Consider the following 330,845-nt stretch of genomic DNA (forward strand, 5'->3'; position numbering starts at 1 on the left):
CGTCGCGGGCCTGCTCGCCTGGACGGCCGCCGGTGGCCCCGCGCTGACCGGCGTGATGCACACCGCCGGCGTGGTCGACGACGGCGTGCTCGACGGGATGAGCCCGGCCCGGCTGGAGGGCGTGCTGGCGCCCAAGGCGGGCGGGGCCGTCCACCTCGACGAACTGACCGCCCACCTCGACCTGTCGGCCTTCGTGTTGTTCTCCTCGGCCACGGCGACCTTCGGCGGCGCCGGCCAGGGCAACTACTCGGCCGCCAACACCTTCCTCGACGCGCTGGCCGAGAACCGGCGCGGCCGCGGCCTGGCCGGTCTGTCGGTGGCCTGGGGCGTCTGGGCCGGCGGCGGCATGGCCGAGGCCGACGCGGCGGTCCGCCGCCGCGTCGGGCGCGGGCCGCTGCGCGCGATGGACCCCCGGCTCGCGCTGCGGGCGCTGGGCCGCGCGCTGGAGACCGGCGAGGCCGCGCTGAACGTGATGGACATGGACTGGGCCCAGGCCGCCGCCGCGATGGGGGACCTGCGGCACGTGCCGCTGTTCCGCGAGCTGCCCGACGTGCGGGCGTTCGCCCCGGCCGCCGGGGCCGGGCCCGAGCCGGTCGCCCCGGCCGAGCTGATCACCCGGCTGGCCGCCCAGCCCGCCGGGGAGCAGGACCGCATCCTCACCGACCTGGTCAGAGCCGAGGTCGCCGCCGTGCTCGGGCACGACTCCCCGGACTCCGTCGGCGCCGGGCAGGCCTTCCAGGACCTCGGCTTCGACTCCCTCACCGCCGTCGAACTGCGCAACCGGCTGTCCATGGCCACCGCGCAGCGGCTGCCCGCGACCCTGGTCTTCGACTATCCGACCCCCGCCGGGCTGGCCCGGTTCCTCCGGTCGGAGCTCCTCCCGTCGTCCGGCGACGAGAGCCCGGAGGACGCCGAAGAGGCCGAGCTCAGGAAGCTGCTGTCCTCGGTCCCGCTCGCCCTGCTGAAGAGCGCCGGGCTCCTCGACCCGATCCTCGAACTGGCCGGGGCCCCCGCCGCCGCGCCGGAACCGGAGCAGGAGTCCGTGAGCATCCAGGACATGGACGTCGCCGACCTCATCAAGATGGCCCGCGACCGGGCCGACGAGACGGAAACGGGAGCCCACGGTGGCATCTGAGACGGAAGACCTGGTCGCGGCGCTGCGCGGGTCGCTGGTCGACAACGAGCGCCTGCGCCGCCAGAACAAACGCTTCATGGCGTCCCTGCGCGAGCCGATCGCGATCGTCGGGATCGGCTGCCGGTTCCCGGCCGGGGTCCGGAGCCCGGAGGACTTCTGGCAGCTGCTCGTCTCGGGCACCGACGCCGTGACGGGCTTCCCGGCCGACCGGGGCTGGGACACCGCGATGCTCGGCGCGCTCGGGCTCGACGACGGCTCCCCGGCGGCCCAGGGCGGGTTCGTGCACGACGCGGGCGACTTCGACCCGGCGTTCTTCGGCATCTCGCCGCGTGAGGCGCTGGCCATGGACCCGCAGCAGCGGCTGCTGCTGGAGACGTCGTGGGAGGCGCTGGAGCGGGCCGGCATCGAGCCGAGGTCGCTGCGCGGCAGCCGGACCGGCGTCTTCGCGGGCGGCAGCTTCCTCGGGTACGGGACCGGGCTGGAGGGCAGCGGGTCGGAGGGCTACCTGCTGACCGGCACGGCGGCCAGCGTGATCTCGGGCCGGGTGTCGTACACCCTCGGGCTTGAGGGGCCCGCCGTCACGGTGGACACCGCGTGCTCGTCGTCGCTGGTGGCACTGCATCTCGCCGTGCAGTCGCTCCGGTCGGGGGAGTGTTCGCTGGCGCTGGCCGGCGGCGTGACCGTGATGGCGACGCCGGGCTCGTTCATCGGCTTCGCCCTGCAGCAGGGCCTCGCCTCCGACGGGCGCTGCCGGTCGTTCGGCGCGGGGGCCAACGGGACGGGCTGGGGCGAGGGCGCCGCCGTCCTGGTGGTGGAACGCCTGTCGGACGCCCGCAGGAACGGGCACCCGGTGCTGGCCGTGGTGCGGGGCAGCGCGGTGAACCAGGACGGCGCGTCCAACGGCCTGTCGGCCCCCAACGGCCCTTCGCAGCAGCGGGTGATCAGGGCCGCGCTGGCGAGCGCCCAGCTGACGGCGGCCGACGTCGACGTCGTGGAGGCGCACGGCACCGGCACGGTGCTGGGCGACCCGATCGAGGCGCAGGCGCTGCTGGCGACGTACGGGCAGGACCGGCCCGAGGACCGCCCGGTCTGGCTGGGCTCGGTGAAGTCGAACATCGCCCACACCCAGTCGGCGGCGGGCGCGGCCGGGGTGATCAAGATGGTGCTGGCCCTGCGCAACGGCCTGCTCCCGGAGTCCCTGCACGCCGGCGAGCCGTCCCCGCACGTCGACTGGAGCGCGGGCCACGCCCGCCTGCTGACCGAGGCGGTGCCCTGGCCGGCGGGCGCGACCCCGCGCCGGGCCGGGGTGTCGGCGTTCGGCATCAGCGGCACCAACGCGCACGTCGTCATCGAGGAGGCGCCCCCGGCCGGCGAGGCCCCCAAGGAGCCCGCCGACCGCACCCCGGTGCTGACCGGGATCCCGCCCGTCTGGCTGGTCTCCGGCCACACCGAAGCCGCGCTGGCCGCCCAGGCGGGCCGGCTGGCCGCCGTCGCGGGCGGGTCAGACCCGGTGGACGTCGCCTGGTCCCTGGCCACCACCCGCTCCGTGCTCGACCACCGCGCCGTCGTGACGGAGGAACTCCTCGACGGGGTGGCGGCGCTGGCCGCCGGCCGGTCGCACCCCGGCGTGTTCTCGGGGCAGGCCCGTCCGGGCCGCGTGGGTTTCGTCTTCGCCGGTCAGGGCGCCCAGAGGGCGGGCATGAGCGCGGAGTTGTACGCCGCCTCGCCAGTGTTCGCGGAGGTCTACGACCAGGCGATCGGCCTGATCGAGGCCGAATTGGGCGTGCCGATCCGCGACGCCGCCCCCGACGTGGCCGACCAGACCTTGTACGCCCAAACCGGCCTGTTCGCCTTAGAGGTCGGCCTGGTCGCCCTGCTCAAGGCGGCCGGGATCACGCCCGACGTGGTCGCCGGTCACTCGGTGGGCGAGATCGCCGCCGCCCACGCGGCCGGGGTGCTGACCCTGGAGCACGCCTGCCGCCTGGTCGCGGCCAGAGCCCGGCTGATGCAGGACCTCCCGCCCGGCGGCGCGATGGCCGCCATCGAAGCGGGCGAAGACGAGATCGACCTGGAACACGTCTCCCTGGCAGCGGTGAACGGCCCGCGCTCGGTGGTCGTCTCCGGCGACCAGGACGCGGTCGACGCCGTCGTCGAGGAGTGGCGCGCGAAGGGCCGCCGGGTGCGCCGCCTGCGGGTCAGCCACGCCTTCCACTCCGCCCGCATGGACCCGGTCCTCACCGAACTCGGCCAGGTCGCCGCAGGTCTGGCGCACGCCCGGCCGCTCGTGCCGTGGGCCTCGACGTCGTCGGGCGAGCTCGTGACGGCGCCGGAACCCGGCTACTGGCCGGAGCAGGCCCGGGGCGCGGTCCGGTTCGCCGACGCGGTCACCACGATGGCCGGCCTGGGCGTCACGGTCTTCGTCGAGATCGGCCCCGACGGCACCCTGTCGGCCATGGGTTCCCTCACCCAGGACGCCCCCTTCGTCCCGATGCTCAACCCCGCCCTCCCGGCGGGCCGCGCCGTGCTGACCGGGCTGGCCGAGGCCCACGTGAGGGGCGTGGCGGTCGACTGGGCGGCCGTCCTGCCGACCGGGCGGCGCGTCGACCTGCCCACCTACGCCTTCCAGCACCAGCGGTTCTGGCCGGTGCCCGGTCCCGTCGCCGCCGCTCCCGGTTCGGAGACGGAGGCCCGGTTCTGGGCGGCGGTCGAGTGTGGCGACGTGGCGGGGCTGAGCGACGCGCTGATGGTGGACGCCGACCGGCCCTTCGGCGAGGTGCTGCCGGTGCTGGCGTCGTGGCGGCGGCGCGAGCGCGAGGAGGCCCGCGCGTCCGACGTGCGCTACCGCGTCTCCTGGACGCCGGTCGCCGACCCGGAGCCGCCGGTGCCCGACCGGCCCTGGCTCGTGGTGACCGGCCCGACCGGCGCGGGCCTGGCCGACGCCTGCGCCGGGGCGCTGGGCGCGACGGTCGTCGCCGCCGGGGACCTGACCCGGGAGGCGCTGGCGGCCCTGCTGCCCGCCTCCCCGATCGCGGGCGTGTTGTCCCTGCTGGCCCTGGAAGAGGAGCCGCTGCCCGGCCACCCCCGGCTGCCCGCCGGTCTGGCCGGGACGGTGGCCCTGATCCAGGCGCTCGGCGACGCGGGAGCCGGCGCGCCGTTGTGGCTGGCGACCCGCGGCGCGGTGGCCGCCGGACCCGGCGACGCGGTGACGCGCCCCGTCCAGGCGCACGTGCTCGGCGTCGGCCGGGTCGCGGCGATGGAGAACCCCGACCGCTGGGGCGGCCTGGTCGACCTGCCGGAGACGTTCGACGCGCGGACCGGTGCCCGCCTGGCCGGAGTGCTCGCCGGGTGCGGCGAGGACCAGGTCGCCATCCGGGCCGCCGGCGTCCGCGCCCGCAGGCTGGTCCGCGCGCCCCGCACGGCCGGGGAGACGGACGTGCCGGAGCGGCTCGCGCGCGGCACCGTGCTGGTGACCGGCGGGACCGGGGCGCTCGGCGGGCACACCGGAGACTGGCTGGCCGGCCGGGGCGCCGCCCGCGTGGTGTTGCAGAGCCGGTCGGGACCGGAGGCGCGCGGAGCCGCCGGGCTGGCGGCCCGGCTGGCGAGTAAGGGCACGGCCGTGGCCGTCGTGTCCGGTGACGTGGCCCGCAAGGACGACGTCGCCGGGCTGCTCACGTGGATCGCCGCCGACGGACCGGCCCTGTCGGGCGTCGTCCACACGGCGGGCGTGCTCGACGACGGCGTGCTCGACCGGATGACCCCCGGCCGTCTGGAGCGGGTGCTGGCGGCGAAGGCCGCCGGGGCGGCCCACCTCGACGAGCTGACGGCCGGTCTCGACCTGGCCGCGTTCGTGTTGTTCTCCTCGGCGGCGGCCACGTTCGGCGGCGGCGGGCAGGGCAACTACGCCGCGGCCAACGCCTACCTCGACGCGCTGGCGGAGCACCGGCGGGCGCGCGGGCTGGCCGCGACCTCGCTGGCCTGGGGCGCGTGGGCGGGCGGCGGCATGGCCGCGTCCGACGACACCGTCCGGCACCGGGTCGGCAGCGGGCCGACCCGGGCGCTGGACCCCGGCCTGGCCCTCCAGGTGATGGGACAGGCGATCGAGGGCGGCGAGAGCACGCTGACCGTGTCCGACATGGACTGGGCCGCCATCGCCGCCGGGCTCACCGACCCCGGCCAGGCCCCGCTGCTCCGCGACCTGCCCGACGTCCGGGCACTCGTCCCGGCAGGCGCGGCGGCGGCCCGACCGGCGGGCGACCTGGCCGCCCGCCTGACCGGCCGTCCGGCGGCCGAGCAGCACGACGTCATCACCGCCCTGGTCCGGGCCGAGGCGGCGGCCGTGCTGCACCACCCCTCACCGGACACGATCGAGGCCGACCGCGCGTTCGGCGACCTCGGCTTCGACTCGCTGACCGCCGTGGAGTTGCGGAACCGGCTCTCGGCCCTCGCCGGGGTCCGGCTCCCGGCGACCCTGATCTTCGACTACCCGACCCCTGACCGGCTGGCCCGCCACCTCCGCGCCGAACTCCTCGGCGAGGCCGCGGACCGTCCGGCCGCCGCGCCGATCGCCGTGGCCGACGGCGAGCCGATCGCGATCGTCGGCATGGGCTGCCGCCTCCCCGGCGGCGTGAACGGCCCCGACCAGCTCTGGGACCTGCTCGTCTCCGGCGCCGACGCCGTGTCGGGCTTCCCGGCCAACCGGGGCTGGGGCACGGAGACGGGCCGGGGCGGGTTCGTGTACGACGCGGGCGACTTCGACCCGGCGTTCTTCGGCATCTCCCCGCGCGAGGCGCTGGCGATGGACCCCCAGCAGCGCATGTTGCTGGAGGTGTCGTGGGAGGCGCTGGAGCGGGCCGGCATCGAGCCGAGGTCGCTGCGCGGCAGCCAGACCGGCGTCTTCGCCGGCGGCACCCCCACGGGCTACGGCGCCGGGCTGGAGGGCAGCGGCTCGGAGAGCTTCCTGCTCACCGGCACCGCCGGAGCCGTGCTCGCGGGCCGGGTCTCCTACGCCCTCGGCCTGGAAGGCCCCTCCGCGACCGTGGACACGGCGTGTTCGTCGTCGCTGGTGACGCTGCACCTGGCCGCCCAGGCGCTCCGGGCGGGCGAGTGCTCGCTGGCGCTGGCGAGCGGCGTGACCGTGCTGGCCACCCCCGCGCCGTTCGCGGCGTTCGCGCAGCAGCAGGGCCTCGCCTCCGACGGCCGCTGCAAGTCGTTCGGGGCCGGCGCCGACGGCACGGGCTGGGCCGAGGGCGTGGGCGTGCTCGTGCTGGAGCGGCTCTCGGACGCCCGGAGGAACGGCCACCCGGTGCTGGCCCTGGTACGCGGCAGCGCGGTCAACCAGGACGGCGCGTCCAACGGCCTGACCGCCCCCAACGGACCCTCGCAGCAGCGCGTGATCAGGGCCGCGCTGGCCGCCGCCCGCCTGTCGGCCGCCGACGTGGACGTGGTCGAGGCGCACGGCACCGGCACCGTGCTGGGCGACCCGATCGAGGCGCAGGCGCTGCTGGCGACGTACGGGCAGGACCGGCCGAGCGACCGCCCGCTGCTCCTGGGCTCGGTGAAGTCGAACATCGCGCACACCCAGGCCGCGGCGGGGGCCGCCGGGGTCATCAAGATGGTGCTCGCGCTGCGGCACGGCCTGCTCCCGGCCACCCTCCACGCGGGCGAGCCGTCGCCGCACGTCGACTGGGACGCCGGCGACATCCGGCTGCTCACCGAGCCGGAGCCGTGGCCCGAGGGCGAACGCCCGCGCCGGGCCGGCGTGTCGGCGTTCGGCATCAGCGGCACCAACGCCCACGTCATCATCGAGGAACCGCCCCCGGCCGCCGACGCGCCCGCCGCCCCCGCGCGGGTGCCGGTGCTCCCGGCCGGGCCGCCGGTCTGGCTGGTGTCGGCCCGGTCGGCGAAGGGCCTGGCCGCCCAGGCCGGCCGGCTCGCCGCCCACGTCGCCGCCCGGCCGGACCTCGACCCGGCCGACGTGGCCTGGTCGCTGGTCACCACCCGCTCGGCCTTCGAACACCGCGCGGCGGTCCTGGCCGACCACGCGAGCGGCCTCGACTCCGTCGCCACCGGCCGGTCGGCGAGCCGGGTGGTCACGGGCGAGGTCCCGGCGGGCCGCCTGGGCCGGATCGGCTTCGTCTTCGCCGGTCAGGGCGCCCAGAGGGCGGGCATGAGCGCGGAGTTGTACGCCGCCTCGCCGGTGTTCGCGGAGGTCTACGACGAGGCGATCGGCCTGATCGAGGCCGAATTGGGCGTGCCGATCCGGGACGCCGCCGCTGACGTGGCCGACCAGACCTTGTACGCCCAGACCGGCCTGTTCGCACTTGAGGTCGGCCTGGTCGCCCTGCTGAAGGCGGCCGGGATCACGCCCGACGTGGTGGCGGGTCATTCGGTGGGCGAGCTCGCCGCAGCCCACGCGGCCGGGGTGCTGACCTTGGAGGACGCCTGCCGCCTGGTCGCGGCCAGGGCTCGGCTGATGCAGGACCTCCCGCCCGGTGGCGCGATGGCCGCCATCGAGGCGGGCGAAGACGAGATCGACCTGGCGAACGTCTCCCTGGCGGCCGTGAACGGCCCGCGCTCGGTGGTCGTCTCCGGCGACGAGGACGCGGTCGACGCCGTCGTCGACGAGTGGCGCACGAAGGGCCGCCGCGTGCGCCGCCTGCGGGTCAGCCACGCCTTCCACTCCGCCCGCATGGACCCGGTCCTGGCCGAACTCGGCCAGGTCGCGGCCCGGCTGGAGCACGCCCCGCCCGCGCTCACGTGGGTGGGCGCGTTGTCGGGCGAGCAGCTCCCGGCCCCCGACGCCGGATACTGGGCTGCCCAGGCGCGGCGGCCGGTGCGCTTCGCCGACGCCCTCACGACCATGGCCGCCCAGGGCGTCACCGTGTTCGTCGAGATCGGCCCTGACGGCACCCTGTCGGCGATGGGCGGGGCGGTCCTCGACGGGGACGCCCACTTCGTCCCGGTGCTGAACCCGGCCCTCCCGGCCGCCGAGGCGGTGCTCACCGGGCTCGCCAAGGCGTACGTCCGGGGCGTGCGGGTCGACTGGCCCGCCGTCCTCCCGGCCGGGCGGCGGGCCGACCTGCCCACCTACGCCTTCCAGCACCAGTGGTTCTGGCCCGAGCACCCGATGACGGCCGGGCCGCCGGAGACCGGCGGCGGCACGGCGGCCGAGGCCCGCTTCTGGGCCGCGGTCGAGCACGGCGACCTGACCGGCCTGGCCGGGGCGCTCGACGTGGACGCGGGGCGGCCCTTCAGCGAAGTGGTGCCGGTGCTGGCCTCGTGGCGGCGGCGCGACCGCGAGGCGGCGGCGGTCGCCGACTGGCGCTACCGGGTCGCCTGGGAGCCGGTCGCCGATCCCGGGCCCGCCGCGCTGACCGGAACCTGGCTGATCGTGACCGGCGCGGCCGGTCGTGCCCTGGCCGCCCGCTGCGCCCGCGCGCTGACCGGCCGGGGCGCGGACCCGATCGAGGTCGTGGCCGCCGAGGGCGACGCCGACCGGGCGTCGCTGGCCGCGCTGCTCGCCCCGCACCGGACGGTCGCGGTCGCCGGGGTGGTGTCGCTGCTGGCGCTGGAGGACGCGGCGCTGCCGGGCCTCCCCCCGGTCTCGGCCGGGCTGGCCGCCACCCAGGGCCTGATCCAGGTGCTCGGCGACGCGGGCGTGGACGCGCCCCTGTGGGTGCTGACCCGGTCGGCGGTCGCGGCCTGGCCGGGGGACGGCGTGCCCGACCCCGTACAGGCCCAGATCTGGGGGCTCGGACGGGTGGCCGCGCTCGAACACCCCGACCGGTGGGGCGGCCTGGCCGACCTGCCGCCCGAGCCGGCCGAACGGGACCTGGCGCGGCTGGCCGGAATGCTCGCCGAACGCGGAGAGGACCAGGTCGCGATCCGCGGCTCCGGCATCACCGCCCGCCGACTGGTCCGCGACCCCTGGCCGGGCGGCGGAACCCGGTGGGAGCCGCGCGGCACCGTCCTGGTCACCGGCGGCACCGGCGCGATCGGCGGCCGGGTGGCACGCTGGTCGGCCGGTCGTGGCGCGGCGCGCGTCGTGCTGTCGAGCCGGTCCGGCCCGGCGGCCGAGGGCGCGGCCCGGCTCGCCGCCCAGCTGGCGGAGGCCGGGACCCGGGCCGAGGTGATCGCCTGCGACGTCGCCGAACGGACGGAGACGGCCGGGCTGCTGGCCCGGATCGCCGCCGGAGGACCGCCGCTGACCTCGGTCTTCCACACCGCGGGCGGCGAAAGGGGCGGCGCGCTGGAGTCGGGCGGCCACCACGACCTCGCCGCGATGCTGGCCCCCAAGGCCGCCGGGGCGACCCATCTCGACGAGCTCACCACCGGGCTCGACCTCGACGCGTTCGTGTTGTTCTCCTCGATCGCCGCCGTCTGGGGCGGCGGGCACCAGTCGGCGTACGCCGCCGCCAACGCCCACCTCGACGGCCTGGCCGCCAACCGCAGGGCCCGGGGCCTGGCCGCGACCTCGGTCAGCTGGGGCCTGTGGGGCGGCGGCGGGCTCGGCTCGCGCGACGCCGGCACCGGCGCGCAGATGGCCCGGCGCGGCGTCCGGACGATGGACCCCGACCGCGCCGTCGCCGCCCTGGCCGCCGCGCTCGACGCGGGCGACGAACTGGTCACGGTCGCCGACATCGACTGGGACACCTTCGTCCCGGTCTTCACGCTGCGCCGCCCCAGCCCGCTCCTCGGCGCGCTGGCCCGGGAGGTCCCGGCCGGCGTCCCGGCCCCGGCGACCACCCTCGGCCCGCTGGGCGAGCGGCTGGCCGCCGTCCCGGCCGCCGAACAGGACCGGATCCTGACCGAGCTCGTGCTGGCCGAGACCGCCGCCGTCCTCGGCTACGACCCGGCCGAGGCGGCCGAGGTCGTCCAGCCGGGCCGGGCGTTCCGCGACCTCGGCTTCGACTCCCTCGCCGCCGTCGAGCTGCGCGACCGGCTCAACGCGGCCACCGGCCGCAGCCTCCCGGCCACCCTGGTGTTCGACCACCCGAACCCGCAGGAGGCGGTGCGGTTCCTGCGGGCCGAACTGCTCGGCGTCGTGCCGGAGACCCCGGCCGAGGTCACGGCCGCGCCGGCCGACGCCGCCGACCCGGTCGTCGTGGTGGGCCTCGGGTGCCGGTTCCCCGGCGGGGTGCGGCGGCCCGAGGACTTCTGGGACCTGCTGGTCAGCGGCGCCGACGCGGTCGGGGCCTTCCCCGCCGACCGGGGCTGGGGCCTGACGGCGGGCGAGGGCGGTTTCGTGTACGACGCCGCCGGCTTCGACGCCGGGTTCTTCGGCATCAGCCCGCGCGAGGCCCTCGCGATGGACCCCCAGCAGCGCATGCTCCTGGAGACCGCGTGGGAGGCGCTGGAGGACGCCGGGATCGACCCCGAGTCGCTGCGCGGCAGCCGGACGGGCGTCTTCGCCGGGGCGTCCGCCTCGGGCTACGGGCTCGGCGCGGCCGGGGAGGGCACCGAGGGCTTTCTGATGACCGGCAACGCCATGAGCGTGATCTCGGGCCGGGTCTCCTACACGCTCGGCCTGGAGGGGCCCGCCGTCACGGTCGACACGGCGTGCTCGTCGTCGCTGGTGGCGCTGCACCTGGCGGTGCAGTCGCTCCGGTCGGGGGAGTGCTCGCTGGCGCTGGCGGGCGGCGTGGCCGTGATGGCCACCCCCGCCGCGTTCGCGGAGTTCGCCGTCCAGCAGGGGCTGGCCGGAGACGGCCGGTGCAAGTCGTTCGCGGCCGGGGCCGACGGCACCGGCTGGGGCGAGGGCGCCGGCGTGCTGGTGGTCGAACGCCTGTCGGACGCCCGCCGCAACGGCCACCCGGTGCTGGCCGTGGTGCGCGGCAGCGCGGTCAATCAGGACGGCGCGTCCAACGGCCTGACCGCCCCCAACGGACCCTCGCAGCAGCGGGTGATCCGCGCCGCCCTCGCCAACGCCGGGGTGACCGCCGCGGACGTCGACGCGGTCGAGGCGCACGGCACCGGAACCGTGCTGGGCGACCCCATCGAGGCGCAGGCGGTGCTGGCGGCGTACGGACGGGACCGGGACCGGCCGCTCTGGCTCGGCTCGGTGAAGTCGAACATCGCGCACACCCAGGCCGCGGCGGGCGCGGCCGGGGTCATCAAGATGGTGCTGGCCCTGCGGCACGACCTGCTCCCGGCGACGCTGCACGCCGACGTGCCGACCCCGCACGTCGACTGGTCGGCCGGCGACGTCCGGCTGCTCACCGAGCCGGTGGCGTGGAAGGCGAACGGCCGGGCCCGCCGGGCCGGGGTGTCGGCCTTCGGCATCAGCGGCACCAACGCCCACGTGATCATCGAGGAGCCGCCGCCCGCCCCGGAGCCCGCGCCCCGCGAGCCGGCCGACCCCGTGCTGGCCGGCGGACCGGCGGTGTGGCCGTTGTCGGCCCGCACCGCCGACGGCCTGACGGCGCAGGCGGCGCGGCTGGCCGCGCACGTGCGGGCCCGCCCCGACCTCGGCGCCGCCGACCTCGGGTGGTCCCTGGCCACCACCCGATCCGCCTTCGGGCACCGGGCGGTGGCCCTGGGCGGCGACCGGGCCGAACTGCTGGCCGGACTGTCCGCGCTCGAAGCACGCCGGCCGGCCCCGGGCGTCGTCTCCGGCACGCCCTCCGACGCGGGCCGGGTCGGGTTCGTGTTCGCCGGGCAGGGCGCGCAACGGGCCGGGATGGGCCGCGACCTGCACGCCGCCAGCCCCGTGTTCGCCCGCGCCTTCGACCGGGCGTGCGCCCTGCTGGAGGTCATGCTCGGGCTGCCCATCGCCGACGTGGTGCTCGGCCGGGCCGCCGACGACCGGGCCGACCAGACCGTGTACGCCCAGACCGGCCTGTTCGCCGTGCAGACCGGCCTGCTGGCGCTGCTGGCCGACGCCGGGGTCGTCCCCGACGCGGTGGCCGGTCACTCGGTCGGCGAGATCGCCGCCGCGCACGCGGCCGGGGTGCTCACCCTGGAGGACGCCTGCGCGCTGGTGGCCGTCCGGGCCCGGCTGATGCAGGCGCTGCCGACCGGCGGCGCGATGGCCGCCGTCGAGGCGGGCGAGCACGAGATCGACCTGGAGAACGTCTCCCTGGCCGCCGTGAACGGCCCGTCGTCCGTGGTCGTCTCCGGCGACGAGGACGCGGTCGAGGCCGTCGTCGACGAGTGGCGGGCGAAGGGCCGCCGGGTCCGCCGCCTGCGGGTCAGCCACGCCTTCCACTCGGCCCACATGGACCCGATCCTGGCCGAACTGGGCGAGCTCGCCGCCAAGCTGCGGCACGCCGCCCCCTCGGTCCCGTGGATCGGCGCCCTGCACGGCGCCCCGGTCACCGACCCGGGACCGGACTACTGGACCGGCCAGGCCCGCCGGCCGGTGAGGTTCGCCGACGCCGTCGCCGCCATGGCGGAGCGGGGCGTGCGCACCGTCGTCGAGGTCGGCCCCGACGCCACCCTGTCGGCGATGGGCCTGGCCCCCGAGTTCGTCCCCCTCCTGCGCCCCGGCGCCGACGCCCCGGCGAGCGTGACGGCGGCGCTGGCCCGCCTCCACGTGCGCGGCGTCCCGGTCGACTGGACGCGGGTCCGGCCGGCCGCCTCCCGCGTCGACCTGCCCACCTACGCCTTCCGGCGCACCCCCTACTGGCTGCTGCCGCAGCCCGTCACACCGGCGGCGCCGTCGTGGCGCTACCGGGTCGCCTGGACGCCGCTGCCCGAACCCGCGCCCGCCGCGCCCGGCGGGGCCTGGCTCGTGGTGGCCCCCGCGTCGGGGGCGGCCGGCGACCTGGTGGCCGACTGCGTGCACGCCCTGTCGGCGGGCGGCGCCGAGGTGACGGTCGCCGAGGTGGCCGCCGGCGAGCTCGACCGGGCCGCGCTGGCGGCCCGGGGCCTGCCGCCCGGATTGTCCGGAGTGGTCTCGCTGCTGGCCCTCGACGAGACCCCGCTGCCGGGCTCGCCCGTGACCGCCGGTCTGGCCGGCACGCTGGGCCTGGCCCAGGCTTTGGCCGACGCCGGGGTGCGCGTCCCGCTCTGGACGCTCACCCGGGAGAGCCCCCTCCAGGCCCAGGTCTGGGGCCTCGGCCGGGTGATCGCCCTGGAGCACCCCGACCAGTGGGGCGGCCTGGTCGCCCTGCCCGACCGGCTCGACGAACGTGCCGGGGCCCGGCTGCGCGCGGTGCTGGCCGCCCGGGGCGAGGACCAGGTCGCGATCCGCGACGCGGGCCTGCTCGGCCGGCGCATGGTCCCGGCCGGACCGGCCGCCGAGGGCACGCCGTGGCGGCCGCGCGGCACGGTCCTGGTCACCGGCGGCACCGGCTCGATCGGCTCCCGCGTCGCCCGGTGGGCGACCGGCCGCGACGCCCGGCACGTGGTGCTGACCTCCCGCTCCGGCCCGGCCGCGCCGGGCGCGGCGGCCCTCGCCGCCGACCTGGCCGCCCTGGGAACCTCCGTGGACGTGCTGGCCTGCGACGGCGCCGACCGCGCCCAGCTGACCGGTGTGCTCGCCCGCATCCCCGACCTGAGCTCGGTCTTCCACGCGGCCGGCGTCTCCCTCGACCGCCCGGTGCGCGACCTCACCACGGACGACCTGGCCCACGTCCTCGGCCCCAAGGCCGTCGCCGCCTCCCTGCTCGACGAACTGACCGCCGATCTGGACGCCTTCGTCCTCTTCTCCTCGGGTTCGGCGACCTGGGGCAGCGGCCTGCTCGCCGGATACGGGGCCGCCAACGCCCACCTCGACGGCCTGGCGGCCGACCGCCGCGCCCGCGGCCTGGCGGCGACGTCGGTCGCCTGGGGCGTGTGGGGCGGCGACGGCATGGGGGCCGGCGAGGCCGCCGTCCAGATGGCCCGGATGGGCGTCCGGGCGATGGACCCCGACCGGGCGATCGGCCACCTGGCCGAGGCGCTCGACGGCGACGACGGCCTGGTCACGGTCGCGGACATCGACTGGGAGCGGTTCGTCCCTGTCTTCACCCTGCGCCGGCCCAGCCCGCTCGTCGGCGGCGTCCCCGAGGCCGCGCGGGCCCTCCGGGAGACCCCGGCCGCCTCCCGTGACGAAAGCCCGCTGGCCCACCGCCTGGCCGCCGCCCCGCCCGCCGAGCACGACCGGATCCTCGCCGACCTGGTCCGGGCCGAGGCCGCCGCCGTCCTCGGGCACGACTCGCCCGAGGCCGTCGACCCCGACCTCGGCTTCATCGAGCAGGGTTTCCACTCGCTGACCGCGATCGAGTTCCGCGACGCCCTCAACGCGGCGACCGGCCTGCGGCTGCCCGGCTCGCTGGTGTTCGACCACGCCACCCCCGGCCTGCTCGCCCGGCACCTGCGCGCCGAGCTCGCCGTCGCCGCCCCGGCCGCCGAACCGGGCACCTCCCTCAGCGGCCTGTACGCCGAGGCCGCCCGCACCGGCCGGTCGGCCGAGGCGGTGCGGCTGATCACCGGGCTGGCCGCGTTCCGGCCGACCTTCCACGGCCCCGGCGACGCCGGACCGCCGCCCGCCGCGCTGCACGTCGCCCGCGGCCCCGGCGCTCCCGGGCTGGTCTTCCTCACCTCGTTCTTCGGCCGGTCGGGCGTGCGCGAGTACGCCCGCATCGCCGCCGGGTTCCAGGGCGTGCGCGACGTGACCGTGCTCCGGGAACCGGGCTTCCTCGGCGGGGAACCGCTGCCCGCCGACGTCGAGGCGCTCGTCGACGTGCTGGCCGGGCAGCTGCCCGGCGGGCCGTTCGTGCTCGCCGGGCACTCCACCGGTGGCCTGGTCGCCTACGCGCTCGCGACCCGGCTGGAGAAGGCCGGGCGGGCGCCCGAGGGGATCGTGCTGCTGGACACCCCGGCCGTCGGCCCCGACGGCTTCTCCGGCGAGTGGCCCGGCTTCCTCGACACGACGCTGGCGCTGACGGCCGACTACGCCAAGGACGACACCTGGCTCACCGCCACCGTCCACTACCTGTCGCTGCGCTGGCAGGACCTGCCCGCGACCGCGATCCCGATCCTGCACCTGCGGGCCGCCGACACCCCGGACGGGTTCCCGGTCGTCGCCCCGCCGGACGCCGCGTTCTTCACCAGCCCCGCCGTCGTCGCCGACGTGCCGGGCGACCACTTCTCGATGATGGGCGACCACGCGGAATCCACCGCGGAGGCGATCAACCAGTGGCTTACCGACCTGTGAAGGAGCCGTACATGAGCCCTCGTTTACCCGGCCACCGCCTGGCGGTCGTGGGCGGCGGGGTGATGGGAACCAACATCACCGCGCTGGCCCTCGGCCACGGCGTCCCGGTCGTGCTCGTCGACGTCAGTGAGGAGGTGCTGGCCGAGGCCGCCAGGACGGTCGCCTTCAAGCTGCGGCACGCCCAGCTGATGGGCCGTCTGCCGGCCGGGCGCGACGTGCCGAAGCTGGTGACCGGCGTGTCCCTGACGGCCGCGGCCGACGCCACGACCGTGATCGAGGCGGTCACCGAACTGCCGGAGACCAAGACCAAGGTGCTGGCCGAGGTCTCCGCGATCGTCCGGCCCGGCACCCTGCTGATCTCCAACACCTCATGCATCCCGATCGACGAGATGGCGTCCTCGGTGGCCCGTCCGGAGGAGCTCGTCGGGGTGCACTTCATGAACCCGGCGTACATGATCGAGATGGTCGAGGTGATCCGCGGCCCCCGCACCGGCGCGGCCGCCATGACGGCCGTCACCGGGCTGCTCACCGCCCTCGGGCGCACCTGCCTCGTGGTGAACGACGCCCCCGGGTTCGTGATCAACCGGGTGCTGCACCCGCTGATCAACAGCGCGGCCCGGCTGGTGCAGGACGGCGTCGCCCCCGTCGAGGTCGTCGACGGCCTCCTCGAAGGCTGCCTCGGCCACGCGACCGGCCCGCTGCGCACCGCCGACCTGATCGGCCTCGACAACCTCGTCGACTCCCTCAACGTGCTGCACGCGCGCACCGGCGACCCCGGCGCGCGACCCTGCGACCTCCTGCTCGACCTGGTCCGCGCCGGCAAGTTCGGCCGCAAGTCCGGCCAGGGTTTCTACGACTACGCGGAAGTGACGTCATGACCGACCGGACCACCACCCTGACGGCCGAGGACCTCGAGAAGGAACTGGCCGCCTACCTGTCGGAGAAGACCAAGACCGAGGTCGGGCCCGCCGACGACGTCTTCGCCTCCGGCCTGGTCTCCTCGATGTTCGCCATGCAGCTGGTCGTCCACCTGGAGTCGACCTACGACGTCGCGATCATCGGACCCGAGCTGAAGATCGACAACTTCCGCACCGCCCAGGTGATGGCCGCGCTCGTGCTGCGCCTGTCCGACGAGGCCGGCGATGCCTGAGACGGCAGTCCTGGACGACCGGGCCCTGATCGGCGACCTCATCGGCGACCGGGCCGAGGAGTGGGACCTGACCGGCGAACTGCCGGTCGGCCTGCTGCGCGACCTCGGCGCCCGGGGCCTGCTCTGCGCCGAGGTGCCGGAGGCCTTCGGGGGCCTGGGCCTCGACAGCCGGGAGAGCGGCGAGCTGACCGCGTACGTCGGCAGCCTGTGCAGCTCCACCCGCAGCATCATGACCTCGCACGGCATGGCCGCCTGGATGGTGTCCCGCTTCGGCGACCGGGCCCAGCGCAAGGGCTACCTGACCGAGCTGACCAGCGGGCAGCTGGCCGCCGTCGGCTTCAGCGAGCCCGGCGCCGGCAGCGACCTGGGCGCGATGCGCACGGAGATCCGGCGCGACGGCGACGACGTCGTGGTGACCGGCGAGAAGAAGTGGGTGACCGGCGCCCGGTACGCCGACCAGCTCATGATCCTCGGCCGGATGGGGGAGGCGGGCGGCGTGGTCGCCGTCCCGGTGACCGCGCCCGGCGTGGAACTGGTGCCGATCTCCACGCCCGTGCTCGGCTGCCGGGCCGCCGGGCACTGGCACGTCCGGCTGAACGAGGTCCGCCTCCCGGCCGACCACCTGCTCGGCGGCGGCGGCCAGGACCTGTCCATGTTGTTCACCACCGCCCTGGCCTACGGCCGGATCTCGGTCGCCTGGGGCTGCACCGGCATCGTCCGGGCCTGCCTGCGGGCGGCCACCGAGCACGCCCGCGAGCGCGAGCAGTTCGGCAAGCCGATCGGCGAGCACCAGCTCGTCGCCCGGCACCTCGCCGACCTCCTCGTCGCCGAGCAGGTCGCGACCCGGGTGTGCGAGCACGCCAGCGCGGCCTGGCAGTCGTTCTCGCCCGACATGGTGATCGCGACCGTGCTGGCCAAGCACGTCAGCGCCGGGCACGCCGCCGACGCGGCCGCCACGGCCGTCCAGGTCCTCGGCTCGGCCGGGGCCACCGACGGCCACGTCGTGGCGCGCGCCTACCGCGACGCCAAGCTCATGGAACTCATCGAGGGGAGCAACGAGATCTGCCAGCTCATCCTGGCCGGCCACGCCCTCTCCCAACCACAGGGAACGCGGTCATGACGCTCGTCAAGTGCCTGGTCTGGGACCTCGACAACACCCTCTGGCAGGGCACCCTCCTGGAGGACGGCGACGTCCGCCTGCCCGACGAGGTGCGCGCCGTCATCGTGGAGCTCGACTCCCGCGGCATCCTCCAGTCGGTCGCCAGCAAGAACGACCACGACCTGGCCTGGAAGAAGCTGGAGGAGCTCGGCGTCGCCGAGTACTTCCTCGTCCCGCGCATCGGCTGGGGCCGCAAGTCCGACGCCGTCATGGGCATCGCCAGGGACCTGCAGTTCGCGCTGAGCACCGTCGCCTTCGTCGACGACACCCCGACCGAGCGGGCCGAGGTGAACTACCACGCGCCCGAGGTGCGCTGCTACACCGAGCAGGACGTGCTCTCCCTGATCGGCCTGCCGGAGTTCAGCCCCGAGGTCGTCACCGTGGACGCCCGCCGCCGCCGCGAGATGTACAGGGCCAACGCGCTGCGCACGGAGGAGCAGGAGTCCTTCGACGGTCCCGACGAGGACTTCCTGCGCTCGCTCGACCTGGTGATGGAGATCCGGCGGGCCGACGACGACGACCTGTCGCGGGTCGAGGAGCTCACGCTGCGCACCAGCCAGATGAACGCCACCGGCGTCCACTACCCCGACCGCGTGCTGCGCGGGCTGCTGGCCGACCCCGCCCACGAGGTCCTCACCATCACCCTCACCGACCGGTTCGGCCCGCACGGCGCGGTCGGTGTCCTGCTGCTGGAGCGCCACCCCGGCGTGTGGCGGCTCAAGCTGCTCGCCACCTCCTGCCGGGTGGTCGCCTTCGGCGCCGGGACGGTGCTGCTGAACTGGCTGGTCGACCAGGCCGCCCAGGCCGGCGTGCACCTGGCCGCCGACTTCCGGCCCACCGACCGCAACCGGATGATGGAGATCGCCTACCGCTTCGCCGGTTTCACCCAGGACCCGTGCGTGTGCCTGGCCGGGATCGGCGACCCCGCCGGCGGCGACGTCCAGTGCCTGCACCTGGTCACCGCGCGCCGGGAGGGCCCGGCCACGATGCGGCTCCTCTCACCCGACCTGACCGTGGCGACCTCGATCTGACACCGGCCGCTTCGGCGCGGGACTGTGGAGCACACATGAGCGAGTACGATCAGCTGCCCCTGGCCGTCGTGGGCATGAGCTGCCGCTACCCCGGCGGCGTGCGGTCGCCGGAGGACCTGTGGCAGGTCGCGGTCACCGGGCGCGAGGTCCTCTCGCCGTTCCCCCGCGACCGGGGCTGGGACCTGTCGTCCCTGCGCCACGACCGGGGCGGCTTCCTCGACGACGCGGCCGGGTTCGACCCCGGCTTCTTCGGCATCGGCCCGCGCGAGGCGCTGGCGATGGACCCGCAGCAGCGGGTGCTCCTCGAAGTCGCCTGGGAGGCCGTCGAGCGGGCCGGCCTCGACCCGCTGACCCTGCGCGGGACCCGGACCGGCGTCTTCGTCGGCGGCGAACCGCGCGAGTACGGCCCGCGCCTGTCGGAGGCTCCCGAAGGCGTCGAGGGCCACCTGTTCACCGGCACCGCGACCAGCGTGCTCTCCGGGCGCGTCGCCTACACGCTCGGCCTGCACGGCCCGGCGCTCACCGTCGACACCTCCGCCTCCGGCTCCCTCGTCGCGCTCCACCTGGCCGCCCGCGCCCTGCGCAACGGCGAGTGCTCCCTCGCGCTGGCCGGCGGGGTGTCCGTGATGGCCACCCCGGCGACCTTCACCGCGCTGGGCGCGCTCGGCGTCCTGTCACCCGACGGCCGCTGCCGCCCCTTCTCCGCCGACGCCGACGGCACCGTCTGGTCGGAGGGCGCCGGCGTCGTCGTCCTCGAACGCCTGCCCGACGCCCTGCGCAACGGCCACCGCGTGCTCGCCCTCGTGCGCGGCACCGCGATCAACTCCGACGGCGCGGGCGACGGCCTCACCGCCCCCAACGGCCACGCCCAGGCGGCCGTCATCGCCCAGGCCCTCGCCGACGCGGGCCTGCGGCCGTCCGAGGTGGACGCCGTCGAGGCCCACGGCACCGGCACCCCGCTCGGCGACCGCACCGAGGCCCGCGCCCTGGCCGCCGCCTACGGCGCGGACCGGGAGCACCCGCTGCTGGTCGGTTCCGTGAAGTCCAACATCGGCCACACGCAGGCGGCGGCGGGCGTGGCCGGGTTCATCAAGACCGTGCAGGCCCTGCGGCACGGCGTGCTGCCCGAGACGCTCGGCGTGGGCGACCCGAACGCCCACCTCGACTGGCCCGCGTCCGGGTTGCGGCTGCTCACCGAGACCCGCCCGTGGCCGGAGATGGGCCGCGCCCGCCGCGCGGGCGTCTCGTCGTTCGGCATCAGCGGCGCCAACGCCCACGCCGTTCTGGAACAGGCTCCAGATCCGGTACGAGACCAGGAAGCCGTCCCCGCCGAGGGCCCTTCGGCGTGGCTGGTGTCGGCGCGATCCGAGACGGCCCTTCGTTCGCAGGCCGCCCGACTGGCCGAGTCCGGCGTCGCCGCCTCCGCCGGCCCGGCCGACGTCGCCTGGTCGCTGGCCACCACCCGGACCGCGTTCGACCACCGGGCCGTGATCGTCGGCGCCGGACCCGAGGAGCTGACGGCGGGCCTCGACGCGCTGGCGTCAGGCCGTCCGTCGCCGTCGGTCGTCATGGGACAGGCCGCGCCGACGGGCCGGGTGGTCTTCGTCTTCCCCGGTCAGGGGTCGCAGTGGGCCGGGATGGGCCGCGACCTGGCCGCCGCCTCGCCCGTGTTCGCCGCCCGGCTGGCCGAGTGCGAGCGGGCGCTCTCGCCGCACGTCGACTGGTCGTTGACCGAGGTCCTGGCGGGGGCCGACGGCGCTCCCGGGCTCGACCGCGACGACGTCGTCCAGCCGGTGTTGTGGGCGGTCATGGTCTCCCTGGCCGCCGTCTGGCAGGCCGCGGGCGTCGCCCCCGACGCGGTGCTCGGCCACAGCCAGGGCGAGCTCGCGGCGGCGTGCGTCGCGGGTGTTCTGTCGCTGGACGACGCGGCGAAGGCGACGGCCGTGCGGAGCCGGGCCGTCGCGGCCCTGGCCGGACGCGGCGGCATGTTGTCGATCGCCGAACCCGCCGAGACGGTGGAGGCCCGGCTGGCCGCCCACGGCGACCAGGTCACGGTCGCCGTCGTCAACAGCCCCGGCGCGACCGTGATCAGCGGCGACCCGGCGGCGCTGGCCCGGATCGCCGCCGAGTGCGCCCGCGACGGCGTCCGGACCAAGCCCGTCCCCGTCGCCTACGCCTCCCACAGCCCGCAGGTGGACGAACTCCGCGACGACCTCCTCACCGCCCTCGCCGACCTCGCCCCGGCCCCCGGAACGGTCGCGATGGTCTCGTCGGTCACCGCCGACGTCCTCGACGGCACGACGGCGGACGCCGCCTACTGGTACGAGAACCTGCGCCGCCCGGTGCGCTTCGCCGACGCCGTCGCCGCGCTCGGCCGCACCGGTCACGACGTGTTCGTCGAGGTCTCCCCGCACCCCGTGCTCACCGGCGCGATCACCGCCACCCTCGACGGCGTCCCGGCCCCCGTCGTCGTGGGCACGCTGCGCCGCGACGCCGGAGGCCGCGACCGGTTCCTCGCCTCCCTGGCCGAGGCGCACGTCCGCGGCGTCCCGGTCGACTGGCGGGCGGTTCTGCCGGCCGCCCGCACGGTCGACCTGCCCACCTACGCCTTTGAACACCGCCGGTTCTGGCTCGACCCGGGTCTGGCCCCCCGCCCGGAGCCCCGCCAGGAGCCCCGTCAGGACGCCGCCGCCGAGAGCGGGTTGCGGGAGCGGCTCGCCGGTCTCCCGGCCGTCGGCCAGGTCAGGGCCGTGCTGGACCTGGTCAGGGCGCACGCCGCCGCCGTCCTCGGCCAGTCGTCGCCCGAGGCGGTCCACCCCGCGCGCACGTTCCGGGACGCCGGCTTCGACTCGGCCGCCGGAGTGGAACTGCGGACCCGCCTGAACGCCGCCACCGGCCTGGTGCTGCCGACCACGCTGACCTTCGACCACCCCACCCCGAACGCGCTGACGGCGTTCGTCCGGGCCCGGCTGCTGGGCGCGGCCGAGGGCCCGGTGGTCCCGTCGGCCACCGGATCGGCCACCGGCGAGCCGATCGCGATCGTCGCCATGGGCTGCCGGTTCCCGGGAGGCGTCCACGACCCCGAGAGCTTGTGGGACCTGCTCGACGCGGCCGGCGACGCGATCGGCGACGCCCCGGCCGACCGAGGCTGGGACCTCGACGGCCCCGAGTTCGCCTCCGCCCGGCGCGGCGGCTACCTGCGCGACGCCGCGAGCTTCGACCCGGCCTTCTTCGGCATCAGCCCGCGCGAGGCGCTGGCGATGGACCCGCAGCAGCGCATCCTGCTGGAGATCGCCTGGGAGACCCTGGAGCGCGCCGGCGTGGACGTCCCGGCCCTGCGCGGCTCGGCCACCGGCGTCTTCGTCGGCGCCGCCTCCTCCGGCTACGGCGACGACGGCCCCCCGGAACTGGAGGGACACCTGCGGACCGGCGCCGCGACCAGCGTCCTGTCCGGCCGGGTGGCCTACACGTTCGGTTTCGAGGGCCCGGCGGTGACGGTGGACACGGCCTGCTCGTCGTCCCTGGTCGCGCTCCATCTGGCCGCGCAGGCGCTGCGGTCGGGGGAGTGCTCGCTGGCCCTGGCGGGCGGCGTCACCGTGCACGCCACCCCGTCGTGGCTGACCTGGTTCACCCGCCAGCACGGCCTGTCCTCCGACGGCCGGTGCAAGGCGTTCTCGGCCGCCGCCGACGGCATGGGCATGGCCGAAGGCGCCGGCGTGGTCCTCCTGGAACGCCTGTCCGACGCCCGCCGGAACGGCCACCCGGTCCTGGCCGTGGTGTCCGGCAGCGCCGTCAACCAGGACGGCGCCTCCAACGGCCTGACCGCCCCCAACGGCCCCGCGCAACAGCGCGTCATCCGCTCGGCCCTGGCCGCCGCCCGCCTCACTCCGGGCGACGTCGACGCGGTCGAGGCCCACGGCACCGGCACGACCCTCGGCGACCCGATCGAGGCCCAGGCCCTCCTCGCCACCTACGGCCAGAACCGCGACGCCGAGCGGCCCCTGCTCCTGGGGACGGTGAAGTCGAACATCGGCCACACCCAGTGGGCGGCCGGGGCCGCGGGCATCATCAAGACGGTCCTGTCTTTGAGACACGCACGGTTGCCCCGCACCCTCCACGCCGAGACCCCTTCACCGCACGTGGACTGGTCACCGGGCACGGTCCGCCTGCTGACCGAGCCGCAGGCGTGGCCCGAGACGGACCGCCCCCGCCGCGCGGGTGTGTCGGCCTTCGGCATCAGCGGCACGAACGCCCACGTCATCCTCGAACAGGCCCCCGACGAGTCGGCCCCCGAGAACATGGCCTCTGACGAGGCGGCATCCAGCCACGTGGCATCGGGCAACGCGGTTTCCGGTGATACGGTCGCCGGCGGCCGGGTGGTGCCGTGGATCTTGTCGGCGCGCGATGCCGCCGGGGTGGCCGCGCAGGCACGACGGCTGCGGGAGTACCTCTCGGCCCGGCCGGAGCTCGATCCTGTCGACGTCGCCTGGACACTGGCGAACGTCCGGACCGGGCTGACCGAGCGGGCCGTCGTGGTGGGGGCGGACCGCGACGAACTGCTGGCCGCTCTGGCCGATCCCGTGCCCGTGTCGTCGGGTGGCGTGGCGTTCGTGTTCACCGGTCAGGGTGCGCAGCGGGTCGGCATGGGCCGGGGCCTTTATGAGACCTATCCGGTGTTCGCCGAGGCGTTCGACGTGGTCTGCGCCGAACTGGACAGGCACCTTAGTGGGTCCGTGGCGGCGGTCGTCCACGGAGATGACCCCGATCTGCTCAACCAGACGATGTGGGCCCAAGCCGGGCTTTTCGCCGTCGAGGTGGCGCTGTTCCGCCTGTTGGAGTCGTGGGGCGTCACCCCGTCGGCGCTGGCCGGGCACTCGATCGGCGAGCTCGCCGCCGCCCACGTGGCCGGGGTGTGGTCGCTGGAAGACGCGTGCGCGGTGGTGGCGGCCCGAGGTCGCCTGATGCAGGCGCTTGCGCCGGGCGGGGCGATGCTCTCGATCCGGGCGAGCGAAGCCGAAGTCCGCAAGGCCCTGGTCGAGGGTGTCGACGTCGCGGCCGTCAACGGCCCGGACGCGGTGGTCGTCTCCGGCCCGCTTGATCTGGTGTCCTCGCTCAGGGACCGGTTCGACGACACGCGGCTCCTGCGGGTCTCGCACGCCTTCCACTCGGCCTTGATGGATCCGATGCTGGCCGAATACGCGCAGGTCACCGCCTCGGTGCCCTACAACCCGCCGCGGATCCCGCTGGTCTCCACGGTCACCGGCGAACCGGTGACCGCGACCGACCCGGACTACTGGGTGCGGCAGGTCCGTGAGCCGGTCCGGTTCGCCGACGCCGTCACGGCGATGCGCGAGAGCGGCGTGCGGACCTTCGTCGAGATCGGCCCCGACGCGGTGCTCACCGCCCTCGGCGCGCGTACCGCGGACGCGGACGAGACCTGGCTCGCCGCACTGCGCCGCGACCACGACGAGGAGCGCGCCGTCGTCGCGGCCGTGGGCGGGCTCGCCGTCGACTGGACGCGGTTCTTCGCCGGGACCGGCGCCCGCCGCGTCGACCTGCCCACCTACGCCTTCTCCCGCCGGCGCTACTGGCTCACCCCCCGGCCTGCCGGGCGGCTCCGCGACCTCGGGCTCACCGCCTCCGGGCACCCGCTGCTCGGCGGCGTGGTCGAGTTGCCCGCCGGGGGCGGGCTGGTGCTGACCGGGCGGTTGTCGGTCGCGGCCCAGCCGTGGCTGGCCGATCACGTGGTCGCCGATCGGATCGTCGTCCCGGGAACCGCCCTGGTCGAGATGGCCGTCAGGGCGGGCGACGAGATCGGCTGCGACCGGCTGGCCGAGATGATCATCCAGGTCCCGATGGAGCTGCCCGCCACCCGGGGACTCCAGGTCAGCGTCACGGTCGGCGATCCCGGCGACGACGGGACACGCGACCTGGCCGTCCACTCCCGGCCCGAAGACGACGCCGGCCCCTGGACCGCCCACGCCACCGGCGTGCTGGCCCCCGCCGACGCCGCCGAACCGGCCGTCGCGCGGGAATGGCCGCCGCGCGGCGCGGTCGAGGTGGACCTGACGGACCTCTACCCGGCGCTGGCCCGCACCGGCCTGCCCTACGGCCCCGCCTTCCAGGGCATGCGCCGGGCCTGGCGGCGCGGCGAGGAGATCTTCGCCGAGGTCGCGCTCGGCGACGACGCCGACGTCACCGGTTTCGCCCTCCACCCCGCCCTGTTCGACGCCGCCCTGCACCTGCTCGCCGCCCCCGGCGACGACGCCGCGGAGGGACCGCTGCTGCCGTTCGCGTGGACCGACGCCGTCGTCCACGCCACCGGCGCGGCCGGCGCCCGGGTCACGATCGCCCCTGCCGGCGAGGGCGTGTCACTGACCCTGACCGACGACGACGGCGGCCCGATCGCGGCCGTCGGCTCCCTGCTCCTGCGTCCCCTCCCGGCCGCCTCCGGCTCGGCGGAGAGTCTGTACGAACTGGACTGGATCCCCGCACCCGAGGGCGCCGTGGAACCGGGCCGATGGGCCGTGCTGGGCCCCGACCGGTCGGCCGCCCCGCCGGAGGCGACGGGGTACGACAACGTGGCGGATCTGGTCGCCGCGATCGGCGGCGGCGCCCCCGTACCGGACACGATCCTGTTCCGCCCGGCGCGGCGCGCGTGCACCCGGGCGACGACCCTCGACACGCTGGCGGTGGTCCAGGAGTTCCTGCTCGCCGAGAACCTGTCCGGATCGCGGCTGCTGGTCGCGACCGAACGGGCCGTGGACGCCGGAGCCGTCGACCTCGACGTCACCGCCGCCGGCGTGTGGGGCCTGATCAGGGTCGCCCAGTCGGAACACCCCGGCCGAGTCGTCCTCGTCGACCTCGACGACGACACCGGCCTGCTGACCGCCGCCGCGACGGGCGAACCGCAGGTCGCCGTCCGCGCCGGCCGGCCGCTGACGCCGCGCCTGGCCCGTGTCCGCCCCGGCCTCCTGGTCCCGCGCGGGGACTGGCGGCTGGAGTGCGCCCGGCGCGGCACCTTCGACGACCTCGTCCTGTCGGCCGCCGACCGCCGCGCGTTGGCCCCGGGCGAGGTCAGGGTCGCCCTGCGCGCCGCCGGGGTGAACTTCCGCGACGTCCTCAACGTCCTCGGCATGTATCCCGGCGACCCCGGCCCGCTCGGCCTGGAGGGCGCGGGCGTCGTCACGGAGACCGGGCCCGGCGCCGTCCTGCGACCGGGCGACCGGGTGATGGGCCTGTTCACCGGGGCCTTCGGCCCGGAGGTGGTCACCGACGCCCGCCTGTTGGCCCCCGTCCCGGCCGGATGGACGTTCGCCGAGGCCGCCGCCGCGCCGGTCGTGTTCCTCACCGCCTGGCACGCCCTGGCCGGCCTGGCCGGACTGCGCGCCGGTGAATCCGTGCTCATCCACGCCGCCGCCGGTGGCGTCGGAACGGCCGCCGTGCAGATCGCCCGCCACCTGGGCGCCGAGGTGTTCGGCACGGCCGGCCCGTCGAAGTGGGCGGCGCTGCGCGCGATGGGCCTCGACGACGCCCACCTCGCCTCGTCGCGCACCCTCGATTTCGCCACCCGCTTCCCGGCCGGGATGAAGGTCGTGCTCGACTCGCTGGCGGGGGAGTTCGTGGACGCTTCTCTGCGTCTCGCCGCCGGGCCCGGCCACCGGTTCGTCGAGATCGGCAAGACCGACGTCCGCGACCCCGACCAGGTCGCCCGCGACCACCAGGGCCTCGTCTACCAGGCGTTCGACCTGCTCGACCTCGACCCCGGCGAGATCGCGCGCATGTTCGCCACGTTGTCCGGCCTGTTCGCCGGCGGTGTGCTCACGCCGCCGCCGGTCGCCTGCTGGGACGTGCGCCGGGCCCCCGACGCGTTCCGCCACCTGAGCCAGGCCCGCAACGTCGGCAAGGTCGTGCTGACCATGCCCGCCCCCGCGACGCCGCGCGGCACCACGCTGGTGACCGGCGTCTCCGGCGCGCTGGGCGGCCTGGTCGCCCGTCACCTGGCCCCCGGGAACCTGCTGCTGCTGTCGCGGCGCGGCCCGGCCGCCCCCGGATCGGCCGCCCTGGCCGCCGGGCTCGCCGCGCGCGGCTCCGACGTGCGGCTGGTCGCGGCCGACGCGGCCGACCACGACCAGCTGGCCGGCGTGCTGGCCGACGTGCCGGACCTGCGCGCCGTCGTGCACGCCGCCGGGCTCCTCGACGACGGCGTGATCCACACGCTGACCCCCGGCCGGGCCGACGCCGTCCTGCGGCCCAAGGTCGACGGCGCCTGGAACCTGCACCTGCTGACCAGGCACCTCGACCTCGACCGGTTCGTGCTCTTCTCCTCGGTCGCGGGCCTCTGGGGCAACCCCGGCCAGGCCCCCTACGCCGCCGCCAACACCTTCCTCGACGCGCTGGCCGCGCACCGCCGCCGGGCCGGGCTGCCCGCCACCTCCTTGGCCTGGGGCCCCTGGCAGGCCGGAGGCATGGCCGGCAACCTCACCGACACCGACTGGCAGCGCATGGCCCGCCAGGGCCTCGCCCCCCTCGCCGACGCCGATGGCCTCGCCCTGCTCGACGCCGCCACGCCCCGCGCGGAGGCCGCCCTCGTCGCGGCCCGGCTCGACCTGCGCGCCGCCGCGCTCCCCCCGCTGCTCGCCGGGCTGGCCGCCCCCGCCCGCACCCGGCGCGCCGCCGGGCCGGCGAAGACACAGGGCGGCTTCGCCGGAGGCACGGACGCCGTCCACGAACTGGTCCTGACCCAGGCCGCGCTCGTCCTGGGCATGCCCGGCCCCGAAGCGGTGGAGGCCACCCGGTCGTTCAAGGACCTCGGCGTCGACTCGCTGACGGCGGTCGAACTGCGCAACCGGCTGAACGCCGCCACCACCCTGCGCCTGCCCGCGGGCGTCGTCTTCGACCACCCGACCCCGGCCCTGCTGGCCGCCCACCTCGACGCCGCCCTGCGGGGCACGACGCCCGCCCCCGTCGCGGCCGCCGCGCCCCGGGCGCAGGCCGGCGACCCGATCGTCATCGTCGGGATCGGCTGCCGGTTCCCGGGAGGGGCCGACTCGCCCGGCCGCTTCTGGGATCTGGTCTCCTCGGGCGCCGACGCCGTCTCGGCGTTCCCCGCCGACCGAGGCCCGTCGTGGGAGGGCGTCTTCGAGACCTCGCCGCACACGCGGAGCGGAGCCTTCCTGTACGACGCGGGCGACTTCGACGCACGATTCTTCGGCGTCTCCCCGCGTGAGGCGCTGGCCATGGACCCGCAACAGCGGCTCCTATTGGAGACCTCCTGGGAGGCCCTGGAGCACGCCGGCATCGACCCGACCTCGTTGCACGGCACCGCGACCGGCGTCTTCGCCGGCTTGATCTACCACGACTACGGCACCGGCGCGGTGTTGCCCGACGAGGTCCACGGCTACGTGAGCACGGGCCGATCCGGCGGCGTCGCCTCCGGCCGGGTGGCCTACGCCCTCGGGCTGGAAGGCCCCGCGATGACGATCGACACGGCGTGCTCGTCGTCGCTGGTGGCGCTGCACCTGGCCGTCCAGGCGCTGCGGTCGGGGGAGTGCTCGCTGGCCCTGGCCGGGGGCGTCACCGTGATGGCCACGCCGGGCACGTTCCTGGAGTTCGCCCGCCAGCGCGGGCTGGCCGCCGACGGCCGCTGCAAGGCGTACGCGGAGGCGGCCGACGGCACCGGCTGGGGTGAGGGCGTCGGCGTCCTGGTCGTCGAACGGCTGTCGGACGCCCGCACGAACGGCCACCGGGTGCTGGCCGTGGTGGCCGGGACGGCCGTGAACCAGGACGGCGCGTCGAACGGCCTGACCGCCCCCAACGGCCCCTCCCAGCAGCGCGTCATCCGGACCGCCCTGGCCGACGCGGGCCTGTCGGCGACCGAGGTGGACGTGGTCGAGGGCCACGGCACCGGCACCCGGCTCGGCGACCCGATCGAGGCTGAGGCGCTGCTCGCGACCTACGGCCAGGACCGGGAGCACGCCGTGCTCCTGGGATCGGTGAAGTCGAACATCGGGCACACCCAGGCGGCGGCCGGAGTGGCGGGCGTCATCAAGATGGTGCAGGCCATGGCGCACGGCGTGGTCCCGCCGACGCTGCACGTGGACGCCCCCTCCTCCCACGTGGAGTGGGGGTCGGGCGCGGTCCGGCCGGTGACGGAGACGACGCCGTGGCCCGAGACCGGCCGCCCGCGCCGCGCGGGCGTGTCGTCGTTCGGCTTCTCCGGCACCAACGCGCACGTCGTCCTGGAACAGGCCCCGGCAGACGACGCCGAACGCCCCGCCAAGAACACCACCCCCGTCGTCGTGTGGCCCGTCTCGGCGCGGAACGCCGATGGTGTGGCCCGGCAGGCGGCCCGGTTGCGTGACTTCCTGATCGAGCGCCCCGGCCTCGACCCGGCCGACGTCGGCTGGTCGCTGGCCACGACCCGCGCCCACCTCGGCCACCGCGCCGCGATCGTGGGCGCCGACCGAGACGAACTCCTCGCCGGCCTGGCCGACGTGACGTCGATCAGCGCAGGTCAGCCGGGCAGGCTCGCGTTCGTCTTCACCGGTCAGGGTGCGCAGCGGGTGGGCATGGGCCGGGGCCTGTATGAGGCGTATCCGGTGTTCGCGGAGGCGTTCGACGCCGTCTGCGAGAAGCTGGGCGGTTCGGCGATCGACGACGCCGACCTGCTGAACCAGACGATGTGGGCGCAATCGGGACTGTTCGCGGTCGAGGTGGCCCTGTTCCGCCTGCTGGAGTCGTGGGGCGTGACCCCGTCGGTGGTGGCCGGTCACTCGATCGGTGAGCTGGCCGCCGCACATGTGGCCGGGGTCTGGTCCCTGGAAGACGCCTGTGCGGTCGTGGCGGCGCGTGGCCGGTTGATGCAGGCGCTCCCGCCCGGCGGTGGGATGTTGTCGATCCGGGCGAGCGAAGCCGAAGTCCGCAAGGCTCTGATCGACGGCGTGGACATCGCGGCGGTCAACGGCCCGGACGCGGTCGTCGTCTCGGGCCCGATCGACCTCGTGTCCGCGCTGAGGGACCGGTTCGAGAACACCAGGCTGCTGCGGGTCTCGCACGCCTTCCACTCGGCTCTGATGGACCCGATGCTGGCCGAATACGCGCAGGTCACGGCCTCGGTTTCCTACGCGCCGCCGCGTATCCCGCTGGTCTCCACGGTGACCGGGGAATTGGTGGCCGCGACCGACCCGGACTACTGGGTGCGGCAGGTCCGCGAACCGGTCCGCTTCGCCGACGCCGTCGCGACGATGCGCGACAGCGGAGTGCGGACCTTCGTCGAGATCGGCCCCGACGCGGTGCTCACCGCCCTCGCCGACGACGACTGGATCCCCGCCCAGCGCCGCGACCGCGACGACGCGACCACCCTCGTCTCGGCGGTCGCCCAGCTGCACGCGCGGGGCGCGGCCGTCGACTGGGCCCGCTTCTACGACGGCGCGGCCCGCGTCGACCTGCCCACCTATGCGTTCACCCGCGAGCGCTACTGGCTCGACGCCGACACCGGCCTGGCCGGGGCCGCCCACCCGCTGCTCGGCGCGAGCATCACCCTGGCCGAGGGCGGCGTGATGCTGACCGGCCGGTTGTCGGCGAGGTCGCAACCGTGGCTGGCCGATCACGTCGTCGCCGGGCGCGTCGTCGTGCCGGGCGCGGCCCTGGTCGAGATGGCCGTCCGCGCGGGCGACGAGACGGGCGCGACCCGCCTCGCCGAACTCGTCATCGAGACGCCCCTGGTCCTGCCGCCGGACGGCGGCGTCCGCGTCCAGGTCACGGCCGCCGACGGCGCGGTGGCGATCTACTCCCAGCCCGAGAAGCCGGGCGCCGGCCCGTGGACCCGGCACGCCACCGGTGTCCTGGCCCCGGCGGAGCCGCAGACGGCGGCGACCGGCCTCACCCGCTGGCCGCCGGAGGGGGCCGTCGAGGAGGACGTCCACGACCTCTACCCGGCGCTCGCCACGACCGGCCTCGCCTACGGTCCGGCGTTCCGGGCCGTCCGCCGGGCCTGGCGGCGCGGCGACGAGGTCTTCGCCGAGGTCGCCCTCCCCGACGACGTCCAGGTCGCCGGGTACGCCGTCCACCCGGCCCTCCTGGACGCCTGCCTGCACCTGAAGGGCCGCCCCGGCCAGGCGGAGAGCAGCCCTCTGCTCCCGTTCGCCTGGACGGACGTCGTCGTGCACGCCACCCACGCCGACACGGTCCGGGTCCGGCTGGCCCCGGCCGGAGAGGGCGACGGCCTGTCGGTCACCGTGGCCGACGCGGCGGGCGCGCCGGTCGTCTCCGTCGGCTCCCTGGTCCTGCGCGCCCTCCCGGCCGCCGGGTTCGGCGACGAGACGAGCGCCGACGCGGAGGCGCTGTACGAGGTCGCCTGGGTTCCGGCCGCCCTTCCCGACACCGATCCGGCCGCCCCCTGGGCCGTCCTGACGGGAGACGGGGGAGACCTCGACCTGCCCGACTTGAATGGGAAAAATCCGGAAATCGTGGTGCTGCCTGTCGTCCACGCCCCGGAAGGCGACGACCCGGCGGAGGCGGCGCGGAAGCTGGCCGCCTCGACCCTCGGCGTCGTCCACGACTGGCTGGCCGACGAGCGCCACGCCGGGGCGCGGCTCCTGGTCGTCACCCGCCGGGCCGTCGACGCCGGTCCCGGCGCGGCCCCCGATCCCGCCCTGGCCGGCGTCCACGGGCTGATCCGGGTGGCGATGGCGGAGAACCCCGGCCGGTTCGTGCTGGCCGACGTCGACGAGCTGACCGGCGTGCGGGAGCTGCTGGCCGCCGGGGTGGGCTCCGGCGAGCCGGAGTTCGCGATTCGCCAGGGGGAGGTCCGGGTGCCCCGGCTCGTCCGCCCGGCCGCCGCCCTGCCGGTCCCCGCCGGCCCGTGGCGGCTCGGCTTCACCGGGCGCGGCACCCTGGAGCACCTGGCCCTGGTGCCCGCCGACGTTCCCTCGCCGGGGCCTGGCGAGGTCAGGGTCGCCGTCCGGGCGGCGGGGGTGAACTTCCGCGACGTGCTCAACGTGCTCGGCATGTATCCGGGCGACGCCGGAGTCCCGGGCCTCGAAGGCGCGGGCATCGTGCTGGAGACCGGGCCCGGCGTGACCGGCCTGCGGCCGGGCGACCACGTGATGGGCCTGTTCACCGGGGCCTTCGGCCCGGAGGCGGTCACCGACGCGCGGCTGCTGGCCCCCGTCCCGGCGGGCTGGAGCCCAGCCGAGGCGGCCGCCGCGCCGGTGGTCTTCCTCACCGCCTACCACGCGCTGGTCGAGCTGGCCGGGCTCCGCTCCGGCGAGACCGTCCTGATCCACGCCGCCGCCGGTGGCGTCGGCATCGCCGCCGTGCAGCTCGCCCGCTACCTGGGGGCCGAGGTGTTTGGCACCGCCAGCCCGTCGAAGTGGCCGGTGTTGCGGGAGCTCGGGCTGCCGGAGACGCACGTGGCGTCGTCCCGGACACTCGACTTCGAGGACGCCTTCCGGGCCGCGACCGGCGGGGCCGGCATCGACGTGGTTCTCGACTCCCTGGCCGGGCCGTTCGTGGACGCCTCCCTGCGGCTGGCCGCCGGTCCCGGCGGCCGGTTCGTGGAGATGGGCAAGACCGACGTCCGCGACCCCGAGCAGGTCGCCGCCGACCACGACGGGCTCGCCTACCGGGCCTTCGACCTGTTCGGCGCCGACCCCGACCGCATCGCCGCCATGTTCGGCGTGTTGTCGGAGCTGTTCGCCCACGGGGTGCTGAAGCCGCCGCCGGTGGCGTGCTGGGACGTGCGCCGCGCGCCGGAGGCGTTCCGGCACCTCAGCCAGGCGCGCAACGTCGGCAAGGTCGTGCTGACCATGCCCGCCCCCGCCGATCCGGCCGGGACGGTGCTGGTCACCGGCGCGCCCGGGGCGCTCGGCACGCTGGTCGCCCGGCACCTCGCCGGTCGCCGGGGGGTCCGGTCGCTCGTGCTGCTGTCGCGGCGCGGCCCGCAGGCCCCCGGCGTGGCCGCGCTGGCCGCCGACCTGGCCGGGCTGGGCGCGACGGTCCGCATCGCCGCCGGCGACGTCGCCGACCGCGACGGGCTGGCCGCCGTCGTCGCGGGCGCCGCCGGCCTGCGCGGGATGGTGCACGCGGCCGGGTTCCTGGACGACGGCGTGCTCGGCTCCCTGACCCCCGCCCGCGTCGACGCGGTCATGCGCCCCAAGGTCGACGGCGCATGGCATCTGCACGAACTCACCGAGCACCTCGACCTCGACCTGTTCGTGCTGTTCTCCTCGATCGCCGGAATCCAGGGCAACCCGGGCCAGGGCGGCTACGCCGCGGCCAACACCTTCCTCGACGCGCTGGCCGCCTGCCGCCGCGCCCGCGGCCTGCCCGCCGTGTCCCTCGCCTGGGGCCCGTGGCAGGAGGGCATGACCGCCGGGCTCGGCCAAGCGGACTGGGACCGGCTCGCCCGCTCGGGCACCCTGCCGCTGACCCGCGACGAGGGCCTCGCGCTGCTCGACGCCGCCGGCACGGCCGGGAGGTCGCTGCTGGTGCCGGTCCGCCTCGACCCGGCGGCCTTGGCGGAGTCGGGCGACGTCGCCCCGCTGCTCTCGGCCGTGGTCCGCCGCGCGGGCCGCCGCAGGGCGGGCGCAGCCCCCGCCGCCGGTCCCGGCAACGCGCTGGCCGAACTGCTCGCCGCGATGCCGGAGACCGAACGCGAGACGGCGATGCTCGACCTGATCCAGGCCCAGGCCGCTTTGGTGCTGGGCCTGCCCGGGAGCGAGGCGGTGCACGCGGGCGACACGTTCAGGGAACTGGGCGTCGACTCGCTGACCGCGCTGGAGCTGCGCAACCGGCTCAACACCGTCACCGGCCTGCGGTTGCCCGCCACGCTCCTGTTCGACTACCCGACCCCGGTGACGCTCGCCGGGCACATCCGGGCCGAACTCCTGGGCGACGGCGGCGCGGCCGTCGTGCCGGACACCCGCGTCAGGGTCGCCTCGGCCGAAGACGAGCTGGTGATCGTCGGCATCGGCTGCCGGTTCCCCGGCGGCGCGACCTCCCCGGCGCGGTTCTGGCGGCTGCTCGCCGACGGCACCGACACGGTGGCCGGCTTCCCCCGCGATCGGGGCCCGCAGTGGGCCGAGGTCTTCGACGCCGATCCGGACGCCATCGGCCGGAGCTACGCCCGCGAGGGCGCGTTCCTCGACGGCGCGGCCGACTTCGACGCCCCCTTCTTCGGCATCTCCCCGCGTGAGGCCCTGGCCATGGACCCGCAGCAACGTCTGCTGCTGGAGACGTCCTGGGAGGCCCTGGAGGACGCCGGCATCGACCCGGTCTCCCTGCACGGAAGCGAGACCGGCGTCTTCACCGGCCTGATCTACCACGACTACGGCGTCGGCGGCGGAACCCCCGGCGAGGTCGAGGGTTACGTCAGCACCGGCACCTCCGGGGGCGTCGCCTCGGGCCGGGTGGCGTACACGCTCGGGCTGGAGGGCCCGGCGGTCACGATCGACACGGCGTGTTCGTCGTCGCTGGTGGCGCTGCACCTGGCCGCGCAGGCGCTGCGGTCGGGGGAGTGCTCGCTGGCGCTGGCCGGCGGCGTGACCGTGATGGCGACCCCGGGCACCTTCGTGGAGTTCTCCCGCCAGCGCGGCCTGGCCGCCGACGGCCGGTGCAAGGCGTACGCGGACGCCGCCGACGGGACCGGCTGGGGCGAGGGCGTCGGCGTGCTCGTCCTGGAGAGGGCGTCGGACGCCCGCCGCAATGGCCACCGTGTGCTGGCCGTCCTCCGGGGCAGCGCCGTCAACCAGGACGGCGCGTCCAACGGCCTGACCGCCCCCAACGGCCCCTCCCAGCAGCGCGTCATCCGGGCGGCCCTGGCGAACGCGGGCCTGTCGGCGGCCGAGGTGGACGTGGTCGAGGGCCACGGCACCGGCACCCGATTGGGCGACCCGATCGAGGCGCACGCCCTTCTCGCCACCTACGGCCAGGACCGGGAGCATCCCGTGCTGCTCGGGTCGGTGAAGTCGAACATCGGGCACACCCAGGCGGCGGCCGGAGTGGCGGGCGTCATCAAGATGGTGCAGGCCATGGCGCACGGCGTCGTCCCGGCGACCCTGCACGTCGACGCGCCCTCCTCCCACGTCGGATGGGAGTCGGGTGCGGTCCGGCTGGTGACCGAGGCCACGCCGTGGCCCGAGACCGGCCGCCCCCGCCGGGCCGCCGTCTCGTCGTTCGGCTTCTCCGGCACGAACGCCCACGTCATCATCGAACAGGCCCCCGCCGCCGAGGAGCCCGCGCCCGCCGTCGCGCTGCCGGCCGTGCCGTGGCTGATCTCCGCCCGCAGCCGGGCCGGGCTGGCCGCCCAGGCCGCCCGCCTGGCCGACTTCGTGTCGGAGCGGCCCGGCCTCGACCCGGCCGACGTCGGCTGGTCGCTGGCGACGACCCGCTCGGGGCTCTCGCACCGCGCCGTCGTCGTCGGCGGCGCTCGCGGCGACCTCCTGGCCACCCTGTCTGACCTGGCCGGTTCACTCGCCGACGAGACCGCGCCCCCGCCCGGGGCCGTGGCCGGCGTGGTGGGCGGCGTCGGCAAGGTCGGCTTCGTCTTCACCGGCCAGGGCGCGCAGCGGATCGGCATGGGCCGCGGCCTCTACGAGGCGTATCCGGTGTTCGCCGACGCCTTCGACGCCGTCTGCGCGGGCCTGGACGACCACCTCGACGGCTCCGTGGCGGCGGTCGTGCACGGGAACGACCCCGATCTGCTCAACCAGACGATGTGGGCGCAGGCCGGGCTGTTCGCCGTCGAGGTCGCGCTGTTCCGGCTGCTGGAGTCGTGGAAGGTGACCCCCGCCGTCGTCGCCGGGCACTCGATCGGCGAACTCGCCGCCGCCCACGTGGCCGGGGTCTGGTCGCTGCCCGACGCGTGCGCGATCGTGGCCGCGCGCGGCCGCCTGATGCAGGCGCTCCCGGCCGGTGGCGGCATGGTGGCGATCCGGGCGAGCGAAGCCGAGGTCCGCGAGGCTCTTATCGACGGCGTCGACATCGCGGCCGTCAACGCCCCCGACGCCGTGGTCGTCTCGGGCCCCGCCGAGGCGGTCTCCCAGGTTCGGGAGCGCTTCGAGCGGGTCCGCGACCTGAAGGTCTCGCACGCCTTCCACTCGGCCCTCATGGAACCGATGCTGGCCGAGTTCGCGCAGGTTACCGCCTCCGTCGGGTACGACGTCCCGCGGTTCCCCCTCGTCTCCACCCTCACCGGGGCGGCGGTCACCGGCGAGGTCCTCGACCCCGATTACTGGGTGCGGCAGGTGCGCGAACCGGTCAGGTTCGCCGACGCCGTCGCCACGCTCCGCGAGACCGGCGTGCGCACGTTCGTCGAGATCGGCCCCGACGGCGTGTTGTCGGCCCTCGGCGGCCACGACGACGAGGTCTGGGTCCCGGCGCTGCACCGTAGCCGCGACGACGCGCCGAACCTGGTCGCCGCCGCCGCGCAGGTGCACGTCCGGGGCGGCGTCGTCGACTGGACCCGGGTCCACGAGGGCGGCGGCCGCCGGGTCGACCTGCCGACCTACGCGTTCACCTGCCAGCCCTACTGGCTCACCCCCGCCCCGGCCGACGCCGGCGGGCGCGGCTTCGCCTCCTCCGGCCACCCGCTGCTGGGCGCCGCCCTCGACCTGCCGGGCGGCGGCGGCCTCGTCATGACCGGACGGCTCTCGGCAGCCGCCCAGCCGTGGCTGGCCGACCACGTCGTGGCGGGCCGGATGGTGGTGCCCGGGGCGGCGCTGGCCGAGATGGCGGTCCGGGCCGGCGACGAGACCGGCTGCCCCCGGCTCGCCGAACTGGTCGTGCGGACGCCGATCGTGCTCTCCCGCGACGACGTGCTCCGCGTCCAGGTCACCGTGGCCGCGCCCGGCCCCGACGGCGACCGGGAGCTCACGATCCACACCCGCCCCGAGGACGACCCCGGCTCCTGGACCACGCACGCCGAGGGGGTGCTCACGCCGAGGACCGGCGAGACCCCCGGCCTGGGCGAGTGGCCGCCGCCGCGGGCGACCGAGGAGGACGTGACCGGCCTCTATCCCACCCTGGCCGCCTCGGGCCTGGTCTACGGCCCGCAGTTCCAGGGCGTGCGGCGGCTCTGGCGGCGCGACTCGGAGATCTTCGCCGAGGTCGCCCTGGCCGACGGCGCGAACGTCGCCGGGTTCGGCCTGCACCCGGCCCTGCTCGACGCCGCCCTCCACCCCCTGGGCGCGGCGGGCGGCCCCGCGCCGAAGTTGCCGTTCGCCTGGACCGACGTCGAGGTGCACGCCACCGGCGCGACCTCGGCCCGGGTCCGGCTCGCCCCGGCCGGTGAGGGCGTGTCGGTGACTTTGGCCGACGAGACCGGCGCCCTCGTGGCCAGTGTCGGATCGCTCGTCCTGCGCGAACCGCCCGCCGGAGAAGCGGCCCCGGACGCGCTGTTCGAGCTCGACTGGGTCGTCGCACGCGGCGCGGCCCCCGAGGCGGAGCCCGACCTGAGCGGCTGGACGCTGCTCGGCGACGGCCTCGACCTGCCCGGCGCGACCCCCGGCCCCGAAGCGCACACCACGATCCTGCCCTGCGGGTTCGACGGCGGGACGGTCCGGGACGTGACGGTCGGCGTGCACGCGGCACTGCGCTCGTGGCTGGCCGCCGACCACCCCGACGGGTCCCGGCTGGTGCTGGTCACCCGGCGGGCCGTGGACGCGGGAGCCGTGCCGCTCGACCTCGCGGCGTCCGGCGTCTGGGGTCTGGGCCGCGTGGCCGCCGCCGAGAACCCCGGCCGGATCGTCCTGGTCGACCTCGAGTCGGAGACCGGCGCGGCCGCCGCCCTGCACGCGGCGCTCGCCACCGGCGAACCGCAGGTCGCCGTCCGGGCCGGGCAGGTCCTGGCGCCGAGGCTCGCCCGCGCGACCACCGGCCTCACGACGGCCGCGCCGAACTGGCGGCTCGACTGCACCGGCCGGGGCACCCTGGAGCACCTCGCCCTGGTGCCCGCCGACGTCCGCCCGCCGGGGCCGGGCGAGGTTCGGGTCGCGCTCCGGGCGGCCGGGGTGAACTTCCGCGACGTGCTCAACGTGCTCGGCATGTATCCGGGCGACCCCGGGCTGATGGGCCTGGAGGGCGCGGGCGTCGTGCTCGACGTCGGTGAGGGGGTGACCCGCCTGCGGCCGGGCGACCGCGTCATGGGCCTGTTCACCGGGGCCTTCGGCCCGGAGGCGGTCACCGACGCCCGGCTGCTGGTCCCGGTCCCGGCCGGCTGGACGACGGCCCAGGCCGCCGCTGCGCCGGTCGTCTACCTGACCGCCTGGTACGCCCTCGTGGTGCTGGCCGGGCTGCGGCGCGGCGAGTCGGCGCTGATCCACGCGGCGGCGGGCGGGGTCGGCCTCGCCGCCGTCCAGGTCGCCCGCCACCTGGGGGCCGAGGTCTTCGGCACCGCCAGCCCGGCGAAGTGGCCGGTGCTGCGGGAACTCGGGCTGCCGGAGACCCACGTGGCCTCCTCCCGCACCCTCGACTTCGAAGCGGCCTTCCCGCCGGTGGACGTCGTCCTCGACTCCCTGGCCGGGGAGTTCGTCGACGCCTCGCTCCGGCTCGCCGCAGGTCCGGGCGGCCGGTTCGTCGAGATGGGCAAGACCGACGTCCGCGACCCCGCGCAGGTCGCCGCCGACCACGACGGTCTCTCCTACCAGGCGTTCGACCTGCTCGACTGCGAGCCGGAACTGATCGCGGGCATGTTCGCGGCCTTGGCCGACCTGTTCGCCGCCGGGGTGCTGACGCCGCCGCCGGTGGCGTGCTGGGACGTGCGCCGCGCCCCGGAGGCGTTCCGCCACCTGAGCCAGGCCCGCAACGTCGGCAAGGTCGTGCTCACCTTCCCGGCCGCCCTCCGGGGCGGGGCCGTGCTGGTGACCGGCGGGACCGGCGCGCTGGGCGGGCTCGTGGCCCGGCGGCTGGCCGACCGGGCCGACCTGCTCGTGCTGCTCTCCCGGCGCGGCCCCGCCTCTCCCGGCGCGGCGCGGCTGGCCGCCGGCCTCGCCGAGTCCGGCGTCGAGGTCAGGGCCGTCGCGGGCGACGCCGCCGACCGCTCCGGGCTCGCCGCCCTGGTGGATTCTTTCGGTACGACTCCGCTGCGCGGCGTCGTGCACGCCGCCGGAGTCCTCGATGACGCCGTCGTCGGCTCGCTCACCCCGTCCACGATCGAATCGGTGCTGCGCCCCAAGGTCGACGGCGCCCGGAACCTGCACGACCTCACGGCGGGCCTGGACCTCGACCTGTTCGTGTTGTTCTCCTCGATCGCCGGCGTCTGGGGCAACCCGGGCCAGGGGAACTACGCCGCCGCCAACACCGCCCTCGACGCCCTGGCCGCCCACCGGCGGCGCGCCGGGCTGGCGGCCGCCTCGCTGGCCTGGGGGCCGTGGGAGCTCGACGAAGGCGGCATGGCCGGCGCCCTCTCGGACGCCGACCGCCGCCGCCTCGCAAGCCGGGGATTCGTCCCGCTGACCGCCGCCGACGGCCTGGCCCTGTTCGACGCGGCGACGCGGACGTCCAGAGCACTGCTGGTCCCGGCCCGCCTCGACCGCGCGGCCCTGCGCGCGCACGGCGGCGCGGGACTGCCGCCGGTCGCCGCCGACCTCGTCGCGGCCCGGGTGCCGAACGCGGCGCGGCGGGCGGCCGGCACGTCCGACGCCGGTTCGAAGGGCATGGCCGCACGGCTGGCGTCCCTCGGCCCCGACGACCGCGAGAAGGCGATCGGCGAACTGGTGCTCACCCAGGCGGCCCTCGTGCTCGGACTGCCCGGCGCCGAGGCCGTGGAGACCGCCCGGTCGTTCCGCGAGCTCGGCTTCGACTCGCTGACGGCGGTCGAACTGCGCAACCGGCTCGGCACGGCGACCGGCCTGCGGCTCGGCGCGGCCGTGGTCTTCGACCACCCGACCCCCGGCGCGCTGACCGCCCACCTCAGCCGTCAGCTGGACGGCTCGGCCGCCGGGGAGAACGGCGTCCTGGCCGCCTTCTCCGGGCTGGAGAAGGTCGAGTCGGCGCTGGCCCGGATCCTCCAGGACGACACCGCCCGGAGCCGCGTGACGGCGCGCGTCCAGAACCTGCTCGCCGCGCTGCGCCCCGGCGAGACCACCGAGGAGGTCTCGGTCGCCGACCGCATCGACGCGGCGGGCGACGACGACATCTTCGACTTCATCGACAACGAGCTCGGCGTCTAACGGGGAAGGTCCGGCGGAACATGGCGAACGAGGAGAAGCTTCGTGACTACCTCAAGCGGGTCACCACCGACCTGCACCAGACGCGCGCCCGCCTGCGCGAACTGGAGGAGGAGCGGCTCGAACCGATGGCCGTCGTCGGCATGGCCTGCCGGTTCCCCGGCGGGGTGGCCTCACCCGGCGACTTCTGGACGCTGCTGATCGCGGGCGCCGACACCGTCGCGCCCTTCCCCGCCGACCGCGGCGCCGAATGGGCGACCGTGTACGACGCCGACCCCGACGCGATCGGCCGGAGCTACGCCCGCGAGGGCGCGTTCCTCGACGGCGCGGCCGACTTCGACGCCCCCTTCTTCGGCGTCTCCCCGCGTGAGGCGCTGGCCATGGACCCGCAGCAGCGCTTGTTGCTGGAGACGTCGTGGGAGGCCCTGGAGCACGCCGGCATCGACCCGACGTCGTTGCACGGCACCGCCACGGGCGTGTTCGCCGGGCTGATCTACCACGACTACGCGGCCGGCGGCGTGGGCGACGTGGAGGGATACGTCAGCACCGGCATCTCGGGCGGCGTCGCGTCGGGCCGGGTGGCGTACACCCTCGGGCTGGAGGGCCCGGCGGTCACCGTGGACACCGCCTGCTCCTCATCGCTGGTGGCGCTGCACCTGGCCGCCCAGGCGCTGCGCTCGGGGGAGTGCTCGCTGGCGCTGGCGGGTGGCGTGACCGTGATGGCCCGGCCGGGCACCTTCGTGGAGTTCTCCCGGCAACGCGGCCTGGCCGCCGACGGCCGCTGCAAGGCGTATGCCGACGCGGCCGACGGGACCGGCTGGGGCGAGGGCGTGGGCGTCCTGGTCCTGGAGAAGCTCTCGGACGCCCGCCGCAACGGCCACCGCATCCTGGCCCTGGTGCGCGGCAGCGCCGTCAACCAGGACGGCGCGTCCAACGGCCTGACCGCCCCCAACGGCCCCTCCCAGCAGCGGGTCATCGAGTCGGCGCTGGCCGGGGCCGGGTTGTCGGCGGGCGAGGTGGACGTGGTCGAGGGCCACGGCACCGGCACCCGGCTGGGCGACCCGATCGAGGCCGAAGCCCTGCTCGCCACCTACGGGCAGGAGCGTGACCACCCGGTGCTGCTCGGGTCGGTGAAGTCGAACATCGGGCACACCCAGGCGGCGGCCGGGGTGGCGGGCGTCATCAAGATGATCCAGTCGATGGCCCATGGGGTGGTCCCGGCGACCCTGCACGTGGACGCGCCCTCCTCCCACGTGGACTGGAAGGCGGGCGCCGTCGACCTGGTGACGGAGGCGACGCCCTGGCCGCGGACCGGCCGGCCGCGCCGTGCCGGTGTGTCGTCGTTCGGTTTCTCCGGGACGAACGCGCACGTCATCCTCGAACAGGCCCCCGCCGAGGAGCCCGCGCCGGGTGTCACGCTTCCGGTGGTGCCCTGGCTGATCTCCGCTCGCAGCCGTGACGGTCTGGCCGCCCAGGCCGCCCGCCTGGCCGACTTCGTGTCGGCCCGCCCCGACCTGAACCCGGCCGACGTCGGCCGGTCGCTGGCGGAGTCGCGGTCGAGCCTGTCCCACCGGGCCTTCGTCGTCGGCACGAACCGGCACGAACTCCTCGCCGGCCTGGCCGACATGACCCCAACCGGCGTCGGCCAGCCGGGCAAGCTCGCGTTCGTCTTCACCGGTCAGGGTGCGCAGCGGGTGGGCATGGGCCGGGGCCTCTACCAGGCATATCCGGTGTTCGCGGAGGCGTTCGACGAGGTCTGCGAGAGGCTGGGCGGTTCGGCGATCGACGACCCCGAGCTGCTGAACCAGACGATGTGGGCGCAATCGGGCCTGTTCGCGGTCGAGGTGGCCCTGTTCCGCCTGCTGGAGTCGTGGGGCGTCACTCCGTCGATGGTGGCCGGTCACTCGATCGGTGAGCTGGCCGCCGCACATGTGGCCGGGGTGTGGTCGCTGGAAGACGCCTGCACGGTCGTGGCGGCGCGTGGCCGGTTGATGCAGGCGCTCCCGTCGGGTGGCGGCATGTTGTCGATCCGGGCGAGCGAAGCCGAAGTCCGCCAGGCCCTGATCGACGGCGTGGACATCGCGGCGGTCAACGGCCCCGACGCGGTCGTCGTCTCGGGCCCGATCGATCTGGTGTCCGCGCTGAGGGACCGGTTCGAGAACACCAGGCTGCTGCGGGTCTCGCACGCCTTCCACTCGGCCTTGATGGACCCGATGCTGGCCGAATTCGCGCAGGTCACCGCCTCGGTGTCCTACAACCCGCCGCGTATTCCGCTGGTCTCCACGGTGACCGGGGAACCGGTGACGGCGACCGACCCGGACTACTGGGTGCGTCAGGTCCGTGAGCCGGTCCGGTTCGCCGACGCCGTCGCCACGATGCGCGAGAGCGGCGTGCGGACCTTCGTCGAGATCGGCCCCGACGCGGTGCTCACCGCCCTGGAAGACGACTCCTGGATTCCCGCGCAGCGCCGCGACCGCGACGACGCGACCACCCTGGTCACCACCGTCGCGCGGCTGCACACCCGGGGGGCGGCGGTCGACTGGGCACGGTTCTTCGACGGCGCGGCCCGCGTCGACCTGCCCACCTACACGTTCACCCGCGAGCGCTACTGGCTCGACCCCGCCGCCGGGAAGGCCGACGTCACCGGCATGGGCCAGTCGGCCGCCGGGCACCCGCTGCTCGGCGCGACCGTCAGCCTCGCGGCGGGCGGCGGGCTGATGCTCACCGGACGTCTCGGCGTGGACACCCAGCCCTGGCTGGCCGACCACACGGTGGCCGGGCGGGTGATCGTCCCGGGGACGGCGCTGGTCGAGATGGCGATCCGGGCGGGCGACGAGATCGGCGCGGCCCGGCTGGCCGAACTGGTCGTGGAGTCGCCGCTGGTGCTGCCCGCCACGTCCGGCGTCCGGGTCCAGGTCGTCGTCACCGCACTGGACGCGGGCCGCGGCGAGGTCGCCGTCTACTCCCAGGCCGAAGACGACGACGTCACCGGCGGCTGGACCCGGCACGCCGCCGGCGTCCTCGAACCGGCCGACCACGAACGGGCCGACTTCCCCTCCTGGCCGCCCGAGGGCGCGGCGCCGATCCCGCTCGACGGCTTCTACGCCACCCTGGCCGACGCCGGACTCGCCTACGGCCCCGCGTTCCAGGGCGTCCGCGCCCTGTGGCGGCGCGGCGAGGAGATCTTCGCCGAGGTCGCCCTGCCCGACGGCGTGACCGTCACCGGGTTCGGCCTGCACCCGGCGCTCCTGGACGCCGCCCTCCACGGCCTCGCCGCCGGCCGCGCCGAGACCACGCCGCTGGTGCCGTTCGCCTGGACCGACGTGGTCGTGCACGCCACCGGAGCCGCCGCCGCCCGGGTCCGCATCGCCCCCGCCCCGGCAGGGGTGACGGTCACCCTCGCCGACGAGTCGGGCGAACCGATCGCCTCGGTGGCGTCGTTGTCGCTGCAACCCCTGCGGACCGGCCCGGCGACCGACACGGCGCTGGTGCGCGACTCCCTGTTCGGCCTCGACTGGGTGCCGGCCACTCCCGTCGGCGAGAGCGACGAGACGCCATGGGCCGTGATCGGGCCGGAGATCCCCGGCGACCTGGCCGCGCTGCGGACCGACGGCGGCGTCCCCGCCACCACGGTCGTGTGTCCCCGTCCGGCCGGTGCCGGGCCGGAGGCGGCCCGGGCCCTCGCCGTCGAGGTGCAGGGCGTGATCCAGGAGTGGCTCGCCGCCGGGGACCTCGCCGGAGCCCGGCTGCTGGTGGTCACCGAGAACGCCGGGCTGGACGTGTGGTCGTCGCCGGTGACCGGCCTGGTGCGGGCCGCCGCGGCGGAGCACCCCGGCAGGCTGATCCTGGCTGACGTCGACGACCTCACCACCGCCGGACCGCTGCTGCGCGCGGGCGTGACCTTGGGCGAACCCGAGTTCGCCGTCCGCGCCGGGCGGCTGCTGGTCCCGCGCCTGGCCCGACCCGGGGGCGACCTGGTCGTTCCCGACGGCGGCTGGCGGCTGGACTTCACCGGGCGCGGCACGCTGGAGAACCTGACCCTGACGAGTGCCGACAGCGCGGTGTTGAAGGCGGGCGAGGTGCGGGTCGGGCTGCGGGCCGGTGGGGTGAACTTCCGGGATGTCCTCAATGTGCTGGGCATGTATCCCGGCGACGCAGGCAAGTTGGGCCTCGAAGGCGTGGGTGTCGTTTTGGAGACCGGGCCCGAGGTCACCTCCTACAAGCCCGGTGACCTGGTGATGGGCCTCTTCAAGGGCGCCTTCGGTCCGGAGGCGGTGACGGACCAGCGTTTGCTCGCCCGGGTCCCTGACGGCTGGACTTTGGCCGAGGCGGCGGCCGCCCCGGTGGTGTTCCTGACCGCCTATCACGCCCTGGTGGAGCTGGCGGAGCTGCGGCGCGGAGAGTCGATTCTGATCCACGCCGCCGCCGGCGGTGTCGGCATCGCGGCGGTGCAACTGGCCCGCCATCTGGGCGCGGAGGTGTTCGGCACCGCCAGCCCGTCGAAGTGGCCGGTCCTGCATGAACTGGGTCTGCCCGAGACGCATGTCGCGTCGTCGCGCACCCTGGATTTCGAGTCCGTGTTCCCTTCCGTGGACGTCGTGCTCGATTCGTTGGCGGGGGAGTTCGTCGACGCCTCGTTGAGGCTGGCCGCCGGTGGCCGGTTCATCGAGATGGGCAAAGCCGACATCCGCGACGCCGAGCAGGTCGCCCGCGACCACGACGGCCTGCAGTACCAGGCGTTCGACCTGCTCGAACTCGATCCCGATCGCATCGGCCGGATGCTGACCGTGCTGACGGATCTCTTCGCGCGTGAAGTGCTGACCCCCTTGCCGGTGGCGTGCTGGGATGTGCGCCGAGCTCCGGAGGCGTTCCGGCACCTCAGCCAGGCCCGCAACGTCGGCAAGGTCGTGCTGACCATGCCGGCGCGCGACAGGCGCGGGACTGTTCTGGTGACCGGGGCCTCGGGCGCGCTGGGCGGTCTGGTCGCCCGTCACCTGACCGCCGACCGTCTCGTGCTGCTCTCCCGCCGGGGGCCCGCTGGCACAGGGGCACTGGCCGCCGATCTCGCCTCCCGGGGAGTCGACGTCGAGGTGTACGCGGTAGACGTCGCCGACCGCGACGCGCTCGCCGCCGTGGTCGCCGGGATCCCGGACCTGCGGGGCGTCGTCCACGCCGCCGGAATCGTGGACGACGGCCTGATCGCATCGCTCACGCCCGCCCGGACCGACGCGGTGTTGCGAGCGAAGATCGACGGCGCCTGGCACCTCCACGAACTGACCCGGCACCTCGACCTCGACCGGTTCGTGCTCTTCTCCTCGATCGCCGGCATCTGGGGCAACCCCGGCCAGGCCGCCTACGCGGCGGCCAACACCTTCCTGGACGCCCTGGCCGCCCACCGCCGGAGCGAGGGCCTGCCCGCGGTCTCCCTGGCCTGGGGACCCTGGACCGGCGGCATGACCGGCCACCTCACCCCGGCCGACTGGCAGCGCATGGCCGCCCAGGGGCTGCGGCCGCTCTCCGACGCCGACGGCCTGGCCCTGTTCGACGCCGCGACGGACGTGCCCAGAGCCCTGCTGGTCCCGGCCCGGTTCGACCGGGCGAGCCTGCGTCGCCGGGGATCACCGCTGCTCTCCGCTCTGGTCCCGGCCGCCGCCTCGCGCCGCACGGCAGGATCGGTCACCGCCGGCGCCGGCCTCGCCGAGCGGGAAGAGACCCTGAGGGAGACGGTCCTCACCCAGGCCGCCGTCGTCCTCGGCATGTCCGGGCCGGCCTCGATGGACCCCGGCCGGTCGTTCCGCGAGCTCGGCTTCGACTCGCTGACCGCCGTCGAACTGCGCAACCGGCTCGCCGACACGACCGGCCTGCGGCTCCCGGCCACGCTCGTCTTCGACTACCCGACCCCGTCGGCGCTGGTCGCCCACCTCCGCACCGAACTGCTCGGCGGCGCCGCCCCCGTGCCGGCCCCCACCCAGCGGACCGAAGCCCAGACCGACGATCCGGTGGTGATCGTGGGCATCGGCTGCCGGTTCCCCGGCGGCGTCGGCTCGGCCGACGAGTTCTGGGACCTGCTCTCCTCGGAGACCGACGCCGTGACCGGCTTCCCCCGCGACCGGGGGCCCGCCTGGGAGGGCGTCGTCGACCCCGACCCGGCCGCGCCCGGCAAGAGCTACGCCGGAACCGGCGGGTTCCTGCACGACGCCGGGGCGTTCGACGCCCCGTTCTTCGGCGTCTCCCCGCGTGAGGCGCTGGCCATGGACCCGCAGCAGCGGCTCCTGCTGGAGACCTCGTGGGAGGCCCTGGAGGACGCCGGCATCGACGCCACCGGCCTGCACGGCAGCCAGACCGGCGTCTTCACCGGCCTGATCTACCACGACTACAGCACCGGCGGCCCGGTCCCCGAAGAGGTGGAGGGCTACGTCAGCACCGGCAACTCGGGCGGCGTCGCGTCGGGCCGGGTCGCCTACGCGCTGGGCCTCGAAGGCCCCGCGATGACCGTCGACACGGCCTGCTCGTCGTCGCTGGTCGCCCTGCACCTGGCCGTGCGGGCACTCCGCGCGGGGGAGTGCTCCCTGGCCCTGGCCGGTGGGGCGACCGTCATGGCGACCCCGAACACCTTCGTGGAGTTCTCCCGCCAACGCGGCCTCGCCGCCGACGGCCGGTGCAAGGCGTACGCGGACGCCGCCGACGGGACGGGCTGGGGCGAGGGCGTCGGCGTCCTGGTCCTGGAACGACTCTCGGACGCCCGCGCCAACCGCCACCGGGTGCTCGCCGTGGTGCGCGGCACGGCCGTCAACCAAGACGGCGCGTCCAACGGTCTGACCGCCCCCAACGGCCCTTCGCAACAACGGGTGATCCGCACCGCCCTGGCCGACGCCGGCCTGTCGGCGGCCGAGGTCGACGTCGTCGAGGGCCACGGCACCGGCACCCGGCTCGGCGACCCGATCGAGGCGCACGCCCTCCTCGCCACCTACGGCCAGGACCGCGAGCATCCCGTGATGCTCGGGTCGGTGAAGTCGAACATCGGCCACACCCAGGCGGCGGCCGGAGTGGCGGGCGTCATCAAGATGATCCAGTCGATGGCCCGTGGCGTGGTCCCCGCGACGTTGCACGTGGACGCCCCCTCCTCCCAGGTCGACTGGGACTCGGGCGCGATGACGCTGGTCACCGGCGCGACGGCCTGGCCCGAGACCGGCCGCCCTCGCCGCGCGGGCGTGTCGTCGTTCGGCTTCTCCGGCACGAACGCCCACGTCATCCTTGAACAGCCGCCGGTCGAGGAGCCCGCGCCCGGTGTCGTCCTTCCGGCCGTGCCCTGGCTGATCTCCGCCCGTAGCCGCGACGGTCTGGCCGCCCAGGCCGCCCGCCTGACCGAGTTCGTGTCGGCGCGGCCCGACCTGGACCCGGCCGACGTCGGATGGTCCCTGGCGACGACCCGTTCCAGACTCTCTCACCAGGCCGTCGTCGTCGGAGGCGACCGCAGCGAACTCCTCGCCGGGCTGGCCGACGTCACTTCGGTGAGCACCGGCCCCTCGGGCAAGGTCGGCTTCGTGTTCACCGGCCAGGGCGCGCAGCGGGTCGGCATGGGCCGGGGCCTGTATGAGGCGTATCCGGTGTTCGCCGACGCTTTCGACGCCGTCTGCGCCCGTCTGGACGATCACCTCGACGGTTCCGTGGCGGCGGTCGTGCACGGGAACGACCCCGATCTGCTCAACCAGACGATGTGGGCGCAATCGGGACTTTTCGCCGTCGAGGTGGCCCTGTTCCGCCTGCTGGAGTCGTGGGGCGTCACCCCGTCGATGGTCGCCGGTCACTCGATCGGCGAACTCGCCGCCGCGCATGTCGCCGGGGTCTGGTCGCTCGAAAACGCATGTGCCGTCGTGGCCGCCCGAGGCCGGTTGATGCAGGCGCTCCCGCCAGGCGGGGCGATGCTCTCGATCCGGGCGAGCGAAGCCGAAGTCCGCAAGGCGCTGATCGACGGCGTCGACATCGCGGCGGTCAACGGCCCGGACGCGGTGGTCGTCTCCGGCCCCGCAAACCTGGTGTCCTCGCTGAGGGACCGGTTCGAGAACACCCGGCTGCTGCGCGTCTCGCACGCCTTCCACTCGGCTCTGATGGACCCGATGCTGGCCGAATACGCGAAGGTCACCGCCTCGGTGTCCGACAAGCAGCCGCGTATCCCGCTAATCTCCACGGTCACCGGCGAACCGGTGACGGCGACCGACCCGGACTACTGGGTGCGGCAGGTCCGCGAGCCGGTCCGCTTCGCCGACGCCGTCGCCACGATGCGCGACAGCGGCGTCAGGACCTTCGTCGAGATCGGCCCCGACGCGGTGCTCACCGCACTGGCCGCGGACGACAGCTGGATCCCCGCCCAGCGCCGGAATCGCGACGAGGCCCGGACCCTCGTCTCGGCGGTCGGCCGTGTGCACGCCCGTGGCGGCGACGTCGACTGGGCCCGCTTCTTCCCGGGTGCGAACCGGGTCGGCCTGCCCACCTACGCCTTCGACCGGCGGCACTACTGGCTGAACGCCGCCGGGACCCACGGCGACGCCGCCGGCCTGGGCCTCGAACCGTCCCGGCACCCGCTGCTGGGCGCGGCCGTGAACCTGCCGGCCAGCGGCGGCCTCGTGCTCACCGGCAGATTGTCCCTGAGCGCCCACCCGTGGCTGGCCGACCACGTCGTGGCCGGCAGGGTCGTGGTGCCGGGCACGGCCCTCGTGGAGATGGCGATCCGCGCCGGAGACGCGACGGGCCGGCCCCGGCTCGCCGAACTGGTCATCGAGGCCCCGCTGGTCGTGCCGCCCGAGGGCGGCGTCCGCGTCCAGGTCACGGCCGACGACGGCGCGGTGGCCGTCTACTCCCAGCCGGACCACGACGACCCATCGGGTGCCTGGACCCGCCACGCCACCGGCCTCCTCGACGTGGCCGACCCGTCGGAAACCCGTCTGACTCCGTGGCCCCCGGAAGGGGCGGCGGCCCAGGACGTCGACGCCTGCTACCCCGCACTGGCCGCCGCCGGACTGGACTACGGCCCGCTCTTCCGGGGAGTCAAGACCCTCTGGCGGCGCGGCGACGAGGTCTTCGCCGAGATCGCCCTCGCCGACGACGTCCAGGTCGCCGGGTTCGCCCTGCACCCGGCCCTGCTCGACGCCGCCCTCCACCCCATCTCCGCCACCCGCGCGGCCGAGGGCCCGTTGTTGCCGTTCGCCTGGACCGACGTCGTCGTGCACGCGACCGGAGCCCGCGCCGCCCGGGTCCGGCTGGCCCCCAGCGGAGACGGGGTGTCGCTGACCCTGGCCGACGAGAGCGGCGCGCCGATCGCGACGGTCGGCGCACTGGCCCTTCGTCCCCTCCCGGCGGCCCAGGCGGTCACCGTCGCCGACGAGGCGCTGTTCACCCTCGACTGGGTGCCCCCGCGCGCCACCGAGCCCGTGCACACGCCGGTCACCGTCATCGCCTGCCCTGCGTCCGGAGGCGGCGACGTCGCCGAGGAGGCCCGTGCGGCGGCCGCCCGCCTGCTCGGCGTCGTGCGGGAGTGGCTGGCGGCCGAGAACCCGGGCCGCCTGGTCGTGGTGACCGAACGCGCGGTCGACACCGGCTCCGGCGGGCTCCTCGTCGACGTGACCGGCGCGGCCGTCTGGGGACTGGTCCGCGCCGCCGCCGCCGAGAACCCCGGCCGCCTCGCCCTCGTCGACCTCGACGTCCCCCTGTCGGCGGACGGCGCGCAGGAACTGGTGCGGGCGGCGGCGGCCGCCGGCGAGAGCCAGATCGCCGTTCGCGGAGGCCGCCCGCTGGTGCCGCGCCTGGCCCGTCCCGATAAGGCTCTGGCCCTGCCCAGCGGCAGTTGGCGGCTGGACTTCACCGAGCGCGGCACCCTGGAGAACCTGACCCTGACGAGTGCCGACAACGCGGTGTTGAAGGCCGGGGAGGTGCGGGTCGGGCTGCGAGCCGGCGGGGTCAACTTCCGGGATGTCCTGAACGTGCTGGGCATGTACCCCGGCGACGCGGGCCAGTTGGGCCTCGAAGGCGCGGGTGTCGTGCTGGAGACCGGACCTGAGGTGACGGCCTACAAGCCCGGTGACCTGGTGATGGGCCTGTTCTCGGGTGCCTTCGGTCCGGAGGCGGTGACGGATCAGCGTTTGCTCGCCCGAGTCCCCGACGGCTGGACTTTGGCCGAGGCGGCGGCCGCCCCGGTGGTGTTCCTGACCGCGTATCACGCGCTGGTCGAACTGGCCGACCTGCGACCCCGCGAATCCGTCCTCATTCACGCCGCCGCCGGTGGTGTCGGCATCGCGGCGGTGCAACTGGCCCGCCACCTGGGCGCCGAGGTGTTCGGCACCGCGAGCCCGTCGAAATGGCCGGTCCTGCGCGAACTCGGCCTGCCCGAGACCCACGTCGCGTCGTCGCGCACCCTGGATTTCGAGACCGCGTTCCCTTCCGTGGACGTCGTGCTCGATTCGTTGGCGGGGGAGTTCGTCGACGCCTCGCTGAGGCTGGCTGCCGGTGGCCGATTCATCGAGATGGGCAAAGCCGACATCCGCGACGCCGAGCAGGTCGCCCGCGACCACGACGGCCTGCAGTACCAGGCGTTCGACCTGCTCGAACTCGACCCCGATCGCATCGGCCGCATGCTCGCTGTGCTGACGGAGCTGTTCGCCCGGAAGGTGCTGACGCCCCTCCCGGTCGCCTGCTGGGATGTGCGCCGAGCTCCGGAGGCGTTCCGGCACCTCAGCCAGGCCCGCAACGTCGGCAAGGTCGTGCTGACCATGCCGACCCGCGACCAGGGCGGCACCGTTCTGGTGACCGGAGCATCGGGTGCCCTGGGCGGTCTGGTCGCCCGTCACCTGACCGCCGACCGTCTCGTGCTGCTCTCCCGCCAGGGACCCGTCGGCACCGGCGCGCTCGCTGCCCAGCTCGCCACTCAGGGAGTCGACGTCGAGGTGTGCGCCGTGGACGTCGCCGACCGCGACCCGCTCGCCGCCGTGGTCGCCGGGATCCCGGACCTGCGGGGTGTCGTCCACGCCGCCGGAATCCTCGACGACGGCCTGATCGCATCGCTCACCCCCACGGCGCTGGACGCCGTCATGCGCCCCAAGGTCGACGGCGCCTGGCACCTCCACGAACTGACCCGGCACCTCGACCTCGACCGGTTCGTGCTCTTCTCCTCGATCGCCGGGATCTGGGGCAACCCCGGCCAGTCGGCCTACGCGGCGGCCAACACCTTCCTGGACGCCCTGGCCGCCCACCGCCGCAACGAGGGCCTGCCCGCGGTCTCCCTGGCCTGGGGACCCTGGACCGGCGGCATGACCGGCCACCTCACCCCGGCCGACTGGCAGCGCATGGCCGCCCAGGGCTTGCGCCCCCTCTCCGACGCTGACGGCCTCGCCCTGCTCGACGCCGCCGCCCACCTGCCCACGGCCCTGGCGGTCCCGGCCCGGCTCGACCCGGCCGTGTTCCGCCGCCGGGACGGCGACGTGCCCGCGCTCATGTCCGGCCTGGTCACCCGCACCACCACCCGCCGCACCGCAGGGCCCGTCGCCACGAGCGGTCTGGCCGGCCTCCCGGCGGCCGAACGCGAGGAGGCCGTCAGAGAGCTGGTAATGGCCCAGGCGGCGGTCGTGCTCGGCATGTCCGGGACGGCCTCGATGGACCCCGGCCGCTCGTTCCGTGAGCTGGGTTTCGACTCGCTGACCGCCGTCGAACTGCGCAACCGGCTCGGCGAGGCGACCGGCCTGCGACTCCCCGCCACGCTCGTCTTCGACCATCCGACGCCGTCCGCGCTGGTCGCCCACGTCCTCACCGAACTGGGCGGCCCGATCGCCGACCCGTTGCTTTCGGGCGTGCCGAGGGCGGTGGACGCCGACGACCCGGTGGTGATCGTCGGCATGGGCTGCCGGTTCCCGGGCGGCGTCTCCTCCGCCGCCGAGTTCTGGACCCTGCTCGCCGCCGGCGCCGACACCGTGTCGGGCTTCCCTGCCGACCGGGGCCCGGAGTGGGGGAGCGTCTTCGACGCCGACCCGGAGGCGGTCGGCCGGAGCTACGCCCGCGAGGGCGCGTTCCTCGACGGCGCGGCCGACTTCGACGCCCCCTTCTTCGGTGTCTCCCCGCGTGAGGCGCTGGCCATGGACCCGCAACAACGGCTCCTGCTGGAGACCTCGTGGGAGGCCCTGGAGCACGCCGGCATCGACGCCACCGGCCTGCACGGCAGCCAGACCGGCGTCTTCACCGGCCTGATCTACCACGACTACAGCACCGGCGGCCCCGTCCCCGGCGACGTCGAAGGGTATGTGAGCACCGGCATGTCCGGCGGCGTGGCCTCGGGCCGGGTCGCCTACGCGCTGGGTCTGGAGGGCCCGGCGATGACCGTCGACACGGCGTGTTCGTCGTCGCTGGTGGCGCTGCACCTGGCCGTGCGGGCGCTGCGGTCGGGCGAGTGCTCCCTGGCGCTCGCCGGGGGAGTCACGGTGATGGCCACCCCCGGCATCTTCGTCGACTTCTCCCGCCAGCGCGGCCTCGCCGCCGACGGCCGCTGCAAGGCGTATGCCGACGCGGCCGACGGCACCGGCTGGGGCGAGGGCGTCGGCGTCCTGGTCGTCGAACGGCTCTCCGACGCCCGCGCCAACGGCCACCGGGTGCTGGCCGTGGTGCGCGGCACGGCCGTGAACCAGGACGGCGCGTCCAACGGCCTGACCGCCCCCAACGGCCCTTCGCAGCAGCGCGTCATCCGGACCGCCCTGGCCGACGCGGGCCTGTCGGCGGCCGAGGTCGACGTCGTCGAGGGCCACGGCACCGGGACCCGGCTCGGCGACCCGATCGAGGCCCAGGCCCTGCTCGCCACCTACGGCCAGGATCGGGAGCACCCGGTGCTGCTCGGGTCGGTGAAGTCGAACATCGGCCACACCCAGGCCGCCGCGGGCGTCGCCGGCATCATCAAGATGGTCCAGGCCATGAACCACGGCGTCGTCCCGGCGACCCTGCACGTGGACGCGCCCTCGTCGCAGGTCGACTGGGAGTCGGGCGCGGTCACCCTGGTCACCGGCACGACGGACTGGCCGGACACCGGCCGCCCCCGCCGCGCGGGCGTGTCGTCGTTTGGCTTCTCCGGCACGAACGCCCACGTCATCCTTGAACAGGCGCCCGCCGAGGAGCCTGCCCCCGGTGCCGCCCTGCCGGCCGTGCCGTGGCTGATCTCGGCCAAGACCGAGGCCGGGCTGACCGCCCAGGCCCGGCGGCTGCACGACTTCCTGACCGAGCGGCCCGACCTCGACCCGGCCGACGTCGGCCGTTCACTGGCCACGACCCGCACCCACCTCGGCCACCGCGCCGCGATCGTGGGCGCCGACCGGGACGAACTGCTCGCCGGCCTCGCCGACCCGAGGCCGGTGAGCACGGGCGACCCGGGCAAGCTCGCCTTCGTCTTCACCGGCCAGGGCGCGCAGCGGGTCGGCATGGGCCGCGGTCTCTACCAGGCATATCCGGTGTTCGCGGCGGCGTTCGACGAGATCTGCGAGAGGCTGGGCGGTTCCGCGATCGACGACCCCGACCTGCTGAACCAGACCAGGTGGGCGCAGTCAGGACTGTTCGCCGTCGAAGTCGCCCTGTTCCGCCTGCTGGAATCGTGGGGCGTCACCCCCTCGATGGTGGCCGGTCACTCGATCGGCGAACTCGCCGCCGCCCATGTAGCCGGAGTGTGGTCGCTCGAAGACGCCTGCACGGTCGTGGCCGCCCGAGGCCGCTTGATGCAGGCGCTCCCGCCCGGCGGGGCGATGCTCTCCATCCGCGCGACCGAAGCCGAAGTCCGCGCGGCGCTGATCGACGGCGTCGACGTCGCGGCCGTCAACGGACCGGACGCCGTGGTCGTCTCCGGCCCGCTCGACCTGGTGTCCTCGCTCAAAGACCGGTTCGAGAACACGCGCCTCCTGCGCGTCTCGCACGCCTTCCACTCGGCCCTGATGGACCCGATGCTGGCCGAATACGCCCAGGTCACCGCCTCGGTGTCCTACGCGCCACCGCGGATCCCGCTGGTCTCCACGGTCACCGGCGAACCGGTGACCGCGACCGACCCCGACTACTGGGTGCGCCAGGTCCGCGAGCCGGTCCGGTTCGCCGACGCGGTCACGACGATGCGCCGCAGCGGCGTGAAGACGTTCATGGAGATCGGCCCCGACGCGGTGCTCACCGCCCTGGCAGACGACTCCTGGATCCCCGCCCAGCGCCGCGACCGCGACGACGCGCCCGCCCTGGTCTCGGCGGTCGCCGAGCTGCACGCCCGGGGCGGCGACGTCGACTGGGCCGGGTTCTTCCAGGGCGCGAACCGGGTCGACCTGCCCACCTACGCCTTCACCCGCGAGCGCTACTGGCTGCGCGGCACCCGCGCCCCGGCCGACCCGGCCGAGCTCGGCCTGTCGACCGCCGGGCATCCGCTGCTCGGCGCGGCCGTCGACCTGCCCGGCGACGGCGGCCTGGTGCTCACCGGCCGGTTGTCCCTGGACGCCCAGCCCTGGCTCGCCGACCACACGGCCGCCGGACGGGTCGTCGTCCCGGAGACGGCCCTGATCGAGATGGCCCTCCGGGCCGGTGACGAGACGGGACACGCCCGCCTGGGCGAACTCCACGTCCACACCCCGCCGGTCGTGCCCGGCTCCGGCCCCCTCCAGCTGAGGGTCGTCGTCGCCCCGCCCGACGACGACGGCCGCCGGGACCTGACCGTGCACTCCCGCCCGGAGAACGGCTCCTGGACGCACAACGCCACCGCCGTCCTCACCTCCGCCACCGCCGAACCCGACGACGCCGACGGGGAGTGGCCGCCGCCCGGCGCGCGACCGCAGCCCGACCCGGCCGACCGGCGCGTCCGGGCCGTGTGGCGGCGCGGACCGGAACTCTTCGCCGAGCTCACCCTCGACGCCGACGTCACCGGCTTCGCCCTGCACCCCGCCCTCCTCGACGCCGTCCTGCCCCTGACCGGGACGGCCGGCGACCCGCCGATGCTCGCGTCCACCTGGACCGACGTCGTCGTGCACGCCACCGGAGCCGCCGACGTGCGGGCCCGGCTGACGCCCGTGCCGGGCGTCGACGCGGTCTCGGTGACCCTCTCCGACGCGACCGGCCGGCCGGTGGCCATCGTGGGATCGGTGCACCGCCGCCCGCTCACCGAGGCCGAACTGCCCGCCGCGACCGCCGACGCGCTGTTCGAACTCGACTGGATCCCGGCCGCCCCCGGCGTGCGGGGCGGGCCCGTCCCCGACACGGTCGTCGTGGACGTCCGGCCGCCCGAGGGCCCGGCCGACGCCGCGGCCAGGGCGGCGGCGCGGGACACGCTGGCCACGTTGCGCGAGCGGCTGGCCGCACCGGCGATGGCCGGAACCCGGCTGGTCGTGCTCACCCACCGGGCCGTCGCGACCGGGCCGGAACCGGTCGACGTCGCCGGCGCGGCGGTGTGGGGGCTGGTCAGGGTGGCGCAGTCGGAGTACCCCGGCCGGATCGTGCTGCTCGACGTGGACACGCCGGAGGCCGCCGACCAGGCGGTCCCGGCCGCCGTGAGCTCGGGCGAGGCCCAGCTCGCGGTCCGGGACGGCCGTCTCCTGGTCCCGCGCCTGGTCCCGTCCACCCCCGCCGCGACCGCACCGGCCGCACGCCCGACCGGAACCCTGCTGATCACGGGCGCCTCCGGGGCCCTCGGCGCGCTGGTCGCCCGGGGCCTTGCGGCCGAACGGATCGAGCTGCTCTCCCGGCGCGGACCCGGGGCGGCGGGAGTGGCGGCCGTCGCCGCCGACGTCGCCGGACGGGGGGTGACCGTGCGGGTCACCGCCTGCGACGCCGCCGACCGCGCCGGCCTGGCCGCCGTGCTCGCGGGCATCCCGGCCGGTACGCCGCTGCGCCGCGTGGTCCACGCCGCGGGCGTCCTGGACGACGGCATCGTCGAGTCGCTCACCCCCGACCGGGTCGACGCCGTGTTGCGCCCGAAGGTCGACGGGGCGTGGAACCTCCACGAGCTGACCCGCGACCTCGACGCGTTCGTGGTGTTCTCCTCGCTGGCCGGGATCTGGGGCAACCCCGGCCAGGCCGCCTACGCCGCCGCCAACACCTTCCTCGACGCCCTGGCCGCCCACCGCCGCTCCCTCGGCCTGGCCGCCACCTCGCTGGCCTGGGGCCCGTGGCGGCTCGACGGGCAGGGCATGGCCGACCGCATCGACGACGCCGACCGGCGTCGCATGGCCCGCACCGGCCTGCGGCCCATCACCGGCCCCGACGGCCTCGCCCAGCTCGACGCGCTGCTCGCCCGCGCCCCGGAAGGCCGCCCGGCGCTGCTGGTCCCCGTCCACCTCGACCTCGGCGCCCTGCGCCGCCACAACGGCGCCGGCCTGCCGCCGGTGTTGTCGGGCCTGACCGGGGTCCGGACGGCCCGAAGGACGGCCGGCCCGGCCGCGCCCGAGCGGAACGAGGCGGCCCGCCTGGCCGCGCTGCCCGCGCCCGCCCGCGAACGCGCCGTGCGGGAGCTGGTCAGGGCGCAGGCCGCGCAGGTGCTCGGGCTGCCGGGCGCGGACGACGTCCACGCCGAGAAGTCGTTCCTCGACCTGGGCCTGACCTCGCTGACCGCCCTGGAGCTGCGCAACCGGCTCAGCGGCGTCGCCGGGCTGACCCTGCCGGCCAGCGTGATCTTCGACTACCCGACGCCGGGCGCGCTCGCCGGATACCTGTGCGCGAACGTCGCCCCGGCCGGGACGGCGCCCGTCCTCGACGGCCTCGACCGGCTGGCCGCCCAGCTCGCCGAGGTCGGCCCCGACGGCGACCGGCGGGCCGAGATCGTCATCCGCCTGGAGGGCCTGCTCGCCGACTTCCGGTCCAAGACCAGCGACAACGCCGCCGCCTACCGGGAGCTCTCGACGGCCGGCGACGACGAGATGTTCGCCCTGATCGACCGCGAACTGGGCATCTGACGGAGAAACGACAAGAGCGGCCGGGGTCGGACCCCGGCCGCTCTTGTCGTGTGCGGGTCAGACCTCGGCGACCTCGCGGGCGATCACCGCCACGTTCGCCACGGTGGGCTCCGCGATGACCCGCCCCAGCCGGTTCATGAACTCGGCCTCCGCCGCCGGGGGCAGCACCTCCCGGCACACGCCGGCCAGCATGTTGAGCAGCGCGACCGAGTCGCCGCCGAGGTGGTGGAAGTCCGCGTGCGGGTCGATGCGGTCGGCCTCGACGCCCAGCACCCGCGCCCACACCTCGCCGACCTCGCGTTCGAGCCGGTCGCCGCCGTCGGCCGACGCCGGGCCTGAACCGGTCGCGGGACCGGCGAAGGGGTCGGGCAGGGCGCGCACGTCGACCTTGCCGCTGATGCCGTAGGGGATCTCGTCGACGACGAAGACGGCGGCCGGGACCATGTAGGACGGCAACCGGTCGGCCGCGTGCGCCGTCAGGTCGGCGACCGCCACCCCGGTCCGGCTCAGGACGTAGCCGCACAACGCCTTCGACCCGCCCGCCCGGGTGCGGGCCACCACGACGGCGCGGTCGACCGCCGGGTGCTCCTCCAGGACGGCCGCCACCTCGGCGGGCTCGACCCGGTGGCCGCGGATCTTGAGCTGGTCGTCGATCCGGCCGAGGAACTCCAGCCCGCCGTCCGGCAGCCGCCGGGCCAGGTCGCCGGTCCGGTACGTCCGGGTGCCGTCGACCAGGCGGGGGAACCGCTCCTCGTCGAGGTCGGGCCGGCCCAGGTAGCCCCGGGCCAGCTGCACGCCGGCCAGGTACATCTCGCCGACCTCGCCCTCGGCGACGAACCGGCGGGTCGGGTCGAGCAGGTGGACCTGCGTGTTGCGGGCCGGCACGCCGATCGGGACGGTGCTGCGGCCGCCGTCGCGCGCCGGGTCGAAGGTGTGCGCGGTGCAGCCGATGGTGGCCTCGGTGGGGCCGTACTCGTTGATGACGCGGCAGCCGGGCCCGAACATCTCCTGGGCGCGGGCGGCGACCTCGACCCGGAGCTGCTCGCCGACCACCACGATGCTGCGGAACCCGGTGGGCGCGATCTCCAGGCGGCCGATCAGCTCCAGGTGGGAGGGGGTGAGGTTGAGCATGGTCGCGCCCGACTCCATCAGCAGCCGCCGCAGCGTCAGGTGGTTGGGCTGGTCGCGGACCAGCACCACGCCGCCGCCGGTGATCAGCGGCATGAAGATGGACGTCCCCGACACGTCGAACGACAACGACGTCAGCAGGGGCAGTCGCGTGTCGGCGTCGACCCCGAACTCCTCGACGCCCCAGTGGAGGTAGTTGAGCAGGCTGCCGTGCTCGATCTGCACGCCCTTGGGCTTGCCGGTGGAGCCGGAGGTGTAGAGCACGTACGCCAGGTCGTCGGCGGCCGTCTCCGGGTCGGGGGCCCCGTCGGGCGTCGCGGTGACGGCGTCGTCGAGGTCGAGCACGGCGCAACCGGCCGGGAAGGCGTCGCGGGCGTCGTGCGGGGCCTGTGCCAGGCAGTGCTTGACCCCCGCGTCCGAGAGCAGGTCGGCCAGCCGCGAGTCGGGGTGCAGCACGTCGAGCGGCAGATAGGCGGCCCCGGCCCGCAGGATGCCCCAGATGGCGGCCACCGCGGCCGGGGTGCGTTCGGCGAGCACCCCGACGACGTCGCCGCGACCGGCGCCCCGGGCGCGCAGCCCGGTCGCCACCGCGTCGGCCCGCCGGCTCAGCTCGGCGTAGCTCATCGTGCCCTCCGGCCACGACAGCGCCAGCGCGTCGGGGGTCAGCTCGGCCTGGCGGCGGAACAGCTCCAGGAGGGACGCCGTGGAGGAGGGCCGCCAGGTGTCGTTGGCGGCGGGGTAGCGGTCGGCCTGGGGCGACAGCGCCTCGACGAGCCGGTCGAGCAGGTCGTCCATGCGCTCGGCCGCGCCCGGCACGTCGCGCCACGTCGCCACGAGCTCGGTGCGGCCGGCCGTCTCGACGACGTCGAGGCTCACCGGCGCGCCCGAGACCAGCGACCCCAGCGTGTACATCGCCTCGGCCCGGAACCCGCCGGCGCTGTAGTCGGCCAGGTCGACGAAGCCCAGGCTGGTGACGATGCCCGAGGCCAGGTAGCGGTGCCTCTTGGCGGCCGACGCCTCGTACCGGGTGAAGATCTCGCGCACGATCGTGCGGGGCAGCCGGCGCATCGCCGGGCTGGTGCGGCTGAGCAGCTCCCGGTTTTCCGCCAGGCCGGTCAGCAGCGCCTGGTGGACCTCCTCCCAGTCGCCGTCGGGCTCGACGGTCAGCGGGAGGATCTGCGACAACCAGGCGGTCGAGCGCAGCTCGGGCCGGTGGCGGCGCAGGTCGACCGAGATCAGGAACCGGCCCGGGACCGGCGGGTCGGCCGACGCGGCGACGGCCGCGACCACCCGGGCGGTGGGGGCGGCGCAGACGCCGTCGACGCTGCGCCGGCGCCAGATCAGCCCGTGCCGACCGGGCGGGACCGGCGCCATCGAGGTGGCGTGCACCAGGTCCTTCTCGCCGGGCGGGATCGGCGGCAGGCCGGTGGGCCGCAGGTGCCGGAGGAAGTCGTCGCTGTTCCAGTCGGAGGTCGCGCCGACCGGGTCGACGCCGCGCAGCACCCGGAAGACGTCGGCGATCCACAACAGCAGGCCGCGGGCGTCGGTGACGCCGTGGAAGGCGCGGAAGACCAGCGTCGTCGGCCGGACCCGGCGGCCGGGCACGAGCAGGACCTCGCAGGTCGGGCCGCCGTCGTAGAGCGCCGTCTGCAGGGCGGGCTCCGACAGCAGGTCGTGGCCCGGATCGACGTCCAGGACCCGCACCTCGGGAGCGACGCCGCTGTCGACCCAGCGCCGCCCCTTCTGCCGCAGCCGCATGCCGGGGCAGGCCTCCGAGGCCGCCTCGACCGCGTGGACGAGGGCCTCGACGCCCAGGTCGCCGTCGCCTTCGAAGACGTGCTGGATGACGTTGGGCCCCATGCCGAGATAGAGCCATTCGATCGGGGACATGAGCCGTGAGTACGGCGTGGCCAAGGGTTTCACCGAATGCTCCTGTTCGCCGGTGCAGGGCGATCGCGACGAGGTGAGAAAGGCGTCGGTTCGTCGTGATGGAGCCATTGTTCGGCCGCCGCGGAAGTCGTCGCATCGCGGGAAATGAATTGCCGTGAAAGCGAATTCCGAAAAACCCTAACAGCCGCTCTGAGCTGCGACAAGTGAGCGATCAACTGCTGCACGGGTGCAGTTGAACGCCGCTTTCCCAGCTATATCATCCCCTCGGCTCATTGTGGCCTGTGCGCCATTTCGAAGGGACATCATGACGACACGGAAGGGCCTATTGCGGAGGGTCGCTCCGGCGGCGATGGCGGTCGTGGTCGCCGCGTGCTCCAGTTCGACCGCCGCCACCGGCGGGGCGCTGACGAGTGGGCGGGGCGGGCACCACGCGACCACCTCCCTCCCGCCCGACGCGCTGCCGCTGCGGGCCGGTGAGCAGTTCCTCACCCTCCCCATGGAGAAGCCCTACATCCCGATGCCGCCCAGCGGCGGCACCGACGAGTACCGCTGCCTGCTGATCGACCCCGGCCTGCTCAAGCCGGCCTACCTGACGGGCAGCCAGTTCGCGCCCTCGAACACCGAGATCGCCCACCACGCCAACATCTACGTGGTCGCCCCCGCGAACGCGGCCAAGGCCCAGGCGAAGGACGCCGCGAGCCCCGGCCAGGGCTGGACCTGCTTCGGCGCCGACGGCCTGGACACCCAGCCGCCCTCGGCCTGGGTCGACACCTGGACGCCCGGCGCCAGGGAGACCCTGCTCGACGGGAACCTCGGCTACCGGATCGAACCCGGCAGCCTGGTCATCCTCCAGATCCACTACAACCTGCTCGCCACCGACGGGAAGCCGGGCGCGTTCGACCAGTCCAGCGTCCGGTTGCGGCTGACCGAGGGCGACGCCGGCACCAAGGCGCTGACGGCCGTCCCGCTGATGGCGCCGATCGAACTGCCCTGCGCCCCCGACGAGTCGGGCCCCCTGTGCGACCGCGAGGCCTCGCTGGCCGACGTCGCCAAGCGGTTCGGCCCCGAGGTCGCCGGCACCGAGACGCAGCTGGTGCGGGCGTGCAACGGCGGCACCCCGGTCCCGGGCGACACCCAGCGGTGCGACACCCCGATCCCGACCGAGATGACCATCTACGCCGGGCGCGGCCACATGCACCTGCTGGGCCGCTCGATCAAGGTCGAGCTCAACCCCGGCACCCCCGGCGCGCAGGTCCTCCTGGACGTCCCGGAGTTCGACTTCGACGACCAGCAGCACGTGCCGCTGCCCGCGCCGGTGCAGGTCAGGCCGGGCGACACGGTCCGCATCACCTGCACCCACGACGCCGCGCTGCGCACCGTGCTCCCGGCCCTGAAGAAGCTCCCGCCACGCTACGTCGTCTACGGCGACGGCACCAGCGACGAGATGTGCATCGGGCTGATGACCGTTTCGATGCCCTGAGACGACGAGAAGGCGCTCCCGGTCGGCGGATCGGGAGCGCCTTTCGTTTCTCCGCAGGTCAGGAGCGGTGGCACGTCACGATGGCGTTGCGCAGCTCATAACCCATCAGCTCGTCGGTCCAGCACAGGTCGGGCCGCCGCGCCAGCCGGATGCCCGGCACCCGCAGGAGCCGGTCGAGGAAGACCCGCGTCTCGTTGAGGGCCACCTGCGCCCCGGGGCAGCGGTGGCTGCCGTCGCCGAAGCTGAGGTAGGAGCCGGCCGTCTTCACCCGCCGGGCCCGGTCGGGGTCGAGGGTGTACGGGCACGCGCCGACGCTCGCCTCGTCGAGGTTGGCGGCCCGGATGTCCAGCACCAGGCTCTCCCCGCTGGTCACCGAGCCCGAGTCGGTCACCGTGTCGGCGGTGACCCGGCGGGCGATCATGTTGACCACCGGGTCGAGCCGCATGATCTCCTCCAGGATGGCGATCTGGTCGGTGTCGTCGGAGTCGAGGAACCTCTGGCGCAGCGCGGCGTCGTCGAACAGGTGCCAGGCCGCCATCACGACGAACTCCCGCGTCGTGATCATCCCGGCGACGGCGTAGGTCATGCACTCGACGAGGATCGCCTTCTCCGGGTAGCCCTCGTCGAGCAGGTGCGAGATGACGTCCTCGCGCCGCCGCGCCCTGCGGGCCTCGATGGCCGGCCGCACGTCGTTCAGCAGGAACCTCAGGCCGTGGAAGGTGGCGGCCAGCTGCCCGAAGGGACGCCGCCAGCGGCTCATCAGCGGCAGGCGCAGGCCGATGAGGTTCTTCTCGATCCGCTCGGCCATCGCGGCCTGGTCGCTCTCGGTCAGCCCGACGATGTCGGCGGCGACGGTCACCGCGAGCTCGAAGCTCATCCGGTCGAGCCGGCCCTCGCCGCGCTCCCGCAACCGGGCGAGCAGGCCGTCGGTGGCCTCCTCCATGACCGTGCGATAGCGGGTGCTGATGGCCTTGGGGGTGAAGAACCGGACGATCGCCTGCCGCTTGCGCTTGTGCGGCTCGCCGTCCAGGAAGAACACCGAGGTGTACGCCGGGTCGCCGGTCACCTCGCCGGTGGCCCCGGCGCCCGACTGCCGGGTGGCGTTGCCCCGCAGCAGCTCGCGGGCGAAGGCCAGGCTGCCGACGACGCGGGTGTCGGGACCGATGGTGATGCGCTCGGCCGCCAGGGCGGCCGACTTGCGGTCGTCGCGAGTGCTCGGAGCGGTCATTGTCTACGTCCAATCAGGATGCGGGAACGACGGCAGCCGGGGTCGGCACGACCCCGGCTGCCGGTGGATCAGGGGTTACCGGACGGTGGCCGCCGCGAGGGCGCCGCTGAAGCCGGCGACCGGCGGGGCCGCCGACTTGGCCGCCGGGGCGGCCGGGTTCGGCAGGGGAGCGGCCGGGCACTTGAGGTCGGAGGTGTTACCGGCCACGCGGGCCGGCAGGGTGCCGTTGAGCAGGTACTCGACGATCGACCGGCCGGGGGAGCACGACTCCGGCGTGGCCGTCTCGGCGGGGGTGGGGCCGCTCTCGACCAGCACCGCCTTCGGGAACAGCTTGCGGACGGCGAGGCTGCCCTCGTAGGTGGAGCTCGGGTCGATGGTCCGGTCGAGCACCATCAGCACCGACGGGGTCTTGGGCCCGCCGACGGCGGCCGGCCGCTGCGGCGGCACGCTCCACGACTGGCACGAGGCGACGAACCACATGTCGGCCCAGGCCGCGAACGGCACCTTCCGGTAGTCGCGCTCGGTGACGCGCAGCCAGGTGTCCCAGTCCCTCGGCCACGGGGCGTCGGTGCACATGGTCGCCAGCGCCATGGCCTGGTTGTTGTCGGTGACCGTGGGGTAGTTGGCGTCGTACACCTGCTTCAGGAGCGCGGTGTCGCCGGTGTTCACGACCGCCGAGAAGAGCGTGGCCAGCTCCTGCCAGTGGTTGGTGTTGTACGCCAGCAGGAAGACGTCGGTCCACACCGCCGGGCCGAAGACGCCCCCCGCCGGCTTCTTGGCGAGCTTGGCCAGCGTGTCGTAGTACTTCTTCCTGACCGCGGCCTCGGTGGTGCCGAGATGGTAGATCGAGTCGTGCTTGGCCGTCCACGCCGAGAACGCCGCGAGGTTCTGGTCGAGCGGGTAGTTCTGGTTGAGGTTGTAGCCGAACCAGGCGTGCCGGGGGTCGACGGCGCTGTCGATGACCATCCGGCGCACCCGCGCCGGGAACATCGTGCCGTACACCTGGCCGAGGTAGGCGCCGTACACGTAGCCGTAGTAGTTGAGCTGCTCCTGGCCGAGCGCCTTGCGCAGGCTGTCCAGGTCGTTGGCGGTGTGCGCGGTGGTGGCGTGCCGGAGCAGGTCGCTGCGGGTGCGGGCGCAGGCGGCCGAGTAGTCCTTGGCGACCTTGATCTGCGCGGCGAGGTGACGCGGCGACGACGGCTCGTAGGCCATGCGGTCGTAGCCGTTGATGCCGGGGTCGCAGCTGAGCGTGGGCTCGCTGGCGCCGACGCCGCGCGGGTCGAAGCCGACCCAGTCGTAGGTGCCGCTGACGAACTCGGGCAGCAGCTTGCCGACCGACGCCTGGCCGAGACCGGAGCCGCCGGGCCAGGTCAGGTTCACCACCATGACGCCCTGGTAGGAGGCCTCGTCGGAGGTGTGCTTGAGCCGCGAGACCGCGACCTTGATCTTCTTGCCCTGAGGGCGGGCGTAGTCGAGCGGCACGACCAGGTGGCCGCACTCGCCGCCGAGGAACTGCAGCCCGTTGGTGCACGGCGACCACTCGATGGGCGGGGGCTGGTACGACGTCTCGCCGCCGCCGTGCTGGCCGCCGTGGTGGCCGCCGTGGTGGCCGCCCGACCGGTTCGCCGGCTCCGGATCGGCCTGGGCCGGTAAGGGCGAGAGCGTCGCGCAACCCACCAGCAGGCCGATGACGGCCGCCGCTGCCTTCACATGTCTTTTCACGGGGATTCCCATTCGCTCGGCCGAACCCGGGACCGGCGTCCGGTCCGTCGGGTCAGTCGGATCTGTTACGCCGCGCGGACCATCGACGGATCCGCGCGGACAACCCTGCTCATCGAGGAGCAAACGGCAACCGGAAAATGAAACCTCGATTGCCGTGAACAATCCATGAACACGCCGGAGGTCATTCCGCGCGTGCGATTTTTCCGGTAATCCGGCTGATCAGTCGAGTATTCCCTGCCGCCGGCGCAGTTCTTCGGCGAACGCCATCCAGTCGGCGACCGTCTGGTCGGCGACGACGCTCAGGTCCCACGTCCAGTGCGCCGGGATCGCGTCGAGGAAGTTCTTCCATTCTCCCGCATTGATGACGTGCATCGCCATCCACCCGATGAAGGCCCGGCCGCGCTCGGAGTATTTCAACGAGGGGTCGTTGGCCAGTTTCGGGGAAAGCGTCGACCAGCTTAACGGACTCGAATCGGTCCGTATTGCGCGCGACGTGGGCGAGGATCCCTCGGAGGGCGGCCACAGATTCGTCGGCGACAAAGTGCCGGGCAGGTCGGTTCCGTCGCCGCGGGCGGGGGCGGTGGCCCGCAGCGCGGCCGCCTCGGCCTCGCGCCGTATCCGGGCGCGCACGTCCTGGGCGGTGGCGGGGGCGACGTCGGCCTCACGGGCGATCTGGCGCAGCGACGCGTTGGGGTTCAGCGCGATGTACTCGGCGGCGCGCCGGCGGCCCTCGGCGGCCGTGAGCGGGCGGCGCTTGCCGTCCCGGCCCAGGCGCTTGCCCAGCTGGGGGGTGTCGTCGGTGGTCTGGCGGCGGATGCCGGCGATCGTCTTGGCGCTCAGCCCGGTGGCCGCGCCGATGGCCCGGTCGGACCAGTCGGGATGCCATTCGACGATCTGCTTGGCGCCGGCCATCCGGTCGGCCCTGCTCAGCGGCAGTCCGTGCCAGGTGTTGGCCTTGACCGCCAGGATGAAGGCGTCCTGGTCGCTGCAGTTGATGAGCCGGACCTGGATCGTCTCCTCGCCACGAAGTTTCGCCGCCTCGAATCGGTGCATTCCGTCGACGATCCGTGAGTTGCTCTCCTGAACCAGGATCGCGGGTAACGCGGACAAACTCGCGGCCTCCGCCAGCATGCGGACGTGCGTGGGGTCCGTGCCGGTGCCGCGGACGAACACCCCCGGCTCCAGTCTGCTCAACGGCAGGTGCTGGACCGGGAGTCGATCGATTTCGTCGGCCGAGTCGTAAACCCGCCTTCTGGTGACGGCGGACTCTGGTGCGTGCTGGTGCGGTGCGGTTTTCAGGGTCATCGCGGTGCGCTTTCTTGAAGAGTCGGCGGCAGGTGTTTCAGTCATGTGAATGACTTGGTTAAAACATGAGATGACCGGGCGACGAAGATTTTGTCCTCAATACGCGAAACATGATTTCGTGACTGAACCTCATGTAATGCCGTTGGGAGCTTCTGGGCGGAGACAAATCCGGGCAGACCGCCTGGGCGCCCTCTTTATAACTCTTGAGATAATCGGCTGACAATGAGATTTTCTAATGGTTTCATCAGCCGTTGCGCAGGCTTCACCTGTCTGTACCGGCGGTTGCCGTCCTTGTTAGGGGATCACGCCGGGCGCTCGACTCGCACCGATCGGCGCAGGCCGTTCAACTGCGGAATCCCCGCAGTTGAACGGCGGCGGCACGCGCGTCGCCAGGCACTACACCGTTTTGTTACGGTCCAATTCCCCGCCACTTTTCCCCCGAATAGACAATTCTTCTGGAGCGGCATGTCCCACCCCTCTCTCGACCACGACCTCTGGTGCCGTCGCTACCGGCCCACCTATACGGCGACCGCCCGGCTGGTGTGCCTGCCACACGCGGGCGGTTCGGCGCCCTTCTTCCTCCCGGTGTCCAAGGCGCTGAGCCCCCAGGTCGACGTGGTGGCCGTGCAGTACCCGGGCCGGCAGGACCGGCGCGCCGAACGGCCCTACACCGATCTGGCCGAGCTCGCCGACCGGGTGCACGAGGTGCTCCGGCGGCAGCCGGAGTTGCCCCTGACGCTCTTCGGGCACAGCATGGGGGCGTCGCTGGCCTTCGAGGTGGCCCAGCGGATGGAGGCCGACGGCCGTGTCCCGGTGCGCCTGTTCGCGTCCGGGCGGCGGGCGCCGTCGGTGTTCCGCGAGGAGAACGTCCACCGGCTGCCCGACCCCGGGCTCCTCTCCGAGATCCGCCGGCTCGACGGCACCTCGGCCCTGTTGTTCAACGACGACGAGCTGATGCGCGCCGCGCTCCCGGCGATCCGGGCCGACTACCAGGCGGCCGAGCTCTACCGGCGCGGCCCCGAGGCCGTCGTCGCCTGCCCGATCACGGTCCTCACCGGCGACCGCGACCCGAAGACCTCGCTCGACGACGCGCACGCGTGGGCCGGCCACACCACCTCCGATTCATTCGAGGTGAAGGTGTTCCCGGGCGGGCATTTCTTCCTCAGCGACCAGGTCGACGACGTCATCAAGATTCTCGACCAGCATTTCCAGAACTGAATTGTTCAACTGCTGCGGTTCGGCAGTCGAACGTCTGCGGCCCAGGTCAGGCCGGTCGTGCACCGGCCTGACAGCCCCGGGCTTGAATCGCGGCGAGCGGTCCGGTTACCGTTCTGCGGGCCGATGACAATCCGTCATCACGGCCAATCTGCAGTCGGTCTCGATTTATTTCGAATGAATTCGGCCGACATTGGAATTCAAGGGGTGACGACCGTTGGGACACGTGTTCTCGCTTGTTCTCAGCCGGGAGATTACCGACGACGAATCGGCCGTCCTGCGTGAAGCGGGCTGCGCCGAGGCCGTTTTCGCGACCGACTCACTGCCGACCAACGCCGACGTCACGGTGACGAAGATGGACTTCGACGACACGGTGTCCCCGTCGCTGGCCGAGGCGATCGAGGCCGCTCTGGAAGCCGTGAAGAAGGTCCCCGACCTCACCGTCCCCGGGCTCACGGTGCCGGCCGTGAAGAAGCCCGAGGGTGAAGACGAGCCGAGCGCCGAGCCGGAGACGTCAGCGGCCTGACGGGCCGGTGACGACACGGCGGACCGTTTCCGAGGGAGGCGGCCCGCCGTGATCGTTTCACCGGTCCCGGCGGGACCTGAGGGAGGACACGCGATGACGACCGCACCCGCACGAAGCCGACTGGCCGGCCCCGCCCGCGCCTTCCTCCGGCCGCACACCCGCCGGCTCGGCGTCATCGCCCTCCTCCAGGTGCTCCAGGCCGCCGGGAACCTCGCGCTCCCGAGCCTGACCGCCGACATCGTCAACAACGGCGTCGTCAAGGCCGACCTCGGCCACATCGGGCAGGCGGGCGGCGTCATGCTCGCCGTGACGGTCGCCCTCTGCGCCGCCTCCCTCGTCTCGCTGCACCAGTCGGCCTGGGTGGCGATGGCGGTCGCGGCCGACCTGCGGGCCGCCGTCCACGACCGGGTGCAGTCGTTCTCGGTCGTCGAGGTGCACCGGTTCGGCGTCGCGTCGCTGACCACCCGCACCGTCAACGACGTGCAGCAGGTGCAGCTCTTCCTCCAGGTGGCGCTCAGCCTGCTCGGCACCGCGGTCGTCACCACCCTCGGGGCGGCGGTGCTGGCGGTGCGGCAGGGCCCCGGGCTCGCCTTCCTCCTGGTGAGCACGCTGGCGGTCATCATGGTCGTCACCGGCTGGGTCGTGATCCGGCTGCTGCCGATGTTCCACGCCGTCCAGCTCGGCGCCGACCGCGTCAACCAGGTGCTCGACGAGCAGATCTCCGGCGTCCGGGTGACCCGGGCCTTCCTGCGCACGGCCTGGGAGAAGGACAGGTTCGGCCGGGCCAACGCCGCCGTCACCGCCGCCACGCTCCGGGCCTGGCAGGTCTTCGCCCTGGTCATCCCGCTGATGATGGGCGTCACCAGCCTGTCGAGCGTCGCGGTGTTCTGGTTCGGGGGAGAGCTCGTCGCCAACGGCTCGATGCCGATCGGCAACCTGACCGCGTTCCTCCTCTACATCCTCCAGATCATGACCTACGTCGTGGTCGGCGTGACCGTCCTCATCCTGCTGCCGCGCGCCGTGGCCGGCGCCGAACGCGTCCAGGAGGTGATCGGGACCGTCCCGGCGGTAGCCGACCCGCCGGCGCCGGTCGTCCCGGAGACCGACGGCGGCGGCGTGGAGTTCCGCGACGTCACCTTCGGCTACCCCGGCGGCGAGCGGCCGGTGCTGACCGGCCTGACCTTCTCCTTCCGCCCCGGCCGCACCAACGCGGTGCTCGGCGGCACCGGCAGCGGCAAGACCACCCTGCTCAACCTCATCCCGCGCTTCCTCGACCCGACCTCGGGGACGGTGCTCGTCGACGGGGTCGCGGTGCCCGCGCAGTCGGCCGAGCGGCTGCGGGCCGGGATCGGCCTGGTGGCGCAGACCGCCCACCTGTTCAGCGGGACCATCGCCGACAACCTCCGCTTCGGCCGCCCCGACGCCACCGAGGAACAGATGTGGCGGGCGCTGGAGGTGGCGCAGATCGACGACTTCGTCCGGGGCCTGCCCGGCCGCCTGGAGGCCCCCGTCGAGCGCGGCGGCGCCAACCTGTCGGGCGGGCAGCGCCAGCGCCTGTCGATCGCGCGGGCGGTGGTCCGCCGCCCGAACCTCTACCTGTTCGACGACTGCTTCTCCGCCCTGGACGCCGCCACCGACGCCCGCCTGCGCGCCGCGCTGCTGGCCGAGACCGGCGACGCCACCGTCGTGGTGGTGGCGCAGCGGGTCGGCACGGTCATGCACGCCGACCAGATCGTCGTCCTGGACGCCGGGAGCGTCGCCGGGATCGGCACCCATGACCAGCTGATGGCCGGCTGCCCGACGTACCGGGAGATCGTGGCCTCGCAACTCGGACCGGAGCCGGGCGCGTGAGCGCGCCGGAGGGCGTGGTGCGCCGCCTGTCGGTCCTGCTCCGGCCCGAGCGCCCGAGGGTGCTGGCCGTGGCCGCGCTCACGGTGTTCTCGATCGGCTTCCTGGTGAGCGGTCCGGTGCTCCTCGGCGCGGCGACCGACATCCTCTTCGAGGGGCGCGACCCCGGCCGGCTCGCGCCGGTGCTGGCCGCCGTCGCGGCGGTGTACGTGCTGAGCGCCCTGCTGAGCTGGGTCCAGGCCCGCGTGCTGACCGGCGTCACCCAGCGCACCATGTACCGGCTGCGCGAGGCGATCGAGGAGAAGCTGACCCGCCTGCCGGTGCGCTACTTCGACCGCCACCCGCGCGGCGACATCCTCAGCCGGGCCGTCAACGACGTCGGCAACCTGAACACCGCGCTGCAGGAGGGGCTCAACCAGCTGACCACCTCGGCCCTGACCCTCCTGGGCACCCTGGGCGTCATGTTCTGGATCTCCCCGCTGCTGGCCGCGGTGTCGCTCGCGACCGTCCCGGTGGTGCTGACGGTGACGTTCCTCATCGCCCGCCGGTCGGAGGCCCAGTTCACCGCCCAGTGGGAGGAGACCGGCCACCTGACGGCGCTGGCCGAGGAGACGTACGCGGGCCACGCCCTGGTGCTCGCCTACGGCCGGCGCGCGGCGGCGACGGCCGCGTTCGGCGAGCGCAACGACCGGCTGCGGCGGGCCGCCTTCTCCGCCCAGTTCCTGTCGGGCGCGATCTTCCCGACGGTGGTGTTCGTCGGCAACCTCAACTACGTCGTCATCGCCGCGTTCGGCGGCTACCAGGTCGCCACCGGCGCGATCACGCTCGGGGCCGTGCAGGCGTTCATCCAGTACTCCCAGCAGTTCACCTCGCCGGTCATCCAGATCGCCGGCCAGCTCAACGTGCTCCAGTCGGGCATCGCGTCCGCAGGCCGCGTCTTCGCCCTCCTCGACGCCCCGGAGGAGCCGTTCCTCCCGGCGCGGCCCGCCGATCCCGGCGCGGTCGTGCCGGGCGCGCACCGCGTCCGGCTGGAGGGCGTCGGTTTCCGGTACGACCCCGCCACCCCGCTGATCGAGGACTTCACCCTGGAAGCGGCGCCGGGGCAGACCGTGGCGATCGTCGGGCCCACCGGGGCGGGCAAGACCACCGTCGTCAACCTGCTCGTCCGGTTCTACGAGATCGACCGCGGCCGGATCGTGCTCGACGACGTCGACTACCGCGACCTCGGCCGCGACGAGGTGCGCCGCCGCTTCGGGATGGTCCTGCAGGACCCGTGGCTCTTCCACGGCACCGTCCGCGACAACATCGCCTACGGCCGCGACGGCGCGGGCGACGACGAGATCGTCGCGGCGGCGCGGGCGGCCCACGCCGACGAGTTCGTACGGGCGCTGCCCGACGGTTACGCCACCGTTCTCGACGGCGCCGCCTCGACCATTTCCTCGGGCCAGCGACAATTGCTCACCATCGCCCGGGCGTTTCTCGCCGACCCCGGCATCCTCATTCTCGACGAGGCGACCAGCAATATCGACACCCGCACCGAGGCGATGGTCCAGGCGGCCATGGCCCGGCTCCGGGCAGGGCGCACGAGTTTCGTCATCGCGCACCGATTCTCGACCATTCACTCGGCCGACACGATCGTCGTCATGGACGCGGGCCGAGTCGTCGAGCAGGGCACCCACGCGGAACTCCTGAGCCGCCGCGGTTTCTATCACGACCTCTACAACCGCCAATTCGTGAGTTCTTGAAACCACGTCTTGAAAGGGATTCGCATGACGGAGCTCCCCACGCTCGCCCCGCCACGCCCGGAGGAGGACACCCGCGACCCGCTGGTCCGGTTGTCGCGACTGCTGGACGCGGGCACCCTCGACCTCCACCGGGGGCACGACGGCAACAGCGTCACCGTGGTCTTCGGCCGGGTGCACGGCGTCCGGGTCGTCGCCTTCTGCACCGACCCCCGCGTGATGGGCGGCGCGATCGGCTTCGCCGAGTGCGGCCGCATCGCCGACGCCGTCGACCTCGCCCACCGGGAGAACTGCCCGGTCATCGGGTTGTGGCACTCCGGCGGCGCGAAACTGGCCGACGGCATCGAGGCGATGGACGGCATCGGCCGCATCTTCGCCGCCACGGTCCGCGCGTCGGGCCGGATCCCGCAGATCTCCGTGGTGCTCGGCCCGGCCGCCGGCGGCGCCGCCTACGGGCCCGCGCTGACCGACGTCGTGATCATGTCCTCGGCCGGCCGCGTCTTCGTGACCGGCCCCGACGTCGTGCGCAGCGTCACCGGCGAGCAGATCGACATGGAGGGGCTGGGCGGCCCCGAGGCCCACGGCCGCAAGTCGGGCGTGGCGCACATCGTGACCAACTCCGAGGAGGAGGCCCTGACCCGCGCCAGGAACGTGACCGCCCTGCTCGCCGTGCCGGGCAAGGCCGACCTGGAGCTCGTGGGCCCGCCCAGAGACCTGCGCGAACTGCTGCCCGCCTCCGCCCGCCGCGCCTACGACGTGCACCCGCTGGTCAGGGCGCTGCTCGACGACGGCTCCTTCGAGGAACTGCACGCCAAGTGGGCGCCCAACGTGGTGACCGGCCTCGGCCGGCTGGCCGGCCAGACCGTCGGCGTGGTGGCCAACAACCCGCTGCGCAAGGGCGGCTGCCTCGACTCCCTGTCGGCCGAGAAGGCCGCCCGGTTCGTGCGGATGTGCGACTCCATGGGGGTGGCCCTGGTCACCGTCATCGACGTGCCCGGCTTCCTGCCGGGCGTCGGCCAGGAGTGGGGCGGCGTGGTCAGGCGCGGCGCGAAGCTGCTCTACGCCTACGCCGAGGCGGTGGTCCCGCGCGTCTCGGTGGTCACCCGCAAGTCCTACGGGGGGGCGTACATCGCCATGAACTCGCGCTCCCTCGGGGCCACCCGGGTGTTCGCCTGGCCGGCCGCCGAGGTCGCCGTGATGGGCGCCGAGTCGGCCGTCGGCATCCTGCACCGCAAGAAGCTCGCCGCCGCGCCCGAGGGCGAGCGCGAGGCGCTCCGCGCGCGGCTCGTCGAAGACCAGGAACGCACCGCCGGCGGCGTCGACCGGGGCCTGGCGCTCGGGGTGATCGACGAGGTCATCGAGCCGGCGCTGACCCGGGCGGCGGTGGCGGAGGTCTTCGCCGCCTCGTCCTACCGGCGCGGAGCCCACGGAAACATCCCCCTCTGAGACTCTGAGACGAGGCAGACATGGCCGGCGACGACAACCCCAACGTGTTCCTCCGCGGCGGCTCCACCTCGGCGATCGCCGAGGTGCAGCGGCTGCGCCACGTGCCCGACCTCACCGTGTCCACGGTCAAGATCCTGGTCGGCAACCGCTACGAGCACTTCGAGGCGAGCTCCGACACCACCCTCGTCGACGACCGCGAACTGCGCGTCTTCGAGTGGTCCCGCTGCACCTACGTGGCGGAGTGACGTGACGGCGAAGCCGCCGTGGGCCCGGTGCCCACGGCGGCTTTTCCTTCCGGTACGCCGGTCACGCGTCAGCGGGCGACCGGAGATGGGGCCACAACACGGTCCAGGGGAAACGTTGCCCCCGGCAGGTCCAGACCTCCTTGCCCTGGGCCCGGTTGAGCACCCCGACGCCGTTGTCGAGCACGGCCGACCGGGAGCACTCGGCCCAGATCCGGTCGACGTCGGCCTTGGCGAAGCCGACCGCGACGGTCACGCCGTCGTCGACGACCGGGCTGCCGAAGTACCAGAACCCGGTGTGGGAGCTGTAGACGCGGGGGAGGCCCCGCGGGCGGCCGTACACCTCAAGCGCCCCGGCCAGCGAGTAGTCGGCGGCGAGGATCGTGGCGTCCGCCTTGTCGGCGGCCGGCAGCCCTTCGTACACGCGGGTGACCTGACCGGCGACCTCCGGCCAGCCGACCGTCTCGGCGGCGTCGGGGTTCAGCACCGGCTGCGGGCTGCGGGCCAGCATGTCGACCGGGTAGATCGGCAGCGCGAAGACCGCCGACACGGCGGCCGTCACCACGAACACCGGCCGCGAGGTCACCCACCGCCCGCGCGAGCGCCCCTGCCGCCGCTCGACCCTGACCGCCCCGGCGGCCCACATCGCCGCCCACAACCCGGCCAGGTAGTAGGGCTTGCCGCCGGTGGCCATGAAGAACACGTTGAGCAGCAGGAACGCGTACGCGAGGAACCGGAACGGCCGCAGCTCCGGCGCCCGCAGCAGCCCCCACACCCCCCAGATCAGCAGCACCGACAACACGATCCCCGTCATGAGGATCTCGTTGATGAGGAACCCGATCGGGCCGCCGTAGTCTTCGGCGGCCGCGATCGTGCGCACCATGTCGAGCTGCGGCCAGCCGTACCGCTGCTGCCACAGGAAGCCCGGCACCGCGGCGGCCACGGCGACGGCGGCCCCGGCGTAGAACAACGGCCGCCGGAACACCTCACGCGGCCCGCTGATCACCACCCCCGCCACGATCGCGAACAGCACGACCACGACCAGGTACTTGACCTGCAACGCGACCGCCGCGATCAGCCCCGCCGCCAGCAGCAGCCGCTGGTCGCGGGTGCGCACGAAACGCACCACCACCCACACGAGCGCGGTGGTGACGAACAGGTCGACCGAGGAGGTGTAGAGACTGTGCCCGTCGGCGACGGTGAACGGCGTGACCGCGTAGGCCCCGGCGGTGAGCAGCTGCGCCGTCCGCCCGCCCCCCATCTCGCGCGCGGTCAGCGCCGCGACCACCACGCCGGCCACGGCCAGCGCCGCCGCCACGACCCGCACCGCGACGATCGAGAACCCGAACAGCTCGGTGATCACCCGCATGACGAGAGGCACCAGCGGCGGCTGGTCGGGATACCCCCAGTCGAGGTGCTGACCGGCGACCAGGAAATACAACTCGTCCCCGTGGAACCCGTAACGCGCGCTGAGGGCGACCAGCACCACGCCCAGCGTCCCGGCGATTCCCAGCACCATTCGCCAGGGCACCGGCTCGATGGCCGTTTTCGGCGGATCGGCCACGTCGGCGGACACCGTGGACACGGATCCGTCGTTTACTAATGGAGTGCTCATGAATTGATTTTCGCGGAAATCAAACGCGTCGGCAAAGCTCGGCGATCAATGGCGAACGCCTTTTGCGCGGCGGCGTCGCGCCAATCGGCATGCGCGTATTCCGTATTGAAAGAAAAGGTGGCGGGTGTGGGAATCGAACCCACCCGGAACGGCGTATGAAACCGTCGAGCACACCAGCGCCCTCACCCGCCGGAAAGAGGAAAGCCGCCCCGGACCCGACGGTCAGACGCGGGCCTCAGAGGGCAGGGGCATTCGGCGCGTACGTCGCATGATGCCCCTTTCGCCGCCGATCGACCGTATGGCGACGAGTATTCAAGATCGCGCCGACCGGACGCGACAGGTTTTCCCGACGCGCGTCAAGGCCGGCGCACCCGGCGTCGGGGCCCGGCAGCCCGCGTTTGCAGGCGACACCATCGGGCCATGGCTTGGATCGACGATGCCCGCAGGCGGGGATCACTCGGCGCATGGCAGGCCCTTCGAGCCGCCGAACAGGCCCTGGCCGACGTGCTGGCCATCCACATCTCCGTCGCCGCAGGTCAGCAGCGGTCGGTGCGCGCGCCGGGGGCCATGGGCGTGTCCTGCTCGCCGGTCTGTCCGGCGTCGGGTCCGCATACGCACGGCGTGCCGCCGTCGTGGGCGGCGGACTTGCCGAGGACGTCGGCGTCGGCCTTGACCACGTACACCTCCCAGGGTTCGGCGCCGGGCCCGCGGACCCAGACCTTGTCCTGCAGGGCGTAGCAGCAGGAGGTGTCGTTCTCGGGGAAGGCGGCCAGCCCGGCGTCGGTCAGCCGCCGGGTGGCGTCGGCGACCTCCTGACCGGTCTCGACCTCGACGCCGAGGTGGTCCATCACCGTCTCCCGGCCCTGCTCGCCTTCCAGCAGGACCAGCTTGAGCGGGGGCCGGGCGATGGCGAAGTTGGCGTAGCCGGGGCGGCGCTTGGCCGGTTCGACGCCGAACAGCTTGGTGTAGAAGGCGATCGAGCCCTCCAGGTCGGCGACCCGCAGCGCGAGTTGGACACGGGACTTGCATCGATGGATGTCGATATGGCGACCTTGTCACCGTGATTAGATGACTGTCAAGATAGACGTATGTCGAAACAGGCGTTGCCGGTGTTCCCGGCCGGTGAGCAGTGTTGTGCGCCGATGGTCCGCGAACCGCTGGGCGAGCAGGACGCGGGCGAGCTGGCCCGGATGTTCAAGGCATTGTCGGATCCGGTCCGATTGCGGCTGCTGTCGCTGATCGCCTCCTTCGAGGGCGGCGAGGCGTGCGTGTGCGACCTGACCGGCCCGTTCGAGGTGTCCCAGCCGACCATCTCCCACCATTTGAAGGTGCTGCGGGAGGCGGGTCTGGTCGGGTCGGAACGGCGCGGAACCTGGGTGTACTACTGGGTGATCCCGGCCGCGCTCAACCGCCTGTCCGGCCTGCTCCACGCCCCCACCCCGGTCCCGGCCGCGGCGAATTCCGGCACATGAACGTTCCCGGGCCGAGGCGGCGGGCACGGCCGCCCTGGTGGCCGTAGTGGTCGGCGCCGGCGTCCAGGCCGATCGGCTCAGCGGTGACGGCGGCGCGGAACCGCTGGCCGGCTCTCTCGCCACGGTCTCGGGGGCGCACTTCACCCCCGTGGTCTCCCTGGCCGCCTGGCGGACCGGCGAGGGCGTGCGCGGGCGAGAGGCAGCCGCCCACACCGGTGCCGCGTACTGGCTCACCTCCTCCATCGGCTTCGCCGACCCCGGCCGCGCCTTCACCTACGCCGGCATCGCCCCTGCCTTGGTGGTCCCGTTCATCGCCGCCGGGCCTGGCCGCGATCCTGTTCCACGCAGCATCCGATGGCGGCCCACTGCCTCATCCGCTGTCGCCGACCGAGGAAGTCCCGCCCGTGAGCACTCCCGTTCCGCCGCCCGTTCCCACGGTGCTGTTCGTCTGCGTGCACAACGCGGGCCGCTCCCAGATGGCCGCCGCTTTCCTCACCCACCTGACCGGCGGCCGCGTTCAGGTCCGCTCGGCCGGGTCGACCCGGCCGTGGTCGAGGCCAGGAAAGAGGCCGGCGTCGACATCTCCGCCGAGATCCCCAAGGTCCTCACCATCGAGGCGGTCCAGGTCAGCGACGTGGTGATCACGATGGGGTGTGGGGACGCCTGCCCGATCCTCCCCGGCAAACGCTACGAGGACTGGCGGCTCGGGCAGGACGTCGTCGCCGTCCGCCCCATCCGCGACGAGATCGAGGCCCGTGTACGCGTCCTGATCGGTGACCTTCTGCCCGGTGCCACGCCTGACGCGCAGGAACCGGCATGACGGGCCCGACCGCGCCGATCGCCGCCATGACGGCCGGGCACGCCGACCAGGTGCTGGCCATCTACCAACTCGGCATCGACGAGGGCCAGGCCACCTTCGAAATTCAGGCCCCCACGTGGCCGCACTTCGACGCCGTCAAGTTGCCTGGCCACCGGCACGTCGCCCTCGCCCAGGACGGACGGGTTCTCGGCTGGGTGGCCGCGGTGGCGGTCTCCGACCGGTGCGCCTACGCCGGGGTGGTCGAACACTCCGTCTACGTCCACCTCCGCGCCCGCCACCGCGGCGTCGGTTCCGCCCTGCTCAACGCCTTGATCTCCTCCACCGAGTCGGCGGGGATCTGGACGATCCAGTCCGGCGTCTTCCCCGAGAACACCGCCAGCCTGGCCCTGCACGCCCGCGCCGGATTCCGCGTGATCGGCATCCGCGAACGCATCGGCCGCCACCACGGCGTGTGGCGCGACGTCGTCCTGATCGAACGCCGCAGCCCGGCCATCACCTGACCGGCTCACCCCGGCCTGTTCGGGCCGGCACGGCTTCGGCGCCGCCGTGCGGCCGGATCGTGTCCCCGCCCGCGAGGTGAGCGAGATGTGCCCGGAGCAGGCGGGCAGGGTGGAGGTGTTCGCCCCAGAGGACAAACCGACGTCCGCCGGTGGCAACGCCACGCGGGCGTGCCGATCGGTGAGGAAGACCGGTCCCGCGCAGCGACCGGGCGGTGGCGGTGCGCCAGACGATGACATCGGCTGCACCACCCTCGCGCCCCAACGCGGCTCGCCGATTACGCAGATCCAATTCGCCGACGTTCAGGGCCTTGGGCTTGGTCCGCGACGCATCGCCAACGGCCTACGCGTAGCCGACCCATCTCGCCGCATCGCGATCAACATGCTGCCGGATTCTGGTCGAGATCGGCCGGGAACCTCTCCGCGCGGCGGGCGACGAGGTGGGCTCCGCGTTCGCCGGATCGGGCGCGGGCTTCGTCGGCGGAGGCTCGCACGACGTCGACGGTTCGCCGCGCCGCACACCATCGTGCACACGGTTCCCCCTACGCCCTGGGGTCACCCTCCTGCCCCGATCATGGGCAGCGAGTACGCGGACCTGGGGATGTCACGCCAGTCGTCCACCCTTTGCGCTGCACTCTCATTTGCCACTCTTTGGTCGTTTTCCCGTCGGAAACCGGTAAGGATCAAAGTGCGGTGCTTCTGGTCACGAGGGGGTGATCAGTACGAGCTGGTGGCATCGAAGCTCCATCCGGACCCGCCTGGGTGTGCTGGCCGCTGCCGTCATGGCGTTGCTGTGCACGGCCATGGCCGTGTTCATCGTCGCCACGGTGCGGCAGACGGCGATCGACCACCGGACCCAGCAGCTCTTCGTCAACGCCATGAACCTGGGCGTCCAGCTACGCCGGAGCGTCCCCGACCTGACCGAAAGCAACCCCGGCCAGTCGGTCCAGGTGTTCGACCCGGCCGGGACCATGGTCGCGGCCTCTCCTGACGTGGCCGGCGGACCGCCGATGATCAACCTGCGCCCCGATCCCGACGCCTTTGCCGCCGGCAACACCTGCGACGCGCCCGTCTTCCCCGGCCGGTGCATGATCGTGCTCGCGTACCCCGTCCACCGGATGGACGGCGTCTGGCAGCTCGACGTGGCCGTCCCTGGCATCCCCTGGTACGTGAGCCCTCAGCTGATCATCCCCCTCGCCACCAGCTGGGTGCTGCTGGTGGCGGCCGCCGGGGTGGGCAGCCACCGGATCGTGGGCACGACGCTGCAGCCGGTGGGGGCCATCACCCATACCCTCGGGCAGATCACCTCCAGCGACCTTCAGCACCGGGTGCCGGTGCTGAAGTACCGCGATGAGCTGCGCGACCTCGCCGAGACCGCGAACCGGACCCTCGACCGCGCCCAATCGGCGGTGGAGCGGCAGCTGCGTTTCGCCTCCGACGCCTCCCACGACCTGCGCAGCCCCCTGACCGGCATCCGCATCCGGATCGAAGAGGCGTTGATGGAGCCGGAAGAGGCCGACTGGTCACAAACGGGGGAGGCGCTCCTGGACGACGTGGACCGGATGCAGGCCCTGATCTGCGACCTGCTGCAGGTGGCCCGGCTCGACGCGGGCGTCACCGGCCGCCACGAGCCGATCGACCTGACCGCCCTGGTGACCGGCGAGCTGGAACACCGCCCGGCCAAGGCCGAGCTGCGCCGCCACCTCAGACCCGCTGTGATGGTGGAGGGTGCGCGGATCGAGCTGGCCCGGCTGCTCAACAACCTGCTGGACAACGCCGAACGGCACGCCACCTCGACCGTCACCGTCACCCTCAGCCTGGACGCCGGCCAGGCGGTGCTCGAAGTGCGTGACGACGGCGAGGGCGTCCCGCCCGAGCAGCGGGAGGCCGTCTTCCAGCGCTTCGCGCGCCTGGAGGCCTCCCGCGCCAAAGATCCCGGAGGCACCGGGCTGGGGCTGCCGATCGCCCGTCAGCTCGCCCAGGCCCACGGCGGCACCCTGACCGCCGAAGACAGCACTCGCGGCGCCCGGTTCGTGCTGCGCCTGCCCGCCCGGCGTTGCCCAGATGACCGGTGACGGTCATGACGACAGACGGTTGAGCGGCACCCGCAGGACCCGTTCCCCTTCGTGGTCGACCCCGGTGTCCTCGAAGCCCAGCCGCAGGTAGAACCCCATCGGCGAGCCGATCTCTCCGGGGTGGACGCTGGTCAGCAGCTCCGTCGCCCCCGGCCGGGTGCGCAGATAGTCGCCCAGCGCCGCCAGCGCGGCCCGCCCGTACCCGCGTCCCTGGTGCCGGGCGTCGACGAGCAGCCGCCACAGGAAGTAGGGCCCCAGGATCCCCGGGTCGCCCGGCGGCACGTCGTCGCTGATCATCAGGAACCCCACCGGCGTCTCGTCGGCGTAGATCGCCCAGTAGCGCGGTTTCGCCTCCGGATACCGTTCGGCGTCGGCGAAGGAGTCGGCCACGCCGGCCACGTACTCCTCCTGCTCGGGGGCGACCCGCAGGGCTGTCACGGCGTCGCGGTCGTCGTCGGTGACGGGGCGGAGCGTGACGTCGGCCATGGGCCGGATTGTGTCACTTCAGCGGGTGACCTGGAACTCCGCCCCGGCCGCCAGTGCCACTTCGGGCCCGAGCAGCCGGGCCGGGGTGAACGCGCCGGGGCGGCCCTCGCCCCCGGCCAGGCGGCGGGCCACCTCGGCGACGGCCTCGACGGTGAACGTCATGGCCTCCCCGGTCCGCAACCAGCCCTCGCGCACGCGGCCCGACGGCCACTCGACCCGCGCCCGCGCCCACGACGACCGGCGCGGGCGCTCCCTGGCCGTGGTCGTGGTGGCGCGGGCCAGCCGCCCGGCGGCGAACCCGGCCACGCCGGGCAGCCGCAGCAGGCCGACGACCGCCGGGAGGGCCGCCCGCACGACCGGGTTGGCCGGGACGAGGACCGAGGCGCCGATCACCGACGGCGCGCCGCTGGCCCGCCAGGCCGCGAAGAGCTCGCCGCTGCCCAGGGCGGCGGTGGTGACCACGTCGCCCTCGGGGGTGGTCAGCCGCTCGGCGGCCCGCCCGGGCCGGGTGCGCACCAGCCGGTCCTGCCGCACCTCCCGGCCGCCGTCCCTCATCGTGTGCACGATGGTGGCCGCCAGCGCCTCGCCGAGGGCGCCGGCCTCGATGGCGACGGACGCGACGGCGTCGACGCGTACCCGCGACGGCTTCTCCTCGCCCGCCAGCAGGTGGAGCAGGATGCTCTCGGTCGCCAGCACGCCGAAGCCCGCCCCGGAGACCAGCGTGCGGCCGGTGGCGGCGGCCTCCCCGTCCAGGGCGTGGAGCAGTTCGAACGCGCCCAGTTCGTTGGCGACGTCGACGTAGCAGGTGCCCGGCGGGCAGGCCCGGACGACCTCCGGCGCGGTGGCCGTGAACGGGCCCACCGTGTTGATCACGACGGCCGGTCTCTCCGCCGCCAGCCGCGCGCAGACCTCGTCGAACGGGCCGGTGACCGAGCGGACGTCCGGGAACACCCGCGCCAGCCGCTCCCGGTCGCGGCCGGTCACCACCACCTCGGCCCCCGCCTTCCGGAGCAGCGTGACCGCTTCCCTGCCGACCCGTCCGGTCGCGCCGAGCACCCAGATCGCCCCTGCCATGTCCGCCTCCCGCAAATGATGACACGTCGTGTCATGACTATCGCATGGCATGGCACGGCGTGTCATCAGTAGGATCTGCGGCATGGTTCGATGGCAGCCGGGTGCGCGGGAACGGCTCGAACAGGCCGCGCTCGAGCTCTTCGCCGAGCAGGGCTTCACCGAGACCACCGTGCCGCAGATCACCGCCCGGGCCGGGCTGACGACCCGAACCTTCTTCCGGCACTTCGCCGACAAGCGCGAGGTGCTGTTCGCGGGGGAGCAGTCGGTGCCCGACCAGGTGGCCCGCCTCATGGCCGCCGCCGCGCCGTCGCTCGGCCCGATGGAACTGATCGAAGAGGGGCTGGCCCCCGCCCTGGTCGAGCTCTTCGAGGGCCGCAGCCTCGACTACCTGCTGCGCCGCCGGGCCGTGATCGACGCCGAACCCGCCCTGCACGAACGCGAGCTGCGCAAGTGGGCGCTCATGTCGGAGGCCCTGGAGCGGGGCTTCCGCGACCGCGGCGCCGACGACCTGACCGCCCGGCTGGCGGCCGAGCTCGCCGTGACCGCCATCCGGACGGCGGTGACGCGCTGGCTCGACCGGAACGGCGACCCCGGCCTCCCGGCCGTGATCGGCGAGACCCTGGCGGCGATGAGACGACTCACGGTCACGAGGTCTTTGCCCTGATGGCACCGTTATGGGGTAGCCGCGAAAACGCGGCGCGTTCCGGGAGGTGCGCACAACGTTATCGGGATCGGCGACTGACCCCTTGTTCGGTAGTTTCGGAAAAAGGGGGAACTGTGCTTCCCGCGACTGTGGAAGGGCTTTCGTCATGTCCGATCCTTGGGACATCAGACGCCGACTGAGCGACCTGATCAACGCGCACGACATGTCCGGGCTGCTCAGGATGTACAGCCCCGACGCCGTCCTGGTGGCTCCGGCGGGCATCGCGGAAGGACGTGACGAGATCGCCTGGTTCTACGAACAGGCTTTCTGCGCCTTTCCCGACTACCGCCAGACGGCGTGGCTGGAGGTGCCCGGTGACGACCCCATGGTGCGGGAGTGGGTGTTCACCGGCACCCACCTGGGGAACCTGCTGCTGCCCGACGGGCGGGAGGTGGAGCCGACCGGCCGGCACATCACCGTCCGCGCGGCCTGCATGACCTACGTCGTCGACGAGATGGTCGTCACCCACCGCGACTACTACGACCAGCTGGAGCTGTTCAGCCAGCTCGGCTTCGGCCTGACCGAACTGCCGCGCGCGGCCGGCCGGGCCAGCGCGGGCTACTAGCCCCGGACGGCCCGCTCCGGCGGTCCGGCGGGCTCGGCGTCGCGGCGGTTGGCGGCGAGGCTGGTGATCGTGACCGTGGCCAGGATCGCCACGATGACCCCCAGCGAGAGCAGGGTGGGGATCTCCGGCACCCACGTCCAGATCCCGTGGGCCCAGTGCAGGATGAGCTTGATCCCGATGAACGCCAGGATCGCGCCCAGACCGTGGTTCAGGTGCCGGAGCCGCGTCAGGACGTCCATGAGCACGAAGTAGAGCGCCCGCAGGCCCAGCAGGGCGAAGGCGTTGGTGGCGAAGACGAGGAACGGGTCCTGGGTCACGCCGTAGACGGCGGGCACCGAGTCGACGGCGAAGACGATGTCGGTGGCGAAGACCGCCACCACGGCCAGCGCCAGCGGGGTCAGGGCGCGCCGCCCGCCCTCGCGGACGACCAGGTGGGAGCCCCGGTAGTCGTCGGTGACGGGCATGAACCGCCGCAGCAGCCGGACGGTCCGCATGGACGAGATGTCGACCTCGTGCCCGTGCCCGGCCATCGAATCCTTGACGATCTTCCCGGCGGCGGCGATCAGCACCGCGCCGAACAGCAGGAACGCCCACGTGCCGCTCTGCAGCACGGCCGCGCCCAGCGCGATGAAGACCGCGCGCAGCGCCAGCGCCCCGATGATGCCCAGCAGCAGCACCCGCTGGGCCAGCGCGTCGGGCACCGCGAAGGACGACAGCAGCAGCATGAACACGAACAGGTTGTCGACCGACAACGACTTCTCGACCATGTAGCCGGTGTAGAACTCCACCGCCACGCCCGACCCGTGCGCCCACCACACCCAGACGCCGAACAGCAGCGGCAGGGCCAGGTAGAAGACCGACCAGCCCACCGCCTCGCGCATCCGCACGTGGTGCGGACGCCGGGTCAGCACGAAGTCGACGGTCAGCAGCAGGGCCAGTGCGGCCACGGTGATCGCCCACAGCGCCGGGGACCCGATCGTCTCCAGATCGGCCGCCGACGGGATCGTCTGGGCGGGCATGAAACCCCTCCTCGAACGCGCTCGGCTGTTCGAGGTCTCCTTCGCCCGTGGCGTGGGCGGCCATCCGGGAACGTTCGGTCACGTCCGTACTGACCGGATCGGCGCTTGGGAAGTACTCCCCCCGTCCGTCCACCCTACGGCATTTGACCAGGTCTGTGACCAGCAGGAATAGTGAGAAGGACCCCCCGACGACACGGCCGAGGAGGGATCTTCATGTCGGACACCCTGGTTCTCGAGGTCCTCCTGGGCGTGCTGGTCGTGATCTGCGCGATCATCACCAACGCCGCCCTGTGGCCGACATCCGGCCGGCGTCACCGGCGGGGCTGACCCTCGTTCAGGTCGTGGACGGGGCCGGGCGGCCGAAGACCAGGTCGAGGACGTCGGCGAGCACGGCCCACACCACCGTGGCGATCACCAGGGTGAGCCAGGCGGGCAGCGCCACCGCCAGCCCCCACACGCAGCCGGCGATCCCGATCAGGCCCGCCGCGCCGAGCAGCACGCCCTTGGCGTCGCGGGCGACCGGCCGGCCGCGCTGCTCCTTGGCCGCCAGCAGCGTCAGCGTGGCCGCCAGGGCGGCGGGCACGGCCAGGAAGACGCCGCCCACCACGGGGCCCCAGTGTCTCCCGATCAGGCCCGCGACCACGAAGATCGCCGCGCCGAGGGCGAAGCGCAGGGCCAGGTCGCGCGTGGACATGGCGCGGAGTCGCGCGCGAAGGCCCTCCTCGCGGCGGCGGAATCGACGGGGTTCCCTCGGGCTCTCGTCCACGGGCGTTCTCCTGTCAGCGGGCCGGTGAGCCGGTCTCTGCCCCTTCCCCGCCGGAATATCCGTCCACGAGGCGCTCGGTCTCCCGCCACAACCGGGCCTCCAGCGCGGGGTCGCCCGCCGGGGCCGGCGGCGTGATCACCCGGGCTCCCGGGACGGAGTGGTAGCCGCCCGACCGCCCGGCGAAGGCGGGGTCGGCGGCGAGGGTGGTGATGAGGGCCGCGCCCCGGGCCGGGTCGCCGATCGACAACCGGGTGAGGACCCTCTCCAACGGGGCGGCGAAGCGCAGTTCGCGCCCGAGGCCCGTGGTGTTGAAGCCGGGGTTCAGGCAGTTCGCGGTGACGGTGGTGCCGGCCAGCCGGCGGGCCAGTTCCCGGGTGAACATGATGCCGAGCAGCTTGCTCCGCCCGTAGTGGGCCGACGACCCGCGTGCGGTGAACGGGACGACCTCCGTCAGGTCGTCCGGCAGGCGCAGCGAACCGTGGCGGCGGGCGGCCTGCGAGGCGACGGTGACGACGCGCGCGGCCGGGGCCCGGCGCAGCGCGGGGAGGAGTTCGCGGGTCAGCAACCAGGGGGCCAGGTAGTTGACCGCGACCATCTGGGGCAGGCCGTCGGCGGTGGCCCGCGCGGTGAAGGCGTGCAGCCCGGCGTTGTTGACGAGCACGTCGACGTGCTCGTGGCGGTCGGAGATCTCGCGGGCGATCCGGCGCACGTCGGCGAGCCGGGACAGGTCGCCCTGGACGACCTCGACGCCCGCCTCGGCACGGAGCCGCTCGGCCTTGAGGGGGTCGCGGGCGGTGATCACGACGTGGGCGCCCCGGCGGGCGAGGTCGAGCGCGGCCAGGCGGCCCAGGCCGCTGGTGGCGCCGGTGATGACGATGGTTTGCATATGCCCATCACCTTAGGGCGATATGATTTGCATGTGCAAACCAACTCCGACCGGGCCGCGCTCGAACTGGCGCTGGGCGAGCAGATCAACGCGCTGCTGAGCGCGAGCCGGGCGCTCAGCGAGCGCAGCGCCGCCCACTTCCACGAAGGGCTGCAACCGGCCGCCTTCCACATCGCGCGCTGGCTCTACGCCTTCGGCCCGGCCAAGCCGAGCGCCGTCGCCGAGGCCGTCGGCATGGACCGCAGCTCGACCAGCACGCTCATCGGCCGCATGCGCTCCCTGGCGCTGCTCGACGCCTCCCGCGCCCCCGACGACGGGCGCAGCGTCATCGTCGCGCTGACCGACGAGGGCCGCCGGCGGGTCGCGGCCACCCTCGACGAACGCGGGAGGGAGTTCTACGCCCGCACCCGCGACTGGCCCGACGACGACCTGGCCGCGCTGGTGAACCTGCTGGCCCGGTTCGTCGCCGACGCCTGAGGCCCGGTCAGGCGAGCACGCCGTCGTGCAGTTCGGCGAACAGGTCGGTGTTGCGGCTGTAGTCGACGTTCACGTCGATGATCGTCACGCCGGGCATGGTGAGCGTCTCGCGGCTCAGGGCCTGCCGGAGTTCGGTCTCGAACTCCTCCATCGTGGTCACCCGGACGCCGCGGGCGCCGAAGGCCCCGGCGTACTGGACGATGTCGTAGTCGCCGAGCCGGACGCCGGAGGTCCGCCCGTATTTCAGCTTCTCCTGGAAGGCGACCATGTCGTAGGTGTTGTCGCGCAGGATCACGTGGGTCAGCCGCAGGCCCAGGCGGGTCGCCGTCTCCAGTTCCTGCGCGGTGAACAGGAAACCGCCGTCGCCGGAGATCGACACGACCTGGGTGGCCGGGCGGAGCAGGGCGGCGACCATGGCCCAGGGGAGGGCCACCCCCAGCGTCTGCTGGCCGTTGGAGAACAGCAGGTGACGGGGTTCGTAGCTGCGGAAGTGCCGGGCGGTGTAGATGTAGTTCGAGCCGACGTCGGCCACGACGGTGGCGTCGTCGTCGACCAGTTCCCTGATCTTGAGGATGACCGCCGCCGGGTTCAGGCCCAGCTCGGTGGCCGGGGCGGCCAGCGCCCGCTCGTCGATCCGGGCCAGCTCGCGGCGCTGCTCGGCGATGGCGGCGTTGTCCTTGTCGCTCAGCCGCAACCCGGCCAGCGGGCGGGCCAGCTCGGTGAGGGTGGCGGCGATGTCGCCGCGCAGCTCGATCACGGGCTGGTAGGCGTTGTCGACGTCGGCGTTGACCGCGTCGACGTGCACGATGGGGCGCGCCGGGTCGAGGTTCCACAGGCCCGGGTCGTACTCGACCGGGTCGTAGCCGACCGTGACGAGCAGGTCGGCGTGCGCGATGAGGACGTCTCCCGGCTGGTTGCGGAACAGCCCCACCCGGCCGATGAAGTGGTCCTCCAGCTTGCGCGAGACGACCCCGGCCGCCTGGAAGGTCTCCACCACCGGCAGGTCGGTGCCCGCGACGAGCTCGCGCAGGGCGGCGCACGCGTCGGGGTCGGCCGAGCGCAGACCCGCCAGGATGACCGGCCGTTGCGCGTCGCGGATCAGCTCCGCCGCGCGCCTGATCCGCTCACTGGGCGCGGGACCCAGCGCGGGCGCCGGCAGCGCCCGGGTGATGCGCGCGCCGGTCGGCGCGGCGGCGACGTCCATGGGCAGGATCACCGCGGCCGCGCCGCGCGGCTCGGTCGTGGCGGCGCGCAGGGCGTTGGCGATGGCCTCGGTGACGTCGTCGGGATCGTCGACCTCGCCGACGAACTTGGTGACGGGCCGCAGCGCCGCGGCGGCGTCCATCGTCTGGTGGGTGCGTTTGAGCCGGTCGCGCCGGGCGACCGCGCCGCAGAGGGCCAGCATGGGGAACTGCTCGGTGTTGGCGGTGAGCAGGCCGGTCACCAGGTTGGTGGTCCCGGGGCCCGACGTGACCAGGGCGCAGCCCGGCACCCCGGTCAGCCGGCCCACGGCCGCCGCCATCAGCGCGGCGTTCTGCTCGTGGCGGCAGACCACGAGCTGGGGGCCGCCGTCGACGAGGGCGTCGTACAACTCGTCGATCTTCGCTCCCGGCACGCCGAACACGTAGCGCACGCCGAACGCCGCCAGCGTCTCCACCGCGCGCTGCGCCGAGCGCACCGATCCGTCGTCGTGTCCGTCGTCGTGGCCCATGGTCGTCACTCCTCGCGTCAGCCGCCTTCGGTCCGGCGGATCTGGGCGGCGATGTCGCCGCCGGTCAGGTTGGAATCGAGGAACTGCCGGGTGCGGGGGAGGCTGAGATGGATCTCCGACCGGACGCTGAGCTCGATCGTCCCGTGATCGAGGCGGTAGCCGAGGGAGTGCCCGCCGTGCCGCCTGCTCTCGTCGACGAAGTGCAGGTGGTAGCCGGCCACCGAGACGCCCTGCTCGAAGTCGGGCGTGCGGTAACCGGCCAGCGTGCCCGTGACGTCGGTGAACGTGGTCTCCCGTTGCCCCTTCGTCGCCTCGGTCAGCGGCGGGAACGGCGGCGACTGCGCCATGACGGTCCGGGTGCGGACCCGGCCGAACGTCCCGGTGACGCGGATGGCGCAGATCACGTTGGCGCTGCCGGCGGCCTGGTCGATGAGCTCCGTGACGGCGGCCTGGTCGCTGGCGGAGGTGACCGGGATGGTCAGGTCGGGTGTGAAGCGGGTGACGACCGCGAACGGCGTCTTCTCGGCGCGGCCCGCGACGTGGGCGCTGCCGTCGGCGCGCAGGTGGTGGCAGACCCCGTCGAGGATCAGCATCTCGCCGTCGAGCCGGTTGAAGGTCCCGAGGCCGAAGTCGCCGTGCTCCAGCAGCTCGCCGATCGTCACGTCGCCCTCGTAGACGCCGTCGAGGAGCGCGCTCATGGTCGAGGTCTGGTAGATCTCCCGTGACCGCTGGGCCTCACCCGACCCGCTGACGTGCGCGAGCAGGTTCCGCACCCACCCGCGGAACACCTCGTGCGCAGCTCCGGACGCGCCCATGCCGAGCCCCCGCTCTCCGGCCGTGATCCCGCCCGATCAACGATAACAAAACGGCAACAATGCCTGCTCAGTGGGACAGGAAGGCCGACAACTGCGGCGAGTACGTCGTGTGCAGCACCAGCGTCGCCGCCCCCACCACGGCGGCGTCGGCGCCCAGGGGAGAGGCGGCCACGTCGACGACCCGGATGTGCCGCGACAGCGGCCGGGTGGCCAGCGCGGCCGCGACGGCGGCGGCGAAGCGGTCTTCGACGTGCTCGATGCCGTGGCCGCCCAGGACGATGAGGTCGACGTCGACGAAGTTGGCGACGCTGACGGCGACCGAGGCGACGTGCCCGGCGGCCTCGTCGACGACCTCGACGGCGACGGGGTCTCCGTCGGCCGCCGCGCGCAGCACCGCGGCGTGGTCGACGGCGGCCGGGTCGAGGCGGAACCGTTCGGCCAGCACGCCGGCCCGGCCGGCGGCGAGCCGCGCGTGCGTCTGGGCCACCAGCGCCGACGGGTTGACGAGACGTTCGAGGCAGCCGTGGTTGCCGCAGTAGCACTCGGGGCCGTCGGCGAGCACGGTGGAGTGGCCGAACTCGCCGGCGTTCAGCGAACCGCCCCGGTAGACCTGGTGGTTCAGGATGAGCCCGCCGCCGATGCCGGTGCCGAAGTAGAGGTAGGCGAAGTGGGCCACCCCCTTGCCCGCGCCCGACCACCGTTCGGCGACGGCGGCGGCGGTGGCGTCGTTGTCGAGCGTGACGGGCAGCCCGGTGGCCTCGGCGAGCATGCGCTGCACCGGCACCCGCGTCCAGTTGGCGAGTTGCGGCGGGGCCACGATCAGGCCGCGGTTCTGGTCGAGCGGCCCGGGCGCGGCCAGGCCGACGCCGAGGACGCGTCCAGGAGGAACCTGCGATTCGGCGAGCACCTCGTCGACGAGCGCGGCCATCGCGGCGACGACGTCGGCCGGGTCGGTGCCCGCGGTCACCGGCCGGCGCCGGACGGCCAGCGGCCGGCCGAGCAGGTCGACCACCGTGCAGGTGAGCTTGACGGGATCGAAGTGCACGCCGACCGCCGCCCGCGCGTCGGGATTGAGCCGGAGCGTGGTGCGCGGCTTGCCGCCGTTGAGCACGCGGCTGGCGCCGTCCTCCCGCACCATGCCCTCGTCGATGAGCCGGCGGACGATGCCGGAGACGGTCTGCGGGGTGAGCCCGGTGCGTTCGGCGATCTCGACGCGGCTGATGCCATCGGCGAGCTGGATTTGGTCAAGCACCACAGCCTGGTTGTATCGTCCCACTTTGGGGAGATTTGTACCTGCCTGTCGCACTCGGGGTCCTTCCTGCTCGTCTGTCGGGTCACAGTCTGCACCAGAGCGTTGACTTAGTAAATCCATTGGATTTAAGGTCCTTCGGATAGATCTAACAACTAAGTCATGAAACAAGTGAGGCAAGTTGTGACCAGGGAGACTCGTCCATGACGAGCGCGCCGGTCCTGCTGGAGATGCGGTCGATCACCAAGACGTTCCCCGGTGTCACCGCGCTGTCCGACGTGAACCTCGAGGTCCGGCAGGGCGAGATCCACGCGATCTGCGGGGAGAACGGCGCCGGCAAGTCGACGCTCATGAAGGTGCTCAGCGGCGTCCATCCCCACGGGACCTACACCGGTGACATCGTCTACCAGGGCGAGCAGGTGCGGTTCTCCGACATCCGCGCCAGCGAGCAGGCCGGCATCGTCATCATCCACCAGGAGCTCGCGCTGGTGCCGGGCATGTCGATCACCGAGAACATCTTCCTCGGCAACGAACCGCGCGGCCGGTTCGGGATCGACTGGAAGGCGGCCCAGCGCCGGGCGCTCGAACTGATGGAGCAGGTCGGCCTCCAGGAGGACCCCGACACCCTCGTCAAGGACATCGGCGTCGGCAAGCAGCAGCTCGTCGAGATCGCCAAGGCGTTCGCCAAGGACGTCAAGCTGCTGATCCTGGACGAGCCGACGGCGGCCCTCAACGAAGCCGACTCGCGGCACCTGCTCGACCTGCTGCGCGGCATCCGCGGCCGGGGCGTGACCTCGATCATCATCTCCCACAAGCTCAACGAGATCGAGGCCGTCGCCGACACCATCACCATCCTCCGCGACGGCCGCACGATCGAGAGCCTGGACGTCAAGGCCGACGGCGTCAACGAGGACCGCATCGTGCGCGGCATGGTCGGCCGCGAGCTGCACAGCCGCTTCCCGGAGCACACGCCGAAGATCGGCGAGGTCTTCTTCGAGGTGCGCGACTGGACGGTCCGCCACCCGATCTCGGCCGACCGGCTGGTGTGCAAGGGGTCGAGCTTCACCGTCCGGCGCGGCGAGATCGTCGGGTTCGCCGGCCTCATGGGCGCCGGGCGCACCGAGCTGGCGATGAGCCTGTTCGGCCGCTCCTACGGCGTCTACCTGAGCGGCCAGATCTTCAAGGACGGCGAGGAGGTCCGGCTGCGCACCGTCTCCGACGCCATCGCGCACGGCCTCGCGTACGTCAGCGAGGACCGCAAGGCGATCGGCCTCAACCTGCTCGACGACATCAAGACCTCGATGGTCGCGGCCAAACTGTCGAAGGTCGCCCACCACGGCGTCATCGACCCGGTGCGCGAGTACCGCTACGCCGAGGAGTACCGGCAGAGCCTGCGGGTCAAGACCCCCAACGTCGACGAGGGCGTGACGAAGCTCTCGGGCGGCAACCAGCAGAAGGTCGTGCTGGCCAAGTGGATGTTCACCGACCCCGACCTGCTGATCCTCGACGAACCCACCCGGGGCATCGACGTGGGCGCCAAGTACGAGATCTACGGGATCATCCAGCGGCTCGCCGACCAGGGCAAGGGCGTCATCGTCATCTCCTCCGAGCTGCCCGAGCTCATCGGCCTGTGCGACCGCATCTACACGGTCTTCGAGGGCACCGTCACCGGCGAGGTCTCCCGCGCCGAGGCCGACCCGGAACTCCTCATGAAACAGATGACCTCTACCAAGAAGACGCCGATCCGATGAGCCGAATCAAAGACCTCCAGAAGAACCTGTTCGGGGGCACCACCTCCAACGCCCGCCAGTTCGGCATGATCTTCACGCTCGTGGCCATCGTGCTGCTGTTCCAGATCTGGACCGACGGCCTGACGCTGACCTCGGGGAACCTGATCGCCGTCGTCAGCCAGTACTCCTACATCCTCATCCTGGCCATCGGCATGCTGATGGTGATCGTGGCCGGGCACATCGACCTGTCGGTCGGCTCGGTCGCCGCCTTCACCGGCATCGTGGTGGCCAAGGCCATGCAGGAGTTCTCCCTGCCGTGGCCGGTCGGCATCCTGCTCGGGCTGGCCGTCGGCGCGCTGATCGGCGCCTGGCAGGGCTTCTGGGTCGCGTACGTCGGGGTGCCGGCGTTCATCGTGACGCTGGCCGGCATGCTGCTGTTCCGCGGCGGCAACCAGTACATCGGCAACGCCGACACCGTCCCGGTGTCGGAGGGCTTCCGGACGATCGGCGCCGGCTTCCTCCCCGAAGTGGGCCCGGACACCGGGTACAACAACCTGACGCTGCTGCTCGGCCTGGCCGCGTGCGCGGGCGTGATCTGGCGCGAGCTCAAGTCGCGCCAGACCCGGCGCGAGATGAACGCCGACGTCGCGCCGATGTGGATCTCGGTGCTGCGCATGGCGGTCATGGTCGGCGTCATCGTCTTCGCCACGCTGCGCTTCGCCGGGGGCCGCGTCGGCACCAGCCTGCCGATCTCCGGCATCATCCTGATCGTGCTGGTGCTGGCGTACAGCCACTACACCCGCAACACCATCGGCGGCCGCCACATCTACGCGGTCGGCGGCAACTCCCGCGCCGCCGAACTGTCGGGCGTCAAGCTCCGGCGGGTCAACTTCCTCGTCATGATGAACATGTCCGTCCTGGCCGCGCTGGCCGGGATGATCTTCGTGGCGCGGTCGTCCGCCTCCGGCCCGCAGGACGGCCTGAGCTGGGAGCTCGACGCCATCGCGGCCGTCTTCATCGGCGGCGCGGCCGTCTCGGGCGGCCTCGGCACCATCAGCGGCTCGATCGTCGGCGGCCTGGTCATGGCCCTGCTGAACAACGGCCTGCAGCTCGAAGGCGTCGGCTCCGACATGGTCCAGATCATCAAGGGCCTGGTCCTGCTGCTGGCGGTCGCCTTCGACGTCTACAACAAGAGCCAGGGCCGGTTCTCGATCATCGGGTCGCTGATGCGCCCCTTCCGCCGGGACGATCCGCCCCCGCCCACCGACCGGCCCTCACCGGCCTCCGACGCCGGCAAGGCCCCGGTCGCCGGCTGACCACCTCCCCGGGCGCGCGTTCCCCACGCCGCTCGTGACATCACCTCCAAGAAGGGCACGTTTCACCATGCGGAAATATCTGACCAGGAGCGTCGCGCTGATCGGCGCCGTGGCGCTGCTCACGCTGAGCGCCTGTTTCTCCGAGCGGGAAGGCGCCCCCGCCGCCGGCGCCAGCGGCAGCGCCGCCCCGGCCAAGGGCTTCGCCGCCGACGCCCTCATCGGCGTGGCCCTGCCCTCGAAGACCTCCGAGAACTGGGTCCTCGCCGGCGACCTCTTCACCAACGGCCTCAAGGAGGCCGGCTTCACCTCCGACGTCCAGTACGCGGGCGCCTCCACCACCGTCGCCGACCAGCAGGCCCAGATCTCGGCCATGGTCACCAAGGGCGCCAAGGTCATCGTCATCGGCGCCACCGACGCCGCCCAGCTGACCACCCAGGTCAAGCAGGCCAAGGAGGCCGGCGCGGTCGTCATCGCCTACGACCGGCTGATCACCAACACCCCCGACGTCGACTACTACATCGCCTTCGACAACTTCAAGGTCGGCCAGCTCCAGGGCCAGGCGCTCCTGGACGGCATGAAGGCCAAGAAGCCCGAAGGCCCGTGGACGGTCGAACTGTTCTCCGGCTCGCCGGACGACAACAACTCGGGCGTGTTCTTCAACGGCGCGATGGACGTCCTCAAGCCCGCCATCGACAGCGGCGACGTCGTCGTCGGCTCGGGCCAGACCGACATCAAGCAGACCGCCATCCAGGGCTGGAAGGCCGAGAACGCCCAGTCGCGCATGGACTCGCTGCTGACCTCGACGTACAACGGCGACAAGAAACTCGACGGCGTCCTCTCGCCGAACGACACGCTGGCCCGCGCCATCATCACCTCGGTGAAGGGCGCCGGCAAGGACATCCCGGTCGTGACCGGCCAGGACTCGGAGGTCGAGTCGGTCAAGTCGATCATGGCCGGCGAGCAGTACTCGACGATCAACAAGGACACCCGCAAGCTGGTGGCCGAGACGATCGGGATGGTCAAGTCGCTGCAGGCCGGCACCGAGCCGACGATCAACGACAAGGACTCGTACGACAACGGCCAGAAGGTCGTGCCGGCCTACCTGCTGCCGCCGGTCATCGTGACGAAGGACAACGCCGCCGAGTCGTACGCCAACGACCCCAAGCTGGCTCCCTTGACGCAGGGCTGATCCCGGCGTTTCTCGCTCGCCTCGGCGGCGGCCCGTCTGGCTTTTACGGCCGGAGAACGGGCAACCGCCGAGGAAGGCACAATTTGCAGGGCCGTCGGCACCGAGGGCGTCGGAGTCCGCGGTCGACCTGGAGGCCGCTCGGGACTTGAAGCGCGGGCTCGTCGGCCGACCACCTCGGCGGTTCGACCCGGCTGCCTGATTCTTGTTGAGCTTGGCGGCGGTGCTTTGCGGTTCAGGACGTGCAGCCTGACGCCGATCAGAGGGCTTCCAGGTCCGCGCGGACGAGCTCGCCCCGTCGCAGGCCAGGGCCGATGATGTGGCTGATCACGCCGCGTGACATGGGCGCGCGGTGATCACTCCTTGAGCAGGACGTTCGAGACCGTGCCGGCCGGAGGCGCCTTGATGGACACCTTCGCGCCCCAACCGGAGTATGTGGTGACGGTGCGGAGATCCACTCGGTCCCAGCCTCGGTCGGGAATGAGGTTCTCCCCGTTGACGTCCGTCACCAGGTGCTTGGGGAGGTTCCGGGCGTCGAGCGTGAGCTGGTAGCGCAGATTCGCGGTGGCCGCGAACTCGCGACGGTCGCCGACGGCCCGCCGCAACCACGGCGAGATGTCGTGCAGCTCGGACAGGTTGATCCATCCGCTGTACACGCGACCCGACCGCCTGCCGTGGCGGAGCAGCATGTCGAGCGTCGCCGTCTCACCGGGATAGACGAGCTGGCCGAATATCGTGGCGCTCCCACTGGGCCGGCCGTTCTTCTCGACGAACCACGTCTTCCCTTCGGGGACCTCGTACCCGAGCCCCTTGGTGTACGACGTCTTCCCGATCATGATGGCCCGGCCGGGCGACAGGACCTCCGGATGCAGGTCGGGCCCCTGCCCGAAGAACTCCGCACTGATGTCGGATGCGGCGAGACGTACCCCGCCACCGAATTGAAGCCGGCCTTTGCGGGCGACGAACTTCTCTCTTGTCTCTCCGACGATCGATGTGGTGTCGACGAACGCCACCCCCCGCCCGGCGTACACCCGCTTGTCCAGCGCGGCGAGGGGATCGGCCGCGGCCTGGACGGGCGCCACGGGTAAGAGAACAACTGCCACCACGGCAGTGACGATCAGACGTTTCATGCCGGGGATTCTCGCCCACCTTGATCAAGAAAAGTTAGCGAGGGCCGGATACGCCGGGAGAGACCTCAAAACGGAAGCTGTCGCGCCGAAGAATTCCAGGTTGGCCGGGGCGGACGGTCGAAGTCGCCGAGGAGCGGGAGTAGACGGGCCAGTCACGTCGCGTCCGTTTTTACGACCGCATAGCGGGCGGCCAGGAGGCTTCGTCCGGCTGTAATTTACATGCCCACCACCAGGAAACAGCATGATGACCTGGATTCCGATGACCGAGTGGTCAATGCCGTCTTCGCCCTGATCTCTTCGAAAGTTATCCTCGCCCGGTCGAACGGTCCGTCCCTGGAGGAGAAGCATGCAAAAAGAAAATCGGCTTCGCCGGCTCGTCCTCGTCTCAGCGGTTGTGGCGGCCGGCTTGGCGACCACACCCATGGCCGCACACGCCGACGGCTATGACACTCCCCGTAGCGCCACCGCCACAGGGGCGGGCAGCACCTACGCGGCCGGATACGCGGCGGCCGAGCAGCGGGCCCGGGCGGCCGTCCTCGCGGTCGGCCATGACTGCGACTCCGGGACCTATCAGACCCAATCGACCTATGTCTCCCCGGGCGGCGGCACGTGGGTCTTCCAGTCCACCCACCACGCCATGTGCGTCGACTGATCAAACGCGTCCTCTGCCGGGCGGCCCCCTACGTGGTCCCTTCGCGTTCACGGTGTAACACGCGGAATCGGCGTTTGGGTGAGGTTTGCAAAGGACGATTTCCGAATCCTGCCGGGGCGCAAAGTGAAACGGTGCCGGTAAGGGTGGCCGCTCGCCCCGGCAAGGCCGGAGAATCGCTCTATGGCCTCAGTGAGCGAATGCGAGAGCATCCCGAGCAAGACGAGGCCGTTCCAAGGAGCACGAGGGGCGGAGCCCGTCGCCAGGAGCGCCGGCGCCCCCGGGAGATGCTGCACGGCACCACCGGCCCCGACCCCGGAGGTCGACCAGTTGCCGGCCGACCTCGCCGACACCTCACTGATCAGCTTCGATGCACCGCCTGACCAGCCGGGTCCTGCGTGAGCTCGCCCACGATCACACCACTACCGACGACTGCGGATGGCGACAACAGCGAGACGCCAACCGTCTGGTCCGGGTCCTGAACAGCGTCGTCGAACTGCTGGACCGCCCGTGTCGTTCTCGCCGGCCCTCTGGACGCGCTATAGCGGGACGGGGCGCGTGAGTAGATGGCTATGGACCGGGCCGCTGCTCGATGATTTTTCGACGTGGTCAAGCTGCTAGACGGGTTGCGGCGGGTAGGGGTGCACGATCAGGTCATCACGCTTGCTGAGTGGCTTTCTGCCGCAGGTTGTTTCGAGCAATAAGCGGCTGTCGTAGAAACTCGGAGCGGTTCAAAAATTCGGGCGAGAACTGAATCGCGATTCGGTTCCTTCGTGGAGGCGGGAGATGTGGAGTGGCTGATAACCAGCACTGCCATGCACCGCCCGCTTCTGCGTCACCACAACGCTGAAACCCGTGCGCGTGAGCACTGCCCGCCCAGATCCGCAGCGTTGGAAAGGCTTGGTCGGCGGCGATGGATGCACCGGTGTCACGCGAGTCGTCCGACCGGGTCGCGAAGTCCTCACACTGGCCGCACCCTGAGGCAGGGGATTGACGGCCTCCACTATGCCCGCTGACTCGGGCCGGGAAGCCTGTCCGAGCATGTTCGCCGCGGCATATCGATCTGAGCCAAGGCCGGTCCGGATGCCGAGCAGCAGGGCTGACTCGAGAAGAACGACCGTGGCAATAGCGGATCGACATGGGATATCGGGCGGTTCCCCAAGGTAGTTGTTCGGTCAAATCAACTAGATCAATATTGGCGCTCTATCGCAGGTGCAGCTCAAGTGGCTGCGGAGGGTTTCGTCAGAGGAAGTTCTTCGGCGGCGAACGTGTTCAATGAGGTTGCAAAAGGCGGAAGAAAACAACTCAAACAATGGTTTCGGGAGTTCGGATTCTCCCCGTCAACGCTCGACTAGGTGTGCCGAGCCAATTGTATTGCAGACTGCAGCAAAATCCGGAAAAACTAGATTGCCGCGCAACGCCTTGTGGTCAGTAAGGTGAAAGGAAGTTTTGGCAAGCCGGGTCAGTGGTAGTCGGAACTTTTTCGGCGCTACAGGTCACGTACCAGAGCATCACGGGATTAGCCATGGCAGCAGCAGAAGGTAGCGAGCCCCGCGAGACGGATGACGGCACCCAATCGCCGGAGCCGTCGTCCAAGGAAACCGGGGACTCCTCTTCTGGTGCTCCCGGAGCATCCGGCGGAGGGGATTCGGGAGGGGCCTCCTCTGGCGGTGCCGCCGGCGACACCAGTGGCGGGGCATCTGAAGAGGACTCCTCCGGCGGCTCTGGGTACACGGGCGGCGGCGGGGAGTTCGGCGGCGGAGGCGCGAGTGGCGACTATGGGCCACCGGATTCCGGAGACGCCTCGACTGACGGCGCCGGCGATACCAGCGACGGGGATTCTTCCTCCGGTGCCCCTGGAGCATCTGGTGGGGAGGATTCCGGCGGCGCGGCTTCCGGCGGCTCTGGTTACTCAGGCGGCGGCGGAACGTCTGGTGGCGGGGGTTCGACTGACGACTATGGGGCACCGGATGATCCACTACCGGACCCCGGATCAGAACCATCACCGGACCCCGGATCGGGACCGTCACCGGATCCTGGATCGGAACCACAACCGGATCCCGGTGCGTCATCGTCAACGCCTGATCCTGGGCCGCCGACTGATCGGCCGGACCCGCCTGATCCTGGGCCGCCGACTGATCGGCCGGACCCGCCTGATCCTGGGCCGCCGACTGATCGGCCCGATCCGCCTGATCCTGGGCCGCCGACTGATCCGTTTCCGGGGCCGCCCGATCCTGGGCCGCCGAGCGATCCGTTTCCGGGGCCGCCGGACCCTGGGCCGGGGAGTGATCCGTTCCCAGGATCTCCGGGTGATCCGTCATCGGGGTCACCGCCGCCGGACTCGTTCTAAGGCACGTCTTGCCTAGGCGATGCTCGATCTATGGAGTGATGGAAAATGTCTGCTGGCGATGACTCCAACAGGAATCTGTCAACGGCGCTTCGCCATCGATGGGAAACATGGGTGCGCGAAAACGTCGGCAGAGATGAATACCAAGTGCGTGTCGCGACGGACGCCGCTATAAATGCTTTGTATCAAGGCGCCACAAGCGAGGTCGCTGCGGCTGCAGCGAAGTCAGCCGCCGAATCGGCTACTGCGGTACAGCCACAGGCCCCCTACGAGGGCATCTCCGCGCGCGAGTCGAGTCCGGCAGGCGCAATGGACAGACCCGAGCGGCTCGACGCTGATCAGCGTAGGTCCCACCAGGCGTATCCGGCGGCCATCATGGGAACGGCGCGACGTGTCCAACAGCGTATGCAATTCGCTCAGGGAGGATCTATCATCTTCCTCACTTTTTGTGTCGAACGTCCAGGCATGCCCATGGTGCCGGTTGAAATGAAAGGCCCTTTTCTGGAGGGCGCAATCTCCGAGAACGATTCCGTCGAGATCTCAAGCGGAAATTCAAGTCGGGGCCGAATTTGCACGAACTCTGTCTATAATCGGACCACTGGTTCCGAAGTGAGGATGTCGAAAGGCTTCTCGGCGGCTTGGTCGACGATGCAGGCGACGCAGAACAAGGGCATGATCGGATGCCAGATTGTCCTGGTGATCGTTGTGCTCGTGGTGATACTCGCGATCTGGGGATTCGTAGCGGTCAACTTCTTCTCCAGAATGTGATCAGGCTCGGTCCGTGGGTGCGACGTTGGTGACCGTGTACGTCGTGCACTCGAGACCCGCATGGACACCATCCGCAAGGTGCCGGCCTGCCAGGACGGAGCGCACACCCGGAGACTATGGGGCCGACCACCCGTGCCCCAGAAAAACGGCAGGGGAGTCGGTTCAGCTGCCGCAGGCACAACTTCGGCGGTTGGCGCAGGGGATCGGCGGGCGGGATGGTGGCGCGTCCAGTGCGGGTGGGGTAGATCGACAGGGTTGGATGGCCAGGCGAAGAAGACGCTCAACACGCTGGCCAGCCTCAACCAGCCCGACCACCAGGAGCCACAGCTCATACGTCACCCGCATGAGGATGAGCGAGTGCGACGCTGTTTCACAGGTGGCGCCGCCAACATCCGCAAGGAGTTCCAGCACATCACCGTGAGCGCCGGCCTCGACGGCACGCGGACGCCCCGCGAGTTCGTCTCGATCACGAGCCCCCACGGCGTTCGCATCCAGACGATCGCGCCGCCCCCGTGTCACGGAGTCCGTCTTCGACCGCAACTCGGCCCGGAGATCACGCAAAGAGCTGCGGCAATGGACACGATCTTCGGAGCCAAGGAAAAGTCCGCCTGAGTTGGCTCCCCGCGACCCCAAAGATCGAAAAAGGGCTCTGGAGATTCTCCGAAACCCTTCGCGACCTGTATTGATCTGGTGGCGTCCGCCGGCACGCGACGAATCTCGGCATCGGTGGTCAGCCGACCGCACCCGCGTTCGCTGGGATGTCGACATCGGCCACGAAGACCTTCAGCGGCCCCTATGCAACCCTTTGCCGCGCTCTGGACATCTTGAGGGTATGAGCACCTCGGGCCGCGCCCCTTCTTCCTCCACCCTCTCCCGTCCTGCCGGACCCCTGCGCGCGACACCCTGCACCATGCTGATCATGCAATACCTGGCCGCCGCTCGCCGCCAGGGCATGGCCGCGCACGGGTACGCGATCGCGCGCGGCACCGGCCTGCGGTCGACGACGGTCTACGCCGTGCTGGAGCGGCTGGAGCAGCGCGGGCTGATCGTCACCGAAACGGCGTCGACCGGCCGCCGGCACCGCCGGATGTGCCGGCTCACCCCTGCCGGCGTGACGGCAGCGGCGGATCTGGCGCGGCGCCGGACCACGACCTGATCACCACCGAAAGCCACGAAGGGCCCATGGGCACATGCGTCCACAGGCTCAGACGGCCCGTCTGTCGGTGACCATTTCATCCCACAGCGGTTGCCCGGGATCGCAGTAGCAGATGGCCGACGTCACGCTGGGCACCAGTAAAGAGGCAAGCCAGCCGATCGATGGCACATCGCTCGACTGACGACTTCCCATCCAGGCTCTGCGTGCCCAGCGAAGCGATCAAAATGAACCGAGCGAAGCGAGCAGCATCCCGAGCGAAGCGAGGCCGTTCCAGGGAGCGCGAGGGGCGGAGCCCTTCGCCAGGAGCGCAGCGACCCGGAGCGACAGCGACGTAGGGACCGCGAAGCGGGCCGGGGGAGCGTGAGGGGGCGAAGCCCCCTGACAGCGGGGGGTTCGGGGGGTCGTCCCCCCGTATAAACGAAGAAGACCCGCGGAGCGGCCCAAGCCGCGACCGCAGGTCGCCCGTCTTCGAGAGTGGACGATACAGGGATTGAACCTGTGACCTCTTCCGTGTCAGGGAAGCGCTCTCCCGCTGAGCTAATCGTCCAAGCAACTTTCCGAGCGGAAGACGGGATTCGAACCCGCGACCCTCACCTTGGCAAGGTGATGCTCTACCCCTGAGCCACTTCCGCTTGCGCCCCCGGTCTGTTCCCCGGGCTCACGCAGAGAACACTAGCGAATCTTCGCCCGACCCCCAAATCGATGACACGCGTAAGGAGCTAACATGCTCCACGATAGTTACATCGTGAGGGAGCGCCATGAGCGAAGTCGTGCGGATCGGAGACCTGACCTTCGAGGACGTCGTCCACGTAGCCCGCCGAGGCGGCCACGTCGCCCTGACGGAAGACGCCGTCGCCGAGATGGCCGCGGCGAGAGGCCGCATCGAAGAACTCGCCGAGGGCGACACCCCGGCCTACGGCGTCTCCACCGGCTTCGGCGCCCTGGCGACCAGGCACATCGACCCCGAACTCCGTGCCCAGCTCCAGCGCAGCCTGATCCGCTCCCACGCCGCCGGCAACGGCCCCGAGGTCGAGACCGAGGTCGTCCGGGCCCTCATGCTCCTGAGGCTCCGCACCCTCGCGACCGGCCACACCGGAGTCCGCCCGGAGACGGCCAGGGTGCTGGAAAGCCTCCTCAACGCCCACATCACCCCCGTCGTCCACGAATACGGCTCGCTGGGCTGCTCCGGCGACCTGGCCCCCCTCTCCCACGTCGCCCTCACGATCATGGGCGAAGGCCAGGTCAGAGACGCGAAAGGCACACAGAGGCCCACGGGAGAAGCGCTCAAGGAAGCGGGCATCGAGCCCGTGGAGCTCGCCGCCAAGGAGGGGCTCGCGCTCGTCAACGGCACCGACGGCATGCTCGGCATGCTCATCCTCGCCCTCGCCGACCTCGGCAACCTGCTCAAGGTCGCCGACATCTCCGCCGCGATGTCGGTAGAGGCCCTGCTCGGCACCGACGCCGTCTTCGCCGACGACCTGCAGAAGCTGCGGCCCCACCCGGGCCAGCGCGCCTCCGCCGCCAACCTCCGCGTTCTCCTGGCGGAGTCGGAGATCATGGCGTCCCACCGCGACGGCTCCTGCACCCGCGTGCAGGACGCCTACTCGCTCCGCTGCGCCCCCCAGGTCGCCGGCGCCGCGCGCGACACCGCCGACCACGCCGCCCTCGTCGCCGGCAGGGAGCTCCAGTCGGCCATCGACAACCCCGTCGTCCTCCACGACGGCCGGGTCGAGTCGAACGGCAACTTCCACGGCGCGCCCGTCGGCTACGTCCTCGACTTCCTGGCCATCGCGGTGGCCGACGTCGCGTCGATGGCCGAGCGGCGGACCGACCGCATGCTCGACGTCGCGCGCAGCCACGGCCTGCCCGCGTTCCTCGCGCACGATCCGGGCGTCGACTCGGGGCACATGATCGCCCAGTACACCCAGGCCGCCATCGTCTCCGAACTCAAGAGGCTGGCGGTGCCGGCGAGCGTCGACTCGATCCCGTCGTCGGCGATGCAGGAGGACCACGTCTCCATGGGCTGGTCGGCCGCGCGGAAGTTGCGCACGGCGATCGACGGGCTGACGCGGGTGCTCGCCATCGAGACGCTCACCGCCGCCCGCGCGCTCGACCTGCGCGCGCCGCACCGGCCCGCTCCAGGAACCGGCGCGGCGCTGGCGCTGGTCCGCGAGTCGGTGGCGGGGCCGGGGCCCGACCGGTTCCTGGCGCCCGAGATCGAGTCGGTCGTGCGCCTCGTCGCCTCGGGCGCGCTGGTCGAGGCGGTGGAGAAGATCACAGGCCAACTCGCCTAGTTACGGCTCCGCCCGCCACGGCCCCCGCCGCCGTCGCCGCCGCTCAGGGCGAAAGGGCGCTCACCGGCCGCTCCCGGCGAGGTCGGCGACGAGTTCCACCTCGACCACCAGGCCGGGCCGGAACAGCCGCGACACCTCGACGGTCGTGCTGGCCGGCGGGGGAGAGGGCATATAGCGCCCTCGCACGGCGGCGTGGTCGAGCAGCCCGTCCATGTCGGTCAGGAAGGTGCGGATGTGCACGACGTCCTCGAAGGTGCCCCCTTGATCTTCGAGGATGAGCCGGAGGTGCTCGTACACGACCTCGGACTGTCTCGTCATGTCGCCGGGCCCGACGACCTCGCCGGCGGCGTCGACGGCGACCTGGCCCGAGACGAAGAGCAGGTCGCCGGTCCGGGCCGCGTGGGAGTAGCGCCCGTTCGTGGCGGGAACGGTGGGCGGGTTCAGCTTCACGGCAGTTCCAGCAGGGCGGGCACGATGCCCGTGACGTCGCCCTCGCCGTGCCCGGCCTCGGCGGCCCGGGCGTAGCGGTCGCGGGCGGCGGCGGCGAGGGTCTGCACCTCGCCGGGGCCCTCGGTCGCGAGGGTGAGGTCCTTGGCGGCGAGGGCCAGCTTGAACCGGGTCTCCGGCACGCCCTCCTCGACCACCGGCCGCAGCCGTTCGCCGGCCGCGCCGAGCAGGGTCGCGTCGAGCAGGTCGAAGTAGTCGGCGGCCGACAGGCCGAGCCGCTGGACGTAGGCGAGGTTCTCGGCCAGCAGCACCTGCACCGACAACTGCCCGGCCATCACGGCGAGCTTCATCTTCGCGCCCGAACCGAGTTCCCCGTAGTGGTGGACGATGCCGAACACCCCGAGCACGTCCCTGACCTGGTCGACGTCGGCCGCGTCGCCCCCGGCGATCACCCGCAGCTTGCCTTCGGCGGCGGGCCCGACCGTGCCGAGCACGGGCGCGTCGACCAGTCTGACGTCATCGGGCAACTGAGCGCGCACCTCGGCCACGGCGTCGGGCCCGATGGTGGACATCTCCACCCAGATCGTCCCGGCCGACAGGCCCGGCTTCGCCGCCTCGACCACCTCGGCCACGGCGGCGGGGTTCGACAACATCGAGATGACGATCGGCGCGCCCGACACCGCCTCGGCGGCCGAATCGGCCACGGCCGCGCCGTCGAGCTCCTTGCGCGTGCGGTTCCACACGGTCACCTTCTGGCCCGCGGCGACGAGGCGGCGGGCCATGGGGGAACCCATGTTCCCCAATCCCAGAAAAGCGATCACATTTCGACCCTAGCCCTGCTCAAGGCATTCCACCAACGCGTACATTTCATGGAAGGCATGCGGTCATGGAATGTCAAAGGGGGCGCCGTGTTCGACACCGACGCGCTGCGCCTGATCGACGCGGTGGCCCGGCTGGGCTCCTTCACGGCGGCGGCCGTGGAGCTCCAGTACACGCAGTCGGCCGTCTCGCGGCGCGTGGCCGCGCTGGAGTCGCGCGCGGGCGGGCCGCTGTTCGAGCGGCTGCCCCGGGGGGTGCGCCTCACCCCCGCCGGGGCCACCCTCCACCGGCACACCCGTGAGGTGCTCGAACGCCTCCAGCGGGCCGAGGAGGAACTGGCCGCCGTCCACCGGGGGACCGGCGGGCGGCTCCGCGTGGGCGCCTTCGCGACGGCCAACGCCGCGCTGGTCCCGGCCGCGCTGAAGGACTACCGGGCCGCCTTCCCCGCCGTCGACACCACCCTCATCGAGGGCATGACCGGCCATCTCGTCGAGCGGCTCGACCAGGGCGCCATCGACGTCGCCGTGGTCAGCGACTACCCGGCCGGGCTCGACGCGCCGCCCTCGATCGCCCTCGAACCGCTGCTGGAGGAGGAGTTCCTCGTCGGCCTGCCCGCCGGGCACCGGCTGGCCGACCGGGCCGAGATCGACCTGCGCGACCTGCGCGACGACAACTGGATCGAGGGCGCCCGCCCCGGCCAGGGCCTCATGCTGGCCGCCGCGTGCGCCGCCGCCGGGTTCACCCCGAGGGTCGGCATGCGGGTGGGGGAGTGGACGGCCAAGCTCGGCTTCGTCGCCGCCGGGCTGGGCGTCACCCTCGTCCCGGCGCTGGCGACCCAGGGCATGCGGCCCGACCTGGTGCTGCGCCCGATCGCCGCGAACGCCCCGCGCCGGACCGTGTTCGCGGCGCTGCCGCGCGTGGCGCTGCCCGCCGCCCGGGAGCTGACGCGAGTGCTCCGGGAGGCCGCTGGGAGAATGGCCGGATGCACGACGCCTTCGCCCACGTCGCGGGCCGTCTGGCCACCGGCCTGAGCGACGTCGCCACCGATCTGGCCGCCCTCGACGAGGGCGGCTGGTGGGCGGTCGTGGTGGAGTTCGAGGGCAAGGTCACCCTGGCCCGCTTCGACCACGTCCGCGAGGCCCCGCTGCCCGCCCCCACCGGCCCCTGGATCGGGCCGCGCCGCTCCGAGTGGCGCTCGTCCCTCGACCGGGCCGGTTACGAGGCCGGGGTGCGGGCCATCCGCGCCCACATCGAGCGCGGCGAGGTCTACCAGGCCAACCTGTGCCGGGTGTTGTCGGCGCCGCTCACCCACCGCAGCGACCCGCTGGCGCTGGCCGGGCTGCTGGCCGAGGGCAACCCGGCGCCCCACTCGGCGGTGATCCACGTGCCGGGGCTGACCGTGGTGTCGGCCTCGCCGGAGCTCTACCTGGGGCGCAGCGGCCCGGTGATCACCTCCCGGCCGATCAAGGGGACCGGGGAGACGTACGCCGACCTGCTGGAGAAGGACTACGCCGAGAACGTGATGATCGTCGACCTGGTCCGCAACGACCTGGGGATCGTCGCCGACGTCGGCTCGGTGACGGTGCCCGAGCTGCTGGCCGTGGAGGAGCATCCCGGGCTGGTGCACCTCGTGTCGACCGTCCAGGCGACCACCCGGAGGTCGTGGCCGGAGATCTTCGCCGCGACGTTCCCGCCCGGTTCCGTCACGGGTGCGCCGAAATCGTCCGCGCTGAGCATCATCAATGCGCTCGAACCAGCGCCCCGGGGGCCATACTGTGGGGCGGTGGGCTGGGTCGACGCCGATCGGCGCGAGGCCGCCCTGGCGGTGGGCATCCGCACCTTCTGGATCACGGGTGAGGAGATCCGCTTCGGCACCGGTGCCGGCATCACATGGGGCTCCGACCCCGGGCACGAATGGCGCGAGACGGAGCTGAAGGCGTCCCGGCTCATCGCGCTCGCATCCCGCTCAGACGAAGGGTAGAAGGCTCACATGGCGGTTCCCATCTGGGTCAACGGCGATCTGATCGCTCCGGAGAAGGCGGTCGTGTCCGTCTTCGACCACGGGCTCATGGTCGGCGACGGCGTCTTCGAGACGATCAAGGTGACCGACGGCGAGGTCTTCGCCCTCACCCGCCACCTCGACCGCCTGGCGCTGTCGGCCAAGCGCATGGACCTCCCCGAACCCGACACGAAGGCCATCGCCGACGGCGTGCGCGAGACCGTCGCGGCGGCTCCGGCGTGGCCGCTGGGCCGCATCCGCATCACCTACACCAGCGGCCCGGGCCCCCTGGGCAGCGACCGAGGCTCCGAGGGCGCCAACACGATCATCATCGTCGGCGAGCAGAAGCCGTTCCCGGTCACCGCCGACGTGGTCGTCGTGCCGTGGCCCCGCAACGAGCGCGGCGCGCTGACCGGCGTGAAGTCGACCTCCTACGGCGACAACGCCAAGGCCCTGGCGTATGCCAAGGAGCGCGGCGGCGGCGAGGCCATCTTCGAGAACCTGGCCGGCAACCTCTGCGAGGGCACCGGCAGCAACATCTTCATCGTCAGCGGCGGCCGCCTGATCACCCCGACCCTGTCGTCGGGCTGCCTGGCCGGCGTCACCCGCGCCCTGGCCCTGGAGTGGTACCCCGACGCCGTCGAGGAGGACGTCCCGCTCGCGGCGCTCTACGACGCCGAAGAGGCCTTCCTGACCTCCACGACCCGCGACATCCAGCCGATCGGCCTGGTCGACGGCAAGGCCCTGCCGGTCGGTCCCGGCCCGGTCACCCGCGCGGCGATGGAGGCCTTCGCGGCCCGCGCGGCCGACGACCTCGACCCGTGAGACGTGCCGTCTTAGCGGCCATCGCCCTGGTGACGATGGCCGCCTGCACCCCCGGCGCGGACGCCCCGCGCCCGGTGGTGGCGGGCTCGGGCCCCCCGGTCGTGCTGCCCGGCGCCCCCGGCGAGAGCGGCACAGTGGCCACCCCCGGCCAGACCCTGGGCACCGACGCCGCCGAGGTGGCCGCCGCCGACGTGCGCTTCGCCGAGGGCATGATCGGCCACCACCGGCAGGCCTTGGAGATGACCGGCCTGGCCCTCGCCCGCGCCGCCGACGAGCAGGTCAAGGCCCTGGCCGCGCGCATCACGACCGCCCAGCAGCCGGAGATCGGCGTCCTGGGCGGCTGGCTGACCCGGCTCGGCCGCGAGATCCCGGCGGGCCACGCCCACACGACGGGTTACGGCATGGCCTCGCTGGCGGAGATGAACGACCTGCGCACCGCGCGCGGGGCGGCGTTCGACCGGCTGTTCCTGACCCTGATGATCCGCCACCACGAGGGCGCGGTGACGATGGCGGGCGAGCAGCTGAAGTCGGGCCGCGACCAGCTGATACGCACGCTGGCGCTCGACATCGTGACGGGCCAGCAGATCGAGATCGGCCGCATGCGCGCCATGCTCGCGGGCTGAGCCCTCAGCGGCCCCGTACGATCAGCCGCAGCGCCCGCCCCGGCCGCTTCGCGTGGAACGCCGCCCGCTCGTTCGCCTGCGGAAACGGCACGTCCGGCACCGGCACCCCCAGGAACCGGCAGAGCGGCTCCCACCCCTCCTCGCACTCGAACACCAGCAGCCGGTCGGCCGGGATCGTCGTGCGGACCTCCTCGACGTGCCGGCGGAAGACCTCCAGGCAGTGGTCGCGGTCGGCGACGCGGCCGTCGAACAGGCGGTCGTAGACGGTCGCGTGCAGCATCCTGGGCAGGAGCGCGAAGTCGGGCACCCGCCAGGCGATCAGGCGGGTCACCAGGCGGCGCCACCACGGTTTCGGCGTGCCCTCCTCGATCGGGCGGCGGAAGATGGTCTCGCGGGCGCTGGCGTACCAGCGGCCGGGGTCGCGGACGGTCAGGACGATCTTCGCCTGCGGATAGCAGGCGGCGAGTTCGCGCCAGTACGCCGACGCCGGGAAGTCGGCCGCCGAGCGGTGGCCCGCGAAGATCGTGTCCCAGTCGGCCGGCCGGCCCTCGCCGACCTCCAGCCACTGGCCGACCCTGTGGGGTTCGGCGATCACGGTGGCCATGTGGTAGCAGGGGCCGAAGCCCAGCAGTTCGAGGGCCGCCTTCAGCGACCTGGTGCCGGTCCGGCCGAATCCCGCGCCGATGACGTCCACGAGCGGCCTCCCGGGTCTGATCGGGTCTGATCGGGCTCTGATCTCACGGTGGTTGTATCGCGTCCGTGGCCGCTTTCCCAGACCCGAAGGAGACGCGCATGGTCTTCCCCGCACCGCTGCTGGACCTCCTGCGAGAGGAACCGGGCCGGCCCGTGTTCGAGCACGGCTCCCGCGTCGTCACCCGCGCGGAGCTGCTCGCCATGATCGGCGCGATGGCGGGCGTGCTGGACGCCAAGGGCCTGCGCGGCAGGGCGATCGCGTTCCGGACGTCGGTCACGCCGGAGGCGTTCGCCGCCCAGATGGCCGCGCACGTGCTGGGCTGCCGGGTGGTCGGCGTGCGGCCGGGCTACTCGAAGGCGCAGCTGGCGCACGTCCTGGCCATGGACGTCGACCACGTCGTCGACGACGCGAACCTGCCCGAGGCCGGGGCCGATCCCCTCCTGACCCCGCTGGGCCAACCAGAAGACGTCGCCCTGCTGGCCTTCACCAGCGGCAGCACCGGCCGGCCGAAGGGCTGCGCCGTCACCTACGGCGCCCTCGACCGCCACTGGGCCTGGCAACCCGAGGAGTGGTCGCCGGTGGCCCGGGAGATGGCCGCCGGGTTCGAGCGGTACCTGCTGTTCGGCACGCTGGCGAGCATGGTCGTCTTCGAGCACCTCGCGCTGGCGCTGCTCGGCGGCGGCACCGTCGTGATCCCGGTCGACCCGGAGTTTCCCCGCGTCTACCGCGACCTGCGCATCACCGGCTCGATCTTCACCGTGCCGCGGCTGACCCAGATCATCGACACCGGCACCGAACTGCCCGACATGCGCACCATGATGGTCGGCGGTTCGCCCATCTCCGCGTCCCGGCTGGAGCGGGCGGTGAAGCTGCTCGGGCCGGTCGTCTACCAGGGCTACGGCGCGACGGAGGCCGGGTCGATCTCCATGCTCACGCCCGGCGAGATGCCCGCCAAGGCCGACACCGTCGGCCGTCCCCATCCGATGGTCCGGGTCCGGGTCGAGGAGGGCGAGCTGCTGGTCAGCAGCCCCTACCTGATGAGCGGCTACTGGAACGGGGAGGAGAACCCGATCAGCGACGGCTGGTTGCGCACCGGCGACCTGGGCCACGTCGACGACGAGGGGTACCTCCACATCGTCGGGCGGGCCCGCGAGGCCGTCATGGTCAACGCGATGGTCGTCTACCTCGGGCCGATCGAGCGCGCCCTGGAGAGTCATCCCGGTGTCGAGGCGGCCTACGTCGTCGGCGCCCCCGACCGGGCCACCGGCGAGGCGGCCCACGCCTTCGTCGTCGCGAAGGACCCCGACCTGGGGGAGCTGAAAGCGGTCGTCCAGGAGGAACTGGGCGCCGACCACGTGCCCGCCACGATCACGGTCATCGACGAGGTGCCCCTGGCGGCGTCGGGCAAGCCTGACAAGAAAGCCTTACTGGCTCTGATCGTTCTCTGAGAATCGCCCGCCAACACTGGGGGCATGCTGGATTACCTGGTGATCGGCGCGGGACCGGCCGGTCTGCAGATGGGATGGTTCCTGCGGGCGGCCGGGAGGTCGTACACGATCATGGAGGCGGGCCCGGCGCCGGGCACGTTCTTCGCGACCTTCCCCCGCCATCGCACCCTCATCTCCATCAACAAGAAGTACAACGGCACCGACGACCCCGAACTGAACCTCCGGATGGACTGGAACAGCCTCCTGTCCGACGACCCGGAGCTGCTGTTCACCCGTTTCAGCGACCGCTACTTCCCGCACGCCGACGACATGGTGCGCTACCTGGCCCGATTCGCCGAGGGCCTCGATGTCGTGTACGGCTCCCGCGCCCGCCACGTCACCAGGAACGACGACGGGTTCGCCGTCACCGACGACCACGGCACCGTGCGCACCGCCCGGCGGCTGATCATCGCGACCGGCGTGAGCAGGGAGAACGTCCCGGCCATCCCCGGCGTCGAGCAGGCCGAGCAGTACGGCGTCGTCTCGGTCGACCCGAAGGAGTTCGTCGACAAGCGGGTGCTCATCATCGGCAAGGGCAACTCGGCCTTCGAGACCGCCGACAACCTGGTCGAGACCGCCGCGGTCGTCCACGTGGCCGGGCCGCGCTCGGTCAAGATGGCCTGGCGCACCCACTACGTCGGCCACCTGCGCGCGGTCAACAACAACTTCCTGGACACCTACCAGCTCAAGTCCCAGAACGCCGTCCTGGACGGCGAGGTGCGGCACATCGAGCGCCTCGACGACGGGACCTACCGCGTGACGGTCGCGTTCGTGCGGGCCGACGAGGTCACCAAGGACATCCCCTACGACCGTGTCATCGTCTGCGCCGGGTTCGCGTTCGACCGGTCGATCTTCGACGACACCTGCCGCCCCGCGCTGCACGCCAGCGGCCGTTTCCCGGCCCTCACCCCGGCCTACGAGTCGGTCGACGTGCCGGGCCTGCACTTCGCCGGCACCATCACCCAGTCGCGCGACTTCAAGCGTGGCACCAGCGGCTTCATCCACGGCTTCCGCTACGGCGTCCGCGCCCTCCACCGCATCCTGGAGGAACGGCACCACGACGTCCGGTGGCCCGGGGAGGACGTCGGCGCCGACCCGAAGGCGATGGCGCAGGCGGTGCTCGACCGGGTCAACCGCAGCTCGGCCCTGTGGCAGCAGTTCGGCGTGATCGCCGACGTCATCACGCACGACGGCCGCTACCTGGAGGAACGCCCGGTCGACCTGCCGATCGACGGCCCCCACTACACGATCACCCTGGAGTACGGCCCCGGCCACGACCAGGTCGACCCCTTCGACGTGACCGTGGGCCGCATCACCCAGAGCGACGCCGCCCGCGCCGACGAGGGCCACTATCTCCACCCGGTCGTCCGCCACCACCGCCCCGGCGAGGAGCCGGCCGTCCACCACGTCACCGAGAACCTGGAGAACGACTGGACGTCCCCGGACGTGCATCTGGAGCCGCTGCGGGCCTTCTTCGCCCGGACGGTCTGATGCCCTCGTACGAGGCCGTCGCGAGGGAACGCCTCCCGAAGGCCCACTACGACTACTTCGCCGGCGGGGCCGGCGACGAGAGCGCCGTCCACGAGAACGAGGCGGCGTTCGCCCGGTTGCGGCTGGTGCCCCGCGTGCTCGGCGGGACGCGGCCCGACCTGGCGGTGACCCTGCCCGGTGGCCGTGCCTCCCTGCCGGTGCTGGTCGCCCCGACCGCCTTCCACCGGCTCGCCCACCCCGACGGCGAACTCGCGACCGCGCGGGCCGCCGCCGCCGAGGACACGATCATGATCGTCAGCATGGCCTCGACCACCCCGGTCGAGGCCGTCGCCGAGACGGGCGCGACCCTGTGGTTCCAGCTGTACGTCCAGCCCGACATGGCCTTCACCGAGCGTGTCGTCGGCCGGGCGGAGAAGGCGGGCTGCCGGGCCCTCGTCGTCACCGCCGACTCGCCCGTGTTCGGCATCCGGCCGCGCGACCTGCACAACGGCTTCCACGACCTGCCCGAAGGGCTGGTCTGCGAGAACCTCCGCGAGGGCGACGTCGTGCGGCCGATCGAGTTCTCCCCGGAGATCTCGTGGGCCCATCTCGACCGGCTGCGCGAGGTCACCGACATGCCGCTGATCGTGAAGGGCGTCACCCACCCCGACGACGCCCGGACCGCCGTGGCCCACGGGGCCGCCATGGTCATGGTCTCCAACCACGGCGGCCGCCAGCTCGACCGGGTGGCCGCCGCGCTCGACCTGCTGCCCGACGTCGTCGACGCGGTCGGCGGGGCCGTGCCGGTGACGGTCGACGGCGGGGTGCGGCGCGGCACCGACGTCGTGATCGCGCTCGCCCTGGGCGCCCGCGCGGTGCTGGTCGGGCGGCCGATCCTGTGGGCGCTGGCGGCCGAGGGGGAGCGGGGCGTGCGCGAGGTGCTGCGCCGGTTCCGTACCGAGACCGAGGTCGCCATGGCGCTGACCGGCGCCCCGCTCGACCCGGGCGTGGTGCGCCGATGCTGATCCTCCTCGCCCTCTTCGTGCTGAGCCTGCCCTGGTGGTTGCCCGGCCGGGTGGTCGCCCTGCGGCTGCTGGTGTTCGAGCGGGTCAACGGCGAGGAGACGGTCGCGGTGCCGGTCGACCGGTTCCGCGAGGTCTACTCCCACCCGGCCGCCTCGGGCCGCAGCCGGGGCGCGGCCCTCTCGGACCTGTTCTGGTACTGGCTCTCCCCGGGCGCCGACCTGCACCAGGAGCATCTGGAACCGGGGGAGCGCTACGACGCCGTCGCCGCCGCGACACGGGGCTTCCTGACGGTCTCCAAGACCGAGATCGAGGCCCTGGCCGTGCGCTGCGCCCGCCGCGCGACCCCCGCCTACCGGCTGCGCGACCTGGCCATGCCGGTCTGGGCCGAGTTCTCCTACGAGCTCGTCTTCGGCGAGCGGTGCCCGGCCGAGGCCCGCGCCCTCATCACCGCCAACGCCGACGACGTCGTGACCGCGCTGAAGTGCACCGGCCTGCGGCACATGGACCGCCGCGACCGGCTCACCGCCTACCTGGAGACCCGGCTCGACGACGTCCGGCACCCCCTGCCCGAGGGGCTGACCCGGCACGAGCAGGCCCTCTACCTACAGGGCGTCTTCTTCAACACGGCCGTGGTCCAGATGGCCGAGGCGACCGCGCACCTCGGCATGGTCCTGGCCCAGCACAAGGAGACGCAGGCGCGGGCCCGCACCGGGGACGACCGGTTCCTCGACCAGGTCATCAACGAGACCTTCCGGCTCTATCCGCTGTTCGGCGTCGCGCACCGCATCACCCGGGGCGACATGCCGGACATCCCGGAAGGGTCGGTGCTCTGCTTCAACTACCCCGACTTCCACCGCGCCGGCTTCCCCGACCCCGACCGCTTCGACCCGGCCCGGTTCGAACACGGCGTCCGCGACCTCAACCACATCCCGTTCGGCGTCGCCGCCAACCGGCCCTGCCCGGCCTGGCGGGTGGCGCCGATCGCGCTGCGCGCGGCGTGCCGGGAGCTCCTCGGCCGGTGGGAGTTCTCGTCGTCGGCCCGGCACACCCGTTCGCTGCCCAACCGGGGCCCCTGCCTGCTCACCCCCGCCGGTTCGCCGCCGCCCGCCTGGAGACTCCGGGTCATGGCGGTGCGGGACCGGTGGGAGGACGTCTGGCGCAGCCTCGTCCAACTCGTGCTCGGCGCGTACATGGTCTGGGACGCCCGCCGCCAGGCCCTCTGCGCCCGCCACTTCGGAGACAGGTGATCACATGGACGCCAATCTCGAACTCGTGCTGAAGGTGCTGCCCGCGCTGGTCGTCATCCTCGTCGCCGCCGCGATCTGCGGGCGGCTCGCGCTGATGGTGCGCCAGCCCCGTGTGCTGGGGGAGATGGTCGCGGGCGTGCTGCTCGGGCCGACCCTGTTCGGCTGGGTGTTCCCGGGCGCGCAGCAGGCGCTGTTCCCGTCGGAGATCAAACCGATCCTGTACGTCCTGAGCACCATCGGCCTGACCCTCTACATGTTCCTCGTCGGGGCCGGCCTCGACCACAGCGCGAGCAGCCCCGCCCAGGTCAGACGGGCCGGGGTGCTGGCCGTGTCGGGCTTCCTGCCGTCGCTGGCCCTCGGCTTCGGCGCGGGCCTGATCCTGTACGGGACCCTGTCGGCCGGGCAGACCAGCAGGTGGGAGTTCGCCCTCTTCGTCGGCGGCGCGTTGTCGCTGACCGCGTTCCCGATGCTCGCCCGCATCCTCTACGAACGCGGCCTGCAGAACTCCCCGATCGGCCGGCTCACCCTGCTCGCCGCCTCGGTCGACGACGCGGTGGCGTGGTGCCTGCTGGCCGTGCTGACCGCCCTCCACCTCGACACCGGCGGCGGCGGCGCGCTGCGCACGATCGCGCTGACCGCGCTGTTCGCCGTCGTCATGCTGAAACTGGTGGCCCCGCTCCTGCGCCCGCTCGGCGCCCGCTTCGCCGCCACGGGCACCCTGAGCCCCACCATGATGTACGTCGTCGTGCTCGTCCCGCTGACCGCCGGCTGGCTGACCGACTGGATCGGCGTCTACGCCGTGTTCGGCGGCTTCATCGCGGGCCTGGCCATGCCCCGCGACCCGAAGTTCCGCGAGGCCCTGCACGGCCGCATGATGGAGGTCGTCTCCACCCTGCTGCTGCCGGTGTTCTTCACCTTCTCCGGCCTCAACACCCACCTCGACGGCATCGCGGGCGGCGCGATGCTGCTGGCCTTCCTGCTGATCCTGCTGGCCGGCTTCGTCGGCAAGTACTTCGGCTGCGCCGTCTCGATGAAGGCGATGGGCTTCTCGTGGCGCGAGTCGTACGCCGTCGGCGCCCTGATGAACGCCCGGGGCCTGATGATCCTGATCTTCATCAACATCGGCCTGGCCCACGGGATGATCGGCCAGGAGGTCTTCGCGATGCTCGTCCTGGTCGCCGTCATCACCACGGCCGGGGCGCTGCCCCTCTACCAGCTCGCCCTGCCGGCCCGCCTGGAGGAGAAGGACCCGGAACGGGAGGACCAGTTGGTGTAACTTTCACCTATTTTCCGGCAGAACCGCAGGTGGTGTTTTTCGGGCTCTGGCGCTTCGGTGACAGGAGTGACACTTTGGTTCCGTGGCACGTCGGCTGCTGCTCATCGAAGACGACCGAGAACTCGGCGCGCTCCTCGTCGAGATCCTCACCGACCACGGCTACGAGGTCGATCACGCCGCGGAGGGCCAGCGCGGCCTCCACCTGGCGCTCAGCCGGGCCTACGACGTCCTGGTCGTCGACCGGGGGCTGCCCGCCCTCGACGGCCTCGACCTGATCCGCCGCCTGCGGCGCCGGGCCGTCACCGTCCCGGCGCTGTTCCTCACCGCCTTCGGCAGCGTGCACGACCGCGTCACGGGCCTCGACGCCGGCGCCGAGGACTACCTGGTCAAACCCTTCGAGATCGACGAACTCCTGGCCCGCGTGCGGGCGCTCACCCGCCGCCACACCGACCACGCCGAACTGCTCCCGCTCGGCCGCGCCTGGCTCGACCTGGGCGCGCAGGCGGTGTGGTTGCCCGACGGCGCGCAGGTGCCGCTGTCGGGCCAGGAGTGCCGCCTGCTCCGCGCGCTGGCGGTGCGTCCCCGGCACGTCCACACGAGGGCGTCGTTGCGCCGGGGCGTCTTCGACGGCGCGACGACGGAGTCGATCGTCGACACATACGTCTACTACCTGCGCGGCAAACTCGGCTCGGGCGTGGTCCGCACGGTCCGGGGCGTCGGCTACCGGCTGGGCAGCCTGTGAACGCGCTGCTGAGCCGCGCCCGCCGCCGGGTGACCCTGCGCACCGCCGGCACGATCTCCGTCCTGCTGCTCATCATGGGCGGCCTGGTCTACGGCGTGATGGCCGGCCAGCAGGACGCCGCCGCCCGCCGCGAGGTCAGGGTGGCCGTCGAACGCGCCCTGATCACCAGCCCGCCGCCCTGCCTGTGGCTGGTGGAGGTCGAGGGCGGCACGCTGCGCCGCTCGCCGGGAGCGCCCGACACGCTCCCGTGGCTGGCCGGGATCAGAGGCGTCGAGCGCGACGGGGGCGTCCGCGTCGAGCGCGCCGAACTCGGCGGCCTGGAGTACCTGATCCACACCGAACGCCGGGGCGAGGTCATCCGCCAGGCCGCGCTCGACCTGCGCTACCAGATCTCCGAACGCGACCGCCTGCTGCACACCCTGGTCGTCGCCGAGATCGTATCGCTGCTGGCCGCCGTGCTGATCGGGTACGTGATCGCCCGCCGCGCCATCGCCCCGCTCGGCGAGGCGCTGGCCCGCCAGCGCCGCTTCACCGAGGACGTCAGCCACGAACTGCGCACCCCGCTCGCCCGCCTGCACACCCGGGCCCAACTGGTCTCGGTCCGCATGCGGCGCGGCGAACTGCCCGTCGAGGACGTCGACCGGCTCGTCACCGGCACCCGCGAACTCGGCGAGGTCGTCGACGACCTGCTGCTCAGCGACCGCCTGCGCCGCCCCGTCGACCTGGCCCTGCTGGCCCAGGACCTCGCCGAGGCCGAGTCGGCCCGCGCCGAGTCGCGCGGCGTCGCCATCGAGGTCCACCGCGCGAACGGCCCGACGGTCGTCAGCGGCGCGGCCCCCGCCCTGCGCCGGGTCCTGTCGGCCCTGGTCGACAACGCCCTCACCCACACCGCCCCCGGCGGCCGCATCACCATCACCGTGGCCGCCTCCGCCGACCGCGTCAGCCTGACGGTCGCCGACGACGGCGCCGGCCTGGCCCCCGGAGACCCGGCCCGCCTCTTCCTGCGCCACGTGACCGAGAGCCAGGGCTACGGTCTGGGCCTGGCCCTGGTGAAGGAGGTCGTCGACGGCCACGACGGCGTCCTGACCGTGGCCGGCGCCCCCGGCGAGGGCGCGACGTTCACCGTCAGCCTCCCGGCCGACGCCCTCGGAGCACCATCCGCAGATCCCGCCAGGGCTGTCCTCGGTTGAAGTGCGTGCGATCGTTGACGTGCGGAAACGGCACGCCGGGAACCGGCACGCCGAGGAACCGGCACAACGGCTCCCACCCCTCCTCGCACTCGAACACGAGCAGCCGGTCGGCCGGGATCGCAGCCCTGACCTCCTCGATGTGCCGCCGGAACACCTCGACGCAGTGGTCCCGGTCGTCGATCCGCCCGCCGAAGACCTGGTCGGCCACCGTGGCCTTGGCCATCTTCGGGAACAGCGCCATCTCGGGCACCCGCCGCAGCGCCAGCCGGTGCAGCGCCCGCCGCCACCACGACTCGGGCTCGTCGACGTCGACCGTGTGCTGGAAGATCGTCGCCCGCGCGCTCTCGTACCACCGCTCGGGATCCCGGACGGTCAGCACGAGCTTGGCCCCGGGATAGTGGTCGGCCAGCTCACGCCAGTAGGAGACGGCCGGGAAGTCGACCGCCGACCGGAACCCGCGGAAGATCCGGTCCCAATCGGCGCTCTCGCCGTCGCCCACGTCGAGCCAGTCGCGGACCCGGCGGGGCTCCTCGACGACCGTGAGCATGTGATAGCAGGGACCGAAACCCACGATTTCGAGTGCCTCTTTCAGAGACAGGGTGCAGGTCCGCCCGAAACCGGCGCCGATGACGTCCACAAGCAAGATCGTCGCCGACGGGGAGGAGGCCGAGGGGGTGCCACGCCGGGGGTCAGGCCCGGGGCAGCAGGGAACCGGTCAGTTCGCCACGGGGGTCGTACACCACGCACATGACGTCGCGGTCGCCGTCGGCCCAGGTCTCGGCGGTCGGCAGGATCGGGTAGAAGTCCAGCTCGGCGCCCGCCTCGCCGGGCCAGTAGTGCGTGAACCCCCGCTTACAGCTGCTCCAGCCGAACGCGGCCAGCGCGGCGCGGTCGTAGGGCCCGTCGTCGGCGTGCACGAAACCGTAGGACTGGTTGTCGGCGTGCTGGTCGCAGGGTGTGTAGAGGACGACCTCCTCGCCCGCCGCGGGGGAGTACTCCGGGTCGGTGAAGCACTCGCCCGGCTCCAGGCTGAGCACCCCGGTCGTCTCCGGGGTCATGAAGTCGTCCCCCTTGTGCACCGCCGAGGGGGCCGGGACGACGAAGAGCGCGCCGAGCGCCAGGACGGCCGGCGCCATCGTCAGAAGGCGGAACGGAACGGTCATCGGCACCTGTCCTGACGGCTGATCATGCTGGCCCCTCAGGCTGGTGGCCCAAGTGAAATATCACCTCAACGGCGGGTGTCGGCCGCGCGGAGCAGGGATGACGGTTCCTCGCAACGGTGCGGTGGAGATCGTCAGTTCATTTGGCGGCAAGCTTCTGGCCGATCTTCGGTCAACCGGCTCTGCGTGGATTTCGGACATCCCACCGTGCCCCTCGGTGGGGGGAAGTCCCTTCCTCAGGAGTGAAGCTCGACGTGAGTGACGCCACCCGACCCTGGTCCCTGCGGACCCGGCAGGCCAAAATCGTGATCGGCGCCAGCGCGCTGCTCGTGGGCGGTCTGTCCTTCAGCCCGATGGCGTTCGGCGCCGCGGCCCCGCCGAAGTTCCCCGCCGCCGAGATCCACAAGCCCACCCCCGTGCCCGACCGGGTCATCCTGACCCCGACCGCCACGCCTTCGTCGTCCCAGAAGGTCACCTGGCGCGCCGAGACCACCGCCGAGTTCGCCCAGGCCGAGATCCTGGAGTCGCCTCGCGCGCTGGGCGAGGTCGCCCCCGCCGCCGGCGCCGTCAGCAATGTGAAGGCGCAGTCGAGCACCCCGGTCAACACCACCCTCGGCTACGCCTCGACCTACCACACGGTCGAGTTCACCGGCCTCAAGCCCGCCACCCGGTACACCTACCGCGTCGGCGACGGCGCCAACTGGAGCGAGTGGAACGACTTCACCACCGCCGCGGCCGGTTTCCAGCCGTTCTCCTTCATCTACTACGGCGACGCGCAGAACTACATCGACTCGGCCGTCCCGCGGGTGTTCCGCCAGGCGTTCGCCGACCGGCCCCAGGCCAAGATGATCGTGAACGCCGGCGACCTCATCGACTCCGCCAACAGCGAGGAGCAGTGGGGCCAGTGGTTCAAGGCCGGCGGCTTCATCGACAGCCAGGTCAACAACCTGTCGATCACCGGTAACCACGAGTACAGCGGCGCCTCGTTGTCGTCGTTCTGGGTCCCGCAGTTCCCCTACCCGGACAACGGCCCCGCCTGGTCCGACTACCCGAGCGCGCAGAACATCGCCAAGACCGCCTACTGGGTGGACTACCAGGGCGTGCGCTTCATCGGCCTGAACACCAACGTCCAGTCCATCCCCGAGCTGATGGCCAAGCAGACCGCCTGGCTGGAGGGCCTGCTCAAGGACAACCCCAACAAGTGGACCGTGGTGACCTTCCACCACCCCGTCTACTCCAACACCGGCACCCGTAACAACCCGGTCGTCCGCGCCCAGTGGGCCCCGCTGTTCGAGAAGTACGGCGTCGACCTGGTCCTCCAGGGCCACGACCACTCGTACGGCCGGGGCAACCTGAAGTCCGCCCGCCAGTCCGCGACCACCCACAACGGCGTCTCGTACGTCGTGTCGGTCTCCGGCGGCAAGATGTACGAGCTCAACGGCGGCGTGAACTGGACCGGCAACGGCGCCGAGGTCATCAGCACCAGCGAGAACACGCAGCTGTACCAGATGATCGACGTCGACAAGGACCAGATCCGCTTCGAGGCCCGCTACGCCAACGGCGAGCACCACGACGGCTTCGTCATCCGCAAGAACGACGCGGGCGAGCGCACCGTCACCGAGCTCGGCACCGGCAACACCGGCGAGCAGGTCGTCGTCGACAAGACCAGCGTCACCCCGGGCGAGCAGCTCACCGCCACCGCCTTCGGCTTCAACCCCGCCGAGAAGGTCAAGGTCTACCTGGTCCGCACCAAGGGCACGGTCGACAACCGGATCTACGTCGGCACCCAGACCGCCGACGCCCTCGGCAAGCTGGTGTACGGCTTCAAGCTCCCGGCCGACCTCGACAAGGACAGCACCTACCGGGTGTACCTGGAGAGCGCCACCCAGCAGATCACCAGCCCGGTGATCACCGTCAAGTAGCAGTGTCACGGGCGGGCCGGCGCACCACGCCGGCCCGCCCGTCCCAACAGGAGCCCCCAGTGACCTTCCGAACCGCCCTGACCGCCGCCCTGCTGGCCGTCACGACGCTGACCGCGACCCCTGCGGCAGCGCACCCCTTCGGCCCGCCGTCGACGGCCCGGATCAGCGTCGACGGCTCCCAGGTGGCCATCTCGTGGCTGGCCGCCGAGGACGACTGGGTGGCCCTGGGCCAGTCACTGGGCGCGTTCGAGAACCCGGCCACCGGACCGGTGTCCACCGCCCTCACCGGAGAGCAGAAACTGCAACGGTCGGCGGCGGTCCACGACTACCTGCTCGGCCGCATCACGGTGGCCCAGAGCGGGAAACGCTGCCCCGGCAAACTGGAGTCACTGGAGCAACTGGTCGCCCAGGGCGCCCGCCTGACCTTCGACTGCCCCGCCCCCGCGGTCGACCTAGACGTGACGGTGAGCGCCCTCACCGACCTGGACGAGAACTACCGCACCATGCTCACCGCGGAGACCCCCGCCACCCCGACCCAGACGCTCTACACCGCGAGACAGCAGACCACGCGACTGCGTTTCACCGCCTCGGGCGGCGGCGTGACCACAGCCGTGGTCACGGTCGCGACGGGCACGGCGGCAGCGGCCGCGCTCCTCGGGCTGTTCGTGCTGCTGAGATCCCGACGCCGCAAGAGCAGCCAAGCCTGAACGGCGACGGACGGTCGACGGTCCCCAGCATGCGACGAAGGTCGGCCCGTTCCCCGTTCGCCCTCGACTTCGGTGCCCGCGTCATGCCACCGGCCTCACCTAACGCAGCCACGGTGGAACAACGGCCTTGCGGGAGCCGGACTCGTGGAAATCGGAGCGAGATTGGCTCCCGATTGGCTCCCCGAGATTGAAGCCTTGACCTTCTACGGCTCATTCCCGCCGGGTCCGTCTTGCAGCAGCGGAGCCCTTCGCCGGAAGAGAGCGACCCGGAGCGACAGCGACGCGGGGCACTGACGCGGGGCAGCGAGGCGGATCGTCGCGTGCGGAGAGCAGGCTGCGGCACCGGGCGTTGCGGCTCATTCAAACACGCGGAAAATAACCCAATTGATTGCGTTTTGCGCTCACAGACGCAGGGATAGGAACGTGCCCACCTCGGGTATAAGGCGCATAATAGCGCGACGGGGGTGCTCGGTGAGTAACGTCACTCGGTGGGATCTCAATTACGATCAGTTCCGTGATGCCTACAAGCATTACGTCGAAACCCTGGGCCTGCGAATCGTGGACGTCTGCGGCTACGAGATCGCCGGAAAGGCGTATTACGCGGGTATCTGGGAAAGCGGATCAGGCCCCGAGCGGTGGACGGACCATTCGATTCCCTTCGCGAACTATCTGACCGTCTACAATCAGCGCAAAGCCGCTGGATACCGGCCTGTCATCGTCAACGGCTACAACGTCGGCACGAACGCCTACTTCGCCACCGTCTGGGAGAAGGAGAGGCGAGCGGGGCACCCGATGTGGACGTCGTTCCACGTCATCGGGCTCGCCGATCTCTACACACTCGTCTCGGACCACAGAAGAAACGGCTTCGTTCCCGTCGACATCAGCGGATACCGCCTGGAGAACAAACCTTTCTGCTCCGTCGTCTTCGAGGGGTGGCCCGGATACGACACCCGCTGGGACTGGATCAAGCCACAGGTGTCCGCCCTCAACTACCAGAACATCTTCGACGGAATGGACCACGACCACTACCGTCCGGTGCGCGTCATCGGGTTCAGCGTGCCGAATTCCGCCGGCGCCCATCACGACTATTTCACCTCGATCTGGCGACGCAGCATCGGACGGCCGTTCGCCACCCGGCACGGCATCGACGTCGCGACGTTCAAAGCCGAGGCCCAGCACTACGGTCGGGAGAAGTACCGGCTGGTGTCGGTCGGAGGATTCTCCGCCGGTCTCGGATCGGCCGCGGTCCAGCGGTTCTGCCCCGTCTGGGAGAAGCGTGAGGCCGCCCCGGTCATCGACGCCCTGGTCGAGAAGTTCATGAAGTTCCACGACGTGCCGGGGCTCTCGCTGGCGATCAGCATGAACGGGCGTCTGGTGCACGCTCAGGGGTACGGCGCGGCAGACCGGGTGACCGGCGAGAGGGTGACGACCGCGAGCCGGTTCCGGATCGCCAGCGTGGCCAAGCCGATCACCTCCGCCGCCGTCATGAAACTCGTGGCGGAGAACCGTCTCACCACGATCGACCTGGTCTTCGGGGAAGACGGCCATCTGCGCGACTACGGCACGCCGGTCGACCCCCGGGCCAAGGACATCGTCGTCCAGCACCTGCTCCAGCACTCCTCCGGCGGCTGGCCCTACCTCCCCGACGATCCGATGTTCGCCAACACCTCCATGAACCACCGGCAGCTCATCTCCTGGGTGCTGGCCAACCGGTCGCTGAACCACGCTCCGGGCACGAACTACGCCTATTCCAACTTCGGCTACTGCGTGCTCGGCCGGGTCATCGAGGAGGTGACCGGTGAGTCGTACGAGTCCTACGTCCAGCGGGAGATCCTGGCTCCGTGCGGCATCCACGACATGGAACTGGCCGGCGACACCCTGGCCGACCGGCGTCCCGGCGAGGTCGTCTACTACGACCAGAACGGCCGGAACCCCTACGGCATCCCGGTGACCCGCATGGACGCGCACGGCGGCTGGCTGGCCACGGCAACCGATCTGCTGCGTTTCCTGGCAAGGGTCGACGGTTCCGCCACCCCACCCGACATCCTCGACCCCGCCCGGATCACGCACATGACCACGCCTTCAGGCCTGCCGAACTCGAACGGCTACGCCTGCGGCTGGGTGGTCAACGGCTCCAACTGGAGCCACACCGGAAACCTGTGGGGCAGCAGCTCCCTTCTGCAGCGAATCGGCGGATTCGGCGTGGCGATCCTGACCAACACGCTGTACCGAACGAACGACTCAGATCCGCTGGACACCAACAAGGGCATCGCCGAACTGGTGGAAGCCATCCAAGACCACGTGGACCACTGGCCAGCAGGCACCCCTCTCTGACAGCCGATTCAGCTCCAGGCCACCCCGCCGTCGACGGGACACCTGTCCAGCGAGCGCGAGGGGGCGACAGCCCCTTCGCATCGGAGGGCTCGGGGGGTCGTCCCCCCGTGTAAACGACGAAGGAGACCCGGGGAAAGCGGCGAAGCCGCTGACCACAGGTCTCCCTCTCCAGAGTGGGCGATACTGGGATCGAACCAGTGACCTCTTCGGTGTGAAGGAAGACCAGCCCGTCTGAGGACGTCGATGGGAGTCGATCGGGTGGCCTCTCACCTGGGAGAAGACTCCGGTGGGGTCATCGAGAGTTTGATGGAGTCTTAAGAGAGTGGCTCCCGAGGATGGCTCTGGGGTTCTTCCTCTGACCTACTCACCAACGCTGATGCGGGTCATCGATTCCGACTGTCCCAGCGGGGCGAGACCTAGAATTTCGAGTAAGACGGCCAGCGAGACTGGCGTCGCAGGTCGTGAAGGAGAAGCGCCCAATTCACGATCGATGACGGCTGAGCAGGTTCCAAAGGTAGGCGAACGTGACGCCACCGGAGGTCAGACCGGCCACCAGAGCCAGCGGCCAGGCGACCCCACCGGCGGCGGTGAGACCACCTATCACCGCAATTGCGATCACTGTGCCGACCAGCACGAGCAGAGCATCCCGTTCTTGCATTTCGGTCTCCCTTATGTGTCGATGCTCCATGAAGACACGAACGGGAACCGTTGCACTATCGGGAAACAGCCTGTTGCGATGATTGACAACACTTCTTTCAGGTATCCGGGCTCCGTATGCCCCACACTGAGACCGTGACATCCGCAGATCCGCCGGGGCCACGTGAGCCCGGCCAGTTACAGCCGCTCTCTCCGCAACTGGACCATCGGGTCCACGCATTCGCCGATGCGCTGCGGCGGATCTTCCTCTCTCTCGACATGACTCTCGGCCAGTACGCGATTCGACACCGGCGCAACAAGGCCGACGTGTCCCGATGGCTTTCCGGGAACAGAGTTCCCGAGCGGGCGATGGTGGACGAGATGCTGGCAGAGGCGACGCGGCGTTTGCATCATCCTGTGACGGATGAGGTCCGTTACCACATCCACAAACTACATGCGGCCGCGATCCTGGCCCAGGGGCCGTTGACCCAGAGGATCCAATTACTCAGCGACGAGATGGATGGCGCGCTGACGGAACTCCAACAGGTCAAGGCCGAACGGAAGGACCTTCAGGACGCGCTCGGACATCGCAACCAACAGGTCCACGACCTCACAATACGTTCACGACAGCTGGAACAGGCATGGGCTTCCGAACGGGTCCGAACCCAAGGCGAGATGGACGATGCGGACGCGGAGATCAGGGAGTTGCACGCCCAGCGCAATCGTCTGGAGTCGGAGATCAAGACCCTCAAATCGCGACTCCGCCGCGCTCACGAGAACGAGGCGATACTAACCGAAAGGTGCCGCCAACTCGAACGAGAGCTCGAGGAACATGACAATCAGTCCGCTCCATCGACTCCGGCGAGCCCACTCACCCAGCCGGACGTCTCCCACCCACGAAGGGCACCTGGCCCCTATTTCTTCCTGAGCCACGCGGGAACACAAGCCGCCGACCCAGCCGAAGCCAAAAAAGCGAATCGATGGGTCATGAAATTATTCAAAGACATCTGCGACAACGTCCTCGAATACACCAACATCACCGACTTTTCGAAGGTCGGATATCTCAGTTTTTCCGATTGGACCGAAAGCACTTCGCATGCATTGGAAACATGCCGGATCTTCGTCCCCCTCTATTCGCCACGACTTTTCGACAGCGAACGGTGCGGCAAAGAGTGGGCAGCGTTCGAAGCGCGTCTGCATGCGATATCCGATGCCGAGAACCGTCCACCAGCCCTACTCCCGGCACTGTGGACACCAGCACCGCATGCGGATAGTCTGCCGAAGGTTGCGAGAGCCATTCAATTCTCCCATTCCCGCCTGGGCGTCATCTACCACGACCAGGGCTTCTACGGGTTGACCAAAACCCCGTCAAGGCGCGCACAGTACCAGCGAGCATCATTGGAGTTCGCGAAACGGATCGTGGAAATAGCTGAAAACGAGCCGAGCGTTCCGATCGGCGTACCGCTCGACTATGAGGCGCTCCCTAACGCTTTCCGTCGCGAACTCTCCGGCTAGTTTAGTCAGACATAAGATATTTACACTCCTGGCCTACAGTCCAGGATCATGCACATCTTTCTCGCAGGCGCATACGGGGCAGTGTGCGGCTCCAGTATGCCGACAAGTTAATTTCCGATCGCGCCAAACAGCAATCATGGAACTCCACAACGTCGAGTCAGTAGTTAAATCCACTAGTGGCATACTCGTTCACGGACTGCTCGACGATAGCACCCCCTGTCGAGCCGAATTCCGATTCTTTTCGTAAACACTCAAGCGACTGACTCCCTCCGCAAGAATCATCCTGAGTCGTCGATATGGGACGATTCTTTGAATTAATAGAATGGACATCAGAACTAGTAGCCAAAATACAACTAGAATATAGACCCCTAAGCCACCGCCTCCATGTATCGACTCGTAACAAGTGCTCCCACCACGAAAGGAAGGCCGACGCCCGCCCTGAACTCCGATTTCCCCGGGCCATGACAGTGTCGTCGCCACGTACGCGTCGCTCTTCGCCGGGTCATAGCGGTAGTGATGCTCAGGGTTGTCGGGCGTCGACAGCGATGAAACCAGCCGCAACCCGCCGCGCAAGAGGAATGCGCTGCGCAGGCCGGAGAGCAGTTCGAAGCCATTTCCTTGCCTCCGAACCTGTGACCGCGCGGACCAACGCCTTTGAGAGCACTTGCCATGAGCACTTCACGACCTCGTTCGAGCTGTGCCGGGCAGGGGGGATCTACGTGATTCGGCGAACGGTTCTCAGCAAGCAGGGACGCCTCGCTGAGTGCTACAGCGACGCGTGGACGGCAGGGCAGGCATTCCAGGTCTGGAGGGGCACTACTCGATGGTTCAGCTCACTGAAGGGCCGTCCGCGGAGGCGGTGCGGGCCGGGATCGGCCGAAGAGCCGCACACCTGGCGCGTGGCCGCCGGGTGAGAGTCGTTGGACCCGTGAAGAAGAGCTGAACCATCAGATCTGCAAAGCGATCTGTTCACCTGCAGCCTTGTCGTTGGCCCCGACCTTGAACCGGTCGCCTGGAGCCTAGATCTCAGCGGGCCCCAGGGGATGTCCGTCGTGAGAGGGCATGAGGCGCCTCCTCGAGAGAAGCGGCGTTCTCTGTGGCTTCAGTTCGAGATCTCCCATGAGATCACGTAAGCCTCGCAGAACAGCAACGTGTGATCCATTGCAAGAAGCCATGTGTCTTGGCATCGCCGGAGACATTGATCGACTCCGAGTAATGGTGGATGGTGTTCAACTAGGGACTCAGGAGATCAGAGTGGTCGTCCTACCCCACATCAGGCTGAGTGGTCGATCGGGCTCTGCGAACGGATGTCCCTAGCCGTGACATCCATAAGGAGCCCTTCGCCGGCAAGTTCCAACGCATGAGGCGAAGCGATTGGATTCCCCGAGCGGAGCGAGCACCCCCCGAGCGAAGCGAGGCCTGCCCAGGGAGCGCGAGGGGCGAAGCCCTTCGCCAGGAGCGAGAGCGACCCGGAGCGAAGCGACGCAGGGCCGCAAAGCGGCCAGGGGGAGCGCGAGGGGGCGACAGCCCCTTCGCATCGGGGGGCTCGGGGGGTCGTCCCCCCGTGTAAACGACGAAGGAGACCCGGGGAAAGCGGCGAAGCCGCTGACCACAGGTCTCCCTCTCCAGAGTGGGCGATACTGGGATCGAACCAGTGACCTCTTCGGTGTGAACGAAGCGCTCTCCCGCTGAGCTAATCGCCCGGGATGATCGTTCCCCTGCGGGGCCCGACAGCAAGAACCATACCGCACTCCGCCCCCTCCACGCGAAGCGAAGCTCGGTTCGGGGGCCGTCCAACCCCTGGAGTCCCCGCCGTGTCTCGGGTCTGTCCCCGCATCGTCATCGAAAGGTTCTCCAGGAACGGGCGGCGTGGCGGTCTGTTGGCATAGCATCGTGATGCTCCACACTCGACCAATAAGCACCACCTGAAGCCCATCCACGTCTCGGAGGACACGCAAAACCATCGCAAACACCGGGTTGGTTATGGTGTTTGTGCAGGTAGATGCCAAAATGTCTGGCTGTGCTGTGCGTTACAGAACGGCCCGACGGCGGAATCTTCCCTGCAAGGTTTCTTCGTTCCGCGTCATAGCTCGGGACGTGGTCCGTCTGAGCAGTGAAAGCCCCGCAGGGGGTCCCGACGACGAAAAGGTTTGGCTGACGATGAACAGCACCACCGTCTCTGCCGAGCTGGGCCTTCGGCTTGTCGTCCCAGACCGCACGACCGTCCCGCTGCTCGCGGGGTTGAGCTACACGGCCGAAGATCCTTATGCCATCCGCATGGCCTTCCACGTCGGGAACGACGAGCCGGTCGAATGGATCTTCGCGCGCGAGTTGCTGACCGTGGGAATCGTCCGGCGGGTGGGTGACGGTGACGTCCAGGTGTGGCCGGCGCGGTCCGACGGGGAGCGCACGCTCCACATCAGCTTGACCTCGCCGTTCGGGCAGGCGCTGTTCGAGGTGCCGCTGGCTCCGTTGACCGAGTTCCTCCACCGGACCTACGAGCTCGTGCCGGCCGGGCGTGAGGTCGACTTCATGGATCTCGACGAAGAGCTGACCAACATGCTCTGGAGCTCGTAAACCGTTACGCATTCCCCACGTAACCGGGCCTTCCGTGCCATAGCGTTCCCCCATGAGGCGGATCTTCGGCGTCCTGGTGGTGGCCCTCTTAGCGACCGGGTGTTCTCCGGGTGGTGACACGCCTCCCCCTGAGGTGTCCCCGCAGGCGGCGGTCTCCTCTCCGGCTCCGGCGTCGGCGTCGGCGTCCGGGCTGGCGGTCGACGCGATCGACCACAGCGACAACGTCAGGGTCGTCGCGAACGTCCCCCTTGAGGCGCCTTTCGACGGCGACGAGGCGTGGGGGACCGATCTCGCCTTTCAGGGCGATTACGCGTTCGTCGGAAACTATGCCGGGTTCACGATCGTCGACATCTCCGACCCGGAGAAACCCTCTGTTGTCTCCCGTACGGTCTGCGAGGGCGGCCAGAACGACATCTCCGTCACCGGGGATCTGCTCTTCCTTTCCGTCGACTATCCCCGCGACAACGAATCGTGCGCCTCCAAAGACGGCGAAGAGGGCGCGGCCGGGTCGTGGGAGGGTGTGCGCATCTTCGACGTCTCCGACAAGAAGCAGCCCAAGTACGTGACCTCGATCCGTACCGAGTGCGGATCGCACACCCATGCGGTGCTGCCGGGTGAGCAGACCGTGTACGTCTACGTCGCCTCCTCCGGGCCGGTGCCCGACTCCGAGACCTGTCCGCCGCCGCACGCCGCCATGGACGTCATCGAGGTGCCCGTGGACGCCCCCGAGACCGCCCGGGTGGCCGCCCGGCCGCCGGTGTTCGGGGAGCGGCCCGTCACGGAGGACTCGGAGTTCGAGAACCCGCGCGGTTGCCACGACGTCACCGTCTATCCCGAGCGGAAGCTCGCCGCCGGGGCCTGTTTCGGCGACGGCGTGCTGATGGACATCTCCAATCCTCTGCTGCCGCGGGTTCTCCAGGTCGTACAGGACCCGAATTTCGCCGTGTGGCATTCGGCCACCTTCAACAACGACGGCACGAAACTGGTGTTCAGCGACGAGCTCGGCGGCGGCATCTCGGCGACCTGCGACAAGGAGACCGGGGAGCAGGAGGGCGCGAACGCCATTTACGACCTGACGCCGGACAACACCCTTGAGCGGCGCGGCTATTTCAAGATTCCCCGGGTGCAGACCGGTGACGAGAACTGCGTCGCCCATAACGGGTCGCTGATTCCCGTCAAGGGCAAGGACGTCATGGTCCAGGGCTGGTATCAGGGCGGCGTTTCGGTCTGGGACTTCACCGATTCGGCGAACGCGCGGGAGATCGGCTATTTCGAGCGGGGTCCGTTGCGGCCGGGGCTCAGCCTGGGCGGGTCGTGGTCGGCCTATTACTACAACGGGTTCATCTATTCGAGCGACATCACCAAGGGGCTCGACATTCTCGAGATCAACGATCCGTTGACCGATCCGGCCAAGAACGTCAAGATGACCGAACTCAACGCGCAGAGCCAGCGGAGTTTCTGAAGAGCGGTCGTTGCACCGGCGCCGACTCCTAGGTCCATGCGAGAGAGACCGGCGGGGCCGGAAGGCCGCGCATGTCCCCCACGATTCACCACGTCCGGCCGAAGCATCGCCGGACGATGTCCACCCGCACGGTCGTCATCCGGCTTTCCGCCCGCGTCCACGGCGATCCGTCGATCGCCCGCTGGGCGGCCGAGTCGCACCGGCGGCGTCGCGCGGCCGACCGCGTGACGGCCCGGACGGCTCTGCACCTCCTCCGGGCCGACCCGGAGACGGAGATCGAGTTCGTCGACCCCGCCACTGGCACGACGCCTGCTGGATCGCCTGACCCGACCGGAATGAGTTCGAAGAGGTGCCTCTTCTCGACAGCGGCGAAGACCTGATCGGCCTGGACAAGGGCATGTTCCACGTCCAGGACGTGAGCGAGGAAACCTCGGCGGACGACGTTATATACGTTTCGGCGTCCGCCGGGGCGGTGACCGCGTCGGTGCGGCTGGAGTGCTGGGATGAGACGCCCGAATGGCCCGACGACTGGTGGGAGGCCGACGCGGGTGTCGTGTTCTTCGCGTCGGAAGCGTCTACGTGCTCGAATTCGTGGCAAATCTCCATTTGGGCACGACGGAGAGCCGCTGGATCTATCGGGTGCTCAAGCCGGAAGGCCCGGACCAGGCTCTGCTGAGTTGCACGAGACTGAGGCCGAACATCAGCACCCCCAGCGGGATGTGGGCCACCGTCAGGCCCGCGATTCCCAAGGCCACCTGAACGAGCGTGAGGGCGAGGAAGAGGGTGGCGTACAGGATGGGCTGAGGGGAGGCCCCGCCCGGGCGCCATTGCGCGATCGTCACGATCACGTGGATCACCGCGACGCCGAACATCGTGTACGCCGACGCGCTGTGCAGGGCGAGCCCGCTCGGCGTGGTCAGCAGCAGGCCGGCCGTGATCGGCGCGATGAGGAGCACCAGGGTGCGCACGGCGATGAGGGTCCGGGTCACCATGGCCGCAGCTTCTCCGGGTTGCGGACCGCCCAGATCCGGGTGATGCGCGCATCGGCCACGTCGAACGCCAGCACCGTCACCGTCACGCCGTTCTGGCGCATCACCAGGCCGGGCTCGCCGTTCACGGTGCGCTCGACCAGGGTCAGGCCGGGGAGCTTGCCGGCCAGTTCGGCGGCGTAGCGCACGACCTGGCCGACGCCCTCGATCGGCCGCAGCACCGCGTCGACCAGGCCGCCGCCGTCGGCGGTGACCGTCACGCCGGGGTCGAGCAGGGCGACGAGCGCCTCGATGTCCTGGGACTCCCAGGCCCGTTTGAAGGCCCTGACCACCTCGGCGCGCTCGGGCGCGGGAGCCGACGGCGTGGCGGCGACGCGGCGGCGGGCCGAAGAGGCCAGCTGGCGGCAGGCGGCCGGGGTGCGGCCGACGATCTCGGCCACTTCGGCGAAGGAGTGGCAGAACACGTCGTGCAGGATGAACGCGACCCGTTCGGCGGGGGTCATCGATTCGAGCACGACGAGGAACGCCATGCTGACCGATTCGTCCAGGGTGACCCGGTCGGCGGGGTCGTCGGTCTGGTCGGGCACCGGCTCCGGGATCCACTCGCCCACGTAGCGTTCGCGCCGGACCCGGGCCGAGCCCAGCAGGTCGAGGCAGATGCGGCTGGCCACGGTCGTCAACCACGCGCCCGGTGACACGATGGCCTCCTGCCGGTCGGGCGGCAGCGCGTACCAGCGCGCATAGGTCTCCTGTACGACGTCCTCGGCGTCCGCCAGCGAGCCGAGGAGCCGGTAGGACAGGTTGATCAGATGTCGTCGTTCGTTCAGTTCGACTGTCACGTTCGCCCCCTTCACCCCACTCGACGAGACAGCCGCCCGGAATGTGAGGCCTGACGTTTCCTGCCGCCACTTCGTCGGGTGAGCATGACCGAACTTCAGTCGCGCCTGCCCGACCCGATGCGGTACTTCCCCGGCATGGGGGCGATCGCCGCCGGCATGAGCAAGGCCGTCCACAACGGCACGATCCCCGACAGTACCGTCTACCTGATGCATCTCCGGGCCGGGCAGCTGGCCGGGAGCACCTACCACACCGTCCGGCAGACCGGGCATCTGCGCGAGGCCGGGGAGCCGGAGGAGCGCATCACGGCCGTGGCGTCCTGGCGTGACGCGCCCTACTTCACCGAGGCCGAGCGGGTGGCGCTGGAACTCGTGGAGGCCGTGCTCGCGCCCGATCCCGGCGTCTCGGACGAGCTGTTCGCGCGGGCCGCCGCGCACTACGACGCCCACGCGCTCTGGACGCTCACCGTGGCCATCGGGCAGATCTGCTTCTTCGTCCCCGTGGCGCTGATCGCCCGGCCGATCCCGGGGCGGCCCGTCGGGCAGAACTACAGCCCGGTCAGCCCACGGTGAAGCTGACGTCGCCGTCGGAGAAGTACATGAAGTCGCCGTCGCCGCCGATGGACGCGTCCGACCAGTCCGAGTGAACCGACCAGGGGCCGTCGTCGCCCCCGTGCCCGCCGTCGCCGCCGAACGCGGCGGTCTGGTCGGGGTCGACGGCGAGGATCACGGCGGCGCCAAGTCCGGCGGCGGCGCCGATCGTGGCCGGCGTCCAGAAGCGGGTCTCGCCCGGCTCTCCGGCGTAGGCGGCGGAGAGCCGGCGGGCCCGGTCGAACTGGCTGGAGAACAGGCTCATCTCGGGTCCTCAGAAGTCGGCGAAGCGGGGGGTCGGCAGGGTGTCGCGGGTGCTCCGCAGGTGGTCGGCGATCTGGCCGCGCCGGAGCCGGATGCCCGGGCCCGACGGGTAGCGGCGCAGCACGTCGAGGGTGGCCAGGCGGCGGGCCACCCCCGGCAGGGCGGCGGTCTCGGCCAGGCGGCGGGCGGCCGCCCAGCGCAGCGGGAAGACGTTCTCGGTGACGACGTACGAGAGGACCGGCAACGAGCTGGAGACCAGGGAGTTCCAGCGGTCGAGGACGGCGGCCCAGCCGCGTTCCGACTGCGCGGTGACCTGGCTCTTGCGCTGGTCGCCCTGGCTGCGCGCCGAGTAGGCCTGCGACAGGCCCGACACCGCGAACACCGGGTTGACCAGGGCCGCCGCGCCCAGGGTCAGCGCGGCGCCCGTGTAGCTGACCTTCGGCAGGGCGTCGGGGTCGAGGTCGATCAGCCGGGAGACCTGGGCGGCGAGCTGACCCGTCTCGGCCGCGGCGCGCTGCGTGGGGGCGAGCGCGCCGCGGAGGGCGGCCTCGCCCTGTTTGAGCCATTCGGGTTCGTCGGTCGCCAGCAGGACGGCGTCGCGGTGGCGCACGAAGGCAGGCAGGACGTACGCCACCTGGTCGAGGTGGCGCTGCAGCTCGACCAGGCCGATCTGCAGGACCGCGGCCAGCCGGGAGCGGCCCTCGGCGGTGTCCGGCAGCGTCACGGGGGTCGAGAGGCCGTCGGTCTCGCCCAGCAGGGCGGCGTGCAGCTCGTAGAAGGGGCCGAAGATCGTGTAGAGGAGGTAATCCTCCTCCAGCCCGGCGGCCGCGTGCAGCATGTCGGGGATCTGGTCGGCGGTGGCGTCGAGGTGGCTCCAGGTGCGGATCTCGGTGTGCAGGGCCTGGATGAGTTCCGGCTGGGCGACGACGGTGAGGTCGGATCGTTCGGTCGTCAGCCGCAGGGTCGGGCGCGGCGCGGCGGGGTCGCCTTCGACGCCGCGGATCGCGGCGTACGCGATGGACAGGCTCACCTCCGGGCCGCGCACCCGCATCCCGTCGGCCGCGAACGCGAAGGCCACCGGGCGGCCGTCGGACAACTCGGCCGGGAGGACGCCCGCCGTCAGGGTGCGTTCGGCGGCGGCGCGGAGCCCGGCGTGCCGGTGCAAACGTTGGCCGAACGTCGTCGAGCCGCACGTCACCGCCACCGGCCCGTGCGCGGGGCTGAAGACCACGAAACGTTCGGCCGAACCGGCGACCCGCAGGTGGGGGTCGGCGAGGTCGAAGGCGGCCAGCACCTGACGGCCGTCGGGCGACTGGAACTCCAGGGCGTCGTCGCTCAGCACGCAGTCGGCCCGCACCGGACTCCGGCCGGTCGTCAGGCCCCGGATCGTCACCGGGGCCGACGTGCCGACCGTCTGGGGACCGGCCTGGGCGGCGGCCTGGACGACCCGGAGGAAGGCGTCCCGGACGAGGGGGGTCGCCAGATGCAGGGTCGCGCCGCTGAGGAACCGCCCGTCGTGCAGCGCGCCGCCGCGGAGCTCGACGGCGCTCGCGCCCAGCGGGGTGGCCTTGACGCGGTTGACGGGCCACTCCAGCGGCACCTCGCCCCGGTCGCGCAGCTGGAGCCGGCCGCCGGCGACCACGGTGTAGGCGGCGAACTCGGCGGCGGCCTCGCCCGGTTCGTCCTCGTAGTGCGGGGTGATCGAGACCGCGCAGGGGCTGATGAAGTCGGCGGCGGCGGCGTCCGGCACGAGGCGGCCGTGCAGGCCCGTCAGGGCGGCCAGCGCGGCCGGGTCGAGCGGCCCCGAGGTGAGCGAGAGCGTCTGGCCGCGCAGCCGGAGGTCGGCGACCAGGCGGGTGCTGGCGTCGACGAGCCTGATCGAGGCGTCGGGGTCGGTCGCCGGGTCGAGCACCGAGACGACCGGGTTGCCGAGGCCGCCGGTGTCGTGCACGTAGACGGCCGGCCAGTCGGTCACCAGGACCGAACGGGTGCCGGTCCAGGAGAAGCCGGTGGACTGCTGCTCCCGGGACAGCGGGTGCAGGCTGCTGTCGAAGACGACACGGCCCCGCACCGCTCCCCATGCGACCGCCATGGTTGCTCCTCTGTACGCCGATCCCGGGTCGCATCGTCCCACCGGGGGAGCGCTCCGGATACGTACAAATACCTAAAGCTCGGTCTCCCGGTTGACTTCTCCAAGAAAGTCCGGCTCGCTGTTCACAAGGAGGAGAGATGGTCGATATGGACGGTTTGGCGCTGCGAACCATGACGGCCGGGGCCGGTCGTGACTCACGGTGATTCCCACGGCCGCGGACAATCCTCGGCAATTGCTGGGCACGTTCGAACTCGAGGTCGGCGCCCTGGTCGGATCAATGGGATCGGCCGCCTTGTGATGGTCGTGCTGGTCTCCGCGCCGATCCTCGCGGGATGCGACCACGCCCCTCGTGCGGACCCGGTGGCGCAGACCACGACCACGGGATCTCCCGGGGAACTTCTCGGTGCGTGGCAGAGCACCGGCGCGGGCGATGCGCTGCTCATGTACCGCTTCGACGCCGACGGCGGTTACACGCACACGAGCGTGCTCGTTCGGCAACGCCCTTCGGGACTGTTCAGTCAGGGAGTGCGGGTCTCCGGCAGCGTCGACGTCGACGGGGAGCGGCTGGTGTTGCGCCCGGAGGACGGCGCCGTGACGCTGACCGACCCCGGCTCGCCCGGCTCCAGCTACACGAATCGGCCGATGACCGACCTGAGCGCCGCGGAATACACGTGGATGTTGTCGCCCGACGGCGACCTCGGGTTGACGGAGGCCGCGTCGGGGAAGACGGTCACGTACCGGAGATTGTGACGAGACGGGCCGAGGTCGATCGTGCCGAACGCGTGGGCGAACCTGGCGCCGCAGAACGTGCTCGGGGTCGTCTCCTGAGTGTTCCGCGCGGGCCCCTACGATTTCGCGCATGACCTCCCACGGATTCACGCTCACCGCCCAGGGGCCCTTCGACTTCGCCGACGTGTTGCGGTTCGTCGGGCAGTGGCCGGCGGCGAGCACGATTCCGTCAGACGGTCGCGTGTTGCGGTTCGCCTACTGCGCCGAGCACGACTGGCTCCCCATCGGGGTGTCCGTCAGCGGCGTCCCGGGCGGCGTCGCCGTGGAGACCAGCCGGCCCGCCGGGCCGGCGATCAGGCACGAGATCGCCCGGATCTTCTCGCTCGACGTCGACGGGCGCGGGTTCGAGAAGGTGGGGCGGGGCGATCCCGTGCTGGAGGAGCTCCGGCTGCGCAGCCCGGGGCTGCGGCCGGTCGGGTTCTGGACGCCGTGGGAGGCGGCCTGCTGGGCGGTCATCGTGCAGCGGTCGTCGATGCACGTCGCGGCGAAGATCAAGCGGCGCATCGCGGAGAGGTTCGGGGCGCGGGTCGTCGTGGACGACGTCGAACACCCGGTCTTCCCGCCGCCGGTGAGCCTCGCGGAGGCCGACGGGATGGGGCTGCCGGCGCAGAAGGAGGAGTGGATCCGGGGGCTGGCGCGGGCCGCCCTCGACGGCGTGCTGACGGCCGAGTACCTGCGGAGTGTGCCGGCCGAGGCGGCGCTGGCCGATCTCAAGGGGCTCGCGGGCGTGGGGCCGTTCTCGGCGGGGCTGATCCTCATCAGGGGCGCGGGGGCGCCCGACGCGTTCCCGGGAGACGAGCCCCGGTTGTTCGCGCTGCTGCGGGAGGCGTACGGCCTGCCGGAGGACGCCGCGCCGCGCGACTACGCGAAGCTGGCCGACGGGTGGCGGCCGTTCCGGTCGTGGGCGTCGTTCCTCTTCCGGGCGTCCACCTACCAGGAGTAGCCGCCGGTGCGGCAGGATCCCCGCATGCCCGTGAATGCGAAGATCGCCGCGCACCCGTTCCTGGCCGGCCTGTACCGCGACCCCTACTTCCCCGACGAACTCGTCGACAAGGGGAAGGCCGTGCTGCTGCGGTTGTGCGACCGCATCGAGGCCGAGCGGCCCGCCGACCTGGCCGCCCTCTACGTGCTCACCCACGCGGCGACCGACGAGTTCAACGCCCTCGACGAGGAGTTCCACGACGCGGGCAGCGAGATCGAGACCGCCGCGCGGGAGTGGATCGCGGACGACTTCTGGATCGTCGCCAGCGCCTACGGGTTCGACGACGCCGACATCGAGGAGCTCATCGCCACCCGCGACTGGTGACCCTGGTGCACAGTTACCGGTTTGTCGCTTTTAGATAGGTATGCCTGTCTGGACCGGTCCTTGCCGGTCGGTACCCCCGTTGTCACGCTCGTGTCGTCAGCCGGACAGAGCCACGGGGGCGCCACATGGCGGTGTTTCACGGTCAGGACCTGCGCGACTATCTGGCCCGGGTCTCCCGGCACGCCATGGTCCGCGCCATCCGGGACCAGGGCGTCGACCTGCTCAAGGTGAGCGCGGGGGAGCGGGTGCTCGACGCCGGGTGCGGCCCCGGCGACATGGCGGCCCGGTTCGCCGGCCTCGGAGCCCACGTCACCGCGATCGACGCCGACCCGGAGATGGTCGCGGTGGCCGGGGAGATCCCCGGCGTGACGGCGCGAACAGGGGATCTCGCCGCTCTCGACCGTCCCGGCGCCTTCGACGTCGTGTGGGCCGAACGGGTGCTCCAGCACGTCGCCGACCCCGACCGGGTCGTCGGCAACCTGGTGCGGGCGCTGGCCCCCGGCGGGCGGATCTGCCTGGTCGACGTCGACTGGACCGGCCTGGTGGTCGACGGGGTCGACGACGAGCTCGCCGATCAGGTGCTCGGCGTCTTCCGCACGGTGGTGCCCCACCCGTCGATGGGACGCACCCTGCGCCGCCGGCTGGTCAGGCAGGGACTCACGACCGTCGAGGTCGCGGCGTTCCTCGGCGTGTCGAGCGACCTGGCGGACGCGGCGGCGGTCATCCCCGTGCTCGACGAACGGCTCGTCCCGGCTCCCGGCGCATGGTTCCGGGCCCTGCGGGACGCCGCCGGCCGGGGCGAGTTCCTGATGGCCCTGCCCCTCTACCTCGCCGTGGGGTCGGCGTGATGACCTTCGAGGTCCACCCGCCGGACGGCGCGTTCGGCGGGCGGCCCTGGCAGCGGGAGCTGGTCGGGTTCCGCAGCGAGGTGCTCAGGTCGTTCGGGCTGCCGTCGGGGCTCGACCACGACGTGCACGACGGGCCCGCCCACCACCTGCTGGCCCGCACCCCCGACGGCGTGCTCGCCGGGTGCGCCCGGCTCGCCCCGCTGGAGGACCTGCGCCCGAGCCGGGTGCTCACCCTCGAACCCCGCTCGGCCGACATCCTGGCCGAGGCGGGCCTCACCTCCGCCGACGTGCTCGAAGGCGGGCGCTGGCTGGTCGGCGCGGCACACCGGCGCGGCGGCGTCGGCGGGCGGCTGGTGCTGGCCGGCGCGGTCACGGCGGTCCGGCTGGGCCGCAAACTCGCCTGGGTGCTGGCCGGTACGGCCCACGGCCAGGACACGCTCCTCATCAGAATGGGCTTCCACGCCCCCTCCGGCCGCGTCCACGAGATGCCCGACCTGGGCTACCCCGTCCGGCTGCTGACGGTCCGTCCCGATCGCCTGCTGCACGGCCGGGAGGAGCCCGAGGTCGTCTTCCTATAGGGAGGCGGCGAAACGGCGGATCCAGCGGCGTTGCCACGGGGTCTCCACCGCCTTGCGGTGGTGGTGGGCCCTGACCCAGGCCACCGCCTCGTCCGGGCCCAGGCCCGTCAGCGTGGCCAGGCAGGCGAGCACGGTCCCGGTGCGGCCCACCCCGCCGCCGCACGCCACCTCGACGTCGGCGCCGCCGGCGGCGCGGTCGTACAGGCCGCGGATCGCCGTGGCCGCTCGGGCGGGGTCGGACGGCAACCAGAAGTCGGGCCAGCGCACCCATTCGGAGGGCCAGGGCACCTGCGGGGGGCGGCCCAGGACGTACAGGCCGAAGTCGGGCAGCGGGCCCGGGGGCAGCGGGTGGCGGAGCCCGCGGCCGCGGACCCGGGTGCCGTCCGGCAGGAGAAGGGCGCCGTTCAGGGGCATGGGGAATATTGTGAACGGATGCGGGCAATCATCGCGGTCTTATTGGCGGTCTCCGCCTCGCCCTGGCAGGTCGCCCAGGTCGTGCGCTTCCCGGGTGACGACGTGTTCGCCGACGTCGCGGTCACGGCCGACGGCACCGTCTGGACCGCCGGGCACCGGGTCGTGAACGGGCGGCGCCAGGGGTTCGTGCAGTCGCTCAAGGGCAAGACCAGGAAGACGCTGCCCGGCCGCCTGCCGGAGTTGTCGGCGGTCGCCGCCGCCGGGAGCCGGGCCTGGGCCTTCGGGCCGAATCGGGCCTACTCGTGGAACGGGCGCGCCTGGACGTCGTGGTCGCTCGGCACGTTCCGGGCCGACGACGCCGAGACCGTCTCCGCCCGCGACGTCTGGGCCGTCGGCGGGAACACCTCGCGGCACTGGACGGGCTCGTCGTGGCGACGCCACCCCGTCCCGGGCGGGGCCCAGGCCGTGGACGCCGGAGCCGGGCAGGTCTGGGCCGCCGGGAGCGGCGTCTTCCGCTGGTCGGGCACGAGCTGGCGCAAGGTGACGCTGCCCAAGGTCCCGCTGCCGGCCCAGGACGCCACCGTCACCTTCATCGACGTCGCCGTCGTCGGCGCGCGCAACGTGTGGGCCGTCGGCGGGGTCTCCTGGGAGGGGGCGGACGAGGAGGGCGACGACGTGACCTTCTCCCGGCCCCTCGCCATGCAGTGGAACGGCACCCGGTGGCGGATGACGCTCGGGACCACGCAGGGGCAGCCGTACACGGAGGCGGAGCCCGACGGCAGGGGCGGGGTCTGGATCGCGCAGGGCGGCTGGAACCCGCTGATGTGGCAGGTCAGGGGAACGAGCTGGGAGAGCACGCCGCTGCCCCGGCCCAAGGGGTACGACGCGTCGCTGGCCGCCGTGGCGCGCCGGCCGGGCACCTCGCAGGTGTGGGGCGCCGGGTTCACCGCGCCGGAAGGCGACCCCGATGACCCCGGAGCCAATGCCACGCTCTGGCGCGTCTCCTAGCATCGGCAGCTATGACCGAACTTCCGACGATCAGCCGTCCGGCGAACGGGGCGCTGGCCGAGGCCGGCTGCCGCACCCTCGAGGACGTCGCCCGGTACACGGCGAAGGAACTGCTGGCGCTGCACGGGATGGGGCCCAAGGGCATCCGCATCCTCACCGAGGCGCTGACCGCCGCCGGGTTGTCGTTCCGCGATCCCGATAAGATCGAGCGATGACCGAAATGACCGAAACCGCGGCGGGCTGGCTGTCACCTGAGGAGCTCTCGCTCATGCGCGAGCGCCTGCCGATCCTCTACATCGACGCCGTGCCGGTCCGCGCCGACGAGAACGGCGTGGTCACCCACGTCGGCCTGCTGCTGCGCATCGGCGCCGACGGCACCGTCAGCCGCGCGCTGGTCTCCGGGCGGGTCCTCTACGGCGAGCGGGTCCGCGACGCGCTGCTGCGGCACCTGGAGAAGGACCTCGGCCCGGTCGCCCTGCCCCGCGTGCCGCTGTCGCCCCAGCCGTTCACGATCGCCGAGTACTTCCCGACCCCGGGCGTGACCCCCTACCACGACCCCCGGCAGCACGCGGTGTCGCTGGCCTACGTCGTCCCGGTCGCCGGCGACTGCGCCCCCCGCCAGGACGCCCTCGACCTGGAGTGGTTCACCCCCGAGGAGGCGGCCTCCCCGATGGTCCAGCAGGAGATGACCGGCGGTCAGGGCACCCTGCTGAAGCAGGCCCTCGCCCACGTCGGCCTGATCGTCTGACCCGGCGGCCACGCGGTCAGCGCGGCTGGTAGCTGCACCTCGCGCCCGTCTTCACGGTCGCCCGCAGCTCCGCCGCGACCGTCCGGTCGAGTTCCTCTATGCGGGTCAGGGCCCGGCGGATCGCCTTGCCGACCGCCACTCTGGCCCGTTCTCCGTCGCCGGTGAACACCCGCGACCGGCCCCCCAGCCCGGTCGCGGCGGCCAGTTCGCCGGCCAGCCACGCGTGCTCGGCCCGCAACGCCGTCGCGCCCGCCGCGTCGGTCAGCGCCTCGCGCTCCTCGATCGCCTCCTGGAGGCGGATCAGCCGGGTCTCGTACGCCCGCCGCGCCGTCGCGTCGAGCACCGGCTGGTCGGGCGGCTGGTCGGGCACGCCGGCCAGGTCGGCGGCGGGCACCTCGCGGCCCGGGTTGGCGATCAGGACCGCCAGGTGGCCCATGCCGACGCTGTGCTCCACCACGACCGACCGGCCGCCGAGGTCGAGGCGCCAGTGGCGGCCCTGGCGGCGGGCCGAGACCGCCGCCGGGCCCGCGGAGCGGCGGGCGACCGGCGCCGGGAGCTCCATGCCGAGTTCGGCCGCCTCCTTGGTGGCCAGTTCCAGCTCCCGCAGCGCGACGTCGTCGTCGGGGCCGTGGCGCAGGGCCAGGGCGTGGCCGAGCCGCCAGCGGGACAACACGGCGGCGGGCCAGTGGCCGAGGGCCAGGTTGTCGCGGACGGCGCTCTGGAAGTGGCCGATCGCGCGGTCGAGGCGGCCCACGGTCAGGCTCGCCACCCCGAGCGGGTGGTGGGCCGAGCCGAGGCAGGTGACCCCCAGGCTGGCGATCACCGGGCTGCCCTCGTGGGCGCTCAGCAGGTCGTAGACCTCGGCCGAGGCGGTCTCGTCGCCGAGCAGGTGGGCGGTCTCGGCGACGCCGTACATGGTGTAGAGCCAGGAGCTCGACCGGGGGAGGGCCGCGAGGTCGCGGCCCCGGATGCGGGCCAGCATGCCGGCCGCCAGGCGGTGCTCCCCGGCGGTGGCGGCGGCGATGGCCAGGCCGGCGAAGTAGCTGTTGTCGACCGCGCTGAGCACGGGGGAGTCGGCCTGGTCGTGCATCAGGTCGGTCAGCTCGGCGATGCGGCCCTGGAACCAGCGGATGGTGCCGAGCTGGCCGCCGTACCAGCCCGCGGCGTCGCGGTCGCCGGCGGCGGTGCCGCGTTCGGCGCTGGCGGTGGCGAGGTTCTCGGCGTGCGCGAACCGGCCCTGGCGGATGGCCAGCATGACCCTGATCGCGCTCGCGATGAACCCGGCCGCCCCGTGGGGGCTCCGGTCGAGCAGGGCCTCCAGTTCCCGCAGGCCGCGCTCGGCGTGCGGGTCGCCGAGTAAGAACAGGTCGACGGTATGCCACATCACCCCCATCACCGTGTCACCCGGCCGGCCCGTGCGACCGGCGTGCCCGATCAGCTCCTTGGCCAGCGCGAGCCGCGTCTGGCCGTGGTCGGGGCCGAGCAGGCAGTGGTGGGCCAGGCTGAGCGCCTCGACCAGGGCGACCGGCTCGCCGGCCTCACGGGCCTCGGCGAGCTCGCGCATGATCGCGTGGTGCGTGCCGTGGCGGTAGTCGTCCTCGCCGGCCAGCCGGATGCGGAGCCGGCGGGCCAGGTCGGCGCCGACGCCGGTGGCCGTCATGGCCTGCCACTGGCGGGTGCGCACGGTCGACTCGGCCTCGCCGGTGCGGTGCTCGTGCACCCAGACGCCGCCCAGCCCCAGGGCCGACCGGGCCATCCCCTCGTGGTCGCCGTCGCCTTCGGCCCGGCGCCAGGCCAGCTCGAACCACTGGCGGGCCGCACGCAGATCCCCCTCCGCGTGCAGTGCGTGTTCCCCGGCCGCCAGCGCCGTGCCCGGTCCCTGGCGGTCCCCCTCGTGGGCCATCCGCGCTCCTTCTCGTACGTTTTCTCTCGTACGCGAACAAGTGATAGACCCTCCGCTTGCACCCGCCTTTATTAGTGCTTGACCGACATGTCCGTCAGGTGATGTCCAGCCGGTCGATCAGGGTGTCGTGCGTGCGGAAGGTCAGGGTGCCCGGGCCGTTGTAGCCGTCGCCGGACACGGTGACCGCGACCGTGGTCGATTCGCCAGTAGTGCGCGCCCCCGTGACCACGATCGTGGTGCGGGCGCCGATGAGCTCCCGCGTGTTCCATTCGGCGATGCGGTCGCGCCCCTCGAAGGTGCGGCCGAAGACGTTGACGACGGCGTCCTCGGCGAACGCCCCCAGCAGGGCCTCGACGTCGCCCCGGTTGGTGGCGTCGAACATCTGCTGGATGGCGGGTAGAAGCGGATCCATCGCGGTCCTCGCTGTGTGGTCGGGTGATGTGTCCTTGTGGGCCACATCCCCCGCTGACGAGGACGATATGCCGGTTACGAGGAGCGGTGAACGTGGCCGGCCGCCATACCCACCGCTTCTTTTGTAGTGGTGACAGACGCCACACTTCGCCGCCGACCGGGCACGAACGCCATGATCAGCGCCGCCAGCATGGCGGCCACCGCTCCCAGGATGAACGTCAGCTTGAATCCGTCAAGGGTCGGCACGAAGGTTCCGGCGAACGGCTGGGTCAGGTGCGCCAGGGCCACACCGACGACGGCGCTGGCGGTGGAGGTGCCCACCGAGCGCATCAGCGCGTTGAGGCCGTTGGCGGCGGCGGTCTCGGTGTGCGGGACGTTCGCCATGATCAGGGCCGGGATGGCGGCGAACGCCAGGGCCATGCCGGTGGAGGTGATCACGCTCACCACGATGAGCTGCCAGGGGGCGCTCAGCAGCCACAACGCGGCGAGGTCGCCGACGGCGAACACCAGGGCGCCGGTCATCAGCGAGACCTTGGCGCCCTTCCAGGCCGACAGCTTGGCCGACAGGGGCGACACGAAGATCATGACCAGCCCGCCGGGGGCCATGCACAGGCCCGCCACGAGCATCGACTGGCCGAGCCCGTGGCCGGTGGCGGCGGGCAGCTGGAGGAGTTGCGGGATGGCGAGCGCCTGGGCGTACATGGCGAAGCCGATGGCGATCGAGGCGAGGTTGGTGAGCAGGACCGGACGCCGCGCGGAGGTGCGCAGGTCGACCAGCGGCCCGGGACGGCGCAGCTCGTAGAAGCCCCACACGAGGAGGATCACCAGGGCCGCGCCGAACAGGCCCAGCGTCAGCGGGGCGTTCCAGCCCCAGTCGCCGCCCTTGGTGATGGCCAGCAGCAGGCAGAGCAGCCCGGCGGTCAGCCCGATCGCGCCGGGGAAGTCGATCCGGCCGCCGCTGCGGTCGCTCGACTCCGGCACGAGGATCCACACCATGACCATGGCGATCAGGCCCAGCCCGGCCGAGCCCCAGAAGAGCAGGTGCCAGCTGGCGTTCTGGGCGATGGCGGCGGCGGCCGGGAGGCCGAGGGCGCCGCCGACGCCGAGGGAGGAGCTCATCAGGCCCATCGCCGAGCCGAGCCGCTCGGGGGCCAGTTCGTCGCGCATGAGGCTGATGCCCAGCGGGATCACCCCGGCCGCGCAGCCCTGCAGCGCCCGGCCGACGATCATCGGGACGAGCGAGGAGCTGAGCGCCCCCACCACCGACCCGGCCACCAGCAGCCCGAGGCAGATGAGCAGCAGCCGCCGCTTGCCGAACATGTCGCCGAGCCGCCCGGTGAGCGGGGTCGCGACGGCGCCGGCGAGCAGGGTGGCGGTCAGCACCCAGGTGACCGAGGCGGCGTCGGTGTGGAGGTAACGCGGCAGTTCGGGCACGATCGGGATGACGATGGTCTGCATCACCGAGACCACGATGCCCGCCGACGCCAGTGCTGAGATGATCGCGCCGCCGTGGCGAGCTGGGGGAGTCACGTGGTGCCTTTCCGTGCAAGGTCGGATTGCATCCTATTCATGTCACTTTTGCACGGTTCGGCCTGGGGTCCTCCGTGTTGGCCGATCAGCCGTCTTTCCGCAATCAGGTCGTGAAAACTACTTAAGTCAGCTGTAGTCTCCTGTCGACAATTCGAATACGTCCATACGGGTGGGAGGGGTCGTGGCCGACGTACTCACGGAATCTCGCCGGAGCGTGGCCGCCCGGTGGCGGGAACGCCTGTTACAGGGGAGCCGCCACGGGCAGCGCCACTGGGCGACCAGGACGGTCTACTACGCGGCCTGCCGCGAGGTGGCCGAGGCCGGTGGCCGGGTCGGCAGGGAGGTGCTGGCCGTGTCGGGGGGCTCGACCAGCACGTTGTACACGGTTGTGGGGCCGAGGGCGCGGCATTCGCTCGCGGCGGCCTACGGCGGGGAGTTGCCCGACTGCTACGGGCGGGTCGACGCGCTGACCGAACTGGCGCGCGAGACCGTCGTTTACACGTTCTGGCCCTATCGCGATAGCTGGCTACAGACGTTGGAGTCAGGACCGGCCGGGCGCCTGGCCGCCGCAGAGGGCCTGGTGCTCGCCGTGGCCGACTTCGCCGCCGACCATCCGGGCCTGCTGCGGGCCACCGGGCTGGAGCCGCCGGTCTGCGCGGTCGAGGATCTGATGGCGGTCTTCGGCCGCCGGGCCGCCGCGCGCGACGTCTTCTGCCTCCTGCAGAACGTGATCATCGACGCGACGCGCGGGCTGCACGTGCCGGCGGAGGTGGTGCTCGACGGGGTCCGGCCCGCGCTGGAGTCGCGCATCCCAGCGGTGGAACGCGCCAACGAGCCGCTGCCCGCGCTCGCCGACGCCGTCGTCGGGGTGTTGTCGGCCCGGCTCGACCCGCCGCAACGGCGGGCCGCCGCCGACCTGCTCGAAGCCGCCGCCGAGGCGCTGCGCCGGACCATCAGGACGGAGGGGCGGGAACGTGACAACGGCCCCCGTGCGGCCTGACGACCCGGCCCAGCCGGCCGACCGCTCGTGGATCGCCCGCCTGCGCGCCATCGTGCGCGCGGGCGGCCCGTCCGCCGCGGCCGAGCTGGGCGACCTGCTCGCCAGTGCCCGCGCTCATCTCGGCGCCTCCCACGCGATCACGCTGCGCATCGCGGCCGCGGCCGAACGGGAGCTGAGCCGCACCCGCCAGGTCGACGAGACGGTGGCCGCCTGGGCGGCCGTCCAGGCCGAGGCGGGCGTGTCCCTCGGCCCCGACGACCCGGTCACCATGGAGATCGCCAGCGGCCACCTGCGCTGGCTGGCCCGCCGGGCCCGGCCCGGCGACCTGCGTCAGGCGGTGATCGCCCAGCGCGCCGAGCTCGCCCGCCGCCGCGAGACCCTGGGCCGCCACGACCACTGGACCGGCGTGGCCCGGGCCGACCTGGCCGTCACCCTGCTGACCCTGCCGCTGATCGAACCGGACGGTCGCCAGGCCACCGCGGAGGCCGCGGAACTGGCGGCGGAGGAGGTGAGCCGCCGGGCCGCCGTCCTGGGCGGCGACCACGTGCTGACCTGGGAGGCGCGTGCCCTGGAGGCCGCCGCGCGCCTGGCGGCGGCGCGGCCGGAGAACGGGCCGGGTCCGGCGGCCGGGCGGGCCGGCCCGGGGAACGTGGCCGACGCCGCGGAGCGGGCGCTCGCCGTGGCCGAAGCCTGTATGTCGCTCGGGGGGCCGCTCGACGCCGGGCGGCAGATCCGGGCGGCGCTGCTGACGGCCGAGGCGCATCTGGCGGCCGACCGGCCGGGTGACGCCGAGCGGGCGGCGCGGCTGGCGGCCGGGCTCTTCTCGGTGCGGCCCCGGCCGTGGTGGGGCGGGGCCGACCCGGGGCGGCCGTGGGTGGTGATCGCCCGGACAGGGGCCCGGGCGGACGCCGCCGGCCACGCCGCCCGCGCACTGTCGGAACGCTCCAGGTGGTTCCCGGCCGACAGCGCGTGGCGCGTCGAAGTGACCAGACTTCTCCACACTCTTGATGGGCGGTGATGACAGGAGAGCGCATTCCCGCAGTTCAGAGTCTTCCGAAGGTCGTCGGTGGGTGAATTAATTCGGAAACTTTCCTATTGACAAGGGTCTGTAGGAGGGTGTTCCATCCGAGTTAATTTAAGAGGAGAAGCAACGGCCGGCTCTCCTCTTCCCGTACTCGCTCGTCGGAAAGAGACCCCCCATGCGCCTCCGCTTACTGTTGCGCGCCGGAGCCGTGCTGAGCGCCGCCGCGCTCGTGCTCACCGGTGTCGTCGCGGCCCCCGCCCAGGCGGCGGTCGGGCAGATCACCGGATTCGGCGGCAAGTGTGTCGACGTCGCCGCCGCGAACCCGGCCAACGGCACCGCCATCCAGCTCTACACCTGCAACGGCACCAACGCCCAGCAGTGGACGACCGGCCAGGGCCAGACCATCCGCGCCCTCGGCAAGTGCCTCGACGTCGCCGCGGCCAGCAGCGCCAACGGCACCCGGGTGCAGCTGTACGACTGCAACGGCAGCGCCGCCCAGAACTGGACCCCCCAGGCCGACGGCACCCTGCGCGCCCTCGGAAAGTGCCTGGACGCCACCGGCAACTCCTCGGCCGACGGCACCCCGCTGCAGATCTGGGACTGCTTCGCCGGCGCCAACCAGCGCTGGACCCTGCCGACCGGCGGCGGCAACCCCGACCCCGGCAACCCGAACCCGGCCAGGTTCCCCGGCACGCCCTACCTCTACCTCGGCTGGGGCAGCCCGCCCAGCGCCACCTCGATCATGAGCCAGACCGGCGTGCGCTCCTTCACGATGGCCTTCATCCTGTCGGGCGGCGGCTGCGTGCCGCGCTGGGACGGTCAGCGCCCGCTGACCGGCGGCACCGACCAGTCGACCATCAACGCCATCAAGGCCGCGGGCGGACAGGTCCAGATCTCCTTCGGCGGCTGGTCGGGCAACAAGCTCGGCCCGAACTGCTCCACCCCGGCGGCCTTCGCCGGCGCCGTGCAGCAGGTCATCAACGCCCACGGCCCCAACGTCGTCGACTTCGACGTCGAGAACACCGACGAGATGGGCAACTACACCGTCCAGGACCGCATCCTGAACGGCCTCAAGATCGTCAAGCAGAACAACCCGAACATCCGGATCGTCGTCACCATCGGCACCGGCCAGAACGGCCCCGCCGGCGCCGAGGCCCGCTTCCTCCAGCAGGCCCGCGCGCTGAACGTGCCGATCGACAACTACACCCTCATGCCGTTCAACTTCGGCGCCTCCAGCATCTACAACTCCACCGTCAGCGCGTCCGAGGGGCTGAAGAACCAGCTCAAGTCCCTGTGGGGCTACACCGACGCGCAGGCCTACGCCCGCATGGGCATCTCGGGCATGAACGGCTACTCCGACAACAGCGAGATCACCACGGTCGCCACCTGGACCCAGATCCGCGACTGGGCCCGCGCCCGCGGCCTCGGCCGGCTGGCCTTCTGGTCGGTCAACCGCGACCGCCAGTGCGCGGGCGCGCTGAACGACACCTGCTCGGGCGTCGCCCAGGCCAGCTGGGAGTTCACCCGCATCACGGCCGGCTTCTAGGCCGCAGACAACCGGGGTCCGGACCCCGTGTCGGGACGGCCCTCCTCGTCCGTGGGACGAGGAGGGCCGATTCGCGTGCCGGGCACAAGGGGAAGCCCCCCTCGCCCGCAAGACGAGGGGGGCCGCTCAGATGTTCCTAGGAGCCGTAGACGTCGAGCTCCCAGAGCGAGTAGCCCCAGGCGGTGGCCCGCTGGGTGCCGTAGACGCGCACGTAGCGGCCGGTGCCGGCGACCGTCAGGTCGTCGACGCCGCCGTCGCTCGCGGTCTGGGTGGAGACGGTGGTCCAGGTCGTGTTGTCGGGGGAGGTCTCGACCCGGTACTGGCGGCCGTAGGCGGCCTCCCACTGGAGCCGGACCCTGCTGATCGTGCGGGTCTGGCCCAGGTCGACGGTGATCCACTGCGGGTCGGCGTAGGCCGAGCCCCAGCGGGTGGCGGTGTTGCCGTCGACCGCGTTGGCGCCCGCGTGGGCGCTGTTCGGCTCGACGCTCGACACGGTCACCGGGCGACCCCGCGAGAGCAGCGTCGGCCCGCCGGAGGCGGGGGTTCCGTAGACGCTCAGGTCCCACAACGAGTAGCCGTAGGCGGTGAGGGCGCGCTGGGTGCCGTAGATCCGCACGTAGCGGCCGGTGCCGGTGACGGTGAGGTCGTCCACGCCGCCGTCCGAAGCGGTCTGGGTGTTGACGGTCGTCCAGGTCGTGTTGTCGGGGGAGACCTCGACCCGGTACTGCCGCCCGTAGGCCGCCTCCCAGTTCAGGCGCACCCGGTTGACGTCGTACGACGCCCCCAGGTCGACCGTGATCCACTGCGGGTCGGCATAGGCCGAGCCCCAGCGGGTCGCGGTGTTGCCGTCGACCGCGTTGGCGGCCGCGTGGGCGCTGCCGGGTTCCACGCTGGAGGCGGTGACCGGCTTGCCCCGGGCGAGGTCGGTCGCCGGCGGCTGGGTCGGGCCGCCCTTGACGCGGATGTTGCGGTAGTTGATGTCGAGCCCGGCGCCGTCGTTCTGCACGCCGACGTACCCGTTCTGGATGGCCCGGGTGCTGGTGTAGTCGTTGATCTTCACGCCGTTGAGCCAGATCTCGACGCGCTGGCCGGTCACCCTGATCTCGTAGGCGTTCCAGGAGCCGGGCGGGTTCAGCGCGGCGTCCCGCAGCGCGGTGTCGGGGGCCCGGAAGCTGTAGACGCTGCCGGTGGTCCGGGTCGGGTCGGCGTCGGTGGCGTCGATCTGGATCTCGTGGCCGGTGTCGACCGGCCGCCACGGGTCGCCGTTCGGGTCGGGGAAGCCGATGAAGACGCCGCCGTTGTCGTCGCCCGGCATCATCCAGTCGAGCTTGAGCGAGTAGTCGGCGAACGTGCTCACCGGATACCAGAGCAGGCCCATGCCGCCGAACGAGGTCAGGGTGCCGTTCGCCAGGGTGAAGCCGCCCGGTCCCGCCTGCCGCCACTGGTTGAGGCTGGTCTGGGTGCCGTCGAAGAGCGGGGTGTAGCCGGTCTCGGGACGGCAGTCGGCCGCCCGCGACCCGGCCGCGATCTGGATGCCGCCGAGGAGCATCTGCCGGAAGTTCGTGTCGGCGAAGGTCTCCTGGGTGTGCCCCATGCCGGTGTACCAGCTCCGGCCGCCGCCGTAGTTCTGGCACCAGGTGATCGGGTGGTCGCCGCCCATCGAACCGCCGCTGTACGTCGACTCGTCGAGCGAGGCCAGCACCCGCGCCGCCGAGCGGGGGTTGGTGCGGTAGTTGTACCACTCGTCGAGCCGCGTCCAGGTCTGCGGCAGGTGCGAGGTCGACACGTTCGACCGGTCCTCGACCTTGACGACGGCGTTCTGGTTGGCCGGGTGGCTGGCGAAGTAGGCGCCGACGAGGCCGCCGTACCAGGACCAGTCGTACTCGGTGTCGGCCGCGGCGTGCACGCCGACGTAACCGCCGCCGCTCGCGACGTACGACTGGAACGCGGTCTGCTGGGCCGCGTTGAGCACGTCACCGGTGGTGGAGAGCCAGACGACCGCCTGGTACTGCGCCAGGTTGGCCGTCGTGAACTGGTTGGCGTCCTCGGTCGCCGTCACGGTGAACCCGTTGGCGGCGCCCAGCTGCTGGATCGCCGTGATGCCCGCCGGGATCGAGTCGTGCCGGAACCCGGCGGTCTTGCTGAAGACGAGGACCTTGGTGAGCGGTGCCGCGTTCGCGGCCGTCGGCACCGCGGAGAGCGTGCTCCCCAACAGGACCGCCCCGAGTAGCGCCATGAGCAGTCGGCGCATACGTGACTCCTAACTGTGCTCGCAGGAGCGCGCGCCGATCGCTACCCGAAAGGTGGATTCGAAAGCACGCGGAGCCACTCGCGTGCGGGTGCTCCGAAAGGTTTGCACACCTGACAGGACACCGTCAACGGACGATAACGATCTCGAGACATCGGAGGTATTTGGGACCGGTCCGACGGAGTTTCTTCTGTCATTCGACATAAAAAGCAGCTGATCGCCGGTCTGTCCGGGCATTCTTGATCGGATTCGACGGGACGGTGAACATGGGAAGCACTATTGACGCCCGAAGACATCCAATGTTAACTGCGCCTGACAGTCCCGACTTGGTAACAGTGCGAGTCGGGCCTGTGCCTGTGCAGAGGGGCCGTCGGGCTGTCCCAAACCGGTCGCCGATTGCCGGTGAGGGGGCCCGGCGGCTCCCCTGCCAGAGGGACGCACCCCCTGAATCTGCTGTGGTGACCAGGAGATCGATGACATGAGATTTCTGAGAGCGCTCCCCGCATTAGCGCTCGTCGGCGGGCTGGCGGCCGGGGGAGTGGTGACGTCGCCCGCGCTGGCGTCGACGACCGACCACGCCTTCGACCAGTCGGCCGGGGCCCTGAACGTCAATCGCGCGGGCTATCTGTCCAAGCACGACATCGTGTACAACCGGCCGAACACCAACCCGAACTACGGCCTGACGGTCGGCAACGGCAAGACCGGCGCCATGGTCTGGAGCCAGAACGGCATGACCATGCAGGTCTCCGGCGCCGACCTGGCCCAGCAGTCGACCTACGCGGCCGGCACGCTGACCCTGAACACCAGCCCCGGGCTGGACACCGGCTACTCGACCTACCAGCAGCGCCTCAACCTCTACGACGGCACGCTGACCACCAAGTACGACAACAACCGCACGGTGACGATCCTGGGCCAGCCCGGCTCGGAGGTCATGGGCATCCGCGTCGAGGACACCCGGGGCGGGCTCGGCACCACCACGGTCGACCTCGGCCTGTGGGACCCGAACACCGTCCAGAACATCGCCGACACCCCCGACCTGAACACCTGGCGGACGGTCTCGACGTTCAACGACTCCGCGGTCGCCGGCTTCAGCCGCGGCCAGACCGACGCCAACGGGTTCGGCTACACCTTCGCCGCCACCGTCGAGGGCGCGACCTACTCCACCTCGACCGTCAACGGGCGGACCGTCCGGCTCAGCATCACCGCCGACAACGACTACACGATCTGGTTCACCGCGGCCTCGCGGAAGAACGCTCCCTCGGCGAACTCGGTGCAGCAGGCGCGCAACCAGCTCACCAACGTGAAGAACGCCGGAATCACCACGACGCTGAACAACTTCAAGAACTTCTGGCACGACTTCTGGGCCAAGTCGTTCGTCCAGTACGGCGGCAGCGCCGACAACGACTACCTGGAGAACTTCTACTACCTGAGCAACTACATCGTCGCGGCGGGCGGGTACGGCAACTACCCGTTCCACTTCATCAACGGGGTCTTCCGTGCCACCGGAGACCAGTCGAAGTGGTCGAACGCCTATTGGTACTGGAACATGCGGCACGTGTACTACTCGTTCTACGCGTCGAACCACATCGACCTGATGGACGTGTTCAACAACCTCCATTCGCGCAATTACAGCGCGTTGAAGGCGTACACCCAGACCAGGTACGGCATCGACGGCATCTGGCTGCCGGAGACCTACGGCTGGGACGGCAACGCGCGCGGCACCATCAACAGCGACTTCACCAAGAACACGATGTCGACCGCCGCCGAGGCCGCGTACAACATGTACCTGCGCTACCGGTACACCAACGACGCGACCTACCTGGCGAACACGGCCTACCCGTTCATGCGCGAGGCGGCGAAGTTCTACCGGAGCTTCGTGTCGCGCGACGCCTCGACCGGCCAGTACTACATCGCCAACTCCAACGCCCATGAGACGTACTGGAACGTGCGGAACGCCCTTACCGACCTGACCGCGATCCGCAGCCTGTTCCCCGTGACGATCCAGGTGGCCCAGCAGCTCGGCGTCGACGCGACGCTCCGCACCGAGCTGCAGAACATCCTGAACAACCTGGTGCCCTACTCGGTGGCCAACAACGCCTACCAGCCGCACCAGCCGCCGATCTCGCAGACCCGCAACAACGAGAACGTCGCGGCGGAGATGATCTGGCCCTACAACCTGACGGGCATCGGCTTCCCCGACTACCAGACGGCGCTGAACACCTGGAACGTGCGTCCGCACCCCTACGGCAACGTGTGGGCCAACGACGCGGTCCAGGCCGCCCGGCTCGGCCTGGGCGACCAGACCTTCCAGGGCATGAAGACCATGGCGCAGCGCTACCAGAACTACCCGAACAGCTTCACCAGCAACACCAACGGCGTCTTCGAGTACCACGGCGTGCACATGGCGGCCATGAACGAGGCGCTGATGCAGTCGTACAACGACAAGATCCGGGTCTTCCCGGCCGCGCCGAGCAGCTCCTCCTTCATCGGGAAGTTCTCGCTGCTGGCCAAGGACGGCTTCATCGTGTCGTCGGAGCGCGAGGGCAACGAGACCAAGTACGTCGGCCTCAAGTCCCTCTACGGCAAGCAGGCCACCGTGGTGAACCCGTGGGGCACCCAGCAGGTCCGCGTGCGCCGCACCTCCGACAACGCGATCATCACCACCAGCTCGGCCGCCGAGATCAGCTTCGCGACCGCCGCCAACACGACCTACGTCGTGGAGCGCACCGCCAAGCTGCTCTCCGCCTACGGCTACACCCAGCTCACCGGCACCGCCAACCAGGCGGCCAAGTCGCTGAGCGGCACCGCCTCCACCCTCGGCATCAACGGCGGCGGCACCCCGGGCCTGGTCAACAACACCGAGCTGAGCTACGACTCCAACTGGCACCTGACCACGGGCCGCGGCTACGGCGACTACAACGACGACACGCACCACAGCACCACCGTCAACGCCGCCGCGACCTACACGTTCACCGGCACCGGCATCGAGATCCTCTCGGAACGGTTCTCCGACATGGGCAACATCGACGTCTACATCGACAACGTGTTCCAGCAGAACGTGAACCTGAACGCATCGGGCGGACGCCAGGTGCAGCAGGTCGTCTACAGCAAGACCGGCCTGACCAACGGCCAGCACACGCTCCGGGTGGTCAACAAGACCACGTCGGTCGGCATGATCGACGCGGTCCGGGTGCTCACCGGCGGCGGCAACCCGCCGGCCGGCACGGTGACCCTGCGCTCGCGGGCCAACAACCTGTTCGTGTCGGCCGCCAACGCGACCACCCCGCTGATCGCCAACAAGACGACGGCGGGGGCGACCGAGCAGTTCGTCCGGGTCGACCTGGGCGGCGGCAACATCGCGCTGCGCTCGGTGGCCAACAACCAGTACGTCACCAACCAGGGCGGCGGCAACGTGCCGCTGCTGGCGAACCGGCCCTCGGCCGGGTCCTGGGAGACCTTCACGGTGGTGACCAACGGCGACGGCTCTATCAGCCTGCGGGCCACGGTGAACAACCAATACGTCTGCGCGGAGGGTGGCGGTTCGCAGAACCTTGTCACCAACCGCCCGGCGATCGGACCATGGGAGCAGTTTGATCTAGTTCCCGTGTGACGCCTGTCTTTTAGGCAGGTTCCAAAGCGCGCGAGACGCGGTCGTCCTCCGGCCGTCCGCGTCTCGCGCCGGGGCAGTAAGCGCGCCGGTGACCGCTTGTGGCGGGTGGTCATCGGTGCGTTCTCTATCGGCGGCTCTCGGTGACCATGGACCGCCGTCTCGTCCCCGTCCCTCCTGCACTGGAGACCCCATGTCAGGTATCCCGCGCCTGCGCGCGATCCTGGGCGTGCTCGCCCTGATCGTCGTCGCACTGGTGCCCGCCGCACCCGCTCACGCGGCGCCGCCACCCACGAGTGGTTTCGAGAAGGTCCGGCTCGACGGCGGCCTGTCGATGGGCGAGCCCATCGAACTGTCCGTGCTGCCCGACGGCAAGGTGCTGTACATCAACCGCGGCACCAGCGCCGGCGGCGGCCAGGTCCGCCTGTACAACCCGGCCACCCAGGCGACGACGGTCGCCCTCACCCTCCCGCTCGACGCCCGTTTCGAGGACGGCCTGATCGGCATCACCCTCGACCCGGGCTTCGCGACCAACCGCTGGGTCTACCTCTTCTACTCGCCGAAGGTGACCCCGCTGGTGAACCGGATCTCCCGGTTCACCTTCAACACGTCGAACAACACGCTCGGCGCCGAGGACATGATCATCGAGTGGCCGACCGAGCGTGACCTGTGCTGCCACTCCGCCGGGTCGATGACCTGGGACAGCAACGGCAACCTCTACTTCGCCGTCGGCGACAACACCAACTCGGGTGGTGACTCGGCGGGGATGGCGCCCATCGACGAGCGCACCAGCCGCAACCCCCAGTACGACGCCCAGCGGACGTCGGGCAACACCAACGACCTCCGGGGCAAGATCAACCGCATCCACCCCGAGGCCAACGGCACCTACACGATCCCCGCCGGCAACCTGTTCGCGCCCGGCACGGCGCAGACGCGGCCGGAGATCTACGTCATGGGGACGCGCAACCCATACCGGATCTGGGTCGACAAGCAGGCCGGCAACACCCTTTATTGGGGCGAGGTCGGGCCGGACGCCGGCGCGACCATCGCCAACCGCGGTCCGGCCGCCTACGACGAGTGGAACCGCGCCACCAGCGCGGGCAACTACGGCTGGCCCTACTGCGGCGGCCCCAACGTCGCCTACAACGACTGGGACTTCGCGGCCAACGCGCCCCGGGGCTGGTTCCCCTGCGGGGGCGCCACCGGCCCGGTCAACAACTCGCCGCGCAACACCGGCCTCCAGCAGCTCCCGCCCACGCGGGGCGCGCTGGTGTGGGAGCAGCACGGCGGCAGCAAGGAGTGGCCGGCCCTCGACCAGCCCGGCGGCTGCGGCTCGCCGAACCACGCCGAGGTCTACCACTACAACCCCAGCCTCAACAGCGCGGTGAAGTGGCCGCAGTACTACGACAACAAGCTGATCATCACGGAGTACTGCCGCAACTGGATCAAGGAGGTCCAGTTCAGCAACGGGAACCCCGCGACCGGCAACCCGACGATCATCGAACCTGTCCTCGCCGGGATGCCGTTCGTCCACCCGATCGACATGGAGTTCGGCCCCGACGGGTCGCTCTACCTGCTCGAATACGGCAGCGGGTACTTCTCGGGGGCGGCCGACGCGGCCCTGGTGAAGATCAACTACGTGCAGGGCGGCCGGTCGCCGGTCGCGGTGGCCTCGGCCAGCGTCGACAACGGGCTCACCCCGCTGACCGTGCAGTTCTCCAGCGCGGGCAGCAACGACCCCGACGGCAACCCGCTCACCTACGCGTGGGACTTCGACAACAACGGCACCACCGACTCCACGGCGGCGAACCCGTCGTACACGTACACCACCAACGGCGACAAGAGAGCCCGGCTGACCGTCAACGACGGCACCATGACGGGCACCACCCTGCTCACCGTCGTGGTCGGCAACAACCGGCCGGTCGTCACCGTCGGCGGGCTGCCCAACGGCGGCCTGTTCTCCTGGGACGAGCGCCTGACGGCCTCCGCGTCGGCCACCGACGCGCAGGACGGCACGATCCCGTGCGCCAACGTGGTCGTGCGGGCCGCGCTCGGGCACCAGGAACACGCCCACGAGGAGGGCGAGGGCACCGGCTGCGGCGCCTCCTTCGACGTCGGCCCGGTGCACGCCGGTCCCGACTCGGTGCTGTTCTGGGTGATCAGGGCCTCCTACACCGACCGAGGCGCCACCGGCACGGTGCCGCTGACGGGCGAGCGGGAGATCACCCTGTGGCCCAAGCAGTGGCAGGCCGAGCACTACGTCACCCTCAACGGCCCGCGCGTCGTCGACCAGGCCCAGGCCGAGGGCGGCAAGCGGCTCGGCGACATCCAGCCGGGCGAGTGGGTCAGGCACCACGGGGTGAACCTCCAGGGCATCACCGGGGTCAAGGCCCGCGTCTCCACCGCCAACGCCGGGGGAGTGCTCTCCTTCCGGTACGACAGCCCGACCGGCCCGGTGGTCGCCAGCGTCAACGTGACGAACACCGGCGGCTGGGACAACTACGTGGAGCTGACCGCTCCCGTGAGCGCCCCGACCGGCACGCACGACCTCTACCTGACGTTCTCGGGCGCGGCCGGCACGGCCGTGTTCGACGTCGACAGCTACACCTTCACCGGACCGGGCGTCTCGACGCCGGTCTCCGGTGGGGGCGGCGACCTCGCCCAGGGCAAGCCGGTCACGGTGTCGAGCACGGAGGCCGGGGCGAACGTCGCGGCCAACGCGGTCGACGGCAACGGCGTCACCCGCTGGTCCAGCCTCTACGCCGACCCGCAGTGGATCACGGTGGACCTGGGGGCGTCCTACGACGTCAACCGGGTCAGGCTGAACTGGGAGGCGGCCTACGGCCGCCAGTACCGGGTGGAGGTCTCCCCGAACAACAGCACCTGGACGGTCCTGTCGAACCAGACCGCCTCGGACGGGGGAGTGGACGATCTCTCCGTCAGTGGCACGGGGCGGTACGTCCGTATCTACGGAACCCAGCGCGCGCTCACGCAGTACGGGTACTCGCTCTGGGATCTGAACGTGTACGGCACCCCGGCCGGCGGGACCGCCCAGTTGCTGTCCCGGAGCAGACCGGTGACGGCGTCGAGCACGGAGGCCGGGGCGAACGTCGCGGCCAACGCGGTCGACGGCAACACCGCCACCCGCTGGTCCAGCCTCTACGCCGATCCGCAGTGGATCACCGTCGACCTGGGCCAGACGCGGTCGATCTCCCGGGTCCGGCTCCAGTGGGAGGCGGCCTACGGGCGGCAGTACCGGGTGGAGACCTCCAATGACAACAGCTCCTGGACGGTCGTGAACACCCAGACCGCGAGCGACGGCGGCGTCGACGACCTCACGGTGACCGGAACCGGGCGATACGTCCGGATCTACGGCACCCAGCGGGCCACGGCATGGGGCTATTCGCTCTGGGAGTTCGACGTCTACGGCGTCTAGGCAGGTCATCCCGAGGGCCGCGGCCGACCGTCAGGTCGGGCGCGGCCCTTCGCAATCATCGGATCTCTTTCCGGTTGCGGCTATTGACACGCCTGTAACACGCGGGGCATTCTTCTTGAGAACCAAACATCGGATGTCTGGAGAGTAACCGAGATGATGGCCGCGGGGTCTTCCGCCCGGCGGCGACCTGCGGAATTCTGATCCCACCTGGGATCGGTCCACGGTGCCGCGAGGGACCGTGTCCGCAAATTAATCGGATCTTTATCTCGAAAGGCTTTCGAAGACGACCGCCCGGCGGTAGCGCCGGTCTCTAACATTAATCGGATGTGTCTGGAGCTCGCATGAGGGTCATCTCCCTGGAGACGCATGACATCCGGTTCCCGACCTCGGCGGAGCTCGACGGTTCCGACGCGATGAACCCCGACCCCGACTACTCGGCGGCGTACGTGGTGCTGCGGACCGACGAGGACGAGAAGGGACACGGATTCGCGTTCACGATCGGACGCGGCAACGACGTGCAGACCGCCGCCATCAGGGCGCTTGAAGGTCACATCGTCGACCGTGACTGCTCCGACCTGGGCGCCGTCTACCAGGACCTCATCGGCGACTCGCAGTTGCGCTGGCTCGGCCCGGAGAAGGGCGTCATGCACATGGCGATCTCCGCGGTCATGAACGCCCTGTGGGACCTGAAGGCCCGCCGCGAGGGCAAGCCGCTCTGGCTGCTGCTCGCCGAGATGAGCCCCGAAGAGATCGTCTCCCTCGTCGACTTCCGCTACATCACCGACGCCCTGACGCCCGCCGAGGCGCTGGAGATCCTCCGCGCCGCGCAGCCGGGCCGGGCCGGCCGCATCGCGGCCCTGCGGGAGCACGGCTATCCCGCGTACACGACGTCGCCGGGCTGGCTCGGCTACGACGACGACAAGCTTCGGCGCCTCTGCAAGGAGGCCCTCGACGAGGGGTTCCCGCAGATCAAGCTGAAGGTCGGCGCCGACCTCGACGACGACGTCCGCCGCATGCGGATCGCCCGTGAGGTCTGCGGCGACGGTTACCCGATCGCGATCGACGCCAACCAGAGATGGGATGTCTCCGACGCGATCCGCTGGGTGAAGGCACTGGCCGAGTTCGGTCCCTGGTGGGTGGAGGAACCCACCAGCCCGGACGACGTCCTCGGCCACGCCGCGATCGCACGCGCGGTCGCGCCCGTCCCGGTCGCCACCGGGGAGCACGTGCAGAACCGGATCGTGTTCAAGCAGCTCCTCCAGTCGGAGGCCATCTCCTACCTGCAGCTCGACGCGGCGCGCGTCGGGGGCGTCAACGAGAACATCGCCATCCTGCTGCTGGCCGCCAAGTTCGGCGTCCCCGTCTGCCCGCACGCGGGCGGGGTCGGGCTGTGCGAGCTGGTCCAGCATCTGGCGATGTTCGACTTCGTCTCCGTCAGCGGGTCGAAGGAGGGCCGGGTGATCGAGTACATCGACCACCTGCACGAGCACTTCGTCGACCCGGTGGTCATCCGGGACGGCAGCTACGTGGCGCCCGAAGCAGCCGGATTCAGCTCGGCGATGCGACCTGCGTCGCTCGCCGCGTTCACCTATCCATGGGGTCAGTACTGGACCAGCGCAGTGGCCCAGAGCTCCCCGGCGGCGGAGGCGCGCAGAACCTCCGCCGTCACTCACCCCCCCGTCCTGAAAGGCCGATCGGCATGAAACTTCTGTCCGTCGCCGCCAGCGCCGCCGTGCTCGCCCTGGGCCTGGCGGCCTGCGGGTCGTCCGACACCCCCGACACCGCAGCGAGCGCCAACCCCGGCGAGTCGGCCCCCGCGGCCGCCGCCGGCGGAGGCAAGGTCGGCGTGGACTTCCCGCGCGCCGACTCCGACTTCTGGAACTCGTACAACAAGTACGTGCCGGAGATCGCCACCAAGGACGGCGTCGAGCTGATGCCGCCGACCAACTCGCAGAACGACGTCGCCAAGCTGGTCGCCAACACCCAGGCGCTGGTCAGCCAGGGCGCCAAGGCGATCATCATGGCCCCGCAGGACACCGGCGCCATCGCCTCGACCCTCGACTCGCTCGCGGGCAAGCAGATCCCGGTCGTCACCGTCGACACCCGCCCCGACAAGGGCAACGTCTACATGGTCGTGCGCGCCGACAACCGCGCCTACGGCACCAAGGCGTGCGAGTTCCTCGGTGAGAAGCTCGGCGGCAAGGGCAAGGTCGTGCAGCTCATGGGCGCCCTGGCCTCCATCAACGGCCGTGACCGCGCCGAGGCGTTCCGCGACTGCATGAAGGAGAAGTTCCCCGGGATCACCGTCTTCGAGGAGCCGACGGAGTGGGAGGGCAGCAAGGCCGCGTCCATGCTGCAGACCCGCCTGGAGCAGAACCCCGACATCAAGGGCATCTACATGCACGCCGGCGGTGTGCACCTGGCCCCGACCCTCCAGGTCCTGAAGGCCAAGGGCCTGCTGGTCAAGCCGGACGACCCCAAGCACATCTTCGTCGTGTCCAACGACGGCATCCCGGCCGAGTTCGAGGCCATCCGCGCCGGCGAGATCGACGCGACCGTCTCGCAGCCGGCCGACCTCTACGCCAAGTACGCCGTCTTCTACGCGAAGGCCGCTCTGGAGGGCAAGACCTTCCAGCCCGGCCCGACCGACCACGACAGCAACATCATCCAGCTCCCCAACGGCCTGGAGGACCAGCTGCCCGCGCCGCTGGTCACCGCGGAGAACGTGGATGACCCCAACCTCTGGGGCAACCAGGTCAGCTAGATGAGCACCTCATCGAACGCGGCGGCGGTCGAGGCGCGCGGGATCACCAAGCGCTTCGGCCCCACCGTCGCACTCAACGACGCGGGCCTCACCATCAAGCAGGGCGAGACGCACGCCCTGATCGGGCGCAACGGCGCCGGCAAGTCGACCCTGGTGTCGATCCTGACCGGCCTGCAGCGCCCCGACGCCGGTGAGGTCCGGTTCGCGGGCGAGGCGGCCCCGCCGCTCGCCGACCGCGACGCGTGGAAGGCCCGCGTGGCCTGCGTCTACCAGAAGTCCACGATCATCCCCGCGCTGACCGTGGCCGAGAACCTCTTCATCAACCGCCAGACCGAGGGCAGGGTCATCAACTGGCGCGCCATGCGCGCCCGCGCCACCGCCCTCCTCGACCAGTACCACGTCGACGTCGACCCCTCGGGGCTCGCCGGCGACCTGGGCGTCGAGCAGCGGCAGCTCGTCGAGATCGCCCGCGCGCTCTCCTTCGGCGCGCGGTTCATCATCCTCGACGAGCCGACCGCCCAGCTCGACGGCCCGGCCATCGCCCGCCTCTTCGACCGCATGCGCGACCTGCGGGACCAGGGCGTCACGATGATGTTCATCTCGCACCACCTCGAAGAGGTGTACGAGGTCTGCGACAGCGTCACCGTCTTCCGCGACGCCCGCCACATCGTCACCAGCACCGTCGTGGACCTCCCGCACGACGCGCTGGTGGCCGCGATGACCGGCGAGCACGCCGTCACCTACGAGGCCAAGCCCCGGACGGTCGACGCGGACGCCGAGGTCGTCCTGGAGGTGCGCGGCCTCAACTCCGCGGGCCGCTACCACGACGTCGACCTGGCCGTGCGGGCCGGCGAGATCGTCGGCCTGGCCGGGTCGGGCAGCAGCGGCAAGGTCGGCCTGGCCGAGAGCATCGTCGGGCTGCGCCGCGCCGACAGCGGCGTCATCACGATCAACGGGAAGCGGCCCAAGCCGGGCGACGTCCCCTCGGCGCTGGCCGCCGGGGTGGGGTTCGTCCCGCAGGACCGCCACCACGAGGGGTTCGTGCCCCTGCTGTCGGTCGGCGAGAACGCCACCATGCCGATCGCCGGGAAGCTCGGCCGCTTCGGCATGGTCTCGCCCGAGCGGCGCCGGGCCCGCGCCCGGACCATGATCCAGGAGCTCGACATCAAGACCGAGGGTCCTGACCAGCCGGTCGGCGACCTGTCGGGCGGCAACGCCCAGAAGGTCGTGATGGCCCGCGCCCTGGTCGACGACCCGGCCGCGCTGGTCGTCATCAACCCCACCGCCGGCGTCGACGTCAAGGCCAAGCAGTCGCTGCTCGGCTCGGTCGAGGACGCCGCGCAGCGGGGAGCGGCAGCCGTACTGGTCAGCGACGAACTCGACGACCTGCGAATCTGTGACCGGGTCCTGGTGATGTTCCACGGCCGGGTGATCAAGGACGTGCCACGCGGATGGTCGGACAACGACCTCGTGGCCGCTATGGAGGGTGTCAGTCATGAGTGATCGGCAGGGGCGCCGCGCCTCGACACTGCCGAAGACCCCGGCGGCGTCGGCGAACGGCTCCGGCCCCGCTCCGGCGCTCGCCGCCCGGCCGGGTTTCCGGCTGAGCCGGTTCCGCGACCTGACGCTGGTGCCGGTAATCGTGGTGCTGCTGATCGTCGGGTCGTTCATCGACCCGGTGTTCCTCACCATGGGCAACCTGACGAACGTGCTGCAGCAGCAGTCGGCGCTGGCCCTGGTCGTGCTGGCCGAGGCGCTCATCCTGATCGCCGGCAAGTTCGACCTGTCGCTGGAGTCGATCGTCGGCATGGCCCCCGCCGTGGCGGTCATGCTCGTCATCTCCACCGGCGACGGCGGCTTCGGCCTGGGCCTGCCGCCCGCGACGGCCGTGGTGCTGTGCCTGCTCATCGGCGCCCTGATCGGGGCCTTCAACGGCTTCCTCATCCTGCGCTACCAGCTGTCGGCCTTCGTCGTCACGCTCGCGATGCTGATCGTCGTGCACGGCCTGCACCTCGGCCTGACCGGCGGCAAGAGCCTCTTCGCCCTGCCCGAGTCGTTCACCTACCTCGGCAGCGCGGTCTGGCTCGGCCTGCCCGCCGCCATCTGGATCACCGGCGTGCTGTTCGCCATCGGCATGGCCGCCCTGGGCTACTTCCGCGGCGGCCGTTCCCTGTACGCCATCGGCGGCAACGCCGACGCGGCCAGGGCGGCGGGCATCCGCGTGGAGCGGGTCGTGCTGGCGGTCTTCGTCATCGGCGGCACCCTCGCGGCGCTGGCCGGGATCCTGGAGACCGGCCGCCTCGGCGGCATCAGCGCCAACCAGGGCGTCGGCTGGATCTTCATGGTCTTCGCCGCGGCCGTCATCGGCGGCGTCAGCATGGACGGCGGCAAGGGCACCATCCTCGGCGCCCTGACCGGTGTCCTGGTCATCGGCCTGGTCGAGAACATCCTGACGCTGCAGGGCGTGCCCGGCGAGTGGAAGCAGCTGGTGTACGGCGGCATCATCCTGGTCGCCCTGATGATCAGCCGGCTGGCCGGCGGGAGGGCCCAGGACTAGCGTGACGACCGGCCGCGCCACCCTGCGCAGGGACAACCTGTCCCGCGTGCTCCGGCACCTGCGCGACCACGGGACCTGCTCCCGCGCGGACGTGGTGGAGGCGACCGGTCTGCACCGCGCCACCGTCTCCTCCCTGATGACCGAGCTCATGTCGCTCGGCCTGGCGCGGGAGGCGGGCACCTCGGTGACGGGGGCCATCGGGCGGCCACGGCGGGACGTGGCCCTCGACGGCTCCCACGTGGGGGCGCTGGGCCTGGAGATCAACGTCGACTACGTGGCCGCCCACGGCTCCGACCTGGGCGGCCGCGTGTTGTTCTCCTGCCGCGAGGGCTTCGACGCGGCCGCCGCGGGCCCATCCGGCTGCCTGACCGAGCTGGTCCGCGTGGCCCGCCGGGCGGCGGGCGAGATGGGCTCCCTGGCGGGCGTCGTGGTGGCCGTGCCCGGACTGGTCGCCGACGGCGTGGTCTCCTTCGCGCCGAACCTCGGCTGGCGGCACGTCCCCTTGGCCGACCTGCTCGGCGCGGAACTGGGCGTGCCGGTCGGGGTCGGCAACGACGCGAACCTGGCGGCCCTGGCCGAATACGCGTGCGGCGTGGCCGCCGGCACCTCCGACATGGTCTACCTGACCGGCGAGGTCGGCGTGGGCGGCGGCATCATCATGGACGGCCGGTTGCTCCGCGGCGCCGACGGCTTCTCCGGCGAGACGGGCCACCTGCTCGTCGACCCCGACGGCGCGCGGTGCGGCTGCGGCCGTACCGGATGCTGGGAGACCAAGGTCGGGCTGGCGGCTCTCGACCCCGCCGGAGCGACCACGACCGGCCCCGACGCGCGGGTCGACTCGATCGCCTCGGCCGCCGAGGCCGGCGACGCCCGCACCCTCGACGCGCTGGCCGAGGTGGGCCGCTGGCTGGGCCTGGGCGGCTCGATCCTGGTGAACCTCTTCAACCCGCGCGCGATCGTGGTCGGCGGCTACTTCGCCCGGCTGGCCGAACGACTGATCCCCCCGGCCCAGGCCGAACTCGAACGCCGGGCCGTGGCCGGAGGGCGGTGCACGATCATGGCCTCGCAGCTGGGTTTCGAGGCGGCGGCCCGGGGAGCGGCCGGCACGGTGGTCGACCGCGTCCTCGACGACCCGCTGATCCTGGAATCCGCCTGAGGCGCCACGGCGGTACGCTTCCACCGTGATCAGCTCCCCCCTCGCGATCATCGGGACGTCCGCCGTATGAACGCCGAATTCGTCACCCAGCTTCTTGGCTGGAAAACCACCAAGAAGGGCAACACAGTCCCCAACACCGCTGACACCGACAACGCGGCTTCGATGTGCATCGCGGGCGCAGTCCTTGAGGAGATCGGGGTCACGTGGGGAACGGTGGCCCCGGTCGAGAAACTCGAGACGGGACGCCCGCTGGAGAGAGCGGTCGCAGCCTCCCTCAAGACCCAGCTTCCACGGCTCGATGACTCCCGTGCGTGGACGGTTCACGACGCACCGATAGAGATCACCGCGTTCGTTCAGTACAACCACCTCAAGAAGGTGGACCGCCTGGTTGAACGGAACGTCGAACTGCAGATCACCCTTGGCCGCGACTACCTCATCAAGCCTGATGTCGTAGTGAGCCTGCCTGGGCGGAAGGGCGACAACCTGCCTTTCCTGCACGCCGCGGTCTCTTGCAAGTGGACGATCAGATCTGACCGCGTGCAGAACATCCGGCACGAGAACGGCCAGATGATCAGGCATCGCAGGGAGCGGCTCCCCCACCTGGTCACCGTCACCGCAGAGCCGCTCCCTTCGCGGTTGATCTCCATTGCCCGGGGGACGGGAGAAGTGGACGCGGTCTACCACATCGCCTACGGAGCACTTGACCAGGTGGTCCGGGACCTCGCCGGGACGGGCAAGATCCAGGCTAAGCAACTCAGTGACTGGGAAGAGTGCATAGCGCTGGGCCGGATCCGTCCCTTTACCGACTTGGCGCCCACGCTCGCCTTGTGGTGAGGAACGTCCGGCTCACAGCGTGCCGTCGTCCAGGTGCCCAAGCAGGGTGTCGCGCGCCTCGGAAGGCAGCCGTCTGTAAGCAGTCCACGCCCGGTCGATCGGCGTGGCCCCCCTCCGACCTCGCTTGATCCACAGCAGTAGGCGCCGCTGCTCAGCCTCGTCGAGATCACGTATGTCGCTGAGCAGCCGGGCCAGGTCAGCTGACTGATCGTTTCCGGTACCGGACCGGCATCGCTTGCATTCCGTCACGTACATGAGTTCGGTGCGGTCATGAGAAAGGCGCACCGTTCTGCTGCTCGCTGCCAGGACCGCGGTCTCAGAGGGGGAGTCGGCGTAGGTCTCTCCGCCGGCGATTCCGCACGTCACACACTGGTAGTCGTCGGCTGCGAACACTGCCTGCCGCTGCTTCGCCGTAATTGCCGGGCTCGTCGCCGCACGTTTGACGTCACGTTGCCAGACGGGGACCCCGGCCTTGACGAAGCGCTGTTCCTGCGGGCGGAGCGTGGCGTCTTCCGTGTTGGTGTGGATGACCCAGTCATAGTCGCGCAGGTCTCGCATGCGGCGATCGGCCTGGGAAATGCCCGGAAAGGCGTTGCGGTGCTCTTCCTTCGTGAAGACGTTGCCCTCTCCGACTACGGTGACCAGCCACAATGCGGTGCGGACCATCGTTCCCGCCTTGAGGGTTTCGTCATCCCATCTGGGTACACTCATGGTTACTCCACGCTAGTCTTCGGGCGCATGTTGCATTATGGCCGGAATTGTCGGCGAGTCCTGGCACGATCTATGCCCAGCGACTGATGACGAGAGGGAGCAGCAGAGAATGGTCACGTACGGGGTTCCCCCGCAGGCCGCCGAGACCCGCGCCATGATCGACGAGCGCCTCAGGGAAGCGATCGCGGCGAATGGCGAGAAGATCTCCATCGAATGGCGTGGCCAGCCAAAACACCTCTATGTCATCTCCATGCCCGTCGGTCTGCTCTACTTCAACCCCGACACCCACCGGATCCGGGCGCAGCGCACGCTCGATCCGGCCCGCGACCGCCTGCTCGACAACGACCCCTGGGGGGAATCGAGCCAGGATTACCTTGCCAAGCTTCTCCGGTGCCAGCCTGCCGACCCTGACAAGGTTGACCCCGAGTTCGAGTCGCTTCGTGACAGCCTGGAGTCGTTCGGTCAGAAAGACCCTGGGATCATCACCTACGAGGGCATTCTCGTCAACGGAAACACTCGCTGCGCCGCACTGCGGGACCTGGGAGAAAAATACATCCGTGTGGGGGTTCTTCCTGACTCCTCTACCTGGGATGACATCAACACCGTCGAGCTGTCGCTCCAGCTCCGCAAGGAATTCAAGCGTGACTACTCCTACATCAACCGCCTGATCGCGATCGCTGAGCAGATGAGATCCGGGCGTCGTGTGGAGGATATTGCCCGAGACTTCCATATCAGGACGAAGACCCTAGAACAGGATCAATGGGTATACGCCGTCATCCTTGACGCCATCGAACGCAGCAAGACCGCAGCAGGCGCCGCTCTCCGCTTGGTGGACTTCGAAGACCATCAGGAGAAGCTCAGGGAAATGCACCGGGCCTACAAGCAACTGGCCGGCACAGACAAGGACGCTGCCGAGGCGCTCAAGGAATCCCGCCTGGCGATGGTGGTTCTCAACTTCGCCAAGACGGATCTGCGCCACGTACAGGGTGACTTCCACGTGAAGTATCTGAACCAGAAGCTTCCCAGCTTCGCCCGGCCCTCGGTCGAGGACTCCAGCTCCGTCAGCATCCCCGGCCTGCCTGGCGTCGTCGTGCCAGATTCCGCACCCGCGACCAAAGCCGCCCGCACGCTCACCGACCAGGTTCTCAAGGCGCGGGCGACTGCATCACTGACCGCTCCGGGTGCCGACATCGGTCAGGTGACGCAGGCGAGCCAGGTGATTACGGCGGTGCGGGATTCGTTCGAGGGAGCGCTCAAGCCAGCCGGACGCGATGGGACCCTCCGGCAAAGACAACTCGCCGCCCCAGACCGGCTGTCCGACGCCTGTGACCTCATTGATCTCTGCATGGGCGATCTCGCAAAGGCGCGCGCCACCCAGGCGCTCGACCAGCCAGCGTTCGACGACGCTGTTGTCCGGCTGCGTGAGTCTCTAGAGAAACTGGCCAAGCAGGCGTCCCGGGCTTTCCCCGAACCGGGTGACGGTGTCGCCTGGCTGCTCTCCATCACCGACCCGAACAATGAGTGAGGCTGCGCCGAGCCTGGAAATCGTCTTCGGAGTTTCGGCGACCAAGGCGCAGTTCCGCGCGGGTGCCGGGTTCGAAGACGATCTCCGCCAGCTCATCAGCCGGTTCCGGACGGCCGGTCAGCGGTCGTCGGTCACCGCCGATATCGACGTCGATGACCTGCTGCTGAACCTTGGCGAGCTGGCCACCTGGCGCGACCCCGCTGGGGTGCGGTGGGATCCCCAGCTGGCGGCACTGGCGAGAGACACGGCTCTCGACGCTCAGACTGTTGACGGTCGGCTCCACGGCCGGTCTCCTGACGCTGAGGTGCCCCCTGAGTCCGTCATCGATCGGCTTGGCACGGGCTGGCTCGGCGACCTCACCGAGTTCCAGCGTCGTGACATTGCCCGGCTCCTGTCACTGCGGCACGGTGCGAACTTCTCGGTTCCTGGCGCTGGAAAGACACGGGTCGGCTTGGGCGTATTTCACGCTCTCAAGCAGGCCGGTGATGTACGGCGTCTTCTCATCGTGGGGCCCAAGTCGTGCTATGAGTCCTGGCAGACGGAGAACGCTGGTTGCCTTGCCGAGCCCCTCCGCATGGACGTGCTCGACGGCACGATCAACCCGGGCGCCGAGGCGGTGATCGTCAATTACGAGCGGCTGCAGCCTTCCGCCAACTCCCTCGCCCGGTGGCTGAGTGCCCAGCCCTCGATGCTCATCCTCGACGAGGCCCACCGCATGAAGCTGGGTGCCAACGGCGCCTACGGGTCTGCCTGCCTCGCACTGGGCCCGAGAGCCCGTAGACGGCTCATACTCACGGGCACCCCGGCGCCGAACGGTGCCAAGGATCTGGAAAGCCTGTTCTCTTTCGTCTGGCCAGGGCACGGCCGCCAGACGGTGTCGAGAGCGGTGGGCGGTGGGGATCTGGCTCATGCGAGCCGGGTACTCAAACCGTTGTTCACCCGCACCACCAAGGGGGAACTCGGTCTTCCGCCCGTCACGCTGACCCGCAGGGAGGTCAGCATGCCCTCCCTGCATCAGGAGATCTACGACGCTCTCCGCGGCTTCCATTCGGCCCGTGCGGCGGTGGCGCAAGACGACTTCCAGGCCATGGGCAAGATCACCATGTACATGCTCATGGCCGCGATCAGTCCCGCGCTGCTCGCGGTCGGCACAACCCGGTACGAACCGCTCGCCTACCAGGTGCCGCCGCTACAGATCCCCGACGGTTCGCCGCTTCTCGATTTGATGCGGGATCTGCCGAGCTACGAGCTGTCGCCCAAGTACCGCGAGACGCTTGCCATTGTCGCGGCCAACGCGGCCGCCGGGCGGAAGACGCTCGTGTGGTCTGGTTTCATCCGCAGCGTGACCACCTTGGAGCAGGTACTCAAGGAGTTCTCTCCCGCGCTCGTCCACGGCGGCACCGACGACCGGGAGGCGCAGATCGCTCGCTTCCGCAATGATCCGGACTGCATGGTGCTCCTGTCGAATCCGGCGACCCTCGGGGAGGGGATCAGCCTGCACCACGACTGTCATGACGCCGTTTATGTCGATCGTGACTTCGCCGCAGGTCGTTTCCTGCAGAGCCTCGACCGCATTCATCGTCTTGGCCTAGCCCCTGGGACGGAGACCAGAATCACCGTACTGACCTGCAAAGAAACCATCGACGATGTGGTCGCGCAGCGGCTGGAGGCCAAGCTGCAGTTCATGGGCAGAATCCTGGACGATCCATCTGTCCACCAACTTGCCGACCTCGATGACGAGCCAGCGGTGGGCGGAGGGCTTGATCTCAACGACCTGCGGGCGCTGATGGGTCACCTCCGTGCCGGTTCCTCCTGACCCGGTTCTCCGCGCGGCATCGCGCTGGCTGCATCACCTCTCCTCCGTCGACGTGATGCACGCCAGCGCGCTTTTCACCACCCACAGCGCCTACGCGGATGTAACGCCGACCCAGTACTCCACAGCCCTCACGTGGCTCAAGGAGAACGGGTTGGTGACATCCGACGGGAAGACCGGTCGGTCAGCGGGGCCGGCCTCCCTGATGGAAGCCGCGTTCAAGGACGCCTTGTGGCTCCCGGACGCCGATCTACTCGTCACATGTCCAGAAGAATTGCCCATGGACGTCATCCGGGCTGCTGACGCCATCGGCATCGGCACAGACGATGCCCTGGCCGTCATCCGGGATGCGTGGGGCAAAGTCGACACCGAGTCGCGGACGCGGGTGGGGAACGCTGGTGAGCTGGCACTGGTCGGCTTGCTGCGTGCGGCAAGTGACCTGCCAGTACGGCACGTGGCCGAGACGTCAGATGGCTACGGCTATGACATCGCGATCGGCGACGTGCACATCGAGGTGAAGAGCACGACCCGGCGCGGGCGCCTGACGATCTACCTGTCCCGTTATGAATACGAGACCATGAAGTCGGATCCTGGGTGGATGCTGGCGGTCATCCGCCTCGGCCCGGATCTCCAGCCGCTGGCGGTCGCCTCCCTCGACCGGCGATGGATCGAGCACGCTGTTCCTGGCGATCGCAGCCATAACGGACGGTGGGAATCCGTGCGCTTCGACGTCCCAGCGGATGCCGTGACTCCTGGGCTGCCACCGCTCGGCGCCATGCTGACGGAGGCGCAGAGCGGCCTGCTCTCCGGAAAACCGTCCTGGACCGGATAGCGACAGCGACGCGTGTTCTTGCTGAGACGTTGGATACTCTCCATGGGTGGACGTCGAAGATCATTTCCGACCGTACGCCGCTGTGGCAGCCGGTGCTGCCGGGATCAGATCGATCTCCGCCAACGCTGGGAAAGTGTCAGCCGGAATCGCTATTGTCGCTCGCATGTTCGGGATGGGGCTGGATGGCCGCGATCACTTCGCCGACCGCGTCGGCCAGGGTCACGTGCTCCCAGAGCCGGACGACACGCCATCCAGCGGAGTGCAGTGCCTCGTTGACCGCCCGGTCGCGTTCCATGTTGCGGCGCAGTTTCGGGGTCCAGTACCACTCGTTGGTCGTCGGCTGCCTCCCGTGATCAGGACACACGTGCCAGAAACAGCCGTCGACGAAGACGGCAACCTTCCGGGCGGTGAAGACGATGTCGGGCCGCACCTTCACTCGGCCGAGGTCCAGCCGGAAGTCCTTCCGGTAGCGCAACCCGAGCCCGTGCAGAGCCTTGCGGAGGACGACCTCCGGTTTGGTGTCCGCCCGCCGGTTGGCTCGCATGTTCCTCGAACGGCCCTCGTTGAGCGGCTGAGGATAGAGCCCTCGCTCGTGGGCCTGCTCCCTGGCTTGAATTCGCTTCTCTTCAGACACAGCCATTCCGGTGGGATCACAACGCTCGGTTTTGCCCGAGAAGATACCGCCGCCCAGTCGTCAGTCGTAGTTCCAAGAGTAAGGAAGGGGTCCGCGTGACCGGCCAGCAACTACGGGTCATCGAGATCTGCGCCGGGGCAGGCGGCCAGTCCCTGGGGCTGGAGCGGGCCGGATTCGAGCACGAACTCGCCGTCGAACTCGACCAGAACGCTGTCAACACGCTGCTGCACAACCGTCCTCACTGGAAGGTGGCGCATGGCGACGTGGCAGACCTGAACGTGTGGAACCCGGCCGACTACGCCCCGGCCGAGGGGCGTCTCCCCATTGATCTGCTTGCGGGTGGTGTTCCCTGCCCTCCGTTCACGATCGCCGGCAAGCAACTGGGCGCTACCGACGAGCGCGACCTGTTCGCTTGGGCCATCGAGCAGGTAGACGTCCTCAGGCCACGCGCACTGTTGCTCGAGAACGTGCGGGGCCTTAGCTTGCCGAGATTCGCCGGCTACCGGCAGCACGTGCTCGATCGCCTGCTGGAGTTCGGTTATGTGGCGGAATGGAAGCTGCTGGAGGCCGCGGACTATGGAGTTCCTCAGCTGCGACCGCGGTTCGTGCTCGTCGCCATGGCAGCCCAGGAGTTCGCCTATTTCCACTGGCCGGAGCCTGCCGGGCAGCCTCCCACTGTTGGTGAGGTGCTTCTTCCCCTGATGGCGGCGAACGGCTGGGAGGGTGCCACGAGCTGGGCGGCGAAAGCTGACGACATTGCGCCGACCATCGTTGGCGGCTCCAAGAAGCATGGTGGTGCCGACCTTGGGCCGACACGCGCGAAACGGGCTTGGGCGAAGCTCGGAGTGGACGCCTTCGGGGTCCACGACACCGCCCCGCCCTACCCTGCTTCCCGTCCCATGACGGAGTATGGCCCGAAGCTCACCTGCGACATGGTGGCGAGAATCCAGGGGTGGGACGACGATGAATTCCGCTGGAGCTTCACTGGGCGCAAAACCTCCGTCTATCGTCAAATCGGCAATGCATTTCCCCCGCCAGTGGCCAAAGCGATTGGGGTCTCCATCGCGAGGGCTCTGCGTCACGAAGGTGTGCCCCGAAACGTGGGAAACGATGTCGACCATGATCCGGTTTATCGGGTACTTCAAGGCGCATCCAGCTACCTGACGTCAGACCAGATCATCAAGCGTCTGGACGGCCGCGTTGACGTGGCAGAGGTGGAAAAGCGCATAGCCATGCTGGGCCGAGATTTCTTTATCGAGATGCAAGGCGAGGCAGAAACGGTCGCATACCGTCTGGGGGAGTTCAGGGCATTCCGCGGGCAGGAAGATCACATCCGGCATGACGAGTTCGGCAAGAACCGGTCGAAGGTCAGTTAGCCGAACCTTTCTGAAGACCTGACGCGCGCCGGTGGCCGTCGGGGTGCCCGAGTTGCTCCGCCCGGCGAAAATGCCGGGCGGCAGAATTTCGGTCGCCCGCGAGTTCGGTCAGGTCGCCCAGTTGATATGCGGCGTCCATGTTGCCGCCGGCCGAGCCCCAGTGGTAGTAAAAGGCAGCGTCTTCGGCGTAGCCATCAGCTTGCGACTTCCGGCCCAGGTCATAGGCGAGTTTCGCTGCGTTCTGGCCAGGAATGGTGACTGCCTGCCACTGGTGCGCTGGCGCGTGGAGATTGAACCAGTAGTCGCCGAGGGCCTTCTCGTCTGCCAGGACTAGCAGGGCGGCCAGGGCGGTCACGGCCCCCTCGTCCCGCTCGTGGGCTCGATGAATCAGATGCATGGCAGACCGGCCGAGAATTTCGACCGTGCGGAGATGCCGCTGGTTCGTGCGGTCGAAGTTGTGGTTACGGTGAGCGGCCACAACCGAACTAGCGAATTCCGCTGCTCGGTTGTAAGCGTCAACGGAGGGAGCACATCCGCCATCCTTCAGGGTGCTGATGGTCAGGTGCAGAAGCAGCAGTTTCTTGACGTTGGGCTTCAGGATCGCCGGGCCATAGCACATCTTGCTCAACGTTGAAGGAGAGAGCGTGTGGCGGGCCAGTGATTCATCGATATGCGCATAGGCATGGGCGACCTCTGCGGATGCCTCGCAAATGACTTTCTGTGAATAGCTGCTGCTGGTGACGAGACTTGCTGAGAACTGTTTCCAGTCAGGTGACCTCTGGTACATCTTGCTCCGCTGGACGTCTCTGTGTGGATTTGGGTGCTGGCCTACTCTCCCAGTCGTTGCCTTTTTTGGCAAGGCGAAGCGTGCTATATGCCCGTGTAGCGTTTCCCTGCCTGTTTGAAGCTCCGGCCACCAGAATGTCCAGTTGTGAATTGCGTGAATTTCTAGGGGGACCGGCGCATCGGGTCGTCGGAAACTTTGGCGGCGTGCCGACCATGTTGTTCTTTTCGGCTCCTCGGGTGATATTGTGGGCGCTCGGCTGTCGTCGGTGATAGAAATCAAAGATTGATCGCACATCCCAGGTCACCCGCCGTCGGCCGTGCCGGGTTTGGTCAGCCGTTCCGGGACGACCACCCGGTCGAACAGCGCCTCGTCGACGCCCGACCGCATCGCCGCCTCCTTCAGCGTCAGGTCCTCGTCGAGGGCCCGGTGGGCGATCTGGGCCGCCCGGTCGTAGCCGATCACCGGGCTCAGCGCCGTAACCATCATGATCGAACGCTCCACGTTCTCCGTCAGCCTCTCCGTGTCGAGGCGGGCGTCGGCGACCAGGAACTTGCGGAAGTGGTCGGTCATGTCGGTCAGGATGCGGGCCGAGTGGAGCACGTTGTTGATGATCAGCGGGCGGAACGCGTTGAGCTCGAAGTTGCCCTCGGCGCCGGCCGCCGAGACCGCCGTGTCGTCGGCCATGACCTGGATGCAGACCATCAGCATCGCCTCGGCCTGGGTCGGGTTGACCTTGCCCGGCATGATCGAGGAGCCGGGCTCGTTCGAGGGCAGGATCAGCTCGTGGAGGCCGCTGCGCGGGCCCGAGCCGAGCCAGCGCATGTCGTTGGCGAACTTGAACAGCGGCACGGCCAGCGCCCTGATCGCCGCCGAGACCCGCACCAGCGTGTCGCACGACGCCTGGGCGGCGAACGGGTTGGCCGCGTCGGTGAAGGGGTGGCCGGTCAGCCGGGCGATCTCGGCGGCGACCTCCTCGGCGAAGCCGGGCGGCGCGTTCAGGCCGGTGCCGACGGCGGTGCCGCCGATGGCCAGCTGGTAGAGGCCCTGCGCGGTGGCGGTCAGGTGGGCGGCGGCGTCGTCCAGCTGGGCGGCGTAGCCCGACCACTCCTGGCCGACCGTCAGCGGGGTGGCGTCCTCCAGGTGGGTGCGGCCGATCTTGACCACGTCGGCCCACTGGCGGCTCTTCTCGGCGGCGGCGTCGCGCAGGCGGCGAACCGCCGGGAGCAGGCCGCCCTCGACCGCCTCCACGGCGGCCAGGTGCATCGCCGTGACGAAGGTGTCGTTGGACGACTGGCCCATGTTGACGTGGTCGTTCGGATGGATCGGGTCCTTGGCGCCCAGCCGGCCGCCGAGGAGCTGGATCGCCCGGTTGGAGATCACCTCGTTGACGTTCATGTTCGACTGGGTGCCGGAGCCGGTCTGCCAGACGTACAGGGGGAACTCGTCGTCGAGTCTCCCGGCGATCACCTCGTCGGCGACCTCATCGATGGCGTCGGCCTTCCACTGCGGCAGCCGCCCCGCGCGGGCGTTGACGATCGCGGCGGCCTTCTTGACGTAGCCGTAGGCGTGGTAGACGGCCTTCGGCATGCGGTCGTCGCCGATGTCGAAGTGGATCAGCGACCGCTGCGTCTGCGCGCCCCAGAGCCGGTCGGCCGGCACCTGGATCTCGCCGAGCGAGTCGCTCTCCGTCCGGGTCTCCTTGTACGTCGTCATCACCGCTCCCTCGCCCGGACCGGCCGGTAACGCGGGTGCCACATGGCGTCCTGGACCTGCTGGACGGGGTCGCGCAGCGTCGTGCGGGCCAGCTGCTCCCGGTCGGCCTGCCGCGCGACGGCGACCGCGACCGTGGCGGAGATCTCACGCAGGTTGTCGACCTGCGGCAGCAGCGACGCCCCCGGCAGGGTCGGGTCGACCAGCCCGGCCACGGCCTCGGCGGCGGCCTGGAGCATGCCCCGGCTGACCCGCCGGGCCCGCGAGACGATCACGCCGAGCCCGAGGCCCGGGTAGAGCAGCGCGTTGTTGGCCTGGCCGATCACGAACGTGATGCCGTTGTGGGTGATCGGGTCGATCGGCACGCCGGTCGCGACCAGGGCCCGGCCGTCGGTCCAGCGGATCAGGTCGGCCGGCGTCGCCTCGATGCGCTCGGTCGGGTTGGAGATCGGGAAGACGATCGGCCGCTCGACGTTCGAGGCCATCGTCCGGACGATCTTCTCGGTGAACGCGCCGTGCGCGGTGGACGTGCCGAGCAGCATCGTCGGCTTCACCCGGGCCACCACCTCCGCCAGCCCGCCGCCCTCGCCGGCCGGGCGGGCGTAGGGGACCTGGAAGTCCCGCAGGCCGGACATGTCGTCGGTGAGCAGGCCCTGCTTGTCGATCGGCCAGATCCGGCGGGTGGCCTCCTCGTGGTCGAGGCCGTCGCGCACCATCGCGTCGCGCAGCTGGTCGGCGATGCCGATCCCGGCGGTGCCCGCGCCGAAGACGACGATCCGCTGGTCGCGCATGGGCAGGCCCGACACCTTCACCGCGCTCAGCATGGCGGCCAGCACGATCGCGCCGGTGCCCTGCATGTCGTCGTTGAAGGTGGCGATCCGGTCGGTGTACCTCTCCAGGATGCGCCGGGCGTTGGACGGCCCGAAGTCCTCCCAGTGCAGCATCGCGCCGGGGAACATCCGGGTCGCCGCCGTCACGTAGGCGTCGATGAAGTCGTCGTAGCGCTGCCCGCGCACCCGGGAGTGCCGGTCGCCCACGTAGGCGGGGTCGTTGAGCAGCCCCTCGTTGTCGGTGCCGACGTCGAGCGCCACCGGGATGACGCGGTCGGGGTCGATGCCCGCCGCCGCCGTGTAGACGGCCAGCTTCCCGGCCGCGATGCCCGCGCCGCCGCCCACGCCCCAGTCGCCGATGCCGAGGATCTCCTCGGCGTCGGAGGCGACGATCAGGTCGACGTCGTCGGGGCCCAGCCCGAGGTTGCCGAAGGCGCGCTCGATCCTGCCGGGGTCGTCGACCGACAGGTACACCCCGCGGGGCCGCCGGTATTCGTGGCTGTACGTCTCGATCGCCCGCGCGACCGTCGGGTCGTAGACGATGGGCAGCATCTCGCGCAGGTGGTCGCCGAGCAGCCGGTAGTAGAGCGTCTCGTTCCGGTCGCGCAGCCCTTCGAGGTAGACGTTCTTGAGCAGGTCGGTCGGCTGCGCGCGGTATTGCGCGTACACGCGCGTGACCTGCTGGTCGAGCGACTCGACCACCGGCGGCAGCAGGCCGTCGAGCAGCAGTTCGCCGCGCTCCTCCGCCGTGAACGCCGTCCCCTTGTTCAGCAGCGGTTCGCGCAGCAGCTCGAGGCCACGCAGGGACGTCGCGTAGGAGCCGTCGTCCTGCTCGGAGAACGCCCGGCGGGCCGCGTCCGGCTTCCTGTTCCCAGGTGACATCGTCACCATCCCCCGTCTCGCCCAGGAAAGTGGCTGTCCCACCGGCCGTGCCCCCGTGACACGCAGGGCAAAGTCAGGTTTTGGCCAGGAGTCGCCCCCGATCCGGTTGGGCCCACCGGGGGGCCAGGTTTTTCCGCACCGCCGTTATAAAGGCCGGGGCCGCCGTGATACTGTCGTTTTCAGTTGCAGTTGTGGTTCCCGAAGACTTCACGTGCCTCACCGGGTGAAATGAATCGGTGGTGGCACTTTTGTATTTCCGGACGAATTTCCGGTCGGGGTAATCATCGCGGCGACGCGAGGCGCGCAAATCGCGCGACTCACGGGCTCAACCCCGAAGGAGAATTGTTATGGCTACCGGTACCGTGAAGTGGTTCAACTCGGAAAAGGGCTTCGGCTTCATCCAGCAGGACGGCGGCGGCGCCGACGTCTTCGCCCACTACTCCAACATCGCCGCCTCGGGCTTCCGTGAGCTCCAGGAAGGCCAGCGCGTGAGCTTCGACGTCACGCAGGGCCAGAAGGGCCCGCAGGCCGAGAACATCGTTCCCGCCTGACCCTTCGCACGACCCGACCGGGCCCGCGCCACACGGCGCGGGCCCGGTTCCGTTTTCAGCGGGCGAAGACCTCGAAATGGTCGACGGTGGTTTCCCGGTCGACGAGATAACGGTCGTCCTGCGGATAGAAGACGGCCGTGCCGGGTTCGTCCCCGGCGAAGGCGCGCACGGCCTCCCACGAGTCCCACAGGGAGACGAGGAAGAACTCGGTCCGGTCGCCGTCGTCACGGCGGGTGAAGGTGACGCCCCGGTTGCCGGGGGTGGAGACGTAGCCGGGGTGGCCGGTCTCCATGAGGTAGTCCGCATAGGCGTCGGCGTCGTCTTTCCGGGTCCAGCCACGCCAGGTCCGCATAATCATGACACCAGTAAAGTCGCTACGACGGTGTCGGAGCAAGATCCCGGCTCGGGGAGGGCGGGCTCAGCCCGATCGGGCGGCCGCTCCCTCCGTCGAGCACCGCACGACCGCCCACATGGAGGCCGCGGCCGCGAAGGTGCTCGCCGGCGACTGCCCCGAAACCATTCACGAGGTGAACGTTTCACCTCGGTTCCGGTGCGACCAGGGGGGATGACGCCCCCCGGAAAACGCTTGCTGGTCGGCGGAGCCGAAAGCTCGCATGCTGCCTGCACGTTCCCGAGCAGCAGGAGGCAGCATGCTGCGCTCATGGCGCCAGAAGGCGCTACTCGTCCTGACGGCCGCGGTGGCCGTCACCCCCCTGACGGTGGTCGCGGCGCAGGCGGCGGTCGCCTGCCGGGTGACCTACGCCGTCCAGTCGCAGTGGCCGGGCGGGTTCACCGCCGGCGTCACGCTCGCCAACACCGGCGACCCGCTCTCCAGCTGGCGGGTGACCTGGTCGTACGCCGCCGGTCAGACCGTCTCCCAGGCGTGGAACGCCACCGTGACCCAGAGCGGGGGCGCGGTGACCGCGTCGAGCCTGGGCTACAACGGCGCCCTCGCCACCGGGGCCTCCGTCCAGTTCGGCTTCAACGCGAGCTGGAACGGCAGCAACCCGGCGCCCACGACCTTCGCCGTCAACGGCGTGACGTGCGGCGGCGGCACCCCGAGCCCCACCCCGTCGCCCAGCCGGACCCCGACGCCCACCCCCACGCCCACGCCGACCCCCACCCCGACGCCGCAGCCCACCGGCTGGCCGACGCCGACCGGGCAGGTCGGCGTCAACGGGACCATCTCCGTCTCCGGCACGTTCGACGGCGGCATGCGGCGCTACTGCTGCATCGGCGACGGCGGGCAGGAGGAGAGCCAGGACCCGGTGTTCCAGCTGGCCAACGGCGCCACCCTGCAGAACGTCATCATCGGCGCGCCCGCCGGTGACGGCGTGCACTGCTCCGGGTCGTGCACGCTGCGCAACGTCTGGTGGGAGGACGTCGGCGAGGACGCCGCCACCTTCCGGGGCAGCGGCGAGCCGAGCTTCCTCGTCGACGGCGGCGGCGCCCGCTACGCGAGCGACAAGGTCTTCCAGCACAACGGCGCGGGCATCCTCACGGTCCAGAACTTCCAGGCGACCAACTTCGGCACGTTCTACCGCTCGTGCGGCAACTGCTCCACGCAGTACCAGCGGGACGTCGTGATCCGGAACGTCACGCTCACCCGGCCGGGCAACACGGTGGCGGGCGTCAACGTCAACTACGGCGACACGGCCCGGTTCTCCGGGGTGACGATCGTCAACGACTCGGGCCGGTCGATGGTGATCTGCCGCAAGTACAACGGCAACAACAGCGGCAACGAACCGACCCAGGTCGGCACCGGCGCCGATTCGACGAACTGCTTCTACTCCGGATCGGACCTGACGTACCGCTGACCTCAGCGCGTCGGCAGACCCCGTCTGAGCCGCGCCTTCGTTCGTGGGCGCGGCTTGGGGTCGCGGCCGCAGCCGCAGGTCTCGAAGCCCTCGTAACGCAGCCCGGCGGCCAGCACCGCGGCGACCGCCGCCCACTCGGCGGTCCTGCGGCGGCGCGGAGCGGCGAAGTCGTGGCCGGCGTACACCATCGGCCGGCGGCAGCGGGTGCAGAGGTGCTCGGCGCCGTCCCAGGGCAGCTTGTGGCTCTGGCGGCAGGGCACGCAGACATAGTGCACTTTGTAGGTCACTTCCGCGTATGTGCACATAGGCCAAATGATAGAAGGGCCCCCATTGTGCGATAGGCGCCGCGTGTGAACATGTGTGCATGTCGTTTCCGCCCAGCCGCGAGGCGCTGATCGCGGACCTGCGGGTGCTGAGGGAGAAGGGCCTGCTCCGGCGGCACTCGCTCGAGCTGGCCGCGCTGACCGCCGTGTGCCGTCGGCTGGCGCTGCCGGTCGAGCGGGTGCTCGACCTGGTCATCGGCCGTCTCGACGGCAAGCTGGCGGAGGCCGCGGCCCACTCGATGGGGATGACCCCGGGCATGCGCGACTGGCCGGGCCAGGAGCGCCGGGCCCGCGCCGCCCGCGTCTACGGCGTGTCGGTCGAACGGTTCCGCAAGCACCACGAGCTGCTCGTCCTCGGCGAACTCGCCCAGGGGCTGCTCGACCTGGCCGGCGCGCCCGGCCGGGGGCGGCCGCGACTCGGCGGCAGCGTCGAGTTCCGGTTCCGCGGCGTGCCGATCCTCACCCACCGGCGGCCGATCGAGACCCTGCGCGACGTCGACGTGCTGGTCTCCTCGGAGAACGTCTACCTGGAGATGTCCAAGCCGTTCAAGGCGACGTTGTCGGCGACGCTGCGGAAGGCGGCCGCGGTCTGGGACCCGTCCGGACGGCTCGTCGACGACGTCCTGCCCCGGGAGTTGCGGGGGTGGTTGCGCGAACACGGGCGGGAGGGCGAGGCGGTCGCGGCCGGGACGGTGGTGCCCACGTCGTCGGGGGAGCTCGCGCGCCAGGGGGTGAACCGCGTCTACCACGCGGCGGTCGCGGTGCCCCGGGCCGGCGCCAACGACTACGACGTCGACGCGACGGCGGTCATGCGGGCGGTGCACAACGTCTTCGACCTCGCCGGCACGGAGGGCTGGCGCTCCGTGGCGCTGCCCCTCCTCGGGGCCGGGCGGGGCGGACTCCAGCCCGAGGTCGCCTTCGCGTACGTGTGGGCGGCCCTGGAATCCCGGCTGGACCAGGGACTTCTCGTCCACCTCGTGACCCGGAGCGAACGTTCGTCGGAGGCGCTGACGAAGGGCCTGCGCGCCGCCGGGGCCGAGCATGAAGGGGCCGGCGGCGGTTGACCGCCGGCCCGTCCGCTACGAGGCGTACGCCTCCAGCTCGTAGATGCGCGCCGCCGTGTCGGAGTTGCTGGTCGGCGCGAGCACGTTCACCCGGATGTGCCGGACGTCGCGCGGCGTGAAGGTGTGCGTCGTGATGTTCGCCGTGTTCCCGCGTGGCTGGGCCACGTTGGTCCACGTCGTGCCGTTCGTGCTCACCTGGACGTCGAAGTCGCGCGTGTTCCAGATCGCCTGCTCACCGCCGGCCGCGGAGTGCTTCAGCACGATCTTGCCCACGCTCTGGTTCGAGCCCAGGTCGACCCGGATCCACTTGCTCGACCCGAGCGAGCACCACTTGTCGGCGTTGCCGCCGGACACCGAGCCGTTCACGGCCTTGGCCGGGCCCTCGTTGGCGGCGCACGACGAGTCGGCGGTCGCGGTCTTGTTCAGCGCCAGGTTCGGGGCGGTGGTGGTCTGCGGCACGTACAGCCGGACGTCCGTCAGCGAGGCGCTGCCCTCGTACACGTTGGTGTAGAGGTCGCCGATCACGAAGTAGTCGGGATAGGCGGAACCGGCCGGCCACTGGTTGGACCAGGTCGTCGAGCCGTTGTTGTCGTTCTGCACCAGGTTGCCGTTGAACTGCCCGTTGTACTCGCTGGCCTTCACGTTGTAGTGCCAGATCGGGTTGTTGTTGACGACGAACGGGCGGTGCATGCGGATGGTGCGCTGTCCCGAGCGGGCGAAGTTGCCGGTCACCTCCAGGACGTAGCCCGTCTGGTCGCGCTCGATGGCGAAGGTGTAAAACTCGTTCGGCATGAGCTCCGGCTGGAGTTCGGCCGCCGAGGAGAGCTGCTGTTCGGCGACGCCGCCCGAGCACGGGGTCATGAACCACTGCGAGTTGCCCGCCAGGCCGCCGGGGCCGGGGTTCCAGTTGGGCATGCCGCTGATCCACATGTTGACGGTGTTGAAGTTGCCGTCGCGGTAGTTGTAGTAGGTGTTGTTCGCGGCGTTGCAGACCCGGCCGCCGGTGCCGCTCCCCACCCGGTCGGGGTGCTGGGAGAAGGCGTCCATCAGGACCTTGCGGCGGTAGTGCCAGAAGTGGTTGTTGCGCGGGGCCGGATTGGCGAAGTCGACGATCGACAGGAAGTGGAAGCCGTTGTAGCCGTAGGTGCCGCGCCGGACGTCCTGCCACTCGCAGTAGGGCGCCGAGGCGTTGCCCGACCAGCCGGGGGAGTTCTCGCCCTCGCCCCACGGGTGCTGGGTCTTGCAGCCGGTGTTGCTGTAGCCGTTGGTGCGGCCGTTGTACTCGATCGACCCGCCCCGCTTGCCGCCGAAGTCGAGCGTCTTGAGCTTGTACTCGATGCGGTAGTAGTCGGGCAGCTTCTGGGTCGGCCGCAGGATGACGCCGCCCGTGTGGTCGGGCACGTTCATCACGGCGACCTTCTCGCTGCCGAGCGTCTGGGTCGTCAGGGTCGGCGGCGCCTCGATGTTGCCGTCCTTGTTCCAGTCACGGGCCGACAGAGAGGCGGTCAGCCAGCCGTTCTGCCCGATCGGGAACTCCTTCCGGTACGTGGAGAAGGAGTTCAGCGCGGTCGTCCAGGCGGGGCCGTAGTCGTTGCGGTACCACTGGCCCGGGTCGTCCATGATCGTGTCGAACGGCTGGGAGTAGTCGTCGCGCACCCACGGCGCGTTGCCGGTGTTGATCGGGTTGACGAAGTTCTCGTTGTAGAGCAGCGTCCAGCCAGGCCGGGTCGGGTCGTCGGCCTGGGCGGGCGTGCTCGTCAGGGTCAGCGCCGAGCTGGTCAGCAGCAGCGCCAGCGCCGCTCGGCGTGCGGCTCTGCCTCTTCGTGTACGCAATGCACAACCTCTCTGGGTGAGAAGGGGTGGCGTCGCCGCCCGCCACCCCGGCTGGGAACGAAAGGTCTAGAAGCTGCCGTCCGGGTTCTGGAACTGGGCGGCGTTGTCCTTGGTGACCATCGGGGAGGGCACGACCGTGTCCTTCTCGACGTTGGCCGCGCCGCCGAGGATCTCCACCGCGCGGTCCAGGCCCTTGGCGCCGATGATGTCGGCGTCGTTCAGGCCGGTCACCTTGTAGTTGGTGTCGTCGAGGATCGCCTTCAGCGCCTCGGCCTGGCCGTCGACGCCGGCGATGATGATGCCGTCCGACAGGCCCGCGTCCGCGATGGCGCGCTGCGCGCCCAGGCACATGGCGTCGTTCTCGCAGAACACCGCCTTGATGTCCTTGTTGGTGGCGAGCAGGCTCTCCATGACGGTCAGGCCGCCGTCGGAGCCCCAGTTGCCGAAGTCGGGGGCCTCGACGAGGGTGAACTTGGAGTTGGCCGACAACACCGACTTGACGCCGTTGGTGCGCGCCGAGCCGATGGTGTTGTCGGCGGGGCCGCCCTTGATGATGGCGACCTTGCCGCCGTCGGGCAGCGCGGTCGACAGGTACTCGCCGTTCTGGCGGCCGATGGCCTCGTTGTCGGGGCCGATCCAGCTGGTGTACTCACCGGTCTGGAACTTGCGGTCGACCAGGACGACGGGCTTGCCGGCCGCCTTGATGCTGTTCAGCACGGCGGGGGCCGACTCCAGCGGGCCGCCCGAGATGATGACGGCGTCGACGTTCTTGGTCAGCAGGTCCTCGACGTTGCTGGCGAGCTTGGCGGCGTCGCCGTTGGCGTCGGTGCTGATGATCTCGACGTTGCCCTTCTTCTGGGCCTGGGCGGCGATCGCCTTGTCCATGCCGCTGAAGTAGGGGCCGCTCAGCATGAAGTTCGCGACGCCGATCGTGTAGCCGCCGTCGCCCGAGGCGGCGGCGCCGGTCGCCGGTTCCTCCGAACCCGCGGAGCAGGCGGTCAGCATCGCAAGGCACAGGCCGGCGCCGGCCAGGATCTTCTTGGAAATCACGGTGTTTCTCCTGGGGGGTTACGCGCGCACGCGGTTGGTGCGCTGGGCGAGGATGACGGCGATGATGATCAACCCCTTGAGAACCTGCTGCCAGAAGCTCTGCACGCCGTACAGGTTGAGCAGGTTGTTGATCAGGACCAGGACGAGCACGCCACCGAAGGTGGCGCGGACGGAGCCCTTGCCGCCGGCGAGGCTGGCGCCGCCGATGACGCAGGCGGCGATGGCGTCGAGTTCGAACGCCACGCCCACGCTGGGCTGGGCGATGCCGACGCGGCTGGCCAGGATCACCCCGGCCAGCCCGGCGCACAGGCCCGAGATGGTGTACGCCAGCACGACGTGCCGTCGCACGTTGATGCCGGCCAGCCGGACCGTCTCGGCGTTGCCGCCGATCGCGATGATCGAGCGCCCCGCCGGGGTGCGGGTGAGGAAGACGCCGCCGACGAGGAAGACGGCGAACATGATGAGGGTGGAGACCGGGATCGGCCCGGCCATGGCCGACCCGAGGGTGAAGAACGCCGGGTCCTCCGGCGCGATCGGCACCTCGGAGTAGACGAAGGCCAGACCCCTGATGGTGGTCAGCGACGCCAGCGTCACCACGAACGGCGCCAGCCCGAACCGGGCCACCAGCACGCCGTTGACCAGGCCGAAGCCGATGCCGGCGACGACGCCGACGGCCATGGCGGCCGGGATGGGCAGGCTCGACACCATCCCGGCGGTGAGGATGCCGGAGAACGCCACCACCGACCCGACCGACAGGTCGATGCCGCCGGTGAGGATGACGACCAGCATCCCGTAGGCCAGCAGGCCGATGGTGACCATCTGCTTGAGCAGGTTCGTCAGGTTGGCCTGGGTGAGGAACGACTCGGTCGTCACCGCGGCCACCACCACCATCACCACGATGAGCAGGCCGAACGCCGCCGTGACGAGCAGGTCGCGGGAGATCTTGGGCAGCGCGTTGACGCTCACGCGGCCACCCCGATCGCGTGCGCGAGCACCTCGTCCTCGGTGGTGCCCTCGGAGGGCAGCTCGCCGGCCAGCCGGCCCTCGCGCATGACCAGCACGCGGTCGGTGGCGCCGAGCACCTCGGTCAGGTCGGAGGAGATGAGCAGCACGGCCAGGCCCTCGCGGGCCAGCGCGTCGATCATCCGGTAGATGTCGACCCGGGTGGCCATGTCGACGCCCCGGGTCGGCTCGTCGAGGATGAGCACGCGCGGCTCGGCCAGCAGCCACTTGGCGAGCACGGCCTTCTGCTGGTTGCCGCCGCTGAGCGCGGCCACCGGCATGGTGGCGCACCGGGCGGGCTGGATGCTGAGCCGGTCGATCATCCCGGCGACCCTTTCCCTGCGCCCCGGCATGTCGATCAGCGGACCCTTGGTGGTGGCCCGCATGGTCGCCAGGGCGATGTTGTCGGTCACGGTCATCCCGCCGACGAGGCCGGTGCGTTTCCGGTCCTCGGTGACGAACGCCAGACCGTGGGAGATGGCGTCGGCGGGGGAGCGGAAGGCCCCCGTGCCGGAGGTCGGGGGCTCGGCGCCGAACACGCACCGGGCCATCTCGCTGCGCCCCGAGCCGACCAGGCCGAACAGGCCGACGATCTCGCCGGCGCGCAGCTCGAAGGAGACGTCGGAGAACTCGCCGCTCCGCGACAGGCCGTGGACCGACAGCCGGGCCTCTCCCGTCTCGGAGCGCCTGTCCGGGTAGATCTGCTCGAGTTTGCGTCCGGCCATCAGCCGGATCAGCTCGTCCTCCGAGGTGCGGGCCGGCTCGGTGGTCTCGATGATCACGCCGTCCTTCATGACGACGATCGAGTCGGCCAGCTCCATGACCTCGGCGAGGCGGTGGGAGACGTACACGACCAGGACCCCGCGCGCCTTCAGGCGCCGGATCAGGTCGAACAGCGCGTCGAGGTCGCTGCCGGCCAGGACCGCCGAGGGCTCGTCCAGGACCAGCACCCGCACCTCCCCGGCCAGCGCCTTGGCGATCTCCACCATCTGCTGGCGGGCGACGGTGAGGCGGCCGGCGATGGTGCGCGGCTCGATGGCGCCGAAGCCGGCGGCGTCGAGCAGTTCCTTGGCCCTGCGGTGCGCGGCGGGCCAGTCGATCAGGCCGGTTCTCCGCTTCGGGAACTGTCCCATCAGCAGGTTCTCGGTGACCGACAGGCCCGGCACGATCGACAACTCCTGGTAGACCGTGCGGATGCCGCGCTCGTGGGCGTCGTGCGGCGAGCGCAGGTGCACGACCTCGCCGTCGACGCGCATCTCGCCGGAGGACATCGCGTGCGCCCCGGCGAAGATCCGGATCAGGGTCGACTTGCCCGCGCCGTTGGCCCCGACGACGGCGAGGACCTCGCCGTCGCGCCCGACGAGGTCGACGCCGTGGAGCACCTCCACGTCGCCGTAGCTCTTCCGGACGTCCCGGAGCTCAAGGCTCATCCGAACGCCTCCATGACCAGCACGGTCTTCTGGCGGGTGAAGTCGAGCACGGTCTCGTGCAGGCCCTCGCGGTAGCCGCCGGTGTCCTTGGTGCCGCCGAAGGGCAGGTTCTCGGCCCGGATCGCGGTCGACCCGTTGACGATCACCCCGCCGACGTCGAGCAGCTTGGCCAGGGTGAACGCGCGCGAGACGTCGCGGGTGAACACCGAGGCGTGCAGGCCGTAGGGGGAGTCGGAGACCAGCGCGGCGGCCTCGCGCGGGTCGGCGAAGCGGGCGATCGGCGCGACCGGCCCGAAGATCTCCTCCGCGAACGTCGGGCTCTCGACCGGCACGTCGACCAGCACGACCGGGTCGACGAACGAGCCCCGGCGGCCGCCGCCGACGACCAGCCGCGCGCCCTCGCCGACGAGCCGCCCGACGGCCTTCTCGACCTCTTCGGCGGCCTGCTCGGTGATCAGCGGCCCGACGTCGGTGCCGTCGTCCATCTGGTCGCCCACGACCAGCTTGGCCGCCTGGGCCGACAACTCGGCGACGAAGGCGTCGTGCACGCCGTCCTGGACGTACACCCGCTTGACCGCGCAGCAGATCTGGCCGTTGCCGCGGGCCAGCCGGCCGAGGGTGACGGCGGTGGCGGCGGCGGCCACGTCGGCGTCGTCGCAGACGATCATCGCGTCGTTGCCGCCGAGCTCCAGGAAGACCTTCTTCAGCGTGCCCGACGCGAGCTTGGCGATGGCCCGCCCGGCGTTGGTGCTGCCGGTGAGGGTGATCGCGGCGATCCCCGGAGCCTCGGCCAGCGTGGTCGAGACCTCGACGCCGCCGGTGACGATCTGGTGGGCGAACTCGGGCGCGCCCGCCTCCTCGACCAGTTCGGCGACCCGGATCAACGCGAGCGGGCACTTGGCCGGGGGCTGCACGACCACGGCGTTCCCGGCGGCCAGCGCGGCGGCGGCCTTGTGGGAGTAGAGCTCGACCGGGTAGTTGAACGGCACCAGCGCGGCCACCACGCCCAGCGGCTCGCGGATCGTCACCGCGAGGTGGCGCTCCATGCCGGGCACCGCGTCCATCGGCGTCTGCCGGCCGAACAACCGGGTCGCCTCGGCCGAATACCCCCGCCAGATGCGGACCGCGGCCTCGACCTCACCCCGGCACTGCGTCAACGGCTTGCCGTTCTCACTGGCCAGCAGGCCGGCCAGCGACTCGATCTCGCCCTCGATCAGGTCGGCCACCCGGCGTAACAGGGCCGCCCGTTCGTGGCCCGGCATGGCCGCCATCGCGCGCTGCCCCTTCTGCGCGTCTGCGATGGCGGCCACGACTGCGTCGGCGCTCAGGTCGGGCACCTCGCCGAGAGGCTCGCCGGTCCCCGGGTTCCGCACCAGGATGCTCATGTGCTGCTCCTTCGATAGGGGGTTCGCCCGCCGATCCGTTTGCTGATGTCGGCGGCCATCGCGCGGGCCTTGGGGGCGAGGCGGTGGCAGTCGTCGCGGCTGAACCGCGCGGCCGGGGCCGACACGCTGAACGCGCCGACCGGCTCGCCGGAGGCGTTCATGATCGCCAGACCGACGCAGCGCACCCCTTCCTCGTTCTCCTCGTCGTCGATCGCGAAGCCCTGGTCCCGCACCACGCCCAGCTCGGCGAGCAGGGCGTTCCCGACGAGGGTCTTGGGTGTACGCACCTCAAGAGGCCCCGAGAGGATCTCGTCGCGCCGGGCCGGGCCCAGCAGGGCGAGCATCGCCTTGCCCATGGCGGTGCAGTGGAGCGGCGCCCGCTTCCCGATGTGCGAGACGAGCCGGATCGACTTCGCGCTCTCGACCTTGTCGACGTACACGATCTGCTCGCCGACCAGCACCCCGAGGTGCACGGTCTCCCCGCTCACCTCCACCAGTTCGGCCAGGTAGGGCCGGGCGGCGGCGCGCAGGCCGTCCTCGTCGAGGTACTGCCCGGCGAGCATGATCAGGGTGACCCCGAGCCGGTATGACCCGGCCGCGTCGCGGTCGAGCACTCCGAGTTCGAGCAGGGACGTCACGTACCGGTGGGCGGTGCTGACGGCGATCCCGGCGCGGCTCGCGAGCGCGCCCAGGGTGATCCCGTCGCGCCCGGCGTCGGAGACGGCGTGCACCAGCTCGAAGGCTTTGTCGACGCTTGCTGATTTACGACCACTCTGCATTCGAGTTACTCGAATCTATTTTCATATTCTTGTAACATGCTTGCGAGAGTTGCATCGCCCTCAAATCCTGTCAAGCCCTTGCCGTATGGGGTATTTGTCGCATATAGAGTGATTTTCTTGCAGAGCAGTCAGCTTCTTGCGTGTTAGTTTGTCGTTTTTGCAGACACAAAAGGCCGGCCACGCGTGGTGACCGGCCTTTCGGGTGATCTAGTTGGCTGTGATCGAGTACGTCGCCCCCGCAACCGTGGAGAAAGTGATGACATCGTTGCTCACCGACGGCGACACCGAGCCGCCGCCGACCCGGACGACGGTCACGCCGCGCCCCGGCCACGGGTTCTGCAGCCGCAGCTGCGCCCCCGCGGTGCTGGTGACGTCGACGTAGGCCGCCTGCCCGTTCTGGCGCGCCGACGAGACGACGAAGCCGTCCTTGGCGCGCAGCTTCACGAACGAGCCGTTCTTGCCCGACGGCCAGACCGGGAAGACCCGCATGATCCCCAGGTCGCTCTGCAGCAGCAGGCTGTTGATCGCCTCGACGGTGCCGGACTTCTCCAGGCCGTGGTGCGGGTCGGTGACCCGCAAGTTGGCCGCCGACCGGTTGGTGATCTGGGTCTTGAGCCGGTCGATGAGCGACTGGGCCGGGTAGCCGACCCGGGCCGCCTGGGTGAAGACCTTCGGGAAGGAGTTGTCCTGGCCCCAGGAGTTCATCGCGTCGAGCGTCTGGATCGCGACCTGGCGGTCGGCCGCCGGCCCGTTGATGCCCAGCGCCTCACCCGGGTGCACGAACTCCAGGTTCACCGTGTTGTCGCCGGGCCGGATGGCCCGCCCGTCGCTGAGCGTGCCGGGGTCGCCGAGCGCGAACACCTGCACGCCGTTGTGCGTCGTCCGGGGGATCGGCGCGAGGCGGTTGAGCATGTCCTGCCAGGTGGCGCGCGAGCCGGAGTCGACGTTCAGCCGGGTGCTCGCGTCGATCGTGGTGGCCAGCAGGGTGCGCAGCATGCCGAGGTCGGCGCTGGAGTTGCGGGCCCAGGTGCCCTCGTGCGGGCCGGAGTAGAGGTTGAACCGGTTGTTCTCCAGTTGCAGCCAGTGCTGGAAGAACGTGACGACCTCCTTCATGAAGGGATAGCCGCGCTGCGAGAGCCACGTCTGGTCGCGGGTGTACTGCCAGTAGGCGACGTACTGGGTCGCGGTGAACAGGCTGTTGCCGACCTGCTGGTGGTAGTTGTCGTCGGCGGTCGAGCCGTTGGGCGCGATGCCGACCGGGAACAGCACGCCCGACGGCACCCCGCCGCTCGGGAAGCGGCCGTTGACGTAGCCGGAGTTGACCCGGCGCAGGTCCTGCGTGGCACGCCGACGGGCCTCCGGGAGGTAGGCGCTGACCAGGTCGAACACCGGCAGGGCCAGTTCGGGGCGGTTGGAGGAGTAGACGCCGTAGAAGTTGGCGATCCAGTTGTAGTTGAGGTGCATGTCGCCGCCCCACAACGGATAGTCCGTCGTGGCCCAGATGCCGAACAGGCCCGGCGCGGTCTTCCCGGCGCGGCTGGAGGAGCCGATGAAGTACTGGGCGGCGTAGTAGTAGCGCTCCAGCACGTCGTCGTCGAGGTCGACGTAGGACTTCAGCCAGTACTGCTTCCACCATTCGAGGTGGGCGGCGTACTGGGTGTCGACGCTGGACGCCGACTGCGCGTCGGCGAGGCCGCGCGCGGCCGGGGCCGGGTCGCCGGTGCTCGTGCCGCCGCCGGCGACGCCCGTGACGACGTTGACCACGCCGCCGGCCGGGATGGCGACGGTGATCTGGTTGTTCGCGACCGACTGGGTGCCGCCGATCACGCGGGTGGCGAGGGCGGCGCGGGAGGTCCACTGGCCCGAGGAGGTCTGGCGGGCCGCCCAGATCGTGCTGCCCGAGGTGCCCGACGTGCTGGTGAACCCGGCGCGGCCGTTCTGGATCTGGGTGGTGTTCGAGACCCTGACGGTGGTGGCGGCGTTCGCCTGGATGCGGGTGACGACCAGGTTGTCGGTGGCGCCCACCCACGTCCGCATGGTGACGGGCGCGCCGCCGAGGCTCATCGTGGTGTCGACGTCGCCCTTGAGGATGTTCTGCTCCTCCAGGAACGAGGCGCCGCCGCCTCCGCCGCCGGTGCCGTTGTAGAGCTCGAACTGGCCGATGCGCGCCCGGGGGTTGGTCGCGCTGTCGGAGGTCGTGCCCTGGGTGGGCTCGCTGATGACCAGCCGCACGTACCGGGCGGTGACGCCGCCGACGGTCCGGTCGGTGGTGGCGGCGGTGTTGTCGGTGACGGTGTCGCGGGTCGTCCAGGTGGAGTTGTTGTCGCTGGTCTGGAACGTCCAGTTCTTCGTGGTGTTGGCGGTCTCGGCGGGGCGGGCGGCGGCGTCGTGGCGCAGGACGTACCGGGTGAAGGTCTTCGCCGACCCCAGGTCGAGGGTGATCGTCTGCGGCTTGCCGATGTTCGAGACCCAGCCCTCGTAGCCGGCCCCCCACCCGCCGTTGACGGCCCGCCCGGGCGGGAACGACGCGTGCGAACTGGACGCCGTCGCCGTCGCCCCGAGCGCCAGGTTCGGCGACCCGCCGCTGCTCACGGGGTTGATCGAGACCGACCCGAGCGCGACGAGCGACCGGTTGTTGCTGGCGGTCCAGAAGTCGCCCTTGGCGATCCGGAACGTCTTGAACCCGTCGCCGCCGCCCGAGACGACCCCGATGTCGCCGTTCCCGAGGAGCGCGGTGTCCGGCATCGTGTCGGTGACCGAGCCGGTGTAGGCCTGGTTCGTCCAGCGGCCCTTGACGGCCCCGACGAGCGACTGGACGGCGCTCCACTGCTGGTCGGGGGTGGGGGTGGCGGCCTGCGCGGCCGTCGCCGTGGTCAGGCCGGCGAGCAGCGCGAGCGCGGAGGCTATGGCTAAGCCACGCGTTCTGATCATGAAGATGCCTTTCCGTGGTGGCCCGGATGGCGAGAGTGGGATAACGTTATCCCGCACCGTAGATTGTTGCGGGGAGGTTTCAAAGAGCGCCGAAAGCAACAAGTCGATAACGGCGATCGTTCTGGTGTGTTGCCGAAACCGGCGGGGCCGTGTCTGCGGCGAAGCCTCTCACCAGCGCGCGATCAGCGGTCCGGGAGAAGTGGCCTGGCCCGCGGAAATGGGGAGGCGGCGGGCGTCCGCCCGTGCCAGCATGGGCGTTTTGCTCCCGATGTGAAAGGCCTGAGTGGCCATGCCCAGCGCCATCACTCTGATCCGGTCCGCTTCTCTGTCCGACGTGGCTCAGTACGCCTACGCGGCCACGGCGCCCGCCGGGTCACGGCTCATCTTCCTCGCCGGAGCGTGTCCCCTGAACGCCGACGGCTCGACGGCGGCGATCGGGGACTACGCGGGCCAGGCGGCCAAAGCCGTCGAGAACATGCGGACGGCCCTTGAGGACTCCGGCGCGTCGTTGCAGGACGTCATCAGCACCAGGGTGCTCGTCGCGTCCACCAGGCAGGAGGATCTGGTCGCCGCCTGGAGGGTGGTCCGGGACGCCTTCGGCGACCATGACGTGCCGAGCACTCTGATGGGCGTCACCGTGCTCGGTTACGCCGACCAGCTCGTCGAGATCGAGGCCGTCGCCGCCGTGCTCGACTGAGGGCACGGGCTGAGAGGCTCATCGGCGTCTCTCAGGCCCATCACAGGCGGCGGCGTGGATGCTACGGCCATGACGCCGACGACGGTCCCTCCGTGGGTGCCGCTGACCCCGGCCGTCTTGGGTTCCCTCGTGCTGGTGGGCTACTCGCTCACGCTGCCGGTCCGCATCCCGCGGGCGGTGGCCGAGGCGAGCGCGGCCGAACCGTTCACCCTCACCGGCGCGTTCGCCGGGTGGTCCTACTACCGGCGTACAAGGGCGGGAATATCCGGTGATTGAAAACGGTTTTCGATCCCGTGAAGCGAAGTGAGCTCCGGCCGCTGGTCCGGCTCCGGTCTGCCGCCGGTACCGGCGCGACCTATGTGACCAGGAAGAACCGTCGCAACAACCCCGACCGGATGGAGTTGCGCAAGTACGACCCCGTCATCCGGCAGCACGTGACCTTCCGAGAGGAGCGATAGCGCATGAAGAAGGGCATCCACCCCGAGTACCGTCCCGTGGTCTTCCGCGACCCGAGCGCGGGCTTCGCGATCCTGACCAGGTCGACGGTGCGGTCGAACAAGACGGTGGAGTGGGAGGACGGTCAGACCTACCCGGTCGTCGACGTCGACGTCAGCTCCGCCAGCCACCCGTTCTACACCGGCAAGAGCCGCGTGGTGGACTCCGCCGGACGCGTCGAGCGCTTCCGCCGCCGCTACGCCAAGTGATCTCGGAGCCGGCCGCCCATGGCGGCCGGCTCTTCCGTTTCACAGAGTCTCCCGCCGTCGTCGGCAGGACGCCGCTCGCTGGCACACTGGGCGGGTGATCTTTCTCTTCTCGTACGGCACCCTCCAGCTCGAACGGGTGCAGCTCGCCCAGTTCGGCCGCCGGCTGGAAGGTCGCCCCGACGCGCTGCCGAACCACCGCCTGACCACGATCACGCTCACCGGCGGCACGTTCCCCATGGTCCGGCGCTCGCCCGGTGAAGAGGTGCTGGGAGTGATCTACCAGATCAGCGCCGAGGAGCTGGCCGCCGCCGACGCCTACGAGGGCGTCGAGTACGCCCGCCGGCTCGTCACCCTCAAGTCGGGCGTCACCGCGTGGGTCTATCTCTCCAATGAGGCCGTCTGACCCCTCACCGGGTCGACTCGCGGACGACCAGCTCGGGCTGGAACATGATCTGCTGGTGGGCGTGGGTGGCCGGGTTGTCGCACTCGTCGAGCAGCAGCTCGGTCGCCACCCGGCCGAGCTGGTGGGTCGGCTGGCGGATCGAGGTCAGCGACACCGCCGAGGCCGCCGCGAAGTCGATGTCGTCGTAACCGATCAGGGCGACGTCGTGGGGCACCCGCACGCCCGCGTGGGTGAGGCCGCGCAGCAGGCCGAGCGCGAGCAGGTCGTTGGCGCAGAACACGGCGTCGGGCAGGTCTCCCTCGGAGAGCAGCTTCTCGGCGGCCTGCTGGCCGGCGCGGGGGGTCATCGCGCCCATCTCGATCACCCGCAGCGGGCGGCCGTAGGCGCGTTCGGCGCCGGCCCTGCGGTCGAGGCACTGGCGGATGGTGAGCGGGCCCGTGACGTACACGATCGATTTCGCGCCGGTGCCCATCAGGTGGCGCACCGCCGTCATGCCCCCGCCGATGTCGTTGACCGCGACCGAGCACTGGTCGGGGCAGTGGGCCGGATGGTCGACCAGGACGACGGCGATGCCCCGCGCCCGCAGCCGGTCGAGCCGCTCGGGGTCTTCGTCGGACGGGGTGATCAGCACCCCGCGCACCCGCTGCTCGGCCAGCACGAGCAGGTTGCGCTCCTCCTTGGCCCGGGACCCGGCCGAGTTGCTGAGGATGACGGCGTAACCGAGGTCGCTGGCGACCTCCTCGACCCCGGCCGTGACGTCGGTGAAGAACGGGTTGCCGATGTCGATCACCGACAGGCCGATGGTCTTGCTGTGCCCGGCCCGCAGCGTGGAGGCCGACCCGTGGCGCACGAACCCCAGCTCCCGGACGGCCGCCTCGACCTTCGCGCGGGTCGCGGGCGACACCTTCTCGGGCCGGTTGAGCACGTTGGACACGGTGCCCGGCGAGACGCCGGCTCGTGCGGCGACATCCTTGATCCCCACGTCGCTCATGGACGTTGATTAAAACGTAATAAGCGCCAAGAGGCAACGTGAGGGCCGCCATTGTGCGTAATGACGGGGAAATCCGCTATTGACGGCGCAGTAACGCTCATCTACTGTCCGGACAAATTTGAAACGTTTTTCCGGACCGGGAGGTCGCATGCTCGCGCTGCGGGAGGTGAGCAAGTCCTTCGGCGCCGTCCGCGCCCTGCGCGGGGTGTCACTCGACCTGGCCCCCGGCGAGGCGCACGCCCTGGCCGGGGAGAACGGGGCGGGCAAGTCGACCCTCGTCAAGATACTGTCCGGCGTGCACCGCCCCGACGAGGGCGCCCTGCTCCTCGACGGTGAGCCGGTCGAGTTCCACGGCCCGGCCGACGCCCGGGCGGCCGGGGTGGCGGTCATCTACCAGGAGCCTGCTCTCTTCCCCGACCTGTCGGTCGCCGAGAACGTCTTCATGGGCCGCCACCCCCGGCGCTCGTTCGGCCGCGTCGACCGGCGGGCGATGCGGACCCGCGCCCTCGACCTGTTCTCCCGGCTCGGCGTGCCCCTCGACCCCGCCCGGCCCGCGCGCGGCCTGTCGATCGCCGACCAGCAGCTCGTCGAGATCGCCAAGGCGCTGTCGCGGGACGCCCGCGTCCTGGTCATGGACGAACCGACCGCCGCCCTCTCGGGGCCCGAGGTTGAGCGCCTGTTCGGGGTGGCCCGGTCGCTGCGCGACCAGGGGCGCGCGGTGTTGTTCGTGTCACACCGCCTCGACGAGATGTTCGCACTGTGCGAGCGGGTGACGACTTTGCGGGACGGCGCGGTCGTCGCCACCGACGTGCTCGCCGACATCACGCCCGACGACCTGGTCCGGCGCATGGTCGGCCGCGACCTGGCGGCGTTGTTCCCCAAACAGCCGACCGTGCCCGGCGAGGTGGCCCTCAAGGTCGACCGGCTGACCCGCGAGGGCGTCTTCACCGACGTGTCCTTCGAGGTGCGCGCGGGCGAGATCGTGGCCCTGGCCGGGCTGGTCGGCGCGGGCCGCAGCGAGGTCGCCCGCGCGGTGTTCGGCGTCGACCGCCGGGACGCCGGCTCCGTCCACGTCGCCGGACGCCCCTTACGCGCGGGCAGCCCCACCGAGGCCATGGCCGCCGGGGTGGCGCTGGTGCCGGAGGACCGGCGGCAGCAGGGCCTCGTCATGGACCTGTCGATCGAGCGCAACATCGGCCTGACCACCCTGAAATGGGGCCTGCTCTCCCGCGCCGCCGAGCGCGCCCGCGCCACCGACTGGGCGATCCGCCTCCAGGTGCGGTACGCCGGCCTCACCGACGCCGTGACCGTCCTGTCGGGCGGCAACCAGCAGAAGGTCGTGCTGGCCAAGTGGCTGGCCCGCAAACCCCGCGTGCTGATCGTCGACGAACCCACGCGGGGCATCGACGTGGGCACCAAGGCCGAGGTCCACCGCCTGCTGTCGGAACTGGCGGCCGAGGGTCTCGCGGTCCTGATGATCTCCTCGGAGCTGCCCGAGGTGCTCGGCATGGCCGATCGGGTGCTCGTCATGCACGAGGGACGGCTCGTCGCCGACCTCCCCCGGGCGGAGGCGACGGAGGAACGGGTGGTCGCCGCCGCGACGGGGAGGCCCGCGTGACCGTCTTCGCCGGCCGGATCGCCCGGGTCAGGGAGCTCGGGATCGTCGTCGCGCTGGTCGTGCTGTTCGGCGTCACCGGGGCCGTCAACCCCGCCTTCCTCTCCCCGGCGGGGCTGCGCGACATCCTGCTCAACTCGGCCATCATCGCCACCCTCGCCGTCGGTCAGACGCTCGTCGTCGTCACCCGCAACGTCGACCTGTCGGTCAGCTCGGTCGTCGGGATCAGCGCGTTCGGGGGCGCGCTGATCCTGGCCGACCATCCGCAGGTGCCCATCCCGGTCGTGATCGCCGGGTGCGTGCTGCTCGGCGCGGCGTGCGGCGCGGTCAACGGCCTGCTCGTGGGGGTGGCGAAGGTCCCGGCGCTGGTCGCCACCCTCGGCACCCTCTACGCCTTCCGCGGCGTCGACCACGCCTGGGCCGGCGGACGCCAGGTCAACGCCGCCGACATGCCGCCGGGCTTCCTGCGCCTGGGCTCCGCCGACGTGCTCGGCGTGCCGCTGCCGGCGCTGGTCGCGCTCACAGTGCTGCTCGCCGTCGGCTGGGTGCTGCGCAACCTGCCGCAGGGCCGCGAGCTCTACGCCATCGGCTCCAGCCCCGAGGCCGCGGTGCTGGCCGGCATCCCGGTGAAGCGGCGCGTCGTGTCGGCGTTCGTGGCGGGGGGCGCGCTGGCCGGGCTCGCCGGGGTCATGTGGGCGGCCCGGTTCGGCACCGTCGACGCCACCGTCGCCACCGGCAAGGAGCTCGACGTCATCGCCGCCGTGGTCGTCGGCGGGGTCGCCATCTTCGGCGGCTCGGGGACCGTCTACGGCGCCGCCCTCGGCGCGCTGCTGCTGTCGGGCATCACGAGCGCCCTGGCCGTGCTGAGAGTGGACGCGCTCGCCCAGACCGCCGTCAACGGCGCGCTGATCCTGGCCGCCATCATGCTCGACCGCCTGCTCGCCCTGCGGGTCGCCCGGTCGCTGAGGAAACGGAGGCGCGATGCGCGTTGACCGCTGGGAGACCCTCGTCGTCGCCCTGCTCGCCGCCGTCACCGTCGCCGCCTCGCTGGGCGTCGACGGCTTCGCGAACGGCTCCAACGTCGCCTTCCTGCTCCTGGACGTCACCGAGATCGCCCTGATGGCGCTGACCATGACCCTGGTGATCGTCGCCGCCGAGATCGACCTGTCGGTCGCGTCCACGCTGGGGCTGTGCTGCGCGGTGCTCGGCCGGCTCTGGACCGCCGGTCTGCCGATCGAGGCGATCATGCCGATCTGCCTGGTCACCGGCGCGCTCGCGGGCGCGCTGAACGGGCTCCTGGTCACCCGGCTCGGGTTGCCGTCGCTGGCCGTCACCATCGGCACCTTCGCCCTCTACCGGGGCCTGGCCTACGTCATCCTCGGCGACCAGGCGGTGGCCGACCTGCCGCCCGCCTACACCGGCCTGGCCACCCAGTCACTCGGGCCGATCCCGCTGCTGACCCTGCTGGTCGTGGTGCTCGCCGTCGCCGCCGGGATCCTGCTGCACGCGACCGGCCTCGGCCGGGCCGTCACCGCGCTGGGCGCCAACGAGGAGGCCGCCTACTTCGCCGGGATCCGGGTCAAGCGCATCAAGTTCTGGCTGTTCGTCGCCTCCGGGACGATGGCCGGCCTGGCCGCGCTCGTGTTCACCTTCCGGTACGCCAGCGCCCGCGCCGACAACGGCGTCGGGCTGGAACTGGCCGTCGTGGCCGCCGTCCTGCTGGGCGGGGTGTCGATCTTCGGCGGACGCGGCACCCTCGCGGGCGTCGTGGCGGCCGTGCTGCTGCTGGCCGTCGTCCGCAACGCGCTCATCCTCGCCGACGTCGCCAACGAGGTCCTCAACTTCGTGACGGGCCTGCTGCTCGTCGCATCGGTGCTCGCACCGAACCTGAAAGTCCGTCTGGAAAGGAAACCGGTCCAATGAAGCGTCCGATCGCCCTCCTGGCGGGGCTCGCGCTGCTGGCCACGGCCTGCGGCGGCACGACCAGGTCCGACGTGGCCGCCCAGCGCAGCGCCGCCCCGGCGGCGTCCACGGCCCCCGCCGCCGCCGACCCGAACGCCCCGATCAAACCGGGCCTGAAGATCGCCTTCCTGCCCAAGCAGGTCAACAACCCCTACTTCACCATCGCCAACCGCGACGGCGTCGCGGCCGCCAAGGAGTTCGGCGGCGAGGGCAAGGAGGTCGGCCCGTCGGAGGCGAGCGCGTCGTCGCAGGTCTCCTACATCAACACGCTGATCCAGCAGAAGCAGGACGCCATCGTCATCTCCGCCAACGACCCCAACGCGGTCGTCCCGGCGCTCAAACAGGCCATGGCGGCGGGCATCAAGGTGGTCTCGTACGACTCCGACACCGCCCAGGACGGCCGGAACGTCTTCGTCAACCAGGCGAGCGCCGAGGACCTCGGCCGCACCCAGGTCCAGCTCCTCGCCGGGCAGCTCGGCCACAAGGGGAAGATCGCCGTCCTGTCGGCCACCCCGAACGCGACCAACCAGAACACCTGGATCGAGTTCATGAAGGACGAGCTGACCAAGCCCGAGTACAAGGACATGGAGCTGGTGAAGGTCGCCTACGGCAACGACGACGACCAGAAGTCGTTCACCGAGACCCAGGGCCTGCTGCGCAGCTACCCCGACCTGGCCGGCATCATCTCCCCGACCACCGTCGGCATCGCCGCCGCCGCGCGGTACCTGTCGGACTCCGACTTCAAGGGCAAGGTCAAGCTCACCGGCCTGGGCACCCCCAACCAGCTGCGCGCCTTCGTCAAGGACGGCACCATCGAGGGCTTCGAGTTGTGGAACCCGGGCGACCTCGGCTACCTGGCCGGCTGGGCCGCCGCGGCGCTGGCCTCCGGGCAGATCACGGGGGCCGAAGGGGAGAGGTTCAAGGCGGGCAGGCTGGGCGAGTACACGGTGGGCGCGGGCGGCGAGGTGCTGCTGGGCAAGCCGACCGTGTTCGACGCGCAGAACATCGACGACTTCGACTTCTGACGGCCGGAACCGGCCCCCGGATCGTCTCCGGGGGCCGGCCGGTCACGCTAGCTGATCCTGGTCAGCGACCACTGCTGGCTGGTGGCCGAGGAGCAGGTGTTCTGCCGGAGCTGGGTCAGGTTGGCGGTGTCGGGCACTTCGAGGCACAGGTTGCTGTGCCCCGCCTGAATACGCCAGTTCGACCCCTGCGCGGTGAACCGGTACGACTGGTTCGCGTTCGTGTGGCAGGTCCACTGGACCAGCAGCCCGCCCGCCGCGGTCGACGCGCCCGACACGTCCAGGCACTTGCTGGAGTGCATCGCCTGGAGGCGGAACGCCCCGCTGCCGGCGTCCACGAACCGGAACCGCTGGTTCGTGCCGCTGCCGACCGTCCACTGGACCGCCCTGGCGCCGTCGGCCGTCGACTGGCTCTCGATGTCCACGGCCTTGCCGGAACCGACGTTGACGATCTGGTAGACGCCGTTGGCGACCGGTCCGGTGGTCGACGACCCGCTGCCGACGCCCTGACCCTGGAGGGTGAAGGAGTCGAGGTCGAACTGGTTGGCCGTCGAGTGCTTGAACACCAGGTAGAACGTCTGGCTGCCGCTCACCCCTGTGACGCTGCTGACGGCCGTCGAGGCGTAGGTGGTCCAGCCTCCCGTCGAGGGCACCGAGGTGGTCGAGAGCAGGGTTCCGGTCGGCGAGCCCGCCCGCAGTTCGATCGAACCGCCCGAGGAGATCGAGGACACCCGGTAGGAGATCCCGGTCACCCCCTGGGTCGCCATGGGCGCGAACGAGATCCAGTCGTTGTTGGAGATGTCGCCGACCCGGTTGCCGTCCTGGGCCGTCGTGTCCGCCACGACCCGGACCCCGGAGGAGTTCGCGAAGTGCTCGGCCTGCTTCATCTTGGGCTGGAGGATCAGCTCCGCGCCCCTGCTGAGGCCGCCGCTGTCGGTGTAGGTGGCCGAGAGCACGTAGAACACGTTCTGCGTGGCATCGTGCCCCGACTGCTGGGTCGTGATGGTCGCCGAACAGCCGGTGCGCTGGTCGACGTCGTGGCTGTGCGTGTCGTGCCCCAGGGCGATGATGACCTGCACACGCGAGCAGTCGATGGCCCCGTCCTCGGGGTCGCTGCCGGTGATGGTGTACGAGATCGTGTCGCCGAAGTCGAACGCGCCGCCGTTCGGCGGGGCGCTGAACTGGAGGGTCGGCGCCGTGTTGCCCACGACGATCGGCACGGTGGCAGTGCCGGTCTTGCCGCCGGCGTCCCGGACCGTCAGGCGCGCGGTGTAGTTGCCGTTGGAGCTGTAGGTGAAGCTCGGGTTGGCCGACGTCGAGTCGACCGATCCGTTGTCGGTGAAGTCCCACGCGTAGGTGATCGCGTCACCGTCGGGGTCGGCCGAGCCCGATGACGAGAACTGCACCGTCAGCGGCGCCTGACCGGAGGTCGGCGTACCCGACGCCCTGGCGATCGGAGCCCGGGAGCCGTTGATGTAGTCGATGCGGTAGACGCCGTCGTCGGTGTTGGTGCCGCCGAAGCCGCTACCCCAGTCGATCATGTACATCGACCCGTCGGGCCCGAACTTCATGTCCATCGGCGACCGGAACTGCATCGACGACAGGAACCGGTTGACCTTGAGGATGTTGCCCGAACCGTCGAGACGCATCTCGGCGAGGTAGTTCCGGCTCCACTCGTAGAAGAACGGGGTGTCGTCGAAGTACCGGGGGAACTTGGTCTCCGAGGTGTTGTTCGGGTCGAAGTGGTAGAACGGGCCGCCCATCGGGGCCGCGCCGCCGGTGTTGCCCATCTCGGGCCACGCGGTGTTGCCGCTGTAGGAGTACCAGACGTTCGCCGCCCGCGCGGCCGGCAGCGTCTGGAGACCCGTGTTGTTGGGCGAGGTGTTGGTCGGCGACGAACAGTTGAACAACGACCCCGACTGGTTGGTCGCGAAGTTGAAGTCGTTGTACGGGGTGTTGTTGCCGGTGCAGTAGGGCCAGCCGTAGAAGCCCGGCGACTTGATCAGGTTGTACTCGACGATGCCGGCCGGGCCCCGGCTGGAGTTGGCCGAACCCGCGTCGGGGCCGTAGTCGGCCATCGAGATCCAGCCGTTCTCCTTGTTCACCGAGAACCGGAACGGGTTCCGGAAGCCCATGGCGTAGATCTCCGGGCGGGTGTTCGCGGTGCCCGGGGTGAACATGTTGCCGCTCGGGATCGTGTACGTCCCGTTGGTCTCCGGGTGGATGCGCAGGATCTTGCCCCGCAGGTCGTTGGTGTTGGCCGCGGTGCGCTGCGCGTCGAAGTGGGCGCGGCCCGAGCGCTCGTCGATCGGCGCGTAGCCGGACGAGGCGTTCGGGTTCACGTCGTCGCCGACGCCGATGTACAGGTTGCCGTTCGGGCCGAACGTCAGGTAACCGCCCGTGTGGCCCGGCTCGTCGATGCGCTCGGCCGGGATGGTGAGCAGCACCTGCTCGTTGCTCAGCGCGTTGGGCGCGTTCGCGGCGGTGTAGGTGAACCTCGACACCCGCACGATCGACTGGCTGCCGGTCGGCGAGTAGTAGAGGTAGATGTACCGGTTCGACGCGAAGTTCGGATCGAGGGCCAGGCCGACCAGGCCGTCCTCACCGCCGGTGTAGACGCTGAGGGTGTGCGCGGTCGCGATCTGCCCGTTCGACGGGTTGATCGTCTTCACCTGTCCGGCCCGGCTGGCGTAGAAGACCGTCTTGTCGGACGCGATGTCGAGCTGCATCGGCTGGTTGGGGGCCGAGTCGAGGGTCACCTTCTGGAAACGGTTCCAAACGGTGCCGCCGCAGTCGCCGGGCAGTTCGCCGCCGGCCCAGCGGATCCCGCCCAGCACGTGCTGCTGGAAGTAGGCCTCGCTGTAGGTCGAGGCGGTGTGCCCCATGGCGGTCGCCCAGACCTTGGCCGTGCCGACTTCACGGCACCACGAGATCGGGTGGTCGTGCCCCATGGCGTTGCCGCCGGGGGAGTAGGTCGTCTCGTCGGCCGTCACCAGGATGTGGGCGTCGCCGCGGATGCTGCGGTCGAAGTTGTACCACTCTTCCGTCCGCGTCCAGCGGTCAGGCAACCCGGACGTGGAGGGGTGGACGTCGTCGGCCACCTTGGCGGTGCCCTGGACGATGTTGGAGTGGGCCGGCATGTGCGCGCCCGCCTGGATCAGGTTGTCCCAGTAGGGGAACGTCGACTCGATCCCCATGTCGGTGGCGTTGTGGATGGCGACGATGCCGCCGCCGCCCTCGACGTAGCTCTGCAGGGCCTGGCGCTGGGAGTCGTTGTCCCAGACCATGCCGGAGTTCTGCAGCATGATGACCACGTCGAAGGTGGCCAGGTTGGCGGTGGTGAAGGAGCTGGAGTTGTTGCTCTGGACGACCTCGAAGTTGTTCGCGGCCGCCATGTTGTTGACCATCGTGACGCCCGCGGAGATCGAGTCGTGGACGTAGCCCGCCGTCTCGGTGAACAGCAGCGCCCGGAAGACGGGCGCCGCCGCGGCCGGGGCTGGTAGCGCTAACAACAACAGAAGCGGGGTCAAGAGGCCGATGAGGTACCTGCGCATGGCGCTCCCTGGGAGGGTGCGGGATGGTTCAGAGAGCCCGGAGGAAGGTGAGCCCGTCGGTTGCCAGGGCGTCCTGGCTCCGGGCCAGGGGCCGCCAGATGGAGGCGGCCGTGGCTATCGTGCGGTTCTCGGCGGTGAAGGACTCGATCACGAGCGGTCCTGAGTATCCGATGTCGGTCACCGCCTCGATGAAGGATTTCCAGTCGAAGTGGTCGTCTCCGGGCGTCCCCCTGTCCGTCCCGCACACCTGGATGTGCGCGACCCTCTCACCGGCGAGGCGGACCGCCTCGGCGGGACTCTTCTCCTCGATGTTCATGTGGTACGAGTCGAGCATGATCCCGCAGTGCTCCGGGATGGCCTCAAGGGCCTGCTCGACGGTGTTGACCAGGCTGGTCTCGTACCGGTTCAGCGCCTCGACGCCGACCCGCACGCCGCGTTCGGCGGCGTAGTCGACGACGGGCGCGAGGTTGTGGCGCAGTTCGCGGTAGGCGGCCCGGCGCTCCTCGGCCGACAGAAGCCAGGTGCGGCCGACCGACGAGTAGGCGGGGCCGCCGATCGCCGGAGCGCCCACCCTGACGGCCACGTCGACGACGTGCCGCAGGTAGTCCTGGGTCTCGCGGACCACGTCGGCCGAGGCGGCCACGAGCTCGCGGCCCGGGGGCATCACCAGCGCCACCGACGCGCCCAGGCCGTGTTCGGCCAGCACGTCGGCGGCCCGGCCGGGATCCCAGTCGCCGGGGTTCTCGACGGGGAGTTCGAGCACGTCGAACCCCCAGCCGGCGACCCGGGGCGCGAGCGCCGCCAGGTCGCCGTCGGTCAGCGGCGACACCCAGACCCAGGTGTTGACGCCGATGGGGAGCATCTACTTACCGCCCCACTTCGCGGGGAAGCCCGGCATCGACTCGCAGCCGCACAGCGCGTAGTGCAGCAGCGGCATGTTCGGCTGCAGGTAGGTGCCGAGGGAGTCCTGGGTGATCTTCGGCTGCGGCAGGTTCCACATCTTCGGCACCTCCTCGCCCTTGAGGATCTTCAGCGCCGCGATGATCGGGGTCCGCCACTGGTAGGTCGGGTAGGTGGGGGCGACGGCGGTCAGGTTGCCGTCCTTCCACTTCTGCAGGAAGTCCTGCTGGTCCTCGCCGACGAAGGCGGGCACCGGCGCCCCGGCGTCCTCGAACGCCTCGATCGCGGCGACGGCGGTCGCGCCGGCGTCCATCCAGACGCCGTCGATCTTGCCGTGGCGGGCGATGTAGTCGGACACGATGCTCTTGGTCTTGGCGGCGTCGCCGTCGGTGAACTCCACGCCGACCACCTGGAGCTGGGACTTGTCGAAGGCGACCTTGGCGGCCGACCAGCGGGTCTCCAGCACGTCGACGCCCGGCAGGATGCGCAGCGCCAGGATCTTGCCGCCGGCCGGCACCTTCTCGATCAGGAACTCGGCGCCGTCGGCGCCGAAGGCGTACCCGCCGATGGGCTTGATGAAGGTGACCGGGCAGTCGGTCTCGACGCCGCGGTCGAAGACGATGACCGGGACCTCGGGACAGGCGCCCGAGACGGCCGGGGTCAGCGTCGCGGTCGTGTTCGGCGAGATGATCAGGGCGTCGCAGCCCTTGGCCTGCAGGTCGGCGATGTCGGAGATCTGCTTGTCGTCCTTGCCCTCGGCGTCGAGGGCGGTGAACTCCTTGATCTCCTTGTGCAGGGCGACCTCCTCCTGCATGGTCGTCCAGCCGACCTGCCGCCACGGGTTGTTGACCGCGGCGTTGGAGAAGCACAGGTGGTAGGGCCCGTCCTTCTTGTACTTGGCCGTGTCGACCATCTGCGGCGCGATCGCCTGCTCCCACGGCTTGTCGGCCGGCCCTTCGGCCGTCTGGGTCCGCATCGCGAGCTGGGCGTCGTAGTCGGCCTGGACGAAGAAGTCCGACTGCGCGCCGGTCCCGGCGGAGGCCGCCTCGGAAGCCGCCGCCGAGGTGGCCGGCACGGCGCTGGGCTGGGCGCTCGCCCCGGTCGGCGGCAGGTCACTGGCGCATCCCGCGGCCGCCAGGGCCAAGGCGGCGACCGCCACCAGTAAACGACGCATGGACGTCACTCCTTACACTTTCGAAGGTGACAACCGCAGGGACGGGAGTCGCAGCCCCCCGACCGCCACGGCGGCGATGATGATCACTCCCTGCACGGCGTACTCCAGCGCGCCGGAGATGCCGTGCAGGTTGAGCAGGGTGAAGAGGGCTTCGAGGGTGAACGCCCCCGCGATGGCGGCGACCACGTGACCGCGTCCGCCGCCGAGCACGACCCCGCCGAGCACGACGGCGGTGATCGCCTGGAACTCCAGACTCTGGCCGACCTGCGCCGACACCCCGGCGAACCCGCCGAGCAGGATCCCGGCGACGGCGGCCGAGAGCCCCGAGAGCACGAACGCGAACACCCGCACCCGGTCGACCCGGACGCCGCTCAGCCGCGCCGCCTTCTCGTTGTCGCCGGCCGCCACGAGGGTGCGCCCGAAGTCGGCCCGCATCAGCAGCACGGCCGCCACCACGACGAGGACCAGGATCGCGACCGCCCAGACGCCCTCGCGGCCGAACACCCGGAACCCCTGGGACAGCGCGCCGCGCGGGGCGCCGCCCGTCCACAGGAAGACCGCGCCCGACAGGATGAGCATCGCGCCGAGCGTGGTGATGAACGAGGGCACCCGCAGCTTGGTGGTGACCAGCCCGTTGACCAGGCCGACCAGCAGCCCGATCACGACGAGCAGGACCAGCACCGGCCAGGTCATCGCCTCGTCGCCGTCGATCAGCCGCGCCGCGACCACCACCTCGACGGTGACCAGCGACCCGACCGACAGGTCGAACTCCCCGGAGACGATCACGAAGTACTGCCCGGCGGCCAGGATGGCCAGCGGCGCGACCCGTTTGAGGAACGCCAGGAACCCGGCCGGTTCGAGGAAGAACGGGTTGGCGGCCGCGATGGCCACCAGCAGCCCCGCCAGCACGACGAAGATCGGGATGGCCCGTTTCACGACGCCCTCCTGCCGGTCCGGCGGGCGTAGACGGCGACCGCGACGACGATGACGACGCCGCGCACGACGTCCTTGAAGAACGAGTTCACTTCGAGCTGGTTGAAGACGCTGTCGAGCACCGCCAGCAGCAATACGCCGCCGACGGTCCCGGCGACCCCGCCCCGGCCGCCGGCCAGCGCGGTGCCGCCCAGCACGACCGCGGCGATCGACTCCAGGTCGTAGCCGCCGTCGGTGCCGACCGTGGGGGCCCCGGCGCCGAGCCGGCTGGCCAGCAGCAGCCCGGCCACGCCCGCGCAGAGCGAGCACAACACGTGGGCCGCGATCACCACCCGGTCGGTGCGCACCCCGGACAGCCGGGCCACCTCGACGTCGCCGCCGACGGCGTAGACGCGGTGCCCGAACCGGGTGCGCCGCAGCAGGAACCAGACCCCGGCCGCGACCGCGGCCCACAGGATCGCCGCGACCGGGATCGGCCCGATCCGGGCGTAGCCGAGTTGCTGGAAGTCGACCGGCACCCGCCCGGCGGGCCCGTCGTAGAGGTGGTCGAGCACGCCCCTGATCACCAGCGCGACGCCGAGGGTGGCGATGAAGGCGTGCACCTTCAGCTTGGTGATGACGACGCCGTTGACCAGCCCCACCAGCGCGCTCACCCCGAGCGCGACGACGACGGCGGTCAGGATGTTGGACGACTGCCCGGCCATCGTCTCGGCCGCGACCAGCGAGACGAGACTGATCAGGTAGGCCACCGACAGGTCGAGCGACCCGGCCAGGATGGCCAGCGTCTGGCCGACCGCGACGATGCCCAGGGCGGCCGACCGCTGCTGGATGCCGACGAGGTCGTTGAGGGTGAAGGTGCCGCCGTCGAAGGCGACCAGGGCCCAGCCGATGGCGAGGGTGGCGATGAGGGCGGCGTACACCGCCCGGGTGGGGTTGGCGACCAGGGCGATCACGCGGCGACCCCGTCCGCCGCGGCCAGCGCCATGACCGACTCCTCGGCCGACCCGGCGGGCAGGTGCCCGGCCACGCGGCCGTCGCGGAGCACGATGATGCGATCGCTCATGCCGATGAGCTCGGGTAACTCCGAGGAGATCATCAGGATCGCGGTGCCCGAGTCGGCGAGCTCCCGCATCAGGTCGTGGATGGCGGCCTTGGCGCCCACGTCGACGCCGCGGGTGGGTTCGTCGAACAGCAGGACCCTGGGGGAGACGGTCAGCCACTTGGCCAGCACGACCTTCTGCTGGTTGCCCCCGGACAGGTACTTCACCTCGGTCTCCTGACGCGGCGGGGCGAGCTTCACGCGCTCCAGCAGGTCGGAGACCGCGGCGCGCGAGCGGTGCCCGATCGCGCGGGCCACCAGGAGGGCGTTGTCGCGCACCGACTGGTTGAGGGCCAGCCCCTCGGCCTTGCGGTCCTCGGTGACCAGCCCGATCCCGGCGGCGACGCCGGCGCGGACGCTGCCCGGCCGGGTGGGCGTCATCTCGCCCCGGGTGAACGGCTCGGCCCCGAAGACGGCCTTGACCAGGGAGGAGCGGCCCGACCCCTGCAGGCCCGCGACGCCGACGATCTCGCCGGCGCGCAGGTCGAGGTCGATGCCGTCGAGCTTGCCGTTGCCGCCGTTGCGCACGGTCAGCAGCACCTCGCCGATCGCCGACTCCTCGGCCCTGGGCGGGAAGTAGGCGTCGAGCTCCCGGCCGACCATCATCTTGACCAGCCCGGCGGTGGTGACGTCCGTGGCGGCCACGGTCGCGACGTGCGCGCCGTCCTTGAGGACGGTCACCCGGTCGGCCAGGTCGAACACCTCGCGGAGCCGGTGGGAGATGTAGAGGACCGCGATGCCGCGTCCCTGGAGACGCCGGATCAGCCGGTAGAGGAGGTCGACCTCGTGTTCGGCCAGGGCCGCGGTGGGTTCGTCCATGACGACGATCCGGGCGTCCACGCTGAGGGCCTTGACGATCTCGACGACCTGCTGCTGGGCCACCGACAGGTCCTTGACCAGGTGGCGCGGGCCGAAGGAGTGCTCGTCGAGTTCGTCGAGCAGCCGGGAGGTCGCCTCGTCCATCGCGGCCCGGTCGACCAGCCCGCGCCGGGTGGGCTCGCGGCCGAGGAAGACGTTGTCGGCCACGCTGCGCTCGGGCAGCAGGTTGAACTCCTGGTAGATGATCGCGACCCCGGCGCGCTGCGCCTCGACGGGATGGGCGAACGACCGGATCTGACCGCCGATCTCGACGGTTCCCTCGTCGGGCTGGTGCACCCCGGCGAGGATCTTCATCAAGGTGGATTTGCCGGCGCCGTTCTCGCCGACGACGGCGTGCACCTCTCCGGCCGTCGCCGACAGGTCGATGCCGCGTAGGACGCGGATCCCCAGAAAACTCTTGCCGATGCCGGTCATACGCAGCACTACCTGCGCTGACTCAGCGGGTTTCTGGTTTGTGTCCTCCATATTGCCGGATGTTAAGCGCGACTTTTGACGGCCGCAAGGCAAAAGTCCGCACGTCAATAACCAAATTCCGGGTGCTTTCGAGTGCAATCCGTCGCATGGCGTGCGGTTCTGTCTGACTTTTGCGGGTTGACAATCGAAACTGACGTGCGCGATCGGTTTCGGCTGGAACGGGCCATGAATTCGACAGTTAGTTCAAGCCAAAAACGATCTCGCGGGTGCGGCTTTTGGGTATGGCCCAAATCACGGTTTAGGGCTCGATAACGATTTTGAGACCCTGCCGTGACTGCGCCTCGCCGAACGCCTTGGCCGCGTCCTGGAGCGCGAACCGGCCCGAGACCAGCGAGACGAGGTCGACCCGGCCCTGGGCGACCAGCTTGATCGCCCGGGGATAGACGTCGTTCATGCGCCGCGCCATCGCGATCGTCAGCCCCTTGCGGCGCGCGGTCGAGGCCCGGAAGACGGTGCGGTCCTCGTCGGGAATGCCCGCCAGCACGACCCGCCCGCCCGGCCGCGCCATCTCGAAGGCGGTGTCGACGGCCTGGTCGGTGCCGGCCACCTCGAACACCACGTCGAGGTCGCCGTGGGGATCGGTGTCGGCCCCCAGCTCGCGCGCCTTGGCGGCCCGGTGGGGCAGCGGCTCCACGGCGGCGACCATCGAGGCCCCCGCGATCTGCAGCAACTGGATCAGCATCAGCCCGATGGGCCCGCAGCCGACCACGCCGGCGGTCCCGCCCAGCGGCAGGTGGCCCAGGTCGAACGCGTGGATGGCCACTCCCAGCGGCTCCAGCAGCGCGCCCTCCAGGTCGGACACCGAGTCGGGCAGCGGGTGGAGGCAGGCGTCCGGCCAGGCCAGGTATTCGCGCAGCCCGCCGTCGGTCTGGCCGTGACCGGCGAACCGCACGTAGGGGCAGAGGTTGCGGTAGCCCCGCAGGCACGACGGGCACTGCTCGCAGGGCACGGCGGGGTCGACCGCCACCCGCCGCCCGTCGAGGGTCACGCCCGCGAACTCGTGGCCGACCACGAGCGGCTGCGTCAGCTGGGCGTCGCCGATGCCGCCCTCGCCGAACCAGTGCAGATCCGACCCGCACACCCCGACCGAGGTCACCCGGACGACGGTCTCCCCGGCCTGGGGCACCGGATCGGCCTCTTCGTGGATCCGCAGATCGGCCGCCCCGTGGAGTCGTGCCACCAACATGGGAATCTCCCCTTGAATCGGACGTAACGGCAGGTCGTACGGTTGCCGCATGTGGACGATCGGCCAGCTCGCGCAGGCGACCAGAACGACCGTACGCGCGCTGCGTCACTACGACGAAATCGGTCTCCTGCGCCCGACGGAACGAACCCCCAACGGTCACCGCCGTTATGGCCCGGAAGATCTGCGGCGACTCTATCGCATCCGGTCATTGCGGACATTCGGCATGTCATTGGAGGAAATCGCCACCTCATTGGAGGCCCCGGGGGCCATGGAGACCCTTCTCCACGCCCAACTGGCGATCCTGTCGCGCCGCGCCGCGGAACTCGACGCCCTGAAGGCCCAGCTGACCCGCCTGCTCGACCACGACGACCCCGGCGACTACCTGAAAGCACTGGAGATGATGGCCATGTTCGACGCCTACTTCACCCCCGAACAGCAGGACTCCCTGGCCGCCCGCCGCGAGGCCCTCGGCCCCGAGGCCGTCGACGCGGCCAAGACGCGATTCCGGACCCTGGTCGACACCTTGCTGGCCTGTGTGCGAAACGGCGTCGCCCCCGACTCGGCCGAGGCCCGCGACGTGGTCGCGGAATGGGACGCCCTCGGCGCCGGATTCCACGCGGCGGGCGCCGGCACCGAGGCCGCCACCCGGAGGATGTGGGACGAGAACAGCGAGGAGATCAGCGCCCGCATGCCGTGGAGCGCCGAGGACCTGCGCGCCGTCGTGGCCTTCGCCGACGCGGTCAGGGCCGCCCGGGGCTGAACACGCGGGGATTGTCGCCCGGGCTCGTTAGGGTGTGCGGGTGGCTTCCCCCGACGAGCTCGTCCCCTGGCCCGATGCCGAGGCCCCCGACTGGGACGACGACGAACCGCGGCTCGAGATGGCCCCCTGGGCCGAGGAGACCCGGTTCACCGACCCCCACGACGTGCTGAGCCGCGTCTTCGGCTACGACACCTTCCGCGAGGGCCAGCAGGAGATCATCGATCACGTCGTCGCGGGCGGCGACGCGCTGGTCCTGATGCCGACCGGGGGCGGGAAGTCCCTCTGCTACCAGATCCCCGCCCTCGTGCGGCCCGGCGTCGGCGTGGTCGTCTCGCCGCTGATCGCGCTCATGCAGGACCAGGTCGACGCGCTGACCGCGCTCGGCGTGCGGGCCGGGTTCCTCAACTCGACGCAGGACCTGGGGGAGCGGCAGGCCATCGAGGCGCTGTTCGTCGCCGGTGAGCTCGACCTGCTCTACCTCGCGCCCGAGCGGCTGCGGTCGGAGCAGACCATGAACCTGCTCGACCGGGCCGAGATCTCGTTGTTCGCCATCGACGAGGCCCACTGCGTGTCCCAGTGGGGCCACGACTTCCGGCCCGACTACCTGGCCCTGTCGGCCCTCCACGAGCGGTGGCCCGACGTGCCGAGGGTGGCCCTCACCGCCACGGCGACCCCGGCCACCCACGCCGAGATCGCCACCCGGCTGGGGCTCGACGACGCGCGCCACTTCGTCGCCAGCTTCGACCGGCCCAACATCCAATACCGGGTCGTCCCCAAGAACGAGCCGAAGAAGCAACTGCTCGACCTGCTGCGCAACGAGCACAAGGGCGACGCCGGCATCGTCTACTGCCTGTCGCGCAACTCGGTGGAGCAGGTCGCCGCCTTCCTGGCCCAGAACGGCGTCCCGGCGCTGCCCTACCACGCCGGCCTCGACGCCCGCACCCGCGCGGCCCACCAGTCGCGCTTCCTGCGCGAGGAGGGGCTGGTGATGGTGGCGACGATCGCGTTCGGGATGGGGATCGACAAGCCCGACGTCCGGTTCGTGGCCCACCTCGACCTGCCGAAGTCGATCGAGGGCTACTACCAGGAGACCGGCCGCGCCGGGCGCGACGGCCTGCCGTCGACGGCCTGGATGGCCTACGGGCTGCAGGACGTCGTGCAGCAGCGCCGCATGATCGACACCTCCGAGGGCGACGACGCCCACCGGCGGCGGTTGTCGCGCCATCTCGACGCGATGCTGGCGTTGTGCGAGTCGGTCGGCTGCCGCCGCGTCGGCCTGCTCGACTACTTCGGCCAGCAGGCCGGGCCGTGCGGCAACTGCGACACCTGCCTGACCCCGCCCGAGTCGTGGGACGGCACGGTCGCCGCCCAGAAGGTGCTGTCGACGATCCTGCGCCTGCACCGCGAACGCCGCCAGAAGTTCGGCGCCGCCCACATCACCGACATCCTGCTCGGCCGCGACAACGAGAAGATCCGCCAGTACGGCCACGACTCCCTGAGCGTCTACGGCGTCGGCGCCGACCTGCGCGAGCCCGAGTGGCGCGCGGTCATCCGCCAGCTGCTGGCCCTGGGCATCCTCGACGTCGAGGGCGGCGACTACCCGACCCTGATCCTCACCGACGCCAGCGCCGACGTGCTGCGCGGCCAGCGCCCGATCAGCATGCGTAAAGACCCCGAACGCAAGGCGTCCCGGGTCTCCGTGGCGAAGTCCGCGCCCCAGGCGGCCGACCTCTCCGCCGAGGCCAAGCCGCTGTTCGAGCGCCTGCGCGCCTGGCGCGGAGCCACCGCGAAGGAACAGGGGGTGCCCGCCTACGTCGTCTTCCACGACGCGACGCTGAAGGAGATCGCCACCCGCCTGCCCTCGACCCTCGCGGAGCTCGGCACGATCAGCGGCATCGGCGAGAACAAACTGGCCAAATACGGCGAGTCGGTCCTGGAGGTCGTCACAGGCGAGTGATCATGCTGCCCGGCGCGCGGCCGGGCAGCGTCGGGTTCCCAAGACGGTGAACACCCGACGGATCCCATCGCTCCGGCGCCCCCACAGGCCGGAGCCGGGCCTCTTTACTGCTGGGCGAGCCGTTCGAAGAGTTCCAGAGCCGCGGCCCTGACCTCCTCCGGCGACACCCCCTCCAGCACCGATCGGGCCTGGTCCTCGTCTCGCGTGGTCGCGCAGGTGATCGCCACGGAGGTGGCGGCCGCGTGTTCCAACGTGCCGGCGGGCTGGGTGTCGGCCAGTTCGCGGGCGCTGAGGGCGAGGTCCAGGATGTCGCGTGAAGTGCCCAAAGTGATCTCCTCGGCCAGTGGGGGGTTTGACGCCATTCTGCGGTATGCGCTCCCTCACGCGACGGAAATCCGTAAGGTCAGCGCGCCGAACTAGCTTACGGCGGGCTCCCGCGACACTGACGACGAGGTGGTGCTGAGCAGGAATTCGTCGACCACCAGGGTGGCCGCGCCCAGGGCGACGGCGTCGGGGCCGAGCCGCCCGAGCACGATCGAGGCCGTCGAATAGGGCTGGGTCAGGCAGTTCTCGGCGGCCTTCTGCTTGATCGTGGTCAGCAGGTGCTGGCCGAGCAGCAGGCCGGCCCAGCCGCCGACGACGATCCGCTCGGGGTTGAACAGGTTGATCAGGTTGGCCAGGCCGGCTCCGAGGAACTCGACCGTCTCGTCGACCACGGGGGAGCCCGAGGTCACCAGCTCGGCGAAGGCCGCCTGCTCGGTCGAGGTGTCGACGTCGATTCCGGCACGTTCCAGTACGGCCTCGGCCCCGATGTAGGCCTCCAGGCACCCGCGCCCGCCGCACCGGCAGTCGCGCCCGCCGATGGCGATCTTCGTGTGGCCCCACTCGCCGGCCGAGCTGTTGGCGCCCCGGTAGGTCACGCCGTCGGCGATGATGCTGGCGCCCACGCCCGACCCGATCAGCGCGATCACCGCGTGGCGGGAGCCGCGCCCGGCGCCGAACCACATCTCGGCCTGGCCCATCGTCTTGGCGCCGTTGTCGATGTGGAGCGGGAAGGGGGTGCCGGCCCGCAGCAGGGTGCCGAGCGGGACCGAGTCCCATCCGAACGTCTGCGCGTGGATCATGGCCTCGGGGCCGCGTTCGACGATGCCGGGCACGCCGACGCCCACGCCCAGGACCTTCGACGGCGGCACCCCGCTGTCGGCCACGACGGCGTCGATGCCCGACAGGATGTGGCGGACGACGACGTCGACCTCGTGGCCGCCGGGGCGCAGCGCGAACTCGCTCTTGGCCAGTTCGTTCATGTCGAGGTCGAACAGCTCGACCCGCACGTGGGTCTCGCCCACGTCGACGCCGATGGCGAAGCCGTAGGTGGGGTTGACGCGCAGCAGCACGCGCGGGCGCCCGCCGTCGCTGTCGACCAGCCCGGCCTCGACGATGACGTTGTCGGCGAGCAGGTCGCCGGTCACGTTGCTGACGGTGGCCGCGCTGAGCCCGGTCAGGGCGGTCAGCTCGTGGCGGCTCGTCGGGCCCGCGAAGTAGAGGGCGCGCAACAGGACCGCCCGGTTCCCCCTTCGGAGATCGCGGACGGTACGTCGCTCGGGCCTCACCATGATCTTCCTTCCCCCAGGTCTGGGCCCATGTTAGATCACAGCCAAAAATAAGTCATCCGACGTGGTCGGAGCGTTACCAATGATCCATGGGTGACTTTTTTCAAGATATAGACTATGTATTAGAGCAATTGGGTGTACCAGCGAAGGAGTGAGCGTGGCCATCGAGGTCCGCGACGGGGTTACCGTCATCGACGGCGAGCCGCAGGTGCTCGTAACGGCCGACTATCCCTACTACCGGGACGATCCCTCCGTGTGGCGCGACCGGCTCATCGCGATCCGGGACGAGCTGGGCATCCGCGTGATCACCTGCTACCTCCCGTGGCGGCACCACCAGCCGACCCCCGACGGCCCGCCCGACTTCTCGGGCGACAGCCAGGGCAACCGTGACGTGGTGGGATTCCTGACGCTCTGCCACGACCTCGGCATCCAGGTGGTGGCCAAACCCGGGCCGTTCATCCACGCCGAGACGAACTACGGCGGTCTGCCCGACTGGGTGTGCCCGAAGAACAACCCGGCGATCGAGGCCGTCCTCGACTCGGCCGGCGAGGCGTCGAACTGGCTCGGCGACCCGCTGCCCGCGCCGCTCGCGCCGCTGTTCGACGGCATGGTCACCCAGTGGCTCAACGCCACCGGCAAAGAGGTCATCGAGCCGGCGACCTGGCCGAACGGGCCGATCATCCTGATGCAGATCGCCAACGAGGGCATCTACACCAGCGGCGCGCTCCCGCTGAGCGCCTATGACTACAGCGCCTCGGCCCTGGCCTTCTACCGCGACCGGCTGAAGGACTGGTACGGCACCGTCGAGGAGTACGACCGCCTCCACGGCACCGCCATCGCCGACTGGTCGGACGTCGAGCCCCCGAGGGAGTGGACCGGGCCTGCGCGATCGGAGGAGCTGCAGTCCTACGCCGACTGGGGACGCTTCCACGCCGAGTACATGGCCGAGGTCTACCACCGCTGGAGCGCCGCCGTCGCCGCGCGGGTCCCGGTCGTGGTCAACCTCAACCCGCCCGCCGAGCACCACCACTCGTTCGACGACTGGCTGGCGCGCGTGCGCCCCGAGATCTGGGACGGCATCAACTACGGCTTCACCAACTGGATGGGCGTCGTCTCGGCCAACCGCGACTCCCACGCCCGCTACGTGACCGCCGCCAAGCGCGCCCCCGGCCCGAACCTGGAGGAGAACTGGGGCTTCTCCAAGCTCTACGACCCCGCCTACGCCGACGGCACCACCTCCTACCACCAGACGCTGCTCGCCCTGGCGGCCGGCGCGACCGGCTACAACGTCTACACCGGCGTCAACACCTCGGGCTGGACCGACGACCTCGACAACGTGCACGAGTCGCCCTACCCCGACTGCGCCCCCATCGACGAGCACGGCGCGGCCACCCCCAAGGCCCACACGCTCAAGTCGATGTCCGACTTCCTCACGCTGCACGGCGCCGAGTTCCTGGAGTCGCGCCCCGAGCGCGCCGGCGCCTACGGCCTCTACCTGCCCTACGCCGGCATCGCCGCCTTCTCGCCCGAGGGCGCAGGCGCCCCGCAGCTGGGCCGGTCGCTGCGCGCCTACCACGAGCGCTGCCGGGCCGAGGGCGTCGACTACGCGCTGGTCGAGCTCCAGAGCGCCACCGTCGCCGACCTCGCCGCCCACGGCAGCGTGACCGTGCCGGGCGGGCCGTTCATGCACCGCCACGTGCAGGCGCTGCTGGCCGCCCACCTCGCCGCCGGCGGCTCGGTCGTCGTCGACGGCCCGGCGCCGACCCTCGATGAGGAACTCCGTCCCTGTACGGTCCTCGCCGACGCCCTCCCCTCGGCCCCCGCCGCCGTGGACTCCCGGGTCCGGATCACCCACGGCCACGCCGACGCCTACCTGCGCGTGCACCCCGACCGCGACGTCGCCTACCTGACCGTGCTGACCCAGAGCGACCACGAGGGCGCCGTCTGCCTGGAGCTCGACGGCCGGCCGATCGAGCTGATCACCGCCAGGGGCGGCGCGGCGCTGCTGCGGCTCGTCGACGGTGAGCTCGACGACTTCCTGGTGAAGGGGATCAACACCTACCTCGACTCGGCCGTCCCGGCCGGGGTGAAGCACGGCGACCGCATCCACATCGCCGACCACCCGGCCGACCTCGACCGCGTCGGAGGGCGGTTCCGGGTGTCCTGAAACACCCTGACATGCTGTGCGGATGAACGATTCCGCGCTTGAACTCCACGGGGTGAGCGTCCGCGCCGTCGGCCGCGCGCTGGTCTCCGACGTGGACCTCACCGTCCGGAAGGGCGAGCACTGGGTGGTGCTGGGCCCCAACGGCGCCGGGAAGACCACGATGTTGTCGGTCGCCGCGACCGTGCGCCACCCCACCTCCGGCACCGCCCGCGTGCTCGGCAAGCAGCTCGGCAAGGTCGACCTGCGGGAGCTGCGCCGCCACATCGGCCTGGTGGCGGCCAGCCAGCGGCTCGTCGACGAGTCGCTGCTGGAGGAGGAGGGCGCGACCGCCAAGACGGTCGTGCTGACCGGCCACACCGGCACCAGCGCCCCCCTCTGGGACCAGTACGGCCCCGCCGAGCACGCCAAGGCCGAGGCCCTGCTGGCCGACCTGGGCTGCAAGGACCTGGCCGACCGCCTGTTCGTCGTCTGCTCCCAGGGCGAGCGGGCCCGGGTCAGGGTGGCCCGCGCCCTCATGGCCGACCCCGAGATCCTGCTGCTCGACGAGCCGTTCGCCGGTCTCGACCTGCCCGCCCGCGAAGACCTGATCGAGGCGCTGGAGGAGCTCGCGGCCCGCCCCGGCCTGGCGACCGTGCTGGTCACCCACCACCTGGAGGAGGTCCCGGCGACCACCACCCACGCGCTGCTGATGCGCGACGCCCGGGTGCTGGCCGCCGGCCCGGTCGAGGAGACGCTGACGGGCGAGCACCTGTCGGCGTGCTTCGGCCGCCCCCTGCGCATCGACCGTCACGACGGCCGCTTCTACGCCCGCAGGGGCTGACCCCGCACCAGCCGCGCCACCAGAGCGGTCCGGGAGGACACCCCCAGCTTCGCGAACACGTTCGACAGGTGATATTCGACCGTCTTCACGCTGAGCTTCAGCCGCCGGGCGATCTCCTTGTTGGTCAGCCCCGCCACGACCAGCCCGGCGACCGTGTTCTCCTGGGCCGTCAGCGCGTCGTTCGACCGTCCGCACGCGGCCAGCTCCTGGCTGGACCGTTCCAGGAACGGCGCGGCCCCCAGCGCCCGGAAGCCGTCGCAGGCGGCCCGCAGCCGCCGCGCCGCCTCGGTACGCCGCCCCGACCTGCGCAGGAACGAGCCGTAGGCGAACTCCGCCCGCGCCCGCTCGAACGGATCGGCCGTCCGCACCGCCTCCTCGAACGGCGGGACCGCCCCGCCCTTCACCGGCAGCAGCTCCGGCGGAATCTCCGGTGTGGTCCCCGGCCCCTCGGAGCCTCCTTCGACCTGGTCGGCGAAGGCCGCCGCCGCGGCGAGGAACACCCGCGCCAGGCCGCTCACCGGACCCCATCCCGACACCTGCGCCCGCGCGGCGCCGACGTCGCCCCGGGCCGCGTGGACCACGGCCTGGGCCGCCGCCGTGTAGGGGGCCGTCCAGGTCCCTCGTGGACGGGAGAGCGCGTCGTCCCACGCGCCCGTGCGCACCTCGGCGAGGCAGCGCAGCGCCTCGGCCACCTCGCCGCCGACGCCCCTCAGGTCGGCCAGGGCGCCGGCCGCGTCGCCCGTCCAGAGGCGGACCGCCGCGCGGCCGGTCAGCAGGTCGAGCTCCTCCGGCGCGGCCACCGCCGGGTCCGGCAGGCGAAGGTCCAGGACCTCGTCCGGGCGGCCGGCGGCGAACCGGGACACCAGCCGGACGAAGCCCGATCCCGGCCCCGAAGCCCGGGACGCCCACCGGTGTCCCTCGGCGAGCAGCCCCTCCGCCAGGGAGAGGCGGGCCAACGCCGTCGCGGTCGCGCCCGCGAAGGCCGGTTCGCGGTCGTGCCAGGCCAGTTCGAGCAGCCGCCGGGCCCGTGCCCCGTCGCCGCACGCCTCCTCGACCACGCCCGCCGCGAACGCCCGCGCGCCCGGATGGGCGTTGGGCTCCCGCGCCGACTCGGCGGCCCGCGCCACCTGGCCGTCGAGGACCAGCGCGTGCACCGCCTCCGCCCGCAGCACCCCCCGGTCGCGGGCCGAGGCCGTCAGCCGGGCGGCGCGCTCCAGGTGGTCGGCCGCCGCGCCCCAGTTCCCGGCCGCCCCCTGCTCCCGTGCGAAGGCGGCCACCTCCCGGGCGAACGCGTCGTCGGCCCGGGAGACGGCGCTGATCCGGTGCCGCAGCCGGTCGACCGGATCGGGGCAGATCGCGGCGGCGTCCAGGTGCAGCCGGGCCCGCTCGCACGGCCGCAGCCCCTCGTAGACCGCCGCCCTGGTCAGCGGGTCGGGGAAGCCCACCAGGAGCTCCCCGCCGACCCGGTGCACCAGCAGCCCGGCGCTCACCGCCTCGTCGAGCAGCAGGATCGCGTCGGGGGTGCCCGCGAGCCGTTCGGCCTGCCAGAGCGGGCCCTCCTCGCCCAGCACGCTGGCCGCCCGGACCAGCGCGCGGGTCTTCTCGTCGAGACGTCCGAGCCGGTCCTGGACGTCCATCGTGTACCCCCGGGGCGCGGGCAGCCGGCCCATGGGGTCGGCCAGCACGTCCGGCGGGGTCTGGCGGAGCAGCGCCTCGGCGTGCAGCGGGGAACCGCCGGTGTGCGCCCGCAACCGGGCCAGCGCCGCGGTCCCGATCGGCGCGGGGCACACCAGCGCCGCCAGTTCCCCCAGCTCGGCCACGCTCAGCCCGGTCAGCGAGATCCGGGTCGCGTCCTGCAGCGGCCGCCGCAGGCCGTCGGGCGGTTCGTCGCGGGTGACCACGACGACCAGCACGGTCCCGGCGCGCAGGCGGCGCAGCGCGAAGGCCAGCGCGCGCACCGAGGGGAGGTCGGCCCACTGCGCGTCGTCGGCCACCAGGGCCACCGGCTCCTCGGCGGCCGTGAGCACGCCCAGCAGGCGCGCGCCGACCTCTGCCGGGTCGCCGCAGGCGTCGTGGAGCCACTGCTGGGCGAAGCCGTAATCGAAGGAGCTCTCGAGGGGATCGCCGCTCGCGGCGAGCACCCGGAAGCCCTCCAGCGCACCGCGGACCAGCGCGGTCTTGCCCACGCCCGGCGGGCCGTCGACCAGCACCAGCGCCGGGCTGCCCGAGCGGGCCCGCGCGGCGCACGCCTCCAGGGCGGCCCGTTCGCGGTCACGTCCGACGAAGGCGGCCCTGCGATCAGACACGATTGTCACGGAAGGTAGGAGGGGGACCACCCGGTCCTGATACCTAGTCGGGGCCGCCGACTTTCGCGCGCAGCGACTTCAGGCAGCGGGCGCGGGTCGGCCCGATGCTGCCGACCGGCATGTCGAGGGTGGCCGCGATCTCCAGATAGCTGGGCGGCGGGGTCGCCGACAGGATCCGCAGCAGATCGCGGCAGCGCTGCCCGAGCTGGTCGAAGGCCGCCAGCAGCCGGGTCGCCCGCGCGGCGTCGAGCGCCGCCTGCTCGGCGTCGAGGAGGACCTGTTCGGGGGTGCGGTCGGGGGAGCGCACGTCGGCGAGGAAGCCGTCGCCCGCCGGGGTCACCCGGCCGGCCGCCTTCGCCAGCCGCAGCGCCTCGCGCCGCGCGGTCGTGGCCAGCCAGCCGCCGACCTTGTCGGGCTGCTCGATGCGGTCGAGCCGCTCGGCCAGGCGCAACCACGCCTCCTGGACGACGTCGCGCCGGTCGTCGTCACCCAGCCCGAACCCGGCGGTCACCGCCCACAACAGCCCGGTGAACCGGGCCACGAGAGCGTTCCAAGCGGCCTCGTCTCCACCGGCGGCCCCTTTGACGAGGTCGGCGACGTCCATGGTGTCCTCCTCCGCCGAGGGACATCTAACAACGATTCAGGCCGGTTCGGTACCCGATAAGCCTCCCCGCCACAGGAGGCTGGAATCACCGATTTCCCCGCCGTCACAGGGGTTTCGTGCGCGTGGCACGCGACATTCTGGAATGATCGCGTCGTTATACCGTCGGACGTCGAGATTGATGGTTCGTATGCCTGAATTCGAAGAGATTTCCGCCTGGGTCTCCGCGAACCCGGTCGGCGCGGCGATCATCGCCGTCTTCGCCCTGGTGGCGCTCGTCATCCTGCTCTATGTCCTGCGCGCCGTCTGGCGCGGAGCCGGCCGCGTCTTCACCAAGTACATCGCCCCGCGGCCCACCGAAGACATCCTGACCATCGTCGCGGCCAGCATCGCGACCGGTGTGTCCGCCCAGGGCATGTGGCAGTTCGCCGGCGACGTCCTCGGCTTCGACGGCCCGCTGCGGCTGCTGCTCTTCGCGTTCATCGAGGTCGCGGTCATCACGAGCGCGGTCCGGGCCCGCCGGAACATGCGCGAGAACTACTCCGCCGGCATCGACGGCCTGGCCGTGTGGGTGCTCACCGGCCTGTCGGCCGTCCTGTCGGCCATGGACGCCGCCAGCGTCGCCGAGGCGATCTTCCGCCTCGCCGCGCCGCTGGTCGCCGCCTGGTTGTGGGAGCGCGGCATGGCCATCGAGCGGGTCAAGCTGACCGGCCGGCACCGCATCCACTGGCGGCTCACCCCCGAGCGCGCGATGGTCCGTCTCGGCCTGGCCGAGTCGAGCGACCGCACCGCCAGCGACGTCGACGCCCACCGCCGCCTCACCCGCGTCGCCCTGGCCGCCAAGCGCGCCCGCCACCTGCGCGAGACCGGCGCCTCCGAGCGCCGCATGCGCGCCGCCCTGGCCCGCCTCGACCGCGCCATGGACCAGGCGGTCGAGCACACCGGCCTGGCCAACGACGCCGAGCGCCAGGAGGCGCTGCTGTCGCAGATCGGCGCGCTGTTCAACACCAGCGCCCTGCTCGACCTCCACCCGCCGGTGCCGTGGGAGCCCGAGCCGGAGCAGCCCGGCATCGCGATGCGCGCCCTGATGGCCCCCGCCGACGAGGAGGACGAGCTGCGCCGGCAGCCCGCCGCCTCGCCGGTGGACATCATGCAGCGCTCGTCGTGGATCAAGGCCGCCCGCGCCTACTGGGACCAGGCCATCGAGGAGCGCTTCGTGCCCCGCGCGGCCGACATCGCCCGCGAGACCGGCGTCCCGCTCGACATGGCCAAGGAGTTCCGCTCCCTCTGGAAGCTCGAGGCCAAGGCCCACGCGCTGATCGAGGCCGCCTACCTGGAGCACGGCATCGTCGACACCGGCCAGTTCCCGGCCATCCCGGCCGAGCGGGTGCTGTCGGTGAACGGCGCCCACGCCGGCTGACCTGCTTCTCCCGAAGGCCCCGTTCGTCGCGAGCGGGGCCTTCGTCATAGATTCCGGGGTATGAGCAACCTCGAGAGCGATCCCCGGGAGGCCGTCTGCGGCGGCGAGGGCGCGGGCGAACCCGAACTGCTGCCCGGCCGCGACGTCGTGCTGGGCGGCACGCGCGGGATGAAGGTGACCCGCACGCTGCCCACCGCCGGGCGGCGCATGGTCGGGGCGTGGTGCTTCGCCGACGCGTACGGGCCCGAACCGGCCACCATGACGGTGCCGCCGCACCCGCACACGGGGTTGCAGACGGTGAGCTGGCTCGTCGAGGGCGAGGTGCTGCACCGCGACACGCTCGGCAGCGAGCAGGTGATCAAGCCGGGTCAGCTCAACCTGATGACCGCCGGGCGCGGCATCGCCCACTCCGAGGAGTCGGCCTTCGGGCGGCTGCACGGCGCGCAGCTCTGGGTCGCGCTGCCCGGGAGCGCCCGGCACACCGCCCCCGCCTTCGAGCACCACCCCGACCTGCCCGAGCTGACCGAGCCCGGCTGCTCGGTGACCGTGCTGCTGGGCGAGGTGGCCGGGCTGACCTCGCCCGCCACCGCGCACACGCCGATCGCCGGGGCCGAGATCGTGGTGTCCGCGCCGTCGCGGCTGCCGCTCAAGCCCGCCTGGGAGTACGCCGTCCTCGTGTTGTCGGGGACCGCCGAGGTCGCCGGGACCACGCTGGAGCCGGGGCCGCTGCTCTATCTGGGCGCGGGCCGCTCGTCGGTGGAGCTGGGCGGGGACGCCCGCCTGCTGCTGCTCGGCGGCGAGCCGTTCGAGGAGCGGATCGTCATGTGGTGGAACTTCGTCGGCCGTTCCCACGACGAGATCGTGGAGTTCCGGCGCTCGTGGGGCGAGGGCGCGCTCGGCCCCGTGCCCGGCTACGACGGCGACCCCCTCCGCGCCCCCGAGTTGCCCTCTCTCCGGCTGAAGCCGCGGGGCCGCGTGCGCTGAGCTGGGTAGGTGCCCTGTATGGGGGAGTTCGTCGGAAAACTGCTGTCGGTCAACGTGGGCCTGCCCAAGGACGTGCCCTGGGAGGGCCGGACCGTCCACACGGGCATCTGGAAGAGCAGCGTCCAGGGGCCGAGACGGGTGCGGCGGCTCAACATCGACGGCGACGGCCAGGGCGACCTGGCCGGGCACGGCGGCGAGATGCGCGCCGTGCTGGTCTACCAGATCGCCTCCTACGCCCACTGGAGCCGCCACCTCGGCCGCGACGACTTCGTGCACGGCCAGTTCGGCGAGAACTTCACCGTGGACGGGCTGCCCGACGACGAGGTCTGCATCGGCGACCGCTACCGGATCGGCACCGCCGTCTTCGAGGTCACCCAGCCGCGCGTCACCTGTTTCCGGGTCGGCATGCGGCTGGGCGTGCCCGAGATGGCCTCGCTGCTCGTCGGGCACCGGCGGCCCGGGTTCTACCTGCGGGTGATCACCGAGGGCGTCGTGGAGGCCGGAGACGACATCGAGCGGCTGTCGGTCGGCGCGGGGGAGGTCTCGGTCACCGAGGCCGACGCGCTGCTCTATCTGCCCGGCCCGCGCGATCCCGCCCGGCTGCGGGCCGCGCTGGCCAATCCGGCGCTGAGCCCCGGCTGGCAGGGGTCGTTCCGCGACCTGCTCGCCGCGAGGGCGCCGGCGCAGCCGGGGTGGCCGGGGTTCCGGCCGCTGGCCGTCACGCGGGTGCGGCGGGAGAGCGAGGACACCGTCTCCTTCTATCTCGCCCCCGCCGACGGCTCGGCGCTGCCGGTGGCGCTGCCGGGGCAGTACCTGACGGTCCGGGTGCCCGACGGCTCGGTCCGCAGTTACTCGTTGTCACTTGGATCGTCGGGCTATCGAATCACCGTCAAGCACGAACCCGGCGGCGACGTCAGTGGATACCTGCACTCCCGGGTGACCGAGGGCGACTCGCTGGAGGTGGCCGCGCCCCGGGGCGAGTTCACCATGGCCGACACCTCGTCGACGGTCGCGCTGATCTCGGCCGGGATCGGGATCACGCCCGTGCTCGCCATGCTCCACTCGCTGGCCGAGACGGGCACGGAGCGGGGCGTCTGGTGGCTGCACGTTACACGTACTGTCAGGACGCAGGTGTTCGCCGACGAGGTGCGCGCGCTGCTCGACCGCATCCCCGGCGCGCGGGAAAAGGTGTACTTCACCGCCCACGACCCCGGCGACCCGCTCCCGCCGCACGCCGAGATCGGCCGCCCGACGGCCGCCGGCCTGGCGAAACTCGGGCTGCCGGCCGACACCGACGCTTATATATGCGGTCCCGCGGGTTTCATGGGCGCGATGACCGAGGCGCTGACGGCCGCCGGGCTCTCGCCCGGCCAGGTGCACACCGAACTGTTCGGCACGCTGGCGGCTGTCAACCCCGGTGTGGTGGACGCGCGGCACGTCCGGCCGCATCCGCCGGCCTCCCAGGGGACCGGGCCGGAGGTCACCTTCGCGCGCAGCGGGCTGACCGTCCAGTGGGGCGAGGAGTACGGCAGTCTCCTCGAACTCGCCGAGGCGTGCGACGTGCCGGTGCGGTGGTCGTGCCGGACGGGGGTGTGCCACACGTGCGTGACCGGGCTGCTGGCGGGTGGGATCCGCTATCGGACCGAGCCGCTGGAGCCGCCGGCCGTCGGCGACGCGCTGATCTGCTGCTCGGTGCCGGTGCGCGAGGACATCGTCCTGGACCTGTAGTCACGCCCCGAGAACAACGTGCCACGATTGGTGATATTTCGGCATTTGGGCGGACGGTAATCTTCTCTTCTGCCCTTCCCGTCACACAGTTAAAACCGCTGGGCTCTATCAATTCGCTAAGTAAGGTCCGTGTCACCTTCAGGTTATGGTCATTAGGGTTCCTCTGTGACTACTTTCGGTGGGCGATATACCACGGAAAGTAAGGGGGAGCCGTGCCAGACCTGACTCTCACGCGACGTGTCGAGGGCGCGATGGAGGGGGCCGCAGTGCGGCTGCGCGCCTTCGCCGACCGTCACGAGACGCCCAGTCCCTGCCTGCTCATCGATCTGCCGACACTCGAGTCGACCTACCGGACGATGAGCCTCGCGTTCATCGGCGCCGAGATCCTCTACGCGGTCAAGGCCAACGCCGCACCCGGCGTCATCACCACCCTCGCCCGGTTAGGGGCCGGCTTCGACGTCGCCAGCCTCGCCGAGATCGAGCTCTGCCTGGCGCGTGGGGTGCCCGCGTCCCGGTTGTCGTTCAGCAACCCGGTGAAGAAGCGCTCCGACGTGGCCGCCGCCTACGAGCGCGGAGTGCGCACCTTCGCCTTCGACAACCCCGGCGACCTGCGCAACATCATCGTCGAGGCGCCCGGCTCGAAGGTCTTCTGCCGCATCCAGGTGACGCCGCCCGCCGCCGCGATGCCGTTCGGGGCCAAGTTCGGCTGCCCCGAGGAGGCCGCGCCCGAGATGCTCGCGGAGGCCGCCGACCGCGGTCTTCGGCCGCAGGGTGTCACGTTCCACGTCGGCTCGCAGCAGCGCAACCTGGCCGCCTGGGACGCCGGCATCGCCGCCGCCGCGAAGATCGCCCAGATGCTCGAACCCGAGGGCGTGCGGCTGCCGGTCATCGACATCGGCGGGGGGTTCCCGATCTCCTACCGCGAGCAGGCGGCCACCCCCGAGGAGTTCGCCCGCGCGGTCGACCTCTCGCTCGCCCGCCACTTCGAACCCCGCGACCGTCCGCGACTGGTCATCGAGCCGGGCCGATCCCTCGTCGGCCCGTCTGGCATGATCCGCGCCGAGGTCGTGGCGGTGCGCGGGGGCGTGCCCGCCGACCCGCGCCGCTGGGTGTTCCTCGACGTCGGCCGCTACAACGGCCTGGTCGAGACCGAGAACGACACCATCGCCTACCGCATCCACGCCCCCGCCGGGTTCGGCCCCGACGGGCCGGTGGTGCTGGCCGGGCCGACCAGCGACGGCGACGACGTGCTCTACAAGCACACCGACTACGCCATGCCGCTCTCGCTCGCCCCCGGCGACCCCGTCGAGGTCATGGACGCCGGGGCGTACACCTCCAGCTACTCCTGCGCGGCGGTCAACGGCCTGCCCGCGCTGCCGACCTTCTGCGTGCCGGGCTGATGACCGCGCAGACCGGCCGGTTCAGCGGCATCCACGTCATCGTCGAGTTCGAGGACGCCGACCCGGCGCTCCTCGACGACGAGTCCCTGCTGCGCACCCTGCTGCCCAGGGCCATGAAGGAAGCGGGGGCGACCGTCATGGAGGTCGTCTCCCACCGGTTCGTCCCCCAGGGGGTCACCGTGCTGACCCTGCTGGCCGAGTCGCACGCCTCGCTGCACACCTACCCCCAGCACCGCGCCGCCTTCGTCGACGTCTTCACCTGCGGCGACCGGGCCGACCCCCGCAAGGCCGTGAGCGTCTTGGCCGCGGAGCTGACACCGGGCCGCGTGACGACGAGGATCATCGGCAGAGGCGGCCGGCGAGTGGAGGCGACCCTGTGATCGAACACGACGGACACCAGTGGATCGACGAGCCGACGACCCGGGGCACCCGCCGGCTGTGGCGGGTCGACGCCGTGCTCCACGAGGAGACGACCCCGTTCCAGGACGTCCTGGTCGCCGTCACAGAGCAGGGCGCGAGCCTGTTCTGCGGCGGCGAGCGCCAGTCGACCGAGCTCAGCCAGCTCGTCTACCACGAGGCCCTGGTCATCCCCCCGGCGCTGCTCGCCGACCGGCTCGACCGCTGCCTGGTCGTCGGGTCGAGCGAGGGGGTGGCCTGCCAGATCCTCGCCGAGGCGGGCGCCCATGTCGTCGACCACGTCGACATCGACCGGCGGGCGGTCCGGATCTGCGCCGACCACCTGCCCTACGGCTACACCGTCGCCGAGCTCGCCGCCGCCGAACGGGGGACCGGCCCGATCCGCGTGCACTACGAAGACGGCTACGCCTTCCTCGAGTCGGCCGCCGGCTACGACGTCATCGTCGTCGACCTGCCCGACGAGAGCCCCGAGGGCGACGCCCAGCACGACCGCCTCTACGGCGCCGAGTTCCTGCGGATGTGCCGCAAGGCGCTGGCCCCCGGCGGCGTCGTGTCGACCCAGGCCGGCTGCATGACCCTGTGGCGCAACGACACGCTGCGCCGCTCGTGGGGCCGCTTCACCACGGCGTTCCCGACGGTCGTCTACTACGGCTCCGACGAGCACGAGTGGGCGTTCGTCAGCGCCCGCGCCGACACCCTGGCCGACCCGGTCGCCTTCATGCGCGACCGGCTGGCCCGCCTGCCCTACCGCCCCGTCTCGATCGACGACGCGGCGCTGACCGGCAACACCGTGCCGCCCCGATCGCTCAGGGGCTAGGAGCCCTGCTGGGAGCCCTGCGAGGAGATCTCGGCCGTCCGTTCGCGGAGCCGGTCGCGGATCTCCTCGGGGGTGTAGGCCCGGCGTCGCCGTTCGGCGCGGACCGCCACCACTCCGGTCGCCGCTACGCCCGCGAACGCGGCCAGGCCCAGGATTTTCCACCAGCGCATGTGCTTAGGTTACCGATATGAGCGGCATCACCCTCGACGAAGCGCTGACCCAGACCCGGACCGGTGACGTCTGGGTGTTCCGCGGCCGTTCGGTCCCCGACCGGGCGATCCAGATGACGACCAACAGCCCGGTGAACCACGTCGGCATGTCGGTCGTGATCGACGATCTGCCGCCGCTGATGTGGCACGCCGAGCTCGGCCGTTCCCTCACCGACATGTGGACCGGCACCCGCCAGCGCGGCGTGCAGCTCCACGACCTGCGCGAGGCCGTGGTGACCTGGTCGAACCGATACGGCCAGCGCGGCTGGCTGCGCCAGCTCCAGCCCGACGTGACCCGCGAGATGGAAGACGCCGTACTCAAGACGATCGCCCGCCTCGACGGCACCCCCTTCCCATCGACGGCGCGGTTGGCGGGCCGGTGGCTGCAGGGCCGGCTGCCGTCACGGCGGTCGCGCGACATGGCGCTGGAGTCGGCCTACTGCGCCGAGGTGGTGGCGGTCACCTACGAGGCGATGGGCCTGCTGACCAACCGCAAGGCGGCCAACTGGTACGACCCGGGCCGCTTCTGGAGCGGCGACCGGCTCGACCTGGCGACGGGCTACCGGCTGGGCGACGAGATCGCGGTCGACATCCCGAAGGTGTAGGTTCGGGCGTGGCGGGCTCCACCGCCCAACCTCCTTCAGCGGGTCTCCACGCGGCCCGCCGCACGCGGAGGCAAAGGGGACCTCATCGCCTCTGGAGCGCGGCGGATCCGTGCACGGCGACCACCGAAGCGGCCGAAGCGAGCATCGCGGGCGTGGACCGGGTGTTCGCGTGCGCCGCGATGGAGTCGTCATGACCGGCAAGAAGCAGCTGAAGGCGCGCATCCGGGCGCGCATGGCCAAGACGGGCGAGAGCTACACCACCGCCCGCCTGCACGTCGCGGGCGCGGCCGGGCCGCAGACCGACCACGGCTGGACCCTCCACGGCGGCCGCCACTCCGCCTCGGCGGCGGTGGCCAACCTCCTGCGCAACGGCGGCCACCCCGTCAGCGAGCCGCTCGTCTACCTCGCCGGGGGAGGGCTCGGCGCGGGCTACATCCTGTGGGAGTTCAAGCGGCACGAGTCGGCCACCGTCGTGCTGGGCTTCCGCAACCGCTGGCAGTATCCGCAGAAGTGGATGGACACCACGCTGACCCGGCTCGGGGTGCCGTTCGACGTGCACACCACCGGCGGGGCGAAGGGCGCGTCGGCGCGGCTGTCGGCCGAACTCGCGGCTGGCCGGGCGTGCGTGGTGCTGCCCGACCTCTACCACGTCGGCTACTGGCACGCCCCGGCGATCCTCGACGGCTACGGCGGGCACCCGATCGTGGTCTACCGGGAGGACGGCGACGGCGTCTGGGTCGACGACCGCAACCTCGCGCCGCTGCGTGTCGACCGGTCGCGGCTCGACGCGGCGCGGGCGCGGGTGGGGTCGTACAAGAACATGCTGCACGCCGTCACCCCCGCCGAGCCTCGGCTGGAGGAGGCGGTGCTGGCCGGCCTCCGCGACTGCGCCGCCCACCTGAGCGGCGCCTCCGACTCGTTCTCGTTGCCGGCCTGGCGCAAGTGGAGCCGGACCGTCGTCGACGGCTCGGCCGCGAAGGGCTGGCCCAAGGTCTTCGCCGACGGCCGCGGCCTGGCCGGGGCCATGTTGTCGATCTGGGAGGCCGTCGAACCGGTCGGCACCGACGGCGGCAACCACCGCGACCTGTTCGCCGACGGCCTCGACGAGGCGGCCGACCTCCTTGGCCTGCCGCTGCACGACCTCGCGGCGGAGTTCCGGCGCATCCACGGCTTGTGGCACGAGTTCGCCGAGACGGCCCTGCCGGAGTCGGGCAACCGGCGACTGCGCGAACTCACCGCGGCGGTGCGTGCGGCCGTGGCCGAGGGCTCGGCCGGTGCGGCGGACGCGGAGTCGGCGGCGGCGGAACTGTGGGCGCTGAAGGCGGAGGCGACGCCTCCGGAGCCCGGTTTCTTCCCGGCGCTGAGCGAACGGCTCGCGGAGATCTTCCACGCCGAGACGGCGGCCGTCGCGGCCCTGCGTGCGGTACTTCCGGCGCAGTAGGGACCGTGTGCCGGGCTCGCCATGGTGGGCCCGGCATCCGGGGGACCGGCGCGGCTCATCTCATCGGAAGGAGTTCCGATTGAACACGATGAACGTCCTCGTCTTCCGGCAGCCCGGTGGGACCAGATCGGCGTCCGGTGATCTCGGGTCCGACGATTTCCAATAGCTTCCGCCCGCCGAGATCGAATCACCGTCCATGATCGATCGTGAGTCCGGGAGCCGGATGCCACGCTTGCCGTCACGCAGAAGCGGGCTGGTTCCGGCGGGCCAGATGGGGATCATCAACTCCGCGTCGCTCAGTCCTCTGCTGGACGTGACCAGGAGGCAGGCGTCGTCGGCGCTGTAGGTGAGCCTGCCGGTGACCTGGCGATGGGGCGAGGAGGATCGATTATGGAGGATGAGAATCGGGTCTGTTCCGGTCGAGGTGAAATCGGGTGCGGGGGAGGTCGTCATCTCCGCCGCCGGTGCTCCCTCCTGCACGCCCGGGTCGCCGGAGGAGACGCCACAGGAGACAAGGAGCATCGCCGCCGCGACCGCAGTGTGGATTCGGCCCATGCTGTTGTTTTTTCTCTTCACGTCTTTCCTGGGAAAACGGATGAGCCACCGGCCGGAGTCCGGTCGACGACCCATCCGCGGTGGGATCGTTCTGATCACGAATCTGTCCACGTGGGTGCCGGCGCAGTAGATGGTCGCGCCGTTATCCCCTAAGGGTCCTCCCATGTGGATTCCGTAAGCGGTGCCGGCATTGAACCACGGGCCACCGCTGTCGCCCCCGCTGCAGCCGGTCGGCTCCTGCATGTGGGCGATGAAGAGGTTGTGGAGCCCATCTCCTGAGGAGACGTTGACATCCCGGATCGTGGTGCACGTTCGCCCTGGGCTTCGGCGTAGCGTTTCTCTCCCCAGCCCCAGTAGAAGGTACGGGTGGGGTCCATCGTGCCGTGTGTGTATATCCGATGTCCCCGTTGGAACCCTGGTGTGACCAGACGCTCGTAATCCTCGTGCCGCCGCCGTCGCCACCCTGATTGGCGTAGTCCACGGTTGAGTTGACGCAGTGTCCGGCGGTGCCGAGACGCTTTGTCTCGGTGGTGGCGTATTTGAAATTGAATCCAGCTGTGCAGCCGTTGGCGAGATATCCGCCGCCCCGAATCCAGTTGTCCATTTTCCGAACTCGCACGCCGCTGGACAGCACGGTTTCGACGGTGATTTTCGGGTTTTCCGCGGGGCTCTTGGGCTGATGCGGGAAAGCAGTGATTCTCGGCCGGGCATTCTTGGTGAATGTCGAATGCGTATTCGCCCGACGGGCGGATCCGGCGGGAGACGGTTTGGTCGCGTCCTTCCGAACCCGCGCCGACGTGTGCGCCACAGGCGCACGGCGCGGGCACCTTCGAAGCTGCGCGACCCGGTCGAGGACGCCGACGCCTGTGACCCGGTTCAGGCAGGTCTACGAGGGCCGTTTCACGGGCGACCCCGCTTCGCGCGCCGGATTCCCGCCAACGCGGTCGACTCGCTCATCTCGCTGGGCCCCGGCCATCCTGCCCGCCCGGCCAGCTCGAGGTGTTCGTGCGGGGCTTCGCGGCGACCATGATGGGTCGCATGATCTGGAGGTGTGGTCTCGGCGCCCTGCTCGCGGCGGTGGTCGCGGGCGTGGCGTGGCTCTACGGGATCTGGGCCGGCGCGTTCCTCGAACTCAGGGCCACCGGCGAGTACTGCTCCGGTGGCCCGCTCGACTTCCCGGCCACGACCTGGAGCTGGTTGCCTCTCAGCCACGAGTGCCTCTACGCCGACGGCACCACGCAGGAGCTGGTCCCCGCCGGGGTGAACCTGGTCGTCGACGGGTGCCTGATGGTCGTGCTCGCCTGCGGGCTGGCGGCCTGGCGGGTCAGGGCCGCTTCGGCGGGGTCTCGCCCGAGCCCCTCGCCTGGAGTGTCACCGGGACGGTGACCTTGCGGACCGGGGTCGACGGGTCGGCGATGCGGGTGCGGAGCATCGTGATGGCCGTGTCGCCGATGGCCGCGTCGTCCTGGGCGACCACCGTCAGGTCGGGGCGCAGCAGGGTCGCGAGTTCGGAGTCGTCGAAGCCGACGATCGCCACGTCGTCGTGGTGGTCGCGGAACCAGCGGACCGTCTCGACGCTGAGTGTCGCGTTCCCGGTGATGACGGCGGTCGCCGGGGCCGGGCCCGACAGGGCGGTCTCGAGGGCGCGGTGGATGCGGTCGCGCTCTATCGGGCCGGTGTGGATCATGGCGTCGGCGGGGCCGCCCTGGGCGCGCAGGCAGGCGCGGAAGGCGGTGGCGCGTTCCTGGGCGGTGTAGATGCGCTCGTCGTCGCCGATGTAGGCGATGCGGCGGTGGCCGTGGGCGACCAGGTGGGCGAAGGCGGTCTCGATGCCGGCGACGTTGTCGGACAACACGCAGTCGACCTCGAGGCCGAGCACGGGGCGGTCGACGGCGACGAGTGACAGACCGGCCGCGAGTTCGGGCACCAGGTAGCCGTGGTCGGCGCCGATGGGTTCGAGCAGGATGCCGTCGAAGCGGCGGCGGCACATCGACTCGACCACGTGGCGCTCGATCTTCTCGTCGTCCTCGGTGGAGGCGGCGAGCACCATGAGGCCGGCGGCGCGGGCGGCGCGTTCGACCGCGCGCAGCACCGGGTTGACGTGGGAGAGCTGCCGGACGGCCGCGCCGAGGGTGCCGGTCACGCCCAGGCGCAGGTGGCGGGCGCGTTCGTCGGGGCGGTAGTCGAGGGCCGCGATGGCGCTCCTGACCCGTTCGACCAGTTCGGCGCCGACGGTCGCGTCGTCGTTGACGACCCGGCTGACCGTCCGCAGCGCCACGCCCGCCTCGCGGGCGACGTCGACCATCGTCGGCCTGCGGCCCTTCCGCGCCCTCGGCTTCTCCTGCATCCGCCTATCATCCGCATGATCGCCCGTTGACGCCATTCGGCCCGTGACCAATTCGTTGCCCGCCTCGCTCTTGAAACCTCCGCGCAACACTCTACGGTATCGGGATAACGTTATCTCAATCGGCTTCGGGGAGCCGGATCGGCAACGAGGAGGGCTGTGCTGATGCGCAGAACTTTGATATTCGGCCTGGCCGCGGTGCTGGCGGCGGCCGGTTGTGGCGTGGGCGAGACCTCCCAGCCGGAGGGCGGCGCGAGCGCCTCGTCCGGCGGCAAGGTGGAGCTGAGCTTCCTGGTCTTCGAGACGCCCAACCTGAACGCGGCGTTCTGGGACGCCGCCATCGCGCGGGCCTCGGCGAAGGTCCCCGAGGTGACCATCAAGAAGCTCGTGACGCCCAACATCGACCGCACGGCGTACGCCAAGCAGCTCGACGCGGCCGGCAACCTGCCCGACATCCTGCAGTCGGTCAACCCCGCCGGGTTCGCCCAGGCGGGCAAGCTGGCGCCGTTCACCGATGAGGAGCTCAAGAACTTCATCGCGCCGAAGGCGGGGGCGATCGGGGGCAAGGTCTACCAGCTCCCGTACAACACGCAGGTCATCCCGGTTGTCTACTACAACAAGGACATGTTCGCCAAAGCGGGCATCACTGCGACGCCGACGACGTACCAGGAGCTTCTGGACATCTCCAAGAAGCTGAAGGACGGCGGCACCACCCCGTTCATCGTGGGCGGCGGCGGCGCCGACACGTGGGCCGACATGTACCCGCTGACCGGCACCGTGGCCACCGACGTCTACAAGAAGACGCCCGACTGGCTGCTCCAGCGCGCCCAGGGCAAGGTCAAGTTCACCGACCCCGACTTCGTGGCCGCCGCCAAGAAGATCGAGGACCTGGCCAAGAACGAGTACATCGACCCGGCCGGCCTGTCGCGCTCCTACGCCGACACCGAGCAGGCCTTCCGCGACGGCAAGGGCGCCATGTACCCCATGGGCTCCTGGTTCGCGACCTCGGCCGACGCCAACAAGCCGTCGTTCGAGGTCGGCGCCTTCCCGTGGCCGACCGACGACGGCTCCCCGGTCACCCCGACCTTCACCGGCGGCGGCACCCTGGTCAGCGCGACCGCCAAGAACGTCGAGCTGGCCAAGAAGTGGGCGCTGGCGTTCGACGAGGACAAGGAGAACAACGACGCGTTCGTGAAGGCCGACGGCTCGATCCCGGCGATCAAGGGCTACACCCCGCCCGCCGACATGGGCCCGGTCTACAACGCGACCGTCGCGATCTACCAGAAGGGCATGCAGGAGGGCTCGATCTTCGACGCCTTCTCGCAGGAGGCCGGCGACGGCGCGCTGCCCCCGGGCCTGGCCGACAAGGCCGCCCTCGGCGTGCAGGACCTGATCACCGGCAAGAAGAACGCCCAGCAGTTCGCCGAGTTCCTCGACGACGAGTACGCCAAGGCGACCCAGTAACCCCGATGACCCAGAACCGGACCCGCGGGGCGCGTGCACACGCGCCCCGCGCCCTCCCGATCCAGATCCCGCGGCGCAGGGCCCCGCGCCCCGGCCCGGCCCGCGAACCCGACGTGGTGGCCCGATGACCCAGACGATGCACCGCGAAACGCGGGTGAAGGCCCGCGCCGCGCGGCCACCCAGGAGGCGCGGCGGGTTCCTGCCGGCCCTGGGCAGGTTCTCCCTGTTCGCCCTGCCCGGACTGCTGGCGTACACGCTGTTCGTGCTCGTCCCGATCGGGATGACCGGCTACAACAGCCTGACGAACCTCAACCCGTTCAACCCGCCCACCCAGTTCGTGGGCCTGCGCAACTACGTCAACCTGCTGAGCGACGCCGAGTTCCACCAGGCGCTGCTCAACACGGTGATCATCACGGCCATCATCACGGTGCTGGCCAACGTCGGCGGGCTGCTGATCGCCATGCTGCTCGACCGGCCGACCAAGCTCTACGTCCTGCTGCGCGGGGTGTTCTTCACCCCGGTCGTGCTCAGCTCGGTCGTCATCAGCGTCATCTGGCAGGCGATCCTCACCGACGACGGGCTGCTCAACTCGGCGCTGCGCGGCCTCGGGATCGACGAGCCGCCCGGCTGGTTGTCCGACCCCGACCTGGCGATCTACTCGATCGCCTGGATCATGGCCTGGCAGATGCTCGGCTTCTGCGTCGTGGTCTACCTGGCCGGGCTCCAGGGCGTGCCGCGCGAGCTCAACGAGGCCGCCTCGATCGACGGCGCGGGCCCGCTCCAGCGTTTCCGCAACGTCACCTGGCCGATGCTCGCCCCGGCGCTGACCATCAACGTGGTCATGCTGCTGATCACCGGCTTCAAGGCGTACGACCAGGTGCGCGTCATCACCAACGGCGGGCCCGGCAACGGCACCACCGTGACGATGGCCTTCCAGGTCGTGCAGACGGCGTTCGTCAGCAACCGGATCGGCTACTCCTCGGCGCTGGCGGCGGTGATGCTCGCGATCGTCGCGTTCATCTCGGTGGTCGTGCTGCGGTTCCTGCAGAAGAGAGAGGTGTCCCAGTGAACGCGCGGCCGATCGTCGCCACGTTCGTGGGCGTGGTGTTCTTCCTGCCCCTTTATCTGGTGCTGGTGAACATCTTCAAGCCGAGCGCGGCCGTGGTGGCCGACCCGGCCGGGCTGCCGTTCCCGCCCACCTTCGACAACCTGGCGGCGGTGCTGAACCGGCCCGACCACCTGTTCACCTTCGGCCTGATCAACTCGATCGCGGTGACGGCCCTGTCGGTGACCGTGCTGACCGTCTTCTCGGCCATGCTCGGCCACTACCTGGCCCGATCGCGGCACTGGGCCGCCAAGGTCGTCATGGGCACGCTGCTGTGCGGGCTGATGATCCCGGTGCCGGTCATCATGGCCCCGATCACGACCGTGCTGAAGTGGTTCGACCTGATGACGACCCTGCAGGGGCTCGTGCTGGTGAACGTCGGCTACTACGTGCCGTTCGGGGTGCTGCTCTTCATGGGGTTCGTCCGCGGCGTGCCGCTGGAGCTCGAAGAGGCCGCCGCGCTCGACGGCGCGAACCGGTTCCGGGTGTTCTGGCAGGTGGTCTTCCCGCTGCTGCGGCCCGCCTCGGCCAGCGTGATGATCTTCCTGGGCGTGTGGATCTGGAACGACTTCCTGACCCCGCTCATCGTGCTCGGCCCCGACAGCGGCACGACCGTGACGGTCGGCGTCTACCGGGCCATCGGGCAGTACCAATCGGACTTCGGCTCGGTGTTCGCCTTCATGTTCCTGGCGACGCTGCCGATCCTCGTCTTCTACCTCGCCCTGCAGAAGAACTTCGTGAAGGGCCTTACCGGCGGAGCGGTCAAAGGATGAATCTGACGATCGAGTCCACCGAGCTGTTCGCCGGCCCGGCCGACGCGCCGCGCCAGATCCTGCGCGTCACCACGGCCTTCGCGGACCTCGTCGACATCGAGGTCACGGGTGGGGCGCGAGGGGAACTCCGGGGTGTCTCCGGTACGGGGACGCACGAGGTCCCCATCTCGACCGACGCCCGCCCGGGGGAACAGATCACCGTCATGGTGTCGGCGGGAGACGCCTCCGAGACCGCCCGGATCACGGTCGCCGAGCCCGGCTGGACCGTCCACCTCGTCTCCCACTTCCACTACGACCCCGTCTGGTGGAACACCCAGGCCGGATACGCCAGCGAGTGGGAGGACCAGCCGGACGCCCAAGAGATCCGGATGAGCTTCCAGTTCACCGCGTTCCAGCTGATCGACGCCCACCTGGAGCTGGCCCGCCGCGACCCCGACTACAAGTTCGTGCTGGCCGAGGTCGACTACCTGAAGCCCTACTGGGACAGCTTCCCGGAGCAGCGCGCGATCATCCTCGACCTGGTGGACCAGGGCCGGCTGGAGATCATGGGCGGGACGTACAACGAGCCCAACACCAACCTGACCGGGGCCGAGACGACGATCCGCAACGCCGTCTACGGGGTCGGCTTCCAGCGCGACGTGCTCGGCGGGGAGCCCGCGACGGCCTGGCAGCTCGACGCGTTCGGGCACGACCCGCAGTTCCCCGGCATGATGGCCGACGCCGGGCTCACCTCCTCGGCGTGGGCGCGCGGGCCGTTCCACCAGTGGGGGCCGATCCTGGAGGTCGGCACCTACGACACCCCCCACGGCGACCCCTCCGACATGCAGTTCCGCACCGAGTTCGAGTGGATCTCCCCGTCGGGGCGCGGCCTGCTGACCCACTACATGGCGGCCCACTACGGCGCGGGCTGGTCGATGGACTCCGCGCAGACGCTGGCGGCCGCCGAGGAGTCGGTGTACGGGCTCTTCCTCGACCTGAAGAAGGTCGCCGCGACCCGCAACGTGCTGATCCCGGTCGGCACCGACTACAGCCCGCCGAACAAGTGGCTGACCGACATCCACCGCGACTGGAACGCCCGCTACGTCTGGCCGAGGTTCCACTGCGCGATCCCGCGCGAGTTCTTCTCGGCGGTCACCGCCGAACTGGCCGCCGAGGGCCGCCGCCTGTCGCCGCAGACCCGGGACATGAACCCGATCTACACCGGCAAGGACGTGTCGTACATCGACACCAAGCAGGCCCAGCGGGCGGCCGAGAACGAGCTGCTCGACGCCGAGCGGTTCGCCGCGCTGGCCTGCCTGGCCGGCGGCGCGGAGTATCCCGAGGCCGCGCTCGACAAGGCGTGGCGGCAGCTGGTGTTCGGGGCGCACCACGACGCCATCACCGGCACCGAGTCCGACCAGGTCTACCTCGACCTGCTGGCGGGCTGGCGGGAGGCGTACGACCTGGCGGCCGAGGTGCACACGGCGGCGCTGGCGCATCTGGCCGCGCGGACCGACGTCCAGGGCGACAGTGTGATCGTCTACAACGCCAACGCCTGGCCGCGCACCGACGTCGTGCGGGTCACCGTGCCGGCGGGCTTCACGATCGCCGGCGTCCCCTGTCTGGTCGAGCACGCCGACGACACCCGCGCCGAGATCGTCTTCCTGGCCGCCGACGTGCCCTCGGTCGGCTACCGCTCCTACCGCCTCGCCGCGTCGGGCGCCGTCGAGGAATGGGCCGTCGAGGACGCGTACACGATCGAGAACGAGTTCCACCGGCTCACCGTCGACCCCGCGCGGGGCGGCGGCGTGGTCTCGCTGGTCGACCTGGCCACGGGCGACGAGCTGATCACGCCCGGCGAGGTGGGCAACGAGCTGGTGGTGTACGAGGAGTACCACGAACACCCGGTCTTCCGTGAGGGCCCGTGGCACCTGCTGCCGACGGGCGTCTCCACGGGGAGCGCCGCACTCCCCGCGACCTCGGTGACGACCGAGCGGTCGCGGCTCGGCCGGCGGATCACCGTCACCGGCTCGCTCGGCTCCGTCACGTACACGCAGACGGTCACTCTGTGGTACGGCCTCGCGCGGGTGGACTGCGCCACCCACGTCGACGGTTTCGACGGCGCCGACCAGCTGGTGCGGCTCCGCTGGCCGTGCGCGGTGCCGGGCGCGGTGCCGGTCTCCGAGGTCGGCCACGCCGTCGTCGGGCGGCCGTTCGCGCACCCCGACGTCGACGCGGCCGAACATCCGTGGACGCTGGACAACCCCGCCTACCAGTGGTTCGGGCTGAGCGCCCCGGCCCGCATCGCCTTCGCCAACGGGACCGGCGTGCCGATCGCGGTCGCCGAGATCGTCGTGCCGCACGAGGAGGACACCGCCGACGCGCGCGACCTGGCCGTCGCACTGGCGCGGTCGGGGGTCACCTCGACGACCGCCCACGCGGCCGGCACCCGTTACGGCCTGCTGTCGTTCGACTCGAACCTGCCCGACGTGCGGTTCGCCGTCGGCGGGCCGGCCGAGAACGCCTTCACCGCCGAGGCGCTGGCCGCCGCCGGGCCCGCGTACACCGAGGAGCTGGAGCGGCAACTCGCCGAGAAGGGGTCGGCGGTCGTCTGGTTGCCCGCCCGGCACACCCGCGAGCAGGCGTTCCACCCCGAGTCGGACCTGCGCGGCGTGCTCGACCTGCCGGTCGTGGTGCTCGCCGGGTCGCCGGACAACGTTATCGAGGATCACGTGATCAAGGTCGGCCAGAGCGCCGACCACGCCGAGGAGCGCCGGACCGTCGCGGTGCTCAACCGCGGCGTGCCCGGCTTCGCCGTCGACGTCCAGGGGCGGCTGCACCTGTCGCTGATGCGGTCGTCGACCGGCTGGCCGTCGGGCATGTGGATCGACCCGCCGCGCCGGACCGCCCCCGACGGGACCGGCTTCGGCCTCCAGCACTGGAGCCACACCTTCGACTACGCCATCGCCTCCGGCGGCGGCGACTACCGGGACGCCGGGATCGTCGCCAAGGCGCACGACTACGGCCACCCGCTGCGCGCGGTCGTCGAACCCGCCCACCCGGGCGTGCTGCCCGCGACGGCCTCGCTGGTGACCGTCGAACCCGCCGGAGCGGCCGTGCTGGCCGCGTTCAAGGCGGCCGGGAACCCGACGGCGGGCGGCCGGGCGGTCCCGGCCGATCCGCGCGCCGGGGTCGTCGCACGGTTCTACGAGCCGCACGGCCGGGCCGTCCCGCTGCGCGTGAGCTCGCCGTTCCCGCTGGTCGAGGCGGCGGTGGCCGACCTGCTCGAGACCGCGACGAGCGAGGCCAAGGTGCGCGACGGCGTGCTGGTCGCCGACCTCGGGCCGAGCGAGATCGCCACGTTCGTGCTGAAGACCGACGCCCGCGACCCCGAAGGGCCGGGCGACCGCCTCGGGCGGGCCGCCGAGCCGGCGCAGCCGGTGTTCTCGCGCTACTGGCTGCACAACCGGGGCTCGGCGCCGCTGGGCTACCAGCCGTTGAGCGTGCACGCGCGGGCCGTGCCCGGCGGGGTCCGGGTCTCGCTGGCCTCCGATCTCGTCGACGCCGCCGCCGAGGGCGAGGTCCGCGTGGCCGTGCCGCCCGGCTGGGCCGCCGCGCCGGGCGATCGTCCGGTACGGCTCCCGCCGCGCGGCTGGACCGCCTTCGACGTCGCGGTGACGCCGCCCCCCGGCGCGGGGGAGGGCCCCTGGCCGGTGGCGGTCACGCTGGCGCACGGCGGCCAGACCCACGAGGACGTCGTGTTCCTCGACGGGTCGGGGCGGCCCGTCAGCCCCGGCCCGGCGTCGCTGCTCGCGGTCGACGTGCCGGCGGAGGGCGTCGAGACGGCCCCCGGCGGGCGCTCCCGGTTGCCGGTCACGTTGACCAATCGCGCCGATTTCGCCATCAGGGGCGAGGTCCAGGTGCTCGGCCCGTGGGGCACCTGGGGCGTCACCGGGCCGCTCATCCACCCGCTGGACCTCGCGCCGGGCGGGCGGGCCGTGCTCGACGTGGTCGCCGACGTGCCGCTCGGCATGCGGCCGGGCGACTGGTGGCTGCTGGTCAAGGCCATGTGGTTCGGCCGGGTGAGCTACTCGCCCGCCGTGCCGCTGAGGGTGAGGGGGGACCGGTGATCGCCGCTCTCGTCGAGGGCGCCCCCGTCACGCTGGAGCAGGTCGCCGGCCGGATGGCCGCACTGCGCCGCGGTCCCCGCGGCGACCTGCTCCCGGCCGACGGCACCACCGAGGGCCGCCAGCTGCGCCGCTGGGTGGTGCAGCTGCTGGTCGCCGAACGGGTGGTCGCCGCCGAGGCCGCCCGCCGGGGGCTGCGGCCCTGGGCCGGGCCGCCCATGGAGTTGCCGGCCACCGCCCGGCTGGAGCTCGGCAGCGTCATGGCCGCGGTGCTCTCGGGCGACCGGCTGGCCCAGGCCGTCTACCGCGACCTCACGGCCGGGGTCACGGTCTCCGAGGAGGACGTGCGCCGGTACTACGCCGCCAACCCCGACCGGTTCCGGCCGGGGCCGGCGCGGGCCGTCACCCACTGGCGGAACGGGGTGGCGGCCGAATACGAGGTGACCCGCGCCGAGCTGGTGCCCGAGGCGGTGTTCCGGGCGGCCGAGGGCGACCACGTGGCCCACGGCGACGAGGTGTTCGTCGTGGGGGCGTACACGAAAAGGGATCTGAGCTTGGCCGAGGCGGCGCCGCGCATCCGCGCGACGCTCCTCGACGCCGCCCGGCGGCGGCGGTTCGCGCTGTGGGCGGACGCCCGCTGCGCGGCCGCGGTGTTAACGCCCGGTTACGAGCATCCGGGCGACATCAGCCATCCTGATCACACGCACCGGCATTGATGTGCCAACCTACGGGCAGTTCCAGGTAATTCTCAGGGAAAGTCCGTAAGGTCCACACATGAACTGGAAACAACGAGTGAACGTTGCGCTGGGCGAGTTCACCGGGTTTCATCTGACGAAGACGGGCGAGTCCGCACCGGTGATCTCGCCCAAGGCCGGGAAGGCGAAGGCGGCCAAGCCCGCCGCCGCGCCCGCCTCGGAGGTGCGGCCGCCGGCCGACGCCCGGACCGACCGGCTGCTGCGCGCCCCCATCTTCGTGATGTCGCCGGTCCGGTCGGGATCGACCCTCCTGCGCTCGATTCTGAACGCCCACTCGCTGCTGCACGCCCCGCACGAACTGCACGTCCGGCGGCTCACCGTCGGTTTCGGCACCGGGCTGGCCGAACGGGCGATGCACGCCCTCGGCCACAACCAGGCCGATCTGGAGCACCTGCTGTGGGACCGGGTGCTCCACCGCGAGCTGCTGCGCAGCGGCAAGAGCCACATCGTCGACAAGACCCCGGCCAACGCCTTCGCCTTCGAGCGCCTGGCGGCCTGCTGGCCCGACGCCCGGTTCGTCTTCCTGCTGCGCCACCCCGTCTCGATCGCGCGGTCGTGGCACGAGGCCGACCCGGAGAAGCGCGACTTCACCGAGGCGGCGGCCGACGCGCTGCGGTACATGAAGGCGGTGGAGCGTGCCCGCAAGGGCCTGGAGGGCCACACGGTCCACTACGAGGAGCTGACGGACGACCCCGAGGGTCAGGTCCGCAAGATCTGCGACTTCCTGGGCATCCCCTTCGAGCCCGCCATGCTGCGCTACGGCTCCTCGCAGACCGTCGTGCAGAAGGGCCTGGGCGACTGGAAGGACAAGATCCGCTCCGGCGAGGTCCAGAAGGGGCGCGAGCTGCCCACCGAGTCCGAGATTCCCGACGTGCTCCGCCCGATGAGCGTTAGCTGGGGGTACCTGTCCAAGTGAAGATCCGTTACATGCTCCTCCACGCCTACGGCATGGGCGGAACAATTCGGACCGTCATCACGCAGGCAAACGCCATGGCCCAGCGCGGCCACGACGTGGAGATCGTCAGCACCGTCCAGCGCCGCGACCGGCCCCAGTTCGAGATCGACCCGCGCGTCAAGGTCAGCGCCATCGTCGACGAGCGCGGCGGCGTCGAGCCGGTCACGTTCACCGACCGGGTCATGCGCCGCCTGCGCGGCAAGGCGGTGCCCGAGGGGGAGTTCGCCGCCCACTGGTTCACCGCGCACGTCGAGAAGGCCGTCACCGAGTACATCGCGAGTCTCGACGACGGCATCCTGGTCACCACCCGGCCGGGCCTGAACCTGATCGCCGCCCGGCACGGCCGCAAGAGCGTCGTGCGGGTCGGCCAGGAGCACATGAACCTGCGCACCCACAAGGAGCCGGTGCGCCAGGACATCGCCCGCCACTACGGCCGCCTCGACCTGGTCACCGTGCTGACCCGGACCGACAAGAACGAGTACGAACGCCTCGCCCCCGGCGTGAAGACCCGGCTGATGCCCAACTCGGTGCACATCGCCGGACGCCGCCAGTCGCAGCTGACCAGCCGCCGGGTCATCGCGGCCGGCCGGTTGAAGACCCAGAAGGGCTTCGACCTGCTGATCCCCGCCTTCGAGCAGGTGCCGCACAAGGACTGGACCCTCGACGTGTACGGGGAGGGCTCCTCGCTCCCCAAACTGCTCAACAAGATCACCGAAGCGGAGCGCATCCGGTTCCGCGGCCGCACCGAGAAGCTCTGGGACGAACTGGCCGACTCCTCCATCTACGTGCTCAGCTCCCGGTTCGAGGGGCTGCCCATGGTGATGCTGGAGGCCATGGCCCACGGCCTGGCCGTGGTCAGCTTCGACTGCCCGACGGGTCCCGGCGACGTGATCGTCGACAACGTCAACGGCCTGCTGGTGCCGCCCAAGGACGTCACCGCGCTGGCCGAGGGCATCACCCGCCTCATCGAGGACGACACGCTGCGCAAGCGGCTCGGCGCGGCGGCGCTGGAGACGGCCCGCAACTACACGGCCGACTCGATCATGCCGCGCTGGGAGGCCCTGTTCACCGAACTGCTGGAGCGGCGCTGACCTGCTGCCGCTCCAGGGCGGCCACGAGGCGGTGGCGCTCCACGGCGTGGTCGAAGCCGGGCACGGTCCGGGCGCCCTCGCGCAGGTCGCGGGCGAGCGCCGCGTAGACCTGGGCGACGTTCTGCGCCGGGCCCTCCAGAGCGCGCGGCACCGGGTCGAAGCAGGAGCCGGGCACGGCGATCTCGTGGACGGAGTCGTCGTCGCCCCGGCCGCCTTCGAGCACCAGGTCGCGCGTCTGGAGGTTGCCGTTGGGGCCGTCGGCGCGCAGCACCAGGTCGCCCTCGGTGCCGTTGATCTCCCAGCGCAGGTTCTCGCCCCGCGACCACCCGCCCCGGTAGAAGAGCGAGACCGCCGCGCCGCCCTCCAGGCGGCCGGTGACCGACACCTGGTCGGGGACGGTGACCGGGATCGTCGTGTCGTCGTCGGCGACCCGCGTCCGGGTCCGCGCGGTGACCAGGTTTCCCGACACGGCGGCGAAGCCGCCGAGCACGTGCTCGACCGCCTCCAGCGCGTGCGCGGCCGACACCGTCAGCGGCGACAGGCCGGTGGCGGCGTCGAAGAGGTGGACGTGGGCGCGGTCGGTCTGGCCGCCCCACGACATGCCCGACCCGATCAGCGTGGTGCCGAGCACCTCGCCGACGTAGCCGTCGGCGACCAGGTCGCGGGCGTGCCGGACCGCCGGGGCGTAGCGGGCCTGCAGCCCGATCACGGTACGCCGGCCCGCCGCCCGCGCGGCCAGGTCCTCCGCCTCGGCCAGGCCGGGGGCCAGCGGCCACTCGCAGTAGACCATCTTGCCCGCCGCCAGCGCGGCGGCGGCGTGCTCGTGGTGGCGGGTCACCGTGGAGGCCACCACCACGAGGTCGACGCCCGGGTGGGCGATGAGCGCCTCGTGGTCGTCGAAGGCCGCCGCGACCCCGAACCGCCGCGCCGCCGCCTCGGCGGAGGCCCGCCGGGAGGTGCCGACCGCCCGGAGTTCGTAGCCGGGCAGCGCCCTGAGAGCGGGGACGTGGCTGAAGGAGGCCCAGCCGTCCGGGCTGGCTCCGATGATTCCGACGCCGATCGTGTCCATCGACGGCCCCTTTCTTGACTGTTCGTTACAGAATTTAGGCGTGAAAAAGCTAGGCCAGGCAGCCCAGGGCGACCTCCGCGATCGCCGTGAGCGCCGCCCGGTCGGGGGTGACGGCGGCCATGACGCGCATGCCGTGGATGGTCGTCATCAGGAACCGGGCCACGTCGCGCGGGTCGCGGTCGCCCGCGAGGCCCTGCTCGCCGATCAGGTCGGCGAACGCGTCCTCCAGGGAGGCGGTGGTGGCCCTGATGCGCACCCGCACCTCGGGGTCGTGGGGCGCCCGCTCGACCGCCGCGCTCACCATCAGGCACGCGTGGCGGTCGCCGTCGGCGACGATCTCGTCGACGACGTCGAGCAGGATGCCGTGGATCAGGTCGCGGGCGGGCAGGCCGGCGCGCAGCTCCTCGATCAGCGGGAGGGCGTACGTGTCGCGGTAGCGGTCGACCGCCGCCAGGTAGAGGCCCTCCTTGTTGCCGAAGGCCGCGTAGAGCGAACCGCGGCCGACGCCGGTGGCCTCGACCAGGTCCTGGATCGAGGTGCCCTCGAAACCGGTGCGCCGGAAGGCCCACATGGCCGCCTCGACGGCGGCCTCGGTGTCGAACTCCCTGATCCGTGCCATGCGCCGACGGTACGCCTTTCTGGAACGTGCGGTCAAATATTTGAACCGGTCGCGACCCGATGTCGCCGGTATTACCCTTCAGCGGTGATCCACGGCATCGACGTGTCCGACTGGCAGGGCCCCGTCGACTGGTCGGCGCAGGCCGAGACCGACGCGGTGTTCGCCTTCGCGCGCGCCACCGAGAGCGACCGGCTCGCCGACACCCGTTTCGCCGAGAACTGGACGGCCATGGGCCGGGCCGGGTTCGTGCGCGGCGCCTACCACGTGGCCCGGCCGCTGGGCGACGCCCGCGCCCAGGCCCGGCACTTCCTGGAGACGGCCAGACTCGCCCCCGGCGACCTGGCCGCGCTGGAGTTCAAGGCCACCGACGGCCTGCCCGCCGCCGAGGTCGCCGAGTTCGGCCGCCGCTGGTGCGCCGAGGTCACCCGCCGCTGCGGGCTGCTCCCGTTCGTCTGGACGCACCTCCACTTCGCCGCCGAGGGCAACTGCGAGGGCCTGGCCGACTATCCGCTGTGGATCGCCGACCCGGGCCGCCCGATCGGGGCGCCGCGGGTGCCCGCGCCCTGGAGCGACTGGGCCATCCAGCAGTACGCCGCCAGCCCCCTCGATCTCGACGTCTTCGCGGGCACCGTGGCCCAGCTGCTCGCCCTGGGCGCGCCGGACCGGCGCGGGAAATAGCACGGGTCTTTCAGGTAGATCCACAACGCGAGCCACGGCCGGCCTTCGGCCGTCCGAGACTCGCTTCAATCCCGGTAGAGTCGGCCTGTCATCCGCGCTCGTCCGTTTGAGGAGAACCATCGTGTCCGCTATCACCGTCACCGTCGCAGGGGTCGAGCGTTCGGTAACGGAGGGCACGACGTACGGCGAGCTGCTGGAGGCCGACGGCCGGACCGTGATCGCCGCCCGCGTGGCCGAGGGACTGAAAGACCTCGCCGCCCCGGCGGCCGACGGCGACGTCGTCGAGCCGGTCGAGATCGGCAGCGACGACGGCCGCGCGATCATGCGCCACTCCGCCGCCCACGTGATGGCCCAGGCCGTCCAGGAGCTGTTCCCCGAGGCCAAGCTCGGCATCGGGCCGCCCGTCGAGAACGGCTTCTACTACGACTTCGACGTCAAGGCGCCGTTCACCCCCGACGACCTCAAGCGCGTCGAGAAGCGCATGCGCGAGATCGTCAAGCAGGGGCAGACCTTCTCCCGCCGGGCCGTCTCCGACGACGCCGCCCGCGAGGAACTGGCCGCCGAGCCCTACAAGCTGGAGCTGATCGGCCTCAAGGGCGGCGCGGCCGAGGGCGACTCGGGCGAGAGCGTCGAGGTCGGCGGCGCCGAGCTGACGATCTACGACAACCTCGACCCCAAGAGCGGCGACCTCGTCTGGAAGGACCTGTGCCGGGGTCCCCACCTGCCCACCACCCGCGTCATCCCCGCCTTCAAGCTGATGCGCTCGGGCGGCGCCTACTGGCGCGGCAGCGAGAAGAACCCGCAGCTCCAGCGCATCTACGGCACCGCCTGGGAGTCGCGCGAGAAGCAGGACGAATACCTCGCCTTCCTCGAAGAGGCCGAGAAGCGCGACCACCGCAAGCTGGGCGCCGAGCTCGACCTGTTCTCCTTCCCCGACGAACTGGGCTCCGGCCTGCCGGTCTTCCACCCCAAGGGCGGCGTGATCCGCAAGGTGATGGAGGACTACTCGCGCAAGAAGCACGAGGAGGCCGGCTACTCCTTCGTCAACACCCCCCACATCACCAAAGACCACCTCTACAAGGTCTCCGGCCACCTCGACTGGTACGCCGACGGCATGTTCCCGCCCATGGAGCTCGAGGGCGCGCGCTACTACCTCAAGCCGATGAACTGCCCGATGCACAACCTGATCTTCCGGGCCCGCGGCCGCTCCTACCGCGAGCTGCCGCTGCGCACCTTCGAGTTCGGCACCGTCTACCGCTACGAGAAGTCGGGCGTCGTCCACGGCCTGACCCGCGTGCGCGGCCTCACCCAGGACGACGCGCACATCTACTGCACCCGCGAGCAGATGCGCGGCGAGCTCGTCTCGCTGCTGCGCTTCGTGCTCGACCTGCTGCGCGACTACGGCCTCAACGACTTCTACCTCGAACTGTCGACCAAGGACCCGGTGAAGTTCGTCGGCGACGACCAGACCTGGGAAGAGGCGACGGCGGTGCTGCGCGAGGTGGCCGAGGGCGAGAACCTCGAGCTGGTCCTCGACCCGGGCGGCGCGGCCTTCTACGGCCCCAAGATCTCCGTCCAGGCCCGCGACGCCATCGGCCGCACCTGGCAGATGTCGACCATCCAGCTCGACTTCAACCTGCCCGAGCGCTTCGAGCTCGAATACACCGCCGCCGACGGCTCCCGCCAGCGCCCGGTCATGATCCACCGCGCCCTGTTCGGCTCGATCGAGCGGTTCTTCGGCGTGCTGACCGAGCACTACGCGGGCGCGTTCCCGGCCTGGCTCGCGCCGGTCCAGGTGATCGGCATCCCGATCTCCGACGACCACGTCGCCTACCTGCAGGACGTCGCCAAGAAGCTCAAGGCCCACGGCATCCGCGTCGAGGTCGACGCCTCCTCCGACCGCATGCAGAAGAAGATCCGCAACGCCCAGAAGTCGAAGGTGCCCTACATGCTGCTGGCGGGCGACGACGACGTCGCGGCCGGGGCGGTGTCCTTCCGCTACCGCAACGGCGAGCAGAAGAACGGCGTCTCCGTCGACCAGGCGGTGGCCGAGATCGTCGACGCGGTCGAGCGCCGCCTGGCGTAGTTGACGTCAAGTCGGCTTGAGGTCCTAGCGTCGTCGCCATGACGACGATCGAGGAGTATCCGCCGGAGGTCCTGAACGCCCAGCCCCTCGGGGCCTGGACGGGCGAGGCCTACCGGCGGGTGGTGGGCGCGATCCGCGCCGAACTGGCGGTCGAGGGCCTGACCCAGCCCCACTGGTGGACGGTCAACCACGCGGCCGGTTCACCCGGCCGCTGGACCCGCGCCGAGCTGGTCGAGCGCCTGTCGGCGTGGGAGGACCTCGGCCTCGACTTCGACCAGATCTTCGACGACCTGGTCCACTGGGGCTGGCTGACCGAAGACGACGGCCGCATGACGTTGACGGCCGGGGGAGAGGCCGGGCGGCAACGGGCCCGGGCACGGCTCTCGCCGGTCCTGGAGAAGACCCGGGCGGGCATCGACCCGGACGACTACGTGACGACCATCAACGTGCTGCGGCGCGTGGTCGCCAACCTGGGCGGCGACGGCGACCTGCCCGGGTAGAAGCGCCTGAGCGCTTCGGGGTCCGGCCCCCGCGCCGCCGTTGCTCACCTGCCCGGACGTGCGGAGACCGGGCCCCGCGGGGAGCCCGGTCCGGTGTTTCGGGTGGCAGGCCATCGGCGGACCCGCCCGGTGTCCGGTCAGGCGGCGGCTTCGTCGGCCTTGCCCTCGCCGGGGAGCCTGACGTCGTCGACGGTCACGTTGACCTCGACGACCTCCATGCCGAGCATCTGGGCCACCGAGGTGGCCACGCTCGACTGGACCTCGGCGGCGACCTCCATCACGACGTGGCCGTAGAGGATGACGATCGTGATGTCGATGGCGACCATGCCGTCCTGGATCTCGGCCCGCACGCCCTGGTTGGCGCGCTTGGAGCCGAGCCCGATGCGGTCGCGGACCGACTCGAACGCGCGGGCCAGGTCGCCGCCCAGGTCGGCGACGCCGGGGACCTGCATGGCGGCCAGGGCGGTCACCTTCTCGACGACCTCGTCGGCGACGGTGATCTTGCCTTTCAGGCCCGCGACGGAGATCTGGGGAGCGGCGGCGCTCTCCTCGGCGACGGGGGCTTCTTCCTCGGAGGGGGTCTCGTTCTGGTGCTCGTACGCGACGTCGGTCACACGATCATCTCCTCAGGTCAGCAGGATTCTGCCGGAAGATCGAAGGGTTTGTCCGGCGTTAGGCCCGGTCGGCGGGGGTGGCATGACCTGGTCCCCCTATGCTGGCCGACATGACAGACGTGCCCGACGCCTTCGGACGGCTCTGGACGCCGCACCGGATGGCGTACATCAAGGGGGAGAACAAGCCGACCGGGCCGGGCGCCGGTGACGGGTGCCCGTTCTGCGAGATCCCGAAGATGGACGACGCCGACGGGCTCATCGTGGCCCGGGGCGAGGTCGTGTACGCCGTCCTGAACCTCTACCCCTACAACTCCGGCCATCTGATGGTCTGTCCCTACCGCCACGTGCCCGACTACACCGACCTCGACGCCGCCGAGACGGCCGAGCTGGCCGAGTTCACCCAGAAGGCGCTCCTCACGCTGCGCGAGGCGAGCGGGGCGCAGGGGTTCAACGTCGGCATGAACTTGGGCCACGTCGCGGGCGCCGGCATCGCCGCCCATCTCCACCAGCACGTCGTGCCCCGATGGGGCGGCGACACGAACTTCATGCCGATCGTCGGGCACACGCGCGTTCTACCACAGCTGCTCCGGGACACCCGGGAGTTGCTCGCGCGGGCATGGCCCGAGAAAACGTCGTAAGGCTGCACTACCCTGCCTCGGGTGACGGATGGGTTCTCTGGTGACGCCGTAGGCCGTGTGCTGGGCACACAGTCTGCCTCGCCCCTGTCGTTCTGGATCGGCCTGGAGCCGGGGAAGGTCGTGCAGCTCGACGAGGTGGTGGTGACGCGGCGCGAGGTGCCGGGCCACGGGCCGGTGCTGGTCGCCGGGGTGGTCACCCACGTCGAGGCCCGCCATGAGGGCGCCGCCTACGACTCCGACGTGTTCCTGATCTCCGAGGGCTCGCTGCCGGCGGCCGTCGTCGAGGTCGCCGAGGTGCGGGTCACCCGCGTCGAGCCCGAGGTGTTCGTGCCGCCGCTGCCGGGCGCGCCGGCCTACCGGGCCAAGGGGGCCGACCGCGACCAGGCGCTCTACTTCGACGTGATGGAGCGCCGGGTGCCGATGGGCCTCGGCCGCGACGGCGAGCCCGCCTTCCTGAACTTCGACTTCCTCGACGGCACCCGCGGCGCCCACGTGTCGATCTCCGGGGTGTCGGGCGTGGCGACCAAGACCTCGTTCGCGACGTTCCTGCTCTATTCGGTGTTCAACTCCGGGGTGCTCGGCCCCGAGGCGGCCAACACCAAGGCGCTGATCTTCTCCGTCAAGGGTGAGGACCTGCTGTTCCTCGACCACGCCAACACCCGCGTCGACGACACCGCCCGCGCCGCCTACGCCACCCTCGGGCTGCCCGCCCAGCCGTTCAGGAGCGTCCACGTGTTCGCGCCGCCGCGCCCCGGCGACGTCCACGGAGTGCCCCACGTCACGGCCCGCACCAAGGGCGTCAGCTCCTTCTACTGGACGCTGGCCGAGTTCTGCGACGCCGAGCTGCTCCGCTACGTGTTCGCCGACGCCGACGACGAGAAGGCGCAGTACAGCCTGCTGATCGGCCAGATCGCGGCGCGGCTGAAGATCCTGGCCGAGCCGCTGGGCGACTCGGGCGCGGTCAAGGTCGACGACGTCGAGTGCCGCACCTACCCGCAGCTGGTCGACCTGATCGACGAACGGCTGGCCGACGAGTCGACCCGCGCCGCCTGGACCGGCTTCCCGGCCTCGCTCGGCACGGTCAACGCGTTCCTGCGGCGGCTGCGCAGCTCGATCAGGTCGCTCACCCCGATCGTGCGCGGCGACCTGCCGGCCGGGCGGCCCCACTCGATCGGCGTCTCCGACGCCCAGGTCACCATCGTCGACCTGCACAACCTGCCCGAACGCGCCCAGCGGTTCGTGGTCGGCGTGGTGCTGCGCGGGGAGTTCGCCCGCAAGGAGCTGTCGGGCTCGGCCCGCCCACTGCTCTTCGTGGTCTTGGACGAGCTCAACAAGTACGCCCCTCGCGACGGCGACTCCCCGATCAAGGAGATCCTGCTCGACGTCGCCGAGCGCGGCCGCTCCCTCGGCGTCATCCTCATCGGCGCCCAGCAGACCGCCTCCGAGGTCGAGCGGCGCATCGTCGCCAACTGCGCCGTCCGCATCGCCGGGCGGCTCGACCCCGCCGAGGCCACCCGCTCGGAGTACGGCTGGCTGACCGGCACCGCCCGCGACCGGGCCACCATCGCCAAGCCGGGCACCATGTTCGCGGTCCAGCCGGAGATCCCCGTACCGCTGGCCGTGAACTTCCCGTTCCCCGCCTGGGCCACCCGCCCGTCGGAGGCCGGAGCGGCTCCCGCATCCGCCCTGACCACGGCGACCCACGATCCGTTCGCGGGGCTGCCCGCACCCGAAGACGACATCCCCCCGTTCTGAAAGGCGTGCCATGAAGATCCTGCACACGGCCGACTGGCACGTCGGCAAGGTCCTCAAGGGCCGGGGCCGGCACGACGAGCACCGCGCGGTGCTCTGGGAGCTGGTCGGGGTGGCCCGGCGTGAAGACGTCGACCTGGTGCTGGTCGCCGGCGACCTGTTCGACACCTCGGCGCCCACGCCCGAGTCGCAGGGTCTGGTCGTCAACGCGCTGATGCAGTTGCGCGAGGGCGGCCGCGAGGTGGTCGTGCTGGCCGGCAACCACGACAACGCGCAACTCCTGGAGGTCTACCGGCCGGTGCTGGGGGCGCTGGGCATCCACGTGTCGGGGTTGTTCCGGCGGCCCGACCAGGGCGGGCTGATCGAGTTCACCGCCCGGACCGGCGAACCGGTGAAGTGCGCGGTGTTGCCGTTCCTGTCCCACCGCCACGTGGTCCGGGCCGCCGAGCTGATCACCGACACCACGGCCGAGCACAACCGCAGTTACGCCGACCGCTTCGGCCGCCTCGCCGAGGCGCTGACCGCCGGCTTCACCGGCGACACGATCAACCTGGTGACCACCCACGGCACCCTCCCCGGCGGGAAGATGGGCGGCGGCGAACGCCAGGCCCAGACGATCTTCTCCTACTACTTCGAGTCGACCGCGTTCCCGCCCACCGCCCAGTACGCCGCCCTGGGCCACCTCCACCGGCGGCAGCAGATGCCGGGCCCGTGCCCGATCTGGTACAGCGGCTCGCCCATCGCCGTCGACTTCGGCGAGGAGAAGAACCAGCCCGGCGTGCTGATCGTCGAGGTCGAGCCGGGCGTGCCGGCGAAGGTGCGCGAGGTGCCCCTGGAGAAGCCGAAGACCCTGACCACCGTCACCGGCAGCCTCGACCGGCTTGAGGCGATGGCCGCCGACCTGGGCGACGCCTGGCTCCGCGTGGTCGTCGCCGAGAAGCCGAGGGCGGGCCTGGCCGACACGGTCAGGGAACTCCTCCCGGGCGCCCTCCAGGTCGACCTGCATCCCGACTTCCGGCCCGCGAGCGTGCGCAGACGCCAGGCGACCGGCGCGGGGCGGGGCCCGCGCGACCTGGTCCGCGAATACCTGTCCGCGTCTGGCAAGGACGTCGAGGCCCTCGGCGCCCTGTTCGACCGCCTCCACGACGAGGTGACCGGCTGATGCGCCCCCTCCGGCTGCACATGGAGAACTTCGGCAGCTTCCGGGCCGCCACCGACGTCGACTTCGCCGAGGTCGACTACTTCGCGCTGGTCGGCGCGACCGGCGCCGGCAAGAGCACCGTCATCGACGCCATCTGCTTCGCCCTCTACGGCAGCGTTCCCCGCTGGGGCAAGGAGAACGTCGTCGCCTACGCGCTGGCCCCCTCGGCCGCCGCCGGAAAGGTCGCCCTGGTCTTCGAGGTCTCCGGCCGCCGCTACGCCGCCGTCCGCACCCTGCTGCGCGACGCCAAGGGCACGGTCCGCACCAAGGAGGCCCGGCTCGACCTGCTCGACCCGTCGATCCCGGCCGACGCCGACCTGGTCGAGCTGACCGCGACCTCCCGCCCGGTGGCCGAAGGCGAACAGGTCGCCGCCGAGGTCGCGCAGGTCACCGGCCTGGAGTACAAGTTCTTCACCCAGTGCGTGGTGCTGCCCCAGGGCCGCTTCGCCGAGTTCCTGCACGCCACCCCGAGCGACCGCCAGGACCTGCTCGTGCAGCTCCTCGACGCCGACGTCTACGAGCAGGTCCGCAAGGCCGCCGTCGCCGAGGAGAGCAAGCAGAACCAGGCCGCCGAGTTCGCCAAGGGAGAGCTCGCCCGCCTCCACGACGCCGACGAGCAGGCCGAAGGGAGCGCCCGCGACCGCGCCGCCGCCCTGCGCTCCCTGTCCGAGCGCGTCGGCGCCGACCTGGAGGAACTCCGCACCCTCGACGAGGCGGCCAAGACGGCCGACGCCGAGCGTGTGACGGTGCTCCGCGCCCTCGCCCAGCTGGGCGCCCTGGCGCTTCCGGGAGAGGTGCCCGGCCTGGCCGAATCGGCCCGCCAGGCCGCCGAACGAGCCGAGACGGCGGCTCGCGACCAGGCCCGCCTCGACGCCCTGGAAGAACAGGCGGAGACCGACCTGGAGGCACTGGGCGACCAGACCGCCCTGCGCCGCGAGCTCTCCGACCTCGCCGACCGCACCCGCCGCACGGCCGAAGCAGAGACGGCCCGCGCCGAGGCCGACACGGTCACCGCCCAGCTGGCCGAGGCCGCCGAGTCCCTGGCCGCGGCCTTCCGCGATTACGAGGAGGCCGACCGCCACCTCACGAAGACCCGAATCGCCCACACCGCCGCCGACCTGGCCCGCACCCTCACGCCGGGCGAGCCGTGCCCGGTCTGCCATCAGCTCGTCACCGGGCTTCCCGGCAGCCCGAGCCCGGACGACGTGCCCGCGCGCGGGGTGAGCGCGCGTCTTGGCGGTTCCGAACCGCACCACTCTGACCGGCCCGCCGATCAGCGGGCCGGTGTCTCCCCGGCTGACGAACTGGTCGCGGCGGAGCGGCGGTTGGCCGAGATCCGGGAGAAGGGCCAGCAGGCGCGCACCCGGCATGACGGCCTCGCGGCCAAGGCCGAGCTCCTCACCGCCCGCGCCCGGGAGCTGGCCACGACCGCCCCGCCCGATCCCGAACGGGCCGCCGCGATCGAGAAGCTGATCGCCGCCATCGACGCGGCCGCCGGAAAGGCCGGGAACATCCGGCGCGACGCCCGTGAGGCCCGTCGTCACGCCGCCCAGGCCGCGCGCACGGTCGAGGAGGCCCGGCGCAAGGCCGAGCAGGCGTGGCGGGATCTCAACGCGGCCCGTGACACCGTCGCCGCCTTCGGGCCGCCGCCGCTCGATCCCGGTGACGTCCACGCCGCCTGGACCGCCCTGCTGGCCTGGCGCGATGACGCCGCGGCCGCGCGCGAACAGGAGGCCGAGCAGGCCGAGGCGCGGTTCGAGCGGGCCCGGGCGACCGCGCAGGAGGCCCGCCGGGTGCTGGCCGAGCGGGTCGCCGAGCACGGCGTCGTGGTGAACGCGGGCGACCGGATCGCCGAGCAGGTCGCCCGGGCCGCCGCGCAGGCCGACGAGAGGCTCGCCCGGGTCAGGGAGGCGCGCGAGCGCGCCGCCGACCTGGCCGAGCGGGTTGCCGGCCATGAGGGGGAGGCGCGGGTCGCCCACGAGCTGGCGCTGCTGCTGCGGGCCAACCAGTTCGAGCGCTGGCTCTGCGCCGAGGCGCTCGAACTGCTCGTCGCGGCCGCGTCCGAGACGCTCAAGGATCTGTCCGACGGCCAGTACGAGCTCGTGCTCGGCGCCAGGGGCGACATCGAGGTCGTCGACTACGCCGAGGCGGGGTTGCGCCGCAGCGCCCGGACCCTGTCCGGCGGGGAGACCTTCCAGGCCTCCCTGGCCCTCGCGCTGGCGCTGTCCGACCAGGTCGCGGGGCTCGCGGCGGCGGCCGCCCGGAGCCTCGACTCGATCTTCCTCGACGAGGGGTTCGGCACCCTCGACCCGGCCACGCTCGACACGGTGGCCGCGACGCTGGAGAAGCTCGCCTCCGGCCATGAACGCATGATCGGCGTCGTCACCCACGTTCCGGCCCTGGCCGACCGGGTTCCGGTCCGGTTCGAGGTCTCCCGCGACGCCTCCGGCTCCCACGTCAGAAAGGTGGTTCGGTGACCACCACGTACCACGCCCCCGGGTTCAGCGTCGATCCCTGGGACCCCGGCTACGGCGCGAGCCTGGCCTTCGAGGCCGAGATGGAGGGCAGCAGCGCCGCCCTCACCCTCGACGTCGAGATCCCCGTCCTCCAATGGCGGCCGATCACCCCCGGCGCGACGGCGAAGGCGCCCGAGACGCTGCTGATCGCCGACGGCGTGCGCCGGATCGACGCCCGGGTCTGGGTCGACGACCCCGAGGGCGGCTTCCCCGCGCCCGGCATCGCGGCCTCCTACGCCGCCGGGATCGTCCGGTGCGGCGAGGGGGCCGAGCCCGTCGCGGTCGAGGTCAGGCGGGGGGTGTTCAGCCCGGCCAAAGGGGTGGCCGACCTGGTGGCGGGGCCGGTGACGTACACCTCCCACGAGGTGACCGGCGACGACGACGGGTCACTGGCGCTGCAGCAGAAACTGACCGAGCTCGAAGTCGACCTGGCCCTCAAATACCGCGCGCAGTCGGGGCATGAGGAACTGCTGGTCGTCGACGGGCCGCTGCGGGGGCGCACCCATCTGCCCAACGCGGTCGGCTACGTGAAGACCCACCACACGTCCTACCTGCCGCCGGCCCAGTCGGCCGTGGTGTCCGACCTCAAGCCGGGCCAGCGCACCCCGGTCTTCTTCATGGGCACGAACTGGAGCCGCTACGCCTGGTACCTGCGGCTGCCCACGATCTCGACGGCCCCGTGGGCCGGCATCGCCCGCTGCGAGGCCGGCGCCGACCTGTCGGCCGAGGACGCCGCCGAGCTCGCCGACCGGGTCACGCTCGCGCTGCCGCCGATGGCGGGGGTCGACTACAAAGACCCGAGGGCGCCGCAGAACCTGGTGCCGATCGGCGGGCTGGAGAAGCTGCTGCGCCACCGGCTAGGCGACGCGCGTCTGCTTTACCGCGCCCTCCGCGCGGCCGCCGTCGCCGGGTGAGGGCCCGTCGAGCTGGATGGCCCTGATCCCGGCGCTCAAAACCAGCGGCACCGCCAGGGCCAGGGCCATCGACAACACGGCCGCGCCCGAGTCGTTCACCAGCATGCCGACACCGCCGCTGACCAGCGCGCCGAGCAGGCCCGCCTTCAGCATGGGCGCCCGCTCGAACGCCACCGGCAGCACCCCGGCCGTCGCCGCGCCCGGCCGCAGCACCGCGAAGACCAGGAACGCCACGGCGGCGATGACGACGGGCATCAGGTTGGGGCTGAGCAGGGTGCCCAGCATGGCGTCGAGCTTGCGCGCGATGACCGGCCAGAACGTGCCGTCGAAGATCTGCCCGACGAACCGGCCCAGGTGGGTGCGCGACCCGGGCGGACGCCGGTAGTCGAGGTAGGCGATGGCCAGCACGGTCACGCCGCCGGCGACGCAGAACAGGCCGAGCTTCCAGATCGACACCCGCCGCCCGGCCACGATGAGCGCGGCGACCGCGATGCCGGGCACGAACGCGATCACGCCGCCGAAGTCGCTGCCGACGCCGGGCCAGCCGCCGAGGATCATCGCGAACACCCCCAGCCCGGCGATCAGGCCGACCGCGAGCGGCCGGCGGCCGTGCCGGACCAGCGTGTCGGCGACGGCCGTGGCGACCAGCAGCACCGCCGTGGCCAGCAGCGCGAACGGGATGTTGCCCAGGCCGTAGTAGCGCGCCCCGACCACGCCGGTGTAGCCCATGACGCTGTTGAGCTGCAGATGCGTACCGGAGAGGAGGTCGCCGAGCAGGACGGCGGCGGTGACGCCCGCGACGACGATGAGCGGCGCGAGGATGTTCTCCGGCCGGGTGAGCCGGGCCGCCCGCAACGCGACTACGCTCAGCACGACGTCGCCGGCGACCAGCCCGCCGACCAGGGTGAGCGTCGGGGCGGGGCCGGTCTCCCAGGGCGTGAGGTTGACCAGGTAGGTCGACACCGGGATCGACGCCAGCGCCACGGCGGCCACCCTGACCAGGCCCAGCGCCGAGCGGCGGCGCAGCAGGAGGAACGCCGCGCCGTAGAAGAGCACCTGCAGCACGGCCAGCGTGGTGAAGAAGACGCCGCCCATGTTCCGGATCGTCTGCCCGGCGGTGTCGGCGTTCCTGAGCCGGTCGACGGCCTCGTCGAGCGGGATCGGCGCGCCCGCCTTCAACGGCTGCCCGATGACGGTCGGCGGGATGGCGGCGGCCTGGCCGACGGCGTCGAACAGGGTCGCGGTCAGGTCGGGCAGGATGATCATGTCGTCGCGGTGGGTCGAGCCCGACCCGAGCAGGCTGGTGCCGGTCGTGCCGGGCGCCCGCATCATGGCCACCCGCAGGTGGGGCACCGAGCCGTGGTCGGCCAGGCCCGCGACCAGCACGGTCGCCGTGGCGGGCAGCTGGGCCAGCACCGCGCCCACCTGGGCGTCGGCCTGCCGGACCGCCGCCGCCCGGTCGGTCGCGGCGAGCGGCTCGGGCTCCTTCGACACCTTGCCGTCGGCGGCGATGTAGGGCCGGATCAGCGTGTCGACGTCGACCGCGATGACCGGCGCCGTCCAGTCGGCGACCTCCTCGACCGTGGCGTGGTAGCGGCCGACGGCGCCCTGGCCGTCGGACAGCGCCAGCACCCCGCCCGGACCGACCGCCATCGTGCCGGTCAGCCGTCCGACCGACCCCGCGGTGGGCACCCCGGCGACCGAGGCGAACCAGCCGAACTCGTGGAGCCGGGTGGTGCCCTCGACCGGCTCGGGCGGCAGCCCGCACCGCTGGCCGACGGCCGACCTTACCCCCGCCGACACCGTCAGCCATCCGTCGTAGGGGCAGGTGATCGTGCCGACCGCCTTCACCGACAACGACCCGACGGCGCTCTCGCCGGCCAGCCGCCACAGGTTGGGGGTGTCACTCTCGGTGACGTCGCTCCACATCAGGCCGGGCACCCCGATGAGCGCCACCTGCCCGGGGCCTTCCGCGCGGGCCGCCGCCGGCGCCCCCCACACGATCGCGACCAGCATGGCCGTGACCATCCCCGCAGCCCACCGCCGCACGGTGTCCCCCTCTGTCGACGCCACCAGGCACACGGCACCGTAGGGGGTCGGCGTGCGCCGCGTCCAGCGTCAACGTCGGCTGATCGTGGAAGGGTTCCGATCATGCGACTAGGACTCGGCCTGCCGTCCATCGGCCACCTCGCCTCACCCGGCTTCATCTCCTCGGTCGCCCGGAGCGCCGAGGCGCTCGGCTACCACTCGTTGTGGGTGGGCGAGCGCCTGCTCGACCCGGTCAAACCACGCAGCCGTTATCCCGGCACCCGTGACGGCGGCCTCCCGGAGGCCATGAAGATCGCCTACGACCCGATCACGACGCTGGCCTTCGCCGCCGCCGTGACCTCCCGGATCACGCTCGGCACCAGCGTCCTGTGCATGTTGCTGCACAACCCCGTCGTGCTGGCCAAGCAGCTGGCCACGCTCGACGTGCTGAGCGGCGGCCGGTTGCGGGCGGGCCTGGGCCAGGGCTGGTCGCTCGACGAGATCGAGGCGGCCGGGAACGCGCCCGGCGGCCAGGGGCGGCGCAGCGAGGAGTTCGTGACGGTGCTCCGGGGGTTGTGGAGCGCCGGGAGGACGTCGTACACGGGGGAGTTCTTCACCGTGCCCGAGACGGCCTTCGAGCCGACGCCGGCGTCCTCCCCGCCCATCTATCTGGGGGTGTACGCCCCCCGCGCCGTCGAACGGGCCGGCCGCCTGGCCGACGGGTGGCTGCCGGGAGGGTTGCCGCTGGAGATGCTGCTGCCCCTGCGCGACACCCTGTTCGCGAGCGCCCGGAAGGCGGGGCGGCCGGAGCCGGAGGTGATCGTGCGGGCCAACGTGCGCTTCACCGGGACTAGGCGGCGGCCCTTCCAGGGCACGTGGGAGCAGGTCGCGGCCGACCTGGCGGCGTTCCGGGACGCGGGCGTCGACGAGGTCTTCCTCGACTTCGTCATGGACGACCCGAGCCTCACGGAGGAGGGCTTCGTCGAGCGCATGGAGCGGGCGGCGCGGATGGGGGAGTGATCAGTCGTCGTCGAGGAGGCGGCGCAGCAGGGCCTCGTCCTCCTCGGCCAGGTCGTCGACGAACCTGCGCAGCACGCCCGAGCGGTCGGACTCGCCCTGGAGCAGGGCGGTCATGCGCTGGGCGACCAGGTCGGCCGGGTCGACCAGGGCGCCGTAGCGGTGGGAGCGGCCCTCGCGCCTGCGGGTGACCGCCTGCTTCTTGTGCAGCCGGGTCAGCGTGGTGACCACGGCGCTGTAGGACAGCCCGCCCTCGGGGGCGACCAGGTCTCTGACCTGGCCCGGGGTGAGGGAGCGGCCGGCCTCGCGCAGGGCCGTCAGGATCGCCGCCTCCAGACCGCCGGGCGGGCGGCGGGCGTCGCGGTCACCGGGGTCCGTGTTCATCGGACCATCACCCTATATCGGGATGTTCCGGATCTAGTGGGAGGCTGAGGGCCGGGAGGTGCGGGGATGTTCGATCACTTCGTGGTCTCGGTGGTGGTCGTGCCGCCGCTGGCCGTGCTCGTGGCCGCGCTGGTCGCGGGGCGGCTCGCCCCGGCGCTGGCCGCGCGGGTGCTGGCCTGGTCGGCCGTGGTGGTCGCGGTGGCCGGGACCGCCAACCTGCTGGTGTTCGCCCTGCACGCGGTCGCCGAGGTCCCGACCGTGGCGCATCTGATGGGGTGGTCCGACCGTGTCGTGCGGGCCGACGTCGCCGAGGTGCCGTGGGTGTCGTGGGGGTCGGCGCCGCTGCTGGCGGCGGTGGTCGCCTCGACGGTGTGGACGCACCGGCGGCACCGCCGCGATCTGCGGGCCGGGCGGTCGTTCCCGCGCCCCGACGGCGACGTCCTGGTGGTCGACGACCCCGCCGTGACGGCCTTCGCGGTGCCCGGGCGGCCGGGCTGGGTGGTGGTCACCAGCGGCATGCGCGCGGCCCTGGACGACCGGCAGTACGCCGCGCTGCTGGCCCACGAACACGCTCATCTCGACGGCGCGCACCACCGGCTGGTGCGGCTCGCGGAGCTGGCCGGGGCCGCCCATCCGGCGCTGCGCTGGGTGAGCGCCAAGGTCGGCTTCCTGGTGGAACGGGCCGCCGACGAGCGGGCGGCGGCCGAGGTGGGCGACCGGCGGCTGGTGGCCCGGGCGGTGGGCCAGGCGGCGCTGGTGGCGGCGGGCCGCCCCGCGCTGGAGCGGGTGCCGAGTGTGCTGCACGCGGCGGCGGGGGCGGTGCCCCGGCGGGTCGCGGCGCTGCTGGCGCCGGAGCGGCGGACGTCCACGCTGCCGGCCCTGCTGCCGATCCTGGTGGCGGTGGGCACGGTCGTGTGGACCGGCGAGGCCGTCGAGGACCTGCGGGAACTGCTGGAACAGGCGGCCGGCTGGCTTGGTTAGGTGAGCCTATGTTAACTTCTACCGCGTGTAGCTGAGCGGTGGGAGTCTCCTTTGTTCGCGAGTTATCTGATCGGCCTGCGTGAGGGCCTGGAGGCGACCCTCGTCGTCTCGGTCCTGGTCGCCTTCCTGGTCAAGAGCGACCGCACCGACCGGTTGCCGCACGTCTGGGCCGGCGTGTTCGCGGCCGTGGCGCTGTCGGTCGGCTTCGGCGCGGTGCTGACCTTCACCGCCGCCAACCTGGGCCACACCGGCCAGGAGCTGTTCGACGCGGTCACCTCGTTGCTGGCGGTCGTCTTCGTCACCTGGATGATCTTCTGGATGCGGCGGGCCGCCCGCATGCTCTCGGGTGAGCTGCGCGGCAAGTTGTCCGAGGCGCTGGAGCTGGGCTCCCTGGCCGTCGTCGTCATGGCGTTCCTGGCCGTGGCGCGCGAGGGGCTGGAGACGGCGTTGTTGTTCTTCGCCTCCGTGCAGGGCGCGACCACCTCGGCGCAGCCGCTGGTCGGCATCACGCTGGGCCTGCTCACCTCGGTGGCGCTCGGCTACGCCCTCTACAGGTCGGCCGTGCGGATCAACCTCACGACGTTCTTCACCTGGACCGGCCTGCTGCTGATCCTGGTCGCCGCGGGGATCTTCAAGTACGGCGTCCACGACCTGCAGGAGGCGAACATCCTGCCCGGCCTGAGCACCTACGCCTTCGACGTCACGGGCGCGCTGCCGCCCGACTCCTGGTACGGCGCGCTGCTCGCCGGGATGCTCAACATCACCCCGCAGCCCAGCGTCCTGGAGACCCTCGCCTGGGCGGTCTACCTGCTGCCGACCCTCTACCTCTTCCTCCGGCCGTCCCGGCCGCAGCTCGCCCCCGCCCGCGTGGCCTGAACAGGAGCACCATGTCCGCCATCACCCGTCTCGCCGCCGGCGTGCTCGCCCTGGCCGCCCTGACGGCCTGCTCGGCCGAAGAACCGGGAGGCCCCGCCACGGCGCAGGCCCCGGCGAAGACCGGCAAGGTCACGGTCGCCGCCAGCGACACCGCGTGCGAGGTCGGCGTCACGGAGCTCGCCGCGGGCACCAGCACGTTCGCCATCACCAACGGCGGCAGCAAGGTCACCGAGTTCTACGTCTACGCCCCGGGCGACCGCGTCATGGCCGAGGTCGAGAACATCGTGCCCGGCCTGACCCGCGAGCTGATCGCCGAGCTGCCCGCCGGGACCTACGAGACCGCCTGCAAGCCCGGCATGGTCGGCAAGGGCATCCGCAACGCGCTGACCGTCACCGGCGAGCACAAGCCGCTGACCGCCGACGCCGCGCTCGCCGAGGCCACGGCCAGCTACAAGCGCTACGTGAAGACCCAGAGCGACACCCTGCTGGTCAAGACGCAGGAGTTCGTCGACGCGGTCAAGGCGGGCGAGATCGACGAGGCCAAGGCGCTGTTCCCGGTCGCGCGCACCTACTGGGAGCGCATCGAGCCGGTCGCCGAGATCTTCGGCGACCTCGACCCCGCCATCGACGCCCGCGAGGCCGACCTGGCCGAGGGCGAGGAGTGGACCGGCTTCCACAAGATCGAGAAAGACCTCTGGATCACCAAGGACATCAGCCAGGACGGCCCGATCGCCGACAAGCTGATCACCGACGTGAAGACCATCGTCGACAAGGCCAACGCGGCCGAGCTCACCCCGCTCAACCTGGCCAACGGCGCCAAGGAACTGCTCGACGAGGTCGCCACCGGCAAGATCACCGGCGAGGAGGACATCTGGTCCCACACCGACCTGTGGGACTTCGCCGCCAACCTGGCCGGGTCGAAGGCGGCGGTCCAGTCGCTGCGCCCGGTGCTGGAGGAGCGCGACGCCGACCTGGTCGCCACGCTCGACGAGAAGTTCGCCGCCGCCGAGGCCGAGCTGGGCGCGCACCAGAAGGGCGACGGCTGGCGGCTGCACGACGAGCTGTCCAAGGACGAGCTGAAGCGGCTCTCCGACGTGATCAACGCGCTGGCCGAGCCGATCAGCAAGATCGCGCCCCTGGTGGCCCACTAGATGATCAGTCGTCGGCAGGTCTTCGGACTGGGGGCGGCCGGGGCCGTCGCGGCGGGCGCGGGCGCGCTCGCCGCCCGCACGCTGCCCGAGGAGCCCCCGGCCAGGGCCCACGTCGAGGAGGTCTTCCCCTTCTACGGCGAGCACCAGTCGGGCATCGTCACCCCCGCGCAGGACCGGCTCCACTTCGTCGCCTTCGACGTCACCACGACCGACCGCGCCGAACTGGCCGAACTGCTCCAGGAGTGGACGGCCGCCGCCGCCCGCCTCACCCAGGGCAAGGAGGCGGGCGCCTTCGGCGCGACCGGCGGCTCCCGCGAGGCCGCGCCCGACGACACCGGCGAGGCGCTCGGCCTGCCGCCCTCGGGTCTGACCCTGACGGTCGGCTTCGGCCCGTCGTTGTTCGACGACCGCTTCGGCCTGGCCGCCAAGCGCCCGGCGGCGCTGGCCGACCTGCCGAAGTTCTCCGGCGAGACGCTGATCCCCGAGATCTCGGGCGGCGACGTCTGCGTCCAGGCGTGCGCCCACGACCCTCAGGTGGCCGTGCACGCCATCCGCAACCTGGCCCGGATCGGCTTCGGCCGGGTCTCGGTGCGGTATTCGCAACTCGGCTTCGGCCGCACCTCCTCGACCTCCCGCGCCCAGGCCACCGCCCGCAACCTGATGGGCTTCAAAGACGGCACCAACAACCTCAAGCTGGAGGACGCCGACCTGCTGCGTGAGCAGCTCTGGGCCGCCCCCGGCGACGGCGCGGCCTGGATGGCCGGCGGCAGCTACCTGGTCACCCGGAAGATCCGGATGACCGTCGAGACCTGGGACCGCACCTCGCTGCGCGAGCAGGAGGAGATCTTCGGCCGCGACAAGGGCGAGGGCGCCCCCGTGGGCAAGCAGCACGAGTTCGACCCGGTCGACCTGACCGCGATGCGCCCCGACGCGCACGTCCGGCTGGCCCACCCGTCGGCCCACGGCGACGCCCACCTGCTGCGGCGCGGCTACAACTACGTCGACGGCTCCGACGGCCTGGGCCGCCTCGACGCCGGCTTGTTCTTCATCGCCTACCAGCGCGACCCGCGCACCCAGTTCGTGCCGATCCAGGAGACCCTGGCCAAGTCCGACCCGCTGAACGAGTACATCCGGCACGTGTCGAGCGGCCTGTTCGCCTGCCCGCCCGGGGTCGCGGACGCCGGCGACTACTGGGGCCGCACGCTGTTCGCCTGACGGGGAGGGCCGTGCCGGGTGGCATCGGCACGGCCCCGCCGCGTCAGGAGGAGTAGACCTCCAGCTCCGACAGCTGCCCCGCCGGCCAGCCGGTGTTGCCGGTGAACCGCAGCCGCACGTACCGCTGGGCCGAGGCGGTGAAGGAGACCGTCACGGTGTTGCCCGAGGCGGGGTTGAACGTCCGCCCCGAGGCCGCCGAGAGGGTCGAGAAGGCCGAGCCGTTGGTGCTGCCCTGGACCTCGATCGTCTGGGTCCGGGTCTGCCACGCCGAGGCCGGCGGCAGCTTCAGCACCACCCGGGAGACCGACGTGGCCGCCCCCAGGTCGACCTGGACCCACTGCGGGAACGCGTTGTTCGGCGACTCCCAGTAGGAGCCCGCGTTGCCGTCGACGACGTTGCCCGACCCGTAGTTCTGCACGTGGCCGCTCTCGGAGGTCGGCTTCCCGGCCGCCAGGTTCACGTTCGCGGCCGGGTCGGTCGTCACGGTCACCGCGCCCGAGGGCTGCGAGAGGGAGTTCTGGCCGTCGCGGGCCCGCACCGTGAACGTGTAGGCGGTGTTCGGGGCCAGGCCGGTGACCGTGTGGGTCAGCCCGGTCGGCGAGGCGACCGGCTCGCCGTTCTGGAGCACCTGGTAGCCCGTCACCGCGACGTTGTCGACCGAGGCCGTCCACGACAACGACACGCTGGTGGCGGTCTTGCCGGTGACGGTCAGGTTGCCCGGGGGAGTGGGGGGAGTGTTCTCCACCGCGTCGGTCGCGTAGACCTCCAGCTCCGACAGCTGCGCGGCGGGCCAGCCGGTGTTCGCGCTGATCGTCACCCGCACGTAGCGGGCGCTCAGCGCGGGGATCGTGATCGTCGCCTGGTTGCCGGTCGCGGCGTTGAAGGTGACGCCGATCGGGCCGGTGACCGTCGTCCAGGTGCTGCCGTTGGAGCTCACGGCGAGGGTGAGCGTCTGCACCCGCGACCCCCACGCCGCGTTCGGCGGCAGCTTGAGCACGGCCCGGCCGAGGATCGAGGCGGCTCCGAGGTCGACCTGGAACCACTGCGGCAGGGCGCCGGAGCTCTCCCAGTAGGTGGAGGCGTTGCCGTCGACGGCGTTGGCGGGCACGAAGCCGTTGTTGGTGCTGCTGGCGCTCGTCGCCTTGTTCAGCGCCAGGTTGCTGTCGCCGCCGGGCGGCGGGCCGCCGGTCGTCGGCTGGGTCGGGCGGATCGCCGTCAGCGCGATCTGGCCCTTCAGCATGCGCCCGCCGTCGGCGGTGATGCGCAGGTAGTAGTCGGAGGAGCAGAACGTGCCGTCCTCGTCGAGCGCCAGGATGCCCGACCCGGCGGGCACCCACGCCTGGGTCTCGGCGGTCTTGGCGATCTGGTTGCCCTCGTTGTACTCGTCGAACATCGAGATGTAGATGCCGTGCGACCCGGCGCGGATGGTGTTGTAGAACATCCGCCACATGAAGTCGCCGTGGGCGCGGGCCCGCGACTGGAGATCACCGGGCATCACGCAGGGCTGGTAGTCGATGCCCAGCGCGTTGCACTCGGCGACGTCGCCGACGGTGGCGTTGGCGTAGTAGCTGTCGAGCTCGGCGATGGTCCTGGCCCGGCCGACCATCCACGGCGAGATCATGTTGAAGGCGCGGTAGACGTTCTCGAAGCCGGGGCGCGAGTCGTTGATGCCCTGCCGCCACCAGGTGGGCACGCCGCCGATGACGTAGCAGCCCTGCGCCTTGAACCAGTTGATCACTTCGAGGCAGGGGGCCGGGGTGAACGGGCGGCTCGGCTCGCTGAAGCCGAAACCCCAGATGCACACGACGGGCTTGCCGTTCTGCCGGGCGTACATGGGGCTCTGGGTGTATGCCGACATCTTCGTCGTCCAGTCGGTCTTGATCTCCGATTGGAAGGCGAGCCAGTCGGTGACGTCGTACATGATGTAGAACTTGCGGCCGAACGCCTCGGCGGCCTGGCGCACCTTGGCGGTCATGCCGTCGCGGATCGGCCCCTCGGCGCCGTTGGGGTTGAAGCGCTGCAGGGCGGCGGTGTCGCAGCCGTTGTCGCGCATCCAGCGGAAGTGGGTGTCGATCGTCTGCTGGTCCCAGGAGGAGAACAGGCTGGCGGTCTGGCCGTTGTTCAGGTTCTGGTAGAGCGTCGGGTAGGTGCGTGTGTAGTCGCGGTTGTCCGGCCACGACACGATCGTGGTGTTCGACGGCGAGGGCGGGACCGTGTTGTCGTGGCCGCTCCAGTGCCACCACCGGTCGATCGGCGAGCCGTCGCCCCGGCAGGCGAACCAGCCCTGGTAGCCGACGGTGATCTTGCCCACCACGTCGCCGGGTGGACTGGCCGCATACGCCGGGCCGCTGGTCAGATGGGTCGAGGTCGCCGCGATGGCGGACGCCGAGATGGCCGAGGCGAGGAAACTACGGCGCGAGACAGCCACGTCCGATGATCCTTTCTGGCAAGGACCGGGCGGACGCTACCCGGTGAGGGGGGTGCCCTCATCCTGACAGGATCGGATCATCGGACGCAATAACTGAGCAAAAACTTGCAACTTTTTGGAGGCAGATTCAGGGCGCGAGCCACGGCCGGCCTGCGGCCGTCCGCGTCTCGCTTTATCCCACGCGTGCGGAGGCGGGTGTGCTCTCGTTGTAGAGGCGGTCGAGCGAGGTCACCTGGTAGGCGCCGTTGGCGCGGGTCTGGAACGACGAGCGCGTCGTCACCGCGACCAGCTCGCACGAGTTGCCCGAGCCCCGGTAGACCGCGTAGGCGCGGGCCCCCGGCACGCCCGTCCAGGTCAGCGTGCCGCCCGCGGCGCGCAGGTTCTTCACCGGGCCGAGCGGCCTGGTGGGCAGCCCCTTGATCAGCGGCAGCAGCGCCGGGCGCTGGTAGTACTGCTCCTGGATCCGGGTCATCACCTTCAGCGGGTTCTGCACGACCTGCTTGGCGCTGAAGTAGACGTCGCCCTCGATCTCGGGGTAGCGCTTGTTGACCGCCAGGTGCGACGGGATCTCGTTGGGCCGGTTCCAGGCCCCGCCGGTGCCGATCTGGTAGAGCCCCTGGCCGATGTAGAGGTCGACGCCGCTGCCCTTGACCGCGTTGGCCCACCAGGGCGCCAGCACGTCGTAGTCGGCCGCGGCGAAGCCCCGGTTCCAGTAGAGCTGCGGGGTCAGGTAGTCGACCGTGCCCGCCTTGATCCACGCCTTCGGGTCGGCGTAGATCGCGTCGTAGGCCGACATGCCGGTGGTCTTGGAGCCGGTCGGGTCGTTGCTCTTGTTGCGCCAGATCCCGAACGGGCTGATGCCGAACTTCAGGTAGGGCTTGGCCCGGTGGACGGCCTTGTCGACCTGCGCCACCAGCTGGTTGACGTTGGCGCGCCGCCAGTTGGCCAGCGACTTGCCCTCGCCGAACTTGTTGTAGGCGGCGGTGTCGTTGAACTTCGTGCCCTGGCCCGGATAGGGGTAGAAGTAGTCGTCGAAGTGCACGCCGTCGATGTCGTAGCGGTTGACCACGTCCATGATCACCTTGGTGACGTGGTCGCGGACCGACGGAAGCCCGGGGTTGTAGTAGAGCCGCCCCTCGTGCTTGACCACCCAGCCCGGGTGCTGCCGGGCCGGATGGTTGGCCGGCAGGGCGGCGATGTTGTCGCTGTAGGCGGCCCGGTAGGGGTTGAACCAGGCGTGGAACTCCATGCCCCGCTTGTGGGCCTCGCTGATCAGGAACGGCAGCGGGTCCCAGCCCGGGTTCTTGCCCGCCTTGCCGGTCAGGTACTGCGACCAGGGCTCGAGCGACGACTTGTAGATGGCGTCGGAAGCCGGCCTGACCTGCACGAACACCGCGTTGATGCCGCGCGCGGCGGCGGTGTCGAGCATCTTGGCGTATTCGGCGCGCTGCGTGGCGGGCGACAGGCCCGCCTTCGACGGCCAGTCGATGTTCTGCGTCGTCGCGATCCACATGCCGCGCATCTGGCGTTTGGCCGCCGGGCAAACGTCCTTCTTGGCCGCGGTCACGTAGCTGGCACGCTCCAATTCCGGCTGGGACGCCTCCGGGACGAGCAGGTAGGCCCCCGCGGAAGCGGTCGCGGCCACGGCGACGCCGGCGATCAACTGTCGTTTCACTTGCCCTCCCCGAACGCGATGGCTGTCACAGTCTGGCATCGCATTGGCAATGCTTCGCCCGTATAGCGAAATTCGTCATACGAGGCGGATGTGACTCCACACAACGCGCGGGGAAATGCCCCGGCGCCGTTCAGATGAAACGAACGGCGCCGGGAACCCGCTAATCAGCGGGGGTGGCGACCTTTCCGGCGAGGTGGGACGGCAATGGTTCATAACGCAGGAAAGCGCGGGTGAACGTGCCGGTTCCGTGTGACATCGACCGTAGATCTATTGCGTATCGGGTGATTTCCAGTTCCGGCACCTCGGCCCGGACCAGCGTCCGGCCGACCCCCACGGGCTCGGTGCCCAGCACCCGTCCGCGCCGCGACGACAGGTCGCTCATGACGTTGCCGACGTAGTCGTCGTCGACCAGGACCGACACCTCGTCGACCGGTTCGAGCAGCAGCGCCGGCACCTTCGCGGCGGCCTCGCGCAGGGCCAGCCCGCCCGCGATCTGGAACGCCATGTCGCTGGAGTCGACCGAGTGGGCCTTGCCGTCGTACAGGGTGACCCTGATGTCGACCATCGGGTAGCCGGCCACCACGCCGCGCTCCATCTGGCTGCGCACGCCCTTCTCGACCGACGGGATGAACTGGCGCGGCACCACACCGCCGACGATCTTGTCGACGAACTCGAACCCCGAGCCCGAGGGCAGCGGCTCGATCTCCAGGTGGCAGATGGCGTACTGGCCGTGGCCGCCGGTCTGCTTGACGTTGCGGCCCATGCCCTGGGCCCTGCCGCCGAAGGTCTCGCGCAGCGGCACCCGCAGGTCGATCTTCTCCACCTCGACTCCGTGACGCCGCGAGAGCCGGTCGAGCAGCACGTCGGCGTGGGCCTCGCCCATGCACCAGAGCACCAGCTGCCGGGTCTCGGCGTTGTTCTCCAGGCGCAGCGTCGGATCTTCGGCCACCAGGCGGTTCAGCGCCTGGGAGAGCTTGTCCTCGTCGGCCTTCGACCTGGCCCTGATGGCGATCGGGAGCAGCGGCTCGGGCATCTGCCAGGGCTCCATGAGCAGCGGGTTGTCCTTCTCGGACAGGGTGTCGCCGGTCTCGGCGTGGCCGAGCTTGGCCACCGCGACCACGTCGCCGGCCACGCACTTGCCCACCGGCCGCTGGGTCTTGCCCAGGGGCGAGGACAACGCGCCGACGCGCTCGTCGATGTCGTGCTCGTGCTGCGGCACGTGCCCCGAGACGTGCACGGTCATGTCGGGCCGCAGGGTGCCCGAGAAGACGCGCACCAGGCTGATGCGACCCACGTAGGGGTCGCTGGTCGTCTTGACCACCTCGGCCACCAGCGGCCCGTCGGGGTCGCAGCGGCACACCTTGACGCTCGTGCCGTCTATGGTCGTGACCTCCGGCAGCCGGTGCTCGGGCGGGCACGGGAACCCCTGGGTGATCACTTCGAGCAGTTCGGGCATGCCCACGCCCGGCGCGGTCACCAGCACCGGGTGGAAACTGGCCCGCGCGACCGCCTTCTCCAGGTCGTCGATGAGGACCTTGGTGTCGATCTCCTCGCCTTCGAGGTAGCGGTCCATGAGCGATTCGTCCTCGCTCTCCTGGATGATCCCCTCGATGAGCGACCCCCGGTACATCTCGATCAGCTCGACCTGGTCGGGATCGGGTTCCCTCTCGGTACGGGCGCCGCCCGCGTAGTCGAACACGCGCTGCGACAGCAGGCCCACGAGCGCGTCGCCGCCCACCGGCAGGTAGAGCGGCGCGACCCCCTCGCCGAAGGCGTCCTGGCAGGCGGTGAGGACCGCGTCGAAGTCGGCCCGCTGATGGTCGATCTTGGTGATGACGACCGCGCGCGGCATGCCCACGCTCGCGCACTCGTCCCAGAGCTGCCGGGTCAGCCCGTCGACCCCGTCGGTGGCGGCGACGACGAACAGCGCCGCGTCGGCGGCCCGCAGGCCGGCCCGCAGGTCCCCGACGAAGTCGGCGTACCCGGGCGTGTCGAGCAGGTTGATCTTTATCCCGTTGTGGGTCAGCGGCGCGAGGGCCAGGTTCACCGACCGCTGCTGGCGGACCTCGACCTCGTCGAAGTCGCTGATGGTGGTGCCGTCTTCGACCCTGCCCGTGCGCGGGATGGTGCCGGTCGCCGCGAGCAGCGCCTCCACCAGGGTCGTCTTCCCCGATCCGGAGTGGCCGACGAGCACGACGTTGCGCACCATGTCCGGCTGGTCGGCCGATGGTGCCCTGCCCGCGGCTCCCGATGTCCCTCCGTTTGCCTTCTCCGCCACTTTCGCCTCCTGGATTGGAGGGGAGGCCGCAGGCCGCGTGAGCGACCGGCGGCCGCCCGGCCGCCTGCTGTGACGCGCCCCCGCACCCCGATCGGAAAGGCGCGTGTAACCCACCCTTAACCGATGTGGCCCAGATCACAAGGGCTCAAGCGAGATATGGGCGGCCGAAGGCCGTCCGTATCTCGCGTTATGAACCTGACGGGGGCGATGCCCTACGATCAGGACCGCCATGCTGAACGTTCTGCGTCCCGCCATGACCAGGCTGATGAGCCCGCTGGGCCGGTTCCTCGCGCGCCATGGCGTCACTCCCAACATGATCACCGCCGCCGGCACGCTCGGCACGGTGGCCTCGTCCCTGTGGTTCTACCCACGGGGAGAACTCATCCTGGGCAGCTGGGTGATCACCTTCTTCGTGCTGGCCGACCTGCTCGACGGCATCCTGGCCCGGATGACCAAGGGCTCGACCTGGGGCGCCTTCCTCGACTCGACCCTCGACCGGGTCGCCGACGCGGGCGTCTTCTCCGGCCTGATCATCTATCTGGTCCTCGACGGCCAGCGGGTGCTGGCCCTGGGCGGCCTGCTCTGCCTGGTCGGCGGCGCGGTCGTCTCCTACGCCAAGGCGCGGGCCGAGGGGCTCGGCATGACCGCCAACGTCGGCATCGCCGAGCGCGGAGAGCGATTGCTCGTCGTGCTCGTGGTGGCCTTCCTCGACGGATTGGGCGTGCCGTACGTTCTGGCTGTGGGTCTTTGGGGGCTGGCCGTCGCCAGCGTGATCACTGTGGGGCAGCGCATGCACGTCGTCTACCGGCAGGCGGTGGAGCATGACGCTCACTGACCGGATCGTCGCGTCGGCCTACATGGTCGGCTGGGCCATCGTCCGCCACGTCCCGGAGAAGGCCGCCGCCGTGGTGTTCCGGGCGATCGCCGACGTCATGTGGCGGCGCCGGGGCAAGTCGGTCAGGCGGCTGGAGTCGAACCTGGCCCGGGTGACCGGCGGCGACGAGGCCTCGCTCCGCGCGCTCTCGAAACAGGGCCTGCGGTCCTACATGCGTTACTGGATGGAGGTCTTCCGGCTGCCGAGCATGGATCCCCAGCAGATCCACGCCCGCACCCACTCCCACGGCGAGAACCTCATCTTCGACACCGTCGCCTCCGGGCGCGGGGTCGTGATCGCGCTGCCCCACATGGGCAACTGGGACGCCGCCGGGATCTGGCTCGTGCAGAGCGGCCACCCGTTCACGACCGTGATGGAGCGCCTCAAGCCCGAGATCCTCTTCGAGCGGTTCGTCGCCTTCCGGACCGCCATCGGGATGGAGGTGCTGCCGCTGACCGCCAAGGGCGGCGGCACCGCCCACGCCTTCGGCACCCTGGCCCAGCGCACCCGCGCCGGTGGCGTGGTCTGCCTCCCGGCCGACCGCGACCTGACCGAGAGCGGGGTCGAGGTCGACTTCTTCGGCGCCCGCACCCGCATGGCCGCCGGGCCCGCCCTGCTGGCGCTCCAGACCGGGGCGGCGCTGCTGCCGGTGATCGTCTACTTCGACGGCGCCGACTGGGGTTTAGACGTTCATCCGGAAGTGCCCGTGCCGGACGAGGGGACCCGGCAGGAGAAGGCGGCCGCGCTCACGCAGGGCATGGCGGCGGCCTTCGAGAAGGGCATCGCGGAACACCCTGACGACTGGCACATGCTCCAGCGGCTCTGGCTCGACGACCTGGAACCGAGGGAGCCCCGCCCGTGAGGATCGGGATCGTCTGCCCGTACATGTGGGACGTCCCGGGAGGCGTGCAGGCCCACGTGCGCGATCTGGCCGAGGCGCTGATCGACGACGGGCACCGGGTCTCGGTCATGGCGCCGGCCGGTGACGACGCGCCGCTCCCGGCCTACGTGGTGTCGGCCGGGCGGGCCGTGCCGGTGCCCTACAACGGGTCGGTGGCCCGGCTCACCTTCGGGTTCCTGTCGGCCAACCGGGTCCGCAAGTGGATCCGCGAGGGCCGCTTCGACGTGCTCCACGTCCACGAGCCGGCCGTGCCGTCGGTGGGTCTGCTGGCCTGCTGGGTCGCCCGGGGCCCGATCGTGGCGACCTTCCACGCCTCCTACGAACGCTCGCGGGCCGTCTCGGTGACCGCGCCCGTGCTGCACACCGCCCTGGAGAAGATCACCGGCCGGATCGCCGTCTCCGACGCGGCCCGCAAGACCCTGGTCGAGCACATGGGCGGCGACGCCGTGCTGATCCCCAACGGGGTCACCGTCGACCGCTACGCCGAGGCCGAGCCCCTCCCGGGCTGGGGCCCCGACGGGACCGTCCTGGGCTTCCTGGGGCGCATGGACGAACCCCGCAAGGGCCTGGCCGTGCTGCTGGAGGCGTTCGCGAAGCTGGGGGAGGAGCGGCCCGGCGTGCGGCTGCTGGTCGCGGGCCCCGGCGACGCCGACGACGTCTACGCCAAGCTGCCCAAGAGCCTGCATGACCGCGTCGAGCTGCTCGGCATGGTCAGCGAGGCCGACAAGATCCGCGCCCTCCACTCCGTCGACGTCTTCGTCGCCCCCAACCTGGGCGGCGAGAGCTTCGGCATCGTGCTGACCGAGGCCATGTCGGCCGGCGCGACCATCCTGGCCAGCGACATCCCGGCCTTCCGCAGGGTGCTGGGCGACGGCCAGGCCGGGGCCCTGTTCGCCACCGGCGACGCCGCCGCGCTGGCCCGCGAGGCGGGGAAGCTGCTCGACGACCCGCAGCGCCGGGCCAAGTACTCCGACGAGGCCCGCCTCGCGGTCCGCAAATACGACTGGTCGACCGTCGCCCGCGACGTCCTGCGGGTCTACGAGACCGTCACCGGCGCCCCGGTCGGCGTGGAGGACGAGGAGTGAACACCACGGTCATCCTGGTCGTCGGCGTGGTGATCGTGCTGACGGCCGTCTACATCTCGTGGCGGGCCGGGCGGCTCGACCGGCTGCACATCCGCCTGGAGACCGCCCACGCCGCCCTCGACGCCGCCCTGCTGCGGCGGGCCGCGGTCAGCCTGGAGCTGGCCGGCTCGCGGCTGCTCGACCCGGCCACGTCGCTGGTGCTGGCGGCGGCGGCCCACGAGGCGCGTACGGCCGGCCCCGACGAGCGCGAGCACGCCGAGAGCGACCTGTCGCGCACCCTGCGGGCGGTGGTCGACCAGGAGACCTTCGCCGAGAGGGTGCGGGCCCCAGAGCTGCTGGCCGAGCTCGACGCCTCGGTGGCCAAGGTCGTCTACTCGCGGCGGTTCTACAACAACGCCGTCGACGTCACCCGGGTCGCCCAGCGCCGCTTCCTGGCCCGGGTGCTGCGGCTGGCCGGGCACACGCCCTACCCCGAGTTCTTCGACATCGACGACGATCCTCCGAAGGCCATGGCGGGCGCCTGACCGACTTGACGGACTCTGACCGAATTACCAGCTAGCGCCGGTAAGCTAGCGCCGATTTTTCGGGACTCGGGAGGAGTTGTCCGTGCGGGCACATCGGATGGGCGTTCTCATGCTCGCGGCGGCGACCCTGCTGACCACCGCGTGCTCGTCGGGGGGCGAGAGCGGCAACCCCGGCACGACGCCGCAGGCCGCCGATGTCGCCGCGTCGGCCTCGCCGACCAAGCCCCCGGAGCACCCCTTCACCGGCATGCCCGTCGCCGCCCGCAAGCCGGTCCTGGCCGTCAAGATCGAGAACACCCACTCGGGCAAGCCGCAGATCGGCGTGAAGTCCGCCGACATCGTCTACGTCGAGCAGGTCGAGGGCGGCCTGACCCGGCTGATGGCGATCTTCTCCTCGAAGCTGCCCAAGGAGGTCGGCCCGGTCCGCTCGGCCCGCATCTCCGACCTGCACATCCTGCCGATGTTCGGCAAGCCCGCCCTGGCCTACTCGGGCGTGCAGACCAAGATGATCCCGTTCGTGCAGCAGGCGTCGCTGGTCGACGTGTCGGACAGCTCGGCCCCCGGCGCCTACTTCCGCTACCCGGGCCGGGTGGCGCCCTACAACCTGGTCGGCCGCCCCGCCCAGCTGCTGAAGCAGGCCAAGGCGACCAAGGCCAAGGACATCGGCTTCACCTTCTCCGACGAGGCGCCGGAAGGCGGCGTGCCGAAGAAGTTGTACACGGTGAAGTACCCGGCCGCGACCTTCACCTTCCAGTGGAACGCGAACGCGAAGAAGTGGGCCGTCATCCAGGACGGCGAGAAGGACATGGCCGCCGAGGGCGGCCAGATCGCCCCCGCGACCGTGGTCGTGCAGTACACCAAGACCGAGCGGTCGCAGTTCCACGACTTCACCGGCAGCTACACGCCATTGGTCCACTCGACCGGCAAGGGCACCGGCATCGTGCTGCGCGACGGGCAGGCGTACAAGGTCAGGTGGAAGCGGCCGACGGAGGAGGACGGCACCACGTTCACGCTGGCCGACGGCACCCCGATGCCCTTCGCCCGGGGCCAGGTCTGGGTCGTGCTCGCGTCCAGGACGCCGATCGCGCCGTAGCCGGACTGTCCGGTTCCGCCAGTCTTTCGGTACGAAATGGACTGTCGTTTTGGTTCGCTCGGACGCCTAATATAGAACCAATTCACCAGTCCCCTCGAGTGAGGTAGCGCCGTGTCCAGCCCCGAAACGACCCCGTCCGTCGGCACCGCGCGCGTGAAGCGCGGCATGGCCGAAATGCTCAAGGGCGGCGTGATCATGGACGTCGTCACGCCCGACCAGGCCAAGATCGCCGAAGACGCCGGCGCGGTCGCGGTCATGGCCCTGGAGCGGGTGCCCGCCGACATCCGCGCGCAGGGCGGCGTGTCCCGCATGAGCGACCCCGACATGATCGACGGCATCATCGCCGCCGTCTCGATCCCGGTCATGGCCAAGGCCCGCATCGGCCACTTCGCCGAGGCCCAGGTCCTCCAGTCGCTCGGCGTCGACTACGTCGACGAGTCGGAGGTGCTCACCCCGGCCGACTACGCCAACCACATCGACAAGTGGCGCTTCACCGTGCCCTTCGTGTGCGGCGCCACCAACCTGGGCGAGGCCCTGCGCCGCATCACCGAGGGCGCGGCCATGATCCGCTCCAAGGGCGAGGCCGGCACCGGCGACGTCTCCAACGCCGTCACCCACATGCGCACCATCCGCGCCGAGCTCCGCCGTCTCCAGGGCCTGCCCGAAGACGAGCTCTACGTCGCCGCCAAGGAGCTCCAGGCCCCCTACGAGCTGGTCGCCGAGGTCGCCCGCGAGGGCAAGCTGCCGGTCGTGCTGTTCACCGCGGGCGGCATCGCCACCCCGGCCGACGCCGCGATGATGATGCAGCTCGGCGCCGAGGGCGTGTTCGTCGGCTCCGGCATCTTCAAGTCGGGCAACCCCGCCCAGCGGGCCGCCGCGATCGTCAAGGCCACCACGTTCTTCGACGACCCCGACGTGATCGCCAAGGTCTCGCGCGGCCTCGGCGAGGCCATGGTCGGCATCAACGTCGACGACATCCCGGTGCCCCACCGCCTGGCCGAGCGCGGCTGGTGAGCACACCCACGATCGGCGTGCTCGCGCTCCAGGGCGACGTCCGCGAGCACGCCCGTGCCCTGGTGGAGTCGGGCGCCGTGGCGGTGGCGGTCCGCCGCCCCGAGGAGCTCGACCAGGTCGACGCCCTGGTCATCCCGGGCGGCGAGTCGACCACGATGTGGAAACTCGCGGTGGCGTTCGAGATGTTCGACCCCATCCAGCAGCGGGTGAAGGCGGGCATGCCCGCCTACGGCTCCTGCGCTGGCATGATCATGCTGGCCGACCGCATCGAGGGCGGCATCGAGGGTCAGCAGACCCTCGGCGGCCTCGACATGGTCGTGCGCCGCAACGCCTTCGGGCGCCAGGTCGACTCCTTCGAGTACGATCTGGACCTCCCGGGGATTCAGGGCTTCCGGGCGATCTTCATCCGGGCGCCCTGGGTCGAGTCCGTCGGAAACGATGTCGAAGTGCTGGCCCGCGCCGGGGATAGGATCGTCGCGGTCCGCCAAGGCCCGTTGCTCGCCACCTCGTTCCATCCGGAACTGACCGGCGACGCGCGGGTCCATTCGTATTTCGTTGAGATGGTAAGGGAGCTCTAGCCGATGTCCGGCCACTCCAAATGGGCGACGACGAAGCACAAGAAGGCCGCGCTCGACGCCAAGCGCGGGAAGCTGTTCGCCAAGCTCATCAAGAACATCGAAGTGGCGGCCAGGACCGGTGGCCCCGATCCTGAGGGCAACCCGACCCTCTACGACGCCATCACCAAGGCCCGCAAGAGCTCGGTCCCGGTCGACAACATCGAGCGCGCCCGCAAGCGCGGCGGCGGCCTGGAGGCCGGTGGCGCCGACTGGCAGACGATCATGTACGAGGGCTACGGCCCCAGCGGCGTCGCCATGCTCATCGAGTGCCTCACCGACAACCGCAACCGCGCGGCGTCCGAGGTCCGGGTCGCGCTGACCCGCAACGGCGGCTCGCTGGCCGACCCCAACTCGGTGTCCTACATGTTCAACCGCAAGGGCGTCATCCTGGTGCCCAAGCTGGTGTCGGAGACCAAGGCCGGCCGCGTCGAGATCAGCGAGGACCAGGTCCTCGAAGTGGTGCTCGAAGCGGGCGCCGAAGAGGTCAACGACCTGGGCGAGTCGTTCGAGATCGTGACCGAGGCCAGCGACCTCGTGCCGGTCCGCAAGGCCCTCCAGGACGCCGGCATCGACTACGACTCGGCCGACAGCAGCTTCCTGCCGACGATCAACGTCCCGGTCGACGAGGACACGGCCCGCAAGGTCTTCAAGCTGATCGACGCGCTCGAAGACAGCGACGACGTGCAGAACGTCTACGCCAACGCCGACGTCTCCGACGAGATCCTGGCCAAGCTCGACGCCTAATTTCGACTGGATTGCGCGGTTCCACGGGGCCTGCGTAGGTTGTGGTTCCGTGGATATCCGTGATCTCGGCGAAGACGATCTCGACGCGGTGCTCGACAACCGCAAGCGGGCCTTCGGGCCACTCTCGGCGTCCGACGCCGCGATCTGGCGCCGCATGGTCACGCCGTTGTTGTCCCAGGGGCGCTGCCTGGGCGTCTTCGACGGCGCCCGCCTGGTCGCGACCGCCCGGCTCAACCCCTTCACGCAGTGGTGGCACGGCCGCCCGCAGCCCATGGGCGGCGTGGCCGGCGTCACCGTCGCGCCCGAAGACCGGGGGAGGGGCGTCGGCCGACTGCTGATGACCGCCGTGCTCGACCGCTGCTCCGAGCTCGGCTCGGCGGTCTCCGCGCTCTACCCGGCGACCACCCCGGTCTACCGGAGCGCCGGTTTCGAGCACGCAGGCAGCCGCCTGATCGCGACCCTCCCCACCGAGGCGCTGCGCACGATCGCCCCCGGCGCGCCGGTCGGGCTGCGCCGCATGGGTCCCGCCGACACCGACGAGCTGGTGTCGCTGATCGGCCGCGTCCACGCCGCCACCCGCGCCTCCGGGCCCCTGTCGTACACGCCGGAGACCTGGCGGGTGTGGCTGGAGGACGACGACGACTTCTGCTACCTCGCCGACGACGGCTACGTGATCTACCGCTGGTCGGGCGGCGACATCGAGGTCGACGGCCTCCTGGCCGCCTCCGAGGCGACCACACGCGCCCTGTGGGCCCTCGTCGGCACCTCCTCGTCGGTCGCCAAGCGGGTCACCGCCACCATCGCGCCCGACGACCCGGTCCTGTGGCTGCTGCGCGAACGCTCCACCGACGTCGTGACGCCCACCCGCTGGATGTTCCGCGTCGTCGACCCCGCCGACGCCGTCGCCCGGCGCGGCTACCCCACGGCGGTGACCGCGGCGGTCCCCTTCGAACTCACCGACCCGGCCCGCCCCGCCAACGACGGCACCTGGCTCCTGGAGGTCGCCGACGGCACGGGCGCCCTGTCGAAGGGCGCGGGAACCGGCCCGGCCCTCACGATCAACGCCCTCTCGGCCCTGTACGCCGGCGTGCCCGCCGCCACTCTGCGCATGTCGGGCGGGCTGACCGGCCCCACGGTGTTCGACGACACGTTGGACGCGGTGTTCGCGGCGAAGGCGTACCTGCTCGACTACTTCTAGTGTAAGATCGCCGAACACATGTTCGGAGCGGAAGGGGGCCGCCGGTGCGCGTGCTGGGTGTCGACCCCGGGCTCACCCGCTGCGGCGTCGGCGTCGTCGAGGGCCGCCCCGGATCGCCCGCCCGCCTGGTGGCCGTCGGCGTGATCCGCACCCCGGCCGACGACGAGATCGGCGCCCGCCTGGTGGCGATCGAGCAGGGCCTCGAGAAGTGGCTCGACGAGACCGCGCCCGACGCGGTGGCCGTCGAGCGGGTGTTCGCGCAGCACAACGTCCGGACCGTCATGGGCACCGCCCAGTCGGCCGCCCTGGCCATCCTGTGCGCGGCCCGCCGCGGGCTGCCCGTGGCGCTCCACACCCCCTCCGAGGTCAAGGCCGCCGTCACCGGCAGCGGCACCGCCGACAAGAAGCAGGTCGGCGCCATGGTCACCCGCATCCTCCGCCTCGACGCCATGCCCAAGCCCGCCGACGCCGCCGACGCGCTGGCGCTGGCCATCTGCCACGTGTGGCGCGGCGGCATGCAGAACCGCCTGGCCACGGCCGCCGCGACCGCCCGGGCCGGCCGGGGTCCCCGGTGATCGCCGCCGACGGGGGTCGCGAAGTGGCCGCCGGGTCGTCCGTCCGTCCGGGCCGGGATGTCCCTCCGGTCCTCGTCCGCAATCCCGGGAGCGCCTGATGATCGCCTCGGTGTCCGGTCTGGTCACCGCCATCGCCCCTGACGCCGCGGTGGTGGAGGTCGGGGGAGTGGGCGTCCTCGTCCACTGCACGCCTGGAACGCTGGGTCTGCTGCGGGTGGGGGAGAGCGGCCGGTTGTCGACCTCGCTGGTCGTCCGGGAGGAGTCGCTGACCCTTTACGGGTTCGCCTCCGACGACGAGCGGGTGGTGTTCGAGATGCTGCAGACCGCCAGCGGCATCGGGCCCCGGCTCGCGCTGGCGATGCTCGCCGTCCACTCGCCCAACGCGCTGCGTGTCGCGGTGGCCTCCGGCGACCTCAAGGCCCTGCAGATGGTGCCGGGCATCGGCCAGAAGGGCGCACAACGGCTCGTGCTGGAGCTCAAGGGCAAGCTGGGCACCCCGGAAGAGGTCGTCAACGCCGCGATCAACGGGCCCGCCCGCGAGGCCCTCTGGCGCGAGCAGGTGCATTCGGGCCTCGTCGGGCTGGGCTACTCCGCCCGCGACGCCGACGACGCCCTCGCCGTGGTGACCCCCGACGCCGAGGCCGAACTGGCCGCCGGACGCCAGCCCCAGATCGCGCCGCTGCTGAAGGCGGCCCTGCGGGCGCTGAGCGTGCGATGAAAGATTCACTTGAGCCGTCCCGCGATCGTGACGACCTGGTGCCCGGTTCGGTCGGCGGGTTCCGCGAGGGTTCGATCCACGAGTCCGGCGACGGGTCCTATGAGGTCGAGATCGTCGGTTCCTTCGAGCGGGAGCTGGTGTCGGCCGACGTCCAGGGCGACGAGCGGCTGATCGAGGCGGCGCTGCGGCCCAAGCGGCTGGCCGAGTTCATCGGGCAGCCGAGGGTCAGGGAGCAACTGTCCCTGGTGCTCGAAGGGGCGCTGCGGCGCAACCGGCCGCCCGACCACGTGCTGATGAGCGGGCCGCCCGGCCTCGGCAAGACCACCCTCGCCATGATCATCGCCGCCGAGCTCGGCGCCCCGCTGCGGGTGACCTCGGGCCCGGCGCTGGAGCGGGCCGGCGACCTGGCCGCCATCCTGTCGACCCTGACCGACGGCGAAGTGCTCTTCATCGACGAGATCCACCGCATGGCGCGGCCCGCCGAGGAGATGCTCTACCTGGCGATGGAGGACTTCCGGGTCGACATCGTCGTCGGCAAGGGGCCGGGGGCCACCGCGATCCCGCTGGAGGTCGCGCCGTTCACCCTCGTCGGGGCGACCACCCGGGCGGGCCTGCTGCCGGCGCCGCTGCGCGACCGGTTCGGGTTCACCGCCCACATGGAGTTCTACGACGAGGCCGAGCTCGAGACCGTGCTCCACCGCTCGGCCCGGCTGCTCGGCGTCCACCTGCCAGAAGAGGGGGCCGCCGAGATCGCCGGCCGCTCCCGGGGCACCCCCCGCATCGCCAACCGGCTGCTGCGCCGGGTGCGCGACTTCGCCGAGGTGCGCGCCGACGGGCTGATCACCCGGGAGATCGCCGCGGCCGCGCTGAATCTTTACGAAGTCGACGCCGAGGGCCTCGACCGGCTCGACCGTGCCGTCCTGGGCGCGCTGCTGCGCAAGTTCGGCGGCGGGCCCGTCGGGTTGTCGACACTCGCCGTAGCCGTCGGCGAGGAGCCCGAGACCGTCGAGGTGGTCGCCGAGCCGTTCCTGGTCCGCCAGGGGCTGCTCGCCCGCACCCCGCGCGGGCGCGTCGCCACGGCCGCCGCCTGGGTGCATCTGGGGCTGGTCCCGCCGCCCGACGCGTTCGGGGCCGGCGTCGTCTTCGACGACCCTCCTGATAACCCACAGTGATGCCGGAAAGGGCCTTGGGGATCACGGAATGGTTGCAATAGGCGTGAAAACGGAACTTTCCCGCGCGGCGGATCGTGGCTTCGTTGCCGGGGTTCTGACAGCTCGCCTACACTGCGTGGCTTGGCTGGGTGGCTAGGCTCGCTATGTAAGGTGACGTGCCGAGCGTGTGGCCCGGACCGGCGTCAAACCTCGTGTGACCTCCGGCGAATGGCCGGTCATCTCTTCAACGAAGGAGAGCCCCGTGGAAGGGCTTGCGCAGCTACTCCCGATCGTCCTGCTCTTCGTGGTCTTCTACTTCCTGCTCATCCGCCCGCAGCGGAAGCGGCAGCAGGAGCAGGTCGCGATGCAGAACTCGCTCAGCGTGGGTTCCCGCGTGATGACCACAACGGGACTGTTCGGCACCGTGGTCGGATTCGCCGACGAGGACGTCATCCTCGAGGTGGCGCCCGGCGTCGAGACCCGCTGGGTCAAGGCCGCCATCGGCCGTGTGCTCACCGACGAGCCCGGTTACGGCGACGGCCCGGTCGACTCCACCGAGACCGACGAGAAGACCGACGGCGACAACGTCGCGGAAAGCCCGGAGACTGGAGACTCCAGCACCCGCAAGTCCTGAGTACCCTCATTGAAGACCCCTTGACGAAAGACTGACCACCAGTGGCCCCACCGACCAGCAGCCAGATCAAGCCGGGACGCACGCTCCTGCTTCTTCTGGCGATCATCGCCGCCATGGGCGCGGCCGTGGTCCTGCAGAACGCGTACATCCCGAAGTTCGGTCTCGACCTCGCGGGCGGCACGACAGTCACGCTCTCGCCCGAGACCCTCGACAACAAGGCGCCCTCGCAAGAGAGCCTCGATCGGGCCGTCAACATCATCCGTGACCGCGTCAACGGGCAGGGCATCTCCGACGCCCAGGTCGCGAGGGCCAGTGACAACATCCTGATCCAGATCCCGGGCGCGGGTCAGGAAGAGGCGTTGAAGCTGGTGGCCACGACCGCCGAGCTCCGCTTCCGCCAGGTGCTCGCCGTCGCCCCGGCCCAGGAGCAGCCGGCCGCGCTGCCCAGCGACGCGGCCTCGCCGGCCCCGTCGGGCTCGCTCCCGGCCGTGACGCCCTCGGCCGCCGCCTCTCCGGCCGCCAGCCCGGCGGGCCGGGCGGTCTCCAAGGCCCTCCAGGCGCCCTCGCCGACCGCGAGCGCCGAGGCGGGCCAGGGGAACAAGCAGGGCGACAACCAGGGTGACAACCAGCAGGGCAACGGCAAGAAGAAGAACGCCGAGCCCAGCCCGGCCGCCTCGCCGCTGGTGACGACGCAGCCCTCGGCCGACCCGAACGCCGCCGCCGACCCGCTGGCGGGCCAGGATCTGTCCGGCATCGACCCGGCCGTCCTGCAGCAGTTCAAGGACCTCAAGTGCACGGCCAACAACAAGGGCGCGGGCGTCCTCGACGACCCGACCAAGCAGTTCGCCGCGTGTGACGAGAGCGGCACCGCGAAGTACATCCTCGACGTGGCCGCGGTCCAGGGTTCGGAGATCAGCACCGCCTCGTCCGGCGTGCGCCAGGACACCGGCGAGTGGGTCGTCAACCTCGACTTCAAGAGCGCGGGCGCCACGAAGTGGTCCGAGCTCACCAACAAGACCTTCAACAGCCAGCCGCCGCGCAACCAGATCGGCGCGGTGCTCGACGGCGTGGTCGTGACGGCCCCGGTCTCCAACGGCCGCATCACCGGCGGCAAGACCGAGATCTCGGGCAGCTTCACCTCGCAGACGGCGACCGAGCTGGCCGACCAGCTGAAGTACGGCGCGCTGCCGCTGAAGTTCAAGGTCAGCTCGACGGTGTCGGTCTCCTCGACCCTCGGCGCCGACCAGCTGCGCGGCGGTCTGATCGCGGGCGGCATCGGCCTCATCATCGTCATGCTCTACCTGCTGCTCTACTACCGCGGCCTCGGCGTGGTCGGCATCGCCAGCCTCCTGGTCGCGACGGTCGTCACCTACCTGTCGGTGGTGGTGCTCAGCGCCAACGCGGGCTTCCGCCTGTCGCTGCCGCACATCATCGGCCTGGTGGTCTCGATCGGCATCACCGCCGACTCCTTCATCGTCTACTTCGAGCGAATCCGAGACGAGATGAAGGAGGGCCGGCGCAGTCTGCGCACGGCCGTCGAGGTGGCCTGGAAGCGGGCCCGCCGCACGATCCTCGTGGCCGACGCGGTCATGTTCATCGCGGCCCTGGTGCTCTACTTCCTGGCCGTGGGCGACGTCGCCGGCTTCGCCTTCGCGATGGGCCTGACGACCGTCATCGACATCGTGGTGGTGTTCCTCTTCACCAAGCCGCTCATGTCGCTGGTGGCGCGCATGAAGTTCTTCGCCAAGGGCCACCCGCTGTCCGGACTCGACGCCGAGCGCATGGCGCGCACCGACTCGTCGTCCACCTCGACCACCCTCCAGGAGGCGTGATGGCCGCCGGCCTCGCGCGCCGCCTCTACCGCGGCGACATCGACATCGACTTCGTCGGTAAGCGCAAGCTCTGGTACGGCCTGTCGCTCACGCTGCTGATCATCTCGATCGCCGGTCTGTTCATCAAGCCGCTCAACCTGGGCGTCGAGTTCACCGGCGGTTCGGTCTTCGACTTCACCCGTACGCCCGGCTCGTCGATCGAGCAGGTGCGCGAGGTGGTCGGTTCGGCCGGTCCGCACCAGGTGATCGTCCAGGAGGCCGGGCCCAACTGGCGGGTGACCACCGAGAGCCTCGAGGGCTCCGAGGTCACCAAGGTCCAGCAGACCGTGGCCGACGAGTACAAGATCCAGCCCAACGACGTCAGCACCCAGGTCATCGGGGCGACGTGGGGTGGTGAGGTCTCGACCAAGGCCTGGATCGGCCTGATCGTCTTCATGATCGCGATCATGCTCTACCTGAGCATGGCGTTCGAGTGGCGGATGGCGCTGGCGGCGATCGTCGCGCTCATCCACGACCTCGTGATCACGGCCGGCATCTACTCCTGGTCGGGCTTCGAGGTCACCCCGGCGACCATGCTGGGCTTCCTGACCATCCTCGGTTATTCGCTCTACGACGCGGTCGTCGTGTTCGACATGATCAAGGAGGTCACGACCCCGCTGAAGACGTCGGCGAAGATGACCTACACCCAGGCGGCCAACAACGCCCTCAGCCACACCCTGATCCGGTCGCTGAACACCTCGCTGGTGGCGATCCTGCCGGTGGCGGCGATCCTGTTCATCGGGACCACGCTGCTCGGCGCGGGTGTGCTGAAGGACCTCTCGCTGGCCCTCTTCGTCGGCATGCTCGTCGGCACCTACTCCTCCCTGTGCGTGGCGACGCCGATCCTGGTGTCGCTCAAGGAGCGCGAACCCCAGTGGATCGCCCTCGCCAAGAGAGTGCAACAGCGCGAGGCCTCCGAGGCCAAGCAGGCCTCCGCCAAGGAGAAGAAGGAACACGCGAAGAAGTAGCAGAGCGAGACGCGGCCGGCCGAAGGCCGGTCGTGGCTCGCGTTGGGAATCTGCCCAATAGACACGAGACGCGGCCGGCCGAAGGCCGGTCGTGGCTCGCGTGGGGAATCTGCCCAATAGACACGCGAACGCCCTGCGGGATCCGGGGAAGATCCGGAGCCCGCGGGGCGTTTCGCTTTTTGTGGCGGGCGTGATTCGTGGCCGGCCCGGGTCCCGAAGCGTCTGGCCCTGAGCAGCCATTAAAGTTGGCAGGTGACCGAGTGGATCTCGCTGATCAGGGATATTCCCGACTATCCGCAGCCTGGCATCCTGTTCAAGGACATCACCCCCCTGCTGGCCGACCCGGCCGCGTTCACGACGGTCGTCGACGACCTGGCTGAGGGGTTCTCCTTCGACAAGGTGGTCGGCATCGAGGCCAGGGGTTTCATCCTGGCCGCTCCCGTGGCCCTCAGAAGGGGCGCGGGCTTCGTCCCGGTACGCAAGAAGGGCAAACTGCCCGCCGAGACGCTTGAGGCGTCCTACGATCTGGAATACGGCTCGGCGACGATCGAGGTCCACGCCGACGCGTTCGCCCCGGGCGAGCGGGTCCTGGTGGTCGACGACGTCCTGGCCACCGGCGGCACCGCGGCCGCCGCGGTCGACCTGGTGCGGCGCGCGGGCGCCGAAGTGGTGGCCGTGTCCTTCCTGATGGAGCTGTCCTTCCTCCCCGGCAGGGAGAGGCTGCCCGATCTCGACGTCAGAGCTTTGGTTACCGTTTGACCTACACTGAGTGATCTGGACTCGAATGTGAGGAGTCTGAGTGCCCCGTGAAGTGGCCCCCGGCAACGCGCCCGTCGAAGCACCCGGCGCGCCGGTTCCCGATGTGCCCGCAGAGGCGGCGCCCCCGGAGAAGGGGACGGCCGTCCGGCGCAGGCTGGGCCGGTTCGGGGGGCAGTGGGGTGCGATGAACCCCGTCCTCGAGCCCCTGTTCAAGACGGTCCGGGCCACCCACCCGAAGGCCGACCTCCGGCTGATCGAGCGGGCCTACGAGACGGCGGCCTACCACCACCGCGACCAGAAGCGGAAGAGCGGTGACCCCTACATCACCCATCCGCTGGCCGTGGCGACCATCCTGGCCGAGCTCGGCACCGACGACGAGACCCTGTGCGCGGCGCTCCTCCACGACACCGTGGAGGACACCGCCTACGGGCTCGACGAGCTGCGCGCCGACTTCGGCGAGAACATCGCGCTGCTCGTCGACGGGGTGACCAAGCTCGACAAGGTCAAGTTCGGCGACGCCGCCCAGGCCGAGACGGTCCGCAAGATGGTCGTGGCGATGAGCCGCGACATCCGGGTGCTGGTCATCAAGCTGGCCGACCGGCTCCACAACATGCGCACCATGCGCTACATGCCCGAGCACAAGCGGCAGCAGAAGTCCCGCGAGACGCTGGAGATCTTCGCGCCGCTGGCCCACCGCCTGGGCATGAACACGATCAAGTGGGAGCTGGAGGACCTCGCGTTCACCATGCTCTTCCCCAAGCGCTACGACGAGATCGCCCGCATGGTCTCCGAGCGGGCCCCCCGGCGCGACCTGTTCCTGCAGGAAGTGATCGAGAACGTCCACTCCGACCTGCGGGAGCAGAAGATCCGGGCGACCGTGAAGGGCCGCCCGAAGCACTACTACTCGATCTACCAGAAGATGATCGCCAAGGGCGTCGCCTTCGACGACATCTACGACCTGGTCGGCATCCGGGTCCTGGTCGACACGGTCCGCGACTGCTACGCCGCGCTCGGAACGATCCACGCTCGGTGGAACCCGGTGCCCGGCCGGTTCAAAGACTACATAGCGATGCCCAAGTTCAACATGTACCAGTCGCTCCACACGACGGTCATCGGGCCCGAGGGCAAGCCGGTCGAGCTGCAGATCCGCACCCGCGCGATGCACCACCGCGCCGAATACGGCGTCGCCGCCCACTGGAAGTACAAGGAGGAGATGGTCGCCTCCAACCCGGGTGGCAAGGTCAAGGACGTCAACGACATGGCGTGGCTGCGCCAGCTGCTCGACTGGCAGAAGGAGACCTCCGACCCGGGCGAGTTCCTCGAGTCGCTGCGCTTCGACCTGTCGGTCTCCGAGGTGTTCGTCTTCACCCCGCGCGGCCAGGTCATCGCGCTGCCCGACGGCGCGACCCCGGTCGACTTCGCCTACGCCGTGCACACCGAGGTCGGCCACCGCTGCATCGGGGCCCGGGTCAACGGGCGGCTGGTGCCGCTGGAGTCGCGCCTGGGCAACGGCGACACGGTCGAGATCTTCACCTCGAAGTCGCCCGACGCCGGGCCCTCGCGCGACTGGCTGAAGTTCGTCAAGTCGGGCCGGGCCCGCAACAAGATCCGCCAGTGGTTCTCCAAGGAGCGCCGCGAGACCGCGATCGAGGCCGGCAAGGAGGCCATCGGGCGGGCGATGCGCAAGCAGGGCCTGCCGCTCCAGCGGCTCATGTCGGGCGAGGCGCTGCTCGCCTTGGCGCGTGATCTCCACTACGCCGACGTGTCGGCGCTCTACGCGGCGGTGGGCGAAGGGCACATCGCGGCCCAGGCGGTCGTCCAGAAGCTCGTACAGGCCCTGGGAGGGGTCGAGGGGGCCGAGGAGGACATCGCCGAGGCGGCGCTGCCCACGCAGCTCAAGGGACGTCCCAGGGCCGGCACCAACGCGGGCGTCACGGTGGCGGGCGACCCCGACGTGTGGGTACGGCTGTCGCGCTGCTGCACGCCCGTCCCGGGCGACGACATCACCGGCTTCGTGACCCGGGGCCACGGCGTCTCGGTGCACCGGGTCGACTGCGCCAACGTCGGGCAGCTCCAGGAGCAGCCCGAGCGGCTCGTCGAGGTGGCCTGGTCGGCCGGCGACGACTCGGTGTTCCTGGTGGCGATCCAGGTCGAGGCGCTCGACCGGCCCCGTCTGCTGTCCGACGTGACCCGGACCCTGTCCGACCACCACGTCAATATCCTGTCGGCGTCGGTGACGACCTCGCGCGACCGGGTGGCGGTCAGCAAGTTCACCTTCGAGATGGGCGACCCCAAGCACCTGGGCCACGTGCTCAAGGCCGTGCGCAACATCCCGGGCGTCTACGACGTCTACCGGGTGACCAGCGGCGCCTGACCCTTCATGGGTCAGGCGCCGCGGGCACGACCTGCTAGGAGAACTCGGCGAGCGTGCGCTCGGCCTCTTCGAGCCAGGAGCGGCGGGCGGCGATGCCCTCCTCGGCCTCCTTGGCCTGCTTGCTGCCCGGCTGGGCCTTGGCCAGCCGGGTCTCCAGCTGCTCGATCGAGCGGCGGAGCTGGTTGACCGTGTCCTGCGCCCGCGCGCGGGCCTCGGGGTTGGAGCGCTTCCACTCCGCCTCTTCGGCCTTGCGGACCGCGTCGTCGATCTTCCGCAGGCCGCCCTCGAGCCGGTCGCGCTGCTCGCGCGGCACCGGGCCGACGGCCTCCCACCGCTCGACCAGCGCGCGGAGCTGACCGCGCGCCGCGCGGACGTCGGTCACCGGGAGGATCTTCTCCGCCTCGACGAGCAGCAGCTCCTTGGCGTCGGCGTTGGCCGCGAACGACGCGTCGCGCTCGGCGAACACCGTCGAGCGGGCCTGGAAGAACTGGTCCTGGGCGCCCTTGAAGCGGTTCCAGAGCTCGTCCTCGGCCTCGCGGGAGGCCCGGCCGGCCGCCTTCCAGCGACGCATCAGCTCGCGGTAGGCCGCGGCCGTGGCGTTCCAGTCGGTCGAGCTCGACAGCTCCTCGGCCTCGGTCACGATGCGCTCCTTGGCGGAACGCACCTGGTCGCGCTGCTCGTCGAGCGAGGAGAAGTAGGCCTTGCGGCGCTTGGCGAAGGCCGTGCGGGCCGTGGACAGGCGCTTCCACAGCGCCGCCTCGGTCGCGCGGTCGATCCGCTCGGCGGCCTTCCACTCCTCGACGAGCTGGCGCAGCCGCTCGCCGCCGGACTTCCAGTGAGTGGCGTCCTCGGCGATGCGCTCGGCCTCGCCGACGATCCGCTCCTTGATCTCCTTGGCCTGGCCGCGGGCGACCTCGCGGGCCGCCTTCACTTCCTCGCGGCGCTTGCCGACCATCTCGGAGAGGGCCTGGAGCCGGTTGTTCAGCGAGTCGAGGTCACCGACCGCGTTCGCCCCGGTGATCGCCTCGCGCAGCTTCAGGATGCCGGCCTCCGCCTGGGCGGGCGGCAGGTCGGTGCCCTTCACCCGCTGTTCGAGCAGCTGGACCTGACCGGCCAGCTCGTCGAACTTGCGGTGGAAGTAGGCCAGCGCCTCTTCCGGTTCCCCGGCCTGCCAGGACCCGACGGCCCGTTCTCCCTCAGCCGTACGCACGTAGACGGTGCCGTCGTCGTCTACCCGGCCCCACGGGTCGGTGGTCACCGTGTCCTCCCGCACTCGAATCAGCCTCCAGGGCGTTTAGCCCTTGGTTGTATTACGTCAGCTCTTGCCGGTAATTGTCACGTCTTTGATTTCGACAGCCTGCTTCGGCGTACCGTCGCCGCCGCCGCCCTCGACGCCCGCCTTGGCCACCTTGTCGACGAGGTCCAGGCCCTTGGTGATCGTGCCGAAGGGCGTGTACGAGTCGGGCAGGGTGTCGGTCTCGTCGCCGTAGACGATGAAGAACTGGCTGCCGTTGGTGTTCGGGCCGCTGTTGGCCATGGCCAGCACGCCCCGCTTGTAGCTGGCGCCCTCGAGGTTCTCGTCGACGAAGCGGTAGCCGGGGCCGCCGCTGCCCGTGGCGGTCGGGTCGCCGCACTGGAGCACCTTGATGCCCTCGGTCGTGAGGCGGTGGCACTTCGTGTTGGCGAAGTAGCCCTTGCTCGCCAGGTGGGTGAACGAGCCGACCGTGCACGGCGCCTTGGCACCGTCGAGGTCGGCCTCGATGACGCCCAGGTTGGTGTCGATCTTCATGACCGCCGGCGCCGCCGCGACCTTCGGGTCGGGCTTGCCGACGTCCTTGGCCCCGCCCGCCGGGTCGCTCACGTAGTCGCACCTGCCCGTGCCCTTGTCGAAGGGCAGGGGCTCCGCGGGGGCCGCCGCCGCGCTCTCGGCCGGATTGGCCGAGGCCGACGCCGCCGCCGTGGCCGGGTCGGCGTCGTCACTGCCGCCCGTCAGGAAGATCGCCGCCGCCACGATGCCCGCGATGACGACCACGACACCGGCGGTGGTCCCGATCGCGGCGTTGCGCTTCGCGGCGCGCTCACGTTGGAGGCGTGCGGCCTGCTGGCGCTCGTGGTGTTCGCGCGCGAGTTGCTTCTGCCGGTCCTTCCCGGTGACCACTTCGTCCTCCCGACTGTCCAAGAATGACTATTGAGGTGGGCGAATCGTATCGGCACACGGGTATTGGTTCGCAGCCCGCCGACCCGCACCGGTACCCTTCGGTTACATTCGCTCGCTCAATCCTTTGAGACATCGAGGCCGCTCCGTTGTTGATCGCCGGGTTCCCAGCCGGGTCTTTCCAGACCAACTGCTACGTCGTCGCGCCCGCCGCCGGCGCGGAGTGCGTGGTCGTCGACCCAGGTCAGAACGCTGAAGACGGCCTCGACGAGCTGATCCGCGAGCACCGGCTGAAGCCGGTCGCGGTGGTCCTGACCCACGGGCACATCGACCACATGTGGTCGGTCGGTCCGGTTTGCGGAGCTCGTGAAATTCCTGCCTGGATTCATCCCGATGATCGGGTTCTGCTGAGCGATCCGGGCCGTGGATTCGGCGCGATGAGCAAACAGCTGTTCGGAGGGCTGGAGTTCAGCGAGCCCGACGACGTCCGCGAGCTCGCCGACGGCGCCGTTTTGGAGCTGGCCGGCCTCGAGCTGGTCGTCGACCACCGGCCGGGCCATACCGGGGGGTCGGTGACCTTCAGGCTCGACGACGAACACGTGCTGTTCAGCGGCGACCTGTTGTTCCGCGACTCCATCGGCCGCACCGATCTGCCGGGCGGCGACCATTCCGCGATGCTCAGCAGCCTCGCCAAGACGTTGACGCTGCCAGACCAAACGGTGGTTCTCCCCGGTCACGGACCCCAGACGACCATCGGCCGCGAGCGCGCCTCGAACCCCTTCTTGAAGGACGCGGCGCCCGGCCCGACACGAGGACTGTGATGACCTTCCAGGCGCCCAAGGGCGTTAGCGAATACGCGCCGCCCCGTTCGGCGGCGTTCCGGCGGGCGATCGACACCTTCGCCGCCGCGGTGACCAAGGCCGGTTACGGCTACCTCGAACTGCCGGTGTTCGAGGACACCCAGCTCTACGCGCGCGGCGTCGGCGAGTCGACCGACGTCGTGACCAAGGAGATGTACACCTTCCAGGACCGGGGCGGCCGTTCGGTCACGCTGCGGCCCGAGTTCACCGCCGGCGTGCTGCGGTCGGTGCTGGAGAACGGCCTGCACAACGGCCAGCTGCCCGCGAAGGTGTGGGCCGTCGGCCCCGCCTTCCGCTACGAGCGGCCCCAGGCCGGGCGTTACCGGCAGTTCTACCAGGTCGACCTCGAGGCGATCGGCAGCGACGACCCGCTCGTCGACGCCGAGACGATCGCCATCGCGTGGGACTGGTACCAGCAGCTGGGCCTGCAGCGGCTGACGCTGCTGCTGAACACGCTGGGCTGCGCCGAGTGCCGCCCGATCTACCGGGCCGCGCTGCAGGACTTCCTGCGCGCCCTCGACCTCGACGAGGCCACCCGCGCCCGCGTCGAGATCAACCCGCTGCGCGTCCTCGACGACAAGCGGCCCGAGGTGAAGGCCCAGCTCGAAGGGGCGCCGCTGGTCACCGACCACCTGTGCGCCTCCTGCAAGGCCCACCACGACCAGGTGCGCACCGCCCTGGCCGACCTGTCGATCCCGTGGACCGACAACCCGCGCCTGGTGCGCGGCCTCGACTACTACACCCGCACCACCTTCGAGTTCGACCACCCGCTCCTGGGGGCGCAGTCGGCCGTCGGCGGGGGCGGCCGCTACGACGGGCTCTCGGAGTCCATCGGCGGGCCGCCGCTGCCCGGCATCGGCTTCGGGCTCGGCCTCGACCGCACCGTGCTGGCCATGGAGGCCGAAGAGGTCGCCGCGGCCGCCGTCTCGACGGTCGACGTCTACGCCGTGCCCCTGGGCGAGGAGGCCCGCCGCCGCGCGTTCGGGCTGCTGACCGAGCTGCGCCGGGCGGGGCTCGCGGCCGACATGGCCTACGGCTCCCGGGGGCTCAAGGGGTCCATGAAGGCGGCGTCGAAGTCGGGGGCCAGGTATGCGCTGATCATCGGTGAGCGCGACCTGGAGGCGGGGGCCGTACAGCTGAAGGACCTGGAAACCGCTGAACAGACCGAGGTGTCCCTCGCCTCTGTCGTCGACACCCTGAAAGGGAAACTCTTGTGATCCGCACCCACCAGGCCGGGACGTTGCGCCCCGAGCACGCCGGCCAACAGGTGACGCTGGCCGGATGGGTCGCCCGCCGTCGTGACCACGGCGGCGTGGTCTTCATCGACCTGCGCGACTCCTCCGGCTCCGCCCAGGTCGTCTTCCGCGAGGAGGACGACGCCCACGGCCTGCGCTCCGAATACTGCGTGAAGGTCGTCGGAGAGGTCCGGGTGCGGCCCGAGGGCAACGAGAATCCCGACATCCCCACCGGCGGGATCGAGGTCGTGGCCACCGAGGTCGAGGTGCTGAGCGAGGCGGCCCCGCTGCCGTTCCCGATCGAGGGCGCCTCGGGCGTCTCCGAGGAGGCCCGGCTCAAGTACCGCTACCTCGACATCCGCCGCCAGCAGCTCGGCGACGCGCTGCGCATCCGGTCGAAGGCGACCTACCTGGTCAACGAGGTGATGAACGAGCGCGGGTTCGTCTACGTCGAGACGCCGAACCTGACCCGGTCGACCCCCGAGGGCGCCCGCGACTTCCTGGTGCCGGTGCGGCTCCAGCCGGGCAACTGGTACGCCCTGCCCCAGTCGCCCCAGCTGTTCAAGCAGCTGCTCATGGTGGCCGGCCTGGAGCGCTACTACCAGCTGACCAAGTGCTTCCGCGACGAAGACCTGCGGGCCGACCGTCAGCCGGAGTTCACCCAGATCGACATCGAGATGTCGTTCGTCGACCAGGACGACGTCATGGAGCTCGGCGAGGCCATCATCGGCCGGGTGTGGAAGGAGACGCTCGGCTACGAGCTGCCCTCCCCGCTGCCCCGCATGACCTACGCCGACGCGATGGCCCGCTTCGGCTCCGACAAGCCCGACCTGCGCTTCGGCGTCGAACTGGTCGACCTGACCGACTACTTCAAGGACACCACCTTCCGGGTGTTCCAGAACGAGTACGTCGGCGCGGTCGTCATGCCCGGCGGCGCGTCGCAGACCCGCAAGGAGCTCGACGGCTGGCAGGAGTGGGCCAAGTCGCGCGGCGCGCGCGGGCTCGCCTACGTGCTCGTCCAGGAAGACGGGTTCGGCGGCCCGGTGGCCAAGAACCTGTCCGAGACCGAGACCGCCGGGCTGCGCGCGGCGACCGGCGCCGAGGTCGGCGACGCGATCTTCTTCGCGGCCGGCGCCCGGCACGCCTCGCGCGAGCTGCTCGGCGCGGCCCGGCTGGAGATCGGCCGCCGCAAGGAGCTGATCGACGAGTCGCAGTGGTCGTTCCTGTGGGTCGTCGACGCGCCCATGTTCGAAGACGACGGCGAAGGCGGCTGGACGGCCGTGCACCACCCGTTCACCGGCCCGAAGCCCGAGTGGAACGACAACTTCCAGGACCACCCGGGCGAGGCCCTGGCCTACGCCTACGACATGGTCTGCAACGGCATGGAGATCGGCGGCGGCTCGATCCGAATCCACCGCGCCGAGATGCAGCAGCGCGTCTTCGACGTGCTGGGCATCTCCAAGGAGGAGGCCGAGAGCAAGTTCGGCTTCCTGCTGGAGGCGTTCAAGTACGGCCCGCCGCCGCACGGCGGCATCGCCTACGGCTGGGACCGCGTCTGCATGCTGCTGGCGGGCGGCGACTCGATCCGCGACGTGATCGCGTTCCCGAAGACGGCCTCCGGCTTCGACCCGCTGACCGCCGCGCCCACGCCGATCACCCCGGCGCAGCGCAAGGAGGCGGGCGTCGACGCCACGCCCAAGGCCTAGCAACGAAGAAGGCCGGTCCGAATAGGGCCGGCCTTTTTTGTTTTACCTGACCCGTCCGACGGCCCCGAAGAAGCCGGCCTTGCGGGGGTCGGCGTCGGCCAGCCCCGTGATCTCCGGCCGCCAGACCCCCACTTGGACGATCCCCGGCTCCAGCAGCTCCATGCCCTCGAAGTAGGCCGCGACCTGCGCCGAGTTGCGGGCCGTGATGTTCCCGCTGGTGGTCTGCCGGTACGTCTGGTACACGACCTGCTGGAGATCGGGGTCGACCTCGCCCATGTGGCCGTGGGACATGACCAGGTAGCTGCCCGGCACCATCGGCACCCGCAGCTCCCGCACGATCCGGGACGCCTCGTCGTCGTCGGGCACGAAGTGCACTATGGCCAGCAGCATGATCGCCACCGGCTGGGAGAAGTCGATGAGGGCCCGCACCTCGGGGTGGTCGAGGATGCCCTTGGGGTCGTGCAGGTCGGCCCGGACGACGGCGGTGTTGCGGTTCTTGGCCAGCAGGGCCCGCCCGTGGGCCAGCACGATGGGGTCGTTGTCGACGTAGACGACGCGGGCGTCGGGGGCGACCGCCTGGGCGACCTGGTGGGTGTTCTCCCGGGTCGGCAGGCCCGAGCCGATGTCGAGGAACTGCCGGATGCCCTGCGCGGCCAGCAGGCGCACGACGCGGGATAAGAACGCGCGGTTCTCCCGGGTGAAGTCCCGGACGTAGGGCATGCGGGCCAGGATCTCGTCGGCGGCTTCCCGGTCGGCGGCGAAGTTGTCCTTGCCGCCCAGGTAGTAGTCGTACATCCGGGCGACGCTGGGCTTGTGCGGGTCGATGACCCACGACGGTGCCGGCTCGTGCTCGGACAACGTGTCGCCTCCGGTCAGGGGAATGGCAATCGCATGCGGAATTTGCCTGAGGAATCGCCTTTCGCGAGATTCTAGGGGTTCTGTTGGGATTCGTGTCGCCCGAAACACCGAAGGGCGGGTCCGGATGGACCCGCCCTTCGGTGTGAAACGCCTACTTGACGATGACGTCCTTGATCTCCACGCGCATCTTCGGCGCGTTGGAGCCGCCGTCCTCCGACAGGATGTCGTCCTCGTTCTTGATGACGCCGCCCGCGGCGATCTTGTCGACGATCTCGATGCCCTTGGTCACCACACCGAACGGCGTGTACGCCGCCGGGAGCTGGGCCGCCTCGTCGCTGTAGGAGATGGCGAACTGGCTGCCGTTGGAGTTGGCCGCGTCGCCGCCCTGGGCCATGAAGACCACGCCGCGCGTGTACTGCGGGCCGAGGTTCTCGTCGGGGAACAGGTAGCCGGGGCCGCCGGTGCCGTCGGTCTTGTTCTTGCCGTCGCCCTTGGCCTGCGGGTCACCGCACTGCAGCAGGTCGAGGCCGTTGCTATCGGCCGTGGTGAGCCGGTGGCACAGGGTGTTGTCGAAGTAGTTCTTCTTCGCCAGGAAGTAGAACGAGTTGACCGTGCACGGCGTCGACTCGGGCACCAGCTCGATGACGATGTCGCCCTGGTTGGTCTTGAGCGTCATGTTCTTGGCGGCCAGCGCGGCCTTCATCGGCTTGGCCGGCGGCATGCCCACGAACTTGCTCGGGACGCCGGTGTCGTCCTTGCGGTACTCGCACTTCACGTTCTTGGGGTCGACCGGCGTCGGGGGAGCGGTCGGCGCGTCGGGCAGCTTGGAGGGGATCGAGGTGATCGACGGGGCGGCCGACGCCGGCGGGGGCTCCTCGCCGGGGGCCGCCGTGTTGCCATCTGCGCTGTTGCAGCCCGTCACCGCGAAGAGCGAGAGGATCACTGCACCGACCCCCAACCGGACGCGACGGGCCTGGCCCAGGGCCAGGGGTTTCTGCCGATTCGTGTGGGTCACTGCGTTGCCTTCCCTTTATTCGTCCATTGCTGAAGTTTCGCGTCACTCTATCCGTGATCGTGTTCGCTTCGTGTAAGACCAGTCCCAGGCGCCCCATGCGTAACGATCTTGCCTTCGGCAGGGCTGGGATTAGCATTGTGGGGGTGCCTAGCAGGTCATACCTCCGGTTTCCGCACATCCGTCGCGATCTCCTGACGTTCGTCGCGGAGGACGACGTGTGGATCGCTCCGCTCGACGGCGGGCGGGCCTGGCGCCTCACGGTCGAGCAGGTGGGCGCCGCCCACCCGCGCCTGTCGCCCGACGGCGCCATGGTGGCCTGGCAGGGCGGGCGCATCCCCGCCGAGGTGCACGTCGCGCCGGTCGACGGCGGCGGCATCGAGCAGCTCACCCACTGGGGCGGCAACGGCGCGCGGGTGCACGGCTGGCTCGACGACCAGACGGTGATCGCCGGCAGCTCCCACGACCAGCCCTTCGCCCACTGGACGTGGGCGCGCACGGTGCCGCTCGACGGCGGCCCGGGGGAGCGGCTGCCCTACGGCCCGGTCAGCGACCTCGACCTGCGCGAGGGCCGCACCCTGCTGCTGACCGCCTCGGCCGGTCACGACCCCGCCCACTGGAAGCGCTACCGGGGCGGCGGCATGGGTCGCCTGTGGCTCGACGGGAACCGCCTGCTGGCCGGCCACGAGGGCCAGCTCGCCGCGCCGATGCTCGTCGGCGGCCGGATCGTGTTCCTCTCCGACCACGAGGGGACCGGAAACCTCTATTCGGTCCGGTACGACGGAGGCGACCTCAGGAAGCACACGAGCCACGAGGACTTCTACGCCCGCCAGGCGGCCACCGACGGAACCCGGATCGTCTACGCGCGGGCCGGCAGCCTGTGGTTGCTGCCCGGCCTCGACGCCGAGCCCGAACCGCTGGAGGTGCGCCTCGGCGGCGCCGGCCGGGGACGCCAGCCCTTCTGGGCCAGCCCACAGCCCGAGGACGTCGCCTGCGACACCACCGGCCGGGCCAGCGCCGTCGAGGTGGGCGGCGCCGTCCACTGGGTGACCCACGAGGACGGCCCGGTCCGGCTCCTGTCCGGGCGCGGCCGGGCCCGGTTGCCCATCGTGCTCGGCCGGTTCGACCGCGCCGACGACGCCGAGCCCGACGACCTGGGCAAACGGGTGAACGGCCCGGCCGCCTGGGTGACCGACGCGGGCGGAGAGGACGCCATCGAGCTGGGCACGCCCGGCCGCCCCACCCGGACGGTCGCCGCCGGGGAGCTCGGCCAGGTCGAGGAGATGGAGGCCGCCCCCGACGGCTCGGTGATCGCGGTCGCCTCCCACGACGGCCGCCTGCTCCTGGTCGACCCGGAGACCGGCACGGTCACCGAGCTCACCCGCACCGACCACGGGGTGATCAGCGACCTCGGGTTCGACCCGCGCTCCCAGTGGCTGGTGTGGTGCCACCCGGTCTCCCGGGGCTACGCCATCCGGATGGCCCGCCTCCAGCGCCCCGGAGCGCCGGAGGACGACGACCCCGACTCGGGCGCCGAGGTGACCGAGACCCCCGCCCCGGAGACCCCGGCGAGTGAGATCGTGCACGTCACCGACGGCCGGTTCACCGACATGTCGCCCGCCTTCACCGGCGACGGCCGCAACCTGGTCTTCCTGTCGCTGCGCGGCTTCGAGATGATCCGCGACTCCCACAGCTTCGACCTGGTGATCACCCACGGCACCCGCCCCTACCTGGTGCCGCTCGCGGCCGGCGCGCCCTCGCCGTTCGCCCCCTCGGTCGAGGGCAAGTCGGCCGACGGCGGCGACTCCGGCGACGGGCCCGTCACCGTCGACCTGGCCGGGCTCGACGGGCGGATCGTGCCGCTGCCGGTGCCCGAGGCCCACTACTGGTCGTTGCGGCCGGTCAAGGGCGGGCTGGTCTGGTGCCGGGGCACGACCGGCGAGCCGACCGTGCTCGAACGTTTCGACCTCGACAAGCGCAAGACCGAGGAGCTCGCCACCGACGTGCACTTCTTCTCCGTCAGCGGAGACGGCTCCCGGATCGTCGTGCGCGACGCCTCGGAGCTGCGGGTGATCTCCGCGACGAGCAAGAACGGCGACGGCGTGAGCGTCGACCTCGAACGCGTCCGGGTGCGCATCGACCCGGGCCGGCGCTGGCGGCAGGCGTACGCCGAGGCCGGGCGCATCATGCGCGACCACTTCTGGGTCGCCGACATGGCCGGGGTCGACTGGCCCGAGGTGCTGGAGACCTACCGGCCCTGGCTCGACCGGGTCGGCGGCCCGGAGGACTTCGCCGACCTCGTCGGCGAGGTCGTCGGCGAGCTCGGCGCCTCCCACGCCTACGTCTACGCCGCCCGCCACCACTGGCGCAGCCCCACCGGCCGACTGGGCGCCGACATCGGGCCCGACACCGACGGCCTGTGGCGGGTCCGGCGCATCTTCCCCTCCGAGCTCTCCGACACCGCCGCCCGCTCGCCGCTCCAGGGGTCCGGCGTCCGGGCCGGCGACGCGATCCTGGCCGTCGACGGCGTGCCGGTCGACCCGGTGACCGGGCCCGCGCCGCTGCTCTGGGCCGCGTACGGGCACCCGGTCGAGCTGACCGTCGAGTCGGGCGCCCGCGTCTTCCGGGTGGCCGTGGTCCCGCTGGTCAACGACCGGCGGCTGCGCTACCACTCCTGGGTGGCCGACCGGCGGAGGCTGGTCCGCCACCGGTCCGGCGGGCGGATCGGCTACCTGCACGTGCCCGACATGGACCGGGCGGGCTGGGCGCAGCTGCACCGCGACCTGTCCCACGAGCTGGCCAAGGAGGCCGTGATCGTCGACGTGCGGGCCAACCAGGGCGGCAACACCTCCCAGCTGGTGGTGGAGAAGCTGTCCCGCCGCATCGTCGGCTGGAAGTTGTCGCGGCGGGAGGAGCCCAGGAGCTATCCCATGGACGCCCCGCGCGGCCCCGTCGTGGTGCTGTGCGACGAGGAGACCTCCTCCGACGGCGACATCATCACCGCCGCCGTCCAGGCCCTCGGCCTCGGCCCGGTCATCGGGACCCGCACCTGGGGCGGGGTCATCGGCATCCGGGGCGTCTACCGGCTGGCCGACGGCACCCGGATGCGGGTGCCCGGCTTCGCCCACTGGAGCGAGAACTACGGCTGGGAACTGGAGAACCGGGGCGCGACCCCCGACGAGGAGGTGCTGATCACCCCCGCCGACTGGGCCCGGGGGGCCGACCCCCAGCTCGACGCGGCGGTGCGGCACGCCCTGAGGGCGATGGAGGGCCGCCCGGTCAGCGTGCCGCCCGACCCGGCCACCCGCCCCTTCCGCGGCCGGGTCAGAGCCGACGGGCGCGGTTGAGCGCTCTCATCCCGCTCTCAGATCCATCTGGGAACCTGCGCGTTGTCGCTCCGGTATCAAGTGGATGACGAAGGAGATGTCCCCAGCATGTTCGACTCCGTTTTCGGCCTTCCCCTGCATCCGCTGGTCGTGCACGCCGCGGTGGTCTTCACCCCGCTGCTGGCCGCCGTCGCCGTCGCCTACGCCGTGCTGCCCCGCTTCCGCGCCCGGCTCGACTGGGCCGTGGTGCTGCTGGCCGTCGCCGCGCCGATCAGCGTCTTCGCCGCCCGGATGAGCGGCGAGGCGCTCAAGGAGTCGCGGTACGGCGCCCAGGCGCCCGCGCCGGTCGCCGAGCACGAGTCGTTCGCCCTCCCGCTGCTGCTGACCTCGATCGCCCTCGCGGTGGTCGCGCTGGTGCTGGTCTGGGCGGTGAGCAAGGGCCGCAGCGGGGCCCTGACCACGGTCCTGTCGGTGCTGACCGTCGTGGGCGCGCTGGCCGTCACCTTCTACGTCGTCCGCGCCGGGCACACCGGGGCCACCGCCGTCTGGGGCCTAGGCTAGGGGTTTGTGGAGAGCCTGTTCGATTCGGCCGCGCGCGACAACACGCCCGAGCCCCTCGCCGTGCGCATGCGCCCGCGCACCCTCGACGAGGTCATCGGCCAGCGCCACCTGCTCGGCCCCGGCACCCCCCTGCGGCGGCTGGTGGAGAGCGAGGCCCCCATGTCGTTGTTCCTGTGGGGGCCGCCCGGCACCGGCAAGACCACGCTGGCCTACGTCGTGTCCAACGTCACCAAACGCCGGTTCGTCGAGGTCTCGGCCGTCTCGGCGGGGGTCAAGGACGTGCGTACGGCCATCGAGAACGCGCGCCGGGAACTGGGCATGACCGGGCGGCAGACCGTCCTGTTCGTCGACGAGGTCCATCGCTTCAACAAGGCCCAGCAGGACGCGCTGCTCCCGGCGGTGGAGAACCGCTGGGTCACCTTCATCGGCGCCACCACCGAGAACCCGTTCTTCTCCGTCATCTCGCCGCTGCTGTCGCGCTCGCTGCTGCTGACCCTCGAGTCGCTCACCGACGACGACGTCGGGGCCGTCCTCGACCGCGCCGTGACCGACGAACGCGGCCTGAACGGCACGGTCACCCTCCGGCCCGAGGCCAGGGAGCAGCTGGTCCGGCTGGCCGGGGGAGACGCCCGGCGCTCCCTCACCTACCTGGAGGCCGCCGCCCTCCTGGCCGACGACGTCACCGTCGAGGTGGTCGAGAAGGCCGTCGACAAGGCCGCCGTCCGCTACGACCGCCAGGGCGACCAGCACTACGACGTCATCAGCGCCTTCATCAAGAGCATGCGCGGCTCCGACGCCGACGCCGCACTCCACTACCTGGCCCGCATGGTCGAGGCGGGGGAGGACCCCCGCTTCATCGCCCGCCGGATCGTCATCTTCGCCTCCGAGGACGTCGGCATGGCCGACCCGACCGCCCTCCAGGTGGCCGTGGCCGCCGCCCAGGCCGTCGAGTTCATCGGCCTGCCCGAGGGGCGCATCAACCTGGCCCAGGCGGTCATCCACTGCGCGCTGGCCCCCAAGTCGAACGCCGTCGTGAAGGCCATCGGCGCGGCCCAGGCCGACGTGCGGGCCGGGCTCATCGGGCAGGTCCCGGCCCACCTGCGCGACGCCCACTATCCGGGCGCGAAGAAGCTGGGGCACGGGGAGGCGTACCGCTACCCCCACGACTTCGACCACGGCGTGGTGCGCCAGGACTACGCGCCCGAGGAGGTGCGCGACCGGCGCTACTACGAGCCGACCACCCACGGCGCCGAGGCCCCGGTCGCCGAGCGGTGGGCGAAGCTGCGCGCCTTCCTGCGCGGCGAACGCTGACCCGAACACGCATGCCCGGCCATCGCCGTGGCAGAAGGCGGACCTGGAATACGCGATAGGGTTTCTGCCATTCAACGCAGGGGCCCCGCCCGAAGCGAGACGCGGACTGCCGAAGGCAGGCTGTGGCTCGCGCTGGTGAATGTGCCTTATGAAGGAGTTCGCCCATGCTCACCGCCGGAGAGGTCGCAGGCCTGATCGTCGCCATGTTCTGGGCGATCCTCGTCTGCTTCCTGGCCTACGTGCTGATCAAGCTGGCGCGGCTGCTGACGGCCACCACCAAGGTCGTCAACGAGCTGGGCGACAAGGTCGTGCCCCTGCTGAACGAGGTCAGCTACACCGTCAGCGAGACCAACCGGCAGCTCGTCGCGGTGGAGGCCATCGCCTCCAACGTGAAAGAGGTCAGCGACGACGTCGCCAAGATCACCGGGCTCGCCTCGACGGTCGTGACCGGCCCGATCATCAAGGTCTCCTCGTTCGCCCACGGCCTGCGCCACGCCCTGTCGCGGCGCGGCCGCCGTCGGGCCGTGGAGCGCCGGCCGTGATCCGCCGCCTCTTCTACATGACGCTGGGCGCCTCGCTGGCGGTCTGGGTCATGCGCAAACTGGAGTCACTGAGGCCCGACCACGTCGCGCGGCGCACCGCCCACCAGGTGCGCGACTTCGCCGACGACGTGCGCGCCACGGCGGCGAACAGGGAAAACGAGTTGCGGGCCCGGCACGGGCTCGGAACAGTCGGACATATCACCAACGACGTAAAGGACGGCCGCTGAAATGGAGTCGGCAGAGATCGTACGCCGCTTCCTGCGCTTCTTCGAAGAGCGCGGGCACACCGTCGTGCCCTCGGCCAGCCTGGTCGCGGAGGACCCGACGCTGCTGCTGGTCAACGCGGGCATGGTCCCGTTCAAGCCCTACTTCCTCGGGCAGCAGAAGCCGCCCTACAAGCGGGCCGCCAGCGCGCAGAAGGTCATCAGAACCCTCGACATCGACGAGGTCGGCAAGACCACGCGGCACGCCAGCTTCTTCCAGATGCTCGGCAACTTCTCGTTCGGCGACTACTTCAAGGAGCAGGCGATCCCCTTCGCGTGGGAGCTGCTCACCAACCCGGTCGCCGCGGGCGGCTTCGGGTTCCCCGAAGAGAAGATGTGGGTCACGGTCTACCTCGACGACGACGAGGCGATCGAGATCTGGAAGCGGGCCGGCGTCCCGGCCGAGCGCATCCAGCGCCGCGACCTGGCCGACAACTACTGGCACATGGGCGTCCCGGGCCCCGGCGGCCCCTGCTCGGAGATCTACTTCGACCGGGGTCCCGAATACGGCCGCGAGGGCGGGCCGGTCGCCGACGAGACGCGCTATCTCGAGGTGTGGAACAACGTCTTCATGCAGTACACGCTCGGCACGGTCCGCTCGAAGATCGACTTCGACGTGGTCGGCGAGCTGCCCGCCAAGAGCGTCGACACCGGCATGGGCCTCGAACGCATGGCGGCGATCCTGCAGGGCGTCGACAACATCTACGAGATCGACACCACCTTCAAGATCCTCAGCCGCGCGGCCGAGCTCACCGGCACCCGCTACGGCGCGGGCGCGCGCGACGACGTGTCGCTGCGCGTCATCGCCGACCACCTGCGGGCGGGCGTCATGCTCGTCGGCGACGGCGTGCTGCCCTCCAACGAGGGCCGGGGCTACGTGCTGCGCCGCATGCTCCGCCGGGCGATCCGCAACCTGCGCCTGCTCGGCTCGGGCGAGGAGCGCTACATGCACGAGCTCACCGCCACCACCATCGGCACGATGGGCGAGCAGTACCACGACCTGATCGCCGACGCGGCGCAGATCCACGGCGTGATCGACGCCGAGGAGGCGTCCTTCCTGGGCACCCTGCGCACCGGCACGACGATCTTCGACACGGCGGTCGCCGAGAGCAAGAAGGCGCACACGTCGGTCCTGTCGGGCGACAAGGCGTTCCAGCTCCACGACACCTACGGCTTCCCGATCGACCTCACCCTCGAAATGGCGGCCGAGCAGGGCCTGAAGGTCGACGAAGAGGGCTTCCGCCGCCTCATGGCCGAGCAGCGCGACCGCGCGAAGGCCGACTCGAAGCTCAAGAAGACCGGCAACGCCGACATCTCGGTGTTCGGCCAGATCCTGGAGAAGGCGGGCAAGGTCGAGTTCCTCGGCTACGACCACCTGACCACCGACACCGAGATCGCCGGCATCATCGTCGACGGCGCGCCGGTCCCGGTCGCAAGCGCGGGCGCCACCGTCGAGGTCGTGCTGCTGCGCACCCCGTTCTACGCCGAGGGCGGCGGCCAGCTCGCCGACCAGGGCGTCATCAAGGTCGAGAACGGCGAGATCGAGGTCGTCGACGTGCAGTCGCCGATCGCGGGCCTGGTCGTCCACCGCGGCAAGGTCACCTCGGGCGAGGTCACGGTCGGCGACGCCGCCCACGCGGCGATCGACATCGACCGCCGCCGGTCGATCTCGCGCAGCCACACCGCGACCCACCTGGTCCACCGCGGCTTCCGCAACGCGCTCGGCGAGACCGCCGCGCAGGCCGGTTCGGAGAACTCGCCGGGCCGCTTCCGGTTCGACTTCACCTCGGCCGGCGCGGTGCCCGTCAGCGTGCTGCGCGACGTCGAGGACGAGGTCAACGCGACCCTGATCGACGACCTCAAGGTCAACGTCCTGCACACCTCGCAGGCCGAGGCGCGCAAGATGGGCGCGCTGGCCCTGTTCGGCGAGAAGTACGGCGACGTCGTGCGCATCGTCGAGGTCGGCGACTACTCCCGCGAGCTCTGCGGCGGCACCCACGTCGCCAGTTCGGGCCAGCTCGGCCTGATCAAGGTGCTCGGCGAGTCGTCGATCGGCGCCGGGGTGCGCCGCGTGGAGGCCCTCGTGGGTCTCGACGCGTTCCGCCACCTGGCCCGGGAGAGCGTGCTGGTCTCCCAGCTCAGCGGGGCGCTCAAGGCGCGTCCCGAGGAGCTGCCCGAGCGGGTCGACGGCATCGTCACCCGGCTGCGCAACGCCGAGAAGGAACTCGAGAAACTGCGGTCGGCGCAGGTGCTCGCGGTGGCCGGGGAGCTCGCGTCCGGGGCCTCGGACATCCAGGGCGTTTCCGTCGTAACGCACCGCGCGCCTGCTGGTACCACCCCTGATGACCTGCGTAAACTCGCTCTCGATGTGCGCGGCCGGTTCCCCGGAAGCGCCGCGGTGGTCGTCGTCGCCGGTGTCCCCTCGGACCGTCCCGTCGTGGTCGCCGCTGTCAACGAGGCGGGACGCGACCGAGGGCTGAAGGCGGGCCGTCTGGTAGGAGTCGCCGCCAAGGCACTTGGGGGTGGCGGTGGCGGCAAGGACGATGTCGCGCAGGGCGGCGGGACGAACGCGGGCGCTGTCGACGACGCGCTGCGTGCGGTCATCGAGGCGATCAACGCCAGCCTGTGACGTCATGAGACGGGGCACACGACTCGGCGTCGACGCCGGGTCGGTCCGCATCGGCGTGGCCCGCAGCGACCCTTCGGGGCTGCTGGCCACGCCGGTCGAGACGGTGAAGCGCGGCAGGGGCGACCTCGATCGCCTGGCCGCGCTCGTCGCCGAACACGAGGTCGTCGAGGTCGTCGTCGGCCTCCCCACCTCCCTGTCGGGCCGCGAGTCCCACGCGGCCGGGGCCGCCCGCGAGTTCGCGGCGGCGCTGGCCGCCCGGGTCGCGCCGGTCCCGGTCCGCCTCTACGACGAGCGCCTGACCACCGTGACCGCGCAGGCCAACCTGCGCCAGAGCGGCCGCAAGGCCAAGAACCAGCGCGACGTCATCGACCAGGCGGCGGCCGTGGTGCTGCTCCAGGCCGCCCTCGACGGCGAGCGCGCGTCCGGCAAACCACCAGGTCATCCCCTCGACCCACCATCCGGTGGAGAAACGAGTCCCGGGACCGGCCGGTGAGCCCGCAGGAGTGGGACACGTTCCTGCTGGCGGGTGAGGCCGAACCCGTCGACCACGAAGTCCGCCGCGACCGCACCCGGAAGATCGTCTACGCCGGGCTGGCCGCGGTGGCGACCGCCGGCGTCGTCGGCCTCTACACGCTGACCCGCCCGTTCCTGGCGCCCGACGACTTCGAGGGCGCCGGGACCGGCCCGGTCGTGGTCCGCATCAGCGCCGGTGAGAGCGCCGTCCAGATCGCCGAGACGCTCGCCAAGGCGGGCGTGGTGGCCAGTTCCGGGGCGTTCGTCCGCGAGGTGGAGGCCCGCGCCAAGTCGGGCAGCCTCCGGCCGGGCGACTACCGGCTGAACAAGGGCATGGCCGCCGCGGTCGCGCTCGACCGGCTGCTCGACCGCGACTCGCGGGTGTCCCGGCGGGTGACCATCCCCGAGGGGCTGCGCGCCAAGGAGGTGTACGTCCGCCTCTCGGCCGCCTCCGGTTTCCCGGTCGCCGAGTTCGAGAAGGCGGCGGCGCAGCCGGCCACGCTCGGCCTGCCGTCCTATGCCGCATCGGTCGAGGGCTTCCTGTTCCCGGCGACCTACGAGGTCGAGCCGTCGAGCACCGCCAAGAGCCTGCTGCGCGACATGGCCGCCCAGTTCGGCCGGGTCGCCGAGCGCCTCGGGATCGAGGGCCGCGAGGGCATGACGCCGCTCGACGTGGTGACCACGGCCAGCATCGTGCAGGCCGAGGGCGGGCGTGACGACGACTATCCCAAGATCGCTAGAGTGATCTACAACCGCCTCAAAAAGGGCGGGCGCCTTGAGATGGACACCACGGTGCTCTACGCGCAGAACCGCCGGACGCTGAACGTCTCCGAGAAGGACACGCAGGTGCGCTCCCCGTACAACACCTATCGGATCGATGGTCTACCGCCCGGTCCGATCGGAAACCCCGGTGAGCAGGCACTTCGCGCGGCCCTGATGCCGGCGAAGGGTGATTGGTACTGGTTTGTCACTACGGATCCAGGCCGTAGAATCACCAAATTCACTGACAACGAAGGCGAGTTCGTGAAATATCGGGAAGAGCTGAACAGGTACCTCGGGACGAACTAGGCCGAACGATGACCGACGGTCCGCGTGTCGGGCCGAGATCCATACCGAAGCTTGATCCCCCCTCGGTTTGGCGCATCGCTTGACGCGAGGCCAGTCCTACCGAGAGATTGGCCAGCGCACTATGAACGACCTCGACATGGACTCTTTGCTCGGCGCCTCCGACGAGGGGGGGTCGCGGCGTTCCCGCAAACAGCAGAGCCGCAGCCGGCGCCGCCGACGGCGCACCAGGCGCAAGGGCGCCGCCGCGTCCGTGATCGCGATCGTGATCATCGTCGGCATCCTGGGCGGCGGCGGTTATGTGGGCTACAAGTGGATCAGCGACGCCGTGACGGCCGACGACTACACCGGCTCTGGCACCGGTGAAGTGGTCATCGTGATCGAAGAGGGCGCCTCCGCCGGCGACGTCGCCGCCGAACTGGAGAAGGAGGACGTCGTGGCCAGCGCCCGTGCCTTCATCCAGGCCGTCGACGCCGCGGGCAAGGGCGGCTCGCTCCAGCCCGGCCACTACGCGATGAAGAAGCAGATGTCGGCCGCCGCCGCCGTCGGGCTGCTCGACCCCGACAAGCGCCTGCGCGACAGCCTGACCATCCCCGAGGGCTACCGCGCCACCCGCGTCTACGACACCCTCGCCGACGCCACCGGCATCCCCGCCAAGGAGTTCGCCGACGCGGCCAAGGGCGACATCGGCCTGCCGTCCTACGCCAAGGGCAAGGCCGAGGGCTTCCTGTTCCCGGCCACCTACGAACTGCCGCCGAAGATCACCGCGACCGAGATCCTCACCCGGATGACCGACCGCTTCAACGAGACGGCCGACAAGTTCGACCTGAGCGCCGAGGCCAGGCGGCTCGGCTTCACCCCGATGGAGATCATGACCATCGCGAGTATCGTGCAGGCCGAGTCGGGCACCCCCGACGACATGGGCAAGGTGGCCCGGGTCATCTACAACCGGCTGGCGCTCAACCCGCCGATGAAGCTCCAGATGGACTCCACCACCATGTACGCCCTCAACAAGTACGGCATCGCGGCCACGTTCGAGGAGATCAAGAGCAAGTCGCCGTACAACACCTACTACGTCGACGGACTGCCGCCCGGCCCGATCGCCAACCCCGGCGACCACGCCATCGAGGCCGCGCTGAAGCCGACCAAGGGCGACTGGCTCTTCTTCGTGACCACCGACCCCGACAACGGCGTCACCGAGTTCACCGCCAGCGCGACCGAGTTCGAGCGGCTGCGCGCGAAGTTCAACGCCACCCAGAATTGACCCCGTGAACAAGAGAGCAGCCGTCCTCGGCTTCCCGGTCGTCCACTCGTTGTCGCCGCACCTCCACCGCGCGGCCTACGCCGCGCTCGGGCTGACCGGCTGGCGCTACGACGCGATCGAGTGCCGCGAGGAGGAACTGGCCGCCTTCGTCGGCGGCCTCGGCCCCGAGTGGGCCGGGCTGTCGCTGACGATGCCGCTCAAGCGGGTGGTGTTCCCGCTGCTCGACACGGTCACGCCGCTGGCGGTCGAGGTCGGCGCGGCCAACACGGTGGTCATCCGCGACGGCGCCCGGCACGGCGCCAACACCGACGTCCACGGCATCGTCGCGGCCCTGGCCGAGGCGGGGGTCCCGGCGCCGGCGAGCGCGGTCGTCCTCGGGGGCGGCGCCACCGCCGCCTCCGCGCTGGCCGCCCTGCGCGAGCTCGGGCTGCGCGAGGCGACCCTGGTGGTACGCGACCCGCGCCGCGCCGGCGAGACCCTGGAGGTGGCCGACCGGCTGGGAATGTCGGTGGCCACCCGGGCGTTCGAGCAGTTCGACGCAGACGTGGATCTGCTGATCTCCACACTGCCCTCGGGCGCCGCCGACGGATTCGCCGGCGAGGCCGCGCGGGCACGGGCGGTCTTCGACGTCGTCTACTCGCCCTGGCCGACCACGCTGGCCCAGGCCGTGGCGAAGGAGGGCGGGACGGTCGTCGGCGGGTTCTCGATGCTGCTGCACCAGGCGGTGAAGCAGGTCGAGCTGATGACCGGGCGCTCGCCCGCACCCGTGGAGGCCATGCGATCCGCGGGTGAGTCGGCGTTGTAACCGTGCTAAACTAAACAACCGATCGGTCCGGCACGTGCCGGACGCGCAAGCGGAGGTCCTCCTCCCACCTGATCAGCCGCGAGGCAGACGGGTTCAAGGATCACAATCGAGTTCTCGGACTCAGTGGCCCCGCATGCGTGACGTGCCGGGGTCTATTCGTGTTTCCGGCACGGTCGAGCACACAGGCGAAGGTCCCTTGGAGGTCCCATCAGCACCGAGCCCCGCATCAACGATCGTATTCGTGTCCCCGAGGTCCGCCTCGTCGGCCCGAACGGCGAGCAGGTCGGCATCGTCTCCATCCACGATGCGCTGAAGCTCGCCCAGGAGGCCGACCTCGACCTCGTCGAGGTCGCGGCGACGGCACGCCCGCCCGTCTGCAAGCTCATGGACTACGGCAAGTTCAAGTACGAGTCGGCCATGAAGGCGCGCGAAGCCCGCCGCAACCAGGCACACACGATCATCAAGGAGATCAAGCTCCGGCCGAAGATCGACCCGCACGACTACGAGACCAAGAAGGGTCACGTCGTGCGCTTCCTCAAGGCGGGGGACAAGGTCAAGGTCACGATCATGTTCCGTGGACGTGAGCAGTCCCGTCCCGAACTGGGCTTCCGGCTCCTGCAGCGGCTCGCTGAGGATGTCACCGAGCTGGGCTTCGTGGAGTCACAGCCCAAGCAGGACGGCCGAAACATGATCATGGTGATCGGCCCGCACAAGAAGAAAGCCGAGGCCAAGGCCGAAAAGGCGGCGGCCCGGGCGACCCGCGACGACGACTCGGTGGCCGACGCGGTCGCCGCCGAGGAATAAAAGCCGCTGCGCGGACGCAGAGACTGGGAGCCCGTTTTTCGCGGCTCTTGCGAGTCAGGAACGCCGGTTACCCGGCCCCCCTTGCGGGGCCGGGAGATCGGCTTGGAACAACGAGGGAGAGACGGCTGAGATGCCGAAGATGAAGACGCACAGCGGTGCGAAGAAGCGCTTCCGGGTCACCGGCTCCGGCAAGATCGTGCGCCGCCGCGCCAACCGGAAGCACCTTTTCGAGCACAAGCCGTCCACCCGCACGCGCAGGCTTGAGAACGACGTGGTCATGTCCGACGCGGACACCAAGAAGATCAAGAAGCTGCTCGCTAAGTAACGACCCCCGGGGAGATAGAACAACATGGCACGCGTGAAGCGGGCGCTCAACGCCAAGAAGAAGCGCAGGGTCGTCCTCGAGCGGGCGAGCGGTTACCGGGGTCAGCGGTCGCGTCTGTACCGCAAGGCCAAGGAGCAGATGCTCCACTCGATGACCTATGCGTACGCCCACCGCAAGGACAAGAAGGGCGCGTTCCGCCGCCTCTGGATCCAGCGGATCAACGCCGCGGCGCGGCAGAACGGCATGACCTACAACCGGCTCATCCAGGGTCTGCGCCTGGCCGGCATCGAGGTCGACCGCAAGATCCTCGCCGATCTCGCGGTGAACGACTCGCAGACCTTCGCCACGCTGGTCGAGGCCGCCAAGAAGGCGCTCCCGTCCGACGTGAACGCTCCGGTCGCCTAAGCGATCACCAGCTTTCTGGAAGGGCTCACCGTGCCTGGTGGGCCCTTCTTCTCATTCCGGAGGGAACCGTGACCGAGTGACCGAGCTGACCAACCCCAAGTCCCCGCGGGTCAAAGCCGCTCGGCGGCTGACCAAGCGGGCCTTCCGCGACCGCGACCGGGCCTTCCTCGCCGAGGGGCCGCAGGCGGTGCGGGAGGCGCTGGCGCTGCCCGGCGTGACGGTGGAGCTGTTCGCCACCGCCGAGGCCGAGACCCGGCACGCCGACATCGTCGAGGCGGCCGTGAGCGCCGGGGTGCCGGTGTTCCGGGCCAGCGGCGAGGTGATGGCCGAGCTCGCCCAGACGGTCACCCCGCAGGGGCTGATGGCGGTGTGCAAGTTCGTCCACGTCCCGCTCTCCTCGGTGGAGGAGACCCGGCTGGTGGCGGTGCTGGCGCACGTCCGCGACCCCGGCAACGCCGGCACCGTGCTGCGCACGGCCGACGCCGCCGGAGCCGACGCGGTGGTGTTCACCGACGCGTCCGTCGACCCCTACAACGGCAAGTGTGTACGGGCCAGCGCGGGCAGCCTCTTCCACCTGCCCGTCGTGACCGGGCTGCCGGTCGACAAGGCCGTCGCCGCGTTGAAGGACCGCGGCCTGCGGATCCTGGCCGCCGACGGCACCGGCAAGGCCACCCTCGACGACGTCGACCTCGCCGCCCCCACGGCCTGGGTGTTCGGCAACGAGGCGTGGGGCCTGCCGCCCGAGGTGCTGGCCCTGGCCGACGAGGTCGTCCGGGTGCCGATCTACGGCCGCGCCGAGAGCCTGAACCTGGCCACGGCCGCCGCGGTGTGCCTGTACGCCAGCGCGCGAGTTCTCCGGCAGATCTGACATTCCGTGTAATAGGTGCGTACCCGGCCGGTGACGGGCTGCCGAAGGGCTCCGGAAACCCGCTATTGTCGGCGGAGACGGCTCGCGGAGCACGGCTGGAGGGGTCCTTTGCGCGGCGAGAACACCCATGGACGGGTCGCCGACCCGTCGAGTGTGATCGCCATCGACGCCCTTCCCGACGGCGTCGTCGTGGTCGACGGCGACGGCGTCGTGATGGCCGTGAACAAGGCGGCCGAACGCCTGACCGGGCTGCACCGCAAGACGTCCCCCGGGCGTCACGTGGCCGACGTGCTCCCGTTGCGCGACGCCGAGGGGCGCGACTGGTGGAAGTGGCTCGACCCCCGGGGCGGCCTGTCCATCCGGTCCCGCCAGGTCGAGCTCCCGCTGCAGCTCGACGGCCGCGACCTGCTCGTCACGGCGGCGTTCGTGCGCATGCCCGCGCGGGCCGGCCGGGTGATGCGGGTGGTGATCACCCTGCGCGACGCCGCGGCCCGCCGCCGCCTGGAGCGCAGCCGGGCCGACCTCGTCTCGACCGTGGCCCACGAGCTGCGCTCACCCCTGACCAGCGTGAAGGGCTTCACCGCCACGCTGCTGGCCAAGTGGGACCGGTTCAACGACGCCCAGAAGCTCGTCATGCTCCAGACGGTCAACTCCGACGCCGACCGGGTGACCCGGCTGATCACCGACCTGCTCGACGTCTCCCGCATCGAGTCGGGCCGGGTGGAGATCCGGCGGCAGGTCGTCGACATCCCCGCCCGCGTGCGGCGGGTCGTCGCCGGCCGCGTGGCCGCAGGCGAGCCCGAAGACCGGTTCTCGCTCACCGTCGTGGGCGACCTGCCGGAGATGTGGCTCGACCAGGACAAGATGGATCAAATCCTCGGCAACCTGGTCGAAAACGCCGTGCGACACGGCGGCGGTAAGGTGACAATCGTTGTAGAGCCCGTCGAATGGGGAGTGACCGTGTCCGTGCGAGACCAGGGTGAGGGCGTCAAACCCGAGCTGGCCTCGCGCGTCTTCCGCCAGTTCTGGCGCGGCAACGACCGCCGCCGCGGCGGCACCGGCCTCGGCCTCTTCATCGTGAAGGGCCTCGTGGAGGCCCACGGCGGCACCATCACCGTCGAACGCGCCCCCGGCGGCGGCGCGGAATTCCGATTTATCCTGCCCACCGGCGCCCCGGACTTCGCGTAACGCGACTCCGCCCCGGTGGGCCTTCCCTAAGCCGATCTTGGCCCGGGTTCTGTGTACTCCCGATGTGGCGCGACATGGGATAACCCCGCCCAAGGTTGAAATCTGGCCAGACCTGAGGCCAAGCGCGCCGGTGGGCGAGGAGGAGCGGCGGGAGCGAAGCGACCAGAGCGACGAAGGAGCCCGCCGGGTCCAGAGCGCTTGGCCCGCCGCGCCGGAGGCGCGGCCATCAAACACAGCGGGCGCGGCCCGTTGAGCACAACCCATAGAATCAGGGGCCGCCATTCCGGCCCTGGATACGGAGTTCCCTTGTCTGATTACGACCCGGTCGAGGTGACACCGCTGCACGCCGACGAGCTGGCGCGCGCGGAGGCCGATGCCCTCGCCGCCATCTCCTCGGCCGCGGATCTCGACGCACTGAAGCAGGTCCGGCTGGCCCACGCCGGTGACCGCTCGCCGATCGCGCTGGCCAACCGGGAGATCGGCGCGCTGCCGCCGGCCGCCCGCGCCGAGGCCGGCAAGCGGATCGGCACCGCCCGCAAGGCCGTCGGCGAGGCGCTGGCCGTCCGCCAGACCGAGCTCGAGGCCGAGCGTGACGCCCGCGTGCTGGTCGAGGAGACCGTCGACGTCACCCTCCCGTGGGACCGCGCGCCGCGCGGGGCCCGCCACCCGCTGACCACGCTCCAGGAGCGCATCGCCGACTGCTTCGTGGCCATGGGCTACGAGGTCGCCGAAGGCCCCGAGTTGGAGGCCGAGTGGTTCAACTTCGACGCGCTGAACATCGCGCCCGACCACCCGGCCCGCTCCGACCACGACACCTTCTTCGTCGAGTCGGTCAAGTCGGGCAAGGTGCTGCGCACCCAGACCTCGCCGGTCCAGATCCGCGCCCTGCTGGAGCGCCCGCTGCCGGTCTACGTCATCTCGCCCGGCAAGGTGTTTCGCACCGACGAGCTCGACGCCACCCACACCCCGGTGTTCCACCAGGTCGAGGGCCTCGCGATCGACAAGGGCCTGACGATGGCCCACCTGAAGGGCACGCTCGACCGGTTCGCCGAGGTCATGTTCGGTGAGGGCATCTCGACCCGGTTCCGGCCCAACTACTTCCCGTTCACCGAGCCGTCGGCCGAGATGGACCTGCGCTGCTTCGTCTGCCGCGGCGCGTCGTCGGTGCCGGGCAACCCGCCGTGCCGGACCTGCAAGTCCGAGGGCTGGATCGAGTGGGGCGGCTGCGGCATGGTCAACCCGCGGGTGCTGATCGCCTGCGGCGTCGACCCCTCGGTCTACTCCGGGTTCGCGTTCGGCATGGGCATCGAGCGCACCCTGATGTTCCGCCACAACGCAGAAGACATGCGCGACATGGTCGAAGGCGACATCCGCTTCACCCTGCCGTTCGGAATGGAGGTCTGATGAAGGTCCCGCTTTCGTGGCTGCGGGAGTACGTCGATCTCCCGCCCGTCACCGCTCACGAGATCGCCGACAAGCTCACCGCCGCCGGTCTCAAGCTGGAGTCGATCGCCTCCCACGGTCACGACCTGAAGAACGTCGTCGTGGGCAAGGTCATCGAGATCGAGGAGCTGACCGGCTTCAAGAAGCCGATCCGCCACTGCCTGGTCGAGGTCGGCGAGGCCGAGCCGCGCGAGATCGTCTGCGGCGCGACCAACTTCGCGATCGGCGCGGTCGTCCCGGTCGCGCTGCCCGGCGCGGTGCTGCCGGGCGGGTTCGAGATCGCCTCCCGCACGACCTACGGCCGCCTGTCCGACGGCATGATCTGCTCCGAGGCCGAGCTCGGCATCGCCGAGTCGTCGCCCGGCATCCTGCTGCTGCCCGCCGACACCCCCCTCGGGGCCGACGTCGTCGAGCTGCTCGGGCTGCGTGACGACGTCCTGGAACTGGAGATCACCCCCGACTGCGGCTACGCGTTGTCGATCCGCGGCGTGGCCCGCGAGGCGGCGACCGCGTTCGGCGTGCCGTTCCGCGACCCGGCCGCGCTGGAGCTCCCGGCCACGGAGGGCGTCACCCACCCCGCGGAGATCGGCGACCCGACGGCCTGCGACCGGTTCGTGCTGCGCGCGGTGTCGGGCTTCGACCCGTCCGCCGAGTCGCCGCTGTGGATGCGGGTGCGGCTCACGCGGGCCGGCATGCGCCCGGTCTCGCTGGCGGTCGACGTCACCAACTACGTGATGCTGGAGCTCGGCCAGCCGCTCCACGCGTTCGACAGGAACACTATCCAGGGCGGCATCGTGGTGCGCCGCGCGCTGCCCGGCGAGCGCCTGGAGACCCTCGACCACGTCACCCGCGACCTGGCCGAAGACGACATCCTGATCACCGACGACTCGGGCGCGATCGGCCTGGCCGGCACCATGGGCGGCCTGTCGACCGAGATCTCCGACTCGACGACCGACATCGTCATCGAGGCGGCCCACTTCTCGGCCACCGGCGTGGCCCGCATGTCGCGGCGGCACAACCTGGTGTCCGAGGCGTCCAAGCGCTTCGAGCGCGGCGTCGACCGCGAGCTGCCGCTGGCGGCGTCGTGGCGCGCGGTCCAGCTCCTCACCGAGCTGGGCGACGGCGTGGCCGAGCCCGGGGTGACCCACGCGCAGGCCGACGTCGCGCCCGTGTCGATCACCATCCCGTCGGGCCACCCGGCGCGGGTCGCGGGCGTGCCCTACAGCCGCGAGACCGTGGTCACCCGCCTGGAGCAGATCGGCTGCCGCGTCGTCGACGGCGTCGCCCCGGCCGCCGAGGGCGGTCGCGGCGTGGCCGCCACCGGCGTCGTGACCAGCGGCGACCTGGCGGCGAAGCTGGCCGTGACCGGCGACGACCCGATCACGGTCTACCCGCCGAGCTGGCGTCCCGACCTGACCGACCCCAACGACCTGGCCGAAGAGGTCATCCGGCTGGAGGGCTACGACACGCTGCCCTCGATCCTGCCGGGGGCCCCGGCGGGCGCGGGCCTGACCGAGACCCAGCGGCTGCGCCGCCGGGTCGGCCGTTCGCTGGCGCTGTCGGGCTACGTCGAGGTGCTGTCCTACCCGTTCATCGGCGCGCGCGACCTCGACCACCTGCAGCTGCCCGAGGGCGACGACCGCCGCCGGGCGACGCGGCTGGTCAACCCGCTCAGCGAAGACGAGCCGTTCATGCGGACGACGCTGCTGCCGGGCCTGCTGAAGACCCTGGTCCGCAACGTGGGCCGCGGCTTCACCGACCTGGCCCTGTTCGAGACGGGCCTGGTCTACCGGCCGGGGGCCGACGCCCCGGAGACCGCGCCGATCCTGACGGTCGAGCGCCGCCCGACCGACGAGGAACTGGCGCGGTTCACCGCCGCCCTGCCCGTCCAGCCGGTCCGCGTCGCGGCCGTCCTGGCCGGGGAGTTCGAGCGGTCGGGCTGGTGGGGCCAGGGCCGCGCGGCGACCTGGGCCGACGCGATCGAGGCCGCCCGCGCGGTGGCCCGCGAGGCGGGCGTGTCGTTGGATATCCGCGCTGACCAGCACGAGCCGTGGCACCCGGGCCGCTGCGCCGCGCTCTACGTCGGCGAGGTGCTCGTCGGCCACGCCGGCGAGCTGCACCCGCGGGTGGTGGAGGCGTACGGCCTGCCGAAGCGCACGGCGGCGATGGAGCTCGAACTGTCCCGCCTGGCCGCACCGGTCCCGGCGCAGACCCCGTCGATCTCCGCCTACCCGGTGGCGACCCAGGACGTCGCGCTGATCGTCCCGGCCGACACGCCGGTGGCGTCGGTCGAGGCGGCGCTGCGCGACGGCGCGGGCGACCTGCTGGAGTCGGTCCGTCTCTTCGACGTCTACGAGGGCGCGCAGGCGGGCGAGGGCAACAAGTCCCTGGCCTACACGCTGCGCTTCCGCGCCCCCGACCGGACCCTGACCGCCGACGAGATCGCTGCCGCCCGCGACGCGGCCGTCGAGCTGGCCGCCGCCCAGGTCGGAGCCCGACTGCGCGGGGTGTGAACCCAGCCGTAGGGAGAGGGGCGACGGGGGCATTCCCCCCGTCGCCCCTCTTTTTTCGTTTGGCACCCGGACGGAGAAAACGACTCCCGGGTGGAAGAGCTGTCCTCCTCCGATAGCAGGGAGCACCAAGAAGGCGCGAGGTCACCGGCCTACGATTGCCCGGCCAAGGGGAGGCAGGTGATTGTCGTGTCCGGAGACGGGCTCGTCGGCAGAGACGCCGACGTCGAGGGGATCGAGGAGGCCTTCCGGCACACCCGCCTGGTCACCCTGACCGGGCCTCCCGGTGCCGGAAAGACCGCGCTGGCGAGGGTCGTCGCGGCCCGCCGCGGCGCGCGGGTGGTCGACGCCGACGCGGGTCCCGCCGCACTGGCGCAGATCGGCGCGTCGGCCGACGAGTTCGTGGTCGTCGACGGGTGCGACCGGGCGCTGGAGCTGCTGGTGCCGTACATCGGGGTGATGTTGCAGCGGCGCCCGGAGTTGTCGGTGCTGGCGACCTGCCGGCAGTCGCTGGCGCTGCCGGGGGAGCGGGTGGTCGCGCTGCGCGAGCTGGGCCCCGGCCACCGCGCCGAACTGCTCGAACGGCTGGGCGTGACCGCGCCCGACGAGCTGCTGCGGCGGGCCGACGGGCTGCCGCTGACGCTGGTGCTGCTGGCGGCGGCGCTGCGGCGCGGCGAGACCGAGGGGCCGCTGCTCGACCTGCTCTGGGATGCCGGTCACGACGGCCCGCCGCGCCACGCCGCCATGCGGACCGCGATCGGCTGGAGCCACGAGCGCTGCACCCCCGGCGAGCGGCTCGTCTGGGCCCGCGCCTCGGTGTTCGACGGCGGCTTCGACCTGGAGGCCGCCCAGGCCGTCTGCGGCGACGACGACGTGACCCCCGCCGTGGCCGCGCTGGTCGACAAGTCGCTCCTGGTGCGGTCGGAGACCACCGAGGGCGTGCGGTTCCACCTGCCCGCGACCGTCCGCGCGTTCGGCGCCGAGTGGCTCGGCCGGGCAGGTGAGCGCGCGGCCACCGAACACCTCCACTTTCGTCACTTTCGCGCCCTCGCCCGGCGGGCCGAGGCCGAATGGCAGGGCGGCCAGCTGCGCTGGTACCGGCGCATGCGCCTGGAACGCGGCAACCTCATCACCGCCCTCGACTCGCGCCTGACCGACCCCGGCGGCGCCGACGACGCCCAGGACCTCGCCGGCACCCTGTGGTTCCTGTGGGCCTGCTGCGGCCTGCAACGAGAGGGCGCCGACCAGTTGGCCCGCGTGCGCCGGGCGGGCGGCTCGCCCGGCCCGGAACAGGACAAGGCGCTCTGGACCGCCGCCTGGCTGCACGCCGCGCTCGGCGACCCCGACGCCGCCGAAGAGGCCCTCTACGCCTGTACGAACCAGGGCCCGCCCCGCCTGACCCAGGTCTCGGCGTGGGTGGCCGCCCAGCGCGGCGTGTTCCCCGAGGCGCTGCGGCTGATCAGAGACGCCCGCGAGGGCCACCGCAGAGACGCCGACCTGTTCCCCGGCTTCCTGCCGAGCTACACGGTCATCGCCACGACCCTGCTGCGTATGGGCGACCTGCCCGGCGCGGCGCGGGTGCTGCGTGAGGGCCGCGAGTTGTGCGTGACGACCGGCGAGATCTGGACCCGCTCCCACCTCGACCACCTGCTCGCCCAGGTCGCGCTCCTCCGGGGCGACGTCCACGAGGCCCTGAGGTCGGCCCGCGAGGCCCTGGCGGTGGCCCGCCAGTTCGGCGACGCCGCCGCGTCGGCGGCCGGGGTGGAACTGGTCGGCGTGCTGACCCGGAACGGCGCGCTGCTGGCGTCCGCCGACCGGGCCTGGGCCGGAATGGAGGGGCTGCGCTCACCCGTCCTGGCCGAGATCAGAGACCGCGCCCCGGCGGTCGCCGCCGCGCCCGGTCTCGGGCTCGACGGCGCCGTCGACCTGGCCTTGACCGCAGACGAACCGACGGGATGGGAGGCCTGATGACCGTCAGCCTGCCTGCTGAGACCAGCAGCTTCATCGGGCGCAAGGACGAGCTCGACCGGCTGGCCGGGCTGATGACCGAGTCGCGCCTGGTGACGGTCACCGGGCCGCCCGGGGTCGGCAAGACCCGCATCGCGCTGCGGGCCGCCGCCGACTGCGCCGAGGGGTATCCCGACGGGGCCTGGTTCGCCGAACTGTCCCCCGAGCAGGACGCCAACCTGCTGGCCAGCGTCGTGGCCCGGTCGCTGGGCCTGCGCGAGCAGTCGACCCGGCCCTACGAGCAGGTGCTGGCCGAATACCTGGCCGGCAAGCGGCTGCTGCTGGTGCTGGACACCTGCGAACACCTCGTCGGCGCCTGCGCCTCCCTCGTCGACGGCCTGCTCGACGTGGCGCCGGGCCTGCAGGTGCTGGCGACCAGCAGGGTCCCTCTCGACGTGCCGTCGGAGAAGATCCTGGAGGTCGCCCCCTTCGCCCGGCCCGAGCCCGAGTCCGACGACCTGCTCGGCTACGACGCGGTCCGCCTGTTCGTCGAGCGGGCGCGAGACCGGGTGCCCGGCTGGCAGGCCGGCGACAGCGCGCTCATGGCGGTCGGACGGTTGTGCCGCCGCCTCGACGGCATCCCCCTCGGCATCGAGCTGGCCGCGGGCCACCTGCACGCCCTGTCGGCCGAGGAACTGGCCGACCGGCTCACCGACCCCTTCGACCTGCTGACGGCCGGATACCGGGGCGGCCCGGCCCGGCACCGCAGCTTCCGCACCGCCGTCGGGTGGAGCCACGAGTTGTGCACCCCGCAGGAGCGGTTGTTGTGGGCCCGCCTGTCGGTGTTCGCCGGCTCGTTCGACGAGACGACCGCCCAGGCCGTCTGCGCCGACGACCGGCTGCCCGACGTGGGGCGGGTGCTGGCCGAACTGGTCCGCAAGTCGATCGTGGTCCGCACGGGCGACCGGCACCGGCTGCTCGACGGCATCCGCGAATACGGCCGCGAGTGGCTGCGCGAACTCGGCGAGGAACGGGTGATGCGCAGCGCCCACCTGGCCCACTACCGCATGATGGCCGCCCGCCTCGACCGCGAGTGGTACGGCCCCGACCAGCTCGGATGGGCCGACTGGGCGGAATCCGACCAGGCCGAGATCCGGCTCGCGCTCGACTACGGCATCAGCCACGGCGGCACCGCCTGCCTCGACCTGGTCTCGTCGTGCTGGATCATCTGGGGCGCGCTCGGCCAGATGCGCGAGGGCCGCTACTTCGTCGAACGCGCCCTCGCCGTCGGCCCCCGCGAGGGCTCCTCCTACGCGCGGGCGTTGTGGGTCCTCGGCTGGATCACCCTGTTCCAGGGCGACATGGGCCTGGCCGAACGCAGCTCCCAGCAGTCCCTCGCCGAGGCCCGCCGCATCGGCGACGTCGAGGCGATGGGCCACGCGCTGGTCCGGCTCGGGGGAGTGCGCCTGTTCAGCGGCGCCCCGCAGAAGGTCGAGGAGGTCATGCACGAGGCCCGCACCCACCTGGCCGCCGCCGGTGCGGCCGACACGATCGACGACCTGGTGATGGACGGCGGCCAGGCGATGGCCTACATCTTCCTGGGCGACCTCACCCGCGCCTGGAGCCTGCTGCAGGACATGCACGCCAAGTCGCGGCGGCGGGGCGAGATCTGGATGCGCGCCTTCGGCGACCTGTTCCGATCGCAGCTGATGCTGGCCCGCGAGGAGGTCCACGACGCCGACGCCGCCGGCCGCGCGTCCCTGGCGGTCAAGTGGCGGCTGAACGACGTCCTGGGCGTCGCGATGGGCGCCGACCACCTGGCGACGGTCACGATGGCCATGGGCGACGCCCGCTCGGCCGCCTGGATGCACGGCGCGGCGGAGCGGCTGTGGCTGACGTTCGGCCTGACCGCGATGGGCTCGGACGAACTCGCCGCCCCCCGCGTCGCGACGGCCGAACGGGCCCGGCGGGTGCTGGGCGACGCGGGATACGAGCGGGCGTTCGAGGAGGGCTTCGCGGCGTCGATGGACGAGGTCCGCGAACGCCTGTCCTAGGGCCTGACCGTCCACGAGGAAACCTGACTTCGTCGCTGACCCTAGAATGCACTGAAGTCAGATGTGGCCGAAATCGCAAGCTCGGTCAGGGAAAAACGCGGACGCAGCTGGTTTCGATCCTCATCGACAGGACTGAAGTTGCCTCCACTCAGGCATGCCCGGTTGCCGGATACTTCCTGTTGAACCCCAGTGTGCCGACCGCCTCGCTCACGCCGTCGTCGGTTTGGGAGCGACTGAATGAGGCGTTTCGGCATCGAAGCCATGGAATAAGGTCGCTATTTTTGGTCACGCTGTCGTGACCGCTTCGAATGGGATCCCGGTGCGGATTGCTACCCTGTAATGATTGCGGGGAGATCAAGCGTGTCTCCGGCTCTACCGCACAATGCCGGGAAGGCGGCTGAAACGACGTCGGCGCGGGTATGCTGACGCCAGGCCGCCTGCCAGACCGTCCTGGCCTGAGGAGTTTCATGGCAAGCCCGTTGAAGGTTTTCGTGTCTTATAAATGGGACACGGAGGAAAGCGATTCCTGGGTCAAGAGTTTTGCCGAGACCCTGCGGATGGCGGGAATCGACGCGCAACTCGACCGATGGGAGGTCCGGGGTGGCGATTCCGTCGTCGACTACATGGCGTCGCGGATCCGAGAGGCGGACATCGTCCTTTTCATCATCACCGACCGGTCGGTGAAGGCGGTCGAGTCGGCTGAGCCCGGCGGCCACGTCAAGTTCGAGATGCAAATGGCCACGGCCCGGCGGCTCGCCGGTGAGAATATGCGGCTCATCGGCATCTACCGCGAAGGCAGCGCCCCGCCCATCCATCTCCGCGACCACCTCTACGTCGACTTCCGGGACGACTCGCAGTTCCACGGCGCGATGACCGAACTGCTCGACGACCTGCTGGGCCGCATCGTCCCGCCACCGGTCACACAGCCGATCGACATCGAATGGGTCAGGGTGGAGAGCGGCAGCTTCGTCATGGGCACCCCGGCGGCTCCGGACGCCGACCTGAGCGAATCGATGGAGAGCCCGTCTCGGCTGGTGACCATCTCGCGTCCTTTTCTCCTGTCGAAATATCCGATCACCCAGGGCCAGTATGAGGAGCTGCTCGGCGTCGCCGCGAACATCTCCTATTTCCGGAACAACCCCAATCGGCCCGTGGAGAACGTCGACTACGAAGACACGCAGCGATACATCCGAGCGTTGAACGGCAATCATCGGAGCATGACCCATCGGCTGCCCACCTCGGCCGAGTGGGAATTCGCCTGCCGCGCGGGCACGACAAGCGGTTACCACTTCGGCGACGACGAGACGCTGCTTCCGCGGTTCGCCTGGTATGAGGACAACTCGAGGGGGCAGACGCATCCCGTCGGTTTGCGCGAAGCCAACCCTCTGGGGCTGCACGACATGATGGGCAACGTCTGGGAATGGGTCTCTGACTGGTTCGAACCCTATGCCGGCCAGGCCGACGATCTGATCGATCCGCAGGGTCCGAAAACCGGCAGATGGAAAGTCATGCGCGGCGGCGGCTGGAACAACGACACGGAGTGCTGCCGCTCCGCCTACCGAACCGCGAATGACCCCGGCGGACGATACCGGGGAATCGGCTTCCGAGTGGTCCGGGAGATCCCATGACCGAAGTCCGGCTGCTGTTCATCGCCGATGACAACACGGAGACACGGCGAATCAAGAAGCATCTTCCGGTCGGCTCGTATCTCCATGTCTCGCCCCTGTGGCTGGAACAGGGGAACTCGTTCTGCTGGCGGGAGACGGGGACGGAATCCGTTCTCGAGTTCAACGAACTCCGCATCGACGCCGATGTCATTCGAAGTGTCTATTACAGCCCCGGTGCTCGCCTGAACCGGTCGGGCCTACTCGAGCAGGGTCCCCTCAAGGTCTCCGGTTTACTCGACGAGACCTACGCCGAATTCGGCCTCGAAGAGACGGCCGGCGCCGTTGTCGGCGGGCTGCTGACCCTGCCGGTGCGTTGGATGAACCATCCGTTGCACGGAAGGAACGCAGAATACAAACTGCCACAACTGGCCCTGGCGCGGGCGTCGGGGCTCCGGGTCCCGCGTACCTGTGTCTCCAGTGACCCTGAGCGGTTACGTGCCTTCTGGGTGGAGAACGACGGACGGGTGATCACGAAGAACGTGAGCTCCTACTCAGGGTGGAAGATAGCGGAGAGAATTCCGGCCATCACCAGACAGGTGCATCTCCACGACCTTGATGGGCTGGCGCTGGCCCCCCGCATCCCCACGCTCTTCCAGGAGATGATCCCGGCCAGGGTGGACCTGCGTGTGACCCTGGTGGGCGACGAGGTCTACGCCGCCGCCATTCACAGCCAGCAGGGCACCAGCACCCTCGACTGGCGTTTCGACTACACCGTGCCGATGACAAGATTCACGCTCGACGAGAGCGTCGAGCGTGCGCTGCGATCGATGATGCGCGAACTCGGCCTCACCTACGGAGCGGCCGACTTCAGGGTCACCCCCGAAGGGGAATACGTCTTTTTGGAGATCAATTCCGCCGGTATATTCGAGTTCGTTGAGGAGCTCGCCGGGCACCCGATCTCATCGGCCATCGCCGACTGGCTGCTGCGAACATAGAGATGCCCGCACCGGTCTCCCGGTGCGGGCATCTCGGCACGATCTCAGATCCCGAGCAGATCCACCTTCGTGCCGCTGAAGAGGAGTTCCTCCCACTTCATCGTGCCCGACTTGCCGTGCTCCTGTATTTCGCACATCTCCTGGTAGGAGATTTCGCCCGCCTCGCCCGACGGATGCATGCGCTTGGGCAGCCGGAATTTCACCGGCCCCATGGCCTGAAGGTTAAGGACGAACGGAATGCCCGCCCCCAGGATGCGTTCGTTCATTTCCCATCCTTATTTCGCTGGATGCTTTCCCCTGAATTATCGTCTTTTCAGTGCCTGTGCCGCATGACCTCGAGGTGACAACATCCATACCTGACTATAGATCATTTGTGTAGCTGACTATAGATTTTTCCGTTGTCGAGTCTCGAGTACGTGTCTTCGGGCGACGGTTTACCGAGGCCGCGGCTGAGACTGATGCGGCCACCGGAGAAGTCGCCCTCCCGTCCGACGCCCGCTTCGCCGAGATTCGTCTGGCCGCTCCTGGGCGCGTCTGCCACGATTGAGGTCAGTCTGCGGGAGCGGCCCAGGACTCACCGGGGTTGCCCGGTTGACTCCGGCGAACGGGCAACCCTTCCTAGGGGGCGCGATGACCTTCGGCGAGACGCTGCGCGACCACCGCACCCGCGCCGGGAAGTCGCTGAACGCCCTGGCCAGGGAGTCGAGCTGTTCCAAGTCCTATCTGAGCCGCCTCGAGTCGGGTGAGCGCCGCCCCAGCCCGGAAGTCGCCGCCCATCTCGACACCGTGCTCGACGCCGAGGGCGTGTTGCAGGCCGCGGCCAGAGACGATCGCGAACGGCCGCACCGGAGGTTCCTGCCCGGAGCGGATGAGGCGGCCTACGGCGACGCCCTGCTGGCACTGTGGGAACTCGGGCGCCGTCACCCGGCCCGGCTCGTGCTCACCATGGTGCGGGCCACGGTCGCCGACCTCGACGGCGTCCGCGCCGCGGACATGGCCGGAGTGACCGCCCACCTGACCGAGTACGCGAGCTGGATGGCCCAGGAGTCGGGTGACACCGCCGATGCGTTCGCCCTGCTCACCGCGACCGCCGAGCTGGCCCGCCGGAGCAGCGCCCGCGACCTGGAGGCGTATGCCCGGGTGCGCCGTGCCGAACTCCTTATGGACGACGACCCAGGTCAGGCCGCCGAACTGGCCGCCGGCGTCAGGGGGCGCCGGGGGGTGTCGCCGCGTGTTCAGGGGCTGGCCGCGCTGACCGAGGCCAAGGCACTCGCCCTTACCGGGCCCTCCCGCGCCGTCGAGGCCGCGCTGGACGCGGGAGCCGCGCTGCTGACCCGGCCGGATGAACATGGTCCCTACCCGGTGGGACCGTCCACGGTCCGCGACGAAGCCGTGGCGGCCGCCGGCTGGAGCCTCTTCGACCTCGGCCGCACCGCCGACGCGGTCCCGCGGCTCATCGCCGCGATCGACAGCTCCCCGCCCGACGGGCACCGTGCCCGTAGCCTCCTCGGTGCCCGCCTGGCCCGCGCCCACCTCGATCTCGGCGACCTGGAGCAAGCCGCGGCGGTGGTGCGCACCGCGCTCGACATGGCTCGCCGGACCGGCTCGGCATCCGCTCGCGCCGAACTGCGCCTCTTCGCCCGAGACCTGCGGCACTGGGCCGGCGACCCGCTCGTGCAGACCCTCCGCGCGGAGATCGCCGCCGGCCTCACCGGCTCCGGCGTCCTGCCGCGCTCGCCGTCACCACGCCCCCGGCGCTGACGCACGGATCGGCGCCGAGTTCAGAGCACGGTCTCTGCCGGGTTTCGGACGATACGCAGGCCCGCCACCGCCAGCACCGCAGGAAGGGCGCGCAGCGTCGAGCGGTCCTTATCGCGGGCGTCCTCGGTCAGGTCCTCCCACGGGACCAGATCGGGGTGCCGCCGTGCCGCCGCGTCGTGGACCGGGCCGGGGCGCCAGCCCGCCGCCAAGCGGGCCAGGGTCCAGCGCACGTGTTCCACCCGGGCCAGGCGTTCGACCTCGCCCTCGGTCAGCACGGCGGCAGGCCGGCCGGGGCGCCGGGTCAGGCGGCACCCGACGATGGCGAGTTTGCGCGGGACGTCGCGGGCGTGGGCCCGGCTGTCGGCGCGCAGCAGGCGGGGGAGCCGGTCCCAGGCCACGAGGGAGGCGTTGGTGGTCTCGTCGTCGCCGGCGGCCCGGCGGGTGCGCAGGTAGTGGTCGTGGACGGCGCGGGCCAGGTCGTCAATGGTGGTCTCGCTCAGGATGTCCGGCATTCCCCTATCTTCGCGAAGGAGTCAGGCGGTCGCCCGGGCCACGCGCTGGGCTTCGGCGTGTTCGTCGGTGCGGGCGTCGTAGCGGCGGAACTTGGGCAGGATCGCGGCCATCGCCAGCACGCCGCCCATGCACAACAACCCGCCCGCGCCCAGGGAGAAGCGGGTGCCGCCGAGTTCGGCCATGCCGCTGGCGCGGGCGTTGCCCAGCATCGGGCCGGTCGAGTACGACAGCAGTTCGATGCCGGCCAGGCGGCCCCGGTACTCGTCGGGGATGGTCTGGTTCCAGATGGTGCCGCGGAAGATGCCGCTGATCATGTCGGCGCCGCCCGCCAGGGTCAGGAAGACGATCATGAGCCAGATGTTCGGCATCACCGACGCCACCGCGACGGCCGCGCCCCACAGCAGGGCCGCGACGATGACCGCCAGGCCGTGGCGGTGGACGTGGGCCGTCCACCCCGAGGTCACCGAGGCCAGGACCGAGCCGATGCCCGCCGACGCGTAGAGCAGGCCGAGCGCGATCTGCTCGTGTTCGCCGCCGAACTGCTCGGCCATGAACGGGTAGAGCGCGTTCGACATGGCGAAGAACATGGCCGCGATGTCGACCACGTAGGTGCCCATCAGGTCGGGGCGGCGGACGGCGTACCTGACCCCCTCGACGAGCGAGGCCAGGGACGCCGGCTGGGTGACGGCCGCGCGGCGGGCCATCGGGGCCACCCGGAACAGCAGCACCAGCGAGATCAGGAACGTCAGCACGTTGACGCCGTAGGAGGGCGCGACGCCGAACGAGACGACGATCAGGCCGCCCAGGGCCGGGCCGGCCACCCCGCCCGTGCTTCTGACCAGGCCCTGGATGGCGAAGGCGGCGCCCATCTGGTCGAGCCTGAGCACCTGGTTGATCACGGCCTGCTCACTGGGACCCCGCACGCTGTACAACCCGGCGGTGAGGGCGCCCACGACGTACAGGACCCAGATCTGGGGGTTCGGGAGGAGGGCGTTGACCATCAGCATCAGGGCGGCCAGGCAGAGGCCGATCTCCGTGGTGATGATGATCTTGCGGCGGTCCATCGAGTCGGCGATGGCGCCGCCCCACAGGCCGCAGACGACCATCGGGACGAACTCGGCCACGCTCACCAGGCCCACCGCGACATAGGAGCCCGTGAGCTCCTTCATCTGGTAGGGCACCGCGACCAGGGTGATGAACGACCCGAACATGGTGATCGCGGCAGACCCCAGCAACAGCCGGAAGTCGCGCGACGCGCGGAGCGGGCTGACGTCCATCTTCAGGCGTCGCAGCAGAGCGAGGGAACTTTTGACCACGAACGGCCAGGTTGGCCGATTCGGGGGGTGATCCGCAACTCGATATTCAGTCGCGCAGGACCTGTCGCCGGAGCACCGTCTTCAGGATCTTGCCGCCCGGGTTGCGCGGCAGCTCCTCCTCGTGGAACCAGAACCGCACCGGGATCTTGAACTCGGCCAGCCGGGTGCGCAGGAACGCCTGCAGGTCCCCGGCCGTCACCGGGCTGGTGACCCGCACCACCGCGCCCACCTGCTCGCCGAGCACGTCGTCGGGGACGCCGATCACGGCCGCGTCGTCGATCGCCGGGTGTTCGAACAGGGCGGCCTCGACCTCGGCGCAGTAGACGTTCTCACCGCCCCTGATCACCATGTCCTTGGCCCGGTCGACGATGTAGACGAAGCCCTCCTCGTCCATGCGGGCCAGGTCGCCGGTGTGCAGCCAGCCGTCGACGATCGCCTCGGCGGTCGCGTCGGGCCGGTTCCAGTAGCCCATGATCACCACAGGGCCGCGCATGCAGAGCTCGCCGACCTCGCCCCGGGGCAGTTCCCGGCCGGCGGGGTCGCAGATCCGGACGTCCATGACCGCCAGCGGGCGGCCGATGCTGTCGGGGTGGGCCGCGTACTCGCGGCCGCTGTTGTAGATCGCCAGGGCGGTGGTCTCGGTCATGCCGTAGCCGTTGGACGGGCTGCGGTCGGGCAGCAGCGCGGTGATGCGCTCCAGCAGCTTCGGGGGAGCGGGCGCGCCGCCGTAGGAGATCGCCGTCAGCGACGAGATGTCGTGCTTGTCGAGCGCGGGGTGGGAGAGCAGCTGCCAGGCGTTGGTGGGCACCCCGCTCATCACCGTCGCGCGTTCGCGCTCGATGAGCTCCAGGGCGCGCCCGGGGTCCCACTTGTACATGAGCACCAGGCCGCCGCCGGTGAACATCGTCGTCATCAGCACCGCGAAGCACCCGGTCGCGTGGAACAGCGGCACGGTGAGCAGCGTGTTGCGGCGCTGGCCGGCGCTCTCGGCCGGGTCCTTGCCGGCCATGGCGACGCCGCGCATCATCGCGTACGCCACCGTCATCGGCGCCTGCCCGAGGTTGCGGTGGCTGCCGAGGGCGCCCTTCGGCCGGCCCGTGGTGCCGGAGGTGTAGAAGATGGTCGCCGGGTCGTCGGGGGAGAGTTCGACCGGGGGCAGGGTGGTCTTCTCGCCGGCCAGGACGTCGGCCCAGTCGCGCCCGCCCGCGAAGGAGCCCCGCCGCGTGACGATCAGCGGGACGCCGGCCATCCGCTCGGCGCGCTCGCCGTCGGTGATCGCGAGCCGGGCGCCGGAGTCGCCGAGGGCGTATTCGAGTTCGGCGGCGGTCCACCACGCGTTCAGCGGCACCGCGATCGCCCCGACGGCCAGGGTGGCCGCGAACGCGACGATCCACTCGGGGTAGTTGCGCATCGCGATGGCCACCCGGTCGCCCTTGGCGACGCCCTCGTCGCGCAGGGCGTGGGCGAGCGTCGCGGTGGCGCGGAAGAACTCGGCGTAGGTGAGGCGCTCGTCCTCGTACACGACGAAGGTCTTGTCGCCGTGGAAGGCCGTGGTCTCCAGCATGGCCCGGAACGTCGCGGGCGCGTGTTTCCAGATCCGCACGCCGCCGGGCGTCTCGGCCATCTCGAACAGCTGCCCCGGGGCGGTGAGCGCCGCCTGCGCCTGGTCATGCGAGATCGTCACGAGACGTCACGATACCGACCGGTAGGTACGGATCCAAGCGGCCACCTCACAACGTTGGGACCCCTTCGGTGTCATCTCGCACAATGAACCCCGGCTTGCATGATCATGTCGGCCGATGCATAATCTTCAGGAAGCAAGAAAATGAGACCTACTGCATGAACATGCAAAACCATCGGGGGGCGGGATGAAGGCGGCCATCGCCGGCGCCAGCGGATACGCCGGGGGCGAGCTGCTCCGGCTGCTGCTCGGGCATCCGGAGATCGAGATCGGCGCGGTCACCGCGGCGTCGAGCGCGGGCACCCGGCTGGGCACCCACCAGCCCCATCTTCTGCCGCTGGCCGACCGCGTCATCGAGCAGACCACCCGCGAGACGCTGGCCGGGCACGACGTCGTCTTCCTGGCCCTGCCCCACGGCGAGTCGGCCGCCCTGGCGGCCCAGCTCGGCGACGACACCCTGATCGTCGACTGCGGCGCCGACTTCCGGCTCGCCGACCCGGCGGCCTGGACCGAATTCTACGGCGGCGCACACGCGGGCACCTGGCCCTACGGCCTGCCCGAGCTGCCGGGGCAGCGCGACCTGCTGGCCAAGGCCACGCGGGTGGCCGTGCCCGGCTGCTACCCGACGACCGCCACGCTGGCGCTGTTCCCCGCCTTCGCGGCCGGGCTCGCCGGGTCCGACGTCGTCGTGGTCGCCGCCAGCGGCACCTCCGGCGCGGGCAAGTCGCCCAAGTCCCACCTGCTGGGCAGCGAGGTCATGGGCGCGGTCAGCGCCTACGGCGTCGGCGGCGTCCACCGGCACACGCCGGAGATCGAGCAGAACCTCTCGGCCGTCTCGGGACAGCCGGTGACCGTCTCCTTCACGCCCACCCTCGCGCCCATGCCGCGCGGCATCCTGGCGACCTGCGTCGTCCCGGCCGCGCCGGGCGTCACGCCCGAGTCGCTGCGCGCGGCGTACGCCGAGGCCGTGCGGAACGAGCCGTTCCTGACGCTGCTGCCCGAGGGCGTCTGGCCCTCCACCGCGATGACCCTGGGCGCCAACACCGCCGCCCTGCAGGTCACGCTCGACCGGAGGGCCGGGAAGATCGTGGCGCTGGCGGCGATCGACAACCTCACGAAGGGCACCGCGGGCGGCGCGATCCAGAGCGCCAACCTCGCGCTCGGCCTGCCCGAAGAGCTCGGCCTCCCCGTCGCCGGGGTGAGCCCGTGATGTCCGGTTCTGGAGATGAGGAGACCTCGCCATGAGCGTGACCGCCCCCCTGGGCTTCCGGGCCACCGGGATCAACGCCGGGATCAAGCCCGGCGAGCACCGTGACCTCGCCCTGGTCGTCAACGACGGCCCCTCGCGCGCGGCGGCCGCCGTCTTCACCCGCAACCGCGTGAAGGCCGCCCCGGTCGTCTGGTCGGAGCAGGTAGTCAGCGGCGGCCGGGTCAAGGCCGTGGTGCTCAACTCCGGCGGCGCCAACGCCTGCACCGGACCCGCCGGGTTCCAGGACACCCACGCCACCGCCGAGAAGGTCGCCGAGGTCATCGGCGACTCGGCGGGCGAGATCATCGTCTGCTCGACCGGCCTCATCGGCGAGCGCCTGCCCATGGACGAACTCCTGACGGGCGTCGTCGACGCGGCCAAGCAGCTGTCCCGCGACGGCGGAGTGGCCGCGGCCGACGCGATCCGCACCACCGACACGGTCAGCAAGATCTCCTTCCGCCGGGGCGAGGGCTACATGGTCGGCGGCATGGCCAAGGGCGCGGGCATGCTCGCCCCCGCCCTGGCCACGATGTTGTCGGTGCTCACCACCGACGCCGACCTGACCTTCGAGGAGTGCGACACCGCGCTGCGCGCCGCCACCGAGGTCACCTTCGACCGCCTCGACGCCGACGGCTGCATGTCGACCAACGACACGGTGGTCCTGCTCGCGAGCGGCGCGTCCGGCGTGAAACCCGACCTCGCCGAGTTCACCAAGCGCCTCACCGAGGTCTGCGCCGACCTGGCCCGCCAGCTGCTCGTCGACGCCGAGGGCGCCTCCAAGGCCATCGCGATCGAGGTCGTCGGGGCCGCCTCGGTCGCCGACGCGGTCGAGGTCGGCCGCGCGATCTCCCGCAGCAACCTGTTCAAGTGCGCCATGCACGGCGAGGACCCCAACTGGGGCCGCGTCCTGTCGGCCATCGGCACCACCCAGGCCGAGTTCGAGCCCGACCGGCTCAACGTCGCGATCAACGGCATCTGGATCTGCCGGGGCGGCGCGGCCGGCGACGACCGCTCCAAGGTCGACCTGCGCCCGCGCGACATCCACGTCACCGCCGACCTGTCGGCCGGGCCCCACTCGGCCACGATCCACACGACCGACCTGACGGCCGAGTACGTGCACGAGAACTCGGCGTACAGCTCGTGACCCCGCTGCAGAAGTCCGAGGCGCTGATCGAGGCGCTGCCGTGGCTGGCCCGCTTCCAGGGCGCGGTCGTCGTGATCAAGTACGGCGGCAACGCGATGACCGAGGAGCACCTGCGCGAGAAGTTCGCCGACGACGTGGTGTTCCTGCGCTACGCCGGGCTGCGCCCGGTGATCGTGCACGGCGGCGGCCCGCAGATCAACGCCGCCCTCGACCTGCACGGCATCGCCTCCCACTTCACCGCCGGGCTCCGCGTCACCACGCCCGAGGCCATGAAGGTGGTCCGCATGGTGCTGGTCGGCCACGTCAACCGCGACGTCGTCGGGCTGGTCAACCGGCACGGCCCGTTCGCGGTCGGCCTGTCGGGCGAGGACGCCCACCTGTTCACCGCCGCCCGCAAGCACGCGGTCGTCGACGGCGTCCCGGTCGACATCGGCCAGGTCGGCGAGATCGTCGAGGTCAACCCGGGCGCGGTGCGCGCCCTGCTGGCCGACGGCCGGGTGCCGGTCGTCTCCTCGATCGCCCGCGGTCACGACGGGCAGATCTACAATGTAAACGCCGACACCGCGGCCGCCGCGCTCGCGACCGCTCTCGGCGCGGCCAAGCTCGTGGTCCTCACCGACGTCGAGGGCCTGTACGCCGACTGGCCCGCCAGCGACAAGGTCATCCGCCGCATCACCGCGGGCGACCTGGCGGCCATGTTGCCCACGCTGTCGAGCGGCATGGTCCCCAAGATGGAGGCCTGCCTGCACGCCGTGCGCGGGGGAGTGCCGCAGGCCCACGTGGTCGACGGCCGGCAGCCCCACGTCCTGCTGAGCGAGATCTTCACCGACGAGGGCATCGGCACCATGGTCCTGCCCGACGAAGGAGGCACCCCATGACCAGCCTGTTCGACCGCTTCGAGGCGGCGTTCATGCCGAACTACGGCGTGCCCCCGGTCGCCCTGGCGCGCGGCGAGGGCTCGGTGGTCTGGGGCGTCGACGGCCGCGAGTACCTCGACATGTTCGGCGGCATCGCCGTCAGCTCGCTCGGGCACGCCCACCCGGCGCTCGTCGAGGCGGTGTCGACGCAGGTCGCGACCCTGGCGCACACCTCGAACCTGCTCCTGCACGAACGCGAGGTCGAACTCGCCGAGAAGCTGCTGTCGCTGCTGGGCGCTCCCGGGAAGGTCTTCCTGGCCAACTCGGGCACCGAGGCCAACGAGGCCGCGCTCAAGCTCGCCATCAAGTACGGCAAGCAGACCGGCCGCACCTACTTCGTGGCCGCCGAGATGGGCTTCCACGGCCGCACCCTCGGCGCGCTCTCGCTGACCGGCAAGCCGTCGATCCGCGACCAGTTCGGGCCCTTCCCGCTCGACGTCCGCTTCGTCCCGTACGGCGACGCCGACGCCCTGGCCGCGGCCGTCGACGGCGACTGCGCGGCCGTCTTCCTGGAGCCGACCCAGGGCGAGGCCGGAGTGGTCCCGCCCCCCGACGGCTACCTGGCCAGGGCCCGCGAGATCACCAAGGCCGCCGGCGCGCTGCTGGTCGCCGACGAGATCCAGTCGGCCATCGGCCGGACCGGCCACTGGTTCGCCCACCAGGCCGACGGCTACCTGCCCGACGTCCTCACCCTGGCCAAGGGCCTGGGCGGCGGCCTGCCGATCGGCGCCTGCGTCGGCTTCGGCCCGGCCGCCACCCTCTTCGAGAAGGGCGACCACGGCTCGACCTTCGGCGGCAACCCCGTGTCGTGCGCGGCCGCGCTGGCCGTGCTCGGCAACGTCGACCTCGCCCACGTCCGGGCCGTCGCCGCCGAACTGCGCGACGGCCTCGAGGCGATCTCCCACCCGCTGCTGAAGGGCGTCCGGGGCCGGGGCCTGTGGCTCGCCGCCGTGCTCACCGAAGACCGGGCCGCCCAGGTCCAGGCCGCCGCCGAGCGCGCCGGCTTCCTGGTCAACGCCGTACAGCCCGACGCGATCAGGCTCGCACCGCCGCTGGTGATCACCTCGGCCCAGGTGGCGAGCTTCCTGACCGCGTTCCCGCCGATCCTGGATGAGGCCGCCGATGGCTAGACACTTCCTGCGCGACGACGACCTGTCGCCGGCCGAGCAGGCCGACGTCCTCGACCTCGCCGAGGCGATGAAGAAGGACCGCCACGGCTACCGCCCCTTCGAGGGCCCTCAGACGGTCGCGGTGCTGTTCGACAAGCCGTCCACCCGCACCCGCATCTCGTTCGCGGTCGGCATCGCCGAACTCGGCGGCAACCCGCTCATCATGGACCTGGGCACCTCCCAGATGGGCCGGGGCGAGCCGATCGAGGACACCGCCCGGGTGCTCGACCGGCAGTGCTCGGCGATCGTGTGGCGGACCGCCGGTCAGGAACGCGTCGAGGCGATGGCCTCGGCCAGCCGGGTCCCGGTCGTGAACGCGCTGACCGACGAGTTCCACCCGTGCCAGGTCCTCGCCGACCTGCTGACCGTCCGGGAGCGCCGGGGCGGCCTGCGCGGGGTCACGCTCGCCTACTTCGGCGACGGGGCCAACAACATGGCCCACTCCTACCTGCTGGGCGGGGCCACGGCCGGAATGCACGTGCGGATCGCGACGCCCGGGGCGTACACCCCCCTGGAGGCGGTGGTCGAGCGGGCGCGGCTGATCGCGGCCGAGACCGGCGGCTCGGTTGAGGTGCTGTCCGATCCGCGGGCGGCGGCCGCCGGGGCCGACGTGCTGGCCACCGACACCTGGATCAGCATGGGCCAGGACGGCAAGGACGCCCGCGTCGCCGCCCTGTCGCCCTACCGGCTCGACGCCGACCTGCTCGCCCTGGCCGCGCCCGACGCGATCGTGCTGCACTGCCTGCCCGCGTACCGTGGCCTGGAGATCTCGGCCGACGTGCTCGACGGGCCCCGCAGCGCCGTCTGGGACGAGGCCGAGAACCGCCTGCACGCTCAGAAGGCCCTGCTCCACTGGCTGGTGAACCGATGACGATCCCGCTCACCAAGGCCGCCCGGCACGCCAAGATCGTCGAGCTGCTGACCCGCAACAAGGTCAGGTCACAGCCCGAACTGGCCCGCCTGCTGGCCGAGAGCGGGGTCGAGGTGACCCAGGCGACCCTCTCGCGCGACCTCGACGAACTGGGCGCGCTCAAACTCCGCACCGACGACGGCACGCTCGTCTACGCGGTGCCCGGCGAAGGCGGGGAGCGGGTCCCGATCTACCGGACCGCCACCCCCGCCGAACAGCCGGAGGTCCGGCTGCGCCGCCACGCCGAGGAACTCCTGGTGTCGGCCGAGGCGTCGGCCAACCTGGTCATCCTGCGCACGCCGCCCGGCGCGGCGCAGTTCCTCGCCTCCGCGATCGACCACGCCGGATGGCACTCCATTCTCGGCACGGTCGCCGGAGACGACACCATCCTGGTGATCAGCCGGGATCCCCTGGGCGGCGACGCCCTGGCGGCGGCGTTCTTGCGCCTGACCGCCCGCAACAAAGACCAGTGACACTCCGCATCGGCTAAGGTCGCCGATTGGACACGAACGTATTCGAAGGGTGGGCGTTTGCGGTGAGCTCGGAACGGAAGCCGATGCGGCTGTGGGGTGGCCGTTTCGAAGGGGGGCCGGCCGACGCGCTGACCCGCCTGTCGGTGAGCGTTCACTTCGACTGGCGCTTGGTGCCCTATGACCTGATGGCGTCCCGCGCCCACGCCCGCGTGCTGAACCGGGCCGGTCTGCTCACCAACGACGAACTCGGCCGCATGCTGGCCGCGATCGACGACCTGGAGGCCGCCTGCAAGGCCGGCGAGTTCCGGCCGACGGTCGCCGACGAAGACGTCCACACCGCCCTCGAACGCGGCCTGCTCGAACGCCTCGGCACCCTCGGCGGCAAGTTGCGGGCCGGCCGGTCGCGCAACGACCAGATCGCCACCGACCTGCGCCTCTACCTGCGCGACCACGTGCGCACCATCGTGTCGCGGGTGGTCGAGCTGGAGACCGCGCTGATGAGCCAGGCCGAGGAGCACGCCGACACGGCCGCCCCCGGCATGACCCACCTCCAGCACGCCCAGCCGGTCTCCTTCGGCCACCAGCTGCTGGCCCACGTCCACCCGCTGACCCGCGACATCGACCGGCTGCGCGACTGGGACAAGCGCGCCGCCGTCTCGCCGCTGGGCTCGGGCGCGCTGGCCGGGTCGTCGCTGCCGCTCGACCCCGTCGCCGTCGCGGCCGAACTGGGCTTCGACTCGGCCGCCCCCAACTCGATGGACGCCGTCGCCGACCGCGACTTCGCCGCCGAGTTCCTCTTCGACGCGGCGATGATCGGCATCCACCTGTCGCGGCTGGGCGAGGAGATCGTCCTGTGGGCCTCGCAGGAGTTCCGCTGGATCGAGATGGACGACGCCTACTCGACCGGCTCGTCGATCATGCCCCAGAAGAAGAACCCCGACGTCGCCGAGCTGGCGCGCGGCAAGTCGGGCCGCCTCATCGGCGCGCTGATGACGATGCTGACCACGCTGAAGGGCCTGCCGCTCACCTACAACCGGGACCTCCAGGAGGACAAGGAGCCGGTGTTCGACGCGGTCGACACCCTCAACCTGGTGCTGCCCGCGATGGCGGGCCTGGTCTCCACGATGCGGGTCAACACCTCGCGGCTCGAATCGAGCGCGCCCGACGGCTTCGCCCTGGCGACCGACCTGGCCGAGCTCCTGGTCCGCAAGGGCGTGGCCTTCCGCGACGCCCACGAGGCCGTCGGCCATCTCGTCGTCTGGTGCCAGGTCAACGACAAGGACCTCGGCGACCTGACCGACGAGGAGCTGCTGAAGGTCTCGCCGCACTTCACGCCCGACGTCCGCGACGTGCTCAGCGTCCCGGGCGCGCTGGCCGCCCGCAAGGCCCACGGCGGCACCGCGCCCGACCGGGTCCGCGACCAGCTCGCGGCGCTGCGCGAACTCGTCGACGCCCAGGCCGCATGGGCGACCGGGGCCTGACGCTCGACCGGTCGTTCTTCGACCGGCCGGCCCATGAGGTGGCGCCTTCCCTGCTCGGGAAGGTCGTCGTCCATGGGCCGGTGGCGGTCCGCCTGACCGAGGTGGAGGCCTACGGCCTCCCGGGCCAGGACCCCGCCTCGCACACCTACCGAGGCCTGACGCCGCGCAACGCGGTCATGTTCGGGCCACCGGGGCATCTCTACGTCTATTTCACGTACGGGATGCACTACTGCGCCAACTTCACCTGCCTGCCGCCGGGAACGGGCTCGGGGGTGCTGCTGCGGGCGGGCGAGATCGTCGAGGGCGTCGACGTCGCGACGGAACGCCGGGGGCCGGCCATGAAGCCGCGTGACCTGGCCCGGGGGCCGGCCCGGCTGGCGGTGGCGATGGGGTTCGGGCGAGAGCACAACGGCGAAGACATGATCGGTGGCGTGTACGAGGGTCCGGGTGCCCTGCCTGAGCAGGTGATGGAGGGCCCGCGGACCGGCGTTTCCACTGGCAGGGACGTGCCGTGGCGGTTCTGGATCGACGGCGACCCCACGGTCTCGCCCTACCGGGCCCACACGCCCAGACGCTGACCTGCGCGGCTTTTCGTGGCGACGCGGCCCCGCCCCGGCCGATAGGGTTTCTTGCGACTCCATACCGCATATTCACCGAAAGCCAGGACTCGTGACCGACATCCTCGATGAGCTCGAATGGCGCGATGTGACCGCGCAGACCACCGACCTCGAAGCGCTCCGCAAGGCGCTGGCCGACGGTCCGGTCACGGTCTATGCCGGGTTCGACCCGACCGCGCCGTCGATCCATGTCGGCAACCTGGCGACCCTGCTCATCCTGACGCGGTTCCAGCGGGCGGGTCACCGGGCGATCGGCCTGGTCGGCGGCGCCACGGGCCTGATCGGCGATCCCTCCGGCCGCAGCACCGAACGCTCGCTCAACAGCGACGAGGTGGTGGCCGACTGGGTCTCCAGGATCCGCGGCCAAGTGGAGCGGTTCCTCGACTTCGAGGGCCCCAACCCGGCGACGATGATCTCCAATCTCGACTGGACCGCCGAGATGTCGGCCATCACGTTCCTGCGCGACGTCGGCAAGCACTTCCCGGTCAACCGCATGCTGGCCCGCGAGTCGGTCTCCGCGCGCCTGGCCGGTGAGGGCCTCAGCTACACCGAGTTCAGCTACCAGATCCTGCAGGCCAACGACTTCCTGGAGCTCTACCGCCGCACCGGCTGCACGCTCCAGGTCGGCGGCAGCGACCAGTGGGGCAACATCACCGCCGGCGTCGACCTGATCCGGCGCGTCGAGGGCGTCCACGCCCACGCCTACACCGGCAAGCTGATCACCAAGGCCGACGGCACCAAGTTCGGCAAGACCGCCGGCGGCGCGGTCTGGCTCGACCCCGCCCTGACCTCGCCCTACGCGTTCTACCAGTACTGGCTGAACGCCGACGACCGCGACGTGATCCGCTTCCTCAAGGTCTTCACCTTCCTGGAGCGCGGCCGCATCGAGGAACTGGAGCAGGCCGTCGCCGAACGCCCGTTCGCCCGTGAGGCGCAGCGCGCCCTGGCCGAGGAGCTGACCACGATGGTCCACGGAGCCGACGAGGTCACCCGCGCCATCGACGCGTCCAAGGCCCTGTTCGGGCAGGGTTCGATCCAGGATCTCGACGCCGCGACGCTCGCCGCCGCCCTGGCCGAGGTCCCCAAGGCCACCGCCTCTCTCGGTACGACCTACGTCGACCTGCTGGCCGAGAGCGGGCTGGCCAAGTCGAAGTCGGAGGCCCGGCGCGCCATCAAGGAGGGCGGCGCCTACCTCAACAACGTCAAGGTCACCGACGAGGAGTACGTCCCGACCTCCGGCGACCTCCTGCACGGCCGCTTCCTGGTGCTGCGGCGCGGCAAGAAGACGCTGGGGGGCGTCGAGATCGCCTAGTTCTGTGTGAATTCGTACACAGAACTTCTCCGTGCTCCGTCCTATCGTTGCCGCACCCTTCCCACCAGCGACGATAGGTGAGCGCATGTTCGACCGTGATGCGACGCAGCCCGACCCGTCTCCGGCCCCGCGGCGCGGCTTCGCCTATGGAGCCGCGCTCGCGGAACCGGCGGTGACGGGAGACCTCTCGGACGACGACCTGGCCGCCGCTCACCGTCACCGCGCGGTCCTGCTCTGCCGCCTGGGCGCGTACGCCGAGGCCGAGGCCGCCGCCACGCAGTCGCTGGCCACCCGCCTCACTGCGGCCGGCTACACGGCCCGCGCGATGCCCCGCTGCCTCGCCGGCGACCTGCAGGGCGCGTGGGCCGACGCCGAACGCGCACTGCTGCTCGACGCGGCCCACGTCAGCGCGCACGCCGTGCGCGGCCGGGTCTTCCTCGCCATGGGCCGCCCGGCCGACGCCCTGGCCGACTTCGACCGGTCCACCTTCGCCGAGTCCTACGACGGCGACGCGCGGGTCGACCGGGCCGAATGCCTGCTGATCCTGGGCGAGCCGGCCCGTGCCGTGGCGGCGTGCGACGAGATCATCTTTGGTCCCGGCGTCCAGGGCGAGCCGCACCGGGTGCACCTGCTGCGCGCCCGCGCCTACCTGGCGCTCGGCGACCCGGTCACCGCCCTCACCGACTGCTTCCACGCCGCCGCGCTCTCGCCCGATTCCCCCGAGGTGTACGAGGTGCGCGCCGAGGCGTACCAGGCGGCCGACTCCGCCGGCGACGCCTCCGCCGACCTGGCCAAAGCCGCCGAACTGCGGGCCGCCTGAGATGTGACGCGGGTAACAGTCCTGGCACCGCAGGGTCATAGGAGCCTTAAATGGCCGCCCTGACCTGGGGAAACGCCGTGTGGACGCTGATTTGACGCGAGGTTCCGGGTTGCCTAATGTTCTCTTCGCCCCGGGAACACGGCAGCGCCGGAACCCAGGGACATCCCACCGAGAACATCCCGCCGGAAACGGCGATTGGACACGGGCGAGATGATGAAGTAAGCTTGAAGGGTTGCGCCAGAAACGGCGCGGTCCGCTCCGGTCAGATCTGATCGGGAACTGCGGTAAAGTTGGATCACCGCCCAGCAAGTATCTGTGGGCAGACGTGTG

Annotated in this window: 245 protein-coding genes, 4 tRNA genes and 1 pseudogene; 170 read left to right on the forward strand and 80 right to left on the reverse strand. The window is 71.4% G+C overall.

Features of this window, described 5'->3' with window-relative positions; translation table 11 throughout:
* The 8 genes from AW271_RS23010 to AW271_RS41620 form a co-directional block, all read left to right on the forward strand.
* Positions 1 to 1,135, forward strand: a 1,135-nt coding sequence (locus AW271_RS23010) for a beta-ketoacyl reductase (RefSeq protein WP_169806387.1), incomplete at its 5' end; no start/stop codon positions are given.
* Positions 1,125 to 15,275: a type I polyketide synthase gene (locus tag AW271_RS23015; protein WP_062339544.1), complete on the forward strand. Its 14,151-nt coding sequence runs from the start codon at positions 1,125 to 1,127 to the stop codon at positions 15,273 to 15,275. The genes AW271_RS23010 and AW271_RS23015, both read left to right, overlap by 11 nt.
* A gap of 11 nt (positions 15,276 to 15,286) precedes the next feature.
* A complete protein-coding gene (locus tag AW271_RS23020) occupies positions 15,287 to 16,153 on the forward strand; it encodes a 3-hydroxyacyl-CoA dehydrogenase family protein (RefSeq protein WP_062339872.1) in 867 nt (288 codons plus the stop codon).
* Positions 16,150 to 16,425, forward strand: a complete 276-nt coding sequence (locus AW271_RS23025) for an acyl carrier protein (RefSeq protein ID WP_062339546.1) — start codon at positions 16,150 to 16,152, stop codon at positions 16,423 to 16,425. The genes AW271_RS23020 and AW271_RS23025 overlap by 4 nt, the downstream gene beginning before the upstream one ends.
* Positions 16,418 to 17,545 (forward strand): acyl-CoA dehydrogenase family protein, encoded by a 1,128-nt coding sequence (locus tag AW271_RS23030; RefSeq protein WP_083977093.1) that lies wholly within the window; start codon positions 16,418 to 16,420, stop codon positions 17,543 to 17,545. Before AW271_RS23025 ends, AW271_RS23030 begins: the two co-directional genes overlap by 8 nt.
* Positions 17,542 to 18,615 carry an HAD-IIIC family phosphatase gene (locus AW271_RS23035; RefSeq protein ID WP_062339548.1) on the forward strand — a complete coding sequence of 358 codons (1,074 nt, stop codon included), beginning with the start codon at positions 17,542 to 17,544 and terminating at the stop codon, positions 18,613 to 18,615. Before AW271_RS23030 ends, AW271_RS23035 begins: the two co-directional genes overlap by 4 nt.
* A gap of 35 nt (positions 18,616 to 18,650) precedes the next feature.
* Positions 18,651 to 39,788: a type I polyketide synthase gene (locus AW271_RS41615; protein WP_062339551.1), complete on the forward strand. Its 21,138-nt coding sequence runs from the start codon at positions 18,651 to 18,653 to the stop codon at positions 39,786 to 39,788.
* Between the two features lie 20 nt (positions 39,789 to 39,808).
* Positions 39,809 to 56,719: a type I polyketide synthase gene (locus AW271_RS41620; RefSeq protein WP_062339553.1), complete on the forward strand. Its 16,911-nt coding sequence runs from the start codon at positions 39,809 to 39,811 to the stop codon at positions 56,717 to 56,719.
* A gap of 57 nt (positions 56,720 to 56,776) precedes the next feature.
* Here AW271_RS41620 and AW271_RS23050 read toward each other — a convergent pair whose 3' ends face one another.
* Positions 56,777 to 59,737 (reverse strand): non-ribosomal peptide synthetase, encoded by a 2,961-nt coding sequence (locus AW271_RS23050; RefSeq protein WP_062339555.1) that lies wholly within the window; start codon positions 59,735 to 59,737, stop codon positions 56,777 to 56,779.
* Between the two features lie 304 nt (positions 59,738 to 60,041).
* On the opposite strand from AW271_RS23050, the gene AW271_RS23055 reads away from it, so the two are divergent.
* Entirely contained in the window at positions 60,042 to 61,217 is a 1,176-nt protein-coding gene (locus AW271_RS23055; RefSeq protein WP_062339558.1) for a monooxygenase, read from the forward strand.
* Between the two features lie 58 nt (positions 61,218 to 61,275).
* On the opposite strand, the gene AW271_RS23060 is transcribed toward AW271_RS23055, so the two are convergent.
* The 3 genes from AW271_RS23060 to AW271_RS23070 form a co-directional block, all read right to left on the reverse strand.
* Positions 61,276 to 62,445 carry a cytochrome P450 gene (locus AW271_RS23060; protein ID WP_062339560.1) on the reverse strand — a complete coding sequence of 390 codons (1,170 nt, stop codon included), beginning with the start codon at positions 62,443 to 62,445 and terminating at the stop codon, positions 61,276 to 61,278.
* A gap of 75 nt (positions 62,446 to 62,520) precedes the next feature.
* The gene (locus AW271_RS23065) at positions 62,521 to 64,167 is read right to left on the reverse strand and encodes an alpha/beta fold hydrolase (RefSeq protein WP_169806388.1); all 1,647 of its coding nucleotides are present in this window, start codon (positions 64,165 to 64,167) and stop codon (positions 62,521 to 62,523) included.
* A 219-nt stretch (positions 64,168 to 64,386) separates the two neighbouring features.
* Entirely contained in the window at positions 64,387 to 65,517 is a 1,131-nt protein-coding gene (locus tag AW271_RS23070) for a ParB/RepB/Spo0J family partition protein (protein WP_083977099.1), read from the reverse strand.
* Between the two features lie 420 nt (positions 65,518 to 65,937).
* Here AW271_RS23070 and AW271_RS23075 point away from each other — a divergent pair, with 420 nt between their 5' ends.
* From AW271_RS23075 to AW271_RS23100, 6 genes are all read left to right on the forward strand, one after another.
* Complete coding sequence (locus AW271_RS23075) at positions 65,938 to 66,690, forward strand: thioesterase II family protein (protein ID WP_062339566.1); 753 nt, start codon at positions 65,938 to 65,940, stop codon at positions 66,688 to 66,690.
* A 223-nt stretch (positions 66,691 to 66,913) separates the two neighbouring features.
* Positions 66,914 to 67,213, forward strand: a complete 300-nt coding sequence (locus tag AW271_RS23080; protein ID WP_218008149.1) for a hypothetical protein — start codon at positions 66,914 to 66,916, stop codon at positions 67,211 to 67,213.
* 93 nt (positions 67,214 to 67,306) lie between these two features.
* On the forward strand, positions 67,307 to 69,064 hold the full coding sequence (locus AW271_RS23085; RefSeq protein WP_083977101.1) for an ABC transporter ATP-binding protein: 1,758 nt from the start codon (positions 67,307 to 67,309) through the stop codon (positions 69,062 to 69,064).
* Positions 69,061 to 70,806 (forward strand): ABC transporter ATP-binding protein, encoded by a 1,746-nt coding sequence (locus AW271_RS23090; RefSeq protein ID WP_062339570.1) that lies wholly within the window; start codon positions 69,061 to 69,063, stop codon positions 70,804 to 70,806. Before AW271_RS23085 ends, AW271_RS23090 begins: the two co-directional genes overlap by 4 nt.
* Before the next feature lie 24 nt (positions 70,807 to 70,830).
* Positions 70,831 to 72,249 (forward strand): acyl-CoA carboxylase subunit beta, encoded by a 1,419-nt coding sequence (locus AW271_RS23095; protein ID WP_062339572.1) that lies wholly within the window; start codon positions 70,831 to 70,833, stop codon positions 72,247 to 72,249.
* 20 nt (positions 72,250 to 72,269) lie between these two features.
* Positions 72,270 to 72,494, forward strand: coding sequence for a DUF5988 family protein (locus AW271_RS23100; protein ID WP_063818082.1), 225 nt, complete (start codon positions 72,270 to 72,272; stop codon positions 72,492 to 72,494).
* Positions 72,495 to 72,555: 61 nt separating this feature from the next.
* Here AW271_RS23100 and AW271_RS23105 read toward each other — a convergent pair whose 3' ends face one another.
* The 4 genes from AW271_RS23105 to AW271_RS23115 all read right to left on the reverse strand — a co-directional run bounded on the left by AW271_RS23105 (position 72,556) and on the right by AW271_RS23115 (position 75,143).
* Positions 72,556 to 74,076, reverse strand: coding sequence for a glycosyltransferase family 39 protein (locus tag AW271_RS23105; protein WP_062339574.1), 1,521 nt, complete (start codon positions 74,074 to 74,076; stop codon positions 72,556 to 72,558).
* A gap of 26 nt (positions 74,077 to 74,102) precedes the next feature.
* Entirely contained in the window at positions 74,103 to 74,249 is a 147-nt protein-coding gene (locus AW271_RS40060; protein ID WP_157554532.1) for a hypothetical protein, read from the reverse strand.
* Positions 74,225 to 74,297: transfer RNA gene (locus AW271_RS23110), tRNA-Met, on the reverse strand. Before AW271_RS23110 ends, AW271_RS40060 begins: the two co-directional genes overlap by 25 nt.
* Before the next feature lie 345 nt (positions 74,298 to 74,642).
* Positions 74,643 to 75,143, reverse strand: a complete 501-nt coding sequence (locus AW271_RS23115) for an ArsI/CadI family heavy metal resistance metalloenzyme (RefSeq protein ID WP_062339576.1) — start codon at positions 75,141 to 75,143, stop codon at positions 74,643 to 74,645.
* A gap of 51 nt (positions 75,144 to 75,194) precedes the next feature.
* On the opposite strand from AW271_RS23115, the gene AW271_RS23120 reads away from it, so the two are divergent.
* The 4 genes and pseudogenes from AW271_RS23120 (at position 75,195) to AW271_RS23135 (ending at position 78,970) form a co-directional block, all read left to right on the forward strand.
* On the forward strand, positions 75,195 to 75,578 hold the full coding sequence (locus AW271_RS23120; RefSeq protein WP_062339578.1) for an ArsR/SmtB family transcription factor: 384 nt from the start codon (positions 75,195 to 75,197) through the stop codon (positions 75,576 to 75,578).
* A 476-nt stretch (positions 75,579 to 76,054) separates the two neighbouring features.
* Positions 76,055 to 76,398 (forward strand): annotated as a pseudogene (locus AW271_RS23125) (low molecular weight phosphatase family protein).
* Positions 76,395 to 76,898, forward strand: coding sequence for a GNAT family N-acetyltransferase (locus AW271_RS23130; protein WP_062339580.1), 504 nt, complete (start codon positions 76,395 to 76,397; stop codon positions 76,896 to 76,898). Before AW271_RS23125 ends, AW271_RS23130 begins: the two are co-directional and overlap by 4 nt.
* Before the next feature lie 779 nt (positions 76,899 to 77,677).
* The gene (locus tag AW271_RS23135; protein ID WP_157554534.1) at positions 77,678 to 78,970 is read left to right on the forward strand and encodes a sensor histidine kinase; all 1,293 of its coding nucleotides are present in this window, start codon (positions 77,678 to 77,680) and stop codon (positions 78,968 to 78,970) included.
* A 3-nt stretch (positions 78,971 to 78,973) separates the two neighbouring features.
* Here the strand turns inward: AW271_RS23135 and AW271_RS23140 are convergent, their stop codons facing one another.
* Positions 78,974 to 79,456, reverse strand: a complete 483-nt coding sequence (locus AW271_RS23140) for a GNAT family N-acetyltransferase (RefSeq protein WP_062339586.1) — start codon at positions 79,454 to 79,456, stop codon at positions 78,974 to 78,976.
* Positions 79,457 to 79,474: 18 nt separating this feature from the next.
* Positions 79,475 to 80,530, reverse strand: coding sequence for a saccharopine dehydrogenase family protein (locus AW271_RS23145; protein ID WP_062339587.1), 1,056 nt, complete (start codon positions 80,528 to 80,530; stop codon positions 79,475 to 79,477).
* Positions 80,531 to 80,612: 82 nt separating this feature from the next.
* Between AW271_RS23145 and AW271_RS23150 the strand changes: the two genes are divergently transcribed.
* Positions 80,613 to 81,194, forward strand: a complete 582-nt coding sequence (locus tag AW271_RS23150) for a TetR/AcrR family transcriptional regulator (RefSeq protein WP_062339591.1) — start codon at positions 80,613 to 80,615, stop codon at positions 81,192 to 81,194.
* A gap of 145 nt (positions 81,195 to 81,339) precedes the next feature.
* A complete protein-coding gene (locus tag AW271_RS23155) occupies positions 81,340 to 81,798 on the forward strand; it encodes an ester cyclase (protein WP_062339593.1) in 459 nt (152 codons plus the stop codon).
* Here the strand turns inward: AW271_RS23155 and AW271_RS23160 are convergent.
* The 3 genes from AW271_RS23160 to AW271_RS23170 all read right to left on the reverse strand — a co-directional run bounded on the left by AW271_RS23160 (position 81,795) and on the right by AW271_RS23170 (position 84,469).
* Entirely contained in the window at positions 81,795 to 82,817 is a 1,023-nt protein-coding gene (locus AW271_RS23160; RefSeq protein WP_062339595.1) for a TerC family protein, read from the reverse strand. The two genes, AW271_RS23155 and AW271_RS23160, sit on opposite strands and share 4 nt — an antisense overlap.
* A 334-nt stretch (positions 82,818 to 83,151) precedes the next feature.
* Positions 83,152 to 83,511, reverse strand: a complete 360-nt coding sequence (locus AW271_RS23165; protein ID WP_062339597.1) for a hypothetical protein — start codon at positions 83,509 to 83,511, stop codon at positions 83,152 to 83,154.
* An 85-nt stretch (positions 83,512 to 83,596) separates the two neighbouring features.
* Positions 83,597 to 84,469, reverse strand: coding sequence for an SDR family NAD(P)-dependent oxidoreductase (locus tag AW271_RS23170; protein WP_062339599.1), 873 nt, complete (start codon positions 84,467 to 84,469; stop codon positions 83,597 to 83,599).
* Between the two features lie 33 nt (positions 84,470 to 84,502).
* Between AW271_RS23170 and AW271_RS23175 the strand changes: the two genes are divergently transcribed.
* The gene (locus AW271_RS23175) at positions 84,503 to 84,946 is read left to right on the forward strand and encodes a MarR family winged helix-turn-helix transcriptional regulator (RefSeq protein WP_218008150.1); all 444 of its coding nucleotides are present in this window, start codon (positions 84,503 to 84,505) and stop codon (positions 84,944 to 84,946) included.
* A 7-nt stretch (positions 84,947 to 84,953) separates the two neighbouring features.
* Here AW271_RS23175 and alsS read toward each other — a convergent pair whose 3' ends face one another.
* The 3 genes from alsS to AW271_RS23190 form a co-directional block, all read right to left on the reverse strand.
* Positions 84,954 to 86,657, reverse strand: coding sequence for an acetolactate synthase AlsS (gene alsS, locus AW271_RS23180; RefSeq protein ID WP_062339603.1), 1,704 nt, complete (start codon positions 86,655 to 86,657; stop codon positions 84,954 to 84,956).
* A 17-nt stretch (positions 86,658 to 86,674) separates the two neighbouring features.
* Positions 86,675 to 87,430, reverse strand: coding sequence for an acetolactate decarboxylase (gene budA, locus AW271_RS23185; RefSeq protein ID WP_218008151.1), 756 nt, complete (start codon positions 87,428 to 87,430; stop codon positions 86,675 to 86,677).
* Between the two features lie 109 nt (positions 87,431 to 87,539).
* Positions 87,540 to 88,727 carry an ROK family transcriptional regulator gene (locus tag AW271_RS23190; protein WP_218008152.1) on the reverse strand — a complete coding sequence of 396 codons (1,188 nt, stop codon included), beginning with the start codon at positions 88,725 to 88,727 and terminating at the stop codon, positions 87,540 to 87,542.
* 197 nt (positions 88,728 to 88,924) lie between these two features.
* On the opposite strand from AW271_RS23190, the gene mmsA reads away from it, so the two are divergent.
* From mmsA to AW271_RS23205, 3 genes are all read left to right on the forward strand, one after another.
* Positions 88,925 to 90,472 (forward strand): multiple monosaccharide ABC transporter ATP-binding protein, encoded by a 1,548-nt coding sequence (mmsA, locus tag AW271_RS23195; protein ID WP_062339610.1) that lies wholly within the window; start codon positions 88,925 to 88,927, stop codon positions 90,470 to 90,472.
* Positions 90,469 to 91,767 carry a multiple monosaccharide ABC transporter permease gene (gene mmsB / locus AW271_RS23200; RefSeq protein ID WP_062339612.1) on the forward strand — a complete coding sequence of 433 codons (1,299 nt, stop codon included), beginning with the start codon at positions 90,469 to 90,471 and terminating at the stop codon, positions 91,765 to 91,767. Before mmsA ends, mmsB begins: the two co-directional genes overlap by 4 nt.
* 67 nt (positions 91,768 to 91,834) lie before the next feature.
* A complete protein-coding gene (locus AW271_RS23205) occupies positions 91,835 to 92,956 on the forward strand; it encodes a substrate-binding domain-containing protein (protein ID WP_062339614.1) in 1,122 nt (373 codons plus the stop codon).
* Positions 92,957 to 93,309: 353 nt separating this feature from the next.
* On the opposite strand, the gene AW271_RS23210 is transcribed toward AW271_RS23205, so the two are convergent.
* Complete coding sequence (locus AW271_RS23210) at positions 93,310 to 94,083, reverse strand: hypothetical protein (RefSeq protein WP_157554536.1); 774 nt, start codon at positions 94,081 to 94,083, stop codon at positions 93,310 to 93,312.
* 406 nt (positions 94,084 to 94,489) lie between these two features.
* Here AW271_RS23210 and AW271_RS23215 point away from each other — a divergent pair, with 406 nt between their 5' ends.
* From AW271_RS23215 to AW271_RS23230, 5 genes are all read left to right on the forward strand, one after another.
* On the forward strand, positions 94,490 to 94,735 hold the full coding sequence (locus AW271_RS23215; protein ID WP_245653163.1) for a hypothetical protein: 246 nt from the start codon (positions 94,490 to 94,492) through the stop codon (positions 94,733 to 94,735).
* 1,847 nt (positions 94,736 to 96,582) lie between these two features.
* On the forward strand, positions 96,583 to 97,098 hold the full coding sequence (locus AW271_RS23220) for a hypothetical protein (RefSeq protein ID WP_169806389.1): 516 nt from the start codon (positions 96,583 to 96,585) through the stop codon (positions 97,096 to 97,098).
* 95 nt (positions 97,099 to 97,193) lie between these two features.
* A complete protein-coding gene (locus AW271_RS40065) occupies positions 97,194 to 97,847 on the forward strand; it encodes a hypothetical protein (RefSeq protein WP_157554538.1) in 654 nt (217 codons plus the stop codon).
* A gap of 255 nt (positions 97,848 to 98,102) precedes the next feature.
* A complete protein-coding gene (locus AW271_RS23225) occupies positions 98,103 to 98,459 on the forward strand; it encodes a hypothetical protein (RefSeq protein ID WP_062339623.1) in 357 nt (118 codons plus the stop codon).
* Positions 98,460 to 98,757: 298 nt separating this feature from the next.
* Positions 98,758 to 99,003 carry a PadR family transcriptional regulator gene (locus AW271_RS23230; RefSeq protein ID WP_062339625.1) on the forward strand — a complete coding sequence of 82 codons (246 nt, stop codon included), beginning with the start codon at positions 98,758 to 98,760 and terminating at the stop codon, positions 99,001 to 99,003.
* Between the two features lie 475 nt (positions 99,004 to 99,478).
* Here the strand turns inward: AW271_RS23230 and AW271_RS23235 are convergent.
* Positions 99,479 to 99,550 (reverse strand) — tRNA-Val (locus tag AW271_RS23235).
* A gap of 13 nt (positions 99,551 to 99,563) precedes the next feature.
* Positions 99,564 to 99,635, reverse strand: a tRNA-Gly gene (locus tag AW271_RS23240).
* 126 nt (positions 99,636 to 99,761) lie between these two features.
* On the opposite strand from AW271_RS23240, the gene hutH reads away from it, so the two are divergent.
* Complete coding sequence (hutH, locus tag AW271_RS23245; RefSeq protein ID WP_062339627.1) at positions 99,762 to 101,297, forward strand: histidine ammonia-lyase; 1,536 nt, start codon at positions 99,762 to 99,764, stop codon at positions 101,295 to 101,297.
* 60 nt (positions 101,298 to 101,357) lie between these two features.
* Here the strand turns inward: hutH and AW271_RS42480 are convergent, their stop codons facing one another.
* Positions 101,358 to 101,747 (reverse strand): RidA family protein, encoded by a 390-nt coding sequence (locus AW271_RS42480; RefSeq protein WP_062339629.1) that lies wholly within the window; start codon positions 101,745 to 101,747, stop codon positions 101,358 to 101,360.
* Complete coding sequence (locus AW271_RS23255; RefSeq protein WP_083977109.1) at positions 101,744 to 102,538, reverse strand: NAD(P)-dependent oxidoreductase; 795 nt, start codon at positions 102,536 to 102,538, stop codon at positions 101,744 to 101,746. The genes AW271_RS42480 and AW271_RS23255 overlap by 4 nt, the downstream gene beginning before the upstream one ends.
* A gap of 114 nt (positions 102,539 to 102,652) precedes the next feature.
* Here AW271_RS23255 and AW271_RS23260 point away from each other — a divergent pair, with 114 nt between their 5' ends.
* The 4 genes from AW271_RS23260 to AW271_RS40075 are packed head-to-tail and all read left to right on the forward strand — an operon-like array spanning position 102,653 to position 106,010.
* Entirely contained in the window at positions 102,653 to 103,594 is a 942-nt protein-coding gene (locus AW271_RS23260; RefSeq protein ID WP_062339633.1) for a LysR family transcriptional regulator, read from the forward strand.
* The gene (locus AW271_RS23265; RefSeq protein WP_062339635.1) at positions 103,546 to 104,544 is read left to right on the forward strand and encodes a chorismate-binding protein; all 999 of its coding nucleotides are present in this window, start codon (positions 103,546 to 103,548) and stop codon (positions 104,542 to 104,544) included. Before AW271_RS23260 ends, AW271_RS23265 begins: the two co-directional genes overlap by 49 nt.
* 9 nt (positions 104,545 to 104,553) lie before the next feature.
* A complete protein-coding gene (locus tag AW271_RS40070; protein ID WP_062339637.1) occupies positions 104,554 to 105,387 on the forward strand; it encodes an aminotransferase class IV in 834 nt (277 codons plus the stop codon).
* Positions 105,384 to 106,010 (forward strand): DUF305 domain-containing protein, encoded by a 627-nt coding sequence (locus AW271_RS40075; RefSeq protein ID WP_245653164.1) that lies wholly within the window; start codon positions 105,384 to 105,386, stop codon positions 106,008 to 106,010. Before AW271_RS40070 ends, AW271_RS40075 begins: the two co-directional genes overlap by 4 nt.
* A gap of 4 nt (positions 106,011 to 106,014) precedes the next feature.
* Here AW271_RS40075 and AW271_RS23280 read toward each other — a convergent pair whose 3' ends face one another.
* Positions 106,015 to 106,704 (reverse strand): sulfotransferase family protein, encoded by a 690-nt coding sequence (locus AW271_RS23280; RefSeq protein ID WP_062339640.1) that lies wholly within the window; start codon positions 106,702 to 106,704, stop codon positions 106,015 to 106,017.
* A 98-nt stretch (positions 106,705 to 106,802) separates the two neighbouring features.
* Between AW271_RS23280 and AW271_RS23285 the strand changes: the two genes are divergently transcribed.
* From AW271_RS23285 to AW271_RS23315, 7 genes are all read left to right on the forward strand, one after another.
* Positions 106,803 to 108,152: a class I adenylate-forming enzyme family protein gene (locus tag AW271_RS23285; protein WP_062339642.1), complete on the forward strand. Its 1,350-nt coding sequence runs from the start codon at positions 106,803 to 106,805 to the stop codon at positions 108,150 to 108,152.
* A gap of 24 nt (positions 108,153 to 108,176) precedes the next feature.
* A complete protein-coding gene (locus AW271_RS23290; RefSeq protein WP_062339644.1) occupies positions 108,177 to 109,682 on the forward strand; it encodes an NAD(P)-binding domain-containing protein in 1,506 nt (501 codons plus the stop codon).
* Complete coding sequence (locus tag AW271_RS23295) at positions 109,682 to 110,686, forward strand: alpha-hydroxy acid oxidase (RefSeq protein WP_062339646.1); 1,005 nt, start codon at positions 109,682 to 109,684, stop codon at positions 110,684 to 110,686. The genes AW271_RS23290 and AW271_RS23295 overlap by 1 nt, the downstream gene beginning before the upstream one ends.
* Positions 110,680 to 111,933 carry a cytochrome P450 gene (locus tag AW271_RS23300; protein WP_062339648.1) on the forward strand — a complete coding sequence of 418 codons (1,254 nt, stop codon included), beginning with the start codon at positions 110,680 to 110,682 and terminating at the stop codon, positions 111,931 to 111,933. The genes AW271_RS23295 and AW271_RS23300 overlap by 7 nt, the downstream gene beginning before the upstream one ends.
* A 4-nt stretch (positions 111,934 to 111,937) precedes the next feature.
* Positions 111,938 to 113,209: a cation:proton antiporter gene (locus AW271_RS23305; RefSeq protein WP_062339650.1), complete on the forward strand. Its 1,272-nt coding sequence runs from the start codon at positions 111,938 to 111,940 to the stop codon at positions 113,207 to 113,209.
* A gap of 82 nt (positions 113,210 to 113,291) precedes the next feature.
* Positions 113,292 to 113,951, forward strand: a complete 660-nt coding sequence (locus tag AW271_RS23310; RefSeq protein ID WP_218008153.1) for a response regulator transcription factor — start codon at positions 113,292 to 113,294, stop codon at positions 113,949 to 113,951.
* The gene (locus AW271_RS23315; protein WP_062339652.1) at positions 113,948 to 115,141 is read left to right on the forward strand and encodes a sensor histidine kinase; all 1,194 of its coding nucleotides are present in this window, start codon (positions 113,948 to 113,950) and stop codon (positions 115,139 to 115,141) included. Before AW271_RS23310 ends, AW271_RS23315 begins: the two co-directional genes overlap by 4 nt.
* Here AW271_RS23315 and AW271_RS23320 read toward each other — a convergent pair.
* The gene (locus AW271_RS23320) at positions 115,077 to 115,778 is read right to left on the reverse strand and encodes a sulfotransferase family protein (protein ID WP_062339654.1); all 702 of its coding nucleotides are present in this window, start codon (positions 115,776 to 115,778) and stop codon (positions 115,077 to 115,079) included. The two genes, AW271_RS23315 and AW271_RS23320, sit on opposite strands and share 65 nt — an antisense overlap.
* Before the next feature lie 52 nt (positions 115,779 to 115,830).
* The gene (locus AW271_RS23325; protein WP_062339656.1) at positions 115,831 to 116,304 is read right to left on the reverse strand and encodes a hypothetical protein; all 474 of its coding nucleotides are present in this window, start codon (positions 116,302 to 116,304) and stop codon (positions 115,831 to 115,833) included.
* A 251-nt stretch (positions 116,305 to 116,555) separates the two neighbouring features.
* Here AW271_RS23325 and AW271_RS23330 point away from each other — a divergent pair, with 251 nt between their 5' ends.
* The 3 genes from AW271_RS23330 to AW271_RS23340 all read left to right on the forward strand — a co-directional run bounded on the left by AW271_RS23330 (position 116,556) and on the right by AW271_RS23340 (position 121,264).
* Positions 116,556 to 118,223, forward strand: a complete 1,668-nt coding sequence (locus tag AW271_RS23330) for a purple acid phosphatase family protein (RefSeq protein ID WP_083977143.1) — start codon at positions 116,556 to 116,558, stop codon at positions 118,221 to 118,223.
* 59 nt (positions 118,224 to 118,282) lie between these two features.
* A complete protein-coding gene (locus AW271_RS23335) occupies positions 118,283 to 118,930 on the forward strand; it encodes a hypothetical protein (protein ID WP_062339658.1) in 648 nt (215 codons plus the stop codon).
* 423 nt (positions 118,931 to 119,353) lie between these two features.
* Positions 119,354 to 121,264, forward strand: coding sequence for a serine hydrolase (locus AW271_RS23340; protein WP_157554540.1), 1,911 nt, complete (start codon positions 119,354 to 119,356; stop codon positions 121,262 to 121,264).
* A gap of 481 nt (positions 121,265 to 121,745) precedes the next feature.
* On the opposite strand, the gene AW271_RS40080 is transcribed toward AW271_RS23340, so the two are convergent.
* The gene (locus AW271_RS40080) at positions 121,746 to 121,922 is read right to left on the reverse strand and encodes a hypothetical protein (RefSeq protein WP_218008154.1); all 177 of its coding nucleotides are present in this window, start codon (positions 121,920 to 121,922) and stop codon (positions 121,746 to 121,748) included.
* 134 nt (positions 121,923 to 122,056) lie between these two features.
* On the opposite strand from AW271_RS40080, the gene AW271_RS40085 reads away from it, so the two are divergent.
* Positions 122,057 to 123,415, forward strand: a complete 1,359-nt coding sequence (locus AW271_RS40085; RefSeq protein ID WP_157554544.1) for a TIR-like protein FxsC — start codon at positions 122,057 to 122,059, stop codon at positions 123,413 to 123,415.
* A 1,631-nt stretch (positions 123,416 to 125,046) separates the two neighbouring features.
* On the opposite strand, the gene AW271_RS23345 is transcribed toward AW271_RS40085, so the two are convergent.
* Positions 125,047 to 125,118, reverse strand: a tRNA-Val gene (locus tag AW271_RS23345).
* 457 nt (positions 125,119 to 125,575) lie between these two features.
* On the opposite strand from AW271_RS23345, the gene AW271_RS23350 reads away from it, so the two are divergent.
* The 3 genes from AW271_RS23350 (at position 125,576) to AW271_RS23360 (ending at position 127,834) form a co-directional block, all read left to right on the forward strand.
* Complete coding sequence (locus AW271_RS23350; RefSeq protein ID WP_061295511.1) at positions 125,576 to 125,992, forward strand: SsgA family sporulation/cell division regulator; 417 nt, start codon at positions 125,576 to 125,578, stop codon at positions 125,990 to 125,992.
* Between the two features lie 52 nt (positions 125,993 to 126,044).
* On the forward strand, positions 126,045 to 127,454 hold the full coding sequence (locus tag AW271_RS23355) for an LVIVD repeat-containing protein (protein WP_083977113.1): 1,410 nt from the start codon (positions 126,045 to 126,047) through the stop codon (positions 127,452 to 127,454).
* A 116-nt stretch (positions 127,455 to 127,570) separates the two neighbouring features.
* Positions 127,571 to 127,834 carry a hypothetical protein gene (locus AW271_RS23360; protein ID WP_157554546.1) on the forward strand — a complete coding sequence of 88 codons (264 nt, stop codon included), beginning with the start codon at positions 127,571 to 127,573 and terminating at the stop codon, positions 127,832 to 127,834.
* A 252-nt stretch (positions 127,835 to 128,086) separates the two neighbouring features.
* Here the strand turns inward: AW271_RS23360 and AW271_RS23365 are convergent, their stop codons facing one another.
* Together AW271_RS23365 and sigJ are read right to left on the reverse strand one after the other, a co-directional pair.
* A complete protein-coding gene (locus tag AW271_RS23365) occupies positions 128,087 to 128,446 on the reverse strand; it encodes a hypothetical protein (protein ID WP_062339666.1) in 360 nt (119 codons plus the stop codon).
* Positions 128,440 to 129,282, reverse strand: coding sequence for an RNA polymerase sigma factor SigJ (sigJ, locus tag AW271_RS23370; protein WP_245653165.1), 843 nt, complete (start codon positions 129,280 to 129,282; stop codon positions 128,440 to 128,442). The genes AW271_RS23365 and sigJ overlap by 7 nt, the downstream gene beginning before the upstream one ends.
* 84 nt (positions 129,283 to 129,366) lie before the next feature.
* On the opposite strand from sigJ, the gene AW271_RS23375 reads away from it, so the two are divergent.
* Positions 129,367 to 129,852, forward strand: coding sequence for a carboxymuconolactone decarboxylase family protein (locus AW271_RS23375; RefSeq protein WP_062339670.1), 486 nt, complete (start codon positions 129,367 to 129,369; stop codon positions 129,850 to 129,852).
* Here the strand turns inward: AW271_RS23375 and AW271_RS23380 are convergent.
* Positions 129,839 to 130,135, reverse strand: a complete 297-nt coding sequence (locus AW271_RS23380) for a hypothetical protein (protein WP_062339672.1) — start codon at positions 130,133 to 130,135, stop codon at positions 129,839 to 129,841. The two genes, AW271_RS23375 and AW271_RS23380, sit on opposite strands and share 14 nt — an antisense overlap.
* Before the next feature lie 9 nt (positions 130,136 to 130,144).
* Entirely contained in the window at positions 130,145 to 132,226 is a 2,082-nt protein-coding gene (locus tag AW271_RS23385; protein WP_062339674.1) for a hypothetical protein, read from the reverse strand.
* Positions 132,227 to 132,520: 294 nt separating this feature from the next.
* On the opposite strand from AW271_RS23385, the gene AW271_RS23390 reads away from it, so the two are divergent.
* The 5 genes from AW271_RS23390 (at position 132,521) to AW271_RS23410 (ending at position 135,747) form a co-directional block, all read left to right on the forward strand.
* Entirely contained in the window at positions 132,521 to 132,976 is a 456-nt protein-coding gene (locus AW271_RS23390; RefSeq protein ID WP_062339676.1) for a hypothetical protein, read from the forward strand.
* A 109-nt stretch (positions 132,977 to 133,085) separates the two neighbouring features.
* Positions 133,086 to 133,958 carry a DNA-3-methyladenine glycosylase family protein gene (locus AW271_RS23395; RefSeq protein ID WP_062339678.1) on the forward strand — a complete coding sequence of 291 codons (873 nt, stop codon included), beginning with the start codon at positions 133,086 to 133,088 and terminating at the stop codon, positions 133,956 to 133,958.
* Positions 133,959 to 133,982: 24 nt separating this feature from the next.
* Positions 133,983 to 134,321, forward strand: a complete 339-nt coding sequence (locus AW271_RS23400; protein ID WP_062339681.1) for a DUF5713 family protein — start codon at positions 133,983 to 133,985, stop codon at positions 134,319 to 134,321.
* Between the two features lie 125 nt (positions 134,322 to 134,446).
* A complete protein-coding gene (locus tag AW271_RS23405; protein ID WP_062339683.1) occupies positions 134,447 to 135,169 on the forward strand; it encodes a methyltransferase domain-containing protein in 723 nt (240 codons plus the stop codon).
* Entirely contained in the window at positions 135,169 to 135,747 is a 579-nt protein-coding gene (locus AW271_RS23410) for a GNAT family N-acetyltransferase (protein ID WP_062339685.1), read from the forward strand. Before AW271_RS23405 ends, AW271_RS23410 begins: the two co-directional genes overlap by 1 nt.
* On the opposite strand, the gene AW271_RS23415 is transcribed toward AW271_RS23410, so the two are convergent.
* The gene (locus AW271_RS23415; protein ID WP_062339687.1) at positions 135,742 to 136,161 is read right to left on the reverse strand and encodes a protein-tyrosine phosphatase family protein; all 420 of its coding nucleotides are present in this window, start codon (positions 136,159 to 136,161) and stop codon (positions 135,742 to 135,744) included. The two genes, AW271_RS23410 and AW271_RS23415, sit on opposite strands and share 6 nt — an antisense overlap.
* A gap of 18 nt (positions 136,162 to 136,179) precedes the next feature.
* On the opposite strand from AW271_RS23415, the gene AW271_RS23420 reads away from it, so the two are divergent.
* From AW271_RS23420 to AW271_RS23430, 3 genes are read left to right on the forward strand one after another with little or no spacing between them, the layout of a single operon-like run.
* On the forward strand, positions 136,180 to 137,169 hold the full coding sequence (locus AW271_RS23420; RefSeq protein ID WP_062339689.1) for a hypothetical protein: 990 nt from the start codon (positions 136,180 to 136,182) through the stop codon (positions 137,167 to 137,169).
* Between the two features lie 11 nt (positions 137,170 to 137,180).
* On the forward strand, positions 137,181 to 137,384 hold the full coding sequence (locus tag AW271_RS23425; RefSeq protein ID WP_062339691.1) for a helix-hairpin-helix domain-containing protein: 204 nt from the start codon (positions 137,181 to 137,183) through the stop codon (positions 137,382 to 137,384).
* Positions 137,381 to 137,917 carry an NUDIX hydrolase family protein gene (locus AW271_RS23430; protein ID WP_174553113.1) on the forward strand — a complete coding sequence of 179 codons (537 nt, stop codon included), beginning with the start codon at positions 137,381 to 137,383 and terminating at the stop codon, positions 137,915 to 137,917. Before AW271_RS23425 ends, AW271_RS23430 begins: the two co-directional genes overlap by 4 nt.
* Before the next feature lie 16 nt (positions 137,918 to 137,933).
* Here AW271_RS23430 and AW271_RS23435 read toward each other — a convergent pair whose 3' ends face one another.
* The 3 genes from AW271_RS23435 to AW271_RS23445 form a co-directional block, all read right to left on the reverse strand.
* A complete protein-coding gene (locus AW271_RS23435; RefSeq protein ID WP_062339694.1) occupies positions 137,934 to 139,820 on the reverse strand; it encodes a hypothetical protein in 1,887 nt (628 codons plus the stop codon).
* Between the two features lie 94 nt (positions 139,821 to 139,914).
* Positions 139,915 to 140,232 (reverse strand): nuclear transport factor 2 family protein, encoded by a 318-nt coding sequence (locus tag AW271_RS23440; RefSeq protein ID WP_062339696.1) that lies wholly within the window; start codon positions 140,230 to 140,232, stop codon positions 139,915 to 139,917.
* Positions 140,233 to 140,306: 74 nt separating this feature from the next.
* Positions 140,307 to 141,761, reverse strand: coding sequence for an MFS transporter (locus tag AW271_RS23445; RefSeq protein ID WP_062339698.1), 1,455 nt, complete (start codon positions 141,759 to 141,761; stop codon positions 140,307 to 140,309).
* Positions 141,762 to 141,942: 181 nt separating this feature from the next.
* On the opposite strand from AW271_RS23445, the gene AW271_RS23450 reads away from it, so the two are divergent.
* The 3 genes from AW271_RS23450 to AW271_RS23460 all read left to right on the forward strand — a co-directional run bounded on the left by AW271_RS23450 (position 141,943) and on the right by AW271_RS23460 (position 145,331).
* Positions 141,943 to 142,761: a hypothetical protein gene (locus tag AW271_RS23450; protein WP_157554547.1), complete on the forward strand. Its 819-nt coding sequence runs from the start codon at positions 141,943 to 141,945 to the stop codon at positions 142,759 to 142,761.
* Positions 142,736 to 143,779, forward strand: a complete 1,044-nt coding sequence (locus AW271_RS23455) for a hypothetical protein (RefSeq protein WP_157554549.1) — start codon at positions 142,736 to 142,738, stop codon at positions 143,777 to 143,779. Before AW271_RS23450 ends, AW271_RS23455 begins: the two co-directional genes overlap by 26 nt.
* A gap of 181 nt (positions 143,780 to 143,960) precedes the next feature.
* The gene (locus AW271_RS23460; RefSeq protein WP_062339705.1) at positions 143,961 to 145,331 is read left to right on the forward strand and encodes a chitinase; all 1,371 of its coding nucleotides are present in this window, start codon (positions 143,961 to 143,963) and stop codon (positions 145,329 to 145,331) included.
* A 136-nt stretch (positions 145,332 to 145,467) separates the two neighbouring features.
* Here the strand turns inward: AW271_RS23460 and AW271_RS38020 are convergent, their stop codons facing one another.
* Positions 145,468 to 147,582: a ThuA domain-containing protein gene (locus AW271_RS38020; RefSeq protein WP_063818085.1), complete on the reverse strand. Its 2,115-nt coding sequence runs from the start codon at positions 147,580 to 147,582 to the stop codon at positions 145,468 to 145,470.
* A 475-nt stretch (positions 147,583 to 148,057) separates the two neighbouring features.
* On the opposite strand from AW271_RS38020, the gene AW271_RS23470 reads away from it, so the two are divergent.
* The 8 genes from AW271_RS23470 to AW271_RS23505 all read left to right on the forward strand — a co-directional run bounded on the left by AW271_RS23470 (position 148,058) and on the right by AW271_RS23505 (position 161,933).
* The gene (locus tag AW271_RS23470) at positions 148,058 to 151,189 is read left to right on the forward strand and encodes a glycosyl hydrolase family 95 catalytic domain-containing protein (protein ID WP_174553114.1); all 3,132 of its coding nucleotides are present in this window, start codon (positions 148,058 to 148,060) and stop codon (positions 151,187 to 151,189) included.
* A gap of 190 nt (positions 151,190 to 151,379) precedes the next feature.
* Positions 151,380 to 154,622 carry a discoidin domain-containing protein gene (locus tag AW271_RS23475; protein WP_062339707.1) on the forward strand — a complete coding sequence of 1,081 codons (3,243 nt, stop codon included), beginning with the start codon at positions 151,380 to 151,382 and terminating at the stop codon, positions 154,620 to 154,622.
* Positions 154,623 to 154,963: 341 nt separating this feature from the next.
* Positions 154,964 to 156,325 carry an L-fuconate dehydratase gene (locus tag AW271_RS23480; protein WP_174553115.1) on the forward strand — a complete coding sequence of 454 codons (1,362 nt, stop codon included), beginning with the start codon at positions 154,964 to 154,966 and terminating at the stop codon, positions 156,323 to 156,325.
* Positions 156,322 to 157,386, forward strand: a complete 1,065-nt coding sequence (locus AW271_RS23485) for a sugar ABC transporter substrate-binding protein (RefSeq protein ID WP_062339710.1) — start codon at positions 156,322 to 156,324, stop codon at positions 157,384 to 157,386. Before AW271_RS23480 ends, AW271_RS23485 begins: the two co-directional genes overlap by 4 nt.
* Entirely contained in the window at positions 157,387 to 158,889 is a 1,503-nt protein-coding gene (locus AW271_RS23490; RefSeq protein ID WP_062339712.1) for a sugar ABC transporter ATP-binding protein, read from the forward strand.
* Positions 158,882 to 159,943: an ABC transporter permease gene (locus AW271_RS23495; protein WP_083977117.1), complete on the forward strand. Its 1,062-nt coding sequence runs from the start codon at positions 158,882 to 158,884 to the stop codon at positions 159,941 to 159,943. Before AW271_RS23490 ends, AW271_RS23495 begins: the two co-directional genes overlap by 8 nt.
* A gap of 1 nt (position 159,944) precedes the next feature.
* A complete protein-coding gene (locus AW271_RS23500) occupies positions 159,945 to 161,099 on the forward strand; it encodes an ROK family transcriptional regulator (RefSeq protein ID WP_063818086.1) in 1,155 nt (384 codons plus the stop codon).
* Between the two features lie 66 nt (positions 161,100 to 161,165).
* The gene (locus AW271_RS23505) at positions 161,166 to 161,933 is read left to right on the forward strand and encodes an NgoMIV family type II restriction endonuclease (RefSeq protein WP_062339715.1); all 768 of its coding nucleotides are present in this window, start codon (positions 161,166 to 161,168) and stop codon (positions 161,931 to 161,933) included.
* A gap of 12 nt (positions 161,934 to 161,945) precedes the next feature.
* Here AW271_RS23505 and AW271_RS23510 read toward each other — a convergent pair whose 3' ends face one another.
* Positions 161,946 to 162,644 (reverse strand): hypothetical protein, encoded by a 699-nt coding sequence (locus AW271_RS23510; RefSeq protein WP_062339717.1) that lies wholly within the window; start codon positions 162,642 to 162,644, stop codon positions 161,946 to 161,948.
* A gap of 109 nt (positions 162,645 to 162,753) precedes the next feature.
* Between AW271_RS23510 and AW271_RS23515 the strand changes: the two genes are divergently transcribed.
* Genes AW271_RS23515 through AW271_RS23525 form a run of 3 tightly spaced genes read left to right on the forward strand, consistent with a single transcriptional unit; the run spans position 162,754 to position 166,814 of the window.
* The gene (locus AW271_RS23515) at positions 162,754 to 164,169 is read left to right on the forward strand and encodes a ParB N-terminal domain-containing protein (RefSeq protein WP_062339881.1); all 1,416 of its coding nucleotides are present in this window, start codon (positions 162,754 to 162,756) and stop codon (positions 164,167 to 164,169) included.
* Complete coding sequence (locus AW271_RS23520; RefSeq protein ID WP_062339720.1) at positions 164,162 to 165,985, forward strand: DEAD/DEAH box helicase; 1,824 nt, start codon at positions 164,162 to 164,164, stop codon at positions 165,983 to 165,985. Before AW271_RS23515 ends, AW271_RS23520 begins: the two co-directional genes overlap by 8 nt.
* Positions 165,969 to 166,814 (forward strand): protein NO VEIN domain-containing protein, encoded by an 846-nt coding sequence (locus AW271_RS23525; RefSeq protein WP_157554551.1) that lies wholly within the window; start codon positions 165,969 to 165,971, stop codon positions 166,812 to 166,814. The genes AW271_RS23520 and AW271_RS23525 overlap by 17 nt, the downstream gene beginning before the upstream one ends.
* A 136-nt stretch (positions 166,815 to 166,950) precedes the next feature.
* On the opposite strand, the gene AW271_RS23530 is transcribed toward AW271_RS23525, so the two are convergent.
* Positions 166,951 to 167,454 carry a very short patch repair endonuclease gene (locus AW271_RS23530; RefSeq protein ID WP_062339724.1) on the reverse strand — a complete coding sequence of 168 codons (504 nt, stop codon included), beginning with the start codon at positions 167,452 to 167,454 and terminating at the stop codon, positions 166,951 to 166,953.
* An 89-nt stretch (positions 167,455 to 167,543) separates the two neighbouring features.
* Between AW271_RS23530 and AW271_RS23535 the strand changes: the two genes are divergently transcribed.
* On the forward strand, positions 167,544 to 168,824 hold the full coding sequence (locus AW271_RS23535) for a DNA cytosine methyltransferase (RefSeq protein ID WP_218008155.1): 1,281 nt from the start codon (positions 167,544 to 167,546) through the stop codon (positions 168,822 to 168,824).
* Here AW271_RS23535 and AW271_RS23540 read toward each other — a convergent pair.
* The 3 genes from AW271_RS23540 to AW271_RS23550 all read right to left on the reverse strand — a co-directional run bounded on the left by AW271_RS23540 (position 168,817) and on the right by AW271_RS23550 (position 173,033).
* Positions 168,817 to 169,611: a hypothetical protein gene (locus AW271_RS23540; RefSeq protein WP_157554552.1), complete on the reverse strand. Its 795-nt coding sequence runs from the start codon at positions 169,609 to 169,611 to the stop codon at positions 168,817 to 168,819. The two genes, AW271_RS23535 and AW271_RS23540, sit on opposite strands and share 8 nt — an antisense overlap.
* Positions 169,612 to 169,911: 300 nt before the next feature.
* Positions 169,912 to 171,324 carry a class II fumarate hydratase gene (locus AW271_RS23545; RefSeq protein ID WP_062339729.1) on the reverse strand — a complete coding sequence of 471 codons (1,413 nt, stop codon included), beginning with the start codon at positions 171,322 to 171,324 and terminating at the stop codon, positions 169,912 to 169,914.
* On the reverse strand, positions 171,324 to 173,033 hold the full coding sequence (locus AW271_RS23550) for an NAD-dependent malic enzyme (RefSeq protein ID WP_062339883.1): 1,710 nt from the start codon (positions 173,031 to 173,033) through the stop codon (positions 171,324 to 171,326). The genes AW271_RS23545 and AW271_RS23550 overlap by 1 nt, the downstream gene beginning before the upstream one ends.
* A gap of 347 nt (positions 173,034 to 173,380) precedes the next feature.
* On the opposite strand from AW271_RS23550, the gene AW271_RS23555 reads away from it, so the two are divergent.
* A complete protein-coding gene (locus tag AW271_RS23555) occupies positions 173,381 to 173,584 on the forward strand; it encodes a cold-shock protein (protein ID WP_030455501.1) in 204 nt (67 codons plus the stop codon).
* A gap of 55 nt (positions 173,585 to 173,639) precedes the next feature.
* On the opposite strand, the gene AW271_RS23560 is transcribed toward AW271_RS23555, so the two are convergent.
* Positions 173,640 to 173,936: a hypothetical protein gene (locus tag AW271_RS23560; RefSeq protein ID WP_218008156.1), complete on the reverse strand. Its 297-nt coding sequence runs from the start codon at positions 173,934 to 173,936 to the stop codon at positions 173,640 to 173,642.
* Between the two features lie 298 nt (positions 173,937 to 174,234).
* Between AW271_RS23560 and AW271_RS41265 the strand changes: the two genes are divergently transcribed.
* On the forward strand, positions 174,235 to 175,401 hold the full coding sequence (locus tag AW271_RS41265) for a pectate lyase (protein WP_062339732.1): 1,167 nt from the start codon (positions 174,235 to 174,237) through the stop codon (positions 175,399 to 175,401).
* A gap of 2 nt (positions 175,402 to 175,403) precedes the next feature.
* Here the strand turns inward: AW271_RS41265 and AW271_RS41625 are convergent, their stop codons facing one another.
* Positions 175,404 to 175,706: a hypothetical protein gene (locus AW271_RS41625; RefSeq protein ID WP_218008157.1), complete on the reverse strand. Its 303-nt coding sequence runs from the start codon at positions 175,704 to 175,706 to the stop codon at positions 175,404 to 175,406.
* A gap of 59 nt (positions 175,707 to 175,765) precedes the next feature.
* Between AW271_RS41625 and AW271_RS23575 the strand changes: the two genes are divergently transcribed.
* A complete protein-coding gene (locus tag AW271_RS23575) occupies positions 175,766 to 176,788 on the forward strand; it encodes a macro domain-containing protein (RefSeq protein WP_062339734.1) in 1,023 nt (340 codons plus the stop codon).
* Positions 176,789 to 176,803: 15 nt separating this feature from the next.
* Here the strand turns inward: AW271_RS23575 and AW271_RS23580 are convergent, their stop codons facing one another.
* From AW271_RS23580 to AW271_RS23610, 7 genes are all read right to left on the reverse strand, one after another.
* The gene (locus tag AW271_RS23580) at positions 176,804 to 178,621 is read right to left on the reverse strand and encodes a discoidin domain-containing protein (RefSeq protein ID WP_218008158.1); all 1,818 of its coding nucleotides are present in this window, start codon (positions 178,619 to 178,621) and stop codon (positions 176,804 to 176,806) included.
* Between the two features lie 66 nt (positions 178,622 to 178,687).
* Positions 178,688 to 179,671, reverse strand: coding sequence for a substrate-binding domain-containing protein (locus AW271_RS23585; RefSeq protein WP_218008159.1), 984 nt, complete (start codon positions 179,669 to 179,671; stop codon positions 178,688 to 178,690).
* Positions 179,672 to 179,689: 18 nt separating this feature from the next.
* A complete protein-coding gene (locus tag AW271_RS23590) occupies positions 179,690 to 180,637 on the reverse strand; it encodes an ABC transporter permease (RefSeq protein WP_218008160.1) in 948 nt (315 codons plus the stop codon).
* Positions 180,634 to 182,103, reverse strand: coding sequence for a sugar ABC transporter ATP-binding protein (locus tag AW271_RS23595; RefSeq protein WP_062339736.1), 1,470 nt, complete (start codon positions 182,101 to 182,103; stop codon positions 180,634 to 180,636). Before AW271_RS23595 ends, AW271_RS23590 begins: the two co-directional genes overlap by 4 nt.
* The gene (locus AW271_RS23600; RefSeq protein ID WP_062339738.1) at positions 182,100 to 183,488 is read right to left on the reverse strand and encodes an aldehyde dehydrogenase family protein; all 1,389 of its coding nucleotides are present in this window, start codon (positions 183,486 to 183,488) and stop codon (positions 182,100 to 182,102) included. Before AW271_RS23600 ends, AW271_RS23595 begins: the two co-directional genes overlap by 4 nt.
* Positions 183,485 to 184,267, reverse strand: coding sequence for an IclR family transcriptional regulator (locus AW271_RS23605; RefSeq protein WP_063818088.1), 783 nt, complete (start codon positions 184,265 to 184,267; stop codon positions 183,485 to 183,487). The genes AW271_RS23600 and AW271_RS23605 overlap by 4 nt, the downstream gene beginning before the upstream one ends.
* A gap of 207 nt (positions 184,268 to 184,474) precedes the next feature.
* A complete protein-coding gene (locus AW271_RS23610) occupies positions 184,475 to 187,198 on the reverse strand; it encodes a discoidin domain-containing protein (protein ID WP_062339743.1) in 2,724 nt (907 codons plus the stop codon).
* A 289-nt stretch (positions 187,199 to 187,487) separates the two neighbouring features.
* Here AW271_RS23610 and AW271_RS23615 point away from each other — a divergent pair, with 289 nt between their 5' ends.
* The 5 genes from AW271_RS23615 to AW271_RS23630 all read left to right on the forward strand — a co-directional run bounded on the left by AW271_RS23615 (position 187,488) and on the right by AW271_RS23630 (position 189,002).
* Positions 187,488 to 187,895 carry a RidA family protein gene (locus tag AW271_RS23615; protein ID WP_062339744.1) on the forward strand — a complete coding sequence of 136 codons (408 nt, stop codon included), beginning with the start codon at positions 187,488 to 187,490 and terminating at the stop codon, positions 187,893 to 187,895.
* Between the two features lie 69 nt (positions 187,896 to 187,964).
* Positions 187,965 to 188,171: a hypothetical protein gene (locus AW271_RS23620; protein WP_062339746.1), complete on the forward strand. Its 207-nt coding sequence runs from the start codon at positions 187,965 to 187,967 to the stop codon at positions 188,169 to 188,171.
* Between the two features lie 17 nt (positions 188,172 to 188,188).
* On the forward strand, positions 188,189 to 188,353 hold the full coding sequence (gene rpmG / locus AW271_RS38905) for a 50S ribosomal protein L33 (protein ID WP_083977121.1): 165 nt from the start codon (positions 188,189 to 188,191) through the stop codon (positions 188,351 to 188,353).
* Between the two features lie 3 nt (positions 188,354 to 188,356).
* Positions 188,357 to 188,599 (forward strand): type B 50S ribosomal protein L31, encoded by a 243-nt coding sequence (locus AW271_RS23625; RefSeq protein WP_062339748.1) that lies wholly within the window; start codon positions 188,357 to 188,359, stop codon positions 188,597 to 188,599.
* Between the two features lie 94 nt (positions 188,600 to 188,693).
* A complete protein-coding gene (locus tag AW271_RS23630) occupies positions 188,694 to 189,002 on the forward strand; it encodes a gamma-glutamylcyclotransferase family protein (RefSeq protein ID WP_062339750.1) in 309 nt (102 codons plus the stop codon).
* Between the two features lie 4 nt (positions 189,003 to 189,006).
* Here the strand turns inward: AW271_RS23630 and AW271_RS23635 are convergent, their stop codons facing one another.
* A complete protein-coding gene (locus AW271_RS23635; RefSeq protein ID WP_062339753.1) occupies positions 189,007 to 189,993 on the reverse strand; it encodes a LacI family DNA-binding transcriptional regulator in 987 nt (328 codons plus the stop codon).
* A gap of 148 nt (positions 189,994 to 190,141) precedes the next feature.
* On the opposite strand from AW271_RS23635, the gene AW271_RS23640 reads away from it, so the two are divergent.
* The 4 genes from AW271_RS23640 to rhaS are packed head-to-tail and all read left to right on the forward strand — an operon-like array spanning position 190,142 to position 194,595.
* On the forward strand, positions 190,142 to 191,611 hold the full coding sequence (locus tag AW271_RS23640) for a sugar ABC transporter ATP-binding protein (RefSeq protein ID WP_062339755.1): 1,470 nt from the start codon (positions 190,142 to 190,144) through the stop codon (positions 191,609 to 191,611).
* Positions 191,608 to 192,600 carry an ABC transporter permease gene (locus AW271_RS23645; protein WP_062339757.1) on the forward strand — a complete coding sequence of 331 codons (993 nt, stop codon included), beginning with the start codon at positions 191,608 to 191,610 and terminating at the stop codon, positions 192,598 to 192,600. Before AW271_RS23640 ends, AW271_RS23645 begins: the two co-directional genes overlap by 4 nt.
* Positions 192,590 to 193,531: an ABC transporter permease gene (locus AW271_RS23650; RefSeq protein ID WP_062339758.1), complete on the forward strand. Its 942-nt coding sequence runs from the start codon at positions 192,590 to 192,592 to the stop codon at positions 193,529 to 193,531. Before AW271_RS23645 ends, AW271_RS23650 begins: the two co-directional genes overlap by 11 nt.
* Positions 193,528 to 194,595: a rhamnose ABC transporter substrate-binding protein gene (gene rhaS / locus AW271_RS23655; RefSeq protein ID WP_062339760.1), complete on the forward strand. Its 1,068-nt coding sequence runs from the start codon at positions 193,528 to 193,530 to the stop codon at positions 194,593 to 194,595. The genes AW271_RS23650 and rhaS overlap by 4 nt, the downstream gene beginning before the upstream one ends.
* Positions 194,596 to 194,642: 47 nt before the next feature.
* Here rhaS and AW271_RS23660 read toward each other — a convergent pair whose 3' ends face one another.
* The 7 genes from AW271_RS23660 to AW271_RS23690 all read right to left on the reverse strand — a co-directional run bounded on the left by AW271_RS23660 (position 194,643) and on the right by AW271_RS23690 (position 204,791).
* Positions 194,643 to 198,146: a ThuA domain-containing protein gene (locus tag AW271_RS23660; RefSeq protein ID WP_062339763.1), complete on the reverse strand. Its 3,504-nt coding sequence runs from the start codon at positions 198,144 to 198,146 to the stop codon at positions 194,643 to 194,645.
* Positions 198,147 to 198,174: 28 nt separating this feature from the next.
* Positions 198,175 to 199,008 carry a sugar phosphate isomerase/epimerase family protein gene (locus AW271_RS23665; RefSeq protein WP_062339765.1) on the reverse strand — a complete coding sequence of 278 codons (834 nt, stop codon included), beginning with the start codon at positions 199,006 to 199,008 and terminating at the stop codon, positions 198,175 to 198,177.
* On the reverse strand, positions 199,009 to 200,229 hold the full coding sequence (locus AW271_RS23670; RefSeq protein ID WP_439648998.1) for a substrate-binding domain-containing protein: 1,221 nt from the start codon (positions 200,227 to 200,229) through the stop codon (positions 199,009 to 199,011).
* Positions 200,230 to 200,232: 3 nt separating this feature from the next.
* Complete coding sequence (locus AW271_RS23675; protein ID WP_062339769.1) at positions 200,233 to 201,156, reverse strand: ABC transporter permease; 924 nt, start codon at positions 201,154 to 201,156, stop codon at positions 200,233 to 200,235.
* Positions 201,153 to 202,106, reverse strand: coding sequence for an ABC transporter permease (locus AW271_RS23680; RefSeq protein ID WP_062339771.1), 954 nt, complete (start codon positions 202,104 to 202,106; stop codon positions 201,153 to 201,155). The genes AW271_RS23675 and AW271_RS23680 overlap by 4 nt, the downstream gene beginning before the upstream one ends.
* A complete protein-coding gene (locus AW271_RS23685) occupies positions 202,103 to 203,545 on the reverse strand; it encodes a sugar ABC transporter ATP-binding protein (protein ID WP_245653167.1) in 1,443 nt (480 codons plus the stop codon). Before AW271_RS23685 ends, AW271_RS23680 begins: the two co-directional genes overlap by 4 nt.
* A gap of 298 nt (positions 203,546 to 203,843) precedes the next feature.
* Positions 203,844 to 204,791 carry a zinc-dependent alcohol dehydrogenase gene (locus tag AW271_RS23690; protein ID WP_062339776.1) on the reverse strand — a complete coding sequence of 316 codons (948 nt, stop codon included), beginning with the start codon at positions 204,789 to 204,791 and terminating at the stop codon, positions 203,844 to 203,846.
* Positions 204,792 to 204,840: 49 nt separating this feature from the next.
* On the opposite strand from AW271_RS23690, the gene AW271_RS23695 reads away from it, so the two are divergent.
* Positions 204,841 to 205,551, forward strand: coding sequence for a MerR family transcriptional regulator (locus AW271_RS23695; RefSeq protein ID WP_063818089.1), 711 nt, complete (start codon positions 204,841 to 204,843; stop codon positions 205,549 to 205,551).
* Between the two features lie 40 nt (positions 205,552 to 205,591).
* Positions 205,592 to 207,508, forward strand: a complete 1,917-nt coding sequence (gene recQ / locus AW271_RS23700; RefSeq protein ID WP_275935776.1) for a DNA helicase RecQ — start codon at positions 205,592 to 205,594, stop codon at positions 207,506 to 207,508.
* Positions 207,509 to 207,612: 104 nt separating this feature from the next.
* Here the strand turns inward: recQ and AW271_RS23705 are convergent, their stop codons facing one another.
* Together AW271_RS23705 and AW271_RS23710 are read right to left on the reverse strand one after the other, a co-directional pair.
* The gene (locus AW271_RS23705) at positions 207,613 to 207,834 is read right to left on the reverse strand and encodes a hypothetical protein (RefSeq protein ID WP_062339778.1); all 222 of its coding nucleotides are present in this window, start codon (positions 207,832 to 207,834) and stop codon (positions 207,613 to 207,615) included.
* A gap of 90 nt (positions 207,835 to 207,924) precedes the next feature.
* On the reverse strand, positions 207,925 to 209,121 hold the full coding sequence (locus tag AW271_RS23710) for an ROK family protein (RefSeq protein ID WP_062339779.1): 1,197 nt from the start codon (positions 209,119 to 209,121) through the stop codon (positions 207,925 to 207,927).
* 154 nt (positions 209,122 to 209,275) lie between these two features.
* On the opposite strand from AW271_RS23710, the gene AW271_RS23715 reads away from it, so the two are divergent.
* The gene (locus tag AW271_RS23715) at positions 209,276 to 211,285 is read left to right on the forward strand and encodes a beta-galactosidase (RefSeq protein ID WP_157554554.1); all 2,010 of its coding nucleotides are present in this window, start codon (positions 209,276 to 209,278) and stop codon (positions 211,283 to 211,285) included.
* A 22-nt stretch (positions 211,286 to 211,307) separates the two neighbouring features.
* Positions 211,308 to 212,105 (forward strand): ABC transporter ATP-binding protein, encoded by a 798-nt coding sequence (locus AW271_RS23720; RefSeq protein ID WP_062339781.1) that lies wholly within the window; start codon positions 211,308 to 211,310, stop codon positions 212,103 to 212,105.
* On the opposite strand, the gene AW271_RS23725 is transcribed toward AW271_RS23720, so the two are convergent.
* Both AW271_RS23725 and AW271_RS23730 read right to left on the reverse strand, forming a co-directional pair.
* Positions 212,087 to 214,411, reverse strand: coding sequence for a helix-turn-helix transcriptional regulator (locus AW271_RS23725; protein WP_062339782.1), 2,325 nt, complete (start codon positions 214,409 to 214,411; stop codon positions 212,087 to 212,089). The genes AW271_RS23720 and AW271_RS23725 overlap by 19 nt on opposite strands.
* Positions 214,412 to 214,454: 43 nt before the next feature.
* The gene (locus tag AW271_RS23730) at positions 214,455 to 215,015 is read right to left on the reverse strand and encodes an RNA polymerase sigma factor (protein WP_062339783.1); all 561 of its coding nucleotides are present in this window, start codon (positions 215,013 to 215,015) and stop codon (positions 214,455 to 214,457) included.
* 187 nt (positions 215,016 to 215,202) lie between these two features.
* Here AW271_RS23730 and AW271_RS23735 point away from each other — a divergent pair, with 187 nt between their 5' ends.
* The 6 genes from AW271_RS23735 (at position 215,203) to AW271_RS23760 (ending at position 221,778) form a co-directional block, all read left to right on the forward strand.
* A complete protein-coding gene (locus AW271_RS23735; RefSeq protein ID WP_062339784.1) occupies positions 215,203 to 216,432 on the forward strand; it encodes a hypothetical protein in 1,230 nt (409 codons plus the stop codon).
* A gap of 60 nt (positions 216,433 to 216,492) precedes the next feature.
* Positions 216,493 to 217,416 (forward strand): pirin family protein, encoded by a 924-nt coding sequence (locus AW271_RS23740; protein WP_062339785.1) that lies wholly within the window; start codon positions 216,493 to 216,495, stop codon positions 217,414 to 217,416.
* Between the two features lie 18 nt (positions 217,417 to 217,434).
* Positions 217,435 to 219,144, forward strand: a complete 1,710-nt coding sequence (locus AW271_RS23745; protein WP_062339786.1) for an MOSC and FAD-binding oxidoreductase domain-containing protein — start codon at positions 217,435 to 217,437, stop codon at positions 219,142 to 219,144.
* Between the two features lie 212 nt (positions 219,145 to 219,356).
* The gene (locus tag AW271_RS23750; RefSeq protein ID WP_218008162.1) at positions 219,357 to 220,544 is read left to right on the forward strand and encodes a type III PLP-dependent enzyme; all 1,188 of its coding nucleotides are present in this window, start codon (positions 219,357 to 219,359) and stop codon (positions 220,542 to 220,544) included.
* Positions 220,544 to 220,924: an adenosylmethionine decarboxylase gene (gene speD / locus AW271_RS23755; protein ID WP_062339788.1), complete on the forward strand. Its 381-nt coding sequence runs from the start codon at positions 220,544 to 220,546 to the stop codon at positions 220,922 to 220,924. Before AW271_RS23750 ends, speD begins: the two co-directional genes overlap by 1 nt.
* Complete coding sequence (locus AW271_RS23760) at positions 220,921 to 221,778, forward strand: spermine/spermidine synthase domain-containing protein (RefSeq protein WP_062339789.1); 858 nt, start codon at positions 220,921 to 220,923, stop codon at positions 221,776 to 221,778. The genes speD and AW271_RS23760 overlap by 4 nt, the downstream gene beginning before the upstream one ends.
* On the opposite strand, the gene AW271_RS40875 is transcribed toward AW271_RS23760, so the two are convergent.
* On the reverse strand, positions 221,775 to 221,948 hold the full coding sequence (locus tag AW271_RS40875; protein ID WP_169806390.1) for a hypothetical protein: 174 nt from the start codon (positions 221,946 to 221,948) through the stop codon (positions 221,775 to 221,777). The two genes, AW271_RS23760 and AW271_RS40875, sit on opposite strands and share 4 nt — an antisense overlap.
* 17 nt (positions 221,949 to 221,965) lie before the next feature.
* Here AW271_RS40875 and AW271_RS23765 point away from each other — a divergent pair, with 17 nt between their 5' ends.
* Positions 221,966 to 222,592, forward strand: coding sequence for a hypothetical protein (locus tag AW271_RS23765; protein ID WP_062339790.1), 627 nt, complete (start codon positions 221,966 to 221,968; stop codon positions 222,590 to 222,592).
* 190 nt (positions 222,593 to 222,782) lie between these two features.
* On the forward strand, positions 222,783 to 224,033 hold the full coding sequence (locus AW271_RS23770) for a BtrH N-terminal domain-containing protein (RefSeq protein ID WP_062339791.1): 1,251 nt from the start codon (positions 222,783 to 222,785) through the stop codon (positions 224,031 to 224,033).
* 60 nt (positions 224,034 to 224,093) lie between these two features.
* On the opposite strand, the gene AW271_RS23775 is transcribed toward AW271_RS23770, so the two are convergent.
* Positions 224,094 to 224,831 carry a hypothetical protein gene (locus tag AW271_RS23775; protein ID WP_157554556.1) on the reverse strand — a complete coding sequence of 246 codons (738 nt, stop codon included), beginning with the start codon at positions 224,829 to 224,831 and terminating at the stop codon, positions 224,094 to 224,096.
* Between the two features lie 795 nt (positions 224,832 to 225,626).
* Between AW271_RS23775 and AW271_RS23780 the strand changes: the two genes are divergently transcribed.
* A complete protein-coding gene (locus AW271_RS23780; protein ID WP_157554558.1) occupies positions 225,627 to 225,974 on the forward strand; it encodes a hypothetical protein in 348 nt (115 codons plus the stop codon).
* Here the strand turns inward: AW271_RS23780 and AW271_RS23785 are convergent.
* Entirely contained in the window at positions 225,913 to 226,935 is a 1,023-nt protein-coding gene (locus tag AW271_RS23785; protein ID WP_063818090.1) for a LacI family DNA-binding transcriptional regulator, read from the reverse strand. The genes AW271_RS23780 and AW271_RS23785 overlap by 62 nt on opposite strands.
* 162 nt (positions 226,936 to 227,097) lie before the next feature.
* Here AW271_RS23785 and AW271_RS23790 point away from each other — a divergent pair, with 162 nt between their 5' ends.
* The 7 genes from AW271_RS23790 to AW271_RS23820 all read left to right on the forward strand — a co-directional run bounded on the left by AW271_RS23790 (position 227,098) and on the right by AW271_RS23820 (position 237,181).
* Entirely contained in the window at positions 227,098 to 228,396 is a 1,299-nt protein-coding gene (locus AW271_RS23790; RefSeq protein ID WP_062339887.1) for an ABC transporter substrate-binding protein, read from the forward strand.
* Positions 228,397 to 228,520: 124 nt separating this feature from the next.
* Positions 228,521 to 229,465, forward strand: coding sequence for a carbohydrate ABC transporter permease (locus tag AW271_RS23795; protein WP_083977125.1), 945 nt, complete (start codon positions 228,521 to 228,523; stop codon positions 229,463 to 229,465).
* Positions 229,462 to 230,274 (forward strand): carbohydrate ABC transporter permease, encoded by an 813-nt coding sequence (locus AW271_RS23800; protein WP_062339795.1) that lies wholly within the window; start codon positions 229,462 to 229,464, stop codon positions 230,272 to 230,274. Before AW271_RS23795 ends, AW271_RS23800 begins: the two co-directional genes overlap by 4 nt.
* On the forward strand, positions 230,271 to 234,383 hold the full coding sequence (locus AW271_RS23805; protein WP_062339796.1) for a glycoside hydrolase family 38 N-terminal domain-containing protein: 4,113 nt from the start codon (positions 230,271 to 230,273) through the stop codon (positions 234,381 to 234,383). The genes AW271_RS23800 and AW271_RS23805 overlap by 4 nt, the downstream gene beginning before the upstream one ends.
* Positions 234,380 to 235,096: a DUF7158 domain-containing protein gene (locus AW271_RS23810; RefSeq protein ID WP_062339797.1), complete on the forward strand. Its 717-nt coding sequence runs from the start codon at positions 234,380 to 234,382 to the stop codon at positions 235,094 to 235,096. Before AW271_RS23805 ends, AW271_RS23810 begins: the two co-directional genes overlap by 4 nt.
* Before the next feature lie 76 nt (positions 235,097 to 235,172).
* Positions 235,173 to 236,051: a sulfotransferase family protein gene (locus tag AW271_RS23815; RefSeq protein WP_245653169.1), complete on the forward strand. Its 879-nt coding sequence runs from the start codon at positions 235,173 to 235,175 to the stop codon at positions 236,049 to 236,051.
* Positions 236,048 to 237,181: a glycosyltransferase family 4 protein gene (locus tag AW271_RS23820; protein ID WP_062339799.1), complete on the forward strand. Its 1,134-nt coding sequence runs from the start codon at positions 236,048 to 236,050 to the stop codon at positions 237,179 to 237,181. The genes AW271_RS23815 and AW271_RS23820 overlap by 4 nt, the downstream gene beginning before the upstream one ends.
* Here the strand turns inward: AW271_RS23820 and AW271_RS23825 are convergent.
* Positions 237,156 to 238,250 carry a Gfo/Idh/MocA family protein gene (locus AW271_RS23825; RefSeq protein WP_062339800.1) on the reverse strand — a complete coding sequence of 365 codons (1,095 nt, stop codon included), beginning with the start codon at positions 238,248 to 238,250 and terminating at the stop codon, positions 237,156 to 237,158. The genes AW271_RS23820 and AW271_RS23825 overlap by 26 nt on opposite strands.
* Before the next feature lie 49 nt (positions 238,251 to 238,299).
* Positions 238,300 to 238,869: a TetR/AcrR family transcriptional regulator gene (locus tag AW271_RS23830; protein ID WP_062339801.1), complete on the reverse strand. Its 570-nt coding sequence runs from the start codon at positions 238,867 to 238,869 to the stop codon at positions 238,300 to 238,302.
* Positions 238,870 to 238,953: 84 nt separating this feature from the next.
* Here AW271_RS23830 and AW271_RS40880 point away from each other — a divergent pair, with 84 nt between their 5' ends.
* The 3 genes from AW271_RS40880 (at position 238,954) to AW271_RS23845 (ending at position 242,133) form a co-directional block, all read left to right on the forward strand.
* Complete coding sequence (locus AW271_RS40880) at positions 238,954 to 239,547, forward strand: glycoside hydrolase family 25 protein (protein WP_062339802.1); 594 nt, start codon at positions 238,954 to 238,956, stop codon at positions 239,545 to 239,547.
* Between the two features lie 121 nt (positions 239,548 to 239,668).
* The gene (gene thrS / locus AW271_RS23840; protein ID WP_083977127.1) at positions 239,669 to 241,633 is read left to right on the forward strand and encodes a threonine--tRNA ligase; all 1,965 of its coding nucleotides are present in this window, start codon (positions 239,669 to 239,671) and stop codon (positions 241,631 to 241,633) included.
* A gap of 38 nt (positions 241,634 to 241,671) precedes the next feature.
* Positions 241,672 to 242,133 (forward strand): winged helix DNA-binding protein, encoded by a 462-nt coding sequence (locus AW271_RS23845; RefSeq protein ID WP_062339803.1) that lies wholly within the window; start codon positions 241,672 to 241,674, stop codon positions 242,131 to 242,133.
* Positions 242,134 to 242,270: 137 nt separating this feature from the next.
* Here the strand turns inward: AW271_RS23845 and AW271_RS23850 are convergent, their stop codons facing one another.
* Positions 242,271 to 242,747: an Asp23/Gls24 family envelope stress response protein gene (locus tag AW271_RS23850; protein ID WP_062339804.1), complete on the reverse strand. Its 477-nt coding sequence runs from the start codon at positions 242,745 to 242,747 to the stop codon at positions 242,271 to 242,273.
* Between the two features lie 110 nt (positions 242,748 to 242,857).
* On the opposite strand from AW271_RS23850, the gene AW271_RS23855 reads away from it, so the two are divergent.
* The 5 genes from AW271_RS23855 to AW271_RS23875 are packed head-to-tail and all read left to right on the forward strand — an operon-like array spanning position 242,858 to position 249,768.
* Positions 242,858 to 243,385 (forward strand): HIT family protein, encoded by a 528-nt coding sequence (locus AW271_RS23855; RefSeq protein ID WP_245653170.1) that lies wholly within the window; start codon positions 242,858 to 242,860, stop codon positions 243,383 to 243,385.
* A 57-nt stretch (positions 243,386 to 243,442) separates the two neighbouring features.
* A complete protein-coding gene (locus AW271_RS23860; protein WP_245653171.1) occupies positions 243,443 to 245,140 on the forward strand; it encodes an ATP-binding protein in 1,698 nt (565 codons plus the stop codon).
* A 10-nt stretch (positions 245,141 to 245,150) separates the two neighbouring features.
* Entirely contained in the window at positions 245,151 to 246,299 is a 1,149-nt protein-coding gene (locus tag AW271_RS23865) for a metallophosphoesterase family protein (RefSeq protein WP_062339807.1), read from the forward strand.
* Positions 246,299 to 248,815, forward strand: a complete 2,517-nt coding sequence (locus AW271_RS23870; RefSeq protein ID WP_062339808.1) for an AAA family ATPase — start codon at positions 246,299 to 246,301, stop codon at positions 248,813 to 248,815. Before AW271_RS23865 ends, AW271_RS23870 begins: the two co-directional genes overlap by 1 nt.
* Positions 248,812 to 249,768 (forward strand): hypothetical protein, encoded by a 957-nt coding sequence (locus AW271_RS23875; protein ID WP_062339809.1) that lies wholly within the window; start codon positions 248,812 to 248,814, stop codon positions 249,766 to 249,768. Before AW271_RS23870 ends, AW271_RS23875 begins: the two co-directional genes overlap by 4 nt.
* On the opposite strand, the gene AW271_RS23880 is transcribed toward AW271_RS23875, so the two are convergent.
* The gene (locus tag AW271_RS23880; RefSeq protein ID WP_157554564.1) at positions 249,712 to 251,817 is read right to left on the reverse strand and encodes a hypothetical protein; all 2,106 of its coding nucleotides are present in this window, start codon (positions 251,815 to 251,817) and stop codon (positions 249,712 to 249,714) included. The genes AW271_RS23875 and AW271_RS23880 overlap by 57 nt on opposite strands.
* A 102-nt stretch (positions 251,818 to 251,919) precedes the next feature.
* Here AW271_RS23880 and AW271_RS23885 point away from each other — a divergent pair, with 102 nt between their 5' ends.
* Entirely contained in the window at positions 251,920 to 252,816 is an 897-nt protein-coding gene (locus AW271_RS23885; RefSeq protein WP_062339811.1) for an LLM class F420-dependent oxidoreductase, read from the forward strand.
* Here the strand turns inward: AW271_RS23885 and AW271_RS23890 are convergent, their stop codons facing one another.
* Entirely contained in the window at positions 252,817 to 253,197 is a 381-nt protein-coding gene (locus AW271_RS23890; protein WP_062339812.1) for a BlaI/MecI/CopY family transcriptional regulator, read from the reverse strand.
* Positions 253,198 to 253,263: 66 nt separating this feature from the next.
* Here AW271_RS23890 and AW271_RS23895 point away from each other — a divergent pair, with 66 nt between their 5' ends.
* From AW271_RS23895 to efeB, 4 genes are read left to right on the forward strand one after another with little or no spacing between them, the layout of a single operon-like run.
* Positions 253,264 to 254,178: a M48 family metalloprotease gene (locus tag AW271_RS23895; protein WP_062339813.1), complete on the forward strand. Its 915-nt coding sequence runs from the start codon at positions 253,264 to 253,266 to the stop codon at positions 254,176 to 254,178.
* A gap of 51 nt (positions 254,179 to 254,229) precedes the next feature.
* Positions 254,230 to 255,054 carry an iron uptake transporter permease EfeU gene (efeU, locus tag AW271_RS23900; RefSeq protein ID WP_062339814.1) on the forward strand — a complete coding sequence of 275 codons (825 nt, stop codon included), beginning with the start codon at positions 254,230 to 254,232 and terminating at the stop codon, positions 255,052 to 255,054.
* An 11-nt stretch (positions 255,055 to 255,065) separates the two neighbouring features.
* A complete protein-coding gene (efeO, locus tag AW271_RS23905; RefSeq protein ID WP_062339815.1) occupies positions 255,066 to 256,205 on the forward strand; it encodes an iron uptake system protein EfeO in 1,140 nt (379 codons plus the stop codon).
* Positions 256,206 to 257,420, forward strand: coding sequence for an iron uptake transporter deferrochelatase/peroxidase subunit (gene efeB / locus AW271_RS23910; RefSeq protein ID WP_062339816.1), 1,215 nt, complete (start codon positions 256,206 to 256,208; stop codon positions 257,418 to 257,420).
* 43 nt (positions 257,421 to 257,463) lie between these two features.
* Here efeB and AW271_RS23915 read toward each other — a convergent pair whose 3' ends face one another.
* From AW271_RS23915 to AW271_RS23925, 3 genes are all read right to left on the reverse strand, one after another.
* Positions 257,464 to 259,848: a galactose-binding domain-containing protein gene (locus AW271_RS23915; protein ID WP_062339817.1), complete on the reverse strand. Its 2,385-nt coding sequence runs from the start codon at positions 259,846 to 259,848 to the stop codon at positions 257,464 to 257,466.
* Positions 259,849 to 260,020: 172 nt separating this feature from the next.
* Positions 260,021 to 261,523: a glycoside hydrolase family 10-like protein gene (locus AW271_RS23920; RefSeq protein ID WP_245653172.1), complete on the reverse strand. Its 1,503-nt coding sequence runs from the start codon at positions 261,521 to 261,523 to the stop codon at positions 260,021 to 260,023.
* A gap of 160 nt (positions 261,524 to 261,683) precedes the next feature.
* Complete coding sequence (locus AW271_RS23925) at positions 261,684 to 263,801, reverse strand: elongation factor G-like protein EF-G2 (RefSeq protein ID WP_062339818.1); 2,118 nt, start codon at positions 263,799 to 263,801, stop codon at positions 261,684 to 261,686.
* A gap of 229 nt (positions 263,802 to 264,030) precedes the next feature.
* On the opposite strand from AW271_RS23925, the gene pgsA reads away from it, so the two are divergent.
* The 17 genes from pgsA (at position 264,031) to AW271_RS24010 (ending at position 280,901) form a co-directional block, all read left to right on the forward strand.
* Positions 264,031 to 264,636, forward strand: a complete 606-nt coding sequence (gene pgsA, locus AW271_RS23930) for a phosphatidylinositol phosphate synthase (RefSeq protein WP_062339819.1) — start codon at positions 264,031 to 264,033, stop codon at positions 264,634 to 264,636.
* The gene (locus AW271_RS23935; protein WP_062339820.1) at positions 264,623 to 265,537 is read left to right on the forward strand and encodes a phosphatidylinositol mannoside acyltransferase; all 915 of its coding nucleotides are present in this window, start codon (positions 264,623 to 264,625) and stop codon (positions 265,535 to 265,537) included. The genes pgsA and AW271_RS23935 overlap by 14 nt, the downstream gene beginning before the upstream one ends.
* A complete protein-coding gene (locus tag AW271_RS23940) occupies positions 265,534 to 266,661 on the forward strand; it encodes a glycosyltransferase family 4 protein (protein ID WP_062339821.1) in 1,128 nt (375 codons plus the stop codon). The genes AW271_RS23935 and AW271_RS23940 overlap by 4 nt, the downstream gene beginning before the upstream one ends.
* Positions 266,658 to 267,185 carry a LemA family protein gene (locus AW271_RS23945; protein ID WP_062339822.1) on the forward strand — a complete coding sequence of 176 codons (528 nt, stop codon included), beginning with the start codon at positions 266,658 to 266,660 and terminating at the stop codon, positions 267,183 to 267,185. Before AW271_RS23940 ends, AW271_RS23945 begins: the two co-directional genes overlap by 4 nt.
* Before the next feature lie 82 nt (positions 267,186 to 267,267).
* Positions 267,268 to 268,278 carry a DUF3048 domain-containing protein gene (locus AW271_RS23950; protein ID WP_245653173.1) on the forward strand — a complete coding sequence of 337 codons (1,011 nt, stop codon included), beginning with the start codon at positions 267,268 to 267,270 and terminating at the stop codon, positions 268,276 to 268,278.
* A 111-nt stretch (positions 268,279 to 268,389) separates the two neighbouring features.
* Positions 268,390 to 269,292: a pyridoxal 5'-phosphate synthase lyase subunit PdxS gene (gene pdxS / locus AW271_RS23955; RefSeq protein WP_062339824.1), complete on the forward strand. Its 903-nt coding sequence runs from the start codon at positions 268,390 to 268,392 to the stop codon at positions 269,290 to 269,292.
* A complete protein-coding gene (pdxT, locus tag AW271_RS23960; RefSeq protein ID WP_062339891.1) occupies positions 269,286 to 269,870 on the forward strand; it encodes a pyridoxal 5'-phosphate synthase glutaminase subunit PdxT in 585 nt (194 codons plus the stop codon). Before pdxS ends, pdxT begins: the two co-directional genes overlap by 7 nt.
* Positions 269,871 to 269,873: 3 nt before the next feature.
* Complete coding sequence (locus tag AW271_RS23965; protein ID WP_062339825.1) at positions 269,874 to 270,653, forward strand: YebC/PmpR family DNA-binding transcriptional regulator; 780 nt, start codon at positions 269,874 to 269,876, stop codon at positions 270,651 to 270,653.
* A 49-nt stretch (positions 270,654 to 270,702) separates the two neighbouring features.
* Positions 270,703 to 271,851 (forward strand): GNAT family N-acetyltransferase, encoded by a 1,149-nt coding sequence (locus tag AW271_RS23970; protein WP_062339826.1) that lies wholly within the window; start codon positions 270,703 to 270,705, stop codon positions 271,849 to 271,851.
* Positions 271,852 to 271,895: 44 nt separating this feature from the next.
* Positions 271,896 to 272,426 carry a crossover junction endodeoxyribonuclease RuvC gene (ruvC, locus tag AW271_RS23975; protein WP_062339827.1) on the forward strand — a complete coding sequence of 177 codons (531 nt, stop codon included), beginning with the start codon at positions 271,896 to 271,898 and terminating at the stop codon, positions 272,424 to 272,426.
* Between the two features lie 97 nt (positions 272,427 to 272,523).
* Positions 272,524 to 273,144 carry a Holliday junction branch migration protein RuvA gene (gene ruvA / locus AW271_RS23980; protein ID WP_062339828.1) on the forward strand — a complete coding sequence of 207 codons (621 nt, stop codon included), beginning with the start codon at positions 272,524 to 272,526 and terminating at the stop codon, positions 273,142 to 273,144.
* Positions 273,141 to 274,316: a Holliday junction branch migration DNA helicase RuvB gene (gene ruvB, locus AW271_RS23985; RefSeq protein ID WP_083977131.1), complete on the forward strand. Its 1,176-nt coding sequence runs from the start codon at positions 273,141 to 273,143 to the stop codon at positions 274,314 to 274,316. Before ruvA ends, ruvB begins: the two co-directional genes overlap by 4 nt.
* A 241-nt stretch (positions 274,317 to 274,557) precedes the next feature.
* Positions 274,558 to 274,929 carry a preprotein translocase subunit YajC gene (gene yajC / locus AW271_RS23990; RefSeq protein ID WP_063818091.1) on the forward strand — a complete coding sequence of 124 codons (372 nt, stop codon included), beginning with the start codon at positions 274,558 to 274,560 and terminating at the stop codon, positions 274,927 to 274,929.
* Between the two features lie 41 nt (positions 274,930 to 274,970).
* Positions 274,971 to 276,761: a protein translocase subunit SecD gene (gene secD, locus AW271_RS23995; RefSeq protein WP_369408468.1), complete on the forward strand. Its 1,791-nt coding sequence runs from the start codon at positions 274,971 to 274,973 to the stop codon at positions 276,759 to 276,761.
* Complete coding sequence (gene secF / locus AW271_RS24000) at positions 276,761 to 277,768, forward strand: protein translocase subunit SecF (RefSeq protein ID WP_062339829.1); 1,008 nt, start codon at positions 276,761 to 276,763, stop codon at positions 277,766 to 277,768. Before secD ends, secF begins: the two co-directional genes overlap by 1 nt.
* A 252-nt stretch (positions 277,769 to 278,020) precedes the next feature.
* Positions 278,021 to 278,527 (forward strand): adenine phosphoribosyltransferase, encoded by a 507-nt coding sequence (locus tag AW271_RS24005; protein ID WP_062339830.1) that lies wholly within the window; start codon positions 278,021 to 278,023, stop codon positions 278,525 to 278,527.
* 184 nt (positions 278,528 to 278,711) lie between these two features.
* Complete coding sequence (locus tag AW271_RS24010) at positions 278,712 to 280,901, forward strand: RelA/SpoT family protein (RefSeq protein ID WP_157554578.1); 2,190 nt, start codon at positions 278,712 to 278,714, stop codon at positions 280,899 to 280,901.
* A 34-nt stretch (positions 280,902 to 280,935) separates the two neighbouring features.
* Here the strand turns inward: AW271_RS24010 and AW271_RS24015 are convergent, their stop codons facing one another.
* Both AW271_RS24015 and AW271_RS24020 read right to left on the reverse strand, forming a co-directional pair.
* Positions 280,936 to 282,174 carry a DUF349 domain-containing protein gene (locus tag AW271_RS24015; RefSeq protein ID WP_245653174.1) on the reverse strand — a complete coding sequence of 413 codons (1,239 nt, stop codon included), beginning with the start codon at positions 282,172 to 282,174 and terminating at the stop codon, positions 280,936 to 280,938.
* Between the two features lie 42 nt (positions 282,175 to 282,216).
* Complete coding sequence (locus AW271_RS24020) at positions 282,217 to 283,059, reverse strand: peptidylprolyl isomerase (RefSeq protein WP_062339833.1); 843 nt, start codon at positions 283,057 to 283,059, stop codon at positions 282,217 to 282,219.
* A 146-nt stretch (positions 283,060 to 283,205) separates the two neighbouring features.
* On the opposite strand from AW271_RS24020, the gene AW271_RS24025 reads away from it, so the two are divergent.
* Genes AW271_RS24025 through aspS form a run of 3 tightly spaced genes read left to right on the forward strand, consistent with a single transcriptional unit; the run spans position 283,206 to position 286,857 of the window.
* Positions 283,206 to 283,877, forward strand: coding sequence for an MBL fold metallo-hydrolase (locus tag AW271_RS24025; protein WP_062339834.1), 672 nt, complete (start codon positions 283,206 to 283,208; stop codon positions 283,875 to 283,877).
* Positions 283,877 to 285,133 carry a histidine--tRNA ligase gene (hisS, locus tag AW271_RS24030; RefSeq protein WP_062339835.1) on the forward strand — a complete coding sequence of 419 codons (1,257 nt, stop codon included), beginning with the start codon at positions 283,877 to 283,879 and terminating at the stop codon, positions 285,131 to 285,133. Before AW271_RS24025 ends, hisS begins: the two co-directional genes overlap by 1 nt.
* Positions 285,130 to 286,857 carry an aspartate--tRNA ligase gene (gene aspS / locus AW271_RS24035; RefSeq protein ID WP_062339836.1) on the forward strand — a complete coding sequence of 576 codons (1,728 nt, stop codon included), beginning with the start codon at positions 285,130 to 285,132 and terminating at the stop codon, positions 286,855 to 286,857. The genes hisS and aspS overlap by 4 nt, the downstream gene beginning before the upstream one ends.
* A 42-nt stretch (positions 286,858 to 286,899) precedes the next feature.
* On the opposite strand, the gene AW271_RS24040 is transcribed toward aspS, so the two are convergent.
* Both AW271_RS24040 and AW271_RS24045 read right to left on the reverse strand, forming a co-directional pair.
* Positions 286,900 to 287,715, reverse strand: a complete 816-nt coding sequence (locus AW271_RS24040) for an SAM-dependent methyltransferase (RefSeq protein ID WP_062339837.1) — start codon at positions 287,713 to 287,715, stop codon at positions 286,900 to 286,902.
* Between the two features lie 151 nt (positions 287,716 to 287,866).
* A complete protein-coding gene (locus AW271_RS24045) occupies positions 287,867 to 288,658 on the reverse strand; it encodes a peptidylprolyl isomerase (RefSeq protein ID WP_062339838.1) in 792 nt (263 codons plus the stop codon).
* Positions 288,659 to 288,873: 215 nt separating this feature from the next.
* On the opposite strand from AW271_RS24045, the gene AW271_RS24050 reads away from it, so the two are divergent.
* The 21 genes from AW271_RS24050 (at position 288,874) to AW271_RS24150 (ending at position 315,152) form a co-directional block, all read left to right on the forward strand.
* Positions 288,874 to 292,074 carry a S41 family peptidase gene (locus AW271_RS24050; protein WP_218008163.1) on the forward strand — a complete coding sequence of 1,067 codons (3,201 nt, stop codon included), beginning with the start codon at positions 288,874 to 288,876 and terminating at the stop codon, positions 292,072 to 292,074.
* 87 nt (positions 292,075 to 292,161) lie between these two features.
* The gene (locus AW271_RS24055; protein WP_062339840.1) at positions 292,162 to 292,614 is read left to right on the forward strand and encodes a DUF2231 domain-containing protein; all 453 of its coding nucleotides are present in this window, start codon (positions 292,162 to 292,164) and stop codon (positions 292,612 to 292,614) included.
* A gap of 66 nt (positions 292,615 to 292,680) precedes the next feature.
* Positions 292,681 to 293,925, forward strand: a complete 1,245-nt coding sequence (locus AW271_RS24060) for a replication-associated recombination protein A (protein ID WP_083977155.1) — start codon at positions 292,681 to 292,683, stop codon at positions 293,923 to 293,925.
* Positions 293,926 to 294,089: 164 nt separating this feature from the next.
* The gene (locus AW271_RS24065; protein ID WP_062339842.1) at positions 294,090 to 294,467 is read left to right on the forward strand and encodes a DUF948 domain-containing protein; all 378 of its coding nucleotides are present in this window, start codon (positions 294,090 to 294,092) and stop codon (positions 294,465 to 294,467) included.
* Complete coding sequence (locus AW271_RS24070; protein WP_062339843.1) at positions 294,464 to 294,694, forward strand: hypothetical protein; 231 nt, start codon at positions 294,464 to 294,466, stop codon at positions 294,692 to 294,694. The genes AW271_RS24065 and AW271_RS24070 overlap by 4 nt, the downstream gene beginning before the upstream one ends.
* Position 294,695: 1 nt before the next feature.
* Positions 294,696 to 297,359 (forward strand): alanine--tRNA ligase, encoded by a 2,664-nt coding sequence (gene alaS / locus AW271_RS24075; RefSeq protein WP_062339844.1) that lies wholly within the window; start codon positions 294,696 to 294,698, stop codon positions 297,357 to 297,359.
* 4 nt (positions 297,360 to 297,363) lie between these two features.
* Positions 297,364 to 297,852: a Holliday junction resolvase RuvX gene (ruvX, locus tag AW271_RS24080; protein ID WP_062339845.1), complete on the forward strand. Its 489-nt coding sequence runs from the start codon at positions 297,364 to 297,366 to the stop codon at positions 297,850 to 297,852.
* The gene (gene mltG / locus AW271_RS24085) at positions 297,849 to 298,940 is read left to right on the forward strand and encodes an endolytic transglycosylase MltG (RefSeq protein WP_062339846.1); all 1,092 of its coding nucleotides are present in this window, start codon (positions 297,849 to 297,851) and stop codon (positions 298,938 to 298,940) included. Before ruvX ends, mltG (AW271_RS24085) begins: the two co-directional genes overlap by 4 nt.
* A gap of 136 nt (positions 298,941 to 299,076) precedes the next feature.
* The gene (gene mltG / locus AW271_RS24090) at positions 299,077 to 300,201 is read left to right on the forward strand and encodes an endolytic transglycosylase MltG (protein WP_245653175.1); all 1,125 of its coding nucleotides are present in this window, start codon (positions 299,077 to 299,079) and stop codon (positions 300,199 to 300,201) included.
* Between the two features lie 4 nt (positions 300,202 to 300,205).
* Positions 300,206 to 301,006 carry a shikimate dehydrogenase gene (locus AW271_RS24095; protein WP_062339848.1) on the forward strand — a complete coding sequence of 267 codons (801 nt, stop codon included), beginning with the start codon at positions 300,206 to 300,208 and terminating at the stop codon, positions 301,004 to 301,006.
* A gap of 225 nt (positions 301,007 to 301,231) precedes the next feature.
* Positions 301,232 to 301,810, forward strand: a complete 579-nt coding sequence (gene infC / locus AW271_RS24100; RefSeq protein ID WP_275935779.1) for a translation initiation factor IF-3 — start codon at positions 301,232 to 301,234, stop codon at positions 301,808 to 301,810.
* A gap of 130 nt (positions 301,811 to 301,940) precedes the next feature.
* The gene (gene rpmI / locus AW271_RS24105; RefSeq protein WP_030456928.1) at positions 301,941 to 302,135 is read left to right on the forward strand and encodes a 50S ribosomal protein L35; all 195 of its coding nucleotides are present in this window, start codon (positions 301,941 to 301,943) and stop codon (positions 302,133 to 302,135) included.
* A 24-nt stretch (positions 302,136 to 302,159) separates the two neighbouring features.
* Entirely contained in the window at positions 302,160 to 302,540 is a 381-nt protein-coding gene (gene rplT / locus AW271_RS24110; RefSeq protein ID WP_030456929.1) for a 50S ribosomal protein L20, read from the forward strand.
* 76 nt (positions 302,541 to 302,616) lie between these two features.
* Positions 302,617 to 303,408: a TrmH family RNA methyltransferase gene (locus AW271_RS24115; RefSeq protein ID WP_062339850.1), complete on the forward strand. Its 792-nt coding sequence runs from the start codon at positions 302,617 to 302,619 to the stop codon at positions 303,406 to 303,408.
* A gap of 108 nt (positions 303,409 to 303,516) precedes the next feature.
* Positions 303,517 to 304,596, forward strand: coding sequence for a PAS domain-containing sensor histidine kinase (locus AW271_RS24120; protein WP_062339851.1), 1,080 nt, complete (start codon positions 303,517 to 303,519; stop codon positions 304,594 to 304,596).
* Between the two features lie 267 nt (positions 304,597 to 304,863).
* A complete protein-coding gene (gene pheS, locus AW271_RS24125; protein ID WP_439648999.1) occupies positions 304,864 to 306,000 on the forward strand; it encodes a phenylalanine--tRNA ligase subunit alpha in 1,137 nt (378 codons plus the stop codon).
* Positions 306,000 to 308,552 (forward strand): phenylalanine--tRNA ligase subunit beta, encoded by a 2,553-nt coding sequence (locus AW271_RS24130; protein ID WP_062339853.1) that lies wholly within the window; start codon positions 306,000 to 306,002, stop codon positions 308,550 to 308,552. The genes pheS and AW271_RS24130 overlap by 1 nt, the downstream gene beginning before the upstream one ends.
* 177 nt (positions 308,553 to 308,729) lie before the next feature.
* Positions 308,730 to 310,517 (forward strand): ATP-binding protein, encoded by a 1,788-nt coding sequence (locus AW271_RS24135; RefSeq protein WP_169806391.1) that lies wholly within the window; start codon positions 308,730 to 308,732, stop codon positions 310,515 to 310,517.
* The gene (locus AW271_RS24140) at positions 310,517 to 312,550 is read left to right on the forward strand and encodes an ATP-binding protein (protein WP_157554568.1); all 2,034 of its coding nucleotides are present in this window, start codon (positions 310,517 to 310,519) and stop codon (positions 312,548 to 312,550) included. The genes AW271_RS24135 and AW271_RS24140 overlap by 1 nt, the downstream gene beginning before the upstream one ends.
* Before the next feature lie 467 nt (positions 312,551 to 313,017).
* Positions 313,018 to 314,178: an SUMF1/EgtB/PvdO family nonheme iron enzyme gene (locus AW271_RS24145; protein ID WP_169806392.1), complete on the forward strand. Its 1,161-nt coding sequence runs from the start codon at positions 313,018 to 313,020 to the stop codon at positions 314,176 to 314,178.
* The gene (locus AW271_RS24150) at positions 314,175 to 315,152 is read left to right on the forward strand and encodes an MvdC/MvdD family ATP grasp protein (RefSeq protein WP_062339857.1); all 978 of its coding nucleotides are present in this window, start codon (positions 314,175 to 314,177) and stop codon (positions 315,150 to 315,152) included. The genes AW271_RS24145 and AW271_RS24150 overlap by 4 nt, the downstream gene beginning before the upstream one ends.
* Positions 315,153 to 315,196: 44 nt before the next feature.
* On the opposite strand, the gene AW271_RS24155 is transcribed toward AW271_RS24150, so the two are convergent.
* Complete coding sequence (locus tag AW271_RS24155; protein ID WP_062339858.1) at positions 315,197 to 315,418, reverse strand: hypothetical protein; 222 nt, start codon at positions 315,416 to 315,418, stop codon at positions 315,197 to 315,199.
* A gap of 364 nt (positions 315,419 to 315,782) precedes the next feature.
* Between AW271_RS24155 and AW271_RS24160 the strand changes: the two genes are divergently transcribed.
* Positions 315,783 to 316,913 carry a helix-turn-helix domain-containing protein gene (locus tag AW271_RS24160; protein WP_062339859.1) on the forward strand — a complete coding sequence of 377 codons (1,131 nt, stop codon included), beginning with the start codon at positions 315,783 to 315,785 and terminating at the stop codon, positions 316,911 to 316,913.
* A gap of 20 nt (positions 316,914 to 316,933) precedes the next feature.
* Here AW271_RS24160 and AW271_RS24165 read toward each other — a convergent pair whose 3' ends face one another.
* From AW271_RS24165 to AW271_RS24175, 3 genes are read right to left on the reverse strand one after another with little or no spacing between them, the layout of a single operon-like run.
* Positions 316,934 to 317,425 (reverse strand): RyR domain-containing protein, encoded by a 492-nt coding sequence (locus AW271_RS24165; RefSeq protein ID WP_062339860.1) that lies wholly within the window; start codon positions 317,423 to 317,425, stop codon positions 316,934 to 316,936.
* Between the two features lie 21 nt (positions 317,426 to 317,446).
* Positions 317,447 to 318,742 carry an MFS transporter gene (locus AW271_RS24170; protein WP_245653176.1) on the reverse strand — a complete coding sequence of 432 codons (1,296 nt, stop codon included), beginning with the start codon at positions 318,740 to 318,742 and terminating at the stop codon, positions 317,447 to 317,449.
* 46 nt (positions 318,743 to 318,788) lie between these two features.
* A complete protein-coding gene (locus tag AW271_RS24175) occupies positions 318,789 to 320,426 on the reverse strand; it encodes a class I adenylate-forming enzyme family protein (protein ID WP_062339862.1) in 1,638 nt (545 codons plus the stop codon).
* A gap of 184 nt (positions 320,427 to 320,610) precedes the next feature.
* Between AW271_RS24175 and argC the strand changes: the two genes are divergently transcribed.
* The 10 genes from argC (at position 320,611) to AW271_RS24225 (ending at position 330,515) form a co-directional block, all read left to right on the forward strand.
* The gene (gene argC, locus AW271_RS24180; RefSeq protein WP_062339863.1) at positions 320,611 to 321,633 is read left to right on the forward strand and encodes an N-acetyl-gamma-glutamyl-phosphate reductase; all 1,023 of its coding nucleotides are present in this window, start codon (positions 320,611 to 320,613) and stop codon (positions 321,631 to 321,633) included.
* Positions 321,634 to 321,664: 31 nt separating this feature from the next.
* Positions 321,665 to 322,816: a bifunctional glutamate N-acetyltransferase/amino-acid acetyltransferase ArgJ gene (gene argJ, locus AW271_RS24185; protein ID WP_062339864.1), complete on the forward strand. Its 1,152-nt coding sequence runs from the start codon at positions 321,665 to 321,667 to the stop codon at positions 322,814 to 322,816.
* The gene (argB, locus tag AW271_RS24190) at positions 322,813 to 323,694 is read left to right on the forward strand and encodes an acetylglutamate kinase (protein WP_062339865.1); all 882 of its coding nucleotides are present in this window, start codon (positions 322,813 to 322,815) and stop codon (positions 323,692 to 323,694) included. The genes argJ and argB overlap by 4 nt, the downstream gene beginning before the upstream one ends.
* Positions 323,691 to 324,863 (forward strand): acetylornithine transaminase, encoded by a 1,173-nt coding sequence (locus AW271_RS24195; RefSeq protein WP_062339866.1) that lies wholly within the window; start codon positions 323,691 to 323,693, stop codon positions 324,861 to 324,863. The genes argB and AW271_RS24195 overlap by 4 nt, the downstream gene beginning before the upstream one ends.
* Positions 324,856 to 325,773 carry an ornithine carbamoyltransferase gene (argF, locus tag AW271_RS24200; RefSeq protein ID WP_062339867.1) on the forward strand — a complete coding sequence of 306 codons (918 nt, stop codon included), beginning with the start codon at positions 324,856 to 324,858 and terminating at the stop codon, positions 325,771 to 325,773. The genes AW271_RS24195 and argF overlap by 8 nt, the downstream gene beginning before the upstream one ends.
* A complete protein-coding gene (locus AW271_RS24205) occupies positions 325,770 to 326,285 on the forward strand; it encodes an arginine repressor (RefSeq protein WP_030456947.1) in 516 nt (171 codons plus the stop codon). The genes argF and AW271_RS24205 overlap by 4 nt, the downstream gene beginning before the upstream one ends.
* An 83-nt stretch (positions 326,286 to 326,368) precedes the next feature.
* On the forward strand, positions 326,369 to 327,766 hold the full coding sequence (gene argH, locus AW271_RS24210; protein ID WP_062339895.1) for an argininosuccinate lyase: 1,398 nt from the start codon (positions 326,369 to 326,371) through the stop codon (positions 327,764 to 327,766).
* Positions 327,748 to 328,344, forward strand: coding sequence for a DNA-3-methyladenine glycosylase (locus tag AW271_RS24215; RefSeq protein WP_062339869.1), 597 nt, complete (start codon positions 327,748 to 327,750; stop codon positions 328,342 to 328,344). Before argH ends, AW271_RS24215 begins: the two co-directional genes overlap by 19 nt.
* A 91-nt stretch (positions 328,345 to 328,435) precedes the next feature.
* Entirely contained in the window at positions 328,436 to 329,695 is a 1,260-nt protein-coding gene (gene tyrS / locus AW271_RS24220) for a tyrosine--tRNA ligase (RefSeq protein WP_062339870.1), read from the forward strand.
* Positions 329,696 to 329,780: 85 nt separating this feature from the next.
* On the forward strand, positions 329,781 to 330,515 hold the full coding sequence (locus tag AW271_RS24225; protein WP_062339871.1) for a tetratricopeptide repeat protein: 735 nt from the start codon (positions 329,781 to 329,783) through the stop codon (positions 330,513 to 330,515).
* The last annotated feature ends 330 nt before the right edge of the window (positions 330,516 to 330,845 follow it).

It is taken from the genome of Herbidospora sakaeratensis (assembly GCF_001570525.1).
GTDB classification, from domain to species: Bacteria; Actinomycetota; Actinomycetes; order Streptosporangiales; family Streptosporangiaceae; genus Herbidospora; species Herbidospora sakaeratensis.

What these genes read in the sequence shown, in the direction of transcription:
- AW271_RS23020 (WP_062339872.1), top strand. Translation starts at nt 15,287, where the DNA reads ATGAGCCCTCGTTTACCCGGCCACCGCCTGGCGGTCGTGGGCGGCGGG.
- AW271_RS23025 (WP_062339546.1), top strand. Translation starts at nt 16,150, where the DNA reads ATGACCGACCGGACCACCACCCTGACGGCCGAGGACCTCGAGAAGGAA.
- AW271_RS23030 (WP_083977093.1), top strand. Translation starts at nt 16,418, where the DNA reads ATGCCTGAGACGGCAGTCCTGGACGACCGGGCCCTGATCGGCGACCTC.
- AW271_RS23035 (WP_062339548.1), top strand. Translation starts at nt 17,542, where the DNA reads ATGACGCTCGTCAAGTGCCTGGTCTGGGACCTCGACAACACCCTCTGG.
- AW271_RS41615 (WP_062339551.1), top strand. Translation starts at nt 18,651, where the DNA reads ATGAGCGAGTACGATCAGCTGCCCCTGGCCGTCGTGGGCATGAGCTGC.
- AW271_RS41620 (WP_062339553.1), top strand. Translation starts at nt 39,809, where the DNA reads ATGGCGAACGAGGAGAAGCTTCGTGACTACCTCAAGCGGGTCACCACC.
- AW271_RS23050 (WP_062339555.1), bottom strand. Translation starts at nt 59,737, where the DNA reads ATGTCCCCGATCGAATGGCTCTATCTCGGCATGGGGCCCAACGTCATC.
- AW271_RS23055 (WP_062339558.1), top strand. Translation starts at nt 60,042, where the DNA reads ATGACGACACGGAAGGGCCTATTGCGGAGGGTCGCTCCGGCGGCGATG.
- AW271_RS23060 (WP_062339560.1), bottom strand. Translation starts at nt 62,445, where the DNA reads ATGACCGCTCCGAGCACTCGCGACGACCGCAAGTCGGCCGCCCTGGCG.
- AW271_RS23070 (WP_083977099.1), bottom strand. Translation starts at nt 65,517, where the DNA reads ATGACTGAAACACCTGCCGCCGACTCTTCAAGAAAGCGCACCGCGATG.
- AW271_RS23075 (WP_062339566.1), top strand. Translation starts at nt 65,938, where the DNA reads ATGTCCCACCCCTCTCTCGACCACGACCTCTGGTGCCGTCGCTACCGG.
- AW271_RS23085 (WP_083977101.1), top strand. Translation starts at nt 67,307, where the DNA reads ATGACGACCGCACCCGCACGAAGCCGACTGGCCGGCCCCGCCCGCGCC.
- AW271_RS23095 (WP_062339572.1), top strand. Translation starts at nt 70,831, where the DNA reads ATGACGGAGCTCCCCACGCTCGCCCCGCCACGCCCGGAGGAGGACACC.
- AW271_RS23100 (WP_063818082.1), top strand. Translation starts at nt 72,270, where the DNA reads ATGGCCGGCGACGACAACCCCAACGTGTTCCTCCGCGGCGGCTCCACC.
- AW271_RS23120 (WP_062339578.1), top strand. Translation starts at nt 75,195, where the DNA reads ATGTCGAAACAGGCGTTGCCGGTGTTCCCGGCCGGTGAGCAGTGTTGT.
- AW271_RS23130 (WP_062339580.1), top strand. Translation starts at nt 76,395, where the DNA reads ATGACGGGCCCGACCGCGCCGATCGCCGCCATGACGGCCGGGCACGCC.
- AW271_RS23135 (WP_157554534.1), top strand. Translation starts at nt 77,678, where the DNA reads ATGGCGTTGCTGTGCACGGCCATGGCCGTGTTCATCGTCGCCACGGTG.
- AW271_RS23140 (WP_062339586.1), bottom strand. Translation starts at nt 79,456, where the DNA reads ATGGCCGACGTCACGCTCCGCCCCGTCACCGACGACGACCGCGACGCC.
- AW271_RS23145 (WP_062339587.1), bottom strand. Translation starts at nt 80,530, where the DNA reads ATGGCAGGGGCGATCTGGGTGCTCGGCGCGACCGGACGGGTCGGCAGG.
- AW271_RS23150 (WP_062339591.1), top strand. Translation starts at nt 80,613, where the DNA reads ATGGTTCGATGGCAGCCGGGTGCGCGGGAACGGCTCGAACAGGCCGCG.
- AW271_RS23155 (WP_062339593.1), top strand. Translation starts at nt 81,340, where the DNA reads ATGTCCGATCCTTGGGACATCAGACGCCGACTGAGCGACCTGATCAAC.
- AW271_RS23160 (WP_062339595.1), bottom strand. Translation starts at nt 82,817, where the DNA reads ATGCCCGCCCAGACGATCCCGTCGGCGGCCGATCTGGAGACGATCGGG.
- AW271_RS23165 (WP_062339597.1), bottom strand. Translation starts at nt 83,511, where the DNA reads ATGTCCACGCGCGACCTGGCCCTGCGCTTCGCCCTCGGCGCGGCGATC.
- AW271_RS23170 (WP_062339599.1), bottom strand. Translation starts at nt 84,469, where the DNA reads ATGCAAACCATCGTCATCACCGGCGCCACCAGCGGCCTGGGCCGCCTG.
- alsS (WP_062339603.1), bottom strand. Translation starts at nt 86,657, where the DNA reads ATGGGCCACGACGACGGACACGACGACGGATCGGTGCGCTCGGCGCAG.
- mmsA (WP_062339610.1), top strand. Translation starts at nt 88,925, where the DNA reads ATGACGAGCGCGCCGGTCCTGCTGGAGATGCGGTCGATCACCAAGACG.
- mmsB (WP_062339612.1), top strand. Translation starts at nt 90,469, where the DNA reads ATGAGCCGAATCAAAGACCTCCAGAAGAACCTGTTCGGGGGCACCACC.
- AW271_RS23205 (WP_062339614.1), top strand. Translation starts at nt 91,835, where the DNA reads ATGCGGAAATATCTGACCAGGAGCGTCGCGCTGATCGGCGCCGTGGCG.
- AW271_RS23210 (WP_157554536.1), bottom strand. Translation starts at nt 94,083, where the DNA reads ATGAAACGTCTGATCGTCACTGCCGTGGTGGCAGTTGTTCTCTTACCC.
- AW271_RS23230 (WP_062339625.1), top strand. Translation starts at nt 98,758, where the DNA reads ATGCTGATCATGCAATACCTGGCCGCCGCTCGCCGCCAGGGCATGGCC.
- hutH (WP_062339627.1), top strand. Translation starts at nt 99,762, where the DNA reads ATGAGCGAAGTCGTGCGGATCGGAGACCTGACCTTCGAGGACGTCGTC.
- AW271_RS23255 (WP_083977109.1), bottom strand. Translation starts at nt 102,538, where the DNA reads ATGGGTTCCCCCATGGCCCGCCGCCTCGTCGCCGCGGGCCAGAAGGTG.
- AW271_RS23265 (WP_062339635.1), top strand. Translation starts at nt 103,546, where the DNA reads ATGCACGACGCCTTCGCCCACGTCGCGGGCCGTCTGGCCACCGGCCTG.
- AW271_RS40070 (WP_062339637.1), top strand. Translation starts at nt 104,554, where the DNA reads ATGGCGGTTCCCATCTGGGTCAACGGCGATCTGATCGCTCCGGAGAAG.
- AW271_RS23285 (WP_062339642.1), top strand. Translation starts at nt 106,803, where the DNA reads ATGGTCTTCCCCGCACCGCTGCTGGACCTCCTGCGAGAGGAACCGGGC.
- AW271_RS23290 (WP_062339644.1), top strand. Translation starts at nt 108,177, where the DNA reads ATGCTGGATTACCTGGTGATCGGCGCGGGACCGGCCGGTCTGCAGATG.
- AW271_RS23295 (WP_062339646.1), top strand. Translation starts at nt 109,682, where the DNA reads ATGCCCTCGTACGAGGCCGTCGCGAGGGAACGCCTCCCGAAGGCCCAC.
- AW271_RS23300 (WP_062339648.1), top strand. Translation starts at nt 110,680, where the DNA reads ATGCTGATCCTCCTCGCCCTCTTCGTGCTGAGCCTGCCCTGGTGGTTG.
- AW271_RS23305 (WP_062339650.1), top strand. Translation starts at nt 111,938, where the DNA reads ATGGACGCCAATCTCGAACTCGTGCTGAAGGTGCTGCCCGCGCTGGTC.
- AW271_RS23325 (WP_062339656.1), bottom strand. Translation starts at nt 116,304, where the DNA reads ATGACCGTTCCGTTCCGCCTTCTGACGATGGCGCCGGCCGTCCTGGCG.
- AW271_RS40080 (WP_218008154.1), bottom strand. Translation starts at nt 121,922, where the DNA reads ATGCAAGAACGGGATGCTCTGCTCGTGCTGGTCGGCACAGTGATCGCA.
- AW271_RS23350 (WP_061295511.1), top strand. Translation starts at nt 125,576, where the DNA reads ATGAACAGCACCACCGTCTCTGCCGAGCTGGGCCTTCGGCTTGTCGTC.
- AW271_RS23355 (WP_083977113.1), top strand. Translation starts at nt 126,045, where the DNA reads ATGAGGCGGATCTTCGGCGTCCTGGTGGTGGCCCTCTTAGCGACCGGG.
- AW271_RS23360 (WP_157554546.1), top strand. Translation starts at nt 127,571, where the DNA reads ATGTCCACCCGCACGGTCGTCATCCGGCTTTCCGCCCGCGTCCACGGC.
- AW271_RS23365 (WP_062339666.1), bottom strand. Translation starts at nt 128,446, where the DNA reads ATGGTGACCCGGACCCTCATCGCCGTGCGCACCCTGGTGCTCCTCATC.
- AW271_RS23375 (WP_062339670.1), top strand. Translation starts at nt 129,367, where the DNA reads ATGACCGAACTTCAGTCGCGCCTGCCCGACCCGATGCGGTACTTCCCC.
- AW271_RS23380 (WP_062339672.1), bottom strand. Translation starts at nt 130,135, where the DNA reads ATGAGCCTGTTCTCCAGCCAGTTCGACCGGGCCCGCCGGCTCTCCGCC.
- AW271_RS23385 (WP_062339674.1), bottom strand. Translation starts at nt 132,226, where the DNA reads ATGGCGGTCGCATGGGGAGCGGTGCGGGGCCGTGTCGTCTTCGACAGC.
- AW271_RS23395 (WP_062339678.1), top strand. Translation starts at nt 133,086, where the DNA reads ATGACCTCCCACGGATTCACGCTCACCGCCCAGGGGCCCTTCGACTTC.
- AW271_RS23400 (WP_062339681.1), top strand. Translation starts at nt 133,983, where the DNA reads ATGCCCGTGAATGCGAAGATCGCCGCGCACCCGTTCCTGGCCGGCCTG.
- AW271_RS23405 (WP_062339683.1), top strand. Translation starts at nt 134,447, where the DNA reads ATGGCGGTGTTTCACGGTCAGGACCTGCGCGACTATCTGGCCCGGGTC.
- AW271_RS23410 (WP_062339685.1), top strand. Translation starts at nt 135,169, where the DNA reads ATGACCTTCGAGGTCCACCCGCCGGACGGCGCGTTCGGCGGGCGGCCC.
- AW271_RS23415 (WP_062339687.1), bottom strand. Translation starts at nt 136,161, where the DNA reads ATGCCCCTGAACGGCGCCCTTCTCCTGCCGGACGGCACCCGGGTCCGC.
- AW271_RS23420 (WP_062339689.1), top strand. Translation starts at nt 136,180, where the DNA reads ATGCGGGCAATCATCGCGGTCTTATTGGCGGTCTCCGCCTCGCCCTGG.
- AW271_RS23425 (WP_062339691.1), top strand. Translation starts at nt 137,181, where the DNA reads ATGACCGAACTTCCGACGATCAGCCGTCCGGCGAACGGGGCGCTGGCC.
- AW271_RS23430 (WP_174553113.1), top strand. Translation starts at nt 137,381, where the DNA reads ATGACCGAAATGACCGAAACCGCGGCGGGCTGGCTGTCACCTGAGGAG.
- AW271_RS23435 (WP_062339694.1), bottom strand. Translation starts at nt 139,820, where the DNA reads ATGGCCCACGAGGGGGACCGCCAGGGACCGGGCACGGCGCTGGCGGCC.
- AW271_RS23440 (WP_062339696.1), bottom strand. Translation starts at nt 140,232, where the DNA reads ATGGATCCGCTTCTACCCGCCATCCAGCAGATGTTCGACGCCACCAAC.
- AW271_RS23460 (WP_062339705.1), top strand. Translation starts at nt 143,961, where the DNA reads ATGCGCCTCCGCTTACTGTTGCGCGCCGGAGCCGTGCTGAGCGCCGCC.
- AW271_RS38020 (WP_063818085.1), bottom strand. Translation starts at nt 147,582, where the DNA reads ATGCGCCGACTGCTCATGGCGCTACTCGGGGCGGTCCTGTTGGGGAGC.
- AW271_RS23470 (WP_174553114.1), top strand. Translation starts at nt 148,058, where the DNA reads ATGAGATTTCTGAGAGCGCTCCCCGCATTAGCGCTCGTCGGCGGGCTG.
- AW271_RS23475 (WP_062339707.1), top strand. Translation starts at nt 151,380, where the DNA reads ATGTCAGGTATCCCGCGCCTGCGCGCGATCCTGGGCGTGCTCGCCCTG.
- AW271_RS23480 (WP_174553115.1), top strand. Translation starts at nt 154,964, where the DNA reads ATGAGGGTCATCTCCCTGGAGACGCATGACATCCGGTTCCCGACCTCG.
- AW271_RS23485 (WP_062339710.1), top strand. Translation starts at nt 156,322, where the DNA reads ATGAAACTTCTGTCCGTCGCCGCCAGCGCCGCCGTGCTCGCCCTGGGC.
- AW271_RS23490 (WP_062339712.1), top strand. Translation starts at nt 157,387, where the DNA reads ATGAGCACCTCATCGAACGCGGCGGCGGTCGAGGCGCGCGGGATCACC.
- AW271_RS23495 (WP_083977117.1), top strand. Translation starts at nt 158,882, where the DNA reads ATGAGTGATCGGCAGGGGCGCCGCGCCTCGACACTGCCGAAGACCCCG.
- AW271_RS23505 (WP_062339715.1), top strand. Translation starts at nt 161,166, where the DNA reads ATGAACGCCGAATTCGTCACCCAGCTTCTTGGCTGGAAAACCACCAAG.
- AW271_RS23510 (WP_062339717.1), bottom strand. Translation starts at nt 162,644, where the DNA reads ATGAGTGTACCCAGATGGGATGACGAAACCCTCAAGGCGGGAACGATG.
- AW271_RS23515 (WP_062339881.1), top strand. Translation starts at nt 162,754, where the DNA reads ATGGTCACGTACGGGGTTCCCCCGCAGGCCGCCGAGACCCGCGCCATG.
- AW271_RS23520 (WP_062339720.1), top strand. Translation starts at nt 164,162, where the DNA reads ATGAGTGAGGCTGCGCCGAGCCTGGAAATCGTCTTCGGAGTTTCGGCG.
- AW271_RS23530 (WP_062339724.1), bottom strand. Translation starts at nt 167,454, where the DNA reads ATGGCTGTGTCTGAAGAGAAGCGAATTCAAGCCAGGGAGCAGGCCCAC.
- AW271_RS23540 (WP_157554552.1), bottom strand. Translation starts at nt 169,611, where the DNA reads ATGTACCAGAGGTCACCTGACTGGAAACAGTTCTCAGCAAGTCTCGTC.
- AW271_RS23545 (WP_062339729.1), bottom strand. Translation starts at nt 171,324, where the DNA reads ATGACGACGTACAAGGAGACCCGGACGGAGAGCGACTCGCTCGGCGAG.
- AW271_RS23550 (WP_062339883.1), bottom strand. Translation starts at nt 173,033, where the DNA reads ATGTCACCTGGGAACAGGAAGCCGGACGCGGCCCGCCGGGCGTTCTCC.
- AW271_RS23555 (WP_030455501.1), top strand. Translation starts at nt 173,381, where the DNA reads ATGGCTACCGGTACCGTGAAGTGGTTCAACTCGGAAAAGGGCTTCGGC.
- AW271_RS23560 (WP_218008156.1), bottom strand. Translation starts at nt 173,936, where the DNA reads ATGCGGACCTGGCGTGGCTGGACCCGGAAAGACGACGCCGACGCCTAT.
- AW271_RS41265 (WP_062339732.1), top strand. Translation starts at nt 174,235, where the DNA reads ATGCTGCGCTCATGGCGCCAGAAGGCGCTACTCGTCCTGACGGCCGCG.
- AW271_RS41625 (WP_218008157.1), bottom strand. Translation starts at nt 175,706, where the DNA reads ATGTGCACATACGCGGAAGTGACCTACAAAGTGCACTATGTCTGCGTG.
- AW271_RS23575 (WP_062339734.1), top strand. Translation starts at nt 175,766, where the DNA reads ATGTCGTTTCCGCCCAGCCGCGAGGCGCTGATCGCGGACCTGCGGGTG.
- AW271_RS23595 (WP_062339736.1), bottom strand. Translation starts at nt 182,103, where the DNA reads ATGAGCCTTGAGCTCCGGGACGTCCGGAAGAGCTACGGCGACGTGGAG.
- AW271_RS23600 (WP_062339738.1), bottom strand. Translation starts at nt 183,488, where the DNA reads ATGAGCATCCTGGTGCGGAACCCGGGGACCGGCGAGCCTCTCGGCGAG.
- AW271_RS23605 (WP_063818088.1), bottom strand. Translation starts at nt 184,267, where the DNA reads ATGCAGAGTGGTCGTAAATCAGCAAGCGTCGACAAAGCCTTCGAGCTG.
- AW271_RS23610 (WP_062339743.1), bottom strand. Translation starts at nt 187,198, where the DNA reads ATGATCAGAACGCGTGGCTTAGCCATAGCCTCCGCGCTCGCGCTGCTC.
- AW271_RS23615 (WP_062339744.1), top strand. Translation starts at nt 187,488, where the DNA reads ATGCCCAGCGCCATCACTCTGATCCGGTCCGCTTCTCTGTCCGACGTG.
- AW271_RS23620 (WP_062339746.1), top strand. Translation starts at nt 187,965, where the DNA reads ATGACGCCGACGACGGTCCCTCCGTGGGTGCCGCTGACCCCGGCCGTC.
- AW271_RS23625 (WP_062339748.1), top strand. Translation starts at nt 188,357, where the DNA reads ATGAAGAAGGGCATCCACCCCGAGTACCGTCCCGTGGTCTTCCGCGAC.
- AW271_RS23635 (WP_062339753.1), bottom strand. Translation starts at nt 189,993, where the DNA reads ATGAGCGACGTGGGGATCAAGGATGTCGCCGCACGAGCCGGCGTCTCG.
- AW271_RS23640 (WP_062339755.1), top strand. Translation starts at nt 190,142, where the DNA reads ATGCTCGCGCTGCGGGAGGTGAGCAAGTCCTTCGGCGCCGTCCGCGCC.
- AW271_RS23650 (WP_062339758.1), top strand. Translation starts at nt 192,590, where the DNA reads ATGCGCGTTGACCGCTGGGAGACCCTCGTCGTCGCCCTGCTCGCCGCC.
- rhaS (WP_062339760.1), top strand. Translation starts at nt 193,528, where the DNA reads ATGAAGCGTCCGATCGCCCTCCTGGCGGGGCTCGCGCTGCTGGCCACG.
- AW271_RS23660 (WP_062339763.1), bottom strand. Translation starts at nt 198,146, where the DNA reads ATGCGCAGGTACCTCATCGGCCTCTTGACCCCGCTTCTGTTGTTGTTA.
- AW271_RS23665 (WP_062339765.1), bottom strand. Translation starts at nt 199,008, where the DNA reads ATGCTCCCCATCGGCGTCAACACCTGGGTCTGGGTGTCGCCGCTGACC.
- AW271_RS23685 (WP_245653167.1), bottom strand. Translation starts at nt 203,545, where the DNA reads ATGACCGGCATCGGCAAGAGTTTTCTGGGGATCCGCGTCCTACGCGGC.
- AW271_RS23690 (WP_062339776.1), bottom strand. Translation starts at nt 204,791, where the DNA reads ATGTTGGTGGCACGACTCCACGGGGCGGCCGATCTGCGGATCCACGAA.
- AW271_RS23695 (WP_063818089.1), top strand. Translation starts at nt 204,841, where the DNA reads ATGTGGACGATCGGCCAGCTCGCGCAGGCGACCAGAACGACCGTACGC.
- AW271_RS23710 (WP_062339779.1), bottom strand. Translation starts at nt 209,121, where the DNA reads ATGGTGAGGCCCGAGCGACGTACCGTCCGCGATCTCCGAAGGGGGAAC.
- AW271_RS23720 (WP_062339781.1), top strand. Translation starts at nt 211,308, where the DNA reads ATGAACGATTCCGCGCTTGAACTCCACGGGGTGAGCGTCCGCGCCGTC.
- AW271_RS23730 (WP_062339783.1), bottom strand. Translation starts at nt 215,015, where the DNA reads ATGGACGTCGCCGACCTCGTCAAAGGGGCCGCCGGTGGAGACGAGGCC.
- AW271_RS23735 (WP_062339784.1), top strand. Translation starts at nt 215,203, where the DNA reads ATGCCTGAATTCGAAGAGATTTCCGCCTGGGTCTCCGCGAACCCGGTC.
- AW271_RS23740 (WP_062339785.1), top strand. Translation starts at nt 216,493, where the DNA reads ATGAGCAACCTCGAGAGCGATCCCCGGGAGGCCGTCTGCGGCGGCGAG.
- AW271_RS23745 (WP_062339786.1), top strand. Translation starts at nt 217,435, where the DNA reads ATGGGGGAGTTCGTCGGAAAACTGCTGTCGGTCAACGTGGGCCTGCCC.
- speD (WP_062339788.1), top strand. Translation starts at nt 220,544, where the DNA reads ATGACCGCGCAGACCGGCCGGTTCAGCGGCATCCACGTCATCGTCGAG.
- AW271_RS40875 (WP_169806390.1), bottom strand. Translation starts at nt 221,948, where the DNA reads ATGCGCTGGTGGAAAATCCTGGGCCTGGCCGCGTTCGCGGGCGTAGCG.
- AW271_RS23765 (WP_062339790.1), top strand. Translation starts at nt 221,966, where the DNA reads ATGAGCGGCATCACCCTCGACGAAGCGCTGACCCAGACCCGGACCGGT.
- AW271_RS23770 (WP_062339791.1), top strand. Translation starts at nt 222,783, where the DNA reads ATGACCGGCAAGAAGCAGCTGAAGGCGCGCATCCGGGCGCGCATGGCC.
- AW271_RS23775 (WP_157554556.1), bottom strand. Translation starts at nt 224,831, where the DNA reads ATGCAGGAGCCGACCGGCTGCAGCGGGGGCGACAGCGGTGGCCCGTGG.
- AW271_RS23780 (WP_157554558.1), top strand. Translation starts at nt 225,627, where the DNA reads ATGATCTGGAGGTGTGGTCTCGGCGCCCTGCTCGCGGCGGTGGTCGCG.
- AW271_RS23785 (WP_063818090.1), bottom strand. Translation starts at nt 226,935, where the DNA reads ATGCAGGAGAAGCCGAGGGCGCGGAAGGGCCGCAGGCCGACGATGGTC.
- AW271_RS23790 (WP_062339887.1), top strand. Translation starts at nt 227,098, where the DNA reads ATGCGCAGAACTTTGATATTCGGCCTGGCCGCGGTGCTGGCGGCGGCC.
- AW271_RS23795 (WP_083977125.1), top strand. Translation starts at nt 228,521, where the DNA reads ATGACCCAGACGATGCACCGCGAAACGCGGGTGAAGGCCCGCGCCGCG.
- AW271_RS23805 (WP_062339796.1), top strand. Translation starts at nt 230,271, where the DNA reads ATGAATCTGACGATCGAGTCCACCGAGCTGTTCGCCGGCCCGGCCGAC.
- AW271_RS23825 (WP_062339800.1), bottom strand. Translation starts at nt 238,250, where the DNA reads ATGGACACGATCGGCGTCGGAATCATCGGAGCCAGCCCGGACGGCTGG.
- AW271_RS23830 (WP_062339801.1), bottom strand. Translation starts at nt 238,869, where the DNA reads ATGGCACGGATCAGGGAGTTCGACACCGAGGCCGCCGTCGAGGCGGCC.
- AW271_RS23845 (WP_062339803.1), top strand. Translation starts at nt 241,672, where the DNA reads ATGACGACGATCGAGGAGTATCCGCCGGAGGTCCTGAACGCCCAGCCC.
- AW271_RS23855 (WP_245653170.1), top strand. Translation starts at nt 242,858, where the DNA reads ATGACAGACGTGCCCGACGCCTTCGGACGGCTCTGGACGCCGCACCGG.
- AW271_RS23865 (WP_062339807.1), top strand. Translation starts at nt 245,151, where the DNA reads ATGAAGATCCTGCACACGGCCGACTGGCACGTCGGCAAGGTCCTCAAG.
- AW271_RS23870 (WP_062339808.1), top strand. Translation starts at nt 246,299, where the DNA reads ATGCGCCCCCTCCGGCTGCACATGGAGAACTTCGGCAGCTTCCGGGCC.
- AW271_RS23885 (WP_062339811.1), top strand. Translation starts at nt 251,920, where the DNA reads ATGCGACTAGGACTCGGCCTGCCGTCCATCGGCCACCTCGCCTCACCC.
- AW271_RS23890 (WP_062339812.1), bottom strand. Translation starts at nt 253,197, where the DNA reads ATGAACACGGACCCCGGTGACCGCGACGCCCGCCGCCCGCCCGGCGGT.
- AW271_RS23895 (WP_062339813.1), top strand. Translation starts at nt 253,264, where the DNA reads ATGTTCGATCACTTCGTGGTCTCGGTGGTGGTCGTGCCGCCGCTGGCC.
- efeO (WP_062339815.1), top strand. Translation starts at nt 255,066, where the DNA reads ATGTCCGCCATCACCCGTCTCGCCGCCGGCGTGCTCGCCCTGGCCGCC.
- efeB (WP_062339816.1), top strand. Translation starts at nt 256,206, where the DNA reads ATGATCAGTCGTCGGCAGGTCTTCGGACTGGGGGCGGCCGGGGCCGTC.
- pgsA (WP_062339819.1), top strand. Translation starts at nt 264,031, where the DNA reads ATGCTGAACGTTCTGCGTCCCGCCATGACCAGGCTGATGAGCCCGCTG.
- AW271_RS23935 (WP_062339820.1), top strand. Translation starts at nt 264,623, where the DNA reads ATGACGCTCACTGACCGGATCGTCGCGTCGGCCTACATGGTCGGCTGG.
- AW271_RS23965 (WP_062339825.1), top strand. Translation starts at nt 269,874, where the DNA reads ATGTCCGGCCACTCCAAATGGGCGACGACGAAGCACAAGAAGGCCGCG.
- ruvA (WP_062339828.1), top strand. Translation starts at nt 272,524, where the DNA reads ATGATCGCCTCGGTGTCCGGTCTGGTCACCGCCATCGCCCCTGACGCC.
- ruvB (WP_083977131.1), top strand. Translation starts at nt 273,141, where the DNA reads ATGAAAGATTCACTTGAGCCGTCCCGCGATCGTGACGACCTGGTGCCC.
- secF (WP_062339829.1), top strand. Translation starts at nt 276,761, where the DNA reads ATGGCCGCCGGCCTCGCGCGCCGCCTCTACCGCGGCGACATCGACATC.
- AW271_RS24010 (WP_157554578.1), top strand. Translation starts at nt 278,712, where the DNA reads ATGAACCCCGTCCTCGAGCCCCTGTTCAAGACGGTCCGGGCCACCCAC.
- hisS (WP_062339835.1), top strand. Translation starts at nt 283,877, where the DNA reads ATGACCTTCCAGGCGCCCAAGGGCGTTAGCGAATACGCGCCGCCCCGT.
- AW271_RS24055 (WP_062339840.1), top strand. Translation starts at nt 292,162, where the DNA reads ATGTTCGACTCCGTTTTCGGCCTTCCCCTGCATCCGCTGGTCGTGCAC.
- AW271_RS24060 (WP_083977155.1), top strand. Translation starts at nt 292,681, where the DNA reads ATGCGCCCGCGCACCCTCGACGAGGTCATCGGCCAGCGCCACCTGCTC.
- AW271_RS24065 (WP_062339842.1), top strand. Translation starts at nt 294,090, where the DNA reads ATGCTCACCGCCGGAGAGGTCGCAGGCCTGATCGTCGCCATGTTCTGG.
- alaS (WP_062339844.1), top strand. Translation starts at nt 294,696, where the DNA reads ATGGAGTCGGCAGAGATCGTACGCCGCTTCCTGCGCTTCTTCGAAGAG.
- ruvX (WP_062339845.1), top strand. Translation starts at nt 297,364, where the DNA reads ATGAGACGGGGCACACGACTCGGCGTCGACGCCGGGTCGGTCCGCATC.
- mltG (WP_245653175.1), top strand. Translation starts at nt 299,077, where the DNA reads ATGGACTCTTTGCTCGGCGCCTCCGACGAGGGGGGGTCGCGGCGTTCC.
- rpmI (WP_030456928.1), top strand. Translation starts at nt 301,941, where the DNA reads ATGCCGAAGATGAAGACGCACAGCGGTGCGAAGAAGCGCTTCCGGGTC.
- rplT (WP_030456929.1), top strand. Translation starts at nt 302,160, where the DNA reads ATGGCACGCGTGAAGCGGGCGCTCAACGCCAAGAAGAAGCGCAGGGTC.
- AW271_RS24130 (WP_062339853.1), top strand. Translation starts at nt 306,000, where the DNA reads ATGAAGGTCCCGCTTTCGTGGCTGCGGGAGTACGTCGATCTCCCGCCC.
- AW271_RS24140 (WP_157554568.1), top strand. Translation starts at nt 310,517, where the DNA reads ATGACCGTCAGCCTGCCTGCTGAGACCAGCAGCTTCATCGGGCGCAAG.
- AW271_RS24145 (WP_169806392.1), top strand. Translation starts at nt 313,018, where the DNA reads ATGGCAAGCCCGTTGAAGGTTTTCGTGTCTTATAAATGGGACACGGAG.
- AW271_RS24150 (WP_062339857.1), top strand. Translation starts at nt 314,175, where the DNA reads ATGACCGAAGTCCGGCTGCTGTTCATCGCCGATGACAACACGGAGACA.
- AW271_RS24155 (WP_062339858.1), bottom strand. Translation starts at nt 315,418, where the DNA reads ATGAACGAACGCATCCTGGGGGCGGGCATTCCGTTCGTCCTTAACCTT.
- AW271_RS24160 (WP_062339859.1), top strand. Translation starts at nt 315,783, where the DNA reads ATGACCTTCGGCGAGACGCTGCGCGACCACCGCACCCGCGCCGGGAAG.
- AW271_RS24165 (WP_062339860.1), bottom strand. Translation starts at nt 317,425, where the DNA reads ATGCCGGACATCCTGAGCGAGACCACCATTGACGACCTGGCCCGCGCC.
- argC (WP_062339863.1), top strand. Translation starts at nt 320,611, where the DNA reads ATGAAGGCGGCCATCGCCGGCGCCAGCGGATACGCCGGGGGCGAGCTG.
- argJ (WP_062339864.1), top strand. Translation starts at nt 321,665, where the DNA reads ATGAGCGTGACCGCCCCCCTGGGCTTCCGGGCCACCGGGATCAACGCC.
- AW271_RS24195 (WP_062339866.1), top strand. Translation starts at nt 323,691, where the DNA reads ATGACCAGCCTGTTCGACCGCTTCGAGGCGGCGTTCATGCCGAACTAC.
- argF (WP_062339867.1), top strand. Translation starts at nt 324,856, where the DNA reads ATGGCTAGACACTTCCTGCGCGACGACGACCTGTCGCCGGCCGAGCAG.
- AW271_RS24205 (WP_030456947.1), top strand. Translation starts at nt 325,770, where the DNA reads ATGACGATCCCGCTCACCAAGGCCGCCCGGCACGCCAAGATCGTCGAG.
- argH (WP_062339895.1), top strand. Translation starts at nt 326,369, where the DNA reads ATGCGGCTGTGGGGTGGCCGTTTCGAAGGGGGGCCGGCCGACGCGCTG.
- AW271_RS24215 (WP_062339869.1), top strand. Translation starts at nt 327,748, where the DNA reads ATGGGCGACCGGGGCCTGACGCTCGACCGGTCGTTCTTCGACCGGCCG.
- AW271_RS24225 (WP_062339871.1), top strand. Translation starts at nt 329,781, where the DNA reads ATGTTCGACCGTGATGCGACGCAGCCCGACCCGTCTCCGGCCCCGCGG.